We start from the raw sequence: 416,422 nt of genomic DNA, 5'->3' as shown, positions 1-416,422 counted from the left end.
CGACGGCGGTGCGCGCCCACCGGGTGACCGTCGCCCCAACCCCGGTCCGCCGCGCCTGTGCCAGGAGCTTCGAGTCGTCCAGCGCCTGAGCCCCGCGACGGCAGCCGGACGACACCGCCCCGACCGCCCCGACCCGTTCGACCACCCAGACCGAGGAGACCACCCGTGCCTGAGACCACCGCCCTGCCCCGCCCGCCGTTCGACCCCGAGTTCGTCCCGTTCCTGACGGCCATGGACGAACGCGGCCGGTTCCACCTCACCACCGCGATGCTGCCGCAGATGCGACAGCTCGACATGACGGAGGCGCAGCTCGACGAGGGACTGCGCGCCCGCGGCCTCGAACGGCGCAGCATCACGGTCCCCGGACACCTCGGCGAGCCGATCGCCCTCGCCGTCGTCCAACGGATCGGCCGGACCGGACCAGCCGCGTGCGCCTACGCGATCCACGGCGGCGGCATGGTGTTCGGCCACCACCTCGGCAACCTCGACTCCTACAACGAATGGCTGCTCGTGCACGACGTCGTCCTCGTCAGCCCCGACTACCGTCTCGCCCCCGAGCACCCCGACCCCTACCCGGTCGAGGACTGCTACGCCGGCCTCGTCTGGACCGCCGAGCACGCCGACGACCTCGGCATCGACGCGGAGCGCATCGTCCTCGTCGGACAGAGCGCCGGCGCCGGGCTCGCCGCCGGCACCGCGATCCTCGCTCGTGACCGGCAGGGGCCGGGCGTGATCGGGCAGGTGCTCGTCAGTCCGATGCTCGACGACCGGGACGCCACCGTGTCGGCACACCAGTTCGACGGCGTGGGTGTCGCCGACCGGGAGATGACCGGGTTCGGCTGGGACGCGTACCTCGGCGACCGACGCGGTGGCGACGACGTGTCCGTCTCCGCCGCCCCCGGCCGCGCGACCGACCTCACCGGGCTGCCGCCGGCGTACGTCGACTGCGGCAGCGCCGAGGTGTTCCGGGACGAGACCGTGGCCTACGCGAGCACACTCTGGGCGGCGGGCGTACCGGCGGAGTTGCACGTGTGGCCGGGAGCGTTCCACGGGTCGACGAGCATGGTGCCGGAGGCGGTCCTGTCGCAGCGAGCCGTCCGTGCCCTGCGGGAGTGGACCGGACGCCTCCTGGGGACCACCGCCTGACGGGACCCGGGCGGGCGCGCCCCCTCGTCGGGGGGAGGACGGTCCCGGGCCGTCTCCGCCCGGGACCCGTAGGCTCGGTGGTGGATCCGCCGGTGCACGGGGCGCACGGCGGGAGGCAAGGGGGAACCACATGTCCGTCACGTCCAGGATCACCACCGCAGCAGCGGCCGCCGTGCTCGTCGCCGTCGCACTGTCCGGCTGTGCCGGGAACGGGGGCACAGCGCCGCGGGCCGAGCGGTCCGCCCCGACGACTCCGGCGTCGACGACACCGACACCGGTGTCGCCGACGCGCACACCGACGGCGGAGGCGGCACCGCCCACCGACCTGACCTTCGAGGACGGCGCCGGCCTCTCCGCCAGCACCCTGCCCGCGTTCAGCCTCGAGGTCTCGGGACTCGACGGGTGGGAGCAGACCGGCGAGGACCCGACCGCCGGGTCGCGGGAGTACACGAACGCGGACGGTTCGGTCGCCACGATCACGCAGCAGCGCATCACCGACCTCGACCCGGCCATGGGCGACCGGGCGGCCACGGTGCAGATGTTCACCGCGGCGGGCCTGCCGGCCGAGCAGCTCGAGGAACAGCTCCTGCCGACGATGACCGGTGGCACGGCTCAGTTCCTGTCGATCGCGGGGCAGGGCAGCGACGGGTCGTGGTCCGCGACGGTGGCGCGCGCGTTCGCGAAGCCCGGAGCGGCGCTCATCGTGAAGGTGCGGACGTCCTCGCAGGAGGCGCTCCGCCCGGACCTGCACGACGTCCTCGTGCACGCGCAGGTCGCCCTGACCTGACCTGATCGTCGTGCGCTCGACCGGGCCGGTCAGCACGACGTGGCCCGCCCGGACCTGCTCAGCTCGGGCGCAGGGCCGCGAGCCGTGCGAGGGTCCCGGGCTCGGGCGCCCACCCGAGGAGTTCCTCCGTCCCGCCCACGTCGTAGGTGCGCTCGAGACCGAGCTGCCGGACCGAGTACGGGGAGATGCCCGACCGGCCCCGGGCGACCGCGGCGACGTGCCGAGCGGTGCGCATCGGCACGTGCACGACCCGCAGCGGCCGGCCGACGACGGCCCGGAACGCGTCCCCGATGGGGACCGGGTCGTCGTCCGTCACGTTCACCGCGTGCGTGCCGTCGACGTCGGCACGCAGTGCGGCGAGGACGGCGGCGGCGAGGTTGTCGACCCAGGTGAGCGCGTGGGGCGCGCGTCCGCCGAGCGGGAGCGGCAGCACCCCGTACCGCGACGCACGCAGCACGCGGGGGAGCAGCGTGGCGTCGCCGGAACCGTAGACGGCGTGCGGGCGGAGGATGACCGCCGACGCGCGGCGGGCCGCCACGAGCTGCCCTTCGTTCGCGAACTTCGACTCACCGTAGGTGCCGTACCAGCGGTAGCGGCCCGTCGCCTCGGCCGGCTGGGCGCGGACGGACGGGCGAGCGAGGTTGTACACCGAGGACGAGCTGACGTGGACGACCCCGCCCGTCGTGAGGGCGAGCGCGGATTCCATGATCCGGGAGTTCCGGTCGAACATGCCCCGGTCGAACCCGTCCCGGACCTCCGCTGCGCAGTGGACGAGCGGCACGTCCCCGAGCCGCGGCACCCGGGCGCGACCGGCGGCGAGGTCGACGTGGACGTGCTCGTCGGCGCCGCCCCGACCGGGACGGCGCCCGAGGTCGATGACGTGGTGCCCCTCCCGCTTCAGGGCCGAGATGACCCGGCCCCCGACGAACCCGCTCCCGCCGGTGACGGCGACGGTGCTCGTCACGGCGTGCGCTCCGCACGGACGACGAGCCGGCTGTAGGAGGCGGCCATCGTGCGCTGCTTCCGCACCCGTGACCGGACCCGGAGCGGACCGACCGCCGCGGCCGCACGGGCGAGCGCCGCCGCGAACACCTCCGCCTCGAGCGCGGCGAGCGGCATCCCGATGCAGAAGTGCGCTCCGGCGCCGAACCACAGCTGCCGCATCTCCTTCGGCACGGGGCGGGAGGGGTCGAAGTCGCCGGCCCGGGCACAGGCGAAGATGTTCGCGAGGATGATCCGCTCCCCGGCACGGACACGGACGCCGTCGACGCGGTGGTCGCGGAGCACGCTGCGGATCATGACGGGTGAGGGCACGGTGACGCGCATCGCCTCCGCGACGGCCGCGGGGACGTCCTCGGGGTGTCGGGCCAGGTGGTCGAGGTGGCCGGACTCGATGAGCAGGTTCGTGAAGCGCGGGACGAAGCTGACGATCGTCTCGGTCCCGGCCACGATCATCGCGGTGACGACCGACACGGTGTCCTCCTCGGTGATCCCCTCGGCGCGCATGAGCGCGGGGACCGTCCCGGGAGCGGCCGCTCGGTAGGCGGCGCGGGTGCTCGCGTTGAGGACGGCGAGCTTCTCGTGGACCACCGCGAGTTGCGCGTCCGAGAACTCCTTCGTCGTCAGGGTGACGAAGCCGAGGATCTCCCGGGCCCGGGCGAGCTGCGCCGCGGCGTCGTCCTCCGGGTACCCGGTCAAGCGACAGATGATGAGCGCGGCCGCGCGTTCGATGACGGCCACGACGTCGACGTCCTCGCGTCGGCCCATCGCGTCCTCGAACCGGTCCATCTCCGGGGTGAGCACCTCGTCGACGATGCTGCGGAGGAACCGCTGCGAGAACAGGGGGGTGAGCTTCCGGCGCAGGTGCGCGTGCTCCTCCCCGTCCATGTTGAGCAGGCCCCTCGGACCGATGATGGGCGTCCAGAGCCGGTCCGAGCCTCCCGGCCCGACCTTCGAGTAGGTGACCGGGTCGAGGAGGATCTGTCGCATCCGCGCCGCGTCGCTCACGACGACCCCGAGACCGGGGACCCGCACGACCCGGCCGAGCCGGGTGATCCCGCGGAGCGCCAGGTAGCCGGCACGGTGGGCGTGCAGGACGACGCGGCGGTCCTCCCGCGTGGCTCGTCGCGCGGCACGCGCGTCGATGCCGGTCACGGTCGGACGTCCACCGTGCTCGTGGACCGCGGGCGGTACCGGTGGCCGGCGTACCAGGCGAGCGACCGGACGATGCCCCACACGGCGATCCGGCGGACGGACATCGTGACGACCATCTCGCGGTGCAGGCCGTACCGGTCCGTCACCCGCCGGACGGCGTTGGTGAGGTCACGGTCCTCGTGCGTGTCCTCGATGGCGGTCCGCGGGAACCCGCCGACGCGCTCGTACAGCTCGCTGGTGATGGCGAGGTTGTTCCCGGCGACCATCACGTAGGGGCCCTGGTACTGCCTGCCGCGGTTCTCCGGCAGGAGGCGCCCACACCAGATCGCGACCTCGTTGACGACGCACAGGAACCGGTAGCGGAGCGGCCCGACCGGGAGGTCGTCGCGCCGTGGCAGCGTCAGGCCGCCGAAGAACAGGTGGTCCGTCTCGGCGAACAGGCGCTTGACGGTGGCGGTCCAGTCCGGTGCCGGGAGGCAGTCCGCATCCGTCCGGACGAGGTGCGTGCACCCGGCGGCGATCGCGACGCGGGCGGCGGTGTCCGATGCGGCACCGGTGCCCTTCTGCCGCTCGACGACGACCTGCCAGGACAGGTCGTGCCGACGGACGTGGTCGGCGACGATCCGCTCCGTGCCGTCGGTCGACCCGTTGTCGCAGACGACGACGGTGAAGTCCGGGTCGACCTGGTCGCGGAGCGCGTCGAGCAGACCGGGGACGAGGCGCGCCTCGTTCCAGGCGGGGACGATGACACCGAGACGGATGCCGGCGCTCGTCTCGGGTGTGTCGGACGGGACGGGACGGGACATGGTCGCTCTCCGGACTGACGGAACTCGTGCGCGCGGTGCCGCCGAGGCGGGGTCGTGCGCGGACGGCTCGTCAGGCGACGGAGGACATCCCTGCGGCACCGGAGGTCCCGGGGTGCGCTGCCCTCGAGATGCCCTCGGCGGTCGACCGTGCTGCGTCCATGTCGGCGACCGCGCGGTCCCCGATGGCCCGGTCCGGACGTCCCAGGTGCCCGAGGGCCCGACGTCGGCGGCGGTCCTGCAGCTCGAGGACGACGAGTGCGGACACGATGAGCACGGCCACGGCGGTGAGTGTCAGGACGACGATCACGGTGTTCCCCCCTTCCCGGACGATGTCCGGTAGGGACAACCTAGCGGCCCGGGGACCGCTGCTGGGAACGGTCTCCTGGGAGTGTGTCGGATCGTCCCGGGGGACTGCCGTCCCGGGGACTGCCGTCCCGGGGGACTGCCGGTCAGGCGCCGTCCGGCGCGACGGTCGGCGGCCCGGGGACGGCGACCTGCACGGCACTGATCCGACCCGCGCGTGTCTGCGCGGTGGTGGCCGGGTCGTAGCTGTCCGCGGTGGCGAGGTACAGCGTCCGGCCCTCGGGTCCGCCGAGCGCGCAGTCGATCGCGCAGAGGCCGGGGGCGTCGATGCGGTCCGTGACCTCGCCGCCCTCGACGACGCGCAGGAACTCGCCCGTGTCGACCGAGCAGACCCAGATCGCCCCCTCGCTGTCCACCGTGCTCCCGTCCGGTGTGACTCCCTCCGGCAACGCCGCCCACTCGCGTCGTCCCGTCAGGCTGCCGTCCAGCTCGATGTCGAACGCGGTCAGACGGCCGCCCCAGGTCTCGCTGACCACCAGGGTCCGCGTCCCGGGCAGCACGTTCGCACTGTTCGGGAACACCAGTCCGTCCGCGGCGAGCCGGGAGGAGCCGTTCCGGTCGATCACGTACAGCGGGCCGGGGCGCAGCTCCTCGCCGCCGTACAGGTCGTACCCGAACGCGCCGATGTACGTGCGGCCGCTCTCCGGGTCGACGACCAGGTCGTTCAGGAGCGACGGCTCGGTGGCGGACAGGTCCGCGAAGACGCTCGTCGTCCCCACGGCGTCCACCGCCACGACCGTGCGGGACTCCATCGCGCTGACGACGAGCCGTCCGTCGGGCAACCACCCGAGCCCGGACGACTGGCCGTCCACGGTGGTCTCCAGACGCGGCCCGTCCTCCGTGCCGGGGTCGATCGAGAAGACCTCGCCCGTGTGCATGTCGGAGTACCAGAGCCGCCCGCGGTACCAGCGGTTCCCCTCGGGGAAGCGGATACCGGTGACGACGTCGGTCGCGGACTGCAGGGTGGTGTGCACACCGCCAGCCTGCCACCCAGCCCGGCGTCCGCGCACGGGGAAGACGTGTGCCGGACGACCGGGCTCAGGGCCCGATCGGCTTCTGGGTGAGCGTGAACGCGATGCCACTGAGGTCGATGGACTGCCCCTTGCCCGTCGTGACGTCCGACGACAGCCCGATCGTGAAGGTGACGTCGAGGACCGAGGTGCCGTCCGTCGGTGTCACGGTCCATGAGGTGCGGCCCGCGGGCGCGAGGCTCGAGCTGGTGGAGGCGAGCGACAGGGACTGCGTCGACGCGGCGATGAGTTCCGCGTCGCCCGTGATGCTCTGCGGCACCCAGGTCAGGTCCGCCGTCAGGTCGTCGCCGGTCGCCGTCACGTCCAGCGTCTGGTGGAACTGGTACGCGTTGCCGGGGACCATCCGCACCGTCGTGATGTCGACCACGTCCGACCGACCGTTCGTGATGTCCGTCCACACGCCGTCCGGGTTCGCGGACAGCGCGAGCGTGCCCGAGGAGACCGTCGCCGGACGGGTGGAGGCCTCGGCGTTCCAGAGCGCGAAGGTGCCCGCGCCGCCGAGGAGGAGAGTGAGGCCGCTGGCGCTGGCGACGACACCGGTGACGATCTTGTGCATGGGAGCCCGTTCGGGTCGGGTCGGTGGATGCCCCGACCGTACCGGTCCCCAGAAGTGCGGACACGGGACGCCCTCCGCTTCGTGCGGCCCCAGATCGAGGGGCACGCGCACCGCTGGTCAGACGGGAGCCGGCAGCTCCAGACCCGACAGCTCGCGCATCACCGAGTTGAGGTGCCACTGGTCGCGGAACAGCCCGTACCGGTCGCGGTCGGTGGTGACGATCTCGAGGTCGCGCCGCTTCTCGAGGATCGCGAAGTCCGCGTCCGTGACGGTGCGGACCATCGTCCACGGCAGTGGCTCGACCCGGACGGCGGTGCCGAACTCGGCCATCAGGCGTGAGGTGAGGACCTCGAGCTGCAGGGACCCGATGACACCGACCATCGGCGCCTGCGCGGTCCGGCGCTCGGAGTGCAGCAGCTGGACCACGCCCTCCCCGGCGAGCTGCTGCATGCCCTTCCGGAACTTCTTCGCCGTGCTCGGGTCGGTAGGGGCGACCGTCGCGAACATCTCGGGTGCGAAGCGGGGGAGCGGCTCGAACTCGACCGGTTCCTCGCTGAAGAGCGTGTCCCCGGGGTGCAGCATCGTCGCGTTGACCAGGCCGACGACGTCGCCGGGCCAGGCGAGGTCGACGGTGTCGCGCTCGCGTCCGAACACGCTCAGCGCGTGCTTCGTGTTGAACCGCCGACCGGACTGGGCGTGCGTCAGCATCATGCCGCGGTCGAACCGCCCGGAGCAGATCCGGACGAAGGCGACCTGGTCGTGGTGGGCGGGGTCCATGTTCGCCTGCACCTTGAACACCTGCGCGGCGAACGGTTCGGTCACCGGGCGGGCGGCACCGTCCGAGGTCCGGCGGGGCAGGGCGGCGGGTGCGGCGTCGCGGAGGAAGCGCAGCAGGTCGACGGTGCCGACGTGCTTGGTGGCGACGCCGAAGAACACCGGCATGCTCATCCGGTCGTGGAAGTCGCCCTGGTCGGGCAGGCCGCGGACCTCACGGGTGAGCTCGACCTCCTCGACGGCGGTCCGCCAGGCGGCACCGAGCAGCTCGGCCGCCTCGTCCGCCGACCGCTCGGTCGTGACCGGCAGATGCCCGCCGCCGCTCGACTCGAAGGTCGTCAGCGTCCCCGTCGCGGTGTCGACGAGGCCCTGCAGGTGCCCGGCCTCGCCGACGGGCCAGGTCACGGGCGTCGGGGTCCGACCGGTGCGCTCCTCGAGTTCGTCGAGCAGGTCGAGCGCCTCGCGTCCGGGCCGGTCCCACTTGTTGACGACCGCGATGACCGGGATGTCCCGCGTGCGGCAGACCTCGAACAGGCGGATCGTCTGCGCTTCCATGCCCTTGGCGGCGTCGATGAGCATGACGGCACAGTCGACGGCGGCCAGTGCGCGGTAGGTGTCCTCGGAGAAGTCGGCGTGACCGGGGGTGTCGACGACGTTGATGAGCGTGCCGCCCGCGTCGAGCTGCACGACGGCGGAGCTGATGGAGATCCCGCGACTGCGCTCGATCTCCATCCAGTCGGAGACGGTCGCTCGGCGGGTCGCCTTCCCCTTGACCGCACCGGCTTCGTCGATGGCGTCAGCGGCGAGGGTCAGCGACTCGGTCAGGGTCGACTTGCCGGCGTCCGGGTGGGCGATGACGGCGACCGTGCGGCGGCGCTCCGCTTCCCGCTCGATGACCGTGGCCTCCGCCGTCATGCCGAGACCCGGCCGTGGCGTCGTCCGACGGTGTCCTCTGGGTGTTCCGGCATCTGCACCCGACGACGATACCGACTGCACCCGACACCAGACGAACGACGGGGGTAGCCGTCGCCGGACGGGCGCCGGTATGACCGGTTGCAGCAGGACTGGCTCCTGGCGAGCGACATCGCGACCGTCCTCGTGGTGCCGCTCACGTCCGACACCGCCCTGGAGGCGTTCCGCGGCAACGTGTTCGTCCCACGTGAGACGTCCGGGTCGGAGAAGGACTCGGTGGCGGTCGTGTCCCAGATCGGTCCGGTGAGCCGCGAGTACCTCGACCCGTACCCGGCGGGCCGTCTGCCGACCTACCTGCTCCGCGAGGTCGGTGCAGGGGCCCGGCTCGTCACCGGGATCTGCAGCAGCACGCCGTCACCGGTCGAGCCGGACCACCGGCCCGGCGGCGGACTGCCCACCGGCAGCGGAACGCCCGTCAGGCCGCCGCCGCACCGACCGTCGACGGCTCCGTCCGGAGCGCCGGACAGTGCTCGGGTGTCGGGTGCTCGCTGATGTCGATGACCTCGTCGAGGCGGTCCCGCGCCGCCGTCAGCTCGGCGAGCTGGGCCGTGATCCGGTCGCGCTCGTCACCGGCTCGAACCGCGGCATCGGACGCCGCTTCGTCGAGCAGCTCATGGAGCGCGGCGCCACGAAGGTCTACGCGACCGCACGCCGTCCCGAACTCGTGGACGTCCCCGGCGTGACGGTCCTGCCCCTCGACATCACCGACCCCGCGTCGGTCGCGGCGGCAGCAGTCGCAGCGCCCGACGTCACGCTGCTGGTGAACAACGCGGGCATCTCCTCCTCCGGATCGCTCCTCACCGACGACCTCGCCGACGCCCGCCGCGCGGTGGACACGCACCTGTGGGGCACCCTCGAGGTGGTGCGTGCGTTCGCCCCCGTGATCGAGCGGAACGGCGGCGGTGCGATCGTCAACGTCCTGTCGGCGCTGTCCTGGTTCGCCGCCCCCGGCGCGGGCGGCTACTCCGTCGCGAAGGCCGCCGAGTGGAACATGACGAACGCCGTCCGCCTGGAGCTCGCGAGTCGCGGCGTGACGGTGCAGGGCCTCCACCTCGGCGCCGCGGACACCGACATGATGGCCGGCTACGACGGCCACATGACCGATCCGGCCGACGTCGCCCGCGCGTCGCTGGACGGTGTGCAGGCCGGCTCGGCCGAGGTCCTCGTCGACGACTGGAGCCGCATGGTCAAGGCGTCCCTCGCGGCCGACCCGACGCTGCTGACCGACCAGCTCGGCTGACCGGCCGCGGGCGGCACCGCCCGGGGCCGGACGCGGCCCGGGCCGGACGTGGCCCGAGGTGGACGGGAGGCCCGGCGCACGACGTGTGCAGCGCCTCCCGTCCGTCGATGCGGGAGGATGGGGACGTGGACGGACAGGGACAGCAGCCGCGCTGGCGGACGACGTGGTCGATGGTGCAGGTCGGGGTCCTCACCGCTGCGGTGGTCGGGTGCATCGTGCTGCTCCTGACCGGCGACGGGAGGCTCGACCGGGTCTACGCGGTCGCGCTCGTGTTCTTCGGGATCGCCCTGCTCGGCCACGTGACGTTCCTGGTCCTCACGAAGCGGGCCGAGCGGGGGCGCTGAGCCGCTCCGGACGCGCTGTGGCCGCGCCGCTGCTCCGCGCCGTTGCTCCGCGCCGCTGCTCCGCGCCGCTGCTCCGCGCCGTTGCTCCGCGCCGCTGCTCTGGGGCGCGGTTCGCTGCGTGGACCAGGCGTGAGCGCGCACACCACCGCCCTGGCAAGCTGTGCTCCTCATGGAACTCATCGCACCCGAACTCGTCGTCGTGCTCGTGGTCGCGATCGCCGTCGCCACCGCCGTCTCGAACCGCCTGCGTGTCGCGCCCCCGGTCCTGCTGCTCGCCTTCGGTGCGGGGATCGCGTTCATCCCGGTGTTCCGCGAGGTCGAGCTGCCCGCGGACGCCGTGCTGCTGCTGTTCCTGCCGGCACTGCTGTACTGGGAGAGTCTGACGATCTCGCTCCGGGAGATCCGTGCGAACCTGCGCGGCATCGTCCTGATGGGGACCCTCCTCGTCGTGCTGACGGCCGGCGGGGTCGCGACGCTCCTGCACCTGCTCGGCATGCCGTGGGGTCCGGCCTGGGTGCTCGGTGCCGCGGTCGCCCCGACCGACGCGACCGCCGTCGGTGCGCTCACGCGGTCCCTGCCGCGGCGGAACACGACGGTCCTCCGGGCCGAGTCGCTCGTCAACGACGGCACCACGCTCGTGATCTACGGCATCGCGGTCGCGGTGACGGCGGGGGAGCAGGAGCTCACCTTCTGGAACGTGTCCGGGATGCTCCTGCTGTCCTACGTCGGCGGGATCGCCGCGGGGCTGCTGACCTCGTGGCTCGGGATGCTCGTCCTCCGTCGGGTGCACGCGGTCGTGCTCGAGAACCTGCTGACGCTGCTCGTGCCGTTCGCCGCGTTCCTGGTCGCCGAGGCGGTGCACGCGTCCGGTGTGCTGGCGGTCGTCGTGGCGGGCCTGGTCGTCAGTCAGGTCGCTCCGAAGCTCGACCGGGCGGAGACCCGGCAGCAGGTGCGGTCGTTCTGGTCGTTCGCCACGTTCCTGCTGAACGGCGCGCTCTTCGTGCTCGTCGGCATCGAGGCGACGATCTCGGTCCGGGCCCTGACGGGCGGCGAGATCGCGGTCGGCCTCGGGCTGATCGGCGCCGTGTCGGTGGCCGTCGTCGTGCTCCGCTTCGCGTTCCTCAACCTCACCTGGGGCACGGTGCGGCTCGTGACGCTCCGAACGGGAGGCTCGCCCCGCGAAGGACACCGCGACCGGTTGGTGAGCGGGCTGACCGGGTTCCGCGGCGCGGTCTCGCTCGCGGCTGCGGTCGCCGTCCCCCGGATGGTGGAGAGCGGCGCCGCGTTCCCGGACCGGGACCTCATCGTCTTCGTCACCGCCGGCGTCGTCGTGGTGACGATCGTCGGCCAGTCGCTCGTGCTGCCGGCGGTCGTCCGCTGGGCGGCGTTCGACGGCAGCAACGAGGTGGTCGAGGAGCGTCGGTCCGCGGAGCGCGTCGCGATCGAGGCGGCGCTCGACGCCCTGCCGAAGCTGGCGCGCCGCGTCGGCGCCGACGCCGAGATCGTCGACAGGATCCGCGAAGACTACGAGGGCCACCTCGCGCTCGTGAAGGCCGAGGAGAGCGACGACGACGACCACCCGTTGCTGCAGCAGCGCGGGACGGCGGTGGAGCTCGAACTGGCGCTCGTGCGACTCAAGGCGGCCACGGTGCTGCGGCTACGGGACGAGGGGGAGATCGACGACCTCGTGCTCCGACAGGTCCGTGCCGAGTACGACGCCGAGGAGACCCGGCTGCTCCGCCTGGACCAGCGCGGCTGACCGGCTCGACCAGCGCGACCGACCGGCCACGCGGACTGTCCGGTGACTGCGCGGTCGCTCGCATCAGGTGAGGGTGCCGCGCTCGAGGGTGAGCACCCGGTCGGCTGCGGTGAGCGCCTCGGGGTCGTGGGCCGCGTGCACGACGACCGCACCCCGGCCGGCTTCGGCGGCGAGGGCGTCGAGGACCAGCCGGAGCGAGCGCGCGTCGACGCCGGCGGTCGGTTCGTCGACGAGCAGCACCGCGGCCTGCTGCGCGAGTCCCATCGCGACGAGTGCGCGCTGGCGCTGCCCACCGGACAGTGTGTCGAGCGGGCGGTCGGCCAGCCCGACGAGGTCGAGGCGCGCCAGTTGCTCGTCGACGACCGCGCGGTCGCGGGGCCGCAGGGGGCGCCACCACGGCACGGATGCCCACCGGCCCATCGCCACGGCGGCACGCACGGTGAGCGGCGGGCCCGGGGTCGACACCGACTGCGCGACGTGCGCGACCGAGCGCGGCGACACGCCGCTGACGGTGCCCTCGGCCGTGGGGAGCACCCCGGCGACCGTCTCGAGCAGGGTGGACTTGCCGGAGCCGTTCGCGCCCGCGACGACCGTCACGGCGCCGGGCTCGAAGACCGCGTCGGCTCGGTGCAGGACCGCCCGCTCACCTCGTCGGACGGTCACGGAACGGAGCTGAACGGATCGGGGCGACACCTGAGCAGATTAGCAGTAAGGAGAATCATTCCCATGTAGCGTGGTCGCCCGTGACCTGGCTGACCGACCCGTTCTCCGTCGACTTCATGCTCCGTGCCCTCGTCGCCGGAGCCACGGCCGCGGTGCTCTGTGCCGTCGTCGGGACCTGGGTGCTCGTCCGGGGGATGGCGTTCCTCGGCGAGGCGCTCGCGCACGGCATGCTGCCCGGCGTCGCGGTCGCCACCCTGACCGGCGTCCCGGCCGTGCTCGGCGCCGCCGTGAGTGCCGGCGTGATGGTCGTCGGCGTGCAGGCGCTCCGTCGCCGTGGCGGCCTGTCGTACGACACGGCGATCGGCCTGCTCTTCGTCGGCATGCTCGCGCTCGGGGTCATCATCGTGTCCGGGTCCCGGTCCTTCGCCACCGACGTCACCGCGATCCTGTTCGGCGACGTGCTCGCGGTCACCACCGCCGACCTCGGCACGCTCGCGGTCGCAGCCGGTGCCGCCCTCGCCGTCGCCGCGGTGTTCCACCGACCCTTCACGGCCGCGGCGTTCGACCCGCGCAAGGCCGCGACGCTCGGCTTGCGGCCGCGCCTGGCCGAGGTCGTCCTCGTGGCGCTCGTGACCCTCGCCGTCGTCGCCTCCTACCGGGCCGTCGGGACGCTGCTGGTCGTCGGGCTGCTCCTGGCCCCCGCCGCGGCCGCCCGTGCGTGGACCCGCGGCACCGGCCCGACCATGGCGCTCGGCGCGGTGCTCGGGGTGGCCGCGGTCGCGACCGGCCTGCTCGTCTCCTGGCACGCCGGCACCGCCGCCGGCGCGAGCATCGCCCTCGTCGCGATCGTCGCCGTCGTCGTCTCGCACGGTCTCCGCCGTGCGACCCGTCTCCTCGTCCACCGTCCCCGGAAGGAACCATGCACCACCTCCGCACCCGACCAGCCCCGATCGCCGTCCCGGCAGCGCTCGGCGTCGCTGCCGCGCTCCTCCTGAGCTCCTGCTCCGCACCGGACACCGACCCGCCCGGCGCCTCCGGTGGACCGTCGTCCACCTCGGCGAAGCCGCACGGGTTCGTCGAGGGCGCGTCCGAGGCGTCCGAGCCCCAGCTCCGGCTGCTGCTCGCCGACGCCGACGGGAGCGTCGCCGTCCACGACCTGCTCGCCGCCGAGACCGAGTCGCTCGACGACGTCCCGGCTCCGGAGCACGCGGCGACCGACGGCCGGTTCCTCGCCACGAGCGACGGGGAGCGGACGACGATCGTCGACGGCGGCGCCTGGACCGTCGACCACGGCGACCACACGCACTACTACGACGCCGCGGCCCGGGTCGTCGGCAGCCTCGACGGCGCAGGGTCGGTCACGATCGCCTCCTCGGAGTCGACCACGACCCTCGCCTGGTCGGCGTCCGGCCGGGCGGTCGCCCTCGACCGCGACGCCCTCGGCCAGGGCGAGGTGCGGGAGACCGCGAGGGTCGACGACGCCGGCGTCCTCCTGCCGCTCGGCACGCTCCTCGTCTCCGGTGACGCCGCTGGCGACCGCGTCCGGGTGCTCGACGCCGCGGGGGAGCCGACCGGCGTCGACGCCGCATGCGGCGACCCGGCCGGCGGCATCGTCACCCGTGTCGGCGCGGTCATCGGGTGCGCGGACGGCGCGGTGCTCGTCACCGAGGACCCGGACGGCGGCGACCCGGTCGTCGAGACGGTCGGCGTCCCTGCCGGATCGACGCTGCCGCGCGCGACCGACTTCGCGAACCGCACCGGTCGGCCGACCGTGGCCGCCCTCGCCGGGGACACCGGCTACTGGTTGCTCGACACCCGGGAGCGCTCCTGGCAGCACGTCCCGACCGACCGCCCCCTGCGCCAGGTCGTCGCGGTCGACGACACCGACGAGCACGTGGTCGCGCTCGATGCGGACGGACGGGTCCTCGTGTGGTCCGAGGGGGACTCCGCTCCCGTGACGACCGAGCCCCTCGTGTCGTCCGCTGCCGGTGCGACCCTGCAGCTCGACGCGCAGCGCGCCTACCTCTCCGACCCGGAGGAGTCCGTCGTGCACGAGGTCGACTTCGCCGACGACGCCCGGGTCGCCCGCTCCATCGACGTGCCGGTCCGGCCCGACGTGCTCGCCGAGGTCGGCCGGTGACCGGCGTCCGGCGGCTCGCGGTCGTGGCTGCCGTCGCGGTCGTGGCGCTCGGCACGACCGGCTGCTCCGCGGCGGAGCGTGACGACCGACCACTCGTCGCGGTCACGACGAACATCCTCGGCGACGTCGTCGAGCGTGTGGTCGGGGACAGTGCCGACGTCATGGTGCTCATGCCACGCGGTTCCGACCCGCACTCGTTCGAGGTCTCGGCGCAGGAGGCCGCCCGGCTGCGGACCGCGGACCTGGTCGTGGAGAACGGCCTCGGGCTCGAGGAGGGCGTCGCACGCCACGTCGCGGCAGCCGCGTCCGACGGGGTCCGGGTGTTCACGGCGGGGGAGGCGGTCGACGTGCTCGAGTGGACGAGCGAGGACGCCAGCGGCCCCGATCCGCACTTCTGGACCGACCCGGCCCGCATGACCGCCGTCGTGGACGCGCTCGGCGAGGAGCTCCACGAGGTCCCCGGGCTGGACGACGGCGCGCTCGACAGGGCACTCGAGGGCTACCGGGACGACCTCGAGGCGCTCGACGGGGACATGACCGCCGCGTTCGCCGCGCTGCCGGAGGACCGCCGTGCCCTCGTGACGAACCACCACGTGTTCGGGTACCTCGCCGACCGGTTCGGCTTCCGCGTGGTCGGGGCCGTGATCCCGAGCGGCACCACCCTCGCCTCGCCGAGCGCCGCGGATCTCCGCGACCTCGCCGCGGCGATCGAGGACGCCGACGTGCCGACGATCTTCGTCGACGCGTCCCAGCCCGCCCGTCTCGCCGAGGTGCTCGCGGACGAGGTGGACGTGCACGTCGCGATCCGGTCCCTCGCCACCGAGTCCCTCACCGCCGAGGGTGAGGGCGCGGCGTCGTACCTGGAGATGATGCGCTCGAACACCGACGCCATCGTCGACGGCCTGTCGGTTGGCGGATGAGAATGAGAATCAATACAGTGTTGGTCATGACGAAGAAGACCCTCCTCGCCCCGGCCGTGCTGCTCGGCGCGTCCGCCCTCCTCCTGACCGGGTGCGCCGGCTCCGGGACCCCCGCCGCCAGCGACAGCGCGTCGCCCGGTCCGGACGCAGCGGGCGCCGACACCGGCCACCGCATCGCCCTCACCTACGACGGCGGCCTGCTCGTCCTCGACCGCGACCTGCAGGTCGTCGGTGACCACACCGTCGACGGCTTCACCCGCGTCAACCCGGCCGGCGACGACCGCCACGTGATGGTGACCGTCCCCGACGGCTTCCGCGTGCTCGACACCGCGGCCGGCACCAGCGCGGACTCCGCCCTGACCGACGTCACGTTCCCCGCCGACACCGGTGGGCACGTCGTCGTCCACGGCGACCGCACCGCGCTCTTCGCGGACGGTTCCGGCGACGTCACGACGTTCGACACCGCCGACCTGGCGAGCGCCGTCGAGGGCGGCGGACTGCCGGAGGTCGACACGACCGAGTCGGAGGCCGCACACCACGGCGTCGCGATCGAGCTCGAGGACGGCACCCTCCTCACCACCATCGGCACCGAGGAGTCGCGCTCCGGCGTCCGTGCCCTCGACGCCGACGGTCAGGAGACCGCCCGCTCCGAGGAGTGCCCCGACGTGCACGGCGAGGGCACGGTGGCCGACGAGGTCGCCGTCTTCGGTTGCTCGGACGGCGCGCTCGTGTACCGGGACGGCGTGTTCGAGAAGGTCGACGCCCCGACCGAGTACGGCCGCAGCGGGAACCTGTTCACGACCGAGTCGTCGAGCATCGCGGTCGGCGACTTCAACGACGACCCCGACTCCGAGGGCTACCTCCTCGACCAGATCGCCCTGATCGACGCCGCGACGGGCGACTACCGTGTCGCCGACATGCCGGACGGCGTCGGCTTCACCTTCCGTGACCTGGCCCGCGGGCCGGAGGACTCCGCGGTGGCGCTCGGCAGCGACGGCGCCCTGCACGTGTTCGACGAGGAGACCGGCGAGGAGCTCGACAGCTTCCCCGTCATCGACGAGTGGGAGGGCCCCGCCGAGTGGCAGGACGCCCACCCGGCGCTGAAGGTCGTCGACGACGTCGCGTACGTCACCGACCCGGCCGAGCGCACCGTCACGGCGGTCGACCTCACCAGCGGTGACGTCATCGCCACCAGCGACCGCCTGCCGGGCGTCCCGAACGAGATCGCGGTCGTCTGACCGGTCCGCCGCGACCCGACGGACGGGAGGCTCGCCACCAGCCGGTGACGAGCCTCCCGTCCGTCGTCCGGTCGCCCCGGGCGAACGCGCCTCGGCTTCGTCCGCACTTACGGGGACGCGCCGGGAGCCGATAGTGCGCACTGACCACCCACGGACGGGCGGTCGAACACCTGCCCCACGGACGGCGGCGGGTCGATCGAGAACCAGGACGGGCCATGATCGTCGTCACACGACTCAACGGCAGCGGATTCGCTGTCAACCCCGATCTCGTGGAGCGCATCCAGGAGACGCCGGACACGACGCTCATCATGGTCGACGGGGCGAAGTACATCGTCCGCGAGTCCCTGGCCGAGGTCATCGAGCGGATCGCCGCGTACCGCGCCCGGATCGTCAGCATGGCCTACGGGACGGACCTGCCGTCGGCGCGGGACCTGACCACCACCGGGCCGCAGCCCACGCTCGCCCCCGTGGCGACCCTCCGCTCGCAGGACGGGGGGCGCTGAGATGGACATCGCGACCATCATCGGGATCCTCCTGGCCTTCGGCGCCCTGTTTGGCATGGCGCAGATGGAGCACGTCGAGATGGCGGGGCTCTTCCTGCCCGCACCGATGCTCCTCGTGTTCGTCGCCACCATCGGCTGCGGCGTCGCGAGCACGACCCTCAAGGACGCCCTCGCCGCCTTCAAGACCGTGCCCAAGGCGTTCACGGGCAAGGTGACGCCGCCGCAGACCGTCATCGACGACGTCGTCGGGCTCGCCGAGACGGCCCGCGCGAACGGCCTGCTCGCCCTCGAGCAGGAGGCCGACAAGCACGACGACCCGTTCATGAAGAAGGCCCTGCAGAACATCGCCGACGGCACGGACGGCGACGAGCTCCGGATCCTGCTCGAGGACGAGATCGAGTCGAACGCGGCGCCGATGCGGAGCGCGAGCGCGTTCTTCATGGGCCTCGGCGGCTTCGCCCCGACGGTCGGCATCATCGGCACCGTCGTCTCGCTCACCCACGTCCTCGCGAACCTCGGCAAGCCGGACGAGCTCGGGCCGCTCATCGCGAGTGCGTTCGTCGCCACGCTCTGGGGCCTGCTCACCGCGAACTTCCTCTGGCTGCCCTTCGGCGGCAAGCTCCGCAAGCTCGCGCAGCTCGAGTCCGACCGGCAGACGCTCCTCATGGAGGGCCTCCTCGCCGTGCAGGCCGGCAGCCAGCCTCGGCTCCTCGGGGAGCGCCTCACCGCGATGGTGCCGCCGAGCGCCCGTGGCGCATCGGGCAAGGGCGGGAAGAACAAGTCCGACGCCGACGACCAGCAGCTGGCGGCCTGACCGTGAGCGCGAACCCCCGCGGTCGCGGACGCGGCCGGAAGAAGGGCGGCCACGACGAAGCCGAGCACCCCGACGAGCGCTGGATGGCCTCGTACATGGACATGATCACGGTGCTCATGTGCATGTTCCTCGTGCTGTTCGCGATGTCCTCCGTGGACCAGGACAAGTACATGGCCCTCAAGGAGTCGCTCGCCACCGGGTTCGGCGAGGTCGAGTCGCAGAAGATCGACACCGCCTCGGGGACCATCGTCACGAAGGACGAGGTCGAGGACGGCACGGGCTACTCGGTGGACAAAGCACAGGCCGACCACTCCACGGCGGCGTCCGGTGCCGAGGACACGAACGCCGACCCAGCGGCCGCCGTCGTGCCGGCATCGGCGACGAAGGCCGACCTCGCGGCGGCGAAGGAGGAGCTCGACGACCTGCAGGCCATCGAGCGGGCCATCTCGGGGAACCTCGAGAAGGCCGGGCAGGACGCCAACGTCCAGTTCCGCCTCGACTCCCGCGGCCTCACCGTCCGGCTCGTCGGCAGCGACACGTACTTCGGCACGAACAGCGCCGACCTCTCCGACCAGGCGAAGCAGATCATGGACGCCATCGCGCCGGTGTTGCGCGGTGCGGACCACGACGTCAGCGTCGAGGGGCACGCCGACAGCCGGAACTCCACCGCCCCGTACGCCACGAACTGGGAGCTCAGCTCGGCCCGCGCGACCGGGGTGCTGCGGGACCTCGTCGAACGCGGTCAGATGCCGGCCGAGCGCATCCAATCCGTCGGCTTCGGGTCGAGCCGCCCCCTGGCCAAGGGGACCCGGGAGCAGGACCTCGCCCTGAACCGCCGCGTCGACATCGTCGTCCTGTCGAACGCCGACCAGGACGTCAGCGCCCTCATGCCGGCCCTCGCCTCCGCGCAGGACGGGGCCCGCACCGGGTAGCGCCACGTCGCCCCAGAAGAGGGGCCAGAGCTGACGGCCGCCCGCCGGTGGCCGAGAGTGCGCTTCGTGACCGAGACCCTGACCGCGCCCGAGGTGTACGACTTCGCGCGCCCGTCGACGCTCGCGCGTGAGCACGCCCGGGTCCTCGAGCTCGCCTTCGAGACCTTCGCCCGCCAGTGGGGCACGCAGCTGACCGCGAAGGTGCGCGTCCTCAGCCAGGTCACGTGCGAGCAGGTCGCGATGATGACCTACGACGAGTACGCTGCGTCGCTCCCCGCGCTCACCGGCATGGTGCTGCTGCCGATCGAGGACGTCGCCGCGAAGGGCGTCCTGCAGGTGCCGCTCGACGCCGCCCTGACCTGGGTGTCGCACTCGCTCGGTGCCTCGAAGCCGCTGCCGACGCCGGAACGCACCTTCACACCGATCGAACAGGCCCTCGTCCGCCGCCTCGTCGAGGACGCGCTGGACGACCTCCGCTACTCGCTCGGCGGGCTGCTCGAGCGCCCGGTGTCCGCCGGTGCCTTCCAGTTCAACAGCCAGTTCGCCCAGGCCGCGCAGAAGTCCGACCTGATGATCGTCGCGTCCTTCGAGATCCGTGTCGGCGACCGCATCGCCGACGGCACCCTCGCCCTCCCGGCCGAGGCCGTCCTCCCGCAGCTCGTCGACCGGCCCGCCGACGTCTCGACGGCCGACGCGAAGGCCCTCATCGACGCCCAGCTCGCCGCCGTGCCGGTGGGCGTCGCCCTGCGCTTCGCCCCCGCGACCGTGCTGCCGGCCCAGGTGCTCGGCCTCGCCGTCGGCGACGTCCTGCCCCTGCCGCACCCGCAGCACCGCCCGCTCACCATCTCCGTCGACGGTGAACCCGTCGGCACCGCCGCCGTCGGCGCGAACGGCTCGCGGCTCGCGGGCGTCGTCGTCACCACCACCGCATCGGAGCCGTCCGCATGACCGTCGTCACCTCCACGCTGCACACGACCGCCGCCGAGGCGCTCGCGAGCGCGTTGCCCACCCCCGTCCCGCTCGTCGCGACCGTCCAGCCGGGAGGCCCCACCCCCGACCTGCAGGCGCGCGCGGTCGACGCCGTGGTCGCCTCGTTCGTCGGCGGCGTGTCCGCGGACCTCGCGGTGGTCCTGCTCGACCTGGGCGGCATCACCGCCGCCGGTGGCGTCGACTCCGGGCTCGTCTCGGTGGCCGACGTGCTCCGCCCGTCGCTCGAGGCCGCGGTCGCACCGCTCGGCGCCGGCGTGCTCAGCGAGGGCCGCCGCGAGTCCGCCGCCGCGCTCGTCGCCGACCCGGAGACCGTCGTCTTCGCCCTCAGCGGTGCCGGGGCGCCGGCCGGCTGGATCGCCGTCCGGATCCGCGAGAACGGCACCGTCGCCGAGACCGTCAGCGCGGCGCCGACCCTGCCCGCCGGCAATCTCGGCCGCATCAACAGCGTCGAGATGACCCTGACCGTCGAGATCGGTCGCACCCGGATGTCCGTCCGCGACGTGCTCGGCATGGAGCCCGGCGCGGTCGTCGAACTCGACCGCTCGGCCGGGGCGCCCGCCGACGTCCTGCTCAACGGCCGCCTCATCGCCCACGGCGAGGTCGTCGTCGTCGACCAGGACTACGCGGTCCGCATCACCAAGATCCTCGACGTCGCCGAGACGGTCTGAGCCCGGTGGACACGCTCGTCATCGCGCTCCGCGTCGCGCTCTCCCTCGGCGTCGTGCTCGCCCTCATGTGGGTGCTGCACCGACGCATGCAGAAGGGGCAGTTCGGCGCCGCCCGCGCGCGCGGGCGTCGATCGGCCTCGGTCGAGGTCGTCGGCCGTCAGGCGATCGGCGGCAAGGCGAGCGTCGTCGTGGTCGACGTCGACGGTGAGCGGCTCGTCCTCGGCGTCGCCGAGCAGGGCGTGACGCTCCTCACGAGCGGGCAGGCGCCCGCACCGGAGCTGACGATCGTGACGGGTCCGGTCGCGCTGCCGACGGCCGACGCGTTCGGCGCGGAACTCGACCGGCAGGACCAGGCCGCACCGGGCCTCCCGGCCGTCGCGACCGCCCCGGCCGACGCCGAGGGACGCGTCACCGACCCACTGCCGCTCCGGCCGCGCGGCCGCCGTGCCCTCCGGACGGTCCGTGCGGCGGACACGCGGGTCGTCCCGACCGCGGCCCAGCTGCAGGGGTCGATCCTCTCGGCGGACACCTGGCGCCAGGCGGCGTCGGTCCTCCGCTCGCGGCGGACCGGGTGAGCGCCGCCCGCACGGGCAGGCTCCTGCTGTTCGTCCTCCTCGGGCTGACGGTGGTCGCCGGCTTCCTCATGCTCACGACCACCGGAGCGCACGCCGCCGGCGTCGTCGAGCCCTCCGCCCCCGCGGCGCCGTCCGCGCCCGCGACCCCGTCGACGGGTGGCTTCAGCGTCGACGTGAACGGGCCGGACGGCACCCCGTCGTCCGCCGTCGTCACGCTCATCGGGATCACGTTGCTCAGCGTCGCCCCGGCGCTGCTGCTCATGATGACGTCGTTCACGAAGATCTTCGTCGTCCTCGCGATGACCCGGAACGCCCTCGGCCTGCAGTCGATCCCGCCGAACCAGGTGATCGCCGGACTCGCGCTGTTCCTGTCCCTCTTCGTGATGGCACCGGTGATCGGCCACGTGAACGACGACGCCCTGCAGCCCTACCTCGCCGGGAAGATCGACTTCCAGCAGGCCGTCGACGCCGGGACCGCACCGCTGCGCACCTTCATGCTGCACCAGACCCGGGACGAGGACGTCGCCCTCATCACCCGCGCGGCCGGTCGGGACAACCCCGCGCGGATGGCCGACGTGCCGATGACCACGGTCATCCCGGCGTTCGTCATCTCCGAGCTGCGCAGCGCGTTCATCATCGGGTTCGTCATCTTCATCCCGTTCCTCGTCATCGACCTCGTCGTCTCCGCGGCCCTCATGTCGATGGGCATGATGATGCTCCCGCCGGTGATGATCTCGCTGCCGTTCAAGATCCTGCTGTTCGTCCTCGTCGACGGGTGGGGTCTCATCATCACGTCGCTCATCGAGAGCTACCACGTTGTCTAGCGCGGTCCGGCCCGGGAGGCACCCGTGAACCAGCAGGCGGTCATCGACCTCACCCTCCAGGCGCTCCTCGTCGCGGGGAAGCTCGCCGCGCCCGTCCTCGTCACCTCGCTCGTGGTCGGGTTCGCGATCTCGCTGTTCCAGTCCGTGACGCAGATCCAGGAGGTCACGCTCTCGTTCGTGCCGAAGGCCCTCGCCGTCGCCGTCGCGCTCGTCGTCTGCGGCAACTGGATGATCTCCGAGATGGTCGCGTTCACGCACGTGGCGTTCGACATGATCCCGAAGCTGCTCGGGAGCGGCTGATGGAGCTGCTGTTCGACGCGGCCCGGCTCGAGGGCACGATGCTCGCCGGCGTCCGGCTCGTCGCGTTCTTCGTCGTGGCCCCGCCGTTCTCCTACCGCGCGTTCCCCGGCGTGGTGAAGGTCATCCTCGGCCTGGGGCTCGCGATCGGCGTCGCACCGAAGGTGACCGCCGGTTACGAGCAACTCGACACCGCGACCTTCCTCGTCGCGCTCGTGACGCAGCTGCTCGTCGGCCTCGTCCTCGGCTTCATGGTGTACCTCGTCTTCGCCGCGGTGCAGTCCGCCGGAGCCCTCATCGACCTGTTCGGCGGCTTCACGCTGGCGCAGGCGTTCGACCCGCAGTCGCAGGTGAACGGCGCGCAGTTCACCCGACTGTTCCAGATGGCGTCCCTCGCGCTGCTGTTCGCCTCCGGCGGGTACCAGCTCATCATCGGGGGACTCGTCCGCTCGTTCGACGGGGTCCCGCTCGTGGACGGACGGTTCCCGATCGACGGCGTCGCCCCGATGCTCGTCGCGGCCTTCGGGCAGATGTTCCTCGCCGCGCTGCAGATCGCCGGGCCGCTCGTGGTCGTGCTCTTCCTGGCCGACGTCGGCCTCGGGCTGCTCACGCGTGTCGCCCCCGCCCTCAACGCGTTCCAGATGGGCTTCCCGATCAAGATCGGGCTCACCGTCCTGTTCGCCGGCGCACTGTTCATGGCGCTGCCGAGTGTCGTGTCGTCCCTCACCGGCGACGCCGTGCAGGCCATCACGGGCAGGGGGTGACGGCATGTCGGACAGCGGAGAACGCTCCGAACAAGCGACCGCGAAGCGGATGCGCGAGGTGCGCCGGAAGGGGCAGCTCGGCCGGTCGCAGGACCTCAGCGCCTGGATCGGCATCGCCGCCGCCGCGCTGATGTTCCCCTCGCTCATCGGGCACGCGTCGGCCGCCGGACAGCAGCAGATGCGCGCCGTCGCGCTCGTCATCGCCGACCCCACCGTCGGCACCATGCGGCACGTGTTCGACGAGGCCCTCGGCTCGATCGGCGCGACGCTCGGTCCGATGCTCGGGGTCGTCGCGGTCGCCGTGCTCGCCACCTCGGTCGCGCAGGGCGGGGTGCACGTCAAGAAGCTCACGCCGGAGCCCGACCACTTCGACCCCGTCGCCGGCCTCAAGCGGGTGTTCGGGACGCAGGCGCTGTGGAACGGCGTCAAGGCACTGCTGAAGACCGCGGTGGTCGGCCTCGTGCTCTGGTTCGCGGTGCAGGGACTCGTGCCCGTCCTCATGTCGAGCGGGTCCCTGCCGCTGACCAGTGTCCTCGAGGCGGCCGGTGCCGGCGCGGGCACCCTCCTGCAGGCCGCCGTCGCCGCCGGACTCGTGCTCGCCGCCCTCGACGTGTTCGTCGTCATCCGCCGGAACCGCAAGCGCACGATGATGACGAAGCGCGAGGTCAAGGACGAGAACAAGCAGGCCGAGGGCGACCCGCTCGTGAAGTCGCAGCGCCGGTCCCGACAGCTCGCCGCCAGCCGCAACCGGATGATCGCGGCCATCGGCACCGCCGACGTCGTGATGACGAACCCCACGCACTACGCCGTGGCGATCAAGTACGAGGCCGGCAAGTCGGCACCCAAGGTCGTCGCGAAGGGGGCCGGCCCGGTCGCCGACGCCATCCGGCAGAAGGCCGAGGAGGAGCGCGTGCCGATGGTGCGGGACGTCCCACTCACCCGTGCGCTGCACGCGGCGTGCGAGCTCGGCCAGGAGATCCCGGTCGACCTCTACACCCCGGTCGCCCGCGTCCTGTCCTTCGTCATGACGCTCGCCGCGCACGGCGCCGCGAGCGGCACGCACACCCCGCCCCGCCCCACCACCCCGGAGGAGGTCGCCACCGTGCTCGACCCGACCACGCTCAGCGGCGACGTCCGCCCCCGCAAGCTCCGGACACCGCGTCCCGCCACCGACCACGCTCCCGGAGAGGCCCTCCCCGCATGAAGCGCGCCGACCTGCCGAAGTTCGCCGTCCCGGTGCTCATCGTCGGCATCATCCTGCTGCTGATCCTGCCGGTGCCGCCGTTCCTGCTGGACGTCCTCATCATCTGCAACATCCTGCTGGCGCTGGTGATCCTGCTCACGACGCTCTTCGTGAAGAAGCCGCTCGACTTCTCGGTGTTCCCGTCGCTGCTGCTCGTCGCGACGCTGTTCCGGCTCGGGCTCAACGTCGCCTCGACCCGCCTCGTGCTCGCCCAGGGGTTCGCGGGCGACGTCATCCAGGCCTTCGGGCACGTCGCCGTCGCCGGCTCGGTCATCATCGGCGCGGTGATCTTCCTCATCCTCGTGGTGATCCAGTTCGTCGTCGTCACGAAGGGCGCCGAGCGCGTCGCCGAGGTCGGCGCCCGCTTCACCCTCGACGCCATGCCGGGCAAGCAGATGGCGATCGACGCGGACCTCAACGCCGGGCTCATCACGGACGTCCAGGCGAAGGAGCGCCGCGCGGCGGTGTCCGCCGAGGCCGACTTCTACGGCGCGATGGACGGTGCGTCGAAGTTCGTCAAGGGCGACGCGATCGCCGGCATCCTGATCCTCGTCATCAACCTGGTCGGCGGGATCGCCATCGGCATGCTGCAGAACGGCATGTCGATCACCGACGCGCTGTCGCACTACGGCATCCTCACCATCGGCGACGGCCTCGTGTCCCAGATCCCGGCGCTCCTCATGGCCGTGTCGACCGGCATGATCGTCACCCGCTCGGGCGCCGAGTCCGACATCGGCACGTCGGCGTCCGACCAGCTCTCGCAGTCCCGCACCGCGCTGATGATCGCCGGTGCGGCGGCGATCGCGATGGGGTTCATCCCCGGCATGCCGATCCTGCCCTTCCTGCTGATCGGCGCGGCTCTCCTCTTCACCGGGTGGCGGATCGGCCAGAACGCCAAGCGTGCCGCAGCGACGGCTGCCGAGCAGCAGGCCATCGCGGCCGCAGCACCCCCGAGCGACACCCCCGAGGACCTGCTCGAGCAAATGCGCGTGCACGCGCTGGAGATCCTCCTGGCGCCGGACCTCGTCGACATGGTCTCCGGCGCGTCCGACGACCTGCTCGGCCGGGTCCGGGCCCTCCGCCGGAAGATCGCCGTCGACATGGGCATCGTCGTGCCGCCGGTCCGCACCCGGGACAGCATCGACCTGCCGCCGTCGACCTACGCGATCCGCATCGCCGGCGTCGAGGCCGGCCGTGGCACCGCCCCCGCGCGGAGCGTGCTGGCCCTCGGCGAGCAGCTCGACGGCCTGCCGGGCGACCCCACCGTCGAGCCGGTGTTCGGACTGGCCGGCAAGTGGGTGCCCGCGGAACTCCGGCACGCCGCCGAGATGACCGGCGCGACCGTGATCGACCGGGTCTCCGTGCTCGTCACGCACCTGCAGGCCGTGATCGGCGACAACGCCGCTCGTCTGCTCACCCGCGAGGACGTCAAGGTGCTCGCGGAGGGCGTCAAACAGGTGAACCCCGCTGCGGTCGAGGAACTCGTCCCCGGCATGCTCTCGATGGCCGAACTCCAGCGCGTGCTGCAGGGCCTGCTCGCCGAGCGCGTGCCGATCAACGACCTCGGGCGCATCTGCGAGGCGCTGACCCTCCGTGCGAAGGTCTCCACCGACCCGGAGGGTCTCGTCGAGTCCGCGCGGGCCGCGCTCGGTCCGGCCCTCGCCGCCCGCCACCTGGACGGCGCCGTGCTCCGTGTGATCATGATCGACCCGGTGCTCGAACAGGCGATGCTCGAGGGGCTCCGTCCCTCCGAGCAGGGGACCCAGATCCTCCTCGACGCGCACCGGATCGAGCAGGTGCTCGGTTCCGTGCGGGACTCGGTCCGCGCCGTCGAGGAGCAGGGGCTCTCCGCCGTCCTGGTCTGTGCCCCGCAACTCCGCCCGGCCGTGCACCGCATGGTGTCCGCGCAGGCCAACGGCCTGCCCGTGCTCTCGTACCAGGAGGCCACGGCAGCGGGGTCCACCATCGAGACCGTGGGAGTGGTCCGTGCCGCCGATCCGATCGCAGCGTAGCGGCGCCACGCTCGACGAGGTCCGTGCCGCGGTCCTCGCCGAGTTCGGACCCGCGGCCCGCATCGTCGCCGCCGAGCGGGTGACGACCGGTGGGGTCGCCGGACTGTTCCGCCGGGCGCACGTCGAGGCGACGGTCGAGTTCCCGGACCCCCTCGACCCGCCGACGGCCCGCGTCACGATCGCCGCGTCACCCGCCAGGCGGATCGGCATCGCAGCGCTCCTCGCCGACGCCGAGGCGGCCGAGGCCCGGATCGCGGACACCGACGGGACCTCCACCACCCGGGCCGACGCCTTCGCCTCGGTGCTCGACGGCTTCACGGCCGACGGACTGGCCCCGCCGCGCCGGGCCGTCGCCGGTCCCGTGCCGGCCGAGCCGAGCCTCCAGGACGTCCCGTCCGGGGCGGCGTCCGCCGCGCCCGGTGCGTCGACCACATCGGTCGCGTCCGCCGTGACGGGAGGCCCGGACGCGGACCCGAGGGCCCCCGACCCGTGGGTCGCAGACCCGTCGGCCGCGGACCCGTGGGCCGACCTGCGTCCCGAGCTGCCCGCGGCCGCGGCTCCCGCGCCCGTCCGGACCCCCGCACCCGCGGTCTGCTCGGCCGACGGCGACCTCGTGCTCCTCGTCGGTCGGGCGGCCGACGTCGACGCCGCCGCCGGGGTCTTCGCCAGTCGGCACGGTCTGCGGGCGACACCGGCGTCCGACCGACGCAGCGGGATCCTCGCGCGCGCCGACGCGGTGCGGGACGGCGTGGCGCTGCTCGCGGTCGCGGCGTGGACCGACGTGGCGACGACCACCTCGCTCGCACCCGACCAGGTCTGGGTCGTGGTCGACGCCGGGCGCAAGCACGAGGACGCCCTCGCGATGCTCGCCGCGGTGGCGGACGCTCCGGTGCCGCTCGCCGGTGTGCTCGCGATCGGCACCGAGGAGACCGCGACGCCGGACAGCGTGTACCTGCTCGGTCTGCCCGTCCGGACGCTCTGACCGCCCGTCCTCGGGCCGCCGATGGCACCGGGCCGTGTCCCGGACGGGGGCGGCGACGCGGAGTCGCTAGGCTTGCCGGGTGCTGGTACTCACGCGCAAGGTCGGCGAGCGGATCCTCATCGGTGACGACATCGTCATCACGGTGCTCGACTCCCGGGGCGACGGCGTCCGCATCGGCATCGACGCGCCCCGCGGTGTGAAGATCCAGCGCGAAGAGGTCGTCCGTGCCGTGGCCGAGGCGAACGTCGCCGCCGCTGCCGGAGCCGACGACGACGCCGAGGCGCGGCTGCGCGCAGCGCTCGGCGCCCCCCGTCCGCCCGTCGGCTGACGGGCGACGGCGTCGGTCAGACCCTCCGGATCAAGCCCAGCGGCTCGACCTGCTCGGCATCGAGCCGAGCGGCTTGATCGGCGACCTCCGGCCGGGTCCGGCGATCAGGGGCGGGGCTTCTTCTCCTGCTCCGGCAGCCGTCCGGCGGCGCGCTCGGCCTCGTACCACGCGCGGGCTTCGTCCTGTCGTGCCTGCTCCGCACCGCTCGCGATGGGGGAGCGCACGTGCGACGGCTCGTACCCGAAGGACGCGATGAGCTGCGGCACCACCGGACGGAGTCGAGCGACCAGCCGGTCCACGTACGCCGACACGGCCCGGGCCCGCTGCGCCGAGATCCGCCCGTGCAGCAGGTGCCAGTCCAGGTGCTGCTCGACGAGCCCGAGCGCGAACAGGTCGCGGAGCCAGACGAGAACCGTGCGGGTGTCGCCCGGGGGGACGTCGTCGATCGCCTCGGTGAACGCCTCCCACTGCATGAGTTCCGCGTGCGCCTTCGACGCCTCGATCAACTCGTGCTGCGAGCGGTTCAGCAGCACGGCGGCGCGGGCGCGGTCCTTACCGGCGGTGCGGAGGCGCATGCCGATCTCGGTGACCATCGTCTCGACCCGACCGACGAGCAGGGCGCGCTGCGTCTCCGGGTCCTGCAGGTCCGCGACCGAAGCCGCGAGGGACCCTCGGTCGGACACCGTCTGCCCGAGTCGGCGCAGACCGGTCGCGTCCGCCAGCTTCGACCCGACCTGCGCGGCGACGAACTTCGCCGTCGACGCCGCGTCGCGCGGCGCGGCCTTGCGGAAGTCCGTGAGCAGACGCTTGCCGACGAGCTGGAGGAGCACCGTGTTGTCGCCCTCGAACGTCACGTAGACGTCGAGGTCGGCACGGAGGCCCGTGATCCGGTTCTCGGCGAGGAAGCCCGCACCGCCGGTCGCCTCCCGGCACTCCTGCAGCGTGTCGAGGGCTGACCAGGTCGACATGGCCTTGAAGGCCGCAGCCTGCGTCTCGAGGTCCTCCCGGCGCTCCGGGGTGTCCTGCCGGCCGCTGAAGACGTCGTCGAACGTCTGCAGCAGCTTCTCGTGGGCGAACGACTGGGCGAACACCGTCGCCAGGCGGGGGATGAGCCGGCGCTGGTGGCGGCCGTAGTCGAGCAGGACCCCCTCCTGGCCGTCGCCGGTCGGGAACTGACGGCGCTCCATGGCGTAGGTCAGGGCGATCTGCAGCCCGATCTTCTGCGCCACGACCGCGGCGCCGTCGAGGGAGACCCGTCCCTGCACCAGGGTGCCGAGCATCGTGAAGAAGCGGCGCCCGGGAGAGTCGATCGGGGAGGAGTACGTGCCGTCCTCGGCGACGTCGCCGTAGCGGTTGAGCAGGTTCGTGCGCGGGACCCGGACGCGGTCGAACCAGAGCCGGCCGTTGTCGATCCCGTTCAGGCCGCCCTTGACGCCGTCGTCCTCGCCGCCGACGCCGGGCAGGAAGGCACCCTCGTCGTCGCGCAGGGGGACGTAGAAGGCGTGCACGCCGTGGTCGACGCCCCGGGTGACGAGCTTGGCGAACACGACGGCGGCCTTGCCGTGCAGGGCGGCGTTGCCGATGTAGTCCTTCCACGCACCGCGGAACGGCGTGTGCACGACGAACTCCTGCGTCTCCGGGTCGTAGGTCGCGCTCGTGGCGATGTTCTGGACGTCCGAACCGTGGCCGGTCTCGGTCATCGCGAAGCACCCGGGCACGTCGAACTCGATGATGCCGGGCAGGAACTCGCGGTGGTTGCGCTCGGTGCCGAGGTGGTGCACCGCGGAGCCGAACAGACCCCACTGCACCCCGGCCTTGATCTGCAGCGACGGGTCCGCGACGGTGAGCTCCTCGAACGCCGCCAGGTTCCCGCCGTGGTTGTCCTGGCCGCCGAACTCCGGCGGGTACGGACGCTGGATCGCGCCGGCGTCGACGAGGATCCGCAGCTGCTCGAGCGTGCGCGCACGGTGCTCGGCGAGGGGCTGCCCCTCGATCTTGTGCAGCGCGGGGTCGCGGACGAGACGGCGGGAGATGCGGCGGTCCTCGGCCCAGCGGCCCAGCAGGTGCTCGGCGAGCAGGTCGACGTCGATGCGGACGTCGGTGTCGGTGCCGCCCGCGGGCGTCCCGGCTGCGGTGTCCCCGGTCGCGTCGGCCTTCGGCGCGCTGACCCCACCGGTGCTGGTGCGGATCGTGCTGCCGGCGCTGGTGCTGCTGGTGCGGCTCGGTGCGGTGTCGACCATCGGGTGCCTCCTGGACTGCGCGGTTCCGGACCGCGCCACTGCCACGGCGGTCCGACCTCACCAGCGTAAGCACCCGTGTTGCGCATGACATGACCGCCGTGCCGCCCCACAAACACCACCCGGCGTCGCCTCGTCCCGATGGTGGGAACCCTCCAACGCCCGGCGTCCGGCGTCCGGTAGCCTTGACGCAGCCACACCGGCCCCGGACCACGAGGAGTCACCCCATGCTCGAGCTCATCGCAGGCATCATCATCGGCATCGGCGTCATCGGTGGTGTGGGCACCTGCATGGCGGCCGCCGCGATGATGAAGGCCGGCTCCGAGGAGTACTGATCCTGCTGACCGGTCAGGACGCTCCGGCGTCCACCGGCTCGGTCACCGGGTCCATCGGGACCGGGACCAACTGACGACTCTGGACGGTCGCGCGCTCGAAGGGGCCGCGGCCGTCCGTCGTGTACGCGGGCTCGTCGAACTCGACGACCCACGCCACCCGGACCCCTGCGCCCGCGTACCCGGCGAGCTGGGCGCCGCCCGGCGCGACGATGAGCCCGATCGGCTCGTCCGCCCACTGCTCGCCCCGGTCCGACGGCACGACCCGCACGACGGCTCCGATGCCGAGCACGGGCAGGTCCGGCACGCCGGACGCGTCAGGGGCAGCGGGGCGGGGTTCACGACGTCCGAACACGCGACGACCCTACCGCCGCGTGCCCCGGAGGAGCCCGCCGGACCTGCGCCGACCCCGCCGGACCTCGGTCAGGCCCGCCGGATCTCGGTCACGGACGAGTACCCGGTGTCCGGGTGCTTCCGCATCGAGAGCAGGCGCTCCATGGACGGCTCGAGCGCCGTGACCTTGTCGAGCGGCGCGCTGACGACGAGCTGGAAGCCGAGCCGGAGCCATGCCGTCACCGCACGACCGGCGAACTCCGAGTCCGCCTTGATGAACGCCTCGTCGAGGAACACCGGGGCGAACCGGGGCCGGGGCCGGGTCTCGTCACCGAGCTGGTACCGCAGGGCCGCGCCCACGATGAACGCGACGAGCTCCTGCGTCTCACCGCCGGACTTGTCGCCGAGGGACGAGTACACGCCCAGGTCGTTGCCCTCGACGTCGTAGCGCACCGCGGTGATCTCCATGTGCCGCCGGACGTCGAGCACGGCGTCGCGCTGCGTCGTCCGGCCTCGGGGTGCTTCCGGGTCACGCCGGATGACGCCCATGAACCGCCGCAGTCGCCGGAAGCGGGTCTCGAGCACGTCGTCGGTCAGTTCGGCGTCGACCGAGGCCGACAGCGCGCGGAGCTCCTTGCGGAACTGCGTCACGTCCTCGCGGGTGACGCGGCGGATGACGATCTTCAGCCGGTCGCGGTTCGCCCCGAACGGCAGGTCGCGGAGGATCTCGTTCACGGGTTCGAGCCGCTCCTCGATCTCCACGACGGCGCGGTCGAACGCGCCGGAGAGCGGGACGAGGTCCTCGCCGCTCCACTGTGACAGCCGACGGCGCCACTCGCTCCGCCGGGCGTGGAGGCCCGTGGCGACGATCTGGTCGAGGATCGCGCGGTAGTCCGGGTACGAGGCCACCCCGGTCCCCAGGTTCGGGTCCGGCCAGGCGTCCTGGTACCGCTCGAACGTCGTGGTGAGCGCCACCGACGCCGTCGCGGCGCCGTCGAGCGCCTGTGCGAGTCGCTCCTCGAGGCGACGGCGGAGACGTCTGGTCGCGTCGTCGAACCCGTCCACCCCGTCGGGGGCGCCGACCTCGTCGAACGCCTCGGCGAGCAGGCGTTCCTGCTGTTCGTCCGGCAGCCGGTCCGGTGCGTCGGCGAACCGTTCGAGGATCTCGGCGGCCGCGTCCTGGCCGTCCACGAGCACGGCGTGCCGTTCCTCCAGGCGCTTCACGCCGAGCCGCGCGGCGGACCGTCGGTCGGCGGCCTCGTCGAGCGCGGCGCGCAGGCGGGCGACGGACTCGCGGAGCGTCCGCAGGCCGTCGTCGGCGGCGAGCAGCGCGTGGCGCTCCTCCTCGAGGCGGGCGAGGGCGGCGTCGGCACCGGCGACGTCGACGGCGTCCCACGTGACGTCGACGCGGTGCTGGTGCGCTGCCCGGAGCACGTCGAGTGCGGCGAGGTCCTGCGCGACGTCGGTGCGCCGGGCCTCCAGGGCCGTCAGGTCCGCCGCGATCTCGGCGAGCTCGGTCTCCACGGCACGGACCCGCGACTCGTTCGTGAACCCGATGACGTTCGCCTGGCGTCGGTCGCCGTGTGCACCGCGACGGCCGTCGCGGAGCTGGCCGGACACGGTCACCCGACGGCCGCCGCCGCCGAGCTCGGCGGCGTCGGCGACGCAGCGGGCGTCGATCCGGTCGGACTCGATGCGCTCCCGCACCCACGTGCTGAACGGCGAGGCCTTGATCGCGAGCTTCCCGGACACCATGGCGCGGTCGCCGGGCAGGTCCAGGTGCGGGCCGAGCGGCACGCCCTCGAACTGCACACGCACGGGCAGACGGAGGCCGTCGATGGCGGCGCTGAAGTCGTCCAGCCGGTCCTCGTCGACGAGCAGGGTCCGGGCGACCGGGGCGAGCACGGACTCGATCGCGGTGCGCCACTGCTCCTCGGCCGGCAGCACGTCGAGGAGCTCGGCGACGAACGGCACGTCCGCCGGGTCGAGTCCGGCGGCCCGGGCCATCGCGACCCGAGCCTCGTGCATCGGCAGCGGCATGGCGCCCTGGCGGTGCTCGAGCGACCGGCGCTCCTGGCGCAGGGTCCGTTCGCGGTCGAGGAGCGGGTACTCCTCACGGGTCAGGGCGTCACGCCGGGCGTCGAGCTCGTCACGTCGTGCGGCGTAGGTGCCGAGGAACTCGTGGCTCGCCCGCTGCGCCTCGGTGAACGCCGACTCGGTGGTGACCGGTTCGTCGAGGGGTGCGGTGCGCTCGTCGAACACCTCGCGGGAGCGGGCGACGGCGGCACGCTCGCGGGTCCCGCGGTCGATGCGGTCCTCGAGCTGTGCGAGTGCGTTGCCGCCGGAGTCCCGGAGCCGCGCCTCGGCGTCGCGGAGCTCGACCTCCACGGCGGCGTGCCGGGCGGACGCCGCCTCGACCTCGGCGCGTGTGGCGGTCCGCTCGCGGGCGTTCCGCTCGACCTCGAGGTCGAGCAGTTCGCGCTTCCGCGACGCCGTCCAGTGCGCGAACGGCGAGACGTCGGCGCCGGTGGCGATGCCGTCGAGCGCTGCGGCCGCGGCCCGGGACCGCTCGATCTCGTCGTGCAGGTCGGTGATGGGGGAGAGGATGCGGACCTTGCGTTCCTCGGTGTCCATCGCCTCGTAGGCCTCGTCGAGCGCCGCGAAGTGGGCGAGGGCACGGTCGGCTGCCTCGTAGGTGCCGGGCGTCTCGAGCACCAGGGACTTGTAGAGCGCGTCGACGGTCGGCATGTGCTGCCCGGCCTGGATCCGGGCGAGGAGACGCATCGCCCGGTTGCCGCCACCGGAGTCACCGATGCCCAGGCGCGTCTGCAGCGTGTACGCGAGCTCCTGGTACGTGTCGCGGATGACGAGCCCCGGGATCCGCCCGGTGAGTTCCAGGTGCGCGAACCGGGAGGGCACGAAGTCCTCGAGCCGCCGCAGGTCGAACACGTCGTCGACCGTCGCCATGGTCATCTGGATGTCGGCGACGCCCCGGGCACGACGCGGCACGATGTACGCGCGCAGGACCGTGAAGCGGCGCTCGTCGTCGTTCCGGAACGTGACCGCGACCGCGCCCCACGTGGTCTGCTCCTCGCCGCGCAGGGTGACGTCCTGCAGCGCACCCGTCTCCGGGTCGCGGCGGGTGTCGACCTTCCCGCGCAGGTACGTCAGCAGGTTGCGCTGGTCGGCGCTGCGGGCGCGTCCCGTCGTCGCGTCGTTCGAGGCACCGTTGAACGGCACGTCGGACGGCATCATCACCGCCAGGTACGCGTCCATGAGCGTCGACTTGCCGGTCCCGGACGCGCCGGAGATGAGCGTCGCCGTGCCGGACAGTTCGACGTGACGGTGGCCCTGGAAGCCGCCCCAGTTGACGACCTGCATGGACTCGGCCCGCCACTGGGCGACGGTGTCGAACAGCGCGGGGATCCCGGTGGTGTCGACGTCGACGGTGCTCACGCGCGGTCCTCCTCGTTGTCGTCGGCGTCCGTGCCGGCGTCGGTCTCGACGTCGCCGTCGCCGCTGACGTCCGCCCCCGTCGGACCGGCCGGGAGGCTCGTCCCGGCCCCGTCGGTCGGCTCACCGCCGCCGGTGGCCGCGGTCCGCAGCCAGGTTTCGAGCTCGACGAGACGCTCCAGCGGGAGCAACACCTCGACGACGCTCGCGACCCGGAAGCGGTCCGGGTCGGTGGTCTTCAACAACACCCGAGCCGTGACCAGGCGCTCGATGGCCTTGGCGACGCGGGCCTCGTCACGGGTGCGGTCGGTCGCGGTCGCGGGGCGGAAGCCGGACACGTGCCCGAGGATCTCGGACCGGTCGACGACGACCTGGTCGGGCCCAGGACGGGCGTCGGCGCGCAGACGCATCCGCAGGTAGACGAGGACGATCGTCTCCTCGCGCGTGTACGGCGCGTCGCGGAGCAGGGTCGGGAAGCCACGACGGGTGCTCTCCGATCGGGCCTGCCGCTTGAAGGCCACCTCGCGGTCGCGGTCGACGTGGAGTTCGAGGAACAGGTCGTTGAGGCGGGAGCGGAGCTGGTGCTCCGCGTCGAGGACCGCACGCCACTCGTCGACGTGCGTCCGGGCGCTCACGTACGGGTGCCGGAGCAGCGCGACCAGGGCCCGACGCTGCGGTTCGTCGAGTCGGCCCTCGTCACCCTCGAAGAGGGCGAACGTGCTCTCGTCGCGCTCGGCGAGCTCGTCGACGAACACGCCGGAGGCGTCCTCGAACGCGACCTCGTCGTCGACGGGTGCTGGTGTCGTGTCGGTCACCGTGCCTCCTGGCCGGGTTCGTCGTCGGGGTGTGCCGTCCGGCCCCGGTGGGGCAGTGCGGCGGTCGGCATGTGGAAGGTGACTGGTCCGCCGTCCGGCCGCACCGTGCGGTGCGGTGCGGTCTCGGTGCCGGCCTCGAAGTCGTCGTGTCCGGTGAGCAGGTGCGCGAGCCCGAAGAGCTCGACGGGACGACGCTGGTCGGGTGGCAGCTCGTGGAACGCCCCGACGCTCGATCCGGCGGTGGAGGCGTCGAGGACCGACCGGAGCTCGGCGAGGAGCGGGCCGCCGTGGCGGCGCAGCGACTCGACGTCGATCTCCTCGAAGACGTCGTCGTCCGGCTCCTCGATCGGCGGCGGCACCGACTCGGCGTCCGGGTCGTAGAACTTCTCACGCAGCGTGCCGACGGCGGCGGACGGGGGCAGCAGGCCGAGCGGGACGCGGTCCCGGGCGGAACTGACGTCCATCCACGCCGCCAGGCCGCGGTTCACCGAGCGGAGCACCGCGTCGAGCTCGCGGTCCCGCACCACGTCGTGGGCGACGATCTGGTCACGGAGCGTCGCGGTGAGCATCCGACGCTGGGCGAGGACGTCCTCGATGCCCTGCCGGAGGATGCCGACCGTGCCGCGGAAGGTCCGGCGCTCGGTCGGACTGAGCGAGGCGGCGAACGGGTGCTCGAGGATCGTGGTGATGTCGTCGCGGAGCCGCAGGAGCAGGGCGTCGTCGCGGAGGAGCTCGAACGCGCCCTGGAACGCCCGGCCCTCCGGCGTCGACTCCATCAGGTTGTCCGTGCGCGCGAGGTAGTCGTCGAGGATCTCGCCGATCGGGCGGACCTCCTGCCGGAAGTCCTCGACGATCTCGCGGTGCATGGTCGCCACCGCCTCCTCGACCCGCTTGAAGTCGCTCGGCAGCTGCCGGATGAGGTCGGTGATGTTCGCGTAGCCGTCACGCATCCGGTCCTCGTCGACCGTGACCACCTCGTCGCCGCGGGCGAGACGGTCGCGCTCGGCCTGGAGTTCGGCGATCTGCGCGTCCAGGCGTCGCACCTGGGCGTCCCGGTCCGGTTCGGCCCGGTCCGCCCAGCGGTGCACGGCGTCGACGATCATCGCGAGACGGCTCTCGCTGATGAGGGCCCGCTCGGCGGACAGGGCGTCGATCAGGCTGAGCGCCTCGAGGGCGTGGCTCGTCAGGCTGTACTGCTCGTCGCCGTCCGAGGAGTTCGAGCGCACCAGCCACTGTGCGGCCACCCACTCGCGGCAGAGGGACCGACCGTTGGGCCGGGACACCTCGCCCTCGGGGGAGTCGCTCGCCGGCACCCGCGCACCGGTCGCCTGCAGGCGGGCGACGTGCTCCTCGACCTGCAGGTGCATCCGCTCGGCAGGGACGTACTGCACGTCACGGTCGAACACCGTGCGGAAGACCGAGACCACGGCCGCGCTCGTCGGACGCGACATCAGTCGGAGCGTCGGCCGGTCGAGCACCTGCCTGACCCTGGCGAACTCGAGGTCGACGTCGGTCATGGTGCCCCTGGTGGTCGGACGGGTCGCGGGATGCGAAGAGGTCGTGGGATGCGAAGAGCCCGACGCGGTTGCGTCGGGCTCTTCGGGGTGTTCTTCCGGCCCTGGAGGGCACGTGGGCGATACCAGACTCGAACTGATGACCTCTTCGGTGTGAACGAAGCGCGCTACCAACTGCGCCAATCGCCCCCTGCACTTGCGTGCGGATCGATAGTAGCGGATGTCGGGCCGTGCTCCGAACACTCGTCGCCGGTCGCGCGCGTCGCTCACGGCCAGACCGGCCGGGAGGCCCGTGGAGGCCCCGCCGATCCGCACCGCTCCGGGGGACACGCCCGGTGGACGGAACCGGTTTTGGAGAAACAGCGTGATCTGGGTACAGTTTACGAGTCGCCGCGAGAGCGGGTCGGACAACACCGGTGTGACTCAGGTCAGACCATGCGGATGTGGCGCAGTGGTAGCGCATCACCTTGCCAAGGTGAGGGTCGCGAGTTCGAATCTCGTCATCCGCTCGAGGTGCCTGTCTTCTCCGGAAGACAGCAACTCTCCAGAAGAGGTATCCCACCGATCGGGTACTACGCCAGACGTGGACCTTGATGGTGGGGTGGCCGAGAGGCGAGGCAGCGGCCTGCAAAGCCGTCCACGCGGGTTCGAATCCCGTCCCCACCTCCAGTCCGCTCCGGCAGAACTCATCTGGGCGATTGGCGCAGCGGTAGCGCGCTTCCCTGACACGGAAGAGGTCACTGGTTCGATCCCAGTATCGCCCACCAGGACGAAAGCCCCCGGGAGACCGGGGGCTTTCGTCGTTCTCGACAGCCGGCGCATGCTCGGTGCTCGGCACGGAGCACGCACGGGGCTGGTGATGATGGCCCGCCATCCGCTCCTGCGGACGTCGTCCGAGCCGGCTTCGGAGCAGGTGCAGGTGCAGGTGCAGGACGGTCACGCTCCCCGAACTCAGCCGACCCCGTCGACGCTGTAGATCGTCGGTGCCGGCACGAAGCGGAGCCACGGGGTGTGCGTTCGGAACCAGAACGAGCCGCCGCCGACCGTGAAGACGTGCGGGCCCTCCGTCCGGTTCAGCGTGCGGGCGACGGCGTCCTGATTCTCGGAGTCGACGCCGCGGGACAGTGTCAGCGGACCGCATTCGGACGTGTCGATTGCGACAGCCGGGTGGGACGAGCCGATGCCTCTCGTCGAGCGGTTCGACACCGTCACGGCTTCAGCCGCGGTGATGGTGCACGTCACCTGCTGTTTGTGTGCGTCGTCGTAGGCGACAGCGACCCACAAGCCGGGGAACATCAGCAGCGAGACGATGAAGAAGCCGACGATGAGCACCATCGTGAACAGGTGGTACACCGGCCGAGGTCGTGTCTGGACGGTGAGCTTGCTGAAGAAGTCGGAGAACTCCGCCCACGGCTCGGCCGCGTTCTGTTCCAACCATCCGACGAGCACGTCGTGGTGACGGTGGTAGCGGTCCGTCGTGAATCCGCGCCCGCGAGCGGTCACACCACTGATGACGGTGTTGCCCTTCCCCGAGGCGCGGAAGTGGACGAGCTCACCGGGCCTGATGACCTGCGTCCGGAAGATCCCACGGGTCACCTCGAGCCGGTCCGGGAACACCCGCACCCCGGCGAACAGCGCGCTGACAGACAACACGAGCGCCAACGTGCCGACGAGGAGCAGCATCCCGCTCGTCCACACATGGGTGAACACAGCTGCCCCGAACACGTCGCGGCTCCACGCCAGCCAGAGCCCCATCGCGAACACGCCTGCAGAGAGGGCCGTCCACGCGATCGGCGTGATCATGCTCCCGCGGACCGTCACCGGGCGCTCACCACGCACCACACTCGCTGCTTCCCCCGTCACGAGTCGACCGTACCGAAGCGCACCGACCGCCGAGCGCCATCGGTCAGCCCTCCGGCAGTGTGCGGACCCAGTGTTCGAACGTCACGATGTCCTCGTCGACGATCACTGCGGCCGGGCGGGAATCGTCCTTCTCGTCGATGAGCACGAGGGTGTCGTCTGGCAGACCAGCTGTCGCCTCGCCGATGACGGAATCGGGCGCTGCGACGCCGACCCGGGTGAGGAACGTCAGCCGCTCTCCCGGGATGGACTCCACCGTGTCCGTCTCCTTGTCGAAGAACCCTGCGAGTTCGGAGACACGGAAGCGGGTGGCGCCGTCCCGGGTGGTGATGGTGACTGCGGGCACGGTGCGGCGTCCGAACGTGTGGGTGGTTGGCTCTGCGGTGACATCGGACCCTGACCACGGCTTCGCTGCCGCCAGCGGCACCTTGTCCACCTTCGACGGCTTGGTCTTCCGGGGGAACGCAGCCGTCACCGCGAGGCCGCCGGCAATGACGGCCAAGAACCACGCCGGGCCGGAGACGACCTTCGTCCAGAGCAGGACCCAGAAGACGACGAGCCATCCGGCCCAGGTCAGGTTCGACAGCCACTTGGAGTCTCGCCGCGCGCCGAGGAACCACAACCCGGATCCGTACGCGAGCCCGGCCGCCGTCGGCAACCAGAACGCCACTGGATCGCTGCTCAGCACCGGCCGGTGCAGGACGGCCGAGGTGATGACCGCGACGACGGCGATGGTCCCGAGGAGGTACCGGTTGGCGCGGCGGTCTCGTTCCCGGGTGGTGAGTGTGGCCATCGGTGGTCCCCCTGTGCTTCGTGGCGTGCTCGTCGGGCGGCAGATGCGGCACGACGTCCGGAATCCCGCTCGATGCTGCCCAGTCAAGCAGAACCCTGGAGTTCGATTCCGGCCTGCTCGCCCCGCCGGGATGACGTCGAGGCGTACTGTGAGTGGGACGTCGGCTCCGAACATGACTCCGGACGGAAACGACGTGCCGAGCATGGACAACGAGATCGGCTGATGATGCTGCGACGGCTGCTCACGGTGGGAGTGGTTTCCGCTGCTGCTGTCTTGCTTAGCGGGTGCGGCAACGGCACGTCCGCTGGTGACAGTGGAGGACAGACGGTGACTCCGGCGCCGCTGACGTCTGTTGGGCCGACTGGTGACCCGTCGTCGTCGTACTGGACAGATGAGCGGGTGGAATCCGTCGAACCGGAACGCATGCCGACCGTGGGCTGACGTCAGGGAAAGCACTGGTCGAGGCCGTCAACGAGTCCCCGGGAAACGGGACTCTTCGTCGTTCTCAGGACTGGCTGGACTCGCTGTCGTGCGGCGCCCACCCGAGTTCCGGCCCGAGTCGCTCGGCGATGTCCGAGACGATCTGCGCGTACTCGTCGGGCTCGAAGGAGAACGGCAGTGCGAACGCGACCTCGGTGGCGACCTGGTACCCCGCGTCGGCGCGGAGCCGGTCCGCGATCTCGACCGACGAGCCGACGAGGTCCGCGGCGAACAACAGTCCCGCCGGACCCGTCGGGACACCGACACGGCCGGCGCGGCGTTCGGCGTAGGCCCGGTACCGCGCCTCCTGCTCCCGTGTGGCGGTGTCCGTCGGGATCACCACGAGGCCCTGGGAGACGCGCGCGGTGCTCGGGTCGGGGTGTGCGTCGAGGTAGGCGTCGACCTGGGCGCGCTGGTTCGCGGCGAAGTCGGTCCCGATCTCGCTCCGCGTGACGCTCGAGGTGAGCAGGTGGAACCCGTTGCGGGCCGCCCAGACCGCGGACGCCGTGCTGCCCGTGCCGTACCAGAGCCGGTCGACGAGCCCCGGACTGTGCGGCTGGACTCCGGTGGCGAACTCCTCGAACCCGCGCCGCTCGGCGACGGGGACGACCGCGTCGCCGCGCACGAGGTCCCGGAAGCGCAGGAGCCGGGCGTTGCCGAGGTCCTCGTGCTCGGCGGTGTCCGGGTAGATCGCCTCGCGGTAGAGGTCGAAGTTCATCGGGGTCCCGACGGAGAAGCCCGGGTTGAGTCGTCCGTCGAGGAGCACGTCCACGGTGGCGAGGTCCTCGGCGAGACGGAACGGGTTCTCCGCGCCGATCGGGGTGACGGCCGTCCCGAGCGCGATGCGGCTGGTGCGCTGCGACGCGGCCGCCATCACCGCGACGGGGGAGGAGACGCCGTGCTGCAGGTGCCGGTGCCGGAGCCACGCGCTGTCGAGGCCGAGCGCCTCGGCGCGTTCGATGACGCGGAGCGTGTCCTCGTGACCGGCAGCGGGGCGGGCCGGGTCGAAGGTCCCGATGGTCAGGAAGCCGAGGCGTGCGAGGGGTCGTCCGTCAGTGGGCATGCTCTGATCGTCCCAGACGGGTGCCACCACGGGGCAGGCCGACGGGATGACCGCGGCGCCCCAGCAGACCCGACGTGGTCCGCGCCAGGGTGAGGCGACCGCGGGCTGACGCGACCGCGGGGTGCCGGCATCCGCTAGGTTCTCCACCGTGCCCCGATCGGTTCCGCCCCGTCTCCTCGGGCTCCTCTCCGCCGTCCTCGTCAGCGCCACGGTCGCGACGGTGGCGGTCCTCCCGAACGGGACCGCACCCGACGCCACGCCGGCGGCCGCCCGTGCCACCGCTCCGGTGTCGTTCACGTTCGCCGGCGACAGCGTCACACAGGCGTCGAACACCTGGTCGTGGACGAAGTACGTGTCGACGAGCCGCGCGACGTCCGTCGGCGGCGTCGGGCGGGGCGGCGACACCTCGGCGACGGTGGCGGACCGGGTCACGCGGCAGGACGCCGACGTCCTCGTCGTCATGGTCGGCGTCGGTGACGTCCGGACCAGGGTCGGTCCGTCGACCGTGCGGAAGAACATCAGCACGATCGTCGGGAAGGTGCGCGCACGGCACGTGGTCGTCGCGGCGATCCCGCCGTGCGACGTCACGGACCAGGCGGGCAACCACGTCGACCGACGCGCGCAGGGCTTCGTCCTGAACCGGTCCCTGCAGGAGTACGCGTCCTCGCGTGGATGGGGATGGGTGGACCCGTTCTCGTCCGTGCGCCGCATCGACAACGGCTGGGTCGCCGGCACCGGGAAGGGCGACGGCGTGCACCCGAGCGTCGCGACGGCGAAGCGGTACCTCGGACCGCGCATGACGGTCGCGATCACGCAGGCGGTCGTCGGCGCGAAGCCGTAGGGCCCGTCTGACGCCCCCGTGTCAGACCGGGGTCGACTTCAGCAGCCGGTTCACCGCGATCATCGCGCCGCCCACCACGGCGGGGACACCGCCGCCAGGGTGCACCGACGCGCCGACGCGCCACAGCCACGGCCGCCAGGGGTCGTTGTACGAGGGACGGTGGAACGGCCCGCTGAGCCACGGCGGACGCGCCGCGCCGTACAGCGCGCCGTGTGGTTCGCCGCCGCCGCCGTAGTACTGCGGATCGAGCACCGTCTGCTCGTCGATGAGGTCGGTGATCGGCCGGTCGAGCCCCATCGCGCGTGAGACGCGGTCGACCTCGCGCCGCACGAACGGGTGCTCGGCCGTGTAGTGACCGCCGTCGGCGGGGGCGGTGAGCAGGATGCCGACGGTGCTGCGCGGGTTCGGGTAGACCTCGCCCGCGCGGTACTGGTTGACGAACACCATGGTCTCCGCCGGCTCGTCGCCCGCCTCGAGGCTGCGGTGGAGCGCGGCGGGCTTCGTCGGCAGCACCACGCTGTGCGTGGCGAGGTCCGCCGGCAGTTCCTCCCGCAGCACGCCGTACAGGGCGATGGCCGAGCAGGAGAGGGCGCGGGGGCGCAGACGGGGGAGCGTGGGGACCCGCGACGGACCCATCAGCGTGGTGAGCCGATCGGCGTCCAGGGCGCTGACGACGAGGTCGGCGGGGTGACGACCCACATCGGTCGTGACCGATCCACGCTCGATGCGGGTGACGGCCTCGCCGGTGCGGACGTCGACCCCGGCCGCCTCGGCCAGCCGACCCAGCGCGAGCACGATCTCGTAGACGCCACCGCGCGGCACCCATGCCCCGGTCTCCGCCATGATCGCCGGCATGCTCGCGTAGAGGGCCGGCGTGCGTGCGGGCGACACGCCAGCGTTGAGGGTGTGGATCGCGATCACCTCGCGCAGCCCGTCGGGCAGCCAGGGGAGGCCGTCGAGGTACGCGCGCGTGGTGAGGCGGGAGCCGTAGACGGCCAACAGTCTCCGGAGAGCGGGGAGGGCGGCTCGGTCGAGGGGGTCGGCGAGCAGCAACTCGGTCACGTCGTCCGCGAGGGGTGCGTGCAGGTCGGAGAACCGTCGCCAGGCGGCGTACCAGGGGTGACCGGGGGCCACCGGCAGGGAGGTCTCGTCGTCGTTGAAGAAGTAGCGGCCCACCTCCGGCATCCGCACCAGGTCGAGGTGCCCGGCGTCGCGGGCGCGGTCGGCGGCGGGCCCGCCGTTGCCGAGCCGTCGAAGCAGCTCGTCCCACACCGCCGGGAACGTCATCAACGACGGCCCGGTGTCGATGCGGTCCTCGCCCAGCTGGATGCGTCGGCTCTTGCCGCCGAGCTCGGTGGAGGCCTCGAGCAGGGTGACGCGGTGGCCGGCGTGCGCGAGCAGCGCGGCGGCGGTGAGGCCGCCGATCCCGCCGCCGACGACGACTATGCGGCTCACGAGGCACCTCCCAGCACGATCCAGACCATGAGCAGTACGCCGGCGAACGACCCGGCGATGTACGGGAAGGCGACCGACAGACGGTAGAGGCGGTGCCCGGTCTCCGGCGTCGGGTCCCGGAACAGGCGCACCACGAGGATGCCGGCGATCAGGAGGTTGACGGCGGCCACCGGCACGCTCACCACGGCGAACAGCGCCGTCGAGACGATCCACCAGGCCCCGCTCCAGAGAGCCGTGCCGCGCGCGCCGAGCCGCACTGCGGTGGTGGCGATGCCCGCGTCACGGTCCTCGACGATGTCCTGGACCGCATCGAAGGCGTGCTTCGCCACGCTCCAGGCCATCAGACCGATGGCCGCGGGCCAGACCGGCGTCACCGCGAGGGCCGCGGGCACGATGACGAGTGGCAGTGCGTAGGCGGCGTTGCTCAGCGAGTCGAGGAACGGCCGCGCCTTGAAGCGCAGCGGCGGCGCCGAGTAGAAGACGAACACGCCGACGTAGAGCAGGATCGCCGCGTTCGCGAGGAGCGGCAGCGTCAGGAGGAAGCCGACGAGGAACGGGACGTTGACGACCGCGACCGCCCAGGCGATGAGTCGCACCTCGGACTGTCGGATCCTGGCACCCTCGATGGAGCCCTTGCGGGGGTTGGCCGCGTCCGTGTCCTGGTCGTAGATGTCGTTGACGCCGTAGATGAGCAGGTTGAACGGCAGGGTGAGCCACAGGATGACCGGCAGTGCCCGCACGTCGAACAGCGCGCCGGTGAGCCACACGGCGACGAGCCCGGAGCCGATGGTGTTGATCCAGAGCACGGGGCGCGAGATGTGGACCAGTCGGCGCACGGCCGCGCCGATCTCCGACGGTGCTGTGCGCGACACCCGCTCACTGCCGTCAGTCACGCGACCGAGCGTACCCGGCCCGCCTCGACCTCGGTCAGCGGCGTCCCGGCCAGACTGGGGGGATGCGCATGATGCTGCTGACCGCCGGCACCCGGGGCGACGTGGAGCCGTTCGCAGCCCTGGCGCGACTCGCCGCGTCCCGCGGTCACGAGGTCCGGCTCGCCCTGCCCGACGACGCGCCCGCGCCCGAGGGGGTGGAGACCGTGGCCCTCGGTCTGGACGTGCAGCGGGTGCTCCGCCCGGCTGGTCGGACGCCCTGGGCTCTCGCGCACCACCTGCGTGCGGAGGTGCGGCCCGCGATGCGTCGGATGTTCGCGGCCGCGGTGCGGGAGACGGTCGCGTTCGGCCCCGACGTGGTGGTGCACCACCCGCTCGTCCTCAGCGCGCCGATGGTGGCGGACTCGCTCGCCGTGCCCCGCGTGCTGGTGGAGTTCGCGCCGGTGGCCACCCCGAGTGAGCGCTTCCCCGCCGCCGGTGGCCCGACGGCCACGCGCGACCTCGGCGCTCACAACCGGTCCACCTACGCCGTACCGCGCACCGTTGCACGGTTCTTCGACGCCGACGTGGCGCACGCCGCTGCCGGGCTGCCGGACGGTCGTCGTCCCGCCCGACGGTCGCCGTCACGTGCGACCCTCATGGCCGTGAGCCCGGAGTTGCTGCCGCGGCCCGACGACTGGCCGGAACGGGTGCACCAGACGGGGGCCTGGTACGACGAGGCCGGGACCGCGAGCCCGGACCGCGTCGTCAGCGCCTTCCTGACGGGCGGCCCCTACGTCGTCGCCTCGTTCGGCTCGATGGCGAGGGGGGACGCAGCTGCTCGGGGAGGCGCGGTCGTCTCGGCGGCCCGCGCCCACGGGCTGCGGGTGCTGCTCGTCACCGGGTGGGGTGGACTGGCGCTGCCTCCCGAGTGCCACGGCCCGGATGTGCTGGCGGTGCGGTCGGCACCGTTCGACGCCGTGCTGCCGGGCGCGTCGCTCGCCGTGCACCACGGCGGAGCGGGCACCTCACACGCCGTCGCCCGAGCTGGCGTCCCCGCCGTCGTCGTCCCCGTCACCGCCGACCAGCCGTTCTGGGCTGCCCAGCTGCATCGACAGGGGATGGCCGCCGCTCCGATCCCACTGCGCCGCCTGTCCGCGAGCACCCTCGTGCCGGCGATGCTCGACGCCTCGTCCCGCCGGGAGCGTGCGACCGACGTGGGCCGGATCATGCGGCGGGAGCACGGGGTGCAGCGGGCGCTCGACGTGCTCGAGTCGCTCTGACACCCCGGTTCCGGTGGAGGACCGTCCCCGACACTGACGAGCCGCGACGAGCCGCCGATACCCCCGGGTGAAGACGTCGGCCCGCAGGGGGACCGACACGCTCCGACGGGAGGCGACCGCGATGCGTCTGCGCTCAGGGTTCCGGAAGGTGCTGCCCGCAGCGCTCCTCCTCGCGGTGGTGAGCACTGCGGTCGTCGCCGTGCCCGGCGTGACGTCGGCTGCCGCCGGTACCGCCGCCCGGGTGGACGTCACGTGGGAGAACACGTCGAGCTGGCGCACCGGCTTCCGCTCCACGGTCACGGTCGCGAACGGCGGCTCCGCGAAGCTGCGCGGGTGGCGTGTCCTGCTGTCGTACGAGTCGAAGGCCGTGGTGATCCGCGACGCCCGCAAGGTCGCGAGCACGAGCCGGTCGTTCACCGTCGCCGGTCCCACCCGACGCGTCGACCTCGCCGCGGGTGGTCGGGCGACGTTCCGGGTCGACTCGCGCAAGGTGTCCGGCGCGAAGCGCGTCCCCACGGCGTGCACCGTCGTCGGGGCGTCGGTGCCCTGCTCGGTGAACGGCGGTCCCGCGACACCCGGCACGGGAGGCCCGACCCCGGTGCCGACGGCGGCACCGGTCCCGACGCCCTCGACGACTCCGACGCCGACCGCGGGACCGCCCGTCGCGCACAAGGACGGCTCCGTCGTCGTCGGCTGGCGCACCGTCGACGCGTGGCCGTCCGGCTCCCAGTCCTCGGTGACCGTCACGAACCGGTCGTCCGTCCGCCTCGACCCCTGGCAGGTGCGGTTCGTGTACGCCGCGCGCGTCGCCGAGATCTGGGACGCCACCGCGACGACCACGAGCGACGGCTTCACCGCGACCGCTCCGTCCTGGGCCAGGGGCCTCGACCCGAGCGCCGCGACGTCCTTCGGGTTGACCTCGATCTCGACCCCCGGCGGGGGCCGGGTGCCGACGGGCTGCAGCATCGTGGGACTCCCCGCGGGCCGGGACGTCGCCTGCACGGTCGCGAGCGAGTCCGACCCGACGGCAGGGCCCGGGTCCGCGCCGACCCCGACACCCAGCCCGACCGTACCGGCACCGGCACCGGTACCGACCCAGGTCCCGACCCCGGCCGCGCCGGCTCCGATGCCGCTCCCCGCGCCGCACGTCGGTGACACGCTGGTCGCACCGTACGTCGACATGGGCCTCTGGCCGACCGCCGATCTCCGGAGCTCCGCGGCCGCGACCGGCGTCCGCGCATTCACGCTCGCCTTCATCGTCTCGGACAACGGCGGCAGCCCCTGCACGCCCGCATGGGCCGGCTTCGACGCCTACCGGATCGGCGGCCCGCAGGACTTCGCGGGGAACATCGCCGCGTTCCAGCAGACCGGCGGTCGGGTGGTCGTGTCGTTCGGCGGCGCGGTCAACGACGAGCTCGCGCTGCGGTGCACGGACCCGGCGGAGCTGCAGGCGGCCTACCAGCAGGTGGTCGACCGGTTCGGCGTCGACCGCATCGACCTGGACATCGAGGGCGCTGCGCTGTCCGACACGGCTGCGAACGAGCGTCGCGCCGTGGCGGTCGCCGGGGTCGTCCGGGCCCAGGCGGCGAAGGGCCGCAGTCTCGAGGTGTCGCTGACCCTCCCCGTGATGCCGACCGGACTCACCCGCGAGGGCCTCGCCGCGGTCGCCGGGCTGGCGGCTGCGGGGGTCCGGATCGCGGCGGTGAACGTCATGGCGATGGACTACGGCACCGGTCCGCAGCGCATGGCGACGGCGGCGCAGGACGCTGCGACGTCGACCGCCGCGCAGCTCGCCTCGGTGCCCGCGTACGCCGGGTGGACGGCCCAGGAGCGGCTGTCGGCGATCGGCATCACCCCGATGATCGGCCGCAACGACACCGGGGAGGTGTTCACACGGACGGACGCCGAGGACCTCGCCCGCTGGTCCGTCGCGCACGGGATCGAGGTGCTCGCATGGTGGGAGGTCACTCGCGACCAGCCGTGCACCCCGTCGATCCCCACGTACATGTGCTCGGGCGTGACCGACGCACCGTGGACCTTCGCCCGTGCCTTCGTCCGCGGGGCGACGGGTTAGTCGGGGAGCCGGTCAGTCCGGCCGACGCAGCGTCGCGACGCCGTCGTGCAACGGCTGTGTCTCCCACGCAGCCGTGACGGCCCCGTCGGCCAGGTCGACGCGGACGTGCAGCAGGTGCGGTGTCTCGACGAACCGCACGTCCACCGACACGACGTCCCCGGAGCGTGCCCCGCTCGTGGCGGTCGCACCCGCGACCAGCCACTCGCCGTCGCCGACAGGAGCCGTCACCTCGCCGGACGGGTCGACCAGGGTGAGCACCCAGTGGCCGGACGGGTCCTGGGACAGGTGCACGGCCTCCAGTCCGGAGTCGCCGTCCACCGGTGCCGGCGAGGACGGCGGGGTGGCGGGCAGGGTGCCGAGCGGCTCGCCGACGAGCGGCGGCAGCGCGAGCCCGGCGAGTCGGGCGCGCAGGCGGTCTTCCGAGTCCACTGCACCCGCGCGGTCGACCGCGGGCAGCAGGTGCTCCCACACCGCGTCCAGGACGGCCTGCATGTCGGTGCTCTGACCGGTCATCGCGACGACCACGTCCGACTCGGGGAGCACGACGCAGAACTGGCCGTAGGCACCGTCACCGCGGAAGCCGTGCCGGGCCATCCAGAACTGGAAGCCGTACCCCTGCGACCAGTCCGGGTCCGCCTCGTCCGGGTTCACCACCTGCACGCTCGTGGCCTGCTCGATCCAGTCCTCGTCGAGGACGCGTTCGCCGTCCCACACGCCGCGCTGCAGGTACAGCTGACCGAGTGCGGCGATCGCGTCCGTCGTCGTGTAGCCGCCGCTGTACCCGAGTTCCGCGCCGGTGTCGTCGCGGCGCCACGAGAAGTCGTCGATGCCGAGGGGGGCGAAGAGCCGCGGCCGCAGGTACTCGAGCAGGGACGTCCCACTGGCCCGCCGAACGATCTCGGCGAGCGTGTACGTGCACGGCTGGTTGTAGGCGAAGACGCTGCCGGGTTCCTCGTCGAGAGGCAGGAGCAGGAACCCACGGACGGTGTTCGTCGGGTCGATCGCCTCGGCGTGGTCGATCGTCTCGCTCCGGTGGCCGCTCGCCATCGCGAGCAGGTGCCGCACGCGCATCCGCCGGGTCCGTTCGTCGGTGACCTCGGCGTCGAGTTCCGGGAAGTGACCGACCACGGGCGCGTCGAGGTCGACCAGTCCGGCGCGGACGGCGATCCCGACGGCGGCCGCGGTGAAGCTCTTGCTGAGCGAGTACAGCAGGTGCACCCGGTCCGGCGCGAAGGGGGCCCACCACCCTCCGGCGGCGAGCTCGCCGTGCCGCAGGACCATCAGGCTGTGCGGCTCCACGCCGGGCGCGGCCTCGAGCGCGGAGACGAGCTGGTCGATGCCCGCGGCGTCGATGCCGAGGGCGGACGGGGAACTGCGTCGGAACGTCGTCGTCACCCGTCCGACCCTAGCCCGACCGGCCGTTCCGAGGTCCGGCACGCCCGACACGCGGACGGGAGGCCCGGATCACCCCGCCGGTCGGGTACAGTTGTCGACGTTGGCCACCCCGGTGGGCAGCGTGCGGATGTGGCGCAGTGGTAGCGCATCACCTTGCCAAGGTGAGGGTCGCGAGTTCGAATCTCGTCATCCGCTCGGAACAGCAGGACACGTGAACCCCTCGGCCGGGCGGCCGGGGGGTTCAGTCGTTCGCGACGGCTCGCGCGCCGGGGAGGGCGACCCAGTGCTGCGCCCCTGCGTCGACCACCGTCACGAGCACCGTGTCGCAGCCGCGGCAGCGGGCGACGCTGCCCATCGCGGTCCGGTACACCCGGGTCACCGCCAGACGGCCGGTCGTGTCGCAGCCCGAGCAGCGGAGCCGGGCCGAGGTGGCATCGACCCCGAGCACCTCGCCGAGGTCCCCGGCCAGGGCGTTGCCGTCGACGATCGTCATCAGGAGCCTCCGAACCGTTCCGCACGCACCCCGGTGGTGTCGTGTCCGAGTTCCCCGAGCCAGCGCAGGACCTGTTCGACGAACGGCGTCGATCCGCAGACGTAGACCTGTGCGTCGGCGTCCGGCGGCAGGACGGCGGCCGCGAGCCGGTCGCGCGTGAGTCGTCCGACCGGGGCCGTCGACCCCTCGGGAGCGCGTCGGCTGTACACGACGTCGAGGTCGAAGGGCGCGCGGTCTGCGGTGCGCAGGGCTGCGTCGAGCTCCGCGCGGAAGAAGACGTCCTCCGGGGTGCGGACGGCGTAGAGCAGCCGGAAGGGCGTCGGGTCCTCGGCGTCGGCGTGCGCGGCGACCATCGGCAGGAGCGGCACGACGCCGGACCCGCCGGCGATGAGCTGCACCGGGCGGGACGCCGGGTCGGCGCCCGGACGCCAGACGAACCAGCCGCCGAGGGGACCGTGCACCTCGAGCGCGTCACCGACCTCGACGGCGTCGACGAGGAACGGGGACACCTCGCCGTCCTCGACCCGGTCCACGGCGAGCGTCACGCGCGTGCCGTCCCCGGAGGACGCGATGGAGTAGGACCGCGTGGCCTGGTAGCCGTCCTCGGCCGTCAGCCGCAGGTCAAGGTGCTGCCCGGGGTCGTTGCCGGGCCATGACGGCACGTCGAGCACCAGCCGTCGGGCGTTCGGGGTCTCGGGGGAGACCGCGGCGACGGTCGCCGGGTGCCACGCCGGGCGGCGGAGCGGACGGCCCGGCGTGACGGGACCGGTGCGTGCCTCCAGGCCGGGGGCGCCGTCGGTGCTGGACAGGGTCACCAGTACCGCTCTTCCTTCCACGGGTCGCCGTGCATGTTGTAGCCGGCGTTCTCCCAGAAGCCGGGCTCGTCCTCGGCGTGCATCGTGATGCCCCGCACCCACTTCGCGCTCTTCCAGAAGTACAGGTGCGGCACGAGCAGCCGGGCCGGACCGCCGTGCTCCGGGCTGAGGGGCTCGCCGTCGGCCTCGAACGCGATCCACGCCTGACCCTCGAGGAGTTCGTCGAGGGGGACGTTCGTCGTGTAGCCGCCGAAGCTGTGCACCATGCAGAAGTCGAGCGAGGTCTCGATGTCCGCGAAGAGCTTGTCGAGGGGGACCCCGCGCCAGGCCATGCCGAGCTTCGTCCAGTGCGTGACGCAGTGGATGTCGACCGTGACGTCCTCGAGCCCGAGCGCCCGGACCTCGTCCCACGTCCAGGTGTGCAGGCCGGACTCGGTGCGGATCGAGAAGCTCCACTCGGAGGGCTCGATCTCGGGTGTGGCACCCGCCGAGAGCACCGGCCAGTCCTGCACCAGCGTCTGCCCGGGCGGGATGCGGCTGTCGTCGGCGTCCCGGCGGCGTCCGCCGAACCCGCGTGTGAAGGTGGCCATCGCGTCCTCGTTCCCATGGTCGTCGCCGGCCACGTCCGTGCCGCTGCGTCGATCCTGCCGCACGGCCGACCGCTTGTCAGCAGCCGCGCGGCGCTGGGCGTGGCGTGCCCGATCGGTCAGGTGCCCGGGTGCTGATCCGCGTGCTGCTGGTGCGCTTCGTGCGCGAAGACCACGTCCGGCGCGTCGACGGAGCGGTCCGTCACCGTGGTCGGGGCCTCGAGGTGCACGGCCCCGGACGGCACGATGCCGGCGCCGCCGAAGCGCTCCATCACCCGCCACTGGACGACCACGTCCTCGCCCGCGTGTCCGATCGGCAGGGTCTCCCAGAACCCGAAGCCGCCGACCGCCTCGAGCGCGGCCCGGTCGTACATTGCGCAGGCGCCGACCCACGCGACGCGGTACGGCAACCAGCCGCCCGGCTCGACGTCGAGCTCGGCCGCGACGTGGACCAGGTTCGCGGCGTTGTGCAGGGACCAGCGGTCGAACCCGGGCGTGCCGCGGCGCACCACCTCGGGGACGACCGGGCCGTCCCACAGCGCGAACGGTGCCGTCTCGTGCGGACGGCGGTCCTCGAGGTACGACAGCCCCTGGACCGCGCTCCCGACGAAGCCGGTGCCGAGCGAGCGCAGGGCGTCGAGCATCCGGTGCACGGACCCGGGTTCCAGCCAGACGTCGTCGTCGAGGAACAGGACGGCGTCCGCGGTGGCGTGCGCGAGCAGGAAGTGCCGGTGCTCGGCGAGTCCGCGCCGCTCCGGGTGGGTGAGCAGCGTGACGGGCCGGCCCTGGGCCTCCAGGACGCGGACCATGGCGGCGATCGCCGGCTGCGCGGCGGCGTCACCCGTCGCGGACTGGTCGCTGAGCACGAGACGGAAGGCGACGTCGGTCTGGGCCGCCAGGCCGGCGAGGGTCGCGGCGAGCTCCGCCGTGCGCCCGACGGTCGGGACGAGGACGTCGACGTCGACCGGGGTGCTCTCCACCGCCGGGTCCGCGGTCGGGCGACCCCACTCGCCGGACCACCGTGCCCCGCGCGTCATGCGTCCCCGGACACGGCGGTCGCTTCTCCCGTCGGCGCGCCGGTGCCGGCGGCGGTGCCGGTTCCGGCGGCGGTGCCGGTTCCGGCGGCGGTCTCACGGATGCGACGGACGACGGCGCTCGTCGAGTGCTCGGCGACGTAGTCGACCATGACGACCTCGCCGCCGTGGGCCCGCACGACCTCGGTCTCGCTGAGCATCTCGGGGGAGTAGTCGCCGCCCTTGACGTAGACGTCCGGCCGGATGCGCTCGATGAGCGGGATCGGGGTGTCGGTCGCGAACACCGTCACCAGGTCGACGCAGGCCAGCGCGGCGAGGACGCCGGCGCGGTCCTCGGCGGTGTTGATCGGCCGCTCCGGACCCTTCAGTCGACGGACCGAGTCGTCGTCGTTCAGTGCGACGACGAGCAGGTCGCCGAGCTCGCTCGCCTGGCGGAGGTACGTGGTGTGCCCGCGGTGGACGACGTCGAAGCAGCCGTTCGTGAACACGATGCGGCGCCCGGTGCGACGGGCCTCCTCGACGGCGGCGGCGAGTTCGTCGTGGTCGACGACGGTCTCGGCCGGTGCGGACACCGAGGCCACGAGCGCATCGGCCGTGCAGACCGAGGTCCCGGCCTCGCGCACCACGACGTCGGCAGCCGCCTGGGCGAAGGAGACGGCCTCGCGGACCGGGGTCCCGACGGCGAGGGCGACCGAGGCCGCGGCGCAGAACGTGTCGCCGGCGCCGGACGCCTGCTGCTCGGACGCCGGCGTGGCACGCGTGCGGTGCACGTCCGACAGCGTGCTGTCCGCGCCGGCGGCCTCGAGCAGCACCGTCCCGTTGCGGTCGAGCGTGACGACCGCGTTGCGCGCGCCGGTGACGGCGAGGACCTCGTCGCGTGCGGCGACCACGGTCGTGGCCCGGTCGGCGCCCTGCCCGAGGTCGCGGCCGAGCAGCGCGGCGGCCTCGCCGGCGTTCGGCGTGACGAGGTCCGGACGAAGGGTCTGCCAGCGGCTGAGGTCGTGGGCGTCCACGACGACGGTCATGGGGCGGTCCTGTCCGAGGACCGGCACGATGGCGGTGGCGTCGACGCCGAGGTCGTAGTCGCAGACGACGACCGTGTCCGCACGGGCGTCGGTCGCCGTCCCGGGGGCGTCCCCGGACGCGGTGCCGCGCACGGCTGCCGCCGTCGCCTCGGCGAGGAGGGCCGTGTCCGCCGCACTCGGCGGTCCGGCCAGGTCGTCGACCCGGACGACGACACGGTCACCCCCGACGATGCGGTCCTTGCAGGTGGTCGTCGCACCCGGGACCGCGACGAGCCAGCGCGTGTCCACCCCGGCGGCCTCGAGCCGGTCACGCAGGACCCGCCCGGTCTCGTCGTCGCCGATCAGGGCGACCATGCGGACGCGCGCACCCAGGGCGCGGGCGTTGACCGCGGTGTTCGCCGCGCCTCCCGGGACGGCGATGGTCTCGGTGACCCGGACGACGGGCGCGGGGGCCTCGCGCGAGACCCGTTCGGCGGCACCGACCGTCCAGCGGTCGAGGATGACGTCCCCGACCACCACGACGACGGGCTCCTGCGCCGCGACCGCGTCGACGACGCGACGGACCGAACGGACGTCGGCGCTCATCGGACGTCCTCGGCGGTGGCGGTGTCGGTGTCGTGGCTGCCCGCGGTCGCCGGGTCGACGGCGTCGGCGGTGCCGGCGGTGCCGCTCGTCCGACGCGGGGCGGCCTCGAGGTGCACGACCGTGGTGGTCGTCATCTCGTCGAGCAGGTGCGGGCCGTAGCCGAAGCCGGAGCCGGAGGCGCCGCGGGGCTCGGCGCTGCCGCCCGGTGCGCCGCCGAACACGGCGTTGATCTTCACGGTGCCGACGGGCAGCTCCGCGGCGGCACGGAGCGCGGTCGCGGTGTCGCCGGTCAGGACGGTCGCGGCCAGGCCGTACCGGTCCTCGGCGGCCAGGCGGAGCCCCTCGGCCATGTCGTCCACGACGCGGAGCGGGGCGATCGGACCGAAGGTCTCCTCGGTGAGCACGAGCATGTCGTCGGTGCAGTCGGTGAGGACGGTCGCGGGGTAGAACGTGCCGGCGCCCTCCGGCACCGAGCCGCCCGTCAGCACCCGTGCGCCGGCATCGACGGCCTGGTCGACGTGCTCCTGGACGGTCGTGCGCAGACGCTCGTCGACGAGGGGACCGAAGTCGGCGGCAGCCGAGGCGGTCTTCCGCTCCGCGGCGCGCACCAGGGCGGCGGTGAACTCATCGGCGATGTCGCGGTGCACGTAGACGCGCTCCACGCTCGTGCAGATCTGTCCGGTGTTCGCGAAGGCACCGAGGGCGACCTGTTCCGCCGCCCACACCGGGTCGACGTCGGCGTCCACGACCGCGGCGTCGTTGCCACCGTTCTCGCGGATCACGTGCGCGCGGGTGCGGAGCGCGGCCTCGGCCAGGCGGTCGCCCGTCGCCGTCGAGCCGACGTGCGCGTACACCGCGATGCCGTCCTCGGCGAGGAGCTGCTCACCGGTCGTCGCGTCGCCGTCGACGCCCACGAGCACGCCCTCGGGGAGCTCGGCGGCGAGCAGGCGGTTCAGGAGCGCGATCGTGCCCGGGCTCCGCTCGCTGCCCTTGTGCACGACCGTGTTGCCGGCGACGATCGCCGCTCCGAGGATCCCGCACGCGACGGCGACCGGGTCGTTCCACGGCGTCAGCGCGAGCACGACGCCGCGCGGGTGCGGGACGGCGAAGTCGGCGGCGCCGTGGTTCCCGCGGAGCGCCTCGCCCCGGTGCAGCGGGCCGAGCTCGGCGTACTGGATGAGCGTGTCGATGCCGGCCTCGACGCCGCCGAGGGCGTCGCCCGGGACCTTGCCGGTCTCGCGGGTGTTCATCGCGGCGAGCTCGTCGGCGTGCTCGCGGAGCCGCTCGGCCGCGGCGCGGAGGACCGCGCCGCGCTCACCGGGAGCGGTCCGGGCCCATCCCGTCGCCGCCGCCCGCGCACGCGCGACCGCGTCGCGCACCTCGTCCGCCGTGCTCCGGCGGGTCTCCGAGGCCACCTCGCCGGTCACGGGGTCGAGCACCGTGATCGTGTCCGCGGACGGGTCGTCCGTCGACGGGGCGGTGGTGGTGGGGGCATCGAGCGTCATGTGCGTCCTCTCGTGGTGGTCCGGCGTCGTGGCACCGGCCCCTCCACGCTGCTCCTTCTCCGCTGGACACGCCCGGGGGATGCGTGGGTGTGTCCACGGGACGCAGCGCCGAGCGCCGCTGCAGGGCTGCTGCACACCGGCCCGACCGCGGCCGGGTAGGAACGAAGGGATGCGGTCGGACGACCCGCCGCGTCGGACACGAGGAGGACGACGGGCGTGGTGCAGATCGGACGTGGCGGCGAACGGTTCGAGGGGGTCCGCGAGATCGCGGTGCTCCGCGGTGGGGGACTCGGCGACCTGATGTTCGCGATGCCCGCGATCGAGGCCCTCGCGGCCGCGTACCCGGAGGCCCGCCTGACGCTGCTCGGGACCCCGATGGCGGCGGCGCTCCTGCCGGGGCGCACGGACGCCGTGCACGCCGTCGAGGAACTGCCCGTCTCGCCCGGTGTGCGTGACGGCGGTGACGGGGCACCGGACCTCGAGGACTTCTTCGCCCGGCTCACCGGCCGGTTCGACCTCGCCGTCCAACTACACGGCGGCGGGCGCAACTCGAACCCGTTCCTGCTCCGCCTCGGCGCCGCGCACTCGGTCGGCACCGCCACCGAGGACGCCACCCCGACCGAGCGCTGGGTGCGCTACGTCTACTACCAGCACGAGGTGCTGCGCGCGCTCGAGGTCGTCGGGCTGGCCGGTGCCGAACCGGTCACCCTGGACCCGAGGATCGTCGTCGGTGCCGACGAGCGCGCCGCGGTCCGGGACCGACTCGGGGTACGGGGCCGCCTGGTCGCGATGCACCCGGGCGCGACCGACCCGCGCCGCCGGTGGAGCCCCGAGCGCTTCGCCGCGGTGGCGATCGCCCGGCTCGAGGCAGGCGACGACGTCGTGCTCGTGGGCGACGACTCCGACCGACCGGCCGCGACGAGCATCCGGGCGTCCGTGTCCGAGGCGGTCGGGCCGGAGGTCGCCGCACGGCTGCACGACCTGACCGCCGCGCTGCCCCTGCGGGAGCTCCCCGCAGTGCTCGCCGCGGCCGACGTCATGGTCGGTGACGACTCCGGTCCCCGGCACCTCGCGGTCGCCGTCGGCACGCCGACCGTGGGCGTCTTCTGGTTCGGCAACGTCATCAACGCCGGTCCGCTCGACCGCGGCCGGCACCGCGTGCTCATGAGCTTCGTCACCCGTTGCCCGGTGTGCGACGTCGACGTCACCCAGGTGGGGTGGAGCGCCGAGCGCTGCGAGCACGACCCGTCCTTCGTCGACGAGGTCACGCCGGACCGAGTGCTGGCCGACGTCGAGGACCTGCTGGCCACGACCTGAGCGGTCGCGCCCGCGCGGCGCCACCGCAGACGGACGGGAGGCCCGGTACCAGCTGGTACCGGGCCTCCCGTCCGTCAGGCGCGTGCGACGGTCAGGGCCAGCTGGGCTCGGTCGCCGGCATGATCGACAGCTCGCGGATCTCGCAACCGGCCGGCTGGGAGAGGGCGAAGATGATCGAGTTCGCGACGTACTCCGGCTCGATGAGCTGCGCGTCCGGACCCGGCTTGTACTGCTCGGTGCGGTCGGCGAAGAAGTTCGTGCGCATGCCCGCCGGGATCACGTTCGTGACACCGATGCGGCCCGCGGTCTCGGCGGCGAGGGCCTGCGAGAACCCGCGGACGCCGAACTTCGACGCGGAGTAGGCGGTGCCGTGGCCGACGCCGCGCAGGGCGAGCGACGACGAGATCGTCACGACGCGGCCGTGCGAGGCCTCGAGCGCGGGCAGGGCGGCACGGACGGTCGACGCGGTGCCGATCAGGTTGACGCCGACGATCTTCTCCCAGTTGCCGGAGGAGATCGCGTCGATCGGGGCCGGGGTGTCGATGCCCGCGGCGGTCACGACGGCGTCGAGGCCCCCGTGGCGCTCGACCGCTTCCGTGACGGCGCGTTCGACGGCGTCGGTGTCCGAGACGTCCACGGCGACGGCGTCGACGCCCTCGGGGACCGCGTCGATCCGGAGGTCGAGGACGATCGGGGTACCGCCGGCCTCGGTGACGGCGGCGACGACGGCCGCGCCGAGTCCGGAGGCGCCGCCGGTGACGAGGACGCGGCCGATGGGGGTGGTGGGGACGGGCATGGATGTCCTTCGGTTCTGGTGCTGCGGTCGTGAGGTGGAGAGCGGGGGCTCAGCCGACGCGTTCGATCGCGGCGGCCAGGCGGGTGGTGGAGCGGCCCGGGTGGAACGGGACGGTGACGACCCGGCCGCCCCACTCGGCGAGGGTGACCGACTCGGGGAGTTCGTCGGCCGTGTAGTCGCCGCCCTTCGCCCAGACGTCCGGCTTGAAGCGACGGAGAGCCTCGTCGGGGGTCGACTCGTCGAACACGACGACGGCGTCGACGCAGTCGAGCGCGAGGAGGAGCTCCACGCGGTCGTCCTGCCCCATGATCGGGCGGTCCGGACCCTTCAGTCCGCGGACCGACTCGTCGGAGTTCAGGCAGACGACCAGGCAGTCACCGAGGGCGCGGGCAGCGGACAGGGTGCGGGCGTGCCCGGCGTGCAGCAGGTCGAAGCAACCGCCGGTCGCGACGACGACGCCGCCCGCGGCCCGGACGTCGTGCACGACCCGGAGGGCGTCCCGGTCGGCGCCCGGCACCGCGATCGGTGCGGGTGGTGCGCCCGCGACGAGCGAGGCGACGCCGCCGGCCGCGAGGTACGTGGAGGCGTCGGCGACCCCGGCGGTGACCGCGTCAGCGATCTCCGCGCCCGAGGCGAGCGCGACGGCGACGCCGGCGGCGAGACGGTCACCGGCACCGCAGGGGTCGCCGGCGGTGACGGAGGGTGCCGGGACGAACCGGGAGTCGAGGCCGCGCTCGGTGCGACGGCCGACGAGCGCGCCGCGTTCGCCCATGGTCACGGCGACGGCGTGCGCCGCCCACCGGGCGACGAGGTCGGCGGCGGCGTCGGTGGCGAACGCGACCCCGGTGCCGCCGAGCCCGGTGAAGCGCTGCGCCTCGCTCGCGTTCGGGGTGACCACGGTGACGCCGACCACGGGCGCCTCGCCCTTGGGGTGCGGGTCCCAGACCACCGGGGTGCGCTCGGCGACGGCGGTGAGCGCCGACCGCATGTCCTCGGCGGCGGTCAGCCCGCGACCGTAGTCGGCGACGACGACGGCGTCGGCGTCCTCCAGCGCGGCACGCATCTCAGCGGTGACCGCGGGGACGGGCGGGGTGTCGCACCCCTCGTCGATGCGGACGAGGGCGTGGTCCCCGACGCGCACCCGGGTCTTCACCGGGGTCGGTGCGCCGGAGGGGCCCTCGACGATCGTGACGCCCGGCAGGAGCGACCGCAGCCGCTCCGCGGGGGCGTCGTCGCCCAGCACGGTCACGAGACGGACGTCGTGGCCGTCCTTCGCGAGCATGGTGGCGACGAGTCCGGCACCACCGGCCCGGCGCTGTTCCGAGCGGACGTCGAGCACGGGCACCGGGGCGTCAGGACTGAGCCGTTCGCTCGTGCCGCTGACGTCCACGTCGAGCAGGGTGTCGCCGACGACGACGATGCGGAGCTGACGGTCGGTCATCGGGTGCCTCCTCGGCGGAGCGCGGGCTCCATGGCGCGGCAGAGGGCGTGCACGAGGACGAGCTGCGCCTCCTGCACGTTGGCGGACGGGCCGTCGATGGCGATGACGTCGTCGACCGCGCTCGCGAGCGGGTTCGGGACGGGACCGGTCATGGCGACGGACCGGGCGCCGACGTCGCGAGCGGCGGCCGCGGCGGCGAGCAGGTTCGGGCTCTTGCCGCTCGTGCTGAGGAGGACGACGACGTCGCCGGCCCGGGCGTGCGCGCGCACCTGCCGGGCGAACACCTGCTCGAAGCCGTAGTCGTTCCCGATGGCGGTCACGGCGGAGGTCTCGGCGTGCAGCGCGATCGCGGAGTACGCCGGGCGGTCGCCGTCGAACCGGCCGGTGAGCTCCGAAGTCAGGTGCTGCGCCTCGGCCGCGGACCCGCCGTTGCCCGCCGCGAGGAGCCGACGTCCGGCGACCAGGCGGGCGGCGATGTCGTCCGCCCAGGCCGCGATGTGGTCGCCGTGGTCGACGAGCGACGCGATGACGGGCACCGACGCGGCGATGTGGTCGAGCACGACGCGCGTGCTCGTGCCCTCGGCGGGGCCGGCTGTGCCGGACTCGGTCGTGCCGATCCCGGTCTGCTCGATGGTCATCGGGCGTTCCTCTCGGTGATGGGTGCGGTGGCTCCGACGCGGCCGCCGGCGACCAGGCGCTCGTACACGCGCTGGGTGTCGGCGGCGACCTTCTGCCAGGTGTACTTGGCCTCGGCGCGGCGGCGACCGGCGTGCCCGTAGGCGGTCCGGCGCTCCGGGTCGTCCAGCAGCCCGCCGAGCGCGACCGCGAGGCCGTCCTCGTCGCGCGGCTCGACGTGCAGGCCGGTGGCGTCCTCGACGACGGTGTCGATGAGGCCGCCGACGCGGGAGGCGACGACGGGTACGCCGCACGCCATGGCCTCGAGCGGGACGATGCCGAACGGCTCGTACCAGGGCGCGCAGACGACGACGTCGGCGCTGCGGTACACGGCCCCCATCTCCTCCTGCGCGAGCTGCCCGCGGAAGGACACGTGGTCGCGGATCCCGAGGTCGCGGGCCAGGGAGTCGAGTCGCTGGTACTCGGGGTCGTCGGGCAGGTCGGCCCCGGCGACACCGGCACCGCCGACGACGACGAGCTCGACGTCGCGACCCTCGGCGACCAGGCGGGCGACGGCGGCGATGGTCGTGCCGACGCCCTTGCGCTGCACGAGCCGGGAGGCGGTCAGGACGCGGTGGGTCCGGCCGCGCTCCTCCACGGGGCCGTCCGGGCGGAACAGCTCGACGTCGACGCCGCAGGGCACGACCGAGATGGAGCGGAGGGGGACGCCGAGTGTCTTCAGCTCGAACGCCTCGTCCGAGCACGTCGCGACGACCTGGTCGGCACCGCGGCCGACGGCCGGTTCGAGCCACTCACGCTCGGGCGGGCTGGTGTCCGCCGAACCCTGGTGCCGACGCTTGACGACACCGAGGGCGTGGAAGGTCTGGACGACGGGGATGCGCGGCTCACCGGTGCGCAGCTGCACCTGGGTGACGGCCTCGAGGGCCGCGTGCCCGGACATCCAGAAGTGCCCGTGCACCACGTCGGGGCGCTCGGACAGCCACTCGGACGCCAGGACCTGGGCGAACGTGCCCATGTAGGGCAGCAGGTCGTCCTTCGGCACGTGCTCGGCGGGACCGGCGTCGACGTGCACGACGTCCACGCCGGGGCGGAGGGTGACACGGACGGGCAGGGCCGCGTCGTCGCGGCGTGTGTAGACCGTGACCGTGTGGCCGCGGTCGGCCAGGGCCGCGGAGAGGGCGGCGACGTGGACGTTCTGGCCGCCGGCGTCGACGCCGCCGAGCGTCGCGAGCGGGCTCGCGTGCTCGGAGACCATGGCGATCTGCATCTAGCTGCTCCTCCCACCGGCCGGCAGCGCTGCGGCTCCGGCGGTCTCCGTCTCCCGCTCCGGACGCGGCGTGCGCATCCGGGCGTGGTGCTCAGTGTGCACGTCGTCGAGCAGGGCGTCCCAGTCCGCGGTGAAGCGGGACAGCGCGTGTCGCGCGAGCACGGCCTCCCGGGCGACGAGACCGCGTCGGCGCGCCTCGTCCGGGTCCTCGAGGAGCGTCCGGGAGGCCCGGACGAGCTCGTCGACGTCCGTCGCGATCGCACCGGCCTCGGCGGGCACCGTGCGGGACGCGTCCGTGGTGGCGAGGACGAGCACCGGCATCGCCATGTGCATCGACTCGATGAGCGACAGCCCGAGCGAGGTCCAGCGGTTCGCGTGGACGTACGCGCGGCGCTGCGCGAGGGCCGCGTGCATCGGGTCGGGCTTCACGTCCCCGAGCCCGACGAGCAGGTCGCCGTGGCCGAGTCCGGCGAGCTTCTCGGTGCCCATGCCGAAGACGTCGACCGGGGCGACCGCACCGAAGCGGGGGAGCAGGTCGGTGCCGACGACCCGGTTGCGGCGGACCGGCTCGTTGATGACGGCGCCGAAGCGCTCGAGCTCGCCGGTGTACAGAGCACCGGGGTCGACGACGCCGTGTTCGACGACGGTGGTCCGGGTCGAGCCGCAGTCCCACATCAGGGCGTTCCAGTGCGTCACGTGCGCGATCGTCACGTCGTCCCGGTCCCGGAACGGGTGCAGGCTGTCGGGTACGTCGACGCGTGGAGCGTTGTGCTCGACGAAGACGGTCGGGAAGTCCGTCCGCCCGAGGAGCCGCTGCGCGACCGCGAGTTCCTCCGGTCGCTGCAGGACCACCAGGTCCACGCCGGCGTCGGCGACGTCTTCGGGTGCGATCTCGACGGCGTTCGTCCCCCAGTCCCGGCCACCACGGCCGAGGCCCCAACCGTCACGCTCCGGGGTGGTCGGGATGAGGTACTCGTGCGGGCCGCGGACGAAGGCGTCCATCCAGCCGCCGTGCACGTGCCACACGAGGATCCGCATGCACTGCCTTTCGGTCGCTGTCGATCAGGAGGAGGAGGAGAAGGAGGAGGAGGAGGAGCAGCAGTGCCGCACGCTACCGATCGGCGTCTGGCGGCGTTCGCAGGGACCCCTGGTTCGTCCGGAGAGCGCACCCGACGAGCCGTTCGTGGGCCGCGAGGACGTCGTCGACGCCGACACCGGCCAGACACGGGTGGCCGGGCACGGGGCAGTCGCGTGCCCGGCTGAGACGGCACGGCGCGCCCTGGTCGCCGAGCAGTTCCACGTGCGCCGCGTACGGCGCCCACTTCACGGCGGGGACCACGGGGGAGAACAGACTCACGATCCGGGCCCCGACCGCTGCGGCGAGGTGGGCCGGCCCGGTGTTCCCGACGACGACGACCTCGGCGCCGGCGAGGACGGCGGCCAGCTCGGCCGGGCTGGTCCGACCGCCGAGGTCGATGCCGGTGCTGCCGGCGACCGCGGCGGTCAGCTCCCGCTCGCCCGGCGAGCCGGTGACGACCACCGGGACGCCGAGCCGGGCGTACTCCGCCACGAGCGCCCGGTGGGAGGACGGCGGCCAGGACCGCGCCTCCACACTGGCGCCGGGGTGGACGACGACGTACCGCTCCAGCGCGGCCACCACCGGGGGCACCGCGACGTCCTCGCCGACGCGGACCCGGAGCAGTCCGTCGTCGCCCTCGGGCAGGGTGAAGCCCGCGGCCGCGGCGATGCGGAGCGCTCGTTCGGGTTCGGGGACGTCCTCGGGCAGGTCCTCCCCGGGTCGGAGCCGGACGTCGAGCAGCGAGCCCGGGTGGTCGACGGACGCACCGGAGACCCGCGGCACCCCGGCGAGCCGGAGCAGCATCGCGAGCGGCAGCGGGGACTGGTGGAAGGACGTCAGCACCACGGCCTCGTCCGGGCGTTCCGCGTCGACGAGGGCGCGGAACTCGGCCAGGACGCCGTCGTCGAGCGGTCGGGCGGTCTCCGTGACCCACGGCGCCGCCCACACCCGGAGCGTGTCCACCCCGGGCAGCAGCGCGCCGGCCGGGGCACCCTGCGGGCCGCACAGCAGCGTCACGTGGTCGGCGCCGGCCGCGACGGCACGGACCGCCGGCCCGGCGACCAGGACGTCGCCGAAGGAGTCGAGTCTGGCGACGAGCACCCGCCGACCGCCGGTGTCCCGGTCGCTCTCGGTGTCCACGGTGTCCGCGGCACGCACGGTGTCCGCGGCGCTCACGGTGTCACCGGTGCCGCCTGGGCGACGACGAGTGCGACCGCCTCCTCGATCGTCCGGGCGACGGTGGTCGCGCCGTCGACCTCGGCCGGCAGGGTGCGTGCGGTGGGCACGAGGACGCCTTGCCCGCCCGCTGCGGCCGCGGCACCGACGTCCGCGCCGATGTCCCCGATGACGACGAGGTCGGCCGGGTCGAGGCCGAGCCGTGCGGCCGCGGCGAGCACCATGCCGGGGCGGGGCTTGCGGCAGGCACAGTCGTCGGCGCGGTCGTGCGGGCAGACCTCCCACACGTCGAACGGCCCGACCAGCTCGTCCACCCGGGCGTTCGTCGCGTCGACCTGTTCGCGGGTCGCCATGCCCTTCGCGATGACCGACTGGTTCGTGACGACGCCCACCGCGAGTCCCGCTGCCCGGGCCGCGGCGACGGCGCGCGCGGCACCGGGGACCGGGACGACGAGGGCCGGGTCCGCGTTGTAGGGGACGTCGACCACCAGGGTGTCGTCACGGTCGAAGAGCACGCCGCGCAGCGGTCGGTCGGAGAGGGCCACACCCCTCTCTACCGGGCGGACGCCGGGCTCGCCCAACCGGGCGCTGTCCGGTGGCGCGCCGCGGACAACTCCCCGGGCGTGGCGGACGGGGCGGTCGGCGCCCGGTAGCGTCGGGCCACGTGACCGCCGTTCCCACCCTGCCCCCGTCCGACGGCCGCCCGGAGCTCGTGGTGCTCCGTGCGATCAAGCTCGGCGACCTGCTCGTCGCCGTCCCCGCGCTGCACGCCCTCCGGCGGGCGTTCCCCGGGCACCGGATCACGCTCGCGACGACGGCCTGGCTCGCGCCGGTCGTCGAGCTCGTCCCCGACGTGGACGTGCACCTCGCCCAGCACGGCCTCGACCACCCGATCGCGGTCCCAGCGGGTGTCGTGGACGTCGCGGTGAACCTGCACGGTGCCGGCCCGGAGTCCGGGCAGCTCATCGACGCGCTGCAGGCCCGCCGCGTCATCGGGCACGGCGCACCCGACGGGCCCGAGTGGCAGCACGACGTGCACGAGCGCGAGCGGTGGGCGGGTCTCATGACCGCGCACGGCATGCCCGCCGACCCCGACGACGTCACGATCGCGGTCCCGGCCGTCCCCGCCGTCGTCCAGGGCGCGGCGGTCGTGCACGTCGGCGCCTTCCACGGCGCCCGGCACTGGCCGGTCGACCGCTTCGCCGCCGTGGTGCGGGGGCTCGTCGAGCGCGGCCACCAGGTCGTGCTGACGGGAGGCGCGGACGACGTCGAGCGCGCACTGGCCGTCGCGGAATCGGCAGGTCTGGACGACGCGGCGGTGCTCGCGGGCCGCCTCGACCTGCAGCCGTTCGCCGCGGTCGTGGCGGCAGCGAGCCTCCTCGTCACGGTGGACACGGGAGCGGCGCACCTGGCGTCGGCCTACGGGATCCCGTCCGTCGTGCTGTTCGGTCCGGCTCCGCCCGAGGCCTGGGGCCCGCCCGCGTCCGGCCCGCACGTGGTCCTCACCGACGCATCGGTCCGGCGCGGTGACGTCTTCGCGGAGGACCCGGACCCGGCGATCCTCGCGGTCGCCGCCGAGGACGTGCTCGCGGCCGTCGACGGGCTCGGGGTCGTGCCCGCCGTCCGCGCACCCAGCGCCGATCGGTAGCGTCGATCCGACGGCACGGAAGGTCCGGCCGTCGGAGGGAGTCGCCGTGTTCGAAGCAGCCAACATCCGGGACTGGATCGGTCTGCCGGTCGTCGACGACCAGGACGACAAGATCGGCACCCTCGAGAGCATCTACTACGACACCGCGACGTCGGAGCCGGCGTTCGGGTCGATCACGACCGGCGTCGTCGGGAAGAAGCTCGTCTTCGTCCCCCTCGTCGGCGCGACCGTGACCCCGAAGCACCTCGTCGTGACCTTCGACAAGAAGGCCGTCAAGGACGCTCCGTCGATCGCGACGGACGGCGAACTCGACGCCGCGCTCGAGCCCGAGCTCTTCGCCCACTACGGTCTGCCGTACCAGCCCGGCGCGGGCGGCGAGCGTCGCCTCGGTCGTCGCTGACATCCCGGCGGCGGGAGTCGAGCCGGAGAACCCGACCGTGCCCGCTCGACCCCGCCCGTCGGGTCGCCCACCCACCCGAACCCGTTCCGGAGCCCACCCTGCGCCGCTCGACCGTCTCCCGCGTCCTCACCGCGCTCGTCGCGACCGTCCTGCTGGCGGGGACGGCGTCGGTCGGCGGGGTACCGGGCACACCGACCGCCCCCGGTGCCGCCGTCGCCGCTCCGCTCTGGCCCGTCCCCCAGCCCTTCCCGGCCACCGACGACCCGCCCGAGACGCTCGCCGGGCTGCCGCCGGGCAGTGCGTACGTCGCGCTCGGTGACTCGTACTCCGCCGGGTACGGGCTCGGGCACCCCACGGGGCTCCCGGTCCGGGCGTGCGCGCAGTCGGGCGAGGACTACCCGCACCGCATCGCCGCCCGCTTCGGATTCGACCTCACCGACGTCACCTGCGCGGGCGCGACGAGCGAGGACGTCCGGGACCGCGTGCAGTTCCGCGGCGCCCGGCCGCAACTCGAGGCGCTGTCCGCCGACACGCGGCTCGTGACACTGACGATCGGCGGCAACGACGCCGACCTGTTCGGCACCGCGGGCTCGTGCCTGGCACTGTCCGCCACCGGCCCGGTGTTCTCCGGCCAGAACGCCCCGTCCTGCCGGTCGACACTCGCGTCCGACGGGGTGGACACCCTCGGCGCGAAGATCCAGGGCCGCGTCGCCCTCGGCGTCGCCGAGACGCTCGCCGACGTCCGGGCCGCAGCGCCGAACGCCACGGTGATCGTGCTCGGGTACCCGGCGATCTTCCCCGACGCGGCACACACCCCGTCGTCGGGCTGCTTCCGCCCGGCCGTCGACCTGGGGACCCTGGCCGGGCGGTTCCCCCGGGACACCTACCCGTTCACCGACGCCGACGTCCGCTGGCTGCACGGCGTGCAGGAGCAGCTGGACGACGTAACCCGGAACGCGGCGCAGGCCGCGGGCGCGACCTTCATCGAGGTGTTCGCCGAGACGCAGGCGCACTCGGCCTGCGCGCGGAAGGGCGCCTACGTCGAGGGGATCTCGCTCGAGTCGCTCGGCGGCCTGAGCCGGATCGACCTCCGTCCCGGCGCGCTCCACCCGAACCGCGCCGGCGTACGCTTCCTGACCGACCGGACCGCGGACGTGCTCCGGAGCAGGTTCGGCTGAGCCGACACGTCCGTCTCGGACGCGCGACCCGGTCCGGGTGCTCCGCGACCGCGGAGCGGGTCAGCGCAGCACCGCGGCGAGCCGGTCCAGGAGCACCGGGACCGCCGTCAGCGCCGAGATGTGTCCGTCCGCGGGCCGCTCCTCGTACGCCACGGCGGGGAGTGCCGCGGCGAGGCGCCGCCCGTGTGCGACCGGCACGACCCGGTCGCGGGCTCCGTGCACGACGGTCGTCGGGACGGTCACGGCGGACAGCGGGAACCCCCAGTCGGTGACGAACGCCACGTCGTCGTCGGTCGCGCCCTGCAGGCCCGACCCACCCGCCGCCGTCGCGTCCTGCCCGAGCGCGGCCCAGTCCCCGTCCAGGGCCGCCCAGTCGCGGTCGACGAACTGGGACGGGTCGAACGTGGCGGTCGACGCCCAGGCGAGACGGGCCTCCCGTCCGGCGGCGGCCGACCGGAGGCCACCGTCGGCCGCCATGCCGTCCCACCACCCGGTCGTGTCGTCGAACGGCGCGGGCGAGGCGACGACGGCCGCGGCGGCGACCCGGCCGGGCAGCAGTGCCGCGGCGGCGAGCGCGTGCGGGCCACCACCGGACCCGCCGAGGACCGCGACGCGGGGGAGTCCCAGCGCGTCGAGGACCTGTTCGAGGTCGCGAGCGCCGTCCGCGACGCGTCGTCCGGGCAGGGGGTCGGCTCCGCCGTAGCCCGGTCGGGTCACCGCGACGAGACGGAGCCCGCGGGCCGCCGCCGCGCTGGTGAGCGGCTCGAAGAGGGCGCCCGTGTGCGGGGACTCGTGGTGCCACACCACGGTGGGCCGGACGGCGTCCGGTGCGGTGTCGTCGACGAGGACCGAGCGGCCGTCGCGGAGTCCGATGCTGCGCATGCGCGCGAGGGTAGTCTCCGACCGTGCCCCTCCGTTCCGCCGGTCTCCTGCTGCACCGGGGGAGCGGTCCCGCGCTCGAGGTGTTCATCGCGCACATGGGTGGCCCGTTCTGGCGTCGGCGGCCGCGGGCGTGGACGATCCCGAAGGGCGAACCCGTCGCGGGCGAGGACACCCTGACCACGGCGCTGCGGGAGTTCACCGAGGAGATCGGCACAGCACCGCCGGACGGTGTCCCGCACCTGCTCGGCGACTTCCGGCAGGCCTCGGGCAAGGTCGTCACGGTCCACACGCTGCACGCACCGGACTTCTCCGTCGACGTGGTGCGCAGCAACACCGTCGCGCTCGAGCTGCCGCGCGGCTCCGGTCGGTTCGTCGAGGTGCCCGAGGTCGACGACGCGCGTTGGACGCCGGTCGACTCCGCGCGCGGGCTCGTCGTGGCGGGGCAGGTCGCCGCGCTCGACGCCCTCGCAGCGCGCACCTGACACCTCCCGTCTCCGCCGTCCGAGCACGACGGGGAAGGGCGAGCGTCGGGCGTGCGCGGAGCGCTACCGCTCGCCGACGGTCCCGACGGAGCCGGTCGCGGTGCGGATCGAGCCCGTCGCCGCCCGGTGGACCGTGGCGACGGAGCCCGTGATCGTCTGGATCGCACGGCTCACGGTCGGGATCGAACTCGTGACGACGGCCAGCGACGAGGTCAGGACCTCGATCGACGACGTGCTGAGGTGCGGCTGCGCGGTCGCGTGCACCGGGAACCCGCGGCGCGCGAGCACGACGACGGAGAGCCCGCCGAGGAGCACGACCGCCCCGGCGAACGGCAGCGTCTGCAGCCCGGAGAGCCCGAGCACCTGCCCCCCGAGCGCGGCACCACCCGCGATGCCGATGTTCGACGCGCCGTTCACCAGGGCGCCTGCGATCTCCGGGCTGACCCCGCCGGTGCGGATCGCGGCGGCCATGAAGAGCGTCCCGGTCGTGCCGTTCGCCGCCATCCAGACCCCGGCGACGAGCATCGTGCCGGCCAGGGACCCGTGCGTGAACGGCATCACGACGAAGGCGGCGGCCATCGCGGCGATCGACACGACCAGCGTCTGCCGTGGTGCGCGGTCGACGAACAGCCCGGCGAGCCAGAGTCCGACCACGCCGGTGCCGCCGAGCACGAGCAGCGCGCCGGACACCATGCCGGCGTCGAGCCCGGCGTCGACGACGTAGGGGCCGACGTACGTGTACACGACGTAGTGCCCGGCGAACAGCAGCAGGTCCGCGACGACGACGGAGAGCAGTCCGGTCCGGGCCCACGCCCTGGGGGACCCGACGTGCGGGGACGCGGCCCCGCGGACGGAGGGGAGGAAGGCCGCCGCGACCACGGCGAGGACGGCGGCGCACGCGGCGACCCCGCCGACGGCCGGTCGCCAGCCGACCGTCTCGCCGACGCCGGTGGCGAGCGGCACGCCGATCACGAAGCCGAGCGAGCTCCCGGAGTAGACGAACGCGATGGCCCGGCCGGCCAGCCGCGGCGGCACGATCCGGGTGGCGTACGCGGACGCGACGGAGAAGAACAGGGCGTGCGCGATGCCGCCCACGACCCGGCCGGCGCAGACGACGGCGAACGAGGGCGCGAGGGCGACGAGCGCGTTCGACACCGTGTACCCGACGAGGGTGGCGACGAGCACGGTCTTGCGCGGCAGCTTCGCCGTGAGGGACGTCAACGGCAGCGCGAGCAGCGCGACGGCGGCCGCGTACACCGTGATGACGACGCCCATGGTCGACTCGGTCACGCCGAGGTCGCGGCTCATGGTCCCGAGCAGGCCGACCGGCATGAGTTCGGTCGTGATGGCGAAGAACGTGGCGAGCCCGAGCACGGCGATCCCGACCACCGACGACGTCGTGACGGTGATCGGCGTCGTGTACGGGTGGACGGTCTGGTTGCTGGTGGTGGACACGGCGGCTGACCTCCTCGAGGACGTGGAGGAGCGCGCGCGGACGACGGGTCGGCCGGGGAGAGCGCGCTCGGGTGGACGGGATGTGGAGACGGATTTCTTGCCACTCCACGGCGAGTGCGCCCGTCCAGTGTTGCACGCTCGATCCGGTTCGCGCGAGGGCACCCGGGTGGCTCTCAGGAGCGCTCCAACGCCGCGCGGGCAGGAGCCGTCAGTACATCCGACTCGTGGCGGTGCTCGTGACCGTGCCGCGTACCGCGCCGCCGACCAGGCGCACCCACAGCGTCCCGCTGGCCGACGTCGCGGAGAGCGAGACCGTGCCGTGGAGGGCGTCCTCGCGGGGGTAGCAGGCGCTCGTCCCCTCGATCCGGTCCGCCGTGGCGACGAGGCAGATGGTCGACGGGTCCCGTCCGACCGCCGCCCACACGTTCCACGGCGTGCCCGCCGCGTCGCCCGACAGCGAGCGGTTCGTGAAGACGAGCCGCGTCGAGCGCAGCGCGACCGGGGCCTCGATGGAGCCGGGGAGTTGGTCGGCGAAGGTCTGCGGCAGGTCGAGCATCTGTTCGACGGTGACCGTGCCGGCCGCCGGGGTCACGGTGGCGCGACCGGGTTCCGCGGATCTCGCGCCGACCGAGAGTCCGACGCCGGTGCCGAGCACCAGTCCGACCACGACGGCGCCGGCACCGGACGCCCAGAGCACGGTCCGGTCGGTCCGGCGCGCCCGGTCGGCCAGCCGTCGGGCACCGGCGAGGAGGCCCGATCCGCCTCGGTCGGGCGCGTCGCGATCCGCGCCGCCGTCGTCCGCGCCGCCGACCGCGACGCCGCCCTCTCCGACCCCGTCCCCGCCGACCCGCTGGTCGTCGGTCCGGTGGTCGTCGGCCCGGTGCTCGCCGGGGTCGCGGACGTCGGCGTCCCCGCCGACGCCCGGGATGACCGCGTCGTCGTCGGTCGGGTCGCCCTCCGGACCGGCCGACCGGCCACGTCGCGACGCGGGGCGGGCCGCCGCCCGTCGACCGTCGGCGCCGGAGGACGTGGCGGGCGCGACGTCGGAGCGGGGGCGCCTCCGGGCCTCCCGGTCGAGGTCCGCCAGCGCGATGCGGGCGCGGGCGGCCTCGGTGGGTGTCGACGCGGCGCCCCAGGCGATGCGTTCGAGACGGGCACGTGCTGCCGCGTCGTCGTCGGTCCGGCTCATGCGCGCTCCTCGTCGTCACGCCTGGGGCAAGACTGCCACCGCAGCGGTGTCGGCGCCCACCCAGACCGGGGGGAGTACGCCCGAGGGATGACCGACGCGCAGAACGACCAGTCGACCGACCCGGCGGTGCCCGCCGACGCCACCGGTTCCACACCGGCGGACGTCGACGAGGAGACCCTCGAACCGCTCAGCCACGACACCCAGTCCGGCGCGGCCGACTACGTCGCGACGAGCCCGGGCGGCAGCGGCACCGAACGCCACGTCCCGCTCCCCGAGGAGGAACAGGGCCGCGACACCGAGTACGACCCGGTCGACCAGGGACCGCAGCAGGAGGGCCAGGGCGGCTGACCCGCGGCTCGTTCGGCCCCGCGCCCGCCGTCACCGCACGAGCCGGCGCAGGACCGCGCGCTCCGCGAGCGTCCACACGGCGCTCGTGACCAGGTACAGGGCGGCGGCGAGCGGCGCGACCGCGGCGAAGACGACCGAGACGAACGGGACCCACCGCGCGATCCCGGCCGTGACGGCCGCTCCCGGCACGGTGACGTCCGGAGCGGGGACAGGCGCCGGGTTCCAGTGCTGCTGTGCCCGACGCGTGTGCTCGACCGCGACGACGAGCACCGCGAGCAGCACGAGCACGAGCCAGCCGTGCACCCACAGCGGGGACGTCAGCACCGCGACGGCCGACTGCGCGAGCGGGATGCCGGCGAGGGACGCGCGGAGCAGGGTGTTGACCGTCCCGTCGATGCTCGCGTGCGTGAAGACCGTGTACAGCAGCGAGACCACGGGTGCCTGTGCGAGGACGGGCAGGCACCCGGCCAGCGGTGCCACCCGTTCGGCCGTGTACAGCTCCTGGAGTGACCGCTGGAACCGTGCGGTGTCGCGACCGGCACGTCGGCGGAGTTCCGCGATCCGCGGTGCGAGGCGGCGACGGTCCCGCTCCGCCCGGACCTGCAGCACGGACAGCGGGACGAGCAGGACGCGGACCGCGAGGGTCAGCACGACGACGGCGAGCGCCGCTGCTGCCGGTCCCGCGACCGGGGTGAGGGCGTCGGTGAGGACGGCGACGAGGTCCGCGCCGGCGTGCAGCACGGCGCTGAGGCCGGGCAGGGTGGTGATGTCCATGGATGGTCCTTCGATCGGAGGGGTCGGGCGCGAGCGCGGCCCGACACCGACCGGTGTCAGACCGCCGGGACGCCCCCCGGAGCCCGTGACCGCACGTGCCCGTCCGCATCCGGGTCGCTCCAGGCGATCCGGGTGACGAGGTCCGGTGCCGTGGAGGGCACCGGGAGACGGTCCGCTCCGACCGCGGTGATGAGCAGGGCGACGAGCCGCAGCACGAGCGCGGCTGCGGCGAGCGCGGCGATCCCGGCGACGGTGACGCCCACGACGGTGACGCCGAGCACGGCGACCGCGAGGGCCGGTGGTGCACCAGGGACCCATGCGTGACCGAGCGCGGCGGGGCCCGGCGCGTGCAGCGCGGAGACCACGCGGAGCAGCACCTCGATGACCGTCATGGTGCGGCTCAGCGTACCGTCCGCGAGCCTCCGGAGACGTGCCGGGGACGCGGGGCAGGATCGGTGCATGAGCGCAGCTTCCCCGAGCACCCCGGCGACGGTCGCGCTGGAGCGGGCCGGCGTCCCCTACACGCCGCACGTCTACGAGCACCACGAGAGCGCGACGAACTTCGGCGAGGAAGCAGCGGCGGCACTCGGGCTCCGCGAGGAGCAGGTCTTCAAGACCCTCGTGGTGTCGGTCGACGGTGAACTCGCGGTGGCGATCGTCCCCGTGGCGGACCGGCTCGACCTCAAGGCCGTCGCGGCGGCCGTCGGCGGGAAGAAGGCGTCGCTCGCGGACCCCGCGCTCGCGGAACGCCGCACCGGGTACGTCGTCGGCGGGATCAGTCCGGTGGGACAGCGGACACGACTGCGCACCGTGCTGGACGCGTCGGCCGCCGACCACGCGACGATCTTCGTGTCCGGCGGGCGCCGCGGGTTCGACATCGAGGTGGTCCCCGCCGACCTGGTGCGCGTCACCGACGCGAGCACGGCGGCCATCACCCGGACCTGAGTCGACTCGCCGCAACTTCTTCCCGGACACGGGAATGACCGCGGCCCTCCTGCGTTGCATTGAGCCGAAGGCACTCAAGTTCCTCAGGAGGTCCCTTTGCCACAGACGTTCGGCCCGACCGGCGGCAACGACTCGTTCGACGAGTTCCTCGCACGACTGCTCGCGGCTTCGCAGAACCCCGGTCAGTCCCAGCGGTCCGTGCCGTTCGGACGGCCGGTCGACATCACCCGGCTCCTCAGCCGGCGCACCCACGAGCTGCTCCAGCAGACGGCCGCGTACGCCGTCGAGCAGGGGCAGCACGAGATCGACGCGCTGCACGTGCTGCACGTGCTCGTCGGCACCGAGCCCTTCGCGGCCGTCCTCCGGTCCGCGGGTGCCGACCCCGAGCGGTTCGCCGCCGAGGTCGAACAGCGCCTCCCGATGCCGTCGGGTGACCGTGTCGAGGGTCGCCCGGCCCTGACCCCGTCCGCGCAACGGATCCTGCTCGAGGCCACCCAGGCCGCGCGCGGGTTCGGCAGCACGTACACCGACCCCGAGCACGTCTTCTTCGCGCTCGTCACCGACCAGGACACCGTCGCGGGGCAACTCCTCGCGAGCGCCGGCGTCACCCCGCAGGTGATGCAGTCCTACGCGCACGACGCGGCCGAGGCCGCACGAGAGGGGCGACCCATGCCCGGCACCACCACCGCCGACCAGGACCAGCAGTCGGAGACCCCGACGCTCGACCAGTACGGCACCGACCTCACGGCACGCGCTCGTGACGGCCGCATCGACCCGGTGATCGGCCGCGCCGACGAGATCGAGCAGGCCGTCGAGATCCTGCTCCGCCGCACCAAGAACAACCCCGTCCTCATCGGCGAGCCCGGCGTCGGCAAGACCGCCATCGTCGAGGGACTCGCCCAGCGCATCGTCGACGGCGACGTCCCGGCCCTGCTGCAGGGCAAGCGCGTCGTCGCGCTCGACCTGCCCGGCATGCTCGCCGGCACCCGGTACCGCGGTGACTTCGAGGAGCGCCTGACCAAGGCGATGGACGAGATCGCCGCGCACGCGGACGAGCTCATCGTCTTCGTCGACGAGCTGCACACCGTCGTCGGCGCCGGTGGTGGCGGCGAGGGCGGTTCGATGGACGCCGGCAACATCCTCAAGCCGCGCCTCGCCCGCGGTGACCTGCACCTCGTCGGCGCGACGACGCTGAAGGAGTACCGCCGCATCGAGAAGGACGCCGCACTCGAGCGTCGCTTCCAGCCCGTGACGGTGGGGGAGCCGAGCTTGGAGGACGCGGTCGCGATCCTCACCGGTCTCAGCCCCCGCTACGCCGAGCACCACGGCGTGACGTACTCCGACGAGGCGCTCCGAGCGGCCGTCGAGCTCTCGCACCGCTACGTGACCGACCGGCACCTGCCGGACAAGGCCATCGACCTCATCGACCAAGCCGGTGCCCGCCGTCGCCTCGCCCGGTCGGGCGACGTCGACGTCGACGCGCTCCGGGCCGAGGTCGCCGACCTCACGGCCCGCAAGGACCGCGCCGTCGCCGAGGAGCAGTACGAGGAGGCGTCCGACCTCCGCGACGAGATCGCCGGACTGGAGGCCCGGATCACCGCCGCCGACACGGGCGAGGTCGCCCGGTCGTCCCGACCGCACGCCGCGGACGACGTCATCACCGAGGCGGACATCGCAGCCGTGGTGTCCCGCGCCACCGGGATCCCGGTGACCCGCCTCGGGTCGGCCGACAAGACCCGCCTCGCGGGCCTGGAGTCCGAGCTGCACGACCGCGTGGTCGGCCAGGACGACGCCGTGCGGGCGATCGCGAAGGCGGTCCGACGCAGTCGCACCGGGATGGGCGACCCGCGTCGCCCGGTCGGCAGCTTCCTGTTCCTCGGACCGACCGGTGTCGGCAAGACCGAGCTCGCCAAGGCGCTGGCCTCGTCGCTGTTCGGGGACGAGTCGGCGATGCTCCGCTTCGACATGAGCGAGTTCGGCGAACGCCACACGGTCTCGCGACTCGTCGGTGCCCCTCCGGGGTACGTCGGCTACGACGAGGCCGGGCAGCTGACCGAGCGCGTCCGTCGGAACCCGTACTCGGTGATCCTGCTCGACGAGGTCGAGAAGGCGCACCCGGACGTGTTCAACCTGCTCCTGCAGGTGCTCGACGACGGACGGCTCACCGACGGACAGGGCCGGACGGTCGACTTCCGGAACACCGTGGTCATCATGACCTCGAACATCGGGTCGGAGTTCCTCGCGTCCCGCTCGGGTGCGCTCGGCTTCTCGGTGGCGGCCGACGGCGGCTACGCCGAGGACGACCTCCGCAACCGCGTGATGGGCAGGCTGCGCGAGTCGATGCGGCCGGAGTTCATCAACCGGATCGACGAGATCGTGCTGTTCCGCAAGCTCGAGCGCGGGCAGCTGCGCTCGATCGTGTCGCTGCTCCTGCAGGACACGGCGCTCCGGCTGGCGGCGCAGGGCATGGTGCTCTCGGTGTCCGAGTCGGCGACCGACTGGCTCGCCGAGCACGGCTACGAGCCGGAGTACGGCGCCCGTCCGCTCCGTCGTCTCATCCAGCGCGAGGTCGACGACCGCATCGCGGAGCTGGTGGTCGAGGGCGCCACGGACGACGGCGTCACGGTCCGCATCGACGTCGTGGACGACGAGGTCGTCGCACTGGTCGACGCATCCGTCGCGGTCTAGCGACTCCCCACGACGAAGCCCCCGGCACCATCGGTGCCGGGGGCTTCGTCGTGTGTTCGGGAATGCAATTCCACGGAATGCCGGGGGAAGGGTTGCGGAGTCCTCCTGCGTCTGGATAGTGTTCTCCCGACGCGAACGGAATTCCGACGCGTCGGGAATCCGAAGGTCCGAGCGACCGCAGAACCGTGCCGAAAGGGGGCCGACATTGATCACCACACTCACGCCGTTCCGGGCATTCCGTGGAACCACCGGTCCCGTCTCCGGTTCCTGCTGACCGGACCGTCCTCCCGTCTGACGGGCTCGTACGCTGAGCCACTGCTCGTGCTCGATGCCCGGTCCGACCTCCTCGTGGATGTGCTGCTCCGGCGGCACTGACCGCCGGCGCTGACGAGCCGAGCAGGCCGACCGCCCCGTGCTGTCGGACCGGCTCGCTGGTCCGCAGTCGCCGGTCGCTCCTCCGAGGGGTGTCCCCGAGCCGAGCCCGGCACCGCCGTCGACGTCGTCGACGGTCGGCGCCGTCGAGTCGGTCCAGGTGACGGGACGGCGCGTTCGTTCCCGGACCTGCTGGCATCTCGCACGCATGCAGAAACGGATCCGCATGCATTGATCGAGGTGTTCCGTCGCGCCCTCCGGGGCATCGTCGACGAAATGCAGCAGGTCATTCCCCGACCCGTTTCCCGGGTCATTCCGTCGACCCTTCCTCCGGCAATCCCGTGGATCTCCGGCAATCCCCTGAAATGAGAACACCATGTCATCGAAGACCCTCCTCCGACCCGTCCGGCCGCCCACCGGCGCGCCCCGGCCGGTGTCACTGCCGGACCGTCTGGCGCTCCGGCTCGGACTCGCCCTCATCGTGTGGAGCCGCCGCACGCGGCGACAGCCCCACGAGATCGACCCGGCCGAGGAACTCCGCCGGCAGTGCGAGCACGAGGCGCGTCTCGTCCGTGAGGCCGAGTGGCTGCTCCTCGTCACCGGACCACGGCAGTGGCGCTGAGTCGCCCGGTGGCGACCAGCGGACGGGAGGCGCGGGACCGATCCGTCCCGCGCCTCCCGCCCGACTCCAGCCGGCCGGTCGGCGTCCTGGCCGCACCCCCGTTGGCCCGTACGGTTGACGGCATGAAGGAGACCGCCGCTGCCCTCGTCGAGCGCCTCACCCAGATCGTCCCCGACTTCCCGAAGCCGGGCGTGCTGTTCCGTGACGTGACGCCGGTGTTCGCCGATCCGATCGCCTTCGGGCGCGTCTGTGAGGCCCTCGCCGCACCGTTCGCGGTGGGTGCGGGTTTCGCGGCCGTCGCCGGCATCGAGGCGCGCGGGTTCGCCCTCGCCGGCGGCATCGCGGCGCAGCACCAGGTCGGCGTCCTGACCGTGCGCAAGGCCGGCAAGCTGCCCGGCGAGGTGCTCAGCGAGCAGTACGCGCTCGAGTACGGGGAGGCCGAACTCGAGTTGCGCCCCGGCCAGCTCGAACCCGGCACCCGGGTGCTCGTCGTCGACGACGTCCTCGCCACCGGGGGCACGGCGGCCGCGACCGTGACGCTGCTCGAGCGCGCGGGGTACGAGGCGATCGGGTTCGCCGCCCTGATCGAACTCGACGGGCTGTCCGGCCGCGAGCGGCTCGAACCGCGTCTGCCCGTCACCACCCTCGGCGCCGTGCCGGCCTGAGCCTCGGCGACGGACTCCGCGGGTCGGCGCCGGTGCCGTCCGGCGACCGCGCCCGCACTAGTCTTGACGCACCCAATCCGATCGAGGAGTCCCACCATCGTGACCGAGTCAGTCGCCGCAGAACCCGCCGAGCCCGCCGACGTGCCCCAGGCACCCGAGCCCCGCACCGCGACGACGACCACGACGGGCACCGATCTGTTCGACGGCGTCCGCGGTGTCGTCGCCGTCCGGGTGGCCGGTGTGCTCAAGGACCTGGCGGCCGAGGTGGCGGCCGGCGACGTCGTCGAGCCGGTGACCCTCGACGAGCAGGACGGCCTCGACATCCTCCGGCACTCCGCCGCGCACGTGCTCGCGCAGGCGGTGCAGCAGATCAACCCGGACGCGAGGCTCGGCATCGGGCCGCCGGTCACCGACGGCTTCTACTACGACTTCGACGTGGCCGAGCCCTTCACGCCCGAGGACCTCAAGGCGATCGAGAAGGGCATGGACCGCATCGTCAAGCAGGCCCAGCGCTTCCGCCGCCGGGTCGTGACGGACGGCGAGGCCCGCGAGCTCATGGCGGGGGAGCCCTACAAGCAGGAGCTCATCGGCCTGAAGGGCGCCGCTGCCGATGGCGACTCGGGCGAGAGCGTCGAGGTCGGCGCGGGCGAGCTCACCGTGTACGAGAACGTCGACCCGAAGTCCGGCGAGGTCGTCTGGCAGGACCTCTGCCGCGGCCCGCACGTCCCGCACACCCGGTGGATCGGCAACGCGGCGAAGCTCATGCGCGTCGCCGCCGCCTACTGGCGCGGGTCGGAGAAGAACCCGCAGCTGCAGCGCGTGTACGGCACCGCCTGGCCCGACAAGGACCAGCTCAAGGCGTACCTCGTGCGCCTCGAGGAGGCGGCGAAGCGCGACCACCGCAAGCTCGGCGCCGAACTCGACCTGTTCTCGTTCCCCGACGAGATCGGCTCGGGCCTCGCGATCTTCCACCCCAAGGGCGGCATCATCCGCCGTGAGATGGAGGACTACTCGCGTCGTCGGCACGAGGAGAACGGCTACTCGTTCGTCTACACGCCGCACATCACCAAGGGCGACCTGTTCGAGCAGTCCGGTCACCTCGGGTGGTACAAGGACGGCATGTTCCCGCCCATGCACATGGACGAGGCGCGGGACGAGGACGGCAACGTCACCCGACAGGGCGCGGACTACTACCTCAAGCCCATGAACTGCCCGATGCACATCCTGGCGTACCGGTCGCAGGCCCGCTCCTACCGCGACCTGCCGCTGCGGATGTTCGAGTTCGGCACGGTCTACCGCAACGAGAAGTCCGGCGTCATCCACGGCCTCACCCGGGTCCGTGGCCTGACCCAGGACGACGCGCACATCTTCACCACGCAGGAGAAGATGAAGGAGGAGCTCACCACGACCCTCCAGTTCGTGCTGTCCCTGCTCCGCGACTACGGTCTCGACGACTTCTACCTCGAGCTCTCCACCAAGGACCCCGAGAAGTACGTCGGCGACGACGAGGTCTGGGAGGTCGCTACGAACACCCTGCGCGAGGTCGCCGAGGAGTCCGGGCTCGAACTCGTCGCCGACCCCGCCGGTGCGGCCTTCTACGGCCCGAAGATCTCCGTGCAGGCGCGCGACGCCATCGGCCGCACCTGGCAGATGTCCACCGTGCAGCTCGACTTCAACCTCCCCGAGCGGTTCGGCATCGAGTACACGGCTGCCGACGGCACCCGTCAGCGCCCGGTGATGATCCACCGTGCCCTGTTCGGGTCGATCGAGCGGTTCTTCGGCGTCCTGACCGAGCACTACGCGGGGGCGTTCCCGGTCTGGCTGTCCCCGGTGCAGGTCGTCGCGATCCCCGTCGCCGAGGAGTACGGCGACTACCTCGACGAGGTGGTCGCGAAGCTCCGTGCGAAGGGCGTGCGCGCCGAGGTCGACCACTCGGACGACCGCATGCAGAAGAAGATCCGAACGCACACCAAGGCGAAGGTGCCGTTCCAGCTCATCGCGGGCGGCGACGACCGCGACGCCGGGGCCGTCAGCTTCCGGTTCCGGGACGGCCGCCAGGACAACGGCGTGCCCGTGGACGAGGCCGTCGAGCGCATCACGACGGCCATCCGCGACCGCGTGCAGGTCTGATGTCCGGCCCGCTCGACGACGAGGGCGACCCGCTGGTGATCCGGGACGCCGCCACCCAGGCGGCGGTCCCGGACGCCTTCCAGCGCCTGTGGAACCCGCACCGGATGGCGTACATCGACGCCGGCCGGGCGGGCGAGGGTCGCGGGCACCGTGACGACTGCCCGTTCTGCGAGGCACCGCGGAAGTCCGATCGTGAAGCCCTCATCGTCGCGCGGGGCGAGCACGCGTACGTGCTGCTCAACCTGTACCCGTACAACAACGGCCACCTGCTCGTCTGCCCGTACCGACACGTCCCGCTCTACGACGAGGTGACGCCGGAGGAACTGCAGGAGATCGGCGAGCTGACCCAGACCGCGATGCGGGTCCTCCGCCGGGTCGCCCACTGCGACGGGTTCAACATCGGGATGAACCAGGGCGAGGTCGCCGGCGCCGGTGTTGCCGCACACCTGCACCAGCACATCGTGCCGCGGTGGCAGTCGGACGCCAACTTCTTCCCGATCATCGCCCGGACGAAGTCGCTCTCGCAGATGCTCGGCGAGACCCGTCGACTCGTCGCCGAGGGGTGGCCGGAGCACTAGACTGGGGGGATCATGAGCGACAGCACCCCCAGCACCGTCACCGCCACTTCGACCACCGGGTCCTCACGCGTCAAGCGCGGCCTCGCGGAGATGCTCAAGGGCGGCGTCATCATGGACGTGATCGACGCCGACCAGGCCCGCATTGCCGAGGAAGCCGGCGCCACCGCCGTCATGGCCCTCGAGCGCGTCCCGGCCGACATCCGTGCGCAGGGTGGTGTCGCCCGCATGTCCGACCCGTCGATGATCGAGGAGATCATCGCCGCCGTGTCGATCCCGGTCATGGCGAAGGCCCGCATCGGCCACTTCGTCGAGGCCCAGGTGCTCCAGGAGCTCGGCGTCGACTACATCGACGAGTCCGAGGTGCTCTCGCCCGCCGACTACGTCAACCACATCGACAAGTGGGGCTTCACGACGCCCTTCGTCTGCGGTGCGACGAACCTCGGCGAGGCCCTCCGCCGCATCACCGAGGGCGCGGCCATGATCCGCTCCAAGGGCGAGGCCGGCACCGGCGACGTGTCCGAGGCCACGCGCCACATCCGCACCATCTCGAAGGAGATCGCGGCGCTGCGGAACCTCAAGGAGGACGAGCTCTACGTCGCCGCCAAGGAGCTGCAGGCCCCGTACGACGTCGTGAAGGAGGTCGCGCAGACCGGCTCACTCCCGGTGGTGCTCTTCACCGCCGGTGGTGTCGCCACCCCCGCCGACGCCGCGATGATGATGCAGCTCGGCGCGGACGGCGTGTTCGTCGGCTCCGGCATCTTCAAGTCCGGTGACCCGGCCAAGCGCGCCGCGGCGATCGTCAAGGCCGTGACCTTCCACGACGACCCGAAGGTCATCGCCGAGGTCTCGCGTGGGCTGGGCGAGGCGATGGTCGGCATCAACGTGGCCGACGTCCCCGCGCCGCACCGTCTCGCCGAGCGTGGCTGGTAACGCCGCGCCCCGGATCGGCGTCCTCGCCCTGCAGGGGGACTTCCGCGAGCACATCTCGTCCCTCACGGAGCTCGGCGCCGACGTCGTGCCGCTCCGCCGTCCGGAGGAGTTGGCGGCGCTCGACGGCGTCGTCATCCCCGGCGGTGAGTCGAGCGTGATGGACAAGCTGTCCCGGACGTTCGGCCTTGCGGAACCGCTCGCCGATGCCATCCGCGGTGGCCTACCGGCCTACGGCACCTGCGCGGGCATGATCATGCTGAGCGCGCGGATCACCGACGGCATCGCCGGGCAGCACACGCTCGGGATCCTCGACACGACGGTCCGACGCAACGCCTTCGGCAACCAGAACGACTCGTTCGAGACGGACATCCCGATGCCGGAACTCGGCGCGGACCCCGTGCACGCGGTGTTCATCCGGGCGCCCGTGGTCGAGGAGCACGGCATCGACGTGCGCGTGCTCGGGGCGCTGACCGACGGGCAGGTCGTCGCGGTGCAGCAGGGCAACGTGCTGGCGAGCGCCTTCCACCCGGAGGTCGCGGGGGAGGACCGCTTCCACCGGCGCTTCCTCGACCTGGTCCGTTCCGCCTGAGCCGGGCCGCCGGTTGGCCGCGCCAGCGAGGCGGAGGGCGGCCGAGCCTCCCGGGTCGGTAGACTGGACCGGATTTTCGGCTAGACGCAAGGAGAACCGTGTCCGGGCATTCCAAGTGGGCAACGACCAAGCACAAGAAGGCGGTCATCGACCAGCGCCGTGCGAAGTCGTTCGCCAAGCTCATCAAGAACATCGAGGTCGCCGCGAAGATGGGCGGCGCCGACATGTCGGGCAACCCGACGCTGGTCGACGCGGTCCAGAAGGCCAAGAAGACCTCGGTGCCGAACGACAACATCGACCGTGCCGTCAAGCGCGGCGCCGGCCTGACCGGTGAGTCGATCGAGTACACGACGATCATGTACGAGGGCTACGGCCCGAACGGCGTCGCGCTGCTCATCGAGTGCCTCACCGACAACAAGAACCGCGCTGCGGCTGAGGTCCGGACCGCGATGTCGCGCAACGGCGGCACCATGGCCGACCCGGGCAGTGTCGCCTACAACTTCAACCGCAAGGGTGTCATCTCGGTCACGAAGACCGACGGGCTCTCCGAGGACGACGTCATGACGGCCGTGCTCGACGCGGGTGTCGAGGACGTCATCGACCAGGGCGGCGGCTTCGAGGTCATCACCGAGGCGTCCGACCTCGTCCAGGCACGCACGGCCCTGCAGGACGCAGGGATCGACTACGACTCCGCCGACGCCGAGTTCGTGCCGAACCTCAAGGTCGAGGTCGACGCCGACACCGCCCGCAAGGTGTTCAAGCTCATCGACGCGCTCGAGGACTCGGACGACGTGCAGAACGTGTACGCGAACTTCGACGTGCCCGCCGACGTGCAGGCCGAGCTCGACGAGGACGAGGAATAAGACCGTGCTCCGCGTGCTCGGGGTGGACCCCGGGCTCACCCGGTGCGGGGTCGGCGTGGTCGAGGTCACGCCGGATCGGCGCGCCCGCCTCGTGCACGTGACGGTCGTCCGCACCCCGGCGGACATGGCCCTGGAACTGCGGTTGCTCGCGATCGCGGAGGGCATCGCGGAGCAGATCGACACGCACCGTCCGGACGCCGTCGCCGTGGAACGCGTCTTCGCCCAGGCGAACGTGCGCACCGTGATGGGGACCGCGCAGGCGTCCGGGCTCGCCCTGCACGCCGCAGCGGCGCGCGGGCTGCCGGTCGGGCTGCACACTCCGTCCGAGGTCAAGGCCGCCATCACCGGGTACGGCAACGCGGACAAGCGGCAGGTGCAGGCGATGGTCGCGCGGGTCCTCGGCCTGGCCGAGGCACCGAGGCCGGCGGACGCCGCGGACGCGCTCGCCCTCGCGGTGTGCCATGCCTGGAGGCTCGGCTCGCCGGACGCCGTCAGCACCGGCACGCAGACGCTCACGCCCGCGCAGCGCGCGTGGCGTGACGCGCAGGCCGGTGCAGCCGGGCGGAGCGCGGCGTCCCCGCTCGTGCGGAGCGGCGGTCCGAGGACGTCCGCGGTCCGCCCTAGGCTCGGGGCATGATCGCGAGTCTCCGGGGCACCTGCATCGACGTGGCCGGATCGACCGCCGTGGTCGAGGTCGGGGGAGTCGGGTACGCGGTGACGGTCACGCCGGCGCACGCCCTGACCATGCGTCACGGCGCAGAGGTGTTCGTCCGCACGGCGCTCATCGTCCGGGACGACGCCTTCGAGCTGTTCGGCTTCGACTCGGTCGAGGCGCTCCGCGTGTTCGACCTGCTGCGCAGCGTCTCCGGCGTCGGGCCGAAGTCCGCCCTCGGCGTCCTCGGGCAGATGACCGCGGCACAGGTGGCGAACGCCGTCGCGAACGACGACGACGCCGCGTTCCGGAAGGTCTCCGGGATCGGTCCGAAGACGGCCAAGCTCATCATCGTCGCCCTCGCCGGCAAGCTCGCCGCGTTCGAGGCGCCGACCGCCTCGGCTGCCGCCGGTGCGGTCGCCGCGCACCCCGCCTCCGAGGACGTCGTCATCGCACTGGTCGGGCTCGGCTGGCGCGAGGAGGCCGCCCGGTCGGCCGTCGACGACGCCGTCGCGAACGAGCCCGGCGTCGCCCAGATGGGGACGCAGGCGCTCCTCCGCGCCGCGCTCGGCACGCTCCGACCGGCGGGTGCCGGTCGATGAGCGGCGGCATCACCGCGGCCGACGCCCAGTCGCCCGAGGAGCTCGCGTTCGAGGGAGCGCTCCGCCCGAAGTCCCTCGACGAGTTCGTCGGGCAGCGGAAGGTCCGCGGGCAGTTGGACCTGCTCCTCAAGGCCGCTGCCATGCAGGACCGGACGCCGGACCACATCCTGATGGCCGGACCGCCCGGACTCGGCAAGACGACGCTCGCGATGATCGTGGCGCACGAGTCGAACCGCCCCCTGCGGATGTCGAGCGGCCCGGCGATCCAGCACGCAGGTGACCTCGCCGCCGTCCTCTCGTCGCTCATGCCCGGCGAGGTGCTGTTCATCGACGAGATCCACCGGATGGCCCGATCGGCCGAGGAGATGCTCTACCTCGCGATGGAGGACTTCCGCATCGACGTCATGGTCGGCAAGGGCGCCGGTGCGACGAGCATCCCGCTCGACCTCGCCCCGTTCACCCTCGTCGGTGCGACCACCCGGGCCGGACTCCTGCCGAACCCCCTGCGCGACCGCTTCGGCTTCACCGCGCACCTGGAGTTCTACGAGCGTGACGAGCTCGAGCAGGTCCTCATCCGCGCCGCCCACCTGCTGGAACTCGACTTCGACCGGTACGCCCTGCGGGAGATCGCCGGGCGCTCCCGCGGGACCCCGCGCATCGCGAACCGTCTGCTGCGACGGGTCCGCGACTTCGCGCTCGTGCACGGCACCCGGGACGGCATGGCCGCGGTCCAGGGCGCACTCGACCTGTACGACGTCGACGAGTACGGCCTGGACCGGCTCGACCGCGCCGTGCTCGAGACGATGCTCACCCGCTTCGACGGCGGCCCGGTCGGGCTCAACACGCTCGCGGTGTCCGTCGGCGAGGAGTCCGAGACGATCGAGTCGGTCGTCGAGCCGTTCCTCGTCCGCATCGGGCTCGTCACGCGGACCCCGCGCGGCCGCATCGCGACCCCGCAGGCCTGGCGGCACTTCGGGCTCACGCCCGGACAGGCCGCAGCACAGCCGGGGTTGTTCGACGCCGACGGTGCGTGAAGGACCGGACATCTGCGTGCTCTAGACTGCTCGCGCCCGAAACCGCTCGACCGACCGGAGGGTCCCCATGGACCAGTACTTCCTCATCATCATCATCGTGGCGTTCGCGGCCTTCATGTTCTACAGCAGCCGCAAGCGCAAGAAGCAGCAGTCGGAGACCGCCAGCCAGATGGTCCCCGGTGCCCGTGTCATGCTCTCGTTCGGCCTCTACGGCACGCTCGTGTCCGTCGACGACGAGAAGGTCACCGCAGACGTCGAGATCGCACCGGGCACCGTCGTCACGGTGCACCGCCAGACCCTGTCCCGCGTCGTGCCGGAGGAGACTCCCGAGGCCGTCGAGACGACCACCACGACCGAGCCCGCGGCGGACCACGTCACCGAGCTGAACGGCGAGCCGATCTACGGCGAGCGGGTCGAGGACGTCGACACCACGAAGCGCAAGACCGAAGACTGACCGACGACGCCGTCGGGACCACCCGACGGTGCGACACCATGGGCCCCGTGCGTTCCGACGTGCGGGGCTCACGACAGAAAGACGAGACGACCGGTGGCACGATCGACACCCGTCAAGAAGGCGCTCCGCTCGCTCACCTGGTTGGTGATCATCCTGGCGATCCTCGCGGGGCTGAACACCGCAGCGTCGATCCTCGCGAGCACGTCGAAGGACGCCTCCGACAAGTGGTACGACGGGGCGAGTTGGGTCCCGGAGCTCGCGCTCGACCTGCAGGGCGGGACCCAGATCACCCTCGCGGCACAGAGCACCGAGGGGTCGGCCGTCACCTCGGAGCAGCTGCAGCAGGCGGTGAACATCATCCGCCAGCGCATCGACGCCACCGGTGTCTCGGAGTCCGAGATCAACACCCAGGGCGCCAACAACATCGTCGTCTCGATCCCCGGCAAGCCCGACCAGGAGACCATCCAGCGCATCGAGGCCGCAGCGAAGCTGACCTTCCGTCCGGTGCTCTACACCGAGGCCGCGTCGGACAGCGCCGTCGGCGACGACGGCTCGCAGTCCGCGTCCCCGACGCCGTACTCGCCGCCCGCATCGCTCCAGGCCAGTCCGAGCGCCGAGCCGACCAACGGCAGCGACCTGGCCTGGGTGACGCCCAAGCTGCAGGACCTGTACACGAACTACAAGTGCTCCGCCCCGGACGACGTGACCGCCGCCCCGGACGACGAGCCGCTCGTGACGTGTGACGCCGACGGCACCGCGAAGTACATCCTCGGCCCGGTCGAGGTCTCCGGCGCGGACATCAGCAACGCCACCTCCGGCCTCGCCTCGAACTCGCAGGGCACGACGACGGGCGAGTGGGCCGTCAACCTGACCTTCAACGGCGCCGGCACCAAGGACTTCGCGACGGTCACGAACCGCCTCGTCTCGCTCGCGCAGCCGCAGAACCAGTTCGCCATCGTCCTGGACGGCACGGTCATCACGGCACCGTCGACGAACGCGGCGATCACGAACGGCAAGGCCCAGATCACCGGCGCGTTCACCGCGGACTCCTCGAAGACCCTCGCCGACCAGCTGAAGTACGGCGCACTGCCGATCAACTTCCAGGTGCAGTCGAACGAGGTCATCTCGGCCACGCTCGGCACCGCACAGCTCGTCGGCGGTCTCGTCGCCGGCCTCATCGGTCTCGTGCTGGTCATCATCTACTCGGTCATCCAGTACCGGGCGCTGGCGTTCGTCACGGTCCTGTCGCTCGGCGTCGCCGCAGCCCTGACGTACCTGGTCATCGCGATCATGTCCTGGCGGGTCGACTACCGGCTCTCGCTCGCGGGTGTCGCCGGCCTGATCGTCGCGATCGGCATCACGGCGGACTCGTTCATCGTCTACTTCGAGCGCATCCGTGACGAGCTCCGCGACGGTCGAGCCCTCGAGAGCGCGGTCGAGTCCGGTTGGAAGCGTGCGCTCCGCACGATCCTCGCCTCCGACTCGGTCAACTTCCTCGCCGCCGTGACGCTCTACGTGCTCGCGGTGAGCGACGTGAAGGGGTTCGCGTTCACGCTCCTCCTGACCACCCTCATCGACGTCGTCGTCGTGGCGCTGTTCACGCACCCGATGATGCAGCTCATCGCCCGCAGCCGGTTCTTCGGTGAGGGGCACACGTTCAGCGGTCTCGACCCGGCCGCCCTCGGCGCGGTCTACCGCGGCCGCGCGCAGTTCCGCGCACCCATCGTCGACGGCAAGCGGCAGCGCAGTGCGCGTGAGGCCGCCCGCCGCCAGACCATCGCCGAGCGCAAGGCATCCGGCAGCACGGGCAACGACACCGGCAACGGGAAGGACAGCTGATGGCGAGCTTCAGCCAGTTCGGCAGTGACCTCTACACGGGCAAGCGGTCCTACGACTTCGTGGGACGGCGGAAGACGTGGTACCTCATCGCGGTCGCCTGCATCGTGATCTCCCTCGCGGTGCCGTGGCTCCGTGGCGGGTACCAGCTCGGCATCGAGTTCACCGGCGGCTCCGAGTTCACGGTCTCGGACGCCGAGTCCACCGACCAGAACATCGCCACCGAGACCGTCGAGCGCGTGGTGTCGGACGAGGCACCGCGTGTCTCGCAGCTCGGGACCCACGGCATCCGCGTGCAGACCGGTCAGCTCACGAACGCGCAGACCGACGAGATCGCCTCGGACCTCGCGGCCGCGTACGACGTGCCGGAGTCCCAGGTCGCCGCGACCTTCATCGGAGCGACGTGGGGCGCGGACGTCCTGGCGCAGGCCATCCGCGGTCTCGTGATCTTCCTCGCCCTGGCCGCCGTGTTCATGGCGCTGTACTTCCGCACCTGGAAGATGTCGCTCGCGGCGATGACCGCGCTCGTCCACGACCTGCTCATCACGGCCGGCGTGTACGGCATCGTCGGTCTCGAGGTCACTCCCGCGGCCGTCATCGGCTTCCTGACGATCCTCGGCTACTCGCTCTACGACACGGTCGTGGTCTTCGACAAGGTCCGCGAGAACACGGCGATCGAGTCGCACCGGACGTTCAAGCAGTCCGTCAACCTCGCGATCAACCAGACGCTCGTCCGGTCGATCAACACCTCGGTCGTGGCGCTGCTGCCGGTCGCGGCGATCCTCTTCATCGGGTCGTACGTCCTCGGCGCCGGCACCCTGCGGGACATCTCCCTCGCGCTCTTCATCGGCATCATCGTCGGCACCTACTCGACGATCTTCCTGGCGGCGCCCATGTACGCGCACCTCCGCGAGAACGAGCCCAAGGTCCTCGCGAGCGACGCGAAGAAGGCGCAGGCGGCCGGGAAGCAGCGTCCCGTGCAGGCCGGGGCAGACGTCTGATGGGCCCGCAGGAGGTCGAACTGGCCGACGCGCTCCAGCGGATCGAGGACGGCGCGCCCCTGATCGACGTGCGCGAGCAGTCCGAGTGGGACGAGGTGCACGCACCGCAGGCGACGCTGCTGCCGATGTCGGAGCTGCAGGCGCGGTGGGCCGAGGTGCCCGCCGACGACGAGCACCCCGCGGTCGTCGTGTGCCACAGCGGGTACCGCTCGGCCCAGGTCGTCGCCGCGCTCGAGCGTGCCGGGGTCCCGGCGGTCAGTCTCGCCGGCGGGATGGTGGCGTGGGAGCAGTCCGGCGCCCCGGTGGTCCGCCCCGGACGGACTCCCGCCGCTGACGGCGAACGTGGTCACGAGCACTGACCCGACGCGCGTAGTGTTGTCGGATCGAGTCCCGGGAGGCGCAGCATGACCGACACGCGTGAGTCCTCGCAGCCGGATGCCGGTGCTGCTTCCCGGCCGTCCGACGGGTCGCGACCAGGGTCCGCTCCGCGCCCGTCGAGCCCGCCGCTCGGGTCGAACACGACCGGCAACATCGGGTCACTCCGGTCGCTGCTGCCGCGGCTGTTCTCCCGCGCACAGCCGGCCGGTGCCGTCGACACCCTGATCCGCACCGTCCGGTCGCACCACCCGAAGGCCGACACGACGCTGATCGAGCGGGCGTACTCGGTGGCGGAGCGCGCGCACGACGGCCAGAAGCGCAAGTCCGGCGAGCCCTACATCACGCACCCGGTCGCGGTCGCGCAGATCCTCGCCGACCTGGGCATCGGCACGATCACGATCGCCGCCGCGCTCCTGCACGACACCGTCGAGGACACGGACTACCAGCTCGACCAGCTGCGCGAGGACTTCGGTGACGAGATCGCGATGCTCGTCGACGGCGTCACGAAGCTCGACAAGGTCAAGTACGGCGACAGCGCGCAGGCAGAGACCGTCCGCAAGATGGTCATCGCCATGTCGAAGGACATCCGTGTCCTGGTCATCAAGCTCGCCGACCGCCTGCACAACGCCCGCACCTGGGGCTTCGTGGAGTCGGCCTCCGCCACGCGGAAGGCCAAGGAGACCCTCGAGATCTACGCGCCGCTCGCGCACCGCCTCGGCATCCAGATGATCAAGCTGGAGCTCGAGGACCTGTCGTTCGCGGTGCTGCACCCGAAGCTCTACGTCGAGATCGACAGCCTGGTCAAGGAACGACAGCCGAAGCGCGAGCAGTTCGTGCAGAACGTCACGGCGACGCTGAAGAAGGACCTCAAGGCCGCGAAGGTCCGCGGCGACGTGATGGGCCGCCCGAAGCAGTACTACTCGATCTACCAGAAGATGATCGTGCGCGGCCGCGAGTTCGACGAGATCTACGACCTGGTCGGGATCCGCGTGCTCGTCCCGACCGTGCGCGACTGCTACGCGATGCTCGGTGCCGTGCACGCGCGGTGGACGCCGCTGCCCGGCCGCTTCAAGGACTACATCGCGACGCCGAAGTTCAACCTGTACCAGTCGCTGCACACCACGGTGCTCGGGCCGCAGGGACGTGCGGTCGAGATCCAGATCCGCACGCACGAGATGCACCAGCGTGCCGAGTTCGGCGTCGCCGCGCACTGGAAGTACAAGCAGCGCGTCACCGGTCGTGATGCCGAGAGCACGTCACAGTCCGACCAGGACATGGCGTGGCTCGCCCACATCACCGACTGGCAGGCGGAGACGAGCGACCCGGCGGAGTTCCTCGACTCCCTGCGCTACGAGATCGGTGCCAAGGAGACCTACGTCTTCACACCGCAGGGCAAGGTGATCGGCCTGCCGGCCGGCGCGACCCCGGTCGACTTCGCCTACGCCGTGCACACCGAGATCGGGCACCGCACGATGGGCGCCAAGGTCAACGGTCGGCTCGTCCCGCTCGAGAGCCAGCTGTCCAGCGGGGACGTCGTGGAGATCTTCACCTCGAAGAACCCGGACTCCGGCCCCAGCCAGGACTGGCTCACCTTCGTCCGGAGCCCCCGGGCCCGGAACAAGATCAAGCAGTGGTTCACCAAGGAGCGCCGGGAAGAGGCGGTCGAACAGGGCCGTGACGCCATCGCCCGGGCGATGCGCAAGCAGAACCTGCCGCTCCAGCGCATCATGAGCCAGGACACCATCTCCGAGGTGGCGTCGGCGATGCGGTACGACGACGTCTCGGCGCTGTACGCGGCCGTCGGCGAGGGGCACGTCTCGAGCCAGTCGGTGATCGAGAAGGCGCTCGGCAGCATCCAGAACGAGACCGAGACGGACGAGCCGGAGCTCGCGTTCCCGCGGCACGTGACGAGCCGCCAGCTGCGGAACAGCGACAGCGGCGTGCTCGTCCGTGGGGCGCCGGACATCCTCGTGAAGCTCGCGAAGTGCTGCACGCCGGTGCCGGGCGACCAGATCGTCGGGTTCATCACCCGCGGTCAGGGTGTCTCGGTGCACCAGGCGTCGTGCACGAACGTGAAGTCCCTCATGAACGAGCCCGACCGGATGATCGAGGTCGAGTGGGCCCCGTCGTCCAAGTCGGTGTTCCTCGTGCAGATCCAGATCGAGGCGCTCGACCGCTCCGGCCTGCTCAGTGACGTGACCCGCGTGCTGACGGACCACCACGTGAACATCCTGTCCGCCACGGTGTCGACGTCGTCCGACCGGCTCGCCCTGTCCCGCTTCGTCTTCGAGATGGGTGACACGACGCACCTGGACCGCGTGCTCAACGCGGTGCGCCGGATCGACGCCGTGTACGACGTCTACCGCGTCAGCGCTGGCTGATCTCGGTCGGCTCAGCGGGACCCCGGGCCCGGGTCAGCGCAGCAGGCCGATCCCGGCGTCGCGGAAGCGGCGTTGCGCCTGGCGACCCATCGGCAGCCGCTCGGACGCCGTGAGCAGTGCCGCGAGGCGCGGCGGATCGACCAGTGCGGTCAGCACCAGACCGCGCAGCGCCTCGGCCTCCGCCGCCTCGAACCCGCGTCGGTCGCGCAGCAGGTCGAGCGCCGTCGCGTCGGGGCTGAGGACACGCACCCCCGCCCGCAGCACGACGTCCTCCGGGCGGAGTGCGATCTCACGGACACCGGCCCAGGCCCCGCGGCGGCGGGACCGTTCACCGGCCGGCACACAACTGTCGTGGGGGAGCGGCGGACGGGAACACGCGCCCCAGATCCACGCCGCGCTCCGCCCCGCTGCCACGAACTGCGCACCCGCGACGGACCACGCGTAGGACGCCGCCCGGAGCGCCGTGTCCTGCGGTTCGGCGACGGACGCCCAGCACGCGCCCACCGGGACGAGTTCGCCGGCGAGGACCGCGGCACGTGCCTCGGCCGCCGGCCAGTCGTCGGTGGTGACGAGGCGGGAGGAGGGCACACGGAGATGATGCCCGAACACACCACCCCGAGGCCGACGGTGTGGAGAAGGAGGGTCAGCGCAGGACGTCGGCGCGGTGCACGAGGGCGGCCGCTCCGATGAGGGGACCGTCCTGGGACAGGCCGGTGGGGACGATCCGGACCTTCGTCACGAACGGGAACTCGACCCGCTCGGCGACGGCCTGTCGTGCGTACTCGAACAGGTCGGGGGAGACGTGCGAGAACCCGCCGCCGATGGCCACGACCTCGAGGTCGACCAGGCTCGTCGCCGCGGCGATCGCCTGCCCGAGGGCTCGTCCGCTCCGCTGCACCGCGGCCACCGCGACCTCGTCGCCGGCGGCGTAGGCGGCGGAGAGCTCCTCGCCGGTCGTCCCGGTGAAGCCCTGCCGTCGCGCCCACGCGACGGTCTTCGGTCCGCTGGCCACGGCCTCCAGGCAGCCGGTGCCGCCGCACGCGCACGGGTCGTCGTAGCCGCCGCACTCGACGTGGCCGATGTGCCCGGCGTTGCCGGTGGGGCCGCTGACGGTGCGTCCGTGCAGGATGAGGCCGCCGCCGACGCCGGTGGACACGATCATGCCCATCACGTGGTCGGAGCCCTGTGCCGCCCCGACCCAGTGCTCGGCGAGCGTGATCGCCAGCCCGTCCATGCGGAGGGTCACCGGCACGTCGTCCGGCACGTGGACCGCGACGCGGTCGCGGAGCGGGTACCCGCGCCAGACCGGCATGTTGAGCGGTGACACGAGCCCGTTCACCTCGTCGACCGGTCCGGCCGACCCGATGCCGACGCCGACCAGGCTCGCGTCGGTGGGGAGCGCCGCGAGCGCGGCGACCACGACCTCGTCGACCGCGGCCTGCAGCTCGTCCGAGGTCCGTCCGGGCCCGGTCGGGCTGCGGTGTCGCGTGCCCGGCAGGACGACGCCCTGGTCGGTGACGAGCGCGGCTTCGACCTTGGTGCCGCCGAGGTCGACGGCGAGGGCGAGGGACGAGGACGTGGTGCTGGACATGCGCACTCCGGTGTGGCGGTCGGGAGGCCCGGCAGCGGTCCGTGACGCTGACGTCGCGTCCGGCGCAGCCGACCCGGGGAGGGGATCGGGTGGGAGGTCAGGGGATGGAGCCCCGGAGCCGCGGCCCCCACGGGGGCCGACGGCCGTCAGTAGGACGAGGTGTCGTCGCCGCGGTCGGAGGAGGAGCCGGTCGCGGCGCGGTGAGCGACCTCGTCGAGGATGCGTGCCGAGGCGCTCGTGCCGATCCGGTCCGCGCCGGCGCGGACCATCTCGAGCAGGGTGTCGAGTCCGCGGACGCCGCCCGAGGCCTTGACGCCGGTGTCGGCGCCGACGGTCTCGCGCATGAGGCGGATGTGCTCGGCCGTGGCACCGCCACCGGCGAAGCCCGTCGAGGTCTTCACGAACGACGCCCCGCCGGCGACCGCAGCGCGGCTGGCGGCGACGATCTCGTCCTCGGTGAGGTAGGCCGTCTCGAGGATGACCTTCACCACCGTGTCGCCGGCTGCCTCGACCACCGCGCGGACGTCCCGCTCGACCCGCTCCCAGTCGCCGGACTTGGCGGCGCCGATGTCCTGGACCATGTCGAGTTCGAAGGCGCCGTCGGCCAGGGCCTGCAGCGACTCGGCGACCTTCGTGGCGGTCGTCGTGGTGCCGTGCGGGAAGCCGATCACGGTGCCGACGCCGACCCCGGTGCCCTGGAGGCGCTCGACCGCGTGGCGGACGTCGCTCGGACGGACGCACACGCTGAACACGCGGTACGTGGCGGCCTCGTCGAGCTGTGCGTCGACGGCTGCGCGGTCCAGCTCGGGCTTGAGGATGGCGTGGTCGATGAGCCGACGGACGGCCTCGGCGGTGACGGGGAACGATGTGTTGTCCACCCGGCAAGCCTACTGGCAGGCGCACGGCGTACCGTTCCGGCCATGCGCGTCCTCGTCACCGGGGCCACCGGGTACATCGGTGGCCGACTGGTCCCCAGACTCCTCGACGCCGGACACGACGTCCGGGTCCTCGTCCGCAACCCGCAGAAGCTGCAGGACGTCCCGTGGAACGACCGGGTGGAGGTGTCCGAGGGGGACCTGCAGGACGCCGACGCCGTCCGGTCGGCGGTGGACGGTATCGAGGCCGTGTACTACCTGGCGCACGCCATGGGCGCCGACGGCGACTTCGAGCAGGCCGAGCGCGACGCCGCCCGGACGATGGCGCGCGTGGCCCACGAGTCAGGGGTGCAGCGGTTCGTCTACCTGGGCGGCCTGCACCCGGACGGCGAGCTCAGCAAGCACCTGCGCAGCCGGAAGGAGGTCGGGGACGTCCTCCTCGGCTCCGGCGTGCCGACGGTCGCGCTGCAGGCCGGCGTCGTCATCGGCAGCGGGAGCACCTCGTTCGAGATGATCCGGCATCTCACCGACGTCCTGCCGTGGATGCCGGCGCCGCGGTGGGTCCGGAACCGGATCCAGCCGATCGCCGTCCGCGACGTCCTGTACTACCTGGTCGAGGCCCTGACCATCCCCGCCGACGTCAACCGCACCTTCGACATCGGCGGGCCGGACGTGCTCCGGTACGGCCAGATGCTCAACGGGTACGCGGTCGAGGCGAAGCTGCCGCAGCGTCCCATCTCCGTCCTGCCCGTGCTGACGCCCCGCCTGGCAGCGCACTGGTTCAACGTCGTCACGCCGATCCCGCGCAAGCTCGCGACCCCGATCATCGAGTCGCTGCAGTTCGAGTGCGTGCAACGTGAGCACGACATCGACGACGTCGTCCCGCAGCCCGAGGGCGGCCTCACGTCCTACCGGCGCGCGGTCCGGCTCGCCCTCGCGAAGATGCGGTCCGGCGAGGTCGAGACGAGCTGGCGCAACGCGACCCTGTCCAGCGGCTCTGCCGACCCGCTGCCGAGCGACCCCGACTGGGCCGGCCACACGGTCTACGTCGACGACCGCAAGCGGCACTCGTCCGCACCGCCCGAGGCCGTGTGGAGCGTCGTCGAGTCGATCGGCGGCGAGAACGGCTGGTACTCGTTCCCCCTGGCCTGGGTCGCCCGTGGGTGGCTCGACAAGATCGCCGGTGGCGTCGGGCTGAACCGCGGCCGCCGCGACCCGAAACGCCTGGAGCAGGGCGACGCGCTCGACTGGTGGCGGGTCGAACGGCTCGTCCGGGGCCGGTACCTCCGGCTCCGCGCCGAGTTCAAGTCGCCCGGTCGTGCATGGCTCGAGATGACCGTCACGCCCGCGGACGACGGCGGCAGCGACTACCACCAGCGCGCGATCTACTTCCCGCAGGGCCTGGCCGGACGGCTGTACTGGTACGGGATCCTGCCGTTCCACGGCGTCATCTTCCCGGGCATGGTCGAGCGGATCACCGCCCGGGCCGAACGGGAGGCGCACCGCACCGATTCGACGCAGCGCAACTCCACGTACCAGGATGACGTCGCGCAGCCCGCGCACGAGGAGACGGCATGACCGACGACGGCACGGTACGAGGACGATGACGGCACGCAGGGGACGACCACCCATCGGTTCGTCGCAGCAGCACGGGTCGGCCCGTCCCCAGCCAGTGGCGCGGGCGGCCGGTGCACGCGACCAACGGGCCTCGTCCGCCTCCGGGCGCGGGGAGGACGGACTGCCGGCGTTCACCCGGCCGGCTCTGGCGCCCTCGTTGCTCGCCGCCGTCGTGCTGCTCGCCTGCGTCGCCTTCATCGACTCGTCCGCGTTCGTGTTCGCCCGTTGGTGCGTCACCGTGCTCGCGCTCATCGTGCTCGTCTTCGCCGTCCGCGGCCGCGTCTGGTGGGCGGCGGTCCTCACCGCCGCCGTGGCGGTCTGCTGGAACCCCGTCGTCACGCTGCCGCTGCCAGGTGAGCTGTGGGCGGGCCTCCAACTCGTGGCCGCTGCGCTCTTCATCGTCGTCGGCATCGCCGTGAAGGTCCCGCGCCCGCCGGAGTGAGCCTCCCGGTCGCCCCTCCGTCGGCGCGACCGGCGTCCGCGGGCCGACCGGCCGCGCGGACGGTAGGATCGGCGGTGCCGTGCACGGAGCACGGCAGTGCGACCTGGAAGGCGTGGATGAGCGACGAGACCGAGCCGGTGACCGAGAGTCCTCTGCTGACCCCTCGACCGTCCTCCGGCGGTCTCGACCGACCCGACGTCGTGCTCCGCAAGGGGCGGCTGACGCTCATCAACGGGCACCTGACACCGCAGCAGTCGATGATCGAGGACCTCCTGTTCCTCGACGACGCGCTCACGGCCGGCGACGTCGACCACCTGCTCATCCGCGGGAACGACCAGCGCCCGGTGATCGCCGTCGACGAGCGGGACCGCCAGCGCGCCGAGAGCGCCGTCATGGCCGCCGGCGCGGGGGAGCCCTTCTACGCCAAGCCGCCGGGCAAGCCCGCCGTGCTCGTCCTCGACGACGGCTTCGGCTCGGTGGACGAACCGGTGCTCCGCGTGTTCCGTCCCCGGCTCGAGCCCATGGGCCGGCTCCGCTACGGAGCGGAGACGAGCGTGCAGCTCGAGTTCTGGCGGGTCACCGAGACCGAGGTCCTCGCGCCGGTCGAGAACGCCCTGATGCGCCGCAGCCTGCCGATCGAGGAGTTCGTCCTCGTCGACATCGACCGGTACGGCCGGTCCTGGAGCACGGTCGAGCACATGTTCGACGACCACGTGTCGGACATCCGGTTCCCGATCGACATCGTCTTCTCGTGGGTGGACGGCAACGCCATCGAGTACCAGCGTGCCCGCCAGGCCGCACAGGCGGACGCCGTGCTGGGAGAGGGCGACGACGCCCCGGCCCGGTTCCGACAGATCAACGAGCTGAAGTACGCGCTCCGGTCGGTGCACATCTTCGCGCCGTGGATCCGCACCATCTACATCGCGACGGACTCACCGGCGCCCTCGTGGCTCGCCGACCACCCGAAGGTCCGCATCGTCCGCAGCGAGGAGTTCTTCGCCGACCCGTCTGTCCTGCCGACGCACAACTCGCAGGCCGTCGAGTCACAGCTGCACCACATCCCGGGGCTCAGCGAGCACTTCATCTACTCGAACGACGACATGTTCTTCGGTCGGCTCATCGACCCGTCGGTGTTCTTCAGTCCGGGCTCGGTCACGAAGTTCATCCTCGCCGACACCCGGATCGGCCTCGGCGTGAACAACGCCGCGCGGAGCGGGTTCGAGAACTCGGCCCGTGTGAACCGGCGGCTCCTGCAGCAGCGCTTCGGCGCCGTGACGACGCGACACCTCGAGCACGCGGCCACCCCGCTGCGGAAGAGCATCATGACCGAGATGGAGCACGAGTTCGCCGACGAGTTCGCCGCGACCGCGGGTTCGCGGTTCCGTGCGGCGGACAACATCTCCGTCACGAACTCGCTGTACCACTACTACGCACTCCTCACCGGGCGCGCGATCATCCAGGAGAACGCCTCCGTCAGCTACATCGACACGACGATGCAGGCCGGGCTCCGGACGCTGGACGAACTGCTCAAGAAGCGCAACGTCGACTTCTTCTGCCTGAACGACGGCAGCTTCCCGGAGGTCAGCGACGAGGAACGCACCACCCGGGTGACCGACTTCCTCGAGCGCTACTTCCCGTTCCCGGCACCCTGGGAGCGTCCCGAGGCGTGACGGCCCGAGGCATGACGACCCGAGGCATGACGCCCGAGGCATGACGACCCGAGGCATGACGCCCGAGGCGTGCCGCCCCGAGCTTGATCCCCGCCGAACGGCGGACGGGAGGCCCGGTGCCGCTCGGCACCGCGCCTCCCGTCCTTCCATGGGTCAGCGCCGGATGGGCGAGACCGGGATCGTGTCGAGGGTGAAGACCGGCATCGACGCGGTGACAGGGGCCGGTTCGACCGCCGGGGGGATCACGACGCCGGCTGCGGCGAGACGCGCTTCCGTCTCGACGGAGGAAACCGGCTCACCGACCGTGGCGTACGTCCCGATGGGGACCACGGAGTGGACGACCTGGTTGCCGTACACGTGCATGAGGTTGAACGACTGCGCGCCGTCACGCCCGCGGGTACCACGCTGGAACTCGTTGAGGTCCTGCGTGTAGCACGTGGCGCTGGCCACCGAGACGGGGATCCCGGCGAACACGGCGCTGGTCGAGTAGTGCAGGTGCCCGGCGATGATCGAGATGACGTCGCTCCCCTCGACCACCTCGGCGAGGGCCGCCTGGTCGCGGAGCTCGACGAGGACGGTCAGGTCCTGCACGCTCGGGACGGGCGGGTGGTGCATCGCGAGGATCGTGCCGTGCGGCGCGGGCTCGGACAGGACCTCGGCCAGCCAGTCCAGCTGCTCGGGGGAGACCTCGCCGTGGTGGTGGCCCGGCACGCTCGTGTCGAGCGTGATGACGCGGAGTCCGTTGACGTCGTAGACGAAGTCGACGGGACGGTCGGTCGGCTGGAGCCCGAAGAGCTCTTGGCGGAACGCACCGCGCTCGTCGTGGTTGCCCATCGCCCAGATCACCTGGGCACCGATGCGTTCTGCAGCGGGCTCGATGATCGCGCGGACACGGGTGTACGCGCCGGGTTCGCCCTTGTCGGCGACGTCGCCGGTGACGACGATCGCTTCGGGTCGGGCACCTGACGCCTCGATCTCGGCGATGATCTGACCGAGACGTTCCGCCGAGTCGACCGCCCCGTACAGGGGACCGTCGCCGGCGAGGAGGTGGGTGTCGCTGAGGTGGAGCAGGAAGTGGTTCGGCCTGGGGTGTTCGGCCGTCCGGGCGTCCATCGGGTCTCTTCTTCCGTTGGCAGCGAGTGCGTGGTGCAACACGATGCCACACCGACTTCGACGATTCCAACACCGCGGTGTGAACGCCCCGTGAACTGGGGCGGCGTGTCCGATGTCCGCGGGATGACGCGATCGCTTGAGGCGAAACGCAACGCCCCCGACCACGGAGTGGACGAGGGCGTTGCGTTTCTTGCCGAGGAATACCTACTTCGTGCCGGCTCCGACCTGCGGGGCCTGGTGGGTCCCTTCGAGGTCAGGACCGTGGTGCGCGGCGTGCGCAGCCTCGAGCTCCGACTTCGACACCGGCTCGATGCGGTCCTCGAAGAAGAAGCGGGACACGCGCGCCCGGGCCTTCTGCATGGAGCTGATGCGACCACGAGCGTCGGGACGGATCATCAGCGGCTTGTAGTCGTTGAACTCCAGCAGGCGCCACCGCTCGTACTCGTCGAGCTGCTCGTGTACCTCGATGAACTCACCGTGCGGCAGGCGCACGATGCGGCCCGACTCGTACCCGTGCAGGACGATCTCGCGGTCCTTCTTCTGCAGGGCGAGGCACACCCGCTTCGTGATCCAGAACGCCACGAACGGACCGAGGACCGTCGCCGCCTGGAGCACGTGGATCACGTGGTTGATCGAGACCATGAAGTGCGTCGCGATGAGGTCGGAGGACGCCGCCGTGAACAGCGCACCGTACAGCGTGATGCCGGCGACACCGAGGGCAGTGCGGGTCGGGGCGTTGCGCGGACGGTCGGCGATGTGGTGCTCGCGCTTGTCGCCGGTGACCCACGCCTCGATGAACGGGTAGACGAAGATCGCGACGATCAGGCCACCCAGGACCGCGATCGGGACGAGGATGTTGAACGACACCGTGTACCCGAACCAGACGACCTCCCAGTGCGGCGGCACCAGACGGAGCGCGCCGTCCGCGAAGCCGATGTACCAGTCGGGCTGGGTTCCGGCGGACACAGGGGAGGGGTCGTACGGGCCGTAGTTCCAGATCGGGTTGATCGTGAACAGCGACGCGATGGCGGCGAGGATGCCGGCGACGATGAAGAAGAACCCGCCACCCTTCGCGGCGAACGCCGGGAGGATCGGAACGCCGACGACGTTCTCGTTCGTCTTGCCCGGACCCGCGTACTGCGTGTGCTTGTTGACGACGACGAGCACGAGGTGCACGCCGAGCACCGCGACCAGGATCGCCGGCAGCAGCAGGATGTGGAGCGTGTACAGGCGGCCGACGATGTCGGTGCCCGGGAACTCACCACCGAACAACAGGTAGGCGATCCAGACGCCGATCACCGGGATGCCCTCGATCATGCCGACGATGATGCGGAGACCGTTGCCGGAGAGCAGGTCGTCGGGGAGCGAGTAGCCGGTGAAGCCCTCGGCCATGGCGAGGATCCAGAGCACGAAGCCGAAGACCCAGTTGAGCTCACGCGGCTTGCGGAACGCGCCGGTGAAGAAGACGCGCGCCATGTGCAGCATGACCGAGGCCACGAACAGCAGTGCGGCCCAGTGGTGGATCTGTCGGACGAACAGCCCGCCGCGGATCTGGAACGAGATGTCCAGCGTCGACTGCAGGGCAACCGACATCTCGACGCCCTTCATCGGGACGTACGGACCGTTGTAGACGACCTCGGTCATCGACGCCTGGTAGAAGAACGTCAGGAAGGTCCCCGAGAGCAGGACGACGACGAAGCTGTAGAGCGCGACCTCGCCGAGCATGAAGCTCCAGTGGTCGGGGAAGATCTTGCGCCCGACCTCCTTCACCAGTCCGGAGAGGCTCGTGCGCTCGTCGATGTAGTTCGCGGTGTAGTTGATCAGCCGCGACCCACGGTCAGGAGTCGGCTTGTTCGACGACTCGGTGTTGGGGGTGGTTGTCGTTGTGCTGCTCATGAGCGGGCACGCTCCCAGAAGGACGGGCCGACCGGCTCGTGGAAGTCGCTCTGTGCGACCAGGTAGCCGTCGTCATCGACCGAGATCGGAAGTTGGGGGAGGGGGCGGGCCGCCGGTCCGAAGATGACCTCGCAGTTGTTCGAGACATCGAAGGTGGACTGGTGGCACGGGCACAGCAGGTGGTGCGTCTGCTGCTCGTAGAGCGCGACCGGGCAGCCGACGTGGGTGCAGATCTTGGAGTACGCGACGATGCCGTCGTAGCCCCAGTTCTCCTGGCCCTTGCCGGGGTTGAGGTCCTTCGGGTCCAGGCGCATCAGGAGGACGGCGGCCTTCGCCTTCTCCTCGAGCATGTGCTCGGAGTCGAGCATGCCCTCGGGGATGACGTGGAACACCGATCCGATGGTGACGTCGGACGCCTTGATCGGCAGACCCGTCGGGTCCTTGGTCAGGCGCAGGCCCGACTTCCAGAAGGTGTGACGGAGCAGCTCGTTCGGGTCTTCCTTCGGCGCGAGGTCGCGCACCAGGACGATGCCGGGGAGGGGGAACGCGACGAGGGCACCGATGAGGGAGTTGCGGATCAGCTTGCGACGGCTGAAGCCGGATTCCTTGTCGGCGAGCTGGAAGGCCTCGACCGCCTTGGCACGGGTCTCGTCCGAGCCGCGCGTGGTGTGGCGCATCTCGGTGAGCTCGCGGTCGGAGACCAGGGTCTTCGACCAGTACACGGCGCCGATGCCCAGCGCGAGCAGCGCGAGCGTGATCGAGAGCCCGAGGAAGAGGTTCGCCGAGCGGACGGACCCGAAGTCGTCCGCGTCGATCGGGAAGGCGATGTACGCCGCGATCGACAGGACGCTGCCGATGATCGACAGGTAGAAGAACGTGGCGACCTGACGCTCGGCCAGGCGCTGCTTCTTCGGGTCGACGTCGGTGCGCCGAGCGCGGTGCGGCGGCTCACCCGGGTTCTCGAACCGCTCCGCCGGCAGGACAGCGGTCCCGGCCGGCTGCGTCGCGCCGTGCTTCTCGACAGCCGAGGACGAGTTCAGCGCCTCGTCATCGTGCTCTGCCATGGTGTTCCCTTCAGTGTCGTGCGACACGGACGATCAGTTCTGCTTCGCGGTCAGCCAGACGGTCATCGCGACGACCGCGCCGAGCCCGAAGATCCAGATGAACAGACCCTCGGCGACCGGGCCGATGTCACCCAGGCCGAAGCCACCGGGCGACCGGTTGTCCTGCACGTACTTGAGGTACGTGATGATGTCGGCCTTCTGGTCCGGCGTGAGGTTCAGGTCGTTGAAGACCGGCATGTTCTGCGGCCCGGTCAGCATGGCCTCGTAGATGTGCTTGCCCGAGACGTCGCGCAGGTTCGGCGCGTACTTGCCCTCGGTCAGGGCGCCACCGGCGCCGGCGACGTTGTGGCACATGGCGCAGTTGATGCGGAACAGCTCCGCGCCTTCTGCGGCGTCGCCCTCGGAGCCGTTCGTGAGCTCCTTGCCGGGGACCGACGGGCCGGGGCCGAGCGAGGCGACGTAGGCGGCCATCGCGTCGACCTGCTGGTCGGTGAACTGCTCCGGCTTCTCTTCGCCCTGCGGGCCCTGCGCGGCGAGGGGCATGCGGCCCGTACCGACCTGGAAGTCCACCGACGCGGCGCCGACACCGATGAGGGACGGGCCCTCGCTCGTGCCCTGCGCCGACAGCCCGTGGCAGGTGGCGCAGTTCGACGCGAAGAGCTTCTCGCCCTCGTTCACCTGGGACTGGCTCGACTCGGCGACGGTGCTCGACGTGCTGTCCTCGGCGTTGGCCGAGGTGCTGAAGAGCGCGTACGCGCCGCCCGTCGTCATGAGCGCGACGGCGAGGAGGGACACGGTCGCCAGGGGGGAGCGACGGCCCTTCTTGTTCTGCTTCGTTGTGTTGAACATGCTGTGGGGCTGCCTGATTCTCACTTGAGGAGGTAGATGACGGCGAAGAGACCGATCCACACGACGTCGACGAAGTGCCAGTAGTAGGACACGACGATCGCGGTGGTGGCTTCCTTGTGCCCGAAGTTCTTCGCGGCGAACCCACGGCCGAGCGTGAGGAGGAAGGCGATGAGGCCACCGGTCACGTGCAGGCCGTGGAAGCCGGTGGTCATGTAGAACGCGGAGCCGTAGGCGCTCGAGGAGAGCGTCATGCCCTCGTGCCAGAGGTTGGCGTACTCGAAGATCTGCCCACAGACGAAGATCGCACCCATGCAGTAGGTGACGAAGAACCACTCCGTCATGCCCCAGTCCTTGGGGTTCCAGCTGGTGCGGTGCACCTGGAACCGCTCGGCGGCGAAGACGGCGAACTGGCAGGCGAAGCTCGACAGCACCAGGATGATGGTGTTCACCGACGCGAACGGCACCTCGAGCTTGGCGGTCTCGGTCGCCCAGAGCTCGGGAGAGGTGCTGCGCAGCGTGAAGTAGATCGCGAACAGGCCGGCGAAGAACATGACCTCGCTGCCCAGCCACACGATCGTCCCCACGGCAACGGGGTTCGGCCTGTTCAGGACCGGACCGCTGACGGATCTGGAGAGAGGGGTGCTTGTCACGTCCTCCATTATGGCGGAATCCACCGACAGTGTTTTCGCAGGCAACTGGCGGGTCTTCGAGAATCAGTACGATCGAGCCATGTCTGACGCTCTCTCCTGGCCTGCGGTGATCAGCGCGCTCATGGCGCGCGAGGACCTCTCGATCAGGCAGTCCACATGGGCCATGGAGCAGATCGTCCAGGGTCGGGCCACCGACGCCCAGATCGCCGCGTTCGCCGTGGCGCTCCGCGCGAAGGGCGAGACGGTCGACGAGGTCGTCGGGTTCCGCGACGCGATCCTCGACGCCGCGGTCCCGCTCGACGTCGACCCGATGGCCCTCGACATCGTCGGGACCGGCGGCGACGTCGTCGGCACGGTGAACGTCTCGACCATGGCCGCCGTCGTCATCGCGGCCGCGGGCGTCCCCGTGGTCAAGCACGGGAACCGCGCGAGCTCGTCGAAGTCCGGCTCGAGCGACGTGCTCGCCGCACTGGGCCTCGACCTGACCATGGACGCCGCGCGTGTCGCCGAGACCTTCCAGCGTGTCGGTCTGACCTTCGCCTTCGCGAGCGCGTTCCACCCCGGGTTCGCCAACGCAGCCGCGGTCCGGCGGGAGATCGGGGTCCCGACGGTGTTCAACTTCCTCGGGCCCCTGGTCAACCCGGCGCGCTGCGAAGCGAACGCGGTGGGCGTGGCACAACTCGACCTCGTGCCGATCATCACGGGCGTGTTCCAGACGCGTGGGGCGACGGCGCTCGTGTTCCGCGGTGACGACGGGCTCGACGAGCTCACCACGACCGGGCACAGCCACATCTGGCAGGTGTCCGGCGGTCGCGTCACGGAGCACGACCTCGACCCGCGCGACCTCGGCATCGCCCGTGCCCGCACCGAGGACCTGCTCGGCGGCGAGCCGGCGGAGAACGCGGCCATCGTCCGCCGGGTGTTCGCGGGGGAGTCCGGGCCCGTCCGGGACATCGTCCTGCTGAACGCGGCGGCGGGTCTGGTCGCCTTCCGGCTGGCGCAGGACCCGGACGAGGTCGACCGTCCGATCCTGCAGCGGTTCCGCGAGCAGCTCGTGGTCGCAGCGGACTCGATCGACTCCGGCGCCGCGACGCGCAAACTGGACGAGTGGGTGGGCGTGGCGCCCGCCGCCGTCTGACCCGTACCGCCCGCGGTCACCCTCGACGGACGCTGGGACCCGGTCCCGACGCAGCACGGACGCGACGACGGGAGGCCCGCACCGGTCCGTGGAACCGGTACGGGCCTCCCGTCCGTGTCAGGCGATCCGCGTCAGCGGACGTCCTCGTCGACCCAGTCGAAGGTCTTCGTGACGGCCTTCTTCCAGAGGCGGAGGGTGCGCTCGCGCTCGGCGGCGTCGAGCTGCGGCTCCCAGCGCTTGTCCTCCTGCCAGTTGGCACGGAGCTCGTCGAGGTTCGCCCAGAACCCGACCGCGAGACCGGCGGCGTAGGCGGCACCGAGGGCCGTCGTCTCGGCGACCACGGGCCGGACGACCGGCACGTCCAGGATGTCGGCCTGGAACTGCATGAGGGCGTCGTTCGCGGTCATGCCACCGTCGACCTTGAGCTCGGTGAGCGCGACACCCGAGTCGGCGTTGACGGCGTCGAGGACCTCGCGAGTCTGCAGCGCCGTCGCCTCGAGGGCGGCACGCGCGATGTGGCCCTTGTTGACGAAGCGGGTCAGGCCGACGAGGGCGCCGCGGGCGTCCGGGCGCCAGTACGGCGCGAACAGCCCGGAGAAGGCCGGGACGAAGTACACGCCACCGTTGTCCTCGACGGTCGTGGCGAGCGTCTCGACCTCCGGCGCGCTGCCGATGATGCCCAGGTTGTCGCGGAGCCACTGGATGAGCGAGCCCGTGACGGCGATCGATCCCTCGAGCGCGTAGTGCGTCTCCTGGTCGCCGAGCTTGTAGCCGACGGTGGTGAGCAGCCCGTTCTCGGAGCGGACGATGTCGGTGCCGGTGTTGAAGATGAGGAAATTACCGGTGCCGTAGGTGTTCTTCGACTCGCCCTGGTCGAACGCGGCCTGCCCGAAGGTGGCGGCCTGCTGGTCGCCGAGGATGCCGGCGATCGGGACCTCGCGGAGCAGGCTCGAGGACTCGACGTGGCCGTACACCTCGGAGGAGCTGACGATCTCCGGCAGCATCGACTTCGGCACACCGAAGTCGCCGAGGATGTCGTCGCGCCACTGCAGCGTCTCGAGGTCCATGAACAGCGTGCGGGACGCGTTCGTGACGTCGGTCTTGTGGACGCCGCCGTCGGTGCCACCGGTCAGGTTCCAGAGGACCCAGGTGTCGGTCGTGCCGAAGAGCAGGTCGCCGGCCTCGGCCTTCTCGCGTGCACCCTCGACGTTCTCGAGGATCCAGGCGATCTTCGTGCCCGAGAAGTAGGTCGCGAGCGGGAGTCCGACGATCGCCTTGTAGCGGTCGGTGTCGCCGTCGGCGAGCTTGTCGACGATGGCCTGCGTGCGGGTGTCCTGCCAGACGATGGCGTTGTAGACGGCCTTGCCGGTGGTCTTGTCCCAGACGACCGCGGTCTCGCGCTGGTTCGTGATGCCGACCGCCGCGACGTCGTGGCGGGTGATGTCGGCGCGCGACAGGGCCTGACCGATGACCTCACGGGTGTTGTCCCAGATCTCGGCCGGGTCGTGCTCGACCCAGCCCGCACGCGGGAAGATCTGCTCGTGTTCCTTCTGCCCGACGGAGACGATCGAACCGGAGTGGTCGAAGACGATCGCTCGCGTGCTGGTGGTTCCCTGGTCGATGGCGACGATGTAGTCGGCCATTGGTGCTCCTTACGACGGTGTTCGGTGCTGCGGCCGGGCCGGGTCGACCCGGCCGCGAGGGTGGTGCAGGTGGTGGGGAGCGCGTCGGACGCGCTGGTGGTGCGGGGGTTCCCTGCGGTGCTAGGACACCATCGGGAGGAGCGCGCCGGAGACGACGGCGGCGAGGGCGCCACCGACGAGCGGGCCGACGACCGGCACCCAGGCGTAGGACCAGTCGCTCGTGCCCTTGCCCTTGATCGGCAGGATGGCGTGCGCGATGCGCGGGCCGAGGTCACGGGCCGGGTTGATCGCGTAGCCGGTCGGGCCACCGAGCGAGACACCGATCGCGATGACGAGGAAGGCGACGGGGATCGCGCCGAGCTCGGCCGGGGTCTGGCCGTTCGTGAACGCGATGACGACGAAGACGAGGACGAACGTGCCGATGATCTCCGTGACGACGTTCCAGCCGTAGCTGCGGATCGCCGGACCGGTGGAGAAGACGCCGAGCTTGGCGGCGGCGTCGGGCTCGGCGTCGAAGTGCTGCTTGTAGGCGAGCCAGACGATCACGGCACCGATGACCGCACCGATGAGCTGGGCGAGCCAGTAGAGGAACATCTCGCCGACCGTGATGTTGCCGAGGATCGCCTGCGCGAGGCTGACCGCGGGGTTCAGCTGGCCGCCCGACTTGTAGGAGACCGTGACACCGGCGAAGACCGCGAAGCCCCAACCGATCGTGACCATCAGGAAGCCGGCCCCGAAGCCCTTGGACTTGGTGAGCGAGACCGCGGCGACGACACCGCCACCCAGGATGATGAGCATCGCCGTCCCGACGAGCTCAGACATGAAATTGACGCCGATGCCGTCCATCGGTACCTCCGATTAGCTGTGTTCGGGGGCCCGGCCTGAGCACCGGCACTCCCCGTCGAGTGATTGAGCCCGAGCATAGTGCTGGGCGTTTGCCCGATGTGGGGGACAGCGAGGCTGCTGCCGCGAAAGTGAGAGGACGTGCACGCACCCTGGTCACCCGGGTCCGCGCGGAGCAGCGACGGGGCCCCGCACCGTGAACGGATGTGCACCGGAACGGCACGGGTGCGCGGCCGTGCCCCTGGTGCGCGCACCTCCCGGCGGTACAGTGAGCCGACTCCGGACGACGTCGGCGGTGGACGACTGCGGACCGGTCTCTCACCCGTGTCACACCGTGGAGGCGCAGCATGAAGAAGCTCATCAACGACCCGCAGGCCGTGGTCATCGAGACCGTCCGCGGGTTCGCCCTCGCCCATGCCGAGCACGTCGTGCTCGTGGAGGACCCGGTCCACGTGGTCCGCCGCGACGCCCCCGTCCGCGGCAAGGTCGGCATCGTGAGCGGCGGTGGCAGCGGGCACGAACCGCTGCACGCCGGTTTCGTCGGACCCGGCATGCTCGACGCCGCCGTCCCGGGCCCGGTCTTCACGAGCCCCACCCCGGACCCCATCGTCGCCGCCACCAAGGCGGTGGACGGGGGAGCGGGCGTGCTGCACATCGTGAAGAACTACACCGGGGACGTCCTCAACTTCGAGACCGCGGCCGAACTCGCCGCCATGGAGGACATCCGCGTCGAGAGCGTCGTGGTCGACGACGACGTCGCCGTCCAGGACTCGCTGTTCACGGCGGGCCGACGCGGCGTCGCCGGCACCGTGGTCGTCGAGAAGTGCGCGGGCGCGGCGGCCGAGCGCGGTGACGACCTGGACGCCGTCACCGCCGTGGCCCGGCACGTCAACGAGGTCACGCGCTCGATGGGCCTCGCGCTCGCCTCCGGCACCGTCCCGCACGCCGGTGAGCCGTCGTTCACCCTGGCCGACGACGAGGTCGAGCTCGGCATCGGCATCCACGGCGAGCCCGGACGCGAACGGATCGCGATGGCACCCGCGGACGAGCTCGTCGACCGGGTCCTCGAGCCGATCCTCACCGACCTCGCCGCTCCGGCCGGCTCGCGGCTGCTCTTGTTCGTCAACGGGATGGGCGGCACCCCGCAGTCCGAGCTCTACATCGCCTACCGGCGCGCCGCGGAGGTGCTCACGGATCGCGGCCACGAGGTCGCGCGTAGCTTGGTCGGCAACTACGTCACCTCCCTCGAGATGCAGGGGTTCTCGATCACCGTCACGGTGCTCGACGACGACCTGATCGCCCTCTGGGACGCTCCGGTCGAGACCCCGGCACTGCGCTGGGGTCGCTGACACCGGGACCGCACGACACCACCAGCACGACGACACCGCTCACGACGCCGACCTGCTCGGCCGCACGAAGGGACACACCTTGTCGCTCGACACCGCATGGGCCATCGACTGGGTCCGCCGCACCGCCGCCACGATCGACCAGCACCGAGCGGAGCTCGTCACGCTGGACCGCGAGATCGGTGACGGTGACCACGGCGAGAACCTCGACCGTGGGTTCCGCGCGGTCGTCGAGTCGCTCGACACCGCAGCCCCGGAGACACCGGGGGCGGTGTTCAAGCTCGTCGCGACGAAGCTCATCTCGACCGTCGGCGGTGCCGCCGGTCCGCTGTTCGGCACCGCGTACCTCAAGGCGGCCCAGGCAGCCGGGGACGCGGCCGAACTCGACGCGGACACCCTGGTGGCCGTGCTCACGGCGGCCCGCGACGGCGTGGTCTCCCGTGGCAAGGCCGAGGTCGGCGACAAGACGATGGTGGACGCCTGGACGCCCGCCGTCGACGCCGCCGCAGCATCGGCAGCCGCGGGGGAGACGCCCGAGCAGGTCCTGGCCGCCGCCGCCGCCGCCGCGGCCACCGGCGCCGAGTCGACCGACGCCCTCGTCGCGCGGAAGGGCCGCGCGAGCTACCTCGGCGAGCGTGCCGTCGGGCACCGCGACCCCGGCGCCCAGTCGAGCGCCTACGTCCTGCGCGCCGCGGTGGACGCGGCATGAGCGTCGGGATCCTGGTCGTCTCGCACAGTGCCGCCGTCGCGCAGGGCACGGTCGACATCGCCCGGCAGATGGCCGGTGACGTCCGGCTCGTCGCGGCGGGCGGCACCGACGACGGCGGGATCGGCACCTCGTTCGAGGCGATCTCGGCCGGGATCGAGGAACTCGCCGCCGCCGACGCCGTCGTGGTCCTGTGCGACCTCGGCTCCGCCTACCTGACGACCGACACGGCCCTCGACTTCCTCGACGAAGACCTCCGGGCACGCGTGCACGTCTCCGACGCGCCGCTGGTGGAGGGGACCGTGGCCGCGGCCGTCGCAGCGCAGACCGGTGGTGACGTCACGGCCGTGCTCGATGCGGCGTCCACCGCCGGTGGTACCGGGACGGCTGGTCCTGCCGACCGCACCGACGCGGCGGGCGGCGGGGGAGCCTCCCGGCCGGGAGGCGCGGGACAGGCCGCCGACAGCGGCGACGCGGACGGGGCGGTCGCCACCGCCACCGCCACCGCCGAGCTCGTCAACGAGTCCGGCCTGCACGCGCGCCCCGCCGCCGAGTTCGTGAAGGCGGCCGCTCGGCACGAAGCCGTGGTCCGGGTGAACGGCGTCGACGCGAAGAGTCTCCTCGCGATCATGGCGCTCGCGCTGCCGAAGGGGGCCTCGGTCACGGTCGAGGCGTCCGGGGCGGACGCGCAGGACGCGGTAGACGAACTCGTCGCGCTCGTCCGCTCGGGCTTCGGCGAGTAGCCCCGACCGGCCGGTGCGGCGGCAGGACCGGCCGGTCAGCCGCTCGTGACGACCGACTGCAGTCCGGTGACGCGCAGCAGGTCGAGCCGCGACGCGTCCTCGCTGCCGGGCACGACCGTGTAGACGACGATCCGCAGGTCGCTGCCCGGCACCGAGAGCGTGTCGCAGTCGACCTCGATCGGGCCGACCGGCGTCAGCAGGGTCTTCCGGCTCGTCCGGTGCTCGGCGATCCGGGCCTCGCCCCAGCGGCGCTCGAACTCCGGGCTCGTCGCGCGGAGGTCCCGGACGAGTTCGGCGAGGCGCCGGTCGTCCGGGTACCGCCCGAGCGCACCGCGCAGGTCGGCTGCCAGGTCGGACGCGAAGGCCTCGCCGTGCTCGTCGTCGAAGTCGACGCCCTCGTGGCCGTCGGTGAAGAACTGCCAGACGAGGTTCGCCGACCGCCCCTGCCACCGGTCGCCGTCACCGGATGCCGCAGCCCAGAGGTCGTTCCGGTACAGCAGGTCGTGGCTCGCGGTGAAGACGGCGAGCGGCACGTCGGCCAGCCGGTCGACGATCCGCTGCACACCGGGTGTGATGTGCCGGGGAACGACGCCGCGCGACGGGGGAGCTGCCCCGGCGACGCGGAACAGGTGGTCGCGCTCCTGCTCGGTCAGCCGGAGCGCGGTGGCGAGCGCGGAGAGGAGCTGCGGCGACGGGTTCAGTGCCCGCCCCTGCTCGAGCCGCACGACGTAGTCGACGCTGACACCGGCGAGTGCCGCGAGCTCCTCGCGCCGGAGGCCCGCCGCCCGCCGCCCCGGACCGGCGGGCAGACCGACCTCGGCCGGGCTCACCCGGTCGCGCCAGGACCGCAGGACGTCGGAGAACTCGCTCATGCGTCCATCCTCGCGCCGATCGACGGCCCGACCGTGGTACTCGCAGTCCCCCCGTCGGCCAGGCAGCACGTCGAGGGGTGCCTGGGGGAGCGGATCGGCAGCGCGCAGGATGGACCCATGACCACCACACTCATCACCGGGGCGAACCGCAGCCTCGGCCTCGAGACCGCCCGCCGCCTCATCGAAGCCGGCCACACCGTGATCGCCGGCGTCCGCGACCCCGACGACGCCGACGCCGTCCGCTCCCTCGGTGCCTCCGTCGTCCAGCTCGACGTCACCGACCAGGCGAGCGTCGACGCCGCGTTCGCGTCCGTCCCCGCCCTCGACGTCCTCGTCAACAACGCCGGGATCAGCGGCACCTCGTACGGGGTCGACGACCTGACCGCCGAGGCGATGACGGCCGTCCTGGAGGCGAACGTCACCGGCATCGTCCGCGTCACCCAGGCCGCCCTGCCGCTGCTCCGCGCGTCCGAGCACCCCGTCGTCGTCAACGTCGCCTCCGGCGTCGGCTGGCCGCGGTTCCTCAGCACGCCGGGTCACGACGAGTTCCCGGTGCCGATGATCCCGTACGCGGCCTCGAAGGCGGCCGTCATCGCCCTGACCGTGCAGTACGCGAAGAACCTGCCGACCTTCCGGGTCAACGTCAGCGACCCGGGCTACACGGCGACCGACTTCAACGGTCACTCCGGGCACCAGACGGTCTCCGAGGGCACCGACGCGACCGTCGCGCTGGCGCTCGTCGGCCCGGACGGCCCGACGGGGGAGTTCCACAACCGGCACGGGCGCATCGACTACTGACGTCGACGCTGGGCTGGACGGACGGGAGGCGCGTGGCGGGCTCGCCGCGCGCCTCCCGTCCGTTGTCGGTCCAGCGGGACGTGTCGGACCGGACGGCGGCCTCAGCCGCCCCAGTGAATCGGCCGCTGGAAGCCGTCGTCGAGCCGTGTGTCGGCGTCACCTCGTGCCGCGTCCACCTGCATCTGGGTGAGGACGACCGCCCCGCGGAGGTCCGCACCGGACAGGTCGGCGTCCCGGAGGTCGGCACCGATGCACTCGCACGAGCGGAGATCTGCGCCGGTGAGGTCGGCCCCGATGAGCAGCGCGCCGCGGAGGCTCGCGCCCCGCAGGTCCGCCCGCCGCAGGTCGGCGCCCACCAGGTCGGCGCCCACCAGGTCGGCGCCGGGGCCGACCCGGAGGCGGCCGACGCGACGCTCGTCGGCTCCGGTGTCGCGGCCATCCCCGCCGCGGACCCGAGCCCGCGCGCTCCGACTCGCCGCGAGCAACAGCGGTCGTGCGGCGTCGTACTCCGCGTCGACGTCGATGCCGAGGATCGTGTCCGGGTCGGCGTCACTGAGCGCACAGACGCGCTCGAAGTCCCGTGTCAGCCGTTCGGCGTCCGTGTCGGCAGGGGTGATCGTGATGGCCTCGTCGAGGTACCGGAGCAGTTCGTGCAGCCGCCGCACGACCGGGAACGCCGCGAACATCGCCTGGCGGGTGGCGTCGTCGTCCCGCCAGGACCGACCCGCGAAGGTGTGCCGCGAGACCTTCTGCCCGGCGCCGGAGCAGTCGAAGACCGTGCAGCCGCGGAACCCCTCGGCCCGGAGGCGCGGATGGATCGTGCAGGCGTCGGCGCCGTCGAGGTTCGTGCACGGGTCGCCGGCGGGTTTGTCGACGGGGAAGTCGACCGACCGGGTGAAGGCCAGCGCGACGCAGCAGAGGCCGAAGCAGTTCGCGCAGTCGGCACCGAGGTCCTCGCGGCGGCCGAGGGTCACCCGGGTGCGTGTCGTCATCAGGGTCGAGGCTCCACAGCGATGTGAGCGGCGCCGTCCGCGGTGGTCAGCGCCGCGTCCGGAGCGCGTTCGTCGCCCAGAGCGCGACGGCGATCAGCACGGGCTGGAAGAGGAGTCGGACGAACCGCTTCGTGTCGGTGTCCAGCCCGAAGCCGTCCCGGTGGTGCAGCCACTGCGCGATGTTGCCGGGGAAGACCGCGGTGAAGAAGACCGCGGCCACCCAGCCGACGGTCGCCTGCCGGCGGACGAGCAGCATGAGCGCGGCGCCGAGAGAGATCTCCGCGACGCCGGACGCCAGGACGGTGACGTCCGGGTCGAGCGGCACGAACTCCGGGACCTGCGCCCGGAACTCCTGGCGGGCGACGGTGAGGTGACTGATGCCCGCCCACGTCATGGCCGCACCGAGCAGGATGCGGACGACCGTGCGAGGCGCGGTGGAGTGGACGAGACGGCGGCGGTCGATCTCTCGGTCAGTCATGTTGTGCACAACCTAACACGGAGCTCCGAACGGCAGGGGAGCCGAGGGAGGCGAATCCGTCACGCCTGCGCCTCGGTCAGTCTGAGCTGACATAATATGCATTATCGGCGCGCGATCACCGGCAACGCGAGTGCGGCACAATCACCTCATGAACACCGGAACGCCCGACCAGAAGCCCGCCGTCCTGTTCGTCTGCGTGCACAACGCCGGGCGGTCGCAGATGGCCGCGGGGTTCCTGCGTGCGATCGCCGGTGACCGCATCGACGTCTTCTCCGCCGGGTCCGAGCCGGCGGACCAGGTGAACCAGGTCGCCGTCGCCGCCATGCACGAGGTCGGCATCGACATCGTCGGTCAGACGCCGGCGATCCTGACGACCGACGCGGTCCGGAACGCCGACGTCGTCATCACCATGGGCTGCGGAGGCGCGTGTCCGGTGTTCCCCGGCAAACGCTACGAGGACTGGGAGCTCAGCGACCCGGCCGGCCTGCCGATCGAGGACGTCCGACCGATCCGCGACGACGTCCGCGGACGCGTCGAACGCCTGGTGGCGACGCTCGTCTGAGCGCCGCTGCCAGGCGTCCGCGGGTGCTGCCCTAGTTCGACGAGTCGTCGGACGAGGTCGGCACGTCCGAGCTGTCGATCTCGAGGGCTGCGTTCTCCTCGCCCTGCTCTTCGACGGTGTGGTCCGTGTCGGGCTGCTGGGGCTCGTCGGCCTGCGTGGTCTCTTCTGCCGGGTCCGGCTGGCTGTACGTCATGTCGGTGACGCTACGCCGCGGTCGCTCGATGGTCGCAGGGACCGCTCGTTCCCGGACAGACGGGAGGCCCGTGGCGAGTTCCGCCACGGGCCTCCCGTCGTTCGATCGCAGTGGTCAGAAGCCCAGCGCGGTGTTCATGTTCGCGGCCGCGTTGAAGAACGCGATCGACGAGAAGATGCCGATGACGAGCGACAGGACGGAGATGATGACACCGGCGATCGCCAGGCCGCGGCCGCGCTCCCCCGTGCGCTTGATCTGCGACAGGGCGATGAGGCTGACGACGAGGCCCGCGATGTTGATGACGAAGGCGAGCACGAAGCCGACGATCGCGAGCGTGCTGAACTTCTGGCTGCTCTGCGCCGTGCTCTGGTACGGGTTGGTGGTGTTGGTCATGATGACTCCGGTGCGAGGATGACGTCAGGTCGCTGACGATTGGTCGACTCTGAACGTACTGACACGGCGGTCCGGTGTCCGGAAAGCGGCGCAGGCACCCACGAACTGGGGACACACCGATCGCGCGAGCGGCGGCACCGAGCGCTGCGTCAGCGCACGGACCGGCGCACCAGTTCCGGGAGCTCCGCTGGCTCGAACGGCTCGTCCGTCGCCTCGAGTTCGTCCGCCGTCCACCACCGGGCCGCCAGGATGTCGACACGTTCGTCGTCCGTCCACTCGGCGTCGGACAACGTGAAGCCCGCCGTACGGACGACGTAGAACTCCGCGTGCCCGCGGTCGTGGTCGGCCTGGTCCCACGTGACCGCGAAGTCCCAGGACCACACCGGCTCCCCCGGGTCGGTGATGACGATGCCGGTCTCCTCGCGGAGCTCCCGGACCGCCGCGTCCCGGTGTGACTCCCCCGGGTCGACGCCGCCGCCCGGGGTGATCCACCGGTGCGCGCCGTCGGAGGACGGCGCCTTCGTGTCCATGAGGAACACGCGTCCGTCAGGGTCGAGCAGGAGGATCCGGGAGGTCCGGCGCAGGCCGTGTGCAGCAGTCACGGCACCGACGCTAGCCGCCGGGTGCGACGCACGCGCCGCGCGACGGCGAGGGCCGACGGCTCAGCTCGTGAAGGAGCTGACGTCCCCGACGAGCTTCGTGTGGTCGGCGGGGATCGGCTCCACCGCGGCGAGGGCGATCTCGGCGGCGAACTCGGACACGCTGTAGAGCTTGCCGACCGCCTCGCGGCGACCCTCGATGGCGCCGGGGTTGATGCGGTTGAGCAGGGTCGCCGTGATGGTGCCCTCGATCATGTCGCCGGAGACGGTGACGAACTCGATGCCCGCGGCCTCGAGCTGCGGCAGGAGCTCACGCAGGGCGAGTTCGCCGGCGCGCTTGCTCTTCGCGACCGGGAGGTACTCGGGCAGCGTCTCGGCGGTCTCGACGAAGTGGGCCTGGTGGCTCGTGACGAAGACGACGCGGGACCCGGCGGGCATGTGCGGCACGGCGGTCTGCAGCATGTCGACCTGCGCGTCGCGGTTGAGTCGCAGCGCGTAGTCGTCGCCCATGCCGGACTCCATGCCGCCGGAGGCGTTGAGCACGAGCAGGTCGATGCCGCCCCACTCCTGCACGACCGCGTCGACCATCGCCTGCACGGAGTCGTGGTCGGTGAGGTCGGCCCCGAGGGCGAGCGCCGCTCCCCCGGCCGCGACGATCTTCTCTGCGATCTGCTCGGCACGACGCGCTTTGTTGCGGTAGTTCACGACGACCTTGGCGCCGGCCTCTGCCAGGTACCCGACCGTGTCCGCTCCGATGCCGCGGGAGGACCCGGTGACGAGGGCGCGCGTGCCGTCGAGGGATCCGGGGGCGAGGGGGCTGCTCACAGTGGTGTCTCCTGTCGTGGGGCGGCGCCGGTCCTGGTCGTCCCGGGCGGCATCGAGCCTACCAAGGCGCGGCGCGGCCAGCCCGGTACCCGCGCCGCCGTAGGGGCCACCAGTCGCCTCGCCGGAGGGCGCTGGTACGTTGGTCGGACAAAACCGGACGTCGCGACGCAGCGACCGCCGCGCGCGATGTACGGGGAGGGAGATCGCGTGGACGTCACGGAATGGACGCAGGTGATCGTGTGGATCGCACTGGTGCTCGTCCTGGGGGTGGTCGAGGTGTTCACCCTCGACTTCGTCTTCATCATGCTCGCTGCCGGGGCAGCCGGCGGCCTGGTCGCCGCACTGCTCGACGCCGAGTGGTGGCTGTCGACGCTCATCGCCGCGGTGCTCGCGCTGCTGCTGCTCGCCGTCGTGCGTCCTCGGGTGCTCCGAGCGCTGAACCGCGGTGCCGACCCGCACCGGACCGGTATCGACGGCCTGGTCGGGATGAGCGGCACGGTCGCGCTCGCGTTCACGTCCTCCGGTCCCGGTCAGGTCCGCCTGGCCAACGGTGAGACCTGGAGCGCGCGCTTCGCTCCCGGCACCACCGACCGCACACCACCACTCGGCACCCGCGTGGTCGTCGAGTCCATCGAGGGCTCCACAGCCGTCGTCCGCACCGAACAGAAGGCTGGCCAATGACCCTGTCCACCGGGACGGTCGTCCTGATCGTCCTCATCGCCGTCGTCGTGGTCTTCGTGATCGTCGTCCTCGCCAAGGCCATCCGGATCGTCCCCCAGGCCACCGCCGGCATCGTCGAACGGCTCGGCAAGTACCACAAGACCCTCAGCCCGGGGTTGAACCTGCTCGTGCCGTTCATCGACCGTCTCCGGCCGCTGCTCGACATGCGCGAGCAGGTCGTCTCGTTCCCGCCCCAGCCGGTGATCACCGAGGACAACCTCGTCGTCTCGATCGACACCGTCGTGTACTTCCAGGTCACCGACGCCCGCGCCGCCACGTACGAGATCGCGAACTACCTCGGCGCCGTCGAGCAGCTCACCACGACCACGCTCCGCAACGTCGTCGGTGGGCTCAACCTCGAAGAGGCCCTGACCAGCCGCGACAACATCAACGGGCAGCTCCGCGTCGTGCTCGACGAGGCGACCGGCAAGTGGGGCATCCGCGTCGGCCGTGTCGAGCTGAAGGCCATCGAGCCGCCCGTGTCCATCCAGGACGCGATGGAGCAGCAGCTGCGTGCCGAGCGGAGCCGTCGTGCCGCGATCCTGCAGGCCGAGGGCACGAAGCAGTCCCAGATCCTCGAGGCCGAGGGCCAGCGGCAGGCGGCGATCCTCGCGGCGGAGGGTGACGCGAAGGCCCAGGTCCTCCGCGCCGAGGGTGAGGCGCAGGCGATCGCGACGGTGTTCGACGCCATCCACACCGGAGACCCGGACGAGAAGCTGCTGTCCTACCAGTACCTCCAGATGCTGCCGAAGATCGCCGAGGGCACGTCGAACAAGCTCTGGATGATCCCGAGCGAGTTCACCGAGGCGCTCTCCGGCATCGCGAAGGGCTTCAGCGCCACGCGGACCGGCGGTGCGCCCGCAGCCGGCCCGGTGGGCAGCGGCGACTTCCTCGAGAAGATCTCCAAGCTCGCGGGCGAGAGCCTCGTGACCACCACCGCCGCGACGACCGGGAGCGGCACCGCGGCCCGGAGCGCGGACGCCACCGCGGCGGACATCGTGCCGGAGTCCGCGCTGGCGGACCGCCTCGCCGAGTCGGACCGGAGCGTCGACGAGAAGCTCGCGGCCGCCGCCGACGCGACCCGCGCCCAGTTCCGGACGGACGAGCAAGCCGGCTCGACCGACGGGCAGGCGCAGGGCGAGGACCGCTCCCCCGCGGTCTGACCGACACACGACGACGGCCCGCTCCCATCAGGGAGCGGGCCGTCGTCGTGTGTGCCGCGCGACGCCTACGCGCCGCGGCGGGCACGGAGCACCTGCAGGCGTTCCTGCAGCAGCTCCTCGAGTTCTTCCCTGGAGCGCCGTTCGAGCAGCATGTCCCAGTGGGTCCTCGGCGCCTTGACGTCCTCTGCGGCGACCTCGACGGGGGTGCCGTCGTCGCCGAGCAGTCGTCCTTCCATCCCGGTGCGCGGGTCCGACCAGACGGCCGGGACCTCTGCCTCGGCGGAGAAGACGATGTCGAAGGTCTCTCCCGAGACCGCCTGGTAGACGGCACGCTTCCGCTCGGAGAGCTCGACACCGTCCTCGCTCTGGAGGCTCTGGCTCCCGAGCCGCATGCCTCGGAGACTCCGATCAGCCATGTCCGACTCCTCTCGCTCGTTCCTCCGGTCCAACCCACACCACCCGCCTTTCGTTCCGGAGGGGTGGCATTCACAGTCGGTTCCCAGTGCACGGCGCGGCCCCGGATGGCAGGTCAGCGGCGGCGGTGTCCCCACGGAGCGCAGGCGAGCAGGACGAGCAGACCGCCGAGCGACAGCGCGAGCGTGATGTTCCCCGACGCGACGGTCGCCGGCGTGGTCGACGTGCCGAGCGGGACGTCCGTCACCATCGAACTCGCGGTGTACGCCGGGACCCGGTCGATGGTCCGACCGCTCGGGTCGATGACCTGAGATGCGCCGACGGTGGAGATGTTCACGAGCGACCGTCCGGTCTCGACGGCCCGCATCCGGGCGATCTCGAGCTGCTGGAGGTTCTCGTCGGTCCCGTCGAAGTCGGCGTTGTTCGTCTGCGCCAGGATCACCTGCGCTCCCCCGTCCGCCAGGTCCGCCGTCAGGCCGTCATCCACCACGTCGAAGCAGATCATCACGCCGGCGCGGATGCCGGCGACCGGCAGCACGTTCGGCTTCGTCCCCGGGGTGTAGTCGCGCTGCAGGAGCCCGATCAGCGACGGGGCGAGCTTCGAGTAGAACCACCGGTCCGGGACGTACTCCCCGAACGGGACCGGCCGCTTCTTGTCGTACGAGGCCCCCCAGCCGTCGTCGTCCCACACGAACGAGGTGTTGTGCAGGACCCCGGACGCGGTCTGCGTCACACCGCCGGCGACCAGCGGGGCCCCGACGCTCCGCACGACGGCGTCGAGCGCGGACGCGATGACCGGTTCGCGACGGGGGTCGTACTCCGCCGCCGCCTCCGGCCACACGACGAGGTCGACGCCGCGGGCCTCGACGTCGGTCGCCGCGACCTGCGACCGGAGGACGTCGCCGGGTTCGGCGCCGTCGAAGTAGCCGGCGGGCCCGTTGCCCTGGACGGCCTCGACCCGCACCGTGCCGTCGACCGCCGTCGGCCACGCGGGCACCGCCAGGACCACCGAGACGAGCAGGCCGGCGGTCGCGACGCGGACTGACAGGCGGAGCCCGCCGACGAGTCCGAGCGAGACCACGACGGCGACGCAGTAGACGACGATGAAGCTCAGTCCGAGGACGCCGACGTACGCGGCGAGGTGCGTGAACGGGCCCTGGGACTGGGACAGGCCGACCCGACCCCACGCGAACCCGCCGTAGGGCCAGCTGCCGGAGAACCACTCGCGCCCGGTCCAGAGCGCTGCGACCACGGCCGGGAGGCCCCACATGCGTCCGGCGGTGGAGGTCACGACGCGCCCCACCCACCGGTACGCGAGGGCGATCGCCACCGTGCCGAGGGCGAAGAGCGCCGCCTCGAGCAGCGCGAGCGCGAACCAGGGCACCGGTCCGAGGTACCGTCCGGCCCACGAGATCACCGGCACCCAGAACGCGACGCCGGCGACGAACCCGAGCCACGAGGCGCGGCGGGCCCGCTGCCCCATCGCGGCGAGCAGGAGGCACGCGACCGCCGGGTACGCGAGGAACCACCAGCCCGGGGACGGGAACGACAGGGCGAACAGGAGTCCGCCGACGACCGACAGCGGCAGCGCCTGCGCGAGGGGCAGGGCCGCGGTGAGCGCGTCGCCCGCCGTCCCGGGCCGCCACCGTTCGACGGACGCACGCACCGGACGCACGGGTGTGGCGAGGACCGTCACCGGGCCTCCCGTCAGACCGTCGCGTAGGCGACGATGCCGCGGCGCACCGCGTCCGTCGCACGACGAGCCGTGCGGGCGAGGTCCTCGTCGCCCGCGTTGCGGATCTGGTCGAGGAGGTCGATGACCTGCTTCGACCAGCGGACGAAGTCGCCCGCGGCGAGGTCGAGCGACCGCAGCACGTCGTCGAGCGGGGACCCGGAGGCCCACCGGAACATCCCGAGCGCGATCGCCGGTGTCGGCGGCTCGGAACCGGCGAGCCGGGCGTCGCGCTCGACGTCGTCCAGGCGGGCCCAGATCGTGAGCGTCTCGTCCAGAGCCGGCCGGAAGGCGCCGCGCGGCACGGCGTGCTCGGTGCCCGGCGCGTCCTCGCGGCGGGGCTGGTAGACGATGGTCGCCGCCATCCCGGCGAGCTGCGCGGGTGTGAGTTCCTTCCACACGCCGGCCTCGAGGCACTCGGCGACGAGCAGGTCGCGGTCCCCGTAGATGCGCTGCAGCCGCCGACCGCCGGCCGCCACCGTGACGTCCCCGGAGTCGTCCTGCACCAGGTACCCGAGTGCGAGCAGCACGTCGGTCACGCGGTCGAACGTCGTCGCGACCGCGCCCGTGCGGGACCGGATCTGCTGCACGAGCTTGTCGTTGCTGCGCTTGAGCTTGTACCAGCGCTCCGCCCAGCGGGCGTGGGCCTCGCGGTCCGGGCAGGCGTGGCACGGGTGCCGCTGGAGCTGCCGGCGGACCTCGGTGATCGCGGACTGGCGGTCCTGGCGGGCCCCGTGCGAGGCCTCGCGGCCGCCGGGCACGTTCGAGCGCTCGAGGTCCGACAGCCGTCGGCGGAGTGCCGCGTACTCCGTGAAGTCACCGAGGTGGCACTGCATGGCGTTCTGGTAGCCGTCCAGGGACTCCTGCTGCGACCGGACCTTGCGGGCGAGGTCGACGACGGACCGGTCCGCCTGGAACTGCGCGAACGAGGTCTCGAGCACCTCGCGCGTGCGGTCGCGGCCGAACTGCTCGATGAGGTTCACGGCCATGTTGTAGGTCGGCTTGAACGACGAGTTGAGCGGGTAGGTCCGACGGCTCGCGAGCGACGCGACGGCCTGCGGCTCGAGGCCGTCCGACCACTGCACGACCGAGTGGCCCTCGACGTCGATCCCCCGACGCCCCGCACGACCGGTGAGCTGCGTGTACTCCCCCGGCGTGATCGGGACCCGGGCCTCGCCGTTGAACTTCTCGAGCTTCTCGAGGACGACGGTGCGCGCCGGCATGTTCACCCCGAGGGCCAGGGTCTCGGTGGCGAAGACGACCTTGAGGAGCTTGCGCTGGAACAGGTCCTCGACGACCTCCTTGAACGCGGGCAGCAGCCCGGCGTGGTGTGCGGCGACCCCGCGCTCGAGCCCCTCCAACCACTCCCAGTAGCCGAGGACGGCGAGGTCCTCGTCGAGCAGGGTGCGGCAGTGGTACTCGGCCGTCTCGCGGATCTCACGCCGCTCGTCCGCGGTCGTCAGCGACAGCCCCGAGCGCACGACGTGCCGGACGCCCTGGTCGCAGCCGTTCCGGCTGAACACGAAGAAGATCGCCGGCAGGAGCATGCGCTCGTCGAGCATCTTCGCGATCTGCTCGCGGTGGGCCTTCTCCGCACGGGGACCACGGCGGTCCGGGTACACCGGGCGCCCGCGACGGCCGCGCGGACCGTTCGTGCCGTGACGGTTGGCGCCGCCGACGAGCCGGAGGAGCTCGGGGTTGACGCGGTTCGTCGCCGCGGCACCGGACGAGTCGAAGAGGTCGACCATCTTGTTCCCGACGAGCACGTGCTGCTCGAGCGGGACCGGGCGGTCCTCGGAGACGATGACGTCGGTGTCGCCGCGCACCGTCTGCAGCCAGTCGCCGAACTCCTCGGCGTTGCTGACGGTCGCGGAGAGCGACACCAGCCGGACCTCGGTCGGGAGGTGCAGGATGACCTCTTCCCAGACCGCGCCACGGAACCGGTCGGCGAGGTAGTGCACCTCGTCGAGCACCACCCACGCCAGGTCGTCGAGCAGGTCCGAGTCGGCGTAGATCATGTTCCGCAGGACCTCGGTCGTCATCACGACGACGCGGGCCCGGGGGTTGACGTTCGTGTCGCCGGTGAGCAGCCCGACCTCGGTCTCGCCGTACGCCTGCACGAGCTCGGCGTACTTCTGGTTGCTCAGCGCCTTCATCGGCGTCGTGTAGAACACCTTCGCGGTCGGCTGTCGCATCGCCAGCCAGATCGCGAACTCGGCCACGATCGTCTTGCCGGCGCCGGTCGGTGCGGCCACGAGCACGCTGTTGCCGCGGTCGACCGCGTCACAGGCCGCGAACTGGAACGGGTCGAGGTCGAAGCGGAGGTCGGTCCGGAACAACTCGAGGTTCCGCGAGCGACGGCGGACCTTCGCGGCGGCGAACCGCTCGGCGGGGCTCAGGCTGGTCTCGGTCACAGGCCGTACTCCTCGTCGAGCTTCGCCTGGCGCTTCGCCAGACGGCGGTCGTGCACCCACGTCACCAGGCAGGCGGCGAAGTAGAGCACGACCATCGGGATGGCCAGGATGAACATGGACAGCACGTCCGCCGACGGCGTGACGAGCGCGGTGAAGACGAGGATCAGCACGATCGCGACCCGCCACGACCGGACGATCGCCGCGGCCGTCAGGACCCCGACGAAGTTGAGCAGGACGAGGAAGACCGGCAGCACGAAGGCGATGCCGACCGCGACGATGAGCTTGATGACGAAGTCGTAGTACGCCTTCGCGTCGACGATCGACGTGTCCTGCGCCGAGACGAAGCTGCCGAGGATGCCGACGACGTGCGGCAGGACGTACCACCCGAAGGCGCACCCGGCGAAGAACAGCGGGATCGCCGAACCGAGGAAGCCCCACACGTACTGCTTCTCGCGACGGACCAGGGCCGGGACGATGAAGGCCCAGATCTGGTACAGCCAGACCGGGCTCGCGATGACGACGCCGATCGTGACCGCGATCTGCAGGCGGAGGTCGAACGCCCCCGTGATCATCGGGAAGTTCAGCTCCGCGGTGTGCCCGCCGACCCGGGCCAGCTGCGTGACCGGGGAGCGGAGCGCGTCGAGCACGAACGGTGTGAGGAACCAGCCGCCGACCGCCGCCACCAGGACCGCGACGACGGCCTTGAACAGGCGGTTGCGCAGCTCGATCAGGTGTTGACCGAGGGACATGCGGCCTTCGGGTTCCTTCGGTCGGCGCCCGTGCCGCTTCTCTCGCCCGCCCGCGGTCGTCGAAGCCATGCACCGATCCTACGGCAGCGGTCTCTCAGTGGACGTCGAGAGCGGCCGCCGCGAACGCGCGCACGGCCTCCCGGGCGGCGGGTGGGTCGATCACCACGGCGCGGCCGGGCAGCCCGGCGACGAGCCGGACGACCCCGTCGAACCCGGCCGACGCCGCGAGCCGGATGCGCACCCGCCCGTCGGCGTCCGGCGCATCCGCGGTGTCGGCGAGGAAGTCGGCGACGAGCGGCAGGGACGAGGCGTCGAGCTCGACCGTGACGATGACGTCCTGGGCGCTCTGCTGGAACAGCGTGTCGGGCAGGACGACGTCCTCGATGGTCCGTTCGGCGGGCCGGTCGTCCACGCGCACGCCGGACATCCGGTCGAGGCGGAAGGTGCGGATGGCCGCGCGGTCGAGGTCCCAGGCGCGCAGGTACCAGTCGGCGTCGATCGACTCGACGCGGAGCGGGTCGACGCGACGCGTGCCGCCCTGCGTCCGCGGTCCCGCGTACTCGAACAGGAGTCCACGTCGCTCGGACATCGCCTGACGGATGACGGTCAGGGACGCGTCGTGCAGGTCCTGGCCGACGGCCACGTTCCCCGCCGCGCCACCCGCACCGCGCGACAGTTTCGCCATCAGTGCCCGGATGGCGTCCGTGTCGGCGGCCTCGGGCAGGGCGGACAGGTACTGGAGGCCCGCGATGAGTGCCGACGCCTCGCGCGCCGACAGCCGCGGGGCGTCGTCGATCGCCACGAGGTTCGTCAGCACGATCATGTCGTTCTGGTCGAAGTCGTCCCAGGCGATGTCGAACAGGTCGCCGTGCTGGTACTGCATGGTCTCGCCCGGGACGCCGGACACCGCGATGAGCTCGACGGCACGCCGGATGCGGGACTCGGGGACCCCGAAGTGCCGGGCGGCCTCGGCGACGGAGACGCGTTCCCGGTCGATGAGGTACGGCACGAGTGCCAGCAGGAAGGCGAGCTTGTCCTGCGCTTGCAGGGGCTGGGCGTCAGCCACGGTCGGGTCCGTCCTCGGGCAGGCGGCGACCGTCCTCGGCGCCGCGGTGGTCGGCGGTCCGCTCGGGCGGCCCGGAGTGGTCGGCGACGAGCACGCGGAGGCGGTCGACCACGCGCTGCCGCAGGTCCTCCGGTTCGACGACCCACACCTCGGGGCCGAACGCGGCGAGTTCCTCGGCCAGGATCTGCGGGTCGACGTGGTGGACCACCAGTTCGCCGTCCGTCGTCGCGGTGGTGTCCCGCCGACGGGCCAGACGGCGTTCGGCGTCCGACCCCGGGACGACGTGCACGGTCGCGGTGCGCTCCGCCCAGACCCGGTCCAGGCCGGCCAGCGCCCGCTCCCCCGCGTCCGCCGGTGCCGGGTGCTGACCGACCTCGAACAGGGTCACCGGACCGACGATCCGGGACAGCAGGTAGTTCTTCTCGGACCGCGTCGCGAACTCGTGCGCGGCGAGCATCCACCGGCCGCCGTGCTGGACGAGCGCGAGCGGCGCGAGCTCGCGGACGCGGGCCTCGTGGTGGCCCGGCGTGATGTACGCGAACCGGACGGCGGCGCCCCGGTCGAGAGCCGACCGCAGGGGTTCGAACGCGGTGTCCCGGGTGCGCAGCCGCGGGGCGTAGGCACCGATCGCGGTCGCACCGTCGCCGCTCTCGTGCTCCGAGCCGTCGTCCTCGGACCCGGCGGAGCGCACCTTGAGCAGTCCGCGCCTGGAGTCGGCCGACAGGGCGCCCTCGCGCCACGCCATCGCGGCGAGCGACAGCAGGGCGGACTCGTCGGGCGTGAACCGGACGTCGAGCGGCAGGTCGTACTCGCCCTTCGGGATCCGGTAGCGCAGCGTCTGGTTGTTCCCCGCGGCACCCGGCGTCTCGATCGTCTCGAGCGGGATCCCGAGCTCGCGGACGTCGTCCTTGTCGCGCTCGAACTGCCGCTCGAGCGAGGCGTTGTCACCGCCGGGCGCGTACCGCTGCCGGTACCCCTGGACGTTCGCCAGGATCTCGGACTTCGTCAGCCCGGACTCCGTCGAGAGCAGTGCGAGCACGAGGCTGAACAGCCGTTCCTCAGCGGGCACACGGGGAGCACGGGTGGTGGGCACGTGCCGATCCTACGCAGCCGCGGGTCAGCGCGGCATCGCGCCGAGCACGTCGATGACGTACGCGTACGCGGCACCCTGCTGGTGGACGATCGCGAGGACCTGGTCCCCGACGTGCCGGCCGATCAGGGCGTTCCGGATGCCGTCGACGACCTGGCCCTCGGCCAGCGGGAGCGGCTGCGCGCCGGACCCGTCGGTCCAGCTCGAGCCCGCGACGGTGGAGTCGGTCGTGCTGCTCCCCCACGTGACGGCGGTGTACTTGACGACCGCGGTGTCCTCCGCGGTCAGCGTCGCGCCGTCGCCCTTGCGGAGCAGGTGCTGCTCGTCCTTCTCCGGCGCCGGCCACGAGGGGATGGTGATGCCGGGTGCGCCGTCCGGTGCGAGCACGACGGCGGGCATGCCGTCGCCCGCGAGCTGGGGCGAGCCAGTGGCGCGGGCGGCGAACGCACGCTGCACGTCGACGACGAAGACGGCCGCGTCCTCGGCCTTCCCCGTCGAGCGGGAGGGGGCGGTCCCCGAGAGTGCCGACTTGGGCATCGCGACGGCGAGTCGGTCGCCGACCTGGGCGCACTCGAGGGCCTCGCCGAGCGCACCGGCGTTGGTCGAACCGGCCGTGATCGGGTTCGAGGAACCGGTGTAGCCGCTGGTCTGGGCGACCTCGCCGGTCGCGCCGTCGACGAGCGTGTACTCGAGGACGACCGGTGTGCCGTCCCCGATCGTGCGGCCGTCGCCCTGGCGGAGGACGGAGACCTGGGTGCCGGTGGCGGTGAGACCGGCGGGCACCGTGACGTCCGGCTGCGAACCGAACGCGCCCCTGGCCGAGACGGCCTCCGACGCGGCTCCGGACGGCGCGCACGTGCTCGACGATCCCGCACCGGGAGCGGCGCACGCCGTCAGTGACGCGACGAGACCGATGGTGACCACGAGTGCGGGGATGGTGCGCACGGATCCTCTTTCCGTTCGATGCAGGACGGGCACGGAGGTCAGCTTAGTGGGCGTCGTCGTCGGGTCCGGACGCCGCCGAGCCACCGTCCTCGCCCGCCTCGGCCGCCGCGACCTTGCGGGCCTGGGCGGCCGCCTGACGCGCGACCTTGCGGAGCTTCTTGTCGCTGGCGCCACGCTCGCCGACGGCGCCGGGGGTCCAGGCCTCGACGTCCTCGTCCGAGAACTCCGCCTTGCCGGCACGACGCTTCAGGTTCGGCAGGACGACCCCGTCCGCCAGGCGACGTGCGGTGACCAGGAAGCCGGTGTGCGCCACCATCCGGTGGTCCGGTCGCACGGCGAGCCCCTCCACGTGCCACGTGCGCACGAGCGTCTCGCTCGACTGCGGGTCCGTGAAGCGCCCGGTGTCACGGAGGGCCTCGGCGGTGCGCGACAGCTGCGTGACCGTCGCGACGTAGCAGACGATGAGCCCGCCGGGCACGAGGGCGTCGGCGGCCTCGTCGACGCACTCCCACGGAGCCAGCATGTCGAGCACCACGCGGTCGATGCTCTGCGGCTCGACGGCCTGCGGGAGCTCCTCGACGAGGTCCCCGACGGTCACCGACCAGTTGTCCGGGACCGCCCCGAGGAAGGTGCCGACGTTGCCGCGGGCGATCGCGGCGAACTCGTCGCGGCGCTCGAACGACTGCAGGCTGCCGGTCGGGCCGATCGCCCGGAGGAGCCACAGCGAGAGTGCGCCGGAACCGACCCCGGCCTCGACGACCCGTGCGCCGGGGAAGACGTCCGCGAACGCGACGATCTGGGCCGCGTCCTTCGGGTACACGATCGCGGCACCGCGCGGCATCGACATGACGTAGTCGTTGAGCAGGGGACGCAGCGCCAGGTACTCGTCCCCGGAGCTCGCCCGGATGACCGAGCCGTCCGGCTGCCCGATGACGTCGTCGTGCGCGAGCATGCCGCGGTGCGTGTGGTAGACCACGCCGCGCTCGAGCGACAGCGTGGTGAGCTTCCCCTTCGGGCCCGTGAGCTGGACGCGGTCACCGGCACGGAACGGCCCGCGCGGCGGGGTGTGCGGCGCACCCCCGACCGTGTGCGGCAGCTCCACCGCGTCCTGCGCGGTCGGCTCGCCAGGGGTGGTGGGCTCGTCGGTCGTGGCGTCGCTCATCGCGCGTCCCCTTCGGTGACGGGGGCCGACGCCGTGACGGAGGCCGGGCCTCCCTGGCGGTCGGTGGCACGGGCCGCCAGGGCCGGGCCGGTGAGTTCGAGCAGGCGGTCGACGGTCACGCCGTCCAGGGTGTCGAGGAGGACGTCGCAGGCACCCTCGGCGAGCGGGACGATGTGCTCGACGCCCACCGTCACCGCGCCGGACGCGACCGCCGAGGCGACGCCGGTCGCGGAGTCCTCGATCGCGATGCACGTGGTCGGGTCGACCCCGAGCTGCGCGGCCGCGCTCAGGTAGGCGTCCGGGTACGGCTTCGGGCGCTCGACGTCGTCACCGGCGACGACGACCCGGAAGCCGCGTGCGCCGAACGCCTCGGCGGTGACCAGGGCCATCGTGCGGCGCGACATCGTGACGAGTGCGGTCGGGACCCCGCGGTCGTGCAGTTCCTCGACGAGCTCACGGGCACCGGGACGCCACGGCAGGTCGTCCCCGTGCAGGCGCTCGACCACGAAGTCGGTCATCCACGCGACGATCTGCTCGACCTCCATGTCGACGCCCTTGGCACGGAGGATCTCGCCGGACCGCTCGAGGCCGCTGCCGACGAGCGACAGGCCGTCCTCGTGCGTCCACTCGGCGCCGAAGCGCGCGGTGAGCACGACCTGCGACTCCTGCCAGATGGGCTCGGTGTCGATGATCGTGCCGTCCATGTCCCACAGCACGGCTGCGGGCAGCACCGGGTCGGGCCGGACGGTGGTGGGGGGTTGCGCGGTCACGGGCGACGAGTCTACCGGCGGCGTCGGCGACCCCCGGGCCGGGGACGCCCGCCCGGGGGCAGCGGGTCTATCGTGGATGCCTGATCGTGCTCCGGTCCGACGCGCGCGACTGCGGGTGCGTCGACCCGCTCCACAACCAGGAGGCCCCTGCCGTGCCACAGCACTCCCCCTTCAGCGACGGACGACTCCTCGTCGTCGCGTTCGAGGGCTGGAACGACGCCGGCGAGGCCGCGAGCGGACTCGCTCGTCGCATCGTCGACGCCCTCGAGCTCGATGAACTCCGCGAGATCGACGGGGAGCGGTACGTCGACTACCAGTTCAACCGTCCCGAGGTCGGCTTCGACGACGAGGGCGAGCGGGCCGTCACCTGGCCGCGCATCGTCCTGCACGGCCCGAGTGCCGAGGGCCGACCGGTGATCGGGGCGACCGGCGCACCGACCGAGCGGGACGTGTTCGTGCTCGTCGGCCCCGAGCCGTCGCGAACCTGGCGCGCCTTCTGCGCCGAGGTCATCGACCTGGCGGACGTGTACTCGATCGACGCCGTGGTCTTCGTCGGGGCGATGCTCGCCGACGTCCCGCACACCCGGCCCATCTCGGTCTTCGTGTCGAGCGAGAACGCCGGCGTGCGTGCGGCGTTCGACGTGGACAAGTCGACGTACGAGGGCCCGACGGGCATCCTCGGGGTCCTCGCAGACGCGATGGACAAGGCCGGGCTGACCACGCTGTCGCTCTGGGCGTCCGTGCCGCACTACGTGCACAACGCCCCGTCGCCGAAGGCCACCCTGTCGCTGCTCGACAAGATGGAGGAGTTGACGGACGTCACCGTGCCGCGCGGCACCCTGCTCGACGACGCCGCGCAGTGGGAGGAGGGCATCGACGCCCTCGCCGCGGACGACGAGGACATGGCCTCCTACATCGGCCAGCTGGAACAGGCGCGCGACACGGTCGACTCCCCCGAGGCGTCCGGCGACGCCATCGCGCAGGAGTTCGAGCAGTACCTGCGGCGCCGGGAGCACAAGGACGGCAAGGACGGCGGCGGGGCGGCGGGCGAGGGCCCGTGGCGGCCGCCGCAGCCGCCGCAGTAGACGCGGGCGTGTGACGGACGGGAGGTCCGGTACCAGCTGGTACCGGACCTCCCGTTCGTCTCGGGGTGGCAGCGTCCGCCGCCACGGCGGTCAGGCGATGCGGATGCCGAGCAGGGCGTCGACGAGGTCGACGAGCTCGGGGGTCGCCGCCGTCCCGCCGGCGATCGCGGTGTCGACCACCGCGACCGCGCCCGGCGTGTCGAGGTCGTCCGCGACCCGGGCCCGGAGCCGCGCCACGACGGCGTCGGCGTCCTGCTCGGAGCCGGAGCCGGAGCGCACCCACGTGTCCCAGGCAGCGAGGCGGCGGCCCGCGTCGTCGAGGTCGCCGTCGGTCCACTCCCAGTCGTCGGAGTACCGGTGCGAGAGCAGGGCCAGGCGGATCGCCCGCGGATCGGCGCCACCGTCGAGGAGCCCGCGCACCGTCACCAGGTTGCCGAGCGACTTGGAGATCTTCGCCCCCTGGTAGGCGACCATCCCGGTGTGCACGAAGGCGTTCGCCAGCGGCTGGGAGGCCAGGGCCGCGGCGTGCCCGGCGCTCATCTCGTGGTGCGGGAAGACGAGGTCGCTGCCGCCGCCCTGCACGCTGATCGGCAGGCCGAGCTTGTCGCCGGCGATGACGCTGCACTCGATGTGCCAGCCCGGGCGTCCGGGGCCGATCTCGGTGTCCCAGCTCGGTTCGCCCTCGCGCTCGGCACGCCAGAGCAGCGGGTCGAGCCGGTCGCGCTTGCCGGGCCGGTCGGGGTCGCCGCCGCGCTCGGCGGAGAGGGCGAGCATCGTCTCGCGATCGAGACGACTCTCGTCGCCGAGCGTCCAGGCGTCGCTCGGGCGGCTGACGTCGAAGTAGAGGTCCTCGCCGTCGGAGTCCGGCGTCGGCACCGTGTAGGCGTAGCCCGTCTCCTCCAGGTAGGCCACGGCCTCGGCGACGCGCTCGACCTCGTCGGTGACGGCCACGTAGTCGTCCGGCGGCAGGACGCGCAGGGCCTCCATGTCGCGGCGGAACAGGTCGATCTGCGAGGCGGCGAGCTCCCGCCAGTCCACGCCGTCACGCGTCGCCCGCTCGAGGAGCGGGTCGTCGACGTCGGTCGTGTTCTGCGCGTACCGCACCGGCAACCCGGCGTCCCGCCACGCCCGGCCGAGCGTGTCGAAGGCCAGGTACGTCGCGGCGTGCCCGAGGTGCGTGGCGTCGTACGGGGTGATCCCGCAGACGTAGAGCGACGCGTCGTCGTTACCACGCGTCGGGTCGACGGGCTTGCCGGTCGCGGTGTCGTGGACGAGCGGACGGGGGCCGGCCCCCGGGACCTCGGGGACGCTCGGTGCCTGCCAGGCCCTCACGGCTCGACCACCCCGAGGGAGAGCAGCACGATGAGGACGACACCGAGGAGGATGCGGTAGACCACGAACGGCATGAAGCTCCGCTTGCTGATGTAGTTCATGAACGCGGCGATGACGACGAACCCGACGACGAAGGCCACGACGGTCGCGATCAGGGTGTCCGCCACGCCGAACGGCGCTCCGGTGTCGCCGAGGCTCGTCGCGGCCTCGTACAGCCCGGACAGGAACACCGCGGGGATCGCGAGGAGGAAGGCGAAGCGCGCGGCCGCCGGACGGGTGTACCCGAGGGCGAGCCCCATCGAGACCGTCGCACCGGACCGGGAGACGCCCGGGACGAGCGCGAGGACCTGCGCGAGCCCGATGAGGATGCCGCCCTTGAAGGTCATGTGCTCGATCCGCCGGACCTTCCGTCCGACCCGGTCGAGCACGCCCAGGACGACGCCGAAGACGATGAGCACGATCGCCACGATCCAGAGCGACCGGAACGTGGTCTCGATGCTGTCCTGGAGCAGCAGGCCGACCACGCCGATCGGGATCGTGCCGAGGATGACGAGCCACCCGAGGCGGACGTCCGGGTCGTTCCGCGGGACCTTGCCACCGAGCGCGCCGAACCACCGCCCGATGATCCGGGTGATGTCCTTCCAGAAGTAGATGAGCACGGCGGTCTCGGTACCGAGCTGCGTCACCGCGGTGAAGGCCGCACCGGGGTCCTCCGCATCCGGCAGGAACAGCCCGACGATGCGCAGGTGCGCGCTGGAGGAGACCGGCAGGAACTCGGTCAGACCCTGGACGAAGCCGAGGAAGATCGCCTCGAAGATGTGCACGTGTGCGGCCTTTCGCCGGTGCTGGACTCGGTCGCCGTTCCCGACGACGACCATGCACGGTATCAGTAGGTCGCGAAGAGGTCTCCGAGGACGCGGCGGCCGAACGCCAGCGACTCGAGCGGGACCCGCTCGTCGACGCCGTGGAACATCGCCGGGAAGTCCACCCCGGCGGGCAGCTGCAGCGGCACGAAGCCGTACCCGGCGATGCCGAGACGGGACAGCGCCTTGTTGTCGGTGCCGCCGGAGAGCAGGTACGGCAGGACCGGGGCGCCCGGGTCGTGCCGCTCGAGGACGTCCCGGACGGCGTCGACGAGCGGACCGCCGAAGTCCTGCTCGAGGCCGACGTCCTGGTGCGTCATGGTGACCTCGACGTCCTCGCCGGCGAGTTCCCGCACGCGGGCCAGGACGGTCTCCTCGTCACCGGGCAGGCAGCGGATGTCGACGAGCGCGGTGGCCTCGTCCGGGATCACGTTGTGCTTGTACCCGGCGTGCAGGACGGTCGGGTTCGTGGTGGTGTGCAACGCCGCGTGGATGAACCGCGCCGCGGAGCCGGTGGCCAGGGCGACCTCGTCCGGACCGGTGGCGACCGGGTCGACGCCGAGGAAGCGGGCGACCTCGGCGACCATCGCCTCGGTCGTGTCCGAGAGCCGGACCGGCCACTCCTCGCCGCCGATCCGGCCGACGGCGGCGGCGAGCTTCGTGACGGCGTTGTCGCGGATGACGTGCGAGCCGTGCGCCGCGGTCCCGTGGGTGGTCAGCTTCACCCACATGAGCGCCTTCTCACCGGTCTGGAGCAGGTAGGCGCGACGGTCGCCGAGCGTGATCGAGTAGCCGCCGACCTCGCTGATGGCAGCGGTCGCCCCGGCGAAGACCTCGGGATGCGTGTCCACGACGTGGTGGGCGCCGAGGATGCCCCCGGCCTCCTCGTCCGCGAAGTACGCGATGACGAGGTCGCGCTCGGGAGCGCCCTGGCGTTCGACCACGTCGGCCAACGCCGTGAGCATCATCGCGTCCATGTTCTTCATGTCCACGGCGCCACGACCCCAGAGCGACCCGTCGCGCACCTCGCCGCCGAACGGGTCGACGGACCAGTTCGCCGGGTCGGCCGGGACGACGTCGAGGTGCCCGTGCACGACGAGGCCCGGCTTGCTGCGGTCCCGGCCGGGGACGCGGGCGACGACGCTGACCCGGTCCGGCTCGGACTCGAACAGCTGCGGGGTCAGGCCCAGGTCCTGCAGCGCTGCCTCGACGTAGTGCGCTGCCTCGGTCTCACCCCGGGACTTCCCCTCACCCCAGTTCGTGGTGTCGATCCGGATGAGGTCCCGCGCGATCGCCGCGGTGCGTTCCAGCTCGGACGTCATGCGACAACGCTACCGGCGACACCACCGAGCACCGCGATACGGTCGCGCCGCGCCCGGGATGCGCACCCGTGTTCAGCGTGCGTTCACAGCCGTGCTAGTGTCTTCTCTCGGCAGGAAGGCCGGGGAAACCCGGTCGGACAGCCCGGTGCGAGAGCACCACACCCAGTCCGGGTGGCGGAATTGGTAGACGCGCTAGCTTGAGGTGCTAGTGCCCGTATTAGGGCGTGGGGGTTCAAGTCCCCCCTCGGACACGCAGTACCTGGTCTCCGGACCACGTGCTCGGACACTTGTGTTGAGACAAGCGGCGAACGGCCCTCCTTCGGGAGGGCCGTTCGTTTTTCCGCGCCCAGAGCGCGGTGCTGTTCTCGGTCAGCGCCGGGCGCGCCGCACCACCCAGACGGCCACGCCGCCGATGAGCAGGTACGGCCAGGTCGCGACGACGGGGTCGAGCACTCCGTGCCGCCAGTCCCGCCGCGCCGTCCCGAGCCGCGCGCCGACCGGGTCGTCCGCCCGTTCGGCGGCGATCCCGGTTTCCTTGACGAGCCGGTCCGGCCGGCCGCGGAGCGCGTCCGTGACCCGGTGCGTGGCGACGTCGAGGCGGTCGCCGACGACCAGGAGCATCCAGTGGGCCAGCCGTCCCTCGCTGAAGCGGCGGTAGGCGTACCGCTTCACGACGCCGGCGATGCCGGACAGGGGCTGCGCGGTGCCGAACACCGGCGTGACGTGCGCGTGCTCGATCGACCGCTCGCGGCCCTCCCCACCGGGCTGCTGCTCCGGTCGGTCCCAGTGCGCGTTCGTCGCCGAGCCGGCCTCGCGGGACAGCTTCGGGACGCTCGGCCGGTCGGCGAGGTCCAGGTCGCTCCCCCATCCGGGGATCCGCGCGCGGAGTTCGTCCGCGGACGGCAGGTCGCGCGGCTTGTCCGCCACGTACGCGATGTGGTCGTCGGCGCCGTGGCCGTCCGGTGTGGTGCGCATGCTCTGGTCTCCGTTCTCGCTCACGGCACGATCACCGGCTTGATGCAGCCGTCGAGCTTCGCCGAGAACAGGTGGTACGCCTCGTCGATGTGCTCGAGCGGGATCCGGTGCGTGATGACGTCGCTCGGCTTGAGGTGCCCGGCCTGGATGTGCTCGAGCAGCCGCGGCCACTGGCGCTTCACCGGCGCCTGGTTCATGTGGATGGTGACGCCCTTGTTGAGCGCGTCGCCGAACTTGACGGCGCTCGGGATCGGGCCGTAGGCGCCCATCACCGACACGGTGCCGCCCTTGCGGACACCGTCGATCGCCCAGTTCAGCGCGATGGGCGAGCCGCCCTGCAGCTTGAGCTTCGAGCTCGTCACGTGCTGCAGGTAGTTGCCGTCGGCCTCCGCACCGACCGCGTCGATCACGCTGTCGGCGCCGAGGAAGTCGGTCTGCTTCTTCATCTCGACGACGATGTCGTCCACCTCGGCGAAGTTGATCGTCTCGGCCTGCGCGAACTCGCGGGCCTTCGCCAGGCGGTACTCGAGCTGGTCGACGACGATCACACGGCCGGCGCCCATGAACCACGCGGACTTCGCCGCGTACAGGCCGACCGGGCCGGCGCCGAGCACCACGACGGTGTCGCCTTCGCGGATCGACGCGAGCTGGGCACCGAAGTACCCGGTGCCGAGTGCATCCGTCATCATCAGGGCGTCCTCGGCGTCGAGCCAGTCCGGGATGACCTGCGGGCCGACGTCGGCGAACGGGACGCGGACGCGCTCCGCCTGCCCGCCGTCGTAGCCGCCGGTGGTGTGCGAGTACCCGAAGATGCCGCCGACCGCGGTCGCGTTCGGGTTGACGTTGTGGCAGTTGGTGAACAGGCCGCGGGCGCAGAACCAGCAGGTGCCGCAGGAGATGTGGAACGGGACCATCACCCGGTCGCCGACGCTGAGCGTCTCGACGGACGACCCGACCTCCTCGACGACGCCGATGAACTCGTGACCGAAGGTGTGGCCGACGCGGGTGTCCGGCATCATGCCGTGGTACAGGTGCAGGTCCGACCCGCAGATCGCGGCGCGTTCGACACGGATGACCGCGTCGTTCGGGTGCTCGATCCGGGGGTCGGGCTTGTCCTCGACGCGGACCCGGTAGGGGCCGCGGTAGGTCATGGCGCGCATGGCGCTCCTCTCGCTCGTACCGTCCACGCTGACGGACGGCGGATGGGAGGCGGCCCAGGCTCGCGTTCGACGCACAGCCGCCACGCGGACGGACGGGAGGCCCGGTACCAGCTGGTACCGGGCCTCCCGTCTGCAGGCAGTCGCGTGCTAGCTCTTCGCGGCGTCCACGAAGTTCTGCCGCGGGTCGGTCTCCTTGATGAGGGACGTCGCGTCGCGGCCGGAGACCGCACCGGTCACCCAGCCGATGACGATGCGCGCCTTGCGGTTCAGCGTCGGCATCGCGTACACGTGGTACGAGCGGTGCGCCATCCACGCCAGCAGGTTCGTCATCTTGATGCCCTTGATGTTCGCCGCGCCCTTGGCGACACCGTACGAGGCGACCGTGCCGATGGACGGGTGGCGGTACTCCACGAGGGGCTTGCCCGTGATCGAGGCGACGATGTTGTCCGCGACGACGACGGCCTGCCGGACGGCGTTCTGGGCGTTCGGCGGGTAGTACGCCGGCTGCTTCTCGGCCGTCAGGTCCGGGACCTGGGCGACGTCGCCGAGGCCCCAGACGCCCGGGACGACCTCGTGCGTGTCCTCGGACTCGACCTGGAGCTTCGCGTTGGCGGCGAGGTGCCCCTTCGGCCCGCGCGGCAGGTCGGTGGCGTCGAGGAGCGGGTTCGGCTTGACGCCGGCCGTCCAGACGAGCAGGCCGGTGGCGAACTCGTCACCGTCGGAGAGCTTGACGATCCCGCCCTCGCAGCTCGGCATGGTGGTCTTGAGGCGGACGTCGATGCCGCGGGCACGGAGGGACTCGAGGGTCCACTTCGACAGCTCGGGGCCGACCTCGGGGGCGACCCGGTCGAGGGCGTCGATGAGCACCCAGCGCGGCTGTTCGCCGGCGAGCGACGGGTACGTGGCGATCGCGGCCTGGGAGACGTCGAACAGCTCACCGATCGCCTCGACGCCGGTGTAGCCGCCGCCGATGAAGATGCTCGTGAGCAGGCGACGACGCTCGTCCTCGTCGCGCGTGGCGGCGGCCTTCGCGATGTTGTCGAGGAGCTTGGCGCGGACGTACGCGGCCTCCTCGACCGTCTTGAAGCCGACGCCGACCTCGTCGAGGCCGGGCGTCGGGAAGGTACGGGTGACCGAGCCGAGTGCCACCACGAGGTGGTCGTACTCGAAGGACCGGTCGTCACCACCGGCCGTCGCGACGGAGACCGTCTTGTCGGCCGAGGAGATCCCGGTGACCTTGCCCTGGATGACCCGGGTCTTGCGGAGCGCACGTCGGAGTTCGACGGTGACGTCCTTCGGGGCGATGTGACCGCCGGCGACCTCGGGCAGGAACGGCAGGTACGTGTAGTACGTGTTCTGGTCCACGAGGGTGATGCGCATGGGCACCGAGGCGGCGTGCTTCTGGAGCTGCTTGACCGCGGTGTAGCCGGCCGAGCCGCCGCCGAGGACGAGGACGTGGGGGATGGAGTCTGCCATTCCTCCGGTCTACCCGATCCGGCCCCTCCCCGTCATCAGCGCCGCACCTGTGCGGCCGATCCGGTCCCGATCCGGATCGTCCACGGGTCAGCTGCGGCCGTCGCGGAGGCGCCACCACGCCGTCTCGGCGACCTCGCGGCCGGTGTACACGCCGTGCTGCGTGCGACGGGACTCGTGCAGGGAGAACCGCCGGAGCCGGTAGCCGCCCCCGAAGCGGTCGATGATCGCCTCGGGTGAGGAGTCCGCGTCGCGCTTGACGTACCAGGTGCGGTCGTCGTCGACCGGCTCGATCACGCGCGGGTCACCGTCGGCCGCCGATGCGGGAGCGGAGGATGTCGATGCGCTTCTGGATCTGCTCGATGCTCGCCTGCGCGACGGCCGGACCACCGCTGATCCGACGGAGCTCGGCGTGGATCGACCCGTGCGGTTCGTTCGCGTGCCGGGACCAGATCGAGACGAGGCGCTGCAGTTCCGACCGCTGCTCCTTGATCGTCATGTACATCGGCCGGTCCGCCGGCTCGGGCGCCTTGGGCGTCCCGTCCTTCGGGACGCGGCCCTTCGAGCGCTTGGCCTGGGTCGCCTGCCGGGCGCGGAGGAGGTCCCGCACCTGGTCGGGCTCGAGCAGCCCGGGGATGCCGATGAAGTCGAGTTCCTCGAGCGACCCGACCTCGCCGCCGGTGCCGAACTCGCCGCCGTCGTAGAGGACCCGGTCGAACGACGCCTGCGAGTCGAGCGCCTCGAACGGCTGCACGTCGAGCAGGCTCTCGGAGGCCCGGTCCTCCTTGTTCGCCTCCGCCACCATGGCGTCCTCGGGGTTGTACATGCCGTCCTCGGCGTCCTTCGGGCGGTCGAGGGCGTGGTCGCGCTCCAGCTCGAGGCTGGCGGCCAGCGCCATCAGCCCGGGCACGCTCGGCAGGAAGACCGACGCGGTCTCGCCGCGACGTCGGGCGCGCACGAAGCGGCCGATGACCTGGGCGAAGAACAGCGGCGTGCTCGCGCTCGTGGCGTAGACGCCGACGCAGAGCCGCGGCACGTCGACGCCCTCGGACACCATCCGGACGGCGACCATCCACCGCGAGGTGTCCTCGGCGAAGGACTGGATCCGGCTCGACCCGGCGGCCTCGTCGGACAGGACCACGGTCGGCCGCTCCCCCGTGATGCGCTGCAGGATCCGCGCGTACGCCCGGGCGGTCGTGGTGTCGGTCGCGATCACCAGCCCGCCGGCGTCCGGCACGCCACGGCGCACCTCGGTGAGGCGCTTGTCCGCCGCCGAGAGCACGGCGGGCATCCACTCGCCCTCCGGCGACAGCGCGGTGCGCCAGGCCTGCGCGGTGATGTCCTTCGTGACGGGGTCGCCGAGCGAGGCGGCCATCTCGTCGCCCATCCGGGTCTTCCAGCGCATCTGCCCGGCGTAGGCCATGAACAGCACCGGGCGGACGACGCCGTCCTTGAGTGCCCGGCCGTAGCCGTAGTTGTAGTCCGAGATCGAGGTGCGGATCCCCTGCTCGTCCGGGGCGTACTGGACGAACGGGATCGGCGCCGTGTCCGACCGGAACGGCGTGCCGGACAGCGACAGTCGGCGCGTGGCCTTCGTGAACGCCTGCCGGATGCCGTCGCCCCACGTCAGCGCGTCGCCGCCGTGGTGCACCTCGTCGAGGATCACGAGGGTCTTGCCGCCCGCGGTGATCCGCTCGTGCACCTCGGGGTTCATGCCGACCTGCGCGTAGGTGATCGCGACGCCCTGGTAGTGCCGGCCGAACATGCCGTCGCCGTTCTTGAACATCGGGTCGAGCCGGATGTTCACGCGGTCGGCGGCGTCGGCCCACTGCCGCTTCAGGTGCTCGGTGGGCGCGACGACGACCAGGCGGTCGACGGTGCCGCGGGCGAGGAGCTCGGTCGCGAGGCGCAGCGCGAAGGTGGTCTTGCCGGCGCCGGGGGTCGCCGCGGCGAGGAAGTCGCGCGGTTCCTTCTCGAAGTACTTCGTGAGCGCTTCGACCTGCCAGGCGCGGAGCTTCGAGGCGGTGCCCCATGCGGCACGTTCGGGGAAGGCGGGCGACAGGTGCTCGGCCGCCGCGTTGCCCGCGACCTCGGCGATCGCCGCCGGTCCGGTGGGGCGGTGGTCGTCGGACAGCCCGTCGATCGGGAGTTCGGCGGGTTCCTGGTGCTCGATGTTCTCCGCTGCGCTCACTCCACCCGAGTGTACCGGCACGCGGTCGCCCGACACGTGTCAGTCCTGCCGGGCGTGCGGCACCCGCGGCGTGCTCGGGCCGGGACCGCCGCCGGACCCGCGCACGAGTGACGCGGGACGCAGGACACCGGCACCGAAGCGCGCGGTGACCGCGTCCACGGTCGTCTCGGTCTCCCGCCACGGCGCGTCGTCGTCCCACAGCGCGTTGCTCGCGGCCGCCGGCACGAGGTTCTCGCCGCGGACGCCGATGAGCCGGATCCGGTTGCCCGGACGGTGCAGGACGTCGTACAGCTCGACGGCCTCCCGGTGGATCCGCTTGGCGACGTCGCTCGGCTCGGCGAGGGTGCGGGAGCGGGTGAGCGTCGTGAAGTCGGTGTACCGCACCTTGAGCGCGACGGTCCGGGCCTGGACCTCGGCGCGTCGGAGCCGGACCGCGACCTTCTCGGCGAGTCGGAGGAGTTCCCGCGCCACGTCGTCCCGCTCGGTGAGGTCACGGCCGAACGTGACCTCGTGCCCGATCGACTTCTCACCGACCCCGGCCTCCACCGTGCGCGGGTCCCGGCCCCACGCCAGGTCGTGCAACCGCTGTCCACCGGCCGGACCGAGCAGCGACACCAGGGACGGCAGCGGGGTCGTCGCGAGGTCCCGCACGGTGTGGATCCCCCGACGCTCGAGCGTCTCCTGCGTCTTGCCCCCGACGCCCCACAGGGCCGAGACCGGCTGCGGGTGCAGGAAGGCGACGGTGTCGGCGTGCGGGACGACGAGCAGGCCGTCCGGCTTGGCGCGGCTCGAGGCGAGCTTCGCGACGAACTTCGTCGACGCGGCACCCACCGAGCAGTGCAGGCCCGTCTCGGCGAACACGGTGCGGCGGATCTCGGCGCCGATCTGCCACGGCGTGCCGTACAGGCGGAGGGCCCCGGCGACGTCCAGGAACGCCTCGTCGATGCCGAGCCGCTCGACCCGCGGGGTGAAGCGGTCGAAGATCCGCATGACCTGCGCGGAGCGGGCGCTGTACTTCTCGAAGTGCGGCTCGACGATGACGGCGGCGGGACACCGCCGTTTCGCGACCGCCATCGGCATCGCCGAGTTGATGCCGTACCGGCGGGCCTCGTAGGTGGCGGCCGTGACGACGGAGCGGTCGGAGTCGTGCCCGACGATCACCGGCAGGCCGACGAGGTCCGGGCGGTCGAGCAGTTCGACGGAGGCGAAGAAGGCGTCCATGTCGACGTGCAGGACCGTCGCCGAGCGGTCGTCGACGGGCGTGTCGGAGACGATCCGGTTGCGTCCGTCCTGCTTGCTCACCGGGTCATGGTCGCACGGACCGCCGACACCGCAGCTGCCGGTTCACCGCGGCAGCAGACCGAGTTCGGCCGCCGCGATCGTCCGCATCGCCGAGTCCCGTGTCGACGGGTGGTACTGGCCGGCGCGGACGTCCCGGGCCAGGCGGGCGAGTTCGTCGGTCGACCGGAAGGCCGACCCGCCGACGACGCGCATCGCCTCGTCCACCGCGTGCTGCGCGGTGTCCACGGCACGGGCCTTCGTCCCGACGAGCAGCGGGAACCAGCGGTCGGAGTCCACCAGGTCGTCGACGTCGCGCGCCAGTGCGTCGACCTGCAGGTGCACGGCGTCGGTCGCGCTCCGCATCGCGGCCACGGCACGACGGACGTCCAGGTCGGCAGAGCGGGCCGTCCCGTCCGCCGCGGTGCGGGCGGCCACCCGCTCGACCGCGAGCGTCACCGCACGCGAGGCGATGCCGACGTACACGGACGCGACGAGCAGCTCGAACGCGGCGAAGACACCGAAGACCAGCGGATCGGCCACGGGTCCGACGGGCAGGACGCGCACGATCCGGTCGGCGGGTACGTGCAGCCCCTCGAGCAGGGTCGTCCGGCTCTGCGTGGCCCGCATGCCGAGGGTGTCCCAGTCGTCGAGGTGCCGCACGCCACCGTCGCCGCGCAGCGCGAAGCCGTGCACGAGCCGGGGCTCCGGGCCGGACGTGTCCTTGCCGAACACGCTCAGCACGTCCCACGCGGGCGCCAGGGACGTCGAGACCTTCGTGCCTCTGAAGCGGTAGCCGCCGGCGCCGTCCGGCTCGGCCACGGTGCGCGAGTCGAACAGGACCGCGTCGTTGCCGGGCTCGCTCACGCCGAACGCGAGGAGTCGGTCCGCTGCAGCGGCGTCGGTGACGGTGTCGAGGAACGACCCGCCCCTGGCGGACACGGCGCGGGCGGCCTGCACCCACACCTGGTGCATCCCGAGCCCGAGGGCCGTCGCCGGTGCCGCCTCGGCGAGCGTCCGCTGGACCGCTGCGGTCGCCCGGAGACCCAGCCCCGAGCCTCCGTCCCGGACGGGCACGCCGATCCGCAGGTAGCCGGCCCGTCGGAGTTCGTCGAGGTCCTCGACGCAGAACGCGTTGTCCGCGTCGTACCGGGGAGCACGGTCGGCGATGCGGGCGAGGAGCTCGTCCGGCACGGACCAGGGACGCTGCTCGAGCGGGGTGGACGAGGTCATGGGACGAGAGTACGGTCGCCAGGCGTGTCAGACCGTCATCCCTGGACCAGGTTCGTCGCCATCGGTGACTCCTTCACCGAGGGCATCGGCGACCCGGACCCGTCGTCCGTCGGCGGGCACCGCGGGTGGGCCGACCGCGTGGCGGACGCGCTCGCGGACGGCACGGACGAGGACTTCGCGTACGCCAACCTCGCGGTGCGGGGGCGCCTGCTCCGGCAGATCGTCGACGAGCAGGTGGAGGCGGCGCTCGCCCTCGGACCGGACCTCGTCACGGTGTCCGCGGGCGGGAACGACGTCATCCGTCCCGGTTCCGACCCGGACGAGCTCGCCGAACGGTACGACGGGATGGTGGAGCAGCTCCGCCGGGACGGTGCGACCGTGGTGCTCTTCACCGGACCGGACGTCGGGACCACGCCGGTGCTCGGCATGGTCCGCGGGAAGACCGCGGTCTACAACGAGCACCTGCACGCCATCGCACTCAAGCACGGCGCACTCGTGACGAACCTCTGGGCGCTCCGGGTCCTCCGGGACCCGCGGATGTGGGCGCCGGACCGGCTGCACCACTCGCCGCTCGGGCACGCGACCGTCGCGGCCGCCGTGCTCGACACGCTCGGTGTCCCGCACGCACTCGGACCGTCGGTGCCGGAGCCGCTCGCCGCCCGACCGTGGCGGGAGGCGCGGGTCGAGGACCTGGGTTGGGCGAAGGAGTACCTCGTGCCCTGGGTCGTGCGACGCGTGCGCGGGACGTCCTCCGGTGACGGCGTCACGGCGAAGCGGACCACCCTGCAGCCGGTCACCCGGCGCGACTGAGCACCGAGGCCGACGGTCCCACCCGGACCGCGTGCCCGGCGTGGTCTCCGCGCACGCCGACGCTGCCGCTCAGGCCGGGGTCGCCCGCTTCGGCCACACGGTGTAGCCGAGCGCCCAGAGCAGTTCGACGGCCACGACGACGCCGAGCACCGGGAACCAGGCGACGAGCGGCTCGATCCCCGGCGTCCCCGGTCCACCCCAGGCGATCAGCCCCGCGAGCACGGCCGCGGACAGCGCGGCGGCGATCACCGTGCGCACGACGTCGGCCCAGCACTTCCGCGTGTACGCCCAGCCGAGTGGCTTCGCGGGGAGTGCCTGCCCGGTCCGGAGGCGTGCGAGGTGCCGGTCCGCCCAGCGCATCATGCGGTGCCCGTAGGTGACCGAGAAGCCGATGTAGAGCGCGGCGAGTCCGTGCTCCCACGTGGCCGATCCCCCGGCGCGGAGGTCGATCGCGGTGACGACCAGGAGCACGGCGTCGAGCACGGGCGCGAGCACGAGGACCGCGGCGCCGAGCCGCGGCATCCCGGCCACCGACCGCAGGGTCAGGCCGCCGAGGACCGCGATCCAGAAGCCCACCTCGCAGGCGACGATGACGGCGATCACGGGGCGACCAGTGTTGTTGTTGGTACGAGTGTGTTCACACTGGTCATGGTAGTACGACTGTGTACGATCGGCACGTGCCCCGCCTCATCGACCACGACGAACGTGACGCCGTCATCGCCGCCGCCGCCTGGCGTGTCCTCGCCCGCGACGGGCTCCCGGGGTTCTCCGTCCGTCGGGTCGCCGAGGAGGCCGGCCTCGCCACCGCGTCCCTCCGGCGCGCCTTCCCGACGCAGGTGGCACTGCGGACGTACTGCCTCCGGCTCGTCGGCGAACGGGTCCAGGCACGGATGGACGCCGTCACCGTCGACCCCGCCGTCGACCCGCGAGCGTTCGTGCTCGCCTGCTTGGCCGAGCTGCTGCCCCTCGACGCCGACCGACGCTCCGAGACGGAGGTGTGGCTCACCCTCGGGTCACTCGCCCTGACCGACCCGGACGCTCGCGCCGCCCATGCCGAGACGGAACGAGCCCTGGCCCGGGCGTGCCGGTCGCTGCTCGCACTCCTGACACCGGAGGCCGACCCGGACGAGCTGGACACCGCGGCCCGCCGGCTGCACGCCCTGGTCGACGGCCTCGCGCTGCACCTCGTCCATGCTCCGCCGACCGCGGACACCGGGTGGGCGCTCGAGACGCTCGAGTCCGCGGTGCCGACCGCCGCACCGTCGTCGGACCGGCCGGGCCCGCACGACGGCGGACGACCGGCCGCGGGACCCGCCCGTTAGCCCGCCAGCGCGCCCGGGTCGAGCTCCACGCCGCGGAACGGGTTCGTCCACCGCCACCAGACGCCGGGGTCCTCGATCGACCCGTCGAGCTCGAGCGGCACCGTGACCGGGTCGTGGTGCTCGACGGTGAACCGCACGCGGCCGACGCGCTCGCCCGCCGCACCGAGCGTCACCGGTTCGAGCGTCGTCTCCGCCGACACGGTCGTGCTCCCCCACACCAGGACGGACGCCGCCCGGCTCGCGGTCGCGTCGACCTCGTCCTGCCACGGTGCCGTGTACGTGCCGAACGTCTGTCCCTCGTTCGTCAGGGTCACCACGTGGAAGTCGTCCGCGACCGAGTGCAGCAGCCGCCGGACGTCGGCGTCGAGGGCGTCGTGGTCGACCCCGCCGAGCATGGCGCCGACGACGGTCACCGGTCGGCCGCCACGCTCGTAAGTGGCGGCGAAGAGCAGGCACGCACCCGCTTCGTCGAGGGTGCCGGTCTTGATCCCCTCGACACCGTCCATGCCGAGCAGCTTGTTCGAGTTCTCGATCTCGCCGACACCCGGGACCGTCACCGACGCCGTGCCGACGACCTCCTTGACCACCGGCTCCGCGAGCGCGAGCTGCCCGAGGTCCACCAGGTCGGTCGCCGTCGACCGGTTCCGTGGGTCGAGGCCGGTCGGTTCGACGATCGTGGTGTCGTCCAGCCCGTGGTCGTCGAGCCACGTCGCGGCTGCGGCACGGTAGGCGTCCATCGACCCGAACGCCCAGAGGGCGAGTGACCCCGCGTAGTTGTTCGCCGACTCCATGAGCGCCACCTGCAGCACCCGGTACTCGGACATCCGCCCGTCGGCCGGCAGCGGGGCGACCTCGCCGTTCAGCGCCGCGTACTCCGCGTACAACGCCTCCATCGCCGGCGTGAACCGGACCGACGGCCCCTGCTTCCCGACCGGGAGGGGCTTCTCCTCGAGCACGACGAGCGCCGTCACGATCTTCGAGATGCTCGCGATCGACCGCTGCTGCCGGTCCCCGCTGGTCGTGAGACTCTCCGGGAACCCCTCGGCCTCGACAGCGGTGGCACCGTAGTCCGGGAACCGGAGCTCCGGCGCGCGCACCCTGGGTGCCTCGTAGGTCGCGGTGCTCGCGGTTGCCGGGGCGAACGGCACGAGGGCGGCCGCGGCCAGGAACGCGGCGACCAGCAGGAGGACGGCGACCACGCCGAGCGTCACGGGCCTCCGGAGCGCGGAGCGGGGGCGGCGGACGACGTTCGGCACGAGACCGGATCGTACTGGAGGCCCGGGGCGCGTCCCTGGGACCCGCCGCCGTCGGCGTGTGGCTGGTCCGTGCCTCCCGACGGTCCTGGCGAGACCGTCCGGCGGCCGGGCCGGGCCAGGCCAGGCCGGGCCAGGCCGGGCCAAACCGGTCAGGTCTGGTCTGGTCTGGGCCGGTCAGCGCGAGCGCTGCGCGTGCGCGACCGCCCAGAGACCGACGGCGCTCGCCGCGGCCACGTTCAACGAGTCCACCCCGTGGTGCATCGGGATCCGCACGGTGGTGTCCGCGGCGGCGACCGCCGCGGGCGTCAGGCCCTGGCCCTCCGTGCCCATCACGAGCGCGACGCGCTCGGGGACGTCCGCGACGAAGGCCTCCAGGTCGACGGAGCGGTCGGTGAGCGCCATCGCGGCCACGTGGAAGCCCTGGGCGCGGAGGTCCTCGCCCGCCGCCGGCCACTCCCCGATGCGTGTCCACGGCACCTGCAGCACGGTGCCCATGCTCACCCGGACGCTCCGCCGGTACAGGGGGTCGGCGCACCGCGGGCTGACGAGCACCGCGTCGGCACCGAGCCCGGCGACGCTGCGGAACACCGCGCCGACGTTCGTGTGGTCGACGACGTCCTCGAGGACCACCACGAGGCGTGCGTCGCGGACGACGTCGGCCACGGACGGCAGCGAAGGGCGGTGCATCGCGGCGATCGCCCCGCGGTGCATCCGGAAGCCGGTCAGCTCCTCGAGGAGGGCGTCCGACCCGACGAACACCGGGCCGTCGTGCCCGTCGACCAGGGGCAGGACGCTGTCGAGCCACTTCTCCTGTACGAGCACGCTCCGCGGGACGTGACCGGCCCGGACCGCGCGCTCGATGACGGTGTTCGACTCGGCGATGTACAGGCCACCCTCGGGCTCGGTGACCCGTCGGAGCGCGACGTCGGTCAGGCGCGCGAAGTCGTCGAGGCGCGGGTCGTCGAGGGAGTCGATGCGGACGGGGTGCACGGTGCTCGTTCCGGTCGGGAGGGCGGTGGTGGTCCGGCTCGGGCCCGGCGGCGCGGGTCCCGGTCCGGGGCGGCGCCCGCACGGGGAAGGCCCGGGGACGCTCGGCGGTTGAGGGTACCGTGGACACGATGGCGACGAGCGACGGCACTGCGGACGACACCGCGGGGGACGACACCGCGACGGACGACAGCGCGACGGACGACACCGCGACGACCGGTGCGACCGCTGCCGCGTTCGAGCAGGCGGTCGCGGTCCTGCAGGGCAAGCGCATCGCCGTGCTCACCGGCGCGGGTGTCAGCACCGACTCCGGGATCCCGGACTACCGCGGAGCAGGCCGGGTGGTCCGCAAGCCGATGACCTTCCAGGAGTTCCTCGCCGATCCCGCCAAGCGGCAGCGCTACTGGGCCGGGTCGCACCTCGGCTGGCGGACCTTCGCCGCGGCACGCCCGAACGACGGGCACCGCGCGCTCGCGGAGCTCGAACAGGCCGGCGTGGTGAGCGGCATCGTCACCCAGAACGTCGACGGGCTGCACCTGCGCGCCGGATCGCGTCGGGTGGTCGAGGTGCACGGCTCGATGGACCGGGCGGTGTGCCTGACGTGCGGGCAGGTCTTCTCCCGCGCCGACCTCGCCGCGGTGCTCGACCGTGACAACCCCTGGATCGACGAGCCCGGGACGGTGCAGCTGCAGCCGGACGGGGACGTCGAGATCACCGACGTCGAGCGGTTCCGCGTGCCGGACTGCACGGTGTGCGGCGGCGTGCTCAAGCCCGACGTGGTGTTCTTCGGCGAGTTCGTGCCCGCCGAGAAGTTCCGCGAGGCCGTGTCCATCGTCGCCGAGGCGGACGCGCTCCTCGTCGTCGGGTCGTCGCTCACCGTGAACTCCGGCGTCCGGCTCCTCGACCACGCGACGCGGCGCAGGCGACCGGTCGTCATCGTCAACCGGGGCGCCACGCGGAGCGACCGTCGTGCCGCGGTGAAGCTCGACGCCGGGACGACCGAGACCCTCGTCGAGCTCGCGGCCCGGCTCACCGCGTCTGCGATGATCGACGGGTGACGACCCTCCTCTGCCTGGTCCGACACGGCGAGACCGACTGGAACCGGCAACGGCGCATCCAGGGGTCGACGGACGTGCCCCTCAACGACACCGGGCGACGGCAGGCGGCCGAGACCGCCGCGCTCCTGGCACGCCGGTCGTTCGACGCCGTCGTCTCGTCGCCCCTGTCCCGGGCCCTCGAGACCGGGACGATCATCGCCGACCACCTCGGGTTGGCCGCCCCGGCGGCGTACGACGGTCTCCGGGAACGCTCCTACGGCGAGGCGGAGGGTCTGACCCACGTCGAGATCGCGGAGCGCTGGCCGCACGACGCCGTCCCCGGGCGCGAGTCCCGCGCGGCGCTCCTCGACCGGGTGACCGAGACGCTCGCCGAGATCGCCGTGCGCTACGACGGCGGCGCGGTCGTCGTCGCGACCCACGGCGCGGTGATCCGGACCGTCGTCGACGCCGCTGCACCCGGGACGGTCGAGCGGTCGACGGTCCCGATCCGCAACGGGTCGGTGCACACCTTCCGGTGGGACCCCGAGCGCTTCCGTGCCGAACTGGTCCGCTCCGACGACCCCATCGACGACCTGTCGGACGCCCCGGGCCGGTACGCGTTCGAGTACCAGAACCCGCTCGAGCGCCGAGGCTGACGCCGCCCATCCGGGGAGCGTGCCGGGCGGCGTCGGACTAGCCTCCGGTGCACGGCGGCCCGACGACCGGGACGCCGCTGCGAGGTGAGGCAGTGAACGCAGGTGGACGGCATGCCGGCGACCGCTCCCGGGAGGGCGACGCCCTCCGTCGCGATCCGTGGGGCGACGACGACGACCTCGATGCCACGTTCGGGCCGGACACGGCCTCCGTCCGGACCCGCACGGGCGGCGAACGGCTCCGGGCCGGGACCCTGGTGGTCGTCGGCGTGGTCGTGGTGGCCGCGGTCCTCGTCCTGGTGCTCGGGGTCATCCTCGGCCAGGTCCAGCGTGGGGTCGGCGGCGTGTTCCCGCAGCCCGACGCGGACGGGCGCCGCTTCGTGACCGCTGCCGCCGCGCTGCCGGGCGTCGCCGCCGTGGACGCGCCCCGGACGGAGAAGACCTCGTTCGCGGGCTACGACGTCACCGCGGTGGTGCACGCCGAGCCCGACCTCCCCGCCACCGACCGACGGGCGCTCGTGACCGCCCTGAGCACCGCGTCCGCCGACTCCTCCGGCTCGGGCGTCCGCATCTGGGCGACGCTCGACCTCGGTGCCGTGCGGGTCGGGGTCTCGGACTCCCCCGAGACGAGCCAACGGCGACTCGAGCTCGCCGACGGCCTCGCGGCGATCGGCGGCGTGCTCACGGTGACCTGCGTCTTCGCCGACGCGACCGACGGTCGGTCGGACGCCCCCGCCGCACAGGACGTGGTCGTCACCACGCACGGCCAGGGCGTGGGCTTCGCCGCGGTCGCCGCCGCTGCCGAGGCGGTCGGGGACGACGTGTTCCCGGGCGTCCAGGTCCGCACCCGTCACCCCTGACAGGTCGGACCGTCCGGTCTCCTCCGCCGTCCCGTCCGCTCCGCCGTGCCGTCCGGCGTGCCGCCAGCGGTCCGGCCGCGCCCTCAGCTCCGCCGACGCCGCGACCGGTCGGCCACGGCCCGCTCGACCGCCTGCGTGACGCGCTCGGCGGAGTCCTGCCACCGGAACCGGGAAGCCTGCGCGACGGAGGCCGACGACGCCGCGTCCCAGCGGGCCTCCAGGCGGCGGACGGCGGCCGCGACGGCGGACGGTGACGACGGGTCGAAGTACTCCGCCGCGTCGCCGCCGATCTCGCGGAAGATCGGGACGTCGCTGACGACGACCGGTGTACCGACGCCCATCGCCTCGACGAGCGGGATGCCGAACCCCTCGTCGAACGAGGCGGTCGCGAGCGCCGTGGCGGAGCGGAGGACGGCGAGGTACTCGTCGTCGGTCGCTCCGTCGTGGAACACGAGCGCGCCGGCGGGGGCGAGCCGCTGCAACCGCGTGCGGTCGGCGGCGGTGACACGGGACATGCAGTGCAGCGTCCAGTCCGGACCGAGCAGGGGCAGCGCCGCGGCGAGCGTCTCGACGTTCTTGTACGGCATGAACGAGCCCATGTACACGAGCGACTTCGTCCGTCCACCGTCGGCGGCCCGTGGCTCGGCCGGGTCGGCCGCGTTGTACGCGACGGTGACCGGGCGGGTCGTGAGACGGTGCTCGGCGATGAGGCCCGCCGTCGTCCCGGAGACGGTCACGACACCGTCGGCCCCGTTCAGCAGGAGGCGCTGCGGCCACCACGCCAGGTGGAACGCCCGCCAGCCGAGACGCAGCGGCCACGCGAACTCCCGCGGTGGCGTCCGGTTCCGGTAGTAGATGAGGTCGTGCAGGGTCAGCACGAGCGCGTACCGGCGCCCGCGTGAGCCCATCGTCTGCATGGGCGAGAAGACCGCGTCGAGGCCGAGCCGGTTGACGTGCCGCGCGACGAGGGGCTCGCCGGGGTCGGTCGGCGCCGGGATGCGTTCCCACGGCACTCCCCCGGGCAGCGAGGCCAGCTGGCGTTCGTCGGACACGAGCAGGACGTGGTCGTGTCGGTCGGGCAGGTGCGCGGCGATCCCCGCGGTGAAGCGGCTGATCCCGTCGTGTCGACCGATCCGGACGTACCGGCAGTCGATGCCGATGCGCAGGCGCGTCACGAGGGGTCGCCTCCCGTCCGGCGAGTGCGGTCCGCAGCGCCACCGTTCGGTCCCTCGGGAGCGTTCGGTCCCTCCGGCGCGGTCGGTCGGCGCGTGGCGCTCGCCCGGCGCGGGGTGCTCGCCCGCTTCCGTCGGCCGGGAGCGCCCGGGGCGGGGTCCGCCATCCGGCGCAGGACCGCCGCGGCCGCCGCGGCCGGCGTCTCGTAGTGCACGAGGTGACCGACCTCCGGCACGACGACGAGCTCGGCGTCGCGGAGTCGCGACGCGAGGGCACGCTGCTCCGGCACGGCCGTGATGTCGTCACGCTCGGCGGCGACCATGAGCACCGGCACCGCGATCCGGTCGGCGAACTGCGAGACGTCGGAGGTGACCGAGGTCCGGAACGCCTCGAGGACGCTGGTCCGGTTCGCGAACGCCGAGAAGTACCGGTCGTGCTGGTCGTGCACCCAGCGGCGGACCGTCGGGTCGGCGGACTTCAGCATCGCGATGCTCATCGCGCGGACGATCCCGCGGTTGCGCAGCAGCCCGAGGCCGAGCGCGCGGGGCAGCCGGGCGCCGAGCCGGTAGTACGCGATCGCGACGGCCGTACCGATCGCCCGTGGACCCTGCAGGGCCGGGGCGGCGATGGGGTTGACGAGGACGAGCAGGCGCGTGTCGAGCCCGGCGGCCACCGACGCGGCGACGACGATCGAGCCGAACGAGTGCCCGAGGACGACGGTGTCGCCGTCGAGTCCGAGCGCGGAGTGGAAGCCGTCGAGCCAGGCGACGTACGCGTCGAGGTCCGCGGTCGGGAGCGGGTCCGACGTGCCGAAGCCGGGCAGGTCGGGCACGATGACGCGCACGCCCGACGGGTGCCCGGCCACGAGGTGCGCCGCGACGGACTCGAGCCCGTGGTGGTCCCCACGGAAGCCGTGCACCGCGAGCACGGTCGCCGGAGGTGCGTTGCGGGCACGGCCCTCGGCGCCGACCGCCGGCCCGTACTCCCAGTAGTGCGTGGTCCGGCCGTCGACCTGGACCGCGCGGTGCACGACGGGGGTCGCCGCCAGGAGCGACTGGTACGGGGACAGCACGGGCGGTTGCATCCGCGCCAGTCTAGGGAAGCCCTCCGGCGTGCGCCGTGACCCGTCCTGCGGGTCCCGCCGTGTCGGTGCGGTTGGCTAGCCTGGCCGCGTGACCTCCCCCGCTGCCGCCGTCGACCCGTCGACCCGGCCCCCGCAGGACCTGACGACCCGACCGTGGTGGCACGCGCTGGGCGTCTTCGACCTCGAGACCACCGGCATCGACGTCGAGACCGCCCGCATCGTCACCGCCCACGTCGGGCTGATCGACATGACCGGGCGCTCCATCGTCGAGGGTGCGTGGCTCGCCGACCCCGGTGTCGCGATCCCGGAGCAGGCGTCCGCGGTGCACGGGATCACGACCGAACGTGCACGGGCAGAGGGCCGACCGGCCGGCGAGGTCGTCGCCGAGATCGTCGCCGCGGTCGAGGCCGTGTTCGCCCGCGGGATCCCCCTGGTCATCTACAACGCCCCGTACGACCTCACCGTCCTCGACCGGGAGGCGAAACGGCACGGCATCGCCTCCCCCGTGATCGGCAACGTCGTCGACCCGCTCGTCATGGACAAGGCGCTCGACACCTACCGCAAGGGCAAGCGCACGCTCGAGGCCGCGTCGGCGTGCTACGGGGTCCGGCTCGACGACGCGCACGACGCCGGCGCGGACGCCATCGCCGCCGGACGGGTCGCGCAGGCCATCGCCGCGAAGTACCCCGACGACCTCGCGATCAGCGCCGAGGAGCTCCACCGCAAGCAGGTCGCCTGGTGCTCGGAGCAGGCGACCTCGTTCCAGGAGTACATGCGGGCGAAGCGTGACCCGACGTTCACCGCGGACGGCCGGTGGCCCCGTCGCCACTCGGTCCCGGGCATGTAGCATTCCGAACGGGGCGTGCTCGACCGTGCCGTCCCCCTGACGACGCACCACGCACCATGGGGAGATCTGCGCACGTGTTCCTGAAGACCTTCGGGTGGTCCCTGGCCATCACCGTGATCGCCCTGGCCGTGGCGCTCGTGTACGGCGGGTGGAGCGCGGTCATCATCACCGCCATCCTCGGCGTGCTCGAGATCAGCCTCAGCTTCGACAACGCGGTCGTCAACGCCCGCATCCTCGAGCGGATGAACCCGTTCTGGCAGAAGATGTTCCTCACCGTGGGCATCGTCATCGCCGTCTTCGGCATGCGCGTGCTCTTCCCGCTGCTGATCGTCGGGGTCACGGCGTCGCTCAACCCCGTCGAGGCCGTCCAGCTCGCGCTCGAGAAGGGCCCGATCGACGAGCCCGGTACGTACGCATACCTGCTGCACGAGGCACACCCGCAGATCGCCGCGTTCGGCGGCATGTTCCTCCTCATGATCTTCCTCGACTTCATGTTCGAGGAACGCGAGATCCTGTGGCTGAAGTGGCTCGAGGCACCGCTGCTGTTCATCGGCAAGCTCCCGATGGTCAACGTCGTCGTGGCCCTCGTGGTCCTCGCGATCGCGGGCACCACCGCCGGCGACCACCAGTCGATCGTCCTCGTCTCCGGGATCGCCGGACTCGTCACCTACTTCCTCGTGACCGGTCTCGGCGGGCTGTTCGACGTCGACGACCCGGAGGACGACGGCAACTCGTTCGAGAACACCGGCGAGATGGTGGCCGAGGCGAACCGGATCAGCGGCAAGCGCAAGGTCGGCACAGTCGCCGGCAAGGCCGCGTTCCTGCTGTTCCTCTACCTCGAGGTCATCGACGCGTCGTTCTCGTTCGACGGCGTCATCGGCGCCTTCGCGATCACCGCCGACCCGATCATCATCGCGCTCGGCCTCGGCCTCATCGGTGCCCTGTTCGTCCGGTCTCTCACCGTCTTCCTGGTCCGACAGGGCACGCTGGACGAGTTCGAGTACCTCGACCACGGTGCGCACTGGGCGATCGGTGCCCTCGCGGCGATCCTGCTCATCACGATCACCACCGAGGTGAACGAGGTCGTCACCGGCCTGATCGGCGTCGTGTTCATCATCGCCGCGTTCATCTCCTCGGTGGTCCGCAACAAGCACAAGACCGGCGAGCACCAGCCCGCCGACCAGCACGTCCCCGTCGCCTCCTGACACCAGGGGCGACCGCTCCACCGCAACCACACGAAGGGTTCACCGCCATGGGTCTCAGCCTCCAGAAGGGCCAAGCGCTCTCGCTCACGAAGAACGACGGGAGCGCACTGACCCGCGTCCGGCTCGGTCTCGGGTGGGACGCCGTCACGACCAAGCGCGGCCTGTTCGGTCGCAAGGCAGCCGACGTCGACCTCGACGCCTCTGCGATCTTCTTCGGTGCCGACGGCCAGCCGGTGGACTACGTGTGGTTCAACCAGCTCCGGAGCAAAGACGGCTCCGCGCAGCACACCGGCGACAACCTGACCGGCGACGGTGACGGCGACGACGAGGTCATCCGGATCGACCTCAGCGCGGTGCACGGTGCCGTCCAGCAGATCGTGTTCGTCATCAGCAGCTACAGCCGGCAGACGTTCGACAACGTGCAGAACGCGTTCTGCCGGGTGGTCGACGACTCGACGGCCGGCGCTCCCGAGGTCGCCCGCTACCAGCTCACCGACTCCGGGCAGCACACCGCGATGGTCATGGCGAAGGTGTCCCGCACGGGAGCAGGATGGACCTTCACCGCGATCGGTGAGCGGGCCGACGGCCGGACCGTGCAGGACCTCGTCGGTCCGGCGGCAGCCGCACTCTGACCCGCCCGGACACCGCAGCACCGCACCGACGGAAGGACGATCGATGGCGACCCTCTCGCTCTCGAAGGGCAACAACCTCTCGCTGACCAAGACCGACCCGGGCCTGCGCCGGGCGATGATCGGCCTCGGATGGGACCCGCGCACGACCGCGGGCGAGCAGTTCGACCTCGACGCCTCGGCTCTCCTCGTCGGCGCGAACGGCAAGGTCCGCTCGAACGACGACTTCATCTTCTACAACCAGCTGCAGTCGGTCGACGGCTCCGTGGTGCACCAGGGCGACAACCGCACCGGTGAGGGCGACGGGGACGACGAGCAGATCCTCATCGACCTCGACCTCGTGGCCGCGGACGTCGCGCGCGTCGTCATCGTCGTCACCATCGACCAGGCCGACGCCCGGCACCAGAACTTCGGGCAGGTCCGTGGTGCGTTCTGCCGCGTGGTGAACGACGAGACCGGCAACGAGGTCGTCCGCTTCGACCTCACCGAGGACGCGGCCTCGGAGACCGGCATGATCTTCGCCGAGATCTACCGGTACGACGGCGAGTGGAAGTTCCGCGCCGTCGGCCAGGGCTACGCCACCGGACTCCGCGGCGTCGCGACCGACTACGGCGTCGTGCTCGACTGACGCTCCCCTCCAACCCGAAAGGACCGATCATGGCCGGACTCTCCCTCAGCAAGGGCGGCAACCTCTCCCTCACGAAGACGAGCCCGGGACTCACCGTCGCCACCGTCGGCCTCGGCTGGGACCCGCGCACCACCGCCGGCGAGGCCTTCGACCTCGACGCCTCGGCCCTGCTCGTCGGCGCCGACGGCAAGGTGCGCTCGGACGCCGACTTCATCTTCTACAACCAGCCCCGCAGCGCGGACGGTTCCGTCGAGCACAAGGGCGACAACCGCACCGGCCAGGGCGACGGTGACGACGAGCAGATCGTCATCGACCTGCAGAGCCTGCCGGCCGACGTCGACCGCGTGGTCGTCGTGGTGTCGATCGACCAGGGTGAGGCCCGCCGCCAGAACTTCGGACAGGTGCGCAGCGCGTACTCACGGGTGCTCGACCAGGACGGCACGGAGATCGTGCGCTTCGACCTGTCCGAGGACGCCGCTCCGGAGACCGCGATGATCTTCTCGGAGATCTACCGCAACGGCGCCGAGTGGAAGTTCCGTGCGGTCGGCCAGGGCTACCAGTCCGGGCTCGCCGGCGTCGCGACCGACTTCGGCGTCAACCTCAGCTGACCCGCCGGGCCACCACACTCGCCAGCTCTGCACCACCCCGTCCTCCCACCACGTCACAGGAGACCACCGATGCCCGGACCGCTCGCTCCGCCGGAGCCCACCGACCCGTCCCAGGACGCACTCGTCCTCCGCGCTGCCGACGCCGCCGAGGTCGTCACGCCGGATGACGCTCCGGGGATGGTGCCGGTGGACGCCGGTCGTCAGGCGCAGATCGCGGCCCAGGCCCGTGAGTTCGTGGACGAGGTCGCGGGCCTCGACCCGCGGTCGCCGGCGTTCACCGAGAAGGTCGACGGCATCAACGCCATCGCGAGCTCGGAGATCGCCCGGTCGGGCGGCTTCTCGTCCCGCATGCTGGAGCGCTCGCAGTCCTCGGTGGCGGGCGCCAAGCGCACCGGCGACGGCGCCCAGGTGAAGGTCGCGACGACCCTCGGTGACCTGCGCTCCACCGTCGAGGACCTCACGCCGAACCAGGCCGACCTCAGCACGGGCCGGAAGATCCTCGGCATGATCCCCGGCGGCAACAAGCTGGCGAAGTACTTCCAGCGCTACGAGTCGGCGCAGACCCAGCTCGACAAGATCATCAAGTCGCTCATGGCGGGGCAGGACGAACTCCGCAAGGACAACGCGACCCTCGCTGACGAGAAGGTCCAGCTGTGGGAGACCATGCAGCAGCTGAGCGAGTACGCCGTGTTCGCGAAGGCCCTCGACGCGGCCACCGTGTCGAAGATCGAGAGCCTGCGGAACGGCGGTCGGGTCGACGAGGCGCAGAAGCTCGAGTCCGACGTGCTGTTCCCCGTGCGCCAGCGGCACCAGGACATCCTGACGCAGCTCGCCGTGTCCGTGCAGGGCTACCTGGCCATGGACCTCGTGCGGAAGAACAACACGGAGCTCATCAAGGGCGTCGAGCGCGCCCGCACCACGACCATCGCGGCGCTCCGCACGGCCGTCGTCGTGGCGCAGGCCCTCGCGAACCAGAAGATGGTGCTCGACCAGATCGACGCGGTGAACAACACCACGAACGCGATGATCCTGCAGACCAGCGAGATGCTCCGCGACCAGACCACGCGGATCCACGAGCAGGCGACGAACTCCGGTGTGAGCGTCGAGACGCTGCAGAAGGCGTTCGACAACGTGTTCCAGACCATGGACGCGATCGACTCGTTCCGCTCGCAGGCCGCGCAGAACATGTCGTCGACCGTCTCGGCGCTCGAGTCGGGCATCCAGCGCGCGAAGCCGTACCTGGAGCGGGCCCGCCAGGGCGACGACGACCAGCGATCGGTCACGCGATGACGACCGCGGTCGACTCCCGTGCGTGACCGTCTCCGCGCACTGTTCGGCCGCGACGACGACGACCAGGACCGCCGTGTCGCCGACCCCGATGCCGAGACACCCGCGTCGGCGGCGGCCGCTGCTGCGGCACGCATCGACGTCCGCGGATCGGGTGGGGCCGCCGACGACGCGACCGCGGCTGCCGGCCTCGACGACCTCCGTGCCTTCGTGCGCGCCGCCGGGGCCGACCTCCCGACCGTCGTGTCCTCGCGGGTGCGCCACGTGGAGGACCTGCTGCGCGACGCCGCCGGGACCGTGATCGCCCGGGGCGCGTCGACGGAGCAGCGGTACCTGTTCCAGGCCGTCGTCGACGACTACCTGCCCACGCCCGTCCGCACGTACCGGTCCCTGCCCCCGTCGGACCGCACCCCGGACAGCACCGCCACGGCGACCCTCGCCGGCCAACTCGACGTCGTCGCGGAGACGGTGGAGGACATGCACGATCAGATCAGGAGCGGCGCGATCGCCGAACTCTCCTCGCACGGCCGGTTCCTCCGGGACCGCCTCGGTGACGGTGACGAGGGTCTGCGTCTGCGTGGAGCGGACTCGTGAGCGGGCGGCTCGTCCCGGGAGCGAACGCCGCCGTCACGGCTGAGAACCCCGGGCTCACGGCCGTGGTCGTCGGCATCTCGTGGGACCAGATCGCGAGCCGCGGCCCGTCCGCGGAACTCGTCCCGGTCGCGATCGTGTGCGGGCCCGACGGACGGGTGCTGTCGGACGACGACCTGGTGTTCTTCAACCAGCTCGAGAACGCGGACGCCTCGGTGCGGTACCTCGACGAGTCCGACCAGGAGGAGATCGACGTCGACCTCGCCTCGGTCCCGGACACGGTCGACAAGATCGTCTTCGCGGTCTACCTCGACCCGGACCCGCGGTCACCGAAGGACCTCGGCTCGGTGCGCTCGATGTCCGTCCGGGTGAGCACACCGGACGGTCGGGAACTCCTCGTCTTCCCGCTGCCGTCCGAACGCAACCACATGATCGACGCGGTCATCCTCGGCGAGCTGTACCGCCACCGGTCGGAGTGGAAGTTCCGCGCCGTCGGCCAGGGGTACACGACGGGGCTGACGGGTCTGCGCGCCGACCACGGCATCGGCCGCTCGCGATGACGGCAGGGCACCCGTTCCTCCGCCGGCGCGTCCGTCCCACCCCGCCCGGCCAGGAGGCCCGTCCCGGCGCCGCAACGCCTGGTGCGTCGCATGCGTCGCCCGCTCTCGGCACCGCGGGCACCGGCTCTCCCGTCGGACGGCCGCCGGCCCCGCCGCCACACGTGTCCCCGGCGTCGAGCGGGCAGTCGCAGGCGAGCGGTTCCGGTTCCGGGCTCAGCCTGTCCTTCGGCCGACCGGCACCGACGTCCGGTGGGGGGAACGCGGCTCCCGCCCCGCCGACGACCGGCCACTCGGTCCCCGGTTCGGCGACGACGGCCACCCCGTCGAACCGGTCCACGCACGCCTCCACCCCGGTGTCCGGTACGACCCGCTCGGACCGTGTCGCCCGTCGCCTGGCCGAGCGCGCCTCCCGGATCCGTCCCTTCCCGGCACCGGACCCCCGTGACGTCCGCGTCCTCGGACCGGACGAGCCCGTCGCCCGCATCGACCGTCGCCGGTCCGCCGTGGGGGCGCTGCGCATCACCGGGTCCACGAGCGTCGCCTGGGAGTCCGTCGACCGCGTCGTCGGCGCCACCACGGTGGACGGCGCCACCGCCGGACGGGCTGTGCAGACGTCCGGCAACCGACCGCTCGTCGGGTACGACGGTCGCGACGTCCTCGTCTCCCTCCGGCACGTCCGCGACCTCCGGCGTGCCCTCGTGATGTGCCGGGGGCAGGAGCGTCTCGTCGTGGCCCTGCACGACGGCACGACCCTGGCCGTCGACCCCGGCGACGCGGACACCACGGTGATCCTGGCGCTCTCCGTCATCGACGGTGAACTCGAGCTCCGCGCCGAGCCGTTCCCCCGGGCGTCCCACGACGGGGACGTCTTCGCCGCATTCGGGTTCGTCCTGTCCGCCCCGACAGTCGGAGTCTGATCCGTGCGCCACTTCGCCGCCGTTCCCGACCAGGAACAGCTGTTCCTCCGCCCGCCCGAGGACGTCACCCGGGACAGCGACCAGGACCTCCGCGCGGTGGCCCTCGGTGCGACGCTGTACACGCCGGGGATCCGCCCCGACCTCGTCCGCGACGTCCGCCGGCAGACCGAGCTCGGTGCCGGGTCGATCGTGCTCTGCCTCGAGGACTCCGTCGGCGACGACGACCTGCCGCGCGCCGAGGCGAACGTGGAGGCGGCACTCCGGACCCTGACCGAGGACGCCGACCCGGCCACGCTGCCGCAGCTGTTCCTGCGCGTCCGGACACCCGAACACCTCACCCGGCTCGTGGACCGGCTCGGCGACCGTGCGCTCGACGTGCTCAGCGGCATCGTCCTGCCGAAGTTCGAGAACAGCGACGGCGTCGGAGCCCGGTGGTTCGACGTGCTCGACGCGGCGAACGCCGGGCGCGGGTCCGACCGTCGGTTGCTCGTCATGCCGATCCTGGAGTCGCCGGCGATCATGCACCGCGAGTCCCGGACGGACGCCCTCGCCGACGTGCACGACCTCCTGCTCGCCCGCCGCCGGGACGTGCTCGCCGTGCGCATCGGCGCCACCGACCTGTCGAGCGTGTACGGCCTCCGGCGCCCCTCGCACCTGACCGTGTACGACGTGCAGGTGCTCGCGTCCGTGATCGGCGACGTGGTGAACGTCCTCGGCCGCGCGCGGGACGGCTTCGTCGTCGCCGGGCCGGTGTGGGAGCACTACCCGGACTCCGACCGCGTGTTCCGCACGCAGCTCCGGGCGTCGCCCTTCCAGGAGGCCGGCGACCTGGCGCTCCGCCGGCAGCTGCTCCTCGAGGGGTTCGACGGGCTCCTCCGCGAGGTCACCCTCGACCAGGCGAACGGTCTCACCGGCAAGACCGTCATCCACCCGCGGCACGTGCCGCTCGTGCACGCCATGTCGGTGGTCAGCGACGAGGAGTTCTCCGACGCGTCGGACGTGCTCGCGAACGCCTCGGGCGGGGTCGCCGCGTCGAGGTACGGCAACAAGATGAACGAGATGAAGCCGCACCACGCCTGGGCGGAACGCACCATGCTGCGGGCCCGGGCGTTCGGTGTGACCACCCCGGACGTGACCTACGTCGACCTGCTCGAGCGGAGCCTCCCGTGACCACGACCACGCTGCCGACCCCCGCCGACCTCGGTGTCGAGCTCGTCGACGACCGGACGGCCCCGGGCGACACGACCGTCCCGCTGTCGTCGCTCGTGCGGCTCGCGCTCCGCCGCAACCCGAAGCGGGCGCACCTGCTCGTCTCGACGGTGCTCGCGAAGCACGTCCCGACGGTGCCGGCGGTCGCGCTCCTGGCCGGCGAGGCGCTCGGCGCACGCGTGGCCGACGTGCTCGACGGCGGCGCGCGCTTCGACGCCGGCGCCGCGGGCCGCTTCCGCGCGGTGCTCGACGCGCAGGCCTCGGCGGGCGACGCCGCAGCACACGACGCGCTGCACCGGACCGCGACGACGCTGCGGACGGACCTCGCGGCCTCCCGTCCGGCCCATCCCGAGGCCCTGGTCCTCGGCTTCGCGGAGACCGCGACCGCGCTCGGCGCCATGGTCGCCGAGTCGCTCGGTGCCGCGACCCTGCACTCCACCCGACACGAGCTCCCCGGTGTGGCCGCGGCAGCGGGCTTCGACGAGGCGCACTCGCACGCCACCGCGCACCGGCTGCTCCCGGCGCACGACGACTGGTTGCCGACCGACGGCACGGTCGTCCTCGTCGACGACGAGCTCAGCACGGGTGCGACGGCGCGCGCCACCATCCGCGCCCTGCACGCCCTCGCACCGCAGCGGCAGTGGGTGGTGGCCGCACTCGTCGACCTCCGCTCCGACGCCGACGTCGCCGCGACCGAGGCCCTCGCCGTCGAACTCGGGGCCCCCGTGGCCGTGGTCGCGCTCGGTCGCGGGCACGTGACGCTCCCCGCGGACCTCCCCGCGACGGCCGCGGAGGTCGTCGCGGCCCTCGCCACCCCGCTCGGCGCACCCGGTCCGCTCGACGCCGGCAGCCCGGAGGGCCACGACGTCGCGCCGGACGGCGGCGGGACCGCGGACGGGAGGCCCGTCCCGGACCCGGCACGCGCCTCCCGTCCCGACGCGGTCACCGTGGTGACCGCCGCGCCCACCGCGGTCGACCGGACCGGCACGCCCGCGTCCCGCGTCCGCACCCCGCGCACCGACGTCGAGGGCACCGCCGCCGACCTCGCGACCGTCCTCGGCGAGGCGCCGGGCCGGGTCCTCGTGCTCGGCACCGAGGAGCACATGGCGACCCCGCTCGCGGTGGCCGATGCCCTCCGCCGTCGGACGGGTGCCGACGTCCTGTCCTCCACGAGCACCCGCTCACCCGTCGCCGTCCTCGACGACCCCGCGTGGCCCATCCGGTCCGGGATCCGCCACCGCTCGCACGACGACACCGTCGACGGTCCCGGTGAGCGCTGTGCGTACAACGTGCGCGGGTTCGACGCGGTCGTCGTGGTGCCGGAGCCGGGCACCGAACCGGCCCGGTTGGAGGGTCCGGACGGGCTGCTCCCGGCCCTCGCCGCCGTGACCCCCCGCGTCGTGCTCGTGACGAGCGCGCTCGCGGACGCCGACGACCGAGCGCAGCGCGACGGTGGGACACCTCCCCGCCCGCTCACCGGGCCGTCCTTCGGCTCCTACGAGCCCGACGACGTCACCTGGCTGCTGCAGGACCTGGCGGACGCCGCCCTCGAGGCGGACACCGCCGACCGGGAGCGTGCGATCCAGCTCGAGGGCGCGAACTACGCCGAGTCGTTGCCGGTCGAGTACGTGCCGACCGAGGCGTACGAGGAGCTGTACCGCGACGCCCTCGGCCGCTCGGCCGACCGCATCGCGGAAGCGGTCGGCATCGTCACCGACCTCGTGCTCCGCGACCGGCCGCACGCCGTGCTCGTGTCCCTCGCGCGCGCCGGCACCCCGGTCGGGATCCTCATGCGCCGGTGGGCCGCAGAACAGCGCGGTGTCCGGCTCCAGCACTACACGGCGAGCATCGTCCGCGGGGTCGGCATCGACGAGACCGCGCTCCGCTGGCTCGCGGCGCACCACGACCCGGCGCAGGTCGTCTTCGTCGACGGGTGGACCGGGAAGGGCGCCATCACGCGCGAACTCACGGACGCGCTCGACCGGTTCGCGGCGACCGACGGCGTGCGGTTCGGCGACGAGCTGGCCGTCCTCGCCGACCCGGCCGGGTGCACCCCGCTGCACGGGACCCGTGACGACTACCTCGTGCCCTCCGCGTGTCTCAACTCGACGGTCTCCGGACTCGTGTCCCGGACCGTGTTCAACCGGTCCTGGACGCCCGAGGGGACGCTGCACGGTGCGAAGCAGTACCGCGAGCTCGCCGGCCGTGACCACTCCCGGTCCTTCGTCGCGACGATCGCCGCCCGGTTCGCTGCGGTCCGCTCCCGGGTGGACGCGGCCGTGGCCGCGGACGGCGGACCGACGGCCCGTGCCGTCGACTGGCGCGGCATGCGGACGGTCGAGGCGATCGGCGCCGAGTACGGCATCGAGGACCTGCACCTCGTCAAGCCCGGCGTCGGCGAGACCACCCGCGTGCTGCTCCGGCGGGTGCCGTGGCAGGTGCTCGTGCGCGATCCCGACGACGTCGACATCGCGCACGTCGTCGCCCTCGCCCGGGAGCGTGGCGTCCCGGTCGTGACCCGGCCCGACCTGTCCTACAGCTGCGTCGGGCTCATCCACCCGCTCGGCAGCCGCGTGACCGGGTCCGCCGCCACGACCACTGGAGCCGACGCATGACCGCCCTCGTCGGGTTCGACCTCGACCGCACCGTGGTCTACTCGTCCGCCGCGCTGATGCTCGACGGTCCGGACGAGGCGGCACCCTCCCTCGTCGTCACCGAGGTGTACCAGGGCCTGCCGCTGTCTTTCATGACCCGCGCGGCGGAGCGTGCCCTGTCGGAGCTCGCCGCGGCCGCCGTCGTCGTGCCGGTGACCACCCGGACGGTCGCACAGTACCGGCGGATCCGCCTGCCGCTGCCGCCCACGGGCTGGGCGGTGACCACGAACGGTGCGGTCGTCCTGCACGACGGGGAGCCGGACCCGGCGTGGACCGAGACGCTCCGCGATGAGATGGCAGCGACGTCGGCGCCGCTGCCGGAGGTCGAGCAGCGCCTCGCGACCGATCTGCCGACCGGGGCGGTCCTCCGCACCCGTCGCGCCGAGGACGTGTTCGTGTACGCCATCGTCGAGCGCTCGGAGCTGCCGGACGCGGCGGTCGAGTCGTTCGCCGCCGACCTCGCCGGGCTGGGCTGGCGGGTGTCCGTGCAGGGCCGGAAGCTCTACGCGGTCCCGGCGCCGATCCGGAAGGAACGAGCCCTGGCCGCCGTCGCCGAGCGGATCGGTGCGACCCGGACCGTCGCCGCCGGGGACTCGCTCCTCGACCGGGAGATGCTCGCCTGGGCGGACGTCGCGATCCGCCCCGCACACGGCGAACTGCACGCCGTCGGTTGGTCGGCGCCGAACCTCGTCGTCACCGCGGCGCAGGGCGTGCTCGCGGGCGAGGAGCTCATCGGGCTCGCGGCTGCGGCGGTGGCGGACGTGCCGGCGTCCGTCTGAGGCCGCGTCCGTCCGCGTCCGCCTCTGCTGCGTCAGCCCCTGCTGTGTCCGCCTCTGCTGCGTCAGCCCCCGGACGACGAACGGGCGGCCCTCCCTGAGGAGGACCGCCCGTCCGGCGCTGGGAGGCTGCTTACTTGCTGAAGCCCTTGAAGCGCTGGTTGAACTTCTCGACGCGGCCGGCCGAGTCGAGGATGCGCTGCTTGCCCGTGTAGAAGGGGTGCGAGGCGGACGAGATCTCGACGTCGATGACCGGGTAGGTCGCACCGTCGAGCTCGATGGTCTTGTCGCTGTTCGCGGTCGAACGCGTCAGGAACGTCTCACCGGAAGCCAGGTCACGGAAGACGATGGCGCGGTACTCGGGGTGGGTGTCGGTCTTCATGGGGATTCCTCGGTGGATCGCGATGACGGAAGATGGGAAGTCGTTGGCGGACGCCAGCCGTCCACGTTACCAGAACGCGGGACGGATCGGGAGCGCCGCCGTCGGGTGTGTCAGACCGCGCGGGCGGTCCAGCGCCCGGCGTCCTTCGAGACGGTGAGCTCGACGCCGAACGCGGTGGTCAGCGTCTCGGCGGTCAGGACCTCGTCGATCGGGCCCGCGGCCTGCACGTGACCGTCCGACAGGACCAGGGCGTGCGTGAAGCCCGCCGGGATCTCCTCGACGTGGTGGGTGACGATGACGATCGCGGGCGAGTCCTCGCTCTGCGCGTAGCCGCCGAGGGTGCGCACGAGGCTCTCGCGGGCCCCGAGGTCGAGCGAGGCGGCCGGCTCGTCGAGGAACAGCACCTCGGGGTCGGTCATCACGGCGCGGGCGATCTGGACCCGCTTCTGCTCGCCGTCGCTCAGCTCGCCGAAGGTCCGGTCGGTGAAGGCGCCGAGGCCCCACTCCTCGAGCACGCGCTGCGCACGACGGACGTCGAGCTCCTCGTACTCCTCGTTCCAGCGGCCCGTGACCGAGTACGCGGCGGTGAGCACGACGTCGATGACCTTCTCCGTCACCGGGATGCGGCGCGCCAGGGCGGTCGACGCGAAGCCGATCCGCGGGCGGAGGTCGAACAGGTCGGCGCCGCCGAGCTCGGTGCCGAGGACCTCGACGTCACCCGACGTCGGGAAGGTCTGCGCGCCGGCGACCTGCAGCAGCGTGGTCTTGCCGGCACCGTTCGCACCGAGCACCACCCAGCGCTCGTCGTCCCGCACCTCCCACGAGATCCCGTCGAGGATGGTGGCCCCGTTGCGGACCACGGAGACGTCTGACAAGCGCACGACCGAGGGCATGCACCCAGCCTACGCGAGCGGGCTCCGCTCCCCCGTCAGCGCCGCGCTCGACGGGCAGGAGCCGCGACGGACGGGAGGCCCGGTGCCGGTCACGGGGACCGGCACCGGGCCTCCAGGCCGGCGCGTCAGCGACCGGCGAGGACCTGGTCGTAGACCGCGCGCGTCTTCGTGGCGATGGCGCCCCAGGTGAACTCGCTCTCGACCCGCAGGCGACCGGCGCGGCCCATGAGCTTCGCGAGCCCGAGGTCGCCGAGCACCTCGTTGAGGGTCGCGGCGAGGTCGGCGACGTACCGATCCGGGTCGGTCGGGGTGCCGGTGCCGTCGGTCGCCTGGTCGATCGGCACGATCCGACCGGTCAGCCCGTCGGCGACGACCTCGGGGATCCCGCCGGTCTTCGTGCCGACGACGGGGATGCCGCATGCCATGGCCTCGAGGTTGACGATCCCGAGCGGTTCGTAGATCGAAGGGCAGACGAACACCGTCGCGCTCGACAGCACGTGCACGATCTCGCGGTGCTCGAGCATCCGGTCGATCCAGACGACGCCGCTGCGACGGGTCCGGAGGTCCTCGACGAGTCCGGTGACCTCGGCGAGGATCTCGGGTGTGTCGGGCGCGCCGGCACAGAGCACGACCTGGACGTCCTCGGGCAGCGAGGCCACCGCGCGGAGCAGGTACGGCAGGCCCTTCTGCCGGGTGATGCGGCCGACGAAGACGACGCTCGGGCGGTCCGGGTCGATGCCGAGCGCGCGGACGGCGTCGTCGTCGCGTTCGGGCTTCCAGTCGTCGATGTCGATGCCGTTGTAGACGACCTTGACGCGGTCCGGGTCGATCGACGGGTACGAGCGGAGGATGTCCGCGCGCATCGCCTTCGACACCGCGACGACGCCGTCGGCGTTCGTGAACGCCTCGCGCTCCATCCAGCTCGACAGGCGGTACCCGCCGCCGAGCTGCTCGGCCTTCCACGGGCGGAGCGGCTCCAGGCTGTGCGCGGTCACGACGTGCGGGATGCCGTGCGTCAACTGCGCCAACCGGCCCGCGGAGTTCGCGTACCAGGTGTGGGAGTGCACGAGGTCGGCACCCTCGACGTCCGCCGCGATCTGCACGTCGGTGCCGAGCGCCTGGAGCGCGCCGTTCGCCTGTTCGAGCCCTGCAGGGGTGCGGTACGCCCACACCCCCTCCTCGTCGCGGAACCCGCCGAACGCCCGGACACGGACGTCGGTGTCCGTCCCGGACCGCAGCGCCGCGGTCAGCTGGGCAACGTGGACACCGGCTCCGCCGTACACCTCTGGCGGATACTCCCTGGTCAGTAGATCGACTCGCACGCGTTCACGGTAACGGTTTCCCAGTGCTGACGCCTACTGTGAACGACATGGCAACGAAGAAGGTATTCGGCATCGTCCTCGCCGGCGGCGAGGGCAAACGACTCATGCCGCTCACCGCGGACCGTGCGAAGCCGGCCGTGCCGTTCGGTGGGAACTTCCGCCTCGTGGACTTCGCGCTGTCGAACCTGGTCAACTCCGGGCTCCAGCGCATCGTCGTCCTGACGCAGTACAAGTCGCACTCACTGGACCGGCACGTCTCGCAGACCTGGCGCATGGAGGGGCTGCTCGGCTCCTACGTGGCCTCGGTCCCCGCGCAGCAGCGGCTCGGCAAGCGCTGGTTCGCCGGCTCGGCCGACGCGATCCTGCAGTCCCTCAACCTGATGCGCGACGAGCGGCCCGACATCGTCGTCGTGGTCGGCGCCGACCACGTGTACCGGATGGACTTCTCGCAGATGGTGGAGGCCCACATCGCCTCCGGTCGCAGCGCCACCGTCGCCGCGATCCGGCAGCCGATCGAGCTCGCCGACCAGTTCGGCGTCATCAAGGTCGACGACGCGGACCCGACCCGCATCGAGGCCTTCCTCGAGAAGCCGAAGGACGCCACCGGCCTGCCGGACTCCCCGGGCGAGGTGCTCGCGTCGATGGGCAACTACGTGTTCGACGCCGACGCCCTCGTCGACGCGGTCCTGCGGGACGGCCAGATCGAGACATCGAACCACGACATGGGTGGCGACATCATCCCGGACTTCGTCGCGCGCGGCGACGCCGGCGTCTACGACCTGCAGCGCAACGAGGTGCCCGGGTCGAACGACCGCGACAAGTACTACTGGCGGGACGTGGGCACGATCGACTCGTTCTTCGACGCGCACATGGACCTCATCGCACCCGTGCCCGTCTTCAACCTGTACAACCAGGACTGGCCGATCTTCAACCAGCAGACGAACCTGCCCCCGGCCAAGTTCGTGCGCGACGCGAACGGCAACACCGGCGCGACGGTCGACTCGATCGTCTCCCTCGGGTGCCTGCTCTCCGGCGCCCAGGTCGAACGCAGCGTCATCGGCCCGTGGGCGACCATCGACTCGCAGGCGCGGGTCCTCGACTCGATCGTCTTCGAACGGGCGACCATCGGGGCGGGTGCCGTGGTGAACCGCGCGATCCTCGACAAGGACGTCGTCCTCGCCCCCGGTGCCTCGGTCGGTCTCGACCGCGAGGCCGACGAGGCCCGCGGGTTCACCGTGACCGACTCCGGGATCACCGTCGTCGGCAAGGGCGTCCGCGTCGAGGCCTGAGCCACCGTCCGACCCGACGAGGACCCCGTCGCCCGCTCCGGGTGGCGGGGTCCTCGTCGTCGGCCGTGACGCCGGCCACCGTCACACGACCGGGCGTCCCGGTAGCGTGGTCGGGTGCCGCGCTTCCTCGTCGTCCTCGATGCCGACTCCACCCTGCTCGAGGACGAGGTCATCGAACTCCTCGCCGACGCCGCCGGGACCCGGCCACGTGTCCAGGCTGTCACGGAGCGGGCCATGCGCGGCGAGATCGACTTCGCGGCGAGCCTCCGGGAGCGGGTCGCGACGCTGGCGGGCCTCCCGGTCGGGGTGTTCGCCGAGGCGCAGCAGGCCGTCCGGGTCACGGACGGTGCGCGCGAGCTCGTCGAGGGCGTCCACGCCGCCGGTGGGACGGTCGGCGTCGTGTCGGGCGGGTTCCACGAGGTCCTCGACCCGTTCGCCGACGCACTCGGGCTGGACCACTGCCGGGCGAACCGCCTCGAGGTGCGCGACGGCGTGCTGACCGGCCAGGTGCTCGGGGCCGTCGTCGACGCACGGGCGAAGGCGGACTCGCTGCTCGCCTGGGGCGCGGCGGACGGGGTCGACCCGGCACGCACGGTGGCGGTGGGCGACGGCGCGAACGACCTCGGGATGATGGCCGTCGCGGGGCTCGCCGTCGCGTTCGACGCGAAGCCCCGGGTCCGCGCCGAGGCCGACGTGGCCGTGGTCGACCGCGACCTGTCGGTCGTCCTCGCGGCGCTCGGCCTGCGCGGCTGAGGCCAGCCACCGGGGCGTCGCCGGGCGGCGCGCTGCCTGCGACGGACCCGGAGGCGCAGCCCGTCAGTGGCCCATGCCGAGGCCGCCGTCGACCGGGATGACCGCGCCCGAGATGTAGCCGGCACCGTCGCCGGCGAGGAACAGCGTCGCGTCCGCGACGTCGTCCACGCTGCCGTAGCGCGCGGCCGGGATCGCCTTCTTGAACTCGGCCTGCAGCTCCTCCGAGAGGGCAGCGGTCATGTCCGTCTGGATGAACCCGGGAGCGACGACGTTCGCGGTGATGCCGCGTGACCCGAGCTCGCGCGTGATGGAGCGGGCCATGCCGACCAGGGCGGCCTTCGACGACGCGTAGTTGACCTGCCCGATCTGACCGTAGGCGCCGACGACGCTCGACATGAGGACGATCCGGCCGAACTTCGCCTTCATCATCCCCTTCGTCGCGCGCTTGACCACGCGGAAGGTCCCGGTGAGGTTCGTGTCGACCACGCTCGTGAAGTCCTCCTCCGACATGCGGAGCAGGAGCTGGTCGTTCGTGATGCCGGCGTTCGCGACGAGCACCTCGACCGGGCCGAGCGCGGCTTCGACCTCGGTGAAGGCCCGGTCGACCGATGCGGTGTCGGTGATGTCCGCCTGCACGGTGAGCGCACCCTCGGGGCCGCCCTGGCCGTTCCGCGACGTGACCGCGACGCGGTGCCCCGCGGCGACGAACCGGACCGCGAGCGCGTGGCCGATGCCGCGGTTGCCGCCGGTGATGAGGACGGTACGGGGGGTGGTCATGGGCGCTCCGTTCGTTGGTGGTCGATGGCGGTCGCGGACGCCGGGCCCGGACACGCCCGCACGAGCCTAGCGGTGCGCTCCGGGCGAACGGCCGGTCCCCGCACGGGCCCGCCGTTGTCGTACCCCGGGCGTAAACTGGAGGCCGGCAGACGGAGACCCCACCGCATGAACCGCAAGACGCAGAGCACGCAGCGCATCCAGCTCCAGCGCACGACCCCGGAGCACGTCACCGCGCGCCCGACGGCCGCGCAGAACGTCACGACCCTCCCCGACAACCCGGAGATCGACCGCGCCCACCGGCTCTCCCGCTACGTCTGGCAGATGGCGTTCCGCGTCCTCTGCTTCGTGGCGGCGGTGCTCATCTGGAGCGCCTGGCACAGCTGGATCGCGGTCGTGCCCATCGTCGCGGCAGCGATCGTGCCCTGGGTGGCCGTCGTCCTCGCGAACGCGGGCAACCGGACCGGCGGCGACGTCGTCCGCCCCGGCGGAGCGGTCGAGCTGTACGCCGCTGACACCCGCCTCCGCGACGAGCAGGAAGAAGCCCGCGCCCAGGCGTACCGTTCCGAGCAGGAGCGGCTCCGCGACGCCGCGCAGCGCGCGCAGGAGGACTGGCAGCGCAACGGCGACCGGTCACGGGTGTGGCCGACGCGCAACGGCGGCCGCCGCTGATGGGAGCGACGTTCGACCTGTTCACCGAGCCCGGGGCGACGCCGGTCTGCTCGCGGGCCGGGTGCTCGTCGACGGCGGCCTGGCGTGTGAACTGGCGCAACCCGCGCATCCACGCTGCCGACCGGGTGAAGATCTGGGCGGCGTGTGACGAACACCGCGGCTTCCTCGCGGACTACCTCCGGTCCCGGTCCTTCCCCGTGCGGGTGACCGGCATCGACGAGGACGTGGACGACCTCGACGACACCGCGGCCCGCGCCGCGGGTGACGGGCGATGACGGACGGCTTCGACCCCGGATCCCGGTACGGTCGCCGCCATGCAGAGCGGCTCCGCCGGGCCGCCGCGCGTCCCGCCGCGGACACGGACGACCACAGCGACGGCACCGGGAGACCGGGCGAGCCGTTCGTCGGGTGGCGCTTCGTCCGGAGCCGCCGGTGGCTCGGGTACTTCGCGATCGCCGTCGCCTTCGCGGTCGTGTGCGCCCTGTTCGGCATGTGGCAGTGGGACCGTCGGAACGAGGCGGTCCGACAGAACGCCCAGATCGCCGCGAACTACGACCACGCTCCGGTCCCCCTCGACGACGTCCTCCCCCGCGCCGACACGTGGCGCGAGGACCTCACCTGGCTCCGGGTCAGCGTCACCGGCCGGTACGACACCGACCACCAGATGCTCGTCCGGAACCGGGTGCACAACGGTCAGCCCGGGTTCGAGGTGCTCACCCCGCTCGTCACCGCCGACGGCCGGGCGTTCGTCGTGGACCGCGGCTGGGTGCCGACGGGGAACCGCCAGGACAGCCCGGACGACGTCCCCGCCCCGCCGAGCGGGACCGTGAGCGTCGTCGTGCGGTTGCAGGAGTCCGAGCCACGCATCCCCGGCCGCAGCGACCCGGCGGGCTCCGACCAGGTGCAGTCGGTCACGCTCGCCGACGTCGCGGACAAGGCGGGACACCCCATCTGGACCGGTGCCTACGGGCAGCTCGACAGCGAGTCCCCGGCGCCGGCCGAGGCCCGACCGCTCGGGTGGGAACGCCCGAGCGCCGACACCGGCCTGCACTTCAGCTACTTCATCCAGTGGTTCCTGTTCGCGGTCGGCGGGTTCGGCTTCCTCGGCTACGTCATGCTGCAGGAGTACCGGAAGCTCAACCAGGACGACCCCGAGGAGCGGGAACGCGCGCTCGACCGGCAGCGTCGCAAGGAGACGAAGCCGAAGTCGGACGCCGAGATCGAGGACGAGCTCCTCGAGTCGCGGCGCTGAGCCGGCCGGTCACCGCGCTCGGCCGCGCATCCGCCGCGCCACTACGCGAGCTCGATGAGCTCCGCGTACTCCTTGTTCCAGTGGTCCTCGGTGCCGTCCGGGAGCAGCAGGACACGCTCCGGGTTGAGCGCCTCCACCGCGCCGGCGTCGTGCGACACGAGGACGACGGCGCCCTCGAAGCCGGCCAGGGCACCCAGGATCTCCTCGCGCGACGCCGGGTCGAGGTTGTTCGTCGGCTCGTCGAGCAGCAGCACGTTCGCGCCCGAGACCACGATCATCGCGAGCGACAGGCGGGTCTTCTCGCCGCCGGAGAGCACGCCGGCCTTCTTGTAGCCGTCGTCACCCGTGAACAGGAACGAGCCGAGCACCCGACGGGCCTCGGTCTCGTTGAGGTCGGTCGACGCGGAGACCATGTTCTCGATCACCGTGCGGTTGACGTCGATGTTCTCGTGCTCCTGGGCGTAGTAGCCGATGCGCAGGCCGTGGCCGGGCTGGATCTGCCCCGTGTCCGGCTGGTCCGCGCCGGCCAGGATGCGCAGGAGGGTGGTCTTGCCGGCGCCGTTGAAGCCTAGGATGACCACGCGCGAACCGCGGTCGATCGCCAGGTCGACACCCGCGAAGATCTCCAGCGACCCGTAGGACTTCGACAGCCCCTCGGCCATCAGCGGCGTCCGGCCGCAGGGAGCCGGCGTGGGGAACCGGATCTTGGCCACCCGGTCTGCGACACGCTCGTCCTCGAGACCGGCGAGCAGCTTCTCGGCACGAGCGACCATCTGGTGCGCTGCCGCCGCCTTCGACGCCTTCGCACCGAAGCGGGCGGCCTGGTCCTTGAGCGTCGCCGCCTTCTTCTCGGCACCGGCGCGCTCCTTGCGGCGACGCTCCTCGTCGGCGACGCGCTGCCGCTGGTACAGCTTCCAGCCCATGTTGTAGATGTCGATGGTCTGGCGGTTGGCGTCCAGGTAGAACACGCGGTTGACGACCTCTTCGACGAGCTCGACGTCGTGCGAGATCACGATGACGCCGCCGGGGTAGGTCTTGAGGTGCTCGCGCAGCCAGACGACCGAGTCCGCGTCGAGGTGGTTGGTCGGCTCGTCGAGGATCATCGTGTCCGCGTCGGAGAACAGGATGCGCGCGAGCTCGATGCGGCGGCGCTGCCCACCGGACAGCGTCTTCAGCTGCTGGTCGAGGATGCGGTCCGGCAACTTCAGGTTCGAGGCGATCGACGCCGCTTCCGCCTCGGCTGCGTACCCGCCCAGGGCGTTGAACTCGTCGTCGAGTCGCGAGTAGCGCTTCATCGCCTTCTCGGCGACCGCCGCGTCCTCACTGGCCATGTCGATCGTCGCCTTGCGGATCCCGTCGACGAGCTCGCCGAGACCGCGGGCATCGAGGATGCGCTTCCGCGCCGTGTCCTCCGGGTTGCCGGACCGAGGGTCCTGCGGCAGGTAGCCGATCTCGCCGGAGCGGTCGATCTTGCCGTCGGTCGGGGCGGTCTCCCCCGCCAGCGCCTTGGTCATCGTGGTCTTGCCGGCGCCGTTGCGGCCGACGAGGCCGATCTTGTCCCCCCGCTCGACGCGGAAGGACACGTTCTCCATCAGGAGGCGAGCCCCGACGCGGATCTCGAGGTCGTGCACGGCAAGCACAGAGGTCGTCCAATCAGTTGGTGGATGTGCACAACGGTGTGTGCGGGAGGTGCACCGCTACGCTGACGGGACCGATGGTCCGAAACGGACCAGCAGTCCATTCTAGGAGAATCCATGACGAACGCCACCGGGTTCGCTCCCCGCGCAGTCCTCGCCGACCGTCTGCGCACGCACGGCCTCGCCACCGACGCCGCGCTCGTCGCGGGCGGCGCGCTGTTCACCGCCGCGCTCGCGCAGGTCGAGGTGCCGATGTGGCCGGTCCCCGTCACGGGGCAGACCCTGGCCGTCGTCCTCGTCGGCGCGACCCTCGGAGCCCGCCGCGGTGTGCTCTCGATGCTCGTCTACGCGATCGCCGGGCTCGCCGGTGCGCCGTTCTTCGCCGACGCCCAGGGCGGCCTGCAGGCCCTCACCCTGCCGAGCTTCGGGTACGTCATCGGCTTCATCCCCGCGGCCGGCCTCATCGGGTGGCTCGCGCGCCGCAACTGGGACCGCGGGGTCGGTCGCGCCGCAGCGGCCATGCTGCTCGCGAGTGCGGTTCCCTTCGTCACCGGCCTGCCCTACCTCGCGGTGGCCCTCGGCGCCCTCGGTGCTCCGAACGACCTGCAGTCCGTCCTCGCGGCGGGTCTCTACCCCTTCATCGTCGGCGGCATCGCGAAGGCGCTCATCGCCGCTGGCCTGCTGCCCCTCGCCTGGAAGGCGCTCGGCCGCCGCTGATCGCGCTCCGGACCACGTCCGGACAGGAGGCCCGGTACCAGTCGGTACCGGGCCTCCTGTCGTGCGTGCTGGTCGGCTAGATCGAGAAGCCGAGCGCGCGCATCATCTCGCGACCGTCGTCGGTGATCCGCTCCGGACCCCACGGCGGCATCCAGACCCAGTTGATCCGGAAGGCGTCGACGATGCCGTCGAGGGCGTTGGCCGTGTCGTTCTCGATGACGTCGGTCAACGGGCACCCCGCACTCGTCAGCGTCATGCTGATGATGAGGGCGCTCGCTTCGTCGTCCCAGGCGAGGTCGTAGATGAGCCCGAGGTCGACGATGTTCACGCCGAGCTCCGGGTCCTGGACCTCCTTCAGGCCCTCGACGACCTCGTCGAACTTCTCGGGGGCGAGTGTCGTGATCATCGTCACTCCGCCGTGGCCGCAGCGGCCTGCACGTAGCGGTCGTAGCCCTCGTTCTCGAGACGCTCGGCCAGCTCCGGACCGCCCTGCTCCGCGACCTTGCCCGCGACGAACACGTGCACGAAGTCCGGCGTGATGTAGCGGAGGATGCGCGTGTAGTGGGTGATGAGCAGCACGCCGAGCCCGGTCGCGGCCTTCGCGCGGTTGACGCCCTCCGACACGATCTTCAGGGCATCGACGTCGAGGCCGGAGTCGGTCTCGTCGAGCACGGCGAACTTCGGCTTGAGGAGTTCGAGCTGCATGATCTCGTGACGCTTCTTCTCACCACCGGAGAAGCCCTCGTTGACGTTGCGCTCCGCGAAGGACGGGTCCATCTTGAGGTCGGCCATCGACGAGCGGAGGTCCTTGACCCAACCGCGGAGCGCGGGCGCCTCGCCGTCGATCGCGGTCTTCGCCGTGCGGAGGAAGTTCGACACCGTGACGCCGGGGATCTCCACCGGGTACTGCATGGCGAGGAACATGCCCGCTCGGGCGCGCTCGTCGACGCTCATCGCGAGGACGTCCTGCCCGTCGAGCGTGATCGATCCACCGGTCACGTGGTAGCGCGGGTGCCCGGCGATCGTGTAGGCGAGGGTCGACTTGCCGGAGCCGTTCGGACCCATGATCGCGTGGATCTCGCCCTCGTTGATCGTCAGGTCGACGCCCTTGAGGATCTCCTTGGTGCCCTGGTCGGTGTCGATCGAGACCTGCAGGTCGCGGATTTCGAGAGTGGACATTGCGTTCCTTCGGTCGTGGCTGTGGTGCGGCGTCAGCCGCGGAAGAAGTGGACGGGTCAGTCGACCGGGACCGGGTCGTGGACGTCGACGTAGACGTCGCCGTCCCGGACCTCGACCCGGAAGACCGGGACCGGCTCGTACGCCGGGAAGTTCTTCGGCTTGCCGGTCGTCAGGGAGAACTGCGAGCCGTGCGCCCAGCACTCGAGCGAGTCGTCCTCGACGAAGCCCTCGGACAGCGAGATCTCCCCGTGGGTGCAGGTGTCGCCGATGGCGTGCACGGTCCCAGCGGAGTCCTTGACGATCGCGACCGCCGTGCCGTCGACGACGACCCGCATGGGGCTGTCGACGGCGATGTCGCCCTCGGCGCAGACCTTCTCGGCCATCAGGCGTCGGCCCCGGTCGTCCCGGCACCGGTCGACTCGGCGCCGACCAGGTCCGCGGCAGGCCCGGCGAGGACCGTCCGGCCCTCGGCGAGCTCCTGCTCGACCGCGGCGACCAGACGTTCCTCGAGCGCGGGCGCGCCGATCTTCTGGATGACCTCGACGAGGAAGCCGAGGACGACGAGACGCCGTGCCTCCTCCTCGGGGATGCCGCGGGCCTGCAGGTAGAAGAGCTGCTCGTCGTCGAAGCGGCCGGTGGCGCTGGCGTGCCCGGCACCCTCGATGTCCCCGGTCTCGATCTCGAGGTTCGGGATGCTGTCCGCGCGCGTGCCGTCGGTGAGCACGAGGTTCCGGTTCTGCTCGTACGAGTCGGTGCCCGGAGCGGTCCGCCCGATCAGGACGTCCCCGATCCACACCGTGTGCGCGCCGGCGCCCTGCAACGCACCCTTGTAGTTGACGCGGCTGCGGGTGTTCGGTGCGTCGTGGTCGACGTACACCTGCTGCTCGATGTACTGCCCGGCGTCCGCGAAGTACACCCCGTACATCTCCGCGTCGGCGCCCTGCGCGCCGAGGTGCGTCGACGGGTTGACGCGGACGACGTCGCCGCCGAGCGAGACCACCACGTGCTTGAGGAACGCATCGCGGCCGACCTCGGCGAAGTGGGTCGACACGTGCACGGCGTCGTCGTCCCAGTCCTGCACGGTGACGACGGTCAGTCGTGCGCCGTCCCGGACCACGATCTCGAGGTTCTCGCTGAGGAGCGCGGACCCACGGTTGTCGATCACGACGATGCCCTCGGCGTGCTGCTCGGCCGTGATCACGGTGTGCGCGGCACGCGCGTGCGTCCCGAAGTCCGATCGCGTCACGGTCATGGACTCGTGTTCACCGGTCGCCTTCACGGTGATCGCGAGGACGGCGTCACGGGCGCTCCAGGCAGCGGCGGCCGCCCGGTCCTCCGGCAGTCCGGCACCACCGACGCGCGGGTCGTCGCTGCGACCCCATTCGACGTCGGCGCCGGCGGACTGGGTCGCGAGGAAGGGGTACGCCGAGCCGTCCAGCGTGCCCTCGAGGAGCGGCCGGATCTTGTCGAGCGGCGCGAACTTCCAGTTGACCTCTCGGCCGGTCACGGCGGGGAAGGCGCCGACGTCTCCCGAGCGGAACCGCTCGGAACGCGTCTGCACCGGCACCTTGGTGTCCCAGCCGCCGTCGGAGTGCGCCCGGGCGCCGTGCTGGTCCGTACCGCCCGACGTGAGCGTGCTCGCGGGCTCCGTCGGCTGGTCGATGTGGGGAGGAGGGGTGGAGCTGGACATCTAGCCGACGGATCCTTCCATGCTCATCTCGATGAGCTTGTTGAGTTCGAGTGCGTACTCCATCGGGAGCTCGCGAGCGATCGGCTCGATGAACCCGCGCACGATCATCGCCATGGCCTCGTCCTCGGGCATGCCACGCGACATGAGGTAGAACAGCTGCTCCTCGCTGACGCGGGAGACCGTGGCCTCGTGTCCGAGCTGCACGTCGTCCACGCGGATGTCGATCGCCGGGTACGTGTCGCTGCGCGAGACCGTGTCCACGAGCAGCGCGTCACAGCGGACGGTGTTCGCCGAGTGGTGCGCCGCAGGGTCCACGCGGACCTCGCCGCGGTACCCGGCACGACCGCCACCACGGGCGATCGACTTCGAGACGATCGACGACGTCGTGTACGGCGCCATGTGGATCATCTTCGCGCCGGCGTCCTGGTGCTGACCCGGGCCCGCGAAGGCGACCGAGAGGGTCTCGCCCTTGGCGTGCTCGCCGGCCAGGTAGATCGACGGGTACTTCATCGTCACCTTCGAGCCGATGTTGCCGTCGATCCACTCCATGGTGGCGCCCTCGTGCGCGATCGCACGCTTCGTCACGAGGTTGTAGACGTTGTTCGACCAGTTCTGGATCGTTGTGTAGCGCACGCGTGCGTTCTTCTTCACGATGATCTCGACGACGGCGGAGTGCAGGGAGTCCGACTTGTAGATCGGGGCGGTGCAGCCCTCGATGTAGTGGATGTAGGAGTCCTCGTCCGCGATGATCAGCGTCCGCTCGAACTGGCCCATGTTCTCCGTGTTGATGCGGAAGTACGCCTGCAGCGGGATCTCGACGTGGACGCCCTTCGGGACGTAGACGAACGAGCCACCCGACCAGACGGCCGTGTTCAGCGCGGCGAACTTGTTGTCACCGGACGGGATCACGGTGCCGAAGTACTCCTGGAACAGCTCCGGGTGCTCACGCAGCGCCGTGTCGGTGTCCATGAAGATGACACCCTGCTGCTCCAGGTCCTCGCGGATCTGGTGGTAGACGACCTCGGACTCGTACTGCGCGGCGACGCCGGCGACGAGACGCTGACGCTCGGCCTCCGGGATGCCCAGACGCTCGTAGGTCGTCCGGATGTCCTCGGGGAGGTCCTCCCACGACTCGGCCTGGTTCTCCGTCGACTTCACGAAGTACTTGATGTTGTCGAAGTCGATGTCCGACAGGTCCGCACCCCAGGAGGGCATCGGCTTGCGGTCGAAGATCTTCAGCGCCTTGAGGCGGTTCGCCCGCATCCACTCCGGTTCGCCCTTGCGCTCGGAGATGTCGGTGACGACCTCGTCCGAGAGCCCGCGGCGGGCGGAGGCGCCGGCCGCGTCGGAGTCGGCCCAGCCGAATTCGTACTGGCCGAGCCCTTCGAGTTCTGGACGGTCGATGAGCACGTCGGACATGGTCTCCTCGTTTCCTTCTCGCAACAGCGTCTCCGTACAACCCGGTGGTGTCGGACACCATTCCACCGCGGACCGCCGACACGACGGACCGGGTGTTGCTGCCTCGCAACGTCGATGCTTCCACGCAGTCCTGGCATCGAGCGGCGATCTCGGCCCTTTCGGAGCCGGCGCCTGCCTAGACTTGACTGCTGCTGAACCCTCGAATCCTACAGGTCCAGGGCCCGGAACAACAGGAAGGCACCACCCTCGTGACTCGCGTCGCACCGTCCGTCGAGCAGGACACCCCGACCTCGACCCGCTGGTGGTCGCTCCCCCGGGCCGTGGACCGCCGCGTCGTCGTCCTCGCCTGGGCCTCGTTCGTCGTCGAGGTCGTCCTCATCGGCACGGGCGGACTCGTCCGGCTGACGGCGTCCGGTCTCGGGTGCCCCACCTGGCCGAAGTGCACGACGGACTCCCTCGTCTCGACGCCGGAGATGGGCATCCACGGGGTCATCGAGTTCGGCAACCGTCTGCTGACCTTCGTGCTCGTCATCGTCGCGATCGCGATGTTCCTGGCCGTCGTCCGCATGCGCAAGACCCGGCCGGAACTGTTCTGGCTGGCGTTCGCCCAGGGCGCAGCGATCCCGGTCCAGGCCGTGATCGGCGGCGTGTCGGTCATCACGAACCTCAACCCGTACGTGGTCGGGCTGCACTTCGTCGTCTCCGCGGTGCTCACGAGCGTCACCGCCGCACTGGTCTACCGATCGGTCAACGGCCCGCGGGTGCGCGACCGGATCGTCCCCTCGTGGTACTTCGGCGTCGTCCGAGGTGCAGTGGTCGCCGTCGCCGTGACGGTCCTCGTCGGGATCCTCACGACCGGCAGCGGACCGCACGCCGGGGCGAGCGAGCGCGTCGACGGCGGCGCACTGCACCGGACCGGCTTCGACACCGAGCTCCTGCAGCACCTCCACGCGATCCCCGCCTACGTCACGTTCGCGCTCACCCTCGTCCTGGTCATCGGTGCGGTGCGGCTGCGGATGTCGAGCCGGACTCCGCTCCTGCTCCTCGTCGTCGAGTTCGTCCAGATCGCCGTCGGGCTCACCCAGGCGAAGACCGGGCTCCCGGTCGGGCTGGTCGGCGCCCACATGGTCCTCGCCGGGCTGCTCGTGGCGGCGATGACCGCCGTGGTGCTCTCGACGCGGTCGAGTGCCGGACGGCAGGCCGTCCGCGCCTGACGGTCGGCGCCGGGCAGGACGTCCTCCGCGGGACGATCCCGGGGCCCGAGCCGGACGGGAGGCCCGTACCGGTCCCAGCGACGGCTCCCGTCTCGAGTCAGGTGGCGGCGTCGGCGCGCAGCGCCCGTCCCGAGCCGGACCGACGGCACCCTCGAACCCATCCGCGCCTGCCGTCCTGAGCCGGACCGCTGACACGCTCCGGGCCGACCCGTGCGTCCCGCCCTGAGCCGGACGGGTGGCGTGCTCCTGCCTGGCCCGTGCCTCCCGTCCTGAGCGGGACGGTCGTGATCCTGGCCGTCGCGTGCCTCCTGTCCTCACCCTGACGGAATCCGGACGCGGGCCGACCCGCGGGTCCGGACCGAGCCTGGCCGGGCCGGACCGAGCCGGGATGGACGAACCGCGTGCGAACGGGCCGCACCCCCTGGCCCCGCAGACCCGGACCGTGCCACCGTCTCCCTCGTGGAGAGTGGCGCGGACCTGCGTGCAGCTCGAGGGTCCTTCCCCCGCCCCGCCGGCGCCGGTCCACGACGGCCCCGGTCTCCGAGGAGACCGGGGCCGTCGTGACGCGCCTCAGATCGTGAAGGTGAAGACCTGCGGCAGCAGCGGGTCGATGCCCACGGCGATGAAGAGCAACGTCAGGTAGGTGATCGAGCTGCGGAACACGCGCATCGGCTGCACCTGCTCCATGTGCTGGATCGCCCGGTTGTACAGCATGTGCGACTCGACGACGAACCAGATGCCGGCCGCGAGGGCGACCACGGTGTACAGCGGGCCCATGGCCGCCACGGGGACGAGCAGCAGCGAGCAGACCAGCGTCGCCCACGCGTACAGCACGACCTGGAGCCCGACGACCGTGCGGCCGCGGACGACGGCGAGCATCGGGACGTCGGCGGCGTCGTAGTCGTCGCGGTACTTCATCGAGAGCGGCCAGTAGTGCGGCGGCGTCCAGAGGAAGATGACCATGAACAGGATGACCGGTGCCCACGTCAGCGACCCGGTGACGGCGGCCCAGCCGATGAGCACGGGCATGCACCCGGCGGAACCGCCCCAGACGATGTTCTGCGGGGTGCGGCGCTTGAGCCAGAGCGTGTAGACGAAGACGTAGATGAGGATCGCGGCGATGCTGAGGGCGGCGGCGAGCCAGTTCACGAAGACGACGAGGACCACCGTCGACGCGATGCCGAGTGCCCACGAGAAGACCAGTGCCTCGCGGTCGGAGAGCTCGCCGGTCACCAGCGGGCGGGTGCTCGTCCGCTTCATCAGCCGGTCGATGTCGCGGTCGATGTAGCAGTTGAAGGCCGAGGCCGAGCCCGCCGACATCGCGCCGCCGAGCATCGTCCAGAAGACGAGCCACAGGTCGGGCACACCCCGTTCCGCGAGGAACATCGTGGGTGCGGTCGTGACGAGCAGCAACTCCATGACGCGCGGCTTGGTGAGCGAGACGTACGCCCGGACCTTGCGGGACAGCATCGACCGACGAACGGTGTCTGGCCTGGTCACGGTGGCAGTCGGCAAGGGAACCTCAGTCTGTTTCGCTGCAGTCCGCACGCTCGGGTGGACGGCACCGTCGGCGTCCGGGCATGCGTGTCCGCGGAATGGTCGCGGCTCACCGACAGTTTACGCGATCGACGGCGCCACGACGATGTCCCGCCGCCGCCCGTCCCGATCCCGCCATCCACTACCCCGACGGCCGGACACGCCCGGTCGTCGGTCCGGAGCCCGATGACCATCCAGCCTCGCCGGTCACCTGGACACCTTCTGAGTGCCGGTTCACTATGCTGGAGAGGCCCTCCCGCAGCGTGCCCCGATGACGTCGGCCGCGTTCGAGCCGGTCGGCTGCCGGCAACGGCACCGCGACGGAGCCCCGGGTCGGCAACATGTCCGTGCGATGGCACGAGCCCTCGCACATGTCGCATCAATGAAGGGTCAACATCCAAGTGGCTGAATTCACCTGGGACGCCATCGACCGGAAGGCCGTCGACACGGCCCGCGTCCTCGCCGCCGACTCTGTCGAGGCGGCCGGCAACGGTCACCCCGGCACCGCGATGAGCCTCGCGCCGCTGGCTCACCTCCTGTTCCAGAAGGTGATGCGCCGCGACCCGAGCGACTCCACGTGGATCGGCCGCGACCGCTTCATCCTCTCGGCAGGCCACGCCTCGATCCTCCAGTACGTGCAGTTCTACTTGCACGGCTACGGCCTCGAGCTCGACGACCTGCAGCACCTGCGCAAGTGGGGCTCGAAGACCCCGGGCCACCCGGAGTACGGCCACACCGACGGCGTCGAGATCACGACCGGCCCGCTCGGCCAGGGCCTCGCCTCCTCCGTGGGCTTCGCCTACGCGCAGCGCTTCGAGCGCGGCCTGTTCGACCCGGAGACCCCGGCCGGCCAGTCGCCGTTCGACCACTACACCTACGTGATCGCCGGAGACGGTGACATGCAGGAGGGCGTCACGAACGAGGCCGCCAGCCTCGCGGGCCGCCAGCAGCTCGGCAACCTCATCGCCTTCTACGACTCGAACCAGATCTCGATCGAGGACGACACCGACATCGCGTTCTCCGAGGACGTCCACGCCCGCTACGAGGCGCTCGGCTGGCACGTCCAGGTCGTCGACTGGAAGAAGACCGGCGAGTACAGCGAGGACGCCGAAGCGCTCCACGCCGCCGTCGAGGCCGCGAAGCAGGTCCACGACAAGCCGTCGCTCATCGTCCTCAAGACGATCATCGGTTGGCCGTCGCCGACCAAGCAGAACTCCGGCAAGATCCACGGCTCCGCACTCGGCGCCGACGAGCTCAAGGGCCTCAAGGAGGTCCTGGGCTTCGACCCCGAGAAGACCTTCGACGTCGACCCCGAGGTCCTCGACTACACCCGTGGTGCGATCGCCAAGGGCCAGGCCGAGCACGCCGAGTGGCAGAAGTCCTTCGACGCGTGGGCCGCGGCCAACGCCGACAAGAAGGCGCTCTTCGACCGCGTCCAGGCGAAGGAGCTCCCGGAGGGCCTCGAGGCCGCACTGCCGGTCTTCAGCTCCGAGAAGGCCGTCTCGACCCGTGCCGCCTCGGGCAAGGTCATCAACGCCATCGCGCCGCTCATGCCCGAGTTCTGGGGCGGTTCGGCCGACCTGGCCGAGTCGAACCTGACCACGATCGAGGACGGCAAGTCCTTCGGTCCGGCCGAGGCCACGACGAAGACCTGGACCACCGACCCGTTCGGCCGCGTCCTGCACTTCGGCATCCGCGAGCACGCCATGGGCTCGATCCTCAACGGCATCGTCCTGCACGGGAACACCCGTCCCTTCGGCGGCACGTTCCTCATCTTCAGCGACTACATGCGTCCGGCGGTCCGTCTCGCCGCGCTCATGAAGGCGCCGGCGATCTACGTCTGGACGCACGACTCCATCGCCCTCGGCGAGGACGGCCCGACGCACCAGCCGATCGAGCAGATCAGCGCCCTCCGTGCGATCCCGGGTCTCGACGTCGTCCGCCCCGCTGACGCCAACGAGGTCGCGTACGCCTGGCTCGAGATGCTCAAGCACCAGGACCGCCCGGCCGGCATCGCGCTGAGCCGTCAGAACCTCCCGGTCTTCGAGCGTGGTGAGGGCGACGCCTCCGGCGAGACGCTCGCCTCCGCGAAGAACGTCGCCAAGGGCGCCTACGTCCTGGCCGAGGCCCCGAACGGCACGCCGGACGTCATCCTCATCGGCACCGGTTCCGAGGTGCAGATCGCGCTCGACGCGCGTGAGCAGCTCAAGGGCGAGGGCATCAACGCCCGCGTCGTCTCGGCTCCGTCGCTCGAGTGGTTCCACGAGCAGGACGAGGCGTACCGCGAGTCGGTCCTGCCGAAGGCCGTCAAGGCCCGCGTCTCGGTCGAGGCCGGGATCGCGATGAGCTGGCGCGACATCGTCGGTGACGCCGGTCGCAGCGTGTCGATCGAGCACTTCGGTGCCTCGGCCGACTACCAGAAGCTGTTCGAGGAGTTCGGCTTCACCACCGAGCACGTCGTCTCGGCGGCCAAGGAATCGATCGCAGCAGCCTCCTGACCCCCTGGGCCGGGCCCGGACTCCGGGCCCGGCCCTTCCGTACGGGAGGCCCGCGGCGACTCCGCCACGGACCTCCCGTCCCGGGGGCACGTCCCCCGCACAGACCCCGGCTCGAGCAGCCGACGAACGAAACGAAGAAGAGAAGAAGCGAATGACTGACACCACTCCCACCGAAGCCCTCTCCGCCGTCGGCGTGAGCATCTGGCTCGACGACCTGTCCCGCGAGCTCCTCGAGACCGGCCGTCTCGAGAACCTCATCGCGGACCGCAACGTCGTCGGCGTCACCACCAACCCGACGATCTTCGCCTCGGCCCTCGCCAAGGGCGAGCGCTACGACGCGCAGGTCAAGGAGCTGGCCGCGGCCGGTACCGACGTGACCAACGCGATCTTCGAGATCACGACGCGTGACGTCGCCGACGCGTCGGACATCTTCGCCCCGATCTACGCCTCCTCGAACGGCTTCGACGGCCGCGTCTCGATCGAGGTCGAGCCGGGTCTCGCGCACGACACGGCGAAGACCATCGAGCAGGCGAAGTTCCTGTTCGACAAGGTCGGCAAGGAGAACGTCCTCATCAAGATCCCGGCGACGGTCGACGGCCTCGAGGCCATCACCGAGGTCATCGGCGCGGGCATCTCGGTCAACGTCACCCTGATCTTCTCGCTCGAGCGCTACCGCGCCGTCATCGACGCCTACCTCGGCGGGCTCGAGAAGGCCAAGGCCGCCGGCCACGACCTGTCGAAGATCCACTCGGTCGCGTCGTTCTTCGTGTCGCGCGTCGACTCCGAGATCGACAAGCGTCTCGACGCCATCGGCTCCGACGAGGCCACCGCGCTCAAGTCCAAGGCGGGCATCGCCAACGCCCAGCTCGCCTACCAGGTCTGGACCCAGGCCTTCGCGACCGAGCGTGCCCTCGGCCTGCTCGAGTCCGGCGCGAACACGCAGCGCCCGCTGTGGGCCTCGACCGGCGTCAAGGACCCGTCGCTGCCCGACACGCTCTACGTGACCGAGCTCGCCGCCCCGAACACCGTCAACACGATGCCGGGCAAGACCCTCGAGGCGACGTTCGACCACGGCGAGGTCCACGGCGACGCGATCGCCGGCACCTTCGACGACGCGAACCAGGTCATGGACCAGCTCGCTGCCGTCGGTGTCGACTACGACGACGTCGTCGCGCTGCTCGAGAAGGAAGCCGTCGAGAAGTTCAACGTCTCGTGGGGCGAGCTCGTCGACACGGTCCAGACCGCGCTCGAGAACGCCAAGTAGGAGTGACCGTCTCCATCGCCGCCAGCGGTGACGCGGCGCGGGCCATCGACACGGTGGTCCCGCGCCTCGTCACCGACCTGGTGGCGTCCGGGATCACGGCGCAGGACGCCGCCCTGTGGGGCCCCGCCGCGGAAGCCGAGGCGTCGAAGCGCCTCGGCTGGGTGGAGGCGGTCTCCGTCTCCCGTCCGCTCGTCGCCGAGGTCGCCGCGCTGCGCGAGCAGTTGCTCGCCCAGGGCGTGGACCGGGTGGTGCTCGCCGGCATGGGCGGCTCGTCGCTCGCGCCAGAGGTCATCACCCGCACGGCCGGGGTCCCGCTCGTCGTCCTCGACTCCACCGATCCCGCGCAGGTCCGCGCCGCGCTGACCGACCTCGAGCGCACGGTGCTCGTCGTGTCGTCGAAGTCCGGTTCGACGGTGGAGACGGACTCGCAGCGCCGGGTGTTCGAGCAGGCGTTCCAGGACGCCGGGATCAACCCCGCCGGACGGATCGTCGTCGTCACCGACCCGGGCTCCGCGCTCGAGGCGACGGCACTCGAGGCCGGTCACCGGGTCTTCACCGCCGATCCTACGGTCGGCGGTCGGTACTCCGCGCTCACCGCGTTCGGGCTCGTCCCCGCCGGTCTGGCCGGAGCCGACATCGCCGAACTACTCGACGAGGCCGACGCCATCTCGGTGCTCCTCGCGGTCGACACCGACGAGAACCCCGGGCTCGTGCTCGGAGCAGTCCTCGGCGGGACGGCTCCCCTCCGGGACAAGATCGGGATCGTCGCGGACGGGACGCACATCCTCGGCTTCGGCGACTGGGTCGAACAGCTCATCGCCGAGTCCACCGGCAAGGACGGCCGCGGGCTGCTGCCGGTCGTCCTCGACGTCGACTCCCCCGAGGTGACCGCGGGTCTGCCCGACCTGCAGGTCGTCCGGCTGGTGGGCTCCCGGGAGGACGAACGACACGTCGCCGCCGGCGAGGTCGAGATCACGGGCACGCTCGGCGGGCAGTTCCTCGTCTGGGAGTACGCGGTCGCGGTCGCCGGGCGCCTGCTCGGGATCAACCCGTTCGACCAGCCCGACGTCGAGGCCGCCAAGGTCGCGGCCCGGGCGCTGCTCGACGCGCCCGCCGCCGAGACGACGGCCCCCTCGTTCGAGGACGACGGCATCGCGGTCTCCGCGACCGGCGGACTCGAGACCGGCGCGACGCTCACCCAGGCCGTGTCGAGCCTCCTGGCCGCGGTCGGCGAGGACGGCTACCTGGCGGTGCAGGCGTACGTTGACCGTTCGGCCGGCCACGGCCTGGAGGCCCTCCGCGACCTCCTCGCCGAGCGCACGGGCCGTCCCGTCACCTTCGGGTACGGGCCCCGGTTCCTGCACTCGACCGGCCAGTACCACAAGGGCGGTCCCGCGAACGGCGTCTTCCTGCAGATCGTCTCCGACGAGCAGGACGACCTGGCCGTCCCCGGCCGCCCCTTCACCTTCGGTCGGCTCATCCGAGCCCAGGCCGCCGGCGACGCGAGTGTCCTCGCCGAACACGGCCGCCCGGTGCTGACCCTGTCGACGCGGGACCTCCCCGCAGCGACGGCGGTCATCACGGCTGCAGTCACCACCTGATCAAAGGAGTTCACCGACATGTCACCGGTGGCGATCACCCCGGAGCACAACCCGCTCCGGCTGCCCACGGACCGTCGACTGAACCGGATCGCGGGTCCCAGCACCCTCATCATCTTCGGAGTCACGGGAGACCTCTCCCGCAAGAAGCTGATGCCCGCGGTCTACGACCTCGCCAACCGGGGGCTACTGCCGCCCGGCTTCGCGCTGGTCGGGTTCGCTCGGCGTGACTGGGAGGACCAGGACTTCTCCCAGCTCGTCCACGACGCCGTCAAGGAGCACTCGCGGACCCCGTTCGACGAGGACGTCTGGCGTCAGCTCGAACAGGGCATCCGCTTCGTCCAGGGGTCCTTCGACGACCCCGAGGCGTTCACGCTCCTCAAGGAGACGGTCGACACCCTGGACGCCGAACGCGGGACCCTCGGGAACCACGCGTTCTACCTGTCCATCCCGCCGAAGATGTTCCCGGTCGTCACCGAGCAGCTCAAGCTGTCCGGGCTGACCGAGAAGCGCGACGGGTCGTGGAGCCGGGTCGTGGTCGAGAAGCCCTTCGGTTCGGACCTCCGCACGGCCCGCGAACTGAACGCGATCGTCGAGAGCGTCTTCGCGCCGGACGACGTGTTCCGCATCGACCACTACCTCGGCAAGGAGACCGTCCAGAACCTCCTGACGCTCCGGTTCGCGAACCAGATGTACGAACCCATCTGGAACTCGAACTACGTCGACCACGTGCAGATCACGATGGCCGAGGACATCGGCGTGGCCGGACGTGCCGCCTACTACGACGGCATCGGTGCGGCGCGGGACGTCATCCAGAACCACCTGCTACAGCTCCTCGCCCTCACGGCGATGGAGGAGCCCGTCTCGTTCAAGGCCGGACACCTCCGTGCCGAGAAGGAGAAGGTGCTCTCCGCGGTCCGCCTGCCCGAGGACCTGTCCACGGCGACCAGCCGCGGGCAGTACGCCGGCGGGTGGCAGGGCGGCGAGAAGGTGCTCGGGTTCCTCGAGGAAGCGGGCATGAACCCCGAGTCCACGACCGAGACCTTCGCGGCCATCCGTCTCGACATCGCGACCCGCCGCTGGCAGGGGGTTCCGTTCTACCTGCGTGCCGGCAAGCGACTCGGCCGCCGCGTCACCGAGATCGCGATCGTGTTCAAGCGCGTGCCCGAGGACGTGTTCGGCATCGAGCAGTCGCCCCTCGGCCAGAACGCGCTCGTCATCCGCGTGCAGCCGGACGAGGGCGTCACGCTCCGCTTCGGCTCGAAGGTCCCCGGCGTCGGGACGCAGGTCCGCGACGTCACGATGGACTTCGGCTACGGCCACGCGTTCACCGAGGCCTCCCCCGAGGCCTACGAACGGCTCATCCTCGACGTGCTCCTCGGTGACCCGCCGCTGTTCCCGCGGCACCAGGAGGTCGAGCTGTCCTGGAAGATCCTCGACCCGATCGAGGAGTTCTGGCGGACACAGGGCCAGCCCGAACAGTACCGTCCCGGCACGTGGGGCCCGGCTTCGGCCGACGAGCTCCTCGCACGCGACGGTCGGACCTGGAGGCGTCCATGAAGATCGACCTGCCGAACACCACGGTCTCGAAGATCCAGAAGACCCTGGTGCACATCCGCGAGGAGGGCGGCGCCGTCGCACTCGGTCGCGTGCTCACCCTCGTCGTCTCGACCGCTCTCGGCCGCGAGGAAGAGGCGATCGAGGCCGCGAACCAGGCGTCCCGCGAGCACCCGATGCGCGTCGTCATCGTGTCGAAGAACGAGGGCGACATCGCATCCCCCGGCCGTCTCGACGCGCAGATCCGCGTCGGCAGTGACGCGGGTGCCAGCGAGGTCATCGTCCTCCGCGCCTACGGCGAGACCGCTGCGGACGAGGAGAGCCTGGTCACCGGGCTCCTCCTGCCCGACGCGCCCGTCGTGGCGTGGTGGCCGGAAGCCGCGCCGGAGAAGCCGTCGGTCTCGCCGCTCGGCCGGATCGCCCAGCGCCGGATCACCGACGCCGCGGCGCAGAAGGACCCGAACGGCGCGATCATGGCGCTCGCGGACTCCTACGCGCCCGGCGACACGGACTTCGCCTGGACCCGCCTCACGCTGTGGCGGAACCAGCTGGCCGCAGCACTCGACCAGCCGCCGTTCGAGCCGATCACCGCGGTGGAGGTCTCCGGCGCGTTCGACAGCCCGTCGACGGTGCTCCTCGCCGCCTGGCTCGGGCTGCAGCTCAAGGTGCCGGTCGACGTCACGACCTCGCCGCGGGCCACGGGTTCGAGCGGCATCCACGGCGTGAAGCTCGTGCGCGACTCCGGCACCATCGAACTCGAGCGCTCGCTGGTCGACGTGGCGACGCTCTCGATGCCCGGCCAGCCGACGCACGACCTGTCCCTGCCGCGCCGCAATCTGCGCGACTGCCTGGCCGAGGAACTCCGTAGACTCGACCCGGACGTCCTCTTCGGAGACGTCGTCAAGCACGGGGTGGCCAAGCTCCGCGAACGCATCGCGGACTGACCACCGCCACGGTCCGACCGTCCGTCCTCCCCCGCCCTGCCCGTCAGGTCGGCAGGTCGGACGGCCGGCCGGACCGACCGCGGTCACACCGGTGACCGCACCACGAACACGGGAGTCACGTGACCAACGAACGGCGGGTGCTGGTGCACCCCGACAAGCAGGCCCTCGGCGCCTCCGTCGCCGCACGCTTCATCACGAAGCTCATCGACGTGCTCGACGAGCAGGGACGGGCCGACATCGCGATCAGCGGTGGTTCGGTCTCCACGCTCGTCCTCGCGGCGATCGGGCAGTCGCAGGCGCAGGAGAGCGTCGACTGGTCGAAGGTCCACGTCTGGTGGGTCGACGAGCGCTGGGTGCCCGCGGGTGACGCGGACCGGAACGACGCCGGCACGCAGACGGACTTCCTCGACCACGTGAGCATCCCGGCCGAGAACATCCACCCGATGGCGTCGTCGGACGCCGGCCTCACCATCGACGAGGCCGCGACGCAGTACGAGCGCGAGCTGCACGACGCCGCTCCCGACTCCGCCGACGCGCCCCGCTTCGACATCACGCTGCTCGGGGTCGGTCCGGACGGGCACACCGCGTCGCTGTTCCCGGAGTTCCCGCAGCTCCGCGTGACCGACCGCATGGTCGTGCCCGTCGACGACTCGCCCAAGCCCCCGGCACAGCGCCTGACGCTCACCTACCCGGTGATCAACGCGTCGCAGCGCGTCTGGGTGATCCTGTCCGGCGCCGAGAAGGCATCCGTGCTCGGCCTCGCCCTCGCCGGTGCCGCCGTGGACGAGGTCCCGGTCGGCGGCGTGCAGGGCCGCAAGCGCACCGTCTTCTTCGTCGACCAGGACGCTGCACGCGACGTCCCGGAGAACCTCATCGCGTCGACGTACTGACGCACCGCACGACGGACGGGAGGCCCGGTACCAGCTGGTACCGGGCCTCCCGTCCGTCGCGGGGTCGCCACCGGCGGAGCGGGCTGGTGGCCGCTCGTCGAGGTCGCATGAACTGCCGCGCCATGCGCCCGTAGGCGGCACGCTGTGCGACCTCGGCGGACGGCGCGCGGCATGTCATACGACCTCGACGGGGCCCGAACCGACGAGGACGACCGCGGCGACCTCCCCTGACGACGAAGGCCCCCGCTCCTGACGGAGTGGGGGCCTTCGGACGTCTGCTGTTACTTGGCGGCGGTGCCGCGGCGCTGACGGAGCTGCTGCAGCGCGTCCTCGAGGAGCTGCGCTGCCTCTTCCTCGGTGCGACGCTCCTTCACGTACGCGAGGTGCGTCTTGTAGGGCTCGGTCTTCGCGACCTGCGGCGGGTTCTCCTTGTCGCGACCGGCCGGGAGACCGGTGGACGGCGAGTCGACCGTCTCCGGGATTTCCTCGTCGGGGAGGTTCGCGGCGAAGTACCGCACGACCTCGTTGCCCATCGCGTCCCAGTACGAGATCGCGACGCGCTCGGCCTGGACGCCACGGTCCTGCTCGCCCATCGGGCCGGCGCCGACGCGCGACCCACGGATAGCGCTTCCTCCGGATGCCATGTCAGCTCCCTGCCGTGAACTTGTTGATGAGACCGAGCACGATGATGCTCGAGATCCAGAGGAGCCCGAGGATCACGGTGATGCGGTTCAGGTTGCGCTCGGCGACGCCGGATGCCCCGAGGTTGCTCGTCACACCACCGCCGAACATGTCGGAGAGGCCGCCACCGCGACCCTTGTGCAGGAGGATGAGGAGCGTGAGCAGGAGGCTCGTGATCGCGAGCAGGACCTGCAGCACGACGGAGAGTATCGCCACGACGTACCTTTCGTGTCAGTCAGCCATCCGAGTATACCGGTCACGCGAGCTGCGCTCCGGACCCGGACGGGGTGTGTGCACAGCACGAGGCGCGACGGGCGGACCCGTCGCGCCTCCTGCGGTCGTTCTAGAGACCCACGTGCTGCTGGAAGCGCGCGATCGCCGCGAACTCCTGCACGTCGAGCGATGCGCCACCGACGAGTGCGCCGTCGATGTCGGGCTCACGGAGGAAGCCGGCGATGTTGCCCGACTTCACCGAGCCGCCGTAGAGGACGCGGGTGTCGGCTGCGGCCTGGTCGCCCCACGCCGCTGCGATCCCACGGCGCAGTGCGGCGCACTCGTCCTGGGCCTGCTCGGCCGTGGCCGCCTGGCCGGAGCCGATCGCCCAGACCGGTTCGTACGCCACGACGATCTCGGCGGGCTGCACCGCACCGAGGACGACCCCGAGCTGCTCGACCGGCACGACACCGGCGCCGCGCTGTTCGCGCTGCTCACCGGTCTCGCCGACGCACACCACCGGGACGAGGCCGTGCTTGACCGCCGCCGCCGTCTTCGCCGCGACGACCTCGTCCGTCTCACCGTGCATGGTGCGACGTTCGGAGTGCCCGACGATGACGTATTGCGCATCGAGCGCGGCGAGGAACGCGCCGGACACGTCGCCGGTGTACGCGCCGGAGTCGTACTGTGACAGGTCCTGCGCGCCGAAGGCGATCGGCAGCTTGTCGGCCGAGATGAGCGTCTGCACGCTCCGCAGGTCCGTGAACGGTGGGAAGACCGCCACCTCGACGTCGGCGTGGTCGTGCCGAGCGTCCTTCAGCGTCCACGCGAGCTTCTGCACTGTGGCGATGGCCTGGAGGTGGTCCAGGTTCATCTTCCAGTTGCCGGCGATGAACGGCGTGCGGGTCATGCCGTCCACCCCAGCGCTTCGAGGCCGGGGAGCGACTTGCCCTCGAGGAACTCGAGACTCGCTCCGCCGCCGGTGGAGATGTGCCCGAACTGGTCGTCGCGGAACCCGAGCGAGCGGACGGCAGCTGCCGAGTCGCCGCCACCGACGACGCCGAGGCCGTCGACCTCGGTCAGCGCCTGCGCGACGGTCTTCGTACCCGCTGCGAAGGCGGGGAACTCGAACACGCCCATCGGGCCGTTCCAGAACACCGTCTTCGACGAGGAGACCGCTGCGGCGAACCGTTCCGCGGTCTCGGGGCCGATGTCGAGGCCGATGCCGTCGGTACCGAAGGACGAGGACTCGATCGCGTCGGCCGCGACCGTCTCGTGCTCGGCGTCCGCGGCGAACCCGGAGGCCACCACGACGTCCGTCGGCAGGTCGATCGTCACGCCGAGCTCGGTCGCGCGCGAGAGGTACTCGCGCACGGTGTCGAGCTGGTCCTGCTCGAGCAACGACTTCGCGACCCCGTGGCCCTGCGCCGCGAGGAAGGTGAAGAGCATGCCGCCACCGATGCAGATGGTGTCGACGCGGGGCAGCAGGTGGTCGATGACGCCGAGCTTGTCGCTGACCTTCGACCCGCCGAGCACGACCGTGTACGGGCGCTCCGGGTCCTTCGTCAGACGCTCGAGCACGGTGAGCTCCTGCTCGATGAGCTGTCCTGCCGCGCTCGGGAGCGCAGCGGCCAGCTCGTACACCGAGGCCTGCTTGCGGTGCACGACGCCGAAGCCGTCGGAGACGAACGCATCACCGAGTGCGGCGATGCGGTCGGCGAAGGCGGCGCGTTCGGCGGCGTCCTTCGAGGTCTCCTCCGGGTTGAACCGGAGGTTCTCGAGCAGCAGGACGTCACCGTCCTCGAGGGCCTCGGCGGCCGCGGTCGCCTCGTCGCCGACGGTCTCGCCGACGAAGGTGACCGGCTTCGCCAGCAGTTCGGACAGCCGCTGGGCGACCGGCGCGAGCGAGTACTCGGGGGCCGGAGTGCCGTCGGGTCGACCGAGGTGCGACACGACGATCACACGCGCACCGGCGGTGATCAGCGTGTTCAGCGTGGTGAGCGACGCCCGCACGCGGCCGTCGTCCGTGATCGTGCCGTCCTTGAGCGGGACGTTCAGGTCACAGCGGACGACGACGCGCTTGCCGGCGAGGTCGCCGAGGTCCTCGAGGGTGCGGAGAGCCATCAGGTCAGAGCTTCTCGCCCACGAACTCGGTCAGGTCGACCAGGCGGTTCGAGTAGCCCCACTCGTTGTCGTACCACGAGGTGATCTTGACGAGGTTGCCCATGACCTTGGTCAGGCCGGAGTCGTAGATCGAGGAGTGCGGGTCCGTCGTGATGTCGGTCGACACCAGCGGGTCCTCGCTGTAGAGCAGGATGCCCTTCAGCGGGCCCTCGGCGGCGGCCTTGTAGACGGCGTTGATCTCGTCGACCGTGACGTCCGACTTGGTCTCGAGCGTGAGGTCCGTGATCGAACCGGTCGGGACCGGCACGCGGAGCGCGAAGCCGTCGAGCTTGCCGGCGAGCTCCGGGAGGACCAGGCCGATGGCCTTCGCCGCACCGGTGGAGGTCGGGACGATGTTCAGGGCCGCGGCACGTGCACGACGCGGGTCCTTGTGCGGGCCGTCCTGCAGGTTCTGGTCGGCGGTGTAGGCGTGGACCGTGGTCATGAGACCGCGCTCGATGCCGAACGCGTCGTGGAACACCTTGGCGAGCGGCGCGAGGCTGTTCGTGGTGCACGAGGCGTTGGAGATGATGTGGTGGTTCGCCGCGTCGTAGGTGTCCTCGTTCACGCCGAGGACGATGGTGACGTCGTCACCGGTCGCCGGGGCGGAGATGATGACCTTCTTGGCGCCCGCGTCGATGTGCTTCTGTGCGTCGGCGGCCTTGGTGAAGAACCCGGTCGACTCGATGACGATGTCGACACCGAGCTCACCCCAGGGGAGGTTGGCGGGGTCGCGCTCGGCGAGCACCTTGATGGCCTTGCCGTCGACGACGATGTTGTCGCCGTCGAGCTCGACGGAGACGCCGAGCTTGCCGGTGATCGAGTCGTACTTGAGCAGGTTCGCGAGCGCGGCGTTGTCGGTGAGGTCGTTCACCGCCACGATCTCGAGGTCGCTGCCCTTGGCCAGAGCGGCCCGGAAGAAGTTACGGCCGATCCGGCCGAAGCCGTTGATACCGATCTTGACGGTCAATGGAGCTCCTGTTGGGTGTGGAGCGCCTCGGGAGGCGCTGCTTTTCGGAGTGTGGAGGCGTCGTCGGGGACGACGGCCGGCCCACGTGTGGTGGACGATACGCCCCGTAACGTCGCCGGAACGACCCTAGCAGTCGGACCCCCTCGGACCACCTGCATGACGTCGACCCGTGCGGGTCGGTGTCCGGTGGCCGAGGGGGTCCGGAGGACGACCGGGCTCAGGCGCCTTCGAGCTCCTCGGGCACGCTCGCCTCGGTGCCGGGCACGCCGAGGTCGGACGCGCGCTTGTCGGCCATCGCGAGCAGTCGGCGGATCCGGCCGGCGATCGCGTCCTTGGTCATGGGCGGGTCCGCGTGCTGGCCGAGCTCGTCGAGCGAGGCGTCACGGTGCTCGAGCCGGAGGGTCCCGGCGTACTGCAGGTGGTCGGGCACGTCGTCGCCGAGGATCTCGAGGGCACGCTCGACGCGGGCGCAGGCGGCGACGGCGGCCTGCGCCGAGCGGCGGAGGTTCGCGTCGTCGAAGTTCACGAGCCGGTTGGCGGTGGCACGGACCTCGCGGCGCTGGCGCATCTCCTCCCAGTCGGCGGTCGTCCGGGCGGCGCCCATCGCGGTGAGCATCTGGCCGATGGCCTCGCCGTCACGGATGACGACCCGGTGCACGCCCCGGACCTCCCGGCCCTTCGCGGCGATCCCGAGGCGGGAGGCGGCACCGACGAGCGCCATCGCGGCCTCGTTGCCCGGGCAGGTGACCTCGAGCGCGGCGGCCCGGCCCGGGTCGGTGAGGGTGCCGGAGGCGAGGAAGGCGCCGCGCCAGATGGCGGCGAGGTCCTCGCGGGTGCCGGTGGTCAGGCGGTTCGGCAGGCCGCGGACCGGGCGACGGCGGGCGTCCATGAGTCCGGTCTGGCGGGCGAGCGTCTCGCCGGCCTCGAGGACGCGGACGAGGTAGCGGGTGCCGCGTCGGGACGAGGCGGTCGACCCGACGGAGGCCTCGCTGCGCACGCCGTACAGCTCGGCGAGGTCCTTCCGGACACGGTGCACGATGATCCGGGTGTCGAGTTCGACCTCGACCGCGATCCGGCCGGAGATGACGTGCAGCCCTCCCGCGAACCGGAGGACGGTCGCGAGCTCGGCGGCGCGGACCGTGTTCCGGTTGACGACGACCCTGGCCAGCTCGTCCTTCACCTCGGCAGTCAACGGCACGGCATCATTCCTTACGTTCTTCGGGGTGGGGTTCCGCGGCCCCGGGGCGCACGCGTGTGGAGACAGCCGGTGGGACGGTCACTCCCGGCCGAGATCTCGGTTCTTCACACGCACGGCGACGTTGGGCATCCCGCGGAGGAGGCTCGCCAGCTCGGCGACGATGGCGACCGAACGGTGCTTGCCGCCGGTACAGCCGATGGCGATCGTAGCGTGTCTTTTGTTCTCCCGCTGGTACCCCTCGAACACCGGCTCGAGCACGGAGGCGTAGCGCTCGACGAACGAGCGGGCTCCCGGCTGCTCGAGGACGTAGTCGGAGACGGGCGCGTCGAGGCCGGTGTGCGGCCGGAGTTCCGGGACCCAGTACGGGTTCGGGATGAAGCGCACGTCGGCCACCATGTCGGCGTCCGCGGGCAGACCGTACTTGAACCCGAAGCTCATCAGGGTGACCTGGACACCGACGAACCGGTCCTCGGCGAACCGCTCCGTGACCGCGTTCGCGAGCTGGTGGATGTTCAGGTCGGAGGTGTCGATGACCATGTCCGACGCTTCCCGCAGCCCGAGCAGCCGCGCCCGTTCCCGGGCGATGCCGTCGAGCAGGGTGTCCTCGCCCTGCAGCGGGTGCGGGCGGCGGACCTGCTCGAACCGTCGGACCAGGACCTCGTCGGTGGCCTCGAGGAACAGCACGCGGACCCGCGCACTGGTGCTCTCGCGGACCTGCTGGACGGCGTGCTCCGGTTCGGTGAAGAAGCGGCCGCCACGCACGTCGACCACGGTCGCGATCTTGGGGATCGACTCCCCCGCGCGGTCGGCGAGGTCCGTGAGCGGTCCGAGCATCTGGGTGGGCAGGTTGTCGACCACGTACCAGCCGAGGTCCTCGAGCGCCTTCCCCACGGTGGACCGGCCGGCACCGGACATGCCGGTGACGATGAGCACGTCGTGCTGCTGCTGGGAGGTGGTGTCGGTCATCTGCGAAGGAGCTCCGTCGTGGTCGGGCCGGGCGGGTCGCCCGGCCGGTGCGAGCGCCGGCCCAGGTCGGAGACCAGGCTACCGTCCGGCCGGGAGGCCCGTGCGGACGTCATGCGGGCCGCTGCGGCCCGTCGGGCCCCGCGTCGGGGACGCGCACCGGGCCTCCCGACCGGGCGCCGACCGGTTCGGCACCTGTGTCCGGTGCGCTGGCCGTGGTGGGAGCACTGGCCGGGGTGGGAGCACTGGCCGGGGTGGGAGCACTGGCCGACTCCGGGGCGCTCACCGGGACGGTGGCGAGCTTGCGCACCACGGCGGCCGCGGTCGCGGGCCCGACACCGGGCACCTCGCCGACCTCCTCCGCGGTGGCCTGCCGCAACCGGGTGACCGAGCCGAAGTGCTTCAGCAGCGCCGCGACACGGCTCGGCCCGAGCCCGGGGATCTCCGACAGCTGCGACTTGACGTCCCGCTTGCGCCGCGTGCGCTGGTGCGTGATCGCGAAGCGGTGGGCCTCGTCTCGCAGGCGCTGGATGAGGAAGAGCGCCTCGGAGTTGCGGGGCAGGATGACCGGGAAGTCGTCGTCGGGCAGCCAGAGCTCCTCGAGCCGCTTCGCGATCCCGACGAGCGCGATGTCGGTCACCCCGGCCTCGTCCAGCGCGCGCTTCGCCGCCGCGACCTGCGGCTGCCCACCGTCCACCACGAGGAGCTGCGGCCGGTACGCGAAGCGCTTCGTCGGCTTCGTGCCGTCGACCACGTCGTCCACGGTCGCATCGGGGACGTCGGGCAGGGCCGCGTCCTCGTCGAGGCGGGCGAGCCGCCGTGTGAGGACCTGGTACATGCTGTCCGTGTCGTCGGTCGTCTCGGCGATCGTGTACCGGCGGTACTGGTCCTTGCGGGGCAGCCCGTCCTCGAAGACGACCATCGAGGCGACGACGTTGGTGCCTTGCAGGTGCGAGATGTCGTAGCACTCCATCCGCAGCGGCGCCTCGGTCATGCCGAGGGCCTCCTGGATGTCGGCGAGGGCCGCAGCACGGGTCGTGTAGTCGGCCGAGCGCTTGGTCTTGTAGAGCATGAGCGCCTGCTGGGCGTTCTGCGAGGCGGTCCGGGCCAGACCGGCACGGTCCCCGCGCTGGGCGGTGCTGAGCTTCGTGCCACGACCACCCCGGCGGTCGCTGAGCCACTGCTGCAGGGCGTCGGCGTCGTCGGGCAGGACCGGCACCACGACCTCGCGCGGCGGTTCCTCACCACCGGCACCGGCGGGCAGGTCCGTCCCGGCGTACACGCCCTGGACGATCTGCTCGACGAGGTCCCCGGTGCTGATGTCGAGTTCCTTGTCGACCACCCAACCGCGCACACCGCGGATCCGGCCGCCCCGCACCGAGAACAGCTGCACGGCGGCGGCGAGCTCGTCCTCGGCGATGCCGAACAGGTCGAGGTCCACCGAGTCCTTGAGCACCACGGCGGACTTCTCGAGCACGGCTTCGAGGGCCTCGACCTGGTCCCGGTAGCGCGCCGCCTGCTCGTACTGCATGGCGTCGGCCGAGGCGGCCATGCGCTGCCGCAGCTGCGTGATCACACGCCGGTCGTAGCTGCCCATGAAGCGGACGAACTCCTCGACCAGCGCCCGGTGCTCCTCGATCGTGACCCGCTGCGAACACGGTCCGCCGCACTTGCCGATCTGCCCCGGGAAGCACGGCTTGCCGGTCTGCATCGCGCGCTTGTACGACGACTCCGAGCAGGTGCGGATCGGGAACACCTTGATCATGAGGTCGATCGTGTCGTGCACCGCCCAGATCTTCGGGTAGGGCCCGAAGTACTTCGCGCCCTTGATCTTGCGGTTGCGCGTGACCATCACCCGCGGCGCCTCGTCCGCCATCGTGATCGCCATGTACGGGTAGGACTTGTCGTCGCGGAACTTGACGTTGAAGGGCGGGTCGAACTCCTTGATCCAGGTGTACTCGAGCTGGAGCGCCTCGATCTCGGAACCGACCGTGGTCCACTCGACGCTGCGCGCCGTCAGCACCATGCGCCGGGTGCGCTCGTGCAGCGTCGGCAACGGCGCGAAGTAGTTGCTCAGCCGCGCGCGGAGGTTCTTCGCCTTGCCGACGTAGAGCACCCGGCCGGCCTCGTCGCGCCACCGGTACACGCCCGGGTCGGTCGGGATCTCACCGGCCTTCGGACGCCATGCGACGGTGTCCGCCACCTACCGAGCACCCGCCTTCGCCGCCGCGGCGCCGCGCACCTCGCCCTGTCGGCCCTGCACGGACCGCTGCTTGCCGACGCGGGCGTCCTGGGCGTCGAGGATCTCCCGCAGGAAGACCCCGGTGTGGCTCTCGGGGACGTCGGCGACGTGCTCCGGCGTACCGGTCGCGAGCACCGTACCGCCGCCGGACCCGCCCTCGGGCCCCATGTCGATGAGCCAGTCGGCGGACTTGATGACGTCGAGGTTGTGTTCGATCGTGATCACCGTGTTGCCCTTGTCGACCAGGCTCTGCAGCACGAGGAGCAGCTTGCGGACGTCCTCGAAGTGCAGACCCGTGGTCGGCTCGTCGAGCACGTACACCGTGCGGCCGTTCGAACGGCGCTGGAGCTCGGTGGCGAGCTTCACGCGCTGGGCCTCGCCGCCGGAGAGCGTCGTGGCGCTCTGCCCGAGCCGGACGTACCCGAGGCCCACGTCGACGAGCGTCGCCATGTAGCGGTGGATCGCGGAGATCGGCTCGAAGAACTCGGCCGCCTCGCTGATCGGCATGTCGAGCACCTCGGAGATGTTCTTGCCCTTGTAGTGCACCTGCAGCGTCTCGCGGTTGTACCGGGCACCGCCGCAGACCTCGCACGCGACGTAGACGTCGGGCAGGAAGTTCATCTCGATCTTGATCGTGCCGTCGCCGGAGCAGTTCTCGCAGCGACCGCCCTTGACGTTGAAGCTGAAGCGCCCGGGCTGGTACCCGCGGGTCTTCGCCTCCTGCGTCTCGGCGAACAGCTGCCGGATGCGGTCGAACACGCCCGTGTAGGTCGCCGGGTTGGACCGCGGCGTCCGGCCGATCGGCGCCTGGTCGACGTGCACGACCTTGTCGAGCTGGTCGAGGCCCTTCACACGGGTGTGCTTGCCGGCGATGTGCCGGGCACCGTTGAGCTGGTTGGCGAGCACCTTGTAGAGGATGTCGTTGACCAGCGTCGACTTGCCCGAGCCGCTCACGCCCGTGACCGCCGTGAACACGCCGAGCGGGAAGTCGACGTCCACGTCCTTGAGGTTGTTCGCCCGCGCACCCTGCACGCTGATGACGCGCTTGCGGTTCACCTTGCGGCGCTCGGACGGCATCTCGATCGCCCGACGTCCGGCCAGGTAGTCACCCGTGATCGACTCGCGGTTCTCGATCATGTCCGCGTAGGAGCCCGAGTGCACGACGTTGCCGCCGTTGACGCCCGCGCCAGGACCGATGTCGACGACCCAGTCCGCGGTGCGGATCGTGTCCTCGTCGTGCTCGACGACGATGAGGGTGTTGCCGAGGTCCTTGAGCTTGACCAGGGTGTCGATGAGCCGGCGGTTGTCGCGCTGGTGCAGCCCGATGCTCGGCTCGTCGAGGACGTACAGCACGCCCGTCAGACCGGACCCGATCTGGGTCGCGAGCCGGATGCGCTGTGCTTCGCCGCCGGAGAGACCGCCGGCTCCGCGCGCCAGGGTCAGGTAGTTGAGGCCGACCTCGAGCAGGAACTCGAGCCGCGCCCGGATCTCGCGCAGCACGGCGGCGGCGATGTGCGCCTCCCGCGCGGTGAGCGTGATGTCGGCCATGAAGCCGTAGGCCTCGTCGAGCGCCATGTCCGTGACGTCGGCGATGCTGCGGCCGTCCACCGTCACCGCGAGGACCTCCGGCTTGAGGCGGGTGCCGTCGCACACGGGGCACGGCACCTCGCGCAGGTAGCCCTGGAACCGCTGGCGCTGCGAGTCGGTCTCGGCCTCGGCGAACTTGCGCTCGATGTAGGGCATGACGCCCTCGAACCCGCTCGTGTACCGCATCTCGCGGCCGAAGCGGTTCTTCCAGGACACCGAGACCTCGAAGTCCTTGCCGGTGAGGATGGCGGCCTGCACCGACGCGGGCAGCTGGTTCCACGGCGTGTCCAGGCGGAAGCCGAGCTCCTTGCCGAGACCGGCGAGCAGCTTCTCGAAGTAGGAGTACAGGCCGCTCGTCCCGGTCCAGGGCAGCAGGACGCCGTCGGCCAGGGAGGCCTCGGGGTCGCCGAGGACGAGGTCCGGGTCGACCGACATCCGCGTGCCGAGGCCGGAGCACTCGGGGCAGGCGCCGAACGGCGCGTTGAAGGAGAACGTCCGCGGCTCGATCTCGGTGAGCGCGAGCGGGTGGTTGTTCGGGCACGAGAGGTTCTCGGAGTAGGTGCGGACCGCGCCGGGGCCCTCGTGGTCGACGAGGTCGATCGCGACGGTGCCGTTCGTGAGCCGCAGCGCCGTCTCGAGGGAGTCGGTCAGCCGGCCGAGGATGTCGTCGCTCGCCACCAGCCGGTCGATGATGACCGAGATGTCGTGCTTGACCTGCTTCTTGAGCGTCGGCGGGTTGCTCAGCTGGATGCGCTCCCCGTCGACGATCGCGCGCGCGTAGCCGGACGCGGCGAGCTCCTGGAAGAGGTCGACGAACTCGCCCTTCTTCTTCGACACGATCGGCGCGAGCACCTGGAACCGGGTGCCGGTCTCCTGCGTCATGAGCTGGTCGGCGATCTGCTGCACGCTCTGCTTGCTGATCACCTCACCGCAGACGGGGCAGTGCGGGATGCCGATGCGCGCCCAGAGCAGACGCATGTAGTCGTAGACCTCGGTGATGGTGCCCACCGTGGACCGCGGGTTGCGGTTCGTCGACTTCTGGTCGATCGACACCGCGGGCGACAGGCCCTCGATGAAGTCGACGTCCGGCCGGTCGACCTGGCCGAGGAACTGGCGCGCGTACGCGGACAGCGACTCCACGTACCGCCGCTGCCCCTCGGCGAAGATCGTGTCGAACGCCAGCGAGGACTTGCCGGAGCCGGACAGTCCGGTGAAGACGACGAGCGAGTCGCGCGGGATCTCGAGGTCGACGTCGCGGAGGTTGTGCACGCGTGCGCCACGGACGCTCAGCGTCGACGTGTCGTGCGGAGCCGTCCCACCGGGCAGGTGCAGGTCCGACGGCTCGTCGAAGTCATCCGGGTCGGACATGGCGGTTCCGCGGTCAGAGGTGATGGTCATCGCAGACGATTCTACGAAGCCGCTCCGACAATCGTCCGCCGGTGCGGATCAGCCGAGTGCGTCGAGAGCGAACGCGACCCCGGAGGCGTCTTCGCTCGCGGCCCACAGCCGCGCCGCTTCGCCGCGGTCGTGTGCGCGCGGCTCGGCGGGGACGACGGCCGCAGGCCCGCGGAGCTGGAACCAGCCGGCCGGACCCCAGTACTGGCCGGACCGGACGTCGGTGCCGACGGCGGCGTGGACGAGCGGCACCGCACCGGCGTCCTTGCCCTGCGCGATCCAGCGCTGGCCCGGCCCGATCCAGGCGGGCTCGGCGCCCGAGGACACAGGACCCGGTGTCCCGACGCCGTGGGCACCCGGACGGCCGGTCGCCGTGCGCCGTCCGGTCAACGAGTCGAGCGCGAGGCCGGGGTGCGCCACGACGCTCGTCACGCGCGACCCGGCGTCGGCGAGCCGCTGCGCGAGTTCGAACCCGAAGAGCATCGCAGCGAGCTTGCTCCGCGCGTACTGCCGGTAGCCGTTGTAGTGCCCGGCTCCGAGCGGGTCGTGGCGGTCGAGTGTCACCCAGCGGTGCGAGATCGACCCGAGGTGGACGACCCGACCACCCGTGGCGGTGAGCAGCGGGAGCACGAGACCGGTCCACGCGAAGTGGCCGAGGTGGTTCGTGCCGATCTGCAGCTCGTGGCCCTCGGTGGTGGAGCGTCGCTCGCGCGAGCCGACCACCCCGGCGTTGTTGAGGACCGCGTGCACGGGTCCGAGCGCCGCGAGCGAGTCGGCCGCGGACCGTACGGAGCCGAGGTCGGCGAGGTCGAGGTGCACGTGCTCGAGCGTTGCGTCGGGCACCACCGCCCGGATGCTCCGCTCCGCCGCGGTCGCCTTCTCGGGGTTCCGGGTCGCGAGGACGACCCGGTGTCCGGCGGCGGCCAGCTGCTCGGCGGCCTGGTACCCCAGGCCCGCGCTGGCGCCCGTCACCACCACCGTGCGACGGGCGTCGTCCGACGCCGACGGCTCCCCCGGCTCAGACGACATGGCCTGCGGACTCCATCTGCCGCAGCGCCTTCTTGAGGTCCTGCACCTCGTCGCGGAGCCGGGCCGCGAGCTCGAACTTCAGTTCGGCCGCGGCCTGCAGCATCTGGTCGTTCAGGTCGGCGATCGTCGCCTCGAGCTGGGTCGCGCCCTCGCCCGCGATGCCCTCGCGACGGAGGGACGGCGTGGGGGCACGTCGACCGTCCCGCACGCCGCCACCGCGACGCTCGAGGAGCTCGCGGGTGTCGTCGTTCTCGCGGTTCAGGACCTCGGTGATGTCCGCGATCTTCTTGCGGAGCGGCTGCGGGTCGATGCCGTGCTCGAGGTTGTAGGCGACCTGCTTCTCACGCCGCCGGTCGGTCTCCTCGATGGCCTGCTTCATCGAGTCGGTCATCTTGTCGGCGTACATGAGCACCTGACCCGACACGTTGCGGGCCGCGCGACCGATCGTCTGGATGAGCGACGTCGACGACCGCAGGAACCCCTCCTTGTCGGCGTCGAGGATCGCGACGAGGGAGACCTCGGGCAGGTCGAGACCCTCGCGGAGCAGGTTGATGCCGATGAGGACGTCGTACACGCCCTGGCGCAGCTCGGTCAGGAGCTCCACGCGCTTCAGGGTGTCCACGTCCGAGTGCAGGTACCGCACACGCACGCCGGCGTTCCCGAGGAAGTCGGTCAGTTCCTCCGCCATCCGCTTGGTGAGGGTGGTGACGAGGACGCGTTCGTCCTTCTCGGTCCGCTGCTTGATCTCCTCGAGCAGGTCGTCGATCTGGCCGTCGCTCGGCTTGATGACGATCTCGGGGTCGACCAGGCCGGTCGGACGGATGATCTGCTCGACGACGCTGTCCGTGATGCCGAGCTCGTACTTGCCCGGGGTGGCGGACAGGAAGACCTTCTGCCCGACACGGTCGAGGAACTCCTCCCACTTCAGCGGGCGGTTGTCCATCGCGCTCGGCAGCCGGAACCCGTGCTCCACGAGGGTGCGCTTGCGGGAGGCGTCGCCCTCGTACATCGCGCCGATCTGCGGCACGGTGACGTGCGACTCGTCGATGACGAGGAGGAAGTCGTCCGGGAAGTAGTCGATGAGACAGTGCGGCGCTTCCCCGGGGCCGCGGCCCTCCATGTGCCGGGAGTAGTTCTCGATGCCCGAGCAGAAGCCGATCTGCTCCATCATCTCGATGTCGAACGTCGTGCGCATCCGGAGCCGCTGGGCCTCGAGCAGCTTCCCCTGGCCCTCGAGCTCGGCGAGTCGTTCGGCGAGTTCCTCCTTGATGGAGCTGATCGCCCGGTGCATGACGTCGGTGTCCGCGACGTAGTGCGACGCCGGGAAGATCGACACGGCCGGCAGGTCGTCGATGACGTTGCCCGTCAGCGGGTGGAGCGAGGACAGTGCCTCGATCTCGTCCCCGAACATCTCGATGCGGATCGCGTGCTCTTCGTACATCGGGATGATCTCGAGCGTGTCGCCGCGGACCCGGAAGGTGCCACGGGCGAAGTCGACGTCGTTGCGCTGGTACTGCATGCTGACGAACTTCCGCACGAGCTGGTCGCGCGAGATGGTCTGGCCGATGTGCAGCGCCACCGAGGCGTTCATGTACTGCTCCGGCGTGCCGAGGCCGTAGATGCACGAGACGGTGGACACCACGACGGAGTCCCGTCGGCTGAGGAGCGAGTTCGTCGTCGAGTGCCGGAGCCGCTCGACCTCGGCGTTGACGGAGGAGTCCTTCTCGATGAAGGTGTCGGTCTGCGGGACGTACGCCTCGGGCTGGTAGTAGTCGTAGTACGACACGAAGTACTCGACGGCGTTGTTCGGCATGAGCCCACGGAACTCGTTCGCGAGCTGCGCGGCCAGCGTCTTGTTGTGCGCGAGCACGAGTGTCGGCCGCTGCACCTGCTCGATCAGCCACGCCGTCGTCGCCGACTTGCCGGTACCCGTGGCGCCGAGCAGCACCACGTCCGTCTCACCGGCGTTGATGCGGCCCGCGAGCTCGGCGATCGCCGCGGGCTGGTCACCGCTCGGCGAGTACTCACTGACGACCTCGAACGGACGGATGGCACGCGTGGGCTTGACGGCGACTCCCATGCTGTCCACAGTAGGCGCGGCTGACGACATCGGACGGTTCTGCTCGCCCACGGCGTACTGTCACCTGATAGCGGACTCCGAGGGTCCTGATCGGCGACGGTCGTAGCCTCCGGTCCGTTCAGCAACCCGACCGAAGAGGCCCCATGACCACGGCCCCCGCTGCGGCGCCAGCACCGATCCCGACGAAGGGCACCCCGTTCCGCGGACGCATCCGCGGCCGGGTGCTCGTCCTGCTCTGCTTCATGTACGCGATCTCGTACATCGACCGGACGAACATCTCCACGGCCCTGCCGCACATCACCGAGGAGTTCGGGCTCACCGAGTCCGCCGCCGGGTACGTCGTGGCGGCCTTCTCACTCCCCTACGCGCTGCTCCAGGTGTTCGGCGGGACGATCAGCGAGAAGGCGGGTCCGCGCCGCGCGCTCTTCGTCATCACCGTGGTGTGGGGCGTCGCGACGCTCTGGACCGGTCTCGCGGTCGGGTTCTGGACGCTGCTCGCCGCACGGCTCCTCCTCGGCCTCAGCGAAGCGGCCGCCTTCCCGTCCGCGACCCAGGCGATGAGCCGGTGGATCCCGCGCGACCGGAACGGTTTCGCGCAGGGCGTCGTGCACTCGGCCGCCCGCCTCGGCAACGCCCTCGCGCCCCTCCTCGTGGCGTACTTCATCGCGATCAGCGGATGGCGACTCGCCTTCTTCGCCACGGCCCTCCTGTCCGTCGCCTGGGGCATCGTCTGGTTCGTCGCCTTCCGGGACCGCCCCGAGGACGCCCGCGGGATCACCGGGACCGAGTTGGCGGAGCTCCCGCCCGTGGAGACCCGGGCGACCCGGCCGCCGGTCCCGTGGCGGGCCCTCGCGAAGCAGATCCTGCCGGTCTCCTTCGTCGACTTCGGCTACGGCTGGACGCTCTGGGTGTTCCTGACCTGGATCCCGACCTTCCTCAGCGACGAGTACGACCTCGAGATCACCGCCTTCGCGTGGTTCACCACCGCGGTGCTGCTCGCCGGCGTCGTCGGCGACACCGTCGGCGGCATGCTGAGCGACCGGATCATCCACCGCGGCGGGGACAGCCGTCACGCGCGCCGGGTGGTCCTGGTCGTCGGGCTCGGCGGGTCGCTCGTGTGCCTGCTGCCCCTGCTTGTCGCCGGACAGAGCCTCACCGTGGCCACGGTGTCGCTCGCGCTGTCGTTCTTCTTCCTCGAGCTCTGCAACGCGAACCTGTGGGCGATCCCGATGGACGTCGCGCCGCAGTGGTCGGGCACCGCGTCCGGCTTCATGAACACCGGCTTCGGCGTGGCGGGCGTCGTCTCGCCCATCGTCTTCGGCACGCTCATCGAGGCCTCCGGCTGGCAGATCCCGTTCGGGATCTCCTGCGCCCTCCTCGCGGCCGCCGCCGTCGTGGCGTGGGTGATGAAGCCCCAGCGGCTCACCATGACGGACGGGGTGCTCGAGACCGGTGTCCCGGCAGCGGAGCGCGGCGGGACCCCCTGACCGCACGGCCGGGAGGCCCACAGCACCCCGGACCGGCAGGGCTGCTCAGGCGGCGGTGCGCGCGACGCGGCGTCGTGCGCGCGACGGGCGGCCGGTGAGCGGCACGCTGAGCGGCGTCCACCGGAACACCTCGGTCACCGCGACCGACAGCACGAGGACGAGCACGACGGTCACGAGCGTCAGCCACGGCTTCGGCACCACGGCTTCGAGCCAGCTGTCCCCGTACAGCAGGATCCAGATCACGAACGGGTGGCTGAGGAAGATCCCGAACGACCGGTCCGAGGCGTAGTCGACGACCCGGGCCAGTGGGCTGTCGGCGCGGCGGCGGTCCGCCCACGCGGCGCCGATCGTCAGGAACCCGACGAAGACCGCGGTGCTCCACAGCACCTGGACGGGCTGCAGCGGAGTACCGGCGGCGTAGAGGGACTGCCCGAGGCCGACCTGCACCCACCAGACCCCGAGCGTGACGGCACCGGCCCCGGCGAACGCCCACAGGACGGCCCGTCGGTGCTCGCGGATGAAGCGCAGGAACGCATCGGCGTGGTCCGCGGCGACGGCACCCGCCACGATGAAGAACACGTACGAGAAGAAGAACTGCTTCTGGTAGCCGTGCAACCAGTCGATCGAGTGCGGCTCGTACTTGTAGGCGGCGAAGACGGCCAGCTGGACGACGAACGAGACCACCAGGAGCGTGACGTGGTGCCGCCGGGTGACCCTGACCAACCAGACGATCACCGGCAGGAGCAGGTACACCTGCATCGTCACGAGCAGGAAGTACAGGTGGTACCAGGCCGTCCCGGTGACGATCCCCTCGGCTGCGGTCGTCACGAGTGCCGGGACGTCCCCCCGGGTCGTCCCGTCGATGAGCCAGGCCGCCACGACGTACACGAACGACCAGGCCAGGTACGGCACGCCGACGAGCAGGAACCGGCGGGGCCAGAACTGCGCGAGCGGCCGTGGGCGGAGGGACCAGCTGTACACCAGGACGAACGCGGTCAGCGAGAAGAAGACCAGCCGGGTGAAGTGCAGCAGGCCGAGCACGGCGTAGAGCCCGACGTCGTCGGAGGCGACCGTGTGGCTCGTCGTGTGGACGCCGATGACGCAGGCGAAGGTGAGGATGCGCAGGACGTCGACCTCGTACAGGTGGCGCGGGCGCCCGGACGCCGTCCGCGTCGGCGTCTGCACGCCCGTCGTCGTGCCCGTGGTGCCGGCCACAGTGGCGCCGGCTGCAGTGGTGCCGGCCGCATCGGTGGCGGTCGCACTCGTGCCGGTCGTTGCGCTCGCGGCGTCGTGCCCGGTCGGTGTGGGACGCGCGCTCACCGTGACTCGGCCATGGCTCGGACGCGGGCCCGCTGGACCTTGCCGGTGGGGGCGCGCGGGAGGTCGGGCACCAGGGAGATCTCGGCCGGCCGACGGAACCGGGTCAGGGCGGACTCCGCCAGCGCCGCGAGGTCCTCGAGCAGGCCCGCGGTGTCGACGTCCTCCTGCGCGATGACGTAGGCCACGGGGACGGCACCGAGCACGTCGTCCGGCCGCCCGACCACGACGGCCTCGAGCACGCGAGGGTCACGCAGCAGGACGTCCTCCACCTCCGACGGGTAGACCTTCTCGCCGCCGCGGTTGATGACGTCGTCGGAGCGGCCCGCGAGGGACACCCAGCCGTCCGGTGCGACCGACCCGAGGTCCCCGGTCGACAGCCACCCGTCGGCGTCGAACCGGTCGGCCGCGCGTCCACCCAGGTACGACCGGACGATGCCCGGTCCCCGTACCCAGAGCGCACCGATCTCGCCGGCCGGCAGCACCGCACCGTCCTCGCCGCGGACCTGCACCTCGGAACCGACGGGCAGTCCGACGGACCCGGGTCGCGCCGGTGCGCCGAGCGGCGTCGCGGTGATCTGGCTGGCTCCCTCGGTCATGCCCCAACTCACGACGAGCGGGACGTTCCCGAGGGCGGCGCGCACCGTGTCGGGCAGCGGGGCCGACGCGCTCCGGACGAAGCGGAGCGTCTCCGGGAACGCCAACGGACCGGTCTTGGCGAGGACCGCGAGGACCGCGGGCACCGCGTTGAGCCAGGTGATCCGGCGCTCCTCGAGCAGTTCCCAGAAGTCGGTCCGTCGGAACCGGCGGTCGAGCACGAGCGTCGCGCCGGCGACGAGGGTGGCGAGGAGGCCCACGACCTCGGCGTTGACGTGGAACAGCGGCAGCGAGTTGAACCCGCGGTCGTACTCGGTCAGCCGGTTGTGCTCCGCCACGGCGCGGGCGACGGCGAGCAACTGTGACTCCGGCAGCTCGACGCCCTTCGGCGTCCCGGTCGACCCGGAGGTGAACAGGACGACCGAGCCCTGTCCGGGAGCGTCCGGCACACCCTCCGCCACGTCGCCGTCACGCACCCCGGTCGGGAGGTACGTGGCCGCGTCCACACCGGCGGCCGGCGCTCCGGCGACGGTCGCGTCCTCCGGACGGTCGGAGACGACCATGACCGCACCCCCCAGGAGGGCTGCGAGCCGAGCGGGTTCGGTGGCCGGCTGGCCGGTGTCGACCGGGACCGACCGCCGACCGGAGGCGACCGCGGCGAGGTGGACGACGGCGAAGGCGAGCGGGTCGCCGACGTCGACGAGGACACCGCCGGAGGCCGGCATCCCGATCGCGTCGAAGGTGCGCGACCAGGCGGTCACGGCGTCGTGCAGCGCACGGTACGTGAGGACGCGGTCCGAACGGGCGTCCTCGAGGTACGAGCGGTCGCCGTCCTGCTCGGCTCGGCGGCGGACGAGGTCGGCGAGCCCGGGCAGCGTCGGCGGTCCACCGACCGCGGTCGCCGGGTCGTCCCCGCTGTCGGGGACGCCCGGGGAGGTGGGAGAGGAGGGATCGCCGTCGTGCTGCACCGTCCCATCGTATTTCCGGCGCCTATGACCGCGCGGAGGGAACGACGGGCGTGGGGAACCGGTGCAGCAACCACTGCCACAACGCGAGCATGTGCGGGTCGCCGTGCTCGTCGAGCGGGGTCGTGTCCTTGACCACCCGGGAGTGCGCGTGGCGGGCATCACCGCCGGGCAGCCTGGTCAGGATCGCGTGCGGGTCGGCCCCGGGACGTGGCGGAGCGGTCCGGGTCCGCCAGGGCCCGCCCGTGCCACCGGCGCCGCCCCGTCCCTCGAGTCCGAGCGCCGTCCACGAACCGGTGATCCTCGGTCGGTAGGAGTCGCGGACGTCGTCGAGCGCGTACATGCGGGTCGCCGGGGTCCGGCCGGGGCGGTCCATCCAGGCCGCGTGGACCGGACCGACGGACTCCACCGGCGCGGCGAACATCAGGGCACCGAGGACGGGCCGGATGTGGGCGATGTACGCGGCCTCGCCTCCGCCCTGTGAGTGGCCGGCGACGACGATGTCCCCCCAGGTGATGTCCTCGTCGGCCTGCACGAACCGCCCCCAGCCGCCGTCGGGGTCCACCTCGTCCAGGTGTGCCACCGCGTCCCGGAACCGCGACACGATCGAGCCCGCCGGGGTGACGCTGCTGTACTCCGAACTCCGGGTGCCGTCGAACCGGTTCCGCTGGACCTGTCCGTAGCAGCGCGCATCGGCCTCGCACGTCGCGGACAGTGTCTTGCCGAGGTTCCAGTAGTCGAGTCCGAGCACGTGGTACCCGTCGCCCAGCGCCGTCGTCAGGAAGCGCTGGTACTCGGCCGGCTTCGACCGCGTGGCCGGCAGGAACAGCAGCAGCGGACCGTCCGGTGTGGTCCGGGCGGCGAAGTCGTTCCGGTTCGGTGACAACCGCTCGCCGTCGATGGAGCCCAGACGGAAGCGGTGGAAGACGTCGTGCGGCGTCTCCTCGGGGCCGAGCGTCCGGTGCGGCAGCCCCGGACGCCCGCCCTCGGCGACCCGCTGCCCGCCGAGCACGTTCGCGCCGACGAGCGAGGCCAGACCGATCGCGACCAGGACGAGGACCGCGACGACGAGCAGGCGGTGGTGAGCCCTCATCGGACGAGTCGGGCCCAGACCTCGTCCGCCGAGCGGATCGTGTCCTCGACCGAGCGGGTCGCGTCGACGACGTGGTCGGCGAGGGCGAGACGGTCCGCGTCCGACGCCTGGGCGGCGACCCGCCGCTCGGCGTCCGCACGCGCCATGCCACGGTGCGCGACGAGCCGCTCGACCCGGACCGCGGCCGGGGCGTCGACGACCACGACGGCGTCGAAGCGCAGGGGGCGTGCGCCGGCCGCCTCGGCCAGGAGCGGCACGTCGTAGACGACGACCGCGTCGGGGTCCGCGGCCCCGGCGGCGTCGAACCGCTCCTGCGCGAGACGCCACACCTCCGGGTGGGTGATGCCCTCCAGGTCCTTCCGGGCGGCGGCGTCCGCGAACACGATCGCGCCGAGCGCCGGACGGTCGAGCTCGCCCTCCTCCGTCACGACCGCGGGGCCGAACCGCTCCCGCACCGCGGCGAGGCCAGCGCTGCCCGGAGCGACGGCGTCCCGCGCGAGCTGGTCGGCGTCCACCACCACCGCGCCGTGTTCGGCGAACCGCCTGGAGACCGTCGACTTGCCCGCGGCGATGCCGCCCGTGAGTCCGATGATGCGCACGACGACAGCGTGGCACGGACGGCTCCACGAACGCCGGAAGCCCGGCCCGACCGCCCCGTGCGGGACGATCAGGACCGGGCTCCGGTCAGTGCGACTCGATCAGTCGATCGAGCGGTGCTCAGTTGGTCGAGCTGAGCTTCTCACGGAGTGCCGCGAGGGACGCGTCGTCGGCGAGGGTGCCGGCGCCGGTCGTCTCGCTCGTGAACGACGACGAGGCAGCGGCCGGGAGGTCGAAGCCACCCTGCGCCTCTTCGGTGAGCGACTTGGCGACCTGGGCCTTGTGGGCCTCCCAACGGGCCTGGGCCGCAGCGTACTGACGCTCCCACTCCTCGCGCTGGGTGTCGTAGCCCTCGAGCCACTCGTTCGTCTCCGGGTCGAAGCCCTCGGGGTACTTGTAGTCACCCTTGTCGTCGTACTCGGTCGGCATGCCGTAGAGCGCCGGGTCGAACTCGGTGCTCTCCGGGTCGACGCCCTCGTTGGCCTGCTTGAGGCTGAGCGAGATGCGGCGACGGTCGAGGTCGATGTCGATGATCTTGACGAACACCTCGTCGCCCACGGACACGACCTGCTCGGCGAGCTCGACGTGCTTGTTCGAGAGCTCCGAGATGTGCACGAGACCCTCGATGCCGTCCGCGACGCGGACGAACGCACCGAACGGCACGAGCTTCGTGACCTTGCCCGGCGCGATCTGACCGATCGCGTGGGTGCGGGCGAAGACCTGCCACGGGTCTTCCTGCGTGGCCTTGAGCGAGAGCGACACGCGCTCGCGGTCCAGGTCCACCTCGAGGATCTCGACGGTGACTTCCTGACCGACCTCGACGACCTCGCTGGCGTGCTCGATGTGCTTCCAGCTGAGCTCGGAGACGTGGACGAGACCGTCGACGCCGCCGAGGTCGACGAACGCACCGAAGTTGACGATCGACGAGACGACGCCCTTGCGGACCTGGCCCTTGTGGAGGTTGTTGAGGAACGTGGTGCGCGACTCGGACTGCGTCTGCTCGAGCAGGGCGCGGCGCGAGAGGACCACGTTGTTGCGGTTCTTGTCGAGCTCGAGGATCTTCGCCTCGAGCTCCTGACCGAGGTACGGCGTCAGGTCGCGGACACGGCGCAGCTCGATGAGCGAGGCCGGGAGGAAGCCGCGGAGGCCGATGTCGACGATGAGACCGCCCTTGACGACCTCGATGACCGTACCGGTCACGACACCGTCGGACTCCTTGATCTTCTCGACGTCGCCCCATGCACGCTCGTACTGTGCACGCTTCTTCGACAGGATCAGGCGGCCTTCCTTGTCCTCCTTCTGGAGGACCAGGGCCTCGACCTCGTCACCGACGTTGACGACCTCGTTGGGGTCGACGTCGTGCTTGATCGAGAGCTCGCGCGAGGGGATGACACCCTCGGTCTTGTACCCGACGTCGAGGAGGACCTCGTCGCGGTCGATCTTCACGACGGTGCCGGAGATGAGGTCTCCGTCGTTGAAGAACTTCAGGGTCTTCTCGACCTCGGCCAGGAAGTCATCAGCCGAGCCGATGTCGTTGATGGCGACCTGCTTGGGAGCCTTGGTCGTGGTGGTTGTCATGTAGAGATTGCTCCGAACGGACATGAGTCGGGCCAGGCGGCGAGGGAGCGACCCCCGGTCCGCGATCCGGTCCTGCAGGTCGTGCGACCTGTCGGACCCGGTGCGAGCCACCGTGGCGGTGTGTGTTGTTGGCGCGGATTGCGCCGCACAAGTCTATCCAGCGGGACCGGCGCCCACAACCGGGCGTGTCACGGTCAGCCGACGAGCGCACTCCGCAGCGTGTCGAGCCCGACGCCGCCGAGTGCCAGGGCGCGGTGGTGGAACGCCTTGAGGTCGAAGGACGACCCCTCGCGGGCGGCCACGTCGTCCCGGATCGACTCCCAGACCCGCTGCCCGACCTTGTACGACGGGGCCTGACCCGGCCACCCGAAGTAGCGCGCGACCTCGAACTGCACGAACGCGGGGTCCATGTTGACGTTCCGCCCCATGAAGTCGAGCGCGTACTCCCACGTCCAGCCGCCGCCGTCCGGGTTGGTCTTCTGCAGGTGCACCCCGATGTCGAGGACCACGCGGGCCGCGCGCATCCGCTGACCGTCGAGCATGCCGAGGCGGTCGCCGTCGTCGTCGAGGAACCCGAGCTGCTCCATCAACCGCTCGGCGTACAGCGCCCAGCCCTCGACGTGTCCCGACGGACCGGCGAGTTGGCGCCGCCAGGTGTTGAGCTCGCCGCGGTTGTACACGGCCTGGCTGATCTGCAGGTGGTGCCCCGGGACGCCCTCGTGGTAGACCGTCGTCTTCTCCCGCCAGGTGCCGAACTCCGTGACGCCCTGCGGGACGGACCACCACATCCGCCCGGCGCGCGAGAAGTCGTCCGACGGGCCGGTGTAGTAGATCCCGCCCTCCTGGGTGGGCGCGATCCGGCACTCCAGGCGCTTGATCGGGTCGGCGATGTCGAAGTACCGGCCGTCCATCGCCCGGATCGACTCGTCGCTGGTCTCCTGCATCCAGGCGCGGAGGGCGTCCGTGCCGTGCAGGACCCGCGACGGATCGGCGTCGAGGACCTCGATCGCGCGGGCGACGCTCGCGCCGGACTCGATGCGGTCCGCGATCCGCTCCTGCTCGTCGCGCATCCGGGCGAGTTCCTCGATGCCCCACTCGTACGTCTCGTCCAGGTCGACCACGGCGCCGAGGAACCGGCGGGAGTGCAGGGCGTAGTCGTCGCGACCGACCGCGTCGACCGGGGTCGAGAGCGGCAGGACGTCGTGCTGCAGGAAGGCGCCGAAGGACCGGTAGGCGGCCGCGGCGACCTCGGCCCCGCGCGTCAGTTCGGCGCGCAGCTGCTCCGGGACCGGCGCCCCGCCCTCGAGCGCGGCGCCGTCGACGAGCTGCCGGAAGAACCCGTCCGGTGCGCCGTTCCGGCCGGCCTGTTCGGCGATGAGCTCGACCTGGCGCTTCGCGGCGGTGACGCCCTCGCGGGTGCCCTCGAGCAGCGTCTCCCGGTACCCCTCGAGGGCGTCCGGGAGGGCCTGCAGACGTCCGGCGACGTCCTGCCAGTCGTCCGTCGTGGCGGTCGGCATGAGGTCGAACACGTCCCGGAGGGACTGCGCGGGGCTCTGGATGACGTTGAGGTCCCGGAGGTGCAGCCTCCGCTCGTACGACTCGACGGTCAGGTCGAGCTCGGATCCGAGGTCGGCCTTCGTGACCCGGTCGACGTCGTCGCGGGCGTCGGCGGCGTCCAGTGCACGGCGGGCGGCGCGAGCGGCGTCGGCGAGGGCCGCGGCACCCGCCGGGGACGTGTCGCCGTAGGAGTCGGTGCGCCCGGGCACACCGATGTACGTGGCGACCGTCGGGTCGAGCTCGACGAGCGTGGTGACCCACTGCTCGGCGACCTGGTCGACGGCGGACGGCTGGCGGACGGGACGGTCATCGCTCATGTCGTCGACCCTACCCAGCCCCGCTCCCCCGGTCACCGGAGGCGAGCGGCGAGGCGGACGGGAGGCGTGCCTCCCGTCCGTCCCGCCGCTCGCGTCGGGCGGTCCGACGGGCAGTGCGCCACGGTCAGTGCGCCGCGGACTCCCAGTTCCGGCCGACGCCGACCGACACGTCGAGCGGCACGCTCAGCTCGGCGGCACCGCCCATGCGGGTCCGGAGGATCTCCTCGACGCGCTCCTGCTCGCCCGGCGCGACCTCGAGGATGAGTTCGTCGTGCACCTGCAGCAGCAGCCGGGAGCCGAGGTCGCCGTCGCGCAGGTCCGCGTCGACCCCGAGCATCGCGATCTTCATGATGTCCGCCGCAGATCCCTGGATCGGCGCGTTCAGGGCGGCACGCTCGGCGTTCTCGCGAAGCACCCGGTTCGGGCTCTTCAGGTCCGGGAACGGTCGGCGACGGCCGAAGATCGTCTCGGTGTACCCGTCCTCGCGCGCCTGCTCGACCACGTTCCGGAGGTAGTCCCGTACGGCGCCGAAGCGGGCGAAGTACTCCGTCATGAGCGTGCGGGCCTCGCTCTGCTCGATGCGGAGCTGCTTCGACAGCCCGAACGCGCTGAGACCGTACGCCAGGCCGTAGGACATCGCCTTGACCTTGGTGCGCATCTCGGGGCTGACGTCGGACGGTTCGACGCCGAAGACGCGGGCGCCGACGAACCGGTGCAGGTCCTCGCCCTCGTTGAACGCCTGGATCAGGCCGGCGTCCCCGGACAGGTGCGCCATGATCCGCATCTCGATCTGCGAGTAGTCGGCCGTGAGCAGTGTCGTGTACGGCTCGGCGACGGCGAACGCGGACCGGATGCGGCGCCCGACGGCGGTCTTCACCGGGATGTTCTGCAGGTTCGGGTCCGTGGAGGAGACCCGTCCGGTGCTCGTGCCGGTCTGCTCGTACCGGGTGTGGATGCGACCGTCGACGACCGCGGCGTCGAGGGTGTCGACGATCTGCCGGAGCTTCGTGGCGTCGCGGTGCTGCAGCAGCAGTCCGAGGAACGGGTGCGGGTGCTGCTCCTGCAGGTCGGCCAGGCTCGCGGCGTCCGTGGAGAACCCGGTCTTCGTCTTCCGGGTCTTCGGCATCGCGAGCTCGGTGAACAGGACCTCCTGCAGCTGCTTCGGCGACCCGAGGTTGACCTCGTGCCCGATCTCCGCGAAGGCCTGCTGCGCGAGGTCGGCGGCGCGCTCCCCCAGCTCGTGGGAGAGCCCGGTGAGCACCGGCCGGTCGATCCCGACACCGGTGGTCTCCATCCGCGCGAGCACCGCCGTCAGCGGGAGCTCGATGTCGTCGAGCACCGTCAGCGAGCTCGGGTCGATGCGGGCACGCAGGGCCGTGGTGACGCGGAGCACGTACCAGGCGTGCACGCCGACGTTGACCGGCTCCGTCTCGGGGACGAGCTGGTTCGGGTCGGCGGTCGGCAGCTCCTCGCCCAGTTCCTGGTACACGAGGTCCGCGAGGGGCTGCCCCTGCTTGCCGGGGTTCGCGAGCCAACCGGTGATGCGGGCGTCCCCTGCGACGCCCGCGACCGTGAACCCCGCGGTCCCGAGCGCCTTGATCGCGGCCTTCGCGTCGTGGAAGTGCTTCGGGGCGTCCGAGGCGAACCACGTGGCCAACTGCTCGTAGTCGAGCGCCCCGCTGCCGCCCGGCACGAGGACGGCGTCGTCGTGGGTGGCGATGCCGATCGCGCTCAGACGACCGTCGATGACCTCGACCGCGACGCCGTACCCGTTCTCGGCGTCCGCGGCGTCCTTCCGCTCGAGCCAGTGACCGAGTTCCTCGTCGATGAGGGTCTTCACCGGCGGCGGCGTGGGACCGGCGTCCTCGACGGTACCGTCGGTGGTGACGGCGTCGGCCGCGTCCCCGCCGCCCACCACCTTGAAGACGCGGTCGAGCAGCGTGCGGAACTGCAGGGTCGCGAACAGCTCGCGGACCGCGGCTTCGTCGAGCGGTCGGAGGGCGACGTCGGCGGGACCGACCGGCAACTCGACGTCGGTGACGAGCCGGTTCAGCTTCCGGTTCCGGATCGCCCGGTCCTTCTGCTCGCGCAGGTTGTTGCCGACGACGCCCTTGATCTCGTCGGCGTGCTCGAGCACGCCGTCGAGCGACCCGTACTGGGTGATCCACTTGACGGCGGTCTTCTCGCCGACCTTGTCGATGCCGATCAGGTTGTCGCTCGTCTCACCGACGAGGGCGGCGATGTCCGGGTACTGGTGCGGCTCGATGCCGTAGCGCTCGTACACCTTGTCGCGGTCGTAGCGGGTGAGCTCGGAGACCCCGCGCACGGACGGGTACAGCAGCGTGACGTCGTCGTTCACGAGCTGGATCGAGTCGCGGTCGCCGGACACGACGTACACCTGGAACCCCTGGTCGGCGCCCTGCTTCGAGAGGGTCGCGAGGATGTCGTCGGCCTCGAAGTCCTCCTTCGTGACGGTGGTGATGCCCATCGCCTCGAGCGCCTGCTGCAGGAGGGGGATCTGGCCCTTGAACTCCGCGGGGGTCTCGGAGCGCGTGCCCTTGTAGTCCTCGTACTCCCGTGTGCGGAACGAGAACCGGGAGATGTCGAACGCGACCGCCAGGTGCGTCGGCTTCTCGCGCTGGAGGAGCATGAGCAGCATCGAGATGAAGCCGTGGATGGCGTTCGTGTGCTGCCCCTCGCGGTTCACGAAACTGTCGACCGGGAGGGCGTAGAACGCCCGGAACGCGAGCGAGTGGCCGTCGATGACCATGAGGGTAGGCTTTGCGGAGTCCGACACCCGGACAGCCTACCGACGGCCCCCGACGGCCGGCCCCGGGCCGGCTCCGAGGACGGCGGGCAGGACCACCGCCCGAGGAGCACGCATGACCGACGCGACCACCACCACCGGCTCCCCCGAGGGCCTCGCCGAGTACGCCGACCGCGGCATGGGCGAACTCGCGGAGAAGATGGGCATGGTGTTCACCGAGCTCTCCGCCGAGCGTGCCGTCGCGAGCATCCCCGTCGAGGGCAACCGCCAGCCGGTCGGGCTCCTGCACGGTGGCGCGTACGTCGTCCTCGCAGAGAGCCTCGGCTCGATGGCGGCGAACATCCACGCCGGCCCGGGTCGGTACGCCATGGGCATCGAGCTGAGCGCCTCGCACTCCCGCAGCGCGACGAGCGGCCGTGTGACCGGCACGTGCACCGCGATCCACCTCGGCGGCACCCTCACGACGCACGAGATCGTCCTCACCGACGACGAGGGCCGTCGTTGCTCGACGGTGCGCATCACGAACATCATCCGCGACGCTCGCTGACCCCCGCGGTCGGTCAGCCCTCGGGCGGCGCCTGGAGCAGCAGTCGGGCGTCCCCGAACCCGAGCCGCCGGTACAGCGTCTCGCCGGCGACGCTCGAGTGCACCGTCGTCCGCTCCGCCCCGACCTCCTCGGCGAGGTCGAGTGCCGCACGGACCAGCCGCTGCGCGACACCGCGGCCCCTGGCCTCGGGTGCGACGTACACCGTCTGCACGTCCGCGGTGCACCGCTCCGGGCGGTCCGGGGTCGGTGGTCGGGCGACGATCGCGAGCCAGGCCATGCCGACGACGACCCCGTCGAGCTCGGCGACCACGCACCGGTGCGTCTCCGGGTGCGCGAGCGCGAAGGCCGCCATGGCCTCGCGGAACGCCTCGGGCGTCCCGGCCGGGGCCGTGCCGTCCTCGTCCACCCGCCACCGCCACCGCAGGTCGGCCACCGTCGCCATGTCCTCCGACCGGGAGGCCCGGATCACCACGTCGTCCATGTGCCCAGCCTGCCAGCTGGTGGCGCCGGAACGAGGACCGCACGACGCCGGACGCACGGAAGGCGCCGTCCGCTCCGGACGGCGCCTTCCGTGGGGTGGCTGGTGGGACTACTTCTTGGCGCTGAGCTGCTCGATGATCGCCTTGGCGACGTCGTGCATCGTGAGCCGGCGGTCCATGGACGCCTTCTGGATCCAGCGGAACGCCTCGGGCTCGGTGAGGCCCATCTTCTCGTTGAGCAGGCCCTTGGCGCGGTCGACGAGCTTGCGGGTCTCGAAGCGCTCGACGAGGTCCGCGACCTCGGCCTCGAGCGTGATGATCTGCTGGTACCGCGAGAGGGCGATCTCGATCGCGGGGAGCAGGTCGTTCGGGGTGAAGGGCTTCACCACGTAGGCCAGCGCGCCGGCCTCGGTCGCACGCTCGACGAGTTCCTTCTGGCTGAACGCCGTGAGCAGGACGACCGGGGCGATGTGGTTCTTCGACAGCTTCTCGGCCGCGGAGATGCCGTCGAGCTGCGGCATCTTGACGTCCATGATCACGAGGTCGGGACGCAGGTCGGTGGCGAGCTGCACCGCGGTCTCGCCGTCTCCGGCCTCACCGACCACGTCGAACCCGTTGTCGCGGAGGATCTCGACGATGTCGAGACGGATGAGCGACTCGTCCTCGGCGACGACGACGCGACGGGGTGCGGCTGCGGTTGCTTCTGTGTCACTCACGACGAAGAGCCTACTAGACGCGCGATCGGACGGCGGCATCCGGACGCGATCCCCAGCGGGTCCGATCGGGCACCTGACGGAACCGGCCGAGCGGACCGAGTACGAGTGGCGGGACTCGAACCCGCACGCCAGAGGCAGAGCATTTTGAGTGCCCCGTGTCTACCATTCCACCACACTCGCGAGCGGAGCCAGCGTAGCAGCCACCGCGACGACGCCCCGCCCGGACCGACGCCCTCCCCGCACGGTACGGTCGGAGGTCCGGCAGTCCAGTCAGGAGGAGCCACGGTGGATTCACGCGCCGTCCGCACGTTCCGGGCGTTCGTCATCGTCACCGGCGCCGTCGCGATCGTCGCCGGCATCGTCGCCGTCGTGTGGCCGCGGCCGACACTGGTGCTCGTCGCGCTGCTCTTCGGGGTGTACCTCGTCGTCTCCGGGGCCATGCGGGTCTTCGCGGCCGCGCGGGGACACGGCACGTCGACCGTCTGGCGCTGGACCTCCGGCGTCGTCGGGTCCCTCGTCGGGGTCGCCGGACTCGTCACGCTCGTCGACCCCGCGGTACCGCTCGTCGTCTACGCGGTCCTGGCCGGGGTCGGGTTCCTCGTCGAGGGCGTCGCGGCGCTCGTCGGTGCCCTCGTCGGGCACCCCGGTTCCTCCCGGGTGCCGTCCGTCGTGAGCGGGCTGCTGTCGCTGCTCTGCGGCGTCGCGGTGCTGCTCGCCCCGACGCTCGCCCTCGAGGTCTTCACCGTCCTGGCCGGCATCGCCCTCGTCGGCGTCGGCAGCGCGGCGCTGCTCCTCCTGCCCGCGCGCGCCTCCGCCCGGCGCTGAACCGGATCGACGCAGCCCGGCGGCGGGGCTGCGTCAGGCCGACCCGGTCCCGAAGAGCAGACCGAGGACGTACGTCACGGCGGCGGCGCCGAAGCCGATCCCCAGCTGTCGGAGCGCCCGCCGGAGCGGCGACGCTCCGCTGAGCACACCGACCACGGCACCGGTGCCGAGCAGCGCGAGGCCGACGAGCGCCGAGGCCACCCCGATCGCGGCCCAGCCGTCGAGCCCGACCAGGTACGGCAGGACCGGGATGACCGCACCGGAGGCGAAGAAGCAGAAGCTGGAGAGCGCAGCGCTCGTGCCGGTGCCGACCGCCTCGTGCTCGTCGGCCCCCTCCGTGCCGACCGGGCGGGGCAGCGCAGAGCGGCTCCGCACCACCGGCACCCCGCCGGTCGCGGGGCCGGCCAGCAGGGCGGCGAGGACCTCGTCGGCGTGGGCTGCGGCCTCGTCCTCGGACATCCCGCGCGCCCGGTAGACCAGCGCGAGCTCGTTGGCGTCCACGTCGAGGTCGGCGACCGCGCGCTGTGCTTCGGGATGCGGGGTCGATGCGTCGAGGAGCTCCCGCTGTGACCGGACGGACACGTACTCCCCCGCCCCCATGGACAGCGCGCCGGCCAGCAGGCCCGCGATGCCGCTGAGCAGGACGAAGTGCCGGTCCGCCCCGGAGGCGCTCACACCGATGATGAGCGCGAGGTTCGACACCAGTCCGTCGTTGGCGCCGAACACCGCCGCGCGGAAGGTGCCGGACAGGCGCATCCGCCCGCGGTTCGCCAGCCCGCGGACGACTTCGCCGTGGATCCGCTCGTCGGCCGCCATCTGCGCGGTCGCGTCGGCGTCGTCCGCGTACGGCGAGCGGTCCTCCGCGCGCTGCATGAGCGCGAGCACGAAGACCGAACCGAACCGCGCCGCCAGCGCGGCGAGCACCCGGGTACGGAGGCTCCCCCGCAGCGGTCGTCCGACGTCGTCCCCGAGCAGGTCGCGCCAGTGCTGCTCGTGACGCCCCTCGGCCTCGGCCAGGGCGACGAGGATCTCGCGCTCCTCGCCGGTGCGTCGCGAGGCGAGGTTCCGGTAGACGGCCGCCTCGGCACGCTCGTCGGCGAGGTACCGGCGCCACCGCTGCACGTCGGCGCGGGACCGGGACGCGGTGTCGGTCCGGAGGCTCGGATCACCCATGCGACGCTCCTCGCGTACTCGTGCCGGTCGGTGTGGACGGGACCACGGTACCCGCGTGCGGACCGCGCCCGACGGGTGTCGTGCCTCCCGGCCGGGACGGCGGAGGCCGCCACCCTGGTGGGTGACGGCCTTCCGGGTCGTGTCGGTCACGGACCGACGCGACCGTGCTCAGTCGCGGACGTAGGCGGGTGCCGCCTCGGCGTGCGCGTCGCCCACCCGGTGCACGCGCAGGTCGTTCGTCGAGCCCTCGAGTCCGGGAGGCGAGCCGGCCGTGACGATGACCCGGTCGCCGGGGACGGCGAGGCCGTTGCCGATGAGGACGTCGTCCACCTGGGAGAAGAGCTCGTCGGTGTGGGTCTTCCGGTCCACCAGGTAGGACCGCACGCCCCACGTCATCGCCAGACGACGACGCGTCGTCTCGTTCGGGGTGAAGGCGATGATCGGCAGCCCGTGGCGCAGGCGGGACATGCGGCGGGCCGAGTCACCGGACTCGGTGAACACGCAGAGGTACGACGCCTCGGTGAACTCCGCGATCTCGACCGCTGCGAGGGTGATCGCGCCACCGAGCGTGCGGGGCTTCGTGCCGAGCGGGGCGATGCGCTCGAGGCCGTGGTCCTCCGTCGACTCGACGATGCGGGCCATCGTGCGCACGGTCTCCACCGGGTACTCACCGACGCTCGTCTCACCGGAGAGCATGACGGCGTCGGCACCGTCGAGGACGGCGTTCGCGACGTCGGACGTCTCGGCGCGTGTCGGGATCGGGGACGAGATCATCGACTCGAGCATCTGGGTCGCGACGATGACCGGCTTGGCCATGCGGCGGGACAGCTCGACCGCGCGCTTCTGCACGATCGGGACGGCCTCCAACGGGAGCTCGACGCCGAGGTCACCACGGGCGACCATGATCGAGTCGAACGCGTCGATGATCTCCTCGAGCGCGTCGACGGCCTGCGGCTTCTCGACCTTGGCGATCACCGGGAGGCGCTTGCCCTCCTCGTCCATGATCTGGTGCGCACGCTCGACGTCGGCGGCGTTGCGGACGAACGAGAGCGCGATGAGGTCCGCGCCCATGCGGATGCCCCAACGGAGGTCGGCTTCGTCCTTCTCGCTCAGCGCGGGCACGTTCACCGCGACACCGGGCAGGTTGATGCCCTTGTTGTTCGAGACGGTGCCGGCGACGACGACCTCCGTGCGGACGCGCACGCCGTCGGTGTCGAGGACGCGGAGGCGCACACGGCCGTCGTCGATGAGCAGCGGGTCGCCCGGCTTGACGTCCTGCGGCAGCCCCTTGAACGTGGTCCCGCAGACGTCCTTCGTGCCCGGCACGTCCTCCGTCGTGATCGTGAAGACGTCGCCGACGGCGAGCTCGTGCGGGCCGTCGGCGAACTTCGCCAGACGGATCTTCGGGCCCTGCAGGTCGACGAGGATCGCGACGGGCTTGCCCAGCTCCTCGGCGGCGCGACGCACGTTCTCGTAGTTGACCTCGTGCACGCTGTAGTCACCGTGGCTGAGGTTCAGGCGGGCGACGTCGACCCCGGCCTGGATGATCTGCTTGACGACCTCGTAGTCGGAGGTGGCAGGTCCGAGCGTCGAAACGATCTTTGCGCGTCTCAATGGATTCCTTCGTGTGGTGGAGGTGGCTTCGCGGAACGACGAGAGGCCACCAGCACCCTATCGAGTGCCGGTGGCCTCCCGTCTACGAGGTGGGGACCATCAGACCGAGATCGCCCGGTCCGTCGCCTTGACCGGAGCCGGCAGGATCGTCGACCCCTCGAGGTACTCGTCGACCTTCGCCGCGGCGGCACGCCCCTCGGCGATCGCCCAGACGATCAGGGACTGCCCACGACCGGCGTCGCCGGCGACGAACACGCCCGGCTCGTTCGTGGTGTAGTCCGCCTGGCGGGACACCGCGCCCGACACGGTGGTCGGGAGCCCCAGCTGCGGCTCGATCGTGTCGGTCTCCGGACCGGTGAAGCCCATCGCGATGAGCACGAGGTCCGCGGGGATCTCACGCTCGGTGCCGGCCTTCGGGACACGGCGGCCGTCGACGTACTCGGTCTCGGCGACGCGGAGCGCACGGACCTCGCCGGCCTCGTTCGCCAGGAACTCGACCGTGGTGGCCAGGAACATGCGCTCCCCGCCCTCCTCGTGCGCGCTCGTGACCTCGAACACCGTGGCGAACATCGGCCACGGCTGGTCCGACGGGCGCTCCAGCGGCGGCTGCTTGCCGATCGCCAGGTTCGTCACGCTGAGCGCACCCTGGCGGTGGGCGGTGCCGATGCAGTCCGCGCCGGTGTCACCGCCGCCGATGACGACGACGTGCTTGCCCTCGGCCGTGACCTGGTTGTCGACCACGGTGCCCGCGTTCGCCTTGTTCTGCTGGACGAGGTAGTCCATGGCGAAGTGCACGCCGGCGAGGTCACGACCCGGGATCGGGAGGTCGCGCGGCACGGTCGCCCCGGTGGCGACCACGACCGCGTCGTACCGCGACTTCAGGTCGTCCCAGGTGATGTCCCGGCCGATCTCGACACCGGCACGGAAGCGGGTGCCCTCGGCCTGCATCTGCGCGAGGCGGGCGTCGATCTGCCGCTTCTCCATCTTGAAGTCCGGGATGCCGTAGCGGAGCAGACCACCGATGCGGTCGTCCCGCTCGTACACGGCGACCGTGTGCCCGGCGCGGGTCAGCTGCTGCGCGGCGGCGAGCCCTGCGGGACCGGAACCGACGACCGCGACGGTCTTGCCGGTGAGGCGCTCCGGCGGGTGCGGCGTGACCCATCCGTTCTGGTACGCCTCGTCGATGATCGAGACCTCGACCTGCTTGATCGTCACCGGCGGCTGGTTGATGCCGAGCACGCAGGACGCCTCGCATGGAGCCGGGCACAGTCGCCCCGTGAACTCCGGGAAGTTGTTCGTCGCGTGCAGACGCTCGATGGCCTGGCGACCCTCGCCGCGCCACGTGAGGTCGTTCCACTCCGGGATGAGGTTGCCGAGCGGGCAGCCCTGGTGGCAGAACGGCACGCCGCAGTCCATGCAGCGCCCGGCCTGTCGCTTGAGCGCGCCGGACTCCTGCTGCTCGTAGACCTCTTTCCAGTCCATGAGCCGCAGCGGGACGGGACGGCGGGCCGGCAGTTCACGTTCCTGGACCTTCAGGAACCCCTTGGGGTCAGCCACGGGTCACCTCCTGGGTGAGGGTGCGGGTCGAGCGGGAGTGGAGGCGGGTGCGCGCGTGGTCAGCCACCGGTGACCTCCAGGATGCGGTTCCAGACGACGGTGCCGTCCGGGTCGAGGCCCTCGTCGACGGCCTGCTGACGCGTCTGGAGCACCGCCGCGTAGTCACGCGGGAGCACCTTGACGAACTCGGACAGGTCGCCCGAGTCGAGCAGCCCGGCGGCGATCGTCGAGCCGGTCTCGTCGGCGTGCCGGCGGAGCAGGTCGGTGACGATCGCGACGTCGGCGCTGTCGAGCGGTTCCAGGCGGAGCTCACCGGACGTGAGCGCATCGGTGTTGACGAGCTCGCGACGGAGTCCGCGGACGTAGGCCGTGCCTCCCGACATGCCCGCGCCGAGGTTCCGGCCGGTCTCGCCCAGGATGAGCGCGAGCCCGCCGGTCATGTACTCGAGTGCGTGGTCACCCACGCCCTCGACGACCGCGGTGGCACCGGAGTTGCGGACCAGGAAGCGCTCCCCCACGATGCCGCGGATGAACATGCTGCCCTGGGTCGCGCCGTAGCCGATGACGTTGCCGGCGATGACGTTCTCCGACGGGTCGAAGCCCGCGTCCGCCGCCGGGCGGACGACGATCTCGCCACCGGACAGCCCCTTGCCGACGTAGTCGTTGCTGTCGCCCACGAGCCGCAGGGTGATGCCGGCCGGCAGGAACGCGCCGAGCGACTGACCCGCGGAACCGCGGAGGGTGATGTCGATCGAACCGGTCGGCAGGCCGTTCTCCCCGTGCCGGAGCGTCACCTCGTGGCCGAGCATCGTCCCGACCGCGCGTTCCGTGTTGCGGATCGGCAGGTCGAGCGTCAGCGTGCCGCCGTGCTCGAGCACGTCGGACGCCTCGGCGATGAGCCGGTTGTCGAAGTGCTGCTCGAGCTCGTGGTCCTGCGCGCGGCGCCGGGTGCGCGGCTCGTCCGCCCCGAAGTCCGGCCCCTTGAGGACGGGTTCGAGGTCGAGTCCGGACGCCTTCCAGTGCGCAACCGCACGGTCCACGTCGAGCACGTCGGCGCGTCCGATGGCCTCGTCGAGGCTGCGGAACCCGAGCTCGGCGAGCAGTTCGCGCACCTCTTGCGCGATGAACTCGAAGAAGTTCACGACGAACTCGGGCTTGCCCGAGAACCGCGCCCGGAGCTCCGGGTTCTGGGTGGCGACGCCCACCGGGCAGGTGTCGAGGTGGCAGACGCGCATCATGATGCAGCCCTCGACGATGAGCGGCGCCGTCGCGAAGCCGTACTCCTCGGCACCGAGCAGGGCCGCCACGAGCACGTCGCGCCCGGTCTTCATCTGGCCGTCGACCTGCACCGTGACACGGTCGCGCATGCCGTTGAGCATGAGCGTCTGCTGGGTCTCGGCCAGACCGATCTCCCACGGGGTACCCGCGTGCTTGAGCGAGTTGAGCGGGCTCGCGCCGGTGCCGCCGTCGTGACCCGAGACGAGCACGACGTCGGCCAGTGCCTTCGTCACGCCCGCTGCGACCGCGCCGATGCCGGACTGGCTGACGAGCTTGACGTGCACGCGGGCCGAGGGGTTGGCGCGCTTGACGTCGAAGATCAGCTGCTTGAGGTCCTCGATCGAGTAGATGTCGTGGTGCGGCGGCGGCGAGATGAGGCCGACGCCCGCCGTGGCGTGCCGCGTCCGGGCCACCCACGGGTAGACCTTCTGCGGCGGCAGCTGCCCGCCCTCGCCGGGCTTCGCGCCCTGCGCCATCTTGAGCTGGATGTCGGTGGCGTGGGTCAGGTACATGCTCGTCACGCCGAACCGGCCGGACGCGACCTGCTTGATGGCGCTGCGCCGCTCGGGGTCGAGCAGACGCTCGACGTCCTCGCCGCCCTCGCCCGTGTTCGAGCGACCGCCGAGGCGGTTCATGGCGATCGCGAGCGTCTCGTGTGCTTCCTGCGAGATCGACCCGTACGACATCGCGCCGGTGTTGAACCGCTTGACGATCTCCGCGATCGGCTCGACCTCGTCGAGCGGTACGGGCTTGCGCGTGCCGTGCGAGAACCCGAACAGGCCGCGCAGCGTCATGAGCTGCTCGGACTGGTCGTCGACGGCCTTCGAGTACTCGCGGAACACGTCGTACCGGCGGGCTCGCGTGGCGTGCTGCAGCCGGAAGACGGTGTCCGGGTTGAAGAGGTGCGGCGGGCCCTCACGGCGCCACTGGTACTCGCCGCCGGTCTGCAGTCGCTCGTGCGAGAGCACGGCGCCGTCCTGCGGATACGCCTGGGCGTGTCGCTCAGCGTTCTCCGCGGCGATCACGTCGACGTCGACTCCACCGAGGATCGACGACGTGCCGGTGAAGTACCGGTCGACGACCTCCTGGCTGAGACCGACCGCCTCGAACGCCTGGGCGCCGGCGTAGCTCGACACCGTCGAGATGCCCATCTTCGACATGATCTTCAGGACGCCCTTGCCGAGCGCCTTGATCACGTTCTTGACGGCCTGCTCCGGCGTGAGCCCGGTGATCATGCCCGAGCGCACGAGGTTCTCGCACGTCTCCATCGCCAGGTACGGGTTGATCGCGGACGCGCCGTAGCCGATGAGCGTCGCGACGTGGTGCACCTCGCGGACGTCGCCGGCCTCGACGATCAGACCGACCTTCATGCGCTGCTCGGTGCGGATGAGGTGGTGGTGCACGGCGGCGAGCAGCAGCAGGCTCGGGATCGGCGCGTACTCGGCGTTGCCGTCACGGTCCGACAGGACGATGAACTGCTTGCCGGACTCGATCGCCGCGTCGACCTCGTCGCACACGGCGGTGATGCGCTGCTCCATGGCCGTCTCGCCGGCGTCCACGCGGTAGAGCCCGCGGATCGTCACGGTGAGGTGCCGCCCGGACGCCGTCTCGAAGTGCTGGATCTTCGCGAGCTCGTCGTTGTCGATCACCGGGAAGTCGAGCACGATCTGCTTCGCGTGCTCGGGCCCGGCGGTGAGCAGGTTGCGCTCCGGCCCGAGGCCGAGCCCCATCGAGGTGATGACCTGCTCGCGGATCGAGTCGAGCGGCGGGTTCGTCACCTGGGCGAACTGCTGCGTGAAGTAGTCGAACAGCAGTCGCGGACGCTGCGACAGGACCGCGATCGGGGTGTCGGAGCCCATCGCGCCGAGCGGCTCGGCCCCGGTCTGCGCCATCGGGCGGAGCAGGATCCGGACCTCTTCCTCGGTGTACCCGAAGGCGCGCTGCCGCCGGGTGACCGAGGCCGGGGTGTGCACGATGTGCTCGCGCTCGGGCAGGTCGGCCAGGTTGATGCGACCGGACTCGAGCCACTCGGACCAGGGTCCGGACGCGGCGAGCTCGCGCTTGACCTCGTCGTCCTCGATGATCCGGCCGTTCTCGGTGTCGACGAGGAACATCCGGCCCGGGCGCAGACGGCCCTTGCGGACCACCTTCGACGCGGGCACGTCGATGACGCCCGTCTCGCTGCCCATCACGATGAGCCCGTCGTCGGTCACCAGGAAGCGTCCGGGACGCAGGCCGTTGCGGTCGAGCGTGGCGCCGACGAGCGTGCCGTCGGTGAACGTGATCGCGGCGGGGCCGTCCCACGGCTCCATGAGCATCGAGTGGTACTCGTAGAAGGCGCGGAGTTCGGGGTCCATGTCGACCTGGTTCTCCCAGGCCTCCGGCACCATCATCGACATCGCGTGCGGGAGGGACCGACCGGTCAGGGTGAGGAGTTCGAGCACCTCGTCGAACGACGCGGAGTCGCTCGCACCCGGGCTCACGATCGGCAGCAGCGGTGCCATGTCGCCGAGGAGCTCGCTCTCGAGCTGCGACTGGCGGGCCCGCATCCAGTTCCGGTTGCCGCGCACGGTGTTGATCTCACCGTTGTGGGCGAGGGAGCGGAACGGCTGCGCGAGCGGCCACGACGGGAAGGTGTTCGTCGAGTAGCGCGAGTGCACGATCGCCAGACGCGACGCGAAGCGCTCGTCGCTGAGGTCGGGGTAGAACGGCTCGAGCTGGAGCGTCGTGACCATGCCCTTGTAGACCATGGTGCGGCTCGACAGCGACATGAAGTAGAGCTCGCTGTCCTGCTCCGCACGCTTCCGGAGTCGGAACGCCTGGCGGTCGAGCTCGATGCCGGAACGCGGCGCGCCGTGCTCGTCCGTGTGCGTGGACACGACGAAGACCTGCTCGAAGGCGGGCATCGCCGCACGCGCCAGGGTGCCGAGGACCTCGGGCCGGACCGGCACCTCACGCCAGCCGAGCACGCGGAGCCCCTCGTCCGCCGCGAGTGCCTCGACGGTCGCCTTCACGGTGGCGCGGGCGTCGACGTCGAGCGGCAGGTAGGCGGTGCCGACCGCGTACTGGCCGGCGTCCGGCAGGGCGAACGGCGCGACCTCGCGGAAGAACGCGTCCGGGACCTGACAGAGGATGCCCGCGCCGTCACCGGTGCCGGCGTCCGAGCCCACGGCACCGCGGTGCTCGAGGTTCCGGAGCGCGCCGAGCGCGGCGTCGACGATGTCGTGCCCGGGCGTCCCGCGGAGCGTCGCGACCATCGCGAGACCACAGGCGTCCTTCTCGTTCGCCGGGTCGTACATCCCGGCGGCGTCGGGGACCGCCGAGAAACGTCGGTGCGGCGAGCGGAGCCCGGTCCGGGACGACGAGTCCGTCGCGCCGTTCGGGACTGCAGAGGGCTGAGATGGCAGGAGCGCCATGGGGAACCGTCCTCACGAGGAAGTGGAACAGGGACAGCGGTGGCCCGGTGGTGCGTTCCGCCCGAGCGGGCGGGACTGGTGCCCGTGCTCGCCGCCAGGAGGTGTCCGGGCGGCGTGCGAGGAGTGGGGCCCGCTTGTGGCGGACCGCGATCGCGGTGTGGTGCTGGGTTCGGGAGAGGTCGGGACCTCAGTGTCGGTCGGCTGCGCTGGCGACCGGCTCCGGATCGGCGACACCGGTCGTGGTGTCGTGCTCCGAGTAGGTGTCGTCCGAGTCTACATCGGACTTCGAGCGGGGCTCGCGACCCGGCAGGTACGGGCTCGGCTCCTTGCCGAGGTGACGACGGGACTGCACCCAGAAGACCAGCAGGCCCAGCAGGATCGCGGCGAAGGACATCCAGACGTTGGTCCGGACGCCGCCGAAGGTCTCGCTCGTGTCCACGCGGATCGACTCGAGGACGGAGCGGCCGACGCCGTACCAGATGAGGTACAGGGCCATCACACGACCCCACTGCAGGCGGAACTTCCGGTCGAGGAGCAGGATGACCACGGCACCGACGACGTTCCAGATGATCTCGTACAGGAAGGTCGGGTGGAACAGGACGCCCTCGGGCAGGCCGGCCGGGTACGCCGGGTTGGTCGCCTCGATCTGCAGGCCCCACGGCAGGCTCGTCGGCATGCCGAACAGCTCGTGGTTGAAGTAGTTGCCGAGACGGCCGGCGGCCTGGGCGAGCAGGACGCCGGGCGCGGCGGCGTCGATGAACGCCGAGAACCGCAGGCCGGTCTGCCGGCAGCCGATCCAGGCGCCGAGCGACCCGAGGATCAGCGCGCCGAAGATCGCGAGTCCGCCCTCCCACACGTAGAACACCGAGAGCGGGTCGATCCCGGGACCGAAGTAGTCGTCGACGTGCGTGAGCACGTGGAACAGGCGGCCGCCGATGATGCCCGCCGGCACCGCCCAGATGGCGATGTCGATGATGACCCAGCGCTCGGCACCGCGCGCGTTCAGCCGGGAGTTCGTGAGCAGCACCGCGATGACGATCCCGACGAGGATGCAGATCGCGTACGCGTGGATCCGGAAGTCCAGCGGCATCGAGATGCCGAACGTGCTCTGCAGCCAGGCGGTCAGGTCGAAGTACTGCCACGCCGTGCTCGGGCTCGGGATGCTCAGGAGGGACATGTGGGTGCTGTCGCCTTTCACGGGGCTGGTGGTCGCCGGTCCTGGTGGTGCCGGGGGCCGGTCGGCCCCGATCACTGTAGCGCGGGTCGACCCGGCTCAGCGCCGCGCGGAACCCGACGACAGGTCGGCGGCACGCTCCGCGACGCCGGTGACCCCGAGGTCCGCCAGTGCCCGGACGAACGCGGAGCCGATGATCGCGCCGTCCGCGTACTCGAGCACCTCGGCGACCTGGTCGGCGGTCGAGATGCCGAGGCCGACGCACGTGCGCTCGACACCGGCGTCGCGGAGCCGCGAGACGACGGTGCGGGCCGCGCTGTCGACGCCGGATCGGGCACCGGTGACGCCCATCGTCGAGACGGCGTAGACGAAGCCGCGGCTCCGGTCCACGGCCTGCTTCATCCGGGCGTCCGTGGAGGACGGGGCCGCGAGGAACACCCGGTCGAGCCCGGTGCGCTCCGAGGCGTCGATCCACTGCCGGCCCTCGTCCGGGATCAGGTCCGGCGTGATGAGGCCGGCCGCCCCGGCCGCGACGAGGTCGTCCGCGAACCGGTCCACGCCGTACCGCAGCACGGGGTTCCAGTACGTCATCACGAGGACGGGGGTGTCGACGCCCTCGGTTATCGCGTGCACCGCGTCGAAGACCTGCGCGACCTTGAAGCCGTTCGCCAGGCTCTCCTCCGCGGCGCGCTGGATGACCGGTCCGTCCATCACGGGGTCGGAGTACGGCAGCCCGAGCTCGATGACGTCGACGCCGTTCTCGGCGAGGGCCACGGCGGCGTCGATGCTCGTCTGCAGGTCCGGGTAGCCCGCCGGGAGGTACCCGACGACGGCACCGGCGCGCTCGTCGTTCGCGCGGTCGATGGTCGCGGCGACGGTCTTGTTCGTGCTCACGACTGCACCGCCGTCTCGTCGAGGATGCCGAAGTACCGACTGGCGGAGGCCACGTCCTTGTCGCCGCGGCCGGACAGGTTCACGAGGACGACGCCGTCGGGGCCGAGCTCCTTGCCGAGCTTGATCGCCCCGGCCAGGGCGTGGGACGACTCGATCGCGGGGATGATGCCCTCGGTCCGGCTCAACAGGCGGAAGGCCTCCATCGCCTCGGTGTCCGTGATCGGCTCGTACGTCGCCCGACCGATCGAGGCCAGGTAGGCGTGCTCCGGTCCGACGCTCGGGTAGTCGAGCCCGGCCGAGATGCTGTGGCTCTCGATCGTCTGCCCGTCCTCGTCCTGCATCAGGTAGGACTTCGCACCCTGCAGGACGCCCTCGCGACCGAGGGTGATGCTCGCGGCGTGCCGACCCGTCTCCACCCCGTCGCCCCCGGCCTCGAAGCCGTACAGCCGGACGGACTCGTCGTCGAGGAAGGCCTCGAAGATGCCCATGGCGTTCGACCCACCGCCGACGCAGGCGGCGACGACGTCCGGCAGGCGCCCGACGCGGTCGAGGACCTGCTGACGCGCCTCTTCGCCGATCACCTTGTGGAACTGTCGCACCATCTCCGGGAACGGGTGCGGACCGGCGACGGTCCCGAGCAGGTAGTGCGTCGAATCGACGTTCGCGACCCAGTCCCGCAGGGCCTCGTTGATGGCGTCCTTCAGCGTGCGCGAGCCGGTCTCCACCGGGATGACCTGCGCGCCGAGGAGCCGCATGCGGGCCACGTTGAGCGCCTGTCGCTCGGTGTCGACGGCGCCCATGTACACGACGCAGTCCATGCCGAAGAGGGCCGCCGCCGTCGCGGTCGCGACGCCGTGCTGTCCCGCTCCGGTCTCCGCGATCAGGCGGGTCTTGCCGAGCCGGCGCGCGACGAGCGCCTGCCCGAGGACGTTGTTGATCTTGTGCGAGCCGGTGTGGTTGAGGTCCTCGCGCTTCAGGACCACCCGGGCACCACCGGCGTGCTTCGCGAACCGCGGCACCTCGGTGATGATCGACGGCCGCCCGGTGTACTCGCGGTGGAGCGTGTCGAGCTCGTCCCGGAAGGACTGGTCGGCCCAGGCCTCCCGGAAGGCGGCTTCGAGCTCGTCGAGCGCCAGGACGAGCGACTCGGGGACGAACCGCCCGCCGAAGTCGCCGAAGTACGGGCCTTGCAGGTCACGGAGTGAGGTCACGGTGGTGCTCCCGGGAGTGCCCGGCACGGGGCCGGACGGGTTGTCAGCCGTCGATGAACGACGCGAGCGTGGCGGCGGGGTCGGCGCCGGTGACGAGCGCCTCCCCGACGAGGACGACGTCCGCCCCGGCGGACCGGTAGTGGGCGACGTCGGCGGGGGTCTTCACGGCGGACTCGGCGACGCGCACGACCCCGTCGGGGATGCGGTCGGCGAGCGAGCCGAACAGGTCACGGTCGAGCGAGAAGTCGGTGAGGTCGCGGGCGTTGACACCCAGGATGCGAGCACCGGCGTCCAGCCCACGGGAGACCTCGTCCGCCGAGTGCGCCTCGACCAGGACGCGCATACCGAGCTCCTCGGCGAGGCCGTGCAGCTCGCCCAGGGCGGGCTGCTCGAGTGCGGCGACGATCAGCAGGACGAGGTCGGCCCCCGCCGCACGCGCTTCCAGCACCTGGTACGGGTCGGCGATGAAGTCCTTGCGGAGCACCGGCACCGACACCCGGGCCTTGACCGCCTCGAGGTCGGCGAGCGACCCGAGGAACCTGCGCCCTTCGGTCAGGACGCTGATCGCCGAGGCTCCGCCGCGCTCGTAGTCGGCGGCGAGCGACGCCGGGTCCTCGATGGGCGCCATCGACCCACGGGACGGGCTGGCCCGCTTGACCTCGGCGAGGACCTTGACGCGGTCCCCCGGCGTGAGGAACGTGAGGGCGTCGAGCGGGGACGCGACCCGGTCGAGGTCACGCTCGACGTCCGCGTACGGCCGGTCCAGGCGACGGGCCGCGGCGTCCTCGAGCGCGCCGGCGACGAGGGTCAGGAGGAGGTTCTCGGAGGGCGCGGCAGGCACGCGCTCACTCGCCGTGGTGCTTGGGGACGAACTTCGGGCCGTTCACGCCGTAGCCGGCCTTGCCCATGACCGCGCCGACGACGAGACCGATGACCACGACGGCGGCGGATGCCCACACGCCCCAGGCCATGTCGAACCAGAAGAAGAGCGTCCCGGCGGCGAAGCCGATCAGCATGATGACGACGGCCGTCCAGGCCGCCGGCGAGTGGCCTTCGCCGAGTTCTGCGGGCTCAGTGTTGCTCACGGTGCTCCTCGTTGTCGCTGGCGCCGCCGGTCGGGCGACGCTCCGACGATCCTACCGCGTCCGTGGTCCGGACCCGCCCGTCGGCGGCGTCCCCCGCGGTCGGGTCGAGACCCGCGCTCAGGTCGTCCCAGTCGACGACGGCGTCGCGGACGACGGGCGCCCGGGACCCGGTCCGGGAGGCGCCGGTCCCGTCTGACGTGCCGGCGCCGTCCGACGTGCCGGTGCCGTCCGACGCATGGGAGCCGGAGACGTCCGCTGCCGACCCGGGCGTGGCGGCGTCGCCGTACTTCCGGCTCGGACCGGGCCAGGACCGCTGCAGGACGAGCACGGCGACGCCGAGGAGGGCTGCGAGCACGCCGCCGGTGATCCCCACCACGGGCCAGATGCTGACGTCGACGCGCGTGACGACCTGCCGGACGGCGCCGATGTCGCTCACGCCGGCGACGGACCCCACGGCGCTGCGTGCGGCGGCCACCGGGTCGGACAGTGCGGAGATCCCGGTCACCACGACGGCCACGCCGAGCAGGACCTGCACGACCGCGAGCACGACCCGGACGACACGACCGGCGATCGTCAACGCGAGGAACAGCGCGAGGCTCGCGATCGCGACCGCGGTGTACTGCGGCACGACCGTCGCGCCGTCGGCGGCCACGGTCTTCACGACCGCCGCGGAGTGGTCGAGGTGCACGGTGAACCAGGTCTGCGTCCACGCGAGCATCACGAGGCCCGCGACCGCGAGCCCGACGACGACCACGAGCGGTCGGGAGCGCTTCACCGGAGCACCCCGGTCATCCGGTTCGCGGTCGCGACGGCACGCAGCGGCGCCGCGGCCTTGTTGACCGACTCGAGGTGCTCGCTCGTCGGGTCGGAGTCGGCGACGAGCCCGGCCCCGGCCTGCACCCGGGCGACGCCGTCCTGGATCAGGGCGGTGCGGATCGCGATCGCGACGTCGGCGTCCCCGGCGAAGTCGAAGTACCCGACGACGCCCGCGTAGGCACCGCGCGCCGCCGGTTCGAGCTCGTCGATGATCTGCAGTGCCCGCGGCTTCGGTGCCCCGGAGAGCGTGCCGGCCGGGAAGGTCGCGCGGAACACGTCGATCGCGGACGCCCCGGGCCGGACGGCCCCCTCGACGCTCGACACGAGGTGCATGACGTGGCTGAACCGTTCGACCGTCATGAACTCGGTCACCGCGACCGTGCCCGGCTCGCACACCTTCTGCAGGTCGTTGCGGGCCAGGTCGACGAGCATGAGGTGCTCGGCCCGTTCCTTCGGGTCCTGCAGCAGTTCCTCGCCCAGGCGGACGTCCTCCTCCGTGGTGGCACCGCGGGGTCGGGAGCCGGCGATCGGGTGCGTCATGGCCCGGCCGTCCTGGACCTTCACGAGCGCCTCCGGCGACGCGCCGACGATCCAGAAGGGCTCGCCATCGGTGCCCGCCAGGGACAGGAAGTACATGTACGGGCTCGGGTTGAGCGTCCGCAGCACGCGGTAGACGTCCAGCGGGTCGGCCGTCACGTCGTGGTCGAACCGCTGCGAGATGACCACCTGGAAGACGTCGCCGTCGCGGATGTACCGCTTCGACCGCTCGATCGCCGCCGCGTACTCCTCCGGGGTGGACCGGGAGCGTGCGGTCGGTTCGGCGATGTCGAACGCCTCGGCGACGGTGGCGACGCTCGGCTGCACGAGGTCGGCCTGCATCCGGTCGAGTCGGGTCTGGGCGTCGGACCACAGCGTGTCGGCGTCGTCCGTGCCGTCGTGCAGGGCGCTCGCGACGAGCAGCACGAGCCCGGTGCGGTGGTCGAGCGCGGCCAGCTCGGCGACGAAGGACAGCGCCTGGCCGGGCACGTCGAAGTCCGCCGGCGGCGCGTCGGGCAGGTGCTCGAGCTGGCGGACGGCCTCCCACCCGATGAACCCCACCGTGCCGCCGACGAGCGGCGGGGTCCCGGGCACGCGGGGTGTGGCCCACCGCTCGTGCAGTCGGGCGAGGACCTCCAGCGGAGCGCCGTCGAGGGACCCGACGGCACGTTCCGCCGACAGGCCGGTGTCGATCCAGGCCGCCCGGTCACCCTCCTGCGTCAGGACGCCGAAGCTCCGCACGCCGACGAAGGACCAGCGCGACCACAGCCCACCCTGTCCGGCGGACTCGAGCAGGAACGACCCGGGGCGTCCGTCGGCGAGCTTCCGGTAGACACCGACGGGCGTCTCGCTGTCGGCGAAGAGCGCACGGACGACGGGGACGACGCGGTGCCCCTCGGCGACCAGCCGGTCGAAGTCGGCACGGCTGGTGGTGCGGGGTGCGTCGCTCACCGGTCGGACCCCGCCGCGGGCTCGGCGGCGTCGCCGGGGCCGGTCTGCGCGTCGGCCGGTGCGGACGCCGTCACCGGGTCGAGCGGGTCGACGTCGAAGCAGCTGCGCGCACCGGTGTGGCAGGCCGCCCCCACCTGGTGCACCGTCACGAGCAGGGTGTCGTCGTCGCAGTCGAGGGCCGCACCGCGGACGTACTGGGCGTGCCCGGACGTGTCGCCCTTGCGCCAGTACTCGCGCCGGGACCGCGACCAGAAGGTCACCCGACCCTCGGTCAGGGTGCGGCGGAGGGCCTCCCGGTCCATGTAGCCGAGCATGAGGACGTCCTTCGACGATTCCTCCTGCACGATGGCGGGGAGCAGTCCGTCCGCACCGAAGCGCGCGCGGTCGAGGACCGCTCCGGTGCTGGTGCTGGTGCTGTCGGTCATGAGACCACCAGCCTACGGCCCGGCGCGGTCGGCGACCGGCGCGGCGGTCCGACCCGGCCGGGAGGCCCGTCCCGCGCGGTCCGGCCGGCTCAGCGGACGACGTGCCCGGTGGCGCGCAGCGCGTCCTTGACGTCGCCGACGGTCATCTCGCCACGGTGGAAGACGCTCGCCGCGAGGACCGCGTCGGCTCCCGCGTCGATGGCCGGTGCGAAGTGCTCGACGCGTCCTGCGCCTCCCGAGGCGATGACCGGCACCGAGGACACCGCGCGGACCGCGGTGACGAGCTCGAGGTCGAACCCGTTCTTCGTGCCGTCCGCGTCGATCGAGTTGACGAGGAGCTCGCCCGCGCCGCGCTCAACAGCATCGCGCGCCCAGGCGATCGCGTCGATGTCGGTCTCGGTGCGGCCGCCGTGGGTCGTGACGACGAAGCCCGAGGCGGTGCGGGCGGAGCGCTTGACGTCGAGCGAGAGCACGACCGCCTGCGAGCCGAACCGGTCGGCGATCTCGGTGACGAGCTCGGGCCGGGCGATCGCGGCGCTGTTCACGCCGATCTTGTCCGCACCGCACTGCTGCAGCCGCGAGACGTCGTCGACGCTCCGGACACCACCCCCGACGGTGAGCGGGATGAACACCTGCTCGGCGGTGCGGGTGACGGTGTCCCACATCGTCGCGCGGTTCTCGACCGTCGCCCCGACGTCCAGGAAGGTCAGTTCGTCCGCGCCCTGCTCGTAGTAGCGGGCGGCCAGCTCGACCGGGTCGCCGGCGTCCTGCAGGTCGAGGAAGTTGACGCCCTTGACGACCCGGCCGCCGGACACGTCCAGGCACGGGATGACACGGACGGACACGCCGCCGAGGGCGGTCGCGACGGGCGCGTCGGTCACAGGCGTGCGGCGTGGATCGGGCTGACGAGGATGGCCCGCGCGCCGAGGTCGTAGAGCGCGTCCATGATGAGGTTCGCGTCCTCGCGCGGGATCATCACCCGGACCGCGGACCAGTCGCGGTCGTGCAGCGGTGAGACGGTCGGTGACTCGATGCCCGAGGCGATCGCCGTCGCCCGTTCGAGCAGCTCGGACGGGATGTCGTAGTCGAGCATGACGTACCCGCGGGCGACCAGCACGCCCTGCAGGCGGCGGCGGAGGACGTCGATCCCGGCGATGCTCTCGTCCGTGGTGATGAGGACCGCGGTGGACTCGAGGATGACCGGACCGAAGATCTCGAGGCCCGCGGCGCGGAGCGTGCTGCCGGTGGACACGACGTCCGCGACCGCGTCGGCGACACCGAGGCGGACCGCGCTCTCCACGGCGCCGTCGAGCTTCACGAGCGTCGCGGTCACGCCGTGCCGCGCGAGGAACTCGCCGACGAGTCCGGGGTAGCTCGTCGCGACCCGGACGCCCTCGAGGTCCTGCAGCGTGGCGTAGCGACCGGGGGCCCCGGCGAACCGGAAGGTGGAGTCGGCGAACCCGAGCGCGTCGACCTCGTGCGCGGCCGAGCCGGAGTCGAGCAGCAGGTCACGGCCGGTGACGCCGACGTCGAGCGCGCCCGAGCCGACGTAGGTCGCGATGTCGCGCGGCCGCAGGAAGAAGAACTCCACCCCGTTGCGCTCGTCGAGCAGGTGCAGCGCCTTCGGGTCACGGCGACCGGCGTACCCGGCCTCCCGGAGCATCTCGGAGGCGGTCTCGGACAGGGAGCCCTTGTTGGGCACGGCGATGCGGAGCATCAGGGGTCTGCTTCCTGGAGGAGGGTCGGTGACGGGTCTGCGGTGCGCTGGACCAGCGCTCCCTACAGATGTCGCCAGACGTCCGCCGGGGTGAGGCCCTTCGCGACCATGAGCACCTGCAGGTGGTACACGAGCTGCGAGATCTCCTCTGAGGTGCGCTCGTCGCCCTCGTACTCGGCCGCCATCCAGACCTCGGCGGCCTCTTCCACGATCTTCTTGCCGATCTGGTGCACGCCGGCATCCAGTTCGGCGACGGTGCCGGAGCCCTCCGGGCGCGTCCGCGCCTTCTCGGTCAGCTCCGCGAACAGGTCGTCGAACGTCTTCACGCTCCCAGGCTACCGGTCCGCGAGGGCACGCTGCGCCGCCGCCCGGAGATCGGCGATGCGCGCTGCCGGCTCCCCGCCGTACACCGCGGAGCCGGCGACCAGGGTGTCGGCGCCGCTCCGCACGGCCTGGGGTACGGTGTCGACCGCGATGCCGCCGTCGACCTCGAGCCAGACGTCGAGCCCCGACGCGTCGACCGCCGCCCGGGCGTCGGCGAGCTTCGGCATCACCTCGGGCATGAACGACTGCCCGCCGAACCCCGGCTCGACGGTCATGAGCAGGACCATGTCGTAGGCGTCGAGGTGGTGCAGCACCTGGGTCACCGGCGTGCCGGGCTTCAGGGCGACGGCGGCACGGGCCCCGTTCGACCGGATCGCCGCGGCGGTGGCCACGGGGTCGGTCGCCGCCTCGAAGTGGAACGTCACGCTGGCCGCGCCGGTCTCGGCGTACTTCGGTGCCTCGGTGTCGGCGTCGGTGATCATGAGGTGGACGTCGAGCGGGACCGGCGAGACCTGCTGCAGGCGCTGCACGATCGGCAGCCCGAGCGTCAGGTTCGGCACGAAGTGGTTGTCCATGACGTCGACGTGCACCATGTCGGCGGTGTCGATGCGCTGGAGCTCGCGCTCGAGGTTCGCGAAGTCGGCGGACAGGATGCTCGGCGAGATGCGGATCGTCACCCGTCGAGCCTACCGGCCGCGGTTCAGGCCGTTCGGCGCACGAGTGCGATGAACATCGCGTCGGTGCCGATGCGGTGCGGCCAGAGCTGCACCGTCCGGCCGTCCGCGACCCGGGGGTCACGAGCGGCCACCGACCGGACCACGGACGCCGTGTCGAGCTGCTCGAGCTCGTGCCCGTGGCGGCGCATCAGGGCGTCGACCTGTCCGCGGGTCTCCGCCAGGTGCGGCGAGCACGTCACGTAGGCGAGCGTGCCGCCCGGTACGAGGACCCGGACCGCGGCCTCGAGCAGTTCCTCCTGCAGGACGGCCAGCTCCGCGACGTCCTCGGGCTGCTTCCGCCAGCGGGCCTCCGGACGACGGCGCAGCGCACCGAGCCCGGTGCACGGCGCGTCGAGCAGGATGCGGTCGAACCGCACGCCGGAGCCGTCCTGTCCGAAGCGACGGCCGTCGCCCTCGACCACCGTGACGGTGTCGCGGAAGTCCCGGAGGGCCTCCCGGACGAGTCCCACCCGGGCCGGGACGAGCTCGTTCGCGACGAGGGTCGCCCCGGCCTGCGCGGCCTCGGCCGCCAGGAGCGCCGCCTTGCCGCCGGGACCGGCGCAGAGGTCGAGCCACCGCTCGCCGGGACGGACCTCGGAGGACCGGGAGAGCGCGAGGGCGGCGAGCTGCGAGCCCTCGTCCTGCACCCGGAGGCGCCCGGCCGCGACGCCGGGGACGCGTGCCGGGTCGCCGGCGACCCCGCGGATGCCGACCGGTGAGACGGGCAGGTCGGGCGCGACCGGTGCGGTCGCGGGCGCGGTGTCGCCACCGGCGGTGTCGGCGGCGGCGGCGTCGTCGCCGACAGCGCGGTCGCCGGTCGTGTCGTCGTCGGCGGGACCGACGGGAGGCTCGTCACCGGAGGCGTCGTCGTCACCCGTGGCGCGCGCGGTCGCCTGCTCGACGTCCTCCGCGGTGGCGACGCCGGGCAGTGCCGCGAGCTGGACCCGGGGCGCCTCGTTGTCGGCCGCCAGGAGTGCGACGAGTTCGTCGCGGGAGCGCTCGGCGGCGAGGGCGTCACGGAACGCCGACACGACCCAGACCGGGTGCGACCACCGCGTCGCGAGCAGTGCCTCGCCACCGAGGCCCGCCGTCACCAGGGCGTCCCACTCCTCCGGGGTCTTCGCGGCGACCTTCCGCATCACGGCGTTGACGAAGCCGGTGGCCCGGGCGACCCCGACCTCTCGGGCGAGTTCGACCGTGGCGGACACGGCCGCGTGGGTCGGTGTCCGCATGGCGAGCAGCTGGTGGACGCCGAGGCGCATCACGTCGAGCACGTCGGCCTCGACGAGGTCCGCGCGACGTCCGGAGGCCAGGGCGACGACGGCGTCGTACCGGCCGATCATCCGGATGGTGCCGTAGGTCAGCTCGGTCGCGAAGCCGGCGTCGCGGGCGCTCAACCCGGCGCGGCGGATGCGGGTCGGCAGCAGGAGGTTCGCGTAGGCGTCGTCGACCTGCACGGCACGGAGCACGTCGAACGCGACCCGGCGGGCGCTGACCTGGCGGGCTGCCTGGGGACGACCGCCGGTCCGACGACCGCCGACACCGGGTCCGCCGCTGCGCCGGCCCTCGTCGCCGCTCCCCTGTCGGCCCCGCGGCCGTGCCTGTCCCGCGCTCATGCGAGCACCTTCCCGTCGAGCGGACCGAGCCCGCGGGCCCAGGCCGCGGCGTCCATCGCCTTCTTGCCGGCCGGCTGCACCTCGCGCAGCACGAGCGGCTCGTCCGCCGTGCCGACCAGCAGCACACCGTCCACCAGTCGGAGCGCACCGGGGGCGGGACGCGGGGCGGCCTCCCCCGCGCCTCCCGGTCCGACCCGGCCCGCCCGGAGCAGCTTGACCCGGGTCTCGCCGAGCAGCGCGAACGCGCCGGGCTCGGGGGTGACCCCGCGGAGTCGTGCGTGCACGACGGCGGCGGGGGCGGCGAAGTCGGTGCGGCCGTCCTCGAGCGTCAGCTTCGGCGCCGTCGTCGGCTCGCCGACCTGGTCGGCGGCGACCGCGGTCCCGGCGGCGAGGTCGTCGACGACCCGGACGACGAGCTCCGCGCCGCGCTCGGCCATCGCGCTGAGGACGTCGCCCGACGTCGCCTCGGGATCGATCGTGAACGGCTCGGTCGCGAAGACCGGGCCGGCGTCCAGGGCCTCGACGAGCTGGAACACCGTCGCCGCGGTGGTCGTCTCACCGGCCATCACGGCGCGCTGCACCGGGGCGGCGCCGCGGTACGCGGGAAGGTCCGAGAAGTGCAGGTTCACCCATCCGAGCCGCGGGGCGTCGAGGGCCGGACGGCGGAGCAGCGCCCCGTACGCGACGATCACGCCGAGGTCGACGTCCAGGTCCGCGATCCGGGCGGTCACCTCGTCGTCCACGCGGGCGGCCTCGATCACCGGGAGCCCGAGCTCCGACGCGACCTGCGCGACCGGCGTGGGGGTGAGCACGCGCTTCCGTCCCTGCGGCGTCGGCGGCCGGGTGAGCACCGCCGCGATCTCGTGGTCGGACGCCGCCAGAGCGCGGAGGGTGGGGACCGCGGCAGCGGGGCTGCCGGCGACGACGAGACGCATCGGACCAGTCTCCCACGAGACCCGGACGGGACGGGCGGCCGAGGTCGCGCTCGGTCCGCGCCGGGACTGGGTGTGTGCGGAGGCGGTCCTGCCTACGGTCGCTGGCACCTCGACGGAAGGACCACCATGACCAGCGACGCACTGCCCCTGCCCGACTTCGACCACCTCCCGCTCGGCAACCTCGCCGAACACGTCCGCCCGCTCGACCGCGACCAACTGCAGACCCTGCTCGACCACGAACGGGGCCACGGCGACCGACTGCCGGTCGTGCAGGTGCTGACCTCCCGCATCGCAGCCCTCGACGCCGGCGCCGAGCCGACCGGGACGGTCCCCGAGCACCTGCCCGAGGTCCAGCAGGGCACCGCCTCGCCCGCCGTCACGCCAGCGACCTCCGGCCCGGTGGTCAACCCGCCGTCGCACGGCGACCCGACCAACCCCGCCCAGCCGCGCTGAGCCCGGCAGCCGGAGGTTCCGTCGGCCGCTCCGTCCCCGGGACGAGGGCCCGCGGCACCTCCGGACGTCCCCGTCGTCGCACGGGTACGGTCACAGGCAATCCGCTGAAAGGAACGACCATGTCAGACCGACTGTCCACCCCCGCTCCCACCAGCTTCGCCGAGACGCCCGTCCAGAAGGGCGCCCTCGTCGTCGGGATCGTCTTCCTGCTCGTCGGCCTCGCCGGCTTCGTCCCCGGCCTCACGACCGGTGACCTGGGCGGCGCCGGCAACGACTCCATGGGCATGCTGCTCGGCATCTTCCAGGTGTCGGTGCTGCACAACATCGTCCACCTGCTGTTCGGTGTCGTCGGGGTCCTCGCAGCACGTCGTGCCAGCGGGTCCCGGTTCTACCTGGTGATCGGCGGCGTCGTGTACTTCGTCCTCTGGATCTACGGCCTCTTCACCGCGAACAGCGACAGCGCGGCGAACTTCGTGCCGCTCAACTCGGCCGACAACTGGCTGCACCTCGTCCTCGCGATCGGCATGGTCGCGCTCGGCGTCGTGCTGTCCCGCGGCCGTCGCGCACCGGTCGGTGCGGAGCGCACTGCTCGCTGATCCGCGTCGGTGACGGACGGGAGGCCCGTGGCGGGATCGCCACGGGCCTCCCGTCCGTCCGGGCGGCACAGCGCGGGGGCGCGTACAGCGCGGGGCCCGTGGAGCGCCGGGCGCGTACAGCGCGGGGCCCGTGCAGCGCGGGTCAGACCTCGGAGAAGGGTTCGGCGTCGTCCATCCGGACCCGGAGCGCCGGGGCCGCCCGCCGCTTCGTGCCACCGGCGACGACCCGTCGCGTCGAGGAGCGCCGGATCACCTCCGCCTTGAGCGTCGCCGCGACCTCGGCGCCGTGTCCGTACGGGAACCGCACGATCGCGCGGACCGTGCCCGGCGTCGGGTCCTCCACCGGGACGGGCCCGAGGACGGGCCCCACCGGAGCGTCGCCGAGTGCCTCGACCGCGCCGGTGACGGCCTCGTCGGTGCCGGTGAGGGTCGCGACCCGGACGGCCGGCGGGAAGAACAGCTCGCGGCGGTCGGTCAACTCGTCGTGCGCAGGCAGGTCGAGCCGCCAGAGTGCCATCGCGTTCGCGAGCTTCCCGCCGATCCCGACCAGGTAGACCGGAGCACCGGGCGCGCCCTTGGCCGCGGCGTTCGCCCACACGCGCAGGACGTCCTCCTGCACCCGGAGCCCCTCCCGCGCCAGCATCCGCTCGCCGTCGAGGAGCAGGACGCACGCGTACCCGCCGGCGACGTCCGGCTCGGCTCCGCGGGTCGCGACGACGACCGCGGGACGCGCCGGGACCTCGTCGATCGGGCGGGACCCGTCGGCGACGACGATGCGGGTGTTCGGGAAGGCCCGGCCGAGTTCGTCGGCGGTGCGCTGTGCCCCCTGGCCGACCGGCTTGAGCGTGCCGTTGCCGCACGTCGGGCAGCGGTAGCCGGCGGCGAGGGCACCGCAGAACCGGCACTGCGGGGTCGACCCCGCGTGTGGACTGCCGAGCGGGCCGCCGCAGACCCGGCAGTGCGCGCGCTCCCCGCACTCGGAGCAGACCAGTCCCGTCCCGAACCCGGGGTTCGACACCTGGACGAGGACCGGACCCTCACGACTCGCCTCGCGGGCGGCCCGCCACGCGCTGCTCGGGATCCGGGCCTGCGCGGCGTACCCGTCGGCGTTCGTCTGGTGCGCCGTCGGCACGACCTTCGGCACCCGGACCCGGTGCGGAGCGAGCTCCTGCAACCAGCCGAGCTCGACGAGCCGCTGCACGTCGGTGCTCCGGGCGTGCGAGAGCATGAGCAGCGCCGCGCCCGACTGCGCGGTCCGCACGAGGGCGACGTCCCGGGTGTGCACGTACGGTGCACGCTGCTCGGCGAAGGACGGGTCGCCGTCGTCCCACAGCGCGATGAGCCCGAGGTCGGCGGCCGGGGCGTACACGGCGGCCCGGCTGCCGATCGCCACCACGGGGTGGGTCCGGGCGGTCAGGAGCGCGCGGGCCCGCTGCCCGTTCGTCTGCTTGGCGTCGAAGCGGACGACCCGCTCCGGCGGCACGAGGACGTGCAGCGCACGCTCGAGGTCGGCGACGTCCCGGAAGTCGGGGACGGCGAGCACGGCGGAGCGCTCGCCCGCCAGGGTGTGCGCCGCGGCCTGGGCCAGGGTGGCGGCCCAGCCCGGCACCCAGACGCCGTCGGGCGCGTCTGCGGCGACCGGCTGCGGACCGCCGTCGGCGGGAGCAGGGCCGTCCGCTGTCGGGTCGGCGTCAGCGCCGGCGTCAGCGTCAGCGTCAGCGTCAGCGTCGACGTCTGGCTCCGTCGCGGGCGTCGGTGCCGGTGCCGGTGCCGGTGCCGGTGCCGCGAGCAGCACCGGGTGCGGGACGGCACTGACCGCCGCACGGCCACCGGCGTCGATGACGGCCTCGAGCGCGCCGTCCGCGTACCCGGTGACCGGGACCGCCTCGACCGCCGGCGGTACGTGCTCCGGGTCCCGCTCGAGCCAGGCCTTCTCGGGCCGGACCTGCCGGGTCGGCACCGCGAGCCGCAGCACGTCACTCGCGACCCCGGCGGCACGGTCGGCCACGGCCCGCGCGAGTCGCCAGACCTCGGGCGCGAGCACCGGCACCGGGCTCACGAGTTCCTCGATGACGCTGAGTTCCCCCGGGAAGTCGTGTTCCGGGGACAGGGCGTCGTCCGACACGACCTCGACCACGTAGGCGTCGGTCATGCGCGCACCGGAGCGCAGCGGCACCTTCACGCGGACCCCCGGCACGCAGTCGTCCTCGAACTCGGCCGGCACCCGGTAGTCGAACAGACGGTCGAGCTGCGGGAGCGGCGAGTCGAGGACGACGCGCGCGACGGTGGCCACGGAGGGCCTCAGGCGGTGGCGGGGACGAGTCCTGCCGCGGTGCGGAGCTCCTCGACGCGGTCGAGCTGCTCCCAGGTGAATCCGGGCAGGTCGCGACCGAAGTGCCCGTAGGTCGCCGTCTTCGCGTACTTCGGCGTGAGCAGGTCGAGGTCGCGGATGATCGCGGCCGGTCGGAGGTCGAACACCTCGGTGATCGCGGCTTCGATCGTGGCGTCGTCGACGTGGCCGGTGCCGAAGGACTCGACGTACAGACCGACCGGCTTGGCGCGACCGATCGCGTAGGCGACCTGCACCTCGAGCCGGTCGGCGAGTCCCGCCGCGACGGCGTTCTTGGCGACCCAGCGCAGGGCGTACGCCGCCGAGCGGTCCACCTTCGAGGGGTCCTTGCCGCTGAACGCGCCACCGCCGTGCCGCGAGGCCCCACCGTAGGTGTCGACGATCACCTTGCGCCCGGTCAGGCCGGCGTCGCCCTGGGGCCCGCCGATCTCGAACCGACCGGTCGGGTTCACGATGACGTCCACCCGGGACGAGTCGAGGTCCACCAGGTCGAGGACCGGACGGATGACGTGCTCGGTGATGTCGGCCGTCAGCTGCTCGAGCGTGACGCTCGGCGCGTGCTGCGTCGACAGCACCACGGTCTCGACGGTCTTCGGCGTGATGCCGTCGTACCCGACCGTGACCTGGGTCTTGCCGTCCGGGCGCAGGTACGTCAGCTCACCGGACTTGCGGACCGCTGCGAGCTTCTCCGCCAGGCGGTGTGCGAGCCAGATGGCGACGGGCATGTACTCGGGCGTCTCGTTCGTCGCGAAGCCGAACATGATGCCCTGGTCGCCCGCGCCCTGGCGGTCGAGCGGGTCCACCCCGGCACCCGAGCGGGTGTCGAGCGACTCGTCGACGCCCTGCGCGATGTCGGGCGACTGCGCTCCGATCGAGATCTCGACGCCACAGGTACGGCCGTCGAAGCTCACGTCGGAGGAGTCGTAGCCGATGCCCGTGATGACGTCACGGACCAGCTGCGGGATCTCGACGTAGCCGGAGGTGGTGACCTCGCCGGCGACGTGCACGAGCCCGGTCGTCACCATCGTCTCGACGGCGACCCGGGCGTGCGGGTCGACCGTGAGGAGGGCGTCCAGGATGGCGTCCGAGATCTGGTCGCAGATCTTGTCGGGGTGGCCTTCGGTCACCGATTCCGACGTGAAGAGACGGAGTGCGCTCGTCACCGGGATCAGACGGTGGGCTGCTGCTGCTTGGTGACGGTCAGCTTGTCCTCGTTGATCTCGTGGAGCGCGACCGAGAGCGGCTTGTCGTCGATCGTCGAGTCGACGAGCGGACCGACGTTGTCGAAGAGCGAGCCCTCGTGCAGGTCGGCGTAGTAGTCGTTGATCTGGCGGGCGCGCTTGGAGGCGAAGATCACGAGCGCGTACTTCGACTCGACCTTGCTGAGCAGGTCGTCGATGGGCGGGTCGATGATGCCCTGGGGGTTGGCCATGGGGTTGCTCCTCGTCGTCGGTGCACCCGTCAGGGCGCAGAGAACAAGTCTACGACCTCGCGTGCCGCCGTGCTGACATCCGAGTTCACGATCCGCACGTCGAACTCGTCCTGCGCGGCGAGCTCCACCTTCGCGGTCTCGAGCCGCCGGGCCTGCTCCTCGGCGGACTCGGTGCCGCGGCCGATGAGCCGTCGGACGAGTTCGTCCCAGGTCGGCGGCAGCAGGAACACGAGCACCGCCTCGGGCATGGCGTCCCGCACCTGCCGGGCACCCTGCAGGTCGATCTCGAGCATGACCTTCTCGCCGGCGTCGAGCGCACGGTCGATCGGCGGCCGCGGGGTGCCGTACCGGTACGAGTTGTGCACGGTGGCGTACTCGAGCAGTTCGCGGTCGCGGATCATCCGGTCGAACTCGGCGTCGTCGACGAAGTAGTAGTGCACGCCGTCGACCTCGCCCGGGCGGGGCTTGCGGGTCGTCGCGGACACGCTGAGGTTCACCTCGGGGTACTGCTCGCGGATGTGCGCACTGACGGTGCCCTTCCCGACCGCGGTCGGCCCCGCGAGCACGACGAGCTTCGAGGCCCCCCGCTTGCGCCCACGTGCCGCCAACCAGTCCGCGAGCTCGGTGCGCTGTCGACTGCCGAGGCCACCCAGGCGCTTGGACGGCGCGATGCGGAGGGCGCCCATCACGGCCTCGGCCCGGGCCGGACCGACACCGGGCAGGCTCGTGAGGAGGTCCCGCACCCGGAGCGACCGCTCGGCGGCGGTCGCCGCGACGACCGACTCGTCCTCCGACCACGCGGCCTTGGCGACCTCGAGCGGCGACCGCTCCCCCGACGCCACCGCGGCCTTGACGGCGGCACGTGCTCGTCGTGCGGCGACGGCGGCCTTCGCGGCCGCGACACGGTCGACCTCCGGCGGGTTCCGGTGCGCGGGGAGCTCGGCGCGGTCGTCCGTGGACGTGTCGGGCGCTGCCCCGGTCTGCTCGGTCACGCGGCCACCGCCAGGGCGCGCGCGATCCGCTCCGCGCGGTCCGCCACCAGGCCGGCGACGGCGTCCGGACCGTCGACGAGCAGGCCGCGCGACTCGTTCACCAGGACCTGCTCGGCACGGCTGCCGTACAGCCCGCGGAGGTCCCCGATGCGTGCGCCCTGCGCGCCGAACCCGGGCGCGAGCACCGGCGCCGCGCCGATGTCGTCGGCGGTGATGCCGAAGTCGTCGAGGTCGAGCGTCGCGCCGAGCACGAGCCCGACGTCCCCCAGGGCCTGGTCGGCCGTCGTCCGGTTCTCGTCTGCCACGTCCACGACGATACCGGCCGCCACGGTCCGACCGGCACGCGGCCCCTCGGCCACCACCGCCGTCTGGAGCACGCGTGCCTCCGGGTTGCTCGTCGCGGCGAGCACGAACACACCCGCTCCGTGCGCACGGGCGACGCGGATCGTCCCGGCGAGCGAGGCGTACCCCAGGTACGGCGACACGGTCATCGCGTCCGCCGCGAACGGCCCGTCGCGGTCCAGCCAGGCGAGCGCGTAGTCGTCCCCGGTGGACCCGATGTCGCCGCGCTTCACGTCGGCCACGACCAGGAGGCCCGCGTCCCGCGCCCGACGGATCGTCGCCTCGAGCGCCCGGAACCCGGCCGCCCCGGCGGCCTCGAAGAACGCGACCTGCGGCTTCACGACGGCCGCACGGCCCGCGGCCGCGTCGACGAGGGTGGCGCCGAACGCCGTGAGGCCCTCCTCGTCGCGGCCGAGCCCCCACGCCGCCAGGGTGGCGGCGTGGGGGTCGATCCCGACGCACAGGGCCGAGCGCGCGTCGATGGCGGCCGCGAGCCGGACGCCGAACGGCGTCACCACCCGGCTCGCTCGAGCGCGTAGTCCTGCAGGCTCCGGACGCTGTGCGGCGTCCCGATCGTCTCGATCGCCGCGACCGCCGCGCCGAGCTGCGAGATCGTCGTGAACAGCGGCTTGTCGGCCGCCACGGTGGCCGCACGGATCTCGTACCCGTCCGCACGACCCGAGGCACCGCTCGGCGTGTTGATGACGATGTCGACCTCGTTGCGGGCGAGCAGGTCGACGACGCTCTCCTGCCCCTGGCTGTACTTGCCGACCGTGCCGACCAGGATTCCGTTGCGGCGGAGCACCTCGGCGGTGCCCTCGGTCGCGATGATCCGGAACCCGAGCTGCTGCAGGCGGTGCACCGGCAGGACGATGGCGCGCTTGTCCGTGTCGGCGACGCTCACGAAGACCGTGCCGCTGGTCGGGAGCCCGCCGTACGCGGCCTCCTGGCTCTTCAGGAACGCCCGCGGGAAGTCGCGGTCGATGCCCATGACCTCGCCGGTCGAGCGCATCTCCGGGCTGAGCACGGAGTCGACGACCTGCCCGTCGGCGGTGCGGAAGCGCCGGAACGGGAGCACGGCCTCCTTGACGGCGACCGGCGCCTGCGCCGGGACGAACGCGCCGTCGCGGGCGGGCAGCATCCCCTCGTCGACCAACCCGTCGATCGTCGAGCCGGTCATGATGCGCGCGGCGGCCTTCGCCAGGGCGATGCCCAGTGCCTTCGACACGAACGGCACCGTGCGGCTGGCACGCGGGTTCGCCTCGAGGACGTAGAGCACGCCCGCACCGATCGCGAACTGCACGTTGAGCAGACCGCGGACGCCGACGCCCCGCGCGATCTCCTCGGTCGCGTCCACGACGGCCTGGATCTCGGCTCGACCGAGGCCGACCGGGGGCAGGGTGCAGGACGAGTCACCGGAGTGGATCCCGGCCTCTTCGATGTGCTCCATGATGCCGCCGACGTACAGCCGCTCGCCGTCGTACAGGGCGTCGATGTCGATCTCCACCGCGTCGTCGAGGAAGCGGTCCACCAGCAGCGGCAGGTCCGGGCCGATGATCGCCTGGTCGGCCATCCGGTCGAAGTAGTCGGCGAGGGCGGCGGAGTCGTAGACGATCTCCATGCCGCGCCCACCGAGCACGAAGGACGGGCGGACGAGCACCGGGTAGCCGATGCCCTCGGCGACGGTGGTCGCGCTCGCCAGGTCGTGGGCGGTGCCGTTCTTCGGGGCGAGGAGGCCGGCGTCGTCGAGGATGCGGGAGAAGGCCCCGCGCTCCTCGGCGAGGTCGATGGCGTCCGGGCTCGTGCCGAGGATCGGGATGCCCGCGGCCTCGAGCGGCTTCGCCAGGCCCAGCGCGGTCTGCCCGCCGAGCTGCACGACGACGCCCACCACCTGCCCGGACGCCTGCTCGGCCTCGATGACCTCGAGGACGTCCTCGGCCGTGAGCGGCTCGAAGTACAGGCGGTCCGAGGTGTCGTAGTCGGTCGAGACCGTCTCCGGGTTGCAGTTCACCATGATCGTCTCGAACCCGGCGTCGCTCAGCGCGAAGGACGCGTGCACGCAGGAGTAGTCGAACTCGACGCCCTGGCCGATGCGGTTCGGGCCGGAGCCGAGGATGACGACCTTCTTGCGGTCGCTCGGGGCGACCTCGGTCTCGGTGTCGTAGGACGAGTAGTGGTACGGCGTCAGGGCGGGGAACTCGCCCGCGCAGGTGTCGACGGTCTTGAACACCGGCCGGATGCCGAGCGCGTGCCGCTGGTCGCGGGCCTCCTGCTCGGTGATGCCCCGGAGCGCGGCGATCTGCACGTCGCTGAAGCCGTGCTCCTTCGCCCAGCGGACCGTGTCGGCGTCGAGCGTCGCGGCGTCCCGGACCTCGGCCGCGACCTCGTTGATGAGGACGATCTGGTCGATGAACCAGGGGTCGATGCCGGTGGCGTCGAAGACCTCCGCCGTGGTGGCGCCGGCGACGAGGGCCTGCTGGACCGTGACGATCCGGCCGTCCGTCGGGACGCGCGACTTCTCGAGCAGGGCGGCCTTGTCGAGCTGGTCCGCCGGGACGTCCCAGTGGAAGCTCGACCCGCGCTTCTCGAGCGACCGGAGCGACTTCTGCAGCGCGGTGGCGTAGTTGCGGCCGATGGCCATCGCCTCGCCGACGCTCTTCATCGTCGTGGTGAGCGTCGCGTCGGCGGCGGGGAACTTCTCGAACGCGAAGCGCGGGGTCTTCACGACGACGTAGTCCAGCGTCGGCTCGAAGCTCGCCGGGGTGACCTGCGTGATGTCGTTCTGGATCTCGTCGAGCCGGTACCCGATGGCGAGCTTCGCGGCGATCTTGGCGATCGGGAAGCCCGTCGCCTTCGACGCGAGGGCCGACGAGCGGGAGACGCGCGGGTTCATCTCGATGACGATCACGCGACCGTTCGAGGGGTCGACCGCGAACTGGATGTTGCAGCCGCCGGTGTCGACGCCCACCCGACGGATGATGTCGATGCCGATGTTCCGCATGTTCTGGTACTCGCGGTCGGTCAGCGTGAGCGCGGGGGCGACCGTGATCGAGTCACCGGTGTGCACGCCGACCGGGTCGACGTTCTCGATCGAGCAGATGACGACGGTGTTGTCCGCGTTGTCCCGCATCAGCTCGAGCTCGTACTCCTTCCAGCCGAGGATCGACTCCTCGAGCAGGACCTCCGTCGTCGGGGACGACTGCAGGCCGTCGCCGACGAAGCGGACGAGCTCCTCCTCGTTGTAGGCGAAGCCCGAGCCGAGCCCGCCCATCGTGAAGGAGGGCCGGACCACGAGCGGGTAGCCGAGGTCCTGCGCGAACTCCTTCGCCTCCTCGAGCGTGTGCGCGATGTGGCTGCGGGCGACGTCCGCGCCCGACTCGAGGACGAGCTCCTTGAAGAGCTGTCGGTCCTCACCGCGCTGGATGGCGTCGACCTTCGCGCCGATGAGCTCGACGCCGTGCTTCTCGAGGATGCCGGCCTCGTCGAGCGCGATCGCGGCGTTCAGGGCGGTCTGCCCGCCGAGTGTCGGCAGGACCGCGTCGGGCTGCTCGATGCGGATGATCTCCTCGAGCGACGCGTTCGTGATCGGCTCGATGTACGTCGCGTCGGCGAAGTCCGGGTCGGTCATGATCGTCGCCGGGTTCGGGTTCACGAGGATGACCCGGACGCCCTCGGCGCGCAGGACGCGGCACGCCTGGGTGCCGGAGTAGTCGAACTCGGCGGCCTGCCCGATGACGATCGGACCGGAGCCGATGACCAGGACGGAGCTGATGTCGGAGCGCTTGGGCATCAGTTGCCCTCCTTCGTGGTGTCGGCGGTCGTGACGTCGGCGGCGGGGGTGGTCGCGTCGGCGGTGGCCGCGTCGAGCGGCTCCCCCTGTCGTCGGGCGAGGACCATGTCCCGGAAGCGGTCGAACAGGTACATGCTGTCGTGCGGTCCGGCGGCCGCCTCGGGGTGGTACTGCACGCTGAACGCGGGCATGTCGAGCGCGCGGAGGCCCTCGACGACGTTGTCGTTCAGCGAGTAGTGCGACACCTCGACCCGGCCGAAACCGACCGGCGACTCGAGGGTCTCCCCGACCGGGGCGTCGACCGCGAAGCCGTGGTTCTGACTCGTGATCTCCACCTTGCCCGTCGTGGTGTCGAGCACCGGCTGGTTGATCCCGCGGTGGCCGAACGGCAGCTTGTAGGTGCCGAAGCCGAGCGCGCGGCCGAGCAGCTGGTTGCCGAAGCAGATGCCGAAGAACGGTCGGCCGTCGCGCAGGCTGTCCTGCAGGAGCGACACCTGGGCGTCGGAGGCGGCCGGGTCGCCGGGGCCGTTCGAGTAGAACAGCGCGTCGGGGTCGAGCTCGCGTAGCCGCTCGACGGTGACGTCCTGCGGCAGCACGTGCACCTCGAAGCCGCGCTCGGACAGGTACCGCGTGGTGGACGCCTTGACGCCGAGGTCGAGGACGGCCAGCGTGCCGATCCGCTCCCCGACCGGCGCGACCACGTACTCCTCGGCCGTGGAGACCTCGGCGGACAGGTTCCTGCCCGTCATGCCGGTCTGCTCGGTGACGATCCGGAGCTGCTCGTCGGCGTCGAGCGTCGCGTCGGCCCCGCTGAAGACACCGCCCTTCATCGCGCCGGCGTCGCGGATGCGCCGGGTCAGGGCCCGGGTGTCGATCCCGGAGATGCCGACGATGCCGTCGCGCACGAGGTGCTCGTCGAGCGAGGCGTTGGCCCGGTGGTTCGACACCACCCGGCTGGGGTCGCGCACGACGTACCCGGCGACCCAGATGCGCCGGGACTCGGGGTCCTCGTCGTTCACCCCCGTGTTGCCGATGTGCGGTGCCGTCTGCACCACGATCTGGCCCGCGTACGACGGGTCGGTGAGCGTCTCCTGGTAGCCGGTCATGCCGGTCGCGAAGACCACCTCGCCGAGCGTGCGCCCGCGGGCGCCGTAGGCCCAGCCGTCGTACCGGGTGCCGTCCTCGAGGACCAGTACGGCCCGTTCGCGTGTCATCAGTTCGTCCCTTCGCCCGCGGTGTGCGGGGAGTCGTTCGTCATCGCCGGTCCCTGCAGCGCGCGGAGCGCGTCCGCGTCGCCCTGGGGGAACCGGAAGTAGGTGTCGAGGTCCGTCGCAGCTGCGGCGCCGGTCGCCGTCCATCGCAGTCGGACCAGTCCCCCGGGCTCGACCACCCGGTCGATGGCCCACGTGGCCCGGTCGGCACCGCGCACCGCGCTCCGGGCGATCCAGCGGTCGTCCGTGCCGGCGTGGTGCAGCACGACGCCGGACCGGTGGACCGTCACACCGCCGCGGCCGCGGAACCCGAGGCCGCCGGCCGTGATGCGTTCGAGCGGCTCGTCGGCGCGGGTCGTCGCGACGGTGAACCCGTCCCACGACCCGACCACGGGCCCGGGGTCCGCTGGGACCGGGACGGGAGGCACGGCCTCCGCCTGCCGTCGGCTGCGCGTCCGCCACGTGCGGGCCATCACGACGAACAGCGCCGCCACCGCGAGCAGGATCACCCCGCCGAGCAGCCAGCGCGCCGTGTCACCGCTCATGCGGTCGCCGCCCGCTCGTGCGCGGCCCGTGCCGCGACCGTCCCGGCGTCGAGCAGTTCACCGTCGAGGACGGTGGGCATGCCGTGGTGGAACGTGGCGACCACCCGGCCGGGCAGGCGCATGCCGAGGTACGGCGAGTTCTGCGACTGTCCGTGCAGGTCGTCGACCGAGAACGTGCGCACGGCGGCCGGGTCGTACAACGTGACCTCGGCCGGTGCCCCCTCGGCGATCGCGTGCCCGTGGCCGGCGACCTGGCCGATCCGGGCCGGCGCGCTCGAGAGCACCCGGGCGACGTCGGCCCAGTCGAGGCGACCGTCGGCCACCACGGCGGCGTGCACGACGCTGAGCGCCGACTCGAGCCCGACCATCCCGTTCGCGGCGGCCGGCCACTCGCAGTGCTTCGCCTCGGCCGGGTGCGGCGCGTGGTCGGTGGCGACGATGTCGATCGTGCCGTCGGCGAGGGCCGCGCGGAGCGCGTCGACGTCCTCACGACTGCGGAGGGGCGGGTTGACCTTGTAGCGGGCGTCGTACCCGGGCGCACCGTCGTGGCCCGCGATGAGGTCCTCGGTCAGGACGAGGTGGTGCGGGGTGACCTCCGCCGTCACGTCGATCCCGCGGGACTTGGCCCAATGGATCACCTCGACGCTGCCCGCAGTCGAGACGTGGCAGACGTGCAGCCGGGCACCGACGTGGTCGGCGAGCAGGACGTCGCGCGCGATGATCGACTCCTCGGCCACGGCGGGCCATCCGGCGAGGCCGAGCTCGGAGGACAGCCGGCCCTCGTTCATCTGCGCGCCGATGGTCAGACGGGGTTCCTGGGCGTGCTGCGCGAGCACCCCGCCGAAGCCCTTGATGTACTCGAGCGCGCGCCGCATGAGCAGCGGGTCGGCGACGCACGAGCCGTCGTCGGAGAACACCCGGACGGCCGCGCGCGAGGTCGCCATCGCGCCGATCTCGGACAGGTGCGTGCCCTGCAGGCCCTGCGACACGGCGCCGATCGGCCGGACCGTGACGTAGCCGGCGTCGTCCCCGAGCGCCTGCACCTGCTCGACCACCCCGGCGGTGTCGGCGACCGGCGAGGAGTTCGCCATCGCGTTGACCGCGGTGAACCCGCCGGCGGCGGCGGCCCGTGAGCCGGACAGCACGGTCTCGGACTCCTCGTGGCCGGGTTCGCGGAGGTGGGTGTGCAGGTCGACGAGACCGGGCAGGGCGAGCAGCCCGTCGGCGTCGACGACCGTGGCACCGGCCGTGTCGAGACCGGACCCGACCGCGGTGACGAGCCGACCCTCCAGGCGGATGTCGGCCCGGGTGCCGTCGACCAGCTGCGCGCCGCGGATGAGGTGTGCGGTCATGCGACGGTCTCCTTCTGGTGGTCACCGGTGAGGGCGAGGTAGAGCACGGCCATCCGGACCGAGACGCCGTTCGCGACCTGCTCGACCACGGTGGAGCGGGCGTCGTCGGCGGCCACGCCGGCGATCTCGAGCCCGCGGTTCATCGGGCCGGGGTGCATCACGAGCGTGCGCTCGGGCAGCCGGGCGAAGCGCGCGGCGGTGAGCCCGAAGTGGCGGGTGTACTCGCGCGGGTTCGGGAAGAAGGCGTCGTTCATCCGCTCCTGCTGGATGCGCAGGGTCATCACGACGTCCGGGTCCTCGGCCAGTGCGGCGTCGAGGTCGTGCTGGACCGCGGCACCGAAGGGGCGGTCCACCGCGGGCAGCAGCGTCGGCGGCGCGGCGAACGTGACGTGGGCGCCGAGGGTCCGGAGCAGCCAGGCGTTGCTGCGGGCCACGCGGCTGTGCAGGACGTCGCCGACGATGAGCACGCGGACGCCGTCGAGGCCCTGCCCGCGGCTCGCCGTGCCGTGCAGCCGGCGGCGCATCGTGAACGCGTCGAGGAGCGCCTGCGTGGGGTGCTCGTGGGTACCGTCGCCGGCGTTCACGACCGGCACATCGATCCAGTCGGCCTCGGCCAGGACGCGCGGGGCGCCGGACGCCCCGTGGCGGATGACGATGCCGTCGATGCCCATCGCGTCGAGGGTCTGCACGGTGTCCTTGAGCGACTCGCCCTTCGAGACGCTCGAGCCCTTCGCGGCGAAGTTGATGACGTCCGCGGAGAGGCGCTTGGCGGCCGCCTCGAACGAGATCCGCGTGCGGGTCGAGTCCTCGAAGAACAGGTTGACGACCGTCCGGCCGCGCAGCGCCGGCAGCTTCCGGACCTCGCGCGTGTTCACCTCCGCCATCTCCTCGGCGACGTCGAGGATGCGGACGGCTTCCTCCCGCGACAGGTCCGCGGTCGAGAGCAGGTGCCTCATGCCGCACCGCCCTGCTCGATGACGACCTCGTCGACGCCGTCGGTCTCGGTCAGGTGCAGCGAGACCCGCTCGTCGCCCGCGGTCGGCAGGTTCTTGCCGACGTGGTCGGCCCGGATCGGCAGCTCGCGGTGGCCCCGGTCGACGAGGACCGCCAGGCGGACGGCGCGTGGGCGGCCGATGCCCTGCAGGGCGTCGAGCGCCGCGCGGACCGTCCGGCCGGAGTAGAGGACGTCGTCGACGAGGACGACGACCTTGCCGTCGACGCCGCCGGCGGGGATGACCGTCCGGTGCGGGGACCGACCGATGCCCCGACCGAGGTCGTCGCGGTACATCGTCACGTCGAGTGCTCCGACGCGCTCGGTGCCGATGCCGCCGGACGCGGACTCCCACCCGGGCTCGATGTCGGCGAGGACCCGACCCAGGCGCTCGGCGAGGACGGCCCCGCGGGTCGGGATGCCGAGCAGCACGAGGTCCGAGCCGCCGTGGTTGGCCTCGAGGATCTCGTGTGAGATGCGTGTCAGGGCACGCGTGATGTCGGACTGCTGCAGGACCGTTCTGGTGCCCACGCCGACCTCCTTCCTCGTCTCTCTGGACGACCCCCGCCTCACTGGACGGCATCAAAGGATGCTGGTTGCGTTCGAGCCTAGCGGGACTCCCGGTCCTCCGCGACAGTCCGACCGGACGGTCCACGGCCCTCCGCGACGGCGCCGAGGACGCCGTTCACGAAGCCGGCCGAGTCGTCGGTGGACAGCGACTGGGCGAGCTCGACGGCCTCCGCGATCGCCACGGCGTCCGGGACCTCCGGGTTGAACCGGATCTCCCACACGCCCATGCGCAGGATGCAGCGGTCGAGGACCGGCATCCGGGCGATCGCCCAGCCCTGCGCGTGGTCGGAGATGACGCCGTCGATCTCGTACCGGGCCTCGTCGACGCCCGTCACGATCTGCCGCGCGTAGTCCCAGCTGGAGGCGCGCTCCGGCTGGTCGAGGTGGCGGACCGTCTCGGTCGCGAGGACGTCCGCGATCGGCAGCTCGCGCACCTCGGCCACGTACAGCATGTCGAGGGCGCGCTTGCGGGCCTTCGAACGAGCACTCATACGGTCAGCGCCTAGTCGTTGACGCGGCCGAGGTAGTTGCCGTCGCGGGTGTCGACCTTGACCTTGGTGCCGGACTCGAGGAAGAGCGGGACCTGGATCTGGTACCCCGTGACGATCGTCGCCGGCTTCGTGCCGCCGGAGGAGCGGTCGCCCTGCAGGCCGGGCTCGGTCTCGATCGTGGTGACGATCGAGGTCGGGAGCTCGACGTAGAGCGGGTTGCCCTCGTTCATCGCGATGGTGACCTGCGCGGACTCGAGCAGGAAGTTGCGCGCGTCACCGACGACGGCCGCCGGGACGTTGACCTGGTCGTAGGTGTCCTGGTCCATGAAGACGTACGAGTCGCCGTCCTCGTAGAGGTACTGGAAGTCGCGACGGTCCACCGTGGCGGTCTCGATCTTCGCGCCGGCGTTGAAGGTGCGGTCGACGACCTTGCCGGAGACGACCTGCTTGAGCTTGGTGCGCACGAAGGCGCCGCCCTTGCCCGGCTTCACGTGCTGGAACTCGACGACCGACCAGAGCTGCCCGTCGATGATGAGAACGGCGCCGTTCTTGATGTCAGTGGTACTCGCCATGGGTCTTCCGTTCGATGGTGTTGTGAAGGTGTCCAGGCTCGTGGAGCCCCGGACGAGTGTAGCGGACGGGGCCCGGCGTGCCGGGACCGGACCGCCGGCCTACTGCCGTCTCCGCGCCAGCCACGCGTCGACGGCCGCCCACGCGAGCAGCACGACACAGGTGCCGCCGAGCAACGCCCCGGCCACGAGCGTGCTGATCACGGCCGTCGGCCGGGCCGGCGCGGCCAGGTAGACCACGGCCAGGAGGCCCGCCCCGGCTCCCAGGAGCACGAGCAACACCCGGCGGATCATGCCGGAGACGGTCTGGCGGTCACGCCGGTCGCTGAGCAGCCGGATGTTCACCGACAGCCGCCCCGCCTCGACCGCCTCGGTGATCTTGTCGATGCGGCGCGGCAGCCGCCGCGCCGAGGTCACCAGCCCGAAGAGCTCGCGGACGAGGACGCTCCGCACCGCGGCGGGCCGGAGCTGGTCGCGGATCTGCTCCGCCGCGAGGCCGCGCGACTCCTCGAGCAGGTCGAACGACGGCGCGAGCGTGCGGAGCGTCCCCTCGAAGATCGCCAGCGCGCGGGCGGCCGCCACGAAGTCGGCCGGAGCACGCAGCCGGTAGCGACCGAACACCTCGACCGCGTCGTCCACCGTCTCGACGCCGATCCGCGCGCCCGGACCGAGTTCCTCGGCGACGAACCGCGCCATGTCGCGCCGGAAGTCCGCTTCGTCCTCGGGGTCGCGGACCGGCGCCATCCGGAGGACCGCGTCCGCGATGCGTGAGGTGTCGTCCTGCAGGTAGGCGGCGAGCAGTTCCTGGACCGTGTCCCGGAGACCCGGGTCGAGCCTCCCGACCGATCCGAAGTCGATGAGCGCGGGCCGTCCGTCGGGCAGGAGCAGGACGTTCCCCGGGTGCAGGTCCGCGTGGTAGACGCCGTCGAAGACGACCTGACGGAGGAACGCGCGGAGGACCGAGCGCATCGGCTCGTCGAGGTCGCGGTCCGAGCGCTCGGCTCGGATCGCGCTGAGCGTGTCGCCCTCCAGGAACTCCATCACGAGCACGCGTCGCGTCGACAGGTCGCGGTACGGCTCCGGGAACCGCACCTCGTCGGGACGCGCGCTCCGGGCCTGGGCCGCGCGGAGCGACTCGAGGTTCCGCAGCTCCGCGGTGAAGTCGACCTGTCGGACGAGGTCGGCGCCGTACTGCTCGGCCACCTCGACCACGCCGAGCTGCCGCGCCTGCGCGGACGTCCGGGTCAGGAAGCGCACGAGCCGCAGGGCGATGTCGACGTCCCGCCGGACCGCGGCGTCGATGCCCGGCCGCTGCACCTTGACCGCGACCGCGGTGCCGTCGGCGAGCCGTGCGCGGTGCACCTGCGCGATGGAGGCCGCGGCGACGGGCTCCGGGTCGAAGGACGCGAACACCCCGGCCACCGGCGCGCCGAGCTCGGCCTCGAGCAGCGCGGCGACCTCGTCGGGCGCGGCGGGACGCACGCTCCCCTGCAGGAGCGCGAGGCGCTCCGTCCACTCGTCGGGCAGCAGGTCGTCGCGTGTGGACAAGACCTGGCCCATCTTCACGAAGCCACCGCCGGCCTCCTCGAGCGCCAGGCGCAGGTGGTCGGCCTGGTCCCGGCGGAGGTCGGCCGTGGCCGGCTCCCGCGAGAAGTCGAGCCGACGGATCGGCAGGAGCCCGTGGCGCCGTGCGATCCCGAGCACCTCGGCGAACCGACGGGCCCGACCGCGGGCGGTCCCCGCGTCCGGACGCTGCTGGGTGGAGAAGTCGCTGAGACGGGGCGGGTTCGGCACGTCCTCAGTCTGCTCCGTGGGCCTGGGGCGGACCGGGGTGCCGGGACCCGTCGGACCTCAGGCGCCGACCTCCTGGTATGCGGTGAAGAGCAGGTGGTCCTCCGGGCCCTCGAGCGTCACCGGCTTGCCGATCCCGTCGAGGATGATGAACCGGAGCATGCCGGCGCGTGCCTTCTTGTCCCGACGCATGGTCGCGAGGAGGCTCTGCCACCGTCCGAGCGGGTAGGTGGTGGGGAGCGAGAGCGAGTCCAGCACCGCCCGGTGTCGGTCCACGGTGGCGTCGTCCAAGTGCCCGGTCAGGCGTGCGAGTTCGGCGGCGAAGACCATCCCGACGGAGACCGCAGCGCCGTGTCGCCACTGGTACCGCTCGGCGTGCTCGATCGCGTGACCGAGGGTGTGCCCGTAGTTGAGCACCTCGCGACGGCCCTGCTCCGTGAAGTCGTCCGACACGACCTGCGCCTTGAGACCGATCGCGAGTTCGACGACGCGACGGAACTCGGGCGTCGTCGGGTCGGTGACGCGATCGACGTCCGCCTCGATGACGTCGAGGATCTCCGGGACCGCGATGAAGCCGGCCTTGACGATCTCGGCGAAGCCCGCGAGGACCTCGTTCCGCGGCAGGGTCCGGAGGAGGTCCAGGTCGGCGACCACCGCGCGCGGGGCGGCGAAGGCGCCGACGAGGTTCTTGCCCTCGTTCGTGTTGATGCCGGTCTTGCCGCCGACGCTCGCGTCGACCATGCCGAGCACCGTGGTGGGCATCGACAGGTACGGCACGCCGCGCAGCCACGTGGCGGCGACGAACCCGGCGAGGTCGGTGACGGCGCCGCCGCCGAGCCCGATCACGGCGTCGGTGCGGGTGAAGTCGGACTGGCCCATGACCTGCCAGCAGAACGAGGCGACCTCGATCCGCTTCGCGGCCTCGGCGTCGGGGACCTCCGCGATGAGGGCCTCGAGCCCCGCGTCGACGAGCAACTGCCGGAGGTCCTCGGCCCGGGCCCCGAGTGTCGGTGCGTGCACGATGAGGACCTTGGCGACGCGCGGGCCGAGCAACGCGGGGACGGCCCCGAGCAGGCCGTTCCCGACCGCGACGACGTAGCCGTCGTCGCCGCCGACGCGGATCTCGGTGGTGCCCTCGGGCAGGGTCGACTCGGTCACGGTGCTCCTTCGTCGGAGGTGGTGGGGCTGCTGGGTCGGCCGTCGGTCCGGCCATCGGTCCGGGCGCTCGACGGTGCCGTGCGCCGGACCCACGCGACGACGTCCTCCGCCACGCGGGACATCGGCCGCCGCGAGGTGTCGAGCACCAGGTCGGCCAGCCGCTCGTACGTCGGTGCCCGCTCGTCGAGGATCGACTGCCACGCCGTGATGCCGCCGGTCGCGATGAGCGGCCGGTCGCTACCGAGGATCCGGGGCGCGACCGCCTCGGCCGAGACGGTCAACAGGACGACGTGCGCGTCCGCGATCGCCGCGCGCGTGCCCTCGTGCATGACGGCTCCCCCGCCGAGGGACACGACGCCACCCGTCTCGACCGCTCGTCGGACCGCCTCGGCCTCGAGCTCGCGGAACACGGGCTCGCCGCGCTCGGCGAACAGCCGCGGGATCGGGCCGTGCTCGCGGGCGATCACCCGGTCGGTGTCGGTGAACGGGACGCCGAGTGCCTTGGCCACCCGGCGGCCGACGCTCGACTTCCCCGCGCCCATCGGTCCGATGACGACCACAGGCCGGGGCACGGCCACGTTCACCGTGCTGGCGTCGGCGCGGTCGGGTCGCTCCGGCGCGTCCGGAGCGTCTCCGGGATCGCGGCGAGGTAGCCCTCGAGGTTCCGCTTCGTCTCGGCCACGCTGTCACCGCCGAACTTCTCGAGCACGGCGTCGGCGAGCACCAGGGCCACCATCGCCTCGGCGACGACGCCGGACGCCGGCACCGCGCAGACGTCGGAGCGCTGGTGGTGCGCACTCGCATCCTCGCCCGTCGCGACGTCGATGGTCTGCAGCGCGTGCGGGACGGTGGCGATCGGCTTCATCGCGGCACGGACGCGGAGGACCGTACCGGTGGACATGCCGCCCTCGGTGCCGCCCGCACGGTCGCTCGTGCGCACGATCGCACCGTCGGCGCGCTGCAGTTCGTCGTGCGCGGCGGACCCGCGGCGGGCCGCGGTCGCGAAGCCGTCACCGACCTCGACGCCCTTGATCGCCTGGATGCCCATGATCGCCGCTGCCAGGCGCGCGTCGAGCCGACGGTCCCACTGCACGTGCGACCCGAGTCCCGGCGGGACCCCGTAGAAGAGCACCTCGACCACGCCGCCGAGGGTGTCGCCGTCCTTCTTCGCGGCCTCGACCTCGGTCACCATGCGGGCGGAGGTCGCGGGGTCGGCGCAGCGGAGCTGGTCGTCGTCGAGGCGGTCGACGTCGGCGGGCACGGGCAGTGCGGCGTCCTCTGGCACGCGGACCGTACCGACCTGCAGCGTGTGCGCGACCGAGGTCATCCCGAGTTCGGCGAGGAAGGACTTCGCCACGGCGCCGAGCGCGACCCGGGCCGCGGTCTCACGGGCGGACGCGCGCTCGAGGATCGGTCGGGCCTCGTCGAAGCCGTACTTCTGCATCCCGACCAGGTCCGCGTGCCCGGGGCGCGGGCGCGTCAGCGGGGCACCGCGGCCGCGGGAGGCGTCGGTCTGCTCGACGGGCTCGGGGTTCATCACCTCGACCCACTTCGGCCACTCGGTGTTGCCGATGCGGATCGCGATCGGGCTGCCCATCGAGAGACCGTGGCGGACGCCACCGGACAGGTGCAGCTCGTCCTGCTCGAACTTCATGCGGGACCCACGGCCGTAGCCGAGCTTGCGGCGCGCGAGGTCGGCGCGGATGGACTCGTACGACACCGGGACGCCGGCCGGGAGGCCTTCCATCATGGCGATGAGTTCGGGTCCGTGGGACTCTCCAGCGGTCAACCAACGAAGCATGGAGCCATCCTCCCACAGCGCACGGCCGTGCGACGTGCCGTGCGCTGCGGGAGGGACTACTGGTACTCCGGGTGCGCCCGCAGCCAGCTGCGGAAGCGCTCGACCGCGACGAGGTGCTGGTCGTACGTGTCCGAGAACACGGTCTCGCCGGTCTCGAGGTCGACCGTGACGAAGTACAGCCAGTTGCCCGTCGCCTGGTGCACGACCGCGTCGATCGCGATGTCACCGGGGTTCGAGATCGGCGCCGGCGGCAGTCCGTCGTGCTGGTAGGTGTTGTACTCGTTCGACGCGTCCGCACGCTCGGCGTCCGTGGTCGTCACGGTGTGCGTGTTCCCGGTGCCGTAGGCGACGGTCGCGTCGGACTGCAGCCGCATGCCGTCGTCCAGCCGGTTCTGGAACACCCGCGCCACCTTCGGGTAGTCCGCGGCGAGACCGGCCTCCTTCTGCACGAGCGAGGCGAACACCACGACGCGCTCCTGGTCGGCCTCGGCGACGCCGGCCTTCTCGAGCCGCTGCTTCATCGTGTCGACCATGGCCTGGAAGTACTGCTTCGCGGTCCAGTCGGGCTTGATCGGGTAGGTCGCCGGGAACAGCCAGCCCTCGAGGGTCGTGACGCCCGCCGGGAGACCGTACGCCGAGACGTCCTCCGCCGCGGCGGCGACCTCGGCCTTGCTCAGGCCGGCCTTCGAGACCATGCCGGCCTCGATGTCCTGCAGGGCCGTCCCCTCCGGGATGACGAGTGACGGGTCCTCGACGCGGTTCGCCTTGTCCTGCAGCGCCGAGAGCGCGGCCTTCGAGCTCATCTTCTTCTTGAGCGCGTAGGAGCCCGGCTGGAACTGGACCTCGGGCGACGCGAGCAGCAGTTCGTAGAACGCGCTCGAGGTCTTCACCACGCCGCTGCGTTGCAACGTGGCGGCGACGTCCTCGCCGATGTCGCCCTCCTTGATCGTGATGGTCACCTTCGAGGTGCCGTCACCGGTGTAGTCGTCGGTCTCCTTCGCGCCGGAGATCGCGCTCATCACCGCCTGGACCTTCGGTGCGGCGAACGCGTAGGCACCGCCGGCGGCGGCGAGCACCAGCGCGACGATGACGATCCCCGCGATGAGCGGACCCTTGCGACGGGCGGGACGGTCGTCCCGCGGCGGACGGGAGGCTCCCCCGCGTCCGCCCCGTCGGCCGCCGTCGTCCCCGCCCGCGCCACCGCGTCCGGCACCGCCGCGGGGCCCGTCGCCACCGGATCCGTCGGCACCGGACGCGTCGTCGTCCGTGGCGCCGCTGCCCGTGCCGGTGGACCCGACCGGAGCTGCTGCGACGGTGCGTGCGGCAGGAGCGACGCCGTCGTCGGCGCCGACCCCTTGCCAGGTCCCGCGACGGCGGACCGGGGTCTCGTCGTCCGCCTCGTCGCGCGTTCCTCGACCGGCGGCAGCCGGCACGTGACCGCTGTGCAGGGTGCCGCCGAGCAGGGCGTGCACGTCGGGGTGGACGTCGTCACCCGCCGGGGCGGTGCCGACGCTGCGACGCGGGCCGGGCCTCCCGGGCTCGCCCGCCGACTGCTCGGCCGGTGCCGCTGTCGGCTGATCGCGCTGCGTCGCCGCCGACGCGGCCTCCTGTCGCTCTCGTGCCGCACGGGCGGCTCGGCGCGAGAGCGGCGCGTGGCCGCTGCTCTGGCCGGAGCCGTCCGTCGGGGTCCCGGTGCGCTCACGGCGCTCGGCGTCGTTGCCGGTCGCGATGATCGCGTTCCAGTCCAGATCGTCTGCCAACGGTCCTCGGTCTCTCGGTCGGGAACTCCGCGGCTCCGGGCCGCGGGTGCGACGTCGGGAGGGCAGCCGATCAGGGGAGCTCGGCCCCGGGTGGGGCGCCGGATGCGCGCTCGTGGTCGAGCGCATGTTGCAGAATGATAACAGCGGCCGCTTGGTCGATCACGGCGCGCGACTTCTTCGTGTTCTTGCCGGCCTGGTGCAGGCCCCGCTGGGCGGTGACGGTGGAGAGTCGCTCGTCCACGAGCCGGACCGGCCGGTGCGCGGCGATGCGGCCGGCGAAGTCGCGCGCGTCGGCGGTGGAGGCGGTCTCCCCGCCCGACATCGACAGCGGGAGCCCGACGACGACCTCGAGCACGTCGTACTCCTCCGCGATCGCCAGGATCCGTCGGAGGTCGGACGAGTCGTCCCGTCGCACGGTCGCCACCGGGGTCGCGAGCAGACCGTCGCGGTCGCACACCGCGACCCCGATCCGGGCACGGCCGACGTCGACGCCGAGCCGCCGCCCGGAGCGGATCGCCACGATCAGGCCGCGATGCGGTCGGTCACCGCACGGAGCGCAGCGGGGAGGGCCGACGCGTCGGTCCCGCCGCCCTGCGCCAGGTCCGGCTTGCCGCCGCCGCCACCACCGAGCACGCCGGCGGCCTCCTTCGCGAGGGGGCCGGCCTGCACGCCCGCGGCGCGGGCCGCGTCGTTCGTGGCGACGATCACGACGGGCTTCCCGCCGACGACGGCGCCGAGGACCACGACGGCCGCATCCGAGCCGAGCTGACCGCGGACGCCGGTGGCGAGGGAGCGGAGGTCGTCGCTCGACGTCAGCCCCTCGACCACCTGCGCGACGACCGAGACGCTCCCGGTGCGCTGGGCCGTGCGGGCGATCGACGGCACGCGCTGCTGCAGGTTCGCCGACTCGAACTCGGCGATCCGCTTCTGTGCGGTCTTGAGGTCCTCGAGCAGCGCCTGCACGCGGCCCGGCAGGTCGTCACGCTGTGCCTTGAGGGCGCTCGAGAGCTGCGAGACGATCGTCCGCTCCACGGCGAGCTCGCGGAAGCCCTCGAGTCCGACGAGCGCCTCGACGCGGCGGTTCGTCGATCCGACGCTCGCCTCGCCGACGAGGTTGACGAGGCCGACCTGCGCGCTCGACGCGACGTGGATGCCACCGCAGAGCTCGCGGGACCACGGGCCGCCGATGTCGACCATGCGGACCTCGGCGCCGTACTTCTCGCCGAACAGCGCCTGCGCGCCGAGTGCCTTCGCCTCGTCGATCGGCAGGATGCGGGTCGACACCTCGAGGTCGGAGCGGATCGCCGTGTTCACGACCTCCTCGATCTCGGAGCGGGTCTCGAGCGACACCGGCTGGCTCCAGGAGAAGTCCAGGCGCATGTAGCCGGCCTTGTTGTACGAGCCGGCCTGGAGCGCCTCCGGACCGAGCACGTCCCGGAGCGCCGCGTTCACGAGGTGCGTCGCCGAGTGCGCCTGCGTCGCGCCGCGGCGGTACTCGGCGTCCACGACCGTGGTGGCGGGGTCGCCCACGCCGACCTCGCCCGAACGCACCTGCACCGTGTGGCTCCACAGCCCGGAGACCGGGCGCTGCACGTCGAGGACCTCGAGGTCGAACCCGTTGCCGACGATCGAGCCCTGGTCGGCGTCCTGCCCACCGGACTCGGCGTACAGCGACGTCTCGCCCAGGATGACCTCGGCGATGTCCCCGGCGACCGCGCGGTCGACGCTGCGCCCGTCGACGATGAGGCCGAGCACGCGGCTCTCGGCCTGGAGGGCGTCGTAGCCGAGGAACACGGTCTCACCCGCGGCCCGGAAGGCGCTGTAGACGCTGAGGTCCGCGAGCGCGGTCTTCTTGCTCTTGGCGTCGGCCTTCGCGCGGGCGCGCTGCTCCGACATGAGCGTCTCGAAGGCGGAGCGGTCGACGTGGACGCCGGCCTCCTCCGCCATCTCCATGGTCAGGTCGATGGGGAACCCGAAGGTGTCGTGCAGCAGGAACGCGGTGTCGCCGCCGATCGCCTGCCGGCCGTCCTGCTTGGCTCGGTCGACCGCGACGTCGAGGATCGTCGTGCCCTGTGCGAGCGTGCGGAGGAAGGTCTCCTCCTCGGCGTAGGCGATGCGGGCGATGCGGTCGTACTGCTCACCGACCTCCGGGTAGGCGTCGCGCATGGCGTCGCGGGAGGCCGGGAAGAGCTGCGGGAAGGTCGCGCCCTCGACGCCGAGCAGGCGCATCGCACGGACCGTGCGACGGAGCAGCCGACGGAGGATGTACCCGCGGCCCTCGTTCGACGGCGTGACGCCGTCGGTGATGAGCATGAGCGCCGACCGCACGTGGTCCGCGACGATGCGCATCCGGACGTCGTCCTCGTGGTCGGCACCGTAGCGCCGTCCGGAGACCTCGGCAGCCTTGTCGAGCACCGGGCGGACCTGGTCGATCTCGTACATGTTGTCGACGCCCTGCTTGATGAAGGCGACGCGCTCGAGCCCCATGCCGGTGTCGATGTTCTTGCTCGGCAGCTCGCCGGTGATCTCGAAGTCGACCTTCGACCGCACGTCGGCGATCTGGTACTGCATGAAGACCAGGTTCCAGATCTCGACGTAGCGGTCGTCGTCGGTGGCCGGACCGCCGTCGACGCCGTACTCGGGACCGCGGTCGAAGAAGATCTCCGAGCAGGGCCCGGCCGGCCCGGGCTGGCCGGTGGACCAGTAGTTCGTGTCCTTGCCGAGCTTCTGGATGCGGTCGTCGGGCAGCGTCGAGTGGCGCTTCCAGAACGCGATCGCCTCGTCGTCCTCTTCGTACACGGTCACCCAGAGGTCGTCGGCGGAGAACCCGAGCCCGCCGTCGGACTCCGGGTCCGTCAGGAACTGCCAGGCGTACTGGATCGCCTGCTCCTTGAAGTAGTCCCCGAACGAGAAGTTGCCGTTCATCTGGAAGAACGTGCCGTGCCGGGGGGTCTTGCCGACCTCTTCGATGTCGTTCGTGCGGATGCACTTCTGCACGCTCGTGGCACGGGGGTACGGCGCCGGGATGAGCCCGGTCAGGTACGGGATGAACGGCACCATGCCGGCCACCGTGAACAGCAGCGACGGGTCGTCCGAGACGAGCGACGCGGACGGGACGACGGTGTGGCCGCGGTCACCGAAGAACTGGAGCCAACGGCGGCGGATCTCTGCGGTCTGCATGGTGCTTCCTGTAGGGCGTGTGGCGGGGACGGGAGGCTCGGGGCCGGTGGAACGGGACCGCGCGTCCTGAGGGGACGGTGCGGCTGAGGGGACGGTGCGGTGGTGTGGGAGGGCGTCAGTCGTCGACGCCGTGGCCGGTGGGACGCAGCTCGGCCTCGCGCGAGCGGTACCCCTCGGCCACGGCGCCCGTGAAGGCCTTCGCCCGGGCGTCGACCTGGGCGAGGAGGTGCGCGGCGGAGGGCGTCCGGCTGACGCGCTGTGCGGCGACGAACCCGATGACCACGCCGACGGCGACGAAGAACAGCTGCTTCACGGTGCCTCCCTCTCGCGCACGCCGGAGCGCGCGTCCGACAAGCGTATCGCGGCACCCCGACGGCCCGGGTCCCGCGACGGCACGGTCTGCGCGCCCGCGGGGCCCGGGAACGCAGAACGGCGGGCCGCCCTCCGGAGAGGACGACCCGCCGTTGCCACCGACGCTGGGGTCAGCGGGCTGCGTAGTACTCGACGACGAGCTGCACTTCACAGGTCACGGGGACCTCGGCGCGCTTCGGACGACGGACCAGGCGCGCCTGGAGCTTGTCGATCTCGACGTCCAGGTAGCCCGGGACCTTCGGGAGGACTTCCTGGTGACCACCGGCAGCGGCGACCTGGAAGGGCTCGAGCGACTCGGAGCGCTGCTTGACGTGGATCAGCTGGCCCTCCTTGACGCGGAAGGAGGGACGGTCGACGAGCTTGCCGTCGACGAGGATGTGACGGTGCACGATCAGCTGGCGGGCCTGCGCGGTCGTCCGGGCGAAGCCGGCACGGAGCACGAGGGCGTCCAGGCGGGTCTCGAGGAGCTCGACGAGGTTCTCACCGGTCAGACCGGCCGACTTGCGGGCCTCTTCGAAGACGATGCGGAGCTGCTTCTCGCGGATGCCGTACTGGGCGCGCAGACGCTGCTTCTCACGGAGACGGACGGCGTAGTCGCTGTCCGCACGACGGCGCGTGCGGCCGTGCTCACCGGGCCCGTAGGGGCGCTTCTCGAGGTAACGGGCCGCCTTCGGCGTCAGCGGGATGCCGAGCGCGCGCGAGAGGCGGGTCTTGCTGCGGGTGCGGGACTTGGTAGACACAGGGTCCTTTTCTCTGTACTGAACTGAAGATGTCACGGGTCTCGGAGCGCGCACGCACCGACGGACCCCGTGACGGGATCCAGAGGGATGAGCCTGTGGGATCGGACGGCTACAGTCCGAACCTCTGCCCCCGTGCCGGGCTGTTGGACCACACGAGGTGGTCCGACCGCTCCGGCACTGTGTCCTCGACGCAGCCGCACGCGAGGACCAGGACGTAGGCCCGTCAACGATAGCAGCACGACGGCCCCGCGCACAGCCTCCATCCGGTGTCGGCGCGTCGGCGTTCAGTCGCCGCGGATGATGCCGCGCAGGCGGTCGAGCCGGGGGCCGATCTCGCGCTCGAACCCGTTCGCCGTCGGTGTGTAGTACTCGGTGCCGTCGATGGCGTCCGGCAGGTACTGCTGGGTGGCGACGCCGTGCTCGGCGTCGTGCGAGTACACGTACCCCTTGCCGTGCCCGAGCCGCTTCGCCCCGGCGTAGTGCGCGTCCCGGAGGTGGTTCGGCACGACGCCCATCCGCCCGGCCTTGACGTCGGCGATCGCCTGGTTCACACCGTTGTACGCCGCGTTCGACTTCGGCGCGGTCGCGAGGTAGACGACGGCCTCGGCGAGCGGGATCCGCCCCTCCGGCATGCCGATCAGCTGCACGGCCTGCGCCGCGGCGACCGCGATCGGCAGGGCCTGCGGATCGGCCATGCCGATGTCCTCCGACGCCGAGATGATGATCCGGCGGGCGATGAACCGCGGGTCCTCCCCCGCCTCGATCATCCGGGCGAGGTAGTGCAGTGCGGCGTCGACGTCGCTCCCCCGCACCGACTTGATGAACGCGCTGATGACGTCGTAGTGCTCGTCGCCGGCCCGGTCGTAGCGGAGCAGTGCACGGTCGACCGCGGCCGCGACCGTCTCGGCGTCCACGACCGGTGCCGTGCCGTCCTCGCGCTCGTCGTCGTCCTGGCCGGCGACCGCCGACGCCGCGGCTGCCTCGAGCGCGGTCAGGGCCCGGCGGGCGTCCCCCGACGCGAGCCGGACGATCGCGGCGCGGGCTTCGTCGCCGAGGACCACGGCGCCGCCGAGGCCGCGTGCGTCCTCCACCGCGCGGTCCACGAGCATGCCCAGGTCGGCGTCGGTCAACGGCTTCAGGGTGAGCAGGAGCGACCGGGACAGGAGCGGCGAGATGACGGAGAAGGACGGGTTCTCGGTCGTCGCGGCGATGAGGATGACCCAGCCGTTCTCGACACCGGGCAACAGGGCGTCCTGCTGCGCCTTGCTGAAGCGGTGGATCTCGTCGAGGAACAGCACCGTCGTCGAGCCGTAGAGGTCCCGGTGCGCGAGGGCCTTCTCCATGACCTCGCGCACGTCCTTGACGCCGGCGGTCACGGCGGAGAGCTCGACGAACTCACGGCCGGACTGCCGGGCGATCGCCTGCGCGAGGGTCGTCTTGCCGGTGCCCGGGGGACCCCAGAGGATCACGGAGACCCCGCCCGGGTGCTCCCGCGTGCCCGTCGCCAGCTGCACGAGCGGGGACCCGCGACCGAGCAGGTGCTGCTGTCCCGCCACCTCGTCCAGGCTCGTCGGACGCATGCGGACCGCCAGCGGCACGGAACCCTGCGCGAGACCGGCCCGCCCACCCGTCGTCGGCGCGTTCATCCCCGAGCGGTCTGGTGCCATGCCTCGATGGTAGGCGTCCACACCGACGTGCTCGCCACCGCACGGCACCGACCCGGGCCCGAGGGGGCGACCCGGTACGCTCGCAACCGACACCGCGACGAGAGGTCAGAAGAGCACCGTGGCACCGAAGAACCAGAGCCGTGAAGCCCGCGAGCGACTCCGTCTCTACCAGGCCAGACAGGGCCTCCACGAGCGTCAGCGACGTCGTCGGGTCCGCGACGACGTCGTCTGGGCCGGGGCCCTCGTGCTGGTCGCCGCGCTCGCGACCGGTTCCCAGTTGGTGTACGCGGCGACGCAGGACGACGACCGCGCCACCGCGTCGGCCAGCGCGACCGGCACCGCCACCCCCACGCCGTCACCCAGCGCGACCGCGGCGGGCACCGGTGACGTGCCGAGCAAGGACATCGCGGCGGGGTCGACCTGGACCGGCTCCCTGACGCTCAACGACGACGTCCGGCTCGGCATCGAGCTCGACGGCGCAGCGGCACCGCAGGCCACCAGCGTCGAGATCGACCTCATCCGCAAGCGGTTCTACCAGGGCACGACCTGCCACCGCCTCGCCGACAGCGACGACTTCCACTTCCTGCAGTGCGGGTCCGCGAACGGGGACGGCACGGGGGACGCCGGCTTCCAGTACGGTCCGCTCGAGAACGTGCCCGAGGACGGCCGGTACGCGGCGGGCACCATCGCCATCGCCCGCGGGTCGTCGCCCGCGTCACAGACCACGCAGTTCTTCATCGTGACGGACGACACCACGCTCGACCCCTCGTCGGGTGGGTACACGGTCGTCGGGAAGGTCACGAGCGGCCTGTCGGACCTCGTGTCGCAGGTGACGTCGAAGGGCATCGCGGACCCCGGCGCCGACGGCTCCGGGAAGCCGGAGGTGCCGACGGAGATCACCGGCGCCACGATCGCCCGGGAGAAGTAGTCCACGGCGAAAGCGCACACGCCCGTCGCACGGCCCGACCGTGCAATAGGCTGACGACCTGACCGTGCCGACGGCGACGTCGGTGATGCACGACCACGATCGAGGCGAGACCTGTGGCATCTGACGAAGCAACGACCTGGGGCAGGGTCGACGAGAGCGGGACGGTCTACGTCCGGTACGAGGACTCGGAACGGGTCGTCGGCGAGTACCCGGACGCGTCCGCCGAGGAAGCCCTCGCCTACTTCGCCCGGAAGTACGCCGATCTCGAGGGCCAGGTGAAGATCGCCGAGCAGCGCGTCAAGGGCGGCGCGTCGGCCGGTGACGTCGCCCGCACCGTCGAGCACCTGCGGAGCCTGGTGGCGGACGCGCGGGTCGTCGGGGACATCAAGTCGCTCGAGGACCGCATCGGCGCACTCACCGACCAGGTGGGCTCCCTGACCAAGGAGCAGGCCGCGCAGGCGCAGCAGGCCCTGACCGAGGCGCTCGCGTACCGCACCGCGCTGGTGGAGGAGGCCGAGGCACTCGCCGCGGTCGACCCCGCCCGGGCGCAGTGGAAGCAGGTGACCGCGCAGCTCGACGACGTCTTCGCCCGCTGGCAGCAGCACCAGCACGACGGCCCGCGCATCCCGAAGAACGACGCGAACGACCTGTGGAAGCGGTTCCGGACCGCGCGCTCGACGGTCGACCAGCACCGACGCGCCTTCTACTCGGAGCTGGACTCGCAGCACCGCGATGCCCGAGCCCGCAAGCAGGAACTCGTGCAGCAGGCCGAGGCGCTCGCACCGCGCGGCTCGGACGCGATCCCCGCGTACCGCCAGCTGTTGGACGAGTGGAAGGGTGCCGGGCGCGCCGGCAAGCGTCACGACGACGCGCTCTGGGCTCGCTTCAAGGCCGCCGGCGACGTCCTCTTCGAACAGCGGCACGCCGAGGCGTCCGCCGAGAACGAGGAGTACTCGGCGAACCTCGAGGCGAAGCTGGCGTTGCTCACCGAGGCAGAACCGATCCTGCAGATGCAGGACCGCGCTGCGGCACGCAAGGCGCTGACGGACGTCCAGCGTCGCTGGGACGAGATCGGCCGCGTCCCGCGCGCCGACGTCCGCCGCGTCGAGGACCGCATCCGCGCGGTGGAGGACCACGTCCGTGGCCTCGAGGACCAGCACTGGAAGCAGTCCGACCCGGAGCGCAAGGCACGGCAGACCGGGCTCGCGAGCCAGCTCGAGGGCGCGATCGCGAAGCTCGAGGGCGAGCTCGCCGACGCCGAGGCGAGCGGGGACGCGCGCCGGATCAAGGACGCACGCGAAGCGCTCGACGCCCGCAAGATCTGGCTCGACGCGCTGGGCGGCTGAGCGCTCGACCGACGACGGACGGATGCCCCGTGGCCGATCGGCCACGGGGCATCCGTCTGTCACGTCCCGTCAGGCGGAGACGGGCATGCCCAGCAACGCCCGGATGGCGAGGTCGTCCTGGCGCATCTGCGCGGCGAGCTCGTCCATCCCACCGAAGGCGACCATCCCGCGGACGTAGGCGACGAACAGCACCGAGATCGTCTCGTCGTACAGGTCGATGTCCACGTCGAGCAGGTGCGCCTCGATCTGCTTCTCCGGGACGCCCTCGAACGTCGGGTTGTTGCCGACCGACACAGCGGCCGGGTACGTCACCCCGTCGTACACGACGCGCGCGGCGTACACCCCGTCGGCCGGGACGAATCCCTCGCAGTGCGGGTCGAGGTTCGCGGTGGGGTAGCCCATCTCGCGCCCTCGCTGGTTGCCCCGCACGACCGTGCTCCGGACGGCGTGCTCGCGGCCGAGCAACCGTGCGGCCTCGGCGACGCGACCGACGCCGAGGAGTTCGCGGATCCAGGTGGAGGACACGCGTCGCTCTCCCGCGGGACGGACGTCGTCGACCAGGCCGACGTCGTCGATGAGCTCGACGAGGAACCCGTGCCGCTCACCGAGCTCCCGGAGCAGGGCGACGTCCCCGGCACCGTGTGCCCCGAACCGGAAGTCGCTCCCGACGAACACCAGACGCGCGTGCAGCGTGCCCACGAGGATCTCCGACACGAACGACTCGGCGGACTTCGCCTGCAGTTCGGGGTCGAACCGGAGCAGGAGGGTGGCGTCGACGCCGACGTCCGCGAGGAGTTCGCGCCGCTGTGCCGTGCTCGTCAGCGGCGGCGGCACCCGCTGCGGGTCGATCACGTTGAGCGGGTGCTGGTCGAAGGTGACGACGGTCGAGGTGAGACCGCGCGCGCGGGCCGCCTGCTCGAGGTGGGCGATCACGGCGCGGTGCCCGACGTGCACACCGTCGAACTTGCCGATGGTGACGGCACTCGGGCCGAAGTCCGTCGGCACGGCTGCCGGGTCGTCGTAGAACTGCATGCTGGCGTCCCTCCCCGTCACTCGGCGGACCCGAGGTGCTGGTCCGCGGCGGCCGCTGCGGGCGTCGTGCCGCGCTCGAGGGCTGCGCGGTGGTGCTTCCGGAGCCACCACAGGCCCGCGATCGGCAGCACGAGCGGCGCGAACGCGTACCCCATGCCGTAGTAGGACCAGATCGTCAGGTCCGGGAACAGCTGGCGGTCGAGCAGCGAGAGCGTCCCGACGACGAGCACGCCGGTCATCTCGAAGACGATGGTCACGCAGGCCACCCGGTACCAGGTCCGGCCGGGCACGATGAGGGCGACCATGGCGAGGATGTAGACCACGGCGGCGATGGCGCTCAGCGTGTACGAGAACGGCGCGAAGGAGAAGTCCTCCGCGATCTGCACGACGCTCCGACCGGTGGCGGCCAGGGCGAGGATGCCGTAGACCGCGATGAGGACCCGGCCGACACCGGTGGCCAACGAGGACACCCTCGGTGCCGAGGTGCGCTCGGCCGCGGTGCTCGCCGAGGAGGATCCACCTGCAGAGGACTTGGTCGCCATTGCACCGATCCTACCGACCACCCGGGACACCCGGGCACGGTGACGCGGGGAGCACGGCCGTCGCGTGCAGCACCGTTCCCGTCAGTTCAGCGCGAACCAGATCTGGTACATCCGGTACACCATGACCGCGGCGGTGAACGCACCGGCGCCGAGCACGACGGTGCTCCAGCGCGTGCGGTCGATGAGGGCCCAGACGATGGTGGCGGGCGGTACCAGGACCACCGAGACGGCGTAGACCCAGAACTCGAGCACGTTGCCCTGCGGCGGGTTGCCGACGGCCGGGGCGATGAGCGCCACCACGAACTGGACCAGGAGCAGGAGCTCGACGAGGGCCAGTGCGCCGACGGTGGCGTCGTCCGGCTTCCGGCCGACGAGGCCGAGGACGACGGCCGCCACCCCGATGACGCAGGCGATCGCGAACTGCACCCACATGAACCACTCGATCACGCGTTCGCTCCTGCCGCTGTGGGGAAGTTCGTGATGACGCGGAGCTGTCCGCGGCGGACGGCGACGAGCCCGACGAGTCGGTCCCCACCGGTGGCGATGGCGGCCACGGGTCCCTCCGAGTCCGGGTGCTCGACGCTGATCCGCTTGCCGTCACCCAGGTCCTTCGCCTGGTGCCCGTCCAGCTGCACGACCGGGAAGAGTCGCCGTGCCACGTCCGCCGGTCGGGCGAGCGCCCCGTGGACGTCCACGGCGTCGTCCTCGAGGTCGACGGCGTCGTCGACCGTGAAGGGACCGACGACGGTCCGACGGAGCGCGGTGAGGTGTGCGCCGGTGCCGAGCGTGACGCCGACGTCACGGGCGAGTGCCCGGATGTAGGTGCCGGACGAGCAGGACACGACGACGTCGAGGTCGATGACGGAGACGTCGGCTCCGTCGACCGACACGACCCGGTCGACCCGGCCGAGGACCTCGAACCGGTCGACGGTCACGCGCCGGGCGCGGAGTGTGACCGCTTCACCCTTGCGGGCCAGGTCGTAGGCCCGGCGCCCGTCGACCTTGATGGCGCTGACGGTGGACGGGACCTGGTCGATCGGACCGCGGAGCGCGGCGACGGCGGCCTCGATCGCCTGGTCCGAGACGCTGTCCGCAGCCGCACCGACCGACGACACCGGCTCGCCGTCGGCGTCGTCCGAGTCGGTGCCGACGCCGAGCCGGATCGTCGCCGTGTAGGTCTTGCCCAGTCCGACCAGGTGCGTCAGGAGCCGGGTGGAGGGGCCGACGCCGAGCAGGAGCAGCCCGGTCGCCATCGGGTCGAGGGTGCCCGCGTGGCCGATCTTCTTGAGGCCGAGTCGTCGGCGGGCGATCGAGACCACGCGGTGGCTCGAGATGCCCTGCGGCTTGTCGACGAGGATGATGCCGTCGGGCGGGGTCACGAGCACCGCAGCAGCGTAGCAGCGGGACCGCCCGCCGTCGCGTCCGCTCGTCCCGACGTGCGACCCGGACGGCCCACCGGTCGCGGCGGGCTCAGCAGGCGTCGTTCCACTCGCGGCGCGGGTGCTCGGGGTCGGTCACGTCGAGCACGGCCGATGCGGCGATCTTCACGTCCGCTCGGCGCTCGAGCCGCCCGGCCTCCTGCTCCACCCAGAGGGACCAGCGCCACAGCGACCGTGTCCCCGGCGCGAGGAGCCCGGCTCCGTGCACGACGAGCACGCCGTCGCCCGCGCCGGTGGTCCGGAACGGGGTCACGAGGTCGGCGCGGAGCGTGTCGGCGTCGGTCGAGGGAGCAGCGGCCGCCATCGCGTGGACGCCGTGCCGCTCGAAGCCGGCGACGAGTGCAGCCGCCACACGTTCGAGGTCGAGGCCGTCCTGTCCGTCGACGGCGACCACGGTGCGGTTCGTCCCGACCTGCGCGATCACCTCGCTCGCGATCGCGGCCATCGTGTCGGTCTCCTGCGGTGCCCAGCGTGCCATGCCACCACCGTAGGCTGTCGTGGTGAACGCGGGCCGAGCCTCCAGTCCGTCGGTGGACGACACCGGCCTCCACACGCGATCCGCCTTCCTGTCCCCCGTGCTCGACTGGTTCCGCCGGGAGGCGCGCGACCTGCCCTGGCGGCGGCCCGGGTTCCCGGCATGGGGCACGCTGGTGAGCGAGGTCATGCTGCAGCAGACGCAGGTCGCCCGCGTCGTCCCCCGGCTGGAGGCGTGGCTCACGCGCTGGCCGACCCCCGCGGACCTCGCGGCGTCGCCGCCCGCGGAGGCCGTACGGGCCTGGGACCGGCTCGGGTACCCGCGCCGTGCGCTGGCGCTGCACGCGGCGGCCACCGCCATCGCGGAACGACACGGGAACGTCGTGCCGCGGGACGTCGACGAGCTCCTGGCCCTGCCCGGCATCGGCGACTACACGGCCCGCGCGGTCGCGGTGTTCGCGTACGGCGACCGGCACCCTGTCGTGGACGTGAACGTGCGGCGGGTGCTCGCCCGGGCCGTGCTCGGGCAGGGCGAGCCCGGACCGGCCAAGGCGAAGCAGGACCTGCCGCTCATGGAGTCCGTGCTCCCGGTCGAGCGCGACGCCGCGGCCGCCACGAACGCGGCCGTCATGGAACTCGGGGCGCTCGTCTGCGTCGCCCGGGCGCCGGCGTGCGACGCGTGCCCGATCGCCGACCGCTGCGCCTGGCGGGCCGCCGGGTACCCGGACCACGACGGCCCACGCGCACCGAAGCAGGCGCGCTTCGCCGGCAGCGACCGTCAGGTGCGGGGCCTGCTCATGGCGGAACTGCGCGCCAGCGACGTGCCGGTCACGACGGACGAGATCGCGCTGGTCTGGCCGGACGCCGAGCAGCGGGACCGGGCGCTCGCCTCGCTGCTGCGCGACGGACTGGCCGAGGGCGACGATGCCGAGGGGTACCGGCTGCCACGTGGCTGAGACGCACGGAGCGCCCGCCACCGACCGGTGACGGGCGCTCCGTGTGCCGGATGCGGTCAGGTCCGGGCAGCGTCCGACGCCTCGTCGTCCGACGCGTCGTCGTCCTCGTCCTCGTCCTCGTCGTGCTTGTACGGGTCGGCCTCGCCGGCGTACGTGGCGCCGACCGCCGCGGCCTTGACCTGCTGGTCGCGCATCTGCGCCTGCGCGAGCAGGTCCTCGAGGTGCGCCGAGGTGTCGGGCAGGGCGTCGGCGATGAACTCGAGCGACGGCGTCAGCCGGGCCGTGATGTTCTTGCCGACCTCGGTCCGGAGCATGCCGGTCGCGGCCTTGAGCGCGGCGGCCGAGTCGGCACGCTCCTCGTCGGTGCCGTACACCGTGTAGAAGACGGACGCGTGCTGCAGGTCACCGGTCACGCGGACGTCGGTGATGGTGACGAAGCCGAGTCGCGGGTCCCGCAGGCCCTTGTCGAGCCGACGAGCGACGACTTCCTTGATGCGGTCCGCCATCTTGCGTGCGCGCTGCGGATCAGCCATGGGTTCCTCCTTGCGGAACGGGGTGAGGCCCCGCCCCTCCGGTCGGAGAGGCGGGGCCCAGGGTACTCAGTGCGATCAGTCGCGCGGCTTCTCGACGAGCTCGGTGGTCTCGATCTCGTCGCCGACCTGGATGTCGTTGAACTTGCCCAGACCGATACCGGCTTCGAAGTCCGTCCGGACCTCGGTGACGTCGTCCTTGAAGCGACGCAGGGACTCGATGGCGAGCCCGTCCGCGACCACGACGCCGTCACGGATGACGCGCGCCTTGGCGTTGCGCGTGATCGTGCCGGACCGGACGATGACACCGGCGATGTTGCCGAACTTGGAGGAACGGAACACCTCGCGGATCTCCGCCACACCCGACTGGACCTCTTCGTACTCGGGCTTGAGCATGCCCTTGAGCGAGTTCTCGATGTCCTCGAGTGCGTTGTAGATGACCGAGTAGAAGCGCACGTCGATGCCTTCACGGGCAGCGCGCTCGCGGGCCTTGACGTCCGGACGGACGTTGAAGCCGACGACGATCGCGTTGTCGATCGTGGCGAGGTCGATGTCCGACTCCGTGATCGCACCCACACCGCGGTGCAGGATGCGCAGCTGGACGCTGTCGTCCACCTCGATGTCGAGGAGCGACTGCTCGAGTGCCTCGACGGCACCGGAGACGTCACCCTTGATGATGAGGTTGAGCGAGTCGACCTTGCCCTCTTCGAGTGCACGGGTGAAGTCCTCGAGCGAGATGCGCTTGCGGGCCTTGGCCAGCTGGGCGTTGCGCTGCGCGGCTTCACGCTTCTCGGCGATCTGACGAGCGGTGCGGTCGTCCTCGGTGACAAGGAACGTGTCACCGGCGCGCGGCACCGACGACAGACCCTGCACCTGGACCGGACGGGCCGGCGTCGCGGCGTCGACCGCGTTGCCGTTCTCGTCCGCCATCGCCCGGACACGGCCGTACGCCGTGCCGGCGACGATCGCGTCACCGACGTGCAGCGTGCCGGACTGGATGAGGACGGTCGCCACCGCACCGCGGCCCTTGTCGAGCCGTGCTTCGATCGCGACGCCTCGGGCGTCCTTGTCGGGGTTGGCACGCAGGTCGAGCCCGGCGTCAGCGGTCAGCAGCACCGCGTCCAGGAGGTCCTGGATGCCGATGTTGTTGCGCGCGGAGACGTCGACGAACATGACGTCGCCGCCGTACTCCTCGGCCACCAGGTTGTACTCGGTGAGCTGCTGGCGGACCTTCGCCGGGTTGGCGCCGTCCTTGTCGATCTTGTTGACCGCGACCACGATCGGCACACCGGCCGACTGCGCGTGGTTCAGCGCCTCGATCGTCTGCGGCATGATGCCGTCGTCCGCCGCGACCACGAGGATCGCGATGTCCGTCACCTGGGCACCACGGGCACGCATGGCCGTGAAGGCCTCGTGACCCGGGGTGTCGATGAAGGTGATCGGGCGCTCGATGCCCTCGTGCTCGGTGACGATCTGGTACGCACCGATGTGCTGCGTGATGCCGCCGGCTTCGCCCTCGACGACCTTCGAGTTCCGGATCGCGTCGAGCAGTCGGGTCTTACCGTGGTCGACGTGACCCATCACGGTGACGACCGGGGGACGCTGCTGCAGGACGGAGTCGTCCTCGTCGGCGTACTCGGCGTCGATGTCGATGTCGAAGCCCTCGAGGAGCTCCTTGTCCTCGTCCTCGGGCGAGACGACCTGGATCTTGTAGCCGAGCTCCTCGCCGAGGACCTCGAAGGTGGCCTCGTCCAGGGACTCGGTCGCGGTCGCCATCTCACCGAGGTGGAACAGCACCGTCACCAGGTTGCCGGGGCTCGCGTCGATCTTGTCCGCGAAGTCCGAGATGCTCGCACCGCGACGGAGGCGGATGACCGTGTTGCCGTCACCGCGCGGGACCTGCACGCCGCCGAGCGACGGCGCCTGCCGCATCTCGTACTCGGCGCGCTTCGTCCGCTTCGACTTGCGGGCACGGCTCTTGCCGCCACCACGGCCGAACGCACCAGCGGTACCACCGCCGGGGCCACGACCACGGCCGCCACCACCTGCGGGGCGCGGACCCGTGAACGCGGGACGGGCGAAGCCGCCACCGGCGCCGGCACCGGCACCACCGGGACGGTTGAACCCGCCACCGGCGCCACCACGACCGCCACCGCCCTGACCCGGGCGCTGCCCGAAGCCGTTCGGTCGGTTGTTCTGGCCGGGACCACCGGGACGCGGGGCACCCGGGCGGGGCGCACCGGGACGCGGCGGCTGAGGACGGGGGATGCCGTTCCCGCCACCCGCACCGGCGGCCGGGCGCTGGCCCATGCCCTGGTTCGAGGCGAACGGGTTGTTGCCGGGGCGCGGCGGACGTGCACCCATGCCCTGGCTCGACGCGTAGGGGTTGTTTCCGGGACGTGCGCCGGGCTTCGGGCCACCCGGCTTCGGGGCGGCACCGGAGGGCTTCGAGGCACCGGGCTTCACGGCGTCGCTCGGCCCGGAGTCCTTCGGGGCGTCACCGCCCTGCTGGCCCTTCTGCTCGGCGGCCTTCTGCTCCGCGGCGGCCTTGCGTGCGGCCTCGGCCTCGGCCTGGCGCTGCGCGACCGACTTCGGTGCAGCGGGCACCGGCGCGCCGTCGACGGCGGGGGCAGCGGGTGCTGCCTCGACGACGGGCTCGGGCTCGGGGGCGGGTGCCGGACGCTTCGGGCCGGGCTTGGGGCCACCGGGCTTCGGGGCACCGGAACGCGGTGCCGCGGGGGCCTTGGCGGCGGGGGCTGCGGGCGTCGACGACGCGGACGCGCCCTCGGCCTGCAGGGCTGCACGGAGCTTCCGTGCGACGGGGGGCTCGATGCTCGAGCTCGGGCCCTTGACGAACTCGCCGAGCTGCTTGAGCTTCTCGAGTGCGGTCTTGCTGTCGACGCCGAGCTCGCTTGCGATCTCGTGTACGCGTGGTTTAGCCACTGTTCTCCTTCACGGGTCCCACCCCGTCAAGGGGCAGGACTCACTGGATGACGGGTCTCATTTCGAGCCGCTCATCAGTTGTCCATAAGCCGTTCAGCCTGTTCTGTCATGTCCGGGTGCTCGGGTTCCGTGCCGTTCGGGCTCTGCAGCCCGGCGAGGTACTCGCGCACCGCGGACGTGTCGGGATCACGCTCCAGCCGGAGCGCACGGCGGAATGCCCTGCGCTTGACGGCCAGTTCGTACGCTTCGACGGTCGGTGTGAGCCATGCCCCCCGGCCCGGCATGACTGCCTTCGGATCCGCCACGACGGAACCGTCGCTCAGGGCGACGACTCGGAGGAGGGAGGATCGGGTTGCACGACGACGACTGCCGATGCACGTTCTGACGGCGTCCACTCTACTCCTTGACTCCGACGACCGCGATCCGGCGCGCCCGAGGCCTCTCGCCACGAGCGAACCGGACCGCGTCGATGGGGATGTCGCTCAGTCGTCGCCGTCGAGGATCGAGTCCGGCTGGATGTCGATCCGGGCGCCGGTGAGCTTCGCGGCGAGGCGGGCGTTCTGCCCTTCCTTGCCGATGGCGAGCGACAGCTGGTAGTCCGGCACGAGGGCCCGGACGGCCTTGGTCGAGGCGTCGAGCACGAACGCGCTCGTCACCTTCGCCGGTGACAGGGCGCTCGCGACGAAGGTCGAGAGGTCCGAGGACCAGTCGACGATGTCGATCTTCTCGGCGCCGAGCTCGTTGGTGACCGAGCGCACGCGGGCTCCGAGCTCGCCGATGCAGGCCCCCTTGGCGTTGACCCCGGGCTCGTTCGCCTTGACCGCCATCTTCGTGCGGTGTCCGGCCTCGCGCGCCAGGGAGGTGATCTCCACGACGCCCGACGCGATCTCGGGGACCTCGAGTGCGAAGAGCTTGCGCACGAGGCCCGGGTGCGTGCGGGACACGGTGATCTGCGGACCCTTGTTGCCGCGGCCGACGCTCGTCACGTACACACGGAGTCGCATGCCGTGCGTGTAGGTCTCCCCCGGGACCTGTTCCTCCGGGGGCAGGATCGCCTCGACGGTGCCGAGGTCGACCATGACCATCTTCGGGTTCGGGCCCTGCTGCACGATGCCGGCGACGATGTCGCCCTCCTTGCCGCGGAACTCGCCGAGGATCTTGTCGTCGCCGATGTCGCGGAGACGCTGGTTGATGACCTGCTTGGCCGCGAAGGCCGCGATCCGACCGAAGTCGCTCGGCTGGTCCACGGACTCGCCGATGACGTTGTCGTCCTCGTCACGTTCGGGGACGAACACCGAGACCTCGCCGGACTTCCGGTCGAGCTCGACACGGGCCTGGGCGTCGACGGGTTCGTCGTTTTCGGCGCGGTGCTTCTGGTAGGCGGTCAGGATGGCAGATTCGATGATCTGGACGAGCTCGTCGAACGGGATCTCCCGTTCACGCTCCATGAGTCGCAGGACTGCGAGGTCGATCTTCACCGAGGTGCCTCCGTATTCAGATGAGTCGCTCCCGCGGATGGGACCACGCGGAAGCCGTCGTCGATCGTACCGCAGGAACGACGCAAGGCCCGTGGCGCATCCGCCACGGGCCTTGCGTCGGACGCCCGGCTCGACGCCGGGCGCTCAGATCGCGCGGACGGCCTCCAGCAGATCCGCGACGGGGACCTCCCGGCGGTCGCCGGTCGCCCGGTCCCAGAGTTCGACGATGCCGTCGGCGGCGTTCCGGCCCGCGACGACGACGACCGGCATGCCGAGCAGCTCGGCGTCCCGGAGCTTCACGCCGGGCGAGACCTTCGGGCGGTCGTCGTACACGACCTCGTATCGTTCGGCCTCGAGCTGCGCGACGATCGATTCGGCCAGGTCGAATGCGGTCGCGTCCTTGCCGGTCGCGACGACGTGCACGTCGAACGGTGCGACGTGCTTCGGCCAGGCCAGGCCCTTCTCGTCGTTGTGTGCCTCGGCCAGGATCGCCAGGATGCGCGTCACGCCGATGCCGTACGAGCCCATCGTGACGGTGGCGAGCTTGCCGTTCTCGTCCTGCACCTTGAGACCGAGCGCCTCGGCGTACTTGCGCCCGAGCTGGAAGACGTGGCCGATCTCCATGCCGCGGGCGGTCTCGAGCGGGCCGGAACCGTCGGGGGCCGGGTCGCCGGCGCGGACGTCGGACACCTCGGCGACACCGTCGGCGACGAAGTCACGCCCGGCGACGAGGCCGGAGACGTGCACACCGCGCTCGTTCGCGCCCGTGACCCAGCTCGTACCGTCGACCACGCGCGGGTCGACGAAGTAGCGCAGGTCGGTCGCGCTGTCGGCGCCAAGGACCTGCGGGCCGATGTAGCCCTTCACGAGGCCGCGGTGCTTCCGGAAGTCGTCGTCACCGGCGGCCTCGACCTCGGCCGGGGCGAACGCGACCTCGGCGCGCTTGAGGTCGACGTCGCGGTCCCCGGGGAGTCCGACGACCACGACCTCGCGCGTGCCGTCCAGGTGCGTCAGTGCGAGCACGACGTTCTTGAGCGTGTCCGCCGCGGTCCAGGGCGCACCGGCACGCGGGGCGACCTCGTTGGCGTGCGCGACGAGCGACTCGATCGTCGGGGTGTCCGCCGCGGGCAGGAGCACGGGCTCCGGGAGCCCCTCGGTCGACCGCGCCTCGGGCACCGGGGTCACGTAGGCCTCGACGTTGGCCGCGTAGCCACCGGCGCTCCGGACGAACGTGTCCTCGCCGACCGCGATCGGGTGCAGGAACTCCTCGGACTTCGACCCGCCCATCGCGCCGGCGTCCGCCTTCACGATGACGTACTCGAGGCCGAGCCGGGTGAAGATCCGCTCGTAGGCGTCGCGCATCACCTGGTAGCTGCGCTCCAGGCCGGCGTCGTCGAGGTCGAACGAGTACGCGTCCTTCATGGTGAACTCGCGCCCACGCAGCAGACCGGCGCGGGGCCGGGCCTCGTCGCGGTACTTGTCCTGGATCTGGAACAGCGTGACCGGCAGGTCCTTGTAGGAGGAGTACAGGTCCTTCACCAGGAGCGCGAACATCTCCTCGTGCGTGGGCGCGAGGAGGTAGTCGGAGCCCTTGCGGTCCTGCAGGCGGAACATGCCGTCGCCGTACTCGGTCCAGCGGTTCGTCGCCTCGTAGGGCTCGCGCGGCAGCAGCGCCGGCAGCAGGACCTCCTGCGCCCCGGCGGCGACCATCTCGTCGCGGATGATGCCCTCGATCTTCGCGCGGACCTTCAGGCCCAGCGGCAGCCAGGCGAAGATGCCCGGCGACTGGCGGCGGACGTAGCCGGCGCGGACGAGCAGCTTGTGGCTCGTCACCTCGGCGTCGGAGGGGTCGTCGCGGAGCGTGCGGAGGAAGAGGTGAGAGAGCCGTGTGACCACGCCGCAAGCCTAGCGGCGCGCGGTCGCGGTCCGCCGCGCCTGTGGACGGGAGGCTCCCCGCCGCCGGTTCCGGGCCGTGCGTCCGGAACGGGGCCGGGACCTAGGAGGTGACGACGAGCGGCTTGCCGGTGCCCGCCGCCGGTCCCATCTCCGCGGCGAGGCGGTTCGCCTCGTCGATGAGGGTCGCGACGATCTCGGCCTCGGGGACGGTCTTGATGACCTGGCCCTTCACGAAGATCTGCCCCTTGCCGTTGCCGGAGGCGACACCGAGGTCGGCCTCACGTGCCTCGCCCGGACCGTTCACGACGCACCCCATGACGGCGACGCGGAGCGGGACGGTCATGCCCTCGAGCCCGGACGTGACGTCGTTCGCGAGCTGGTAGACGTCCACCTGCGCACGGCCACAGCTCGGGCAGGAGACGATCTCGAGCTTGCGCTCGCGGAGGTTGAGCGACTGCAGGATCTGCAGCCCGACCTTCACCTCCTGGGCGGGCGGAGCCGACAGCGACACGCGGATGGTGTCGCCGATGCCCTCGCCGAGCAGGATGCCGAACGCGGTGGCGCTCTTGATCGTGCCCTGGAACTCCGGGCCGGCCTCGGTCACGCCGAGGTGCAGCGGCCAGTCGCCGCGCTCCGCGAGCTGCCGGTACGCCTTCACCATGATGATCGGGTCGTTGTGCTTGACCGAGATCTTGAAGTCGTGGAAGTCGTGCTCCTCGAACAGGCTGGCCTCCCACACGGCGGACTCGACGAGCGCCTCCGGCGTGGCCTTCCCGTACTTCTGCAGCAGGCTCGGCTCGAGCGACCCGGCGTTGACGCCGATCCGCAGGCTCACACCCGCGTCCTTCGCGGCCTTGGCGATCGCACCGACCTGGTCGTCGAACTTCCGGATGTTGCCCGGGTTCACGCGCACCGCGGCACACCCGGCGTCGATGGCCTGGAAGACGTACTTGGGCTGGAAGTGGATGTCCGCGATCACCGGGATCTGCGACTTCTTCGCGATGATCGGCAGCGCGTCGGCGTCGTCCTGGCTCGGCACGGCCACGCGGACGATGTCGCACCCGGACGCGGTGAGCTCGGCGATCTGCTGGAGGGTCGCGTTGATGTTCGTGGTCGGCGTCGTGGTCATCGACTGCACGGACACCGGGGCGTCACCACCGACCAGGACCTTGCCGACCCGGATCTGCCGGGACTTGCGACGCGGGGCCAGGGTTTCGGGGGCCTTCGGCATTCCGAGGTTCACTGCGGGCACGGTGGGAACTCTACGCGCTCGTCCACGGAACGCGGTGCGGCCTGCTCACAGGGAGTCGACGACGGTGACGAGCGGGGCGTACAGGCGCATCGCATCGAGCGCGCGGGCGTGGTCGTCGTCGCTCGCGCCGGCGCACGCCTCGGCCACGACCGTGACGCGGACGCCGGCGTCGGCCGCAGCGAGCGCGGTCGACAGCACACAGCAGTCCGTGGAGACCCCGGTGAGCACGAGGTGCGGCTGCTCCCCCGTCACCCGTCGGAGGTCCGTCCCCCACTTCCCGAAGGTCGGCACGGTGACGACCGAGGCGCCACCCGCCGCGAGTGCTGCGAACGGCTCCGTGAGCGCGTACAACGGGTCGGCGTCGGGCACGAGGGCGAAGGGCCAGTCGCGGTAGTACGGCTGCCACGCGCCGGACGGGTGCTCCGGGGCGACGAACCGGGTGAGCACCGTGCGGTCGCGGAAGCGCGGGAGGAGCCGCTCGACCGCCGCGGACGCCTCGGCGTAGCGCGGTGCCGCCCAGGGGCTGTCACCCGTGAAGACGTGCTGCATGTCGATGACGACGAGCCACGCGTCGGCGGTGTCGGGTGCGTCGGACGTGCCCGTTGCGTCGGCGGCGCCCGGACCGTCGGGAGCCGCTGCGCCCGCGCGTGCCGGTCCGGCCGTCACGGGCGCAGCTCGTCCGCGGGGACGCGGGACACCGGCTCGGTGACGGGCAGCGCCTCCTGGCGGCGGATCGCGCGTCGGCCGAGCAACACCGTCCCGAGGAACCCGACGAGCAGCGCGACGAGGACGCCGAGGTTCGCGTAGGCCCAGGCGCCGTCACGTCCCCCGAGGCCGAACGGGCCGAGCAGGAAGCCCTGCCAGTTGAGCCAGGCCGGGACGCCGTAGGTGTTCGTGACGAGCCCCCACCCGAGCACGGTGCCGACGACCACCAGCGCGATCGCGGTCCAGCGGACGTCGCCGTAGCGGCCGCGCGGGGTGTCGAGCTCGTCCTCCGCGTACGCCCGCCGCCGGAGCAGCACGTCTGCGACGAACACACCGCACCAGGCTGCGACGGGCACACCGAGCGTCACGAGGAAGGCCTGGAACGGCTGGATGAAGCTCGTCGCGAAGAACACCACGTAGACCGCGCCCGCGATCATGAACACGCCGTCGACGCCGGCTGCGACCGGTCGCGGGATCCGCACACCCGCGCTGAGCAGGGCGAGACCCGACGAGTAGATGTCGAGGACGGCACCACCGACGAGACCGAGGATCGCGACCACCGCGAAGGGGACGAGGAACCAGACCGGCAGCAGGGTCGTCAGCGCGCCGATCGGGTCGGCACCGATCGCGGCGTCCAGGTCCGGCGACGAGCCGGCGAGCATGACGCCGATGACGACGAGGACCGCGGGGGCCAGCGCGCCACCGAACGTCGTCCAGCCGACGACGCCGCGCGTCGAGGCGGACCGCGGCAGGTACCGGGAGTAGTCGGCGGCCGCGTTCACCCAGCCGAGCCCGAAGCCGGTCATCACGAGCACCAGGGCGCCGATGACGTTCTGGGCGCTGCCGGACGGCAGGTCGGCGAGGGTCCCGAGGTCGATCGACGGCGCGGCCAACACCACGTAGACCACCGTCAGCACCGCGGTGACGACCGTGATCCACGTCTGCAGGCGCATGATCACGTCGAACCCGGCGATCCCCGCCCCGATGACGAGTGCCGCGACCACCACCAGGGCGACCGCCTTCGTGACGACGCCGTCGTCCCACCCGAGCTCGCGGAACACCGTGGACGTCGCGAGGACCGCCAGCGAGGCGAGGGCGGTCTCCCACCCGACGGTGAGGACCCAGCTGAGGAAGGACGGCAACCGGTTGCCCCGGACGCCGAACGCCGCGCGGCTCAGCACCATCGTCGGGGCGGACCCGCGCTTGCCGGCGATCGCGACGATGCCACAGAGCAGGAACGAGAACACGACGCCGATGACCGACACCACCGTCGCCTGCGCGAGCGAGATGCCGAAGCCGAGGACGAACGAGCCGTAGGCCAGTCCGAGCACCGAGATGTTCGCGGCGAACCACGGCCAGAAGAGGCCGCGGGGACGGCCCTTCCGCTCGGCCTCACCGATGACGTCGGTGCCCTGCTGTTCGACGGTCCGGGTCCGCCCGGCGGTCGACGCCTTCGACGGCTCCGGTCGGGCGACGGGTTCTGCGCTCATGCGCGCCAGCGTAGTGGTCCGACGCGCGGCCCCGGCGCTACCCGAACAGGTCCACCGGTCGGACCAGGTCGGCGTAGATGAGCAGCGCGCTCATGCCGGCGAGCAGGACGACCACGACCATCGTGAGCGGCATCGTCTTCGCCAGGTCGATCGGCCCCGGGTCGGCCTTGCCGAACAGCCGGAAGGCACGACGCTTGACCGCTTCCCAGATGGCGCCGGCGATGTGGCCGCCGTCCAGCGGGAGCAGCGGCACCATGTTCAGCACGAACAGCCCGATGTTGAGCGAGGCCAGCAGCCCCAGGATCGTGTACACCTTGTCGACCACGGGCACGCCGCTCATCGAGGACACCGTGCCGATCGCCCGGCCGACGCCGACGACCGACACCGGACTGTCCTGGGAGCGCTCCTGCGCCCCGAACGCGGCGTTCCAGACGGCGACGAGCCGCTGCGGCAGGTCGACGATGAGGTGCGCCGAGGCAGCGATCTGTGCACCGGTCGCGGGGAGCACCGCGGCGGGCGACTGCCGGACGAGCGTCTGTCCGATGCTCACCCCGACGACGCCGACTCGCTCGGTCTTCGTGGTCCCGTCGCTGTCCTTCGCGACCGACCCGTCCTCCGTGTACACATCGCGGGTGGCGAGCTGCGGGGTGACCTGCAGGGTGCGCTCGGTGCCGTCCCGCTCGACGACCACGGTGACCTGCTCGCCCGCGGAGCGCTGGAAGAGGTCGGAGACCTGGGTGATCGTGGGGTTGCGTCGGCCGTCGACGGCGACCACCACGTCGCCCGCTCGGATGCCGGCCTCCTTCGCCGGGGACACCGCGTCGCCGTCGGCGCAGGTCGTCCGGGCACTCGTGGGCAGGACGCAGTCGACACTCGAGGTGAACGTCGTGGTCGGTGCACCGAAGCCGACGAGCAGCACCCCGAACAGCAGGATCCCGATCACCAGGTTCATCGCCGGCCCGGCGACCATCACGATGATCCGCTTCCAGGGGGTGAGCCGGTAGAAGGCCCGGGAGTCGTCGCCGCCGGACTCCGCGATCTGCTCGGCACTCGCGGCCCGGGCGTCCTGCACGAACGCCGAGTACATGCCCGTGTTCGTGATCTCCCGTCCGGAGGCACGCGGCTTGAGCATGCCGACCATGGAGATGTACCCGCCGAGCAGGATCGGCCGGATGCCGTACTCGGTCTCACCACGCCGGAAGGACCAGATCGCCTTGCCGAACCCGAGCGAGTACTGGGTCACCTTGACGTTGAAGAGCTTCGCGAAGGCCAGGTGGCCGAGCTCGTGGAGGCCGATCGACACCAGCAGCCCGATGACGAAGACGACGACGCCGAGGACGAAGAGCAGGACGGTTCCGACGGTCACCGGGAAAGGGTACGGGACGCTCGCCATGACGAAAGCCGTGAGCGACCTGGGTGGTGCTGCGTGCCTCCCGGTCGGAGCGACCGACGGGAGGCCCGGCGCGCGTCAGCGGGCGAGGATGCGGTCGGCCTGCTGGCGGGCCCACCGCTCCGCGGCGAGGACGCCGTCGAGCGACGGCTCCCCCGCCGTGTGGTCGTCGACGACCCGCGCCACCGTGTCGACGATGTCGAGGAACCCGATCGCCCCCGCGTGGAAGGCGGCGACGGCCTGCTCGTTGGCGGCGTTGAACACGGCGGGGAAGGTGCCGCCGAGCGAGCCCACCCGCTTGGCGAGGTCGACGGCGCCGAAGGCGGCGGCGTCGAGCGGCTCGAACGTCCACGTGCTCGCGGTCGTCCAGTCCAGCGGCACGCCGACGTGCGGGACCCGGTGGGGCCAGGCGAGGCCGAGGGCGATCGGCAGCCGCATGTCCGGCGGAGACGCCTGCGCGATGGTCGAGCCGTCGACGAACTCCACCATCGAGTGCACGACCGACTGCGCGTGCACGGTGACGTCGATGCGGTCGTAGGGGACGCCGAAGAGCAGGTGCGCCTCGATGACCTCGAGGCCCTTGTTCACCAGGGTCGCCGAGTTCGTGGTCACCACGAGGCCCATGTCCCACGTCGGGTGGGCGAGCGCCTGCGCCGGTGTGACGTCCACGAGGTCGTTCCGCGAGCGCCCGCGGAACGGACCGCCGCTCGCGGTGAGGACGAGCCGACGGACCTCGGCGTCGGTGCCCGATCGGAGTGCCTGGGCGATCGCGGAGTGCTCGCTGTCGACCGGGACGATCTGCCCGGGTGCCGCGGCGGCCTGCACGAGCGGGCCCCCGACGATGAGGCTCTCCTTGTTCGCCAGCGCGAGCGTCGCGCCGGTCTCGAGGACCGCGAGGGTCGGACCGAGCCCGACGGATCCGGTGATCCCGTTGAGCACGACGTCGGCCTCGACGCTGCGGACGAGTCGTTCCGCGTCGGCGGCCCCGAGCGCGGTGTCGCGGACCCCGTACCGGTCGGCCTGCTCGGCGAGGGTGGCGGTGTCCGTGCCCGCGGTCAGGCCGACGAGCTCGAAGCGGTCGGGGTTCCGCTCGATGACGTCGAGCGCCTGCGTGCCGATCGACCCCGTGCTGCCGAGGAGGACGACCCGGCGGCGGCCCGACACCGGGCTCAGCCCTTGGCCAGCAGGTCGACGACGAACACGAGGGTCGCGTTCGCGGGGATGCCCGAGCCCTCCGGCGGGTTGGCGCCGTAGCCGTCCTCCGGCGTGACGACGATCATGACCTGCGAGCCGATCTTCTGCCCGACCAGTCCCTTGACGAACCCGGGGATGAGCCCGCTGTTCGAGATCGTGAAGGTCGTCGGCGAGCCCTTCGACCACGAGGAGTCGAACTCCTTGCCGCCCTTGTACGCGACGCCCTTGTACTGCACGAGCGCGGTGTCGCCGTCCTCGATGACGTCACCGTCGCCCTGCTTGATGACCTCGGCCGTGGTCTTCGTGGGTGCGTCGGTGTCCGGGATGGTGATCTCGGGCTCGCCGTCCGCCTTGTCCTCGACCGTGGGGAGCGCCGGGTCCTGGTCCTGCGGCGTGCCGGTCGACTTGGTCGGGGTCTGCTCGACGACGTCCGCGACGACGACGATCGACCCGCTCGTGTTGAAGCCCAGTGCGGCTGCCTGACCGACGACGGCGACGCGGTCACCGACGTGCGCACAGGCGAGGAGGGCGCCGAAGCCGGTGCCGCCCACGGAGAGGACCTGGGGGTTCCCCTGGTCGAAGCCGACGGTCACGAGGTTCTTCGCGTCCTTCGCGTCGTACGCGGAGTACGCGACCTGGACGAAGTCGCCCTCGGCGAGTGCGGCGCCCGTGCCCTTCACGGTGCGGGTCGCCTGCGGCGGGTCGGCGGTGAGGCCGTCGTCGAACGTCACCTTCGGCGCCCGGGATCCGCCGACGTCACCCGTGGCGTCGATCGAGTCCGACGCTCCGCCCGGCTTCGGGCACGACGTGATCGGCGCGGCCGTGGCCTTCGGGGTGGACGATGCGGAGGCCGAGGCGTCCGAGGAGCCGGACCCCGAGCAAGCGGCGAGGCCGAGGATCACGGCGGGCACGAGGGCGATCGGGAGCAGGCGGAGACGCTTCACACGGGTCATCCTGCCGTACCCACCGATGCGTCGGCTCCGAGGACGACGATCTCGGGCTCGTGGTGGACGGGGAACGCGACGGACCGCGCGATGAAGCACAGCCGGTTCGCTTCGGCGTGTGCCGCCCGTGCATCCGCCACCCGGTCCGCCTCGCGGATCGTCACGACGGGACGGAGGACCGCACCGGTGAGTTCGCCCGAGCCGTCGCGGTGGAGGTCGAGACCGGCCGTGGCACGGTCCTCGTACGCGACCACCGTGAAGCCCGTGGTCACGGCGACGTGCAGGTAGCTGAGCATGTGGCACTGGCTCAGGGCGGCGAGGACGAGCTCCTCGGGGTTCCACCGGTCGCGGTCCCCGCGGAACGTCGGGTCGGCACTGCCGAGGACGTCCGGCTTGCCCGCGGCGCTGACGACGTGCTCGCGTCCGTAGTCGCGGTGCCCGATCGTGCCGGTCCCCCGGTCGCCGGTCCAGTGGACGGAGACCTCGTAGGAGTGGTCGTTCATCGCGGTCCTCTCGTCGTGTGGGTCGTCGGTAGGATCGCGCCATGCGCACGGCCACCAGCACCGACCGTCATCCTCTCACCGCCGACGGCTCGGTCGAGCTGGCCGTCCTCGAACGGTCCGGCTTCGACGAGAGCCGTCACGTCGGCGCGGGGGTCGTCGTCGGCGCGGACGGCACCGTGCTCGACGCCGTCGGCGACGTGGGCGCCAGCATCTACCCCCGATCGACGATGAAGCCCCTGCAGGCGCTGGCGGTCCGACGCGCCGGGGCGCTCTTCTCGGGCGCGGAGCTGGTGATGACGACGGCGAGTCACGCCGGGACACCGTCCCACCAGTCCCTCGCGATGCGGATGCTCGAGCGCTTCGACCACGTCGAGGAGGACCTCGGGTGCCCGCCCGACCTGCCGTTCGACCGGGACACCGCCCGGAGCATGACGGGTCCCCGTCGGCTGGCGATGAACTGCTCGGGCAAGCACGCCGGCATGCTCGCCGCGTGCCGGGTGCACGGGTGGGACGAGGCGACGTACCTCGACATCGAGCACCCGCTGCAGCAGGCGGTCCGGAGCACGGTGGAGGACGCCACCGGCGAGGTCGTCGACGTCGTCGGGACCGACGGCTGCGGCGCACCGGTGTTCCCGCTCACCCTCACCGGACTGGCGCAGGGCATCGCCGGGGTCGTGGCGCGTGCCGACGAGGACTCCGCCGCCCTGACCGACGCGGTCCTGGCGGATCCGTGGGCGATCGACGGCGTCGGCCGGGCGAACACCGTCACCATCGAACGACTCGGTCTCCTCGCGAAGCTCGGGGCGGAGGGCGTCATGGTGATGGGTGTGCCGGGCGGGCCGGCCGTCGCCGTCAAGGTGCTCGACGGAGCCCTCCGTGCCGGGACGCTCGCGGCCCTGACGTTGCTCGTCCGCAACGACCTGGTCGACGCCGTCGCCGCGGACGAGGTGCTGCAGGCGACCGGCGAGCGTGTCCTCGGTGGCGGTCTGCCGGTCGGCACGGTCCGCGTCGGAGCGGGTCTCCGCTGAGCTGACCGGGGGCGACGAGACCGGCCCTCCGGACGCACCGTGCCGGATGGACACGTCCCGGACCCGACCGGGGAAGCCGATGCCCTCTCGGTCCCCCGCCCGTGCCCGCTGTGGTCGTCGGCGAGGGACGAGCGCTCGTCCGCGGAGAGCACGAGGAGCGGCAGCGTCGGCATGATGACCGTCCCGACGTCGTCGTCCCCGGCGGTGTCCGCGGTGCCCCCGACCCGGTGTCTCCCGGTCAGCCGGCACCCGTAGCGCGTCACGTCCACGACGGCACCCGTCCGGCGCGGGGTGGCCGCGAGCCCGGGGACCAGGACGACGGTCCCGAGCAGGGCACCGTCGTCGGCGACCGCCGCCGCCGCCGCGTGCCCCTCGGGGAGCCCGGCGCGGGCGGCGCGGCGGCCGAGCACGCCCGTGTCCGCCGCGACACGGAGCTCTGCGCCGGGCACGTCCGGTCCGGCGCGCGGCACGAGGCCCTCGAGCTGGTCGACGAGGGCTTCGAAGACGGCGAGGGCCAGCGCGCCGCGACCACGCACGACGACTCCGCCGGCAGCGCCGACCGTGACGATCCGGCCCGCGGGGTCCCGCCCGACGACCAGTTCCCCACCCGGCGTCGGCGGGAACGCGCAGACGTCCGCGTCTGGCCCGGTCCCGCCGCACCGGTCGTCCGCGGGACCGGCCGCCGATGCCTCGCCGCCGCACCGGTCGTCCGCGGGACCGGCCGCCGGGCCTGGCGGGACGACGACCGTCGGTGCTCGCGGAGAACCGTCAGCCGGTCGCGCCGCGAGACCGAGCACCGCGACGACGGCCGCCGCCACGAGCAGCACCGTCCGGTCGTCGCCGGTGGACACGACGGCCCAGACCGTCACGAGGATGGCGACGGCCGAGGCGACGCTCCGAGCGGTCCGCGGGTCCATGCGCCCATCGCACCGCACCTGACCGTTGCGCGGCGCCTGCTCCGGGCCGCTGTGGAGAACCGGCGCGGAGCAGGTCGGTCGTGGACGAGCGGCCCCGCCACGAGGCGGTGCTGCGCGCGCACCGGCCCGACCTCACTGGACGAGGAAGAACTGCTCCCCGATGTCGACGCGTGCGCCGCGCTCGACGCGGTACCGCCGTCCGGGCTCGCACCGCCGGATCGACCCGTCGATGTGCCGGATCATCGTGCCGTTGCCCGAGTAGCGGTCGGAGACCCAGAGGTCGTCACCGTCCCGCCCGAGTTCCAGGTGGGTCTTCGAGACGGACTTGCCCGGGTCGCGGATCGTCAGCAGGCCGTCGAACTGCTCGTCGGCTTCGGGGCGCGGGAGTCGGCCGAGCAGCGCGGACCCGTGCACGCCGAGGCGCTCGCCCGTGCTGAAGTGCAGCAGGAACGGAGCCTGCGCGGGTGCGCGGGACACGATCCGGGTCTCCTCGACGTCCTCGTCCGGGCCCGCGTCGTGGTCCGTCGGAACGGCGGCACCGGTCGCCTCGGTCGCACCGGACCGCGGCGGGGCGACCGGCGGGAGCGGGGCGGCGACCGGTGGGACGGGAGCACCGTCGGACGTGAGCCGGGGGCTCGTGCCGGGCAGGGCCTCCGCGCCGGGTCCGTCGGCACGGTCGACGGACGGCGCACCGACCGACTCATCGGGTTGTGCGTCGGACGCTCCAACCGGACGGGCCGCACCGTGGTCGTCGGCGTCGTCGTCCGGCACGACGGCCGTCGTCCCGTCGGTCCCGGCCTGGCCGGCGCCGTCATCGTGACCAGCGCCGTCATCGTGACCAGCGCCGTCGTCGTGACCGGCGGCGCCGTCGTCGTGAGCGTCGTCGGAGGTGGAGGAGGGGCGACCAGCCGCATCCGAGTCCGCGGCGGCAGGGGCCCCCGGGGTGCTCGTGCTCACCGGACCGCTGTCCGGACCGCGGTCGTCGAGGTCCTCGTGGCCGTCGCGGTCCGCCGACGCGTCCTGGTCGTCGGACGGTTCCCCAGCACCGGGCGCATCGGGAGCGACGGGTGCCACGGCGCCGTCGCGCCCACCAGGGGCGACGTCGTCCCGGCCGTCCGCGTCCGGACCGCTGCGGGCGGCGTCGTCGTCCGCGTCGGGGAGCTCGCCGGAGTCCGCGTCCGGCAGTCCGTCCGACTCCTCGGTCAGGTCGTGGGCGTCGGAGACGGCGCTGCGGAGGGCGTCCTCGTCGGCGGCCCAGTCCGGGCGGGCGAGCGGGAGGGGCATCACCGGCCCCGTGAAGGCGGCGGTCACGGCGGGGCGGACCGATCCGCACTCCTCACAGAAGATGTCGTCCGGCTCGAGGGTGTGGCCGCAGACGTGGCAGACCGTGCTCTGGCTGCCCGGGGCGACGAGCGGTGTGGGGCGCGGAGCCCGGCGCTCGGCCGGCAGCTGGAAGACCGCGGTGTCGCCCGGCCGCGGCGCATCGTCCGTCCGCTGCACGACCGCGTCGTCGCCGGTCCCCCCGGGAGTCGTCTGCTCGCTCGTCGCCTCGGCGGACGGGGCGCGACCGATCCACCAGGACGGTCCGGTCGGAGGGGCGGCGGGCGTCGGCGGCGGTGACCAGACCGGCTCGACGACGGCCGACCCGGCCCCTGTCGACGGGGGCGTGTCCCCCTGGTCCGCCGCTCCGCGCTCGTCCCAGGCGTCGGCGCGCTGGACCTCCGGGTCGTCCTGCGGCGCGAGCGTCTCGGCGGGGAAGGCATCGGGGTCGAGCGTCGGTTCGACGGGTTCCGCTCCCGGGCCCTCGATCGAGCGACCGGTCCAGTCGCCGAGACCGGTCCCGGAACCGTGCACGTGCGACGGCGCGCTCCGCGGGGCGAGGTCGTCCGCTGTGGGAGTGCCCCGATCGACGGAGGCGGCTGGCTGCCCGGAGCCCGCTCGCGGGGAGGCGTTAGCGTCGTGGTCCTGGTGCTCCGTCCCGGTCCGGTCCTGGCGACCCGCCGTCGTGGCGTCCGCGACCGGGGACGCGCCGTGGTCGGCACCGGTCAGCCATGCGCGCGTGGCCGGGTCGAGAGTGGACTCGGGCAGCCAGCCGTCGGCAGCGGGATCGACCCCGCGTCCGGGGACGCCGGGCTGCTGCAACGGGGGCGGGGTGCCACGGTCGACGGCTTCCGCGGGTGCGGTGCGACGCGCTGCCGAGGTCGTGACGGCTCGTCCGCACTCACCGCAGAAGATCGCTCCGTCCGGGAGCGTCGATCCGCAGTGTTCGCATCTGATCACAGGGTGCCTCTGTCCTCGTCCGACCGTCCGTCAGGTGGTTCCGGCCTCCGGACATCGTAGTCACCGCCGCTCCGAGCGCCCTCCGCTCGTCCGGAGTCGGCGGACCCAGCGGCCGGAGCGGAGTGAACGCAACGAGACGGCGGCGCGGAACCGCTCCCGCCGCGTCCGCCCGGACCGCAGCTCGGCCACGGCCGCGTCGGTCGCGTCCCACATCCGGTCCGCCGTCCGGTCGTCGACGTCCGACGGGCCGAAGACCGCCCGGTCCGCCAGGGCCGAGAGGCCGGTCGCTGCGTCTCCCGGTGCCGCCACCGCGACCTCGCGCCGGGTGGCGGTGGCGGCGACCGCATGACCGTTGTCGAGCAGGGCGTCCCGGTACTCGTCCCAGGCGCCGACGACCCGGGCCCGTGCGGCCGGGGCACGGCGGCGACGACGACGGCGGAGGCGCTTCAGGACGAGCACGACGACGATCGGCAAGAGCACGAGCGCCGCGACCCCGAGCACGCCCAGCGCCCACGGCAGCACCGCGAGGAGCAGCTGCAGCCAGAACGGGCGCGCGGGCGGGGCGTCCGGGTCGGCCTGCGGCGGCGTCTGCTGCTCCTGCACCTGGGGTTCCGCGGGCGGCGGCGGGACGATGGTCTCGGGACGGGTGACGGGCTGCGGCGTCTGGTCGGACTCCTCGGGGATCTCCCGGACGACGGGGTTCGGGTCGAGCAGGACCCACCCGTACTCGGCCGTGTCCACCTCGATGCGTGCCGTGACGTCACTCCCCCGGAACGTCGTGCGGCCACCGGCACCGGTGGCGGGCGTCGTCCCGGAGTCACCGCCCGCCGTGAACCCCATGACGACCCGCGCCGGGAAGCCGATCTGCTGCGCCATGAGCGCGGCCGCGACGGCGTACTGCTCCTGGTCCCCCACCACGGGCTGGCCGGTGAGCAGCTCCTCGATGCGGTCGGCCCCGTGCCCGGACCGGCTCGCGCGGTCGTCGCCGACGCCGTGGCTCACGTACCCGGTGCGGGCCAGGGCCGAGAGCGCTGCGACGAGTCGGGCCCCGTCGGACGCGCCGGGCTCGGACACGGCCTGCACGGCGTCCCGGACCGCGTCCGGCACGGCCCGTGGCGTCGGCACCGAGGCCGTCCCGGGGCGGGCCGCCGTGAGTTGGCGCTCGGACGGCTGGGCGGGCAGGACCGCGGAGAGCGTGTAGCGGGTGCCCGCGGAGACGCCGCCGACGAGCGCACCCGTGCTGGTCGCGCGGTCGTAGAAGAACCCGGTGCGGTCCCGGTCCGCGGTGCGTCCCTGGAAGGTCACCGTCTCGAGGTCGCCGACGGTGGGCAGCCAGACGTCCCGGTACCCGTCGACCGTGACGCCCACCCTGACGCGCGTGCCGCGGACACCGGACACGTCGACCGAGGTCGGGACGCGCTCGAACGTCCCGGACGCGGTGGCGCCGTCCGGGCCACCCACGCGGTAGACGACGCCGTCGTAGGTGTCGAGGGTCGCGATCCGGACGAAGCCGCCGCGCGGCAGGCCGGTGACGGTGAGCTGCGGGACGTCGACCTGGTCGTCCTCCTGGTAGGCGCGGAAGCCGCTCAGCGGGCTGACGTGGTCGCGCGGGTCGAACGGCCGCACGACGTCGGTCCGTGCCACGGTCCGGCCCGTCGACGGCGGGACGAGGAGCCCGAGCCCGGTCGCGACGAGGGCCGCCGCCGCGATCGTCGCGGTCCCGACGAGCGCCGGCCGCACGACCGCCCGGAGCACCGGGACGGGCTGGCCGACGGTCTCGGCGACCGTCGTGGCCCGCCGGACGTGCCGGACGCTGAGCGCCCAGACCAGCGCGGCACCCACGAGCGCGACCGCCAGGGCGACCGAGGTGGCCAACCGGGTCGGTCCGACCGCCACCCCCGCGGCGAAGACCACGAGCGGTGCCAGCCCCGCCACCTCCGGACGGGAGGCCCGGGTCGCGACCGTCACGCCCACCACCGTCGCGAGGAGGGCCGTCACGAAGTACGGCACGAGCAGCGCCTCGTAGGACCCGACCGGCAGGCTGACGGTCACGAGCTGCCGCCACCCGAGCGCGACGCCGGCGAGGAGGTCCACGACACCCGGTCCGGTCGGGAGGACCCCGTCCGCGCGGTCCGGGACGGCCGCGGGCACCCCGGTCACGACGAAGCCGACGACGGTGAGCACCGCCACCGCGGCCGCCGGCAGCCGGAGGACGAAGCCGAGGACCGCCACGAGGGTCCCGACCACCACGGCCGTCGTGCCGGCGACGACCATCGCGCCGTCGCGGTGCACGGGCCACCAGGCGACGCTCGCCAGGGCGACGAGGACCCAGACGGCCGCGGTGCCCGCGACGAGGCGCACGACGGGACGACGACGACGCGCCGGCGGTCGACGTGCGGCGCCGCGGGGCCGTTCACGGAGGGGCGTCGTCGTCATGCGGCAGCCGACCGGTGCAGCGCGTGCCGGAGGTCCTCGAGGTACCCGATCGTCAGCACGGTCAGTCCGGCGACCCGGACCGAGCGCGGGACGGCCTCGGGCTCGCACACGACGGCGACGACCTCGACCCCGACCGGGAACCGCGTCGCCGCGAGGCGGAGGGCGGGCAGGCCGACCGCGCTGCCGACGACCAGGAAGGCGACCGAGATGCCTGCCGCGTCCCGCCCGACGAGTCGCGCGACCTCGGCGACCGGCAGGCATGCCTCGGCGAGGCGGACGCTCGCGAAGGCGTCGAGCAGCCGCGTCGGCGTGACGGTCGGCAGTGACTCGAGCGCGTACACCGGGCGCTTCGCGAACTCGGGGGTGCGTTCGGACACCACGACGGTGACCTCGCGGCCGTCCCGGACCGCTCGAGTGCCGAGCGAGGCGGCGGCGCTGACGGCCAGCTCGAACTCGTCCTCGTCGCGGTACTCGGTGTCCGAGACACCGAGGGCGACGACGAGGTGCGACCGACGCGTGTCCTCGAACTGCCGCACCATGAACGCACCGGTCTTCGCCGTCGACTTCCAGTGGATGGTGCGCGGGTCGTCCCCGGGCATGTACTCGCGGACGGCGTGGAAGGCGATGTCGGCCGGGGACAGGTCGTTCGTCGCCTGCCCCTCGAGGTCCCGTACCAGGCCGGTGCTCGTGGAGGGGATCGCGACCGTGCGCGGGTGGACGATGACCTGTTCCTGCTCGGCCCAGACGAGCTCCCGTCGGACGAGCCCGACCGGGTCGGCACGGACGCCGGTGACCGGACCGACGTCGAGGACACCGCGGCGCGTGGTCGGCACCGGCACCCGGCGGACGTGGGTCCCGTGCGGCGCGACGACCGGCACCGCCACGTCGACGAGCCCGTTGCCGACCGGCAGTTCGAGCGTCGTGGGCACGGACGGGAGGCGCGTGGGGTTCTCGGCGGTGACGGTCACCTCGGCGGGGTCGCCGACCGCGACGCGGTGCTGCGGGAGGGTCATGCCCACGACGAGGCGCGACCGCCCGACGAGCGCCACCGCCGCCACGACGGCGAGGACCGCGCCGGCCCACCCGACGACGACGACCTCGCGGAGGCCGAACCGGTACCCGACGACGAACGCGACGACGGTCAGTGCGAGCACGGTCCAGCCGAGCCCGGTGACGACGGCGGCGACCTCGTCCCGGACACGCGTGACGAGCCTCCCGGCCGTGCGCCACACGCGGACGACACCGACGACCGCCTCGGCGGCGACGCCGTCGCGGTCACCGACCAGACGGGTCCGGACGTTCGTCATGCCGGCGACCGTCCCGGTGCGACCGTCGACCGTGGCACGACGCGACCGCGTCGCGGACGGGCGACGCGAGCGCGTGGCGACGGGCCGGCGGTCGGTCACCGCGGCGTCCGGTCCGCGGGCGGCGGCGTCTCGACGAGGATCTGTCCGATGACGCTCGACGCGCTGACGCCGTCGAACTCCGCCTCGGCGTCCAGGACGAGGCGGTGGGCGAGCACCGGCTCGGCCAACGCCTTGACGTCGTCCGGTGTGACGTAGTGGCGCCCCTGCACCGCGGCGTAGACGCGTGCGGCGCGGACGAGGCCCATGGCACCGCGGACGCTGACGCCGAGTCGGACCTCGCCGGCTGCGCGGGTCGCGTCGACCAGACGAGCGACGTAGTCGGCGATGACCGGGTCGACGTGCACGGTGCGGGCGAGCGCGGCGAGCTCGGTGACGCTGGCGGCGGGGACGACGCTCGCGAGCGGGACGGCGGCGGACGGCGCCGAGGACGTCTCGAGGATGCGGACGGTCGCAGCGTGGTCCGGGTAGCCGATCGAGGTCTTCATGAGGAAGCGGTCGAGCTGCGCCTCGGGGAGCCGGTACGTGCCGGCCTGCTCGACCGGGTTCTGCGTGGCGATCACCATGAACGGCGCGCCGAGGCGGTGGCTGACGCCGTCGACCGTGACGGCGGACTCCTCCATCGCCTCGAGGAGTGCGGACTGGGTCTTCGGGCTGGCGCGGTTGATCTCGTCCGCGAGGACGACGTTGGCGAAGACGGGCCCGCGGTGGAACTCGAACTCCTGCGCGCGCTGGTCGTAGACGCTGATGCCGGTGATGTCGCCGGGCAGCAGGTCGGGCGTGAACTGGATGCGGCTCGTCACGCCCTGCACGCTCTGGGCGAGGGCTCGGGCGAGGCTCGTCTTGCCGGTGCCCGGGACGTCCTCGAGCAGCAGGTGCCCCTCGCTGAGCATCGCGGTGACGGCCAGGCGGATCACGAAGGCCTTGCCGAGGAGCACCTGCTCGACGTTCGTCACGATGCGGGCGGCGACGTCGGCGAAGCGGGTGGCCTGCTCCGGGGTCATGGTCATGCGGGTCGTTCCTCGTCGGGTCGGGCGGGGTGCGGGCTGGCGGGGTGCGGACTGGCGGAGTGCGGTTGGCGGGGTGCTGCGGGCCGGGTCGGTGGGGTCTGGGTCGTCGCGGTCTGGATCGTCGCGGCCTGGCGGGGCACGGCTGACGAGCCGTGTCTGCCCGCGGGGCGGCCCGGCGGTCAGCCGGACGCGCCCTGGCCGGGCGGGTCGCCCGTCCCCGGTGGGTCGCCCTGTCCCGGGATCGGTGCGGGGTCGGGCGCGGGTGCGTCCGGGTCGGGGCCGACGTCGACGGGGTCGGAGTCGGTGCCTGTACGGGTCAGGTCCGCGTCGAACGACGTGGTCACGGACGCCCGGACCGACACCGTCGAGGCGTCCGTCGGCGGGGTGGGCCCGACGCTGGACCCGTCCCACGGGTTGCCGTCGCCCGCGGGCAGGACCGTGCCGTCCGCGTCGTACCAGGTGGCGGTGTAGCGGACCGATCCGACGGCGCTGCCGTCCGGGCCGCTCACCACGATCGGGTGCCCGTGCGCCGCCGTCGTCACGGACGCGGACAGGTCGAGGGCGCCCGCGGTCGCGGAGGTCCGGTCCGAGCAGAACGCGTCACCAGGGGCACCGCACGCCTGCAGGGCGACCTTCACGGCGGTGTTGCGCGACCCGGCACCGGGGACACCGGTCCAGGAGTCACCGGGCGCCAGGTCGACCGTCCCGCTCCCGGTGTCGAGGCGGTAGTGGTCGACCTTCGTGGTCGGGGCCGTGACGCGCGCGTCGACGCGGTCCGGCTGGCCTGACGCGACGAGGCCGACCGACGGAGCGACCGGAGCCGCGGGCCGTTCGTAGGCGACCGTGTCCGTGACGGCCACGCTGCAGAACAGGCCGTTGTCGGCGACGACCGCGTACCGCGTCACGCCGGCCGGCACGCCCCGGTCGACGGAGCCGGACGCCGTCCCGACGGGCGTCTCCCCGGCGAGGCTCCGGCAGGTCGGCGTCGAGCCCGCCGCGATCCGGTACGCGGCGTACGACGGCCCGCTGCCGCCCCGGCCGTCCGCCGCGCCCCAGGTCACGGTCACGGTGGACCGCCCGTCGGTGTCGGGCGTGCTGCCGGTCGAGGCGCTGAGGGCGGTGACCGTCCCGGGCGTCCCGACCGCGGCGCCCGTCGCGGAACCGGTGTTCCACTGCACGGCGGTGCCGTCGCGGGCCGCGTCGTTCCGTGCCGAGACCGTGACCGCGTACGTCGCACCGCTGAGGGCGCCGTCGAAGGTCGTGGCGGTGGCACCGCGGACGGTCTTCGTGGTGCTGAGCCCCGGCCCGGCGACGGTGACCACGTACTGGTCGACGAGGCTCCCCCGCGACGGACGCGGCACGGCGTCCCAGCGGACGTCGAGCCGGTTCGGCGTGGTGCGGTCCGGGGCGACCGTCGTGCCGGTCGGTGCCGCGGGCACGAAGTCCGCGCTCATCGCGGCCGACTGCGCGGACGGGTCCGACCGACCGACGGCGTTCGCGGCGGTGACGGAGAACCGGTACGACGCCGTCGGGTCGAGCCCCGTGACCGTGCAGACGGTCGCGGTGCCGCAGTCCTGTGAGACGCCGTTCGTCCCCGTCACCCGGTAGCCGGTGATCGCCGAGTTGTTCGCCCGCGGGGTCGACCAGGAGAGCGTCACGCGGCCGCCCTCGGACGACCCGGTCCGGGTCGGGGTCCCGGGCGCGTCGGGCACGTCCTGCACGGAGATCGTGACGTCGCCCCACACGGACCGTGCCGTGTCCCCCGTGACGTCGGCGACACGGTACTGCAGGTGCGCGTCGACCGGCCTCGCGTCCCGCGCGACCGTCACGCGGAGGCGCGAGCGGTCGGCAGTCGGGGTCACCGAGACGCCGGACGGCAGCCCGCCGCCGAGCCCGCGGATGTCGGTCACGCGGAGCGGCTCGCCGGGGAACGGGTTCGTCGGCCGGTCGTTCGCCAGGACGTCGACCGTCGTGGTCGTGCCACGGGCGACGACGGCGCTGTCCGGCGCGGGCTGCACGAGCGGTCGGGTCGAGGTCACGACGTCGACGACGATCCGGCCCGCGCGACCGGCGTTGGTCGCGTCCGCGACGCCGACGCCGACGGAGGTGCTCGTCCCGGTCCGTGCGGACTCCGGCACCCGCACGGTGAGGCGCTGCCCGGTCACCGAGGCGGTGGTGCCGCCACCCGGTCGGTCGACCACCGAGTACCGCAGCTCCGGCAGGTCGGCCGGGTACGGGTAGTCGGTGAGCTTCGTGAGGTCGAGTGTGCGGGTGTCGCCCGGCTGGAGCTCGAGCGTGGTCCCGCTCAGCGACGGCGGCTGGTTCGACCGGGGCGTGACGGTGATCGGCAGGACCAGGGTCGCGACCCGCCCCTTGCCGCCGTCGGCGTCCGAGCCGTCGGTGACCTCGAACGAGATCGACGCGTTGCCGTAGTACAGCTCGGCGGAGGTGAACTGCAGCGTCGAGCTGTCGACCACGAGCGAGCCGCCGCTGGCGTGGGTGGCCTTCACGGCACCGCGGTCGGTCAGCGTGGCGGTGCGGCCGGTGGCGGTCACGACGTAGCGGTCGAGCGGGATCCGCACCGTCGACTCGCTCCGCACCGTGACGGCGGGCGCGGACCGGTCGACCTGGGGCAGGGCGTCGTCGGTGCCGGGCACGTGGACGAAGCCGAGCGAGACGACGTCCGGCTGGTCGCGCAGGGCCACCGAGAACGGGATCACCTGCGACCGTGCCGTGATCCGCACCGCGATCCGGTCGTCGTCGGTGACGCGGGCGCCGCTCCGGTGGCCACCGACGAGGCCGACCCGGAGGTCCGCGCGCGTGCCCTCGGCCGCGAACACGTTCCGGAGCACGTCGACCGTGACGGAGTCGCGCCCGAGGACGTCCTGCAGGTCGAGCACGGTGTCGTCGACCTCGGGCCGGAGCGGCGACGCGTCGGGGTCCACCGTGACGGTGAGGAAGGCGGTGCTGGACCCGGCCCGCTCGTTCGTCACGGTGTACAGGACGGCGAAGTCACCCGCGCGCGCGGACGCGGGCGGCGTGACGCGCACCGTCTCGCCGCCGAGGACCCGGGCCCGCACGCCCGACCCCGTCGGCTCGGCGGACGCGACGCGGAGCCGCCCGCCCTCGGGGTCCGAGTCGTTCTGCAGGACCCGGACCGTCACGGTGCCACCGGGCCGGATCGTGACGCGGTCGGCCTGCGCGACCGGGTCCGACGCCTGGTCGGCACGCGGCGCGATGCCGACGCGGACCGTTCCGGTGGCGCGGGCGCCGAGAGCGTCGACCACCGTGTACGTGAACTCGTCCGTGCCGGCGGAGTAGTCGCCGGCCTCGTACGTCAGCGCATCCGTCGTGACCTCCGTGACAGCGCCCTTCTCCGGGTTCGACCCGACGCCGACGAGCTGTACGGAGTCGCCGTCCGGGTCGGTGTCGGCGAGGGGCACCGCGATCCGGACCGTCTGCCCGGCGACGACGCGGGCCGTCACCGTCTGGGGCACCGGGGCGCTGTTCGTCGTCCGGTCGCGGTCGCGGACCGAGATGGAGACGGTCGCGTCGGCGGTCTGCCCGTCCGGGCCGGCGACACGGTAGGCCGCCGTGTACGTGCCCGGCGTGGTCGGTGCGAGGTACCGGAGCCGGTCGCCCGACACGAACAGCAGGCCGCTGCCGCCCGGGACGTCCTGCACCAGGTCGGGCAGCAGCGTCAGCGAGCCGCCCTCGGGCTGGGTGTCGTTCGCGAGGACGTCGATGTCCGTCACGTCCCCGACGCGGACCGTCGCCGTGTCCGGCTGGGCCACCGGCGGCTGGATGCGGTCCGGCTCCGGGATCTCGACGACGGTCACCGTGCCGGTCGCCGAGGCCAGTCCGTTCGACACCGTGTACCGGAAGGACACCGGGCCGGCCAGCGGGGCGGTCAGCGTCACGCGGACCACGTGCTGGTCGAGGACGCTCGCCTGCACGCCCGATCCGTCCGCGGGGCCGTCGAGCCCGGTCACGAGGAGGACGCCGCCGGACGGGTCGGAGTCGGTCGCCGTGACGTCGGTGTCCTTCGTGCCGAGGGTGTTGACGAACACGGTCTTCGGCGTCGTGACCGGGGCGCTCGAGGCGTCGGGCGGCGCGAGCACCGTGACCCGGACGACGCCGCTCGTGGTCTTGACGCCGTCGGTGACCGTGTACTCGAGTTGGGCGTCGCCGGCGGCCCGCGCGACGACCCGGAAGGTGCCGGCGTCGTAGGACGGGGTGATGGTCAGGCCGGACGCCGACGACACGCTCGTCAGCGTCACCGTGCCGTTCCCGCCGCGGACGTGCTCGAGCGGGTCGACCGTGAAGGGCTTGCCGGCGTACCCGGAGACGGGGAACGAGTCGGCGCGGAGCGGGACGTCCCCGGGCGCGGCGACGTCGACCGTGACCGAGCCCCGACCCTGGTCGCGGCCGTCGCTCACGACGACCAGCTGCGTCCGCTCGCCGGTGCGGCCGCTGTCGTTGCGGTAGTCGAGCAGCCCGTCCGGCGTCGTCGAGGCCGCGTCCCCGTCGGACGGCGTCGCCGAGCGGAGGAACACGGGGTCGCCGTCGGGGTCGATCCAGTCCCCGAGGACGTTCGTCGTGACGTGGCCGCCGCGCACGACGTCGGCCCGCGTGTCCCGGACCTGCCGCGGCGGCTCGTTGACCGAGTCGGAGCGGACCGTGACGCGCACGGCGGCCGTGTCCGAGCCTCCGTTGCCGTCCGTGATCGTGTACGGGAAGGTCAGGACGCCGGACGCGTCGTCGGGCAGGGTGACCTGCAGCCGCTGCCCGTCGGACACGATCGCGACGGTGCCGCGAGCCGCCGGGACCGTGCCGACCTCGCTCACGACGAGCGGGTCGCCGTTCGGGTCGTGGTCGTTGAGGAGGACCGGGAGGGTCGTGGTGCGTCCGGGACGCGCCCCGAGGTCGTCGTCGACGGCGACCGGCGGCGCCTGGTCCTCCTGCACCTCGGGGTCGTCCTCGGCGATGCGCTCCTGCTGGCGGTCGTCCGCGCGGTCGACCAGGTCCGCCCAGTTGTCGATGAGCTGCCCGCTCCGCCCGACCGCCCACGTCCGGCCGCTTTCCGGGTCGTTCGCGACCACCGCGGCGCCGTTGTGCACGATCCGGAGGGCGGCACCCCCCGGGACGCGGTCGAGGTCCTGCACGGCCCGGCCGGCGCACGTGTCGACGGCCTGACCACCGTTCCAGGCACCGTACGTGCACGAGCCGCTGACGAGGGGTCGTGCGGCCCGCCCGGAGACGGCGAGCGGGACGGCGTCGACGGAACCCGACGGCCCGACCCGGACGAGGCCGGTCGCACCGGCGACGGTGACGCTCGCACCACCGTCCGACGACCGCTGGAGCGCGGGTGCCGCGCCGACACGGCTCGCGAGGTCGACCCGGCGCCCGTCCACCGCGAGCACACCGTCGGTCTGGTCGAGCACGGCGACGTGGTCGCCGAACGCGGCGACCTGTAGGTCGTGCGTGCGGTCCATCCGGACCGTCCACCGGTGCGCGACGGTCGGCGTGGCACCGAGGTCGACGAGGGACGCGGTCGACGTGCGGGGCGAGTAGACGGCGACGCGGTCGTCGGCGGCGTCGAACACCGCGTCGGCGCCGAGCGTCAGGTCGGCCTTCGTCGAGGCGTCGAAGTCCTCGAGCGCGGACGCGGGCGTGGTCCAGAGCTCGCCGGTGTCGCCGTTCCCGACGACCGCGGTGCGCCCCGCGAAGAAGACGTCCGGGCTGCCCGCGGGCAGCGTGACGGCGTCACCCAGGGTGGCGTCCGCGACGTCGACCCGTGCGACCGTCCCCTTCGTCCGGTCGACGCTGTACACGGTCGACCCGTGCTGCAGGACGTCGACGGCGTCGGAGGACGTCGACACCGCGGTGTTGAGCTCGAGCACCCCGGGGTTCGCGCGACCGACCGCGCCGTACTCCGCGGACGGCACCCAGACCGTGCCGTCACCGAGGTCGACACGCTGCGTGTGGTACCCGGTCGACACGAGAGCCGTCCCGGTGACGACCGCGCCGACGACGACGGCGACCACGGACGTCAGCGCCGCCGACCGGTGCGCGCGGAACAGCCGCCGGATCACGAGGCGCCGCCGATCGTCGCGCACCGCTGGTCGCTCACGGCCCCGGTACGCCCGTCCCGGTTCACCGCGACGGTGACGCACTCCTCGACACCCGAGCGTCCGGTGACCACGAAGGACGTGCCGGACTGCTGGCTCGTCGACCCGCCCGAGGTGACGACGTACGTGTCCCCGGGGCGCAGGCCCGGGTCGTCCCAGCGGAACGTGACCGACGACCCGGTCGTGCTCGTGCTGATCCCGGCCACGGTGGGGATGGACGCGTCGGCGTCGCGGGTGACGACCACGACGGCCGTCACCGCCAGTGCGGCGACGACGACGGCGGACGCCACGGAGGCCCACACGACGGTCGTGCGCGGGCCGCGTCGGGCGCGGGCGGACGAGCCGGTGCGGTGCACCGTCCCGACGCTCCGCGAACCGGTGCCGTCGACGCCACCGAGGACGGCTCGGCGTCGACGCCGTCGGCGACCGGCACGGACGGGAGGCTGGAGGGCGCGGACCACGGTCCGGTCACCCTCTGCCGTCGGTGTCGTCACGGCCCAGCTCTCCACGGCGACGTCGGCATGCGTCTGCGGGAGGCCGAGCTCGGCCTCGACCTGCTGGAACCCACGCACGAGGTCGAGGACGGTCGCGGGGCGGTCCGCGGGACGACGGGCCATGCCGGCGGCGAGGACGCGCTCGAGGGTCGGGGGGACGTCCGGCCGTCCGGTGGGGCGTGGGCCGCCCTTGTCGATGCGGGCCATCAGGTCGGCGGCGCCGTTCGCACCGCCGGGGACCTCGAACGGGCTCCGCCCGGCGAGCAGGGTCGAGATCGTGGCCGCCAGCGAGTAGACCTCGGACTGGATCGACCCGCGGGACTCGTCGGACAGCACCTCGGGTGCCGACCACGGGATGGACATGCCGATCGGCTCGTCGGGGTCGGCCTCACCGAGGGACGCGGCGATGCCGAAGTCGCTGAGGACCGGGTTGCCGTAGGCCGTCATGAGGATGTTCGACGGCTTGACGTCCCGGTGCAGCACGCCCTCGCGGTGCGCGGTCTCGAGCGCGGCACCGATGCGCACACCGATCGAGAGGACCTGCGACACCGGGACCGGCTCGCGCCGGTAGCGGTCGCTCAGCGACGACGAGCACAGCTCCATGACGAGGTAGGGCCGTCCGTCCGCCGCGACGCTCGCCTGGAAGACGGTGAGGATCGAGGGGTGGGTGCTCAGCCGGGCCATGAGGTTGGCCTCGAGCTGGAACATCTGGCGGACGCGGTCGTCGACGACCTCGTCGAGGAGGACCTTCACCGCGACCTGTCGACGCGGCATGTCCTGCTCGTAGAGGAAGACGTCGGCGAAGCCGCCCGACCCGAGCACGTGCACGGCGGTGAAGCCGGGCAGGACGGGAGGGCTCGACGGCAGCCGGCGGGCCATGGTCGCTCCTTCCCGGCCGGACGGCCTGCTCTCGACACGGTCAGGACAGTCTACGAAGCAGCGGTGACGGCTCGGGGCCGGTCGCCGGAGGCGGACACGCGCCGGACCCCCAGTTCGGGGGCCTGCGTGACCGGACGGGGCGCACCCGGGCCCTCGCGGCTCAGTGGCGCGGGAGGGTGTCGTCCACGTCGTCCGGGCCCGCCGGTGCAGCGTCGACCTGCAGCACGACGACCGTGACGTTGTCACGCCCGCCCGCGATGACCGCGTCGCCCACCAGGCGCTCGGCGAGCTCCTGCGGGTCCGCGACCTTCGCGGCGATGCGCGAGATGCCGACGTCGCCGATCTCCTTGGTCAGGCCGTCCGAGCACACCAGGTACCGGTCGCCGGTCCGCAGCGGGATCGTCCACCAGTCCGGCTCCGGCGGCTCGCCGAACCCGACGGCCCGCGTGATGACGTTGCTGTCGGGGTGCGACTCGGCGTCCTCGGCGCGGAGCACGCCGGCGTCGACCATCTCCTGCACGACCGAGTGGTCGACCGTCAGACGACGCAACGGCCCTCCGGCCTCGCTCCGGTAGGTGCGGGAGTCCCCCACGTTGAAGACGAGCGCCGCGGGCTGCCCCTGGCCGGCGACGAGTGCGACACCGGTCACCGTCGTCCCCGCCCCGAGGGCGTTCCCGCCCGCTGCGCGCTCGATGTCCGCCGTCGCGAGCAGCAGCGCGTGCTGGATCGTCTGGCGCGATGCGAACGACTCGTCGGTCGACGCACCGAGCCGTCGGACGACGGCGTCACTGGCGCGGTCCCCCGCGAGGTGCCCGCCCATGCCGTCCGCGACGACGAAGAACGGCGCTGCGACGATGTAGCTGTCCTCGTTGTGGTCCCGGCGTCGACCGACGTCGGTCGCCGCACCCCAGGAGAGCGTGAGGGTCTCACCCCCGGCACCGGGGACGTCGATCGCGTGGGCGGAGGCTGCTCGGCCGAGTTCGGTCACGGTTCAGGATCGCTCTCTGGTGTTCGGGACGGACCGGGGTCCGGGGAGGGACCGGGGGACGACGTGTCGGACGGCCACCGGTCGGACGGGCGTGCGACGACGGGCGGCACCGCCCGCGTGAACGGCGACAGCACCTCGATCCCGTTGCCGTCACCGATGTCGACAACCGTACCGGTCAGCACGACCATCGAGGCGCCGGACGGCATCCGGTGCGGCGGAGCGCCCGCGGGCCGGATGACCGTGCCGTTGGTCGACCCGAGGTCGTCGACGACCGTGGAGGTCCCGGCGGCGGAGAAGCGCACGTGCGACGACGAGACGAGGCCGGTCGGCGACGCCACCGTGACGAGCTCCGGCGCCGCGCCCGGGACCACGCGCGGCGATGCCGGGCGTCGCCCGACGACCACCGGTCGGTCGAGGCGGTGCACGCGGTCGCCGATGCGGACGGCGGGCACCGGGACGGACGGCGTCCACCGAGCTGCCGGGCCCGACGTCTGGGCGGACGCGGACGCCGATGCTCCGTCCGACCCGGCCGCCGATGCTCCGTCGGACCCGGCCGGCGCACCGGGGAGTCCGCTGCCGACGCTCCCCCAGGTGCCCGCAGCCGGGCGGGCAGCGCTGCCGACGGTGTCACCGAGGTCGTCCGGCTCCGCATCCCGCCGGCGCGCAGGACGGAGCACGGTGTCGTCGAGGTCGTCCTCGTCGTGCACGTGCGGCTCCTCCCGTCGGCACCCCCACCGTAGACGATGCGGTGCACCGGGGCTTCACCTCCGCCACGCCGCGCGGGCGCCGGCGCGACAGGTCCGCAGCACGAGCCCGGCGAGCGGGTCGTCCGCCCGGACCGCGAGGGCGTGGCGCGCCCGGGTCGTCGCCCGGAGCTCGGAGCCGAGGGCCCACGAACACCAGGCTCCGAGTGCGAGGGCACCGGCGACACCGATCTCGGACAGCCCGGAGTCCGATGACCGCGTCCACCGACGCCACGCCTCGACGCACCGGTCCCCCGCGGTCCGCACCCGGTCCCGATCCGGTTCCGGACCCGAACCGTGCAGCGCCGACGGCGTCGGCTCGCTGAACGGGTCGAGCGGCCGGACGTCCGCGGCGTCCATCGGACCCGGATCGGCGAGGAACCGGACGAGGGCGAGCCGGGTCGCGAGCGCCCCGCAGGCGGTCGTGACCGCGACTGCTCCCGACGCACTGAGGTCCTCCGGAGCGACGAGGGCACGGGCGGCTGCCGGCAGGGTCACGGCAGCGGCGATCTCGCGGGTGTGTCGTGTGTACGGGTCGGTCGTGGTGCTGATCGTGGTGGTCTCCATGCCGACAGCCTGCCGACCGGCGACCACCGCATCGTCACTCCCGGCCCGACCCGTGGACGTGCCTGCCGCGTCCGCACCCTGTGGACGAACGGTCGGGACGGCAGGGGACGGCGGTCAGGCCGTCGCCGGCTCGAGGCTCTCTGCGACGAGGTCCCATGCGTCCCCGCGGCGTTCGAGGTCGACCCCGTTCCCCGCTGCCCAGTCGACGAGGTCCGCCGTCGACGAGACCGCTGCACCGGTCCGACCGAGCAGCGCGACGAGCCGTCCCTTCGCGGTCTTGTTCCAGTGGTTCAGCGCCTTCCGCCGCCCGTCCGCGGTGACGGACACCACCCGCAGGACCACGGCGCCCTCGACCGGCCCGAGTGCCCGGTACCCCTCCGAGCGGAGGTCGAGCACGAGCCCCCCGGTGCGGCCCGTCAGGGCAGCACCCGCCGGGGCCGGCCAGTGCGTCGCGAGCCGGAGGCCCGGCAGTCGGGAGTCGTGCGACAACCGGTACGCCGGCACCGGGTCCGCTGCCCCGACCGGCCCGAACATCGCCGACTGCACGACGACGTGTTCCGCCCACCACGCACGCGTGGTGGCGTCGGCCGCCGGCACGTCGAGCGGGTCGTAGAGCACGCCCGTGTAGCGCTCGATCGCCGGCATCGTCGGACTCTCGTGCAGCACGAGGTTCCGGAGCCGTTCCGCGACCGACCTCGGTCCGAGCTTGAGCGCCGCCCGCGCGGTGGACTCCTCGGAACTGACGGAGCGGGCCGCGGTGATCACCGCGGCCCGCTCTGTGGCCAGTTCCGGGAAGGAGAGCGCCCTCAGGTCGAGGGTGCGCTCCGGGTCCCCGCCCTCCCGCTTCGTCTCGGACGGCGGGAGGAGGACGGTCAGTCCGGTCAGGACGCGAGCGCGGCCTGCCGCGCCACGATCGTGACCGTGTCGTGCTCGACGGAGAGGAAGCCGTCCTCCGCGTCGACCGCGACGGTCGAGCCGTCGGCCCGCGTGATGCGGACCTGACCCTGCGCGAGGGTGGCGAGCATCGGCTCGTGTCCCGCGAGGATGCCGATCTGGCCCTCCGTCGTCCGTGCGACGACCATGGTGGTGTCGCCCGACCAGACCTCGCGGTCAGCCGAGACGACACTCACGGTGAGACCCGCCATCTCAGCGGTTCTCCTTCTGGATCTGTGCCCACTTCTCTTCGACGTCGTTGATGCCACCGACGTTGAAGAACGCCTGCGTCGCAACGTGGTCGAACTGGCCGTCGGCGATGGCGCGGAAGGACTCGATCGTGTCCTTCAGCGGGACGGTCGAACCCTCGACGCCCGTGAACTTCTTCGCCATGTACGTGTTCTGCGAGAGGAACTGCTGGATCCGGCGAGCACGCTCGACGGTGATCTTGTCCTCTTCGGAGAGCTCGTCCACACCGAGGATCGCGATGATCTCCTGCAGTTCCTTGTTCTTCTGCAGGATCGCCTTGACGCGGGTCGCGGTCTCGTAGTGGTCAGCACCCAGGTACCGGGGGTCCATGATCCGCGAGGTCGACGTCAGCGGGTCGATCGCCGGGTACAGACCCTGCGACGCGATCTCACGCGACAGCTCGGTCGTGGCGTCGAGGTGCGCGAACGTCGTGGCCGGCGCCGGGTCGGTGTAGTCGTCGGCCGGCACGTAGATCGCCTGCAGCGAGGTGATCGAGTGACCACGCGTCGAGGTGATGCGCTCCTGGAGCACACCCATCTCGTCGGCGAGGTTCGGCTGGTAGCCCACCGCGGACGGCATGCGACCGAGCAGCGTGGAGACCTCGGAACCGGCCTGCGTGAAGCGGAAGATGTTGTCGATGAAGAGCAGGACGTCCTGCTTCTGCACGTCGCGGAAGTACTCCGCCATCGTCAGCGCCGACAGGGCCACGCGGAGGCGCGTTCCCGGCGGCTCGTCCATCTGGCCGAACACGAGGGCCGTCTTGTCGAAGACCCCCGCCTCTTCCATCTCACCGATGAGGTCGTTGCCCTCACGGGTGCGCTCACCGACACCGGCGAACACCGACACACCACCGTGGTCCTGCGCGACGCGCTGGATCATCTCCTGGATGAGGACGGTCTTGCCGACGCCCGCACCACCGAAGAGGCCGATCTTGCCACCCTGCACGTACGGCGTGAGGAGGTCGATCGACTTGATGCCGGTCTCGAACATCGAGGTCTTGGACTCGAGCTGGTCGAAGGCCGGGGCCTTGCGGTGGATCGGCCAGCGCTCGGTGATCTCGAGCTTCTCGTCCGTGTTCAGCACGTTGCCGAGCACGTCGAAGACCTTGCCCTTGGTCACGTCGCCCACGGGCACCGAGATCGGAGCGCCGGAGTCGCGGACTTCCTGGCCGCGGACGAGACCGTCGGTCGGCTTCAGCGAGATCGCACGGACGAGGTCGTCACCGAGGTGCTGCGCGACCTCGAGACCGATCTCCTGCGACGAGTCACCGATGGTGATCGTCGTGAACAGGAGGTTGTACATCTCGGGGATGGCGTCGTGCGGGAACTCGATGTCGACGACGGGACCCGTGACACGGGCGATCCGGCCGACACCGGGCGCCGACGACGTCTCGACCGCGGTGGTGGCGGTGTCGGTCATGGCTGGTGCCTTCCTGAGGGTGGGTTCTGTCCGCGAGCTGCGCGGACCACTACTTCTTCTTCGACGAGAGTGCGTCGGCGCCGCCGACGATCTCGGAGATCTGCTGCGTGATCTCGGCCTGACGCGCGTTGTTGGCGAGTCGGGTGAAGTCGCGGATCAGCGAGTCGGCGTTGTCGCTCGCCGACTTCATCGCCTTCTGGCGGGCGGCGTGCTCGGAAGCGGCCGACTGCAGCATGGCGTTGAAGATGCGGCTCTCGATGTAGACCGGGAGCAGGGCGTCGAGGACTGCGTCCGCGTCCGGCTCGAACTCGTACAGCGGGAGGGGCTCGTCGTTCGACGGGGCTTCCACCCCGTCGACGACCTCGAGCGGGAGCAACCGGACGACCTGCGGCTCCTGCGTGGCGAGGCTGAGGAAGCGGTTGAACACGATGTGGATCTCGTCCACGCCGCCCTCAGCCGTGTCCTGGAGGAACTTCGACACGACCGCGTCGCCGATCTCCTTCGCCGTCGAGAACTCCGGCTGGTCGGTGTTGCCGACCCACTGGCGCTCGGACGGACGCTCGCGGAACGCGAAGTACCCGACGGACTTGCGTCCGACCAGGTAGAAGACGACGTCCTTGCCCTCGCTGCGGAGCAGGGAGGCGAGCTCCTCGCCCTGCTTGAGGACGTTCGTGCTGAACGCGCCGTTCAGGCCCCGGTCCGACGTGAACAGCACCACGGCTGCACGCGTCGACGTCGCCGGCTCGGTGGTCAGCACGTGGTCGACGTTCGAGAACGTCGCCACGGCCGACACCGCCCGCGTCACGGCCCGCGAGTACGGGCCGGACGCGGCCATGCGGGCCTGGGCCTTCTGGATCCGCGACGCCGAGATCAACTCCATCGCGCGGGTGACCTTCTTGGTGGTCTTCGCCGACTTGATGCGCTGTCGGTAGACCCGGACCTGTGCCGCCATCTAGCGACGACCCTTGACGATCTGCTCCTGGTCGACGTCATCGGCCGAAGCGGACTCGACGTTCTCGGAGCCCAGGGTCTTGCCGTCGCTGGTCTGGAAGCCCTTCGTGAAGGCGTCGATCTGCTTCGACATCTCGGCGACGGTCTCGTCGCTGAGCTGGTTCGTCTCACGCAGCGTGGTGAGCACGTCCGAGTTGCGACGCAGGTGCTCGAGCAGCTCGCCCTCGAAGCGCAGCACGTCGGAGACGGGGACCTCGTCGAGCTTGCCGTTGGTGCCGGCCCAGATCGAGACGACCTGCTCCTCGACGGGGTACGGCGAGTACTGCGGCTGCTTGAGCAGCTCGGTCAGACGCGCACCACGGTCGAGCTGACGGCGCGACGCCTGGTCGAGGTCGGACGCGAACATCGCGAATGCCTCGAGCGAGCGGTACTGCGCCAGCTCGAGCTTCAGCGTGCCGGAGACCTTCTTGATCGACTTCACCTGCGCGTCACCACCGACGCGGGACACCGAGATGCCCACGTCGACGGCCGGACGCTGGTTCGCGTTGAACAGGTCCGACTGCAGGAAGATCTGGCCGTCGGTGATCGAGATCACGTTGGTGGGGATGTACGCCGAGACGTCGTTCGCCTTGGTCTCGATGATCGGGAGGCCCGTCATCGAACCGGCGCCGAGCTCGTCGGACAGCTTGGCGCAACGCTCCAGCAGGCGGGAGTGCAGGTAGAAGACGTCGCCCGGGTAGGCCTCGCGTCCCGGCGGACGACGGAGGAGGAGGGACACGGCTCGGTACGCCTCGGCCTGCTTGGACAGGTCGTCGAAGATGATCAGGACGTGCTTGCCCTGGTACATCCAGTGCTGACCGATGGCGGAACCGGTGTACGGGGCGAGGTACTTGAAGCCGGCCGGGTCGGATGCCGGGGCGGCGACGATGGTGGTGTACTCCATCGCGCCGGCGTCCTCGAGCGCACCCTTGACGGACGCGATCGTCGAGCCCTTCTGGCCGATCGCGACGTAGATGCAGCGGACCTGCTTGTCGACGTCGCCGGACTCCCAGTTGGCCTTCTGGTTGATGATCGTGTCGATCGCGATGGCCGTCTTGCCGGTCTGGCGGTCGCCGATGATCAGCTGACGCTGACCGCGGCCGACGGGGATCATCGCGTCGATCGCCTTGATGCCGGTCTGGAGCGGCTCGTGCACCGACTTGCGGGACATGACGCCCGGGGCCTGGAGCTCGAGGGCGCGACGGCCTTCCGCAGCGATCTCGCCGAGACCGTCGATCGGAGCGCCGAGCGGGTCGACCACGCGGCCGAGGAAGGCGTCGCCGACGGGCGCGGAGAGGACCTCGCCGGTGCGGGTGACCTCCTGGCCCTCCTCGACGCCGCCGAACTCGCCGAGCACGATGGCGCCGATCTCGTCCTCGTCCAGGTTCTGCGCCAGGCCGAGCGTGCCGTCCGCGAAGCGGATGAGCTCGTTGGCCATGACGCCGGGGAGGCCTTCGACGTGGGCGATTCCGTCACCGGCGTCGGTGACGTGCCCGACCTCGGCCGTGGAGGCCTTCGTCGGCTCGTAGTTCGAGACGAAGTCCTTCAGGGCATCACGGATCTCATCGGGGCTGATGGTGATGTCTGCCATGGGATTTTCCTTGTGGTTTTCCGGGGCCCTTCGGCTCCGAGAGGGTGATGCTGCCGCGGACGACAGTTCCCGTTGTGGACTTGGGTGGGGCGTCTTCGACCGTACGCTCAGCGCGCGAGCTGGAGACGGAGGTCGGCGAGCCGGGACGTGACGGTGCCGTCGATGACGTCGCCGCCGACCTGCACCCGGACCCCGCCGAGGACGGTGGGGTCGACGACCTGGTTGACGCTGATGTCCCGGCCGTACCGCTCGCCGATGCCGCGGGCGACGCGAGCCGCCTGCTCGTCGGACAGCGGGGCTGCCGTGATGACCGTGGCGACGAGCTTGTCCGCCTGGTCGGCGACGATCCGCGAGGCGTCACGGACGATCTCACCGATGCGGCGGCCGCGGGGCTGCTGCACGAGGTTCGACACGATCGTGATCGTCTGCACGGAGACCTTGCCGCCCAGGAGACGCTCGGCCAGCGAACCCTTCTGGTCGGGGCTGCCGAGCTTGGTCCCGAGCGCGAGCTCGAGGCCGGCGTCCGAACGGACCGCGGTCTCGAAGGCGAACAGTTCGGCCTCGATGGCGGTCGACTGGTCCGCCGTCGCTGCCACGGCCCGGACGGCCGCGTCCTCGATGCCGGCGAGCAGGTCCCCCTGGGAGGACCAGCGCGATCCGGCCACCGCGCTCAGGACGGCGCGCGAGGCGTCGCTCTGACCGGCGAAGACGCGGTCGATGAGGACCTTCTTGCCGGCGGTGTCGGCGGTCGGGTCCGCGAGCAGGTTGAGCAGCTGCGGCGCACGGGCGATCGCACGCCCTGCGGCGAAGATCTCCGTCCCGACCGTGAGGTCGACGGCGCCGCCGAGGTCTGCGAGGGCCGCCCGGGTGGACGACATCGCTTCGCGGGTGGCGCTACGCATGCTCAGTGCTCCGTTCCGGCAGCCGTCTGGGCGCCCTTCGACGACTCGAGGTCGGCGAGGAAGCGGTCGACGACGGCGGTCGCCTTGGCGTCGTCCCGGAGGGACTCGCCGATGACACCCGACGCGAGGTCGAGTGCGAGCGTGCCGACCTCGGTGCGGAGCGACTGGAGCGCGCTCTGGCGCTCGGCCTCGATCTGCGCCTGGGCGTTCGCGGTGATGCGTGCGGCATCGGCCGTGGCCTGCTCGCGGACCTCGTTGCCGATCGCGGTCGCGTCGGCACGGGCCTGCTCACGGATGCGCGACGCCTCGGCACGCGCGTCCGCCAGCTGCTTGTTGTACTCGTCGAGCGCAGCAGCGGCCTGTTGCTGGGCGGCTTCGGCCTTCTTGATGCCGCCCTCGATGGCCTCGGTGCGCTCATCGAGCATCTTCGTGATGCGCGGTGTGACGACACGCCACATCACGATGAAGATGATGACGAAGGCCACCGCGGACCACACGATGTCGTACACCGGTGGGATCAGCGGATTGTGGGTCTCCTCCGCCGCGATGATGAGTGCAGTCTGCATCGAGATGCCTTACTGGGCGGTGAAGATGAAGTACGTCGCGATGCCGATGAAGGCAAGGGCCTCGGTGAAGGCGATACCGATGTACATGAGGGTGGTGAGGCGACCCTGGAGTTCGGGCTGGCGGGCCACGGACTCGATGGTCTTGCCGACGACGATGCCGACGCCGATGGCCGGGCCGATCGCAGCGAGGCCGTAGCCAACCGTCGCGATGTTGCCGTTGATCTCCGCGAGAACGGTCGTTGCGTCCACGTGTTTTCCTTTCGAGGTGCGAGTCCGACGAGTGTCGGTCCCGTAGGGGGTCAGAAGGGTGTCAGTGCTCGTCAGCCAGCGCGAGCTGGATGTAGACGGCCGTCAGCAGCATGAAGACGTACGCCTGGAGCAATCCGACGAGGACTTCGAAGAAGCTGAAGGCGATGCCGAACGCGAGCGTCCCGACACCGAACAACTTGAAGAGGCTCTCCGCGTCGAAGAAGAAGAACCAGGTCGCCGAGAAGAACAGGACGAGGAGCAGGTGCCCGACGACCATGTTCATCAGGAGTCGCAGCGTCAGCGTGATCGGACGGAGCACGAAGGTCGACACGATCTCGATCGGCGTCACGATGATGTACAGGAACCACGGCACCCCGGGCGGGAAGAGCGAGTTCCGGAGGAACGTGCCCGGGTGCTTGCGGAGGCCCGCGTAGATGAAGGCGACGTACGCGACGATCGCGAGGATCATCGGCATCGCGATGCGGCTGGTACCGGCGATGTTCATGAACGGGACGAGTCCCGTGAGGTTCATGAACAGGACGCCGAAGAAGATCGTCGCGAGGAGCGGCAGGAAGCGCTTGCCGTCCTTCTCACCCAGGTTGTCGAAGGTGTTGCGACGGACGACGTCGAAGGCGTACTCGATGAAGGCCTGTCCACGGTTGGGGACCAGCTTGAGCGCGCGGGTTCCGGCGAACGCGAAGACGAGGAGCACGGCCACCGCGAAGAAGCGGATGAGGACGATGCGGTCCATCTCGAACGCAGTACCGGCGAAGAAGATCGGGTCCGGGAAGAACTCGTTGATCGACGGACCATGGAACTCGGCGGCCTTGCTGCTCCCCGCCGCGACGGGGTTACCCGCAGCGATGAGGGACAGGGGAAGAGCGTGGGATAGCAGCGCTGTCTCCTGTGTCGGGGCGCGCACGCATGGCACGCGGAGGTGGACTGAAGTGGAGGCTTGCCCGTCCGAGCTCGTGCTCCGGCAGCGGGCTCCAGAAGCGTATCAGGTGTGCGCGGCTTCTCGGGCTCTCAGGCAGCCGGGTCGCGATCCCCAGCGTCTGTGCGGTCTCCGGGGAGGGACACCCCGATCGGGACCCGGGACCGCGCGATGACCGTGACGTCGATCACGAGCGACCCGATGACGCCGACGATGATCGCGACGGCCAACACCGGGGTGTCCACCCAGTCCCGGTCCTTGAGCGCGACGAGGACGACGATGAAGAGCACGAACTTGACCAGGAACGTCCCCATGATCGTGCCGAAGAACGCACCAGAGACCATCTGTCCGCCCGAGAACCGGATCGCGAGGAGGACGCTCACCGCGGTCAGACCGCAGAAGACGACGCTCATCACGGCGCCGATGAGCCCGCCGGTCAGGCCGGGGCCACCGGCGACGAACCACCCGACGACACCGCCGACGAGCGCGAGGGCGGCGGCGAGGCCGGCACCCTGCACGAGGATGCGGCGGAACACCGGCCGGACGTGGTCGAGCGCGTTCGGTGCGGTCACGATGGGTCTCCAGGGGTCGAGCGGGGCCGGGGCCGCGGTCGCGGGTCCCGGACGGCGGCGGCACGGTCGAGCGGGTCGTAGCTGGCGTCGAACGGCGCACCGGCGGACGCGGTGGTCTGCGCCGCGATCTCGACCCGCTTCCGGCCGAGTGGGGCGAACGTCACGATGGCACACACCGTGAACCCGACCGCGACGAACGCCGCGACCCACCACCAGTTCACGAAGAGGAAGAGCAGGCAGCCGAAGGCGACCACTGCCGTCCACGCGTAGAAGATGAGCACCGCGTGGAAGTGCGAGTGCCCCATGTCGAGCAGGCGGTGGTGCAGGTGCTTCCGGTCCGCGGAGAACGGCGACTTCCCGGCGCTCACCCGTCGGATCACGGCCAGGCCGAAGTCGAGGATCGGCACGACGAGGATGGCGAACGGCAGCAGGATCGGGATGAACGCCGGCAGCAGGTCGGTCCGGGTCCGGACGGCTGCGGGGTCGATGTTGCCCGTGATCGACACCGCGCTCGTCGCCATCAGGAACCCGACCAGCAGCGCGCCGGCGTCCCCCATGAAGAGCTTCGCGGGGTGCCAGTTGAGCACGAGGAACCCGGCGCAGGCGCCGACGAGCACCGCGGTGAGCAGCGACGGCAGGTTGAAGAAGAACTCCGTCTCCACGACCACGCGGTTGATGAAGAACGTGTAGAGGAAGAACACCCCGCCCGCGATGATCGCGACCCCGGCCACGAGTCCGTCGAGCCCGTCGATGAAGTTCACCGCGTTCATGACGAGCACGACCGCGAGCACCGTGAAGATGAGGCTCATGTAGGACGAGCCGACGCCGAGCGTGTTGCCGATCGGCAGCGAGACGATCGCGACGCCCTGCCAGGCGAGGATCCCCGCGGCGATGATCTGTCCGGCGAGCTTCGTCATCCAGTCGAGGTCCCAGATGTCGTCCGCGACGCCGAGCACGACGATGATGGTCGCGCCCGCCAGGACGGCGATCACCCGCCCCGGCTCGCCGAAGACGAGCCGGAAGTAGTCCTGTCCCGCGATCGCCGGGAAGAGGAACCACGCGCAGAGCAGGGAGACGATCACGCCGAGGAACATCGCGATGCCCCCGAGACGCGGGGTGGGCGTCCGGTGCACGTCCCGCTCACGGACCTTCGGGTACCACTTGTACTTGATCCCGAGCTTCCACACGAGCCAACTGACGAGGAAGCTCACGACCGCCGAGATGACCCCCGCGAGCAGGTAGAACTTCACCGGACGAGGTCGTCCCCGACGACCCGTCTGATCTCGTCGTCCGGGATCACACCGTGGCGGACGATGCGGAGGCCCTCCCCCGCGGACAGACCGGTCGCGTCCACGATGGTGGAACCGGTCGACGCTGCAGCACCGTCGTGCGGCGCCAGCGCTCCGCCGTCGAGGTAGACCGCGACGCTGTCACCGAGCATGCGCTCGGCGTCGTCGACGTCCATCGCGGCCGGGTCGCCGGTGGAGTTCGCCGAGGAGACCGCGAGCGGACCGACCTCGCGCAGGAGCTCGAGGGCGATGCGCGAGTCCGGCATCCGGAGCGCGACGGTCCCCCGCGTCTCACCGAGGTCCCAGTCGAGCGACGGCTGCGCACGGAGGATCACGGTGAGACCACCGGGCCAGAACGCATCGACGAGCTGGCGCACCGGCTCGGGGACCTCGCTGGCGAGCGCGTCGAGCGTCGCGACGCCCGGGATGAGCACCGGCGGCGGCGACTGCCGCGTCCGGCCCTTCGCGTCGAGCAGGCGCTGCACGGCCGAGGCGCTGAACGCGTCCGCCGCGACGCCGTAGACGGTGTCGGTGGGCACGACGACGAGTTCGCCCCGACCGAGGGCGGTCCGTGCGAGCCGCATGCCGGTCAGGAGCCCGTCGGGGTCGGAACAGTCGTATCGGGAAGCCATGACCTGCACGATGATAGTGCGCGAGGATAGGAGGCATCGTGAACGAGACGCCCGCGCCCCCACTCCTGTTCCTCTTCGACATGGACGACGTCCTCGTCCGCTACGACTGGACGACCCGGATGGCCGGGCTGACCGAGCTGACCGGGCACGACTTCACCGAGCTCCGCCGCCGCTGGTGGGACACCGGGAACGAGCAGCGGGCCGAGGCCGGGCACTTCGCGGACGCCGACGCCTACCTCGCCGCCTTCGAGCAGGCCATGGGGTGCCCGGTCCCCGAGACGGAGTGGGCACGCATCCGCGGAGCGGCGATGACCGAGCTGCCGGACCGGCTCGAGGCGGTGCGGATCGCCAAGCAGCACGGTCGGGTCGCGCTGCTCACGAACAACGGCCCGCTCGCCGGTCGGTGGCTGCACGAATGGGTCCCGTCGCTGCCGCCGCTGTTCGAGGAGCACCTGGACACCACGAGCGCGTTCGGCGCACGGAAGCCCGATCCGGAGGTGTTCCGGCGCGTGCTCGCCCACCACGGTGTCCCGGCCGAGCGCACCTTCTTCGCCGACGACATGCCCGAGAACGTCGCCGGGGCACGGAGCGTCGGCATCACCGCCGTGCTCGTCGAGCACGACACCGACCTGCGGGGTGCGGTGCGGACGTTCGTCGCGGCCCACGAGACGGCACCGGTCGTCTAGGAGCCGCCGCCCGGCACACGCCGGTCAGCGCGTCGCGGTGGTCGTGCGGTCGCGTCCGGTGAGGTCGACGTGCGTCTCCGGGGACCGGAAGCCCCGGTCGGCGAGCACCGCGCGGACGCCGGCGCCCTGCTGCTCGGCGTGCTCGACGACGAGCAGTCCGCCGGGCACGAGCAGGCGCCACGCGGTCTCGGTCAGGGCCCGCACGGCGTCGAGCCCGTCCGGTCCGCCGTACAGCGCGAGCGCCGGGTCGTGGTCGCGGACCTCGGGGTCGATCGGGACCGCGTCGTCGGGCACGTACGGCGGGTTCGACACGACGACCGACACCCGGCCGTCGAGCTCCGGCAGCGCGTCGGCGAGGTCGCCCTCGACGAGGTGCACCGTCCCGCCGTGTGCGTCCACGTTGCGACGCGTCCACGGCAGGGCCTCGGGCGAGCGTTCGACCGCGTACACCACGGCGTTCGGCACCTCGGTGTCCATCGCGATGGCGATCGCACCGCTCCCGGACCCGAGGTCGACGGCGATCGGCTCGGGCACCGCGGTCGACCGGAGCGCGTCGATGCCGAACTGGACGACCGACTCGGTCTCCGGCCGCGGGACGAACACGCCCGGTCCGACCGACAGGGTCAGCGCGCGGAAGTGCGCCTCGCCGGTGACGTGCTGGAGTGGTTCACGGGTGACGCGACGGGCGACGGCGTGCCGGAAGCGCTCGACGTGTCCCTCGGCGATCGCTCCCCCGGTCATCGCACGCGCCTGCACGGCACCCCGCGAGGTGTCCGTCGCCCAGGCCAGCAGGAGTTCCGCGTCGACCTGTGGCGTCGGGACGCCTGCCGCGGCCAGGGCAACTGCCGCCTCGCGCAGGAGCCGGTCGGCGGCGAAGGCGGGCCGGGGACCCGAGGTGGGGCGGGCCTCCCGGCCGGACACGCCGATCAGGCGTCCTGGTCGCCGAGGGCGGCCAGGCGCGCCTCTTCGTCGGCCTGGATGGCGGACTGCACGACCGGTTCGAGTGCGCCGTTCATGACACGGTCGAGGTCGTACGCCTTGTAGCCGGTGCGGTGGTCCGCGATCCGGTTCTCCGGGAAGTTGTACGTCCGGATGCGCTCCGAACGGTCCATCCCGCGGATCTGCGACTTGCGGGCGTCGGAGGCGATCGCGTCACGCTCCTCCTGCTGGCGCGCGAGGATGCGGGCCCGCAGGACGCGCATGCCGGCCTCGCGGTTCTGCAGCTGCGACTTCTCGTTCTGCATCGCGACCGTGATCCCCGTCGGGAGGTGCGTGATGCGGACCGCGGAGTCCGTCGTGTTGACCGACTGTCCGCCGGGACCGGAGGAGCGGTACACGTCGATCTTCAGGTCGTTCTGGTTGATCTCGACCTCCTCCGGCTCGTCCACCTCGGGGAAGACGAGCACGCCGGTCGTCGACGTGTGGATGCGCCCCTGCGACTCGGTCGCCGGGACGCGCTGGACGCGGTGCACACCGCCCTCGTACTTGAGGTGTGCCCACACGCCCTGCGACGGGTCGGTCGCGTTCGACTTGATCGCGACCTGCACGTCCTTGTAGCCACCGAGGTCGGACTCGGTGCGCTCGAGCATCTCGACCTTCCAGCCCTTGCCCTCGGCGTAGTGCGAGTACATGCGGAGCAGGTCGGCCGCGAACAGCGCGGACTCCTCGCCGCCCTCGCCGCCCTTGATCTCCATGATGACGTCACGGCCGTCGTCGGGGTCGCGCGGGATGAGGAGCCGGCGGAGGCGCTCCTGGCGCTCCGCCAGCTGCTCCTCGAGCCCCGGGACCTCGTCCGCGAACGCCTCGTCCTCGCGCGCGAGCTCGCGGGCGGCGGCGAGGTCATCCCCCGCCGCCTGCCAGCCCTCGTACGCGGCCTTGATCTGGCTCAGCTCGGCGTACCGCCGGTTGACCTTCTTGGCGCGGGCCGGGTCGGCGTGGAGCGCGGGGTCCGACAGCTGCTGCGTCAGTTCCTCGTGTTCCGCCAGCAGCCCTGCCACCGACTCGAACACGCGTTACTCCTGGTGGCCGCTGCCGTGGTGACCGTTGGTCGCCGGCACCGACTTCTGGATCTGGACGAGGAACTCCACGTTCGACTGCGTCTCCTTGAGGTTCCGGAGGACGACGTCGAGCGCCTGCTGCGGGTCGAGCCCGGCGAGGGCCCGACGGAGACGCCAGGTGATCGCGACCTCGTCGGCGGAGAGCAGCTGCTCCTCGCGACGGGTGCCGGACGCGTTGATGTCGACGGCCGGGAAGATCCGCTTGTCGGCGAGGTGCCGGTTGAGGCGGAGCTCCATGTTGCCGGTGCCCTTGAACTCCTCGAAGATCACCTCGTCCATCTTCGACCCGGTCTCGACGAGCGCCGTGGCGAGGATGGTCAGCGAGCCGCCGTTCTCGATGTTGCGGGCGGCGCCGAAGAAGCGCTTGACGGGGTAGAGCGCGGCGGAGTCGACGCCACCGGAGAGCACGCGACCCGACGGCGGCGTGGCCAGGTTGTACGCGCGGCCCAGTCGGGTGATCGAGTCGAGCAGCACGACGACGTCGTGGCCCAGCTCGACGAGGCGCTTCGCACGCTCGATGGCGAGCTCGGCGACCGTGGTGTGGTCCTCGGCGGGACGGTCGAAGGTCGAGGCGATGACCTCGCCCTTCACCGTGCGCTGCATGTCGGTGACCTCTTCGGGACGCTCGTCCACCAGGACGACCATGAGGTGCGCCTCGGGGTTGTTCTTCGAGACGGCGTTCGCGATCGCCTGCAGGACGACGGTCTTGCCGGCCTTCGGCGGGGAGACGATGAGACCGCGCTGGCCCTTGCCGATCGGCGACACGAGGTCGATGATGCGGGTCGAGATCTTCGCGGGCTCCGTCTCGAGGCGCAGGCGCTCGTTCGGGTACAGCGGGGTGAGGTCCTGGAAGTCGACCCGGGCCGCGGCCTCGTCGGCGGTCTGACCGTTGATCGTGTCGATCTTGACGAGCGCGTTGTACTTCTGACGGCTCTGCTGCTCGTCGTTCCGCGGCTGCTTGATCGCGCCGACGACCGCGTCGCCCTTGCGCAGGTGGTACTTCTTCACCTGACCGAGGGAGACGTAGACGTCCTCCGGCCCCGGCAGGTAGCCGGTGGTGCGCACGAACGCGTAGTTGTCGAGGACGTCGAGGATGCCGGCGATCGGGATGAGGACGTCGTCCTCGGTGACCTCGGGCTCGAACTCGTCGTTCTGGCCGCCGCGACCACGCTTGCGGTCACGCTGGCGACGGGTCCGACCGTTCTCGGCCTCCTGCTCGGCGGCGCGCTGCTGGTCGGCACGCTGCTGGTCGCCGCGCTGCTGGTCGCCACGCTGCTGCTCGGCCTGCTTCTGCTGGCCGTTCTGCTTCTGCTCGCCCTTGTCGGCGTTCTGCTGCTTGCCGTTCTGCTGCTGCTTCGGCTCGGCCTTGTCCGACTCGGGCTGCTGGCCGTTCTGCTCGGCCTGGTCGCCGTTCTGACCGCGACCACGACCGCGACCGCGACTGCGACGGCCGCGACGAGCGCCGCCCTCGGCCTGGTCGCCCTGGTCGGACTGGTCGGCCTGCTGGCCGTCGTTCTGCTGCGCGACGTCCTGGTCGCCCTGCTCGGCGGCGTCCGCGGCCGGGACCTGGACCTCCGCGGTGGCGCCCCGGGCCTCCTGGCCGTCGGCCTGCTGCGCCTGGCGGTCGCGACCGCGACCACGACGCTGACCGGTCTGGGCGGCCTCCTGCGCGTCCTTCTCGGCGCGGACCTGGTCCAGCCCGGCGAGGAGGTCCTCGGTGCCGGTGTGGCCGGCGTTCGTGTGCGAGGCCGCGGCGGTCGGCTCGGCGCTGACGGTGCCACCGGAGGAGGCACGGCGGTTGCGGCGACCGCGGGCCGGGGCCTCGGCGACCGGTGCGGCGGGCTGCTCGTCGCGCTCCGCCGGCGCCTGCTGCACGGGCTCCGCGGCAGCGACCTGCTCGGTGGTGTCCGCGACCGGGGTGCCGGTGCCGGCACCGTCGAGGGTCGGCGTGACCGTGGCGGGCGCCTCGGCCGGACGCTTGTCCTCGATCGAGGCGATGAGGTCGCCCTTGCGGAGCTTCGAGAGCCCGGTGATGCCGAGGGACGAGGCGATGCGCTGGAGCTCCGGGAGACGGAGCGCGCGCAGGTCAGTGGGGATCTCCACCGAACCGGTGGAGGTGGTGACGTCGGTCACGATGCTGATGGTTCCTTCCGACCGCAGAACGCGGAGAGTTTCCACCGTTCCCGTCGCGGATGTGCAACGGCCGTCGTTCAGACGACGGACCGGGAACGGTGATCTGGAGAGAGTGCCCCACGCACCGGATCAGCGTGGCGGTCGACCTGGGGTGGTCGACGCCTCCGCGAGTTCGGCTTCGAGCGTCGGGTGCGGCTTCACTGTAGCACCACCGAGGTCGACGGCCAGCATGAGCGCACGCCAGGTGGACTCGGCGTGTCGCTCGACCAGTCCGGCCGCCGCGAGCCGCTGTGCCGGGTCGCTCCCCATCACCAGGAGGCTCGGCCCGGCGCCCGAGACGACGGCCGCCAGACCGTGCTGCCGGAGGAGCCCGATCAGGGCGTCCGTCTCGGGCATCGCGCTCGCGCGGTAGGCCTGGTGGAGCCGGTCCTCGGTGGCCGCGAGCAGCAGTTCCGGGCTCTGGATGAGCGCCGCCACGAGCAGCGCCGACCGCGAGACGTTGAAGGCGGCGTCCTCGTGCGGCACCGTCATCGGCTGCAGGGACCGCGCGAGCTTCGTCGAGAGCGTCGACGTCGGGACGAAGACGACGGGCGACACCCCGCGGTGCACGAGCAACCGCTTGTACGCCGGGCCGTCGGCGGTCATCCACGCGATCGTCAGACCACCGAAGAGCGCGGGGGCGACGTTGTCCGGGTGCCCCTCCATCTCGGTGGCGAGGCTCAGCAGCGTGGACGCGTCGAGGTCGACCACGCCGGCGAGGAGCCCACGCGCGGCCATCAGCCCGGCGACGATCGCGGCGGCGGACGACCCCATGCCGCGGCCGTGCGGGATCGCGTTCGTGGCGTGCAGCTCGAGCCCGGGCTGCGGGACGCCGGCGTGCTCGAAGCCACGGCGGACGGCCCGGACGACCAGGTTCGTGTCGTCGGTCGGCACCTCACCGGCGCCGACGCCGTCGATCGTCACGGTCGCGCCCGGCTCGGGCCGGACGCGGACGTCGACCTCGTCGTAGAGCGACAGCGCGAGTCCGAGGGAGTCGAACCCCGGGCCGAGGTTCGCGGAGGTCGCCGGGACGCGCACCCGGACCGCCCGTCCGGCCGGTACAGCCTCCAGGGCGGTCGCGCCCTCCCCCGGTCCGGACGAGCGGTCGACGCTCACCGCGCGCTGACCAGTCCGAGCACGTCCGCGATCGCGGCGGTGTCCACGGGCACGCTGGTCGGGGCGACCTCGCCGCCGTCCTGCGTGCGGAGCGCCCACTGCGGGTCCTTCAGGCCGTGGCCCGTCACCGTGATGACGACGGTCGCGCCCTTCGGGACGACGCCCGCGTCGGCGCGCTCGAGGAGTCCGGCGACGCCGATGGCCGACGCCGGCTCGACGAACACGCCGACCTCTGCCGAGAGGATGTGGTGCGCAGCGAGGATCGCGTCGTCGGAGATCGCACCGAAGTAGCCGTCGGTCTCGTCCCGGGCCTCGAGCGCAGGCTGCCACGACGCCGGGTTGCCGATCCGGATCGCCGAGGCGATGGTCTCCGGGTGCCGGACGACCTCACCGTGCACGATCGGGGCCGAGCCGGCTGCCTGGAAGCCGAACATCCGCGGCATCCGCGACGAACGGCCCGAGGCGACGTCCTCGCGGTACCCGCGCGAGTACGCGGTGTAGTTGCCCGCGTTGCCGACCGGCAGGAAGTGGAAGTCCGGCGCGTCCCCCAGGACGTCGACGACCTCGAACGCGGCGGTCTTCTGCCCCTCGATGCGGTCGTTGTTGACCGAGTTGACCAGGTGCACCGGGTAGTTCGCCGACAGGTCCCGCGCGATGTCGAGGCAGTCGTCGAAGTTGCCCTGCACCTGCAGCAGCTGCGCGTCGTGCGCCACGGCCTGGCTCAGCTTGCCCATCGCGATCTTGCCCTCGGGCACGAGCACCGCGGCGGTGATGCCGGCGTGCGTGGCGTACGCGGCCGCCGAGGCGCTCGTGTTGCCGGTGGAGGCGCAGATGACGGCCTTCGCCCCGTGCTCGACGGCCTTCGAGATCGCCATCGTCATGCCGCGGTCCTTGAAGGAGCCGGTCGGGTTCATGCCCTCGTACTTCACGTACACCTGGGCGCCGGTGCGCTCGGAGAGTCGTCGCGCCGGGATGAGCGGGGTGCCGCCCTCACCGAGCGTCACGATCGGGGTCGCGTCGGTCACGTCGAGTCGGTCGGCGTACTCGCGCAGGACTCCCTGCCACTGGTGGGCCATCAGGCTTCTCTCTCTGTCCGGTGGGGCGGTCTGGTCTGGGTCGGCTGGTCGGTCGGGAGGCTCGGGGTCGCGTCAGGCGCCGACGACACGCAGCACGCTGGTCACGTCGATGACGACGTCCTCGCCGCGGAGCGCGACGACGGTGTCTGCCAGGTCGGCCTCACGCGCGAGGTGCGTGCGGATGACGAGCGTCGCGGTCCCCTCGACGGCCCCCGTGGTGGTCTGCTCGACGGTCTCGACGCTGACGCCGTTCGCCGCGAGCACCCCGGCGACGGTCGACAGCACGCCGGGGGCGTCCGTCACGTGCAGCGCGATCTGGTAGCGGGTCCGCACCGTCCCGATCGGGAAGACGGGCAGTGCCGACTGCGTCGACTCCGCGACACCCGGCCCGCCGATGACGTGGCGACGGGCGGCGGACACGAGGTCACCGAGGACCGCGGAGGCCGTCTCCACCCCGCCGGCGCCGGCACCGTAGAACATGAGGTCGCCGGCGGCCTCGGCCTCGACGAACACCGCGTTCTTCGCCCCGTGCACGCTCGCGAGCGGGTGCGACTCGGGCACGAGCGCGGGGTAGACGCGGGCGCTGACGCCCTCGCGACCCTCGGCGTCGGTGAGGCGCTCGCACGTGGCGAGGATCTTCACGACGTAGCCGGCCTTGCGGGCGGCGCGGACCTGCTCGATGGTCACCGAGGTGATGCCCTCGCGGTGCACGGCGGCGAGCGGGACCGAGGTGTGGAACGCGAGCGACGCGAGGATCGCCGCCTTCTGCGCGGCGTCGTAGCCCTCGACGTCGGCGGTCGGGTCGGCCTCGGCGTACCCGAGCTCCGTCGCGGTCGCCAGTGCGTCGTCGAAGGTCGCGCCCTCGCGGTCCATCAGGTCGAGGATGAAGTTGGTCGTGCCGTTGACGATGCCCATGATCCGCTCGATGCGGTCCCCCGCGAGCGAGTCGTGCAGCGGTCGGATGATCGGGATCGCGCCGGCGACGGCGGCCTCGTAGTAGAGCTGTGCGCCGACCTGCTCGGCGGCGGCGAAGAGCTCCGGGCCGTGCGTGGCGAGCAGCGCCTTGTTGCCGGTGACGACGTCCGCCCCGGACTGCAGCGCCTGCAGCACGAGGGTGCGCGCCGGCTCGATGCCGCCGATGAGCTCGACCACGATGTCGGCCCCGAGGATGAGCGACTCCGCGTCCGTCGTGAAGAGGTCACGCGGCAGGTCGACGTCCCGCTGCACCTCGACGTCGCGGACGGCGATCCCGACCAGCTCCAGACCGGCGCCGGCCCGGGTCGCGAGCTCCTCGCCGTGCTCGAGCAGGAGTCGGGCGACCTGGGAACCGACCGAGCCGGCTCCCAGCAGCGCGACGCGGACGTTGCGGTATTCGATCATCGGGTGGGTGTCTCTCCGGGTCGGGTGGTCAGCGTGCGGCACCGGTGTCGGGCACCGGCGCGACGCCGGTGTCACGGGCGAGGAGGTCGTCGACGGTCTCGCCACGCACGAGGATACGGGCCGTGCCGTCCGCCACCGCGACGACCGGCGGACGACCGACGTGGTTGTAGTTGCTCGCGAGACTCCAGCAGTAGGCACCGGTCGCGGCCACCGCGAGCAGGTCGTCCCGCTGCACGTCGCCGGGCAGGTACTCGTCGTGGACCACGACGTCACCGCTCTCGCAGTGCTTCCCGACGACGCGGGTCAGCACCGGGTCGGCGTCCGACGTCCGGGCGAGGCGTGCCGTGTAGTCCGCGCCGTACAGCGCCGGCCGCACGTTGTCGCTCATGCCGCCGTCGACCGACACGTAGGTGCGCGTCGCCGACGTGCCCTCGTCCGTCTCGACCGTGACGGGCTTGATCGTGCCGACGCGGTACAGCGTGACGCCGGGCGGGCCGACGATGTAGCGGCCGGGCTCCACCGCGATCTCCGGCACCGGGATGCCGCGGGACGCGCACTCCTCGGCGACGATCGCGGCGAGGGCGTCCGCGACGTCCTCGGGCGCGAGGGCCGCGTCCGCCTCGGTGTAGTCGATGCCCCAGCCGCCGCCGAGGTTGAGTTCCGGCACCGGACCGGTGGCGACGAGCGTGGCGTGCACGTCCATCAGCCGGCGGGCGGCCTCGCGGAAACCGCTGTCGTCGAAGATCTGCGACCCGATGTGCGAGTGCAGCCCCACGAACGCCAGGGACGGCTCGGCACGGACGGCCGTCGCCGCCTGCACGGCCTCGGACAGCGGGATGCCGAACTTCTGGTCCTCGCGCGCGGTGGCCAGGAACTCGTGGGTCGAGGCGTGCACCCCGCTGTTGATCCGGATGCGCACGCGCTGCACGACACCGGCCTCGGCGGCGATGCGGGCGACGCGGCCGATCTCCTCGTGGCTGTCGAGCACGACCGTGCCGAGCCCGATCGACACCGCGCGCTCGAGTTCTGCGTCGGACTTGTCGTTGCCGTGGAAGCCCATCAGCGCCGGGTCGACGCCCGCGGCCAGCGCGACGGCGATCTCCCCCATCGTGCAGACGTCGAGACGGAGGTCGGCGTCGGCCATCCACCGGGCGACGTGCGTCGTCCAGAAGGCCTTGGCCGCGTAGTAGACGTGCGCCCGGGTCCCGATCCGCGAGAAGGCGTCGGTGAAGGCGTTCCGTACGCGGACGGCGCGCGACTGGACGTCACGCTCGTCGACGACGTACAGGGGTGAGCCGTACTGCGCCACGAGTGCGTCCGCGGCGACACCGCCGATCGCCAGCATGCCGTCGTCGGTCCGCGTCGCGGAGGCGGGCCAGATGCGGTCGACGAGTTCGGACGCGTCCGTCGGGAACCGCAGCCGCGGCGGCGCAAGGGGGTTCTCGCTCACGGGACCCGATCCTATCCGGCCGGGACGAGCCTCCCGGCGCATGTGACGCTCGTCGCCCGCGGGGTCCTCAGCAGCGGCCGGTGGTGCGCAGGCCGTCCTCGCTGAGCGGGAGTTCGTCCGCGGTGACGCGCACCGTCGCCGCCGACTCCGTCACCCGGAGCGACCGGACCCGGAGCTGCTCCGGCAGGAACTGCGCCGTGCAGACCGGGACGGGCACGTCCGAGACGCCCGGGATGTCGTCGAGGTCCAACCCGAGCGAGGAGTTGGTGATGCGGACGGTCTCGGGCGTGATCGTGACGCCCCGACCGTCGGACTGCACCGCGACCGAGCCGTCCGCCGCGTAGCCGATGTCGAAGCCGAGCACCGAGGTGGTGCCCCGCAGCTCGACGCCGCCGTCGATGAGCCGGAGTCGTTCGAACAGCGGTGAGTAGGCCGCCAGGTCCTTGACCGCCCCGGCCGCGAGCCGGACCGTGCCGTCGACGTCGTGCACGGCGCCCTGGCCGTCCACCGGCAGGTCGCGCGCGGTCACGTCCGCCGCGAGCGGGATGCCCGCCACCGTCAACCGGTCCGAGGAGATGTGCACCCGGTCGAAGGTCCCGCCGACCAGCTGCGGGATGACGACGCCGTCCACGTGCGCGTCCACCGTCCCGGTCGTGCCGTCGGGCAGCGACTGCTCGACCTGGTCCGCGATCGTCCGGTCGACGACCCCGCGGAGGACGAACTCGGCGACCACGACGACGACCGCCAGGAGCAGGAGCACGACGACCAGCACGATCGCCAGCGTCCGGCCCCGACGCGTCCGGCCCCGACGCTTCCGGCCCCGACGCTCCCGACCCCGACCGGTGGCGGGTGCGGACGTCACCGCTACATCCGTTCGGGCGCGCTGACGCCGAGCAGACCGAGGCCGTTCCGGACCACCTGGCCCGTGGCGTCGTTCACCCAGAGACGGGTGCGGTGCAGGTCCGACACCGGCTCGTCACCGAGCGGCGTGACGCGGCAGGAGTCGTACCAGCGGTGGTACAGGCCGGCGAGCTGCTCGATGTACCGGGCGATCCGGTGCGGTTCCCGGAGTTCCGCGGCCTGGCGGACCACCCGCGGGTACTCCGCGATCGCGCCGAGGAGGGCGCTCTCGGACTCGTGGGTGAGCAGCGACGCGTCGAACACCGAGCGGTCCACGCCGGACGCCGCGGCGTTCCGGGCGACGGACTGCGTCCGGGCGTGGGCGTACTGGACGTAGAACACCGGGTTGTCGTTCGTGCGCTTGGTCAGCAGGTCGAGGTCGATGTCGATCGCCGTGTCGCTCGCGAACCGCACGAGCGCGTACCGGCCGGCGTCCACGCCCACGGCGTCGACGAGGTCCTCCATCGTCACGACGGTGCCGTTGCGCTTCGACATCCGGAGCGGCTGGCCGTCCTTGAGCAGGTTCACCAGCTGGCCGATGAGGATCTCGAGGTTCACGCCCGGCTCGTCACCGAACGCCGCACACATGGCCATCATCCGGCCGACGTAGCCGTGGTGGTCCGCGCCGAGCATGATGAGGTTCCGCTCGAAGCCGCGCTCGCGCTTGTCGAGGTAGTAGGCGAGGTCGCCGGCGATGTACGCGGGTTCGCCGTCCGACTTGATGACCACGCGGTCGCGGTCGTCGCCGAAGTCGGTCGTCCGGAGCCAGAGGGCGCCGTCCGCCTCGTACATCCGGCCCTGCTCCTGCAGCCGGGCGATCGCGCGGTCGACCGCCTTCGACTCGTGCAGCGAGTTCTCGTGGAAGAAGACGTCGAAGTCGACGCCGAAGTCGTGCAGCGAGCGCTTGATGTCCGTGAACATGAACTCGACGCCCTCGCGCCGGAACAGCTCCTGCGCTTCGTCGCGCGGCATGCCCGTGACGTCGACACCCGGCTCGAGCGTCGCGAGCACGCGGGCCGCGATCTCGCCGATGTACGCGCCGCCGTAGCCGTCCTCGGGCGTCGGCTCCCCCAGCGCGGACGCCAGGAGGGAGCGGGCGAACCGGTCGATCTGGTTGCCGTGGTCGTTGAAGTAGTACTCGCGGGTGACGAGGCCGCCCTGCGCCTGGAACACGCGCGCCAGGCTGTCGCCCACCGCGGCCCACCGCACGCCGCCCATGTGGATGGGTCCGGTCGGGTTCGCCGACACGAACTCGAGGTCGATGCGGACCCCGTCGTAGAGGTCGCCGTGCCCGAAGGTCACGCCCTGGTCGACCACGGTGCGTGCGACCTCGCCGGCCGCGGCGGCCTCGAGCGTGATGTTGATGAAGCCCGGCCCGGCGATGTCGACCGAGTCCACGCCGTCGAGCTCGGTCAGCTCGCCGGCGATCTCCGTCGCGAGCTCGCGCGGGTTGGACCCGAGGCGCTTCGCGAGCTGCATGGCCGCGTTCGACGCCCAGTCGCCGTGCGCCCGGTTCTTCGGCCGTTCCAGGGCCACGTGGGACTCCTGGACCGTCACGGTGTCGGCAGCGCCTCGGCGCTCGACGATGCCCGTGAGGATCGACAGGTACGCGGCGGAGAGTTCGGCAGGAGTCACGGCGATCGAGTCTACCGGGACACCCGGCGACCACCCGGACCACGCCGGGAGGGATGCAGCATCATGGTCCGTCATGACCTCCCGCAGCCTCCGGGCGTCCGGCCTCGCCGCACTCGTCGTCCCCGCCGCGCTCGTGCTCGCGGCCTGCTCGGGCACGGGCGGTGGTGCCCCTTCCGCCTCCCCCACCACCGGGAGCGTCGGCCGTCCGGTGCCGCAGGACTGCGACGAGCTCGTGCCGGCGACGACGTTCACCGTCTACGGGCGGGATTTCGAGCGGGTGCGGACACCGCGTCCCGCATCGGGTTCGGCCGTCGCGCAGATCGCCGGCCAGGACGGTCGCGTGTGCACCTGGCGGTCCACCGCGGACGAGGACGTCACCGTGACCGTCGCCGTGGCACACCTGCCCGCGGCGCAGATCACACAGCTCGAGGACGCCCTCTTCGCGCAGGGCGGGTCCGTCCCCACGTACACGGTGGAGGGCTACTACTCCCTCCGCTCCGGCACCGGTCGCGCCGACGCCTTCGCCGGTCCGTACTGGATCCACACCAACTCGACGCTCTTCACCGAGCCCGGGACCGCCCAGCCCGTCGTCGACGCCGTCCGGCACGCGGTCGCGCCGGACGCGACCGCGCCGACCGGGTCACCGACGCCCTGACCGGCGCCACGGCGGACGGGAGGCCCGTGTCGGACCGGTGCGGAGCCTCCCGTCCGACACGGCACGCCCGGGGAGGCGCACCGGCGTTCAGGAGGCGGGCGCGGACCTGCTACGGTTGGTGACACCCCGGGCCCCCATAGCTCAGGGGATAGAGCACTGCCCTCCGGAGGCAGGGGCGGAGGTTCGAATCCTCCTGGGGGCACAGTCACATCCCCGCGCAAGCTGTCGTCCTCGCTGCGCTCGGTCGGCAGCGCGCGACGTCGCCTGCGGCGACCTTCCCCCGTGGGCACCAGCGCGACGTCCGCCGCGGCGACCCTCCGGCTCGCGGCCACGTGCGTTCCCGAGCAGGACACCTCCGGGCCCTAGGATCACGCGGCGTGACGACCTCCACGCAGCAGGAACTCGACCGCGGGGACCGCGCCGCACCGGCCAGGACCCTGCTCGACGTCCTCACCGCCACCGCCGAGGCACACCCCGACGCCCTCGCCCTCGAGACGCCGGAGGGTGCGCTCGACTACCGCGGCCTCCTCGCCCTCGTGCAGGAGCGCGCCGCCGACCTCGCCCGCCACGGCGTCCGACGCGGCGACCGGGTCGGGATCCGCATCCCCTCCGGTGGCCGGGACCTGTCCGTGTCGATCCTCGCCGTCCTCGCCGCCGGCGCCGCCTACGTCCCCGTCGACGCCGACGACCCCGAGGAACGCGCCACCCTCGTCTTCGGCGAAGCACGGGTGGTCGGCGTCATCGGTGCCGGCGGTGTGCTCCGCGACCGCCGGGGCGCTCCGCTGCCGGTCACCGACCCCGCGGCGAGCGCCGAGGCGCCCACGACCGAGGACGACGCGTGGGTCATCTTCACGTCGGGGTCCACCGGCGTGCCGAAGGGCGTGGCCGTCACCCACCGCTCCGCCGCGGCCTTCGTCGACGCCGAGGCCCGGATGTTCCTGCAGGCCGCGCCGCTCGGTCCGGACGACCGGGTGCTCGCGGGCCTCAGCGTGGCGTTCGACGCCTCGTGCGAGGAGATGTGGCTCGCCTGGGGACACGGTGCCTGCCTCGTGCCGGCGCCCCGGTCGCTCGTGAAGAGCGGGGTCGACCTCGGCCCGTGGCTCATCGCGCACGGCATCACCGTCGTCTCGACCGTCCCCACGCTCGCGGCACTGTGGCCCGACGACGCGCTCGAGTCCGTGCGGCTGGTGATCTTCGGCGGTGAGGCCTGCCCGCCGGAGCTCGCCGCCCGCATCGCGTCCCGGGACCGCGAGGTGTGGAACACGTACGGCCCGACCGAGGCGACGGTCGTCGCGTGTGGTGCCCTGCTCGACGGCAGCACCCCGGTCCGGATCGGCCTGCCGCTCGACGGGTGGGACCTCGCGGTCGTCGACGCCGAGGGGCAGCGCGTCGCGCCGGGGCAGGTCGGCGAACTCGTCATCGGGGGCGTCGGCCTCGGCCGGTACCTCGACCCGGCGAAGGACGCCGAGAAGTACGCGCCCTTCCCGCAGCTCGGGTGGGAGCGGGCGTACCGGAGCGGCGACCTGGTCCGGTACGACCCCGAGGGGCTCGTCTTCCAGGGTCGCGCCGACGACCAGGTGAAGCTGGGCGGCCGGCGCATCGAACTCGGCGAGATCGACGCGGCCCTGCAGTCCCTCGACGACGTCGCTGCGGGGGCCGCGGTCGTGCAGCGCACCCCGGCGGGCAACCAGGTGCTCGTCGGCTACGTCGCCCCGGTCGCCGGCGCGGTCGTCGACACGGCCGCGGCGAACACCCGTCTCCGCGAGGAACTGCCCGCCGCGCTCGTGCCGCTCCTCACCGTCGTCGACTCCCTGCCGACGCGGACGTCCGGCAAGGTCGACCGGGCGGCGCTGCCGTGGCCCCTCGAGGGCGCGATCGGGACGGACCTCCCGCCGACCGTCGCATGGATCGCCGAGCGGTGGTCGGCGATCCTCGGTGTCCCGGTCGCCGACGTCGACGACGACTTCTTCGCGCACGGCGGCGGTTCCCTGACCGCCGCGCAGCTCGTGTCGGCGGTCCGCGAGCGCTACCCCACGACCACCGTGGCCGACGTCTACGACCACCCGCGGATCGGCGCACTCGCGGCAGCGCTCGACGCGTCCGGGCCGGTGGCGGCGGCACGACGGGACGTCCGGCCGGTGCCGCCGCGCACCGGGCTGCTCCTGACGGTGCTCGGCCTGCCGCTCCAGGTGCTCCGTGGGCTGCGCCTGCTGAGCTGGACGGCACTCGTCGCGGCGGTGCTGCACGCCACCACGATGCCGTTCCTGCCCGTGCTGCCGTGGCCGCTCCTGGTGATCGCCCTCGTGCTGTTCGTCACCCCGGCCGGCAAGATGACGATCACGGTCGTCGCCGCCCGCCTGCTCCTGGCCGGGGTCCGTCCCGGCGACCACCCGCGCGGCGGCTCGGTGCACATCCGGGTCTGGCTCGCGGAACGGATCGCGGAGGCCGTGGACGGTCCGTCGACCGCGGGTGCCCCGTGGATCAGCTACTACGCCCGGGCCCTCGGTGCGAGGATCGGCCGGGACGTCGACCTGCACACGCTGCCGCCGGTCACCGGGATGCTCACGATCGGGAAGCGGGCCGCAGTGGAGCCCGAGGTGGACCTCGCCGGACACTGGGTGGACGGCGACGTGTTCCGCCTGGGTCCCGTGCACGTCGGCACGGACGCGGTCGTGCACAGCCGCTCGACCCTGATGCCCGGAGCACACGTGGGCGACGGCGCCGAGGTCGAGGCCGGCTCGGCGGTGGCCGGCGCGGTCCCGGCGGGTGAGCGCTGGGCGGGCTCGCCGGCCGAGCGCGTCGGGTCGGCACGCCACGGCCGGGAGGCCCGCCCCGCGTCCCCGAAGCGGTGGCTGCTCGCGTACGGGGCCGGGTCGGTCGCCGTCGCCGGGCTCCCCGTCGTCGGCGTCACTGCCGGACTGGCCGTCGCGGCGCTCGTCGTCGGGCGCCCGACCTCGCTCGGGGCCGCGGTCGGCCCCACGCTGCTGAGCGTGCCGCTCGCCACGGTCGTCGCGGGCCTCGTGTACGCGGGCCTCGTCGTCGCCGCGGTCCGGCTGCTCGGGCTCGGGCTCGTCGAGGGTCGGCACCCCGTGCGGTCCCGGACCGGGTGGCAGGTGTGGTGCACCGAGCGGGTCCTCGACGCTGCCCGCACCCTGCTGTTCCCGCTGTACGCGAGCCTCGTCACCCCGCTCTGGCTCCGCCTGCTCGGCGCGCGGGTCGGCCGGGACACCGAGATCTCCACGGTGCTGCTCATCCCCGCGCTGACACAGATCGCGTCCGGGGCGTTCCTGGCCGACGACACCATGGTCGCCACCTACGAGCTCGGCGGCGGTCGGGTGAGGATCGGTCGGTCGAAGGTGGGCCGCCGGGCGTTCCTCGGCAACAGCGGCATGACCGGCGCCGGTCGGTCGGTGCCGCGCGAGGCCCTCGTCGCGGTGCTGTCCGCCGTGCCGAAGAAGGCCAAGCGCGGGTCCTCGTGGCTCGGCAGTCCCCCGGTCCGGCTCCGACGGGCGGCGGCGCAGTTCGACGAGGAGCGCACGTTCCGGCCGCCGACCCGGCTGAAGGTCGCCCGCGGCGCGTGGGAGGTGCTGCGTCTCGTGGCACCCATGGTGTCCGCCGCGATCGGGGTGGCCGTCGCCGCTACCTTCCTGGCCCTGTGGACCACGGTGGGACTCGGCTGGACGGTGCTGCTCGCCGGCCCGGTCCTCATCGCCGCCGGTGCGGTCGCGGCGGCCGTCTCGACCGTGGCGAAGTGGGCCTTCGTCGGGCGCATCACCGCCACCGAGCACCCGCTCTGGTCGTCGTTCGTCTGGCGCAACGAGGTGCAGGACACCTTCGTCGAGTCCGTCGCACGCCCCTGGTTCGCCGAGCAGGCCATCGGCACCCCGGCCCTGGCGGCGTGGTTGCGGAGCCTCGGCGCGACGATCGGCCGCGGTGTCTGGTGCGAGACCTACTGGCTGCCGGAGGCCGACCTCGTCACGATCGGCGACGGGGCGACCGTCGCCCGCGGCACCGTGGTGCAGACGCACCTGTTCCACGACCGCGTCATGCAGCTCGACACCGTGACGCTCGACGCCGGCGCGACGCTCGGGCCGCACGGTGTGGTCCTGCCCGCTGCCGGCATCGGCCCGGGAGCGACCGTCGGGCCCGCCTCGCTCGTGATGCGCGGCGAGCAGGTCCCGGGCGGCACGCTCTGGGCCGGCAACCCGATCGGCCCGTGGGAGCACCCGCCGTGGCGCACCGCGGCGTCCACCTCCGGGCACGACGGGGCGAGCGGGTCCGGCGACGCCGACGGACCACGCGACGCCAGTGGGTCCGGCGAGCGCGCCGAGCACCCGGGGCCGGTCGGCGCCGTGGCAGACTGACCGGCACCGTGAAGCAGACCGACCCCACCGCCGACCCGTACGCCCCGCACAGCGGCGACCGGCGGTGGACGACCCGCCACCACGACCTGCGACTCGACTACCGCGTCGCCACGAACCGGCTCGACGCGACCGCGACGATCAGCGCGACCGCCGACGAGCCGCTCGAGAAGGTCGTGCTCGACCTGCACGGGCTGAGCGTCGACCGGGTCGACGTCGACGGCGTGCGCGCGAAGAAGGTCTCGGTCGGGACCCACAAGACGACCGTGACACCCGCCGCACCGATCGCTGCGGGCGACGAGTTCACGGTGCACGTGCGGTACCGCGGCGCACCCCGACCACTCCGGAGCCCCTGGGGCACGCTCGGCTGGGAGGAACTGACCGACGGCGTGATCGTCGCGAGCCAGCCCGTCGGCGCACCGTCGTGGTTCCCCTGCAACGACCGCCCCGACGACAAGGCGACGTACCGCATCGAGGTGACGTGCGAAGCGGGGTACGAGGTCATCGCGAACGGCGCGCTGCTCGGCCGGGAGCGCACTGCTCGTGGCACGCGCTGGACCTACGCCGTCACCGAGCCGATGGCGACCTACCTGGCCACCGTGCAGATCGGTCGGTACCGCGCGACGAAGCTGCGCGGCGGTGCGGTGCCGGTCACCGTGCACCACCCGTCCGACCTGACCGCCGCCGTGAGGACGGACTTCGGCCAGGTGCCCGACATGATCGCCCTGTTCACCGACCGGTTCGGGCCGTACCCGTTCGCCGAGTACGGCGTCGTGGTGACCGACGACGAGCTCGAGATCCCGCTCGAGGCGCACGGCCTCGCGGTCTTCGGGCGGAACCACGTCGACGGGGAGCACGGCACCGACCGGCTCATCGCCCACGAGCTGGCGCACCAGTGGTTCGGCAACTCGGTGACGCTCGGCGTGTGGCGCGACATCTGGCTGCACGAGGGCTTCGCCTGCTACGCCGAGTGGCTCTGGTCCGAGCACCGCGGCGGCCCCACCGCGGACGACCTGGCGGCGACGTACCGTGCCGGGCTGCTCGACCAGCCGGAGGACCTCGTCGTCGCGGACCCCGGCGCCCGGGACATGTTCGACGACCGCGTCTACAAGCGCGGCGCGCTCGCCCTGCACGCCCTGCGACGGACGATCGGCGACGCTGCCTTCACCGACGGTCTCCGCACGGTGACCGGACGGCACCACCACGGCACGGTGACGACGCCGGACGTCGTGGGCGCGTTCGCGACGGCCGCCGGTACCGACCCCGCGCACGTGCTGCGCGCGCTCGGACCCTGGATCGACGAACCGGGCGTCCCCCCGCTGCCCTAGCCCCGGCGCCGCCCTGACACGGCGCCGCCCTGGCGCCCGTGCCGTCGCGGCGTCGGCGTCGTCCCGGTGTCCCCGCCGTCCTGGGGTCCCGGTCCACGGAGGTCCTCGACCCGGACCGGAGTACCGCCCGCGGCGACGGCCACGACCAGGTCCGCGTCGAGCACGACGACCGTGACGAGCTGCTCCATCCCGTCGAACCGCGCGCGGTCCACCTGCCCGTCGCCGACTCGTCCGAGGACGGCCTCCACGCGTGCGGGATCGACCCGGAGCCCCCGTCCGTCACGCTTCAGCACCGCCTCCTTCACCGTCCAGCACGAGGTGAGGTGCACCCCCGCGCACTCCGGTCCGGACGCGGCCGCGCGGTGCCGCTCCCCCGCGGTGAAGGCGTCGAGCGGGGCCGCCGTCACCCGGGACGCCCGCTCGACGTCGACACCGAGCGACGCCGGCCCGACGGCGAGGACGACGATCCCCGAGGTCCGCGCCAGACCGAGGCCGACCGGACGACCGTCGACCCGGGCTCCCGGCCGACCGTGGTCCGCAGCACCGCAGTGGGGACAGCGCTGCTGCACGGAGACCAGGGCCGGGTCCGATCGGGTGACCTCGGCGACGAACGCGACCAGGGCCTCCCGGTCGGCCGTTCGCGACGCCCCTGCGGCGGCCACCCGCACCGACACGGTCTGGAGGCCCGACTCACCCACGCGAGCAGCCTACGGTCCGCAGTGGGACGGCCGGTGCGGGCACGACGACGGCCCCGGTCGGGACCGACCGGGGCCGTGCTGTCGTCCTGCGGGTCAGGCGTGGGTGAGGGCGATGAGTGCGACGTTCATCGTCGCGTACCGGCCCTCGGACCGGGTCGCCTGACGCACGCGTCCGCGGAGGACCTCGTACCGTCCGTCGCGCTCACGCACGAACCCGATCACGCCGCTCGCCGGCGTGGACACGCGGTGGTACCCGTCCTCGAGTGGGACGACTTCTGCGGTGGTCGCTCGCTCCATTGCTGCTCCCCTTCCTTCATTGGCTCGACATCACTCTACCCCGTTTCGGGGGACATGCCCGCAGCACTGTCCACTGTGTGCGGGCCCCGGGCGATCCCGGTGGGGTACAACCGGCGCCGGCCCGCCCTCCCGCTCCACAGCCCCGGCCCGTCCAGGAGGTGCCTGGCTAGACTCCGGACGACGGCCACGGACCAGCTGGACGAGGGCCACGGACGGAGGACGGATGCGCACGGTCGAGGTCAGGACGGACTCCGGGTCGACGGGGGTGCCTGCCCGGGGCGACGCGGCGCCACGTCCCCTGCTCGCGCGTCTGCTGGCAGGCGCGACCGCCGCCACCGTCGCCGCGCTGCTCGTCGTCGCCCCGGTCCCGGCCGCGCACGCCACCGAGCCGGTCGACCTCAGCGGCGCGTACGTCCTCGACGACGCTGACGCCCTCACCGACGCCCAGCAGGCCGACGTCGAGCAGGCCGTGCAGGACCTGTACCAGGAGACGCAGACACAGCTGTTCGTCGTCTTCGTGCCGTCCTTCACCGACCCGAGCGACCACACCGCCTGGGGTGCCGCGACCATGCAGCAGAACCAGATCGAGACGGACAGCATCCTGCTCTCCGTCGCGGTCGACGAGCGGAACTACGACGTCCAGCAGACCAACGAGACGGCGATCACCTCGAGCGACGTCGAGCGCGCGGTCGACGGCGACCTGCTCCCCCGCCTCAAGCAGGGCGACTGGGCCGCCGCGGCGACGGCCTTCGCCGGCGGACTCCAGCAGAGCCAGCAGCCCGCCGACCTCACCTGGCTGTGGGTGCTGCTCGGTGTCGCCGTCCTGGCCGCGGTCGTCGCCGTCCTCGTCATCCGGGCCCGCAACCGGCGGCGCACCGTCGCGGCCCGGCGCGAGCAGGAGCAGTCCCTCGCCGAACTCCAGCGACGCGCCGGTGGGGCACTCGTCACGATCGACGACGAACTGCGCACGGCCGAACAAGAGGTCGGCTTCGCGGCGGCGCAGTTCGGCGAGGACGCCGCCGCCCCGTTCGCCGAGACCGTGTCGATCGCCAAGCGCGAGGTCCGCAAGGCCTTCGCCCTCCAGCAGCAGCTCGACGACGAGGTCCCGGACACGCCGCAGGAGCGCGCCGATTGGGCGAACCAGATCATCGCCATCTGCGAGCAGGCGCACGCGGCCATCGAGTCGCAGACCGAGTCGTTCGACCAGCTGCGCTCGCTCGAAGCGGGCGTCGACACCGCCGCCGCCGAGCTGACCGCCGCCCTCGGGACCGCTCCCGCCGCCGTGGCCGTGGCCCGTGCGGCGCTGGAGCGCGTCCGGACGGCGTACACCGGTCGGACGCTCGCGACCGTCGCCGACAACGTCGACCAGGCCGAGCAGGTGCTCGCGTACGCCGACGAGCGTGCCGGTGCCGCTCGGACGGCGCTCGCCGCGGGCGACCGGGGCGAGGCCGTCGTCGCGGTCCGGGACGGGCAGCACGCGCTGGCCCAGGTGCAGCAGCTCACCGGCGCCGTCACGGCAGCGGAGCGCACCTTCGCCGACGCCGCCGAGCGTGCCGAGGCGATGCGCGCCGACATCGAGGGCGACATCGCCGCGGCCGCCACCCTCCGCACCGGCGGCCCCGACCTCGCGGCCACGGTCGCGCGGGCGCAGCGGGTCCTCCGTGCCGACGTCGACCCGCGTGACCCCGTCGGGGCGGTCGACGCGCTCACGAAGGCGAACACGGACATCGACGCCGCCCTCGCGACCGCCCGCACCGCCGAGGAGCAGCACCGTCGCGCGACCCAGGCCCTCGACGCCGCCCTCCGGGACGCCCGTTCCCGGATCGGCCAGGCGCGCGAGTTCATCACCGTGCACCGCGGAGCCGTCGGCCCCGCCGCACGCACCCGCCTGTCCGAGGCCGAGCGGGCCTTCGACGACGCGCTCGACCTCGCCACCACCGACCCGCAGCGGGCGCTGCAGGCCGCCCGTGCCGCGGAGCAGTACGCGGCGGCGGCCATCGACGAGGCGAACGACGACACCACCGGGTGGCCCGGCGGCGGCATGGGCGGGATGGGCGGCGGTCGCGGCGGCCCGCAGCTCGGCGGGCTCGTCACCGGTCTCGTCCTCGGCGGGCTGCTCGGCGGTCGCGGCGGGAGCTACGGCGGCGGCTTCTCCGGCGGCGGCCGCTTCTGACCGGTCAGACCCACCCAGACAACCAACCACGAAAGGGACACAGCAATGGCAAAGCAGACCATCTTCGGCCGGATCTCCTCGCTCGTCCGGGCGAACATCAACCAGATCATCGACGACGCCGAGGACCCGCAGCTGATGCTCGACCAGCTCGTCCGCGACTACTCGAACAACATCGCCGACGCCAAGAGCGCCATCGCGCAGACGATCGGCAACCTCCGCCTGCTCGAGCAGGACAACGAGGAGGACGTCCGCGCCGCCCAGGAGTGGGGCCAGAAGGCGGGCAACGCCTCCGCCGCAGCGGACAAGTACCGCGCCGAGGGCAAGACGGCCGAGGCCGACAAGTTCGACAACCTCGCCAAGATCGCCATCGGCAAGCAGATCGCCGCCGAGCAGGAGGTCAAGGACAACGCCGCACCGCTCGCCACGCAGAACGAGCAGGTCGAGAAGCTCAAGCAGGGCCTCGCCGGCATGGAGCAGAAGCTCGAGGAGCTCCGCGCCAAGCGCAACAGCCTCGTCGCCCGCGCCAAGACCGCGGAGGCGCAGTCGAAGGTGAACGACGCCATCGGCACGATCGACATCACCGACCCGACGAGCGACCTCGCGCGCTTCGAGGAGAAGGTCCGTCGCGAAGAGGCGAAGGTCATCGGCCAGCAGGAGCTGCAGGCGTCGAGCCTCGACGCGCAGTTCGAGAGCCTCGAGGACGTCGGCCGCGACGCCGAGGTGGAGGCCCGTCTCGCAGCCCTCAAGTCCGGCGGGACGTCCGCGGTCTGACACCGCGCACCACCGGCAGCTCCGGACGACGTCGGACCCGGCTGACAGACTGACAGGATGCGCTTCCTCGTGGTCGGTCAGTGGCAGGGTTCGGCGTCGTCTCGCGCCATGCGGCTCGCGGACGGAGCCGCCGCCGTCGCCGCGGACCTCCCCCGAGCCGCGACGACCACGATCGCCGTCCCACCCGGTGCGGGCGACCGGCTCGACACCGCGGTCGCCCGCTACACCTCGGTCCTCTCCGTCTCCGGGTCCGTCGCCGAGGAGTGCGCCGTCGCGAGCGAACCCGTGCTCGTCATCGGCGGGGACGGCTCGACCGTCCTCGGTGCCTCGGTCCTCGTCGGCCCCGACACCACCGTCGTCCGGTTGTCCGGCTCGAGCGGCTACCGAGCGCTGAACCGCGCGCAGCCGGTCGCCGCCGAGACGGCCGCGCTGCGCCTGCTGGTCGACCGCCCGGCAGACCTGTTCCCGGAGCTCCCGGTCGTCCCCGCCGCGTCCGTCGTCGTCGCGGGCACCCGCGGGACCGAGGGGGCCGAGGCGGCCGCCCTCGAGCGCGCCGGCGTCGCACACCTCGACGTGGACGCGGCCACGCCCGACGCGCTCGCAGCCGCCGTCGAGCGGACCGGGGCCACCGGGGTCTTCGTCCACGTCGACCTCGACGTGCTCGACCCCTCCGAGGTCGACGGCCTGCTGGAACCCGTGCCGTTCGGACTCGACGGCGCCGCCCTGGTCGCCCTCGTCCAGGCGGCCACCGCCGGCCGACGGCTCGTCGGCGCCGCACTCACCGGCTTCGCACCCGTCGACCCGGAGCGGGCGGTCGACGACCTCGGCGTGATCCTCCGGATCGTCGGCGCACTCTCCACCGCAGCACGGGCCTCCTGACCCGCCCGTCCACACCGGACGCTCCACACAGCGCAGCGCTCCCGGCCGGGACCCCACCCCGGGCGGCTACGCTCGGCCCCATGACGGACTACGACCTCATCGTGATCGGAGCCGGCGCTGTCGGCGAGAACGTGGCGGACTACGCCCACAAGCGCGGCCTGTCGGTCGCGGTCGTCGAAGCCGAGCTCGTGGGCGGTGAGTGCTCGTACTGGGCCTGCATGCCGTCCAAGGCCCTCCTGCGCAGCAGCCACGCGGTCGCCGCGGCCAAGCGCCTCGGCGGAGCGGAGGAAGCCGTCACCGGCACCGTCGACGCTGCCGCCGTCCTGGCCCGTCGCAACTCGTTCACGAGCAACTGGGACGACGCGTCGCAGGTGCAGTGGCTCGAGTCGTCCGACATCGCGCTGATCCGCGGGTACGCGAAGTTCACCGGCGCGAAGACCATCGAGGTCGACGGGACCTCGTACTCGGCCGGGGCCGTCGCCGTCGCGACCGGCTCGCTGCACACGCTGCCGCCGGTCCCCGGACTCGAAGCGGCGAAGCCCTGGGGCACGCGCGAGGGCACGAGTGCGCAGGAGGTCCCGGAGAGCCTGCTCGTCATCGGCGGCGGTGTCGCCGGGTCCGAGCTCGCCACCGCGTGGGCGGCGCTCGGCGCGAAGGTGACACTCGTCGCCCGCCACGGCCTGCTCGGCGGGATGGAACCGTTCGCCGGTGAACTCGTCGGCGACGCCATGCGCGAGGCCGGCATCGACGTCCGCACCGGCGTCAACCCGACGCGCGTGGACCGCGACGAGCACGGCCTCGTCACGACGACCTTCGACGACGGCACGACGCTCGTCACGAGCGAGGTCCTCGCCGCGACGGGCCGCGCCCCGGGCACCGGCAACCTCGGGCTCGAGGCCGTCGGACTCACCCCGGGCGAGTGGCTCGAGGTCGACGACACCATGCTCGTCACCGGCACCGACTGGCTCTACGGCGTCGGTGACGTGAACCACCGCGCCCTCCTCACCCACCAGGGCAAGTACCAGGCCCGCGCCGCCGGTGAGGCGATCGCCGCCCGCCTCCAGGGGAAGCCCGTGCACGCGGAACCGTGGGGCGCCCACGTCGCCACGGCCGACCACGCCGCGGTCCCCCAGGTGACCTTCACCGACCCCGAGGTCGCGAGCGTCGGCCTCACCGAGGAGCAGGCCCGGCAGCAGGGCATCGACGTCCGTGCGGTCGAGTACGACCTCGGCGCCGTCGCCGGCTCGGCACTGCAGGCCGACGGCTACACCGGGCGCGCCAAGATGGTCGTCGACGAGTCCCGCGGGGTCGTCGTCGGCGTGACCTTCGTCGGGCAGGACGTCGCCGAGATGCTGCAGGCCGCGACGGTCGCCGTGGTCGGCGAGGTCCCCGTGCACCGACTCTGGCACGCCGTGCCCGCCTACCCGACGATGAACGAGATCTGGCTCCGCCTGCTCGAGACGTACGGCCGACCCGAGTAGCCGGTGCTGAACCCGCTCGTCGACTCGCCGGTGTCCCGCGCCGGGTGGGCGTTCGCGACGGCCGTCGGCCTCGCGATCGGCCTGACGCTGTCGACGGGGCCCGTGCGGGTCGTCGACGGGCTCGTCGTCTGCCGGGGCCTGCCCCGCTGGGTCTTCCGGCGTGGCGGGACCTGCGTCGGCTCGGTGTAACTCACCCGGGACAACGACGGCGACCGGGTCCTGCGGCACGAGCGGGTGCACGTCGACCAGTGGCGGCGGTACGGCATGCTCATGCCGCTGCTGTACGCGCTGGCGGGGCGCGACCCGCTGCACAACCGCTTCGAGATCGAGGCCGGACTCGAGGACGGCGGCTACCGCTGAGCGCCGAGCGCCTGCCCGCGCCCGGCTCGGCGTCGGCCGCGGCGTCCGCCGGTCACGCACAACGGAAACCGGCTCGAACCACGGACTCCCGTGGTTCGAGCCGGTTTCCGTTGTGCGGCGCCGGACCGCGCCGGCGCCGGACCGCGTCGGCCCCGTCGGACCCGGATCGCGCCGGCCCCGTCGGACCCGGACCGCGCCGATGCGCGCAGCGCGCAGCGCGCCCGTCAGCGCGCGCGACGCGGCACGACGAGCGGCGTGCCGGTCTCCGGGTCCGGCACGACCACGCACGGCAGGCCGAAGACGTCCTCGACGAGCTCCGCGGTCACGACCGTCGCCGGCGGCCCCTGCGCCACGATCACCCCGTCCCGCATCGCGATCATGTGCGTCGCGTACCGGGCAGCCTGGTTGAGGTCGTGCAGGACGGCCACGACCGTGCGACCGGCCGCGTGCAGCGTGGACGCGAGCTCGAGCACGTCGTACTGGTGCGCGATGTCGAGGAACGTGGTGGGTTCGTCGAGCAGCACGATGTCGGTCTCCTGCGCGAGCACCATCGCGATCCAGACGCGCTGCCGCTGGCCACCGGACAGCTCGTCGACGCCGCGGTCGGCGAGGCCCACGATGTCCGTCTGCGCCAGGGCGGCCTGCACGACCTGCCGGTCGGTGCCGCTCGAGGGGTGCAGCAGGTCCTGGTGCGGGAAGCGTCCGCGGGACACGAGGTCGCGCACGCTGATGCCGTCCGGGGCGATCGGCGTTTGCGGCAGCATCGCGACGCGCCGGGCCACGGCCTTCGGGCGATAGGACGTGATCGGACGGCCGTCCAGGTAGACCGTCCCGGCGGTGGGCTTGAGCGTCCGCGCCAGCGCCTTGAGGAGCGTCGACTTCCCGCAGGCGTTCGGACCCACGATCACGGTGAGCTCACCGTCCGGCACGTCGACGTCGAGCCCGTCGACGACCACGCGGTCGTCGTAGCCGAGCCGCAACCCGCGGGCGCCGAGTGCGGTGACGGGCGCCTCGGGGGTGAGGACGCTGGCAGGGGTCAACACTCCGCCTTGCCGTGGCGCCAGTAGCCCATGAACGCGACCTGCTTCCGGTCCAGCCCGACTCCGCGCACGAGGTGGCGTCGGAGTTCCTTGACGCAGCCGGCCTCCCCCGCGATCCAGGCGTAGACGGGCAGGTCGTCGTCCTCGCGCGGGACGTCCCAGAGCACCTGGTGGTCCACGTCGACGTCCGCGAGTTCCACCGGCACCGCCGCGCGCCCATCGGTCAGGACGGGAGCCGGCACCGCGACCGTCGATGCCCAGGCCTGCACGTGGTCGGTCATGCGGACGCCGTGCGACGCGCCGTTGCGGGCGATCCACCGCACCTCGACGCCGGCGGGCGCGGAGACGGGCAGGCGGTCGGCGTCGGTCGGGACCTCGATGAACACGTGTCCGACGGCCGAGACGTCGAGGGCCTCGAGGATCGCGCAGATCGCGGGAGCGGCCGTCTCATCGCCCGCGAGGAGGATCCGGTTCGCCGACCCGGGCGCGAACTCGGCCGCGCCGGACGGCAGGTCCTCGGGCGACTCCGGGACGCGGGGGCCGACGATCCGCAGTTCGTCGCCGACACGGCACGCGGACACCCAGCGCGAGGCCGGCCCGCCGTCCCCGTGGGCGACGAAGTCGATGTCGAGCTCGTGCGCGTCCGGACGGAAGGAGCGGACGGTGTACGTGCGGATCGGGTTCCGGGTGGCGTCCGGCAGTGCGCGCCACGCCGCGAACCAGTCCTCGCCCTCGGGCAGGTCGGAGAACCCGTGGCCGTCGAGCGGCAGGAGCACCTTGATGCGCTGGTCCAGCCCGACGGCGGAGAACTCCGCGAGTTCGGCACCGGTCAGCGTCACGCGGACGAAGTGCGGGGTGAGCGAGGTGACGGCCGCCACGCGGACGGAGAAGACGCGGTACCGGGCAGCCACACATCGAGTATGGCATGCCTTACCTAACGAGAGAAGGACGGTTCATGTCGCAGCCCGCGTCGGCTGCGACACTGGGACGGTGTCCGTGCACGATGACGAGTTCTCCGACGTCCCCGCCCTGGCCGCCGCGAGCGGCGTGACGGAGCCGCTCCGCGCCTCCCGGCAGGTGGTGCCGACCGTCCCCGGTGGTGACGTGTCGGCGATCCGTTGGTCGCGCACCGGTCCGCCGGTCCCCGCTCGGGAGGCCCGGATCACCTACCTGCACGGGCTCGGCATCGACGCGCACAGCTTCGACCAGACCGCGATCGCCGTCGACGAGCCGGCCGTCGCGCTCGACCTGCCCGGGCACGGGCGGTCCGCGTGGCGTGCAGACGCCGACTACGCCGCCACCACCACGGCCCCCACCGTCCTCGCCGCGCTCGACGCCCTGGACGTCCCGCCGGGCATCGTCGTCGGGCACTCCCTCGGCGCGATCCTGTCCGCCCGCCTCGCCGCCCTCGCACCGGAGCGTGTCACCGGTCTCGTGCTGGTCGACATGTCGCCGGACTTCGCGCAGCGCGCCGTCGACCGGATCGCCCGCGCACTGGAGGCCGAGGAACCGTTCTCGGACCTCGACGAGGTCGTCGACCGGGCGATCGCGGCCCGCGTCGGCGACGACCGACCCACGCTGCTCCGCGAGGCCCGGCACACCACGCGGCTCGGTGCCGACGGTCGGCTGGTGCGACGCCACCACTTCCCGCACCTCGGCGTCGGACGGTCGGCCTCGGTCGGGCGCTTCGCCGACGCCTGGCCGGACCTGGAGCAGCTGGACGTACCGCTGCTGCTCGTGCGCGGGGACCGCGGGTACGTCTCCCCCAAGCTGCACCAGTCCTTCGCCGAACGGCTCCCGGATGCCACGATCGTCACGGTCGCGTCCCGGCACGCGGTGCAGACGCAGGCGCCCCTGCCCCTCGCCGCTGCCATCCGGTCCTGGGCGACCACGCACGGTTTGTCGGACGGCGTCGAAGAACCCCCCTCGACTTCGTCGGAGCCCTGACACCGCCGGTGCGACGCATCCCGGTAGCCTCGTCCGAGCGCCGCTGACGACCGTCGTCGCGCCGCCCTCGTTCCGGACCCTGCGTGGCCCGGCTCCGGGAAGGAACCCAGCATGCGTCCGCTCCACCGCACCGCACTCGCCGCGACAGCACTCGTCGTCGCGACCTCGGTCGCCCTGGCCGGCTGCTCCGGCGGCCCCGACGAGACCCGTGGCGGTCCCGACGCGACGGTCCGGGTCGGCCTGGTGCTCGAACCGACGAGCCTCGACATCCGCACCCAGTCCGGCAACGCGCTCGACCAGGTCCTCATCGACAACGTCTACCAGGGGCTCGTCGGCCGGACCGCCGACGGCGGGATCCGCGACGTGCTGGCGTCCTCGCACGAGGTCTCGGACGACGGCCTGACGTACACGTTCACGCTCCGCGAGGGCGTCACCTTCCAGGACGGCGAGCCGCTCACGGCGGACGACGTCGTGTCCTCGCTCGAGGACGTCAAGGCGAACGACTCCTACGTCGACGCGGACGACCTCGCCTCGGTCGACACCGTGACGGCGACCGGCGACGACCAGGTGCAGCTCCGGCTCACCCGGCCCGACTCCGAACTCCTGTGGAACCTGACCGGACGCGCCGGGCTCGTGCTCGAGCAGGGCGCTGACGGCGACCGGACGAAGACCGCGAACGGCACCGGGCCGTTCGAGGTCGCGAACTGGAAGCAGGGCGACTCGCTCACCTTCAAGCGGAACCCGGACTACTGGGGTCCGAAGGCGAAGGTCGGCACGGTCGTCTTCCGGTACATCACCGACCCGTCCACGGCCGTCAACGCGATGGCCGGCGGGGACCTCGACGTCCAGACCGCGGTGGACGGCACGCTGAAGGGGCAGCTGGAGGGCACCTCCGGCATCACCCTGCACACCGGCAAGACCACCGACAAGTACACGCTCGCCTTCAACGACCGGAAGGCGCCCTTCGACGACGTCCGCGTGCGCAAGGCGATCCGGCAGGCGATCGACCCCAAGGCGGTCATCACGGCCATCGGCGGCGGCGGCGTCGAGCAGGGCGGCCCCATCCCGGCGCTCGACCCCGGCTACCAGGACCTGACCGACATCGACGCGTACGACCCCGCGTCGGCGCGGAAGCTCCTGCGGCAGGCCGGCGTCACGAAGCCCACGCTCACCCTCACGTACGCGAACGTCTACCCGACGGCCATCGGCGACGTCCTGACCTCGCAGCTCGCCGAGGTCGGCATCACGCTGAAGGTGCGGCGCGTGGACTTCGCCACCTGGCTCGACACGGTGTTCACGAAGAAGGACTTCGACCTCAGCATGGTCAACCACACCGAGGCGCGGGACTTCGGCAACTGGGCGGACCCGGACTACTACTTCGGCTACGACAACGCACAGGTGCAACGGCTGTACGCCGCGGCCCTCGCCACCACCGACCAAGACGAGAAGGTCCAGGCGCTGCGACAGGCCGCCCGGATCGTCAGCGAGGACGCCGCTGCCGAGTGGCTGTACACCGCGACGACGACGACCGCGGTCCGTGACGGCGTCTCGGGCTTCCCGTTCGACAGCACCACGACCCGGCTGGACCTGGCGGACCTCGCGGTCTCGTAGCATCGCACCGTGACCCGATTCCTCGTCGGGCGGGTGCTCCTGCTCGCCGTCGGCCTGCTCGTGGCGAGCCTGATCGTCTTCGCGACGCTGCGCGTGCTCCCCGGGGACGTCGCACAGGTCGTCGCCGGGGCCGAGGCGACGCCCGCGCAGGTCGCAGCGCTCCGGGAGCAGCTCGGGCTCGACCGTCCGGTCGTCCTGCAGTACCTCGACTGGATCGGCGGGCTGTTCCACGGCGACCTCGGGAACTCGCTCGTGACCCGCGGGCCGGTCGCACCGGAGATCGCGGAGAAGCTCGCGGTCACGCTGCCGCTGGCCGGCATGTCCCTGGCCGCCGCCCTCGTGGTCGGCGTCCCGCTCGGGGTCCTCGCCGCGGTCCTCCGCCGCCGTCCGGGTGGGGCGGTGATCTCGTTCGCCGCACAGGCCGTCGCGGCGGTCCCGGTGGTCTGGGCCGGGCTGCTCCTGGTCGCGCTGTTCGCCGTGACGCTGCACTGGCTGCCGGTGCAGGGCTTCCCGCTCGACGGCTGGCGGGCGCCGGGCCGGGCGTTCGCCGCGCTCGTCCTCCCCGCGCTGACGATCGGTGCGGTCGAGGGCGCCGTCATCCTGCGCTTCACCCGCTCGGCGACGCTGTCCGTCCTCGACGCCGACCACGTCCGGACCGCCGCAGCGGTCGGGCTCACGAAGACCCGCGCTCTGCTCCGGCACGGCCTGCCCAGCGTCGCCCTGACCGTGCTCGCCGTCCTCGGGGTGCAGATCGCCGGGCTGCTCGTCGGAGCGGTCGTCGTCGAACAGGTCTTCTCGCTCCCGGGCGTCGGCCGGATGCTCGTCACCGACGTCGGCCGGCGGGACATCACGAAGGTGCAGTCCGAACTCCTCGTCCTCACCGGTCTCGTGCTGCTCGTCGGGTTCGCCGTCGACGTGCTCCACCGTGCGCTCGACCCCCGGCAGCGGGAGGCCGCCTCGTGACCGTGCTCCGTCGTCTGCTCCGCACCCCGACCGGGCTCTTCGCCGTGGTCGTCCTCGGGCTGCTCGTCGTCCTCGCAGCCGTGTCGCTCGTCTGGACACCGCAGGACCCGTTCCGCACCGACCCCGCGGCGCAGTGGGGTCGACCGAGTGCCGCGCACTGGTTCGGCACCGACGCCGTCGGCCGCGACATCGCCAGCTACCTGCTCGCCGGGACCCGCACCACGCTCGTCGTCGCGGTCGGCTCCGGCGTCATCGCGAGCGTCGTCGGCGTCGTCCTCACCGCGATCGGGTCGCTCACCGCGCGCTGGGTCCGCGAGGGGACGGCCGTGCTGCTCGACGTGCTCGTCGCCTTCCCCACCCTGCTCACGGCGATGCTCCTCACCGCGGTGTACGGCGGCTCCCTCGGCGTCGTCGTCGTGTCCGTCGGACTCGCCTCCGGTGTGACGATCGCCCGCGTCGCCCGCGGGGAGATCCGCCGCATCGCCCGGAGCGACTACGTCGTCGCAGCGCGGGCCTCCGGCGTCGGTCCGGCCGGCGTGCTCTTCCGGCACCTCGTCCCGAACGCCGCGCCCCTGTTCACCGTGCAGCTGTCCCTCGCGATGGCGACGGCGGTCCTCGCCGAGGCCGGCCTGTCCTACCTGGGCTACGGCGCCGATGCGGGCACGGCCTCGTGGGGACGGTTGCTGTCCGACCTGCAGACCTACATCGGTGTCCACCCCTGGAGTGCGACCTGGCCGGGTGCCGCGATCGCGGTCGTCGTCGCGGCGCTCTCCCTCCTCGGTGACGCCGTCCGCGACGCGACCGACCCCCGGCTCGGCACCGGCCGACGGGACGGCGACGACCGCGGTGCCCGCCCTGCTGACGGGGTCCCGGGCGTCACCGGGTCGGAGGGCATCGCATGACCGCCGACGCCCCCACCTCGCGTGGTCTGGACGTCCGCGGCCTGACGGTCCGGATCGCCGACCGGACGGTGCTCGACGACGTGACGTTCGCCGTGCCTCCCGGCCGTCGCGTCGGCGTGATCGGCGCGTCCGGGTCCGGCAAGTCCATGACGGCGCTCGCGCTGATGGGTCTGGAACCGGCGGGTGCGGCCGTCACCGGCAGCATCCGTCTGGACGGGCGTGAGCTCGTCGGGCTGCCGGACCGCGAGCGCGCGCGGACCCGCGGCGCCGCGATCGGCATGGTGTTCCAGGAGCCCGGCACCGCACTCGACCCGCTCCGCCGGGTGGGGAAGCAGATCGCCGAACCGCTGCGCCTGCACCGCGGGCTCGACCGCCGGGCGGCCGCCGAGGCCGCCGTCGGCCTCGCGCGCGACGTCGGCCTGCCCGACCCCGAGCTGCTCCTCCGCCAGTACCCGCACCAGCTGTCCGGCGGCCAACGGCAGCGTGTCTGCATCGCGATGGCGATGGCGGGGGAACCGGACCTGCTGGTCGCCGACGAGCCGACCACCGCCCTGGACGTCACCACGCAGGCCCGGATCCTCGACCTCTTCGAGTCGCTCACCGCCTCCAGGGGGGCCGGCATGCTCTTCGTGACGCACGACCTGGCGGTGCTGTCCCGGATCGCCGACACCGCGGTCGTGCTGGAGGCCGGACGTGTCGTCGAGCAGGGCCGGGTCGCCGACCTGCTCGCCGCGCCCCGGCACCCCGCCACCGCGGCGCTCGTCGACGCGGCCCGCGCCACCGCCAGGAGGACCCCGTGACCGACCTCCCAGCACCGGCCACTGCGGGCGCACCGGCACTCGCCGCCGCCGACCTGCACCGCACCTACCGACTCCCCCGCCGCGGACCGTTCGAACCCGGCGCGCTCCGCACCGCCGTCGACGGCGTCGACCTCACCGTCGCCGCCGGTTCCCGGCTCGGCATCGTCGGTGAGTCCGGGTCCGGCAAGTCGACCCTCGTCCGTCTGCTGGCCGGACTGGAGGCCCCCTCCACCGGCACCGTGCACGCCTCCGGCCGCTCCGTGGACGCCCGCGCTTCGGCCGCCGCCGGCAGGTGGTACCGGCGGGAGACCGGCATCGTCCTCCAGGACCCGGTCGCCTCGCTCGACCCGCGGATGCGCGTCGGGGCCGTCGTCGCCGAGCCCCTCCGGGCGCTGCGGATCGAAGGCGACCACCGGGCGATGGTCGCCGCCGTGCTCGAACGGGTCGACCTGCCCGCCGATGCCGCGGACCGGTACCCGCACGAGTTCTCCGGCGGGCAGCGGCAGCGCATCGCGATCGCGCGGGCGGTGGTGCACCGTCCGCGGATCCTGTTCGGGGACGAACCGATGAGCGCCCTCGACGTGGTGGTCCGGGCGCGCGTGATCGACCTGTTCCGCTCGTTCGTCGACGACCTCGGCGCGACGGTCGTGCTCGTCTCGCACGACATCGGCGTCGTCCAGCGGCTGTGCGACACCGTCGCCGTGATGAGCGCCGGGCGCATCGTCGAGCACGGGCCGGTGTCCCTGCTCGACGCTCCTGCCCACGAGGTCACGCGGGCGCTGGTCGCGGCGGCACCGACGCTGCCGTAGCGGCGCGCTCCTCCCCCGGGTTCCAGAACCGCGGCATCTCGCGCCGCCAGATGTGACGATCGTGGAACCTGGACGGTGAGCGAGCGGCGAATCGTGGAACCGCGACGGGCGGCGCAGGGCACTCGGCGCTCGGGCGTCGACGGCGCTACCAGCCGGCCGGGTGCCTCCGCTGCCAGCGCAGCCGCCGTTCGAGCTGCGCCCCGATCGCCAACAGGATCCGCTCGCCACCCGGGCGCCCGATCAGCTGCACGCCCATCGGCAGGCCCGCGCCGTCCGGGTGTCCCTCGGCGGTGACCCCGACGGGCAACGTGATCGCGGGCAGCCCCGACACGTTCGCCATCGACGTCCACGGCGAGTACGCGCACTGGCGGCGGAAGTCCTCCTCCGGGTCGTCGCCGTACCAGCCGAGGGGCCGCGGGGTCATCGCGAGGGTCGGCGTGAGGACCGCGTCGAACCGGTCGAACGCCCGGATCAGGGCGATCGAGAACGCGTCGAGCCCGGCCATCGCATCGAGGACCTGCGTGCTCGTCACCGCCCGCCCGCGCTCCACCAGCCAGGCGACGAGGGGCGTCAGAGCACGCAGGTCGATGCCCGGGATCCGGGCGATCCCAGCACCGGAGGACTCCCAGGCGACCCGGAACGGCTCGGCGTACGGCGCGCACGGCATCGCCACGTCCTCGACCCCGTGCCCGACCTCGCCGAGGACCCGCACGGCCGTGTCGACCGCCTCGCGCGCGGCCGGGTCGACGACCACGTCGACGGAGTCGTCCCACGGCGAGCCCTCGAGCACGCCCACGACGAACCGCCCCTCGCCCCGGACGGCGGCCGCGGTGAAGGGGCCGTCGCCGACGTCGGGCGTCACGAGCGCGTACGGCTGGCGCTCCGGCAGCCCGGTCGGTGCCACGAGCGCGTCGAGGAGCATCCCGGCGTCGGCGACCGTCCGGGTGAGCGGTCCGGCGACGGCCAGTCCGCCCAGCCCGGCGCGTCCGGGCATGGACGGCACCCGGCCGCGACTCGGCTTGAGCCCCACCAGGCCGGTGGCCGCCGCCGGGATCCGCACCGAGCCTCCGCCGTCGGACCCGACGGCCGCCGGCAGCAGCCCGGCTGCCACGGCGACGGCGGCACCGCTCGACGACCCACCCGGGGCGCGGGTGGTGTCGTAGGGGTTCCGCGTCGTGCCGAACCGCGTCTCCGACGAGGACGACATCCCGAACTCGGGCGTGGCCGTCTTGCCGAGGCTGATCGCCCCGGCGGCGTCGAGCGCGGTGACGAGCGGGTGGTCGGCCTCCGCCGGGTCTCCCGGCAGGGCGGCGGTGCCCGACCGGGTGGGGACGCCGCGACGGTCCGTCAGGTCCTTGTCCCCGGACGGGAGGCCCCACAGCGGTCGTGACGTCGGCACCAGGTCGCCGAGGTGGTCGGCCCGGGCACGTGCAGCATCGGCGGTGACCGTGACGAAGGCGCCGAGCTCCGCGTCGAGCCGGTCGATCCGGGCGAGGTAGTGGTCGGTGACCTCGCGGGCGGTGGCGTCGCCGCGGCGGATCCAGTCCCAGAGTTCCTGCGCGGACAGGTGGTGGAGTTCGAACACGGACCGAGCCTAGGCGGACGCGGTCGGACCCGGTCCTTGACCGTGCCGTGGTCCGGGGCCAGGCTCGCCGTATGGACTTCGGCGGAGTGCTCGGCGCGGACGCTCCTGACCCCGAGCTCGAGCAGCGGGCCGCGGTCCGTGCGCTCGGGTTCGACGTCGCCGGTCTCGTGGCGCAGCGGCACCTCGAGGACTCCGGCTCCCTCGGCGTGCAGACCAGCGAGTCCGACGGTGTGCTCGTCGGTAGGACCGTGTCCCGGCAGTACACGCTCTGGCGGAACCCCGACGACCGCGACGACCCGGTGAACCTGGCGGTGCTGGACGACGAGCGGCGGCGGTCGCTCGAGGAGGTCCCGCCGTGGCCGCGCCCGGACTGGCTCGTCGCGACCGTCGAGCGCCTGCGGTACCCGATGCTCTGGGAGGCGGTCCAGACGCACTGGTCCGCACCCGGTCCGACCCGTCCCACGGCGGCGGAGACCCTCGTCCAGCACGTGCAGAACGTCCTCGTCAACCAGTACCGCGACGAACACGCCCTCCCCGACCTGACCGCCGAGCACACCTGGCCCACCCTGGTCGACGAGCGGAGCGTCCAGTCCGGGCACCCCCTCCTGGTCGACGGCGCCGAACGCCCGGGACTGCTCCTCGACACGGACCCGTTCGTGCTCGGCCTGGCCGCGGAGCTCGACGACGGCCGTCTCCTGACCGCGGTGCTCCCGCGCGACGAGCTGTCCCTGCTCACCATCGCCTTCGACGCGGCGGTGCAGCTCGACCGCATCGCTGCAGACCGACCCGGCAGCATCGCACCCGACCGGCCTGGCGGCACCGCAGCGGGCTAGTCCGCCCGAAGCGCCTCGAGCACCCGCAGTTCCTCGTCCGCCGTCAGCCCCGACCGCCGGACCCGTCCGACCCCGCGGGCACGCTCGTCGTCGACGACGCGTCGCACCGTGTCGACGAGCGGCCGAGGTGTCCCGCCTGCAGCGAGGAACGCCCGACCGGCCCGCCGCGCGAAGCCGACCTCGCTGACCGGGATCCAGAGCGGTAGGGACATGGGACCGGCCCAGTAGCCGACCCCCTGCGCCAGGAGGGAGTCGTCGTCGCCTGCCACGAGCCTCCCGTCGAACCCGGTCACGTCCGCCACCGCGTCGACGAAGGTCCGCATCGACGTGCTCGACCCCACGGCGTCCACCGTGCCGACCGTGCCCGTCCGTCCTGCCCGGACGATCCACGCCGCGAGGTCCGCGACGTCGACGACCTGCACCGCCCGGTCGTCGAGGACCGGCGTCAGCACTTCGCCGCCGCGGAGGAGCCGAGCGGGCCAGTACCCGAACCGATCGCTGGGGTCACCCGGTCCGACGACGAGGCCGGGTCGGACCACGAGCGCATCCGTGCCCCGTACACGACGGGTGGCGCGCTCGCCGGTGGCCTTCGCATCGGGGTACTGCGTCACGTCCGCTGGCTCGACGACCGGGGCGTCCTCGTCATCACCGGCCCGGTCGGTCCGCGCGTACACGGAGACCGTCGACACGAACGACCAGTGTGCAGCCGCCGACGAGAGCGCCTCGAGCGCGCCCTCGACGTGCGCCGGGTCGGTCGCGAGCTCGACGACTGCGTCCCAGTCCCCGAGCACGTGCTCGTACGCGCCGGTGTCCGAGCGGTCGGACCGGACGAAGCGTGCACCGGTCGGCGGCGCCCCGGACGCACCACGGGCGAGGCAGGTCACCTCCGCGCCGTCCCGCAGAGCGGCCTCGGCGATCGCCCGCCCGAGCCATCCGGTCCCACCCAGCACCAGCACGCGTCGCATGCGGTCAGTCTGGCAGCGTGGGGACCGGACGGGAGGCACAGGACGGGCGCGCACCGCGCCTCCCGTCCGGTCGGTGGCCGGCCCGACGAGGTGGGACGATGGACGGATGACCGCCACGCTCGTCGCCAAGGGGCTCGCCGGCGGCTACGCCGCCCGCACGCTGTTCGACTCCCTCGACCTCACGGTCGCACCCGGTGACGTGATCGGCGTCGTCGGGGTGAACGGGGCCGGGAAGTCGACGCTGCTGCGCCTGCTCGCCGGGGGCGACGAGCCGCTGGCCGGGACCGTCTCGCTGTCACCGACCGACGCGTTCGTGGGGTGGCTGCCGCAGGAGCACGAGCGCGTGCCCGGCGAGACGGTCGCGGCCTACGTCGCACGACGGACCGGCTGTGCGGCGGCGGCGGCGGAGATGGACGCGACGGCCCTGGCGCTCGGCGAGCCGGACGCCGGCGATGCCGCGGCGGACCGGTACTCGGTCGCGCTCGAGCGCTGGTTGGCCTCGGGCGCCGCCGACCTCGACGAGCGGATGCCGGTGGTGCTCGCCGACCTCGGTCTGACGCTCGACGCGCGTGACGGCTCGGTCACGGCGGACTCGCTCATGACGTCGCTGTCCGGTGGGCAGGCGGCACGGGTCGGCCTCGCGGCACTGCTGCTCTCACGCTTCGACATCGTGCTGCTCGACGAGCCGACGAACGACCTCGACCTGGACGGCCTCGACCGGCTCGAGGAGTTCGTCCGCGGCCTCCGCGGCGGGGTCGTGCTCGTCAGCCACGACCGGGAGTTCCTCGCCCGCTCGGTGACGGCCGTCCTGGAACTCGACCTCGCGCAGTCCTCGAACCGGCTGTTCGGCGGCGGGTACGACGCGTACCTCGAGGAGCGCGAGATCGCCCGCCAGCACAAGCGCGACGCGTACGACGAGTACGCCGCGACGAAGGCCGACCTGGTGTCCCGTGCGCGGACGCAGCGCGAGTGGTCCAGCCAGGGCGTGCGCAACGCGATGAAGAAGGCGCCCGACAACGACAAGATCCGCCGCAAGGCCGCGAGCGAGTCGAGCGAGAAGCAGGCGCAGAAGGTCCGGCAGATGGAGTCGCGCATCGCCCGGCTGGACGAGGTGGAGGAGCCGCGCAAGGAGTGGCAGCTCGCGTTCACCATCGGCCAGGCCCCGCGGTCCTCCGCCGTCGTGGCGACCCTGTCGGACGCCACGTACGTGCAGGGCGACTTCACGCTCGGGCCGGTGTCGCTGCAGGTGAACGGCGGCGACCGGATCGGCATCACGGGGCCGAACGGCGCCGGCAAGTCGACCCTGCTCCGCGCGTTGCTCGGGCGCCAGGAGCCGACGACGGGCACCGCGTCCACCGGGTCGAGCGTCGCGATCGGCGAGGTCGACCAGGCCCGGTCGCTGTTCACGGGGACCGAGTCGCTCGCGGCCGTGTTCGAGGGCCTCGTGCCGGAGATGAACACCGCGGACGTCCGGACCCTGCTCGCGAAGTTCGGGCTGAAGGCGGACCACGTCGGCCGTGCCGCCGGTGAGCTCTCCCCCGGCGAGCGCACCCGCGCCGGACTCGCGCTGCTGCAGGCCCGCGGGGTGAACGTCCTCGTGCTCGACGAACCCACGAACCACCTGGACCTCGTCGCCATCGAACAGCTCGAGCAGGCGCTCGAGTCCTACGAGGGCACGCTGCTGCTCGTCACGCACGACCGGCGGATGCTCGACACGGTGCAGCTCGACCGGCAGTGGCGGGTCGAGGCGGGGCGGGTCACCGAGGGCTGAGACCCGCCCTACTGTGGGCTCATGGACCTCGCGGAGTGGGAAGAGCGCGTCGACGCCCTGTGGGCGGACACGCAGGTCGACGACGAGGGCCGGATCCGGCGCATGCGTGCCCTCGCGGCGACGGCACCGCACCCGGCGCTCGGCGCGTTCGAGCTCGGTGGCGCCCACGACTCCGGTGGGCAGGAGGCCGAGGCGGACGTCGAGTACTCCCGCGCCACGGCAGCGGGCCTCGACACCGTCGACCCGACCCTTGCTGCACAGATGGTGATCCAGCACGCCTCGACGCTGCGGAACCTCGGTCGGACGGACGAGGCGATCGCCATGCTCCGGGCCGCACCGGCACACCCGGCCGTCGGCGATGCGCCGGCGGTGTTCCTCGCTCTGGCCCTGCACAGCGCAGGACGGAGCGACGAGGCGCTGCGGCTCGCCCTCGAGACCATCGAACCGACGCTGCCGCGCTACAACCGGTCGGTCCGCGCGTACGCGGCGGCGCTCACCGGCGACTGACCGGGCAGCGCCACACCGCGGTCAGTGTCCGCCGACACGGTGGAACGGGCAGCCGCCCGACCGGGTCGCGCCGCCGTGGGACCGGGAGGCCCGCACCTTCCCTCCGGACGCCGGCTTGGTGGGCAGACGGCGCCGGTTGACCCCGAGGCCCTCGTCGAGCACGGTCAGTCGCGGGTCACTGAGGGTCGCCACCGCAGCTGCGAGCCCCGCGATCGCGAGCTTCTCCCCGGGGCACCGGTGGCCGGTCGCCGGGTCCGCTCCGCCGTGCGGGATGAAGGTCCGGATCGCCTCGTAGTCGTCGACGCCGAGGAATCGCGTCGGGTCGAACCGCTCCGGCTCCGCCCAGGACGCCTCGTCCGTGTCGGTCCCGAGGATGTCGAGGACGACCCGACCGCCCGCCGCCAGGTGCTCGCCGTCGAGCTCGACGTCCTCGCTCGCCCAGCCGGGCAGCATCGGGACGAAGGGCGCCGTCCGTCGGATCTCCTGCGCGAACGCGGTCGCCAGCGGGCCGTCCACGAGGGATCCGCGGGTGCGGGCCTCCTCGGCGAGGCGCTCGCGCCACTCCGGGCGGTCGTGTAGCTCCGCGGCGGCGAACGCGACGAACCGGGCGACGGCGATCATCGGGCGGATGCTGTTCTGCAGCTCGATGCCGGCGGTCGCAGCGGGCAGGAGCAGCGCGGAGCGGTCGCGGTGCCACGCCCACTCGTACAGCGCAGTGCCCTCCGCGGGCTCGAGCTCGCCGGCCCGGACCGCGCGGATGAGTCGCTCGGCGTGCCGGTCGGACCACCAGCGGTTGGCCGCGGCGAGCAGGTACTCCGGCGAGTACGGTGCACCGAACCCGTCGACGATCTGCGCGAGGCGGGCGGCCCAGCGGGTCTTCGCATCGGCGGTCCCGGGCAGTCCCGCCCACCGCATCGACGCACGGCCGAAGGCGCCCACCGCGGCGTCGTAGGCGGACCGGCGCCCACCGGCGAGCCAGTCGTCGAGTTCGCGCTGCCACTCCTCCGCGAAGAGCTGGGTCAGCCGCGCGACCTGCTCGTCCTCGTACGCGACGTCGAGGAACGTGGCCTTGCGGTGCCGGTGCTCGTCCCCGTCGAGGCTGTGCACCGACCCGTCACCGAACAGGGTCTGCTGGACGATCGCGGGCATCGCGCCGTGGCGGGCGATCCGGTCACCGTCGTAGAAGAGGTCGACGGCCTCGCTCCCGCGGACGAGCAGGGCGTCCTTGAACAGGAACCGCATCGGCACCGCCCGGGCGCCGTCGGACGCACGGCGCCAGATGTGGGCGCCGAAGCCGTAGCCGCGGGTGAGCAGGGACACGGAGTCGTCGATCGCCATGCGCCCATGCTGCCGGGAGCCGCCCGGCCGTCCTCCCAAGGGCCGCCGCGGGAACCGTGACCGTTGGGGTACGGCAGACTGCAGAGACCAACTCCAGGAGTGTTCTTCATGTTCGTGCTCGCCATCCTCTTCCTCGTCGTCGCGCTCGCTGCGCTGTGGTTCCGCACACGGACCTACACCACCCCGGCCCGACCGGCGACGCCGGGTCGAGAGGCCCAGGAAGCGGCACCCACCCGTCGCCCGAACCGCGTCGCCGCCTGGTTCGCCGTCGGGGCAGGCTTCCTGTTCGCCGTCTGCACGCTCGCGAGCACCCTCTACGCGCAGGACACCGGCGAGTCGAAGGTCCAGGTGGACATCTCCGGCAACATCGTCGGGCAGACGACCGACTCCGGCTTCCACTTCACGGCGCCGTGGGCGACGCTGCACACGTTCAACATCCGCAACCAGACGGTGACGTACATCAACGCGGTCAACGGCTCGGACTCGGACAACAACGGCAACGTCCGCTCCGGCCCGTACGTCACCGTCCAGGACCGGGACGGCGTCTCGTCGAACATCAGCCTGAACCTGCAGTACAGCATCGACGCGAAGGCCGTCACGGACATCTACCGGTCGTACAAGACCGAGGAGAACTTCAAGACGCAGTTCATCGGCAACTCCGTGCGGAGCGTCGTGCGCCAGGTCCCGAACGACTTCACCACGATCGCCCTCATCACCAAGCGCGGGGCGGTCGAGAAGTCCATGATCCAGGCGCTCGAACGACGGTGGCAGGGCTCGGGCGTGCACGTCGACAACTTCGCACTCCAGGAGATCACGCCCCCGAAGTCGGTCACGGACTCGTACGCGGCCGCGCAGCAGGCACAGATCCAGGTGACGAAGGAGCGCGCGCTGCTCGACGCCAAGAAGGTCCAGGCGCAGCAGCAGGTCGCCGAGGCGCAGGGGCAGGCCGACGCGAACAAGGTGCTCAACGGCCAGCCGCTGTCGGACGCCGCGCTGAAGCAGCGGGAGATCGAGGCCCTGAAGAGCGCCGGTGACAACGGCTCGCTCATCGTCGTCCCGCAGGGCAGCGACAACATCCTCAGCCTGCCCGGCACGCGCGGCGGCTCGGAGTGACGGGCGGACCGGTCAGCGCGTGCCGGAGCGCCCGCTGCTCACGCGGCCCGGAGCGCCAGCGCCCGCAGCACCTCGGCGCACTCCTCGGCAGGGGTACGGTCGGCCGCGACGGTGACGTGGACCTCGTCCGCCTGCGGCGGCTCGAGCGTCGCCAGCTGTGAGTCGAGCAACGACGTCGGCATGAAGTGCCCGGACCGTGACGACATGCGCTGTCCGAGGAGCGCCCGGTCCCCCGCGACGTGCACGAAGACCACCCCGGAGGCCCGGAGCACGTCCCGGTAGGACCGCTTGAGTGCGGAGCAGGTCACCACCCCGTTCGTACCGGCGGCGAGGTGTCCGCGGATCCATCCGGCCACGACGTCGAGCCACGGCCACCGGTCCTCGTCGCTCAGGGGTGTCCCGGCCTGCATCTTCGCGACGTTGGTCGCGGGGTGCATGTCGTCGCCCTCGGCGAAGGCCCATCCGAGCTCCTCGGCGAGCATCGCGGCGACCGTCGACTTGCCCGAACCGGACACGCCCATGACCACGAGCACCCGTGCGTCGAGCGGTACCGGCTGCTGGTCGGTCGCGTGTCCGCTCATCGGATGAAGACCCCCGCGACGAGCACACCGACCAGCCCGGTGACCGAGATGAGGCACTCGAGCACCGACCACGTCTTGAAGGTCTGCCCGACGGTCGTGTTGAGGTAGCCCTTGACGAGCCAGAACCCGGCGTCGTTCACGTGCGACAGGAAGACCGACCCGGCACCGATGGCGAGCACGAGCAGCGAGGTCATCGGGGACGAGAGGTCCTGCGCGATCGGGGCCATGATGCCCGCGGCGGTGACCGTCGCGACGGTCGCGGACCCGGTGGCGACCCGGACGAGCGCGGACACCACCCAGGCGACGAGCAGCACCGACACGCCGGACTCCTGGACGGCGTCGGCGATCACGCCGCCGATGCCCGTGTCGATGAGCACCTGCTTGAAGCCGCCGCCCGCGCCGACGATGAGCAGGACGCCGGCCACCGGCGGCAGGGCGCTCTCGAGGGACTTCGCGACGGCCGACCGGTCCATGCCACCGCCGACCGCGAAGAACACCATCGCGTAGACGGTGGCGATGCCGATCGCGATCATCGGCGTGCCGAGGAAGTCGAGCACGCCGACCCACGCGCCGCCGGCGTCCGGCACCGTGGCCTCGCGGATCGCCTGCGCGAGCATGAGCACGACGGGCAGCAGGATGCCGACGAGGGCGACCGCGAAGGACGGGCTGCGCGGTTCGCTGATGACCCGGGTGAAGTCGCTCTTCCCGTTCGGCAGGGACGCCGTGTCCTGCGTGGCGGAGCCGCGGCGTGCCTCCCGGCCGGAGTGCGCGGGGTCCGCGTCCCGTGAGCCGAACATGTCCGGAGCGGGGACGTCGACCCAGCGTGCCGCGAAGCGGGCGAACACCGGACCGGCGACGACGATGACGGGGACCGCGAGCACGATGCCGAAGGCGAGCGTCGTCCCGAGGTCTGCGCCGACCGTCGAGACGGCCACGAGCGGACCGGGGTGCGGTGGGACGAACGCGTGCATGGTCGACAGGCCGGCGAGGGCCGGGATCGCGATCTTCATGATCGGGACGCTGCTGCGCTTCGCGACGAGCACGATGATCGGGATGAGGAGCACGAGGCCGACCTCGAAGAACATCGGCAGGCCGATGAGCGCGCCGATGAGCGCCATCGTCCAGGGCAGGGCGGCGGCCGAGGACCGGCGGACCAGCGTGTCGACGACCCGGTCGGCGGCGCCGGAGTCGACGAGCAGCTTGCCGAACATCGACCCGAGCCCGACGAGGATGCCGACGCTCGTCATGGTCGCGCCGAAGCCGTTGCCGAAGCTCGTGACCGTCTGTTCCGGGGCGAGACCCGCGCCGAGACCGACGCCGAGCGCGCCGATCGTCAGGGCGACGAACGGGTGCACCTTGAGCCAGGTGATGAGCGCGATGATCACCACGATGCCGACGAGGGCAGCGATGACGAGCTGTGGGATCGTGCCCGACGGTTCGACCGGCTCGGGGCCCGCCGCGAGCAGGGTGCCCGCCGCCGAGGTCTGGAGGTGAGGCATCTGCGCCCCTTCCTGGTGCAGCTCCTGCGCTGCGCCGTCCTGCTGCTGGTGGCTGGTTCGTGCCGGTCACTGTCCATCCCGACCGTCGAACCAATAATCTGATTAATCAGACTACATCGTCGACGCCCGCGCGCCAGCTCGTCCTGCGCGCAGTCTGCCGCTGCAATGGGGTCCGCGTCACACACCCGTACCCGACGGTCCGACCAGGAGGAACGATGCCGACACCCCGCGGCCTGCACGCCCACGTGCTCGACACGCTCGGGCAGCGCATCGTCGACGGCGCGGTCGCCCCGGGGACGGTGCTCCGACCGGAGGACGTCGCCGCCGAGTTCGGCGTCTCACGATCGGTCGTCCGCGAGGCACTCCGCGTGCTCCAGTCGCTCAGCATGGTCCGGCCACGCCAACGGGTGGGCACCCAGGTGCTGCCGTCGTCGGACTGGGAGCTCCTCGCCCCCTCGGTGATCCGCTGGCGCGGGGCCTCGGACGCGTACTTCACCCAGCAACGCGAACTGCTCGAACTCCGGCTCGGGATCGAGCCGGTCGCCGCCACCCTCACCGCGGACCGGGGCGGTCCGGCCGCCGACGCCGTGCTCGTCGCGGCCCGCGAGATGGTCGAGGCCGTCGGACGCGGGGACGGACATGCCTACCTCGAGGCGGACGTGCGCTTCCACCGTGCCCTGCTCACCGGATCCGGCAACACGGTCTTCGCGCACTTCGCGCACACGGTCGAGGCGCTCCTCCGCACCCGGACGAGCGAGTCCCGCGACACCATCACCCGATGGACCGCCGAGGCCGCCGCCCGACACGAGGCCGTCGGCCGGGCGGTCGTCGACCGGGAGGCCCGACTCGCGTCCGACGCGGCCGCCGCCCTGGTGCGCACCACGCGCGACGAGTTCGTCGCCGAGGCCCGCTGACCGGTGCTCGCTGAGCGGTGCTCGCTCAGCGCCCGCCGGAGGGCCGCCTGCGCAGACCGCGGAGCCGCAGGCGCATCGTCACCGTGCCGAGCCACCGGTCGTACTTGAAGCCGACCCGTCCCATCCGGCCGATCTCCTCGAACCCGAGCCGCTCGTGCAACCGGATCGAGGCGTCCGCGGACCGGTCGGCGATCACGGCGATGACCTCGCGCACGCCGGCCGCCCGGCACGCCTCGAGCAGTGCCTCCATGAGTGCCCGGCCGAGGCCCTTCCCGCCCGAGGCCGCCCCGAGGTAGATCGAGTCCTCGACCACGTGGTTCGACCGGTCCCGCGGGTTCCAGGGCTCGACGAGCGCGTAGCCGAGCACCTGCCCGGACGGTGCCTGCGCCACCAGGAACGGCAGCTTCCGCCGCTGGAGGTCGTCGTACCGGCGCTTCCACGCGGCGAAGGTGAAGGCCGCCGCGTCGAACGTCACGGAGGAGTTCCGGACGTAGTGCGTGTGGATCTCGCGCACCTCGGGCAGGTCCGCGGTCGTCGCCGGTCGGATCGCGTACGTGAAGACCGGTTCCGGCGGGGCCGGGGCACGCAGGTGTCGCGGCAGGGTCCGCCGCTGCTGGTATTCCTCCTCGAGCACGGTCCGAGCCTACGGGAGGCCCGTCACGGCTCGGTCGGCAGGGTCCAGTCGACGGGGTCCGCGCCCTGGGCGGCGAGCAGGTCGTCGACCGCGGAGAACGGTCGGCTGCCGAAGAACCCGCGGGACGCGCTCAACGGACTCGGGTGTGCCGACGCGACGACCGGGGTGTCGCCGAGGAACGGCCGGACCGACGCCGCCTGCGCACCCCAGAGCACGGCGACGAGGGGACGGTCGCGGGCGACGAGGGCCCGGACGGCCTGCTCGGTGACCGCTTCCCAGCCCTTGCCGCGGTGACTGGCGGGCGCGCCCACGCCGACGGTGAGCACCCGGTTGAGCAACAGCACGCCCTGCCGGGACCACGCCCGCAGGTCGCCGTGCGGTGGGGGCGTCACGCCGAGGTCGTCAGCGAGCTCCCGGTAGACGTTCTGCAGGCTCCGCGGGACCGGGCGCACGTGCGGGGCGACGGCGAAGGACAGGCCGATCGGGTGTCCGGGGGTCGGGTACGGGTCCTGCCCGACGACGAGCACCTTCACGCGGTCGAACGGGTCCTCGAAGGCACGGAGGACCGCCGGTCCGGCGGGCAGGTACGGTCGGCCCGCCTCGTGTTCGGCCCGGAGCCACGCACCGATCCGGTGGACCTCGTCCTCGACCGAGGCGAGCGCCTCGGCCCAGCCGGGGTCGACGAGCTCCGCGAGGGGCTTCGGCTGCACGCTAGGCGCCCATGGTGGCGACCGAGACGGACTCCTCGCCCGCCATCACCCGCCAGACGCTCCCGGTGCCGCGGACCTCGAGCGCACCTTCGCCGACGACGAGCGCGGTGTCCTCGTCGATGGCGAGACCCGCGGTGACGAACTCGGCCTCGGCGCTCGCGACGAGGCGGGCGAGGGTGCCGGCCTGCGCGGCGTGCACGTCGATGGTGAGGTCGACGAGTCCGAGTCCCTCGCGGAGCTCGACCTCGTCCAGGCCCTCGGAGGCGTCCTCGGGGCAGACCTCGACGCCGCCGATCCGGTGTCCGCCGACCAGGGCGCGGTCCGCGGCGATCATCGCACCGGCGGAGTACCCGAGGTACGGCAGACCGTCCGACACGAGCAGGCGGATCTGGTCGACGAGCGGCGTGACGGCGTCCAGGTAGTCCGGGGTCCGGCCGCCGCTGACGACCAGGGCGTCGACGTCGCTGAGGACCGTCGTGTCGAAGACCCCGCCGGCGGGGACCTCGGTGACGAGGACCTCGGCCGCGCGGGCACCGCCGAGGACCTCGGCGATGTCGGCGGTCGAGCCGGGCGACCTGCCGTCGGCACCGGCGACGGACAGCAGCGCGATGCGGGGGACGGTGCGCCCGACCGCGGCGGAGCGAGCGGTGGCCTCGGCGGTGAAGGCAGCGGCGACGTCCGCGGCGACGAAGGGGCCGCCGCCGACCAGGTGGATGCTCACGACTCGGCCGTCACCGGCGCGAGGGCGCTCCACGGGAACGTGATCCAGCCGTCGACCCGGCGCCACACGTGGTCGGGCTCGAGCACCGTGCCGGGCTTGGAGTAGAGGCAGGCGCTGCGGACGTCGGCACCGGCGTTCCGGATGATGTCGACCACGAGCGCGAGGGTGCGGCCGGAGTCCGACACGTCGTCGACGACCAGGACCCGCTTGCCGGCGAGGCTCGGCGCGTCGAGGGCCGGCGCGAGCACGACCGGCTCCTCGAGGCGCTGCTCGACGTCGGTGTAGAACTCGACGTTGATCGAGCCGCACTCCTTGGTGCCGAGCGCGTAGGCCACGGCACCGGCGATGATGAGTCCGCCGCGAGCGACGGCCACGACCACCTCGGGCTCGAACCCGGCGGACAGGACGTCCTTGGCGAGCAGGCGTGCGGCGTCGCCGAACTCGAGCCAGCCGAGCACCTCCGGTCCGCTCGTCACGGTCACGGTCGACGAGGCGGACGGCTCCGCTGGTTCGCTGCTGATCGGCATCCGCCCACGGTACCGGCAGGGGTGCGCCGCCCGCGACCCGTCGTCACCGCCCGGGCGCTGCGGCCTGCCCCTTGGGCGTGAGCGGCCCGCGGGCGAGCTTGTGCTGCGCCGACTGCGCCACCGGACGGACCGTCACGAGGTCGAGGTTGACGTGCGGCGGCAGCTCCACGGCGTGCACGATCGCCTCGGCGACGTCGTCCGCCACGAGCGGCGCCTCGACCCCGTCGTAGACGGCCGCGGCCGCCGCGGTGTCGCCGCCGAACCGCACGACGGAGAACTCCTCGGTCTTCACCATGCCGGGGGCGATCTCCACGACGCGGATCGGCTCGCCGTTGAGCTCGAGCCTGAGCACACCGACGAGGGCGTGCTCGGCGTGCTTCGCGGCCACGTAGCCGCCGCCGTTCTCGTAGGTGACGAACCCGGCCGTGCTCGTCACGGTGACGACGTCCGCACCGCCCGTCGCCGCGGCACGGCGGCGCAGCGCCGGCAGCAGCGCCGCGGTGACCCGCTTCGTGCCGAGGACGTTCACCTCGAACATCGCGCGCCAGTCCTCGACATCGGACTCCTCCACGGACGCCGAGCCGAACGCTCCCCCGGCGTTGTTGACGAGCACGTCCGCCCCGCCGAGCTCGTCCACGCGGGCGGCGAGCGCCGACACGTCCGCGTCCGAGGTGACGTCGACGACGAGCGTGTCCGCACCGGTCTCCGCGGCGAGCGCCTCGAGCCGGTCGGCCCGGCGCGCGACCGCGAGGACGTCCCACCCGTGCTGGCGGAAGCGCCGGACGGTGGCGGCCCCGATCCCCGAACTGGCTCCGGTGACGACGGCTCGACGGTTGCTCATGGTGCTCCTCGTGGTGGTCGGTGGTGCGGGGTGTCGTCAACGCTACCGACACGCCGGGGGCCGCCGGACGGTAACGTGCGGGAGATGACGACGGACGCCGCTCCTCCCGCGCCTTCGGTCCCGGCCGCTCCGCTCGAGGCGGGCCGGTCGAAGCGCCGCATCCCCCTGTGGGACACCTCGCGGTTCGTCGCGGTGACCCTCGTGGTGATCGGGCACGCGATCCAGCGGCAGACGACGGGCAGCGAGCACGCTCTGGCGCTGTACACGTTCATCTACGCCTTCCACATGCCGGCGTTCGGCGTGATCAGCGGGTACTTCTCGTCGGCGGACACCCCGACCGCGCAGCGCATGCGGCGGACGTTCACGGACATCGTCGTGCCGTACATCGTCATGCAGACGATCTGGACCGTGGTGCAGGCGATCGTCGAGGGCGGCAAGGAGTTCAACCCGACGAAGCCGACGTGGACGCTGTGGTTCCTGCTCGCGCTGGGGATCTTCCGGCTGATCCTGCCGTACCTCGCGCAGCTGCGGTGGCCGCTGTTCTGGGCGGTGGTGCTGAGCATCGGCGTCGGGTACTTCGACAACGTCGACTCGACGCTCTCGCTGTCGCGCGCGATCAGCCTGCTGCCGTTCTTCCTGCTCGGGTGGCAGGTCAAGCAGTGGGGCGTGTTCGACCGCTGGTACGAGGCGCCCCGCCGGGTCGTGGTCCGGGTGCGGGTCGTCGCGGCGCTGCTCTTCGCCGCGTGGGCGGCAGCGTGCGTGCTGTTCACCCCGCAGTTCGAGCAGTTCGACCTGCACCACTGGTTCTTCTACGACGACTCGTACTCCGGGCTCGGCGAGGACACGTGGTGGGCCGGTGGCGTCCGCTTCGGGCTGATGCTGTTCGCGGCGCTGCTCACGGCGGCGTTCCTGCTGCTCGTGCCCCGCCGGACGGTCTGGCTGACCCGGTTCGGTGCGGCGACGATGTACGTCTACCTCCTGCACACCTTCGTGCTCTACCCCATCCGCGAGTCCGGGATCCTGGCCGGGGAGCACTCGGCGTGGCCGTACGTGCTGCTCATGGTGCTGCTCGCGTGCGCGGTGAGCCTGTTCCTCGCGCAGCCGTTCGTCCGGCGCGGGATGCGGTGGCTGCTCGAGCCGAAGGTCGACTGGTTGTTCCGCCGCGACCCGGTGTGACGCGCGGTCAGGACCGGAGCGTGTCGTTCGGACGTTCGCCGAACCGCTCGGCGTAGTAGCCGGCGAAGCGGCCGAGGTGGACGAAGCCGTGCGCCCGTGCCACCGCTGCGACGCTGTCCTCGCCGACGCGCCCGTCGGCGAGCGCCGTGCGGACCCGTCGGAGTCTGGCTTCGCGGAGGGCCTCGAGCGGTGTCGGGAGGTCGTTGCGGGCGAACGCCTGCTGGAGTCCGCGCTGGCTGAGGCCGGCGGCACCGGCGATGTCGGCGGCGGTGACCGGCTCACCGAGGTGCTCCTCGATGTACTCGAGCGCTCGGGAGACGTTGCGCGGGTGTCCGGCGTGGTGCGGTGCCGCCGGAGCAGGGACGAAGGCGTCGAGCATGCGACGGCTCAGGGCGTCCACGTGTCGAGCACGCTCCAGGCGGTCGGCGGCGGGGTCGAGGAGGACGGGGGCCGAGGCGGAGAGCACGGCGCGCAGGGCGGCGAGGCCCTCGGCGTCCGGGCGTCGGGCGATCGTGAGCGGTCGGGGGGCGGTGCCGGTGCGGGCGGCGTGCAGGTCCTCGAGGGCGCGCGCGTCGACGTCGATGGTGTGCAGCGTGATGCCGGCGGGCGCCTCGATCGTGAAGGGGCGGCCGGTCGGGTACACCGCCGGCACTCCCGCGTGGGCGACGAGCTCCTGGTCCGCCCCGGCGTCGAAGGCGAGCTGTCCGTCGTGCGCCCACGCCACGAGGATGCGACCGACGGGTTCGATGCGGCCCCAGCGGTCGGCGCTGAGGGCGGAGCTGCGGAGGCGGAGTCGGTCGTCACCCACGGCACGGAACCGGAACCCGAACGGCCGCGACTCGTCCTGCGTGAGCCGGACCTCGTGGGCGTCGTGCACCCGCTCGTAGAACCTCGTCGCTTCGTCCACGTCCCGCCCGGCCACGTCGTCCCGGCGCACGGCGGCGTGCCCGGGTCCGTGCTGCGGTCCGCGGTCCGGCGGCGTCGGCGGGGAGGTCATGACGGCAGAACTGTAGGCCATCCGCCGCCTGACCGCCCTCGCCCCGGACGGGATGCGCATCCTGCGTCGCGCGAGCGCGTTACGCCCGACGACGCCCGCGCTGGTAGCAGCCCCGCCATCTGCGTAGCGTGAGGCGTGACGGACAGACGCGGCGGTCCTCCCGGCCCGCGTCCGTGTCGACCCGACGACCACGGTGACGGACAGGAGCTCCCGATGACCACGAACGACGCAGCCGCCTGGCGGTTCGAGACCACGCAGGTGCACGCGGGTGCCGCTCCGGACCCGACGACGGGTGCCCGGGCGACGCCGATCTACAAGACGACCTCGTACGTGTTCGAGAACTCGGACCACGCCCGCGACCTGTTCGCGCTGGCGCAGCCGGGCAACATCTACTCGCGGATCATGAACCCGACGAACGACGTCGTCGAGCAGCGGGTCGCGGCACTCGAGGGCGGCACCGGCGCCCTCCTCGTGTCGAGCGGCCAGGCGGCGGAGACATACGCGGTGCTCAACATCGCGGGCGCGGGCGACCACATCGTCTCGTCGTCGTCGATCTACGGCGGCACGTACAACCTGTTCAAGTACACGCTCGCCAAGCTCGGCATCGAGACGACGTTCGTCGAGGACCAGGACGACCCCGAGGAGTGGCGTCGCGCGGTCCGCCCGAACACGAAGCTGTTCTTCGCCGAGACGATCGGCAACCCGCGGATCAACGTGCTCGACATCGAGACCGTCGCGGGCGTCGCGCACGAGTCCGGGGTGCCGCTCATCGTCGACAACACGATCGCGACGCCGTACCTCATCCGGCCGTTCGAGCACGGGGCGGACATCGTCGTGCACTCGGCGACGAAGTTCCTCGGCGGGCACGGCACGGTCATCGGCGGGCTCATCGTGGACGGCGGCACGTTCGCCTGGTCCGAGCACGCCGAGCGGTTCCCGGAGTTCAGCACCCCGGACCCGTCGTACCACGGGGCGGTGTTCTCGCAGGTCGTCGGCGACGCGGTCGCGTACATCGTCAAGGCGCGGGTGCAGCTGCTCCGTGACCTCGGCGCGTCGAACTCCCCCGACACCGCCTTCGCACTCCTGCAGGGCATCGAGACGCTCAGCCTCCGGATGGAGCGCCACGTCGCGAACGCGCAGGAGATCGCCGAGTGGCTCGACCGGCACCCGGACGTCGCGACGGTGGCGTACGCGGGCCTGCCGACCAGCCCCTGGTACCCCGCCGCGACGAAGTACGCGCCGCGCGGTGTCGGTGCGGTGCTGTCCTTCGAGCTCAAGGGCGGTGTGGACGCGGGCCGCGCGCTCGTCGACGAGCTGCAGCTGTTCTCGCACCTGGCGAACATCGGCGACGTCCGCTCCCTCGTCATCCACCCGGCGTCGACGACGCACTCGCAGCTCACGCCCGAACAGCAGCTCACGACCGGTGTGACGCCGGGGCTCGTCCGCCTGTCGGTCGGGATCGAGAACGTCGAGGACCTCAAGGCCGACCTGGAGGCCGGGCTCGCCGCCGCACGGGCCGTCGCCCAGGCGGGCCTGCGCGCCTAGCCCCGCCGCACGGAACGTGGGCGGTTCCCCGCAGCGGTCCACCGCTGCGCGGACCCGCCCACGTCGCGTTCCGCGGCCCGTCGCGACGTAACACGGCGACGGTGCGGCGGGCCTCCCGGCAGACTGGACCCCACGATGGACTGGCAGACGACCCCCGAGGACTCCGTGCCGTCCACCCTGGTGCCCGGCGCCGAACTCCGCACGCTCGGCAAACCGCCCGTGACCGGTGCGTGGCGACCGGGTGACCCGCCCGGGGCACGCCGGTTCGAGGACCTCGGCGAGCAGACCGTCCGCGGCGGGCTCGTCCCCGCCGTCCGCGTGGCGTACGAGACCTGGGGGACGCTCTCCCCCGCGCGGGACAACGCCGTCCTGGTGCTGCACGCCCTGACCGGCGACTCGCACGTCACCGGACCCGCCGGCCCCGGCCACCGCACCGCCGGCTGGTGGGGCGACGTCGTCGGGCCGGGGCGGGCGATCGACACCGACCGGTTCTTCGTCGTCGCGCCGAACATGCTCGGCGGGTGCCAGGGCACGACCGGCCCCTCATCGCTGGCACCGGACGGCGTCGAGTGGGGCTCCCGCTTCCCGTTCGTCACCGCCCGCGACCAGGTGGCGACGCAGCTGCGGCTGGCGGACCGGCTCGGCATCGACCGGTTCGCGGCCGTCGTCGGCGGCTCGATGGGCGGCATGCACGCGCTGGAACTCGCGGTCACCGCCCCGGAGCGGGTGGCGCGCCTCGCCGTGCTCGCGACGACCGCGCAGACGACCGCGGACCAGATCGCCGCGAACTCCCTGCAGCGGGCGGCGATCCAGATGGACCCGGGCTTCGCCGGCGGCGACCACCACGACGCCGAACCCGGCGAGGGGCCGCACCGGGGGCTGGCGCTCGCGCGACGCATGGCGATGATGACCTACCGCGCCTCGGACGAGCTCAACGGCCGGTTCGCCCGGACGTGGCAGAGCGACGTCTCCCCGCTCGGCGACGACGGCCGGTTCTCGGTGGAGAGCTACCTCGACTTCCACGGCAACAAGTTCACCCGGCGGTTCGACGCGGCCTCGTACGTCGCGCTCACACACGCGATGGACTCGCACGACGTCGGGGCCGGCCGCGGTGGGGTCGCCGCGGCCCTGGCCCGTGTGACCGCACGGACCCTCGTCGTCGGCGTCTCGAGCGACCGTCTGTTCCCGGTCGAGGACCAGCACCGCATCGCCGCCGGGGTGCCCGACACGCTCGACGGTGACCGGGCCGCGGTGATCACGAGCGAGTTCGGCCACGACGGCTTCCTCATCGAGTCCGAGGCCGTCGGCGCGCATCTCCGGCGCCTGCTCGTCTGATCGGGGTGCAGCGCGTGTCCTCGGAAGACGGGACACCCGCAGACCGATCCGTCGACCCCCGCGCGCCGAACACCCCACAACGAGTGTCGCCCGTGGAATGATGCAGAGTGCACGGTCTCGACCAGTGCTCGGTTTCCCAAGACCAACCAGTTTCCCGAACCAGGAACAGCCAGGACCAACGATGGAACTCCTCGCGCAGGAACGCGACCGCCTCCTCCGGTCGACGACGCGTGTCGTGGGCATCGTCTGCGCGCTCGTCAGCGTCGTCGCCGTGGCCACGTCGCTCGCCGTGCCCGCGCTGCCGCTCGTGGTCGGGTTCACGTGCATCGCCGTCATGATCGGTGCACTCGTCGCCTTCGGGTGGAACGGGTCGACCTGGTGGACCGCCCTCACGGTGCTGAGCGGTCTCGGCGCCGTCGCGGTCCTCGCCACCGCCGTCGCCCCCGATGACCGCGGAGTCATCGCGAGCGCGCTCGTGCCGCTCGCCGGCGGCGGACTGGCCTCGCTCCTCATGGCGCAGCGCGGACACCCCGTCGGCCTCGGCATCGCGGCCGCCGCCGGTGTCGTCTCGGTCACCGTGATGTCGCGGGCGAGCGGCACGGTCCTCTCCCTGCCCGTCAGCGGTGTCCTGCTCGGCTGGGTGCTCGTCGCCGTCGTCGCGGTGTGGATCAGCCGGAGCATCCCCCGCGTGGCGCGACGCATCTACACGATCGGGACAGCGCACCGCGCCGAACGGCAGGCCAGCGAGACCGAGGCGCAGCGGCGGCAGGGAGCACGCCTGCTGCACGACACCGTCCTCGCGACCCTGACCCTCCTCGCGCACAGCGGTGTCGGCGTCTCCGAGCACGCGATGCGCGAGCAGGCCGCCGAGGACGCCCGCCTCCTCCGCCACCTCCGCCTCGGCGCGACCCCGCAGCCGCAGCAGTCCGGGGACTACTCGCTCACCCGCACCGAGGAGTCCCCGCTCGGGCAGACCCTCGAGTCGGTCAAGCAGCGGTTCGGCCGGATGGGGCTCGAGGTCGCCTGGCACGGCACCGGACAGGTCCTCCTGCCGACCCACGTCCTCGACGCCTTCCTGCTCGCGCTCGGCGAGTGCCTCGAGAACGTCCGTCGGCACGCCGGGGTCCCCGAGGCACACGTCACGATCGTGCACGACGAGGCGATGGTCCGCGCCATGGTCACCGACTCCGGCGTCGGCTTCGAACTCGACGCCGTCAGCTCCGAACGACTCGGCTTCAAGGAGAGCGTCGTGAACCGTCTCCGTGAGGTCGGCGGCGACGCCCGGCTCTTCTCCGCGCCGGGCTCCGGCACCACGGTCGTGTTGGAGGCACCGCGGTGAGCCGCATCCCCGAGGACACCATCAGCCGGGGGCTCACCGGTGACCAGGACGCACCCCGTACCCGCCGGGAGGCCCGGGAACGGTACCGGGGCACCGAGCGTCGGCAGGCGCGCGGCCTCCCCTCCACGTCGACCGGTGCACGTTCGCTCCGCCAGGCCGCCCAGCCCGGCGCCTCCCTCGGAGCCGGCCACCTCGGGCTCGGTGCGGCCGTCCTGACCGGTCTCGAGGCACTCGGCGGCATCGTCTTCTTCCTCGTGCACTGGGAGGACTACGGCAACCCCTGGTTCACCGCCAGCGCGTGGCTCCTCTTCGTGGCCGCCGCGACCTGCGTCATCGCCATCGTCCTCACCTACGGCGAGCGGTTGACCGGTCTCGCGTTCGGCCTCATCTGCGTCGTGCTCGCCAGCGTCGTCGCGCTCGACTTCATCGGCATCTGGTCCCAGCACGACCTCGGGCACACCTCGACCGCGTCGATGGCGGCCGGGTTCGCCCTCCTGCCGATCACGACCCTCCGGCCCGCGCGCGAGGTCATCGCGGCGATCGTCGGCCTCGGTCTGGCCTTCGTCGTCTACGCGGTCGTCTCGACGCCGATCAACCCCGAGACGCTCCCCGGCCTCGTGACGCTCCTGTCCGTGACGGTCGTGCCGCCGTCGCTCGCGCTCTTCGTCGTGCACCGGTTCCGCCAGCTCGTGCAGCGCGAACTCGACCGGGTCCTCGTGCAGAGCAACGTCGGTGCGCCGCAGTTCGCCGTCGGGATGCTCGCGTCGGACGAACTCGCCCGGCTCGACCTCGCAGCCGAGAAGCTCCTCGACGCCGTCGCGAACGGATCCGACCCGTTGCCGCTGTCGGACGCGTCCGCCTCCGTCGCCGCCTCCCTCGCGACCGAACTCCGCCTGCACCTCATCGAGGGGCGTCGCGAGACGTGGCTGTACCACGCCATCACGGAGTCGGACCGGCTGGGTCGCGCCGTCGCCGTCGCCGACCCCGGTGCCCTGGCCGGACACCTGTCCCCGGCGCAGCGCGACGGTCTGCTCCAGGCCCTCTGGCTGATGGTCGGCGACGGCCGGAGCCAGCAACCCGGCGCCCCCGTCGTGTCGGTCACCCTCGGACCGGTCGGGACCGACGGCCACCCGGTCAGCGACGACCGAATGGACGTCCCCGTCGTCATCGAGTCCCGCGGGGTCCCCCGTCGGCGCCTCGGGCCCGCAGCGTGGGCCGCCCTCCAGCGCATCGGCCCGTACACCGACAGCGTGCGGGACGGCGTGCTGCACGTCACCGCGCACTGCGTCGTCGACCGGCACCCGCAGATGTGACGCACCCCGCGCCTCCCGGCACCGTCGACGTGCGTCATGCGGACAACCAGGCCAGCCTCCCCAGACCGGACCACCGACCCTCCTAGGATCGGCAGGCCCCGGACGGACACCACGAGAAAGGACGCCGAGCATGGCGACTCCAGCGGAACCGATCAGACTCGCACTCGTCGACGACCACCGGATGCTCCTCAGCGCCCTGACCGAGTGGATCCGCAACGCCGCGGACGACATCCAGATGGTCACCGCGGTCACCACGTGGCCCGAGCTGCTCACCAGCCCGGGGTTCCCGGTCGACGTCGTGCTCCTCGACCTCGACCTCAAGGACTCCATCCCGGTCTCGCTGAAGATCTCGACGCTGAAGACCGCCGGCGTGAAGACCGTCGTGATGAGCACGTACTCGGAGCCGAACGTCGTCCGCGAGGCCCTCGGCGCCGGCGCCCTCGGCTACCTCGTCAAGAGCGAGGACGCGGCCATGATCGTCGAGGCGATCCGGACGGCGCAGCGCGGCGAGCAGTACGTCTCCGCCGAACTCGACCTGGCCATCAACTCCGGTGACGTCGGCGGCGTCCCGAAGCTCAGCGCGCAGGAGCGTCGCGTGATGGCGCTCTACGGCGGTGGCGAGCCCGTGAAGAGCGTGGCGTACCAGCTCGGCATCTCCGAGGAGACCGCGAAGAGCTACCTCAAGCGCATCCGCGAGAAGTACCGCGTCGCCGGCTTCGACGTGGGCACGAAGGTGGCGCTCCGGAAGCGGGCGATCACCGACGGCATCATCCTGCAGGACGGGTCCCCGCACGGGCTGTAGCAGCGCGCCGACCCGCCGCGCCCTGCCGCGCCCCGCCAGGTTCCGGAATCTCGGCATCTCGAGCGTCGAGATGCCGCAATCGTGGAACCGGAACGGTGCACACGCGGCGCGTCGTGGAACCGCGACGACAGCAGCCGGATGCGTCGACAGCGCTGTGCGCACGGGAGGCGCGGCACCAGTCAGCGCGCCCCGTCGAGCCCGACGGACGCCGGGTGGGGCCGGACGCGTCAGTGCGTGGACACGACCTCGCGGATCGGGCCGGTGCTCGCACCCGCCGTCCGGAGCGCCGCTGCGCGACGCTTCGAGCGGCCCTCCACCGCGTAGCTGATCACCGCGACGACGACGCCGAGCAGCGCCAGACCGATGCCGAGCCAGCCCGGCGCGAGGAACCCGAAGCCGGCCGCGATGACTGCCCCGCCGAGGGCCGCACCGAGCGAGTTGCCGAGGTTGAATGCCGAGTGGTTGAGCGCTGCCGCGATGGTCCGGGCGTCGCCGGCGATGTCCATCAGGCGGGACTGCACCGCCGGCGGGATCGCGGACGAGGTCGCTCCGAGCAGGAACGCGCCGACGAAGAGCCCGACGACCCACTGCGCGGTGAGCACCGTCACGAGCAGCGCGCCGATCAGGGCGAAGAGCCCCACGAAGATGGTGGCCTTCACGCTGTGGTCGGCCAGGAACCCACCGAGCAGGCCGCCGACGACCATCCCGAGCCCGACGACGACGAGCACCAGGGGAACGGTGGACTCGGACAATCCGGTGACGTTCTGCACGAGCGGCGAGATGTACGAGTAGACGGCGAAGAACCCGCCGAACCCGACCGCGCCGAGGCTCATCACGATCCACGCCTGCGGCAGGCGGAAGACCCGGAGCTCACGGCCGATGGTCGCGTGGACATCCCGGGCGCTGCGGGGCACGAACGCGGAGACCGCGAGGAAGGTCAGGGCGAACAGGGCGGCGACGACGCCGTAAGCGACACGCCAGCTCGCGACCTGCCCGATCCACGTCACCGCGGGCACGCCGACGACGTTCGCGACGGAGAGGCCGAGCAGCACGAGCGCGATGCCCTTGCCCCGCTTGCCCGGGCCCATGATGTCGCCGGCGACGATCGAGGCGATGCCGAAGTACGCGCCGTGCGGGAGTCCGGCGACGAAGCGTGCGACGACGACGAGCCCGAAGGACGGCAACACCGCGCTGGCGACCGTCGCGACCGCGAACCCGATCAGCAGCACCATGAGCAGGCCCTTGCGGGGGAACCGGGCCGACATCGCGGCGATCGTCGGCGCTCCGACGACCACACCGAGGGCGTATGCGCTCACGAGCCATCCCGCGTGCGCGACGCCGCCCTCCGGGTCGGCCGCGTACTGCCCGGGCAGGAGCGCCTCGGCGATGTTCGGCAGCAGACCCATCGCGACGAACTCGGTCGTGCCGATGGCGAACCCACCGAGCGCGAGGGCGAGGATGGCGAGCGTGCGGCGGGCCGGCGTGAGCTGCGACATGGGACCTGTTCTCGTGCCGGAGCACGGTGGGATCGGAGGCGGTGGACGACCGAGGTCGCGGCTGGAACAGTGTAGACCGCTCCAACACCGCGGCGGAAGGAACTGGTCGCATCGATTCGATCCGCTGGCAGGAGCGGACGACGACGAGGGGACAGAACGCGGCCCTGCCGACCGGGATTCCCGATCGGCAGGGCCGCGGACACGGGCGCCTCAGGCTGCGCGCTGCTCCGGCGCACGGGAGGCGGTGCGCGCCTCCGGCAGCTCGTCGCGGTGCACCCAGCCGGTGCCGCACTCGGTGCAGCTCGCCCAGGCGTTGTCGCCCTGGTCGTCGACGTCGATCACGGCCGAGCGGAGGTCACAGTCCGGGCACCAACCGTCGTGCATCATGAGCGGGCTCCTTCCGTCGTGGTGCCGGTGCTCGTGCACCGGCTGATGGAGACAGCACACACCCGACCGCCGACATCACGGCGATGTCAGCGGCGTGTCGGGCGGACCCACACCAGCCGGTCGGGCGGGGCTCAGTCCCCGAGCGCCGCCTCGAGCCGCTCGAGCTTCCCGTCGATCTCCCCCGTGTGCCCCGGCCGGATGTCCGCCTTGAGCACGAGCGAGACACGGGTGCCGAACGGTGCGACGGCCTCGGTCGCCCGCTTGACGACGTCGAACACCTCGTCCCACTCCCCCTCGATCTCGGTGAACATCGACGAGGTGCGGTTCGGCAGTCCGGACTCGCGGACGACCCGGACGGCCGCGGCGACGGCGTCGTGCACGGAACCGTCCTCGTTCGCAGCGGGTCCGCCGGACGGGGCGATGGAGAAGGCGACGATCATGCGCCCATCCTGCCCCGCTCATGGTCCGCGTGCGCGGGTCCGGTGGCCGGACGGGAGGCCCGTGGCTCGATCCCGTCCCGACACATCCGGACCAGGACGACGACCGTCCAGACGAGCACCGCGACCTCCAGCAGGTTCCGCAGCGACAGCACGACGAGGATCCACGGCTGCACGCCGAGCACCTGGTCGTAGTACGCCGGGTAGACGAGCTGCGTCAGGAAGGCCATCGGCAGCATCGCCCCGGCGACCGGCAGGAACCGCCACGCACTGCCGCGCCCGGCGACGAGCCCCCAGACCACCGGCACGGCGAACCAGCCGATGTACTGCGGTGACCCGACCTTGTTCGTCGCGATGAGCGCCGCCACGAACAGCAGCGCGAGGACCGGTGCCACCCGTGCCCGCTGCGCGCCGGTGCGGACGGCGAGCAGGGCGAGGACGACGCCCACCACGACGACGACGGCCATGAGCGGGGTCGAGAGCGCTGCGACGACCTCCGTCCCGGCACCGGACACCTCGAAGGTCAGGATCTCCTGGTCGTAGAACACCGCGGCGCCCGGCACCCGCGCCGCTGCCGCCCACAGGTACGGCGTCGCGAGCGGTGACTCGATCTGCAGGCCGCGCCCGGTCTGTTCACCGATGAACGAGAACAGGTGCGCGGCGCCGCCGAACAGCACGTCAACGAGCACCACGAGCGCGGTCACGGTGAGCGCTCCCGCGACCACCTCGACACGACGCCCGCGACGGAGGACGACGAGCACGCCGACGAGCGCCGCCGGCCAGACCTTGACCCAGGCGGCGACGGTGAACACCGCGGCGGCGATCCCCGGACGGGCCGCGACGGACGCGACCCCGACGAGCGCGACCGCGGTGGCGACGGTGTCGACGCGTCCGAGGCCGATCGGCCCGAGCGCGAGCAGGAACGCCAGCCACCACCAGACGACCCGGACGCCGAACGCCCGGTAGCGCCAGAGCACCGCGCAGACGACCGCGTGCAGCAGCACCATGAGCAGCAGCCAACCGGTGCCGATCGCCGCGGTCCCGCCGAGCGATGCGGCCGCCATCGGCACGATCGCCAGGATCGGGTACACCCACGGGGCGTCGATCCCCACCCAGAAGTGCGAGGCGTGCCCGGACTCGATCCAGCGACGGTACGTGATCGTCACGTCGCCGATCGGCTGGTTCGGGACGACGAGGGTCAGGGTCCAGAGCAGCGCGTGCACCGCGGCGAACGCGACCACGAACGCGACGATCTCCGGCCACGGGTTCCTGCGCACCGGACGAGCGTACCGAGTCGGGACGGGCCGACCGCCGCTGTCCACAGGGCCGGTGACGCTGCCACCGCCGTCCGGGCACCACGGCGGCCCTGGCCCACAGCCGATCCGGATCGACAGCCGATCCGTATCCACAGCCGACCCGGATCCACAGCCGATCCGGAGAGTGACGTGTCACCGTCCTCCTGTGACCCCAGCACCGGACCGTCCCGCGCCCCGCCGCCCGCGCCGCCGTCTCCTGACGTGGCTCGTCATCGCCGTCGTCGTCCTGGCCGTCGCGGTCGTCGCCGTCGTGGTCGGCACCCGCGCCTACACGTCCACCGAGAACGCGAAGGCCTCGGCCACACCCAGCGTCGCCGCCACCCGCGCGCCCTCCACGCTCGAGCCGGAGGACCTGTCCGGCGAGTGGACGATCGGCGACGGGTCCGAGGCGGGCTACCGCGTGCACGAGGTCCTGAACGGCTCCGACGTCACCGTCACGGGTCGTACGTCGAGCGTCACCGGCACGGCGACCGTCGACGGGACGACGATCAGCGCGGCCACGATCACGGTGCAGGTCGGCGACATCGCCACCGACTCGGAGCAGCGCGACTCGTACTTCCGCGACTCGGCGCTCGACACCCAGGCGTTCCCGACCGCCACCTTCACGCTCACGGAGCCGATCGAGGACGCGGTCCCGTCGGGCGACGCCACCACCGAGGTGCGGGCCACCGGCACGCTCGACCTGCACGGCGTCACGAAGCCGGTCACCGCGACGCTGCAGGTCGGACTCAGCGGTGACGGCGTCGACGTCTCCGGCTCGGTCCCGATCACGTTCTCGGACTACTCGGTGCAGGCCCCGGACCTCGGGTTCGTCAAGGTCGACGACGCAGGCGCGGTCGAGTTCCTCGTGCACGCCACGCCCGCCTCCTGACCACCCGTCCGGAAGGTCGCGACGCGGCCACCTGACGGCCGGGAGGCGCGGCACCGGTCGGCACCGCGCCTCCCGTCGGTCCCTCGGTCCAGACCGGCGGCCCGTCAGTCCGCCTGCGCGTCGCCCCGCACCGCGAGGTCCCGCACCACACCCGGCAGCTGCTCCACGAGTCCCGTCATCGGGAACGGGCCACCACGCGACGCCCGACGTGCCGCGACCCCGTGCACGACCGCAGCGGCGGCGGCGAGGTGCGCCAGCTCCTCCGACCCGACCTCGCTCGTCCCGGCCCGCGCTGCGACGAGGGCTCCGAGCACCCCGCCGAGGACGTCCCCAGCACCGGCCGCGGCGAGCCACGGCGTCGCCGAGGACGCCACCAGCCGGACCCCGCCGTCGGGCGTGACGACGTGCGTGTCCGCACCCTTGAGCAGCACGACGCTGCCGGTGCGCTCCGCCGCACGCAGCGCAGCACCCTGCGGGTCCCCCTCGACCTCGTCACGGGAGACCCCGAGCAGGGACGCGGCCTCGCCGGCGTGCGGGGTGAGGACCGCGAGCGGCCCGAGGTCGACGAGCGGGATCGCACCGGCGTCGACGACGACCGGCACGCCGTCCTCGGACGCGCGCGCGAAGCCGTCGCGGGTCGTCGCGTCGAGCTCGTCCAGCGAGGCCGCCGAGATGCCCGACCCGACGAGCCACGCCTGCACGCGGCCGCCCCCGGCGACGATCTCCGGCCGTCGGGCCAGCACGAAGTCGGTGGCACGGTCGGGTCCGACGTACCGGACCATGCCGAGCCCGGTGTGCACGGCGGCGTCGACGCCCATGACCGCGGCACCCGGGTAGGCGGCGGAGCCGGTGGCGACCCCGAGGACCCCGCGCCGGTACTTCGAGGTGTCCCCGGTGGGCACGGTGATCCAGGCGGCGGCGTCGGCGGGTCGGACGGAGACGAAGTCGTTCATCGTCCCCACGGTACGGTGACGGGCATGAGCCTGTCCCTGCCCGGCCGTGTCGTCGTCTTCGACTACGGCGAGGTGATCAGCCGCACCCCGCACGCCGCCCGTGCCGCACTGCTCGAGGCGACGCGGCTCGAGGCCGACGAGCTGTTCCCCGTGTACCAGGAGCTCCGGAACGACCTGGACCGTGGCGACCTGTCTGTGCTCGCCTACTGGCGGGCGATCGGCGAACGGACCGGACGGTCCTGGTCGGTGACCGAGATCCACCGGTTCTGGGCGCTCGACTACACCGGGTGGTTCGACGTCGACCCCGAGGTCCTGGCGCTCGTCGAGGAACTGCACGACGCCGGCACGCGCCTGGCGCTCCTGTCGAACGCGGGGTTCGACTTCGGCGACCCCTACCGGTACTCGCCGATGGGCTCGATGTTCGAGACCGTCGTGGTGAGCGCGGAGGAGCACGTGCTCAAGCCGGACGCGTCCATCTACCGCGACACGTGCGACCGCCTCGGGATCGAGCCCGCCGCGATGGTGTTCGTCGACAACCGTGCGGAGAACGCCGCCGGCGCGGACGCGGTCGGCGCGGTCGGCGTGCACTTCACCTCGGCGGCGGCCCTGCGGTCGGCGCTCGAGGAGCTCGCCGCCCCGACGGGGTGACGGCGACCGACGGCGTGACGGCGGGCCGGGATCGGTCGGGAGGCCCGGCGCACCGTCCGGGCGCCTCCTCGGTTCCTCCGAGCGAGCGCCCGGTACGATTCCCTCATTGTGGACGACCCTCCTAGTTGCGCTGACCATCACATGCCCGCCGCTCACACAGTGAGCTGCCCGACTTCGAGGTGTGCCTCGTGAGCCCCGTCGACGTCCTCATGCTGATCGGCGGCATCCTGCTGACGCTCGGCACCGGGGTCTTCGTGGCCTCCGAGTTCTCGCTCGTGAACCTCGACCGCGCCGACGTCGAAGCCCGCCGCGACCGCGGCGAATCCGGCCTGAGCCCCGTGATCGGTGCGCTGAAGGTCACGTCGACGCACCTGTCGAGCGCCCAGCTCGGCATCACCCTGACGACCCTGCTCACCGGGTACCTGCTCGAACCGTCGATCGCGAAGCTGCTCGAGGCACCGTTCCTCGCGATGGACCTGCCCGAGGGGGTCGTCGAGACCGTCGGGTCGATCGTCGCCCTCGTCATCGCCACCCTGCTGTCGATGATCCTCGGCGAGCTCGTGCCGAAGAACTTCGCCCTCGCGCTGCCGCTCCAGACCGCGAAGCTCGTCGTGCCGCTCCAGGTGGGCTTCACGACGGTGTTCAAGCCCGCGGTCGCCGTGCTCAACGGCACCGCGAACGCCGTGCTCCGCTCGATCGGCATCGAGCCGCAGGAGGAGCTGTCCGGCGCCCGGAGCGCCGAGGAGCTCACCTCGCTGCTCCGCCGTTCGGCGTCCGAGGGGTCGCTGGAACAGGACACCGCGACGCTCCTCGAGCGGACGCTGGCGTTCTCCGAGCTCAACGCGAGCGACGTCATGACGCCCCGGCCGCGACTGTCGACGATCCGTGTGTCCGACAGCGCCGACGCCGTGATCGCCCTCGCCCGCCGGACCGGCTTCAGCCGCTTCCCGGTGATCGAGGAGGACGCGGACGACGTCGTCGGACTCGTGCACGTCAAGCAGGCCGTCTCGGTCCCGCGCGAGAAGCGCGCCGAGGTCCCGGTCGGCGCGCTGATGACCGACGCCGAGCGCGTCCCCGAGACCATGCCCGGCGACACGCTGCTGACCGAGGTCCGCGGCCGTGGGTACCAGATGGTCATCGTCGTGGACGAGTACGGCGGGACGGCCGGTGTCGTCACGCTCGAGGACCTGGTCGAGGAGATCGTCGGCGAGGTGTCGGACGAGCACGACCGCGCCCGCATCGACGTCGTGCGCAGCCGCGGCTGGCTCACCTTCCCCGGGCTGCTCCGTCCGGACGAACTCGAGGACCGCGCGAGCGTCACGGTGCCCGAGGACGGCCCGTACGAGACCGTCGGCGGGTTCCTCATGCAGGAGCTCGGACGGCTCCCGGTGGTCGGTGACGAGGTCGCGATCGACTCGGGCGTGTTCCGCGTCGAGCGCCTCGACGGCCGTCGGATCGACCGCATCCGCTACACGCCGAACCCGGTCGACTCCCCCAACGGAAGCGCCCCCACCCCGACGGGGAGCACCACGAAGACGACGAGCACGACGACGACCGACACCGCGGAGGCCGACCGATGAGTTCCGACTGGTGGGGCATCTTCTGGCTCTTCGTCCTCCTCGGGGGCAACGCGTTCTTCGTCGCCGCCGAGTTCGCCGTCATCTCGGCACGCCGCTCGCAGATCGAGCCGCGGGCCGAGCAGGGCTCCCGTGCCGCGCAGATGACGCTGTGGGCGATGGAGCACGCGACCCGCATGCTCGCGACCACGCAGCTCGGCATCACGGTCTGCTCGCTGCTCATCCTGAACGTGTCCGAGCCGGCGATCCACCACCTGCTCGAGGTCCCGCTGCACCTGACCGGGGGGAGCGCCGAGGTCATCGGCGTCGTGGCGTTCGTGTTCACGCTGCTGCTCGTGTCGTTCCTGCACGTCGTGTTCGGCGAGATGGTCCCGAAGAACATCTCGTTCTCGATGCCGGACCGGGCCGCGCTCATGCTCGTCCCGACGCTCTGGTACATCGGCCACGGCCTGCACTGGGTGGTCGTCGGCCTCAACGAGGTCGCGAACGGCGTCCTGCGGCTCTTCAAGGTGGAGCCGAAGGACGAGGCGGTCAGCGCCTACACGGTCGACGAGGTGCAGACGATCGTCGAGCAGTCCCGGCGCGAGGGCACCCTCGCCGACGACTCGGGCACGCTCCGGATGGCGTTCGAGTTCACCGAGAAGAAGGTCAAGGACGTCGCCGTGCCGATGTCCGGGCTCGTGACGCTGCACGAGGACGCCACCCCGGCGGACGTCGAGCGGATGGTCTCGCAGCGCGGGTTCTCGCGCTACGTGCTCGTCGACGACGCTGGTGACCCGACCGGGTACGTGCACGTCAAGGACGTCATCGACCTGCGGCCGGACGAGTTCGACGACCCCGTGCCGCCGAAGCGCATCCGCCAGCTCATCTCGCTGTACACGGAGATGGACCTCGAGGACGCGCTCGCCACCATGCGCGGGGCCGGGCGCCACGTGGCCCGGGCGTTCGACGCCGAGGGGCGGACGACGGGCGTGCTCTTCCTCGAGGACATCCTCGAGGAGCTCATCGGCACCGTCGAGGACGCCACCCGGCGTCGCTGACGCCGGTCGCTCCCGCGACCCGGGACGGACGGGAGGGGCCCACCTCCCGTCCGTCGTGGCGCCGGCGGCGCGACCGCGCTACCAGCTGACCGGCAGGGGCTTGCCCTCCTCGTACCCGGCGGCGGACTGGATGCCGACCAGCGCGCGGTCCGAGAACTCGGCCAGGCTCGTCGCGCCCGCGTACGTGGCGGAACTGCGGAGCCCCGTCGTGATCATGTCGAGCAGGTCCTCGACGCTCGGACGCTCCGGGTCGAGGAAGATCGTCGACGACGAGATCCCCTCGGCGAACAGCGCCTTGCGAGCACGCTCGTACGGGTCGAGCCGCTCGAACCGCTCCCGCACGGCCTTCGCGGACGCCATCCCCCAGCTCTCCTTGTAGGCGCGACCGGCTGGGTCGCGGCGGAGCACGCCGGGCGCCTCGAGCGTGCCGGCGAACCACGAGCCGATCATCACGGCGGACGCCCCGGCGGCCAGCGCGAGCGCGACGTCACGCGGGTAGCGGACGCCGCCGTCGGCCCAGACGTGCGCGCCGAGCGACCGGGCGGCCGCGGCGGTCTCGAGCACCGCGGAGAACTGCGGGCGCCCGACGGCGGTCATCATGCGCGTCGTGCACATGGCACCGGGGCCGACACCGACCTTGATGATCGACGCGCCGGCGGCGACCAGGTGCGCGACGGCGTCGGCGGTGACGACGTTGCCGGCGACGAGCGGGATGCCGAGCTGCAGGGCCGACACGGCACGGAGCGCGCGGAGCATGCCCTCCTGGTGGCCGTGGGCGGTGTCGAGGACGAGCACGTCGACCCCGGCGTCGGCGAGGGCCGAGGCCTTCGCGGCGACGTCGCCGTTGATGCCGACGGCCGCCGCCACCCGGAGCCGACCGGACGCGTCCACGGCCGGTCGGTAGATGTCGGAGCGGATGGCGCTCGTCGGGCTCGTCGTGCCGACGACCTTGCCGTGCCGCACGACGGGAGCGAAGTCCACGCCGGCCGCGGTCAGCACGTCGTACACGTGCCGCGGGGTGCCGGCGTCCTCGGCGTCGATCGCGACCGTCGCGCCGTGCAGCAGGTCGCCGAGGACGGCGTCCGCGCCGGCGGTCGCGAGCCGGGTCGCCGGCACGCAGCCGAGGTACTCGCCCGCCGGGTCGCGCACGACGATGCCACGGCCCTCGACCGGCAGGAGCTGCTCGAGCGCCTCGGCCACGGTCGCGTCGGCGCCGAGCTCGAGTGCGGAGTCGTACGCGACCGGCTGCGCCTTCACCCAGCGGATCGCCTCGGCGAGGTCCTGCAGGTGCATGTCCTGCGGCAGCACACCGAGACCACCGCGTCGGGCGAGCGTCGCGGCGAGGCGGGGACCGGTCACCGAGTTCATGTTCGCGCTGACGATCGGGATGGTCGCGCCGGTGCCGTCGTCCGTCGCGAGGTCCACGTCGAAGCGGCTCGTCACGCTCGACCGACTCGGGACGAGGAAGACGTCGGAGTAGGTCAGGTCGTGGGTCGGCCGCGTCTCGTAGAACCTCATGGGGCCAATCGTACGGCGGGCAGCGTACGGCCCGCCCTGGAGGCCCAGGACGCCCGCCGGGAGGCCCGACTCGCCCGACGTCTCCCACCTCGCGGCCACGGAGGAGCGGCTAGGGTTGACGGCGTGCAGGACAGGGTTGCCCCGCACGACACACACGAGCATCAATCGACGGAGAGTGGGCGATCGGCTGTGTCGAGCCATCTGACCGGAACGGACGAGACCGCGGGCGATTTCGGCGCGAACGAGTGGCTGGTGGACGAGCTCTACGAGCAGTTCGTGGCCGACAGGAACAGCGTCGACGAGTCCTGGTGGCCCGTCCTCGAGAGCTACCACCGGACGCAGGCCGCCACGACGGACGCCGCCTCCGGCAGCCCGGTCGACACCGGCTCGGGCACCCCGGCCGCCGCCGACTCGAGCACCCCCGCCCGGGCACAGGCAGCCGCCGCGCAGGACGCCCCCGCCGGTCAACCCGCCGCCGCCTCCGGCCCCTCCTCCACGCAGCAGCCCGCCACAGGAGAGGCGAAGACCCCGCTCCAGGCCCGCACCACCTCGCGCCAGCCGTCCCCGCAGCCGATCCCCGCCGAGGCGAACGACGCGGCGGACGACCACGAGGAGACCCACGAGGACGTCGCCACCCCGCTGCGCGGCATGGCGAAGACCCTCGCGTCGAACATGGACGCGTCGCTCACCGTCCCGACCGCGACCAGCGTCCGGACCATCCCGGCGAAGCTGATGATCGACAACCGGATCGTCATCAACAACCACCTGCGGCGTGCCCGCGGCGGCAAGATCTCCTTCACGCACCTGATCGGCTGGGCCATGGTGCAGACGTTGAAGGAGTTCCCGAGCCAGAACGTCTCGTACGAGGAGCGCGACGGCAAGCCCTTCCTCGTCACCCCGGCGCACGTCAATCTCGGCATCGCGATCGACGTCCCGAAGAAGGACGGCACGCGCTCCCTGCTCGTCCCGAGCATCAAGCGCGCCGAGGCCCTGACGTTCGGCCAGTTCCTCTCCGTGTACGAGGACGTCGTCAAGCGCGCCCGGGACAACAAGCTCACCCCGTCGGACTTCCAGGGCACGACGATCTCCCTCACGAACCCGGGCGGCATCGGCACCGAGCACTCGGTCCCGCGTCTCACGAAGGGGCAGGGCTGCATCGTCGGCGCCGGCGCCCTCGAGTACCCGGCGCAGTTCCAGGGGTCGGCGCCGAAGACCCTCATCGAGCTCGGCGTCGGCAAGACCATCACGCTGACGAGCACGTACGACCACCGTGTCATCCAGGGCGCCGGGTCGGGTGAGTTCCTCAAGAAGGTGCACGAGCGGCTCATCGGCCAGCACGGCTTCTACGACGACATCTTCGCCGCGCTCCGGATCCCCTACAAGCCGATCCAGTGGGCGAACGACATCAACGTCGACCTGGCGCACCGGGTGAACAAGACCGCGCGCGTGCAGGAGCTCATCAACAGCTACCGCGTCCGCGGGCACCTGATGGCCGACATCGACCCGCTCGAGTACCGGCAGCGCACGCACCCCGACCTCGAGATCGAGAGCCACGGGCTGACCTTCTGGGACCTCGACCGGGAGTTCGTCACGGGCGGGCTCGCCGGCACGACGACCGCTCCCCTGCGCGACGTCCTCGGGATCCTCCGCGACGCCTACTGCCGCACGGTCGGCATCGAGTACATGCACATCCAGGACCCGGAGCAGCGTCGCTGGGTGCAGGAGCGCATCGAGGTCCCGTACTCGAAGCCGTCGAAGGACGAGCAGCTCCGCGTCCTCGGCAAGCTCAACGAGGCCGAGGCCTTCGAGACCTTCCTGCAGACGAAGTACGTCGGCCAGAAGCGGTTCTCGCTCGAGGGCGGCGAGTCGACCATCGCGTTCCTCGACACGCTCATCCAGCACGCCGCCGTGGACGGTCTCGACGAGGTCGCGATCGGCATGGCGCACCGCGGCCGCCTCAACGTGCTGACGAACATCGCCGGCAAGACCTACGGCCAGATCTTCCGCGAGTTCGAGGGCACCCAGCTCCCGGGCACGGTCTCCGGTCAGGGTTCCGGCGACGTCAAGTACCACGTCGGCACCGAGGGCGTGTTCCGCGCCTCCGACGGGTCCCGCATCCCCGTCACGATCGCCGCCAACCCGTCCCACCTCGAGGCCGTCGACGGGGTGCTCGAGGGCATCGTCCGCGCGAAGCAGGACCGGAAGCCCGCCGGCACGTTCGGCACGCTCCCCGTGCTCGTGCACGGCGACGCGGCGATGGCCGGCCAGGGCGTGGTCGTCGAGACCCTGCAGATGTCGCAGCTGCGGGGCTACCGCACCGGCGGCACCGTGCACCTCGTCATCAACAACCAGGTCGGCTTCACGACGCCGCCCGAGTCGGCGCGCACCTCGGTGTACTCGACCGACGTCGCGAAGACGATCCAGGCGCCGGTCTTCCACGTGAACGGCGACGACCCGGAGGCCGTGGCCCGCGTCGCGGACCTGGCCTACGCGTACCGCGAGGAGTTCCACCGCGACGTCGTCATCGACCTGGTCTGCTACCGCCGCCGCGGTCACAACGAGGGCGACGACCCCTCGATGACGCAGCCGCTCATGTACAACCTCATCGAGGCGAAGCGCTCGGTCCGCACGCTGTACACCGAGGCCCTCGTCGGCCGCGGTGACATCACGCAGCAGGAGTACGACGACGCGCACCGCGACTTCCAGGACCGCCTCGAGCGTGCCTTCGCGGAGACGCACGAGGCGCAGACGGGCTCGGTGTCGACGCCCGCCACGGACGACTCCGGTGCCGTGAACGGCCTCGAGCGCCCGACCTCACAACGCGACGACTCCGAGCTCGAGGTGCACGACACCGCGGTCTCGCAGGAGCTCGTCGAACTCATCGGCGACGCGCACGGCAACCCGCCGTCGGGCTTCTCGATCCACCCGAAGCTGCAGCAGCTCCTCACCAAGCGCCGCGAGATGACCCGGACCGGCGGGATCGACTGGGCCATGGCCGAGCTGATGGCGATCGGCTCGGTCCTGACCGAGGGCAAGCCGGTGCGGCTCGCCGGGCAGGACGCCCGTCGTGGCACGTTCGTCCAGCGCCAGGCGGTCTTCCACGACCGGACCAACGGCCAGGAGTGGCTGCCGCTCGCGAACCTCACCGAGGACCAGGCACGCTTCTTCATCTACGACTCGCTCCTGAGCGAGTACGCGGCGATGGCGTTCGAGTACGGGTACTCGGTCGAGCGTCCCGAGGCCCTCGTGCTCTGGGAGGCGCAGTTCGGCGACTTCGCGAACGGCGCCCAGACCGTGATCGACGAGTTCATCTCGTCCGCCGAGCAGAAGTGGGGCCAGCGCTCCGGCCTGGTGCTCCTGCTCCCGCACGGCTACGAGGGTCAGGGGCCGGACCACTCCTCCGGGCGCATCGAGCGCTACCTGCAGCTGTGCGCGCAGGACAACATGGTGGTGGCGCGCCCGTCGACCCCGGCGTCGTACTTCCACCTGCTCCGGCGCCAGGCGTGGGCGAAGCCGCAGAAGCCGCTCATCGTGTTCTCCCCGAAGGCGATGCTCCGCCTGCGACAGGCGACGAGCGCGGTGACGGACTTCACCTCCGGCACGTTCCAGGAGGTCCTGGACGACGACCGCCTGCAGGCGAACGGTGTCGACCGCGGGTCGGTGCGCCGGGTGGTCCTGCACTCGGGCAAGATCCACCACGACCTGCGTGCCGAGGCGGAGAAGCGCGGCGTGACCGACGTGGCACTGGTCCGGCTGGAGCAGCTCGCCCCGCTCCCGCTCGACCGCATCCTCGAGGTCATCGCGGGCTACCCCGAGGCCGAGGTCGTGTTCGCCCAGGAGGAGCCCGAGAACCAGGGCGCCTGGCCGTTCGTCTGCATGAACCTGTCCCCGCACCTGGACGGTCGGCCGCTGTCCGTCGCGGCCCGGTCCGCGAGTGCGGCGCCGGCGACCGGCTCGTCGAAGCGCTCCGCCGCCGAGGCGGCCGAGGTCATCGACCGGGCGTTGAGGGCATGAGCGCTTGAGCGCGTCGGCCTGATGACGAGGGAGCGCCTCGTGCAGGAGTCCGTGGGACTCCAGCACGAGGCGCTCCGACGTCCGCGAGGGATCAGTACAGTTCAAACCAGCCTGGTGTAGCGGACGCCCGCCTCGTGGTAGCCGCGGCGCTGGTAGAACCGGTGCGCGCTGTCCGTCGCGGCGGCGCTCACGGCGCTCAGCTGGCGCGCGCCCTGCTCGACGGCCCACGTCTCGAAGGTGCCCAGGAGCGCAGAGCCCGTGCCGTGCCTCCTGGCCGTGGGGTCCACGACGAGGAGGAGCAACTGCGCGGTCGGCGCATCCCCGGCGTACGTCCACGTGAGCTGCGCCCCGGCGACCGCGACGGGCCGACCGTCGTCCCCGCGCACGACCCACGTACGGTGCCCGGCCTCGGCGGTGAGCCGGTCGAGGCGCGAGCGCATCGACGCGGGCTCGACCTGGTGGCCGAGCAGGCGCACCAACTCGGTCACCGCGACGACGTCGGGTTCGGTCCAGGTGCTGATCGGCTCGGCGTCGGTCATGCCCGCACCCTACCCGCTCGCGGCGCCGCGGCCGCCGGTGTGACGCGGCCGGGTGCCGTCAGTGTGTGGACTGCACTGCGCGGAGCCGGGCGAGGACCTCGCCGCGGAGCTGCTCGGGAGCGGTCTCCTGGCAGGCGCGCTTCACGGTCTCCATGAGCACCACGCCGACGCGGTGTTCCGTCAGGCAGTCCTCGCAGCCGTCCATGTGCTCGCGGATGTCCGCGGCGTCCTCGTGACGGAGCTCGTCGTGGAGGAACTCCTCGAGTTCCGCCTTCGCCTTCGAGCAGTCGCACCCGCTCATCGTGCGTCCTTCCGGGTCGTGCGGGCACCGGCCGTCGTGGCCGCCCGCGTACCTGCACCACGGCCTCGCCCGCGCATCGTCGCCGTCGACGCTGCGTCCGGGACGACACCGGTCTCGCGTGCGTGGTCCGCCAGCAGCCCACGCAGGAGCCGGCGACCACGGTGGAGGCGGCTCATGACCGTCCCCACGGGGGTCTTCATGATGTCGGCGATCTCCTGGTAGGAGAACCCCTCGACATCGGCGAAGTAGACCGCCATCCGGAAGTCCTCCGGGATGGCCTGCAGCGCGTCCTTCACGGCGGAGGACGGCAGGTGGTCGATGGCGTCGGCCTCGGCGGACCGGGCAGAGATCGACTGCGTCACGCTCTCCGCGCCGCCGAGCTGCCAGTCCTCGAGCTCGTCGATGGTGCCCTGGTACGGGTTCCGCTGGTTCTTGCGGTACGTGTTGATGAACGTGTTCGTCAGGATCCGGTACAGCCACGCCTTGAGGTTCGTGCCCTGGCGGAACTGCCGGAACGCGGCGAACGCCTTGACGAACGTCTCCTGCACGAGGTCCGAGGCGTCGGCGGGGTTGCGCGTCATCCGCATCGCCGCGCCGTACAGCTGGTCCATGAACGGCAGCGCCTGGTCCTCGAACAGGCGGCGCAGCTCGTGCTCCGAGACCGTCTTCGCGTCGACCGGCTCGTCGTCGGCGGTCGGGTCGTCCGACTCGTCCACCGTGTCCGACGCGGCGAGGTCCTCGTCCTCGACGGCGTCGAGCTGCGCCTCGGTCTCCTCGACCAGGTCGTCCGGTGCGTGCTGCGGTTCGTCGGTCGTCATCGCCCGCCAGTCTAGGCGGACGAGGACGTCCGGGCCCTGCGGCTCGGTCAACGTCGTGACGACCGTCGGCAGCTGGTCCGCGGCGGCCGGTCGTGACGGTGCGAGTGCGATCACCGTGCTCCTCCCGATGGGTTCAGTAGTGTGGTGAACCGATGGCAGCCACGACGCATTCCCGCCCCTGGACCGCCCCCGTCGCGCCGGGCCCGCTCGCCGGGGACGTCGCCCTGCCCGGGTCGAAGTCGCTGACGAACCGCGAGCTCGTCCTCGCCGCGCTCGCCGACGGCCCCTCCACGATCCGGCTGCCCCTGCACTCCCGGGACTCCGCCCTCATGACGACCGCGCTCCGCCAGCTCGGCGTCGGCATCGACGAGGTCGAGCCGGTCGCGGGTGACCCGGCGAACCCGTACGGACCGGACCTCCGCGTGGCGCCCGCCGCCATGCACGGCGGTGTCCGTGTCGACTGCGGCCTCGCGGGCACCGTCATGCGCTTCCTGCCGCCCCTGGCGGCACTGGCCGAGGGACCGGTCACGATCGACGGTGACCCCTACGCCCGCAAGCGACCGATGGCTGCGATCATCCGCGCGCTCGTCGACCTCGGCGTGGACGTCACCGACGACGGCGGCGGCGCGATGCCCTTCACCTTCGTCGGCAGCGGTTCGGTCCGGGGTGGGACGCTCGAGATCGACGCCTCGGCGTCCTCCCAGTTCGTCTCCGGCCTGCTGCTCTCCGCGCCCCGCTTCGACGAGGGCCTGCACCTGCGGCACGTCGGCGACCGGCTGCCGAGCATGCCGCACATCGCGATGACGGTCGCGGTCCTCCGTGCCCGCGGCGTCCGCGTCGACGAGCCGGGCGTCGGCGAGTGGGTCGTGCACCCCGGACCCATCGCGGCACGGGACGTGACGATCGAACCGGACCTCTCGAACGCCGCACCCTTCGCGGTCGCCGCACTCGTCGCCGGTGGGACGGTCCGGATCCGGACCTGGCCGACCGGGACGACGCAGGTCGGTGCCGACCTCGAGACGCTCCTGCCGCTGTGGGGCGCGACCGTGACGCGGGACGGTGCGGACCTGGTGTTCGACGGCGGCGTCGGGGTCCGGGGTGGCGCCTCCCTGCCGGGTCTGGAGCTGGACCTGACCCGCGGCGGCGAGCTCGCCCCGGCACTCGTCGCGCTGGCGGCCCTGGCCAGCGGCCCGAGCGAGGTCTCCGGGATCGGGCACCTGCGCGGGCACGAGACGGACCGGCTCGCGGCGCTCGCGGCGGACCTCAACGGGCTCGGAGGCGCGGTCACCGAGCGCGAGGAGGGCCTCCGGATCGAACCGGCGCGGCTCTCGGGCGGTGACTGGGCTGCGTACGAGGACCACCGGATGGCCACCGCAGGTGCCGTCGTCGGTCTGGTGACCGAGGGCGTCGCGGTCGACGACATCGGCTCCACCGCGAAGACGTTGCCGCAGTTCCCGGAGCTGTGGGCCGACCTGGTCGCCACGGCGGGCCGGACCGCTCCGGCAGACCGGGACACCGACGTCGCGGGAGCAGCGGGCGCGGCCGAGACAGCAGAGGGGGCGCCGGCATGAGCTGGTGGGACGACACCGACGGCGGCGACGAGGACGAGCCGTACGGCCAGTACGACGAGTCGAGCGTCCGCGTCCGGCCGAACCCGAAGGGCAACCGACCCCGGACGAAGACCCGACCGACGTACGAGGACGCGCCGTCGGGCTGGGTCACCAACGTCGACCGCGGACGCTTCGGCGTGCTCGTCACCGACGCGGACGGGGAGCACGTCATCACCGCGACGAAGGCCCGCGAGCTCGGCCGGAAGTCGGTCGTCACCGGCGACCACGTCTCGCTCACCGGCGACGTCTCCGGCAGCGAGGGCTCCCTGGCCCGCATCGTCCGGGTGGCCGAGCGGACGACCCTGCTCCGGCGGAGTGCGGACGACTCGGACGAGGTCGAGCGTGTCATCGTGGCGAACGCCGACCAGATGCTCATCGTCGTGGCCTCGGCGGACCCGGAACCCCGGCCGCGTCTCATCGACCGGTACCTCGTCGCGGCGTTCGACGCCGGCCTCGACCCGGTCCTCTGCATCACGAAGACCGACCTCGCCGACCCGGCGCCGTTCCTGGCGCACTTCGCCTGCCTCGACCTGCGCATCGTGACGAGCCGGGCCGACGACGTGCCGTTCGAGGCACTGCACGAGCTCCTCGACGGCAAGGTGACGGTCACCGTCGGCCACTCCGGCGTCGGCAAGTCCACCCTGGTCAACGCGCTGACCGGCTCCACGCGGGCGATCGGCGTCGTCAACTCGGTCACCGGGCGCGGCCGCCACACGTCCTCGTCGTCCGTCGCCCTCCGGGTGCGGGACGGCGGGTGGGTCATCGACACCCCCGGCGTCCGGTCGTTCGGCCTCGGGCACGTGCAGCCGGAGAACGTGTTCCGCGCGTTCGCCTCGCACGCGGTGCCGGTGCAGGACGCCCCGGACGGCATCCCGCTGCACCAGGCGCACGACTGGGAGATCGTCGACCGGGTCGCGGGCGGCGAGCTCGGGCCGACCGGGATCGAGCGGCTCGACTCGTTCCGGGCGCTCCTCACCGGGATGGGCGCGGAGGACCCCGGCACGGCGTGAGCTACCCCGCGCGGCGTTCCCCGACGTCGGGTGGACCCGCTCGGCCCAGTCCGCGTGGGGGTCCGCCGGACCGCCGCTACGCTCGACCCGTGGACCTCAGCGCCGACCTGGCATTCGCCCGTTCCCTCGCCGACACCGCCGACGCGATCAGCCTCGACCGGTTCCGCGCCGCCGACCTGCACGTCACGGAGAAGGCCGACCACACCGCGGTCACCGACGCCGACCAGGCCGTCGAGCGCGCTCTCCGCGAGCGGCTCGCCGCGGAGCGCCCGGAGGACGCCTTCCTCGGCGAGGAGACCACGGCGGACACCGGCGAGGAGGCCGTGAGCGCCGGACACCGCCAGTGGGTCGTCGATCCGATCGACGGCACCGCCAACTACCTGCGCGGCGTGCCGGTGTGGGCGACGCTCATCGCGCTCGCGGTGGACGGCCGTCCCGTCCTCGGGGTGGTCAGCGCACCGGCCCTCGGCAAGCGCTGGTGGGCGGCGGCGGGCCTCGGCGCCCACTCGTTCGACGGACCGCTGCACGTGTCCGGCGTCGCCGCCCTCGGGGACGCGAGCCTGAGCTACAACTCGCTGCAGCAGTGGGACGACGACGACCGACTCGACGCCCTCGTCACGCTGTCGCGCCGGGTCTGGCGCACCCGCGCCTACGGCGACATGTGGTCGTACATGATGGTCGCGGAAGGGGTCCTCGACGTCGCCGGGGAACCGGACCTCAAGCCGTGGGACATCGCCGCCCTCGTCCCGATCGTGGAGGAGGCCGGCGGCCGCCTCACCTCGCTCGACGGCGACCCCGGTCCGTGGCACGGCAGTGCGCTCGCCTCGAACGGCCTCGTGCACGACGCCGTCGTCGAGGTGATCCGCCGGGCCTGACCGCTGACGGGGCACCTGCGACGCTGCTCGCCCCAGCGCCGCCGTCACCCCCCCCGTTCTGGGGGCACGCCTATCGGCGCATCGGACTGACGGTTCCTCCAGCACGACCGATGGTGGGTTACCGTTCTCGTGGCGGCAGGTCAGTACTCGTCGGGATCCCTAGTCCCGGTCACCACGGACCCACCGTCATCTCGTCCGACTGCCCTAACCCGAGGGGTGACCACGACGATGGATTCATCGTTCCCGAGCGGGACCGAGCCCACCCAGGCTCGTCGTCCGCGATCCGTCCACACATCGACCCTGCCAGTGTCCCGGGCCACCCACCCGATGCACACCGGCACCTCCCACCGCGGGGCCACCCACCCCGCCGCGGGATCCCCCGCCGTCGGCTCCCCGGCCGACCCGTCCTGCTCCCCCGTCCCTGGCGCCGGAGGCCGGTGAGTCCGCATGGAACTCACCGGCCGACGCACTGAGGTCGACCGGATCACGACCCTCGCCGTACTCCCCCGGGAGTCCGCGCTGGTCGTCGTCGGCGACCCCGGCTCCGGACGCACGAGCGTCCTCGACGCGGCCAGTGGCCGCGTCCCCGTCCCCGTCGTCCGCATCGGCGTCAACGGGACCGAGTCCCGTTGGCCGCTCAGCGGCGTGACGACCCTCTTCGGCGCACTCGACGACCCCCGGGCCGCCGCGCACGTGACACGGATCCTCGCGACGGTCCGCGACGCGGACCCGTCCCGGGCGATCGTCGTGGCGCACGAACTCCTCGCGACGCTGCGTGTGCTGCAGCTCCCGCCGACGCTCGTCCTCATCGACGACCTCGACCGGATGGACGCGGCGAGCCAGACGCTCATCGCGTTCCTCGCCGGTCGGCTGGTCGGCACGTCGCTGCGGATCGTGGCGACGGTGGCGAGCCTCCCGTCCGACGGGCCGCTGACGGCACTGCCGTCGATGCGCCTGGAGGCCCTGCCCGCGGACGAGACGCTGCTGCTCGCCCGCAGCATGGTCGCCGAGGACGCGAACGACGGCGTGCTGGCGGTCGTCGCCGAGCAGACCGCCGGCAACCCCGGCGTGCTCCGCGAACAGCTCGACGTGCTCAGTCGGGACCAGCTGCTCGGCTCCGAGCCGCTCGTGCTGCCGTTGCGACCCACCGACACCACCGGCCGGATCGCCGCCGCGGCCGTCGCCGGGACCGGCACCCGCGACCTCGAGGTCCTGGCCCGCCTGGCCCTGGTGCCCGTCACCCGCGCGGTCGGGCCGGAGTGGGACCGGGACGTCGTGGAGGACCTCGCCGCACTCGGTCTCGTCACGGTCCGCGGGCAGTCGATCGCCGTCCGTTCGCCGCTCGTGCGGTCCTGGCTGCACTGGCAGATGCCCGCCCGTGACCGTCGTGCTGCCCACGCCGGGCTGGCTGCGTCCGCCGACACCTCGGACCCGCGTGCCGCTGCCTGGCACCGGAGCTTCACCGCGGACGAGCCCGACGCCGTGGCGCTCCTGCACGCAGCGCGCGAGTACGCGGCCGACGGTGAACCCGGCGCCGCGGTCACGCTCACCGAACGGGCCCTCCACGTCGGGACGCGCTCGGAGCCGGAACACCTGGCGCTCCTGGCCGTCGCGGAGGTGCTGCTCACGCGCCGTCTCCTCGGCTACGCGGCGCGGTACCTCGCCGCGATCGAGCCGTTCGCCTCCCGCTTCGACGACGTCCGCCGCCTCCGCCTGCACTACTCGGTGCAGTACCTCAGCGGCGAAGCAGTGGTGGCCGACGAGCTCATCGTCCCGGCCGACGCCGGCGACCACGACGAGGCCCTGGCCGTGACGGGCCTCGTGGCCATGGTCGCGAGCTTCCGGGCCGAGGCGTGGGAGCTCGACCAGGCCCGTGAACTCCTGGAGCGCGCCGAACCGTACGAGCACGACCTCCCCACACCGACCGCACAGGTCCTCCAGGCCGCCCGCACCATGGTGGCCGCGATCGCCGGTCACCTGCCGGCCGACCGGGACCTGCACGACGGACTCGCGACGCCGAGCCTGCTCGCGCTGTCCGACCCGGCGCTGCTCATGCTCGCGCACGCGCTGAGCCTGTCCGATCGGCACCGGAGCGCCCGCCGTGTGTTCGCCCTGGTCCTCACCCGGTCCACGCACACCGCGCCGGTGTGGCTCGAGGCCGCGCGGTACCTCTCCGCGGAGAACGAGGTGCGGTCCGGCGACTTCCGCCTCGCGCACCGGGCCATCGACGCGTGGGAGTCCGGGTCGAGCGTGGTCGAGCGCCTCCGGGAGCCGTCGCGGGCGATCGCGATCGCGTGGCGGCACTTCCTCGAAGGACATCCCTCCGCGGCCCTCGACGTCCTCGACCGGTGCCTCGCGGACCGGTCCACGAGCGGGCTCTGGGGTGCGACGGCGAAGCTGCACGCGTTCCGCGGGCGGGTCCTGCTGTCCGAGGACCGGCCGGACGAGGCGGTCACCGCGCTCGAGACCGCGGACGCGATCGGTCGGACGCTGCGGAACCCGACGGTCCTCCGTCACCTCGGCGACCTCGTCGAGACGTACGTCCGGCTCGGCCGGACCGAGGACGCGCGGTCGACGACCGCTCGGCTCGCGGCCGATCACCGTGCGCACCCGTCGCGCTGGGGCGCGCTCGTGCTGGCGAGGAGCCTCGCGCTCGTCGCCGACGAGGACACGCGTGACGCCGCACGGTACCGGGCGCTCGAGCTGTTCGAGCCGACGGACCCGCAGTACGAGCGTGGCCGCACGCTGGCCGCGCTCGCTGCGACGAGCACCGGCCCGGACCGCGCCCGACTCGGTACGACCGCTGCGGCTGCCTTCGAGGCCGCGGGGCTGCGGCGTCCGCTCGTCGCACCGCAGGGCGACGTCGCGATGCCCCCGGTCCACGCCGTCGTCGTGGACGGCGTCGGGGTGCACGCGGAGGCGAGCGGTACGGCGCCGGTCAGTGCGACCCGGTTCCGCACCGCTCCGTCGCCGACCACGCCCCGGAGCGCCCCGGACGCCGTCCCGGTCCTCCCCCTGCTCACCGCGGAGGAGCGTGCCGTCGTGCAGAAGGTGACCGAGGGGTACCGCAACCGCGAGATCGCCTCGTCGCTGTACATGTCGCAGCGGACGGTCGAACTGCGCCTCACGCAGATCTACCGGAAGGTGGGCGCCCGGTCACGCTCGCACCTGGTGGCACTGCTGGGGTGACGCCGGACTCCCAGTGAACACCAGCGGGCGGTCTGGGACGATGGCGCCTTGACCGCCCTGCCCGCCTCCGCCGTGTCCGGCGCCCTGCTCATCGGCGCCGTGCTCCCCCTCCTGCCGTTCCTCGGCCGGATCGCGCGCCTCGCCGCGACGATCGCCCACGAGGTGGGCCACTGCGTCGTCGTCGTGCCGTTCGGCGGTCGCATCCGGCGCATCGACCTGCACGCGGACGGCTCGGGTGAGGCGTGGGTGTCGCTGGGCCGGGTCCCGGGGGCCGTGCGGTGGCTCGTCCGGGTGCTCAACCTCTTCGCCGGGTACAGCGCACCGCTCTGGGCGGGGGCACTGCTCGTCACCGGCGCGGTGGTGGGCACGCCCTGGCTCCCGGTCGTCGTGCTCGGCGTCGTCGGTCTCGTCGCCCTGGCGTTCGTCCGGAACTGGTTCGGCCTGCTCGTCGTCGTCGGGTTCGACGCCCTCGCCCTCTGGGTGGCGCTCCGCCCCTCCGACCTCACCCTGCTCGTCGTCGCGGCCCTCGGCGCCGCGTTCCTCGTCGACGGACTCCGCTCGCTGCTCCAGGTGTTCCGCTGGCTGCTGACCGGGGCCCGCGTCCAGACGGACTTCCACATCGCCGCCGCCGAGTTGCGCCTGCCCGCCGTCGTCTGGTTCGTGCTGTTCCTCGGCGTCAACGGCGTCGCGGTGTGGGCCGCCCGCGGACCGCTGCTCGCCGTGTGGGACACCGTCGTGGTGGGCGTCCGGGCGGTCGTCGGGGCGTAGCCGGACACCCGGACCGACGGACGCCGCACCCGGGATGCCGTAACGCGACGTCGTGTTCGCTCCCCCCGGCGCCGGGGCCTGCGAGAGTACCGCCCACAGCAGACCCGAGAGCGCGGGGCGGCAGCACGGAGGTGGACGGATGACGGACGAGCGACCCGGGTTCGCGACGGAGCAGGTGCACGGCGGGTTCCTCCCGGACACCGGACACGGGGCGCGCGTCCCCGCGATCCACATGTCCTCGGGCTTCCTGTTCGACGACGCCGCGCAGGCTCGCGACCGCTTCGCCGGCACCGACGACGGCTACACGTACACGCGGCTCGGCAACCCGACGAACGGGGACGTCGAGCGGCGCATCGCCCTCCTCGAACACGGCACCGAGGCCGTCCTCGTCGGCAGCGGACAGGCGGCGGCGACGGTCGCGTTCCTCGGGCTGCTCGCCGCCGGGGACCACGTGGTCAGCGCGTCGAGCATCTACGAGGGCACCCGCGGACTGCTGCTGCAGAACCTCGGACGACTCGGGATCGAGGTCGACTTCGTCACCGACGCGCGTGACCTCGACGCGTGGGCCGCCGCGGTCCGCCCGGAGACGAAGCTCTTCTTCGCGGAGACCATCCCGAACCCGAAGAACGACGTCCTCGACATCGCGGGCGTCGCGGAGGTCGCGCACCGAGCCGGCGTCCCGCTCGTCGTCGACAACACCCTCGCGACCCCGTACCTCGTGCAGCCGGTCGACCACGGCGCCGACGTCGTGATCCACTCCGCGTCGAAGTTCCTCTCCGGCCACGGCGCCGGGCTCGGCGGTGTCGTCGTGGACGGCGGCCGTTTCGACTGGACGGTGACCCCCGAGCGCTGGCCGCACCTGACCCGGTCGGACCGTGCCCTCGGCGGTGCGAGCCACACCGACCGGTACGGACGCGGCGCGTTCATCGCCTACGCCCGGGACGTCGTCGCCGCCCGCATCGGCCCCACACCGTCGCCGTTCAACGCGTTCCTCCTCCGCCAGGGCATCGAGACCCTGTCGCTGCGCGTCGAACGCCACGTCGCGAACGCGCTCGCCGTGGCGACCTGGCTCGAGGCGCAGCCGGAGGTGACGAGCGTGGACCACGCGGGGCTCGCCTCCAGTCCGTACCACGACCTCGCCCGTCGCTACCTGCCGCGCGGTGCCGGGTCGGTGTTCGCCTTCACGCTCGCCGGCGGCGAGGTCGCCGCGCACGCCCTCATCGACGCGGTCCGGCTCTTCAGCCGGATGACCCACCTCGGCGACGTCCGGTCGCTCGTGCTGCACCCCGCGTCGACGACGCACGCCGGACGGACCCCGGAGGAGCGCGCGGCGCAGGGCATCCACGACGGGCTCGTCCGCCTGTCGGTGGGGATCGAGGACGTCACGGACCTCATCCGCGACCTGGAGCGCGGGTTCGCGGCCGTCCGTGCGCTCGCCGAACCCGGCCGGGAGGCTCGCCCCGACCCCGCGACGGACGGCGCGACGGTCGGCGTCCCGGCCCCGGCAGGCGTGCGCTGATGGCCCGGATGCAGCACATCGGCTACTTCTTCTCGCGGGGCTTCGGGCCGCAGGCGTGGGGTCGGCCGGACTGGCACTGGGGGCACGACTGGACGAAGCCGGACCTGTACCAGCAGTCCGTCCGGGCGCTCGAGGACGCCGGGTTCGACCTCGTCATCGCGGAGGACGCGATCTCGCTCGGGAACCCCGCGACGCTCGACCTCCGGATCCGCCAGGCGTACGGCGGCCCGAAGCACGACCCGCTCCTCCTCGCGCCGTGGCTGTTCGCGGCGACCCGGCACATCGGCATCGCCCCGACCGTGAACGCCGGGGTGACGCCGCCGTACCTGGCCGCCCGGCAGCTCGCGACCCTCGCGCACCTGTCCTCCGACCGGCTCGGGGTCAACGTGGTCACCGACGTCGGCAGCGCCCGGCACGCCGGCCTCGACCCGGTGCCGCACGACGTCGCCTACGACCGCGCCGAGGAGTGGACCGGTCTGCTCCGCCGCCTCTGGCACTCGTGGGGCGACGGGTACGTCGGGTCCGAGGCCGACTGGCACTTCGCGGACGGCGACCGCCTCGACGCGTTCAGCCACGCGGGCGAGCACTTCCGCACCGCCGGGCCGTTGAACGCCCTCCCGCTCGCCACGGACCCGGTCGTGGTCTCCCCCGGCGGGTCCGGACGCGGGCTCGGCTTCGCGGGGACGCACTCCGACGTGCAGCTCGCCCTCGCCCCGCTCTCCGCGGCGGCGGTGTCGGCGTACCGGCGGACGGTGCACGACGCGGCCGCCCGCGCCGGTCGCGGCCCGGACGACGTGCGGGTCCTCTTCGTCCTGAAGCCCGTCGTGGTGTCCTCGGCGGCCGAGGCCGACCGTGTCGTCGAGGCCTCGCGGCACCCCTCGGACGACGACCTCCGCGCCGCCGCCCTGGCCTGGTCGAGCGACGCGGAGACCGACCTGCTCGCGCTCGACCTCGACGCGCCGATCCCGGAGGGCACGTTCGCCGACCACGTGTCCGCCGGCACGGTCCGCGGACTCGTCGGGGACACCCCGGACGCACCGCTCCGGGAACTGCTCACCCGGAAGGCCCGGCTCGGCCGCGTCGCCGACCGGTCCGGGTTCGTCGGGACGGCGGAGGAGTTCGCGGACTTCATCGAGGAACTCGGGTCGGACGCGGACAACGACGGCGTGATCCTGTCGGGCGACCTGCACCCGGCGCAGGTGTACCGCATGCTCGGGGACCTGGTGCCGGTGCTCCGGCAGCGCGGGGTGCTGCGCCGGGAGTACGGCGACGGTGGGCTCCGGTCGAACCTGTTCGACTTCTGACCCCCGCGGAACGGGCTACTTCTTCTTCTTCGAGGCCTTCTTGTCGGACTTCTCCTTCCCGTCCGACTTCTTCTTCCCGCTGTCCTTCCCGCCCGACTTCTTCTTCCCGCTCACCTTCTTGTCCGACTTCTTCCCGCCCGACTTCTTCTTCCCGCCGGGCTTCTGCGCGTCGGCATCGGGAGCGTCGGCACCGGAACCGTCGACACCGGAACCGTCGACACCGGGACCGTCGACACCGTCGACCGGTTCGACCACGACCGAGGCACCGGTGTCCGTGATGGTCCCGACGGCCCGCCCTTCGACCTCGGTCGCGAGCGCGTCCTCGATCCGCTCGACGACGATCTCGGCGCCGGACCCGGCGAGACGCACCAGGGCCTGGGCGGCACGGAGCCGCGTCGTCGACCGGCGGGCCAGGGCGTCCGCACGTGCCCCTTCGAGGAAGGTCCGCAGCGCACGCTCCGGCTGGCTCCGGCCACGCGGCGCCGCGCGGTCGAGACGGTCGAGCGCGCCGGCCGTCCCCGCCATGTCGTCCTCGACGTGCTCGTGCCGCACGGTCTCGACGAGCGCCGCGACCGCTGCCGCCGCCTGCTCGACCGCGGGGCTCCGCTGGTCCATCACGACGAGCATCTCGAAGACCGCGCCGTACGACATCGTCTCGAGCCGCACCGGCTCCGCGCCGCGCCCGCGCAACACCAGACGGGCCTCCGGCGTCGGCAGCCACGCGACCACGGCCGCGACCGAGGCAACGGACCCCACGATGCGCTCGTACTCGGCCAGACCCAGACGGTCCTGCTCTCGCAGACGGACTCGGATCGCGATCTCCTGCACGGCGTACCTCTCGCTCGGGGACGGCACCGCGGACGCGGAACCGTGCCCTCGAACGTAGTCCTCACACCCGGCAGCTCCGGGGGCGCGCGCCCGCGCCTGCGCAACGGGCCCGGACACGCAGAACGCCCCGCTCCGTCCTAGGACGGTGCGGGGCGGTCAGTGGCGACTCACGTGACAGTGGTCCGACGATCGGCAGGTGGTGGAGATGGGGGGAATCGAACCCCCGTCCATCGCTGCAATTCGACGTCTTCTACGGGCGTATCCGGATGTTCGTTCTGCTCGGCCCCGTCCGTTGCTACCGGCTTCTCGGACGACAGGCCCAGTCTCAGTGCACGTCCCGCACGGCCCTGAGGCACAACCGCGCAGCAAGTCCCCTTGATGACGCCGGACTCAGGTTAGGGAACGATCACCTGGCCGACGGACTTCATGTGCTGGGCTGCTTACGCAGCGAGAGCGAAGTCAGTGCGCTTGGAATTGGCACTTGTTGTTTTCCACGGATCGTTGACGAGATGACCGTGGGTCCTCGGCCCGCTTCCCGTCGGCACACAGGCGATGTCGAAACCGATCATCCCCATGCAGGCCGTCGTGCGGACCACTGTCACGCTGTTGAGTTGCCAAGCCCGTCCCCGGAGACCTCCGGGTCAGGCAGCTGTTCAGTCTACCGACCGGACAGCATCAACGCTAGTCGACCCGGCTGGTCACTCGCCGAGTCGGTTGCGCGACCGCATGGCCCGCTCGGCCTCGCGCTTGTCGGTCTTCTCGCGCAGCGCCTGGCGCTTGTCGAACTCGCGCTTGCCCTTCGCGACCGCGATCTCGACCTTGGCCCGGCCGTCCGAGAAGTAGATCTTCATCGGCACGAGCGTGTACCCGCCCTGCGCGGTCTTGTGCGAGATCTTCACGATCTCCTGCTTGTGCAGGAGCAGCTTGCGCTTCCGCCGCGGTGCGTGGTTGTTCCACGTGCCCTCGGTGTACTCGGGGATGTGCACGGCGTCGAGCCACGCCTCCCCCGCGTCGACGAACGCGTACCCGTCAACGAGCGACGCTCGGCCTTCCCGCAGCGACTTCACCTCGGTCCCGCTGAGCACCATGCCGGCCTCGTACGTGTCCTCGATGAGGTAGTCGTGGCGCGCACGACGGTTCGTCGCGACGACCTTCTCCCCGCGCTCCTTCGCCATGCCCGGCTCCTTCTCGATGGTGTGCACTCGCCCGTGCGAGCCGCCCAGCATATCGAACACGGACGGGCCCGCGCACCTTCCCGGTGCGCGGGCCCGTCCGGGGTCCGCGGGCGTCGCCCGATCAGACCTTGAGGTAGCGGCGGATCGCGATCGACGCCGACAGCGCCGCCAGGACGACCCCGATGACGATCACCGCCGGGACCACGACCGCCGCGTCGTCCATGCCGATGAACGCGGTGCCCGAGAAGCGTTTCGTCAGGTAGTTCCGGACGAAGAACCAGACCACCGCCAGGATCGCGCCGCCGGCCAGGACCGCTCCCACCGCAGCGGCGATCACGCCCTCGAGCACGAACGGCGTCTGGATGAACCGGTTCGACGCCCCCACCAACCGCATGATCCCGAGCTCGCGGCGTCTCGAGAACGCGGACAAGCGGATCGTCGTCGCGATGAGCAGCACCGCGGCGACGAGCATCAGGGACGCGATGCCGATGGCCGTGTAGGACGAGGCGTTGAGCAGGTTGAAGATCGGCTGCAGGTACCCGCGTTGGTCGACGACGCTCTGCACGCCCGCGACCTTCGACAGGCTCTCCACGAGCACGTCCGCCTGCGACGGGTTCTTCAGGTTCACCCAGAAGGTCTCGTTGAGGTACTCGGGCTTGACGAACTCCGTGGCCGGGGAGTCCTTGAACTGCTGCTTGAACCGCGTGTACGCGTCCTGCTGGTCCTCGAAGTAGGACTTCTCGATGTACGGCTGGAGCGTGGACGAGTCGAGCTGCTGCTTGATCTGGTCCCGCTGGTCGGCGGTCGCCTTCGCGCCGGTGCAGTTGCCGGTCGTGTCGGTGTCGGTGCACAGGTACACCGCCACCTGGGCCCGGTCGTACCAGTAGCCCTTCATCTGGTTGATCTGCATCTGGAGCAGGATCGCGGTGCCGACGAAGGTCAGCGAGATGAAGGTCACGAGGACGACCGACACCACCATCGAGGCGTTCCGTCGGAGACCGGAACCGACCTCGGCCATGACGAGTCCGAGCCTCATCGGATGAGCCCCGGGATCGTCTGGATGCCGGTCGTGTTCGAGACACCGCCGCGCTGGATCGGCAGGGCCTGGGTCTGGTACCCGCCGGCCTGCTCGTCACGGAGGACCGTGCCGCCGGAGAGCTCGATGACCCGCCGCTGCATCTGGTTCACGATGCTCGCGTCGTGCGTCGCCATCAGGATCGTCGTGCCTCCCTGGTTGATGCGTTCGAGGAGCGCCATGATGCCCGCCGAGGTCGTCGGGTCGAGGTTGCCGGTCGGTTCGTCGGCCAGCAGGACCGCGGGCTTGTTGACGACGGCACGGGCGATCGCGACGCGCTGCTGCTCACCGCCGGAGAGCTCGTGCGGCATCCGGGTCGCCTTGCCGGAGAGCCCGACGAGCTTGAGCACGTCCGTGACGGACTCGCTGATGAAGCCCTTGCTCTTGCCGATCACCTGCAGCGAGAACGCGACGTTGTCGAACACGTTCTTGTTCGGGAGCAGCCGGAAGTCCTGGAACACCACGCCGAGGTTGCGGCGGAAGTACGGGACCTTGCGGGACGAGAGCGCGCCGAGACGCTGTCCGAGGACGTGGATCTGCCCGCGGGAGGGCTTCTCCTCCTTGAGGACGAGCCGGAGGAAGCTCGACTTCCCGGAGCCGGACGCACCGACGAGGAAGACGAACTCACCCTTGAGGATCTCGAGGGTGACGTTGTCGAGAGCGGGACTCGGGTTGCCCGAGTACACCTTGGTGACCTGGTCGAATTTGATCATGACCGGATCAGGGTAGGTCGCGATCCGGTGATCCTGCTCCAGGCGCGCGGCTCACGACCCCGTGGACTCGTGCAGGTCAGTCCTCGTCCGGGCGCTTGCGCCAGCGGATCCCGGCGTTGATGAAGCCGTCGAGGTCGCCGTCGAACACCGCCGAGGGGTTGTTGACCTCGTAGTCGGTGCGCAGGTCCTTGACCATCTGGTACGGGGCCAGCACGTAGTTGCGGATCTGGTCGCCCCAGCTGGCCGTGATCGTGCCCGCGAGTTCCTTCTTCTTCGCGTTCTCCTCTTCCTTCTTCAGGAGCAGGAGGCGCGACTGCAGCACGCGCATGGCGGCGGCACGGTTCTGGATCTGCGACTTCTCGTTCTGCATCGAGACGACGGTGCCGGTCGGGATGTGGGTCAGGCGCACGGCCGAGTCGGTCGTGTTGACGGACTGCCCGCCGGGGCCGGAGGACCGGAACACGTCGACGCGGATGTCGTTCTCCGGGATGTCGATGACGGCGGTCTCCGGCATGAGCGGGATGACCTCCACCGCGGCGAAGGACGTCTGGCGCTTGCCGGCGGCACCGAACGGCGACATCCGGACGAGGCGGTGCGTGCCGGCCTCGACCGACAGCGTGCCGAACGCGTGCGGACCGTCGACCTCGAACGTGGCGGACTTGATGCCCGCTTCCTCCGCGTAGGAGGTGTCCATCACGGTGACCTTCTGGTCGTGCTGCTCGGCGTACCGCAGGTACATGCGCATGAGCATCTCGGCGAAGTCCGCGGCGTCGACACCGCCGGCGCCGGCACGGATGGTGATGACGGCGGGACGGTCGTCGTACTCGCCGTCCAGGAGGGTCTGCACCTCGAGCTCGCCCATGGTCTTGGTGATCGCGGCGAGTTCGGCGAGCGCCTCGTCGGCGGACTCCTGGTCCTCCGCCTCGTTCGCCATCTCGACCAGGACCTCGAGGTCGTCGAGGCGCTGCTCGGTGGCCGTGAGCTTCTTCAGCTCGGCCTGCCGGTGCGCGAGCGCGCTCGTCACCTGCTGCGCGTGGTCGGTGTCCTCCCACAGGTCGGGCGCGCCGGCCTGCTCGCTGAGCTCCGCGATCTCACGCTCGAGGCGGTCCACGTCGACCACCGAGCGGATGTTCCCGAAGGTCACGCGGAGGGCGTTGACCTGTTCGGCGATGTCCAGTTCGACCATGGTCCCCGATCCTACCGGCGCTTCCCGGCCGGGAGGACCGGGCCGGCTCCGTCCCGTCGCCCGCGGAACCGGGTGGGCCGGTCAGCGTCCGAGCGACGGTTCCCGGGACGCCATGCCGGCGGCACCCGCGCGCGCCACCGCGGCGGGCAGCGCCGCCAGGAACGCGTCGACGTCGTCGTCCGTCGAGGTGTGTCCGAGCGTGATGCGGAGCGCACCGCGCGCGTCGTCCTCGCTGAGCCCCATCGCGAGCAGCACGTGCGAGGCCTCCGGGACCCCGGCCTGACACGCGGACCCGGTGGAGACGGCCACGCCGGCGGCGTCGAGCAGGAAGAGCAGCGAGTCCCCCTCGCAGCCGGGGAAGGTGAAGTGCGCGTTGCCCGGGAGCCGGTCGTCCGGGTCCCCCATGAGCACCGCGGTGGGGACCGCGCTGCGGACCCCGGCGACGAGCCGGTCACGGAGGTGCCGGACGTCGGCGTGCGGCGTGGCGGCGGCCACCCCGAAGGCGGCGGCCGCCGGCGCGTCCTGCGTCCCGCTCCGCACCTGCCGCTGCTGGCCCCCGCCGTGGATGAGCGGCTCGACGACGGCGCGACGCCCGAGCACGAGGGCCCCGACGCCGACCGGTCCGCCGATCTTGTGGGCCGACACGCTCAGCGCGTCGAGCCCGGACGCGGCGAAGTCCACCGGGACCTGGCCGTAGGCGGCGACCGCGTCGCTGTGCACCGGCACGCCGGCGTCGTGCGCGAGCGCGACGATGCGCTCGACCGGCTGGATGGTGCCGACCTCGTTGTTCGCCCACAGGAACGTCACCAGGGCGACGTCGTCCGCGGCGGCGAGTCGGGCCTCCAGTGCGGCCAGGTCGACCCGACCCTGCGCGTCCAGCGGGACGACGTCGACGACGGCGCCCTCGTGGCGCTCCAGCCAGTCGACGGTGTCCACCGTGGCGTGGTGCTCGCCGGCCGGGACCACGATGCGGGGTCGCCGTCGGTCCCGCTGGCGCGCCCAGAACAGGCCCTTCACGGCGAGGTTGATGCTCTCGGTGCCGCCGGAGGTGAAGACGACCTCCACCGGGTCGGCGCCGAGCGACGCGGCGACCCTCGCTCGTCCGTCCTCGAGCAGCATGCGGGCGTGCTGGCCGGCGCTGTGGATGGACGACGGGTTCCCCACGGTGCGCAACGCATCGGTGAACGCGGCGAGCGCCTCGGGCAGGATCGGCGTCGTGGCGGCGTGGTCGAGGTAGACGGGCACGGGGTACCCCTTTCTGGAGCGTTTTCAGGATACCCGGGTGTCCTCGTACCCTGGGGTCGTGTACCAGACGGCGATCGACACCATCCCGGGCTTCCGGCTCGACGACGGCGACCCGCGCTTCGCGCTCCGGTCGGCGACGGCGACGGCCGCGGCGGTGGTCGTCGACGGCCGCGGACGCTTCGACCTCACCCGGCAGGGCGACTCCGACCTGTGGACCGCGGTCACCCCCGGCGTCCGAGCGGGTGACACCTACCACCTCCTCGTCGACGGGCCGACGGGGCCGCGGCACGGGTTCGACCCGGCGCTGCCGCTCCTCGACCCGTACGCGCGGGGCATCGTCCCCACCGGGCACGACCCGGTGGACGGCGCCGACACGGACGGCCACCCCCGGTGGACGAGCGTCGTCGTGGACGGTGCGTTCGACTGGGGCGGTGTCGGCAAGCCCGAGGTGCCCCGCGACCGCGTGGTCGTGTACGAGGCGAACGTCCGCACCCTGACCGCGGCGAACCCCGCCGTGCCGGAGGACCTCCGCGGCACGTACGCGGGCGTCGCGCACGAGAGCACCATCGCGCACCTCCAGCGGATCGGCGTGACGACGCTCGAACTCCTCCCCGTGCAGGCGTTCGACACGGAACGCTGGCTCCGCGAGGCCGGGCGCGAGAACGCATGGGGCTACAACACGCTCGGGTTCTTCGCCCCGCACGCCGGGCACGCCTCCGCCGCCGCACGGGCAGCGGGTGCGGACGCGGTGCTCCGCGAGTTCAAGGGCATGGTGCGACTGCTCCACGAGGCCGGCATCCAGGTCGTGCTCGACGTCGTTTACAACCACACGGCGGAGGAGGGCCTCGGCGGCCCGACCACGTCGCTGCGCGGCATCGACGGCGCGAACCGCTACCGGTGGTCCGACACGGACACCTACTACGACACGACGGGCTGCGGCAACACGCTCGACACCTCGGTGGAGGCGACCGCCGACCTGGTCCTCGACAGCCTGCGCTACTGGGCGCGCGAGGTGCAGGTCGACGGGTTCCGCTTCGACCTGATGGCCGCGCTCGCCCGGGACGCCGACCACCGGTTCGACCCCGAGCACCCGCTGCTCGACCGCATCCGCAGCCACCCTGACCTGCAGGACACCCTCGTCATCGCCGAGCCGTGGGACGTCGGCCCGGACGGTTGGCGCACCGGGTCCTTCGGTGCCGGGACCCTCGAGTGGAACGACGGCTTCCGGGACACCGTCCGGAAGTTCTGGCTCGGGGACGTCGCCGACGAACGCCGGCACGGATCACCCGACACCGGGATCGGCGGCCTCGCCGGCGCACTGACCGGGTCGCAGCACCTGTTCGGGAGCCGCGGGCCGCTCTCCGGCGTCAACTTCGTCACCGCCCATGACGGGTTCACCCTGCACGACCTGGTGTCGTACGACGCCAAGCACAACGCGGCGAACGGCGAGGACGGCCGCGACGGCTCGAACGACAACCGCTCGTTCAACCACGGCGTCGAGGGCCCGACGGCGGACCGCGGCGTCCGCGCTGCCCGTGGTCGGTCGATGCGGAACCTCATGGCGACCGTGCTGCTGTCCGCGGGCGTCCCGATGATCACCGCGGGCGACGAACGCAGCCGCACCCAGCACGGCAACAACAACGCGTACGTCGTCTCCGAGGACCTGACCCCGGTGGACTGGTCCGACGACGAGGACGCCGAGTCGATGACCGAGACGGTCGCGGCCCTCACCCGCCTCCGCGCCGCACACCCGGCGCTCCGTCCGTCACGCTTCGGCGTCCCCGGGCAGACCACGCCGTCGGCGTCCCGGATGACCTGGTACGGCCCGGACGGTCTGCCGATGACCGCCGAGGGCTGGGACCAGCCGATCCACCGCGCGCTGCAGTACTTCGTCGAGTCCACCCCGGAGCACGAGCCGTACGACCGCGTCCTCGTCGTCGTGCACGGCAGCGGCCGCACCCGCGACCTCACGCTGCCGTCCCGCGAGGACGTCTTCGCGTACCGGCTGGCGTGGTCGAGTGAGAAGCACCGGGACCACGAGCGGCACCGCCCCGCCGGCACCGTGTTCACAGCCTACGGACCGGGCATCCACGTCTTCGAGGTCGTCTGACGATCCGTCGCGCCGCAGCCGGTCCGCCGGGCCCGACACACCAAACGGGGAACACGGACGGCCCGGCCGGGTAGCGTCTGCTCCGTGGCCTCCGTAGACCGACCCCGGCGTCCGAAGATCGGGCGCATCCCGATCACCGAACTCGCCCCGACGACGCCGAACGGCTTCCCGGGCAAGGGCTTCGACGGGGAGGTGATCACGTTCGGCGCGACCGTCTTCCGAGAGGGACACGGTGTCATCGGCGCCGACCTCGTCCTCGTCCGGCCCGACGGCGCGACACGCACCGTCCCGCTGACCCTCGTCGCACCCGGGACCGACCGGTACGAAACGACCGTGCAGGTCGAGGGCGTCGGCGTCTGGGAGTGGCACATCGAGTCCTACGCCGACGACTGGGCGAGCTGGGTGCACGGCGCACGGCTGAAGATCGCCGCCGGCGTCGACACCGACGCGACCCTGCTCGACGGCGCCGCGCTCCTCGAGCGACTCGCCGCCGAGACCGACTCGACCACGGCTGCCCGCGCAGCGGCCCGCCTGCAGGACGAGGACCTCGACCCGGCCGAGCGCCTCGCCGCCGTGGACGACCCCCGTGTCGTCGCCGAGCTCGCCGAGTCGCCGCTCACCTCGCTCCGGACGCGTTCCGCGACGCAGCTGCTCGACGTCGAGCGCACGCGCGCCGGAGTCGGTGCCTGGTACGAGTTCTTCCCCCGCAGCGAGGGCGCCAAGCGGAATCCGGACGGTTCGTGGAAGAGCGGCGACTTCCGTACCGCGGCACGTCGTCTGCCCGCCGTCGCCCGGATGGGCTTCGACGTCGTCTACCTGCCGCCGATCCACCCGATCGGCACGACGGCCCGCAAGGGACCGAACAACACCCTGACCGCCGGCCCCGACGACCCCGGCAGCCCCTGGGCCATCGGTGGCCCCGAGGGCGGCCACGACGCCATCCACCCCGACCTCGGCACCGAGGACGACTTCCGGGACTTCGTCGAGACGGCGAAGAACACCGGGATGGAGGTCGCGCTCGACTTCGCCCTGCAGTGCTCCCCCGACCACCCCTGGGTCACCGAGCACCCGGAGTGGTTCACGGTCCGCGCCGACGGGTCGATCGCCACGGCCGAAAACCCGCCGAAGCGCTACCAGGACATCTACCCCATCCAGTTCGACACCGACCCCGAGGGCCTGGTCGCCGAGGTCCTGCGGGTCCTGCGGCACTGGATCGCGTTCGGTGTCCGGATCTTCCGCGTCGACAACCCGCACACCAAGCCGCTCTGGTTCTGGGAGCGGGTCATCCGCGAGGTCCGCGACGAGCACCCCGACATCGTCTTCCTCGCCGAGGCGTTCACCCGCCCGGCGATGATGCGGGCGCTCGCCGAGACCGGGTTCCAGCAGTCGTACTCGTACTTCACGTGGCGGAACACGAAGGAGGAGATCGAGACCTACTTCGACGAGCTGTCCCACGAGACGAGCGCCTACCTGCGCCCGAACCTCTTCGTGAACACGCCGGACATCCTCACCGAGTTCCTGCAGTACGGCGGTCGCGCCGGGTACAAGGTGCGTGCCGCCCTCGCCGCCACCGGCGCCCCGACCTGGGGCATGTACTCCGGGTACGAGCTCTTCGAGGACGTCGCCCGGCCGGGTTCCGAGGAGAACATCGACAACGAGAAGTACGAGTACAAGCCGCGTGACTTCGCGCTCGCCGAGGCCGAGGGCGCGAGCCTGGCCCCGTACGTGACGATGCTCAACCGCCTCCGGTCGGCGCACCCCGCGCTCCGCCAGCTCCGGAACACGACGATCCACTCCGCCGAGGACGACGCGATCGTCGTGTACTCGAAGCACCTGCCCGGGCAGTACAACCGATCGGGCCGTGACGACACCGTCATCGTCGTGGCGAACGTCGACCCGCACTCCTCGCGGGAGACCACCGTGCACCTCGACCTCACCGCCCTCGGGCTCGAGCCCGGCACCCTGTTCGACGTCCGCGACGTCGTCACCGGTGCCCGCTGGACCTGGGGCTCCGCCAACTACGTGCGCCTGGATGCCTTCCAGGAGCCCGTGCACCTGCTCGTCGTGGAAGGACCGCACCGATGACCGACCCGAACACCACACCCGAGCAGAAGCCGTCCACGTCGGCCCCCGCGGCGGGCACGCCCGGCACCGGCCCCGGCCTGCCCCCGGTCCCGCCGCCGCCGCCCGCGCTCCCCCGTCGGTCGGAGCAGCCCCGGACCGAGCGCGTCGAGCCGAACACCTCGGCACCCGGCGAGGACCTGCCCGGCGCGCCCGCCGCGCAGCCCGAGTCGCCCTCCCGGGACGTCCCGGAGTCGGCGACGCTCGCCGGCGGGCTGACCAGCGACGCGCCTGTCGCTCCGGAGGCGACCCCCGCCTCCCGGACGGAGGTCCCGCCGCAGACCACGACGGCGTCCGCGACGGCCACCGAGCCGGTCCCCGCACCGGTCGACGAGTGGATCCGCCAGCAGGTCGCCGAAGGCCGTTGGTCGCAGCCGCACGACGTCCTCGGCCCGCACCCGGTCGAGGGCGGAACGAGCGTCCGCGTCGTCCGCCACCTGGCCACGGCGGTCCGGATCGTCCGTCCGGACGGCGACGACGTCGAGCTCCGACACGAGGGCGAGGGCGTCTGGGCCGGTGCCACCACCGGCGAGCTCGGCCGCTACCGCGTCGAGGCGGACTACGAAGACGACGCCACCTGGACCACCGACGACGCGTACCGGTTCGCCCCGACGCTCGGCGAGCTCGACCTGCACCTGTTCGGCGAGGGCCGCGACGAGCAGCTCTGGCACCACCTCGGCGCACACGTGCAGACCGTCGACGACGTCGAGGGCGTCGCTTTCGCCGTCTGGGCACCCCGCGCCACCGCCGTCCGTGTGATCGGCGACTTCGAGGGGTGGGAGGGCCGCACGACCGCGATGCGCCGTCTCAACGACCTCGGCGTCTGGGAGCTGTTCTGGCCCGGCGCCCTCGAGGGCCAGCGGTACAAGTTCCAGATCCTCACCGACAGCGGTTGGGTGGAGCGGGCGGACCCGTTCGCCCGACGCACCGAGGTCCCGCCGCTCACCGCATCCGTCATCACGAGCGCCCACCACACCTGGTCCGAGGGCGACGACCGGTGGATGGCCGAGCGTGCCGCGTCGACGACGCACGACCGGCCGATGAGCATCTACGAGGTGCACCTCGGCTCGTGGCGCCCCGGCCTGAGCTACCGCGAGGTCGCGGACGACCTCATCGGGCACGTCCAGTACACCGGCTTCACCCACGTGGAGTTCCTGCCCCTCGCCGAGCACCCGTTCGGCGGCTCGTGGGGCTACCAGGTCACCGGGTACTACTCGCCGACCGCGCGCTTCGGCTCCCCCGACGACCTCCGCTACCTCATCGACCGGCTGCACTCGGCCGGCATCGGCGTCATCATGGACTGGGTCCCCGGGCACTTCCCGAAGGACGAGTGGGCGCTGGCGAAGTTCGACGGCTACGCACTGTTCGAGCACCCGGATCCCCGTCGCGGCGAGCAGCTCGACTGGGGCACCTACGTGTTCGACTTCGGGCAGCCGCAGGTGCGGAACTTCCTCGTCGCGAACGCGCTGTACTGGCTGGAGGAGTTCCACATCGACGGCCTCCGCGTCGACGCCGTGGCCTCGATGCTGTACCTCGACTACTCCCGCACCGAGTGGCTGCCGAACATCCACGGCGGCCGCGAGAACCTCGAGGCGATCACACTCCTGCAGGAGACGAACGCCACCGCGTACAAGCGCTACCCCGGCATCGTGATGATCGCCGAGGAGTCGACCTCGTGGCCCGGTGTCACGCAGCCGACGAGTGCGGGCGGGCTCGGGTTCGGCCAGAAGTGGAACATGGGCTGGATGCACGACACGCTCCAGTACGTCGAGCGCGACCCGGCGTACCGCTCCTACCACCACGACGAGATCACGTTCTCGTTCGTCTACGCGTTCAGCGAGCAGTTCACGCTGCCGATCAGCCACGACGAGGTCGTGCACGGCAAGGGCTCGCTCTACGGCAAGATGCCCGGCGACGAGTGGCAGAAGCTCGCGAACGTCCGTGCCTACCTGGCGTTCATGTGGGCGCACCCGGGCAAGCAGCTGCTGTTCATGGGACAGGAGTTCGCGCAGCCCAGCGAGTGGAGCGAGGCGAACGGTCTCGACTGGTGGCTCCTCGACGACCCGGGACACCGCGGTGTCCAGGACCTGGTCGCCGAGCTGAACCGTGTCTACAAGGAGAACCCGGCGTTCTGGACGCACGACGCCACGCAGGACGGCTTCGAGTGGCTCGAGGGCGGCGACGCACCGCACTCCACGCTCGGTTTCCTCCGCAAGGCCGGTGACGAGCGCATCGCCGTGTTCGTCAACTTCTCGGGCGTCCCCGTCGAGCACCGCTTCGGTCTGCCGACCGCGGGGACGTGGAACGAGGTGCTGAACACCGACGCGTCGGCCTACGGCGGCTCCGGTGTCGGCAACCTCGGCGCCGTGCAGGCCGAGGACGTCCCGTGGGCCGGCCGGCCCGCCTCGGCGAACCTCGTGGTGCCGCCGCTCGGCGCGGTCTGGCTGCGCCTGGCGGACTAGCGCACCGACGCGACGACGGACGGGAGGCCCGGTACCAGCTGGTACCGGGCCTCCCGTCCGTCGTGGGGCCGCTCCGCGGCGGCTGCTCAGTACAGCGCGTTGGCGAGCCGCCGTCGCGCCGCGACGACGCGCGGGTCCTCGGAGCCGATGAGCTCGAAGTACTCGACCAGACGGACCCGGAGTGCCTCGCGGTCCTCGCCGAAGACCGTGGGCACGAGGTCGAGCAGGCGCCCGAAGGCGTCCTCGACGTGCCCGCCGCTGATGTCGAGGTCGGCGACCGCGAGCTGTGCGGCGACGTCGCGCTGGTCGGCTCCCGCGGCGGCGCGGATCTCGTCCGCGGTCCGTCCGGACAGCCGGTCGAGGAGCGACACCTGCGCCAGCCCGGCGACGGCCATCTGGTCGTGCGGGTCCTGCAGGATCGCGGTCCGGTACTCCGCGATCGCGGCGGCGTAGTCCCCGCGCTCGATCGCGTCGTACGCGGCCTGGTGGTGCGGGGGCAGCGGCTCGGGCTCCGGCTCACCCTGCTCGGCGCCCTCGGGCACGTCCGCAGCGCCGTCGACCTGCACGCGGCCCGCGACGCCGTTCTGCTCGGCGGCCTGGAGCACCTGCTCGAAGACGTCGCGGACCTCGGCCTCCGGCAGTGCACCGACGAACAGTCCGAGCGGACGTCCACCGATGACCGCGGCCACCGTGGGGATCGACTGCGCCTGGAAGGCCTGCACGAGCTGCGGGTTCGTGTCGGCATCGACCTTGGCGAGCACGAGACGGCCGGCGTACTCCTCGGTCAGACGTTCGAGCACCGGGGAGAGCTGCTTGCACGGCCCGCACCACTCGGCCCAGATGTCCACGATGACCGGGACGACCGTCGACAGCTGCACGACGTCCTGGAAGCTCTGGTCCGTGACGTCCATGACCAGCGACGGGACGCTCAGGACGCCGTCGGGCTGTCCCGCACCGGTCGGCGCGGGCGTACCGGCACCGGTGGTCGCGGGGGCGGTCTGCGGCCGCTGTGCGCGGTCGACGAGGGACGAGAGGTCGACCGCTCCGCGCAGGCTGGACGGGGTCGGGGGGACGTTGGTCATTGCACCTCACTAGCTGCGATCAGGCCCTGGGTGAACCCGAGGAGTTCTATCTTGTCGTCCGAGCCCACCGGGGGCACGGAGAAGAGCAGCTGGACGCCGTACGTCGCCCGCACGCCCTTCGTGCTCGAGTCGACGCCCGACAGCGCCTTCACGGCGCCCTCGGTGTTGACCTTCGCCCCAGTGGCCGTCGGCGTGACCTCCTCGACCTCGTCGAGGTCCACGGAGACGAGCGCACCCGCGGTGTTCGTGGCGAGTGCCAGCGGGGTGTCGTCCGGGATCTCCGACGAGAACGCGATCTCGGCCGTGTCGTCCAGCGACTTCGCCTTCTCGTCCTTGTAGGACTTGCCGATCCGGGTGCGGAGGTCGTCGCCGTCACCCGCGAACAGGTCCGCGGAGGGGCTCTCGGCGTCCTTGGACAGGATGTCCGCGTAGGCCGCCGCCACCTCGTCCGGAGCGAGCGCGAGGAGCTTCGAGTCCGGGGCGAGCTGCGCGGCACCGATCGCGGTTGGGGCGAGCGAGGGCAGCTGCGCGTCCGCCTCGAGCGAGACGGCGTACTCCACCTTGTAGTCGGAACGGGCGTCCTGCTGCACGAGCGTCAACGCCTGCGGGGCGGTCTGCTCGTCGGAGCAGTCCGCGGCGACGACTGCGAAGACCGTCCGCGGCCAGGAGTCCGTCTGCTGCGGGAGCGCCACGCAGACGTCGTCCGCCGCGATCGCCGGCAGCGGCTTCGCCTCTGCATCGGCGTCCCGGATCGCGTAGTTGGCCTTCCGGAGCTCCAGGGCCGGTCCGGCGAACCGGGTACCGGCGAGGTCGGCGTCCTTGTCCGCGTCCGCCTGCTCGGCGACGTCGGCGACGCGGGAGACGATCCGCGAGATCTGCTGCTTCGTGGCGGCCGTGGCCGGGGCAGGTGCGGCACCGCCGGTCGCCGTGGCGGTCGGTGTGGGCGTCGCGCCCGCGTCGCCGCCCTGGGGCCAGTACTCGGATGAACAACCGCTCAGCACGAGCGCACCGGCGACGAGCACCGGCACGGCCACGAAGGACCGACGACCGCGTCGGCTCCGTGCCGGGACCTGTGCCCCGGCAGCGGCGGCACGACGGGAGGCACGGACACGCGGCGGTCGTCCGCCCCCGCTCCGACGACGCGGACCACGGGACCGACGCTGGTGCAGGAACGCCCAGACCAGCAGGACGACCCCACCGAGGACGAACAACCCGCCGACGGTCAGGAGCGGACCGACGGACGGTGTCGCGGTGTCGCGGGGCCACGTGACGGAGACGTCCGACGGGGCCGGCGCCGACCCGTCGGAGGCGACCACGAGGGACACGTCCGCGGGCAGCCGCACGGTGAACTGCCGGGCGTCGTCGTACTCCTGGTACCAGAGGTCGCTGCCCCGCGGGTCCGGCACCTCCGTCGCGGTCCCGGTGGTGCGCGCCGTGAGCTTGCCCGCTGCGGCGTCGTAGCGCAGGGTCGTGTGTGCGGCATCGCCGACCCAGGCGTCGACGTCCGACGTCCTGCCGTAGGCCGCGAACACCTTCCCCGTGCCGGAGACGCTGATGCGCTGGTAGCCGGGGTTGGCGTTGAGCACGCTCCCCGGGATCACGGTCACCGGGGCGGACGTCGTACCGCTGGTCGCGGCGACGATCGAGGACGGGGGCGCGAACACCGTGCGCTGCCCGACGCCGAGACCGACGAGGAGCACCCCGATGACGAAACTGACGATCGCCAGGACGAACCGCACGGACTCTCTCCCTCCGCGCCGGGGTGGGGTGGACGGCGCGCGAAACAACGGTCCAGGGTACCCAGGACAGCTGTGAGGCGCATCCCCCGGGCCTGGTCCACGCCTCCAGGGGCCGACCTGGACGCACCACTACACTCGGGGTCCGGACCGCACGGGGTGGTCCGGGACGACCGCAGGGAGCGACGCGTGGCGAACGACGAGGCAGAGTTCGGGACCGAACTGCGGGGGTACCGCAAGGACGAGGTCGACCGTGCTCTGAACGACCTCCGCCGCGAGCTCATCAAGTCGAACACCGACCGGGCCGAGGCGGCGAAGGAGATCCGCCTGCTGCAGTCCCGCGTCTCCGACCTGCAGGGCGAACTGGACGAGGCCGGCACGCCGACGTACAGCGGCCTCGGTACCCGCCTGGAGTCGACGCTCCGCGTGGCCGAGGAACAGTCGACGCGGCTCATCAGCCAGGCCGACATCGACGCCCAGCGGCTCCGTGCCACCAGCCGGACCGAGGCGGAGCGCGTCCTGCGCGAAGCACGCGACGAAGCGCACGACACGCTCGAGGACGCGCGGACCCGGGCGACGAACGAGCTCTCCCGCGCCCGGGCAGAGTCGGCCGACACGGTGGAGCGCGCGCGTGCCGAAGCCGGGATCCTCGTGCAGGACGCCCGGAACGAGGCCGCCGCCGTCCGCGGGGCCGCCGTGACCGAAGCAGCCGAGGTGCGGTCGGTCGCGATCCGTGAGACGAACGCGCTGCGCGCCCAGGTCGAGCACGAGGTCGCCGAACTCCGTGAGGTCGCGCAGCGGGAGTCGGCAGCCGCCCGCCGTGCCGCCGCCGACCTCGAGCGCGAGACGGAGCACCGTCGCAGCGTCTTCGAAGCCGACCAGACCCGCCGACTCGAGGACCTCGACCGCGAGGAGAGCACCCGCCGCGAAGCCCTCGAGCGCACCCTCACCGAGGCGCGCACGGCCTGGGAGCGCGAACACGGCGCAGCCCGACAGGCCCTGGACCTCGAGGTCGAGAGCGCGCGCGCGGAGCTCGCCGCCGAGGTCGACCGCCGCCGCGCCGAACTCGCAGCCGAGGTCGACGACCGCCGCCGACAGCTCGACGAGGACCTCGCCGCCGCCCGGGCCACGTGGGAACGCGAACTCGCCGGGGCGCGGACCGCGCTCGAGCAGGAGATCGAGGCCGCGCACGCGCAGCTCCGTGTCGACACCGAGCAGACCGCCGCCGAGAACGCCCGCCGCGTCCAGGAGACCACGGAACGGATCGAGCGCGAGACGGCCGACCACCTCGACCGCATCCAGCGGGAGCGCGAGGCCGCCGAAGCCGCAGCCGAGCGGGCTGCACGGGAGCACGAGAACGAACTCGCCGCACGCCGGGAGCGCGAGCACGCCGAGGTCGACACCGAGATCGCCGATCGACGGAGCGCCGAGCTCGACGCCCTGTTCGCCGAGCGGACCGCCCTGCGACAGGAGATCGACACGGCACGCGCCGCCCTCGCGCAGGAGCGTGACGAAGCCCGGGCGACCGTCGAACGCGAACGGGAGGACGCTCGGGCCGCCCTCGAGACGGAGTTGGCCGCCCGACGGGACGACGCCGAGCAGGAGTACCTGGAACGCCACCGCGCCACCGTGACCGAGACGCAGAAGTACCTCGACGAGGCGAACCTGCAGCTCGCCGAGGCGACGCGGCGCGCCGCCGCCGCCCGGGAGATCGCCGACCGCCTCGAGCGGGAGGCCGCCGACGTCGCACGACAGCAGGAGTCCGACGCCCGGGAACGAGCCGCGGACCTCGTCCGCGACGCCCAGGAACGTGCGCACCGACTCGTGGCCGACGCCGAGGAGCGGACGGCGCTCCTGCTGGCCGAGGCCGAGGACCGTCTCGGCGCCATCCGCACCGAGCGGGAGGCCGTGGCCGGCTACCTGGAGAACCTGCGGGGCGTGCTCACGCACGCGGCAGGCGTCATCGAGGAGCAGGGCGCCGCTCGTCCCGCCACGGTCGGCGCGGACGACGCGGACCAGTCCCGGCTCGAGACGGACGGCGACGCGGCTCGCTGACCGGTCGCCCGGGGCCGGCGCTGGTCGGGCTAGGCCTGCGTCGGCCAGTGCGTGGGCAGCGGAGCGCTGCCCGGCACGACGAGGTCCGCGACGGCGTCGAGGACGACCCGCACGTACTTCTCCCCCACCCACAGGTGCTTCGCGCCGGCGACGGGCACGACCCGGACGTCCGGTGCGACGGCGAACCGGCGGACCGCATCGTCCGGCACGAGGAAGTCGTCGTGCTCGGGGACGAGGGCGACCACCGGCACGCCCACGCCCGACCACCGGGCGAGCTCCTCGTCCGTGGTCCGGTGCAGCGGTGGCGACAGCAGGACGACCCCGGCGACGTTCCCGGCCTCGACGTGCTCGAGCGCGTGCTTCAGGATGACCTCCGTCCCGAAGGACCACCCGACGAGCCACGGCGTCGGCAGGCCCCGCACGACGACCTCGTCGACGGCGGCCCGGAGGTCGAAGCCCTCGGACACCCCGTCGCCGAAGACACCCTCGGACGTCCCGCGCGGTGAGGTGACGGAGCGGAAGTTGAACCGCAGGACGGCCAGGTCGGCCAGCGCGGGGAGCCGGGCCGCGGCCTTCTTCAGGACGTGCGAGTCCATGAAGCCCTGCGCGGTGGGCAGCGGGTGCAGCGTGACGAGTGTCCCCCGTGCCGGTCGGTCCAGCGGCTCGGCCAACTCCCCCACCAGCGTCAGGTGGTCGTCGGTGACGAGCTCCACGTCCGTCCGCCGAGCAGGCAGCACGGTGCCGGAACGGATCTCCTCGCCGGGCGCAACCGGCTCGCGGGTCTGTCCCTCGGGGCGTTCGGTCGTCATGCGATGCTCCAGCAGTGATGGTGCCAATGACGGCGCGCAGCGAGGTCGGCGGCGTCGCCGAGCACCCCGTCCGCACGCCACACGACGACGTGCGCGGTCCCGGGTTCGATCGTCAGGCCGCAGCCCGGGCAGAGGTACTCCTTCTGCGCCGATGCTGCCGAGATCGGTTGCACCGACCACTCGCGGCCACGACGGACTTCGGTCCGGCGCCAACCGCCCGTCAGTCGCTCGAGTCCGGCCCCCTCAGGGACGTCATCGTGGCCACGACCACGCGGGCGACGCGGCCGGTTGCTCCGCGGCACCGCGATCGCCGATCAGTACCAGTTGTACGAGACGCTGTGCGCCCAGGCGCCGCAGGGCGTGCCGTAGACACCGGTGATGTAGTTGAGTCCCCAGGTGATCTGCGTGGCGGGGTTCGTCTGCCAGTCGGCACCGGCGGAGGCCATCTTGCTGCCCGGGAGGGACTGCGGGATGCCGTACGCACCGCTCGGGTTGTAGGCGTTCACCCGCCAGCCGGACTCCTTGTTCCAGAGCGAGACCAGGCAGCTGTACTGGTCGTTGCCCCACCCGCGGGCGGCGACCATCTGCTGCGCGATCGCCTGGGCGCTACCAGGGTCCGGCGTCGCTGCGGTGGCGGCCAGGGGCGTGCTCGCGGCGGGCTGCGCTGCGGTGGCGTCGTCCTCGGTCGACGCGGTGTCGCTCGACGCACTGTCGGTCCCCGCGGGCGTGGCGGTCGGAGTCGGCGTGGGAGTCGGCTTGGGCGCGGGCTTGACGACGTCGAACCCGTCGCGGGCCGCGTCGAAGTCCCCGTACGTGCCGTG

The 416,422-nt window shown here is 72.2% G+C and carries 373 protein-coding genes, 8 tRNA genes, 1 other RNA gene and 2 pseudogenes (1 of these 384 running past the window's edge); 148 read left to right on the top strand and 236 right to left on the bottom strand.

Annotation, left to right across the window (positions count from 1 at the left end):
• Positions 1-165: 165 nt before the first annotated feature.
• Positions 166-1,146, top strand: coding sequence for an alpha/beta hydrolase (locus DEJ16_RS09710; RefSeq protein ID WP_110824868.1), 981 nt, complete (start codon positions 166-168; stop codon positions 1,144-1,146).
• A 130-nt stretch (positions 1,147-1,276) separates the two neighbouring features.
• A complete protein-coding gene (locus DEJ16_RS09705; RefSeq protein ID WP_111060658.1) occupies positions 1,277-1,933 on the top strand; it encodes a hypothetical protein in 657 nt (218 codons plus the stop codon).
• A gap of 58 nt (positions 1,934-1,991) precedes the next feature.
• On the opposite strand, the gene DEJ16_RS09700 is transcribed toward DEJ16_RS09705, so the two are convergent.
• From DEJ16_RS09700 to DEJ16_RS09670, 7 genes are all read right to left on the bottom strand, one after another.
• Positions 1,992-2,897 (bottom strand): NAD(P)-dependent oxidoreductase, encoded by a 906-nt coding sequence (locus tag DEJ16_RS09700; RefSeq protein ID WP_181419543.1) that lies wholly within the window; start codon positions 2,895-2,897, stop codon positions 1,992-1,994.
• The gene (locus DEJ16_RS09695) at positions 2,894-4,087 is read right to left on the bottom strand and encodes a cytochrome P450 (protein ID WP_110824871.1); all 1,194 of its coding nucleotides are present in this window, start codon (positions 4,085-4,087) and stop codon (positions 2,894-2,896) included. The genes DEJ16_RS09700 and DEJ16_RS09695 overlap by 4 nt, the downstream gene beginning before the upstream one ends.
• Complete coding sequence (locus DEJ16_RS09690; protein WP_110824872.1) at positions 4,084-4,893, bottom strand: glycosyltransferase family A protein; 810 nt, start codon at positions 4,891-4,893, stop codon at positions 4,084-4,086. Before DEJ16_RS09690 ends, DEJ16_RS09695 begins: the two co-directional genes overlap by 4 nt.
• A 70-nt stretch (positions 4,894-4,963) precedes the next feature.
• Positions 4,964-5,200, bottom strand: coding sequence for a hypothetical protein (locus DEJ16_RS09685; RefSeq protein WP_110824873.1), 237 nt, complete (start codon positions 5,198-5,200; stop codon positions 4,964-4,966).
• A gap of 142 nt (positions 5,201-5,342) precedes the next feature.
• A complete protein-coding gene (locus DEJ16_RS09680; protein ID WP_181419542.1) occupies positions 5,343-6,230 on the bottom strand; it encodes an SMP-30/gluconolactonase/LRE family protein in 888 nt (295 codons plus the stop codon).
• A 64-nt stretch (positions 6,231-6,294) separates the two neighbouring features.
• Positions 6,295-6,843, bottom strand: coding sequence for an alternate-type signal peptide domain-containing protein (locus DEJ16_RS09675; RefSeq protein ID WP_110824875.1), 549 nt, complete (start codon positions 6,841-6,843; stop codon positions 6,295-6,297).
• A 117-nt stretch (positions 6,844-6,960) separates the two neighbouring features.
• A complete protein-coding gene (locus DEJ16_RS09670) occupies positions 6,961-8,532 on the bottom strand; it encodes a peptide chain release factor 3 (protein WP_110824876.1) in 1,572 nt (523 codons plus the stop codon).
• Positions 8,533-8,670: 138 nt separating this feature from the next.
• Here DEJ16_RS09670 and DEJ16_RS09665 point away from each other — a divergent pair, with 138 nt between their 5' ends.
• From DEJ16_RS09665 to DEJ16_RS09645, 4 genes are all read left to right on the top strand, one after another.
• On the top strand, positions 8,671-9,081 hold the full coding sequence (locus DEJ16_RS09665; protein ID WP_110824877.1) for a type II toxin-antitoxin system PemK/MazF family toxin: 411 nt from the start codon (positions 8,671-8,673) through the stop codon (positions 9,079-9,081).
• Positions 9,082-9,130: 49 nt separating this feature from the next.
• Positions 9,131-9,829 (top strand): SDR family oxidoreductase, encoded by a 699-nt coding sequence (locus tag DEJ16_RS09655; RefSeq protein WP_110825192.1) that lies wholly within the window; start codon positions 9,131-9,133, stop codon positions 9,827-9,829.
• Between the two features lie 125 nt (positions 9,830-9,954).
• A complete protein-coding gene (locus DEJ16_RS09650) occupies positions 9,955-10,173 on the top strand; it encodes a hypothetical protein (protein WP_110824878.1) in 219 nt (72 codons plus the stop codon).
• Between the two features lie 169 nt (positions 10,174-10,342).
• On the top strand, positions 10,343-11,932 hold the full coding sequence (locus DEJ16_RS09645; protein WP_110825193.1) for a Na+/H+ antiporter: 1,590 nt from the start codon (positions 10,343-10,345) through the stop codon (positions 11,930-11,932).
• A gap of 63 nt (positions 11,933-11,995) precedes the next feature.
• On the opposite strand, the gene DEJ16_RS09640 is transcribed toward DEJ16_RS09645, so the two are convergent.
• Positions 11,996-12,595, bottom strand: a complete 600-nt coding sequence (locus tag DEJ16_RS09640) for an ABC transporter ATP-binding protein (RefSeq protein WP_110824879.1) — start codon at positions 12,593-12,595, stop codon at positions 11,996-11,998.
• Between the two features lie 80 nt (positions 12,596-12,675).
• Between DEJ16_RS09640 and aztB the strand changes: the two genes are divergently transcribed.
• The 17 genes from aztB (at position 12,676) to csrA (ending at position 27,825) form a co-directional block, all read left to right on the top strand.
• Positions 12,676-13,590 (top strand): zinc ABC transporter permease AztB, encoded by a 915-nt coding sequence (aztB, locus tag DEJ16_RS09635; RefSeq protein ID WP_110824880.1) that lies wholly within the window; start codon positions 12,676-12,678, stop codon positions 13,588-13,590.
• Complete coding sequence (locus tag DEJ16_RS15970; RefSeq protein WP_146238001.1) at positions 13,515-14,735, top strand: ABC transporter; 1,221 nt, start codon at positions 13,515-13,517, stop codon at positions 14,733-14,735. The genes aztB and DEJ16_RS15970 overlap by 76 nt, the downstream gene beginning before the upstream one ends.
• Positions 14,732-15,655, top strand: coding sequence for a metal ABC transporter substrate-binding protein (locus tag DEJ16_RS15965; protein WP_258365892.1), 924 nt, complete (start codon positions 14,732-14,734; stop codon positions 15,653-15,655). Before DEJ16_RS15970 ends, DEJ16_RS15965 begins: the two co-directional genes overlap by 4 nt.
• A 26-nt stretch (positions 15,656-15,681) precedes the next feature.
• Entirely contained in the window at positions 15,682-16,893 is a 1,212-nt protein-coding gene (locus DEJ16_RS09625; protein ID WP_110824881.1) for a hypothetical protein, read from the top strand.
• 215 nt (positions 16,894-17,108) lie between these two features.
• Positions 17,109-17,396, top strand: a complete 288-nt coding sequence (locus DEJ16_RS09620; protein ID WP_110824882.1) for a flagellar FlbD family protein — start codon at positions 17,109-17,111, stop codon at positions 17,394-17,396.
• Between the two features lies 1 nt (position 17,397).
• A complete protein-coding gene (locus DEJ16_RS09615; protein ID WP_110824883.1) occupies positions 17,398-18,210 on the top strand; it encodes a motility protein A in 813 nt (270 codons plus the stop codon).
• 2 nt (positions 18,211-18,212) lie between these two features.
• Positions 18,213-19,142, top strand: coding sequence for a flagellar motor protein MotB (locus tag DEJ16_RS09610; protein ID WP_110824884.1), 930 nt, complete (start codon positions 18,213-18,215; stop codon positions 19,140-19,142).
• A gap of 66 nt (positions 19,143-19,208) precedes the next feature.
• Positions 19,209-20,090: a flagellar motor switch protein FliM gene (locus tag DEJ16_RS09605; RefSeq protein ID WP_110825195.1), complete on the top strand. Its 882-nt coding sequence runs from the start codon at positions 19,209-19,211 to the stop codon at positions 20,088-20,090.
• Complete coding sequence (fliN, locus tag DEJ16_RS09600; protein ID WP_110824885.1) at positions 20,087-20,800, top strand: flagellar motor switch protein FliN; 714 nt, start codon at positions 20,087-20,089, stop codon at positions 20,798-20,800. Before DEJ16_RS09605 ends, fliN begins: the two co-directional genes overlap by 4 nt.
• A gap of 5 nt (positions 20,801-20,805) precedes the next feature.
• Positions 20,806-21,375, top strand: a complete 570-nt coding sequence (locus DEJ16_RS09595; RefSeq protein ID WP_110824886.1) for a flagellar biosynthetic protein FliO — start codon at positions 20,806-20,808, stop codon at positions 21,373-21,375.
• A complete protein-coding gene (fliP, locus tag DEJ16_RS09590; RefSeq protein WP_110824887.1) occupies positions 21,372-22,199 on the top strand; it encodes a flagellar type III secretion system pore protein FliP in 828 nt (275 codons plus the stop codon). Before DEJ16_RS09595 ends, fliP begins: the two co-directional genes overlap by 4 nt.
• 24 nt (positions 22,200-22,223) lie before the next feature.
• On the top strand, positions 22,224-22,499 hold the full coding sequence (locus tag DEJ16_RS09585; protein WP_110824888.1) for a flagellar biosynthetic protein FliQ: 276 nt from the start codon (positions 22,224-22,226) through the stop codon (positions 22,497-22,499).
• Positions 22,499-23,260, top strand: a complete 762-nt coding sequence (locus DEJ16_RS09580; protein WP_110824889.1) for a flagellar biosynthetic protein FliR — start codon at positions 22,499-22,501, stop codon at positions 23,258-23,260. The genes DEJ16_RS09585 and DEJ16_RS09580 overlap by 1 nt, the downstream gene beginning before the upstream one ends.
• A gap of 4 nt (positions 23,261-23,264) precedes the next feature.
• Positions 23,265-24,464, top strand: a complete 1,200-nt coding sequence (locus DEJ16_RS09575; protein ID WP_110824890.1) for a flagellar biosynthesis protein FlhB — start codon at positions 23,265-23,267, stop codon at positions 24,462-24,464.
• Positions 24,461-26,515 (top strand): flagellar biosynthesis protein FlhA, encoded by a 2,055-nt coding sequence (locus DEJ16_RS09570; protein WP_110824891.1) that lies wholly within the window; start codon positions 24,461-24,463, stop codon positions 26,513-26,515. Before DEJ16_RS09575 ends, DEJ16_RS09570 begins: the two co-directional genes overlap by 4 nt.
• Complete coding sequence (locus DEJ16_RS09565; RefSeq protein ID WP_110824892.1) at positions 26,490-27,497, top strand: hypothetical protein; 1,008 nt, start codon at positions 26,490-26,492, stop codon at positions 27,495-27,497. Before DEJ16_RS09570 ends, DEJ16_RS09565 begins: the two co-directional genes overlap by 26 nt.
• A gap of 79 nt (positions 27,498-27,576) precedes the next feature.
• Positions 27,577-27,825, top strand: coding sequence for a carbon storage regulator CsrA (gene csrA, locus DEJ16_RS09560; RefSeq protein ID WP_110824893.1), 249 nt, complete (start codon positions 27,577-27,579; stop codon positions 27,823-27,825).
• A gap of 104 nt (positions 27,826-27,929) precedes the next feature.
• On the opposite strand, the gene DEJ16_RS09555 is transcribed toward csrA, so the two are convergent.
• From DEJ16_RS09555 to DEJ16_RS09530, 6 genes are all read right to left on the bottom strand, one after another.
• A complete protein-coding gene (locus DEJ16_RS09555; RefSeq protein ID WP_110824894.1) occupies positions 27,930-30,065 on the bottom strand; it encodes an acyl-CoA dehydrogenase in 2,136 nt (711 codons plus the stop codon).
• 345 nt (positions 30,066-30,410) lie between these two features.
• Positions 30,411-30,749: a hypothetical protein gene (locus DEJ16_RS09550; RefSeq protein ID WP_146232858.1), complete on the bottom strand. Its 339-nt coding sequence runs from the start codon at positions 30,747-30,749 to the stop codon at positions 30,411-30,413.
• 68 nt (positions 30,750-30,817) lie between these two features.
• Positions 30,818-34,183 carry an ATP-binding protein gene (locus DEJ16_RS09545; protein WP_110824896.1) on the bottom strand — a complete coding sequence of 1,122 codons (3,366 nt, stop codon included), beginning with the start codon at positions 34,181-34,183 and terminating at the stop codon, positions 30,818-30,820.
• Positions 34,180-34,995 (bottom strand): DUF4194 domain-containing protein, encoded by an 816-nt coding sequence (locus DEJ16_RS09540; protein ID WP_110824897.1) that lies wholly within the window; start codon positions 34,993-34,995, stop codon positions 34,180-34,182. Before DEJ16_RS09540 ends, DEJ16_RS09545 begins: the two co-directional genes overlap by 4 nt.
• A complete protein-coding gene (locus DEJ16_RS09535) occupies positions 34,992-36,512 on the bottom strand; it encodes a DUF3375 family protein (RefSeq protein WP_110824898.1) in 1,521 nt (506 codons plus the stop codon). The genes DEJ16_RS09540 and DEJ16_RS09535 overlap by 4 nt, the downstream gene beginning before the upstream one ends.
• A gap of 113 nt (positions 36,513-36,625) precedes the next feature.
• A tRNA-Val gene (locus tag DEJ16_RS09530) sits at positions 36,626-36,698 on the bottom strand.
• A 248-nt stretch (positions 36,699-36,946) separates the two neighbouring features.
• Here DEJ16_RS09530 and DEJ16_RS09525 point away from each other — a divergent pair.
• The 3 genes from DEJ16_RS09525 (at position 36,947) to DEJ16_RS09515 (ending at position 37,276) form a co-directional block, all read left to right on the top strand.
• A tRNA-Gly gene (locus DEJ16_RS09525) sits at positions 36,947-37,018 on the top strand.
• An 86-nt stretch (positions 37,019-37,104) separates the two neighbouring features.
• Positions 37,105-37,178, top strand: a tRNA-Cys gene (locus tag DEJ16_RS09520).
• 23 nt (positions 37,179-37,201) lie between these two features.
• Positions 37,202-37,276: transfer RNA gene (locus DEJ16_RS09515), tRNA-Val, on the top strand.
• Positions 37,277-37,460: 184 nt separating this feature from the next.
• On the opposite strand, the gene DEJ16_RS09510 is transcribed toward DEJ16_RS09515, so the two are convergent.
• From DEJ16_RS09510 to DEJ16_RS09500, 3 genes are all read right to left on the bottom strand, one after another.
• Complete coding sequence (locus DEJ16_RS09510; RefSeq protein WP_146232857.1) at positions 37,461-38,372, bottom strand: hypothetical protein; 912 nt, start codon at positions 38,370-38,372, stop codon at positions 37,461-37,463.
• A gap of 43 nt (positions 38,373-38,415) precedes the next feature.
• Entirely contained in the window at positions 38,416-39,162 is a 747-nt protein-coding gene (locus tag DEJ16_RS09505) for a hypothetical protein (RefSeq protein ID WP_110824900.1), read from the bottom strand.
• Between the two features lie 505 nt (positions 39,163-39,667).
• A complete protein-coding gene (locus DEJ16_RS09500) occupies positions 39,668-40,705 on the bottom strand; it encodes an LLM class flavin-dependent oxidoreductase (protein ID WP_110824901.1) in 1,038 nt (345 codons plus the stop codon).
• A gap of 148 nt (positions 40,706-40,853) precedes the next feature.
• On the opposite strand from DEJ16_RS09500, the gene DEJ16_RS09495 reads away from it, so the two are divergent.
• Positions 40,854-41,546: an SGNH/GDSL hydrolase family protein gene (locus DEJ16_RS09495; protein WP_181419541.1), complete on the top strand. Its 693-nt coding sequence runs from the start codon at positions 40,854-40,856 to the stop codon at positions 41,544-41,546.
• A 21-nt stretch (positions 41,547-41,567) separates the two neighbouring features.
• Here the strand turns inward: DEJ16_RS09495 and DEJ16_RS09490 are convergent, their stop codons facing one another.
• Together DEJ16_RS09490 and DEJ16_RS09485 are read right to left on the bottom strand one after the other, a co-directional pair.
• Entirely contained in the window at positions 41,568-43,001 is a 1,434-nt protein-coding gene (locus DEJ16_RS09490) for an NAD(P)/FAD-dependent oxidoreductase (RefSeq protein ID WP_110824903.1), read from the bottom strand.
• Entirely contained in the window at positions 42,998-43,894 is an 897-nt protein-coding gene (locus tag DEJ16_RS09485; protein WP_110824904.1) for a UbiA family prenyltransferase, read from the bottom strand. Before DEJ16_RS09485 ends, DEJ16_RS09490 begins: the two co-directional genes overlap by 4 nt.
• A 62-nt stretch (positions 43,895-43,956) precedes the next feature.
• On the opposite strand from DEJ16_RS09485, the gene DEJ16_RS09480 reads away from it, so the two are divergent.
• A complete protein-coding gene (locus DEJ16_RS09480; RefSeq protein WP_110824905.1) occupies positions 43,957-45,153 on the top strand; it encodes a nucleotide disphospho-sugar-binding domain-containing protein in 1,197 nt (398 codons plus the stop codon).
• A 121-nt stretch (positions 45,154-45,274) separates the two neighbouring features.
• Positions 45,275-47,227, top strand: coding sequence for a cellulose binding domain-containing protein (locus DEJ16_RS16045; protein WP_146232856.1), 1,953 nt, complete (start codon positions 45,275-45,277; stop codon positions 47,225-47,227).
• A gap of 12 nt (positions 47,228-47,239) precedes the next feature.
• Here DEJ16_RS16045 and DEJ16_RS09470 read toward each other — a convergent pair whose 3' ends face one another.
• Positions 47,240-48,622 (bottom strand): serine hydrolase, encoded by a 1,383-nt coding sequence (locus tag DEJ16_RS09470; protein WP_110824907.1) that lies wholly within the window; start codon positions 48,620-48,622, stop codon positions 47,240-47,242.
• A 123-nt stretch (positions 48,623-48,745) separates the two neighbouring features.
• Between DEJ16_RS09470 and DEJ16_RS09465 the strand changes: the two genes are divergently transcribed.
• Positions 48,746-48,817, top strand: a tRNA-Gly gene (locus DEJ16_RS09465).
• 46 nt (positions 48,818-48,863) lie between these two features.
• Here DEJ16_RS09465 and DEJ16_RS09460 read toward each other — a convergent pair.
• The 6 genes from DEJ16_RS09460 to DEJ16_RS09435 all read right to left on the bottom strand — a co-directional run bounded on the left by DEJ16_RS09460 (position 48,864) and on the right by DEJ16_RS09435 (position 54,666).
• Positions 48,864-49,115: a DUF6510 family protein gene (locus DEJ16_RS09460; RefSeq protein ID WP_110824908.1), complete on the bottom strand. Its 252-nt coding sequence runs from the start codon at positions 49,113-49,115 to the stop codon at positions 48,864-48,866.
• A complete protein-coding gene (locus DEJ16_RS09455; protein WP_258365891.1) occupies positions 49,115-49,930 on the bottom strand; it encodes a ferredoxin reductase in 816 nt (271 codons plus the stop codon). The genes DEJ16_RS09460 and DEJ16_RS09455 overlap by 1 nt, the downstream gene beginning before the upstream one ends.
• Positions 49,927-50,520: a molybdopterin-dependent oxidoreductase gene (locus DEJ16_RS09450; RefSeq protein WP_110825197.1), complete on the bottom strand. Its 594-nt coding sequence runs from the start codon at positions 50,518-50,520 to the stop codon at positions 49,927-49,929. The genes DEJ16_RS09455 and DEJ16_RS09450 overlap by 4 nt, the downstream gene beginning before the upstream one ends.
• A 116-nt stretch (positions 50,521-50,636) precedes the next feature.
• Positions 50,637-51,497, bottom strand: coding sequence for a glycosyltransferase family 2 protein (locus DEJ16_RS09445; protein WP_258365890.1), 861 nt, complete (start codon positions 51,495-51,497; stop codon positions 50,637-50,639).
• Between the two features lie 53 nt (positions 51,498-51,550).
• Complete coding sequence (gene rfaE2 / locus DEJ16_RS09440) at positions 51,551-53,161, bottom strand: D-glycero-beta-D-manno-heptose 1-phosphate adenylyltransferase (RefSeq protein WP_110824910.1); 1,611 nt, start codon at positions 53,159-53,161, stop codon at positions 51,551-51,553.
• The gene (locus DEJ16_RS09435; protein WP_110824911.1) at positions 53,158-54,666 is read right to left on the bottom strand and encodes an aldehyde dehydrogenase; all 1,509 of its coding nucleotides are present in this window, start codon (positions 54,664-54,666) and stop codon (positions 53,158-53,160) included. Before DEJ16_RS09435 ends, rfaE2 begins: the two co-directional genes overlap by 4 nt.
• A 216-nt stretch (positions 54,667-54,882) precedes the next feature.
• Between DEJ16_RS09435 and DEJ16_RS09430 the strand changes: the two genes are divergently transcribed.
• The gene (locus DEJ16_RS09430) at positions 54,883-55,983 is read left to right on the top strand and encodes a glycosyltransferase family 9 protein (protein ID WP_110824912.1); all 1,101 of its coding nucleotides are present in this window, start codon (positions 54,883-54,885) and stop codon (positions 55,981-55,983) included.
• A gap of 91 nt (positions 55,984-56,074) precedes the next feature.
• Here DEJ16_RS09430 and DEJ16_RS09425 read toward each other — a convergent pair whose 3' ends face one another.
• From DEJ16_RS09425 to DEJ16_RS09395, 7 genes are all read right to left on the bottom strand, one after another.
• Positions 56,075-56,779 (bottom strand): SDR family oxidoreductase, encoded by a 705-nt coding sequence (locus tag DEJ16_RS09425; protein ID WP_110824913.1) that lies wholly within the window; start codon positions 56,777-56,779, stop codon positions 56,075-56,077.
• Positions 56,780-56,828: 49 nt separating this feature from the next.
• Positions 56,829-58,220, bottom strand: a complete 1,392-nt coding sequence (locus tag DEJ16_RS09420) for a PfkB family carbohydrate kinase (RefSeq protein ID WP_110824914.1) — start codon at positions 58,218-58,220, stop codon at positions 56,829-56,831.
• Positions 58,217-58,858 (bottom strand): SIS domain-containing protein, encoded by a 642-nt coding sequence (locus DEJ16_RS09415; protein ID WP_110824915.1) that lies wholly within the window; start codon positions 58,856-58,858, stop codon positions 58,217-58,219. The genes DEJ16_RS09420 and DEJ16_RS09415 overlap by 4 nt, the downstream gene beginning before the upstream one ends.
• Positions 58,855-60,123, bottom strand: coding sequence for a glycosyltransferase (locus DEJ16_RS09410; protein ID WP_110824916.1), 1,269 nt, complete (start codon positions 60,121-60,123; stop codon positions 58,855-58,857). Before DEJ16_RS09410 ends, DEJ16_RS09415 begins: the two co-directional genes overlap by 4 nt.
• Positions 60,124-61,161 carry a glycosyltransferase gene (locus tag DEJ16_RS09405; RefSeq protein WP_110824917.1) on the bottom strand — a complete coding sequence of 346 codons (1,038 nt, stop codon included), beginning with the start codon at positions 61,159-61,161 and terminating at the stop codon, positions 60,124-60,126.
• Between the two features lie 73 nt (positions 61,162-61,234).
• Positions 61,235-62,341, bottom strand: a complete 1,107-nt coding sequence (locus tag DEJ16_RS09400) for a glycosyltransferase family 9 protein (protein WP_110825198.1) — start codon at positions 62,339-62,341, stop codon at positions 61,235-61,237.
• A 32-nt stretch (positions 62,342-62,373) separates the two neighbouring features.
• Positions 62,374-62,922, bottom strand: a complete 549-nt coding sequence (locus DEJ16_RS09395) for an HAD-IIIA family hydrolase (protein WP_110824918.1) — start codon at positions 62,920-62,922, stop codon at positions 62,374-62,376.
• A gap of 119 nt (positions 62,923-63,041) precedes the next feature.
• Between DEJ16_RS09395 and DEJ16_RS09390 the strand changes: the two genes are divergently transcribed.
• The 3 genes from DEJ16_RS09390 to DEJ16_RS09380 are packed head-to-tail and all read left to right on the top strand — an operon-like array spanning position 63,042 to position 65,603.
• A complete protein-coding gene (locus DEJ16_RS09390) occupies positions 63,042-64,025 on the top strand; it encodes a glycosyltransferase family 9 protein (RefSeq protein WP_110824919.1) in 984 nt (327 codons plus the stop codon).
• A gap of 46 nt (positions 64,026-64,071) precedes the next feature.
• A complete protein-coding gene (locus DEJ16_RS09385) occupies positions 64,072-64,425 on the top strand; it encodes a PRC-barrel domain-containing protein (protein ID WP_110824920.1) in 354 nt (117 codons plus the stop codon).
• The gene (locus tag DEJ16_RS09380) at positions 64,422-65,603 is read left to right on the top strand and encodes an SGNH/GDSL hydrolase family protein (RefSeq protein WP_181419549.1); all 1,182 of its coding nucleotides are present in this window, start codon (positions 64,422-64,424) and stop codon (positions 65,601-65,603) included. The genes DEJ16_RS09385 and DEJ16_RS09380 overlap by 4 nt, the downstream gene beginning before the upstream one ends.
• A 60-nt stretch (positions 65,604-65,663) precedes the next feature.
• Here the strand turns inward: DEJ16_RS09380 and DEJ16_RS09375 are convergent, their stop codons facing one another.
• The gene (locus DEJ16_RS09375; protein WP_110824922.1) at positions 65,664-66,485 is read right to left on the bottom strand and encodes an alpha/beta fold hydrolase; all 822 of its coding nucleotides are present in this window, start codon (positions 66,483-66,485) and stop codon (positions 65,664-65,666) included.
• Between the two features lie 23 nt (positions 66,486-66,508).
• On the opposite strand from DEJ16_RS09375, the gene DEJ16_RS09370 reads away from it, so the two are divergent.
• Positions 66,509-66,967, top strand: coding sequence for an NUDIX domain-containing protein (locus DEJ16_RS09370; RefSeq protein WP_110824923.1), 459 nt, complete (start codon positions 66,509-66,511; stop codon positions 66,965-66,967).
• Positions 66,968-67,030: 63 nt separating this feature from the next.
• Here DEJ16_RS09370 and DEJ16_RS09365 read toward each other — a convergent pair whose 3' ends face one another.
• Both DEJ16_RS09365 and DEJ16_RS09360 read right to left on the bottom strand, forming a co-directional pair.
• Entirely contained in the window at positions 67,031-68,422 is a 1,392-nt protein-coding gene (locus DEJ16_RS09365; protein ID WP_110824924.1) for an MFS transporter, read from the bottom strand.
• 208 nt (positions 68,423-68,630) lie between these two features.
• Positions 68,631-69,611 carry a hypothetical protein gene (locus tag DEJ16_RS09360; RefSeq protein WP_110824925.1) on the bottom strand — a complete coding sequence of 327 codons (981 nt, stop codon included), beginning with the start codon at positions 69,609-69,611 and terminating at the stop codon, positions 68,631-68,633.
• Between the two features lie 87 nt (positions 69,612-69,698).
• Between DEJ16_RS09360 and DEJ16_RS09355 the strand changes: the two genes are divergently transcribed.
• Positions 69,699-69,959 (top strand): hypothetical protein, encoded by a 261-nt coding sequence (locus DEJ16_RS09355; RefSeq protein ID WP_110824926.1) that lies wholly within the window; start codon positions 69,699-69,701, stop codon positions 69,957-69,959.
• A gap of 30 nt (positions 69,960-69,989) precedes the next feature.
• Here DEJ16_RS09355 and yidC read toward each other — a convergent pair whose 3' ends face one another.
• Together yidC and DEJ16_RS15770 are read right to left on the bottom strand one after the other, a co-directional pair.
• Positions 69,990-70,733: a membrane protein insertase YidC gene (gene yidC, locus DEJ16_RS09350; RefSeq protein WP_110889801.1), complete on the bottom strand. Its 744-nt coding sequence runs from the start codon at positions 70,731-70,733 to the stop codon at positions 69,990-69,992.
• Positions 70,734-70,789: 56 nt separating this feature from the next.
• Positions 70,790-71,125 (bottom strand): DUF6412 domain-containing protein, encoded by a 336-nt coding sequence (locus tag DEJ16_RS15770; RefSeq protein ID WP_181419540.1) that lies wholly within the window; start codon positions 71,123-71,125, stop codon positions 70,790-70,792.
• Between the two features lie 67 nt (positions 71,126-71,192).
• On the opposite strand from DEJ16_RS15770, the gene ybaK reads away from it, so the two are divergent.
• The 17 genes from ybaK (at position 71,193) to DEJ16_RS09265 (ending at position 89,453) form a co-directional block, all read left to right on the top strand.
• Positions 71,193-71,678, top strand: a complete 486-nt coding sequence (ybaK, locus tag DEJ16_RS09345; protein WP_110824928.1) for a Cys-tRNA(Pro) deacylase — start codon at positions 71,193-71,195, stop codon at positions 71,676-71,678.
• A gap of 96 nt (positions 71,679-71,774) precedes the next feature.
• On the top strand, positions 71,775-74,366 hold the full coding sequence (locus DEJ16_RS09340; protein ID WP_110824929.1) for an ATP-dependent Clp protease ATP-binding subunit: 2,592 nt from the start codon (positions 71,775-71,777) through the stop codon (positions 74,364-74,366).
• 748 nt (positions 74,367-75,114) lie between these two features.
• Positions 75,115-75,360: a hypothetical protein gene (locus DEJ16_RS09335; protein WP_110824930.1), complete on the top strand. Its 246-nt coding sequence runs from the start codon at positions 75,115-75,117 to the stop codon at positions 75,358-75,360.
• 122 nt (positions 75,361-75,482) lie between these two features.
• Positions 75,483-76,025 (top strand): adenine phosphoribosyltransferase, encoded by a 543-nt coding sequence (locus DEJ16_RS09330; protein ID WP_110824931.1) that lies wholly within the window; start codon positions 75,483-75,485, stop codon positions 76,023-76,025.
• A 141-nt stretch (positions 76,026-76,166) separates the two neighbouring features.
• Positions 76,167-78,155, top strand: a complete 1,989-nt coding sequence (gene thrS / locus DEJ16_RS09325) for a threonine--tRNA ligase (RefSeq protein ID WP_110825199.1) — start codon at positions 76,167-76,169, stop codon at positions 78,153-78,155.
• Positions 78,155-78,733 carry an HIT domain-containing protein gene (locus tag DEJ16_RS09320; protein ID WP_110824932.1) on the top strand — a complete coding sequence of 193 codons (579 nt, stop codon included), beginning with the start codon at positions 78,155-78,157 and terminating at the stop codon, positions 78,731-78,733. Before thrS ends, DEJ16_RS09320 begins: the two co-directional genes overlap by 1 nt.
• Positions 78,734-78,745: 12 nt before the next feature.
• Positions 78,746-79,663: a pyridoxal 5'-phosphate synthase lyase subunit PdxS gene (gene pdxS, locus DEJ16_RS09315; protein ID WP_110824933.1), complete on the top strand. Its 918-nt coding sequence runs from the start codon at positions 78,746-78,748 to the stop codon at positions 79,661-79,663.
• Positions 79,653-80,252, top strand: a complete 600-nt coding sequence (pdxT, locus tag DEJ16_RS09310) for a pyridoxal 5'-phosphate synthase glutaminase subunit PdxT (RefSeq protein WP_110824934.1) — start codon at positions 79,653-79,655, stop codon at positions 80,250-80,252. Before pdxS ends, pdxT begins: the two co-directional genes overlap by 11 nt.
• A gap of 98 nt (positions 80,253-80,350) precedes the next feature.
• Entirely contained in the window at positions 80,351-81,115 is a 765-nt protein-coding gene (locus DEJ16_RS09305; RefSeq protein WP_110824935.1) for a YebC/PmpR family DNA-binding transcriptional regulator, read from the top strand.
• Positions 81,116-81,119: 4 nt separating this feature from the next.
• Entirely contained in the window at positions 81,120-81,752 is a 633-nt protein-coding gene (ruvC, locus tag DEJ16_RS09300; protein WP_110824936.1) for a crossover junction endodeoxyribonuclease RuvC, read from the top strand.
• Entirely contained in the window at positions 81,749-82,369 is a 621-nt protein-coding gene (gene ruvA, locus DEJ16_RS09295) for a Holliday junction branch migration protein RuvA (protein WP_110824937.1), read from the top strand. The genes ruvC and ruvA overlap by 4 nt, the downstream gene beginning before the upstream one ends.
• A complete protein-coding gene (gene ruvB / locus DEJ16_RS09290) occupies positions 82,366-83,403 on the top strand; it encodes a Holliday junction branch migration DNA helicase RuvB (protein WP_110824938.1) in 1,038 nt (345 codons plus the stop codon). Before ruvA ends, ruvB begins: the two co-directional genes overlap by 4 nt.
• A gap of 67 nt (positions 83,404-83,470) precedes the next feature.
• A complete protein-coding gene (gene yajC / locus DEJ16_RS09285) occupies positions 83,471-83,857 on the top strand; it encodes a preprotein translocase subunit YajC (RefSeq protein WP_110824939.1) in 387 nt (128 codons plus the stop codon).
• 93 nt (positions 83,858-83,950) lie between these two features.
• Complete coding sequence (gene secD / locus DEJ16_RS09280) at positions 83,951-85,696, top strand: protein translocase subunit SecD (protein ID WP_110824940.1); 1,746 nt, start codon at positions 83,951-83,953, stop codon at positions 85,694-85,696.
• Positions 85,696-86,694, top strand: a complete 999-nt coding sequence (gene secF, locus DEJ16_RS09275; RefSeq protein WP_110824941.1) for a protein translocase subunit SecF — start codon at positions 85,696-85,698, stop codon at positions 86,692-86,694. Before secD ends, secF begins: the two co-directional genes overlap by 1 nt.
• Positions 86,694-87,053 (top strand): rhodanese-like domain-containing protein, encoded by a 360-nt coding sequence (locus tag DEJ16_RS09270; RefSeq protein ID WP_110824942.1) that lies wholly within the window; start codon positions 86,694-86,696, stop codon positions 87,051-87,053. Before secF ends, DEJ16_RS09270 begins: the two co-directional genes overlap by 1 nt.
• Before the next feature lie 45 nt (positions 87,054-87,098).
• On the top strand, positions 87,099-89,453 hold the full coding sequence (locus DEJ16_RS09265; RefSeq protein ID WP_258365889.1) for a bifunctional (p)ppGpp synthetase/guanosine-3',5'-bis(diphosphate) 3'-pyrophosphohydrolase: 2,355 nt from the start codon (positions 87,099-87,101) through the stop codon (positions 89,451-89,453).
• A gap of 33 nt (positions 89,454-89,486) precedes the next feature.
• On the opposite strand, the gene DEJ16_RS09260 is transcribed toward DEJ16_RS09265, so the two are convergent.
• The 3 genes from DEJ16_RS09260 to deoC form a co-directional block, all read right to left on the bottom strand.
• Positions 89,487-90,041 (bottom strand): type IV toxin-antitoxin system AbiEi family antitoxin, encoded by a 555-nt coding sequence (locus DEJ16_RS09260; RefSeq protein WP_181419539.1) that lies wholly within the window; start codon positions 90,039-90,041, stop codon positions 89,487-89,489.
• A 55-nt stretch (positions 90,042-90,096) separates the two neighbouring features.
• On the bottom strand, positions 90,097-91,044 hold the full coding sequence (locus DEJ16_RS09255) for an ROK family protein (protein ID WP_110825201.1): 948 nt from the start codon (positions 91,042-91,044) through the stop codon (positions 90,097-90,099).
• Positions 91,045-91,190: 146 nt separating this feature from the next.
• Entirely contained in the window at positions 91,191-91,922 is a 732-nt protein-coding gene (gene deoC / locus DEJ16_RS09250; protein ID WP_110824944.1) for a deoxyribose-phosphate aldolase, read from the bottom strand.
• A 42-nt stretch (positions 91,923-91,964) separates the two neighbouring features.
• Here deoC and DEJ16_RS09245 point away from each other — a divergent pair, with 42 nt between their 5' ends.
• The 3 genes from DEJ16_RS09245 (at position 91,965) to DEJ16_RS09235 (ending at position 95,648) form a co-directional block, all read left to right on the top strand.
• Complete coding sequence (locus DEJ16_RS09245) at positions 91,965-93,497, top strand: SDR family oxidoreductase (RefSeq protein WP_110824945.1); 1,533 nt, start codon at positions 91,965-91,967, stop codon at positions 93,495-93,497.
• Positions 93,498-93,522: 25 nt separating this feature from the next.
• On the top strand, positions 93,523-93,978 hold the full coding sequence (locus DEJ16_RS09240; RefSeq protein WP_181419538.1) for a DUF6804 family protein: 456 nt from the start codon (positions 93,523-93,525) through the stop codon (positions 93,976-93,978).
• A gap of 116 nt (positions 93,979-94,094) precedes the next feature.
• A complete protein-coding gene (locus DEJ16_RS09235; RefSeq protein ID WP_110825203.1) occupies positions 94,095-95,648 on the top strand; it encodes a stealth conserved region 3 domain-containing protein in 1,554 nt (517 codons plus the stop codon).
• Between the two features lie 153 nt (positions 95,649-95,801).
• On the opposite strand, the gene DEJ16_RS09230 is transcribed toward DEJ16_RS09235, so the two are convergent.
• The 5 genes from DEJ16_RS09230 to DEJ16_RS09210 form a co-directional block, all read right to left on the bottom strand.
• Positions 95,802-96,761, bottom strand: a complete 960-nt coding sequence (locus DEJ16_RS09230) for a phosphodiesterase (RefSeq protein ID WP_110824946.1) — start codon at positions 96,759-96,761, stop codon at positions 95,802-95,804.
• 204 nt (positions 96,762-96,965) lie between these two features.
• On the bottom strand, positions 96,966-98,657 hold the full coding sequence (locus tag DEJ16_RS09225; RefSeq protein ID WP_110824947.1) for a cytochrome bc complex cytochrome b subunit: 1,692 nt from the start codon (positions 98,655-98,657) through the stop codon (positions 96,966-96,968).
• Positions 98,654-99,721 carry a ubiquinol-cytochrome c reductase iron-sulfur subunit gene (locus tag DEJ16_RS09220; RefSeq protein ID WP_110824948.1) on the bottom strand — a complete coding sequence of 356 codons (1,068 nt, stop codon included), beginning with the start codon at positions 99,719-99,721 and terminating at the stop codon, positions 98,654-98,656. The genes DEJ16_RS09225 and DEJ16_RS09220 overlap by 4 nt, the downstream gene beginning before the upstream one ends.
• Positions 99,722-99,754: 33 nt before the next feature.
• The gene (locus tag DEJ16_RS09215) at positions 99,755-100,570 is read right to left on the bottom strand and encodes a cytochrome c (RefSeq protein WP_110824949.1); all 816 of its coding nucleotides are present in this window, start codon (positions 100,568-100,570) and stop codon (positions 99,755-99,757) included.
• A 20-nt stretch (positions 100,571-100,590) separates the two neighbouring features.
• On the bottom strand, positions 100,591-101,229 hold the full coding sequence (locus DEJ16_RS09210; protein WP_110824950.1) for a heme-copper oxidase subunit III: 639 nt from the start codon (positions 101,227-101,229) through the stop codon (positions 100,591-100,593).
• Between the two features lie 70 nt (positions 101,230-101,299).
• Here DEJ16_RS09210 and trpD point away from each other — a divergent pair, with 70 nt between their 5' ends.
• Entirely contained in the window at positions 101,300-102,358 is a 1,059-nt protein-coding gene (gene trpD, locus DEJ16_RS09205; protein WP_110824951.1) for an anthranilate phosphoribosyltransferase, read from the top strand.
• 131 nt (positions 102,359-102,489) lie between these two features.
• Here the strand turns inward: trpD and glpK are convergent, their stop codons facing one another.
• The gene (gene glpK / locus DEJ16_RS09200; RefSeq protein WP_110824952.1) at positions 102,490-104,001 is read right to left on the bottom strand and encodes a glycerol kinase GlpK; all 1,512 of its coding nucleotides are present in this window, start codon (positions 103,999-104,001) and stop codon (positions 102,490-102,492) included.
• A 120-nt stretch (positions 104,002-104,121) separates the two neighbouring features.
• Positions 104,122-104,847: an MIP/aquaporin family protein gene (locus tag DEJ16_RS09195; RefSeq protein WP_110824953.1), complete on the bottom strand. Its 726-nt coding sequence runs from the start codon at positions 104,845-104,847 to the stop codon at positions 104,122-104,124.
• A 344-nt stretch (positions 104,848-105,191) separates the two neighbouring features.
• Here DEJ16_RS09195 and dhaK point away from each other — a divergent pair, with 344 nt between their 5' ends.
• The 3 genes from dhaK to dhaM all read left to right on the top strand — a co-directional run bounded on the left by dhaK (position 105,192) and on the right by dhaM (position 107,639).
• A complete protein-coding gene (gene dhaK / locus DEJ16_RS09190) occupies positions 105,192-106,193 on the top strand; it encodes a dihydroxyacetone kinase subunit DhaK (RefSeq protein ID WP_110824954.1) in 1,002 nt (333 codons plus the stop codon).
• Positions 106,194-106,272: 79 nt separating this feature from the next.
• On the top strand, positions 106,273-106,899 hold the full coding sequence (dhaL, locus tag DEJ16_RS09185) for a dihydroxyacetone kinase subunit DhaL (RefSeq protein ID WP_110824955.1): 627 nt from the start codon (positions 106,273-106,275) through the stop codon (positions 106,897-106,899).
• Entirely contained in the window at positions 106,896-107,639 is a 744-nt protein-coding gene (gene dhaM, locus DEJ16_RS09180) for a dihydroxyacetone kinase phosphoryl donor subunit DhaM (protein WP_110824956.1), read from the top strand. The genes dhaL and dhaM overlap by 4 nt, the downstream gene beginning before the upstream one ends.
• A gap of 35 nt (positions 107,640-107,674) precedes the next feature.
• Here dhaM and DEJ16_RS09175 read toward each other — a convergent pair whose 3' ends face one another.
• A complete protein-coding gene (locus DEJ16_RS09175; RefSeq protein WP_110824957.1) occupies positions 107,675-108,511 on the bottom strand; it encodes a helix-turn-helix transcriptional regulator in 837 nt (278 codons plus the stop codon).
• A 117-nt stretch (positions 108,512-108,628) separates the two neighbouring features.
• On the opposite strand from DEJ16_RS09175, the gene DEJ16_RS09170 reads away from it, so the two are divergent.
• A complete protein-coding gene (locus tag DEJ16_RS09170) occupies positions 108,629-109,309 on the top strand; it encodes an SDR family NAD(P)-dependent oxidoreductase (protein ID WP_110824958.1) in 681 nt (226 codons plus the stop codon).
• A gap of 101 nt (positions 109,310-109,410) precedes the next feature.
• Here DEJ16_RS09170 and DEJ16_RS09165 read toward each other — a convergent pair whose 3' ends face one another.
• Together DEJ16_RS09165 and DEJ16_RS09160 are read right to left on the bottom strand one after the other, a co-directional pair.
• Complete coding sequence (locus DEJ16_RS09165) at positions 109,411-110,301, bottom strand: pentapeptide repeat-containing protein (RefSeq protein WP_110824959.1); 891 nt, start codon at positions 110,299-110,301, stop codon at positions 109,411-109,413.
• Between the two features lie 46 nt (positions 110,302-110,347).
• On the bottom strand, positions 110,348-110,779 hold the full coding sequence (locus DEJ16_RS09160) for a MauE/DoxX family redox-associated membrane protein (protein ID WP_110824960.1): 432 nt from the start codon (positions 110,777-110,779) through the stop codon (positions 110,348-110,350).
• 148 nt (positions 110,780-110,927) lie between these two features.
• Here DEJ16_RS09160 and DEJ16_RS09155 point away from each other — a divergent pair, with 148 nt between their 5' ends.
• Positions 110,928-111,341, top strand: a complete 414-nt coding sequence (locus tag DEJ16_RS09155) for an arsenate reductase ArsC (RefSeq protein ID WP_110824961.1) — start codon at positions 110,928-110,930, stop codon at positions 111,339-111,341.
• A gap of 31 nt (positions 111,342-111,372) precedes the next feature.
• On the opposite strand, the gene DEJ16_RS15765 is transcribed toward DEJ16_RS09155, so the two are convergent.
• The 4 genes from DEJ16_RS15765 to DEJ16_RS09135 form a co-directional block, all read right to left on the bottom strand.
• On the bottom strand, positions 111,373-111,534 hold the full coding sequence (locus tag DEJ16_RS15765; RefSeq protein WP_181419537.1) for a hypothetical protein: 162 nt from the start codon (positions 111,532-111,534) through the stop codon (positions 111,373-111,375).
• A gap of 114 nt (positions 111,535-111,648) precedes the next feature.
• Positions 111,649-111,927: a DUF4190 domain-containing protein gene (locus tag DEJ16_RS09145; protein WP_110824963.1), complete on the bottom strand. Its 279-nt coding sequence runs from the start codon at positions 111,925-111,927 to the stop codon at positions 111,649-111,651.
• A 149-nt stretch (positions 111,928-112,076) separates the two neighbouring features.
• Positions 112,077-112,529: an NUDIX hydrolase gene (locus tag DEJ16_RS09140; RefSeq protein ID WP_110824964.1), complete on the bottom strand. Its 453-nt coding sequence runs from the start codon at positions 112,527-112,529 to the stop codon at positions 112,077-112,079.
• Positions 112,530-112,589: 60 nt separating this feature from the next.
• A complete protein-coding gene (locus DEJ16_RS09135; protein WP_110824965.1) occupies positions 112,590-113,351 on the bottom strand; it encodes an SDR family oxidoreductase in 762 nt (253 codons plus the stop codon).
• A 207-nt stretch (positions 113,352-113,558) separates the two neighbouring features.
• Between DEJ16_RS09135 and DEJ16_RS09130 the strand changes: the two genes are divergently transcribed.
• Positions 113,559-114,032, top strand: a complete 474-nt coding sequence (locus DEJ16_RS09130) for an NfeD family protein (protein WP_181419536.1) — start codon at positions 113,559-113,561, stop codon at positions 114,030-114,032.
• Positions 114,029-115,234 (top strand): SPFH domain-containing protein, encoded by a 1,206-nt coding sequence (locus DEJ16_RS09125; RefSeq protein ID WP_110824967.1) that lies wholly within the window; start codon positions 114,029-114,031, stop codon positions 115,232-115,234. The genes DEJ16_RS09130 and DEJ16_RS09125 overlap by 4 nt, the downstream gene beginning before the upstream one ends.
• 65 nt (positions 115,235-115,299) lie before the next feature.
• Here the strand turns inward: DEJ16_RS09125 and DEJ16_RS09120 are convergent, their stop codons facing one another.
• From DEJ16_RS09120 to DEJ16_RS09080, 9 genes are all read right to left on the bottom strand, one after another.
• Positions 115,300-115,650, bottom strand: coding sequence for an RNA polymerase-binding protein RbpA (locus tag DEJ16_RS09120; RefSeq protein WP_110824968.1), 351 nt, complete (start codon positions 115,648-115,650; stop codon positions 115,300-115,302).
• Positions 115,651-115,763: 113 nt separating this feature from the next.
• Positions 115,764-117,344, bottom strand: a complete 1,581-nt coding sequence (gene lnt, locus DEJ16_RS09115) for an apolipoprotein N-acyltransferase (RefSeq protein WP_258365888.1) — start codon at positions 117,342-117,344, stop codon at positions 115,764-115,766.
• A gap of 11 nt (positions 117,345-117,355) precedes the next feature.
• Positions 117,356-119,794, bottom strand: a complete 2,439-nt coding sequence (locus tag DEJ16_RS09110; RefSeq protein ID WP_110824969.1) for an RNA helicase — start codon at positions 119,792-119,794, stop codon at positions 117,356-117,358.
• Positions 119,791-120,543 (bottom strand): twin-arginine translocase subunit TatC, encoded by a 753-nt coding sequence (gene tatC / locus DEJ16_RS09105; protein WP_110824970.1) that lies wholly within the window; start codon positions 120,541-120,543, stop codon positions 119,791-119,793. The genes DEJ16_RS09110 and tatC overlap by 4 nt, the downstream gene beginning before the upstream one ends.
• 94 nt (positions 120,544-120,637) lie before the next feature.
• The gene (locus DEJ16_RS09100; RefSeq protein ID WP_110824971.1) at positions 120,638-121,609 is read right to left on the bottom strand and encodes a YafY family protein; all 972 of its coding nucleotides are present in this window, start codon (positions 121,607-121,609) and stop codon (positions 120,638-120,640) included.
• Positions 121,602-122,702: a YafY family protein gene (locus DEJ16_RS09095; RefSeq protein ID WP_110824972.1), complete on the bottom strand. Its 1,101-nt coding sequence runs from the start codon at positions 122,700-122,702 to the stop codon at positions 121,602-121,604. Before DEJ16_RS09095 ends, DEJ16_RS09100 begins: the two co-directional genes overlap by 8 nt.
• 24 nt (positions 122,703-122,726) lie before the next feature.
• Entirely contained in the window at positions 122,727-123,644 is a 918-nt protein-coding gene (locus tag DEJ16_RS09090; protein WP_110824973.1) for an FKBP-type peptidyl-prolyl cis-trans isomerase, read from the bottom strand.
• A gap of 43 nt (positions 123,645-123,687) precedes the next feature.
• Positions 123,688-124,806, bottom strand: a complete 1,119-nt coding sequence (locus DEJ16_RS09085) for a tRNA (adenine-N1)-methyltransferase (RefSeq protein ID WP_258365887.1) — start codon at positions 124,804-124,806, stop codon at positions 123,688-123,690.
• Positions 124,803-125,576 carry an HAD family phosphatase gene (locus DEJ16_RS09080; RefSeq protein ID WP_258365886.1) on the bottom strand — a complete coding sequence of 258 codons (774 nt, stop codon included), beginning with the start codon at positions 125,574-125,576 and terminating at the stop codon, positions 124,803-124,805. The genes DEJ16_RS09085 and DEJ16_RS09080 overlap by 4 nt, the downstream gene beginning before the upstream one ends.
• 152 nt (positions 125,577-125,728) lie before the next feature.
• On the opposite strand from DEJ16_RS09080, the gene DEJ16_RS09075 reads away from it, so the two are divergent.
• Complete coding sequence (locus DEJ16_RS09075; RefSeq protein ID WP_110825207.1) at positions 125,729-126,661, top strand: proteasome assembly chaperone family protein; 933 nt, start codon at positions 125,729-125,731, stop codon at positions 126,659-126,661.
• A gap of 90 nt (positions 126,662-126,751) precedes the next feature.
• Here DEJ16_RS09075 and mshC read toward each other — a convergent pair whose 3' ends face one another.
• The 3 genes from mshC to DEJ16_RS09060 all read right to left on the bottom strand — a co-directional run bounded on the left by mshC (position 126,752) and on the right by DEJ16_RS09060 (position 130,178).
• Complete coding sequence (gene mshC, locus DEJ16_RS09070) at positions 126,752-127,993, bottom strand: cysteine--1-D-myo-inosityl 2-amino-2-deoxy-alpha-D-glucopyranoside ligase (protein WP_110824974.1); 1,242 nt, start codon at positions 127,991-127,993, stop codon at positions 126,752-126,754.
• Positions 127,990-128,817, bottom strand: a complete 828-nt coding sequence (locus DEJ16_RS09065) for an undecaprenyl-diphosphate phosphatase (protein ID WP_110825208.1) — start codon at positions 128,815-128,817, stop codon at positions 127,990-127,992. The genes mshC and DEJ16_RS09065 overlap by 4 nt, the downstream gene beginning before the upstream one ends.
• Before the next feature lie 62 nt (positions 128,818-128,879).
• Positions 128,880-130,178 (bottom strand): M20/M25/M40 family metallo-hydrolase, encoded by a 1,299-nt coding sequence (locus tag DEJ16_RS09060; RefSeq protein WP_110824975.1) that lies wholly within the window; start codon positions 130,176-130,178, stop codon positions 128,880-128,882.
• Between the two features lie 165 nt (positions 130,179-130,343).
• Between DEJ16_RS09060 and DEJ16_RS09055 the strand changes: the two genes are divergently transcribed.
• Positions 130,344-130,429, top strand: a tRNA-Leu gene (locus DEJ16_RS09055).
• Positions 130,430-130,547: 118 nt separating this feature from the next.
• Here DEJ16_RS09055 and DEJ16_RS09050 read toward each other — a convergent pair.
• The 7 genes from DEJ16_RS09050 to DEJ16_RS09020 all read right to left on the bottom strand — a co-directional run bounded on the left by DEJ16_RS09050 (position 130,548) and on the right by DEJ16_RS09020 (position 138,488).
• Positions 130,548-131,177, bottom strand: a complete 630-nt coding sequence (locus tag DEJ16_RS09050) for a hypothetical protein (RefSeq protein WP_258365885.1) — start codon at positions 131,175-131,177, stop codon at positions 130,548-130,550.
• Positions 131,174-132,313 (bottom strand): zinc-dependent alcohol dehydrogenase, encoded by a 1,140-nt coding sequence (locus tag DEJ16_RS09045; protein ID WP_110824976.1) that lies wholly within the window; start codon positions 132,311-132,313, stop codon positions 131,174-131,176. The genes DEJ16_RS09050 and DEJ16_RS09045 overlap by 4 nt, the downstream gene beginning before the upstream one ends.
• Positions 132,314-132,460: 147 nt before the next feature.
• Entirely contained in the window at positions 132,461-133,789 is a 1,329-nt protein-coding gene (locus DEJ16_RS09040) for an NAD(P)/FAD-dependent oxidoreductase (protein ID WP_110824977.1), read from the bottom strand.
• Between the two features lie 87 nt (positions 133,790-133,876).
• Positions 133,877-134,083, bottom strand: coding sequence for a hypothetical protein (locus DEJ16_RS09035; RefSeq protein ID WP_110824978.1), 207 nt, complete (start codon positions 134,081-134,083; stop codon positions 133,877-133,879).
• Positions 134,084-134,090: 7 nt separating this feature from the next.
• The gene (locus DEJ16_RS09030) at positions 134,091-135,920 is read right to left on the bottom strand and encodes a DEAD/DEAH box helicase (protein ID WP_181419547.1); all 1,830 of its coding nucleotides are present in this window, start codon (positions 135,918-135,920) and stop codon (positions 134,091-134,093) included.
• A 96-nt stretch (positions 135,921-136,016) separates the two neighbouring features.
• Positions 136,017-137,279 carry a DNA polymerase IV gene (gene dinB, locus DEJ16_RS09025; RefSeq protein WP_110824979.1) on the bottom strand — a complete coding sequence of 421 codons (1,263 nt, stop codon included), beginning with the start codon at positions 137,277-137,279 and terminating at the stop codon, positions 136,017-136,019.
• A 42-nt stretch (positions 137,280-137,321) separates the two neighbouring features.
• On the bottom strand, positions 137,322-138,488 hold the full coding sequence (locus DEJ16_RS09020) for an acyl-CoA dehydrogenase family protein (protein WP_110824980.1): 1,167 nt from the start codon (positions 138,486-138,488) through the stop codon (positions 137,322-137,324).
• Between the two features lie 24 nt (positions 138,489-138,512).
• Between DEJ16_RS09020 and DEJ16_RS09015 the strand changes: the two genes are divergently transcribed.
• Complete coding sequence (locus DEJ16_RS09015; RefSeq protein ID WP_110824981.1) at positions 138,513-139,298, top strand: SGNH/GDSL hydrolase family protein; 786 nt, start codon at positions 138,513-138,515, stop codon at positions 139,296-139,298.
• A gap of 69 nt (positions 139,299-139,367) precedes the next feature.
• Here the strand turns inward: DEJ16_RS09015 and DEJ16_RS09010 are convergent, their stop codons facing one another.
• Entirely contained in the window at positions 139,368-139,901 is a 534-nt protein-coding gene (locus DEJ16_RS09010; RefSeq protein ID WP_110824982.1) for a hypothetical protein, read from the bottom strand.
• A 74-nt stretch (positions 139,902-139,975) separates the two neighbouring features.
• Between DEJ16_RS09010 and DEJ16_RS09005 the strand changes: the two genes are divergently transcribed.
• On the top strand, positions 139,976-140,620 hold the full coding sequence (locus tag DEJ16_RS09005) for a TetR/AcrR family transcriptional regulator (RefSeq protein WP_181419535.1): 645 nt from the start codon (positions 139,976-139,978) through the stop codon (positions 140,618-140,620).
• Here DEJ16_RS09005 and DEJ16_RS09000 read toward each other — a convergent pair.
• Positions 140,617-141,876, bottom strand: coding sequence for a D-alanyl-D-alanine carboxypeptidase family protein (locus DEJ16_RS09000; RefSeq protein ID WP_146232854.1), 1,260 nt, complete (start codon positions 141,874-141,876; stop codon positions 140,617-140,619). The two genes, DEJ16_RS09005 and DEJ16_RS09000, sit on opposite strands and share 4 nt — an antisense overlap.
• A gap of 174 nt (positions 141,877-142,050) precedes the next feature.
• Entirely contained in the window at positions 142,051-142,866 is an 816-nt protein-coding gene (locus DEJ16_RS08995) for an RNA methyltransferase (protein WP_110824985.1), read from the bottom strand.
• A 128-nt stretch (positions 142,867-142,994) separates the two neighbouring features.
• On the opposite strand from DEJ16_RS08995, the gene DEJ16_RS08990 reads away from it, so the two are divergent.
• The 3 genes from DEJ16_RS08990 (at position 142,995) to DEJ16_RS08980 (ending at position 145,413) form a co-directional block, all read left to right on the top strand.
• Positions 142,995-143,921, top strand: a complete 927-nt coding sequence (locus tag DEJ16_RS08990) for an NAD-dependent protein deacetylase (RefSeq protein WP_110824986.1) — start codon at positions 142,995-142,997, stop codon at positions 143,919-143,921.
• Positions 143,918-144,556, top strand: a complete 639-nt coding sequence (locus DEJ16_RS08985; RefSeq protein WP_110824987.1) for a histidine phosphatase family protein — start codon at positions 143,918-143,920, stop codon at positions 144,554-144,556. The genes DEJ16_RS08990 and DEJ16_RS08985 overlap by 4 nt, the downstream gene beginning before the upstream one ends.
• A 92-nt stretch (positions 144,557-144,648) precedes the next feature.
• Positions 144,649-145,413 (top strand): hypothetical protein, encoded by a 765-nt coding sequence (locus DEJ16_RS08980; RefSeq protein WP_110824988.1) that lies wholly within the window; start codon positions 144,649-144,651, stop codon positions 145,411-145,413.
• A gap of 83 nt (positions 145,414-145,496) precedes the next feature.
• Here the strand turns inward: DEJ16_RS08980 and DEJ16_RS08975 are convergent, their stop codons facing one another.
• Both DEJ16_RS08975 and DEJ16_RS08970 read right to left on the bottom strand, forming a co-directional pair.
• Entirely contained in the window at positions 145,497-146,579 is a 1,083-nt protein-coding gene (locus DEJ16_RS08975) for a glycosyltransferase family 1 protein (RefSeq protein WP_110825211.1), read from the bottom strand.
• 5 nt (positions 146,580-146,584) lie between these two features.
• Positions 146,585-147,670, bottom strand: a complete 1,086-nt coding sequence (locus tag DEJ16_RS08970) for an alpha/beta fold hydrolase (protein ID WP_110824989.1) — start codon at positions 147,668-147,670, stop codon at positions 146,585-146,587.
• A gap of 88 nt (positions 147,671-147,758) precedes the next feature.
• Here DEJ16_RS08970 and DEJ16_RS08965 point away from each other — a divergent pair, with 88 nt between their 5' ends.
• The 12 genes from DEJ16_RS08965 (at position 147,759) to DEJ16_RS08910 (ending at position 159,584) form a co-directional block, all read left to right on the top strand.
• A complete protein-coding gene (locus tag DEJ16_RS08965) occupies positions 147,759-148,517 on the top strand; it encodes a 3'-5' exonuclease (RefSeq protein ID WP_375232114.1) in 759 nt (252 codons plus the stop codon).
• A gap of 56 nt (positions 148,518-148,573) precedes the next feature.
• Positions 148,574-149,722, top strand: a complete 1,149-nt coding sequence (locus tag DEJ16_RS08960) for a DUF475 domain-containing protein (protein WP_258365884.1) — start codon at positions 148,574-148,576, stop codon at positions 149,720-149,722.
• A gap of 47 nt (positions 149,723-149,769) precedes the next feature.
• The gene (locus DEJ16_RS08955; protein ID WP_110824991.1) at positions 149,770-150,354 is read left to right on the top strand and encodes a TerD family protein; all 585 of its coding nucleotides are present in this window, start codon (positions 149,770-149,772) and stop codon (positions 150,352-150,354) included.
• 43 nt (positions 150,355-150,397) lie between these two features.
• Entirely contained in the window at positions 150,398-150,979 is a 582-nt protein-coding gene (locus DEJ16_RS08950) for a TerD family protein (RefSeq protein WP_110824992.1), read from the top strand.
• Between the two features lie 29 nt (positions 150,980-151,008).
• Positions 151,009-151,587: a TerD family protein gene (locus DEJ16_RS08945; RefSeq protein WP_110824993.1), complete on the top strand. Its 579-nt coding sequence runs from the start codon at positions 151,009-151,011 to the stop codon at positions 151,585-151,587.
• A 69-nt stretch (positions 151,588-151,656) separates the two neighbouring features.
• Positions 151,657-152,877, top strand: a complete 1,221-nt coding sequence (locus DEJ16_RS08940; RefSeq protein WP_110824994.1) for a toxic anion resistance protein — start codon at positions 151,657-151,659, stop codon at positions 152,875-152,877.
• Between the two features lie 18 nt (positions 152,878-152,895).
• On the top strand, positions 152,896-153,468 hold the full coding sequence (locus DEJ16_RS08935) for a hypothetical protein (RefSeq protein WP_110824995.1): 573 nt from the start codon (positions 152,896-152,898) through the stop codon (positions 153,466-153,468).
• Positions 153,465-154,025: a TerD family protein gene (locus DEJ16_RS08930; protein ID WP_110824996.1), complete on the top strand. Its 561-nt coding sequence runs from the start codon at positions 153,465-153,467 to the stop codon at positions 154,023-154,025. The genes DEJ16_RS08935 and DEJ16_RS08930 overlap by 4 nt, the downstream gene beginning before the upstream one ends.
• Positions 154,026-154,378: 353 nt before the next feature.
• On the top strand, positions 154,379-154,942 hold the full coding sequence (locus tag DEJ16_RS08925; protein ID WP_146232853.1) for a hypothetical protein: 564 nt from the start codon (positions 154,379-154,381) through the stop codon (positions 154,940-154,942).
• Between the two features lie 3 nt (positions 154,943-154,945).
• Positions 154,946-156,112 (top strand): HpcH/HpaI aldolase/citrate lyase family protein, encoded by a 1,167-nt coding sequence (locus tag DEJ16_RS08920; protein ID WP_110824998.1) that lies wholly within the window; start codon positions 154,946-154,948, stop codon positions 156,110-156,112.
• Positions 156,109-158,766, top strand: a complete 2,658-nt coding sequence (locus DEJ16_RS08915; RefSeq protein ID WP_110824999.1) for a phosphoribosyltransferase domain-containing protein — start codon at positions 156,109-156,111, stop codon at positions 158,764-158,766. The genes DEJ16_RS08920 and DEJ16_RS08915 overlap by 4 nt, the downstream gene beginning before the upstream one ends.
• A complete protein-coding gene (locus DEJ16_RS08910; RefSeq protein WP_110825000.1) occupies positions 158,763-159,584 on the top strand; it encodes an HAD family hydrolase in 822 nt (273 codons plus the stop codon). The genes DEJ16_RS08915 and DEJ16_RS08910 overlap by 4 nt, the downstream gene beginning before the upstream one ends.
• A gap of 130 nt (positions 159,585-159,714) precedes the next feature.
• On the opposite strand, the gene DEJ16_RS08905 is transcribed toward DEJ16_RS08910, so the two are convergent.
• The 3 genes from DEJ16_RS08905 to glgA all read right to left on the bottom strand — a co-directional run bounded on the left by DEJ16_RS08905 (position 159,715) and on the right by glgA (position 162,178).
• Positions 159,715-159,963, bottom strand: coding sequence for a type B 50S ribosomal protein L31 (locus DEJ16_RS08905; protein WP_017887280.1), 249 nt, complete (start codon positions 159,961-159,963; stop codon positions 159,715-159,717).
• A 110-nt stretch (positions 159,964-160,073) separates the two neighbouring features.
• Complete coding sequence (locus DEJ16_RS08900; protein ID WP_110825001.1) at positions 160,074-160,856, bottom strand: ABC transporter ATP-binding protein; 783 nt, start codon at positions 160,854-160,856, stop codon at positions 160,074-160,076.
• A gap of 125 nt (positions 160,857-160,981) precedes the next feature.
• Positions 160,982-162,178 carry a glycogen synthase gene (glgA, locus tag DEJ16_RS08895; RefSeq protein WP_110825002.1) on the bottom strand — a complete coding sequence of 399 codons (1,197 nt, stop codon included), beginning with the start codon at positions 162,176-162,178 and terminating at the stop codon, positions 160,982-160,984.
• Positions 162,179-162,225: 47 nt separating this feature from the next.
• On the opposite strand from glgA, the gene glgC reads away from it, so the two are divergent.
• Complete coding sequence (gene glgC, locus DEJ16_RS08890; RefSeq protein ID WP_110825003.1) at positions 162,226-163,467, top strand: glucose-1-phosphate adenylyltransferase; 1,242 nt, start codon at positions 162,226-162,228, stop codon at positions 163,465-163,467.
• Between the two features lie 114 nt (positions 163,468-163,581).
• Positions 163,582-164,220: a phosphoserine phosphatase SerB gene (serB, locus tag DEJ16_RS08885; RefSeq protein WP_110825004.1), complete on the top strand. Its 639-nt coding sequence runs from the start codon at positions 163,582-163,584 to the stop codon at positions 164,218-164,220.
• 63 nt (positions 164,221-164,283) lie between these two features.
• On the opposite strand, the gene fabG is transcribed toward serB, so the two are convergent.
• Complete coding sequence (fabG, locus tag DEJ16_RS08880) at positions 164,284-164,997, bottom strand: 3-oxoacyl-ACP reductase FabG (protein WP_110825005.1); 714 nt, start codon at positions 164,995-164,997, stop codon at positions 164,284-164,286.
• A 165-nt stretch (positions 164,998-165,162) separates the two neighbouring features.
• Between fabG and DEJ16_RS08875 the strand changes: the two genes are divergently transcribed.
• Genes DEJ16_RS08875 through DEJ16_RS08865 form a run of 3 tightly spaced genes read left to right on the top strand, consistent with a single transcriptional unit; the run spans position 165,163 to position 166,918 of the window.
• On the top strand, positions 165,163-165,666 hold the full coding sequence (locus tag DEJ16_RS08875; protein ID WP_110825006.1) for a DUF3099 domain-containing protein: 504 nt from the start codon (positions 165,163-165,165) through the stop codon (positions 165,664-165,666).
• Complete coding sequence (locus DEJ16_RS08870; RefSeq protein ID WP_110825213.1) at positions 165,666-165,941, top strand: hypothetical protein; 276 nt, start codon at positions 165,666-165,668, stop codon at positions 165,939-165,941. The genes DEJ16_RS08875 and DEJ16_RS08870 overlap by 1 nt, the downstream gene beginning before the upstream one ends.
• Positions 165,938-166,918 (top strand): SURF1 family protein, encoded by a 981-nt coding sequence (locus DEJ16_RS08865; RefSeq protein WP_110825007.1) that lies wholly within the window; start codon positions 165,938-165,940, stop codon positions 166,916-166,918. Before DEJ16_RS08870 ends, DEJ16_RS08865 begins: the two co-directional genes overlap by 4 nt.
• Before the next feature lie 41 nt (positions 166,919-166,959).
• On the opposite strand, the gene DEJ16_RS08860 is transcribed toward DEJ16_RS08865, so the two are convergent.
• Positions 166,960-168,558, bottom strand: a complete 1,599-nt coding sequence (locus DEJ16_RS08860; RefSeq protein ID WP_110825008.1) for an ABC-F family ATP-binding cassette domain-containing protein — start codon at positions 168,556-168,558, stop codon at positions 166,960-166,962.
• Between the two features lie 114 nt (positions 168,559-168,672).
• On the opposite strand from DEJ16_RS08860, the gene DEJ16_RS08855 reads away from it, so the two are divergent.
• A complete protein-coding gene (locus DEJ16_RS08855) occupies positions 168,673-169,272 on the top strand; it encodes a biotin transporter BioY (RefSeq protein ID WP_110825009.1) in 600 nt (199 codons plus the stop codon).
• A gap of 76 nt (positions 169,273-169,348) precedes the next feature.
• Here the strand turns inward: DEJ16_RS08855 and DEJ16_RS08850 are convergent, their stop codons facing one another.
• The 5 genes from DEJ16_RS08850 to sufB are packed head-to-tail and all read right to left on the bottom strand — an operon-like array spanning position 169,349 to position 173,560.
• Positions 169,349-169,678 (bottom strand): metal-sulfur cluster assembly factor, encoded by a 330-nt coding sequence (locus tag DEJ16_RS08850; protein WP_110825214.1) that lies wholly within the window; start codon positions 169,676-169,678, stop codon positions 169,349-169,351.
• A gap of 2 nt (positions 169,679-169,680) precedes the next feature.
• On the bottom strand, positions 169,681-170,451 hold the full coding sequence (sufC, locus tag DEJ16_RS08845; protein WP_110825010.1) for a Fe-S cluster assembly ATPase SufC: 771 nt from the start codon (positions 170,449-170,451) through the stop codon (positions 169,681-169,683).
• Positions 170,452-170,507: 56 nt separating this feature from the next.
• Positions 170,508-170,834: a non-heme iron oxygenase ferredoxin subunit gene (locus tag DEJ16_RS08840; protein WP_110825011.1), complete on the bottom strand. Its 327-nt coding sequence runs from the start codon at positions 170,832-170,834 to the stop codon at positions 170,508-170,510.
• On the bottom strand, positions 170,834-172,141 hold the full coding sequence (gene sufD, locus DEJ16_RS08835) for a Fe-S cluster assembly protein SufD (RefSeq protein WP_110825012.1): 1,308 nt from the start codon (positions 172,139-172,141) through the stop codon (positions 170,834-170,836). Before sufD ends, DEJ16_RS08840 begins: the two co-directional genes overlap by 1 nt.
• Positions 172,142-173,560 (bottom strand): Fe-S cluster assembly protein SufB, encoded by a 1,419-nt coding sequence (gene sufB, locus DEJ16_RS08830; protein WP_110825013.1) that lies wholly within the window; start codon positions 173,558-173,560, stop codon positions 172,142-172,144.
• A gap of 248 nt (positions 173,561-173,808) precedes the next feature.
• Here sufB and DEJ16_RS08825 point away from each other — a divergent pair, with 248 nt between their 5' ends.
• Complete coding sequence (locus DEJ16_RS08825; protein WP_110825014.1) at positions 173,809-174,774, top strand: heme A synthase; 966 nt, start codon at positions 173,809-173,811, stop codon at positions 174,772-174,774.
• A gap of 570 nt (positions 174,775-175,344) precedes the next feature.
• On the opposite strand, the gene DEJ16_RS08820 is transcribed toward DEJ16_RS08825, so the two are convergent.
• Positions 175,345-176,274 carry a heme o synthase gene (locus DEJ16_RS08820; RefSeq protein WP_181419534.1) on the bottom strand — a complete coding sequence of 310 codons (930 nt, stop codon included), beginning with the start codon at positions 176,272-176,274 and terminating at the stop codon, positions 175,345-175,347.
• A 437-nt stretch (positions 176,275-176,711) separates the two neighbouring features.
• Here DEJ16_RS08820 and tkt point away from each other — a divergent pair, with 437 nt between their 5' ends.
• From tkt to pgl, 6 genes are all read left to right on the top strand, one after another.
• Entirely contained in the window at positions 176,712-178,808 is a 2,097-nt protein-coding gene (gene tkt / locus DEJ16_RS08815; protein WP_110825016.1) for a transketolase, read from the top strand.
• Positions 178,809-178,959: 151 nt separating this feature from the next.
• Complete coding sequence (gene tal, locus DEJ16_RS08810) at positions 178,960-180,072, top strand: transaldolase (protein WP_110825017.1); 1,113 nt, start codon at positions 178,960-178,962, stop codon at positions 180,070-180,072.
• 2 nt (positions 180,073-180,074) lie between these two features.
• Positions 180,075-181,673 carry a glucose-6-phosphate isomerase gene (locus DEJ16_RS08805; RefSeq protein WP_110825018.1) on the top strand — a complete coding sequence of 533 codons (1,599 nt, stop codon included), beginning with the start codon at positions 180,075-180,077 and terminating at the stop codon, positions 181,671-181,673.
• Positions 181,674-181,691: 18 nt separating this feature from the next.
• Positions 181,692-183,230, top strand: a complete 1,539-nt coding sequence (gene zwf / locus DEJ16_RS08800; RefSeq protein ID WP_110825019.1) for a glucose-6-phosphate dehydrogenase — start codon at positions 181,692-181,694, stop codon at positions 183,228-183,230.
• The gene (locus DEJ16_RS08795; protein ID WP_110825020.1) at positions 183,227-184,171 is read left to right on the top strand and encodes a glucose-6-phosphate dehydrogenase assembly protein OpcA; all 945 of its coding nucleotides are present in this window, start codon (positions 183,227-183,229) and stop codon (positions 184,169-184,171) included. Before zwf ends, DEJ16_RS08795 begins: the two co-directional genes overlap by 4 nt.
• Positions 184,172-184,290: 119 nt before the next feature.
• On the top strand, positions 184,291-185,061 hold the full coding sequence (pgl, locus tag DEJ16_RS08790) for a 6-phosphogluconolactonase (RefSeq protein ID WP_110825021.1): 771 nt from the start codon (positions 184,291-184,293) through the stop codon (positions 185,059-185,061).
• Between the two features lie 281 nt (positions 185,062-185,342).
• On the opposite strand, the gene DEJ16_RS08785 is transcribed toward pgl, so the two are convergent.
• From DEJ16_RS08785 to uvrB, 11 genes are all read right to left on the bottom strand, one after another.
• A complete protein-coding gene (locus tag DEJ16_RS08785; protein ID WP_110825022.1) occupies positions 185,343-185,705 on the bottom strand; it encodes an RNA polymerase-binding protein RbpA in 363 nt (120 codons plus the stop codon).
• 1 nt (position 185,706) lies between these two features.
• Positions 185,707-185,958: a preprotein translocase subunit SecG gene (gene secG / locus DEJ16_RS08780; protein ID WP_110825023.1), complete on the bottom strand. Its 252-nt coding sequence runs from the start codon at positions 185,956-185,958 to the stop codon at positions 185,707-185,709.
• Between the two features lie 127 nt (positions 185,959-186,085).
• Complete coding sequence (gene tpiA, locus DEJ16_RS08775) at positions 186,086-186,865, bottom strand: triose-phosphate isomerase (RefSeq protein ID WP_110825215.1); 780 nt, start codon at positions 186,863-186,865, stop codon at positions 186,086-186,088.
• Entirely contained in the window at positions 186,862-188,079 is a 1,218-nt protein-coding gene (locus DEJ16_RS08770; RefSeq protein WP_110825024.1) for a phosphoglycerate kinase, read from the bottom strand. Before DEJ16_RS08770 ends, tpiA begins: the two co-directional genes overlap by 4 nt.
• A 4-nt stretch (positions 188,080-188,083) precedes the next feature.
• Positions 188,084-189,088 (bottom strand): type I glyceraldehyde-3-phosphate dehydrogenase, encoded by a 1,005-nt coding sequence (gene gap / locus DEJ16_RS08765; protein ID WP_110825025.1) that lies wholly within the window; start codon positions 189,086-189,088, stop codon positions 188,084-188,086.
• Between the two features lie 217 nt (positions 189,089-189,305).
• Entirely contained in the window at positions 189,306-190,286 is a 981-nt protein-coding gene (whiA, locus tag DEJ16_RS08760; protein ID WP_110825026.1) for a DNA-binding protein WhiA, read from the bottom strand.
• Between the two features lie 78 nt (positions 190,287-190,364).
• Positions 190,365-191,252, bottom strand: coding sequence for an RNase adapter RapZ (rapZ, locus tag DEJ16_RS08755; RefSeq protein ID WP_110825027.1), 888 nt, complete (start codon positions 191,250-191,252; stop codon positions 190,365-190,367).
• Between the two features lie 109 nt (positions 191,253-191,361).
• Entirely contained in the window at positions 191,362-193,452 is a 2,091-nt protein-coding gene (gene uvrC / locus DEJ16_RS08750; RefSeq protein WP_110825028.1) for an excinuclease ABC subunit UvrC, read from the bottom strand.
• The gene (gene uvrA, locus DEJ16_RS08745; protein WP_258365883.1) at positions 193,453-196,476 is read right to left on the bottom strand and encodes an excinuclease ABC subunit UvrA; all 3,024 of its coding nucleotides are present in this window, start codon (positions 196,474-196,476) and stop codon (positions 193,453-193,455) included.
• A gap of 48 nt (positions 196,477-196,524) precedes the next feature.
• The gene (locus DEJ16_RS08740) at positions 196,525-197,502 is read right to left on the bottom strand and encodes an SDR family NAD(P)-dependent oxidoreductase (RefSeq protein ID WP_110825029.1); all 978 of its coding nucleotides are present in this window, start codon (positions 197,500-197,502) and stop codon (positions 196,525-196,527) included.
• Positions 197,492-199,582: an excinuclease ABC subunit UvrB gene (uvrB, locus tag DEJ16_RS08735; RefSeq protein ID WP_110825030.1), complete on the bottom strand. Its 2,091-nt coding sequence runs from the start codon at positions 199,580-199,582 to the stop codon at positions 197,492-197,494. The genes DEJ16_RS08740 and uvrB overlap by 11 nt, the downstream gene beginning before the upstream one ends.
• Positions 199,583-199,725: 143 nt before the next feature.
• On the opposite strand from uvrB, the gene DEJ16_RS08730 reads away from it, so the two are divergent.
• Entirely contained in the window at positions 199,726-201,069 is a 1,344-nt protein-coding gene (locus DEJ16_RS08730) for an MFS transporter (protein WP_110825031.1), read from the top strand.
• Positions 201,070-201,114: 45 nt separating this feature from the next.
• On the opposite strand, the gene DEJ16_RS08725 is transcribed toward DEJ16_RS08730, so the two are convergent.
• From DEJ16_RS08725 to polA, 7 genes are all read right to left on the bottom strand, one after another.
• Complete coding sequence (locus tag DEJ16_RS08725; RefSeq protein ID WP_110825032.1) at positions 201,115-202,389, bottom strand: acyltransferase; 1,275 nt, start codon at positions 202,387-202,389, stop codon at positions 201,115-201,117.
• Positions 202,386-203,951 (bottom strand): class I adenylate-forming enzyme family protein, encoded by a 1,566-nt coding sequence (locus DEJ16_RS08720; RefSeq protein ID WP_181419533.1) that lies wholly within the window; start codon positions 203,949-203,951, stop codon positions 202,386-202,388. The genes DEJ16_RS08725 and DEJ16_RS08720 overlap by 4 nt, the downstream gene beginning before the upstream one ends.
• A gap of 22 nt (positions 203,952-203,973) precedes the next feature.
• Complete coding sequence (locus DEJ16_RS15760) at positions 203,974-205,041, bottom strand: hypothetical protein (RefSeq protein WP_181419532.1); 1,068 nt, start codon at positions 205,039-205,041, stop codon at positions 203,974-203,976.
• Complete coding sequence (gene coaE, locus DEJ16_RS08715) at positions 205,038-205,640, bottom strand: dephospho-CoA kinase (RefSeq protein ID WP_110825034.1); 603 nt, start codon at positions 205,638-205,640, stop codon at positions 205,038-205,040. Before coaE ends, DEJ16_RS15760 begins: the two co-directional genes overlap by 4 nt.
• 118 nt (positions 205,641-205,758) lie before the next feature.
• Positions 205,759-207,216 (bottom strand): 30S ribosomal protein S1, encoded by a 1,458-nt coding sequence (gene rpsA / locus DEJ16_RS08710; protein WP_110825035.1) that lies wholly within the window; start codon positions 207,214-207,216, stop codon positions 205,759-205,761.
• 194 nt (positions 207,217-207,410) lie between these two features.
• Entirely contained in the window at positions 207,411-209,090 is a 1,680-nt protein-coding gene (locus DEJ16_RS08705) for a DUF885 domain-containing protein (RefSeq protein WP_110825036.1), read from the bottom strand.
• Positions 209,091-209,214: 124 nt separating this feature from the next.
• Positions 209,215-211,887 (bottom strand): DNA polymerase I, encoded by a 2,673-nt coding sequence (gene polA / locus DEJ16_RS08700; RefSeq protein WP_110825037.1) that lies wholly within the window; start codon positions 211,885-211,887, stop codon positions 209,215-209,217.
• A gap of 85 nt (positions 211,888-211,972) precedes the next feature.
• Here polA and DEJ16_RS08695 point away from each other — a divergent pair, with 85 nt between their 5' ends.
• The gene (locus DEJ16_RS08695) at positions 211,973-212,404 is read left to right on the top strand and encodes a PaaI family thioesterase (protein ID WP_110825038.1); all 432 of its coding nucleotides are present in this window, start codon (positions 211,973-211,975) and stop codon (positions 212,402-212,404) included.
• 13 nt (positions 212,405-212,417) lie between these two features.
• Here DEJ16_RS08695 and DEJ16_RS08690 read toward each other — a convergent pair whose 3' ends face one another.
• From DEJ16_RS08690 to DEJ16_RS08680, 3 genes are all read right to left on the bottom strand, one after another.
• Positions 212,418-212,885, bottom strand: a complete 468-nt coding sequence (locus tag DEJ16_RS08690) for a GNAT family N-acetyltransferase (RefSeq protein ID WP_110825039.1) — start codon at positions 212,883-212,885, stop codon at positions 212,418-212,420.
• Between the two features lie 108 nt (positions 212,886-212,993).
• A complete protein-coding gene (locus tag DEJ16_RS08685) occupies positions 212,994-213,599 on the bottom strand; it encodes an ANTAR domain-containing response regulator (protein WP_110825040.1) in 606 nt (201 codons plus the stop codon).
• 100 nt (positions 213,600-213,699) lie between these two features.
• Positions 213,700-213,779, bottom strand: a tRNA-Leu gene (locus DEJ16_RS08680).
• A 105-nt stretch (positions 213,780-213,884) separates the two neighbouring features.
• Between DEJ16_RS08680 and DEJ16_RS08675 the strand changes: the two genes are divergently transcribed.
• Positions 213,885-214,424 carry an HdeD family acid-resistance protein gene (locus DEJ16_RS08675; protein ID WP_181419531.1) on the top strand — a complete coding sequence of 180 codons (540 nt, stop codon included), beginning with the start codon at positions 213,885-213,887 and terminating at the stop codon, positions 214,422-214,424.
• Between the two features lie 33 nt (positions 214,425-214,457).
• Here DEJ16_RS08675 and DEJ16_RS08670 read toward each other — a convergent pair whose 3' ends face one another.
• The 18 genes from DEJ16_RS08670 to fmt all read right to left on the bottom strand — a co-directional run bounded on the left by DEJ16_RS08670 (position 214,458) and on the right by fmt (position 235,863).
• Positions 214,458-215,597 (bottom strand): VIT1/CCC1 transporter family protein, encoded by a 1,140-nt coding sequence (locus DEJ16_RS08670; protein WP_110825042.1) that lies wholly within the window; start codon positions 215,595-215,597, stop codon positions 214,458-214,460.
• 168 nt (positions 215,598-215,765) lie between these two features.
• Positions 215,766-217,211: a pyruvate kinase gene (gene pyk / locus DEJ16_RS08665; RefSeq protein ID WP_110825043.1), complete on the bottom strand. Its 1,446-nt coding sequence runs from the start codon at positions 217,209-217,211 to the stop codon at positions 215,766-215,768.
• A 99-nt stretch (positions 217,212-217,310) separates the two neighbouring features.
• Positions 217,311-218,768, bottom strand: coding sequence for a glutamate synthase subunit beta (locus DEJ16_RS08660; protein ID WP_110825044.1), 1,458 nt, complete (start codon positions 218,766-218,768; stop codon positions 217,311-217,313).
• A 59-nt stretch (positions 218,769-218,827) separates the two neighbouring features.
• Positions 218,828-223,345, bottom strand: coding sequence for a glutamate synthase large subunit (gene gltB, locus DEJ16_RS08655; RefSeq protein ID WP_110825045.1), 4,518 nt, complete (start codon positions 223,343-223,345; stop codon positions 218,828-218,830).
• A gap of 304 nt (positions 223,346-223,649) precedes the next feature.
• Positions 223,650-224,639 (bottom strand): prolipoprotein diacylglyceryl transferase, encoded by a 990-nt coding sequence (lgt, locus tag DEJ16_RS08650; protein ID WP_110825046.1) that lies wholly within the window; start codon positions 224,637-224,639, stop codon positions 223,650-223,652.
• Positions 224,640-224,735: 96 nt separating this feature from the next.
• Positions 224,736-225,530 carry a tryptophan synthase subunit alpha gene (trpA, locus tag DEJ16_RS08645; protein WP_110825047.1) on the bottom strand — a complete coding sequence of 265 codons (795 nt, stop codon included), beginning with the start codon at positions 225,528-225,530 and terminating at the stop codon, positions 224,736-224,738.
• Positions 225,527-226,741: a tryptophan synthase subunit beta gene (gene trpB / locus DEJ16_RS08640; protein ID WP_110825217.1), complete on the bottom strand. Its 1,215-nt coding sequence runs from the start codon at positions 226,739-226,741 to the stop codon at positions 225,527-225,529. The genes trpA and trpB overlap by 4 nt, the downstream gene beginning before the upstream one ends.
• A 43-nt stretch (positions 226,742-226,784) precedes the next feature.
• The gene (gene trpC, locus DEJ16_RS08635) at positions 226,785-227,582 is read right to left on the bottom strand and encodes an indole-3-glycerol phosphate synthase TrpC (RefSeq protein WP_110825048.1); all 798 of its coding nucleotides are present in this window, start codon (positions 227,580-227,582) and stop codon (positions 226,785-226,787) included.
• A 4-nt stretch (positions 227,583-227,586) separates the two neighbouring features.
• Positions 227,587-227,826, bottom strand: coding sequence for a DUF6704 family protein (locus DEJ16_RS08630; RefSeq protein WP_110825049.1), 240 nt, complete (start codon positions 227,824-227,826; stop codon positions 227,587-227,589).
• Positions 227,813-228,601, bottom strand: coding sequence for a Trp biosynthesis-associated membrane protein (locus DEJ16_RS08625; RefSeq protein ID WP_110825050.1), 789 nt, complete (start codon positions 228,599-228,601; stop codon positions 227,813-227,815). The genes DEJ16_RS08630 and DEJ16_RS08625 overlap by 14 nt, the downstream gene beginning before the upstream one ends.
• The gene (locus DEJ16_RS08620) at positions 228,598-230,130 is read right to left on the bottom strand and encodes an anthranilate synthase component I (RefSeq protein WP_110825051.1); all 1,533 of its coding nucleotides are present in this window, start codon (positions 230,128-230,130) and stop codon (positions 228,598-228,600) included. Before DEJ16_RS08620 ends, DEJ16_RS08625 begins: the two co-directional genes overlap by 4 nt.
• Positions 230,127-230,555, bottom strand: coding sequence for a phosphoribosyl-AMP cyclohydrolase (hisI, locus tag DEJ16_RS08615; protein WP_110825052.1), 429 nt, complete (start codon positions 230,553-230,555; stop codon positions 230,127-230,129). Before hisI ends, DEJ16_RS08620 begins: the two co-directional genes overlap by 4 nt.
• 89 nt (positions 230,556-230,644) lie before the next feature.
• Positions 230,645-231,436, bottom strand: a complete 792-nt coding sequence (hisF, locus tag DEJ16_RS08610) for an imidazole glycerol phosphate synthase subunit HisF (protein WP_258365882.1) — start codon at positions 231,434-231,436, stop codon at positions 230,645-230,647.
• Positions 231,433-232,272, bottom strand: coding sequence for an ATP phosphoribosyltransferase (hisG, locus tag DEJ16_RS08605; RefSeq protein WP_110825053.1), 840 nt, complete (start codon positions 232,270-232,272; stop codon positions 231,433-231,435). The genes hisF and hisG overlap by 4 nt, the downstream gene beginning before the upstream one ends.
• Positions 232,273-232,334: 62 nt before the next feature.
• Positions 232,335-232,598, bottom strand: coding sequence for a phosphoribosyl-ATP diphosphatase (locus DEJ16_RS08600; protein WP_058742152.1), 264 nt, complete (start codon positions 232,596-232,598; stop codon positions 232,335-232,337).
• A 9-nt stretch (positions 232,599-232,607) separates the two neighbouring features.
• Positions 232,608-233,273 carry a ribulose-phosphate 3-epimerase gene (rpe, locus tag DEJ16_RS08595; RefSeq protein ID WP_110825054.1) on the bottom strand — a complete coding sequence of 222 codons (666 nt, stop codon included), beginning with the start codon at positions 233,271-233,273 and terminating at the stop codon, positions 232,608-232,610.
• 23 nt (positions 233,274-233,296) lie between these two features.
• A complete protein-coding gene (locus DEJ16_RS08590) occupies positions 233,297-234,928 on the bottom strand; it encodes an RsmB/NOP family class I SAM-dependent RNA methyltransferase (RefSeq protein ID WP_110825055.1) in 1,632 nt (543 codons plus the stop codon).
• The gene (gene fmt / locus DEJ16_RS08585) at positions 234,925-235,863 is read right to left on the bottom strand and encodes a methionyl-tRNA formyltransferase (RefSeq protein WP_110825056.1); all 939 of its coding nucleotides are present in this window, start codon (positions 235,861-235,863) and stop codon (positions 234,925-234,927) included. The genes DEJ16_RS08590 and fmt overlap by 4 nt, the downstream gene beginning before the upstream one ends.
• A gap of 126 nt (positions 235,864-235,989) precedes the next feature.
• On the opposite strand from fmt, the gene DEJ16_RS08580 reads away from it, so the two are divergent.
• Entirely contained in the window at positions 235,990-236,316 is a 327-nt protein-coding gene (locus tag DEJ16_RS08580) for a hypothetical protein (RefSeq protein ID WP_110825057.1), read from the top strand.
• A gap of 119 nt (positions 236,317-236,435) precedes the next feature.
• Positions 236,436-236,912, top strand: coding sequence for a DUF4383 domain-containing protein (locus DEJ16_RS08575; protein ID WP_110825058.1), 477 nt, complete (start codon positions 236,436-236,438; stop codon positions 236,910-236,912).
• Positions 236,913-237,054: 142 nt separating this feature from the next.
• On the opposite strand, the gene DEJ16_RS08570 is transcribed toward DEJ16_RS08575, so the two are convergent.
• From DEJ16_RS08570 to DEJ16_RS08460, 23 genes are all read right to left on the bottom strand, one after another.
• Positions 237,055-239,205, bottom strand: coding sequence for a primosomal protein N' (locus DEJ16_RS08570; RefSeq protein ID WP_110825059.1), 2,151 nt, complete (start codon positions 239,203-239,205; stop codon positions 237,055-237,057).
• A gap of 8 nt (positions 239,206-239,213) precedes the next feature.
• A complete protein-coding gene (gene metK, locus DEJ16_RS08565) occupies positions 239,214-240,425 on the bottom strand; it encodes a methionine adenosyltransferase (RefSeq protein ID WP_110825060.1) in 1,212 nt (403 codons plus the stop codon).
• A gap of 5 nt (positions 240,426-240,430) precedes the next feature.
• Complete coding sequence (gene rpoZ / locus DEJ16_RS08560; RefSeq protein ID WP_110825061.1) at positions 240,431-240,694, bottom strand: DNA-directed RNA polymerase subunit omega; 264 nt, start codon at positions 240,692-240,694, stop codon at positions 240,431-240,433.
• A gap of 29 nt (positions 240,695-240,723) precedes the next feature.
• Entirely contained in the window at positions 240,724-241,686 is a 963-nt protein-coding gene (gene gmk, locus DEJ16_RS08555) for a guanylate kinase (protein ID WP_110825062.1), read from the bottom strand.
• Positions 241,683-242,546 carry an orotidine-5'-phosphate decarboxylase gene (gene pyrF / locus DEJ16_RS08550; RefSeq protein ID WP_258365881.1) on the bottom strand — a complete coding sequence of 288 codons (864 nt, stop codon included), beginning with the start codon at positions 242,544-242,546 and terminating at the stop codon, positions 241,683-241,685. The genes gmk and pyrF overlap by 4 nt, the downstream gene beginning before the upstream one ends.
• Positions 242,540-245,818, bottom strand: a complete 3,279-nt coding sequence (carB, locus tag DEJ16_RS08545; RefSeq protein ID WP_110825063.1) for a carbamoyl-phosphate synthase large subunit — start codon at positions 245,816-245,818, stop codon at positions 242,540-242,542. Before carB ends, pyrF begins: the two co-directional genes overlap by 7 nt.
• Complete coding sequence (gene carA / locus DEJ16_RS08540) at positions 245,818-247,032, bottom strand: glutamine-hydrolyzing carbamoyl-phosphate synthase small subunit (protein ID WP_110825064.1); 1,215 nt, start codon at positions 247,030-247,032, stop codon at positions 245,818-245,820. The genes carB and carA overlap by 1 nt, the downstream gene beginning before the upstream one ends.
• Positions 247,032-247,574: a hypothetical protein gene (locus DEJ16_RS08535; protein WP_110825065.1), complete on the bottom strand. Its 543-nt coding sequence runs from the start codon at positions 247,572-247,574 to the stop codon at positions 247,032-247,034. The genes carA and DEJ16_RS08535 overlap by 1 nt, the downstream gene beginning before the upstream one ends.
• Positions 247,571-248,926 (bottom strand): dihydroorotase, encoded by a 1,356-nt coding sequence (locus DEJ16_RS08530; protein ID WP_110825066.1) that lies wholly within the window; start codon positions 248,924-248,926, stop codon positions 247,571-247,573. The genes DEJ16_RS08535 and DEJ16_RS08530 overlap by 4 nt, the downstream gene beginning before the upstream one ends.
• Positions 248,923-249,882: an aspartate carbamoyltransferase catalytic subunit gene (locus DEJ16_RS08525; protein ID WP_110825067.1), complete on the bottom strand. Its 960-nt coding sequence runs from the start codon at positions 249,880-249,882 to the stop codon at positions 248,923-248,925. Before DEJ16_RS08525 ends, DEJ16_RS08530 begins: the two co-directional genes overlap by 4 nt.
• Entirely contained in the window at positions 249,879-250,448 is a 570-nt protein-coding gene (gene pyrR, locus DEJ16_RS08520; RefSeq protein ID WP_110825068.1) for a bifunctional pyr operon transcriptional regulator/uracil phosphoribosyltransferase PyrR, read from the bottom strand. Before pyrR ends, DEJ16_RS08525 begins: the two co-directional genes overlap by 4 nt.
• Before the next feature lie 77 nt (positions 250,449-250,525).
• Positions 250,526-250,978: a transcription antitermination factor NusB gene (nusB, locus tag DEJ16_RS08515; RefSeq protein ID WP_110825069.1), complete on the bottom strand. Its 453-nt coding sequence runs from the start codon at positions 250,976-250,978 to the stop codon at positions 250,526-250,528.
• 11 nt (positions 250,979-250,989) lie between these two features.
• On the bottom strand, positions 250,990-251,550 hold the full coding sequence (efp, locus tag DEJ16_RS08510) for an elongation factor P (RefSeq protein ID WP_110825070.1): 561 nt from the start codon (positions 251,548-251,550) through the stop codon (positions 250,990-250,992).
• Between the two features lie 99 nt (positions 251,551-251,649).
• A complete protein-coding gene (locus DEJ16_RS08505) occupies positions 251,650-253,341 on the bottom strand; it encodes an AarF/ABC1/UbiB kinase family protein (protein WP_110825071.1) in 1,692 nt (563 codons plus the stop codon).
• Positions 253,342-253,398: 57 nt separating this feature from the next.
• Complete coding sequence (gene aroB / locus DEJ16_RS08500) at positions 253,399-254,496, bottom strand: 3-dehydroquinate synthase (protein WP_375232115.1); 1,098 nt, start codon at positions 254,494-254,496, stop codon at positions 253,399-253,401.
• Positions 254,493-255,038, bottom strand: coding sequence for a shikimate kinase (locus tag DEJ16_RS08495; RefSeq protein WP_110825221.1), 546 nt, complete (start codon positions 255,036-255,038; stop codon positions 254,493-254,495). Before DEJ16_RS08495 ends, aroB begins: the two co-directional genes overlap by 4 nt.
• Positions 255,039-255,076: 38 nt before the next feature.
• Positions 255,077-256,297 carry a chorismate synthase gene (gene aroC / locus DEJ16_RS08490; RefSeq protein WP_110825072.1) on the bottom strand — a complete coding sequence of 407 codons (1,221 nt, stop codon included), beginning with the start codon at positions 256,295-256,297 and terminating at the stop codon, positions 255,077-255,079.
• A gap of 56 nt (positions 256,298-256,353) precedes the next feature.
• Complete coding sequence (mltG, locus tag DEJ16_RS08485; RefSeq protein ID WP_146232851.1) at positions 256,354-258,057, bottom strand: endolytic transglycosylase MltG; 1,704 nt, start codon at positions 258,055-258,057, stop codon at positions 256,354-256,356.
• A gap of 70 nt (positions 258,058-258,127) precedes the next feature.
• Positions 258,128-258,580 carry a Holliday junction resolvase RuvX gene (gene ruvX / locus DEJ16_RS08480; RefSeq protein ID WP_110825074.1) on the bottom strand — a complete coding sequence of 151 codons (453 nt, stop codon included), beginning with the start codon at positions 258,578-258,580 and terminating at the stop codon, positions 258,128-258,130.
• Complete coding sequence (gene alaS / locus DEJ16_RS08475) at positions 258,580-261,237, bottom strand: alanine--tRNA ligase (protein ID WP_110825075.1); 2,658 nt, start codon at positions 261,235-261,237, stop codon at positions 258,580-258,582. The genes ruvX and alaS overlap by 1 nt, the downstream gene beginning before the upstream one ends.
• A gap of 115 nt (positions 261,238-261,352) precedes the next feature.
• The gene (locus DEJ16_RS08470) at positions 261,353-261,550 is read right to left on the bottom strand and encodes a hypothetical protein (RefSeq protein ID WP_110825076.1); all 198 of its coding nucleotides are present in this window, start codon (positions 261,548-261,550) and stop codon (positions 261,353-261,355) included.
• A 169-nt stretch (positions 261,551-261,719) separates the two neighbouring features.
• A complete protein-coding gene (gene rpsD / locus DEJ16_RS08465) occupies positions 261,720-262,349 on the bottom strand; it encodes a 30S ribosomal protein S4 (protein ID WP_110825077.1) in 630 nt (209 codons plus the stop codon).
• Between the two features lie 284 nt (positions 262,350-262,633).
• A complete protein-coding gene (locus tag DEJ16_RS08460; RefSeq protein ID WP_110825078.1) occupies positions 262,634-263,995 on the bottom strand; it encodes a replication-associated recombination protein A in 1,362 nt (453 codons plus the stop codon).
• 139 nt (positions 263,996-264,134) lie between these two features.
• On the opposite strand from DEJ16_RS08460, the gene DEJ16_RS08455 reads away from it, so the two are divergent.
• Positions 264,135-264,944 (top strand): peptidylprolyl isomerase, encoded by an 810-nt coding sequence (locus DEJ16_RS08455; RefSeq protein ID WP_110825079.1) that lies wholly within the window; start codon positions 264,135-264,137, stop codon positions 264,942-264,944.
• Positions 264,945-265,057: 113 nt separating this feature from the next.
• Positions 265,058-266,290 carry a DUF349 domain-containing protein gene (locus tag DEJ16_RS08450; protein ID WP_110825080.1) on the top strand — a complete coding sequence of 411 codons (1,233 nt, stop codon included), beginning with the start codon at positions 265,058-265,060 and terminating at the stop codon, positions 266,288-266,290.
• A 69-nt stretch (positions 266,291-266,359) separates the two neighbouring features.
• On the opposite strand, the gene DEJ16_RS08445 is transcribed toward DEJ16_RS08450, so the two are convergent.
• From DEJ16_RS08445 to DEJ16_RS08425, 5 genes are all read right to left on the bottom strand, one after another.
• Positions 266,360-267,322 (bottom strand): bifunctional riboflavin kinase/FAD synthetase, encoded by a 963-nt coding sequence (locus DEJ16_RS08445; protein WP_110825081.1) that lies wholly within the window; start codon positions 267,320-267,322, stop codon positions 266,360-266,362.
• A gap of 17 nt (positions 267,323-267,339) precedes the next feature.
• A complete protein-coding gene (locus tag DEJ16_RS08440; protein ID WP_258365880.1) occupies positions 267,340-267,864 on the bottom strand; it encodes a hypothetical protein in 525 nt (174 codons plus the stop codon).
• A gap of 81 nt (positions 267,865-267,945) precedes the next feature.
• Complete coding sequence (locus DEJ16_RS08435) at positions 267,946-268,311, bottom strand: hypothetical protein (protein ID WP_110825082.1); 366 nt, start codon at positions 268,309-268,311, stop codon at positions 267,946-267,948.
• The gene (gene truB, locus DEJ16_RS08430; protein ID WP_110825083.1) at positions 268,308-269,249 is read right to left on the bottom strand and encodes a tRNA pseudouridine(55) synthase TruB; all 942 of its coding nucleotides are present in this window, start codon (positions 269,247-269,249) and stop codon (positions 268,308-268,310) included. Before truB ends, DEJ16_RS08435 begins: the two co-directional genes overlap by 4 nt.
• Before the next feature lie 85 nt (positions 269,250-269,334).
• Complete coding sequence (locus DEJ16_RS08425) at positions 269,335-269,781, bottom strand: hypothetical protein (RefSeq protein WP_110858047.1); 447 nt, start codon at positions 269,779-269,781, stop codon at positions 269,335-269,337.
• A 52-nt stretch (positions 269,782-269,833) separates the two neighbouring features.
• On the opposite strand from DEJ16_RS08425, the gene DEJ16_RS08420 reads away from it, so the two are divergent.
• Entirely contained in the window at positions 269,834-270,733 is a 900-nt protein-coding gene (locus DEJ16_RS08420) for an A/G-specific adenine glycosylase (RefSeq protein ID WP_110825085.1), read from the top strand.
• A gap of 56 nt (positions 270,734-270,789) precedes the next feature.
• On the opposite strand, the gene rbfA is transcribed toward DEJ16_RS08420, so the two are convergent.
• The 12 genes from rbfA to DEJ16_RS08360 all read right to left on the bottom strand — a co-directional run bounded on the left by rbfA (position 270,790) and on the right by DEJ16_RS08360 (position 285,058).
• Positions 270,790-271,266: a 30S ribosome-binding factor RbfA gene (rbfA, locus tag DEJ16_RS08415; protein WP_110825086.1), complete on the bottom strand. Its 477-nt coding sequence runs from the start codon at positions 271,264-271,266 to the stop codon at positions 270,790-270,792.
• Between the two features lie 75 nt (positions 271,267-271,341).
• On the bottom strand, positions 271,342-274,206 hold the full coding sequence (gene infB / locus DEJ16_RS08410) for a translation initiation factor IF-2 (RefSeq protein WP_110825087.1): 2,865 nt from the start codon (positions 274,204-274,206) through the stop codon (positions 271,342-271,344).
• Positions 274,207-274,280: 74 nt separating this feature from the next.
• On the bottom strand, positions 274,281-274,601 hold the full coding sequence (locus DEJ16_RS08405) for a YlxR family protein (protein ID WP_110825088.1): 321 nt from the start codon (positions 274,599-274,601) through the stop codon (positions 274,281-274,283).
• A gap of 87 nt (positions 274,602-274,688) precedes the next feature.
• Positions 274,689-275,684, bottom strand: a complete 996-nt coding sequence (nusA, locus tag DEJ16_RS08400; RefSeq protein ID WP_110825089.1) for a transcription termination factor NusA — start codon at positions 275,682-275,684, stop codon at positions 274,689-274,691.
• 144 nt (positions 275,685-275,828) lie between these two features.
• Positions 275,829-277,580 (bottom strand): proline--tRNA ligase, encoded by a 1,752-nt coding sequence (locus DEJ16_RS08395; protein WP_110825090.1) that lies wholly within the window; start codon positions 277,578-277,580, stop codon positions 275,829-275,831.
• Between the two features lie 100 nt (positions 277,581-277,680).
• Positions 277,681-278,811, bottom strand: coding sequence for a flavodoxin-dependent (E)-4-hydroxy-3-methylbut-2-enyl-diphosphate synthase (ispG, locus tag DEJ16_RS08390; protein WP_110825091.1), 1,131 nt, complete (start codon positions 278,809-278,811; stop codon positions 277,681-277,683).
• A 66-nt stretch (positions 278,812-278,877) separates the two neighbouring features.
• A complete protein-coding gene (locus tag DEJ16_RS08385; protein ID WP_309146408.1) occupies positions 278,878-279,498 on the bottom strand; it encodes a cysteine hydrolase in 621 nt (206 codons plus the stop codon).
• Positions 279,495-281,027, bottom strand: a complete 1,533-nt coding sequence (locus tag DEJ16_RS08380) for a cytosine permease (RefSeq protein WP_110825092.1) — start codon at positions 281,025-281,027, stop codon at positions 279,495-279,497. Before DEJ16_RS08380 ends, DEJ16_RS08385 begins: the two co-directional genes overlap by 4 nt.
• A gap of 37 nt (positions 281,028-281,064) precedes the next feature.
• The gene (locus tag DEJ16_RS08375; RefSeq protein WP_181419530.1) at positions 281,065-282,393 is read right to left on the bottom strand and encodes an RIP metalloprotease; all 1,329 of its coding nucleotides are present in this window, start codon (positions 282,391-282,393) and stop codon (positions 281,065-281,067) included.
• Between the two features lie 102 nt (positions 282,394-282,495).
• The gene (locus DEJ16_RS08370) at positions 282,496-283,581 is read right to left on the bottom strand and encodes a 1-deoxy-D-xylulose-5-phosphate reductoisomerase (RefSeq protein ID WP_110825094.1); all 1,086 of its coding nucleotides are present in this window, start codon (positions 283,579-283,581) and stop codon (positions 282,496-282,498) included.
• A 5-nt stretch (positions 283,582-283,586) separates the two neighbouring features.
• Positions 283,587-284,555, bottom strand: coding sequence for an FKBP-type peptidyl-prolyl cis-trans isomerase (locus tag DEJ16_RS08365; RefSeq protein ID WP_110858046.1), 969 nt, complete (start codon positions 284,553-284,555; stop codon positions 283,587-283,589).
• A gap of 5 nt (positions 284,556-284,560) precedes the next feature.
• Entirely contained in the window at positions 284,561-285,058 is a 498-nt protein-coding gene (locus tag DEJ16_RS08360) for an OsmC family protein (protein ID WP_110825096.1), read from the bottom strand.
• Between the two features lie 41 nt (positions 285,059-285,099).
• Between DEJ16_RS08360 and DEJ16_RS08355 the strand changes: the two genes are divergently transcribed.
• Positions 285,100-286,086, top strand: a complete 987-nt coding sequence (locus DEJ16_RS08355) for an asparaginase (RefSeq protein WP_110825097.1) — start codon at positions 285,100-285,102, stop codon at positions 286,084-286,086.
• A gap of 1,049 nt (positions 286,087-287,135) precedes the next feature.
• Here the strand turns inward: DEJ16_RS08355 and DEJ16_RS08340 are convergent.
• The 22 genes and pseudogenes from DEJ16_RS08340 to DEJ16_RS08240 all read right to left on the bottom strand — a co-directional run bounded on the left by DEJ16_RS08340 (position 287,136) and on the right by DEJ16_RS08240 (position 314,221).
• Entirely contained in the window at positions 287,136-289,145 is a 2,010-nt protein-coding gene (locus DEJ16_RS08340; RefSeq protein WP_220032693.1) for an FHA domain-containing protein, read from the bottom strand.
• Positions 289,146-289,214: 69 nt separating this feature from the next.
• Positions 289,215-289,283 (bottom strand): annotated as a pseudogene (locus DEJ16_RS16120) (zinc-ribbon domain-containing protein); the annotation flags it as partial.
• 60 nt (positions 289,284-289,343) lie between these two features.
• Positions 289,344-291,719, bottom strand: coding sequence for a transglutaminase-like domain-containing protein (locus DEJ16_RS08335; protein ID WP_110825100.1), 2,376 nt, complete (start codon positions 291,717-291,719; stop codon positions 289,344-289,346).
• Positions 291,716-293,026, bottom strand: coding sequence for a DUF58 domain-containing protein (locus tag DEJ16_RS08330; RefSeq protein ID WP_110825224.1), 1,311 nt, complete (start codon positions 293,024-293,026; stop codon positions 291,716-291,718). The genes DEJ16_RS08335 and DEJ16_RS08330 overlap by 4 nt, the downstream gene beginning before the upstream one ends.
• 95 nt (positions 293,027-293,121) lie before the next feature.
• Positions 293,122-294,093: a MoxR family ATPase gene (locus DEJ16_RS08325; protein ID WP_110825101.1), complete on the bottom strand. Its 972-nt coding sequence runs from the start codon at positions 294,091-294,093 to the stop codon at positions 293,122-293,124.
• A 179-nt stretch (positions 294,094-294,272) separates the two neighbouring features.
• Positions 294,273-300,212, bottom strand: a complete 5,940-nt coding sequence (locus DEJ16_RS08320) for an Ig-like domain-containing protein (RefSeq protein WP_110825102.1) — start codon at positions 300,210-300,212, stop codon at positions 294,273-294,275.
• On the bottom strand, positions 300,185-301,597 hold the full coding sequence (locus DEJ16_RS08315; RefSeq protein ID WP_110825103.1) for a serine/threonine-protein kinase: 1,413 nt from the start codon (positions 301,595-301,597) through the stop codon (positions 300,185-300,187). The genes DEJ16_RS08320 and DEJ16_RS08315 overlap by 28 nt, the downstream gene beginning before the upstream one ends.
• Positions 301,598-301,757: 160 nt before the next feature.
• Positions 301,758-302,585, bottom strand: coding sequence for a PP2C family serine/threonine-protein phosphatase (locus tag DEJ16_RS08310; protein WP_110825104.1), 828 nt, complete (start codon positions 302,583-302,585; stop codon positions 301,758-301,760).
• Positions 302,582-303,292, bottom strand: coding sequence for a hypothetical protein (locus DEJ16_RS08305; protein WP_110825105.1), 711 nt, complete (start codon positions 303,290-303,292; stop codon positions 302,582-302,584). The genes DEJ16_RS08310 and DEJ16_RS08305 overlap by 4 nt, the downstream gene beginning before the upstream one ends.
• Before the next feature lie 54 nt (positions 303,293-303,346).
• On the bottom strand, positions 303,347-303,895 hold the full coding sequence (locus tag DEJ16_RS08300) for a hypothetical protein (RefSeq protein ID WP_146232850.1): 549 nt from the start codon (positions 303,893-303,895) through the stop codon (positions 303,347-303,349).
• Between the two features lie 114 nt (positions 303,896-304,009).
• Positions 304,010-304,771, bottom strand: coding sequence for a YaaA family protein (locus DEJ16_RS08295; protein ID WP_110825107.1), 762 nt, complete (start codon positions 304,769-304,771; stop codon positions 304,010-304,012).
• A gap of 5 nt (positions 304,772-304,776) precedes the next feature.
• Positions 304,777-305,040, bottom strand: coding sequence for a F0F1 ATP synthase subunit epsilon (locus DEJ16_RS08290; protein WP_110825108.1), 264 nt, complete (start codon positions 305,038-305,040; stop codon positions 304,777-304,779).
• Position 305,041: 1 nt separating this feature from the next.
• A complete protein-coding gene (atpD, locus tag DEJ16_RS08285) occupies positions 305,042-306,496 on the bottom strand; it encodes a F0F1 ATP synthase subunit beta (protein WP_110825109.1) in 1,455 nt (484 codons plus the stop codon).
• Positions 306,497-306,545: 49 nt separating this feature from the next.
• Complete coding sequence (locus tag DEJ16_RS08280) at positions 306,546-307,448, bottom strand: F0F1 ATP synthase subunit gamma (RefSeq protein WP_110825110.1); 903 nt, start codon at positions 307,446-307,448, stop codon at positions 306,546-306,548.
• On the bottom strand, positions 307,449-309,077 hold the full coding sequence (atpA, locus tag DEJ16_RS08275; RefSeq protein ID WP_110825111.1) for a F0F1 ATP synthase subunit alpha: 1,629 nt from the start codon (positions 309,075-309,077) through the stop codon (positions 307,449-307,451).
• Between the two features lie 107 nt (positions 309,078-309,184).
• A complete protein-coding gene (locus DEJ16_RS08270) occupies positions 309,185-309,979 on the bottom strand; it encodes a F0F1 ATP synthase subunit delta (RefSeq protein WP_110825112.1) in 795 nt (264 codons plus the stop codon).
• A gap of 2 nt (positions 309,980-309,981) precedes the next feature.
• Positions 309,982-310,545, bottom strand: coding sequence for a F0F1 ATP synthase subunit B (locus tag DEJ16_RS08265; RefSeq protein ID WP_110825113.1), 564 nt, complete (start codon positions 310,543-310,545; stop codon positions 309,982-309,984).
• 9 nt (positions 310,546-310,554) lie between these two features.
• Entirely contained in the window at positions 310,555-310,794 is a 240-nt protein-coding gene (gene atpE, locus DEJ16_RS08260) for an ATP synthase F0 subunit C (RefSeq protein WP_110825114.1), read from the bottom strand.
• Positions 310,795-310,855: 61 nt separating this feature from the next.
• Positions 310,856-311,716 carry a F0F1 ATP synthase subunit A gene (atpB, locus tag DEJ16_RS08255; RefSeq protein ID WP_258365879.1) on the bottom strand — a complete coding sequence of 287 codons (861 nt, stop codon included), beginning with the start codon at positions 311,714-311,716 and terminating at the stop codon, positions 310,856-310,858.
• 104 nt (positions 311,717-311,820) lie between these two features.
• Positions 311,821-312,300 carry a hypothetical protein gene (locus DEJ16_RS08250; RefSeq protein WP_110825115.1) on the bottom strand — a complete coding sequence of 160 codons (480 nt, stop codon included), beginning with the start codon at positions 312,298-312,300 and terminating at the stop codon, positions 311,821-311,823.
• The gene (locus DEJ16_RS08245; RefSeq protein WP_110825116.1) at positions 312,297-313,550 is read right to left on the bottom strand and encodes an MraY family glycosyltransferase; all 1,254 of its coding nucleotides are present in this window, start codon (positions 313,548-313,550) and stop codon (positions 312,297-312,299) included. Before DEJ16_RS08245 ends, DEJ16_RS08250 begins: the two co-directional genes overlap by 4 nt.
• Entirely contained in the window at positions 313,547-314,221 is a 675-nt protein-coding gene (locus DEJ16_RS08240) for an L-threonylcarbamoyladenylate synthase (protein ID WP_110825226.1), read from the bottom strand. Before DEJ16_RS08240 ends, DEJ16_RS08245 begins: the two co-directional genes overlap by 4 nt.
• A gap of 38 nt (positions 314,222-314,259) precedes the next feature.
• Between DEJ16_RS08240 and DEJ16_RS08235 the strand changes: the two genes are divergently transcribed.
• Entirely contained in the window at positions 314,260-314,907 is a 648-nt protein-coding gene (locus DEJ16_RS08235; protein ID WP_258365878.1) for an HAD family phosphatase, read from the top strand.
• A 24-nt stretch (positions 314,908-314,931) separates the two neighbouring features.
• Here the strand turns inward: DEJ16_RS08235 and prmC are convergent, their stop codons facing one another.
• The 9 genes from prmC to argS all read right to left on the bottom strand — a co-directional run bounded on the left by prmC (position 314,932) and on the right by argS (position 326,693).
• Positions 314,932-315,828 carry a peptide chain release factor N(5)-glutamine methyltransferase gene (prmC, locus tag DEJ16_RS08230; RefSeq protein WP_110825117.1) on the bottom strand — a complete coding sequence of 299 codons (897 nt, stop codon included), beginning with the start codon at positions 315,826-315,828 and terminating at the stop codon, positions 314,932-314,934.
• Positions 315,829-315,833: 5 nt separating this feature from the next.
• Positions 315,834-316,916, bottom strand: a complete 1,083-nt coding sequence (gene prfA / locus DEJ16_RS08225) for a peptide chain release factor 1 (protein WP_110825118.1) — start codon at positions 316,914-316,916, stop codon at positions 315,834-315,836.
• Positions 316,917-316,919: 3 nt separating this feature from the next.
• Positions 316,920-319,097 carry a transcription termination factor Rho gene (gene rho, locus DEJ16_RS08220; RefSeq protein ID WP_110825119.1) on the bottom strand — a complete coding sequence of 726 codons (2,178 nt, stop codon included), beginning with the start codon at positions 319,095-319,097 and terminating at the stop codon, positions 316,920-316,922.
• A gap of 129 nt (positions 319,098-319,226) precedes the next feature.
• Positions 319,227-320,207: a homoserine kinase gene (thrB, locus tag DEJ16_RS08215; RefSeq protein ID WP_110825228.1), complete on the bottom strand. Its 981-nt coding sequence runs from the start codon at positions 320,205-320,207 to the stop codon at positions 319,227-319,229.
• Between the two features lie 41 nt (positions 320,208-320,248).
• Positions 320,249-321,328, bottom strand: coding sequence for a threonine synthase (gene thrC, locus DEJ16_RS08210; protein WP_110825120.1), 1,080 nt, complete (start codon positions 321,326-321,328; stop codon positions 320,249-320,251).
• Positions 321,329-321,400: 72 nt separating this feature from the next.
• The gene (locus DEJ16_RS08205; protein ID WP_110825121.1) at positions 321,401-322,708 is read right to left on the bottom strand and encodes a homoserine dehydrogenase; all 1,308 of its coding nucleotides are present in this window, start codon (positions 322,706-322,708) and stop codon (positions 321,401-321,403) included.
• Between the two features lie 28 nt (positions 322,709-322,736).
• Complete coding sequence (gene lysA / locus DEJ16_RS08200; protein WP_110825122.1) at positions 322,737-324,158, bottom strand: diaminopimelate decarboxylase; 1,422 nt, start codon at positions 324,156-324,158, stop codon at positions 322,737-322,739.
• A gap of 67 nt (positions 324,159-324,225) precedes the next feature.
• On the bottom strand, positions 324,226-325,020 hold the full coding sequence (locus DEJ16_RS08195; RefSeq protein WP_110825123.1) for a hypothetical protein: 795 nt from the start codon (positions 325,018-325,020) through the stop codon (positions 324,226-324,228).
• 2 nt (positions 325,021-325,022) lie between these two features.
• Positions 325,023-326,693, bottom strand: a complete 1,671-nt coding sequence (gene argS / locus DEJ16_RS08190) for an arginine--tRNA ligase (protein ID WP_110825124.1) — start codon at positions 326,691-326,693, stop codon at positions 325,023-325,025.
• A gap of 73 nt (positions 326,694-326,766) precedes the next feature.
• Between argS and DEJ16_RS08185 the strand changes: the two genes are divergently transcribed.
• From DEJ16_RS08185 to DEJ16_RS08170, 4 genes are all read left to right on the top strand, one after another.
• Positions 326,767-327,348: a hypothetical protein gene (locus DEJ16_RS08185; protein WP_110825125.1), complete on the top strand. Its 582-nt coding sequence runs from the start codon at positions 326,767-326,769 to the stop codon at positions 327,346-327,348.
• A gap of 130 nt (positions 327,349-327,478) precedes the next feature.
• Positions 327,479-327,550, top strand: a tRNA-Arg gene (locus tag DEJ16_RS08180).
• Positions 327,551-327,725: 175 nt separating this feature from the next.
• Positions 327,726-331,712 carry a Pls/PosA family non-ribosomal peptide synthetase gene (locus tag DEJ16_RS08175; RefSeq protein ID WP_110825126.1) on the top strand — a complete coding sequence of 1,329 codons (3,987 nt, stop codon included), beginning with the start codon at positions 327,726-327,728 and terminating at the stop codon, positions 331,710-331,712.
• Between the two features lie 8 nt (positions 331,713-331,720).
• Positions 331,721-333,037 carry a M1 family metallopeptidase gene (locus DEJ16_RS08170; protein ID WP_110825229.1) on the top strand — a complete coding sequence of 439 codons (1,317 nt, stop codon included), beginning with the start codon at positions 331,721-331,723 and terminating at the stop codon, positions 333,035-333,037.
• On the opposite strand, the gene DEJ16_RS08165 is transcribed toward DEJ16_RS08170, so the two are convergent.
• Both DEJ16_RS08165 and DEJ16_RS08160 read right to left on the bottom strand, forming a co-directional pair.
• Positions 333,034-333,735, bottom strand: a complete 702-nt coding sequence (locus DEJ16_RS08165; protein ID WP_110825127.1) for a 4'-phosphopantetheinyl transferase superfamily protein — start codon at positions 333,733-333,735, stop codon at positions 333,034-333,036. The genes DEJ16_RS08170 and DEJ16_RS08165 overlap by 4 nt on opposite strands.
• A 93-nt stretch (positions 333,736-333,828) precedes the next feature.
• Positions 333,829-334,032 carry a hypothetical protein gene (locus tag DEJ16_RS08160; RefSeq protein WP_110825128.1) on the bottom strand — a complete coding sequence of 68 codons (204 nt, stop codon included), beginning with the start codon at positions 334,030-334,032 and terminating at the stop codon, positions 333,829-333,831.
• 223 nt (positions 334,033-334,255) lie between these two features.
• Between DEJ16_RS08160 and DEJ16_RS08155 the strand changes: the two genes are divergently transcribed.
• The 5 genes and pseudogenes from DEJ16_RS08155 (at position 334,256) to DEJ16_RS08135 (ending at position 339,696) form a co-directional block, all read left to right on the top strand.
• Positions 334,256-336,205 carry a TPM domain-containing protein gene (locus tag DEJ16_RS08155; protein ID WP_110825129.1) on the top strand — a complete coding sequence of 650 codons (1,950 nt, stop codon included), beginning with the start codon at positions 334,256-334,258 and terminating at the stop codon, positions 336,203-336,205.
• Between the two features lie 45 nt (positions 336,206-336,250).
• Positions 336,251-336,976, top strand: a complete 726-nt coding sequence (locus DEJ16_RS08150) for a PspA/IM30 family protein (protein ID WP_110825130.1) — start codon at positions 336,251-336,253, stop codon at positions 336,974-336,976.
• A 57-nt stretch (positions 336,977-337,033) separates the two neighbouring features.
• A complete protein-coding gene (locus DEJ16_RS08145; protein WP_110825131.1) occupies positions 337,034-337,855 on the top strand; it encodes an arginase family protein in 822 nt (273 codons plus the stop codon).
• 80 nt (positions 337,856-337,935) lie between these two features.
• Positions 337,936-339,336: an NAD(P)/FAD-dependent oxidoreductase gene (locus DEJ16_RS08140; protein WP_110825132.1), complete on the top strand. Its 1,401-nt coding sequence runs from the start codon at positions 337,936-337,938 to the stop codon at positions 339,334-339,336.
• Positions 339,337-339,339: 3 nt separating this feature from the next.
• A pseudogene (locus tag DEJ16_RS08135) lies at positions 339,340-339,696 on the top strand (Fe-S oxidoreductase).
• Between the two features lie 224 nt (positions 339,697-339,920).
• Here DEJ16_RS08135 and DEJ16_RS08130 read toward each other — a convergent pair.
• Entirely contained in the window at positions 339,921-340,736 is an 816-nt protein-coding gene (locus DEJ16_RS08130) for an ABC transporter ATP-binding protein (RefSeq protein ID WP_110825133.1), read from the bottom strand.
• A complete protein-coding gene (locus DEJ16_RS08125) occupies positions 340,733-341,647 on the bottom strand; it encodes a siderophore-interacting protein (RefSeq protein ID WP_110825134.1) in 915 nt (304 codons plus the stop codon). The genes DEJ16_RS08130 and DEJ16_RS08125 overlap by 4 nt, the downstream gene beginning before the upstream one ends.
• Positions 341,648-341,726: 79 nt before the next feature.
• Here DEJ16_RS08125 and DEJ16_RS08120 point away from each other — a divergent pair, with 79 nt between their 5' ends.
• The 6 genes from DEJ16_RS08120 (at position 341,727) to DEJ16_RS08095 (ending at position 347,768) form a co-directional block, all read left to right on the top strand.
• Complete coding sequence (locus DEJ16_RS08120) at positions 341,727-342,683, top strand: alpha/beta fold hydrolase (RefSeq protein ID WP_181419528.1); 957 nt, start codon at positions 341,727-341,729, stop codon at positions 342,681-342,683.
• A 111-nt stretch (positions 342,684-342,794) separates the two neighbouring features.
• On the top strand, positions 342,795-344,294 hold the full coding sequence (locus DEJ16_RS08115) for an ABC transporter substrate-binding protein (protein WP_110825136.1): 1,500 nt from the start codon (positions 342,795-342,797) through the stop codon (positions 344,292-344,294).
• Between the two features lie 9 nt (positions 344,295-344,303).
• Positions 344,304-345,257, top strand: coding sequence for an ABC transporter permease (locus DEJ16_RS08110; protein ID WP_110825137.1), 954 nt, complete (start codon positions 344,304-344,306; stop codon positions 345,255-345,257).
• Between the two features lie 2 nt (positions 345,258-345,259).
• Complete coding sequence (locus DEJ16_RS08105; RefSeq protein ID WP_110825230.1) at positions 345,260-346,159, top strand: ABC transporter permease; 900 nt, start codon at positions 345,260-345,262, stop codon at positions 346,157-346,159.
• Positions 346,156-346,959 carry an ABC transporter ATP-binding protein gene (locus tag DEJ16_RS08100; RefSeq protein ID WP_110825138.1) on the top strand — a complete coding sequence of 268 codons (804 nt, stop codon included), beginning with the start codon at positions 346,156-346,158 and terminating at the stop codon, positions 346,957-346,959. The genes DEJ16_RS08105 and DEJ16_RS08100 overlap by 4 nt, the downstream gene beginning before the upstream one ends.
• Positions 346,956-347,768 carry an ABC transporter ATP-binding protein gene (locus DEJ16_RS08095; protein WP_375232116.1) on the top strand — a complete coding sequence of 271 codons (813 nt, stop codon included), beginning with the start codon at positions 346,956-346,958 and terminating at the stop codon, positions 347,766-347,768. Before DEJ16_RS08100 ends, DEJ16_RS08095 begins: the two co-directional genes overlap by 4 nt.
• 145 nt (positions 347,769-347,913) lie before the next feature.
• Here the strand turns inward: DEJ16_RS08095 and DEJ16_RS08090 are convergent, their stop codons facing one another.
• Positions 347,914-349,353 (bottom strand): amidase, encoded by a 1,440-nt coding sequence (locus DEJ16_RS08090; protein WP_110825139.1) that lies wholly within the window; start codon positions 349,351-349,353, stop codon positions 347,914-347,916.
• 71 nt (positions 349,354-349,424) lie between these two features.
• Here DEJ16_RS08090 and DEJ16_RS08085 point away from each other — a divergent pair, with 71 nt between their 5' ends.
• Positions 349,425-350,186, top strand: coding sequence for a hypothetical protein (locus DEJ16_RS08085; protein WP_110825140.1), 762 nt, complete (start codon positions 349,425-349,427; stop codon positions 350,184-350,186).
• Here DEJ16_RS08085 and DEJ16_RS08080 read toward each other — a convergent pair.
• Positions 350,183-351,151, bottom strand: a complete 969-nt coding sequence (locus tag DEJ16_RS08080) for an NAD-dependent epimerase/dehydratase family protein (protein ID WP_110825141.1) — start codon at positions 351,149-351,151, stop codon at positions 350,183-350,185. The two genes, DEJ16_RS08085 and DEJ16_RS08080, sit on opposite strands and share 4 nt — an antisense overlap.
• Positions 351,152-351,257: 106 nt before the next feature.
• Here DEJ16_RS08080 and DEJ16_RS08075 point away from each other — a divergent pair, with 106 nt between their 5' ends.
• On the top strand, positions 351,258-352,922 hold the full coding sequence (locus tag DEJ16_RS08075; protein WP_110825142.1) for an ABC-F family ATP-binding cassette domain-containing protein: 1,665 nt from the start codon (positions 351,258-351,260) through the stop codon (positions 352,920-352,922).
• A 21-nt stretch (positions 352,923-352,943) separates the two neighbouring features.
• Positions 352,944-353,429, top strand: coding sequence for a tetratricopeptide repeat protein (locus DEJ16_RS08070; protein ID WP_110825143.1), 486 nt, complete (start codon positions 352,944-352,946; stop codon positions 353,427-353,429).
• A gap of 21 nt (positions 353,430-353,450) precedes the next feature.
• Here the strand turns inward: DEJ16_RS08070 and DEJ16_RS08065 are convergent, their stop codons facing one another.
• The gene (locus DEJ16_RS08065) at positions 353,451-354,767 is read right to left on the bottom strand and encodes a cytochrome P450 (protein ID WP_110825144.1); all 1,317 of its coding nucleotides are present in this window, start codon (positions 354,765-354,767) and stop codon (positions 353,451-353,453) included.
• 108 nt (positions 354,768-354,875) lie between these two features.
• Between DEJ16_RS08065 and DEJ16_RS08060 the strand changes: the two genes are divergently transcribed.
• Positions 354,876-355,880, top strand: a complete 1,005-nt coding sequence (locus tag DEJ16_RS08060; protein WP_146232849.1) for an SPFH domain-containing protein — start codon at positions 354,876-354,878, stop codon at positions 355,878-355,880.
• A gap of 38 nt (positions 355,881-355,918) precedes the next feature.
• Here the strand turns inward: DEJ16_RS08060 and DEJ16_RS08055 are convergent, their stop codons facing one another.
• Both DEJ16_RS08055 and DEJ16_RS08050 read right to left on the bottom strand, forming a co-directional pair.
• Complete coding sequence (locus tag DEJ16_RS08055; protein WP_110825146.1) at positions 355,919-356,461, bottom strand: gluconokinase; 543 nt, start codon at positions 356,459-356,461, stop codon at positions 355,919-355,921.
• On the bottom strand, positions 356,458-357,960 hold the full coding sequence (locus DEJ16_RS08050; protein ID WP_110825147.1) for a GntP family permease: 1,503 nt from the start codon (positions 357,958-357,960) through the stop codon (positions 356,458-356,460). The genes DEJ16_RS08055 and DEJ16_RS08050 overlap by 4 nt, the downstream gene beginning before the upstream one ends.
• 215 nt (positions 357,961-358,175) lie before the next feature.
• Here DEJ16_RS08050 and DEJ16_RS08045 point away from each other — a divergent pair, with 215 nt between their 5' ends.
• The gene (locus tag DEJ16_RS08045) at positions 358,176-358,874 is read left to right on the top strand and encodes a FadR/GntR family transcriptional regulator (protein WP_110825148.1); all 699 of its coding nucleotides are present in this window, start codon (positions 358,176-358,178) and stop codon (positions 358,872-358,874) included.
• Between the two features lie 25 nt (positions 358,875-358,899).
• Here DEJ16_RS08045 and DEJ16_RS08040 read toward each other — a convergent pair whose 3' ends face one another.
• From DEJ16_RS08040 to DEJ16_RS08020, 5 genes are read right to left on the bottom strand one after another with little or no spacing between them, the layout of a single operon-like run.
• Positions 358,900-359,508, bottom strand: coding sequence for a GNAT family N-acetyltransferase (locus tag DEJ16_RS08040; protein WP_110825149.1), 609 nt, complete (start codon positions 359,506-359,508; stop codon positions 358,900-358,902).
• A gap of 23 nt (positions 359,509-359,531) precedes the next feature.
• Positions 359,532-360,218: a uracil-DNA glycosylase gene (locus DEJ16_RS08035; RefSeq protein WP_110825150.1), complete on the bottom strand. Its 687-nt coding sequence runs from the start codon at positions 360,216-360,218 to the stop codon at positions 359,532-359,534.
• A gap of 1 nt (position 360,219) precedes the next feature.
• A complete protein-coding gene (locus DEJ16_RS08030) occupies positions 360,220-360,939 on the bottom strand; it encodes a Type 1 glutamine amidotransferase-like domain-containing protein (protein ID WP_110825232.1) in 720 nt (239 codons plus the stop codon).
• Positions 360,936-361,466 carry a phosphoribosyltransferase gene (locus tag DEJ16_RS08025; RefSeq protein WP_181419527.1) on the bottom strand — a complete coding sequence of 177 codons (531 nt, stop codon included), beginning with the start codon at positions 361,464-361,466 and terminating at the stop codon, positions 360,936-360,938. Before DEJ16_RS08025 ends, DEJ16_RS08030 begins: the two co-directional genes overlap by 4 nt.
• A 43-nt stretch (positions 361,467-361,509) precedes the next feature.
• Entirely contained in the window at positions 361,510-362,307 is a 798-nt protein-coding gene (locus DEJ16_RS08020; protein WP_110825151.1) for an SDR family oxidoreductase, read from the bottom strand.
• Between the two features lie 84 nt (positions 362,308-362,391).
• Here DEJ16_RS08020 and DEJ16_RS08015 point away from each other — a divergent pair, with 84 nt between their 5' ends.
• A complete protein-coding gene (locus DEJ16_RS08015) occupies positions 362,392-363,483 on the top strand; it encodes an acyltransferase family protein (RefSeq protein ID WP_110825152.1) in 1,092 nt (363 codons plus the stop codon).
• Between the two features lie 7 nt (positions 363,484-363,490).
• Here the strand turns inward: DEJ16_RS08015 and DEJ16_RS08010 are convergent, their stop codons facing one another.
• Complete coding sequence (locus tag DEJ16_RS08010) at positions 363,491-364,480, bottom strand: helix-turn-helix domain-containing protein (RefSeq protein WP_146232848.1); 990 nt, start codon at positions 364,478-364,480, stop codon at positions 363,491-363,493.
• Positions 364,481-364,693: 213 nt separating this feature from the next.
• On the opposite strand from DEJ16_RS08010, the gene DEJ16_RS08005 reads away from it, so the two are divergent.
• From DEJ16_RS08005 to DEJ16_RS07985, 5 genes are all read left to right on the top strand, one after another.
• Positions 364,694-366,025, top strand: a complete 1,332-nt coding sequence (locus DEJ16_RS08005) for a bifunctional o-acetylhomoserine/o-acetylserine sulfhydrylase (protein ID WP_110825154.1) — start codon at positions 364,694-364,696, stop codon at positions 366,023-366,025.
• A 135-nt stretch (positions 366,026-366,160) separates the two neighbouring features.
• Positions 366,161-367,360, top strand: a complete 1,200-nt coding sequence (locus tag DEJ16_RS08000) for a homoserine O-acetyltransferase (protein WP_110825155.1) — start codon at positions 366,161-366,163, stop codon at positions 367,358-367,360.
• Positions 367,361-367,541: 181 nt separating this feature from the next.
• Positions 367,542-368,699 (top strand): sensor histidine kinase, encoded by a 1,158-nt coding sequence (locus DEJ16_RS07995; RefSeq protein WP_110825156.1) that lies wholly within the window; start codon positions 367,542-367,544, stop codon positions 368,697-368,699.
• On the top strand, positions 368,696-370,012 hold the full coding sequence (locus tag DEJ16_RS07990) for a hypothetical protein (protein ID WP_110825157.1): 1,317 nt from the start codon (positions 368,696-368,698) through the stop codon (positions 370,010-370,012). The genes DEJ16_RS07995 and DEJ16_RS07990 overlap by 4 nt, the downstream gene beginning before the upstream one ends.
• A gap of 130 nt (positions 370,013-370,142) precedes the next feature.
• Entirely contained in the window at positions 370,143-370,814 is a 672-nt protein-coding gene (locus DEJ16_RS07985; protein WP_110825158.1) for a response regulator transcription factor, read from the top strand.
• 227 nt (positions 370,815-371,041) lie between these two features.
• On the opposite strand, the gene DEJ16_RS07980 is transcribed toward DEJ16_RS07985, so the two are convergent.
• From DEJ16_RS07980 to DEJ16_RS07970, 4 genes are all read right to left on the bottom strand, one after another.
• Positions 371,042-372,310: an MFS transporter gene (locus DEJ16_RS07980; RefSeq protein WP_110825159.1), complete on the bottom strand. Its 1,269-nt coding sequence runs from the start codon at positions 372,308-372,310 to the stop codon at positions 371,042-371,044.
• Positions 372,311-372,520: 210 nt separating this feature from the next.
• Positions 372,521-372,697, bottom strand: coding sequence for a hypothetical protein (locus DEJ16_RS15755; protein ID WP_181419526.1), 177 nt, complete (start codon positions 372,695-372,697; stop codon positions 372,521-372,523).
• A gap of 131 nt (positions 372,698-372,828) precedes the next feature.
• Complete coding sequence (locus tag DEJ16_RS07975) at positions 372,829-373,137, bottom strand: thiamine-binding protein (RefSeq protein WP_110825160.1); 309 nt, start codon at positions 373,135-373,137, stop codon at positions 372,829-372,831.
• Positions 373,134-374,411 (bottom strand): glycosyltransferase family 87 protein, encoded by a 1,278-nt coding sequence (locus DEJ16_RS07970; protein ID WP_110858044.1) that lies wholly within the window; start codon positions 374,409-374,411, stop codon positions 373,134-373,136. The genes DEJ16_RS07975 and DEJ16_RS07970 overlap by 4 nt, the downstream gene beginning before the upstream one ends.
• A 184-nt stretch (positions 374,412-374,595) precedes the next feature.
• Here DEJ16_RS07970 and DEJ16_RS15945 point away from each other — a divergent pair, with 184 nt between their 5' ends.
• Complete coding sequence (locus DEJ16_RS15945; RefSeq protein WP_258365875.1) at positions 374,596-375,321, top strand: YceI family protein; 726 nt, start codon at positions 374,596-374,598, stop codon at positions 375,319-375,321.
• Between the two features lie 104 nt (positions 375,322-375,425).
• Here the strand turns inward: DEJ16_RS15945 and DEJ16_RS07960 are convergent, their stop codons facing one another.
• Positions 375,426-376,274, bottom strand: coding sequence for an ADP/ATP-dependent (S)-NAD(P)H-hydrate dehydratase (locus tag DEJ16_RS07960; protein WP_110825162.1), 849 nt, complete (start codon positions 376,272-376,274; stop codon positions 375,426-375,428).
• A gap of 24 nt (positions 376,275-376,298) precedes the next feature.
• On the opposite strand from DEJ16_RS07960, the gene DEJ16_RS07955 reads away from it, so the two are divergent.
• The 3 genes from DEJ16_RS07955 (at position 376,299) to DEJ16_RS07945 (ending at position 379,539) form a co-directional block, all read left to right on the top strand.
• Positions 376,299-376,922, top strand: coding sequence for an HAD-IA family hydrolase (locus DEJ16_RS07955; protein WP_110825163.1), 624 nt, complete (start codon positions 376,299-376,301; stop codon positions 376,920-376,922).
• Between the two features lie 209 nt (positions 376,923-377,131).
• Complete coding sequence (locus DEJ16_RS07950; protein ID WP_258365896.1) at positions 377,132-378,502, top strand: hemolysin family protein; 1,371 nt, start codon at positions 377,132-377,134, stop codon at positions 378,500-378,502.
• Positions 378,499-379,539 (top strand): hemolysin family protein, encoded by a 1,041-nt coding sequence (locus DEJ16_RS07945; protein WP_110825164.1) that lies wholly within the window; start codon positions 378,499-378,501, stop codon positions 379,537-379,539. The genes DEJ16_RS07950 and DEJ16_RS07945 overlap by 4 nt, the downstream gene beginning before the upstream one ends.
• Positions 379,540-379,617: 78 nt before the next feature.
• Here the strand turns inward: DEJ16_RS07945 and DEJ16_RS07940 are convergent, their stop codons facing one another.
• Positions 379,618-381,057: a GuaB1 family IMP dehydrogenase-related protein gene (locus tag DEJ16_RS07940; protein WP_110825165.1), complete on the bottom strand. Its 1,440-nt coding sequence runs from the start codon at positions 381,055-381,057 to the stop codon at positions 379,618-379,620.
• Positions 381,058-381,246: 189 nt separating this feature from the next.
• Here DEJ16_RS07940 and DEJ16_RS07935 point away from each other — a divergent pair, with 189 nt between their 5' ends.
• Positions 381,247-385,071, top strand: coding sequence for a multifunctional oxoglutarate decarboxylase/oxoglutarate dehydrogenase thiamine pyrophosphate-binding subunit/dihydrolipoyllysine-residue succinyltransferase subunit (locus tag DEJ16_RS07935; protein ID WP_181419525.1), 3,825 nt, complete (start codon positions 381,247-381,249; stop codon positions 385,069-385,071).
• A 101-nt stretch (positions 385,072-385,172) separates the two neighbouring features.
• Here DEJ16_RS07935 and DEJ16_RS07930 read toward each other — a convergent pair whose 3' ends face one another.
• Genes DEJ16_RS07930 through DEJ16_RS07920 form a run of 3 tightly spaced genes read right to left on the bottom strand, consistent with a single transcriptional unit; the run spans position 385,173 to position 386,729 of the window.
• Positions 385,173-385,610: a GNAT family N-acetyltransferase gene (locus tag DEJ16_RS07930; protein WP_110825166.1), complete on the bottom strand. Its 438-nt coding sequence runs from the start codon at positions 385,608-385,610 to the stop codon at positions 385,173-385,175.
• 58 nt (positions 385,611-385,668) lie between these two features.
• Positions 385,669-385,911, bottom strand: a complete 243-nt coding sequence (locus DEJ16_RS07925; protein ID WP_110825167.1) for a zf-HC2 domain-containing protein — start codon at positions 385,909-385,911, stop codon at positions 385,669-385,671.
• A complete protein-coding gene (locus DEJ16_RS07920) occupies positions 385,908-386,729 on the bottom strand; it encodes a sigma-70 family RNA polymerase sigma factor (protein ID WP_110825236.1) in 822 nt (273 codons plus the stop codon). Before DEJ16_RS07920 ends, DEJ16_RS07925 begins: the two co-directional genes overlap by 4 nt.
• Positions 386,730-386,881: 152 nt before the next feature.
• Between DEJ16_RS07920 and aroA the strand changes: the two genes are divergently transcribed.
• The 7 genes from aroA (at position 386,882) to DEJ16_RS07885 (ending at position 397,004) form a co-directional block, all read left to right on the top strand.
• Positions 386,882-388,300, top strand: coding sequence for a 3-phosphoshikimate 1-carboxyvinyltransferase (aroA, locus tag DEJ16_RS07915; RefSeq protein ID WP_110825168.1), 1,419 nt, complete (start codon positions 386,882-386,884; stop codon positions 388,298-388,300).
• Positions 388,297-389,349, top strand: a complete 1,053-nt coding sequence (rsgA, locus tag DEJ16_RS07910) for a ribosome small subunit-dependent GTPase A (protein WP_110825169.1) — start codon at positions 388,297-388,299, stop codon at positions 389,347-389,349. Before aroA ends, rsgA begins: the two co-directional genes overlap by 4 nt.
• 89 nt (positions 389,350-389,438) lie before the next feature.
• Positions 389,439-390,224, top strand: a complete 786-nt coding sequence (locus tag DEJ16_RS07905) for an inositol monophosphatase family protein (RefSeq protein ID WP_110825170.1) — start codon at positions 389,439-389,441, stop codon at positions 390,222-390,224.
• 447 nt (positions 390,225-390,671) lie between these two features.
• Complete coding sequence (locus DEJ16_RS07900) at positions 390,672-393,413, top strand: LuxR family transcriptional regulator (protein WP_110825171.1); 2,742 nt, start codon at positions 390,672-390,674, stop codon at positions 393,411-393,413.
• Positions 393,414-393,461: 48 nt separating this feature from the next.
• A complete protein-coding gene (locus tag DEJ16_RS07895; protein WP_110825172.1) occupies positions 393,462-394,181 on the top strand; it encodes a M50 family metallopeptidase in 720 nt (239 codons plus the stop codon).
• Positions 394,182-394,320: 139 nt separating this feature from the next.
• Entirely contained in the window at positions 394,321-395,700 is a 1,380-nt protein-coding gene (locus DEJ16_RS07890) for an O-acetylhomoserine aminocarboxypropyltransferase/cysteine synthase family protein (RefSeq protein WP_110825173.1), read from the top strand.
• A complete protein-coding gene (locus DEJ16_RS07885) occupies positions 395,700-397,004 on the top strand; it encodes an LLM class flavin-dependent oxidoreductase (RefSeq protein WP_110825174.1) in 1,305 nt (434 codons plus the stop codon). Before DEJ16_RS07890 ends, DEJ16_RS07885 begins: the two co-directional genes overlap by 1 nt.
• A gap of 15 nt (positions 397,005-397,019) precedes the next feature.
• Here DEJ16_RS07885 and DEJ16_RS07880 read toward each other — a convergent pair whose 3' ends face one another.
• From DEJ16_RS07880 to DEJ16_RS07850, 7 genes are all read right to left on the bottom strand, one after another.
• Entirely contained in the window at positions 397,020-397,832 is an 813-nt protein-coding gene (locus DEJ16_RS07880) for a hypothetical protein (RefSeq protein WP_146232847.1), read from the bottom strand.
• A gap of 197 nt (positions 397,833-398,029) precedes the next feature.
• Positions 398,030-398,405: a transfer-messenger RNA gene (gene ssrA / locus DEJ16_RS07875) on the bottom strand.
• Positions 398,406-398,530: 125 nt separating this feature from the next.
• A complete protein-coding gene (gene smpB, locus DEJ16_RS07870; RefSeq protein WP_110825237.1) occupies positions 398,531-399,007 on the bottom strand; it encodes an SsrA-binding protein SmpB in 477 nt (158 codons plus the stop codon).
• 121 nt (positions 399,008-399,128) lie between these two features.
• Positions 399,129-400,043, bottom strand: coding sequence for a permease-like cell division protein FtsX (gene ftsX, locus DEJ16_RS07865; RefSeq protein WP_110825176.1), 915 nt, complete (start codon positions 400,041-400,043; stop codon positions 399,129-399,131).
• The gene (gene ftsE / locus DEJ16_RS07860) at positions 400,040-400,795 is read right to left on the bottom strand and encodes a cell division ATP-binding protein FtsE (protein ID WP_110825177.1); all 756 of its coding nucleotides are present in this window, start codon (positions 400,793-400,795) and stop codon (positions 400,040-400,042) included. The genes ftsX and ftsE overlap by 4 nt, the downstream gene beginning before the upstream one ends.
• Before the next feature lie 76 nt (positions 400,796-400,871).
• Positions 400,872-401,981, bottom strand: a complete 1,110-nt coding sequence (gene prfB / locus DEJ16_RS07855) for a peptide chain release factor 2 (protein WP_110825178.1) — start codon at positions 401,979-401,981, stop codon at positions 400,872-400,874.
• A gap of 81 nt (positions 401,982-402,062) precedes the next feature.
• Positions 402,063-403,226, bottom strand: a complete 1,164-nt coding sequence (locus DEJ16_RS07850; protein WP_110825179.1) for a cysteine desulfurase family protein — start codon at positions 403,224-403,226, stop codon at positions 402,063-402,065.
• A gap of 37 nt (positions 403,227-403,263) precedes the next feature.
• Between DEJ16_RS07850 and DEJ16_RS07845 the strand changes: the two genes are divergently transcribed.
• From DEJ16_RS07845 to glgB, 3 genes are all read left to right on the top strand, one after another.
• Positions 403,264-405,336 carry a glycogen-debranching protein gene (locus DEJ16_RS07845; protein WP_258365874.1) on the top strand — a complete coding sequence of 691 codons (2,073 nt, stop codon included), beginning with the start codon at positions 403,264-403,266 and terminating at the stop codon, positions 405,334-405,336.
• A gap of 84 nt (positions 405,337-405,420) precedes the next feature.
• Positions 405,421-407,421, top strand: a complete 2,001-nt coding sequence (locus DEJ16_RS07840; protein WP_110825180.1) for an alpha-1,4-glucan--maltose-1-phosphate maltosyltransferase — start codon at positions 405,421-405,423, stop codon at positions 407,419-407,421.
• On the top strand, positions 407,418-409,919 hold the full coding sequence (gene glgB, locus DEJ16_RS07835) for a 1,4-alpha-glucan branching protein GlgB (protein ID WP_258365873.1): 2,502 nt from the start codon (positions 407,418-407,420) through the stop codon (positions 409,917-409,919). The genes DEJ16_RS07840 and glgB overlap by 4 nt, the downstream gene beginning before the upstream one ends.
• Before the next feature lie 86 nt (positions 409,920-410,005).
• Here the strand turns inward: glgB and DEJ16_RS07830 are convergent, their stop codons facing one another.
• Both DEJ16_RS07830 and DEJ16_RS07825 read right to left on the bottom strand, forming a co-directional pair.
• Entirely contained in the window at positions 410,006-411,001 is a 996-nt protein-coding gene (locus DEJ16_RS07830) for a tetratricopeptide repeat protein (protein ID WP_110825181.1), read from the bottom strand.
• Positions 410,998-412,740, bottom strand: a complete 1,743-nt coding sequence (locus DEJ16_RS07825) for a hypothetical protein (RefSeq protein WP_110825182.1) — start codon at positions 412,738-412,740, stop codon at positions 410,998-411,000. The genes DEJ16_RS07830 and DEJ16_RS07825 overlap by 4 nt, the downstream gene beginning before the upstream one ends.
• Before the next feature lie 186 nt (positions 412,741-412,926).
• On the opposite strand from DEJ16_RS07825, the gene DEJ16_RS07820 reads away from it, so the two are divergent.
• The gene (locus DEJ16_RS07820; RefSeq protein WP_181419524.1) at positions 412,927-414,792 is read left to right on the top strand and encodes a hypothetical protein; all 1,866 of its coding nucleotides are present in this window, start codon (positions 412,927-412,929) and stop codon (positions 414,790-414,792) included.
• A gap of 29 nt (positions 414,793-414,821) precedes the next feature.
• Here DEJ16_RS07820 and DEJ16_RS07815 read toward each other — a convergent pair whose 3' ends face one another.
• The 3 genes in view from DEJ16_RS07815 to DEJ16_RS07805 are tightly spaced (at most 12 nt apart) and all read right to left on the bottom strand, a layout consistent with a single transcriptional unit that may run on beyond the window.
• Positions 414,822-415,601, bottom strand: a complete 780-nt coding sequence (locus DEJ16_RS07815; protein WP_110825183.1) for an alpha/beta hydrolase — start codon at positions 415,599-415,601, stop codon at positions 414,822-414,824.
• On the bottom strand, positions 415,598-415,903 hold the full coding sequence (locus DEJ16_RS07810) for a hypothetical protein (RefSeq protein ID WP_181419523.1): 306 nt from the start codon (positions 415,901-415,903) through the stop codon (positions 415,598-415,600). The genes DEJ16_RS07815 and DEJ16_RS07810 overlap by 4 nt, the downstream gene beginning before the upstream one ends.
• Positions 415,904-415,915: 12 nt before the next feature.
• Positions 415,916-416,422: the 3' portion of a transglycosylase SLT domain-containing protein gene (locus tag DEJ16_RS07805; RefSeq protein ID WP_110825184.1), read on the bottom strand. It continues 477 nt past the right edge of the window; only the last 507 of its 984 coding nucleotides appear in the window; its start codon lies off the right edge, out of view; its stop codon occupies positions 415,916-415,918.

This window comes from Curtobacterium sp. MCJR17_055 (genome assembly GCF_003224335.1).
Taxonomy (GTDB): Bacteria; Actinomycetota; Actinomycetes; order Actinomycetales; family Microbacteriaceae; genus Curtobacterium.
The sequence above is the reverse complement of the archived record's forward strand: the minus strand, read 5'-3'. Positions and strand labels throughout refer to the sequence as shown.

Coding starts and splice junctions, on each gene's coding strand:
- DEJ16_RS09705 (WP_111060658.1), top strand. CDS start 1,277: ATGTCCGTCACGTCCAGGATCACCACCGCAGCAGCGGCCGCCGTGCTC.
- DEJ16_RS09690 (WP_110824872.1), bottom strand. CDS start 4,893: ATGTCCCGTCCCGTCCCGTCCGACACACCCGAGACGAGCGCCGGCATC.
- DEJ16_RS09675 (WP_110824875.1), bottom strand. CDS start 6,843: ATGCACAAGATCGTCACCGGTGTCGTCGCCAGCGCCAGCGGCCTCACT.
- DEJ16_RS09670 (WP_110824876.1), bottom strand. CDS start 8,532: ATGACGGCGGAGGCCACGGTCATCGAGCGGGAAGCGGAGCGCCGCCGC.
- DEJ16_RS09645 (WP_110825193.1), top strand. CDS start 10,343: ATGGAACTCATCGCACCCGAACTCGTCGTCGTGCTCGTGGTCGCGATC.
- DEJ16_RS15970 (WP_146238001.1), top strand. CDS start 13,515: ATGCACCACCTCCGCACCCGACCAGCCCCGATCGCCGTCCCGGCAGCG.
- DEJ16_RS09625 (WP_110824881.1), top strand. CDS start 15,682: ATGACGAAGAAGACCCTCCTCGCCCCGGCCGTGCTGCTCGGCGCGTCC.
- DEJ16_RS09620 (WP_110824882.1), top strand. CDS start 17,109: ATGATCGTCGTCACACGACTCAACGGCAGCGGATTCGCTGTCAACCCC.
- DEJ16_RS09615 (WP_110824883.1), top strand. CDS start 17,398: ATGGACATCGCGACCATCATCGGGATCCTCCTGGCCTTCGGCGCCCTG.
- fliN (WP_110824885.1), top strand. CDS start 20,087: ATGACCGTCGTCACCTCCACGCTGCACACGACCGCCGCCGAGGCGCTC.
- DEJ16_RS09580 (WP_110824889.1), top strand. CDS start 22,499: ATGGAGCTGCTGTTCGACGCGGCCCGGCTCGAGGGCACGATGCTCGCC.
- DEJ16_RS09575 (WP_110824890.1), top strand. CDS start 23,265: ATGTCGGACAGCGGAGAACGCTCCGAACAAGCGACCGCGAAGCGGATG.
- DEJ16_RS09570 (WP_110824891.1), top strand. CDS start 24,461: ATGAAGCGCGCCGACCTGCCGAAGTTCGCCGTCCCGGTGCTCATCGTC.
- DEJ16_RS09555 (WP_110824894.1), bottom strand. CDS start 30,065: ATGGTCGACACCGCACCGAGCCGCACCAGCAGCACCAGCGCCGGCAGC.
- DEJ16_RS09535 (WP_110824898.1), bottom strand. CDS start 36,512: ATGACCGACGTCGACCTCGAGTTCGCCAGGGTCAGGCAGGTGCTCGAC.
- DEJ16_RS09505 (WP_110824900.1), bottom strand. CDS start 39,162: ATGGCCACACTCACCACCCGGGAACGAGACCGCCGCGCCAACCGGTAC.
- DEJ16_RS09500 (WP_110824901.1), bottom strand. CDS start 40,705: ATGCCCACTGACGGACGACCCCTCGCACGCCTCGGCTTCCTGACCATC.
- DEJ16_RS09480 (WP_110824905.1), top strand. CDS start 43,957: ATGCGCATGATGCTGCTGACCGCCGGCACCCGGGGCGACGTGGAGCCG.
- DEJ16_RS16045 (WP_146232856.1), top strand. CDS start 45,275: ATGCGTCTGCGCTCAGGGTTCCGGAAGGTGCTGCCCGCAGCGCTCCTC.
- DEJ16_RS09460 (WP_110824908.1), bottom strand. CDS start 49,115: ATGACGATCGTCGACGGCAACGCCCTGGCCGGGGACCTCGGCGAGGTG.
- DEJ16_RS09450 (WP_110825197.1), bottom strand. CDS start 50,520: ATGGCCACCTTCACACGCGGGTTCGGCGGACGCCGCCGGGACGCCGAC.
- rfaE2 (WP_110824910.1), bottom strand. CDS start 53,161: ATGAGCGCCGACGTCCGTTCGGTCCGTCGCGTCGTCGACGCGGTCGCG.
- DEJ16_RS09435 (WP_110824911.1), bottom strand. CDS start 54,666: ATGACGCTCGATGCCCCCACCACCACCGCCCCGTCGACGGACGACCCG.
- DEJ16_RS09425 (WP_110824913.1), bottom strand. CDS start 56,779: ATGCCCGTCCCCACCACCCCCATCGGCCGCGTCCTCGTCACCGGCGGC.
- DEJ16_RS09420 (WP_110824914.1), bottom strand. CDS start 58,220: ATGACCGACCGTCAGCTCCGCATCGTCGTCGTCGGCGACACCCTGCTC.
- DEJ16_RS09415 (WP_110824915.1), bottom strand. CDS start 58,858: ATGACCATCGAGCAGACCGGGATCGGCACGACCGAGTCCGGCACAGCC.
- DEJ16_RS09410 (WP_110824916.1), bottom strand. CDS start 60,123: ATGCAGATCGCCATGGTCTCCGAGCACGCGAGCCCGCTCGCGACGCTC.
- DEJ16_RS09405 (WP_110824917.1), bottom strand. CDS start 61,161: ATGCGGATCCTCGTGTGGCACGTGCACGGCGGCTGGATGGACGCCTTC.
- DEJ16_RS09375 (WP_110824922.1), bottom strand. CDS start 66,485: ATGCGCAGCATCGGACTCCGCGACGGCCGCTCGGTCCTCGTCGACGAC.
- DEJ16_RS09360 (WP_110824925.1), bottom strand. CDS start 69,611: ATGAGCCGGACCGACGACGACGCGGCAGCACGTGCCCGTCTCGAACGC.
- DEJ16_RS09355 (WP_110824926.1), top strand. CDS start 69,699: ATGACCGACGCGCAGAACGACCAGTCGACCGACCCGGCGGTGCCCGCC.
- yidC (WP_110889801.1), bottom strand. CDS start 70,733: ATGGACATCACCACCCTGCCCGGCCTCAGCGCCGTGCTGCACGCCGGC.
- DEJ16_RS15770 (WP_181419540.1), bottom strand. CDS start 71,125: ATGACGGTCATCGAGGTGCTGCTCCGCGTGGTCTCCGCGCTGCACGCG.
- ybaK (WP_110824928.1), top strand. CDS start 71,193: ATGAGCGCAGCTTCCCCGAGCACCCCGGCGACGGTCGCGCTGGAGCGG.
- DEJ16_RS09335 (WP_110824930.1), top strand. CDS start 75,115: ATGTCATCGAAGACCCTCCTCCGACCCGTCCGGCCGCCCACCGGCGCG.
- DEJ16_RS09330 (WP_110824931.1), top strand. CDS start 75,483: ATGAAGGAGACCGCCGCTGCCCTCGTCGAGCGCCTCACCCAGATCGTC.
- DEJ16_RS09320 (WP_110824932.1), top strand. CDS start 78,155: ATGTCCGGCCCGCTCGACGACGAGGGCGACCCGCTGGTGATCCGGGAC.
- pdxS (WP_110824933.1), top strand. CDS start 78,746: ATGAGCGACAGCACCCCCAGCACCGTCACCGCCACTTCGACCACCGGG.
- ruvA (WP_110824937.1), top strand. CDS start 81,749: ATGATCGCGAGTCTCCGGGGCACCTGCATCGACGTGGCCGGATCGACC.
- ruvB (WP_110824938.1), top strand. CDS start 82,366: ATGAGCGGCGGCATCACCGCGGCCGACGCCCAGTCGCCCGAGGAGCTC.
- yajC (WP_110824939.1), top strand. CDS start 83,471: ATGGACCAGTACTTCCTCATCATCATCATCGTGGCGTTCGCGGCCTTC.
- secF (WP_110824941.1), top strand. CDS start 85,696: ATGGCGAGCTTCAGCCAGTTCGGCAGTGACCTCTACACGGGCAAGCGG.
- DEJ16_RS09270 (WP_110824942.1), top strand. CDS start 86,694: ATGGGCCCGCAGGAGGTCGAACTGGCCGACGCGCTCCAGCGGATCGAG.
- DEJ16_RS09265 (WP_258365889.1), top strand. CDS start 87,099: ATGACCGACACGCGTGAGTCCTCGCAGCCGGATGCCGGTGCTGCTTCC.
- DEJ16_RS09255 (WP_110825201.1), bottom strand. CDS start 91,044: ATGTCCAGCACCACGTCCTCGTCCCTCGCCCTCGCCGTCGACCTCGGC.
- DEJ16_RS09245 (WP_110824945.1), top strand. CDS start 91,965: ATGCGCGTCCTCGTCACCGGGGCCACCGGGTACATCGGTGGCCGACTG.
- DEJ16_RS09240 (WP_181419538.1), top strand. CDS start 93,523: ATGACGGCACGCAGGGGACGACCACCCATCGGTTCGTCGCAGCAGCAC.
- DEJ16_RS09235 (WP_110825203.1), top strand. CDS start 94,095: ATGAGCGACGAGACCGAGCCGGTGACCGAGAGTCCTCTGCTGACCCCT.
- DEJ16_RS09230 (WP_110824946.1), bottom strand. CDS start 96,761: ATGGACGCCCGGACGGCCGAACACCCCAGGCCGAACCACTTCCTGCTC.
- DEJ16_RS09225 (WP_110824947.1), bottom strand. CDS start 98,657: ATGAGCAGCACAACGACAACCACCCCCAACACCGAGTCGTCGAACAAG.
- DEJ16_RS09220 (WP_110824948.1), bottom strand. CDS start 99,721: ATGGCAGAGCACGATGACGAGGCGCTGAACTCGTCCTCGGCTGTCGAG.
- DEJ16_RS09215 (WP_110824949.1), bottom strand. CDS start 100,570: ATGTTCAACACAACGAAGCAGAACAAGAAGGGCCGTCGCTCCCCCCTG.
- DEJ16_RS09210 (WP_110824950.1), bottom strand. CDS start 101,229: ATGGAGGACGTGACAAGCACCCCTCTCTCCAGATCCGTCAGCGGTCCG.
- trpD (WP_110824951.1), top strand. CDS start 101,300: ATGTCTGACGCTCTCTCCTGGCCTGCGGTGATCAGCGCGCTCATGGCG.
- glpK (WP_110824952.1), bottom strand. CDS start 104,001: ATGGCCGACTACATCGTCGCCATCGACCAGGGAACCACCAGCACGCGA.
- DEJ16_RS09195 (WP_110824953.1), bottom strand. CDS start 104,847: ATGGACGGCATCGGCGTCAATTTCATGTCTGAGCTCGTCGGGACGGCG.
- dhaK (WP_110824954.1), top strand. CDS start 105,192: ATGAAGAAGCTCATCAACGACCCGCAGGCCGTGGTCATCGAGACCGTC.
- dhaM (WP_110824956.1), top strand. CDS start 106,896: ATGAGCGTCGGGATCCTGGTCGTCTCGCACAGTGCCGCCGTCGCGCAG.
- DEJ16_RS09175 (WP_110824957.1), bottom strand. CDS start 108,511: ATGAGCGAGTTCTCCGACGTCCTGCGGTCCTGGCGCGACCGGGTGAGC.
- DEJ16_RS09170 (WP_110824958.1), top strand. CDS start 108,629: ATGACCACCACACTCATCACCGGGGCGAACCGCAGCCTCGGCCTCGAG.
- DEJ16_RS09165 (WP_110824959.1), bottom strand. CDS start 110,301: ATGACGACACGCACCCGGGTGACCCTCGGCCGCCGCGAGGACCTCGGT.
- DEJ16_RS09160 (WP_110824960.1), bottom strand. CDS start 110,779: ATGACTGACCGAGAGATCGACCGCCGCCGTCTCGTCCACTCCACCGCG.
- DEJ16_RS09155 (WP_110824961.1), top strand. CDS start 110,928: ATGAACACCGGAACGCCCGACCAGAAGCCCGCCGTCCTGTTCGTCTGC.
- DEJ16_RS15765 (WP_181419537.1), bottom strand. CDS start 111,534: ATGACGTACAGCCAGCCGGACCCGGCAGAAGAGACCACGCAGGCCGAC.
- DEJ16_RS09145 (WP_110824963.1), bottom strand. CDS start 111,927: ATGACCAACACCACCAACCCGTACCAGAGCACGGCGCAGAGCAGCCAG.
- DEJ16_RS09125 (WP_110824967.1), top strand. CDS start 114,029: ATGACCCTGTCCACCGGGACGGTCGTCCTGATCGTCCTCATCGCCGTC.
- DEJ16_RS09120 (WP_110824968.1), bottom strand. CDS start 115,650: ATGGCTGATCGGAGTCTCCGAGGCATGCGGCTCGGGAGCCAGAGCCTC.
- tatC (WP_110824970.1), bottom strand. CDS start 120,543: ATGTCCCTCGGTCAACACCTGATCGAGCTGCGCAACCGCCTGTTCAAG.
- DEJ16_RS09085 (WP_258365887.1), bottom strand. CDS start 124,806: ATGAGCGACGCCACGACCGACGAGCCCACCACCCCTGGCGAGCCGACC.
- DEJ16_RS09060 (WP_110824975.1), bottom strand. CDS start 130,178: ATGACGTCCGAGCTGGAACGCACCGCGGCGATCGCGCGGGACCTCATC.
- DEJ16_RS09045 (WP_110824976.1), bottom strand. CDS start 132,313: ATGCGCGCCATGACCTACCGCGGCCCCTACCGGGTCCGCGTCGAGGAC.
- DEJ16_RS09040 (WP_110824977.1), bottom strand. CDS start 133,789: ATGGCAGACTCCATCCCCCACGTCCTCGTCCTCGGCGGCGGCTCGGCC.
- DEJ16_RS09020 (WP_110824980.1), bottom strand. CDS start 138,488: ATGACCTCGTCCACCCCGCTCGAGCAGCGTCCCTGGTCCGTGCCGGAC.
- DEJ16_RS08990 (WP_110824986.1), top strand. CDS start 142,995: ATGGCGACGAGCGACGGCACTGCGGACGACACCGCGGGGGACGACACC.
- DEJ16_RS08970 (WP_110824989.1), bottom strand. CDS start 147,670: ATGCAACCGCCCGTGCTGTCCCCGTACCAGTCGCTCCTGGCGGCGACC.
- DEJ16_RS08960 (WP_258365884.1), top strand. CDS start 148,574: ATGGGGAGATCTGCGCACGTGTTCCTGAAGACCTTCGGGTGGTCCCTG.
- DEJ16_RS08955 (WP_110824991.1), top strand. CDS start 149,770: ATGGGTCTCAGCCTCCAGAAGGGCCAAGCGCTCTCGCTCACGAAGAAC.
- DEJ16_RS08950 (WP_110824992.1), top strand. CDS start 150,398: ATGGCGACCCTCTCGCTCTCGAAGGGCAACAACCTCTCGCTGACCAAG.
- DEJ16_RS08945 (WP_110824993.1), top strand. CDS start 151,009: ATGGCCGGACTCTCCCTCAGCAAGGGCGGCAACCTCTCCCTCACGAAG.
- DEJ16_RS08940 (WP_110824994.1), top strand. CDS start 151,657: ATGCCCGGACCGCTCGCTCCGCCGGAGCCCACCGACCCGTCCCAGGAC.
- DEJ16_RS08910 (WP_110825000.1), top strand. CDS start 158,763: ATGACCGCCCTCGTCGGGTTCGACCTCGACCGCACCGTGGTCTACTCG.
- DEJ16_RS08905 (WP_017887280.1), bottom strand. CDS start 159,963: ATGAAGACCGACACCCACCCCGAGTACCGCGCCATCGTCTTCCGTGAC.
- DEJ16_RS08900 (WP_110825001.1), bottom strand. CDS start 160,856: ATGCCCTCGGTCGTGCGCTTGTCAGACGTCTCCGTGGTCCGCAACGGG.
- glgC (WP_110825003.1), top strand. CDS start 162,226: ATGGCAACGAAGAAGGTATTCGGCATCGTCCTCGCCGGCGGCGAGGGC.
- fabG (WP_110825005.1), bottom strand. CDS start 164,997: ATGACCACCCCCCGTACCGTCCTCATCACCGGCGGCAACCGCGGCATC.
- DEJ16_RS08875 (WP_110825006.1), top strand. CDS start 165,163: ATGAACCGCAAGACGCAGAGCACGCAGCGCATCCAGCTCCAGCGCACG.
- DEJ16_RS08870 (WP_110825213.1), top strand. CDS start 165,666: ATGGGAGCGACGTTCGACCTGTTCACCGAGCCCGGGGCGACGCCGGTC.
- DEJ16_RS08865 (WP_110825007.1), top strand. CDS start 165,938: ATGACGGACGGCTTCGACCCCGGATCCCGGTACGGTCGCCGCCATGCA.
- DEJ16_RS08855 (WP_110825009.1), top strand. CDS start 168,673: ATGACGAACGCCACCGGGTTCGCTCCCCGCGCAGTCCTCGCCGACCGT.
- DEJ16_RS08850 (WP_110825214.1), bottom strand. CDS start 169,678: ATGATCACGACACTCGCCCCCGAGAAGTTCGACGAGGTCGTCGAGGGC.
- sufC (WP_110825010.1), bottom strand. CDS start 170,451: ATGTCCACTCTCGAAATCCGCGACCTGCAGGTCTCGATCGACACCGAC.
- DEJ16_RS08840 (WP_110825011.1), bottom strand. CDS start 170,834: ATGGCCGAGAAGGTCTGCGCCGAGGGCGACATCGCCGTCGACAGCCCC.
- sufD (WP_110825012.1), bottom strand. CDS start 172,141: ATGTCCAGCTCCACCCCTCCTCCCCACATCGACCAGCCGACGGAGCCC.
- sufB (WP_110825013.1), bottom strand. CDS start 173,560: ATGTCCGACGTGCTCATCGACCGTCCAGAACTCGAAGGGCTCGGCCAG.
- tal (WP_110825017.1), top strand. CDS start 178,960: ATGACTGACACCACTCCCACCGAAGCCCTCTCCGCCGTCGGCGTGAGC.
- zwf (WP_110825019.1), top strand. CDS start 181,692: ATGTCACCGGTGGCGATCACCCCGGAGCACAACCCGCTCCGGCTGCCC.
- DEJ16_RS08795 (WP_110825020.1), top strand. CDS start 183,227: ATGAAGATCGACCTGCCGAACACCACGGTCTCGAAGATCCAGAAGACC.
- DEJ16_RS08785 (WP_110825022.1), bottom strand. CDS start 185,705: ATGGCATCCGGAGGAAGCGCTATCCGTGGGTCGCGCGTCGGCGCCGGC.
- tpiA (WP_110825215.1), bottom strand. CDS start 186,865: ATGACCCGCACGCCGTTCATCGCCGGCAACTGGAAGATGAACCTGGAC.
- DEJ16_RS08770 (WP_110825024.1), bottom strand. CDS start 188,079: ATGGCTCTCCGCACCCTCGAGGACCTCGGCGACCTCGCCGGCAAGCGC.
- rapZ (WP_110825027.1), bottom strand. CDS start 191,252: ATGACCGACACCACCTCCCAGCAGCAGCACGACGTGCTCATCGTCACC.
- uvrA (WP_258365883.1), bottom strand. CDS start 196,476: ATGACCATCACCTCTGACCGCGGAACCGCCATGTCCGACCCGGATGAC.
- DEJ16_RS08740 (WP_110825029.1), bottom strand. CDS start 197,502: ATGTCGTCTGAGCCGGGGGAGCCGTCGGCGTCGGACGACGCCCGTCGC.
- uvrB (WP_110825030.1), bottom strand. CDS start 199,582: ATGGGAGTCGCCGTCAAGCCCACGCGTGCCATCCGTCCGTTCGAGGTC.
- DEJ16_RS08730 (WP_110825031.1), top strand. CDS start 199,726: ATGACCACGGCCCCCGCTGCGGCGCCAGCACCGATCCCGACGAAGGGC.
- DEJ16_RS15760 (WP_181419532.1), bottom strand. CDS start 205,041: ATGAGGGCTCACCACCGCCTGCTCGTCGTCGCGGTCCTCGTCCTGGTC.
- rpsA (WP_110825035.1), bottom strand. CDS start 207,216: ATGACAACCACCACGACCAAGGCTCCCAAGCAGGTCGCCATCAACGAC.
- DEJ16_RS08705 (WP_110825036.1), bottom strand. CDS start 209,090: ATGAGCGATGACCGTCCCGTCCGCCAGCCGTCCGCCGTCGACCAGGTC.
- DEJ16_RS08695 (WP_110825038.1), top strand. CDS start 211,973: ATGACCGACGCGACCACCACCACCGGCTCCCCCGAGGGCCTCGCCGAG.
- DEJ16_RS08690 (WP_110825039.1), bottom strand. CDS start 212,885: ATGGACGACGTGGTGATCCGGGCCTCCCGGTCGGAGGACATGGCGACG.
- DEJ16_RS08670 (WP_110825042.1), bottom strand. CDS start 215,597: ATGGGTGATCCGAGCCTCCGGACCGACACCGCGTCCCGGTCCCGCGCC.
- gltB (WP_110825045.1), bottom strand. CDS start 223,345: ATGTACGACCCGGCGAACGAGAAGGACGCCTGTGGTCTCGCGATGGTC.
- lgt (WP_110825046.1), bottom strand. CDS start 224,639: ATGTCCCTCCTGAGCATCCCGAGCCCGAGCACGGCGTGGCAGTACTTC.
- hisI (WP_110825052.1), bottom strand. CDS start 230,555: ATGACCGACAGCACCAGCACCAGCACCGGAGCGGTCCTCGACCGCGCG.
- hisG (WP_110825053.1), bottom strand. CDS start 232,272: ATGCTCCGCATCGCCGTGCCCAACAAGGGCTCCCTGTCCGAGACCGCC.
- DEJ16_RS08590 (WP_110825055.1), bottom strand. CDS start 234,928: ATGAGCGCGGGACAGGCACGGCCGCGGGGCCGACAGGGGAGCGGCGAC.
- fmt (WP_110825056.1), bottom strand. CDS start 235,863: ATGCGTCTCGTCGTCGCCGGCAGCCCCGCTGCCGCGGTCCCCACCCTC.
- DEJ16_RS08580 (WP_110825057.1), top strand. CDS start 235,990: ATGACCAGCGACGCACTGCCCCTGCCCGACTTCGACCACCTCCCGCTC.
- DEJ16_RS08575 (WP_110825058.1), top strand. CDS start 236,436: ATGTCAGACCGACTGTCCACCCCCGCTCCCACCAGCTTCGCCGAGACG.
- rpoZ (WP_110825061.1), bottom strand. CDS start 240,694: ATGGCCAACCCCCAGGGCATCATCGACCCGCCCATCGACGACCTGCTC.
- carB (WP_110825063.1), bottom strand. CDS start 245,818: ATGCCCAAGCGCTCCGACATCAGCTCCGTCCTGGTCATCGGCTCCGGT.
- carA (WP_110825064.1), bottom strand. CDS start 247,032: ATGACACGCGAACGGGCCGTACTGGTCCTCGAGGACGGCACCCGGTAC.
- DEJ16_RS08535 (WP_110825065.1), bottom strand. CDS start 247,574: ATGAGCGGTGACACGGCGCGCTGGCTGCTCGGCGGGGTGATCCTGCTC.
- DEJ16_RS08530 (WP_110825066.1), bottom strand. CDS start 248,926: ATGACCGCACACCTCATCCGCGGCGCGCAGCTGGTCGACGGCACCCGG.
- DEJ16_RS08525 (WP_110825067.1), bottom strand. CDS start 249,882: ATGAGGCACCTGCTCTCGACCGCGGACCTGTCGCGGGAGGAAGCCGTC.
- nusB (WP_110825069.1), bottom strand. CDS start 250,978: ATGAGTGCTCGTTCGAAGGCCCGCAAGCGCGCCCTCGACATGCTGTAC.
- efp (WP_110825070.1), bottom strand. CDS start 251,550: ATGGCGAGTACCACTGACATCAAGAACGGCGCCGTTCTCATCATCGAC.
- DEJ16_RS08495 (WP_110825221.1), bottom strand. CDS start 255,038: ATGGGCGCGGGGAAGTCGAGCGTCGGCCGCCGGGTGGCCAAGGCACTC.
- aroC (WP_110825072.1), bottom strand. CDS start 256,297: ATGCTTCGTTGGTTGACCGCTGGAGAGTCCCACGGACCCGAACTCATC.
- alaS (WP_110825075.1), bottom strand. CDS start 261,237: ATGCAGACCGCAGAGATCCGCCGCCGTTGGCTCCAGTTCTTCGGTGAC.
- DEJ16_RS08460 (WP_110825078.1), bottom strand. CDS start 263,995: ATGAACGCGCCGACGACGGGTGGGCGGGCCGGTCTCGCGCAGGGTTCC.
- DEJ16_RS08445 (WP_110825081.1), bottom strand. CDS start 267,322: ATGCAGTTCTACGACGACCCGGCAGCCGTGCCGACGGACTTCGGCCCG.
- DEJ16_RS08440 (WP_258365880.1), bottom strand. CDS start 267,864: ATGGCGACCAAGTCCTCTGCAGGTGGATCCTCCTCGGCGAGCACCGCG.
- DEJ16_RS08425 (WP_110858047.1), bottom strand. CDS start 269,781: ATGGCACGCTGGGCACCGCAGGAGACCGACACGATGGCCGCGATCGCG.
- rbfA (WP_110825086.1), bottom strand. CDS start 271,266: ATGGCTGATCCGCAGCGCGCACGCAAGATGGCGGACCGCATCAAGGAA.
- ispG (WP_110825091.1), bottom strand. CDS start 278,811: ATGCCGAAGGCCCCCGAAACCCTGGCCCCGCGTCGCAAGTCCCGGCAG.
- DEJ16_RS08380 (WP_110825092.1), bottom strand. CDS start 281,027: ATGAGCGCAGAACCCGTCGCCCGACCGGAGCCGTCGAAGGCGTCGACC.
- DEJ16_RS08360 (WP_110825096.1), bottom strand. CDS start 285,058: ATGAACGACCACTCCTACGAGGTCTCCGTCCACTGGACCGGCGACCGG.
- DEJ16_RS08355 (WP_110825097.1), top strand. CDS start 285,100: ATGCGCACGGCCACCAGCACCGACCGTCATCCTCTCACCGCCGACGGC.
- DEJ16_RS08335 (WP_110825100.1), bottom strand. CDS start 291,719: ATGACGACGACGCCCCTCCGTGAACGGCCCCGCGGCGCCGCACGTCGA.
- DEJ16_RS08330 (WP_110825224.1), bottom strand. CDS start 293,026: ATGACGAACGTCCGGACCCGTCTGGTCGGTGACCGCGACGGCGTCGCC.
- DEJ16_RS08325 (WP_110825101.1), bottom strand. CDS start 294,093: ATGACCATGACCCCGGAGCAGGCCACCCGCTTCGCCGACGTCGCCGCC.
- DEJ16_RS08315 (WP_110825103.1), bottom strand. CDS start 301,597: ATGGCCCGCCGGCTGCCGTCGAGCCCTCCCGTCCTGCCCGGCTTCACC.
- DEJ16_RS08300 (WP_146232850.1), bottom strand. CDS start 303,895: ATGGAGACCACCACGATCAGCACCACGACCGACCCGTACACACGACAC.
- DEJ16_RS08290 (WP_110825108.1), bottom strand. CDS start 305,040: ATGGCGGGTCTCACCGTGAGTGTCGTCTCGGCTGACCGCGAGGTCTGG.
- atpD (WP_110825109.1), bottom strand. CDS start 306,496: ATGACCGACACCGCCACCACCGCGGTCGAGACGTCGTCGGCGCCCGGT.
- DEJ16_RS08280 (WP_110825110.1), bottom strand. CDS start 307,448: ATGGCGGCACAGGTCCGGGTCTACCGACAGCGCATCAAGTCGGCGAAG.
- atpA (WP_110825111.1), bottom strand. CDS start 309,077: ATGGCAGACATCACCATCAGCCCCGATGAGATCCGTGATGCCCTGAAG.
- DEJ16_RS08270 (WP_110825112.1), bottom strand. CDS start 309,979: ATGCGTAGCGCCACCCGCGAAGCGATGTCGTCCACCCGGGCGGCCCTC.
- DEJ16_RS08265 (WP_110825113.1), bottom strand. CDS start 310,545: ATGCAGACTGCACTCATCATCGCGGCGGAGGAGACCCACAATCCGCTG.
- DEJ16_RS08240 (WP_110825226.1), bottom strand. CDS start 314,221: ATGGCTTCCCGATACGACTGTTCCGACCCCGACGGGCTCCTGACCGGC.
- thrC (WP_110825120.1), bottom strand. CDS start 321,328: ATGGCCCACCAGTGGCAGGGAGTCCTGCGCGAGTACGCCGACCGACTC.
- DEJ16_RS08205 (WP_110825121.1), bottom strand. CDS start 322,708: ATGATCGAATACCGCAACGTCCGCGTCGCGCTGCTGGGAGCCGGCTCG.
- DEJ16_RS08185 (WP_110825125.1), top strand. CDS start 326,767: ATGACCTCCCGCAGCCTCCGGGCGTCCGGCCTCGCCGCACTCGTCGTC.
- DEJ16_RS08160 (WP_110825128.1), bottom strand. CDS start 334,032: ATGGAGCGAGCGACCACCGCAGAAGTCGTCCCACTCGAGGACGGGTAC.
- DEJ16_RS08155 (WP_110825129.1), top strand. CDS start 334,256: ATGCGCACGGTCGAGGTCAGGACGGACTCCGGGTCGACGGGGGTGCCT.
- DEJ16_RS08150 (WP_110825130.1), top strand. CDS start 336,251: ATGGCAAAGCAGACCATCTTCGGCCGGATCTCCTCGCTCGTCCGGGCG.
- DEJ16_RS08145 (WP_110825131.1), top strand. CDS start 337,034: ATGCGCTTCCTCGTGGTCGGTCAGTGGCAGGGTTCGGCGTCGTCTCGC.
- DEJ16_RS08140 (WP_110825132.1), top strand. CDS start 337,936: ATGACGGACTACGACCTCATCGTGATCGGAGCCGGCGCTGTCGGCGAG.
- DEJ16_RS08115 (WP_110825136.1), top strand. CDS start 342,795: ATGCGTCCGCTCCACCGCACCGCACTCGCCGCGACAGCACTCGTCGTC.
- DEJ16_RS08100 (WP_110825138.1), top strand. CDS start 346,156: ATGACCGCCGACGCCCCCACCTCGCGTGGTCTGGACGTCCGCGGCCTG.
- DEJ16_RS08085 (WP_110825140.1), top strand. CDS start 349,425: ATGGACTTCGGCGGAGTGCTCGGCGCGGACGCTCCTGACCCCGAGCTC.
- DEJ16_RS08080 (WP_110825141.1), bottom strand. CDS start 351,151: ATGCGACGCGTGCTGGTGCTGGGTGGGACCGGATGGCTCGGGCGGGCG.
- DEJ16_RS08075 (WP_110825142.1), top strand. CDS start 351,258: ATGACCGCCACGCTCGTCGCCAAGGGGCTCGCCGGCGGCTACGCCGCC.
- DEJ16_RS08070 (WP_110825143.1), top strand. CDS start 352,944: ATGGACCTCGCGGAGTGGGAAGAGCGCGTCGACGCCCTGTGGGCGGAC.
- DEJ16_RS08065 (WP_110825144.1), bottom strand. CDS start 354,767: ATGGCGATCGACGACTCCGTGTCCCTGCTCACCCGCGGCTACGGCTTC.
- DEJ16_RS08060 (WP_146232849.1), top strand. CDS start 354,876: ATGTTCGTGCTCGCCATCCTCTTCCTCGTCGTCGCGCTCGCTGCGCTG.
- DEJ16_RS08055 (WP_110825146.1), bottom strand. CDS start 356,461: ATGAGCGGACACGCGACCGACCAGCAGCCGGTACCGCTCGACGCACGG.
- DEJ16_RS08050 (WP_110825147.1), bottom strand. CDS start 357,960: ATGCCTCACCTCCAGACCTCGGCGGCGGGCACCCTGCTCGCGGCGGGC.
- DEJ16_RS08045 (WP_110825148.1), top strand. CDS start 358,176: ATGCCGACACCCCGCGGCCTGCACGCCCACGTGCTCGACACGCTCGGG.
- DEJ16_RS08025 (WP_181419527.1), bottom strand. CDS start 361,466: ATGCCGATCAGCAGCGAACCAGCGGAGCCGTCCGCCTCGTCGACCGTG.
- DEJ16_RS08020 (WP_110825151.1), bottom strand. CDS start 362,307: ATGAGCAACCGTCGAGCCGTCGTCACCGGAGCCAGTTCGGGGATCGGG.
- DEJ16_RS08015 (WP_110825152.1), top strand. CDS start 362,392: ATGACGACGGACGCCGCTCCTCCCGCGCCTTCGGTCCCGGCCGCTCCG.
- DEJ16_RS08010 (WP_146232848.1), bottom strand. CDS start 364,480: ATGACCTCCCCGCCGACGCCGCCGGACCGCGGACCGCAGCACGGACCC.
- DEJ16_RS08005 (WP_110825154.1), top strand. CDS start 364,694: ATGACCACGAACGACGCAGCCGCCTGGCGGTTCGAGACCACGCAGGTG.
- DEJ16_RS08000 (WP_110825155.1), top strand. CDS start 366,161: ATGGACTGGCAGACGACCCCCGAGGACTCCGTGCCGTCCACCCTGGTG.
- DEJ16_RS07995 (WP_110825156.1), top strand. CDS start 367,542: ATGGAACTCCTCGCGCAGGAACGCGACCGCCTCCTCCGGTCGACGACG.
- DEJ16_RS07985 (WP_110825158.1), top strand. CDS start 370,143: ATGGCGACTCCAGCGGAACCGATCAGACTCGCACTCGTCGACGACCAC.
- DEJ16_RS07980 (WP_110825159.1), bottom strand. CDS start 372,310: ATGTCGCAGCTCACGCCGGCCCGCCGCACGCTCGCCATCCTCGCCCTC.
- DEJ16_RS15755 (WP_181419526.1), bottom strand. CDS start 372,697: ATGATGCACGACGGTTGGTGCCCGGACTGTGACCTCCGCTCGGCCGTG.
- DEJ16_RS07975 (WP_110825160.1), bottom strand. CDS start 373,137: ATGATCGTCGCCTTCTCCATCGCCCCGTCCGGCGGACCCGCTGCGAAC.
- DEJ16_RS07960 (WP_110825162.1), bottom strand. CDS start 376,274: ATGAACGACTTCGTCTCCGTCCGACCCGCCGACGCCGCCGCCTGGATC.
- DEJ16_RS07955 (WP_110825163.1), top strand. CDS start 376,299: ATGAGCCTGTCCCTGCCCGGCCGTGTCGTCGTCTTCGACTACGGCGAG.
- DEJ16_RS07950 (WP_258365896.1), top strand. CDS start 377,132: ATGCTGATCGGCGGCATCCTGCTGACGCTCGGCACCGGGGTCTTCGTG.
- DEJ16_RS07945 (WP_110825164.1), top strand. CDS start 378,499: ATGAGTTCCGACTGGTGGGGCATCTTCTGGCTCTTCGTCCTCCTCGGG.
- DEJ16_RS07940 (WP_110825165.1), bottom strand. CDS start 381,057: ATGAGGTTCTACGAGACGCGGCCGACCCACGACCTGACCTACTCCGAC.
- DEJ16_RS07930 (WP_110825166.1), bottom strand. CDS start 385,610: ATGACCGACGCCGAGCCGATCAGCACCTGGACCGAACCCGACGTCGTC.
- DEJ16_RS07925 (WP_110825167.1), bottom strand. CDS start 385,911: ATGAGCGGGTGCGACTGCTCGAAGGCGAAGGCGGAACTCGAGGAGTTC.
- DEJ16_RS07920 (WP_110825236.1), bottom strand. CDS start 386,729: ATGACGACCGACGAACCGCAGCACGCACCGGACGACCTGGTCGAGGAG.
- aroA (WP_110825168.1), top strand. CDS start 386,882: ATGGCAGCCACGACGCATTCCCGCCCCTGGACCGCCCCCGTCGCGCCG.
- rsgA (WP_110825169.1), top strand. CDS start 388,297: ATGAGCTGGTGGGACGACACCGACGGCGGCGACGAGGACGAGCCGTAC.
- DEJ16_RS07900 (WP_110825171.1), top strand. CDS start 390,672: ATGGAACTCACCGGCCGACGCACTGAGGTCGACCGGATCACGACCCTC.
- DEJ16_RS07890 (WP_110825173.1), top strand. CDS start 394,321: ATGACGGACGAGCGACCCGGGTTCGCGACGGAGCAGGTGCACGGCGGG.
- DEJ16_RS07885 (WP_110825174.1), top strand. CDS start 395,700: ATGGCCCGGATGCAGCACATCGGCTACTTCTTCTCGCGGGGCTTCGGG.
- smpB (WP_110825237.1), bottom strand. CDS start 399,007: ATGGCGAAGGAGCGCGGGGAGAAGGTCGTCGCGACGAACCGTCGTGCG.
- ftsX (WP_110825176.1), bottom strand. CDS start 400,043: ATGAGGCTCGGACTCGTCATGGCCGAGGTCGGTTCCGGTCTCCGACGG.
- ftsE (WP_110825177.1), bottom strand. CDS start 400,795: ATGATCAAATTCGACCAGGTCACCAAGGTGTACTCGGGCAACCCGAGT.
- prfB (WP_110825178.1), bottom strand. CDS start 401,981: ATGGTCGAACTGGACATCGCCGAACAGGTCAACGCCCTCCGCGTGACC.
- glgB (WP_258365873.1), top strand. CDS start 407,418: ATGACCGACCCGAACACCACACCCGAGCAGAAGCCGTCCACGTCGGCC.
- DEJ16_RS07830 (WP_110825181.1), bottom strand. CDS start 411,001: ATGACCAACGTCCCCCCGACCCCGTCCAGCCTGCGCGGAGCGGTCGAC.
- DEJ16_RS07815 (WP_110825183.1), bottom strand. CDS start 415,601: ATGACGACCGAACGCCCCGAGGGACAGACCCGCGAGCCGGTTGCGCCC.